The sequence below is a fragment of the Kitasatospora purpeofusca genome, assembly GCF_000718025.1.
In the GTDB taxonomy this organism is placed as follows: domain Bacteria; phylum Actinomycetota; class Actinomycetes; order Streptomycetales; family Streptomycetaceae; genus Kitasatospora; species Kitasatospora purpeofusca.
Map to the genome: position 1 here is coordinate 1 of NZ_JODS01000005.1, position 334879 is coordinate 334879.

The window sequence follows — 334879 nt, forward strand, 5'->3', positions numbered from 1 at the left end:
GCCCTTCTGGCCCTGCGTGACGTCGAACTCGACCTTCTGGCCCTCGAGCAGCTCGCGGAAGCCGTTGGCGTTGATGTTCGAGTAGTGGGCGAAGACGTCGGGGCCGCCACCCTCCTGCTCGATGAAGCCGAAGCCCTTTTCCGCGTTGAACCACTTCACAGTGCCATTAGCCATAAAGAAATCTCCTTCAAAGGGGACTTTCCGGAACGTGCACAGTGCGCGCTCCGAGTCACCGCGATGAGCACCCACCCGGGGAAGAGCCGGGAAACAAAAATGCGCCTGCCGATCATCAGCAGGCGCACACAAAGTTCATGGGAACCACTACTGCAACTAAGACGACTGTAGCAGGCCCGGGCCCGCCGCGGACGGATATTTCGCCGCGGGTTCGGCGGCACCCCCGCCCGGGGAGCCGTCGACACACCTGGTGGGCGGCCGGACCGGGGGGTGGGAGCGGTGGTTCCGCCAGTGAAATCGCGACCCGCCCGCGGCACATTTTCCGAAGCCCCGGTCTGAAATTCGGACAGTACGACCCTGTGCTGCCCGGCACCGGGTCGTACGGCGGACGGCATTGTTTTCCACCGGCACCGTCCACCGGTCGAGGTCCGCGACGGGAACGGCGGCCCGGGGGCGGAGAGCGGGGCGGAAGAGCGCACGCCCGTCAGGCGAACTCCCGCAGCCTGGGCCGGACTCCGAGCACGGCGAGGGCGAGCGCGGCCGCCAGGAGCGCACTGCCGACGGCCGCCGCGGTGGCATCGAGGTCGCCGTCGGTGGCCGCCACCGCACGGTCCATCGCGTCCTGGTCGACCGCCTGGCCGTGCGGTCTCCAGTGACGGGGGGCGCGCACCGCGGGTGCCGGACCGGACGGTTCCGGGCCCGCCACCCCCGGCGAACCCGTTTCCACCACAACCGATGCGCCCGACGTGGCCGTTGGCATCGCCGCGCGCCCCCTCCCCTGTTTTCACTGGCCGCCGAACGGCCCCGGAGGAACCGCCGGGGCTGGGACTCGGCACGGTTCGCCGCCGGAGTCGTGGACTCCGGCGGCGGACCGTTTCCTCGTTGCTGACGCTACGGTCGGCGGATGTGCTCCCGGCCGGTTCTGACGTCCTCTTGACGGCCCGCCCCGCGATCTTGACGCGTTCTCGGCGCCGCGGCCGCGGTCCCGGCGGGGTGCCGGTGGCGTCCTGGAGCGGACGGTTCAGGCGGCCTTGGCGACCAGTTGGTCGGCGAGCTTGGCGAGGCGCTTCTGCGAGCGCTCCTCCTGCACGACGGCCGCCGTCGGGGCGAGCTCGCCGCCGTCGTAGTACTCGCCGTTGACCAGCTCGGTGGAGGGCAGGCAGAGCCGGACCACGGCCGCCGCGCCCTCGGCCGCCGGTGCGCCGACCCGCCCGTACAGCGGGAGCAGCGCGGTGTCGCACAGGCCGGGGTTGAGGCTGACGGCGGTGATGCCGGAGCCGGCCGGGGCCATGTCGGCGGTGGCCATGGTCAGGGCGAGCTGGGACTGCGCGTAGGCGGCGACCCGGGAGTACCGCTTCACCCGGTGCGGGTCGGTCCAGTTCATCGAGGCGGTGCGGTGGAGGGAGGAGGAGACGTTGACGATCCGGGCGTCCCCGGCGGCGGAGAGCGGGGCGCGCAGGAGTTCGGCGAGCAGGTGCGCGGCGAGGAAGTTGACCTGGAGCGAGACCTCGTTGCCGTCGTCGGTGAGGGTGCAGCGCTCGGGGGCCATCGCGGCGGCGTTGTTGACCAGCAGGTCCAGTGCCGGGTAGTGCTTCACCACCGTGCCGGCGAGCACGGCGATCTCCGAGAGGCGGGTGAAGTCGGCTGCCAGCTCCACGAGTCGGTCCCGTCGGGCGCCGGCGGCGACCAGCCGCTCCACGGCGTCCTCGGCCTCGGCGGTGGTACGGGCGTGGACCAGCACGGTGGCGCCGAGGCCCGCCAGCAGGCGGGCGCTCTCCCAGCCGATGCCGGAGGAGGCGCCGGTGACGAGAACGGTACGAGCGGACAGAACAGTGTCGGACATGACCCATCCAAGGGTGGCGGGCACCGCCGGGGTGCCGGTCGGCGTGACGGGTCACGCCCCCGGGGGCCGGCGGTGCGGAGAAGGTGGAACGGTGGGAGAACACGTCCGCCTCCCCGCGCACGGCGGCGGGGAGGCGGACGTCCTTGAGCGGCACACGCCGGTGGCCGAGCGGGGAGGCAGGAACCTACCGGACGGTGGCGACCGCGACAGCGACGACGCGCGACCGCGGATGCGGCGGGCGGTCGTGGTGGCGTGTCGAGCGGTTCATGGACTCCATCCAACGCGACCCCGTTGCTCCCCGGCAAGCCCCGCCAGCTGCTCTGACGCGGCCCTGACGGCTCCCTGACGGGTCTTTGACAGCCGGTCGGATCCATGCCGGAACCGCAGCCGGAACCTCAGCCGGGCACGCACGGACCGACGGAGCGTCAGGTGGCCGCGTCGGAGTGGTGCGCTCCGGCGGGCGGCTGCCGGGCCGCCGGCCGGCCGGATCACGGGCGACGGCACCGACGACGCCTCCGTCCGGCCCGGTCGCGGCCCCGCGCGCTCAGTACCGCTGGGCCTGGGCGACCCGGGGCACCAGCGCCTTGTCACGGTCGAGCGGGCTGAAGGCCGTGGGGGTGGCCTTCGCTCCCGGGGCGAGGTCCTTGACCCCCAGGAACGTGGTGTCCACCACCTGGTCGCCGTCCAGGAACTCGACCTTGATCGCGTAGGACGCCGTCGAGGACGTGCTGTTCACCACCGTCACCAGCGCGGCGTTGATGCCCGCGGTCTGCGCCTTGGGCAGACCGGTGATCGTGATGTCCGACAGGGCGTTGCCGGTGCCCTGCGTCCCGGCCAGCACCGACTGCGCCTCGGCCCGGCCGGCGGCCAGCTGGGCCGAGACGGACGCCTCGAACGAGGCGGCCGCCGCCGACCGTGAGGCCTCGGCCGCAGAGGCGGCGGCGGACGCCGCCGACGCGGCCGCCGACGCCGATTCCAGCAGCGAGGACTTGGCGGAGGCCACCGAGGAGGGCAGCTCCCCGGAGAAGGAGCTCGCGTCCGGCGAGAACGGGCGTGAGGACGCCGTGGACGGCGCGGTGGACGACGAGGAAGCGCAGCCGGCGGCGACCAGCACTGCACCGGCGAGCGCGATCGCGGCGAGGCCGACCCGGCGGTTCGGCCCGCCGGACGCCCGCTCCCGCGCATGGAGGAAACGCTGCATGGGGGATCCGCCTCCGGCTCACGGTCGGGCCACCGCCGGCCCGATCCTGCTCCCCACCAGCCTCGGCCCGGTGGGGCGCGACCGCCAGCCGGCCTGGTACGTGCAGGTGGCCGGGCCGGGGCCTGGCCCGGTCGCCACGGTCCCGGCGGTCACAGTCCCGGCCGTCACGGTCCCAGCGGTCGCAGGCCTGGTGGTCACAGGCCTGGCGGTCACAGGCCCGGTGGTCACAGGCCTGGCGGTCACAGGCCCGGTGGTCACAGGCCCGATGTCCCGTCGAGCACCAGAAGGACGCCGATCACCGCCAGGACCACGGCCGTCACGGCGCTGTTGTGGAGTTCGAGCCACCGCCTCGCCCGGCCCAGCGGGGTGAGGACGCGCTCCCCCGCGACGAGGTGGAGCAGCAGCGGGAGCGCGACGGTCGCGGCCGACACCGCGGTGAACACCGCCACGGCGGCCACGGTCCGCACGGCCCCGAGTTCCGCGGCGCCGATCGTCAGCCCGGCGCCCGCCGACAGCAGGACCACCTTCGGATTGACCCCCGACAGGAGCGCTCCCAGTCGCAGGGCCTTGGCGGGCGTGGCATCCGTGAGCGTCGTCATCCACCCTGGGGTGCCCTTCGCCGGACCGGAGCGCCACTGCCGCACGGCAACCAGGAGGAGCACCGTGCCGAGACCGGTCTTGGTCCAGGACGCCCAGGTCGGCGTCTCCTCGTGGGCCTCGATGTACACCGCGAGCGCGGCGAGGGCGGACGCGACCGCGAGGATCCCGGCCACCCAGCCGGCCAGGAACATCCCGGCGGCCGCCCGGGGCCGGGGCGTGAAGAGCAGGAAGATCGCCGGGACGACGGGGACCGGCGACAGGGCGATGCCCAGCGCGAGCGGGACGACCTCGGCGATCACGGCGTCCACGGGGCTTCCCTTCTCCCGGCCCCAGCGCCCCGACGATCACGGACGAGCCGGACGGGCCGGGACCACCGGACACCTCAGGAGCGCAGGGCATCTCGGGAGCGCACAGGCGTGCCACCCGCGGTGCCGGTTTCCCTGCTACGAACCTACCCGCGCCACCGTCCCGCCGCCGCCCGCGCGGCTCAGTGCTCGGACTCCCAGCGGGCTTCGAGCCGCCGGGTGCCGTCCGGAGCCGCGACCGGCCGCCAGGTCGCGCTCAGCCCGCCGCCCCGGCGAGCGGCACCGGCCGGCCCCGAGGCGGACGCGCCGCCCACGGCCCGGAGGACGCTGCTGTCGAGCGGGCTGTCGGCGAGCCTGCGGACGACCGCCGCCAGGGTCGCCCCCGCGGACTCCCGTGCACGGGTGCCCGAGTGGAGCGGCCGGCGCTGGAAGACGCTGAGAACGGTCACGTGGACCTCACCTCCGGTGGGACATCCTTCGCCTCAACAGCTCGAACATCCCGAGGCTAGACCGGGCCGGACGCCCACCGACCGGCTCCTGACGCTTCCTTGATTCCGCCGGGGCCGTTACTGACGGCCCGCTGACGCCGCCGAAGGAAACCGGTAGGACCGGTTCTTGACGCTTCGTCAATCCCCTGATTTCACCCAGCGGTCATCTCGGCGCGGAGTGCCACCGCGCCCGGGACGGTGCGGCGCGCGCCGCACCGTCCCGGGCGAACTGCAGAGCGAGGGACCGCGACTACTCCGCGTAGGGCTGGTCGGCCCCCGGGGCGCTGTAGCCGAGGCTCCAGATGTAGCCGTCCGGGTCGGCGAAGCTGGCGCCGTACCCGCCCCACGGCAGGGCGCCGGCGGGCTTGAGTATCGTGGCGCCGGCCTTCGCGGCCTCCGCGGCGATCTCGTCCACCCGCTCCTGGCTGCGGACGACATAGGTCAGGACCAGACCGCTGAAGCCACTGCCCTCGGCATCCGTGCCCACCTGGTCGGCCAGGCCCTTGCGGTCGTAGAAGCCGACCGGCGAGGCGCCGTCGGACTCGAAGAACACCGAGACGCCGAAGTCGTTCTTGATCTTCCAGCCGAGGCCCTCGACGTAGAACTGCTTGGCCCGGTCCAGGTCCTGGACACCGAGGAGGATCGAGCTGACGTGCGCTTTCATGCCGTGCTCCTTGCGTTCCGAATGTGGACGTGCCGAACAACCGGACCGGAGCCCGGCCTTCCGATCGGCGCGCGATCGGCACTCTAGACGTGTACGAGCCGCTTAACCAGGCCATGGCCGTTGTCGGATTCGCACTTGATCACCGGTCAATCCGCACGAAGGGAGCGGCTGGAGGAACCTGACAACCCGTCAGTCGGAGCGCCGCCGGTGAGGGCCAGGTCGGCCGCGGCCTGGAGGGCGTCGAGGTCCTCGGCGATCTCCGCGCCGGCGACGGCGTCCGGCAGCTCGTCCTCCATGTAGCGCAGCGGGCGGTAGGACAGGCCCAGGGCCGCCCAGACGATCAGCAGCGCCCCGCAGGTGACCAGGAGCAGACCGGTGCCCCGGCCGGGCCCGGTACCGAGGACCCGGCCCACGGTTGCGGCCAGTGCTCCTCCCCGGTCCAGCAGGCCGGAGAAGCGTTCGGCGAGGGGCGGGGCGGTGAGGAAGGCCAGCGGGGTCATGGCGACGGCGAGCATCTGGTTGGTGGCGAGCACCCGGCCCTGGAGCTCCGGGCCGACCTTGAGCTGGATGATCGCCAGCCAGTGCGCGTTGAGGATGCTCATGGACGCCCACCAGACCAGTGCGCCGACGGCCGCCAGCGTCACCGACGGACGCAGGCCGACCAGGACGACGCCCAGACCGACGCCGCCCACGAACCCCACCATGCCGGTCGCCCGCCGCGCGGTGCCGCCCCAGAGCGCCACGAGCAGGCTGCCCGCCACGGCCCCCGCGCCGCCGACGGCGGTGACCACGCCCACCGCGGTGGTGCCGCTGAAGGAGAGCACGCTCGGGACCGTCAGCGTCACCGCGAGCGTGCCCAGGTAGTTCTCCACCATGAAGAACACGATCATGACCAGCAGCGGACGGCGCCGGGCCAGGAACCGCCAGCCGCCGACGACGGTCCGGGCGAAGGACTCCTCCTGCCGGCGGAACAGCCGGTCGGGGAAGCGCACCCGCAGCAGCGCGGCCAGGCCGACCAGGAACGACGCGACGTCCACGGCCACCACCCAGGGCAGGCCGACCAGCCCGATCAGCGCGCCGCCGGCCAGCGGGGCGATCAGCGTCCCCAGACCGGCGCCGAGGTTGGCCAGCCCGTTGGCCTGCACCAGGTACGGCTTGGGCACGAGCTGGGCGACGGCCGCCAGGTAGGCCGGTCGCCGGAACGCCGTCACCAGCGACATGACGCCCACGATCAGACCGACCTGCCAGAGCGCCAGGCTGTCGCTCCACAGCGCGGCGACCAGGGACACGGTGGCGGTCGCGGAGACGGCGTCGCAGGCGAGCATCACCCGGCGGCGGTCGATCCGGTCCGCCACCGCGCCGCCCAGCGGCCCGGCGACGATCGCCGGAAGCATCGCGAGCATGCTGATCAGCGCGTAGTCGAGGACCCGCCCGCTGCGCTGGTAGGCCCAGACGCCGAGGGCGAACGAGGTCAGCGCGCTGCCGATCAGGGAGACCGTCTGGCCCGCGGCGACGAGGTAGAAGTCCCTGAGGTCCCGCCGCGCCCTCCCGCCGACGACCGTGACGTCCGCGATCGGCTCCGGCAGCAGGCCGCCGGCCCAGGCTCCGAGCCGCTCGCCGACCAGCGCGGCGAGCTGGGCGGCCTGGTGCTTGAGGAAGTAGTGGCCCGCTCGGGGGAGGGTGGCCAGCTCCACCCGGTCGGCGAAGGCCCCCCACTCCGCGAACCGCTCCTCGTAGAGCTCCGTGGACCGGTCGCGTTCGCCGATCAGGCAGAGCACCGGGGCCCGCAGCCGGCGGGCGTCGGGCCTGGTCAGCTCGCCGGTGAACCAGCCCTGGGCCTGGTCCACGTCGTGGCGCAGCGCGCGCAGCATGGTGCGCTGCGCCGCGTCGGCGGCTTCGCCGTTCGCCGCGCTGTTGCCGTTGCCGTCGCCGTCGTCGTCGATGCCGCCGAGGGTGCGCAGGAAGTCCCGGTAGGCCCGGTCCGACGTCCAGCGGGTGGCCGGGAACTTGCCGCGCAGCCAGGTCGACAGCCGCCCCGGCAGCCGCGCGCCGGGGAAGCTGCCGCCGACCAGCAGGCCCGTCACCGGGACGCCCTCGGCCTCCAGGCGCAGCGCCAGTTCGGTGGCCGCGGCCGAGCCGACGCAGTGGCCGTACACCACCACCGGGCCGGGGCCTGCTGCCGAGGCCGGTCCGGCCGGACCGGCCGGACCGGCCGGACCGGTCAGCTCGGTCAGCTCGGCGACCACCCGGTCGACCAGTACGGTCAGCGGGAGCAGCGGCTCGTCCGGGCGTGCCGGATCGTGTCCCGGCAGTTCCACGGCCAGCACGGCCGCGCCGGGCATCGCCGTCGCCAGCTCCGTGGCGAGCGGGCCGTAGGCGGCCGCCGAGCCGCCGCCGTAGGGGACGCAGACCACGGTGACGGTCGGCACCCGGCCGGGCGGCGGACCCGCCAGCCGGTGCAGCAGGCGGCGCTCGCCGTCGGGCCCGCCCGCCTCGGCCGCGTCGAGGAACGCGGCCAGCTCGCGGACCGTCGGCCGGGTGAACAGGTCGATCACCCGCAGCGTCGGGTCGATGGCCCGGACCGCGCGCACCGCCCGGAAGGAGTCGCCGCCCAGGGCGAAGAAGTCGTCGTCGACACCGATGCCGACACCGATGCCGACACCGGCGCCGGGACTGTCGGCCGCGCCCGGTTCGAGGACCTGTGCCCAGGCCCGGGCGACGCGCAGTTCGGTCGGCGTGCTCGGGGCGACGCGCTCGGCACTCGCCGCCGGCTCGGGTGCGGGCAGGGCCGACCTGTCCACCTTCCCGTTGGGGTTGAGCGGCAGCGCGGGGAGCACGACGATCGCCGACGGCACCATGTAGTCGGGCAGCCGCCCGCGCAGGGCCGTGCGCACGCGGGCGACGTCCACGGCGGACTCCGGCACCGCAGGGGTCACCCAGGCCGCGAGCCGTCCGGCGTGGGCCTCGCCGACCGGCAGCACCACCGCCTCCGCGAGCTCCGGCAGGTCCCGCAGCGCCGTGGCCACCTCGCCCGGCTCCACCCGGAAGCCGCGGATCTTGACCTGGTCGTCGACCCGCCCGAGGAACTCGAACAGTCCGGCCTCGGTCAGCCGGACCCGGTCCCCGGAGCGGTAGCACCGCGCGCTGCCGGTCACCGGATCGGGGACGAAGCGCTCGTCGGTCAGATCGGGGCGGCCGAAGTAGCCGCGCGCCACGCTCGGCCCGCCGATCCACAGCTCGCCGGGCACCCCGGCGGGCAGCGGCCGGCCGTCGGGGTCGACCACCCAGCAGTCCACGTCCGCCAGCGGCCGACCGATCGGGACCGTTCCCGAACGCCGGTCCGGCGGGGTCTCCTCCACGGCGCAGCCGAGCACGGACACCGTGGTCTCGGTGGGGCCGTAGTGCACCTGGACGGCCAGCTCGGGCCGCGCGGCACGGATTCTGGCCACCAGGTCCCACGAGCAGGCCTCGCCCGCGAGGACGAGCAGCTTGCGCGGCAGCACACGGCCGAGGTCACCGTGGGCGGCGAGCAGTTCCAGATGGCTCGGCACCATTTTCACCGCGTCCACCGGGTGCGACTCCAGGTACTCCCCGTACGCCTCCGGGTCGGTCGCCACCTCCCGGTCCACCAGGTGCACCGTGCCGCCGGTGGCCAGCGCCCCGAACAGGTTGGTCAGGCCGAGGTCCGCCGCGTGGGTCGACACCAGGGCGAACGAGCCTCCCGCGACGTCGCACCCGGCCAGTCGCTCCGCCACCGCGTGCAGGTAGTGGGTGATCTGCCGGTGCTCGACCGTGACGCCCTTGGGGCGGCCGGTCGAGCCCGAGGTGAAGATCAGGTAGGCCGGTGCGGCCGGATCGACGGGCATGCGGGGTGCTCCGTCGGGTTGTTCCGCTACTCCCTGCGGAGCGGACGGATCGTCGATGACCAGCAGCTCCGGAGCGGCTCCGGCCAGGTCCGAGCCGCCGCGCCCCGCGAACTCCCGCTCCGCCAGGACGATCCGTGCGCCCGCCGTCGTCAGGATGTCGGCCAGCCGGTCGTCCGGGTAGGCCGGGTCGAGCGGCAGGTAGGTGGCACCGGCCTTGAGGGTGGCGAGCAGGGCGACCACGAGCGGGGTCCGGCGGTCGGCCAGGACGGCGACCGGGTCGTGCGGTCGGACTCCGGCCGCGAGCAGCCGGTACGCGAGCCGGTCGGCCCGCCGGTCCAGCTGTCCGTAGGTGAGTTCGCCGTCCGGGCCCACGACCGCCGTCGCGTCGGGCTGCTCGGCCGCCCAGCGTTCGACCAGGCCGTGCAGCGGCCGGGTGAGGTCGAACTCCCGGCGCGGCCCGGACAGCAGCGGTCCGTCCACCGGTTCCAGGGCCACCTCGCGCACGGGGCGGTCCAGATCGGAGAGCACGCCGTCCAGCAGGACCGCGTACCACTCGGTGATCCGCCGCGCGGTGTGCCGGTCGAAGAGGTCGGTGCGGTAGATCAGCGACCCCTCGTAGGTGTCGCCGGTGGCGTGGGTGCGGCCCGGGGTGTCGGCGTCGCCCGGTCCGTCCGGCGAGGTGGCCGTGAACGCCAGGTTCAGGTCGAACTTGGCCGTTGTCGCCGGCGGTGCGAAGACCCTCGCCGCCAGGCCCGGGAAGCGCGGCGCCACCGCCGGGGTGTCGATCACATTGAGGAGGACCTGGAAGATCGGCGTGGTGGAGAGGTCGCGGGCCGGACGCAGCCGGTCCACGATCCGCTCGAACGGGACCTCGGTGCGGGCGAAGGCCTCCAGCGCCACGTCGCGCACCCGGTGCAGCAGCTCCCGGCCGCTCGGCCCGCCCGAGAGGTCGGTCCGCACGGTCAGCGTGTTGACGAAGAAGCCGATCGTGCGCTCGGTGTCGGGATGCCGTCGTCCCGCCTCGGGCACGCCGACCGGTACGTCGTCGACGCCCGAGAGCCGGGCCAGCAGTTCCTGCCAGACCGCGAGCAGCACCATGAACGGCGTGCAGCCGACCTCGGCGGCCCGCCCGCGCACCTTGGCGGTCAGGGCGGGGGGCAGGACCACCGGCAGTTCCGCGCCCGTCCGGTCCGCGACCGCCGGGCGGGGCCGGTCGGTGGGCAGGTCGAGGACCGGCTCCAGACCGGACAGCGTACGGACCCACCAGCTCAGGTCGGCCTCGGCGCGCTCCCCTTCCTCCGGGCGCCGGGAGAGCCAGTGCGCGTAGTCCGCGTACTGGACCGGCGGCGGCGCGGGAGGCTCGGCCAGCCCGAGCCGGGCCGAGTAGAGCGCCGCCAGTTCCGCCACCGCCAGCGTCCTCGACCAGGCGTCGAAGGCGATGTGGTGGACGGTCAGCGCCAGTACGTGTTCCTCGGTGCCGAGCCGGAGCAGCGTCGCCCGCACGGGCGGTTCCACGGCCAGGTCGAACGGCCTGCGCAGGTCCTCCCGGAGGCGGCGGTCGAGCGACTCCCGTCCGCCCGGCCCGGTCAGATCGGCCTCGGCCAGCGGCACCGCGTCCGCCGGGCCGACCACGGTCGTCGGTTCGCCGTCGGTCTCGACGACCAGGCTCCGCAGGACCTGGTGCCGTTCGGCGAGGTCCCGCACCGCCCCCAGCAGCGCGGCGCGGTCCAGCGGTCCGTGCAGGTGCAGTGCGACCGGGATCTGGTAGGCGGTGCTCCCCGGGTCCAGCTGGGTGAGGAACCACAGCCGTGCCTGTGCGGCGGACAGCGGTGCCGGGGCGTCCCCGTCCGGCCGGGCGGGTATCGCCGGGGTGCTGCGGGCGGCGGTGCGGCGGGCCGAGGCCAGCCGGGCGCGCAGGGCGTCGGCGAGCTGGGGGTCCCGCCGCTCGGCGGACACCTCGGTCATGCGGCACCGCCGGCGGGGTGGGAGGCCGGGTGGGAGGCGGGGGTGGCGAGGTCGGGCGAGTCGGCAGGATCCGGCGATGCGGCGGGACCGGGCGATGCGACGAGGTCGGCCAGCAGCAGCGCCTCCAGCCCGGCGGCGAAGTCGGCCAGGACCGGGTGCTCGAACAGCAGCCGCACCGGCACGGCCAGGTCCAGCGCCGCGATCAGCCGGCCCACGACCCGGGTGGCCGCCAGCGAGTGCCCGCCGAGCGCGAAGAAGTCGTCGTGGGCACCGACCTCGGCGACACCGAGCACGGTCTCCCACACCTCGGCCGCCAGCAGTTCGGCGTCGGTGCGCGGGGCGATCCGGTCGCGGCCGGACGCGTGACCGGACTCACCACCGTTGGATTCACGGCCGGGCGCGGGGAGGGCGCCCCGGTCGACCTTGCCCGAGGCCGTCAGGGGCAGGGCGTCGAGCACGACCCACCGCCGGGGCACCATGTGGTCCGGGACGCGGGCGCGCAGGCGCTCCTCGACCCCGGTCGCACTGACTGTGGTCGCCGCCGAGGGGCCCACCGCGAGGTAGCCGACCAGGTGGGCGTCCGCTCCGTCGCCGAGGACCACGACGGCCGCGTCCACCACCGCCGGTTCGGTGCGCAGGGCGGTCTCGATCTCGCCGAGTTCGACCCGGTGGCCGCGCAGCTTCACCTGCTGGTCGCGGCGGCCCCGGAATTCGAGGGTGCCTCCCCCGGCCTCCGGCCAGGGGGACGCCGACGGCCGCCAGCGGGCCAGATCGCCGGTCCGGTAGCGCCTCCCGCCGGGTGCGAGCGGATCCGTGGCGAACGGATCCGCGGCGAACGGATCCGGCCGGAACGACGTCTCGGTCGCGTCGGGCCGGTTGCGGTAGCCCCTGGCGACGCCCGCACCGCCGATCCACAGCTCCCCGGTCACTCCCGGCGGCACCAACCGGCCCATGGCGTCCAGCACATAGGCCGTCTCCCCGGCCAGCGGGCGGCCGATCGGCACCGCCCCGCCGACGGGGGGCCGCACCCGTGCCACGGTCGAGTAGACCGTGCTCTCGGTGGGCCCGTAGGCGTTCCACAACTCGCCTGTCCGTGCCAGGAGTTCACCGGCCAGCTCGGGGTCCAGCAGCTCGCCGATGCTGACCACGCGCACCCCCGGTGCCGACCACTGGGCGGCGACCAGCATCCGGAGCGTCGTCGGCGTGGCGGTCATCAGCGTCACCCCGGCCCGCTCGACGAACCGCGCGACGGCGTACCCGTCCACCGCGGCCTCGCGGTCCAGCATCGCCAGCCGGAGCCCGCAGGCCAGGCCGACCCAGAGTTCGAACCCGAACACGTCGAAGGCCGGTGAGGTGAGCCCCAGCATCACGTCCTCGGGCCGGACGCCCGGCGTGATCCGCATCGCGGCCACGAAGGCCGCCAGGTTCGCGTGGGTGACCTCCACGCCCTTGGGCAGGCCGGTCGAACCGGAGGTGTACAGCACGTAGGCCAGCCCCTCGGGGACAAGCTCGGGCAGCGCCAGCGGCCCCGCGGGTGCACTTTGCAAAGTGCCCAGCGCACTTTGCAAAGTGTTCGGGGACTTTGCAAAGTGCACCCACACCGGCCCGGGGCCGCCCGGGCCGCCCAGATCGAGGAGGCCGGCACCGACCGCCTCGGCCAGTTCGCCGGCGAGCGCGAGGGTGTCCCCGGCGGCGACGACCACGGTCGCCCCGGAGTCGGCGAGTTGGGCGCGCAGCCGTTCGACGGGCTGGTCCGGCTCCAGGGGGACGTACGCCGCGCCGGCGCGCAGGACGCCAAGCAGGGCCGCGGGGAGGTAGCGGTCGCGGGGAAGGCAGACCCCGACGGTGAACGACCCCACCGGTTCCGCCCCGGGCTCGAACGCCGTTGCCGTCGCGGGCGCGGGCGCCGTCGCAGGCGCGGTCACCGTCGCGGTTGCCGTCGCGGTTGCCGTCGATGCCGCGAGCAGGGCCTCGGCCACCCGCCGGGACCGTTCGGCCAGTTCCCCGTAACCGAGTTCGCCGGCCGAGTCGGAGACGGCCACGGCAGTCGGCCGCCGGGCGGCCTGTTCGAGCACGGCCGCCACCACGGTCCGCGGACCGTCGGCCGGCAGCGGGACTCCGGTGCCCGCGGCGAGCAGTTCGGCCCGCTCCGCCGCGCTCACCAGCTCCAGGGCCGACAGCGGAAGGTCGGGATCCGCGGCCGCGGCGCCCAGGATCCGGAGCAGCCGGTCGGCGAACGCCTCGGCGTCGGCCGGGCCGAACCGGTCCGCGTCGTACGCGATCCGCAGTTCGGGCCCCTGCACCGTCTCGTTGACGAACACGGTCAGCGGTGCCTGGGTCCCGCCGCCGGTCGCCTCGCCGAGCAGTTCCAGCCGGACGCCGTCGTGCTCCACCGCCACCGGGAGGCCGGCCGGCTGGAGCGAGAGCACCACCGGGGTGCCCATCGTCCCCCGGGGGTGCTCGATGCCGGCGGCCTCGAAGGCCTCCTGCACGGTGAACCCCGAGTGGTCCATGACACGGGCGGTGGTGGCGGCGGCACGGCCGACGGTGCTCCGGAAGGACTCCCCCTCCGCCAGCCGCAGCCTGACCGGGCTGATCCCGACCAGTGGCCCGACGACAGCCTCCAGTTCGGGGTGCGCCCGGTGCGCCACGGCCGCGCCGAGCACGACGTCGGACCGGCCGGTGAGGCCCGCGACCAGTACGCCGAGCGCGGTCAGGAAGGTGGCGAACGGGGTGGATCCGCAGTCGGCCGCGAGCTTGCGCAGCGCGGCCGCCGTCCCGACGTCGAGGGGACGGGCCAGCCGTTCGCCGCCGGGCCTGCCGGGGCCCGCAGACTCGGTAGGGAGAAGGTCGTGCGGCGGGACAGCGTCCGCCAACTCCCGTGCCCAGAAGGCCCGCAGCTCCTCGGCCCGCTCGGGTCCGGCGGCGAGCGCGCGTTCGTGCAGCGCGAGGTCGCCGACCTGGACGGGCGGCGGCGCGAGCTCCGGGCCGTCGTCCGAGCGGTCGTCCGCCCTTCCGGCCAGGCCCGCTGCCAGCTCCGACATCAGCACGCCGATCGACCAGCCGTCGAACGCCACATGGTCGGTCACGACGACCAGTTCGGCGTCGTCCTCGTCGAGCCGGAGCAGCGCGGCCCGCAGCAGCGGTGTCTCGGTGGCGAGGTCGAAGACGTGGCTCGCGGCCGCGCGCGTCAGCTCGGCGGCCTGCTTCACCTGCTCCGCCCCGGACACACCCCTGAGATCGTGCTCCTCGAACGGCACCGGGGCCGGCGGCCGGACCGAGGCGACCGGCTCCTCGTCCACCGCCCGACCGGAGGCATCCACACCCACACCGTCCGCCCCGGCACCGACCACCGCAGCACCGGTCACCCCGGCGCCGAACACCGCAGCACCGGGCAGCACGACGCTGCGCAGCACCTCGTGCCGCTCGACCACCGCGTCCAACGCGGCCCGCAGCCGCGCCGTGCCCGGCAGTCCGCGCAGGCGCAGCCGGAAGGCGATGGTGGTGGCACGCTCGCCGGAACCGATCTGCCTCAGCAGCCACATCCCCTGCTGCGCGGCCGTCAGCGGGTAGCTGTCCCGCCCGGGGTGACGGACCAGCGCGGGCGCGTTGCCCGAGCCGTCGGCCGACCCGTCCCGCAGCAGCGTGGCGAGGCCGGCGACGGTTGGCGCGGCGAGGAAGTCCGTCAGCGACACGGCCGTGCCGAAGTCGCGGCCCAGCACGGCGCAGACCCGGGCGGCCGCCAGCGAGTGCCCGCCGAGCGCCCCGAATTCGTCGTGGATGCCGACCTCGGCCGGACCGAGACCGAGGACACCGGCGACGGTCTCCGCGATCCGCTGCTCGGTGCCGGTGCGCGGGGCGGTGTACTCGGTGTCGACCGCGCGGCCGAACTCCAGCGCGGCCAGCGCGGCACGGTCGGTCTTGCCGGTCGGTCCGGCGGGCAGCCGGTCGAGGACGGCGACCCGGGAGGGGACCAGGTGCTCCGGCAGCCTGTCCCGCAGCCAGTCCCGGAGTCGGGCCTCGGTGAGGGTCCGGTCGGCCGACTCCGCGTAGGCCAGGAGCAGTCGGGTGCCGTCCCCGTCGGCCGGCGCCAGCGCCACGGCGTGCCGGACGGCCGGGTGCCCGGCGAGTGTCGCCTCGACCTCGCCCAGCTCGATCCGGAAGCCGCGGACCTTCACCTGGTCGTCGATCCGCCCGGCGAAGTGGTGGAGCCCGTCGACCCGCCGCACCAGGTCGCCGGTCCGGTAGTGCCGGACTCCGGCGGCGTCCGTGACGAACCGTTCGGCCGTCAGCTCCGGCCTGCCCAGATAGCCGCGGCCGACCAGCGGGCCGGACACCCAGAGTTCCCCGGTCTCGCCGTCGCCCAGCGGGTTCCCGGCGGCGTCGCGGACCGACAGCCCGCTGCCCGCGTAGGGCGATCCGATCGGCGGTTCCGCCCGCCCGGTCGCGGGCACCTCGTGGGTCGCGCAGCTCACGGTGCACTCGGTCGGGCCGTAGCTCTGGACGACCCGTCGCACACCGGCGTTGGCGTGGATCCGGTCCGCCAGGGCCCGGGTGAGCGGTTCGCCGCCCGCCCGGACGGTGCGCACGCCCGGCGGCAGCGGCTCGCGTACGAGGGCGGCCAGCGCGGACGGCGTCCCGTAGACCGTGGTGACCAGGTCGCGTGCGGGGAGGGCCGACAGGGCGAGCAGGTTCTCGGCCAGGATCACCGTCCCGCCGCGGAGCAGCGGGAGGAACAACTGCGTCACCGAGGGGTCGAAGCAGACCGAGGTCGCGGCCAGCATGCCGCGGAGTTCGTCGGCCGAGTACACGGACGACTCCCATTGCAGCAGGGCCGCGACGTTGCGGTGCTCGACCACCACTCCCTTGGGCTGTCCGGTCGTGCCGGAGGTGTACATCACGTAGGCGGCGTCCGTCGGCGCGCCGTCGGCGGCAAGGTCGAGGCCGAGGTCGAGGTCGGCCCGCTGATCCGCACCCCGGCCCACCGTCCCGACGTCCAACACCTCGACGCCGGTGGCCCGGAGGACGTCGCCGCGGCGCCGGAGGACGGCCGCCGAGGAGACCAGGCACTCGATCCCGGCGTCCGCGGCGATGAACTCCGACCGGCTCGCCGGGTACGCCGGATCCAGCGGCACATACGCCGCACCGGCCTTCCAGACCCCCAGCAGCGCGGGGACCAGCCACTCGTCCCGCTCCAGGCAGACGCCCACCAGCGAACCCCGTCCGACCCCCAGCCGGCGCAGCTCGCGGGCCACCGCACCGGCCCGCCGGTGGAGTTCCGCGTACGTGAGCCGGACCGCCCCCGCGATCACGGCGATCCCGTCCGGAACCCGTCCTGCCGTCTCCTCCATCGCCCGATGAACCAGGCCGATCCCGAACGTGCCCGCCGACGCCATTGTCGATCCCCCTCTGAACCTGCCATGACACCGGAACAGGCCCTGTCGGGCGTCCCGGTGCAATCGAACTCCGAGCGCTGGTCAGCTCCGCCGTCGCTGCTGCGCGCACGGTCGAGCAACCCGAGAAGGGACGGCCCGAAGGCGTTCAGGGGCGGGCTCCCAGCGGCGCGCCCACCGTACTGGCCCGCCTCCGGCGGGGTCCAGGGTTGTGATCGTCAGGAACATGCCGCGGGTACGACGCCCCGCCGGGCGAGCGCTCTCCCCGTGCGAACGACCCGCCGCCGGACGGGCCCTGCGCCGGACCGGGTTCCTGCGGGCGGCGGGTCCGCGCCGCCACCGCGCGGCCTCCTGCCCTCGCCGGCCACGATCCGGGCCGGAGTGCGGCCCACCGGACGAGGGCCCGGGCCTCGACCGCCGTGCTCGGTCGGCGGAACCGGGATCGCCGCCCCGGCCGGTGCGGCAAGGGCCTGCTCCGCTCATCAGGCGCCGGTGACGGTCCGGACGGCGTCCCGGGGTCAGGCGCCGATGGCGGTCCGGACGGCGTCCGGGAGCGAGAGCGCGGTGCCCTCCTCGAAGCCGGCGGCGAAGCCTGCCGCGCCGAGGGCCGCGCGCACCACCGAGGTGATCCGGTCCACGTCCGCGCGCTCGCCGGGCGGAAGCGGGCCGCCGGCGCTGCGGCGGGCGGCGTCGGCGGCGCCGAGGAGCACCGCCGCCCGGGTGAGGCCCCCGGTGTCGCCGGCGGCAGCGGCAGCGCCGGCGCTGCCCTCCAGGGAGAGGGCGAGGGCGCGCGGCTCGGCCAACTGCCGGGCGTGCCCGAGTCCGCGCGCCTGGTGGACCGCGGCCTGCTCGGGCAGTCCGCGCAGTTCGGCGACGAAGCCGAGTTCCACCTCGATCAGGTGACGGCCCGCGGTCGACGACGGGTAGTCGTCGCGCATCGCCCCGAGGTGGCGTTCCGCCTCGTCGAGGTCGCCGGCGCGGCGTGCGCCGAGCGCGAGACCCATGATCGCGAAGACCTCGCCGAAGAGGTGGCCCTGCTCGGCGGCCGCGCGGCGGGCCCGCTCGTGGAGCAGCCGGGCCCGGTCCCAGTCGCCGGCCAGGAGCGCGAGGCGGCCCAGGCCGGCGAGGCAGGCGGAGGCTTCCACGGCCAGCCCGAGTTCTTCCGCGAGGCGCAGTCCGACGGTGTGGCGGGCCTCGGCGTCGGCGTAATCGCCCTCGATCTCGGCGAGTGCGGCGAGCGGCGGCACGGTCTGCAGTTCGCCCCAGGCGTCGCCGAGTTCGTTGAACTCCTCGGCGGCGGTACGGCCGTTGCGAAGGGCCGCCGCAAGGTCTCCGCCGGCCAGCGCGGTGCGGGCCAGCAGTGCCCGTACCGCGGCGGTGCCCCAGCGGTCGCCGGCGGCGGTGCAGTGGTCCAGGGCGCGGGTGCCGACCGCGTCCGCGGCGACCGGGTCACCCGCGTGGTGCAGGCCGTAGGCGAACAGCCAGAGCGCCCGGCCGTTCCGCACGGGGTCGTCGATCTCCGTCGCGGGGCAGTGCCGCTCGGGCGGGCGGTGACCGGTGAGCATCGCGAACGCGTCATGCAGGATGCGGAGTTCGGCGGTCGCCGCGGCGGAGGCGGGCACGGTGACGGCGGCGGCGGGAGCGTCGGCGGCCTCCAGGACGGCGGCGAGCGCGCGCCGGGCCTCGTGGAGGCGGCCGCGCAGCAGCCACCAGGGGCACAGCGCGGCGGCGGTGCGGACGGCGCCGTCCCGGTCGCCGACGCCCACGAGGTGGTCGAGGGCGGCCCGGATGTTGGCGGACTCCGTGTCCAGCCGGGCGAGTTGGATCCGTTGCCCGGGTCCGCGCAGCCCGGCTCCGGCCCGAACGGCCAGTTCCCGGAAGTACGCGGCGTGGCGTGCGGCGGTGCCCGGGAACTCGCCCGACTCGTGGAGCCGGTCGCGGGCGTAGGCGGCGACGGATTCGAGGAGGTCGTAGCGCGGGCCGTCGCCGGTGTGCACGGCCTCGACGAGTGAGCGGTCGACCAGTCGGCCGACCAGGTCGAGGACGTCTTCGCGGTCGACGCCGGAGGCCGCGCACACCGCCTCGGCCGCCGGGACGGAGCACCCGCCGACGGGCACGGCGAGCCGCCGCAGGACGGTCCGCTCGGCCGGGGCGAGGAGGTCCCAGCTCCAGTCGATCACCGCGCGCAGGGTCTGCTGCCGGGCTGGGAGTCCGCGCTGCCCGGAAGCGAGGATCCGGAACCGGTCGTCGATGCGGGCCGCCAGTTCCCGCACGCCCATGGCGCGCACCCGGGTGGCCGCTAGTTCGAGAGCCAGCGGGATACCGTCCAGGCGGCGGCAGATCTCGGCCACGGCGGCCCGGGTCCCGTCGTTCTCCTCGTTCCCGCCGCTCCCGCCGCTCCCGCCGCTCCCGCAGTTCTCCTCGTTCGCCTCGTTCGCCTCGGGCAGGAGGGACCCGGGCGCGGCCGCCGCGGCCCGTTGGACGAACAGCCGTGCGGCGGCGGCCGGATCGAGCGGAGCCACGGGAAACACTGCCTCGCCGGGCAACCGCAGCGACTCCCGGCTGGTGGCGAGGACGACGAGCCCCGGCGCGCCGTCCAGCAGGCCCGCGACGAGATCCGCCGCAGGCTCGATCACGTGCTCGCAGTTGTCCAGGACGAGCAGCACCCGGCGGTCGCGCAGGGCGGCGGCCAGGACCGGGACGGGCCCGGCCAGGTGTGCGGTCGGCCCGGCGGCGACCTGGCGGAGACCGAGCGCCGCGACCACCGCCTGGGCGAGATCGGCGGCATCGGCGGGCAGGGCCCCGAGTTCGACGAAGCGGACCGCGTCCGGCGCACCGGGCTCCGAGGTGTCCGCGAGACGGTGCGCGACGGCCAGCGCGAGCCTCGTCTTGCCCACTCCCCCGGGGCCGGTGAGCGTGACCAGCCGCTCGGTGCGGAGGAGACGGTCGAGGGCCTCGATCGCGGTACCCCGCCCGACCAGTGCGGTCCGCGGGGCAGGCAGCGCCGGACGGTGGAAGGCCCACCGGTCCTCCTCCCGTCCGGCAGCACCGTCTTCCTCGGCCCCCGCCCCGGTGCCCGGCACCGGGGCGGGGGGCTCGACTGGCGGGCGGGCCGGGGCGGGCCGGAGCGCGGTCACGGCGCCGACGGGCCGGAGGGCGGCATCCTGCCGCAGGATCGCCTCGTACAGCGCCGCCACCTCGGGGCTCGGGTCCAGCCCCAGCTCGTCGGCCAGCAGCGCCCGCAGCCCGCCGTAGGCGGCGACCGCCTCACTCTGCCGGCCCGCCCGGTACAGGGCCCGCATCTGTACGGACCGTAGCCGCTCGCGCAGGGGATGACGGTCCACCAGTTCGGCCACTTCGCCGAGCAGCAACGGATCGCCGAGCTCCAGCCGGGCCTCCGCCAGCTCCTCGACGACGGCGAGCCGCTCCTCGGCCAGGCGCTGGGCGACCGGGCGGACGAAGTCCTCGTCGGCGAAGTCGGCGTACGGGTCGCCGCGCCACAGGGCGAGCGCCCGGGTGAGCACCGCCGCCCGGGCGCGGGGGTCGGTCTCGCCGCGGGCCTGCCCGGCCAGTGCACGGAAGCCGGCGGCGTCGACCTCGGCGGCGTCGCCGTCGAGCCGGAGCCGGTATCCGGGCGGCTGGTGGGTCACCCGGTCGCGGCCGATCGCCCGGCGCAGTTGGGAGACCTTGGCCTGGAGCGCGTTGGCCGGATTGGCGGGCACGGCCCCGCCCCAGATGTCCTCGACCAGGAGGTCCGCCGACACCGGCCGTCCCTCGTGCAGCAACAGGTCGGCCAGCAGGGCGCGCACCTTGGTCTCGGACACCCGGACGGGCTCGCCGTCGTCGTCCCACACGGCCAGCGGACCGAGCACTCCGAACCTCATGGCTGCACCCTACACAGAGTTGATCATCAGTCGATCGGCCCGGTCCGTCCGGGTAGCCGCCGAACCGCTCCGGGGCAGCCACCGGACCGTCAGCGAACCGTCAGCGAACCCGAAGCAGGTCGGGGCACCGTTGGGTCCGTCGACGGGAGGACCCGGTCGGCAGCACCACGGAGCGCGAAGGAGCACCCTCATGAACACGGACACCGCAGCCCGCCCGTCGCAGACCGTCGAGGCCACCCGGGCGACCCGGGCGACCGGCACGGACTCCCCGCTGTTCCGGCCTGCCCGCCTCGGCACCCTGCGACTGGCCAACCGCCTGGTGATGGCGCCGATGACCCGCAACCGCGCGGGCGCCGACGGCGTACCGGACCCGATCATGGCCACGTACTACGCGCAGCGCGCGTCGGCCGGACTGATCGTCGCGGAGGCGACCACCCCCAACGCCGTGGGCGCCACCTACCCCAACATCCCGGCGATCCACGACGAGTCGCACGTGGCCGGGTGGCGGCGGGTGACCGACGCGGTCCGGGCGGCGGGCGGGCAGATGTTCCTCCAACTGCAGCACGGCGGCCGGGTCGGCCACCCCGAGACCAGTGGGCACCACCCGGTCGCGCCGTCCCCGGTGCCGTTGCCCGGCACAATCGTCACCCCCTCCGGCCACCGCGAGAACGTCGTGCCGCGCGAGATGACTGAGCAGGAGATCCGGGACACCGTCGCCGACTTCGCCGCCGCCGCGCGCCGGGCGGTGGCCGCCGGCTTCGCGGGCGTCGAGGTCCACGCCGCGAACGGCTACCTGCTCCACCAGTTCCTCTCCCGCCGCACCAACCACCGCACCGACGGCTACGGCGGGTCGGTCGCCAACCGGATCCGGCTCACCGTCGAGGTGGTCCGCGCGGTCGTCGAGGCGATCGGCGCCGACCGGGTCGGCGTGCGGATCGCCCCCGGCGTCACCGCCAACGCCATGACCGAGGACGACGTCGACGAGGTCTACCCGGCGCTCCTCCACGCCCTCGACGACCTCCACCCGGTCTACCTGCACGTCGTCTTCGCCGATCCCGGCCAGCCGCACTTCCGCACCCTGCGCAACGCCTGGTCCGGCGCGCTGATCGCGAACCCGGCCCTCCCCTGGCCCGGCCCGCTGCCCGCCGACGGCGGGCGCGCCGCCGCCGAGCGCCTGCTCGACGCGGGTGCCGACCTGGTCTCCCTCGGGCGCGCCTTCCTGGCCAACCCCGACCTGGTCACCCGGCTGCGGACCGGCGCACCGCTCAACCCGGTCCGGGACACCCACCTGATGTACGTGGGCGGCGAGACCGGCTACACCGACTACCCGACCCTCGGCTGACGGCCGGCGGTGCGGCGCCCGATGCCGACCGCACCGGCCGCCGCACCGGCCGCCACACCGGCGGCCGCCTCACCGGCCGCCGGGTTCCGCCGGGCGTGGCTGCGGCTCGTCGGCGTGCCCGGGCAGGAAGTCGTCGGTGAACTCCGTGCCGGTGAGGGCGGCGTCGACCCGGGCGCGGATGTAGGCGCCGGTCATCGGGCAGTCCAGTGGGCGGTCGGTGCGGCAGTCCAGCATGTGCTCCAGTACGGCGGCGGCCCGGGTGAGTCTGCGGATGCGTGCCAGCATCTCGTCCCGCTGCCCGGCGATCAGGGCGCGCCGGTCCTCGACGCGCTCGCTCTCCATCACGGCGGCGGTGTCGGCGATCGGCATCATGCCGTCGTCGTGCCAGAGTTGGGCGTACGCGAGCTGCTGCAGACCGGCGTGGTCGTAGTAGCGCACCCGCCCGCGCCGGGCGGCGGGGCGGACCAGGCCGCGCTCCTCGTAGTAGCGCAGGGCGGGCACGGAGAGGCCGAACGCCTCGGCCACCGCACTGATCGAGAACAGCTGCTGCTCCATCGTCCCTCCGCACCGGGTCCGGGGATTTGCACGGGACTTGCGCTCAAGCGCGCTTGAGCGTGAAAGGTAAGGGCATCCTAACGTCCACCTCGAAGGGCAGGACAGTCCCGTGCCGGTCTCCTCCTCCGCCGGAACCCCTACCGGAACAACCACCGGAACCACCACCGGAACGCGCCCCGGAACAACAGCCTGGACACCCGCGCCGCCCGCCCCCGCGGCGGGCGTGCTGCTCGTCGTCGGCTTCGTGCTGCTGAGCCTGAACACCCGGGTCGCGTTCGGGCAGATCGGGCCGCTCGCCCCGGTCGCCCACTTCGGCTCCGCCGCGGTGACCGTACTGGGGCTGCTGCCGCCGCTGTGCATGGGCCTGTTCGCGCCGCTCGCCCCGCTGGTGCGGCGCCGGCTCGGCGAGGAGCGCGGACTGCTGTGGGCCAGCGTCGTCCTGGTCGCCGGCGCGGTCCTGCGCATGCTCGGGATGCCGGGCCTGTACGCCGGCACCGTCGTCGTCAGCCTCGCCACCGCGGTGATCAACGTGCTGGTGCCGGTCTTCGTCCGGACCCGCTTCTCCCACCGGCACGTCGGCACCATGATGGGCGTCTACGCGCTGTCCATGGGCGTCGGCTCGGCGATCGTCGCGGCCCTGGTCGCACCCGTCGCCCAGGCGTCCGGCGGCTCCTGGCAGCTCGCGATCGGCATCGCCGTCGTGCCGGCCGTGCTCGCGGCGGCGGGAATCGCACCGCAGGCCCGGGTCCACCGGCCCCGGCCCGCGCCCCCGACGGCCGCCGGTGCGGCCGTACCGCGTCAGCACGTGGCCCGCACCGGGCTGGCGTGGAGCCTGACGGCCTTCTTCGGCATCCAGACCCTCGCGTTCTACACGGCGCTCGCCTGGCTCCCCTCCGTCCTCATCGCCTCCGGCACCGGCCGGACCGCCGCCGGAACCTGCCAGGCGGTGCTCATCCTGGGCGTGGCCGTGGGCGGTTTCCTCGCCCCCGTCCTCGCCGCGCCCCGCGCCGACCAGCGCCCGCACATCCTGGGCACCGTCCTGGTCTGCGCCGCCGGGTTCACCGGACTGATGCTCGCGCCGAGCGGACTCCCGGCGCTGTGGGCGGCCGTGCTCGGCATCGGCCTGGGCGCCGGCCAGGCCCTCCCGGGCGTGCTCTACGCCCGCCGGGGCACCGACCACGACCACGTCGCCGCCCTGTCGACCATGGCCCAGACCTGCGGCTACCTCATCGCCGCCACCGGCCCCGCTCTCGCCGCCGCCCTCCACGGCGCGACCGGCTCCTGGACCGTCCCGCTCGCGGCGGTCACCGCAACCCTGCTGCTCGGCGCCGCACTGAGCAGCAGGGCGGGCCACGACCCCCGCTGACGGCGGGGCACGGGCGGTCGGCCGGCTTCGGTCCTCAGCCTCCGGTTCGGCTCGACCGGCCCGGGCCCCGCACACCGACCGCACCGGTCCCGGGCCCGGGTGGGCATCGACGGGCGAGGGCGAGGGCGACCGCCGTCGTGATCGCCATCGCGGCGACGCCGACCAGCGCCGCGGTCGTATAGGCGTCGTCGTCCGGGAAGAGGCGGCCGGTGGCGGTGCCGACGGCCAGGACGAGACCTCCGACGGCGCTGCCCAGGGAGTACCCGACGCTGCGGACGACGTAGTTGAAGCTCATGGCGCTCGACGTCTCACTCCTGGGGGTGACGGCCAGGATGACGCCGGGCACGGCGGCCGAGAAGCTGCCGACGCCGAAGCCCAGCATGCCCATGGCCGTGAGCAGTTCGGCCAGGTCGGACCGGGCGGTGGCGAACAGGACGAACCCGCAGCCGACCACGGCGGCGCTGCCGGCCAGCAGCAGGGGGCCGTCGACCCGTTCCCGGACCCGCGGCGTGAGCCTGCCGGCGACGAACCCCAGCACGGAGAACGGGACGAGGACCAGCCCCGCCACGAAGGTGGTCAGTCCGAAGCCGTAGCCTGCGCTGCTCGGCGTCTGCGCGTAGCGGGTGATGAGCGTGAGCAGGAGGTACATGCCGCACCCGCCGACGAACATGGCGAGGTTCGCCCCGGCGACCGCCGGATGCCGTACCGCGCGGACGTCGACCAGGGGCGTCCCGGTCCGCAGTTCGGAGACGGTCCAGGCGCGGAGCAGGAGTACGGCGGCGACGGCCAGGGCCACCGCCACGGCGAGGTGCCGGCTCCACAGGCTCCGCTCGCCGGCCAGGAACAGGACCAGCAGCAGTCCGCCCGCCAGGAGGAGCGCACCGGCCACGTTGACGTGGGCGGAGCGGCCCTCGGGAGTCGCCGGCACGGAGCGCCACGCGGTCACGAGGGCGACGGCCGTGACGAACAGGCCGAGGCCGTAGGCGGCCCGCAGTCCGCCGAACTCGGCGAGCAGCGCGGCCAGCGGGTAGCCGACGCCGGCTCCGACGATGGAGACCACCGAGATCAGGGCGATCGTGGCCGCGCTGCGCTCCTCGGGGAGGTGGTCGCGGGCCACGCCCATCATCAGCGCCGTGAGGCCGAGTCCGACGCCTTGGGCCGCCCTGCCCACGAGCAGCCAGGCGAACGGCAGCGGCAGCACGGTGAGCGCGCTGCCGGCGACGACGATCGCCAGCGTGGTGAGAATCGTGGCCCGCCGGTGCGGACCGGCCCCGAGCCGGCCGAGGACGGGTGTGGCGACGGCGCCGCTGAGCAGGGCGATGGTGAGCGTCCACTGCGCGCTGTCGAGGGAGACGTGGAACGTGGTCGCCACGCTGGTGATGAGCGGCGTGCCGAGGCTGCCGACCGCCGCCACGACCAGGGCGATGAACACCAGGGCGGGGACCAGCAGACGTGTCCCGGAACGTATCGGGGCAGCGCTCACGGGCCGGCCGTGGGCCCGGGCGGCGGTCACCGGTCCGACTCCTCTCGGGCGTGGCCTTCGAGCTCCGCCAGGTGCAGCAGCGCCGGAAGGGCCGCCGTCAGGGCCTCGACCTCGTCGCCGGTGAGTTCGTCGACCAACCGCGCGTACGCGTCGACCCCCGCCCGGCGCCGCGTCCGGACGTACGAGGCGCCGGCCTCGGTCAGGCACACCAGCGTGACCCGCTTGTCGGACGGATCGCCCTTCCGCTCGACCAGCCCGGATTCCTCCATCACCCGGACCAGGACGGTCATCGCGGGCTGGGTGACGCCCTCGGCCGCCGCCAGATCGGTGATCCGCCGCGGGCCGGTCCTGTCCAGGGTGGCCAGGGTGGCGGCGGACGTCAGGCTCATGTCGCGGGGAAGGCGTCTCACGGCCCTGGTGGCCAGACCGTAGAGGGCTGACCCGATGGCATCGGAAGCGCTGTGCGCGGCGTCTCGGCGACTCATGCCCAAAGCATAGCGAGTTTATATGAATCCTTTATGCATCTCCCGATCGGGGCTGCTGTGAACGTCCTGCCTCGGCGCAGCCGGCGCACGGCGAGGCACCGTGCGCCGGCCTCGGACATCGGTCGCCGGTCAGCCGATCCCGTCAGTCGACGGCCTCAGTCGACGGCGTCACTCAACGGCCTCAGTCGATGGCGTCGAGGACCTTGCCCAGGTCGACGAACTTGAAGCCGGTCGCCTCGCGGTCGCCGTCGCCGGGGGTCTCCTTGCCGTCCTGGACGACCAGCAGGCCATGGGGGTAGCGCGAGCCGAGGGGGGCGTTGAGGGCGGCGGCCCCGTCGCAGACCTCGGAGCCGTCGAGGGCGGTGGAGGCCGCCGTGATGCGGAAGGCGCCCTCGAACTCGTTGTCGTCGTCCCGCTCGCGGTCGTAGGCGACGAAGGTGTTGTCGCCCTGGCTGGAGGCGAGGAGGTAACCGTCGCCGTCCGGCTCGGTGACCAGGGTGAGGCCCTCGACGTCGGCCGTCAGGCGCTTGCCGCCGTAGCCCGGGTCGGCGCCCGGAGTGCACTCCTCGGTCTGCTCGTCGTAGGTGCCGGGCACGCCGTACTCGCGCACCTTGTCGATCAGTTCCGGCGTGCCGGTGAGGCCCGCGTCGATGCGCCAGATGCCGACGTCCTCCTGCCCCGCGTACAGGGTGCCGTCCTCGGGGTCGACGACCATGCCCTCGACCTGGGGCAGTTCGCCCGGCTCGGCACAGGGCGTCCAGGCGGTGCCGTTCGGCAGCCGGAAGGAGGACGGCAGGTCGATCGTGCGGACCTGGCGGTAGTCCACCGTGCCGGTCGGAGTGGCGATCAGCTCCAGCAGGGCGAGGCTGGTGCGGTTGCGCCGGCTGACCACCGCGTAGGAGCGGCCGGTGCTGCGGTCGGTCCAGGTGGCCAGGCCGTAGGCGGTCTTCTGCTCGTTGATCTCGGCCTGGTCGGCGGAGAAGACCGGCCGCACACCGGGGTCGGTGATGTCGGTGAGCGGGCCACCGGGCTTGTCCCGGTCGATGCGGTAGATCCGCAGGCGGTCGTTGCCGCGGTCGCTGACCACCGCGACGTCGGCGCGGCCGCCGCCCAGCGGCAGGCCCTGCACCAGGTCGACGTTGTTGAAGCGGCCGGGCTTGTCGTCGGCGCCGGGACCGGCGGGGGCGGGGATCGACTGCACCTGGCGGGCGTCCAGGTCGTAGACCCGCAGGCCGCCCTGCTTGGCGGTGGCGACGACCAGGCTGCGGCCCGGGTCGGCGGCGTTGCGCCAGATCGCCGGGTCGTCCGCGTTGGCATGGCCGCCGGCCTCGTCGTCGTACAGCGGCGCGGTCTCCGCCTTGGGGCGGATGCCGCTGATCGAGGAGGCCTGGGCCGGGAGGACGACGGAGGCCGCGAGGGCCGTGCAGAGCACAAGCGTCGAAGCACGAGCGATCGCACGTATCGTCATGTTTCTTCCTTTATGAGGGGTTTGCCCTGACAAGGAAGAAGTTCGCGGACGCATCTGCCGTACTCGCAGCCAAATGGTATCCGATAGCTGAACGCGTCGCGAAGGGTTCGGAGCGCCGGCATGCCCGGACGGGCGCTGCTGTGCACCCGACCCGCCGGGCCCGCCGAACTCGCCTGACCCATCGTCAACCACTCCCACCCGCACCTACCGTAGGACCACATGCGCACACTCCCCTCCCCACCGGACACGGCCGTGCGGCCCGACCGGGCCTTCAGCACCACGGCGGTTGCCGCGTCCTGCATCGGCTTCGTCCTGATCGGAGCCCTTCAATCGCTGTACGGACCGGCCCTGCCCGCCCTCCGCCAGGAGTTCGGGCTGTCGCCGTCGGGTGCCGGACTCGCGCTGAGCGCCCACTTCGTCGGCGGCGTCACCGGGGTCCTCGGCTTCGACCGGGCCTTCGGCCGGATCGGCAACCGGGCCCTGCTCGGCGTCTCCTACGCCCTGATGGCACTCGGCAGCGTCGCCTTCGCGTTCTCCCCCAACTGGCCGCTCGCACTCCTCGGCGCCCTGGTCACCGGCTTCGGCTTCGGCGGCATCGACTACGGCCTCAACCAGCTCTTCGCCACCGGTTTCGGGCGGCGCGGCCCCGCCATGCTCAACGCGCACTTCGGCATCGGCGCGATAGGCGGCCCGGTCCTGATCGGCCTGCTCGGAGCCGACCGCTACCCGGCCGTCTTCACGGCCTTCGCAGTGATGGCGGCGCTGCTGCTGATACCGCTCGGCGGCGTACGCGACCGGACCCCCGGGGGCCTGCCCGCAGGCGGGTCCGGGCACCCCGCGAACCTACCGGCCCGCCGGACCGCCACCCTGCTCACCGTCTTCGTGGTGCTCTACGTGCTGCACGTCGGAGTGGAGGCCGGAGTCGGCGGCTGGGAGCCGACCCATCTGGAGGCCGTGGGCTACGGCACCACGCTCGCCGCCTCGGCGACCTCCGTCTACTGGCTGATGCTGACGCTGGGCCGCTTCCTGGTGGCGCCGCTGACGCTGCGCTGGTCGGAGCCGGCCATCATCGCCGTCAGCTGCGCCGGCACGGCTGTCTGCCTGCTGGCCGCCGTGCTGCCCGGCCTCGCCCCGTACGCGTACGCGGGCGTGGGCCTGTTCATCGCACCGATCTTCCCCACCGGGCTGCCCTGGCTGCGGCGCACCGTGCCCGCGGCGCAGCGGGCCGGAGCACTGGTGATCGCCGCATCGATGGTCGGCGGGGTGGCGGCCGGCCCGGCACTCGGAAAGACCATCGAGCTGTTCGAGGTGCGGACGGTGCCGGCTGTGCTGTTCGTCCTGGCCGCGGCCTGCCTGGCCGCCACCTGGTGGCTGACCCGGGCGACCCGCCCGCCCCTAGAGGCGGCTTGAGCCGCTGCTGCCGTAAGGCACCGTCAGCTGATGGTCAGCATCTGGCACCCCGCCCGCGGCGGCGCGGCCCGCTCCACTGCTCCCTGGATGCCTCCGGCGGCGGCCGACCGGTACCTGGGCCTCCTCGGCCTGCCTCCCGGCCGGGTACGGCTGGGAGGCACCCACGGCCACGAGGGCGCTCCCGTCGGCGGTCCACCGGGCCCCCTGCCCGTCGTGCTCTACTCCCCCGGCGCCGACGCGTCACGGTCGTTCGGCACCGGCATCGTGGAGGACCTCTCCAGTCACGGGTTTGCGGTGGTCACCGTCGACCACACCTACGACGCGGCGGCGGTCGCCTTCCACGGCGGACGCGTCGAGACGAATCCGCCGGGCGGGATCAGCGACTACACCAAGGCCCTCCCAGTCCGTACCGCCGACATCCGCTTCGCCCTGGACCGGCTCGCCGTCCTCCGCTCGGGCGGCCACCCCGGCGTCTGCCGCACCCCGCTGCCCGCAGGCCTGCGCGGGGCGCTCGACCTGCGGCGGGTGTGCAGGCATCCGTCCGGGCGAGCCAACATCCGGCCTGAGCAGGGCAGATGGGATTCTCCGCAGGATCACCTCCGGCCGTATGGCATGTTCTTGCCTACGGCGCATGCGGTGCCGCAGCCGGATCGTTCGCCGACGCCCCTCGATCCCACGCAAGGACGGCCGAGATGATACGTGGAGCAGACCTGCCGAAAGGCGCGCGCCGGGTTCCCTACGAGTCCCCGGGCCTGCCGGACCACCGGAGCCCGCTGCGGTTCCTGTGGTGGCTGACGACGAGTCAGTACCGGCGGGTGCTGCTCGGCGCCTTGTGGGGCACGACGTGGATGTGTGCGCTCATGCTTCCGCCGTACCTGTTGTCGAGGACGATCGACGAGGGGCTGGAGGCGCGGGACACCGGGATGCTGCTCCTGTGGACCGGAGCCGTGGTCGTCACCGGGGCCGGGACGGCGCTCCTCGGCATCCTGCGGCACCGCACCATGACGCGCATCCGGGCGGACGCGGCCTACCGGACGGTCCAGGTCGTCACGCGCCACGTCACCCGGCTGGGGTCGGCGCTGCCGCGACAGGTGTCCGCGGGTGAGCTCACACACCTCCACGTCGGCGACATCGGCAGGATCGCCCAGACCCTGACCGTCACCGGACCCGGCGTCGGCGCGGTCGTCGCCTATGCCGCGACCGCCGTCCTGCTGGTCCGGATCTCGGCCGTCATCGCCGTGGTGGTCCTGCTCGGAGTCCCGGCCCTGGCCCTGACCGTCGGCCCGCTGCTGGGCAGGCTGCACGGCGCCGAAGGCCGCTACCGCGAGGACCAGGGTGCTCTGACCTCTCTCGCCGGCGACATGGTGGCCGGCCTGGGCGTCCTCAACGGGATCGGCGGCAAGGCCCTGTTCGCCGCGCGGTACCGGGAACGCTCCCGGGCGCTGGTCCCCCTCGGGTACCGCGTCGCTGCCATCACCAGCTGGGTCCAGACACTCACCGCGTGCCTGCCCACGGTCTTCCTTGCCGTGGTGACGTGGATCAGCGCGCGGATGGCGGCCAGTGGGGCCATCACCGTAGGTGAACTGGTGGCGGTCTACGGATACGTCGCCGCTCTGCTGGTGCCCGTCTCGTCCTTGATCGAAGGGGCCGACGACCTGCCGCGCGGGCTCGTCTCCGCACGGCGGGTGGTCGACATCCTGGCGCTCGCGCCGGCTCCCGGGGGGCACCGGACCCGGCTCGACCCCCCGGCCGCTCCCGGCCCGCTGCGCGACCCCGCGTCGGGCCTGGTGGTGGCCCCGGGGAAGGTGACGGCCCTGGTCGGCGCCCGTCCCGACGAGCCGCGCGCCGTGCTGGACCGGCTGGCCGGCTACACGGACTCCGAGGCCTCCTGGGGTGACTTCGAGCTGTCCGACTGGGACCGCACGGCTCTCAGGCGGCACATTCTGCTCGCGGACAACGATGCCTATGTGTTCCCGGGCTCCCTGCGTTCCGTCGTCTCCGGCAGCACCGACCGCTCCGACGAGGACATCCGGCGGGCGCTGCACGCCGCCGCAGCGGAGGACATCGTCGACGCGCTCCCCGACGGGCTCGACACCCGCCTGGAGAACCAGGCCCGCAACGTCTCGGGAGGTCAGCGCCAGCGGCTGCGGCTGACCCGGGCCCTGCTCGCGGATCCGGCCGTGCTCCTGCTCGTGGAACCGACGTCGGCGCTGGACGCGCACACGGAGGCGACCGTCGCCGCCCGGGTGGCGGCGCACCGGCGCGGGCGGACAACCCTCGTCGTCAGCACCTCGCCGCTCGTGCTCGGCCGGGCCGACGAAGTCGCCTACCTCGTCGACGGAAAGGTGCGGGTGGCCGGTACGCACCGGGAGCTCCTCGCCGACCAGCCGGGATACGCGGCACTGGTGTTCCGCGGCAGCACCGGGATCCCCGGCGAGGCCGCCGTCGCACAGCCCGTGGAAGGACAGTCCCGATGAGCGGCTCCAGCAGGACGCCCCGCCTGCCGATCGCCGATGCCAGGACGGTTCGCCGGGCCGGCCGGCAGCTGTTGCGGGACGACTCGGGCGCCGTCTGCGCGATGCTGCTGCTGACATGCCTCGCCGCGCTCGCCGGCGCGGCCGGTCCCTGGCTCCTCGGCCGCATCGTGACCGGGGCCGAGTCCGGTGACCTGTCCGCCTCCGCCGTCGACGGACTGGCCGCGGCGGTGCTGGGCTGCTCGGCGGCCCGACTGGTGCTGTCGCGCTACGCGCGAGGCCTCTCCCACCGCTTCGGCGAGCGCGCGCTCGCCGGGCTCCGCGAGGAGGTCGTCGAGCGCACCCTCGCGCTGCCGGGGCGGGTCGCGGACGAGGTGGGCACCGGTGATCTGGTCACGCGGACCACCCTGGACGTCTCGACCGTCGCGACCACGCTGCGCACCGCGGCTCCGGACATGTTCGTCTCCGGCGTCCAGGTCGTGTTCGTCCTCGCCGCGGTCTTCCTCCTGGACCCGCTGCTCGGTCTCTGCTCGGTCGTGGGACTGCCGATCGTGTGGGGCGTGAGCCGCTGGTACCTCGCGCGCTCCCGCGACGCCTACCTCGCGGAGGGAGCGGCCGCCGGCGAGGTCTCCGAGATCCTCGACTCCACCGCGCACGGCGCCCGTACCGTCGAGGCCTACGGGCTGCGCGAACTGCGGAACAGCGCCCTCGACCAGGCCGTCGACACCGCCTACCGCGCCGGCATGCGCACCCTCGCCCTGCGGACGGTGCTGTTCCCGGTCACGGAGTTCGCGCACACGCTGCCCATGGCGCTCATCCTGCTCGTGGGCGGGTTCGGCCACCTCAACGGCGCGATCCCCCTGGGAGCCGTGGTGGCGGGCAGCCTGTACATGTGGCAGTTGGTCGACCCGCTCAACCAGCTGCTCGTCCAGGTCGAACAACTGCAGCGCAGCGGCGCCTCGTTCGCCCGCATCAAGGGTGTCGGGCTGGTGTCGCACACAGCCGGCGCCGCTGTGCCGGACCCGGTGGACGACGTCATCGAGGTCAAGGGCGTGGGGTATTCCTACGTCCCCGGGCAGGAGATCCTCAAGGACGTGGAGCTGCTGGTCCGTCCCGGTGAACGGCTGGCGGTGGTCGGCCGGTCGGGAGCCGGCAAGTCCACCCTCGGCAAGCTGCTGTCCGGTGCGGACGTCCCTGACACGGGCCACGTGCTGGTCGGCGGCGTGCCCGTCGCCGACCAGGCCGCGGCGGGCGGACTGGGCAACCGCATCGTCCTCCTCACGCAACAGCACCACGTGTTCATGGGCACCCTGCGCGACAACATGACCATGGCCGCGCCCGAGGCCGACGACGAGGCCGTGCTCGCGGCCCTGAGGTCGGTGGAAGCGGACTGGGTGGCCGAACTGCCGGCGGGCCTGGACACCCCGCTGGGCTCGGGCGGAGTCGAACTGGAGCCCGCCCAGGCACAGCAGCTCACCCTGGCCAGGGTGCATCTGGCGGACCCGCACACCCTGATCCTGGACGAGGCCACCTCGCTGCTCGACCCGACGACGGCCCGGCAGGCGGAGCGGGCCGTGGCCGCCGTCCGGTCGGGCCGCACCGTCATCGCCATCGCCCACCGGCTGCAGACCGCGCACGACGCCGATCGCATCGCCGTCATGGAGTCCGGCCGCATCGTCGAGCTGGGCACCCACGACGAGTTGGTCGGCGCGGGCGGACCGTACGCGGAGCTGTGGCGGTCGTGGAACGGCGAGAGCTGAGTCCGCCGGGGTTCCCCTGTCCGCCATTGCCGCCGGTGAGGGTGGTCCGCGTGATCCGGCCGGCCGCGTCGTGCGGAGGGCAGCCGTCCCCGGTTCCGGGGAAACGGTCGGGACGGGACAGCACCGGTGTGGCCGGAGTTCCGGAAGTGACCTCATGGGACATTCCATGCGTATTGTATGAATGATAAATACCCGGGTTTCAGGTCTGGCGATTTTCGCCAGTGCGGGAATACCCTCTACCGCGAGAGTCGCACCAGCCCGGCGGTGACGGATCGAGCCCCGCCCACGGACTCTCCTCGACAGATCTTTCCAGTGCCGTCATTTCGTGGCGGCCCCCCATGCGTTCGGCCCGGCCCGGGCCAGGGACAACACCTGTCCACCGGCCCCCGCCGCGGCATGCCAGAGCAACAGCACGGACCAAGAAACAAATGAGGCGACATGAGCAGTCAATTCGACGGCCTGGCGCAGATGTACGAGGACATGTTCGCCCTGCCGTGGCGGAAGGACCTCGAATCCCACAGCGTACTGGCGGCCCTGGGGCGCGTCCGGGGCGAACGCGTCCTGGACCTCGGGTGCGGGACCGGCCTCTATTCGCGCCTGCTGAAGGCGCAGGGGGCCGAACTGGTGGTGGGTCAGGACGTGTCGGAGGGCATGCTCTCCTACGCGAGGGCGCAGGAGCCCGCCGGCCGCCGGGGCATCGAGTACGTCCACACGCTGTCCCCCGCCCTGGAGGGGACCTTCGACGCCGTGCTCGGCGTCTACGTCCTCCCCTACGCCGAGCAGTACGCGGAACTCGTGGAGCTGTGCGGGCTGGCGGCGCGGGCGCTGAGGCCCGGCGGCAGGTTCGTCACCCTGCCGGTCAACCCCGACTACGACGGCAGGCGCGAGTACTACGAGCGCTACGGGCTGCGGCTGTTCGACGCCGAGCCGCGGTTCGACGCCTCGAAGGTGACCCTGGAGCTGGAGTTCGGCCCGTACCAGGAGACGATCACGGCCCGGTACTGGAGCCGGGAGGCGTTGGAGGGCGCGCTGGCCGAGGCGGGCTTCACCGACATCGGCTGGCCCCCGTTCCAGGTCTCGGAGCAGGGGATGCGTGAGCACGGCGAAGGCTTCTGGGGGCCGTACCTGCGCTCGCCGCACGCCTCGCTGATCACCTGCGTGAAGGGTGCCGCCGCGCCTGCCGTGAAGGGTGCGGCCGCGCCGTGAACGTGCTCCGCGCACCGACCGCGGTGGCGGTCGGCACCCGTGTCCACCCCGACTCACACGGCGTCGACTCCGCCGCCTGGGACCGCCTGGTCGGCGCCGACAACTTCTACGGCAGCCACCGCTGGGTGCGCTCCACCCACCTGGCCTCCGGTGGGGCCCCGGTCGTCACCGCCTCCGCGTCCGGTGTCCTGCTCGGCGCGCTGCCGACCTGGCCCGGCGAGGTCGGCGGCGACGAGATGTTCTCGCTGCCCGGCATCCTGCCCGACCTGGCCGCCGACGGTGGCGGCGGCGCTGGCAGGCAGCTCTGGCTCGGCACCCGGCGCTCGGTCCGCAACGAGCTGCTGTGCGTCCGCGGGCCGCAGCGGCGCCCTGTCCTGAGGGCCCTCCTGGGCCGGGCGCTGGACCTCGCCTCCGACCGGGGCGACGACGGAGTGGTGATGGCCTACCTCGCCGGCGAGGACGCCCTGGAGCTGGCGGCGGCCCACCCCCGGGCCCGCGCGCTGCTGCACTCCGCCGACACCTACCTGCCCGTACCGCCGGGCGGCGCCGGAGAGTTGTCGGCCCGCGCCGACCAGCACAGCCGGACCCGGCGCAGGAGCGAGATGCGCGCCTTCCAGCGCACCGGAACGGTCGTCAAGACCAGTCGGCTCACCGAGGACCTCGTCCCCCGCGTCGCCGAGCTGATCGCCCAGAACCGCACCCGCCACGGCAGTTCCGGCGGTCCGCAGGCGGTGCTCGACGCCCTGAACGCCCAGCGTGCCACCGGCCTGCTCGACGACGCCGTGGCGTTCCTGGGCCTGCGCGGCCCCGACCTGGTGGCCGCGACCGTCTGCTACGAGCACGGGGACCAGCTGTACGCCCGCTACTTCGGCTACGACTACACCCGGACCGCTCCCACCAACGAGTACTTCCTGCTGACCTACCACGCGCCCCTCGACTACGCCGCCGAGTGCGGCTTCCGGCGCTACCGGACGGCGATCTCCGCGTGGGACGTCAAGGTGCGCCGCGGTGCCCGGCTCACCCCCCTCGCCGCCGTGGTGCTGCCGCTGCGCGGCGCCGTCTGCACACCCGCCCGTCAGCGCGAGCACAACATCACCGCCGCCGGGCGCTGGCGGGAACTGGCTCGGACCCACCCGCTGGCCATGGGGCCGGAGTGGGCCTGCTGGGACTCACCGCTGCCCTGACCCGAGAACCGTGATCCAGGGAAGGAAACGCTCATGCTCCACCTCCACTACCGGCTCGAACTGACCGAGGCCGCAGAAGCGGACCCGGCCGGGTTCTGGACCTGGGCCGCCGAACGCGAGAAGTGGTTCTACGAAGGACTCGACACCGTGCTCGCCACGAGCTGGCACCTGCGGACCGTCGGCACCCACGTCCACGCCCTCGAACACCTCGTCACCTTCGCCGACGAGGCCGCCTGGGGCACCTACCGCCGCCAGGTCTCCGCCCGCAGCAAGGACACCGCCTGGGAGAAGCGCCGTACCGAGCAGACCCACTGGTGGCGCCTCGCCGAGGCCGCCCTGCTCAACGACCCGCCCGTCGCGATGGGCCTCCGCCGTACCCCGCCGCCGAGGTGACCGCCGTGACCACGGGCTCCGGCTCCGGCTCCGAATACGCCGACCACGTCGCACGCAGCACCCACCTCCTGGACCACGGACGCTTCACCACCCTCGCCACCCTGGGCGAGGACGGCCCCTGGGCCTCCACCGTGAACTTCGTCGCCCTCCGGGACCCGCTCCGGCTGCTCTACTACTCCCTCCACCGCGCCCGGCACTCCCGCAACATCGAGGCGCGGCCCGGCATCGCCGGTTCGGTCCACCTGCTCGGCACCCCCGGATTCGGCCTGGACGGCGCCCAGTTCACCGGGCACTGCGAGGCCGTGCCGGCGTCCGAGGTCCCGTGGCACCGGCAGGTGTACTACGAGCTGAACCACCCCGACCCGGAGGTCCGCGCGGCCTGGCTCCTCCCGGAGTCGGACTTCACCGGCGACGGGCCGCGCCGCTTCTACGTGGTACGCGTGCACCGGTGGTGGCTCCTGGACATCGACCGCTGGCTGACCGACAAGCACGACACCCGCGTGGAGGTCGACCTCGCCGAACTCGCCCGCCCGGCCCGCCCGGCCCGGCCGTGACCACGCTGACGAACGCACGCGTCGTCACCCCGCACGAAGTCCCGGAGCCGGGGCGGGTCACCTTCTCCGGCCCCACGATCACCGGGGTCGGCACCGGTGAGGCCCCGGCCGCCGACGCCGACGTCCACGACCTGGGGAAGGCGTACGTCCTCCCCGGTTTCGTCGACCCGCACCTGCACGGCGGTGACGCCGCGTCCGTCGGTTCCGGCGATCCCGCCGAGGTGCGCAGGGCCGCCGCCGGAACGGGGCCGGCATCGTCGCCGGCCCCGTTCCGGCGGCGGCCCGGCTGACCACCCACCTGTTCAGCGCCGTGTGACGGGCCCGGTGCACCCGCGGTCGACGGGTGGACCAGGCCGAAGGTGCTGCGGTTCCCGGTTTGTTCGAACACGGAGCGTGGGTAGTCACGGGACGGATCCCCGGAACCGTCGTCCGGGATCCCGGGGCGGACGCGCTCACCCCTCGGCCCCACGGCCTTCGACGAACAGCGAGGACACTGCGTGGACCCGACCGGCCGCCCCCTGCTCCGGCATCCTCGACCACCCGGCGTCGACACCCTGCGCCACACCGCACGGCGCGGCCTCGACGCGATCCCCGATCCGCGCCACCGCGCGATGATCGCGACCGTCCTGGCCTCCGGCCTGGTCGAGCAGATGATCGCCCGCACCGATTCCTTCACCGCGCCGACGGCCGACCTCGCCCGGGCCGCCGCCGACGCCGACCTGCTCACCGCCGAACTGGCGGCCTTCGGCGTCGACCTCCCGGCCGCCACGGTCCGCAACATCACACAGATGCGCGCCCTGATGGTGCCGATCGCCGACGACGCACTGGCCCTCGCCGTCGACCGCATCTGGGTGTTCTCCACCAATGCCGACGACGTCTGCTGCCACGACCCGGACGAGGCGGCGGCCATGCTGCGCGCCGACCTGCTGCCCGAGGCGCTCCCGGCCTCGCCGAACACCCGTTACGTCCGGCACATGTTCCGCGAGATCGCGCCGTTCTGCGAGCCGACCTTCCTCGCCGTCTTCAAGACCTTCTTCCACAACGCGCTCGTCGGCGTGCTGATGGAGGCGGAGTTCGATCCGGAGGCGTCCGACGACTTGGACAGCGACTACGTCCGCGTCTTCAACGGGTTCTCCCAATTCTGGTTCGCCACAGTGCAGTTCACCGACCCCTGCCTGGCCGCCCACCGGGACCGGGCGTTCTGGGCGGCGGCGATGAGCTCGTGCGTCGCGTTCCTCAACGATGTCAACGACGTGCTGTCCTGCTACAAGGAGGCCGTGCACGGCGCGGACTTCGCCGTCAGCCGGGTGTACCGGCAGGCGGTGCGCGAGGAGATCCCCTACCTCACCGCCTACCGCCGCACCCTCGACGGCGGCCTGGCCGCCCACCGCCGGATCACGGGCCTCGCCAGCGAGGAGCAACGCCCTTACCTCGAACGGTACATGACCGGCTACGCCTACTGGCACCTGCACTGCCGCCGCTACCGCTGGCAGGACGTCTACCCCGACCTCCTCCCCCTCGACGGAGCGTGACCCCACTCCCCTTTCCTGCCGTACCGGGATGTCGGCGGGGTGCCGCGAGCGCGTGCTGCCGGATCCCGCTGCCGGCCGTGCGCCCGGGCCCTCGGGCTCGTGAACCTGTACTCATGGGCGGATTCCACGATCGCGACATGTTTCACCCGAAAGCGTTGGACCGGGCCCGCCGCTGAGGGTGGTGAGCGCGGGCGGGCACCTTCTTCCGGGCGGACAGATCTGATTTCAGGTCAATAACATGTTAGTGCCCTATCGTTGACCGGCAACGAGTCGGCCCGCGATGACATCATTCCGGGTCGGTACGACGACGGAGGGAGAGTCCGGTGAGCAGTCTCAACAAGGGTCTGGAACGGATCGAAGTGGACCTGTCGTGGGATCCGAGCCCCGCAGGTTCGGCGGGTCACGATCTGGACCTCGTCGCCGCGACGTACGCCACCGACGCCCCGTCCGGCACTCCGGCCTACCTGGTCCACTTCGACAGCCGCGCTCCCGACGGCACGATCACACTCACCAGGGACAGCCGCGACGGAAAGGGCCTCGGCGTCGACGAGCGCCTGGTCCTCGAACTCGACCGCCTGGCAGACCGCTACCCCCGGGTGGTCGTGGGCGTCGCCATCCAGCAGAACGCCGGCCGACTGGCGTTCGGAGACATAGCGAACCCCGTGGCCAGGATCCGGAACGGGCGCGACGAGTTGGCGTCAGTGGACTTCGTCGGCGTCGACGGGGCAACGGCCGCGAGGGTTGCGGAGTTCGTCCGGAACAGCTCGGGGGTCTGGGCGTTTCGGCCCGGCACCCACGGCTTCGACGCCGATCCGGCGACCTTCGCGAGGATCATGGGAACCTGACAGGGCTTCGCCCGGTGGCCCGAATCCGAACGACGGCCTGTGTGCCCGTGACACCCCCGGCTCCGCCCCCGGCACAGGACCACGGGCAACCGGGCCGACCGGGCCGACCGGGCCGACCGGGCCGACCGGGCCGACCGGGCCGACCGGGCCGACCGGGCCGACCGGCCAGGCGCTCACACCTCCCCCGCGCCGTGCCTTCCAGCGGTGGTCCGGCATCCCCTCCGGTTCAGTGATCATGAAATCGAAGAACCCGGCGCTCCCGGTGAGTCGCCCGTCCACACCTTCGCGACCCCAAGCGCGCCGTCATCCCCTCCCCCGCCCAGGTCCGGGACATTGGCACCGCCGGCGACAACACCTTCTCGACAACGCCGACCCGACATGCTGGAGGGCTGCCTGGATCGGGCAGGACATGGTCGGCGTCGCCCTCTGCTCCATCCGCCGCCACGACCGCACCGTGGGCGAGGTGGAAGAGCTGAGTGTCCGGACGGACCGGCAACGCCTCGGAATCGGCCGGGCCCTGCTGCTCGACGGGCTGCGGAGCCTTCGCGAGCAGGGCGCAACGACCGCCCGGCTGATCACGGGCACGGCAAACCCGCACCGGTCCTACGACCTCTACGAGAGCGTGGGATTCGGGCGACAGAACGAGTACGTCCGCTACCGCAAGCCGCTCGCTTGATCCACCGGGCATCGGGCTGTCCGGTCATCCACAGGATTCGACAACAGCTCGCCGCCACCGCCCCCTCCACCCGCACACGCCAGTCCCGGCCCACCGCGCACACGAACGGATCCGCACCGCCGAGCGCGAGCGGCGAGCACCGGACCTCTGCTGCTGACAGGGGCGACGCCAGGATGGTGATCGACCTGGCCGGCCCGCATGACATTGCGCGACAAGGACTCTCCGAACACCGCCAGATCCACGGTGATCCCGCTGCAGCACGCGCCCCCTCAGGGCGCTCTGCGTCGCTTCTGCCACAACGACGCAGGCCTTCGAGCAGCAAGATGATCGTGATGCAGTCCGAAACACGGCGACGTCGGCTCGGTCAAGCGGCGACCGACCAGGCCGAATCCGTCACTGACGATCAGTCAGATAAGTCAGCAAAAAGTCAGCATCAGTACGGGCAGACCTTGCGAAACGCGCGTAGACCTGAGAATCGACGCGCCCCGTGCCTTGCCTCCCGAGGAGGCAGGCACGGGAAGCGGAACTCGTCCTGCGACGGCCCTACCGATGCCCTTCCGATGCCGGAACAGTCCAGGCGGGAGCAACCGGAGCAGATACTTCATTCGAAGCATCTTCCCGGGTCAGCGCACCCTTCCGCGCGCCTTCAGCGGGATGTCGGGGAGGGCCGGGGCGTGGAGGCGGGCGCCGTCGTAGCCGTGGACCTCGCCGAAGCGGGTGCCGGTCTCCCAGTCGTTGCGGGCCTGGAGGATCTCCTCACCGGAGCGGCCGATGAAGTTCCACCACATGACGAGCTTCTCCTCGAAGGGTTCGCCGCCGAGGAGGAGGAGCGTGGCGTCGCTGTCGGCGTGGAGGGGGAGGGTGCGGCGGCCGGTGCCGAGGTAGAGCATGGCGCCGGGGTCGAGGGGGACGCCGTCGACGGTGGTGCGGCCGGACATGGTGAGGACGGCGTACTCGAAGTCGGGGTCCAGGGGGAGGTGGAGGTCGGTGGCGGCGGCGAGGGTGAGGTCGGCGCCGACGATGGGGGTGTGGGTGGTGCCGGGGGAGGTGGCGCCGTCGAGGGTGCCGAGGATGACGGTGGCGTGCAGGCCGGGGGCGGTGACGGTGGGCAGGTCGGCGTGGTGCTCGAAGGCGGGTTCACGGTGGCGGTGGGCGTCGGGGAGGGCGACCCACAGTTGGGCGCCGTGCAGGAGGGGGGCGTGGGGGCGGGGGGACTCCTCGGAGTGGGAGATCGCCCGGCCGGAGGTCATCAGGCCCAGCTCGCGGGGGCGCACGGTCGTCAGGCTGCCGAGGCTGTCGCGGTGCAGCACCTCGCCCGCGTGCAGCCAGCTCACGGTCTGGAGGCCCATGTGCGGGTGCGGGGGCACCTGCATGCCCGGCTCGTCCGCGATGTCGTCCGGACCGTAGTGGTCGACGAACGCCCAGGCGCCGACCATCCGGCGCCCCAGGTTGGGGAGCAGGCGGCGGACCACGGTGCTGCCGCCGAGGGAGGCCTCGCGCGGGGCGAGGAGTTCGTGGACGGGGCCGCCCGGGGTTTCGGCGCGGCCGCCGCGGACGGAGGGGTCGGGGGTGTCGGCGTCAGGCATGGTGGGCTCCGTTGGCGGCGCGCGGGGCGGCCGGGACGATGGGGGTGCCGGCGGAGACGGCCCGGGTGACGGGGGTCCGGTCGGCGATGTCGAGCAGGCGGGCGCGCTGGGCCTCGTCGAGGTCGCCGATCAGGTCGATCCGGCGGGTGATGCGGACGGCCTTCTCGGGGCCCTTCTCGTAGCCGAGGTGGACGCGCACGGTGGTCAGCGGCCACTGCTTGCGCTGGGCGTACATCCGCAGGGTGATCGCGGTGCAGGAGCCGAGGGCGGAGAGCAGCAGGCCGACCGGGGTGGTGGCGGTGTCGGCGCCGCCGGCCGATTCGGGCTCGTCGGCGGCGAGCCGGTGGCGGCCGGAGCGGATGTCGACGCGGTAGTCGTCGTCGGTGCTGGTCGCGACGGCGGCGGCGGAGCGGACGAAGACGGGTTCGGCGTCCACGGGTTCGGCGTCCGGGGCCGCCCCGGTGGCCTCGGCGGTCACAGGCCGAACCGCTCGTGCTGGGCGGCCGGGACGAGGTCGTGGTAGTCCGGGTGCTTGGTCAGCCAGCCCCGGATGAAGGGGCAGTAGGGCAGGACGGCGAGCTCGCGGGCGCGGGCGTCGTCGAGCACGGCGCGGGCGAGGATGCCGCCGAGGCCCTGGCCGCCGAAGCGCGGGTCGATCTCGGTGTGGATGAAGGCGATCTCGTCGTCGTGGCGGAAGTACTCGGCGAATCCGGCGAGTTCACCGTCGGCGGTGATCTCGTAGCGGGACTTCTCGGGGTTGTCGGCGACGGTGGTCGTCGTCATGGCGTACTCCTCGGGGATCGGGCCCTGGCGTCGGAGTTAATTTAGCATTCAACTATTGGTCGATCAAGGACCGCCGGAGGGGAATCCGGCGGTCGGCGCCCGGGGCAGGCCCGGGGCGGGGCTCAGGCTCAGGCTCAGGCTCAGGAGAGGGTGACCGGCGGGGGCAGCGGGTGGCAGCCGTCCCAGGACGCCACCTGCCCGGGCGGGCAGGAGACCGGGCGCGGCGGCAGGGTCGGGGCCGGGCGGGGCGGCACCGTCCACTGGCCCGGGTCGGCGCCGTCGTCGGGGTCGGCGGGCGGCTTGGGGGCCGTCGGAGGTGCCTTGGGGGGTGCGGGCGCGGGCGGCGCGGGTGGGGCGGCGGGCGCGGGTGCGACAGGGGGCGCGGGAACGGCCGGGGCGGCGGGCGCGGGCGGCGCGGCGGGAGCGGACTTCGACGGTGCGGCCGGGCGCGGCGAGGCCGGTGTCGCGGGCCGGGTGGCCGGTCGTTCGGCCGTCGGGGCGACGGAGGGGACGGTGGACGGGTCAGCGGACGGGGCAGTGGACGGGGCGATCGGGGCGGCCGCCGGCTCGGGGGCGGCCGCGGGGACGGAAGGGGTCTCCGGGGCGGGTGGCACCGAAGGAGTCGGGTCGGCGGTCGGGTCGGCGGTCGGCGAGGCGGCTCGGGACGGCGAACCCGTCGGAGCCGGATCGGCGGAGTCGGACCCGCTCATCGCCCAGCCCCCCGCGCCGACCAGCGCGGCGGCGCACAGGCCCACCGCCACACCGACGGCGACCCGTCGCCGCCGCACCGCGCCGTCCCCGGCCGCCCGGTCCTGCGTCCGCAACTCGTCCTGCACCGCACCCGCCCACTCTGTTCGATCCTTGTTCGGAATGCGCGGATGTTAGCAGTGCGTGTGCGTCAGTCCTGCGAGCGCGGGGTGGCAGTGACACCGGGTCGGCCCTCCTCGACGCGGCGGAGGGCACCCTCCCGCCGCAGGCCCGGCGCGAGCAGCGCGGTGACGGCCAACGACGCGGCGGCGGTCCCCGCCATCGCGGTGGTGACCGAGGTCAGTTCGGCGAACGCCCCCGCCGCCGCCGCGCCGACCCCCTGCATCGCCAGCATGCCGGAACCGTGCAGGCCGAGCGCCTGCCCGCTCAGCTCGGGCGGCGTCAGCGCGACCAGCCGTTCCTGGAGCAGCAGCCCCGCCCCGTACCCGACGGTGGCCACCGCGACCAGCGCCGTCGCAGCCGGCAGGCCCGGCTCCAGCGCGAACCCCAGGTACGGCGCGGCCAGCAGGACGCACAGCGGCACGGCCAGCGGCTCCCGCCGGTGCGCCGGCAGCACCCGGCCGACGAGGACGTCCCCGACCAGCATGCCCAGCGCCCCGACCGCGAACAGCAGGCCCGCGGCGTCCGGCCGGTACGGCACGTAGAGCGCCTCCACACCCACGACCAGGCCGTTCGGCACCCACAGCGCGAGGTACACGCACCGGCGCGGAGCGGAGGACCACAGCCGCGCGTTGGCCCGCCACGTCGCGGCGACGGACGGCCGCCCGGCGGCCCGGGGCGGGCGCCGACGCAGCCCTGCGCGCGCCGCACCGGCGGACAGCAGGTGCAGGGCGGCGGCCGTGAGCAGCACGCCGGACGGCGTGAGGGCCGCCACCAGCGCGCCGCCGGTCGCGAAGCCGCCGATCTGGACCGGACCGGACGCCAGGCCCAGCGCGGAGCGGCCCAGCAGGTAGCCGTCCCGGCTGAGCAGTTCGTGCAGCAGCCCGTAGCGCACCCCGCCGCCCGCCGCGCCCGCCACCCCGAGGGCGAGCAGCACCGGGAACAGCGCCCAGGACGGCAGACCGGGTACCGCCTGGACGGCCGTGCCGAGGGCCAGCAGCACCCCGAGGCCGGTCAGCGCGGCGCGCGGCGGGAGCCGGTCGGCGGCCGACAGGACCGTTGTCGCGCCCAGCAGTTGGGCGAACGCCGGACCGAACATGGCCAGCGCCGCCAGCAACGGCGAGTCCGTCCGCCGGAACACCAGCACGCCGAGCGCGAGTCCGGCGACGGTCTGAGCCGCCGTCTGCGCGGCGGAGAACAGGAACAGCGCGGTGAACTCGCGCTCGCGGAACAACTCCCGGTAGGTGCGCATGCCGCGGAGTCTTTCCGGCGGGGGCGGCGACGCGTCAGCTTTTCGCCGACGCGCGAAAGCCGACGTACGGAAGCCCACGCGCGAAGGCCCAGACGCGAAAGCCCACGCGCGAAAGCCCACGCGCGAAAGCCCACGCGCGAAAGCCGGATTCCGGAGTACGGGGTGATGCGGACAGAACGGTGGGACGTCGATGCCGCTCCGTGGGCGGTGATCGAGCCGCTGCCGCCCGCGGATCGGCGAAGTCCGTGCAGGTGACGGTCGGACACACGGGTGGTGCGAGGATGCCGGAGTGGAAGGCCAGGACGAGCTTGCGATGCTGCTCGATTCACTCGCCGTCGGCCGGCGCGTCTGTGCCGGCTACGGTCCGGCAGCGAATGTGCCCATCGCCGATCGCGTGTTCGCGCTGGCCGAGCAGGCCCGTCACGACCGGCCGGTCGAGCACGGCACGGGACCGACCTCCGCGGCGGAGGTCGCCGCGGTGCTCGACCCGGTGAACCGTTGGGAGGCGATCGAGATGATGGCCGACATGGCGGCCGTCGATCTCGTCTGCTCCGCCCGGCTCCAGGACAAGGACGGCGCGCACCGGGCCGCCGTCCGTGTGGCGGAGATCCTCGGCGAAGAGGCCGACCGGGTCACCAACTGGGAGGGCTTCTGGGCCTCCGGCGGCCAGTGGAGTCCCGTGCCTCGCCACGGCATCGACGTCGTCGTCGCCGGCGCGAACGACGAGTTCTTCGCGGTGCTGCTGGCGTTCGGCAACGATTGAGGCTCCACGGAGGTCGCCGGGATCTCCCGACGGGTCCGCAGGCGGCGGGACCGGTCCCGGTGAACGAACGCCGAGGCACAGCGGACGATCGGGAGGCGACGGGCATGGGCTGGTGGCGGGTGGACGCGGACACTCTCGCGGGGAGCCGGTTCGTGGTGTCCCCGCTGGCCGAGACGGTCGCCGCGCTGAAGACCCTGCACGGGGGCGCGGGCGCCCACCCCGGCGAGCGGCGGTGGCTGGCGGCCGCGCTCCCCCGGTACCGGGAGCGGCTGGCCGCCGACCCGGTCGCCGCCGCGCTGGTCCGGACTGCGCTGGGTCCGCGCTGGAACGCGACCTTCCTCACGCCGACACCGGGGGCGGCGGCACCGATGCCGGACGGGGCGGCGCTGTTCGCCCGGGAACTGGCGGACGTCCGGGCGACGCCCCCGGATGTCGTCCGGGCCGACCTGGCCGAGACCCTGGGCGCCGCCGACGAATCGGCCCTGCCGTCGCCGCTGCTGGGGCACGAGGACCTCGCCGGGCGCGCGGCCGAGCTGCTGTCCTGGGTGTGGACGGAGACCGTCGAACCGGACTGGGCGCGCCGGCGGCGGATCATCGAGGCCGACATCCTGGCGCGCACCGCCCGCCTCGGCACCGGCGGCTGGGCGGAGGCGCTGGGCGACCTGCGGCCGGGGATGCGCTGGCTCGGCGGCGACGGCCTGCGGACCGGCGCCGGACCCGCCGCCGAATCGCACGAACTCACCGCCGCGGAGCTGCTGTTCGTGCCGGTCACGCCGGGTCGGAGCTGGCTCTGCTGGGACATGCCGGCGGTGGACGGGCGGCGTGTGCGGCCCGGGCGCCGGTACGCGGTGGTGTACCCGTGCTCGGGCGTGCTGGTGGACGAGGACCGCCGTCCGGTGCCGGAGGCGCTGGCCGCGTTGCTGGGGCGGGGCCGGGCCGAGCTGCTCGCCCTCCTGGACCCGCCGAAGACCACCAGTCAGCTGGTCGCCCTGACCGGCCTCCCGCTCGGGTCCGTCGGCCGCCATCTGCGCATCCTGCGCGAGGCCGGGCTCGCGCTGCGCCGCCGGGCGGGCCGCTCGGTGCTGTACCACCGCACGGCGGCTGGCCAGGTGCTGCTGGACGCGGCGCCGCCCGGGGCTCAGGCTCCCGGCTCGGCCGGTTCAGCCGGTTCGGTCGGTTCAGTAGGTTCAGCCCATTCCTGAGGGTCGTCCGACCGCGTTTCAGCCGCAGCGGTCGGCGCGACCGGGGGCGGGGTGAGGGCACCGACGACGGCTCCGACCACCGTGGCGGCCAGGGCACAGAGGAACGCCTGGTCGGAGGCCTGCGACCAGGCCGACAGCCCGTGCGCCGCCCACCGCAGGTAGGGCAGCAGTGCCAACACCGCGACGACCGCCCCACCCACCGTCAGGGGGAGCAGCCGGCTTCCCGCCCGGTCGGGGCCGTGCCGGAGGGCCCAGAGTATCGGGAGCAGCGGCACCGTCACCACGCCCGCCACCAGCACCCCGGGTATCCGCCACAGCAGTTCTCCGCCGCAGAGCCAGGCCGCCTGCCACACCCAGTACAGGCAGAGCCCCTGACGGAGCAACAGGAACCACAGCTCCCAGGGCCGCCCGGCCGGGACGGTGGTGCGCAGCAGCCACACCGCCGCGACCGCCAGTACGCCGGCGAACCCGGCGGCCACCGCCACCGGTAGCCCGAGGGGCCAGTGCCGGGGCGGCTCGGAGACGGGCAGGTCCACGAGAACGGGGTAGTCCTGAAGCTTCCACACCCCGTCCGGTGTACCGCGCACCAGCCCGAAGTTCGGGTAGTTCACGATCACCGCCCAGCCCTCGGGCGCGGTGACCACGAGCACCTGGGCGGGGTAGGCGGCGGGTCGGGCGGACGGGGCCTGCGTATCGGCGCCCGGTGATTCGCCCGGTACCGCAGCCGGCGGTGATTCGCCCGGTGTCGCAACCGGTGCAGCCGAGAACATCCGGCGCCGGCTCGCACCGGGGTCGAAGGCGGTGTACCAGCTCCGTCCGCCGTCCTCACTGGCCTCGATCGGGGAGGCGTCGTCGCGGACCCGGAAGCAGAGCAGGCGCACCGGTGCCGTGCACCGACCGTCCCCGACGAAGCCGTGGGCCTGCGTGGCGCCGGCATCGGAGCCCTGCGGCACCGGGGTCCAGCTCGCACCGCCGTCCCGCGTCGTCCACCAGCTCTCGTAGGTTTGGAGCATCGTCCGGGATCCCTTGCTCCACAACGACTCGTCCCGGCCGTCGGAGGGCTCCATTCGCGACGTGGCCACCATCGCGAGGACAGCCAACGGCACCCCCAGCGCAGCCGCCGCCGGCCGCCACGACCGTCCTGCGGCACGCGACCTCCCGACGGCCTGCGAGCGCTTCCACAGCCACCAGGAGACCCCCAGCGCCGGGAGCGCCACCAGGTCGCTCCGGTCGCCCTGGATCCGGCTCGGCACCCCGCTCCACGACCACACCGCCGAAGCGACCTCGCCGCCCCACGGCCCGGACTTCGCGAAGGCGAACATCGCGCCCGTCGCCGCCAGCCCCGCGATCGCGGGCCGGTCCCCGTGCAACCGCAGGCCCGGTACCAGCGACAGCACCGGGGTCAGCACCAGTGCCAGGACCACCGGTGACACCAGCATCCACGCCAGGTCGCTGACCTTGCCGGTCAGCGCGCCCGGCCACAGCCGTTTCCCCACGTGGTCGTTGAACAGCAGTACCGCCACCGCGGCCAGCGTCCCCGGATGTCCCGCCCAGCGGACGATCGCCCGCACGGCTCCCCGCTCCCCCGCCCCTCGCATGCCCCGCAGCCTCCCCCGGCAGGCACCCGCGTACGCCAGGGGCGGGTAACGGTTCGCGCTCGACGGGCGCCGCCGGCGGGCGGGCGGACCGCGTCAGAGCACGGCGAGCCGGTCCACCAGCAGCTCCACCCTGGGCCCGGTGTGCTCCGGCGGCAGCCGCCCCGCGCGGGTCAGGGTGGCCAGCCCGTGCAGGGCGGCCCAGAACGTCTCGGTGAACAGTGCCGGGTGGACCCCCTCCCCGGCCACCTCGGCGAGGCTCTCCAGCAGGGCGGCGAAGGCGTCCTTCAGCGGCGCGGGGGTGTCCTCGCGGGCGAAGGCCAGGCCGCCGTCGAGCTGGAACATGGCGTCGTAGACCGCCGGGTTGTGTTCCGCGAAGTCGAGGTAGGCGCGGGCCAGGGCGACGACCCGGGCGCGGGGGCCGTCCGCGGCCGCGGTGGCGGCCCGCAGCACCGCGGCCATCTCGGCGGCGCCCTCCAGGGCGACGGCGCCGATGATCTCGCGCTTGCCGCGGAAGTGGCTGTAGAGGACGGGCTGGCTGTACTCGATGCGCTCGGCGAGCCGGCGGGTGGTGACCGCTTCCCAGCCCTGCTGCTCGGCGAGTTCGCGGGCCGTGGCCACGATGAGGCGGGCGCGGTCCGCCCGTTCGCGCTGCTTGCGTTCCTGTAGGGACATGACCAGATTCTAGCACCGCTAGACAATCGAGCGGCAGTAGGTCTAGCGTTGCATCAACAGCTAGCAGCGCTAGATCCCAGGAGGGGTCATCATGCTCAACGCACTTGAGGTCTTCACCACCGTGGTCGTCGGAGTGATGGTGGGCGTGGAGTTCTGCGTCGCCTTCGTCGTCAACCGGATCCTCGGCGCACTGCCCGAGGACGCCGGTCAGCTCGGCCGCGCCCACGGCGGCCGGATGCTCGGCGCCCTGATGCCGGTCTGGTACATCACCTCGGTCGCGCTGAGCGCGGTCTGGGCCGTCGCCGGTCGGCACAACCCCGGCGCGGGCCTGGTCGTCGTCGCCGCCGGCCTGCTGATCCTGAGTGTGCTGATGTCGGTCCTGCTGCTCGTCCCGATCAACAACCGGAGCAAGACGTGGACGCCCGAGAACCGGCCCGCGGACTGGAAGGAGCAGCAGAACCGCTGGGACCGCTACCACTACGCCCGGGTCGCCGTCATCGTCGCCGCCTTCGCCCTGCTGGCCTCGGCCCTCGCCTGAGGCTGCGGGCGACGGCAGCGCCAACGGCGCAGGCGCAGGCAGCAGCGCAGGACCCTCCTACGCCTCCTCGGCGGCGCGGCGGGCCGCCTTGACCCGGGCGGCCAGCTCGTCGGCGGGGAGGCGGCGCAGGGTGGTGCCGTGGCGGGCGGCCAGCTCGTCGGCCGGCTCCGGGGAGGACTCGACGACGTCCAGCACCAGCAGGCAGTGGCCGTCCTCCACCTCCTCGCTCAGGACGATCAGGCCGGCACCGCCCGCTTCGTCGCGCCAGGTCTCGGCCGCGTTGCCGAGCGCGGTTCCCGCCACCCAGCCCAGAAGGACACCGATCGGGCCGCCGAGCAGCCCGGCGAGTCCGCCCGCCACCCCGGCGCCGACCGTCGTCGCGCCCGCACCGCGGACCTGGCTGGCCGGGAAGTCCAGGGTGCCGTCCGCCTCGCGCTCGACGATCGCGGACTGGCGCAGACCGGGCAGGTGCGCGGCCTCGTCGAAGGCGGCACGGCAGGCGGCACCGTCGGTGAAGTCGAGCAGCAGGACGTGGTGGTTCTCGCTCATGGTCGCGACGGCTCCTCGCTCGGGGGTGGGGCGCCGGGGGCGGCCGGAGGCACTCGCCGGGGGTGACCAGCGGGAACGACCGCCGGGGACACCCGTCGAGGAAACCAGCCGGGACGCCCCGGGACCAGTCCAGCATGGTCCGGGGCGGGGCCGCCCGCCACCGTCCGTGGACCCACCGGGCCCGATCCGGCCCACCGTGGGCCGTGGGGGCGCCGGGGGTCGGTCGACGGGGTCAGTCGGCGGGGAGGGTGCGGCGCACGGTCCCCTTGCTGTCCGCCAGCAGGTAGCCGCCGTTGTGGTACTCGTCGGACAGATAGACCCGGATGGCCGCATAGCCGTCGGACCACCAGTCGATCAGCAGGTAACGGCTGGTCGGGTTCTTGACGTTGAGAGTCTCGTCGGCCTTCTTCAGCAGGGCCGGGACGACGTCCCAGTCGTACTGCGCCAGGTCGACCGGCTTGTCCTTGCCCATTGACCCGCCGACGCGCTTGGCGACATTGCCGTTGCGGTAGTCGTACCAGTCGTAGCCGCGGCCGTCGGCCGTGGGGACCTGGGCGCTCGCGTACTCCGGGTAGACCGCGAGCTGCTTGACCTTGGTGCTGCCGCTCTGTGCGGTGATCGCGGCGACGACGGTGCGGACGCCGTCCGGGGTGAGCAGGTCCTTGGCGGGCGCGGTGGTCTTCGGTGCGCTCGGCGAGGGCTTCGCCGTGGGGGCGGCGGAGGCGGTCGTGTCCGGGCCGGTGGGCGCGGCGGTTCCGGTCGAGGCCGGGGGGCCGCCCGGGTCGGCGGGCGCGTTCGTCCCCTTGGGGGCGGAGCCCGCTCCGGTGTTGCCGCCGGTGCTGCTCGAACCGTCCGGCCGGAGGTTCCAGACCAGCACACTCGTGAGGGCCACGCCCGCGACGGCGAGGGTGACGGTGGCGCCGGTGCGGCGGCGGCGGGCGGGCGGCGGGGGCACGGTGGGTCCGGTGGCGCCCAGGTACTGGGTCCCGGTGCTGCCGAAGTGCCCTCCGTCGGTGGCGGGTTCGCTCGCGTAGGCGGGGTTCGGGGTGGGGTAACCGGTCTGCGGGGTGCCGAAAGCGGGGTTCGGGGTGCCGTAGGCAGGGTCGGGCGTCCCGTAGGAAGGATTCGGCGCACCGAAAGCGGGGTTCGGCGTACCGAAGGCCGCCGTGGGATCCGGGCCGACCGGCGGGCGGGCCGAGTCCAGGAAGGTGGGCTGCCAGGACGGCTGCCCCGCCCCGCCGGGGCCGGCGCCCGCCTCGGCGGCGGCGAGGGCCTGGTCGAGCTGCGCGGCGTCGGGCCGCACCGCCGGGTTTCGGGCCAGCACGGCGGCCAGCACCGGCCCCAGCGCACCGGAACGGGTCGGCGGCGGCAGCGGCTCGTCCAGGACGGCCGCGAGGGTGGCCAGTGTGGTGCCGCGGCGCAGCGGGTGGTGGCCCTCGACGGCGACGTACAGCAGCATGCCGAGCGACCACAGGTCGGAGGACGGGTTGCCCTCCTCGCCGCGTATCCGCTCCGGGGCGATGTACTCGGGCGAGCCGATCAGCGCGCCGGTGGCGGTGAGTGCGGTGTTGGCGTCCTGCATCGCGGCGATGCCGAAGTCCGTGAGGACGGGCGTGCCGTCGGCGCGCAGCAGCACGTTGCCGGGCTTGACGTCGCGGTGCTGGATGCCGGCCGCGTGGGCGGCGCGCAGCGCGGAGAGCACCCCTCGGCCGATCCGGGCGGCCTCCGGGACGGTGAGCGGGCCGCGGGCGATCCGGTCGGCGAGGCTGCCGCCGCTCACCAACTCCATGACCAGCCAGGGGTGGGGGTGGTCGGGGGTGTCGACGATGTGGTGGATCACCGCGACGTGCGGGTGCTGGAGGCGGGCGAGCGCGCGGGCCTCGCGCAGGACCCGCTCGCGCAGCTCGTGGGCGGCCTCGGGGTTGGCCGCGGCCATCGCCGGGTCCGGCGGGCGGACCTCCTTGAGTGCGACCTCGCGGTGCAGCATGGTGTCCCGGGCGCGCCAGACCAGGCCCATGCCGCCGCCACCGAGGCGTTCCAGCAGTTCGAAGCGGTTGTCGATGAGCCGTGTCTCCGGCCCCCCAGTGTTCATGGCCGCCATCGTAGGGGCCGCCGACCACAGCGGGCCGACCGGCCGGGGCGGCCGAACGGTCCGTGGACGCCCGGTCCTTGCCCACTCCGGGCCCGGGCCGGGAGCGCGGTGGTGAACACGGAGGTGAACACGGCCGGCCAGGAGGACGGGGGCTGGGCCCGGAGGGCACGGGCGCGGTGGTGATTGCACCCGCCCGAGCGAGCCGGAGCAGCCTTCCGGGTGGCCGTGGGCGCGCACGGTCGGCTGCCGCCGGATCGGCTCGTTGTGCCCGGTATGCCTGCACACCTCGGAAGGGTCAGCTGGACCGCGCTCTCCCTTCTGATCCTCGTCCTCCCGGCGATGGCCGCCGGGACCGACCACCCTCCGCCGCCGGAGCGGCACGCCGGACCGCCGCCGCTGAACGCCCCGCGCGGCTGGGTGGTCACGGTGAACGCCGCGAATGTGCGGCGCGAGCATTCGGTCGACGCCGCGGTGCTGGGCCTCGCCCACTGCGGGGAGCGGGTGGAGATCGTGGACACCTGGATCTCCCCGCTCGGGACGCGCTGGAGCCGGGTCGTCGTGGTGCGCAGCGGGCTGACGGGCTGGGTGCTCTGGTCGCTGCTGGGCCACCCTGCCCCGCTGGGGCACCCCGCCGCGGTGTGTCCGACTCCCCCGCCGGGCGAGGAACGGTGAGCGGTGCTCGGGGCGACCGGCGGCAAGGGGGCGAACCCCGGGATCCGGGGCGGGGGCGGAGACGGGAACGGGGTCCGGGACGGGATCGGAGTCGGGGACGACGGGGTCGGGCGCGCGGGGCGCGGGCGGCGGACGGACGCGGGTGCGCCGCGCCGCCGTGCTCCCGGCCCTCCGGGGCGGACCGGCGGCGGGCGTTCCGCACCGGACTCGGGCGGGTAGGGGCCGCCGGGAACGCCCGGCGCGGCCAGGCAGGCACCGTGGACGGACGGAGGCGACCCGAATGGACGTGGGCGGAGGCGGAGCCGAAGGCCCGGCCGGAGGCGACGGCCCGGTGGCCGGGGTCCTCCGACCGCCCCTCGGCCCCGGGCGGCGGCCGGAGGGCGCCCCCTGAGGCCGGTCCGGTCCTCCCTCCCCCCGCCCCGTTGATCCCCCTCGCCCAAGGAGACCTCCAGGTGCACCGTTCGTCCCGTCCCCTGCCGCCGACCGGGGTTCCCGGCGCGGACCCGTCCGTCGCCGACCTGCCCGCCACCTCCGTTCCCGTACCCGCCCCCGTTCCCGTCCCGGTCGCCGCCGCGCTCGTCACCGACACGCTCGGCCGGGTGCTGCTGCTGCGTCGCCCGGACGGCCGCTGGGAACTGCCGTCCGCCGCCGTGCGCCCGGGCGAGGACCCGGCGCGGGGCGCCGTCCGGGCGCTGGCCGAGAGTTGCGGGGTGGCCGGGCCGGCGGGGCATCCGGTCGGGGTGTTCGAGGACGCCACGGAACCGGCGCTGCGGCACGTGTACGCGCTGTCGGCGCCCGCGCCCGGCGCGCTGGACCGGCTCGCCCTCCCCCGGCACAGCACCCATGCCTGGTTCTTCACGGACAACCTGCCGGGCGTCACCCCCGAGACGGTGCGGTTCCTGCGCGCCCACGGCCCCGCGCGGCCGCATCTGCCGCGCCCCCAGTGGCTGGCCACCACCCCGCGCTCGTGGCTGTGCACGGCCGCCGTGGTGACCGCCCCGGACGGGCGGCTGCTGATGGTCAAGCCCCGGGTCCGGGAACCGGACCGGCGGCCGCGGGCCGGGGCGGGGGCCTGGAACTTCCCCGGCGGTGTGCTCGACTCCCACGAGGACTCGCCGACCGGGGCGGCCCGCGAACTGCGCGAGGAGACCGGGCTCGACCGGCCGGCCGGGCCGCTGCTGGCGGTGTTCTGGCGGCACCCCGAGCCGGGGGCGGACCACCCGATCGTCCAGTTCTTCCACGACTTCGGCACGGCCGACCCCGAGACCGTCCGGCTCGGCTGCCCCGACGGGGAGATCACCGACTGGGCGTGGTTCCACCCCGACGGCGGGGAGTTGGACGCCGCGGCCGGCGCCGACCGCGCGGACCGGGCCCGGCAGGCCCTGGCCGCCCGCGCCTCCGGCCGCGCCGTCGCCGGCACCCTGCCCGGCCCGGAGCCGGCGGACCCGGAGCCGAGGACGAGCCCGGAGCCGGCCACGAGCCGGGAGCCCACCGCCGACTGAGCCGGGCGATTCGTCCGAGCCGACCGTCCCACCGCCCCCGGGAGTCGGCAGGACCCGCCGACCCACCCTCCGGCCGGGCACGGCGGCGGCGTGCCCGAGCGGGCAGTCGCCGGGGCAACCCGGGACCGGCCTGTCGTACACGTGCCAAAAGCCGCCAACTCCCCTCCGGAACAGGGCATTTGGATACGCCACCTGCACAGTTCCGACCCCGCCCGGCACCGGGGGCGCTGCCCGTCCGGACGCATCGTCCGCGGCAGGCTCAGATTTCGCTCAAGGGGCCACCGGGCGGTCCCGGGGCGCCCCTATGGTCTCCGTCGACGGAGGCGGCCGCACTCCACGGACGCCGTCGGCACGCTCCCCGGCGCCCGTCCGTGCCGGTGTTCCTCGGCGTGCCCGCCCTTCGTCCGCCCGCTTCCCCGTTCCGGAGAGGACCACCGCCCCATGCGCACCGGCCACCTCAAGTCCGTCGGCGTCTTCGCCGCCGCAGGGTCACTGCTCGCCTTCGCCCCCGCGACCGCCACCGCCGCGACCGCCCGAACTCCCCAGCACTGCACCGTCAGTGTCGAGGGCGGCGACATGCGCTGCTTCGACACCTACCGGCAGGCCATCGCAGCCGCCACCGGCGGTCTCGTCACCGACGCCCCGCTGGACGTCGAGGCCGCGATGGCCGACCCGTCGTTCGCCGACCGGATCGACCGGGCGGGCGAGACGGTCGGCTCCCGGGGCGGGGACGCACGGCCCGGGGCCGCGGCCGCCGCTGCCGCCGTCGTGCTGTCCACCGAGTACGAGCACGGCAACTTCGGCGGCGCCAGCCTGAGCGTCACGGGCCCCTCCGCCTGCGGCAGCGCCCGCTGGCAGCTGGCCCTGGGCGCCGACTGGAACGACCGGATCAGCTCCTACAAGACCTTCAACAACTGCCAGGTCCGGCACTGGGAGCACACCGACTTCAGCGGTGCCAACACCGGCTACCAGGTCGGCGACCAGGACTGGATCGGCGACCTCAACGACCGGGCCAGCGCGATCGACTTCACCTACGGCGAGTCGCCCACCACCGCCCAGTTGCTGAAGGACTGCGGCAAGGCCACCGAGAGCTGCGACTTCCGGCCGACCGGGAACGCGAGCTACTCGTACGGCGGCGCCCACGAGGTGGCCCGCGGTTACAACTGCTCATCCGTCGCGCAGACCAGGAAGATGACCTGGACCGAGCAGACCAGCGGCGAGAACAGCGTCTCGACCGAGATCTCGGTGACGGCCGGCTTCGACTTCCTGGAGAAGTTCGAGGTCACCTTCAAGGCCAGCTACGGCCACAAGTGGGCCTGGGCGGACACCTTCGCCGAGGAGACCACGCTCCAGGTGCCGGCCGGGCAGGTCGGCTGGGTCGACCGCAACACCCACCTCCAGTCCGCCGCCGGCACCTACGAGCTGCACTACAAGTCGAAGCACTGGGGCCACTACGTCTGGTACGTCAAGAACTTCTCGGGCACCGGACCGGTCCCGCAGGAGGCCGGCGTGGTCACCTGGAACACCCGCAAGATGACCACCGCCGAGAAGAACGCCCAGTGCAAGGGCCGCACCGCCTTCGTCGTGGCCGAACCCGGCAGCGAGGGTGCGGCCGCTGCGGCCGGCGCGGCCACCGCCCGATCGGCCGCCACCGTCTCCAGCGGCAGCTGACCCGGGGCCGCCCCGACGCCTTCCCGTCCGGACGCCCCGGTCGGCGCGCACCAAGCGCGCCGGCCGGGGCGTCCGGCGCGAGCGCGGCACATCGGGACCGCGCCGGGGCCCCGCGGACCGGACCTGCGGGCGGGGCGGCTCAGGAGTCGATGCGGCCGAGGCTGCGGGTCATCCGCTCGACGATGTCGGTGGGCGGCCAGGGGAAGCCGGGGAGGTCGGCGCGGAGGGTGACCTGGCCGTGCAGGGCCGTCCAGATGCCCACCGCGTCGGCGAAGGGGTCGGTGCTGGACGAGCGGCCCGCGGCCACGCAGGCTTCGAGGTTGTCGACGAGGAGCTGGAACGCGTCCAGGCCCTGCCGGCTGCCGGGCGTCTCGGCGGCCGGGGCTTCCGGCCGGGGATGGGCCCGGACGAAGAGGACGCGGTAGCGCGCGGGTTCGCGGACACCGAAGTCCACGTAGGCGGCGCAGCCCGCGAGCAGCGAATCGACCGGGTCCTCGTGCGCCGCGACGGCGGTGGTGATCGCCCGGTGGAGCTGGGCGACCGCCTCGAGGACGACCGCTTCGACGATCGCGTCCCGGTCGGGGAAGTGCGCGTAGATCGAGGGAGCTGCGATGCCGACCTCGCGGGCGACGGAGCGCAGGGTGACGGCCTGGTCGGAGCCGGTGCGCACGATCAGGGCGGTGGCCGCGCGGACGATCTCCTCCCGCAGGAGCAGGCCCTGCCCGCGCCGGTTCCGCGGCCGGGGGGAGGCGTCCTCGCCCTGGTCTGCGCCTTGGCCTGCGCCCTGGTCGGCGCCCTGGTCGGCGGGATCGCCGGCGGGGTGGTCGGTAGCTGCGGGGGCCTTCGTCATGGTCGCAACTTTACAGGTGTTAGCCGATCGCTGTAGCGTCCCGCCCAGCAAGCTAACACTCGTAAGCTTACGAGCATGAGGACATGGGGAGATCATGCGCAACGAGGACCTGCCCGACCCCGAGTCGGGCCACCCGCGCCGAAAGCCCGCCCTGGCGGCGCTCTGCCTGGCCCTGGTCGTCACCACCATCGACAACACCGTGCTCAACACGGCCCTGCCCGCGCTCGCCGAGGCACTGCCCGCCTCCACCGCCGACCTTCAGTGGATCAACAACGCCTACACCCTGGCGTTCGCCGCGATGCTGATCACCGCCGGCAGCCTCGGCTCCCGGTTCGGGCACCGCCGCACCCTGACCGGGGGCCTGGTGGTGCTGGCCCTGGCCTCCTCGGCCGCCGCCCTGTCCGACTCGACCGGGCAACTCGTCGCGTTCCGCGCGCTGATGGGCCTGGGCGCCGCGTTCGTCATGCCCGCCACCCTCTCGATCATCGTGGCGCTGTTCGGCCCCCGGGAGCGCGGCGCGGCGATAGCCGTCTGGTCCGCGACCGCCGGGATCGGCATCGTGGTCGGCCCGGTCACCGGCGGGCTGCTGCTCGACCACTTCGCCTGGGGCAGCACCTTCTGGATCAATGTGCCGCTGGTCGCCCTCGCCCTCGTCTCCGTCCTGCTGCTCGTCCCGCCCCTGCCGGGCCGCCGGACCGGGCGGCTCGACCTCCCCGGCCTGCTGCTCTCGGCCGCCGGGCTGGCCGCGCTGGTGGACGCCGTCGTCCAAGGCCCGGAACGCGGCTGGCTGACGGCCACCACCCTGGCCGAGGCCGCCGCCGCAGCCGTCCTGCTGACCGCCTTCACCCTCTGGGAGCTGCGCGCCGCCCACCCGATGGTCGACGTCCGCCTGTTCGCCGACCGGACGTTCAGCACCGCCGGCGGCATCCTCGGCATCACCTTCTTCGCGCTGTTCGGCATGCTCTTCGGCTTTACCCAGTACCTCCAACTCGTCCATGGCTACAGCCCGTTCAAGGCCGGGCTCGGCGCGCTGCCGTTCGCGCTCTCGATGGCGGCCACCGCCGGCACCAGCGACCGCACATCCGCCCGCCTCGGCCCCTGGAACACCGTCGCGACCGGACTCGCCGTCATGGCCACCGGACTCGGCGTCCTCTCCCTGATCACCGTCACCACCCCGTACGCCGTGCTCGCCCTCGCCATGGGGGTGGTGGGCGCGGGAATGGGCCTGGTCATGGCGCCGGCCAGCACGCTGACCGTGGCCGCCGTACCGCTCGAGAAGTCGCCCATGGCGAGCTCGGTGAACAGCGTGGTGCGCGAACTGGGCGGGGCCCTGGGCATCGCGGTGGTCGGTACCGTCGTCTCCGCCTCCTACCGGTCGCAGCTGGCCGACGCCCTGCCGGACGTGCCCGCCCCGGCCGGCGCGGACCTGCCCTCCGCGCACCTGGTCGCCGCCGCACTACCCCCCGGGCCGGCCGACCGGCTGGTCTCCGCCGCCAACGAAGCCTTCACCACCGCGTTCGACCACGGCACGCAACTCTGCGCCCTGGTGGCCGTGCTGGGCGTTGCGGCGGCCCTCGTTCGACGCCGCCGGCAGCAGCCGGCCGCGCCGAGCCGGGGCGCGGCTCCCGACCCGGCACCCGGGCGGCAGGACTCGCCCGCCCGGGAGAAGGCAGCCACGCCCTCGCCCGGCCGATAGCTCCACCACGAACGTCGAAGGCAGTCGTCCCACAGGTCGTCATGCCGGTGGCCTACCCCCCGCTCCCGGGCCGCCATGCCCGGTCCACTCGAAAGTGTGCTCCATGAGTAACGCACCCGAGGGCGGGTAGCGTCACCGGCCGTGGAGGACTCCCTGCCGATCCGACCGATCCTGCCGGTCCGACGGCCCGTCGACCCGGCGACCGCCGCGGCCGCCCCGGGCCGGGACGATCCGGTCTGGTACGCCGCCTACGGTTCGAACATGCACACCGAGCGGCTCTCCTGCTACCTGGGCGGCGGGCGGCCGGCCGACGGTGCCCGGGAGTACCCCGGCTGCCGGGACGGCCGGCCGCCGCTGCGGTCGGTGCCCGTTCGACTGCCCGGAAGACTCTACTTCGCCCTGGAGTCGCGGGTCTGGGGCGGCGGCATGGCGTTCTACGACCCGTACGGACCCGGCACCGCGCCCGCCCGCGCCCATCTGCTGACAGCAGGGCAGTTCAGCGACATCGCCGCCCAGGAGATGGGCGGCGGGCCGGGCACCGACCTCGACCTGGGAACCGTGCTGCGGACCGGCCGCGACCGGCAGGGGGCGGGCCGTTACCGGACCCTGGTCTGCCTCGGCACCCTGGACGGCCTCCCGGTGCTGACCTTCACCGCCCCGTGGGCGCTCGCCGAGGCCGAACTCAACGCCCCGCGGGCCCGCTACCTGCGTACCATCGCCGCCGGACTGACCGACGCGCACGGCTGGTCCGCACGCCGGGCGGCCGTCTATCTGGCCACCCGGCCGGGCGCGGCCGGCCACTGGACCGTCGAGTCCCTGCACGCCGCGCTCGCCCCGCACAGCGGAGGATCCGCCTCCGCGACGGGTTCCGGCCGCCGTTGACATGACCATCCGTCATCATCGGCTGTGTATCCGCCAATTCGGTGGGCAAACGGCAGTTCGATGACGGATGATCGGCACGCGGGCCGCTCCGACCGGGTGGTACCGAGCGAATGAACGGGGGCAGGGACGACATGGAGGCGATGCGGGTCTTCGCACTGGTGGCGGCGACGGTCACCACCGGGCTGACCGCCGGACTGTTCTACACCTACGCCTGCTCGGTGACGCCGGGGCTCGGCAGCACCGGGGACTTCATGGTCGCCCAGGTGATGCAGCGGCTCAATGTGGCGATCCTCAACGGGTGGTTCCTGGTGGGATTCGTCGGGGCGCTGGTGTTCACGAGCGTGGCCGTGGTGCTGCACCTGCCGAGCGACGGCCGCCGGGTGCTGCCCGCCGCGGTCGGCGCGCTGGTCTGCTACACCGCTTCCCTGGTGGTGACCAGGATGGTGAACCTCCCGCTCAACCAGGCGCTGGCGCAGCAGGCCGGAGAGCTCGGCCGGGCGCGGGAGTTGAGCCTGACCGCGCAGCTGGGCCGGACCGGGCAGCCGACGCGGATGTGCGGGCCGTTCCGCGCCAGGTGGGTGCGGTGGAACGCGGCGCGGGCGCTGCTGTCCACGGCGGCCCTGGGCTTCCTCTGCTGGGCGCTGGTGCTGCACTGCCACATGCGGCCGAGCTGAGAGCCGGGCCGGTGCGGCTGCCGCACCGCACCGGCACCGGCCGCCGCTCGTTCGACCGGCTGCCGCTCGTCCAACCGGCCGCTGCTGGTTCAACCGGCCGCCAGCACCACCGTGGTCGGGACCGCGGCGGACCGCGCCGCCGCCGAGGACGGCTCGGCCGGGCCGTCGTCCACCGCCTCACCCGGCACGCCGTCCGTCACGCCGCCCGCCTCGGCGGACGCCGCCAGCCGGCGGTGCTCCTGCGGGGTCAGCCCGCGCACCCGCTTGAACGCGGTGCTCAGCGCGAACGCGTCGCCGTACCCGACCCGGCGGGCCACCGCCGCGACGGTCAGCCCCGGGTCGCGCAGCAGGTCCGCCGCCACCGCGAGCCGCCAGTTCGCCAGGTACGCCATCGGCGGCTCGCCGACCAGCGCGGTGAACCGCCGGGCCAGCCCCGCCCGGGAGACCCCGACCTCGGTGGCGAGCGCCGCCACCGTCCACGGCCGGGCCGGATCGTCGTGCAGCAGCCGCAGCGCCGGACCCACCACCTCGTCCGCCTGGGCGCGCAGCCAGCCGGGCGCCGCACCGTCCGGGGCGGCGAGCCAGCTCCGCAGCACCCCGACCACCAGCAGGTCCAGCAGCCGGTCCAGCACCACCTCCTGGCCCGGCTCGGCCCGGGTGACCTCGGTGGCGAGCAGCCGGACCAGGGTGTCCTCGGTGGTGTCCACCCCGGCGGGCCGCACCAGCAGGGTGGGCAGGTGGCCCAGCAGCCGGCGGCCGATCTCGTGCTCCGCCAGGTAGGTGCCGGACAGCATGACCGAGGGGCGTTCGTCGTCCGGCCGGGTCTCGCCCCAGGTCCGCACGCCCAGCGCCATCGAGGTGGCGACGCTGGCGCCGTCCCGGGAGCAGATCTGCCCGGGGCCGATCAGGATGTCCGGCTCGCTCCGCGGGTCGTCGGCGACCGTGTAGGACTCCGGCCCGCGCAGCAGGGCGAGGTCCCCCGGCCGCACCAGGACCGGATCCGCCCCGTCGGGCATGATCCAGGCCGCGCCGTCCAGCATGGTGACCAGCGACAGCGGCGCGCGGTCCTCGATCCGCAGGGCCCAGGGCGTGCTGAGGACGGAGCGCAGCACGAACGCGCCACGGGCCTTGGGGCCGTCGAGCAGCCCGGTCAGGGTGTCCATGAGGGGACAGCCTAGACGCGGCGGTGACACGGGCGCCGGTGACGTCGGCCGGGCCGGGCGCGGGTGACGGTCGGTCAGCGGTCGGCGGGCGGTCAGCGGTCCCCCGACCGACGCGCCCGCGGCAGGTGGTCCGACGGCGCGCAGGCCCACCAGCGACCGGCCCCCGGTCAACGGGCCGCCGGGCGGCGGTGCAGCAGCAGCGCGCGGGTGAGGGCGACGGCGGCGGCCGTGCAGAGCACCGTGCGGGCGATGTTGGACGTCGTCCAGGTCGGCTCGAAGGCGGCGCGCACGGCGGCGAGGTCGGTGACGGCGGCGGGGTCGCCGGCCGCGGCGAGCCGGTCGTTGAGCGGGACGTTGACGGCGGAGGTGAGCACGAGGGCGGCGAGGTAGAGCAGGGTCGCCACCGCCGTCCACAGGGTGGCGGCACGCTGCCCGGAACGGTGCAGCAGCCAGGTGCCGACGGCCGGCAGGGCTAGGGCACCGGCGAAGACGGCCCCGAAGACCGGGTTGAGGATGGAGGCGTTGATGTGCTGCATCGCGGTCACGAAGGTGCGGTCGTCGCCGGCGGCGAGGCCGGGCATGACGGCGACGTCGAAGGCGAGGAAGAGGCCGGCCATCAGGCCGGTCGCGGTGGTGGCGGCGGCCAGCACCGGGCCGACGGCGCGGGAGGCGGTGGTGGTCGCGGCGGCGAGGTCACGGACGGGGGCGGCGCCGAGGGCGGCGGACATGGCGGGCTCCGGAGGCTGTCGAAGGGGGCGGCGTGGCGAGGGAGGCGGGGTGGCGAGGGAGGCGAGGGGCGGGACGGGCGGGCGGTCCGGGGATCGCGGCACGGCGGGGGGGGCCCCCGGCCCGCCCCCGGGGGGGGGGCCAGGGGGGGGGGGGGGGGGGGGCGGTTCCCCGGGCGGCCGAGCGCGCGCCGGACGCCGTCCGCCAGATGGGCGTTGCGGCCGTCCAGGACCATCGAGAACAGGTCGGCGAACTCGCCGGGCAGGCCGACGGTGGCCAGCACCGCGCGGTACTCCTCCAGGGAGACCGCCGTGAACCGGATCTCGCGCCCGGTCGCCGCCGACAGTTCGGCGGCCACGTCCGCGAAGGAGAGCAGGCGCGGGCCGGTCAGCTCGTACACCTCGCCGTCGTGGCCGTCCTCGGTGAGCGCCGCCGCGGCGACGTCCGCGATGTCGTCGACGTCGACGAACGGCTCCACGGCGATCCCGGTCGGCAGCGCCAGTTCACCCGCGAGCACCGGGTCCAGGAAGAAGCTCTCGGAGAAGTTCTGGTCGAACCAGGCGCAGCGGACCACGGTCCAGCCGGTGCCGACCTCGGCGACCGCCGCCTCGGCGGCCTGCGCCGCCTCCTCGCCGCGCCCCGAGAGCAGGACCAGGCGGCCGACGCCGGCCTTGGCGGCCCGCCGGGCGAAGGCGCCGACGGTCTCCACGGCGCCGGGGAAGGCCAGGTCGGGGTAGTAGGCGAGGTAGGCGGCGTCCACACCCTCCAGTGCGGCGTCCCAGGTGGTGTCGTCCGCCCAGTCGAACGGAATCGGTGCGGTGCGGGAGCCGATCCGGGCGGTGCGGCCGAGGGCGGTGAGGCGCTCGGCGACCCGTCGGCCGGTCTTGCCGGTCCCGCCGGTGACCAGGACGGTCCGGACGGAGGCGGGGGTTTCGGTGGCGGCGGGCTGCTGGCTGCTCTTCGTGTTCTCGTTCATGGGCATCAGTCAACTCCGCGCGCCACCGCGTCGACATGGTCCTCGCGCTCAGCCGCATGTGTGCGCGTCTACGGCACCGCGAGGGCACCCGGGCGGGACCGCCGCGGCCGGGCACGGCGGTCCGAGCCGTGCGGCGCCGCAGCGGTCCGACCCGTGCGGCTACGGCGTCCCGAGCGGCGGGCGGACGGCCGTCACCACGGTGGCGTCGAGGTCCTCGTCGTAGCCGAGGGCGGCGGTGAGCCCGGCCGCCGCGACCACGCCGAGGGCCGCCTCGGCCTGCTGGTCGCTGGTCTCGAACAGCAGCGCACCGCCCGGGGCCAGCCAGTGCGGGGCGTCGGCGGCGACCCGGCGCAGCACGTCGAGGCCGTCGGCGCCGCCGTCCAGGGCCGGCCGGGCCTCGTGCACCCGGGCCTCGGCCGGGAGGAACTCGATGTCGGCGGTGGGCACGTAGGGGACGTTGGCGAGCAGGACGTCCACCCGGCCGCGCAGGCCGGTCGGCAGGGCGTCGAAGAGGTCGCCCTCGAACACCTCGGCGCCGGGGGCGGCGGACCGGGCCAGGTTGCGGCGGGCGCAGCGCACGGCGGCCGGGTCGAGGTCGGCCGCGCACAGCCGCACGGGGTGGCCGGCCTCGGCGGCGAGCGCCGCGCCGAGGGCGCCGCTGCCGCAGCACAGGTCGACGACCTGCGCGTGCTCGTGCGTGAGTGCGGCGGCGGTGCGGACCAGGAACTCGCTGCGCCGGCGGGGTACGAACACCCCGGGGTCGACGGCGATCCGCAGACCGGCGAACTCGGCCCAGCCGACGACGTGTTCGAGCGGGCGGCCGGCGGCGCGGCCGCGGACCATGGCGGCCAGCCGGGCGGGGGTGTCGGCGGCGGAGAGCAGGATGCGTGCCTCGTCCTCGGCGAAGACGCAGCCGGCGGCACGCAGCCTTGCGGTCACGGAGGAGCGGAGCGAGGCGGACGGGTGGACAGGCAAGGGAACCCCTCGGAGCACAGGTGGAGGACATCGTCCGACCCGGGGCTCTCCGCGCACATCTCGCCGGACGGCGGACGCTCCCACGCGGTACGGCCGGCTTCAGGGCCGGGCGTGCACCTGCGTGAGGGCGCCGTGGTCACGGCCGGGGAGCACCCGATCCGGCACAGCGGTCATGGGTTCTCACCTCCCCGTTCTTCGCGTTTCCTCTGCGGCGTCCGTCACCTTACCGCAACGGGTCCGACCCCGGGGTGCGGTCCGCCGACGGGCGGCGGCGCGCGCACCCCGGGGCGTCCGGGCTCCGGGGGCTCGGGGTCTCCGGGGTCCGGGGGCCCGGCGGTCAGATGCCGTCGGCGAAGTTCCGGAACGCCGCCCGGGTGCCGTCGCCCGCGATGCCGTCGATGGCGCCGGTGTACCCCCAGCCGCCGTCCTTCAGCAGCCGCTGCAGTGCCTTGACGGTCTCGGTGCCGGGGATGCCGTCGATCGCGCCGGGGTAGCCCCAGAACTCCTTGAGGTTGCGCTGGAACGCCTTCCAGCTCTCGGGGCCGAGCTGCCCGTCGACGGCGCCGTTGTAACCCCAGTTCTGCTTCAGCCAGTTCTGCACGTTCTTGGCCTGCGCGGAGCTGAGCCCGAAGTTCTGGACCGCGCGCACGGCCGGGGCGGCCGCGGCGGAGGTGGTGGCCGCCGTGGCGGTGGTGGCCGCGCCCGCGGCGGCCACGCCGCCGACGGCGATGCCGAGGGCCAGGCCGAGGGCGACGAGCGGCCCGGTCTTCGTGGTGGATCGCATGTGGTGCTCCCCTTCGAGCGGTGGGACGGCCGACGCCCGGTCGCGCCGTCGGACGCGCACGGGCACACATGCCGTAAGCGACGGATCAGTCACCGACAGTGTCGATCCGACACTAACCATCGCCGCCCCGCGGGGTCGAGCGGATATCCGGCCACCCGGCAACGGGCGACACGCGGCCCCGACGGCCTCCGCCGCCCGCCGCACACCCCCGGAGGCCCGGCCGCCGAAGGATCCCGGCCTTCGCCCCGGGATGGCCGGTTCGCACCCGGAGCACCACCGGCGCGCGAACGGGGCGCGCGCCCTTCGTGGTACACCGATCCGATGACGACCTCCCGAGCACCCGGCGCCGTGCTCTGCGACATCGACGGTGTGATCCGGTTCTTCGACCACCGCGAGGTGGACCGCCTGGAGGCGGCCGCCGGACTGGCCGCGGGCACGACCTTCGGGCTGGCGTTCGCCGAGGAGCTGGGGCGGCGGCTGGTGCGCGGGGAGTTGAGCCGGCCGGAGTGGACGGCGGAGATCGCCGGGGCGCTGGCACCCGGTCTGCCGGACGGGCGGGCGGAGGCGCTGGCGGCCGCGTTCACCGGCGCCCCGGTGCGCGCCGACGGCGAGGTGGTGGAGTTGCTGCGGCGGGCGAAGCGGCGGGTGCCGGTGCTGCTGGTGACCAACGCGACGCTCTGGCTGGAGGAGGACCTGGCCGCGCTCGGGCTGGCCGATCTGGCGGAGGGTGTCGTCAACAGCGCCCGGGTCGGGGCGGCCAAGCCGGATCCGGCGATCTACCGGGTCGCGGCGGAGCGGGCCGGGGTCACCGAACGGCAGTGCCTGTTCGTGGACGACAGCGCGACCAACGTGGCGGCGGCCGGGCGGCTCGGCATGGCGGCCGTGCACTTCCGGGAGCCGGCCGACCTCGCGCGGGCGCTCGCGCCCCTGTGGGGCTGACCGCACACGGCGGCGCCGTCCGCCCCGGCCCTTGCGGGCGGGACGGACGGCGCCGTCGGTGTGCGGCTGTCGGTACGCGACCGACGAAGGTGTGCGACCGTCAGAAACGGCGGCCGGACTCGCGCTCGGCCTTCTCCAGCTGGTCGATCCGGCGCTGGATGGCGTTGGCCTCGGCGCGGGCCTTGGCGGCCTCGGCGTGCGCGCCGTAGTGGTCCAGGGTGGCAGCCTTCTGGCGCAGGTCGGAGACCTGCTGGCGCAGCTGGTTGATGTTCACCGTGATCGAACCGGCCGCCGCGGGCTGGGCGGTGGCGACCTGGGCCACGGTGGCCAGGCCACCGCCGGCCAGGACGGCGGTCAGAACGAGGGCGGGAATGCGTCGGCGCATGGTGCTTCCTTACGGTCGTGCGAGGTTCACTGACGAGACATCATGCGATAACCCGTCAGTAACATCATTACACGATCTTGACCCTCGCCTGCACCCGGCACACCCGCCGACGCTTCCGCGGCAGGACCCGCGACTGGACGGCAACAGGCCCGGCCTCAGCGGGTCGTGGGCGCACCGTCCTCCGGCTGGACGGCGCAGACCGCACTCGCGGTCGGGCCCGCGAAACCGAGGAAGCTGCCGAGCATCTGGCGGCAGACGGCGGCCTCCTTGGCGTTGTGCGGGCCCTCGGCGGCGGCCGGCTGCGCGGTGGCGAGCGGCAGCGCGAGCAGCGGTGCGGCGAACAGCAGGACGGAGCCGACAGCCCGGGCGGCGGACTTGGCGAAGGTCATGGCGAACCCCTTTCGGGTGGAAAATGGGACGAGCCATTGACTACCGGACAGGTCGCCCCGGCCGTCGGACCCTGCGCCGTTGGTGAGCGTGTCCCGGACAACAGGGCGGCCCGCCGCTCACCAGCGACACAGGGTGGCCGGACGGCCTCAGCCCATGGACTTGGCGCCGTCCAGCGACTCGCGCAGGATGTCGGCGTGGCCCGCGTGCTGCGCGGTCTCGGCGATCACGTGGAGCAGCACCCGGCGGGCGGACCAGCGGGCGTCGGCCTCGAACCACGGGGCCTTCGGCAGCGGGTGCGAGGCGTCGAGGTCGGGCAGGACGGCGACCAGCTCGTCCGTGCGGCGGGCCGTCTCGGCGTAGTCGGCGAGCACTCCCTCGAGCGTCTCGCCGGGCAGCAGCTTGAACTCGTCCGTGCGGCGGTCGAAGTCCTCCTGGGTCATGTTCGCGAAGTCGGGCATCGCGGAGGGGCCCTCGAGGATGAAGTCCACCCAGGCGCGCTCACAGTTCGTCACGTGCTTGATGAGACCGCCCAGGCACAGTTCGCCGGCGGTGGTCCGGAGCGCGGCCTGCTCGTCGGTCAGGTCGCGGGTGGTGAAACGCAGGAAGTGGCGCTGCTCGGCGAGCTGGGCCAGCAGGTCGGCGCGCTCGCCGGTGGCCGCGACGGTGGTGGTGGTCGTGGTGCCGTTCATGGTGCTCCGCCTTCGTGGTTGCCGTGGTGCGTCCGGTTGTTCCGTCCGACGTGGACCACAGTAGGAGCCGTGTAGGTCAGGTCATGTCCTAGACGGTCGTCGGAGCGCGTCCGGCCCGCCCCCGGCGCGAGTGCGATCGGGAACGGGCCGGGGACGGGCCGCGGCGGGCGGACGGGCGGCTCAGTCCTCCGCGCAGGAGGCGCCCGGCGAGGCCAGCACCCGCGCCGCGCAGCGGTGCCCGCGCGCCGCCGCCTCGCGCAGACCCGACGTTCCGAGCACGTCCGCCGCTCCCGGCGCGCCCGGCTCCGCACCCGTCAGCCGCGCGTCCAGGAAGGCCGCGAGGAACCCGGCCGCGAAGGCGTCGCCCGCGCCGGTGAGGTCGCGGACCTCCCCCACCGGCGGGACCGGCACGGTGAACGGCGCCTCCCCCGGTACGTCGATCGTGGTCGCCTCCGCCCCCGACTTGGTGATCACCGTGGTGGCCGCCAGCCGGGCCCGCTCCGGGCCCGGCCGCCCGTCGACGAGCAGCCCCAGCCAGGCGGACTCGGAGCGGTTGGCGAACAGCAGGGTCGGCGCCAGTTCCCCGGCGAGGGCCAGGAAGCGCTCGCGTCCGAAGCCCTCCAGCATCCCGGTGGAGGAGGCGTCCAGCGAGGTGGTGCCGCCGGCCGAGCGGACCCGGCGCAGGGCGTCGACGGCCGTCGTGCCGACCGGTTCGCCGTCGAAGGAGTAGGCGGGCACGTGCAGATGGGTCAGGCCGTCCAGCCAGGCGTCCGGGACGGTCTCCAGCAGGGTGGCCGCGCCCCGGTCGGGCAGCATGGTGCGCTCGCCCTCGTCGTCGATCAGCACCACGATGCTGCCGGTCCGGCCCCGGTGCGCGACCCGGACGTCCACGCCGTGGCCGGCCAGTTCGGCGGCCAGGCCGCCGCCGGCCGGGTCGTCGCCGACGCAGCCGAGGAAGCGGACCGGGCACTGGCCGGCGGCGAAGGCCGCGACGTTCGCGGCGCTGCCGCCGCGCTGCCGGAAGACCCGGGCCGCGGAGTCGGTGCCGTGCCGCAGCGGTCCGGCCACCCAGACGACGACGTCCTCCACGAGGTCGCCGAGCACTCCCAGCATCGGTCAGGCCTCGTTCCGGGCGGCGGACAGCGCGGTGGCAATCTCCCCGCCGAGCCGGACGTTGCCCCGGTAGACCTCGATGTTGACCTCCAGGCTGCGGCCCTGGGTGTCGCGCTGGATGAAGTCGAGCAGGAACGGGGTGGAGGCGTTGCCCTTGATGCCCCGGGCGTCGGCCTCGGCCCAGGCGCGGGTCAGCAGGTCGTCGAGCTCGCGCGGCGGGAGCTGCTTGTCCGGGTCGACCGGGTTGGCGATCAGGACGGCCTGCGGCAGGTCGAGTCCGTCGCGGGCCTCGATCACCCGCGCCGCCTCCTCCGGGGTGTCGACCCGGTAGGCGATCTCGTGGCCGGAGTCGGTGATGTAGAAGCCGGGGTAGTGGCGGGTGCGGTAGCCGATGACGGGGATGTTGAGGGTCTCGAAGCGCTCCAGGGTGGCCCGGATGTCGAGGATCGACTTCACGCCGGCGCTGATCACGGTGACCGGGGTGGCGGCCAGGGTGGTCAGGTCGGCGGACTCGTCGAAGCTCTCGGAGGCGCCGAAGTGGACGCCGCCGAGGCCGCCGGTGGAGAAGACCCGGACGCCGGCCCGGTGGGCGAGGAAGGCGGTCGCGGCGACGGTGGTGCCGCCGTGCCGGCCGAGCGCCGCCACCACCGGGAGGTCGCGCAGGCTCGCCTTGTCGAGGCCCTCGGCCGCCGACAGTTCCTCGATCTGCGCCGTGGACAGGCCGACCGTCGGCACGCCCGCGTGGACGCCGATGGTGGCCGGGACGACGCCGGTGGCGCGCAGCCGCTCCTCCGCCTCCAGCGCGACCTCCAGGTTGCGCGGCCGGGGCAGCCCGTGGGTGAAGATCGTCGACTCCAGGGCGACGACGGGGGCGCCGGCGGCGACGGCCTCGGCGACTTCCTGGGAGATGCGGATGGGCAGTCCGGTCATGGCGTGTGCTCCCTGTGAGGCTGCCACCACGGTGTGGCAGCGGTGGGCTCAGCCTAGGGAGCGATCACATCGGGATCCAGAATGAATACCGGCCCTTCTCATAGACTCTCGGCTATGAGTCGGGCTACGAGTCTCACCCTGCGCCAGCTGGAGGTCTTCCTCGCGGTGGCCGACACCCTGCACTTCGGCCGGGCGGCCGAGCGCCTGCACATCTCCCAGCCGACGGTCAGCCAGGAGGTCGCCCGGCTGGAGCGGACCGTCGGGGTGGAGCTCTTCGACCGCAGCCGCCGGTCGGTGCGGCTGACCTCGGCCGGGGAGGTGATGGCCGCCGAGTCCGCCCGGCTGCTCGACCAGGCGGGCACCCTGCTCGCCCGGGTGCGGCTGCACGAGGAGACCAGGCTCGGCACGGCCCGGATCGTCGCCTCCCCGACCGTGGTCAACCGGCTGCTGCCCGCCGTGGTGAGCCGGGCCGAGCGCGAGCTGCCCGAACTCGTCCTGGCCGAACTCTCGGTGGACACCGGCCGGGTGTCCGCCACCCTGGCGGGCGAACTCGCCGACCTCGGCCTGGGCCGCTTCCTCGACGACGTGCCCGGCTACCGGCGCGAACGGATCGCCGACGAGCCGGTGCACGTCGCCCTCAGCCGGGACCATCCGCTGGCCGGGCGGGACGCGGTCCGGCTGGACGAGCTCGGCGACCTGCCGCTGCTGCTGTGGCCGCGCGAGCAGAGTCCGCGCTACTACGACCACGTGCTGGCGCTGTGCGCCGAACGCGGGGTGGAGCCGCCGGTCCTGGTCGGCCCGGCCCGGATCGTCGGCTCCCGGCTCTACCTGCTGTCGCAGAGCCGGGCCTTCTCCCTCGTCCCCGCCTCGATGACCGGCCACCTCACCGAGGACGTGGTCACGGTGCGGCTGGCGGGCCGGGCCACGCTCCCGCTGGAGCTCCAGTGGCGCCTGGACGACCGCCGTCCCGGGCTCGCCGCGCTGCGCGAGCTGGTCCGGGAGGAGGCGGCCGCCCTGGAGGCCTGCTGAGCGCCCGACCGGGTGGTGGCCGGAACCGCCGGGCGCCCCGGCCGGGTGGTGGCCGGCACCGCTGAGCACCTGGGCCGGGCCCTGGTCAGAACCGGAGCGACCAGTTGTTGATGGTGCCGGGGAAGTAGCCGCCGACGTCGGTCACCCGCAGCCGCCAGACCCCGGCCGCCGTGTGCGCGGAGGCGTCCACACCGAAGAGGCCGACGAAGTTCGAGTAGGCCTCGCCGATGTCGGTGTCGTGCAGCAGGAACGCGGCGCCGTCCGGGGCGACCAGTTCCACCTTGAGGTCGCCGCGCCACCAGTAGTCGATGTCCACGGCCACGTCCAGGTCGCGCGGCGCCCTGCCGCTCACGCCGGTCACGGTGACCGGCGACTCGACCGTGCCCTTCCCGTCGAAGGTCACCGGCGCCGGCTGGGCGAACAGCGGGCCGCGCGGGCGGTTCGGCACCGTGCCGGTGTACAGCAGCCGGTCCGGGGAGCCCTGGCCGAGCTCGCGCAGCGAGCCGACGGTCGCCGCCGAGATCAGGGCCGCGGACACCTGGGCGGGCGTGGCAGCCGGATGGGACGACAGGTACAGCGCGGCGGCCCCCGCCGCGTGCGGAGCGGCCATCGAGGTGCCCGACATCTCGACCCCGAAGCCGCCGAGGTCGCTCACGTACCAGGCCGACGTGATGGCCACGCCGGGCGCGTAGAGGTCCACCAGCGGGCCGTAGTTGGAGAAGTACGCCTGGGTGTCGTCGCGGTCGGTCGCACCGACGGTGATCGCGCTCGGCACCCGGGCCGGGGAGTGCTCGTTCGCGTCGACGCTCTGGTTGCCGGCCGCGACGGTGTAGGTCAGACCCGTGGCGATCGAGCCCGCCACCGCCGCGTCCATCACCGGGTCCGGGTCGCTGCCGAGGCTCATGTTGACCACCGCCGGGCGGACGGCGTGCCTGGTCACCCAGTCGATGCCGGCCACCACCTGCTCCGTGGTGCCCTCGCCGTCGTCGTTCAGCACCCGGACCGAGACGATCTTCGCGGCCTTGGCGACACCGAACGAACTGCTCGCCACCGTCCCCGCGACATGCGTGCCGTGGCCGTAGCCGTCGTCCGCGACGTCGTCGCCGTCGATCGCGTCGTAGCCGTACGAGGCCCGCCCCTCGAACTCCTCCGAGGTGATCCGCACCCCGGTGTCGATGATGTACGCCGTCACCCCGGCGCCCGCGGTGTCCGGGTAGGTGTAGCGGTCGTCGTAGGGGAAGCGCCGCTGGTCGACCCGGTCCAGCCCCCAGGAGCCCGGCGAGGTCTGCACGCCGTCCACCCGCACCCGGCGGTTCTGCGAGACGACCGCCACCGACGGGTCGGCGGCCAGCCGGCGCGCCTGCCGGGGCGTCAGCGCGGCCGAGAAACCGGGCAGCGCCGCGTCGAAGCTGCGACGCACCGTGCCGCCGTACGAGCGGGCCAGCGCCGCCGCCCCGGCCGCGACCGAACTCCGCTGCGCGGTGCCCGGCTTGAGCACCACCAGATAGGTGCCGGGGACGGCCCCGGGCGATCCCTCCCCCTGCACGATCCCCTCGGGCACCGCCGCCGAGGCGGGGAGCACCCCGCCGGCGCCGATCGACAGCGCGACGGCCGCGCCGAGCACCGCGCAGATCCTGCGCAGGCGTATTCCTGAAACCACCGTCCGACCCCCTCCGGTCCGAGGCCCGGAACCGGCACCTCGCTCCCCCAGATCCTGACGCATCGTCAACTAACCGGCAACGCCCTGTGGTTGTGCTTCGTCGGCGACCGAACCCGGGAACGGGCGGACCGCGGCCGCACGGTGCTCCGGGACTGACACCGCGGCGGGCGGTGCGCTATGTTCCGTACGGAATCGCCCCGGTCGGGGCGGGTTGCCGACCGGGTGGGGGCAGGCAGCATGGACGACTCACGCGACCGGACCGGGGCGGCGACAGGACGGGCAAGACCCGGCACCGCCACGGTCGTTCCCTTCGAGCGCGGCCCCTTCGCCGGGCTCGGCGCCGACGACCTGCGGACCCTGCACGGCCTGGGCACCAGGCGGGTCTACGCGCACAACGAGGCGCTGATGATCGAGGGCGAGCCCGGCGACCGGGTCGTCGTCCTGCTGACCGGCTGGGTCAAGGTGGTGGCCGCCACCGAGGACGGCGGCGAGGCCCTGCTCGCCGTCCGCCAGCCCGGCGAACTCGTCGGCGAACTGGCCGTCCTGGACGGCGAACCGCGTTCCGCCAGCGTCCTCGCCGTGCGCACCAGCACCACCAGGGAGATCGGCGCCGCCGCCTTCCTGGACTACCTCGCCGACCGGCCCGCCGCCGCGCTCGCGCTCCAGCGCTCCGTCACCCGCAAACTCCGCCTGGCCACCCGCTACCGGATCGACGTCGGCCACGGCACCGGCCTGGCCCGGCTCGCCCGCACCCTGCTCATCCTGCTCGACTCCTGCGGCGTGCCCACCGAGCAGGGCCTGCGGATCGACATCCCGCTCAGCCACGCCGACCTGGCGGCGCTCGCCCGGCTCTCCGCCGCCAGCGTCGAACGCTCCCTGCGCACCCTCCGCGACCAGGGCGCCGTCCGCACCGGCTACCGCGGGCTGGTCGTCCGCGACCGCACCCCGCTCGCTGCGGCGGCCGGACTCGCCCTCCCCACCGACCGGGGCGGCCGGTCATGAGCGGCGCCCTCGCGCCCAGGGTGCGCCGGGTCGTCCTGGTGGTCGACATCGAGGCGTACAGCGGGCGGCCGTACTGGGTGCAGCAGGCCGTCCAGGAGCGGCTGGACCGCGCCCTGGACCACGCCTGCGGGCGGGCCGGCGTCGACCGGGGGCGCTGCGAGGCCCAGGACCGGGGCGACGGGCAGCTGCTCCTGCTGCCGCCCGACGTCGACGAGGCCAAGGCGCTGCCCGGGCTCGTCCTCGGCCTGCGCGACGCCCTGCACACCCTCAACCGGGCTCCCGGGACGGCGGGGCGGCTCCGGATCCGGGCGGCCCTCGCCCAGGGCGGGGTGCAGCGGGCCGCCCTCGGGTACGTGGCCCGCGCGGTGGAGACCGCCTGCCGGCTGCTCGACTGCGAGCACGCCCGGTCGGCGCTCAAGGACACCCCGGACACCGATCTGGCGCTGGTGGTCGCCGACGACCTGTTCGCGGACGCCTTCGCGGCGGGCGCCGGCGGCCTCCCGGTGGACGCGTTCACCAGCATCACGGTGGCCGTCCCGGCCAAGCGCTTCAAGACGAAGGCCTGGCTCGGCACACCCCGGGACGGCGCGCTGGTGGTACTCGCCCCGCCGGCCGCGCCCGGCACCCCGCGCCGGGAGCGGCGCTCGGCGCTGCTGCGCGGCCTGGGGGACGCCGCCGTCGGGATCGCCCTCGGCGCGACCCCGCCGACCCACCACCACGACGACCCGCCGCCGCACCACGACGGGGACCCGGCCGACGGGCACCACGAGCAGCAGGACCACGGGCAGCACGGCCACGACGGGACCCACGGGCACGGCGGGGACCACGACGGCTACGGGGACGAGCACCACGGGCAGCACGGTGGAGACGGCTCCCCCCACCACGACGCGGCCCCGCACCACGAGGACAGCTGGCACCACGACGGCTGGGGCACCGACGCCTGGTCGACCGACCCGCACCACCACGACCCCCACCACGAGGACACCGGCACCCCGTACGGCGAGGACCACGGCGGCCACGACGGGCACCACGGCGACCACCACGACCCCTTAGCCTCCCCGGACCACCCCGACCACGACCCCGGCACCGGCCACTGGTGGCACGGCCCGCACCACTGACGCCGGTCGGGGCGGGGCGGCAATGCCTCGAAGATCACCCTATCGAGTGAAGATCGAGATTCGACCCCGCAGATCTGACCGATCGTCACCGAGGATGCATGCGGCACCGGTCGTTCGGCATCGACCATGCCCTCCACCCGCGCCTCCCTCCACCCGGGGCGCCCGGCGGTGGACGTACGCATCGTGGTTGCAACCGAGGGGAATCCGTCGTGAGTGAGCTGGTCAACGCCTCCGATCCGGGCATCGACGTCAATGGCGCGGTATGGGGCAAGGGAGCGGCCGAGAAGACCTACGAGGTGAACGGCTTCGACCCGGCGACGGAGGACGTCAAGCTGTCCTACACCCCGCGCCGGTCGGCGAAGACGGTCTTCAACACCTACCAGGGCGGCAACGGCCTGACCCTGTCCGGGGCCGTGGCGTCGTACACCGCCTACGACGACCGCTACGGCCAGTTCGCCGGCGACGTCAACCTCGACTACCGCCAGGGCGGGCCGGGCGCGGACATTGCCCGCATCCCCGCCGACGCCTTCGACGAGATCGTCATCGGCGGCGTCGGCATCATCGGCGACCAGGGCGAGAAGAAGGACGTCATCGAGCGCGCCGCCCTCGACTTCAAGATCGCCTCCAGCCGGTCCGACCTGCCCGACCGGCGCGGCCGGGCCACGTTCACCGACGGCTGGAACGACGTTCTCGCGCACATCGGCTTCGGCTTCGACGGCTGGTTCAGCGACGACAGCGCCGGCAACTTCACCCAGGACAAGGCCCGCGGCGTGCTCGGCGCCGTCGCCGCCCTGAAGAAGAAGAACCCGAAGCTGAAGGTCGGCCTGGACGTCGGCGGCTGGGAGATGAGCGAAGCGTTCCACCGCATCGCCAAGGAAGCCAAGTCCCGGGAGGCCCTCGCCGACTCCCTCGCCCGAATCTTCCAGGCCTTCCCCATGTTCACCGCCGTCCACCTCGACTGGCAGTTCCCCGGCGTACCCGGCGCACCCGAGAACGCCTACGGCCCCGAGGACCCCGAGAACTTCGCCCAGCTCATCCGCGCGGTCAGGCAGAAGCTCCCGAACGCCACCATCGCCATCAGCGCCCCCGCCGTCGTCGACCGGATCAGGGACATGAACGTCCCGCTGCTCGTCGCCGCCGGCGCGCAGCGCGTCAACCTCCTCGCCTTCGACCACTTCGGCTCCCCGTGGGCCGAAGGCCTCGCACACCACGCTCCGCTGCGCCACGACCCCCACGCCGACGAGCCGCAGAGCGTGGACGCCGCGGTGACGTACCTGGTCGAGGAGCTGAACGTCGCCCCGGGTGTCATCCACCTGGCCTACGCCACCCACACCCGCAACGCCCAGCGGGCGCAGGTCCGGGGGATCTCGCCGCTGAGCGGCTCGTACGAGGCTTACCCCGACCGGACCACGGTCGGCTCGTTCGAGTCGGGCAAGAGCGAGCAGGCGGACATCCTGCGCAACTACCTCGATCTGGAGAACGGCACGGGTCGCAACGGCTTCAGCCTGTACACCGACACCCGCGCCGACGCCGACTTCCTCCACAACCCGGAGAGCGGCGTCTTCATCTCCCTGGACACCCCGCGCACGGTGAAGGCCAAGGCCGAGTACGCCCGCGCCAAGAAGCTCGGTGGCCTGTACGCCTACCGGGCCGACGGCGACACCGGCCTGCTCGCCAACGCCGCCCGCGAAGGGCTCGGCCACACGGTGACCACCACGGTCGTCGACATGAAGCCCCTCTACGTCACCGGTACGAGCTGACCCGCGCACCGCTGCCCAGGAGCGGGTGCTGCGCGCTGTACGAGGGCCCGGCCGCGACCAGCGGCCGGGCCCGCCGCACGCTCGGCAGCCTCGGCATCGGGCCCCGGCTCACCAGCCGTCCTCCGCCGACCGGTCGGGCTGCGGGGCCGGGTCGGGCTCGTGGCCGTTGTCGCCGTGGTAGTAGTCGGACGGGGACTCGTAGGCGGTGTGGTCGGCGGCCTCGACGACGTCCTCGGGGTGGAGGCGGCCGTCGTCCCAGGTCCGGTCGGGGTCGGTCATGGGGTTCCCTCCGGTGGGGTGGCGAAGTAGATGGCCTCGCACAGTTCTCGGGCGATCCGCGCGTACCGGCCGACGTCGCGCAGCGGGCCGTCCTCCAGGCGGCGCCAGTCGCGGGCGGCGTGCGCGGCCGCCCGGCGCAGGGCGGCGGGGGTGGTGTCCTCGGGCAGGCGGAGCCGGGCGGCCGGGGTGCGGCCGGTGGCGAGGGCGAGCAGAGACTCGACTGCGTCCTGGTCGAGTTCGATCCGCCGGGCGGCCACGGCGGCCAGGGCGCGGGCGAGTTCGTGGCGGCGCAGCTCAGGGTGCCGGCGCAGCTCGCCGATCCGGGCGCGGGCCTGCCGGAGCAGGTCGGCGGGGAGGTCCTCGCCGGTGGCCAGGGCCGCCTCGACGGCGCCGAGGGCGGCGGCCGAGCGCAGCACGTCGGCGGTGTCGACGAACCGGCGGGTCAACTGCTCGACCACGGCGGCGATGCCGGAGGCCGCGCGGAACTCCGCCAGCAGCGCGGCCGCGCCGATCGGCCGCCCCTCGGCCCGGTACCGGCGGGCGGCCGCGAGCGCGGTGTCGATGCCGTAGACGCCCAACAGGCCGAACAGCCGCCCGCGTTCGGTGCGGGTGAGCGGCCCGGTGTCCCAGTCGAGGAAGCGCCGGCCGGAGTAGAGGGCGCGGCGCAGCTCCCCGGCGGGCGCGTCGGCGAGCCGGCGGACGAGGGCGGCGTCCGGTTCGGTGAAGTCGTCCCCGAGGGCGGTCTGGGCGAGCAGTCCGACCACCGGGAGGACTTCGTCGACGAGGCCGGCCAGCCGTTCGGCGTTGGTGGCGGCGACCTGGCGGGCGCGCGGCCAGGGGTCGCCGTGGCCCTCGCCGAGCAGGTCGATCCGGCTGAGCACGCCGACGGCGTTGAGCGCGGTCATCCGGCCGTCGGCCTGGGCGCGCAGGGCGCCGAGGGCCTCGGCGTCGCCGGCGCCGGGGTGCGGCATGACGTAGATCATCGCGTCCGCGCGGGCGAGGGCGTCCAGCGCGGGCGCGTCGAGGCCGCTGAGCGAGTCCAGGCCGGGGGTGTCGACGAGTTCGCAGTCGCCGACGGGACGCAGTCCGGCGGCCTCGACCACGACCTCGGCGATCTGCTCGGCGGGCAGGCCGAGGTCGCGGGGGTCGCGCGGCAGGCCGCCGGGCCGCCAGTGCGCGGTTCCGTCCCGGTGGCGGACCTGGATCCGGTTGAGCGGTCCGGGCCGGAACCAGGCCACCACGGTGGTGCACTCGGTGGCGGCGGAGGCGGCGAGCCGGCGGCCCAGCAGGGCGTTCACCAGGGTGGACTTGCCCGCGTTCATCCGGCCGCCGACCGCGATCCGCAGGGTGCGGCCGGCCAGCCGCTCGCGGGCCGCCCGCACCGCCGCGGCGGGCGGCCCCGGGGGCAGCAGGCCCTCGAGTTCGGCGGTGAACCCGGCCACCAGTGGCGCGAGTTCACCGCCGCGCGGCGGGGCGGCCGTCACCGGGCGGCCGACGGGACGGGTGCGGCCGCCGGGGGTACGGTGCCGCGCTGCTCCGCGTTCAGCAGGCGGGCCAGCCGCCGCGACGGGCGGTCGAGCAGGGCCAGCTCCGCCTTCTCCTCCCGGCCCACCTCCTCCCAGTACTTGAGCCGCTTGGCCGCGCTGTCCACCCCTTTGAACCAGGAGACCATGCTGTCGATCCCGTTGGCCTGCTTGCGCAGGTCCTTGATCAGCTCCCTGGTCGAACCGAGGCTCCGGGCGACCTCGTCCGCCCGGTGGGTGAGCAGGACGGACAGGCACCACAGGACGGGCACGGCGACCCCGCGCGTCGATGTGCCGCAGGAGACCGCGACCGCCGTCCCGCGCACCCGGCCGCCGCTGACGAGCAGTTCCTCCAAGGGGGCCGCCGCGGCCCGGGCCCGGGCCCAGTCGGCGGGGTCGGTGACCAGGTCGGCCTTGGTGTAGACGAGCACGACGGGGAGCGGCGTCGGCTGCTCGTCGACGGCGCGGTGCAGCAGCACCACGGTGCGGCGCACCTCGTCCTGGGACTCGGGGTCGGTGGCGAGGCGCTGGGTGTCGGCGAAGACCACCACCGCGTCCGCGTGGGTGAGCCGCTCCAGGAGTTGCGCGGTCTCGGGGTCGTCGGCGGCCGAACCGGTGAGTGCCCCGCCCCGGTAGTCCGTCCACTCGAAGCCGAGGACCTCGCGGCGGCCGAAGGTCAGGCCGGCCGTCAGCTCGGTCCGGCGGGAGGACGGCGGCGGATAGATTCCGCGTCCCAGCAGTTTGCCGGTGGCGGTGAGGTGTTGGGCGAGGGCGGTGTCGGCGGTGGTCAGCCGGAAGCCCTTGCGGCCGGCCGCGAGGCGGGTGTACATCGCGGCGAGGCAGCTGCTCTTGCCCGCGCTGCTGTGGCCGAGGGCGACCAGCCGCAGTTGGGAGAGGTCCATTGCGGTCAGCTCCGGTCCGGGTCGGGGCGGCCGGTGGCGGCCAGGCCGTGCGCGAGGGCGAGGCCCTCGTCGCGCAGGGTGGTGAGGGCGCCGATCCGGCGCTTGGTGCGGTCCCGGGCGGCGGCGAGTTCGGCGGCGGAGGCGGCCAGGTTGCGCCGGTGCTCGGCCAGTCGGCGTTCCAGCCGGAGCCGCTCGTCGGCGATCGCGCGGTCCAGCGCCAGGCCGAGCCGGTCGGCCAACCCGTCGACGTGGTCGGTGATCTGCGCGGGGATCTCGGTGGTCAGCTCGGTCAGCACCCGGTTGAGGTGGCGGGTGGCGTCGCCGCGGACCCGGCCGAGTTCGGCGCGCTGGCGCCGGCGGCGGGTGAGGACCGCGAGCATCGCGTAGCTGGCCACCGCTGGCAGCAGGACGCTGCTGGTGAGCAGGCCGATCACGGTGCCGAAGGTGGCGGCGGTGCCGACGGTCGGGATCACGTTCTCCAGCATCCCGAGCGGACCGCCGTCGCGGTGGGTGGAGCGCACCATCTCCGGCAGCAGGGTGCCGCGTTCGGCGCGGATGACGGCGCCTTCCTCGACGAGTGCCAGTTCCGTGCCGGGCCCGGAACCGTCGGCGCGCCCGTCGCCCTTCCCGTCCGCGTGCCCGGCGTCGAGCACGGTGGCGCACTCGTCGCGGACCCGCTGCTCCAGGACGGCCAGGCCGCGGCGGGCCGCGTTGTCCAGCTGCAGCCAGACCGCCTCCACCTGTGCCTCCAGCTCGGCCGGGAACTCCTCGGCGAGCGCAGCGGGTTCGGAGGTGGCGATCTTCGCCTCGGCGACCTGGCGGACGTCGTTGAGGCTGCGCCGGAAGCCCAGTTGGAGGGTGTTCTTGAGTTCGCGGGAGCCGGTCGTCAGGGCCCGCCGCCACTGCGCGCTCTCCGGCTGGAGCTGCCGCAGCGCCTCCTCGGCCCGCTCGACCTCGGCGGCCAGGCCCGGTTCCTGCTGGAGCGACCGGAGCCGCAGCTCCTGCTCGGCCAGCGGTGCCGCGAGCGCGGCGAGGGCGACGTGCACCACGTTGGCGAGCCGCAGTTCGGCCGCCCGGGCGGCGATCCGGCGGCGCAGCAGCGCCTCCAGCGGTTCGAAGCCGCTCTCCGCCAGGAGTTCGGCCGCCTCGTGGAGTTCGCCCGCGTCGGCGGCCTCGACGGCGTCGCGGCGGGCCCGGTTGCTGACCGGGAACCAGGGTGCCTCGGCGTGCCTGGGGGCGTGCCGGGCGAGCAGTTCGCGGTTGCGTTCGACGACGGTGGGCCAGGCGTCGTAGCTGTCGGTTTTGGTGAGCACGAACACCGTCTCGGCGGTGCGCTCGGTCGCCCGGCCGAGGAAGTCCAGCTCGGAGCGGGTGAGTTCGCTGGATCCGTCGACCACGAAGACCAGTGCGTCGGCGTTCTCCAGGGCGGCCAGGGCGAGTTGGGCGTGCCCGCCGACGAGGCCGCCGACACCGGGGGTGTCGACGAGTTCCAGTCCGGCGGCCAGCAGCGGGACGGGCAGTTCGACCTCGACGTGGTGGACGTCGAGGCGGCGCGGACGGCCGGTGCGCGGGTCGACGGCGGCGTACTCGGCGATCCGCTCCAGGGGGATCTGCTCGGTGCGCGGCGGGGCCTCCGGGGCGTCGCCGTCGGACCGCAGGTGGGCGACGGCGCGCGGGTGCTCGCCGTACCGGACGACGATGTGGACGCCGGTGGCGACGTCGGCGTCGACCGGGAGGAGGTCGGGGACGCCGACCAGGCTGTTGATGGTGGAGCTCTTGCCGCGCTTCTTCTCGCCGACCACCACCAGGGTGGCGGAGCCGTCGGCGGCCCGGGCGGCCTCGTCGCGGAGGCGCTGGACGCCGTCGCCGGCGTCGTCGGACGACGTCTCGGGGGCGCGGTCGGCAGTGCGGTCGGCTGCCCGGTCGGTGTCGGCGGCCTCGGCGGCGGCGGCGCGGGCGGCGCGCTCGAGGAGCTCGGCGGTGCGGGCCGCGAAGTCCAGCACGCGGGCCCGGGAGGGGGCTTCGGGGCGGGGCGGGGTCATGAGGGTTCTCCCGTGGCGGAGTCGTCGGTGGGCCCGGGGCCGGGGGCCTCGGAGCGGGTCTTCTGCGGGTCCGAGGGGGCGGCGGGCGGAGTTCCTGCGGGCGGGGCGGTGGGCGGCGCGGCGGGCGGCGGGGGTCCGGGCTCGTCGAACTCGCCGAACATGCCGGAGAGGTCGGCCTGTTGGGGGTCGACCGCGCGGGTCCGCCGGAACGGCGTGGCCTCCGCCCGACGGCCGGGGGCGGCGGGGCCGGTGGGCCTTGGAACGGTGGACGCGGGACCGGTGGACGCGGGACCGGTGGGCGCCGGGCGGGCGCCGTCGGGCTGCGCCGGGCGGGCGGGCGGCTGCGCCGGGCCGGCCGACGCCTCGTCCAGGTCGCCGTAGTAGCGGCGGCCGGCCCCGGGAGGCTTCTGCGGCCCCGGCGAGGTCGGCGGCTCGGCCGCCCCGGACTCCTCGGCCCCGAAGAGGCCCCGCGTCATCCTCCGCAGCGCCCGGCGACCGGCCCGGAAGGTCTCCGCGAGCGAGGAGTCCGGGTCGCCCGCACCCTCGCTCCCCCCGGTCCCCCCGGTCCCTCCGGCCCCTCCGTCGGATCCCGTCGGTCCGACCGCCGGGCCGGGCCCCACCACGGGCACGGGTCGCGGCGGCGCGGGCCGCGGGGGCGGCGGGGGCCGCAGCAACTCGTACGCCCGGCAGTCCGCACTGGTCAGATGGGTGAACCGGTGCGCCTCGGCGTCGGAGCGCCGCCGCCAGCCGGTGGCCAGCAGGCACCGGTCCCGGGCCGCCCCGGCGGCCGCCGACCAGAGGGCGGCCGCGTCCGACTCGGGCAGCAGATGCGTCCCGGCCGAGTGCGCGGGCAGCCAGACCGCCGCCGTGGGCGAGGGCGCGGCTACCCCGTGCCACGGGGCGGCGACCGGCCGGGTGGTCCTGGGCTCGGCCTCCTCCCGGCCGACCGCCTCCCAGGTCGGCGCGATCCACTCGGTGTAGACCGGCCCGGCCCAGTCGACCAAGTGGGCGGTCAGTTCGGCGAGTTCGGGAATCCTCGGGTCGGCAGCGTCCGGCGCCGCGGCCCGGTACCAGCCCACGAAGCCGTACAGCGGCCGGCCGAACCGGTCGTGCACCATGGTCCGGCTGATCCGGCCCAACTCGCAGGCGGCGCCGACCAGGACGCCGCGGGCGTCGCGGTGGAGCAGGAAGCGCGGGCCCGCCTCCAGTCGGTTCCCGCCCGCGACGGCGGCGCGCACCGCGTCCGCCACCGGTCCCTGCCGGTCGACCCCGGAGGGGAGCGCCCGCCACCACTGGTCGACCTGGAGGGTGCGGCCGTAGACCAGCGCCGACCAGCCGCCCGGCACGGCCGGTTCCGCGTCCGGGTCCGGCGGGGCGGAGGAGGGCTCGGGCTCCGGCCCGTGCTGCGTGTTCGTCGTCATCTCATCAGTCCGTCCGTGAGTCGGTCCGTCGGTCCCTCGCTCCCCCGGTCCCTCAGTCCGTCAGCAACCGGCCGTCACGGAAGATCGGGATCCCCTTCAGCTCGTCGTCGAGGTCGCGGCAGCGGTCCTGGGCCTTCTGGAGGTCGGCGGCGGTCGCGGAACTGCTGGCGACCAACCGGTCGATCTGCTGACGGGCGCTGTCCTTCTGGGCGCCCTTGAACAGCCCGCCGAAGAAGCCCTGGCTGAGCGCGGCCAGTTCGCCGCGCGAGGCGTCCAGACTGTCGGAGAGCCGGGACATCTCCTGCCGGTTCCGCACGATGCCCTCGCTGAGGTAGTGGCGGAGGCTGAAGATGATCGGCAGGTGCAGGTTCTTCGGGGCGATCCGGCTGGCGTCCACGGTCGCCTGGACCGCCCCGCCGAAGTTGCCGAGCTGGACGGCGCAGAGCGCCGTCGTGACGCCCTCGGCCTCGTCACCGGCCAGCCACGGCAGCAGGTTGCGGAGGTTGCGGGCCGCGGCCTGCAGGGCCTCCGAGGCCCGCATGCCCGTGCGCTCGGCGAGCAGATCGGCCTTGGTGAGCAGGACGGTCACGCCGGGCACCGGATCGCCGTCGTCCAGCCGGCGGCTGAAGACCTCGGAGATCGCCCGGCCGAACCGGGAGATCTCCATCGGCTCCCCGAACCGCTCCAGGTTCCCGGGGGTGCCGTGCCGGATCCATTCGGCGACGTGCTCGGAGTCGAGCGCCACGATGATGCTGTCGGACACCGCGATCCGCTCCTGCAGCATGTCGACGTCCTTGGCCGTGCCCCGGCGGTCCAGGGCGGCGTTGCCGCGGAAGTCGACGCAGTCGATGGTCATGAGGTCGCGCATGCCGCGGCGGAACACGAAGTCGTAGGCGATCGGGTCCTCCGAGGTCGCCTTGGGCATCGTGCCGTTGCGGCGCAGCGTGGCCCAGTGCTCGGCGAGGTCGAGGTCGAGGTCGGGATCGGTGGCGTAGAGGTAGTAGCCCTGCACGCCCATCGAGAGGCGGTTGTACATGCCGTGCAGGTAGGCGGTCTTGCCGGAGCCGCTGGCGCCGAGCATGGTCAGGGTGAGCTTGGGAACGGCCATGGTGCGGGGTCCTCTCGGTGAGCAGGGCAGGTCGTGCGGGTCGGGTCAGGAGGCCAGGGGCCGGGAGTCGGGGCGTCCGCTCAGAACGAGAGGACGTCCTCCAGCAGCTCGCCCAGCCGGTCGGCCGGGGCCACCAGCGGCTCCAGGCGGGAGAGTTCAGCGGCAGCGCGGGCCCGGTCGCGGTCCCGGATCGAGGCCCAGGACGGCTCGTCCTCCCACCAGCTGCTGATCCGGTCCCACAGGGTGTCCCGCTGGTCGGCCTGGCGGGCCGAGGCCATCAGGCTCTCGATCGAGGCGGACAGCTCCACGGCCCGGCCGACGATGCCGAACCGGAGCGTCCACAGCACCGGGAGCGCCACGCCCTCCGGCTCCGGCCCGCAGACCAGCGGGATGAACGCCCCCTGGATGTGGCGGGTCTCCTGCACCGCCTCGATCAGCGGCAGGAACGGGACAAGGAAGCGCTCCTCGGCGTCGTCGGCGCCGAGGTCGACCAGGTCGGTCTTGGTGAGGGCGATCACCAGCGGGGTGAGGTTCTCCTCCCGGTCGGAGACCGCCTGGTGGACGCGGACGACGAGCCGGCGGACGTCCTCCGCCGCTTCCGGGTCGGTGTCCAGCCGGAGGGCGTCGACGAACAGCACGATCCCGTCGGCGCGGACCAGGTCGTCGTGCAGCCGGGCGGCCTGCGGGCTGGAGCGGCGGTGCTCGGTCAGCGCGCCGCCGCGGTGGTCCGTCCAGCGGAACGGGAAGATCTCGTCGCCGTCGTGGCAGAGCACGAACTCGTAGCACTGGGGGCGGTCGCTGGCGCGCGGGTAGTGGCCACGCAGGATGGCGCGGGCGTCGGCGAGCAGCGAGCGGTGCGCGTCGCGGTCGGCGGTGCGCAGGGTCATGCCCTCGACGCCGTCGCACATGGCGGCGTACATGAGGGAGAGGTAGCTGGTCTTCCCGGCCGCGCTGTGGCCGAGCATCACGATGTCCATGCGGTTCCTCGGGTTGTCGCGGGTCCTCGGGTCGGGGCGGATCGGGCCGAGTCGGGTCGGCCCCGTTTCCGGGCAGGGCGGAGCGCGGTGCGGCGCTGCGGCGGCGCTCACCTCGCGGACCACCCGGCCGGGTTCAGTCGTAGTCGAACCAGGGGTCGACCTCGGCCGGGTAGTGGGCGACCGCCCAGCGGCCCGGACCGGCGGCCTCGGATCCCGTCCCCCCGGCCGCGGCGCCGTCGGGCGGCGGCGGGGCGGGCGGGTCGGTGAGGGCGCCGAGGGCGACGGCGGCCTTGGGGTCGGCGGCCAGTTCGGGGATCCGGCCGAGCCGGGCGGCGACCAGGTCGGCCACCGGCGGTGTCCGGCTGGCCGCCCCGCAGAGTACGACGGCCCCGAGTTCGGCCGGGGTGAGACCGGCGCGGGCGACGGTGCGTTCCAGCAGCCCCACCGAGGCGGTGAGCGCCGGGGTGACGGCGGCCCGGTACTCGCCGCCCTGCACGACGAACGGTTCCGGGTAGCCGGGCACCGCGAGGTACACCGTGCCGGTGCTCGACAGCGACTCCTTGGCCAGGGTCAACTCACGTGACAGCTGCGAGCGTTGGTGGGAGCCTACGGGCGTCCGGTCGGCCTGGAGCCGCTGCCAGGGCGCCGGGTCGAGGTCCAGGGCCCGGTCCCGGAGCAGTTCGAACAGGGCCTGGTCCAGGTCACGGCCGCCGAAGTCCGGATCCCCCGCCACCGCGACGGCACGGAAGCCGTCCCCCTCCCGGCGGAGGACGGCGGTGTCCACGGTGCCGCCGCCGAGGTCGTAGACGGCGATCGGCGCGCCGTCACCGGCCCGGGCGTTCGCCGCGTGGAAGCGGGCGGCCGCGACCGGTTCGGGCAGCAGTTCCGGCGCGTCCAGCCCGGCCCGCCCGGCGGCCTCGACCAGCCGGTCCAGGTCGGCGGGCGACCAGTCGGCGGGGTGGGTGAGCACGGTGCGCGCCGGGTCCGTCCCGCCGCACACCGCCCGCGCCTCGCCGGCCACCCGGGCGAGCACGGCGGCGACCAGGTCCACGGTGTCCACCTCCCGGTCGTCCAGCAGCACGGCCGGTTGCCGCAGCAGCGCCCGCTTGGGGTGCTGCTCGGCGCGTTCCGGCCGCTGGGCGGCGAGTTGGACGGCGGCCCGGCCGGTGAGCAGCCGGCCGTCGTCGCCCAGGCAGACCAGGGACGGCAGGTAGCGGCTGTTCTCGATCTCGACCGCCGTCGCTGCGCTCCCCGCGCCGTCGGACGCGACGCCGGACCGCGCGCCGGACTCCGTGCCGGGCCGCTCGGCCCGGACGGCCGCGGTGGTGAAACAGGTACCGAAGTCGATGGCCAACGACCAGTCAGACACGTTTCCTCGCAAGGGAGTTGCTGTCGCACGAGGGCGCACGGGCGGAGCCGGAGGGCGATCCTCCGGCAACCCCGCGCAGGATGCTAGGGCCCCGGAGGCATTGGTGGAGAAGTTCGGTACATCTTGTGACAATGGCATGGGCATTGCCGGTCGGAGCCGGGTTCCGACAGCCGGGTGCCGACCGTCGACCGGAGCCCGCTCCAGCAGCGCCGGACCGGGTGGCACCCCGCCCCCGGGCCGGGGTGCCACCACCAGTCTCGGCACACCGTTCGACCGAGACACCGTCAGCTGACCGAATCCGCTGCCACTCCCGTCGATTCGACCCCGCGGCCGGTCCGTGCGAGAGTCGGGACGGACGAGTCGGGGTACACCGCCGCCCCGCCGAGGGAGGTTCCGATGAACACACCCGGCCCGGTCGACGTCCCCGAGGCCTTCGCCACCTCCTACCGCGCCCACGGCACCGCCGAACGCCAATGGATTCGCGAACTTCCCTCGCTCGCGGCCGACTTCCTCGACCGCTGGAGCCTGCACCCGGACGGCCCCGCCGCCCACGGCATGGCCTCCCTGGTCCTCCCGGTCCTTCGGCCGGACGGCTCCCCCGCCGTCCTCCGGCTGCAACAGGTCCGCCCCGAGACCGCCGGGGTGGCGACCGGACTGCGGGCCTGGCGCGGCGACGGCGCCGTCCTGCTGCTCGACCACCACCCCGACAGCGGAACCCAGCTGCTCGAACGGCTCGACGCGACCCGCCCGCTCGGCACTGTCGCCGACGACGACACCGCGCTGCGGCTGCTCGCCGCACTGATGGCCCGGCTGACCGCCACCCCCGCCCCACCGGGCCTGCGCCGGCTCGACGACATCGCCGCCGCCATGCTGGACGAAGCACCCCGCGCCGCCCCGGCCCTGAGCGACCCGGACGAACGCCGACTGCTGCGGGACTGCGCGGCGGCCGTCGCCCCGCTGCTCGCCGAGCCCGGCGACCGGCTGCTGCACTGGGACCTGCACGACGGCAACGTGCTGGCCGGCGAACGCGAGCCCTGGCTCGTCATCGACCCCGAACCGCTCTCCGGCGACCCGGGGTTCGAACTGCTCCCCGCCATCGACCAGCGCTGGGACACCGTCCTGGCCGGCGCCGACGCGGGCCGCACCGTACTGCGCCGCTTCGACCTGCTCACCGAAGCCCTCGGACTCGACCGCCCCCGCGCCGCCGGCTGGACCCTCGCCCGGGTACTGCAGAACGTCCTCTGGGACATCGAGGACGGCCGGACCGCCCTGGAGCCGACCCAGACGGCCATCGCCACAGCGCTGCTGCGCCACCGCCGCGGTTAGGGCCTGAGAGCGTCAGGCTCAAGAAAGGCTCAGGAAAGGCTCAGGAACGGTTCGTCGGCGGTCCGACCTGCCGTACGATCCGGGGCGAGGCGCACCGGTCCCGTCGGCGCGCCCGGGATCGAGGGGGAACACCGATGAAGCGCATCATCGCGGGACTGTCGTCCCTGCTGTGGTTCGCCGGTCTGGGCGACCGGAAGCGCACGGCACAGCCGTACTCGCCGGAGGGCGACAACTACCGCCAGACCGGGGGCGGCGGCTTCCACCTGTGAGCGTGCGGGCCCTCATGAGGGCCCGCACCTCCCCGGTTCGGCCACCCGTCGGCGCGGCCTGGACCGACGCCGGATCAGGGCCTAGCGTGATCCGCGCGATGTCGTCGGCACGGGGGGTGCCATGCACGAGTATCTCGATCCACCGCGCGCGCTGCCGCCGCCGAAGGGCGGGACCGGCCGACGCTCGACCGCGTGGACGCTCGGGACCGGTGGCGCGGTCGCCCTGGCCTCGGCCTGGTCCCTGGGCACGCTGCTGGTGGTCCCCTGGCACCCGGCACCGCGCTGGGAGGTGCTGCTGTCCTTCGCCGTCACCGTGCTGCTCGGCCTCGCCTGGCTGCTCGCCTCCCGGCTCGCCCCGGCGCTCGGACCCGCCGAGCCTGCCCCGCCCCGGCCCCGGCCGTCACCCGCCGAACTGCGCGGGATCGCGGCGCGGACGGCGAGGCGCTCCCGCCGGTCGGTCCTGAGCGGCTGGGCGATGGTGCTGCCGGCGCTCTGGACCGTCCCGGTCGTCCTCCTGACCGCGCACCAGCCGCTCGAACACAAGCTGATCGCCAGGCACAAGGCCCTGGTCGCCGCCGGGGCCCGGTGGACCGACAACACGGTGGCCCTCTCCACGGCGGAGGCCGCGGGACGGCCGCGCGAGCACGGCCCGACGATCGCCGTGCACCCCGCCGGGCAGCCCGAGGCGTCGCTGGCGGTCGAGAACGAGCGCGGCAAGCTGGACCGTCTCGCGGCCGGGGACAGCCTCCGGATCCTGCGCGACCCGGAGCACCCCGGTCTCGGGATGTTCCCGGAACCCCTGCTCCCCCTGGTCCACCCCGGCCGCCCGTTCGCGAGCAGCCGCTTCGTGCCCGTCCTCATAACCATGCTGGTGATCTGGTACTGCCTTCTGTACGGCGTCCTGGGCCGCCGCGTCCTGCTTCCGACCCGCCTGCTGCGGGTCCGGGAGTACCCGCTGACCACCGATCCACCGCACACCGGCTGCGACGAGCCCGAGGACGCCACCAGCCCGGTGATCGACTGGCAGCGGGTCCGGGTCCACGGCACCGTCTTCGAATGGACCTTCCGAACCGGGGCCTCCGACGACAGCGACGTCGCCGCCCGCTCGGGCCTGCGCCTCGACCCCGAGGCCGCCGACCCGTCACCGGACCCGGGTCCGGGCTCGCTCGCCTTCCAGACCCACGCCGCCCGCTTCGCCGACTCGGACGTCACGGGCCGGACGGCCGTCCGGCTCGCCGGTGCCGCCGGGTGGCTCGGCCGCCAGAGCGGCGGTACGGGCGGCGCGTTCGCCGTCCTGGTGCTCGACAACGGAGAGACCTGGTGGGGCTTCGACCACCCCCTGGTACCGGCCGGGACCGACCCGTCCACCACCGGGCCGACGGACACACCCCCGGACGGCGGTACCGGCACGGACACGGACGCACCGGTCGTACCGCTCCGCCTGCCGCCGCTGACGCAGGTCTTCGGGCCGGACGAACGACTCGGCCTGAGCGCCCTCGGCCTGTACCCGATGGGTGCGATCTGGCTGAACTCCACCGGCGTCCTCCTCCGTTTCAGCGGAGTGGCGGTGTTCGCGGTCGAGGTGGTCGGCGCCGCCGCCTGGACCGCCCTGGGCTTCGGCGTGGCGACCCTGGTCGAACGCCGGCGGGCCCGACAGCAGTCGGCACCCACGGGCGCACCGATCGGCTGACGGGCTGACAGGCACTCGACGCCCCACCCGCGCCCGCCCGTTCCGTTCACGCGGGCGCGCACGGGGCGCACAGGGCGCACGAACGGGTGGCTGGCATCGGCCACCCGGCCCCCGGCCGGAACCGGTCGGGTGACTCGCCGGTTGCACTCGCGTGAACCACCTCCGCCGCGCACTTCGCGGTACCGCACACCTCGTCACCCGGCTCTGCTCCGCCGTCGAGCATCTCGACACCCGCGCCGACGCGGCCCTCCGGGCGCGGCTGCGCCCGCTCGTCACCCGGTTGGCGGACCTGGTGCGCCGGATGGCCGAGGCCAACTGCGGCGACGCACTCGCCCGCCACCTCCCCTGCCGCGCCCGCGACCGCAACAACACCGAGCGCAGCAACGGGCGCACCCGCCACCGGAAGCGTTCCGCGCTCGACGACTGACACACCACCGGCCCCGGCGGACGTCCAGGAGGACGGTCCACCGGGGCCGGTCGGTCGCGCCGATCAGGAGCGGCTCGGAGGCAGGACGGGAACGCGTCAGGCGCGGCAGGTCCCGGTGGCCCAGTCGACGGTCGCCGTCGCCTGCGAGTACTTCCACTCCGGCGCGAGCAGCTCACGGTCCAGCTGGGCGGCGGCGTTGCCGTCCTCGACGATGTAGCCGAAGTCCTGCAGCCAGGCCGGGTACAGGTTCTTCGAGCCGATGTAGAAGGCCGAGTCGTCCACCGCGACCAGCTTGTGGTGCAGCGCGTACGGGTGGCCGTCGGCCCAGGTGGCGGTGGGCGCGGCGCGGAAGGTGGCGAGCTGCAGGTTGCCGCACAGCGCGGCGGCGGCCTTCCCCTTGTCGCCGGTGAGCGCGGTCAGCCGGGCCTTGAGCACGTCGCTGATCTCGGCGAGGGACTTGATCTGCGAGTAGCCGCCGCTGCCGACCGCTCCCCGGTTGGCCGGGTCGCTGACCACGATCCGCACCTTGACCCCGTCGGCGAGCTTGGCGGCGAGGGTGTCGTAGAGGCGGGAGTCGTAGCGGGCCAGCGGCGGGCAGGTGGCGTTGAGGTCCTGCTGGGAGATCTCGATGTGCTTGCGCGCGCTGCCGACGAGGGCGCGCAGGGCGTTCTCCTCGGGGTTGACCGTCTCGTAGTCGCGGTCGGCGTTGGTGTTGTCGTGCAGGGTGAGCATGCTGCACTTGGCGTCCGCCGCGCCCGCCACCGGCCCGGGCCGGTACGCGGACTTGGCGTCGACGTCCTTGATGCCGACGCCCAGGCCGCCGACGGCGATCACCGGGACGCCGCCGGTGGCGGCGGCCGGCGGGTTGAGCTCGCGCTCGATCGACGGGCGGCAGTCGCCGCCGTCCGAGGAGGCGAACCACGCGTTGTCGAACAGCCCGGTGCGCCCGCAGGTCCACTCCCAGAGGGTGTCCAGGTAGCGGGCGGCGGAGGTCGCGGCGGGACCGTTCAGCGCGAGGTCGACGTCCGACACCGGGTGGGCGGTGTCGAGGTAGTCGTTCTTCCAGCCGTTGATGCCGCCGGAGATGACGGTGCGTCCGTCGACGACCAGGATCTTGGAGTGGTTCCAGGAGAAGGCGGTGCGCGAGGCGGTCATCGAGGCGATGTTGAGGCTGACCGAGGAGGCGGCGGGGCCGAGCTTGGCGACCAGTTCGTCCCGGTAGCGGAAGGGCAGCACGTTGGCGTGGTAGACCGGCGCGGCTCCGACCAGGATCCGCACGACGGGGCGGTTCCCGGCCGCGACGGCGGCCTTCAGACCGGCCACGATCGCGTCCTCGAAGCCGCCCTCGGGGAACGGCGCGAGGGTGGAGATGTCGACGGTGCGGGTCGCGGCGGCGACGTCGGCCGTCGTCTTCGCCAGCAGGGCGCGGGTGCCGGGCCGGTCGGCGCAGGCGGGGTCGCCCCAGCAGCCGGGTGTCTGGAGCAGCCAGTCGGCCGGGTCGGCGGCGTTCCCGGCGCCGGGCAGGCTGTTGCCCTCGGTGCGCTGCCACACGGTGCCCTCCAGTCCGGGGGACACCTCCCGCAGGACGCGCTCGACGGCGTCGAGGTGGGTGGCGTCCGAGGCCGCCGGTGTCCCGGACGCCGCGTGGGCGGGCGCGGTGGGCACGACGGCGAGCAGGGTGGTGGCAGCGGCGGCGGCGAGGGCGGTGCGCAGCGCGCGACCGGAGCGGCGGGAGCCGGGTCGGGACACGTGATGTTCCTTCAGAGCATGGCGGGCGGTTCGTGGTTCACCCGTCGGACGCCGCAAGATTACCCAGAAGTAACATCTAATCCAATTTGCACATGACAATGAGCCACCGGCCGGAATCCCACCCGCCGTTCGGCCCCCGCCACCCGGCCCCCGCCGTCCGTCGGGGGCATCACCGCACGTCAGGACGGCGTCGGTCGGATCCGGCGGACGCCCGCCGGATCCGGCCCGTGGTGCAACCCCTCCAAGATCCGCTCATGATCGTTGTCCCCGGACACCGCCCGCGTCCGCGCCCCCGCCACCGCAGACTGGCAGCACGCGGCGGACCCCACCGGACGCCGCACCCCGTTCCCGCCGCGCCCCCGGCCGACCCCCAGGACGTACCACCATGACCCCGCGTGTCCTCACTCCCCGCAACCGGGGCTTCCTCTTCCTCGACGCCCACCCGGAGGGCTGCCGACAGCTGGTGACCGACATGTGGGAAGCCTGCCCCGCCCCGGCCCGGGTGCCCGACGGTGACGGTCCGGTCGCCCTGGTCATCGGCTCCTCGGCCGGTTACGGCCTCGCCGCCACCGTCGCCGGGCTCAAGCGGGCCGGAGTCCGCGGGATCGCGGTGTCCTTCGAGAAGGCCCCGACCGAACGGCGCACCGCCACCGCGGGCTGGTACCGCACCGCCGCCACCGCCGAACTCGCCCGCGCGGCCGGACGGGACCTGGTGTTCCTGAACGGCGACGCCTTCTCCGACCCGGTGAAGGAGCAGGTCGCCGAGCTCCTCCAGGAGCGCTTCGGCGGCCGGCTGGACCACCTCGTGTACTCCGTCGCCGCGCCCCGCCGCACCGACCCCGACACCGGCACCACCTACGCCTCCGTGCTCAAGCCGATCGGCGGGGCGAGCCGCACCAGCACCCTGGTCTTCGACGACGAGGGCGGCGCGGAGGTCCGCGAGGTCGAGACCGCGCCGGCCGAGGGCGACGACATCGAGCAGACCGTGGCCGTGATGGGCGGCGCGGACTGGGAGCGCTGGATCGACCACCTGGCCGCCCGGGGCCTGCTCGCCGAGGGCTTCACCACCGCCGCGCTGTCGTACATCGGCTCGCCGCTGACGGCCGCGATCTACCGTCAGGGCACCATCGGCGCGGCCAAGGTGCACCTGGAGGCCACCGCCCGGGCCCTGGACGAGCGGCTCGGCGCCACGGTCGGCGGGCGGGCCGTGACCTCCGTCAACGGCGCCGCCGTCACCCAGTCCTCCACCGCCGTCCCCGGCATCGCCCTCTACACCGGCCTGCTGCGCGGCGTCCTCGGCGAGGGCATGGTCCCGCCGGTCCACCAGCTCGCCGCCCTGTGGGACCAGCTCACCGGCACCGCCCCGCTCGCCCTCGACGAGGAGGGCCGGGTCCGCCTGGACGGCTGGGAACTCGCCGACGCCGTCCAGGCCGCCGTGGCCGAACGCTGGCGGGCCGCCACCACGGACACCGTCGGCGGGCTCGCCGACCTCGACTGGTTCCGCGCCGAGGTCCGGCGCCTCTACGGCTTCGCCGTGCCGGGGGTCGACTACGCCGCTCCGGTCGCCACCGACGTCCCCTGGCCCGCCCCCACCGCCTGACCGTCCGACGCGTCTGCCACGCAAGCCCCGGTCCTGGCCCCAGCCCCAGCACCGGCCCCGGCCCCGGCACCGGCCTCCGCCCCGGCCCGGTGCTCGCTCGGGGTGACGCCGTACCACTCACGGAAGGCGCGACTGAAGACGGCATGGCTGGAGAAGCCCCAGCGGGCGGCGACGGCCTGGACGGAACGGTCACCGGGGTCGCGGCGGGCGAGGTCGGCGTGGGACCGCTCCAGCCGGCGGCGACGAACGGTGGCCGCGACGCTCTCGGGCCGGTCCTCGAAGAGCGCGTAGAGGGCGCGCAGGGACAGGTTGTGACGCTCGGCTATCAGCCGGGGTGTGAGGTCCGGATCGCCGAGGTTGTGCTCGATGAACGCGAGGACGCGTTCCAGCGTCAGCCTGGCCCGGGCGTCCGCCGGCACCTCGTCCAGCGCTCCCAGCTGGTGGGCCAGACAGGCGCCGACCAGATCGAGCACCACCGGCCCGAGACCGGCCAGCTCCTCCTCCGCGCAGTACGGCGCCTGGCCGACCAGGGTGTTCAGGAAGCCGGAGAGGATCGCCCCGCTGCCCCGCCGGGCGGGGATGCGCCGGGCGAGCAGCCGGTCCACCCGCTCGGGGCGCAGCGGTACCGCGGACCGGGGGACCTGGAGCACCACGGCCCGGACCGGTCCGTCGGCGCGCACGCACTCGGTCGTCATCGGGCGCGAGGTGTCCGCCAGCACCATGTCCCCGGCGATCAGCTCGTCCCGGCCCGTGTGGGAGAGCCGGAAGGAGCCTCCCGACACCAGGGTCAGCTGGTAGTCCTCGGGATCGCCCTGCCGGACGTGTGCCGCCGAGCGCCGCGCCACGATCGGCGAGTAGGCGAACGAGGCCATGCGGACCGGCCCCAGCTCCACGCCGGCGATGTCGGCGTGGAAACCGGCGGCGTGGTCCGTACTGATGGACAGCGGCATCACTTCGCTGGCGACGGCCTCGCGGAACCACTCGAACCGGTCCTCCGCCGGCACGACCGCCGCCGACACGCTCGACCACCCCATGGGACCCCCGTCCTCGCGCCGTGTCGGTCCGGGCCGTCGATCGCCCGGCCCCGACCTCGGACGACGATGTCCGCCGCCACCTGTCCATGATCCACTACACGCCGCCCCGGAGCGTCCGGGGACGGCGCCGCCCGCCCCGGGGTGACGGGACGGGCGGCGGCGGGAGGCGGTAGGAGACGGCGGGAGACCGCCGGGAGACCGCCGGGAGACCGCCGGGAGACCGCCGGGAGACGGCGGGGGACGGCGGGCGCGGACGCTACAGACCCCGCGTCAGGTGGGTGGTGAGCAGCCGGGTGAAGCGGGCCGGGTCGGGCAGGTCCCCGCCCTCGGCGAGCAGCGCGCCGCCGTACACCAGCTCGGCGATCTCGGTCAGCGCCGGGTTCGCCGGGTCGGCCGCGTACGAGGTGCGCAGGGCGGTGATCAGCGGGTGGCCCGGGTTGAGCTCCAGGGTGCGCCGGACCGGGGGCATCTCCTGCCCGGTCGCCCGGAACATCTTCTCCAGGGTCGGGGAGATGTCGTCGGCGTCACCGACGATGCAGGCCGCGGAGGTGGTCAGCCGCGAGGACAGCCGGACCTGCTTCACCTGCTCGGAGAGCGCCGAGGTCAGCCAGGGCAGCAGTTCGGCGAAGTCCTGCTCGCGCCGGGTCCGCTCGGCCTCGGCCTCCTCGTCCTCGCCGGCCGCCTCGTCCAGGTCGACCTGGCCCTTGGCGATGGACTGGAACCGGTGGCCGTCGAAGGCGGGGATCCGGTCGGCCCAGATCTCGTCGATCGGGTCGCTGAGGACCAGCACCTCGTAGCCCTTGGCGGTGAACGCCTCCATGTGCGGGGAGTTCTCCACCGTGGCCCGGGTCTCGCCGGTCAGGTAGTAGATGGCGTCCTGGCCCTCCTTCATCCGCTCCACGTAGTCGCGCAGCGTGGTGGGCCGCTCGGTATCGTGGGTGGAGGGCAGCGACAGCAGCTCCAGCAGCGCCTGGGAGTTGTCGGGGTCCTCGACCAGGCCCTCCTTCAGCGCCCGGCCGAACTGGTCCCACAGCTTGGCGTAGCGCTCGGCGTCGTTGGCCTGCACCGACTTGAGCGCGCCGAGGACCTTCTTGACCAGGCGCCGCCGCACGGCCTGGATCTGGCGGTCGTGCTGCAGGATCTCCCGCGAGATGTTCAGCGACAGGTCGTGGGCGTCCACCACTCCCTTGACGAAGCGCAGGTAGTTCGGCATCAGCGCTTCGCAGTCGTCCATGATGAACACCCGCTTGACGTACAGCTGCACGCCGCGCTTGGTCTCGCGCGAGAACAGGTCGAACGGCGCCTGCGCGGGGACGAAGAGCAGCGCCTCGTACTCGAAGGTGCCCTCGGCGCGCATGTGGATGGTCTCGGCGGGGGCGAGCCAGTCGTGGCTGATCTGCTGGTAGAACTCGGTGTACTCGGCCTCGGTGACCTCGCTGCGCGGCCGGGCCCAGAGCGCCTTCATCGAGTTGAGCGTCTCGACGGCGGGCTCGGCGGCGGCGTCCTCGTCGGACCCGGTGCTGCCGGCGCCCTCGGCGGCCATCCGGATCGGCCAGCGGATGAAGTCCGAGTACTGCTTGACGATCTGGCGGATCTTCCACCCGGCCAGGTAGTCGGCCAGGCCGTCCTCGCCGTCCACCGGCTTGAGGTGCAGCGTGACCGAGGTGCCCACCGGCAGGCCGTCGACGGCCTGGAGCTCGTAGGTGCCCTCGCCGTCGGACTCCCACTGGGTGCCGGCGTCGGTACCGGCCCGCCGGGTACGCAGGGTGACCTTGTCGGCGACCATGAACGCCGAGTAGAAGCCGACGCCGAACTGTCCGATCAGGCTCTGCGCGGCGGCGGCGTCCTGGGACTCCTTGATCTTCTCCAGCAGGCCGGCGGTCCCGGACTTGGCGATGGTGCCGATCAGGTCGACCAGGTCGTCCCGGCTCATGCCGATCCCGTTGTCACGGACGGTCAGCGTGCGGGCCTCGCGGTCGACCTCCAGGGCGATGTGCAGGTCCGAGGTGTCGGCCCCGACGGTGGAGCCGGCCAGCGACTCCAGCCGCAGCTTGTCCAACGCGTCGGAGGCGTTGGAGATCAGCTCGCGCAGGAAGATGTCCTTGTTCGAGTAGATCGAGTGGATCACCAGCCGGAGCAACTGCCGGGTCTCGGCCTGGAATTCCAGCGTCTCGACACTACTGGCCACTCTGGGGCCCCTTTCAGCACGACAGCATGACGGTGTTGACGGCATCAACGGTACTGACGGTCATGACGGCACAACCAGTCACGACGGTGTCGACGGTGATGACGGACGGACACGGTACGGCTCCGCACGGAGACGTACCGGCCACCGGAATCGTAGGCCCTCCCCCCGGCGTGCCGGAGCGGAGCACGGACGGCGGCGGCCCGTACCGTCGGCGCATGTCCTTCGGCCTGCTCGCGGCCCTGGCCGCCGCCCTGCTCACCGGCTCCGCCACCGTGCTCCAGGCGGTCGGGGCCCGGCGCGCCTCGGCCGGGCTGCCGCCCGGCGGGGCGGCGGCGCTCGCCGGGGCGTTCCGGCAGTGGCCGTTCCTGGTGGGCGTCGGGATGGACATGCTCGGCTTCGGCGCCGAACTCCTCGCCCTGGACCGGCTCCCGCTGTACGAGGTCGAGGCGGTGCTGGCCTCCGCGCTCGCCGTGACCGCCGTCGGCGCCGCCCGGGTGCTGAAGGTGCGGCTGCGGCGCAGCGAGTGGGCCGGGGTGGCGGCGGTCTGCGCGGGGCTGTGCGTGCTCGCCGTGAGCGCCGGGCGGGACGGCCCCGGCCGGGGCAGCACGGCGCTGCGGCTCGGTGTGCTGCTCGCCTCGCTGCTGCTGATCGGCGCGGGCTGGGCCGTGGTCCGCTTCACCGATCACCGCCGGGCGCCGCTGCTGGGTCTGGTGGCCGGCCTCCAGTTCGGCGTGGTCGGCGTCGCCGTCCGGGTGCTGCCCGACCCCCGGCTGCCGGATCTGCTCACCGAACCCTCGGCCTATGCGATCGCGCTGGCCGGCCTCGGCGGTTTCGCCGCCCTCACCTGGGCCATGCAGACCGGGTCGGTCACGGCCGCGACCGCCGCGATGGTGCTCGGCGAGACGCTGGGCCCGGCCGTCGTCGGCGTCCTCCTCCTCGGCGACCACACCCGCCACGACCTCGCCCCGCTCGCCGTCCTGGGTTTCGCCGCCGCCGTGCTCGGTGCCCTCACCCTGGCCCGGTTCGGCGACGCCGAACAGCCGGCCGCGTCGGGAACGACGGCCTGAGGCGGTGACGGGGCGGGCGGCGAACGACGTCGGGGCGGGGCCGGGTGACCCCGCCCCGACGTCATCGGCCGCTCAGGGCTCGGAGGGCGCCCGGGTCAGTGGCGGCCGGCCTTCCGGCGGCGCACGACCAGGAAGGTGCCCGCCCCGACCAGGCCGAGGGCGGCCGTCAGGGTCAGGCCGATGTTCGCACCGGTGGAGGCCAGACTGTCCGGGCCGACCGCTGCGGCGGTCGGCGAGGGCGCCCCCGCGGCGGCGGCCGCGGCCGTCGGACCACCCGGGACGGTCGGGCGCGCCGAGGGGGAGGCCGACGCGGTGCCGCTCGTGGCGGGCGTGGTGGAGGCCGACGGCGACCCGGAGGAGGTGGCGCTCGGCGCCCCCGTGGCGGTCGGCGAGGTGGTGCCGGCCGGGGTGGTCGAGCCCGAGGGCGCGGGCGTCGACGGCTTCGTCGTGGCCGACGGGGTGGCGGACGGGGGGACCGGCGGCGTCACGGGCGGGGTGACCGGCGGCGTGGACGGCTGCGTGGACGGCGTGGTGTTCGTCGCCGGGCAGGTGTGCGAGAGGTTGAACCACTTCACCTCACCGCCGTTGACCTCGGCGGTGGCCGAGGTCAACTTCGCGCCGGGCGCGGATGCGACGTAGGCGTGCTTGGTGGTGGGCGGTCCGAAGGCGGTGACCACCTGTGGGGTGCCGTTATCGAAGGCGACCGTGAGCTTGACGAAGTCCGTCGAGTTGCCCGGGAGGACGAAGTGCCAGCCGTCCTGGCCCGGACCGATCGAGCCGCACTTCGCCTCGTGATCGCCGAAGCCGGTCGCGGTGACGGGGAGGTCCTGGTGGACCGGGACGCTGTAGATGCCGGCGCCGGCGAACGCCGAGGGCGCCGCGGAGAGGGTCAGGAAGCCGGCTGCCGCGGCCGTGAATATGGCGCGGGTGGTACGGGTGGCGTGCATGATCACCGTTCGTCATGGGTGGTGGGAGCGATGGGACCGTCCGGAGCGGCCGGTCGGCCCCCTCGTGTCCATCAGCGCCGCCCGCGCGTCCGGTGTCACACCTCCGACTGCAAGGGTCGGATCCGCGACCGCAGAGGGCGGGCGCCGGACGTCCTCACGGGGGCGGTCCGTCGCCGCCTCCGTCCACGGAAAGGCATGCCGGTCCGCCGAAGGATTTCGCCCCGGGTTCTCCGGGTTCTCCGGGTTCTCCGGGTTTGCGGCACCCCCGGATCCGCGGCCAAAAATTCCCGGAATCCTTCGCAACCGATGCGACGGATCGGCCGTCCATAGGAATGCAGGCCAAGGGGATGGCCTGCAACACACCATTCCTTGGGGGGAATCCACTCATGCGTGCCCGTTCCGCCATGGCCGTCGCCGCACTCACGGCCCTGGCCCTGACCCTGCCCGTCACCACCGCCTCGGCCACCCCGGCCGCCCCTCGGGCCCTGCCCGTCGGCCCCGGCCAGGCCACCGCCCCGGGCGCCTTCGTGCCGATCGGCCTCACCCGGGCGCTCGACACCCGCAGCGACCAGGAGAACCCGGCCGGGGCGGCCCGGAAGCTGCAGCCCGGGGAGAGCTTCGACGTCCCGCTCTCCGCCTGGCAGAACCACCCTCCGCGCGAGCTGCCCGTCGTCCCGGCGGACGCCACCGCCGTGGTGGTCAACGTGACCGCCACCAACACCACCGCCGCCGGCTACCTCACCGTCCGCCGCGACGGCGCCATGCCGGGGGCACCGGTCACGTCCACGCTCAACTTCGAGGCCGGCGAGACCGTCTCCAACATGATCACGGTCGCGGTCGACCCGCGCGGCGCGAACAGCAGCCCGCAGATCAACGTCTACAACAACGCCGGCACCACCGATGTCGTGGTCGACATCCTCGGCTACTACGCGCCCAGCACCCCGCAGCGGCCGGGCCACAAGTACGACCCGGTCCGCCCGACCAGGCTGGCCGACACCCGGGTCGAGGGCGGGCGCCTCGGCCGGGGCGGCGTCGTGACCGCCGACGTCGCCCGGCGGGACCTCGGCACGGCCGACGCCACGGCGGTGGTCCTGAACGTCACCGCCGTCGACCCGTCGACCGAGGGCTTCGTCGTCGCCCACCCGACCAGCTGGCCGCTGCCCGCCGAGGGCTCCCACCTCAACTACGGACCGGGGCGGACCGTCGCCAACCAGGTGGTGGTCCCGGTCGGCCCGGAGGGAACGATCGAGTTCTTCAACACCGGCTCCACCGACCTCGTGGTCGACATCGTCGGTTACTACGGCCCCTCGGGCCACAACCTCTACAGCGCGGTGACCGAGCAGGCACGCCTGCTGGACACCCGCCCCGGAGCGGGAGCCTGGGCCTTCAGCACGCTGGAGTTCCCGGTGGCCGGTCGCTCCGGGGTTCCGGACAACGCCACCGCCGTCACCCTGAACGTGACCGCCACCGAGCCGCAGGCCGACGGCCACCTGGCGGTCTTCGCCGCCGACGGGACCGCCGCCCGCCCCAGCACGTCGAACCTCAACTTCGACGCCGGCCGGACGGTCGCCAACGGCGTCGCCGCCCAGCTGGGCGGCAACCCCGGCTCCGTAGCCGTCTACCACCACGCCGCCGGCTTCACCCAGGTGATCGCCGACCTGACCGGCTGGTTCGTCCAGGGCTGACCGACACCTCGTCGCCCTCCCCGCGCCGCGGCGCGGGGAGGGCGACGGGGCGGCTGCTCCACCGTCCATCGCCGCGCCCCACCGCGGCGACGCCCGGCGGACCTTCATCACCCGTACTTCGGGGGGGCACAATCGGTCCGCAGGAAAAAGCCGCGCACGCCGGCCGGGTATTCGGCGTGCCCTGAATCACCGGCGAACGTTCCCGAAATCATTCGTCGTCGAAACGACGGCTCAGCCGTCCACAGAAACAGCAGACTGTCGAAACAGTCTGCAGTCCACCATTCCTCGGGGGGAATCCACTCATGCGTGCCCGTTCCGCCATGGCCGTCGCCGCACTCACGGCCCTGGTCCTGGCCCTGCCCGTCACCACCGCCTCGGCCGCGCCGGACACCGTCGCCGTCGGCGCCTCCTCCGCCGGGGCCACCGCCCCGGCCTCCTTCGTACCGCTCAACATCTCCCGGATCCTCGACACCCGTACCTACGACCAGACCCCGCTCCGCCGCCCCCGCGCGGTGGAGGCCGGCGAGACCTTCGCCTTCCCCGTCGCCGGCTGGAGCCACCACCCTCCGCAGGAGCTCACGGCCGTCCCGGACGACGCGACCGCCGTGGTCGTCAACGTGACCGCCACCGACACCACCGCGGACGGCTACCTGACCGTCCGCCCGGACGCGGCCGGCCAGACGGGGACACCGGCCACGTCCACGCTGAACTTCGAGGCAGGCCAGACGGTCTCCAACACGGCCACCGTCGCACTCTCCCCGCGCGGGACGAACCGCAGCCCGCGGATCAGCGTCTACAACAGCGCGGGCCGGACCAGTGTCGTCGTCGACATCCTCGGCTACTACGCACCCAGTACCCCGGAGCGGCGGGGCCAGAAGTACGACCCGGTCCGCCCGACCCGGCTGGCCGACACCCGGGTCGAGGGCGGGCGCCTCGGCTGGGGCGGCATCGTGACCGCCGACGTCGCCCGGGAGGACCTCGGCACGGCCGACGCCAAGGCCGTGGTCCTGAACGTCACCGCCGTCGACCCGTCGACCGAGGGCTTCGTGGTCGCCTACCCCTCCGGCACCACGCTGCCGCACCAGGGCTCCAACGTCAGCTACGGCCCCGGGCGGACCGTCGCCAACCAGGTCGTGGTCCCGGTCGGCGCGGACGGCAAGGTCAAGCTCTTCAACACCGGCTCCACCGAGCTCGTGGTCGACATCGTCGGCGCCTACGGCCCCTCGGGCCTGAACCTCTACAGCGCGGTGACCGACCAGACCCGGGTGCTGGACACCCGCTACGGATCCGGAACGCCAGCCTTCAGCACGCTCCGGTTCCCGGTGGCCGGTGTCGCCGGGGTTCCGGACAACGCCACCGCCGTCACCCTGAACGTGACCGCCACCGAGCCGCAGGCCGCCGGGCATCTGGAGGTCTTCGCCGCCGACGAGGCCGGCCGGCCCGGGACGTCGAGCCTCAACTTCAACGTCGGGCAGACGGTGGCCAACGCCGTCACCGCCCAGCTGGGCGGCAACCCCGGATCGGTGGACGTCTACCACCACTCCGCCGGGTCCACCCAGGTGATCGCCGACCTGACCGGCTGGTTCGTCCAGGGCTGACCGACACTCCGGGAACCCTCCTCGCGCGGCGGCGCGGGGAGGGTTCCCGGCCTGCCCCCAGGTGCCCTTTCGGGCCGGTCCGTGCCCCGGGCTGAACCCGCGAAGATCCCCGGAACGTTTCTTCAGTGTCCGTGCAGGCCACCCGAAGGAGCACCCACCGCCATGGGAAAGCGTCGCAAGCCCAGCCCCCCGAGCCGGGCCCGCCTGGCGGTCCTCACCACGGCCGTGGCCGGTGGGGCGGTGCTCGCCTCCGGCACGGCCCATGCCGAGCCCGCTCCCACCCTCGCCTCCGTCAAGGAGCAGGTGGACCGGCTGAACGAGGAGGCCGAGCAGGCGATCGAGCGCTTCAACGGCTTCCAGGAGAAGCAGCAGAAGCTCCAGGGCGAGGCCAACCGGATCCAGGAGAAGGTCGCCCGCGGCCAGGACGCCATGAACGAACTGCGCACCCAGCTCGGTGTGGTGGGCGCCGAGCAGTACCGCAACAACGGCATCGACCCGGGCATCCAGCTCATGCTGGACTCCGACCCGGCCAGCTACCTGGGGCGCGCCTCGGTGCAGGACCAGGTCGCCGGCTCGTGGACGAGCCTGCTCAAGCGGGCCCAGGACGAACAGCGCAAGCTCGACCAGGAGCGCGCCGAGGCCGCGGCCACCCTGGCCGACCTCGACGCCGTCGGCGCCTCGCTCAACGCCCAGAAGAGCGAGATCCAGGGCAAGCTCGCCCAGTCCGAGGCGCTGCTCAACAAGCTCAGCGCCGAGGAGCGCGCCAAGATCAACGCCCAGGAGGCGGCCGACAGGGCCAAGGCCGCCGCCCAGCAGGCCGCTGCCGCCGAGCGTGCCAAGGCCGCCGACAAGGAGGCCGCCGACAAGGCCAAGGCCGCCGCGAAGGAGGCGGCAGGCAAGGGCGCCGCCGCCCCTCAGACCGCAAGCCCGCAGACCTCAAATCCGCAGACCGCGACCCCGCAGTCCCCCGCCGCGAACACTCCCCCGCCGGCCGCGAACACCCCGGCACCGCCGGCCGCCGGTGGCCGCGCCGCCGCCATCGTGCAGTTCGCCTACGCCCAGCTCGGCAAGCCCTACGGCTGGAGCAAGACCGGCCCCAGCAGCTTCGACTGCTCCGGCCTCACCGGCGCCGCCTACCGCGCGGCCGACGTCAGCCTCCCCCGCACGTCCCAGGAGCAGTGGAAGGTCGGCACCCGGATCGGCCGCGGCGACCTCCAGCCCGGCGACCTGGTCTTCTTCTACCCCGACCTGCACCACGTGGGCGTCTACATCGGCGACGGCAAGATGATCCACGCTCCCCGGACCGGCAAGAACATCGAGGTCCTTTCGATCGGCGTCATGCCCTACATGGGCGCCGTCCGACCGTAGCGGCGGTTCGGGAGGCCGCCGCCGTGCCGTGGCGGCCTCCCGGCTTCCCGCTGCCTCCGTACTTGACCGCGCCGATCGGCCGGCCGGCGGATCAGCCGGCCAGGGTGTCCGCCAGCCAGGGGGTGATCACGGCCATCGCCTCGCCGAAGCGGGAGATGGCGCAGTGGCCGGTGTCCGGGATCAGCACGACCCCGGTGTCCCGGCGGCCCTCGAACACCAGGGTGTCCTCCACCGGCACATGGACGTCCTCGGTGCCGTTGACCACCAGCATCGGCCCGTTGGCGTCCTGGTCCAGCAGTGCGCGCAGGTCGAAGGCGGCGAAGGCCGCCTCGCGCTCGGCCGTGCCGGGCAGCGCGTCGAAGCCCAGGGCGTTGCCGACGATGCCGTCCATGCCGAAGGCGAAGCCGCGCCCCGGGGCGAAGGACCGCTCGACCGGGCCGCCGAGCACCACGGCGGCGTCCACCGCGCCGGTCAGTCCGGTCCGGGCGGAGTAGTAGCCGCCCATCGAGATGCCGAAGTGGCCGACCCTGCCGTTGCCGATCGTGCGGGCGAAGGCGACCAGCCCGGCGATCACCTCGGCCCCGCCGTCCGGGGTCATCGGCAGGTGGGCGGTCTCCCCGGTGCCGGCGAGGTCGAACAGCAGCAGCCGGGCGGGCAGGGCGAGCGCGAGCTGCTCCCACATGCCGTGCAGGTCGGTCTTCCAGGAGTCCACCCCGCCGCTGGCCAGGACCACCGGCGCGTCGGCGGGCAGTCCGGGCGCCGCCATCAGATGGACCGGCAGGCGGGCCTCGCCGCCGCGGTACGGGACGGTGAGCGTGCGGCGCTCGAACTCCACCGGGAAGTCCGGGGCGGCGAGGACGTACTGCTCGACCTGGCGGGTGAGCGCGGTGCGCTTCGGACCGTCGGCCAGGGCCGGGAACTTGGCCCAGCCGTACGCCTGCGCGGCCAGGCGGTGGTTGCCGGCGTCCGCGTGCCGGGCGGCGAGCGCGGACCACTCGTGCACCCAGCCGCCGGGCCGGTCGGGCCACATCTCGGTGATCGCGGCGCGGACCGCGTCCACCTCCTCGGCGGGGAGGCCGAGGGTCATCTGGGGGTAGCGCTCGACGAACAGGTCCTGCGGGTCCACGGGCCAGGTGAAGGACATGGTGCCTCCCATTGCACTTAAAGCCAGAACGCTTGCGTTAACGACTATGCGCCTGGACAGCACTTAACGCAAGTAGCCTTGCGTTAAGGTGGTGGGCGAGGTGATCGACACATGACCGAGGAAGACGCGGAGCCGATCCGCCGCCGCCCGGGCGGCCGCGCCGCGCGGGTGCGCCAGGCCGTTCTGGCCGCCGCTCTGGAGGTACTGGCCGAGGAGGGCGTCGCCCGGTTCGGCATCGCCGCGGTCGCGGCCCGGGCGGGCGTCAACGAGACCACGGTGTACCGGCGTTGGGGTACCCGGGAGAAACTCGTCCTGGACGCCATGCTGGCCGGGAGCACCGAGGGCATCCCCGTCCCCGACACCGGTGACGTCCGCACCGACCTGGCCGCCTTCGCCCGCGCGCTGGCCGACTACCTCGCCACTCCGGCGGGCCGCGCGGTCGCCCGGGCGGCCGCGCTGAGCTCCGACGACCCCGGCCTGGCCGAGGCCTGGGAAACGTTCTGGCAGTCCCGCCTGGAACTGGCCGGCGCCATCGTCGAGCGGGCGGTCGAACGCGGGGAACTCCCCGCCGGCACCGACACCGGTCTCGCCCTGGAGCTGCTCTGCTCCCCCCTCCAGACCCGCGCCCTGCTCGGCCACCGCCCGATCGAGCCGGACCTGCCGGAGCGCCTCGCGGACACCGTCCTGGACGGCCTGCGGGGACGGGGCTGAGATCCGGGGCCGTACGCGCACAGGGGTCCGGGCGGGTGCCGCCCGGACCCCTGTGGCGGTGGGTCAGACCGTGACGCGGACGGTCGAGACGGCCAGTTCCGCGTCACCGAGGTCGACGCCCCCGGTACCGCCGGAGCCGGTGGCGGACCAGTGGCCGCCCGTACGCCGCCCGGTGAAGCGGATCTCGTACGTCCCGGCACCCAGGTCCGGCCAGGACACGGTCGAACGCGAGACGGCGCCGGCGGTGGCGGAGAAGTGCCGGTCCTGGTCGCTCCGGTGCTCCAGGCGCTCACCGCCGTCCGGCGCGGCAACGACCTCGTAGAGGGCGGCACGGCCGGCGATGTCGGCGGTGTCGGCCTGGTAGCAGAAGCCCCAGTAGTACTCGGCGCGGACGAGCGCCTCGGCCAGGATGCCCCTGGTGGCCGGGCCGCCGTCCTCGAACTCCGCCGGACCGGCCTCGACGTGGGAGCGGGCCCGCGACCAGCCGCCGCTGCCGTAGCCCTCCACCGTGGCACCGACGACCCAGCCGCCCGTGCCCGTCACCGACGGCGCGGCGGGCGGGGCCGGGCGCGGGGGCGGCACGAAGTCCTCCACGCCCCGGTGGACCATCAGCAGCGCGCTCCGCCGGTCCCCCTCGGGCCCGTCGGTGAGGGCGAGCAGGCCCGGGGTGTGCCGGGAGTCGTGCCCCTCGACCGCGACCGGCGGCGTCCAGGCCGCGCCGTCGAACACGGTGTGGAGCAACTGCGGGCCGCCCCGGCCGGGGAGGACGGCGTGCAGGGCGCCGTCCGACGAGACCAGCGCGACGTTCGCGGCGACCGCGGCCGCGACCTCGACGGGTGCCGTCCAGGCCGCGCCGTCGAACACCACGTGCACAAGGCGGCCGGTGTCGTCCCCGGCGAGGACGTGGATGTTGTCCCCGTGCCCGGCGGCGGCCAGGAACGACGCTCCCGCGAGCGCCTCGACGGGCCCCGCCACGCGCCGCCACTGCTCCGACGCCTCGTCACGGACGCAGTGGACGCCGCCCTCGACGCCCGGGACGAAGGCGTGCAGCGCGCCCCGGAACGGGACCAGGGCCGCACCCGTCGCACCGGGGACGGGAAGCGCGCGGCCCTCCCGCCACACCCGGGCCGTGTCCGCCCCGGCTCCCCGCGGTCGGCCGTAGGTGAGCTCCACGAGCTGCGCCGGCGAGTCCGGCTCCTCGGCGTCCCGCACCGTCAACAGGACGTGGACGGCGCCGTTGTGCACGGCCGCGGCCGGCGCACCGGTGCTCACCGCGTTCTCGTACCGGACGCGGGTGCTGCCCTCGTAGTGGACCGCCGTGTCGACGACGGCGTCCGGGGCCCAGGTGACCGCCTCCGCCACCGCCGACTCGGCGGCCGCGATCGCGGCGTCCGGGTCGTCCTGCTCGGCCGCCCCGTCCTTCGACGCGGCCTTCAACGCGTCCAGCTCCGCCGCCCGCAGCCGCGCCCCGGCCGGGACGAACCCGGTCCACCACAGGTCGAGGACGTCGTGCTCGCCCTTGCCGTACGGCTCGCCGACGTGCAGGCACAGCAGTTCGTCGTCGAGCGCCACCAGGACCGGCTCGGCCGCGCTCCGGTGGCCGGGGAACCGCGAGTCCGGCCCCCAGCCACCCTCCCGGCGGTACACCGACCGCCACAGGTTCCGGTCGTCCACCGTCTGATCGGCCATCAGCCGTGCTCCCCGCTCGTTCCACCGCCCGCCCCCGGACGGGCGGGCCTCCCTGCCCCGGAACGTAGCCCGCCGCCCACCCCCGCGCGGGCAGTGGCCCGAACCGGCCACACCACGGCCGGGGAACGGCTCGAACGGCGCCCCCTAGCGCAGTACCCGGTAGCGGAGGTGGACGACTTTGGAGGTGAAGGTGCGGGTCTCCAGGAGTTCGAGGTCCTGCCGGCGCTCGTGCCGGGGGAAGAACGGGATGCCGCCGCCGACCAGCACCGGGTGCACCCGGGGCCGGTACTCGTCGATCAGGCCCGCGGCGGCCACCGCGGCGGCGAGGGTCGCACCGCCGATGGCGATCTCGCCCTCCCCCGGCTCGGCCCGCAGCCGGGCGATCTCCTCCGCGACCGTGCCGGTGGCCAGCCGGGCGTTGCCCCGCACCTCCGACAGCGTGGTGGAGAACACCACCTTCGGGAGCGGGTTCCAGAGCGCCGTCCACTCCCGCTCGACCTCGTCGAGGGACTGGTCCTCCTCGGCGGTCTCCCAGTACAGCATCGTCTCGTACAGCCGGCGCCCCATCAGATGGACGCCCACCCCCCGGAGCTCGTCGAGCGCGAGCCGGAACACCTCCTCGTCCGGCCCCGACCAGTCGAAACCGCCGTCGGGCCCGACGATGTAACCGTCGAGCGACATGCCCATCGAGTACGTCACCTTGCGCATACCGGCTCTCCTCCGCGTCACCGGCCTCCGACAGTAGGGCCCGGGGACGCGGCGAGGGCCGTCCTGTCCGGCGGGATCCCCCGGACGGAGTCACCCCGCCTGCGCGGCCGCCCCCCGCCGACCGCCGCGCGGCAGGATATTCGGTCGGCCGGGGCGCGCCGCGCCGCTAGGTTGGCCGCCATGGCACTGACGAAGATCCACCTTTCCTCCGGCCGCTCGATCGAGCTCTCCGACGTGCGGCTGTCCTCGACGTACGGGGGCTTCCTGGAGGGGTATCCGTTCCGGCGGATCAACGACCTCAAGCTGGAGCGCGAGCTCAGGAACGCCCGGGAGGCCGCGCCCTCGGTGCCCGTGCACCTGGTCGACCCGGTCCGGCACCTCCCGGACGACACCCCGGGCGCCTTCGGACCGGTGGAGGTGCTGCCGGCCGTGACCTGCGTCGGACGCTTCACCTCCCGGCCGGTCGGTCCCGGCCGGGACGCGGTGTCGTACTACTCGGCCCTGACCCTCGTGTGGTTCCAGGACACCCCCGTCCTCCCCTCGGAGGAGGACGCCGACACCGCGCTCCGGGACCTCCGCTGGGAGGACCTCGCCGAGGACTTCGAGATCTAGGATCCCGCCCGGGGCGGCTCAGCCGATGGTGATCCTGAAGATCTTGTCCGAGCCGTCCGGCTGGTTGCCGTTGTTGTCCGCGTTGGTGGTGGTCAGCCAGAGCTGGTCGGCGCCGGGGACCTTGCTGACGGTGCGCAGGCGGCCGTAGGTGCCGACGTAGTAGGAGGTCGCGGTGCCGACCGACTCGGTGTCGCCGTTGATCGGGATCCGGTACATCCGGGTGCCGCGCAGCGCCGCCAGGTAGACCACGTTGCGGACGATGGCGATGCCGCTCGGGGAGGCGAGGTTGACCGGCCAGCTGGCCTTGGGGTCGGTCATTCCGGACTTGCCGCAGGTGCCCTCGCAGGTCGGCCAGCCGTAGTTGGCGCCCGGCTTGATCAGGTTGAGCTCGTCGTACTTGGAGTCGCCGAACTCGGCCTCCCAGAGCCGTCCGTTGCGGTCGAAGGCGAGGCCCTGCGGATTGCGGTGGCCGAGGCTGTAGACGTAGTTGTTGAACGGGTTGCCCGGGGCGGGCTTGCCCGCGGTGGTCATCCGCAGGATCTTCCCGTTGAGGGAGTTCTTGTCCTGCGCGAGGTCGGGCGTCTGGCCGTCGCCGGTGGTGGCGTAGAGGTAGCCGTCCGGGCCGAAGGCCAACCGGCCGCCGTTGTGGTAGCGGTTCTTCTTGATGCCCTGGAGCAGAACCGTGTAGCCGGAGAGGGTGCTGCCGTTGTAGGTCATGCGGACGATCCGGTTGCCCTCGGCGGCGGTGTGCATGAAGTACACGTAGTGGTTGGTGGACCAGTTGGGGTCGACGGCCACGCCGAGCAGGCCGCCCTCGCCGTCGGTGGTGACGGTGTTGGGCACGGCGCCGATCGCCGTCCTGGTACCGCTCTTGGCCTGCTTGAAGACCTTGAAGCTGTCCCGCTCGGTGACCAGCGCGCTGGAGCCGTCCGGCATCCAGGAGATGCCCCAGGGCACGGTCCAGCCACTGCTGAGGGTGGTCGGCGAGCCCGGGACGCCGCCGTCGGCCGGACAGGCGGCGGTGGTGAAGGAGACCGGGGCGGAGGCCGGGGAGACGCCGCCCGCGGCGTCCTTGGCGACCACGGTCAGGGTGAACGGCGCGTCGCAGGCCAGGCCGGTGACGGTGGTGCCGGTGGCCGGCGGGGTGCCGGTGACGGTGGCCAGCGCGGCGCCGCCGCTGCGGACCTCGTACGCCACCACGCCCTTGTCGTCGGTGGCCGCCGCCCAGTCGAGCTTGGCGGAGGTGGCGGTGACGGCGGAGACGGTGGGGGCGCCGGGCGCGCTCGGCGGCGGGTCGTCCCCGGCACCGGTGGTGCAGTCGACGGCGACGCTCGCCGGGGAGGCGTTGCCGGCGGCGTCCCGGGCGATCACGCTGAGGTTGTAGGTGGTGCCGGGGGTGAGGCCGGTGAGCGCCTTGGCGGTGGTGTCGCCGGGTGTCTCGGCGAGCTTGTTGCCGTGCTCGTAGATGTCGTACGCGGTGACGCCGACGTTGTCGGTGGCGGCCGGCCAGCCGAGGGTCAGGCCGTTGGGGCCGACGGCGCTGCAGGACGGCTGACCCGGGCGGCTCGGCGCGGTGGTGTCGGCCGCGGCGGTGCCGACGGTGAGCCGGTCCAGGTTGGGGCCGCCGTTGGCGGTGGTCGCGGTGGCGCGCACGGTGTTGGTCCCGGCCCTGAGCGGCGCGTTCAGCGTCCGGGCGGCCCAGGTGTTCCAGTCCGCGGTGGCCGGGAAGGAGACGCCGGCGGCGACCACGGTGCCGTTGACGGAGATGTCCATCGGGCGGTCGACGGCGGTGCCGTTGGCGTAGCGGAAGGTCAGCGGGGCGGTGCCGGCCGAGGTGGCGCCGACGCCGAACTCGACGTAGGAGCCGGCCACGTTGGTGTAGTCGACGAAGCCGGTGCCGGTGTACCCGGTGTGGTTGGTGGCCACGGCGCCCTGGACGACGGTGGCGTCCTCGGCCTGGTGGTCGGTGGCGGCGAACCGGGGTCGTGGCTGGGCCTGGGCCGGGGGGACGGTCGCGGTGGTGATGATCAGTGCGGCGACGGCGAGACCCACGCCGCCTGCGGATGTCGGACGCATGCGCTCCTCCAGGGGGTCAGCGGACGGTGATCCGGTCGAGGTTGGGGCCGCCGTCGGCGGTGGTCGAGGTGAACCGGACGGTGTTGACCCCGGCCTTCAGCGACACCGGCAGGGCCGCGGTCGCCCAGGTGTCCCAGTTCGCGGTCGGGGCGAAGGTGCGCCCGGCGGCGATCCGGGTGCCGTTGACGGCGATGTCCATCGGCCGGCCGGCGGCGGTGCCGTTGGCGTAGCGCAGCTCCAGCGAGGCCGTCGAGGCGGCCGCCGCCCGGACCGTCCACTCGGCATAACTCCCCGGCGTGTTCTCCAGGTTGACGAACCCGGCACCGCTGTGGCCGGTGTGGTCGGTGTCGACGGTGCCCTGCGAGACCCGTGCCTCGTCCGCCCGGAAGACCCCGGAGGGGCCGGGGACCAGCTGGTAGCCGCGCATCTCCCTGGTCAGCAGATAGCAGTCCTGGAGCGAGCCGGAGGTGTCGCCGAGCGAGCGGTAGATGCCCCACTTGGGCCGCACCCGGTCGGCGAGGAAGGTGTCGACGCCGGTCCGCTCGATGTCGACGACGGTGGCGCCGGCGCTGCGCAGGATCCACCGGACCGAGCCGGAGGAACCGTCCCCCACCGTGATCCGGAAGTCCACGTCCACCCAGCGGTCGTGCAGCGGGTCCAGGCTGGTTCGCCCCACCAGGACGTCGCTGATGGGGAGTTGGAGCTCGATGGTCTGCGCACCGCCGACCCGGCGCAGCGACTGGACGACGATCGGCGAGGTGCCGTTGCCGGGCTGCTTGATCTGCATGATGTGGGTGAAGCTGGTGGTGGCCTTCAGCACGGACGGGATGTACATCGCGTAGGTGGTCCGCCAGGTCTGACCGGACTTCCACTCCAGGAAGGCGCCGCCCGCCGGGCTGCGCATTCCGGTGACCTCCTGCCGCTGCCGGTCGGTGGCGGAGTCCCGGTCGACCGTGTGCATGGTCCAGCGGTAGGTGTCGCCCTCGGCCCGGATGTGCGGGTGCCCGGCGGGGTGGGAGTCGGCGCGGTCGTCCTCGACCGTCTCGAAGGCGGCGAGCCCGTCGGCGGCGGCCGAGGGGGCCCAGCGCTGCTGCCAGCTGGAGACGCTGAGCGCGGCGGCCGGGGCGGCGGCATCGGCAGCGGCAACGGTGGCGGCAGCGGTGGCGGTGGTTCGGGGAAGTCCGACGGTGGCGGCGGCGGAGAGCGCGGCACCGAGGACGGTTCGACGGGTGGGCCTGTTCACGTGACTCCTTGCGGTCGGGGGGAGAACGCCGGAGAGCAGCGGAAGGGGAGCGCGGCGGGAGTGGGGTCCCGCTCGCTGGGACGGACGGGCCGTCAGGGCAGGTGACGTACAGAATCCCGGCGTGAGGGTGCACGGTCAAGGCATTTGGTTAGGAAACTTTCCCAATTATTGCCAGCGGCACCGCACCGGGCCACCGCGACGCCGCCCTCGAACGGGTGATGACGGGTCAGCACTCGACCGGTCACGGGCCGGTCCCGGTCCGGGTGGTGGCGGTTCCCGGGGCGGGCGGCCGGGTAGCTCCGGGGCGGGCCGGGACCGAGGGGGGGACCATGGCGCTGTACTGCGAACTGTGCGGCTCCCGGACGGACGGGGTCGAACGGCTCGGCGTCTACTGCCCGGGCGAGTACTGCGGCACCGACCTGCGGGCCGGGGCGGACGCCGGGGTGCGGGCCTGGTGCGAACCGGAGCGCCGGTTCGGGGTGGCCGGTGGCACGGTGCTGGTGGACCTGCTGGTGTGCAACGCCGGGCCGCGGGCCACGGGCTTCCACCTCGAACCGGTCGAACCCGTGCGCGGGCGGCTGGACTTCGACCGGCGGGCGGCCGAGGCACCGCTCGCTTCCGGGGCGACCCGGCGGATCGAGCTGCGGTACTCCGTGCCGTTGGACCTGGTAGGGCCGGCCCTCGACATCGCCTCCCGCTTCGGCGTACCGGCGGCCGACGTCGTGGGCCGGGCGCAGGGTGCGCTGCCCTCCCGGTTCGGCGTCGCGCTGCGGGTGGCCGCGACCTCGGCCCACCAGGGGGCGGCCTGCGCGGCGTTCGCGGTGGACGTGCCCGGGCAGTTCGACGTCGACCTGCATCGGGACGGCGACCGGGGCCGCGACGACGGGAGCAGCGGTGGCCGGAGCAGCGGCGGGGACGGCGGGCGAGGCGGCGGGCGGCCCTCGCCCGGGCGGCCGTCGACGCCGGGGCGCCCGCAGCGGCCCGGGCGGCCGGACGGTGGGACCGGCGGTCGGACCGGCGGTGGCTGCGGACCCCTGGTGATCGCCGTGCTGGTGGCGGTCGTGGCGGTGCTGGTGGCGGTCTTCGTGGTGCTCGGCCGCGGCCGGGACGGCGGCACCTCCACGGCGGGACCGGGCGCGGGCGCTGTCTCCGCGCAGCCCGTCCCGGCCCAGGTCACCTCGGCGTTCTCACCCGCATCGGTGAGCGGGCGCCCCGGGAGCGTGAGCGGTAGCGGCGGCGGGAACGGGGGCGGGAAGGTGAAGCCCTCGCCCCCCGTCCCGCCCCGGTCCACCTCGCCCAGCACCCCGCCCAGCACCCCGCCCACCCGTTCGCCCACCCCCCGAACGGTCGTGCTCCCGTCCCTGGCCGGGCTCGACGAGGCCACCGCCGAGGCAGAGCTCAAGGACCTCGGCCTGCGCTCGACCGCCGCCACCGTCACCGCCGGCCGGCTGCCCGCGCTCCAGGTCCTCGCCACCGACCCGGCCGCCGGCACCGAGGTCCCGGCGGGGGCGACCGTCGTCCTGCGGGTCTCGGACGGGCGGGCGCCGGTCCCCGCCGTCGCGGGCCTCACCCGCGCCGACTCCGAGAAGCTGCTCCGGGACCTCCACTTCACCAAGGTCACCGTCTTCAGCGAACAGGACGGCACCAAGCCCCTGAACCAGGCGCTCCGCACCGACCCTCCCGCCGGCACGGTGGTCGCCCTGGACGCACCGGTCACGCTCTGGTTCGCGATCAGACCCATCATTCGCTGAGCCACGGCCCACCCCGGGCCCGCATACGGCGACGTGCCGCGGCCCGGTGGGTGCACCCCACCGGGCCGCGGCACGTCGGCTCGGCTCGACTCGGTACCGGACGCCGGTCCGTCAGGCCGAGGCCGACCCCGCGAGCACCTCGTTGACCAGCTCCCGCGCTTCCTCCTGGACCCGGGCGAGGTGCTCGGGCCCCTGGAAGGACTCCGCGTAGATCTTGTACACGTCCTCGGTGCCGGACGGGCGGGCGGCGAACCAGGCGTTCTCGGTGCACACCTTGATGCCGCCGATGGCCGCGCCGTTGCCCGGGGCCTCGGTGAGCACGGCGGTGACCGGCTCGCCCGCGAGGTCGCCGGCCTTGACCTGCTCGGCCGACAGCCGGGAGAGCAGCGCCTTCTGGTCGCGGTCCGCCGGGGCGTCCACCCGGGCGTAGGCGGGGGCGCCGAAGCGGTCCGTCAGGTCGCGGTAGTACTGGCTGGGGGTGCGGTCGGTGACGGCGGTGATCTCGGCGGCCAGCAGGGCGAGCAGGATGCCGTCCTTGTCCGTCGTCCACACCCCGCCGTCGCGGCGCAGGAACGACGCGCCGGCCGACTCCTCGCCGCCGAAGGCGATCGAGCCCTCCAGCAGGCCCTCGACGAACCACTTGAAGCCCACCGGGACCTCGACCAGCCCGCGCTGGAGGTCGGCGGCGACCCGGTCCAGCATCGAGGAGGACACCAGGGTCTTGCCCACGGCGGCGTCGGCCGGCCAGTCGGCGCGGTGGCGGTAGAGGTAGTCGACGGCGACCGCGAGGTAGTGGTTGGGGTTCATCAGGCCGCCGTCGGGGGTGACGATGCCGTGCCGGTCGGCGTCGGCGTCGTTGCCCGTGGCGATGGCGTACTCGTCGCGGCGGGCGATCAGCGAGGCCATCGCGGCGGGCGAGGAGCAGTCCATCCGGATCTTGCCGTCCCAGTCCAGCGTCATGAAGCGCCAGGTCGGGTCGGTGACCGGGTTGACCACGGTCAGGTCGAGGCGGTGGGTCTCGGCGATCCGGCCCCAGTAGGCGACGGAGGCACCGCCCAGCGGGTCGGCGCCGATCCGCAGGCCGGCCGCGCGGATCGCGTCCAGGTCGAGGACGGAGACGAGGTCCTCGGTGTAGGAGGTGAGGTAGTCGTGGCGGCCGGTGGTCGCCGCGGCCAGGGCGCGCGCGTACGGGACCCGCTTGACGCCGCGCATGCCCTCGCGGATCAGGGCGTTGGCGCGGTCCTGGATCCAGCCGGTGGCCAGCGAGCCGGCCGGGCCGCCGCTCGGCGGGTTGTACTTGAAGCCGCCGTCGCGGGGCGGGTTGTGGGACGGGGTGACGACGATGCCGTCCGCGAGCGACCGCGGGCTGCGGCGGTTGTGGGCGAGGATCGCGTGCGAGACGGCGGGGGTCGGGGTGTAGCCGTCGGCGCTGTCCAGCAGGACGGTCACGCCGTTGGCCGCCAGCACCTCGACGGCGGTGGCACTGGCCGGCTCGGACAGCGCGTGGGTGTCGGCGCCGAGGTACAGCGGCCCGGTGATGCCCTCGACGGCCCGGTACTCGCAGATCGCCTGGGTGGTGGCGGCGATGTGGTCCTCGTTGAAGGCCGCGTCCAGGGAGGAGCCGCGGTGGCCCGAGGTGCCGAACGCGACCCGCTGGCCCGGCTCCTCCGGATCCGGGTGCAGGGTGTAGTAGGCCGTCACCAGCCTCGCCACGTCCACCAGGTCGCCCGGCTGCGCCGGCTGACCGGCCCGTGCGTGTGCCATCGTCTTCTCCCACTGGAATGTCTCGCCGTGCGCCCGGCCCGCGGCCCGGCGCTTCCTTGCCCCGTGCTCACCGATCGTAGCCAGTGCACGACCGGTCGCCGAACCGGGGCGGGGCAGCGCCCCGCCGTTTCCCCGCCGACACCGCGCCGGCGCCGCGCCGTCACCCGGAGGACGCCTCGCGGACGGAACGACGTCCTCGTGGTCGGTTCGACGCCTCGCGGACGGAACGACACCCCGCGGACGGTTCACCCGCGGGCCGGAGGGACCTCAGCCGGGGAGCTGCTGCCGGTGGGACTCCAGGACGGGGGCGACGACGGTCGCCAGGAACTCCGTGACGCGGTACGTCGCCAGGCCCTCGACGGAGAACGGGTCGGTGCCGACGAGCGCCTCGATCGCCGCCCGGTCCTCGCCCGCGGCGAGGATGATGCCACCGTCGCGCGGCACCTTGCGCCCGGAGGCCAGGAAGGTCCCGTCCGCGTAGTGGCGGTTCAGCCAGTCCACATGGTCGGGCAGACGGGCGTCGATCCGGTCGAGCGGCACGGTGTACGTCAGTTCCAGGACAAACATGCGGCCGAGCCTATCCGGAGGGCCTGCCCGCCGGATCGGACGGATCCGGCGGGCAGGACGCGGCACAGGGCCGCCGCGGTCCGAGGGTGGGCGAGGATGGATTCGAACCATCACAGCCGAAGCGGGGGCTTTACAGGCCCTTGGGCTCTCCCAGGCCCAGCTCGCCCTCGGTCGTCGGGTTCCGTTGCTTGCGGTTCCTTGCGGTCCCTCAGGCTGCGGTTCCTCAGGTTGTGGTTCTTTGCGGTTCCCTGTGGTTCCTTGATCCCGACAGCTCCACTCTCCCCCGGGACACCGGTGCCGGACAACCGGGTTTCCGGCCACCGGTCGCCCACGCCCGAACCGCTCCTGACGCTCGTTCGCCCTGGTCGGGGGCGTGACGGGCGGGCCCGGCGGGTGTCCGGATCACTACCCCCGACCCCTGATGTGGTGTAGACCACTCTCCGTACTCCGGACGGATCGCACCGCCGGACCGACCGTCACCGAAGCGGTCCGCTCCCGGCGGGTGCCCGTGGACGTCCGGACTGCGATACAACACTGCTCATATGACGATTGATCGGAGAAATCTGAAATGAGCAAGTCAGCTCTGCCCCGCCGCAGCGTGATCGCCGGTGCGGCGGCCACCGTCGTCGGATGGAACACGGTGGGCCGCTCCTGGGCGGTGGAGGCCCCCGCCCCGGACGCCGCCCCCGGCGCCGAGGCCGCCGCCGACGCCGCTTCCGAGGCCGCCACCGCCGACGCACTCGCGCGACTGCCTCGGCTGGACGGCACCCTGGTCGCCGACACCGCCACCCTGGCCCGGTTCGGCGGGGACTTCGGGCACCTGGTGACCGCCGCCCCGCGCGCCGTACTGCGGCCGGGCTCCGTACGCGATGTCGCCACCCTGGTCGCCTTCGCCCGCCGCCACCGCATCCCGGTCGCGATGAACGGCCAGAGCGGCACCGGCGACGCGGCGGAGCTGGAGTCGCACTCCAGCTACGGCCAGGCCGGGGTGCGCGGCGGCGTGGCGATCGACTCCCGCGGCCTGAACAAGATCATCCGGATCACCCCCGGCCGCGCCGTCGTGGAGGCGGGCGTCACCTGGGCGCAGCTGACGGACGCCGCGCTCGCGCAGGGCTGGATGCCGCCCTGTCTGACGGACTACCTGCACCTGTCGGTGGGCGGCACGCTGAGCGTCGGCGGCATCGGCGGCGGCGTGCAGCGCTACGGCTTCCAGGTGGACACGGTCGAGTCGGTGGACGTCGTCACCGGCACCGGCGAGCTGGTGACCGCCTCGGCGAGCGTCAACCGCGAACTGTTCGAGGCCGTGCTCGGCGGCGGCGGGCAGGCCGGGCTCATCGTCCGCGCCACCCTGCGCCTGGTGCGGGCCCGGGAGCGGGCGCTCGTCCTCAACCTGTTCTACGACGACCTGGGCGCGTACCTCGCGGACCAGAAGAAGCTGATGCTGGAGCGGCGGTTCGACCTCCAGGTCGGCGACGTGTCGCGCAACGCGGCCGGGACCGGCTGGCGCTACAAGGTGGAGGGCGTCGTCCACTACGACGGCAGCGCCGCGCCGGACCGGGCGAAGCTGGTGCGCGGCCTGCGCTGCGTCGCGGCCGACACGACCTTCACCGACCAGACGGCGCGCGAGTACGCGTACCGGGTGGACGCCTTCGCCGGGTTCCTGAAGGGGGCCGGGCTCTGGTCGCAGCCCAAGCCCTGGATGAGCCTGTTCCTGCCCGCCTCGGCCACCGAGACGTTCATGCGGGAGGCCACCGCGCTGCTCACGCCGGAGGACCTGGGCGCCGGCCTGCTGCTCTTCTACCCGTTCCGGACCGATGTGTTCACCCGCCCGATGACGGTGATGCCGGACGAGCTGGTCGGCTTCCACTTCGACCTGCTGTCGTTCCCGTTCCCGGGCGCCGACCACGCCGCCGCGCTGCGGCGCAACCGCCGGCTGTACGACCGGGCGGTGCAGCTGGGCGGCAAGCGGTACCTGATCGGCGCGATCCCGGACGTCACCCACGCCGACTGGCGCCGCCACTACGGCACCCGGTGGGGGCGCGTGGTGGCGGCCAAGCACCGCTTCGACCCGGCCGGGATCCTCACCCCGGGCCAGGGCATCCACTCCTGACACCGCGACCCGATGCGGCGCGCGCGCCGCATCGGGTCGCGCCGCACCGGCTCACACCAGGCGGTGCATCCCCACCGAGGCCGGAGCCGTCCCCACGAACCCGTACTGGGCGTACAGCTGGTGCGCCTCCCCGTCGGCGATCAGCGAGACGTAGGCACCCTTCTCGGCGCGCTGCTCCAGCTCGGCGGTGAGCCGCGCCATGATCCGCTTGCCCAGCCCGCGCCCCTGGTGCTCGGGGAGCACGCAGACATCGACGATCTGATAGATCACACCGCCGTCCCCGATGATCCGCCCCATCCCGACCGGCGCGCCCCCGTACTCGACGGTCACCCCGAACCAGGTGTTCGGCAGCCCGGCGGCCACCGCCGCGGCCGGGCGGTCGCTCATCCCGGACGCCGTCCGCAGCCGCCGGAAGGTCGCCACGTCGGGCACGCCGGCCCGCAGCTCGTAAGGATCATTATCGTTATTCATGTATTACAGCATACGTGTCGGCCGCCCCGGTCCCGCTGCGCGGGTTCCCCATCGGGCAAGGAGGCGGCGTCGGCGCAACCGCACGGCGCTCCGGCCGGTCGTTCACGGTATGAGCCCTCGCCACAGCCTCCGCACCAAGCTCGGCCCCACCCCGCTCCGGCGCGCCCTGGCCGCCCTCCTTCTGGCACCGGGGGCGGCCGCCGCCGACCGGCCCGTACGGCCCCTCCGGCCCGGCCGGACCGGTGCGCCGACCGGGGCCGCGGCACCGTAACCCCGCATCCTCGCAACCCGGCTTTCCCCGCGTCCACTTGGGACGACGGTGCGGGTCGCCCGGTGCACACCCCGCGTTACGGTGGGGCCATGAGCTACCGCCACCCCGACCGCGAGCAGATCCGGATCGAACACGTCCTGACCGCCCTCGGCAACCCCGTCCGCCTCTCCGCCGTCCGGGTCCTGAACGGCGGCGGCGCGCACAACTGCGGGAGCGTGCTCACCGCGATCGGCATCACCGCGAAGTCGACGATGACCCACCACTGGCGGGTGCTGCGCGACAGCGGCGTCATCCACCAGTTGCCGTCCGGCCGGGAGAACCTCCTCCGGCTGCGCCGCGAGGACCTCGACGCCCGCTACCCGGGCCTCCTCGACGCCGTCCTCTCCGGCGCCCACGACGACGAGCGGCGCGCCCCGGCGGAGTGACCCCGAACGGGTCCGGGTGACGCCGTCGCCCATAGAGGCGGCGGCGACGACGAATGTGTCCCCACGCGAACAAGTGCGCCCGTGCGCTCGTGGTGCGCCGCACTGTGCTCCGGGTTCCGGTGATCTCCTGTTGCTCGGCACCGGGCGCCCCCGCGCGGGCACGGCATGCCCGGCGTCGTCCTCTTTCCCGTGCTTCCGTGTGGAGGTCCCCGTGAAGAAGTCGTTGACAACCGCCGCGCTCGCGGTGCTCACCGCTACAACCCTCGCAACCACTGCCAATGCGGTGCCCGGCACCGTCTCCGGCGACGGCGGCAACCGTATCGCCGTGATCAAGGCAGACGGTTCGGCCCTGGTCAAGGAAGGCCCCCTCTACGCCCCGTGGACCGTCGAGGGCGACAGCGTGAAGCAGATAGTGGTCGCGGGCAACCGCATCGGCATTCTCAAGGGCGACGGGTCGGCACTCGTGAAGGAGGGCACCCTCGGCGCCCAGTGGACCGTCGAGGGATACGACGTCAAGCAGCTCGCCCTGTCCGGCGACCGCATCGGCATCATCAAGGCCAATGGCGACGCCTACGTCAAGGAAGGTGCCCTCACCTCCGCCTGGACCGTCGAGGGCGACAGCGTCAAGGAGCTCCAGCTCTCCGCTGACCGCATCGGCATCGTCAAGGGCGACGGCTCGGCGCTGGTCAAGGAAGGTCCGCTCTGGGCCGCGTGGACCCTTGAGGGCGACAGCGTCAAGCAGCTCGCCCTGTCCGGTACCCGCATCGGCATCGTCAAGAGCGACGGCTCGGCGCTGGTCAAGGAAGGCGGCCTCGCCTCCGCGTGGACGGTCGAGGCCGACAACACCGTCCAACTGGAGCTGTCCCGCGACCGCATCGGCGTGTTGAGGGGCGACGGCTCGGCCCTGGTCAAGGAAGGTCCGCTCTCGGCCGCGTGGACCGTCGAGGGCGACAACATCGTCCAACTCGCCCTGTCCGGCACCCGCATCGGCATCGTCAAGGCCAACGGCGACGCCTACGTCAAGGAAGGCGCCCTCGGCGCCCAGTGGACGGTCGAGGCGAACGGCGTCACGGAGCTCGCCCTCTCCTGACCCGCCCCCGGGCCCGGTGACGGCCGGACCCGGGGACAGTCGCGCCCGTTGACGACGAACGGCCGGGGGCCGGACGGCGGAAGCACCGTCCGGCCCCTCCCCCGCTACCAGGTGTCGCCGGCGGGCTGGCGGGTGGTGGCGTTGATCCGGTTGAAGAAGTTGGTCAGGCTGATCCACAGCACCAGCGAGGCCAGTTGCTTCTCGTCGAAGTGCTCCGCCGCCGCGTTCCACACCTCGTCCGGAACCACGGCCCGGTCCGCGAGCCGCGTCACGTGCTCCGACAGCTCCAGCGCGGCCCGCTCGGCCTCCGTGAAGAACGGCGCCTCCCGCCACGCCGCCACCGCGTGCAGCCGCTCGTCGCTCTCCCCGTTCTTCTTCGCACTCGCGACGCCGCCCACCACGCAGTAGCTGCAGCCGTTGATCTGGCTCGCCCGAAGGTGCACCAGCTCCAGCACGCTCTCCGGCACGCCGCCCTTCTTCGCCGCCTTCACGACCCCGAGGATCGCCGGCATCGCCTCCGGGATCACCACAGCCGGGTTCGCCATCCGCGCGTCGGTCATCGATCTGCCCTCTTCCGTCCGTCCAGGTGCTCGGTCACTGCACTGACGCGCGCCGACGGAGGAATGTGACAGCTACAACGCGAGGTGGTCGAACTCCCCCGCCTTGACGCCCAGCAGGAGCGCCCGCAGCCGCCCCGGCGTGGTGGTGAGGACGGTGTCGGGCTCGTCGCTCTCCCGGAGCTTGACTGCGCCGTCGGGCGCAGCCGCAAGGTAGAGGCAGTTGGCGGCCTCAGTGCTGTAGCTGGACTTCTGCCAGTTGAGGACCGACATGAACCTACCTGCCTCTATATGTCTTGTTCGATACGGGCGATGAGATCACATGACCCTGCCGGACCGAGCGCGCAAGAGTCCAACCGATCCAGGAACATCCGATACTTCGCCAGGTGTGCAGTCGAGACAAGGAACTCAGACCCGTGGTCCGTATCGAGCTGAACAGTGTCGAGTTGGGCAACCGGGCCGGAGAAATACACGATGGGCTGGCCCGAGCCCGGGAATGTACCCGCACCGAAGGGGATCACCCGAACCGTGATGTTGTCACGAGCACTCATCGCGATGAGGTGCTTGTACTGCGCGCGAGCCACAGCAGGCCCACCCACACCCATCCGCAGGGCGGCCTCGTGCACGACGGCTGACAACTGGACCGACTGCTCGGAATAGAGCACTGCTTGCCGTTTGATGCGATGCGAGACCCGGTGCTCCACCTCGGGCGGCGTCAGTGGCGGAAATACACCGAGAAAGAGCGCGCGAGCATGGTCGGCGGTCTGAAGCAGTCCGGGGATGTGGATCACCGAGGCGATCCGCATCGCCGAACTGTGGTGCTCCAACTCGGCAAGATCGAGAGCCCCTGGCGGAAGGATGTCGCGATACTCCTCCCACCAGCCACGAATGGGTCGCCGCCTGGGGGTTCGCCTACGGCGACGGGAGGGCGCATCTCCTCGTCGTCGACGGGCATACGCGGATGACGCTGGCCTCGCCCGAGCGGGCCCTTCGCCTGTTCGCGGCGGCGCCGGGGCTCTCCGCCAGACTGGTCTGGCTCTCGCGCCCTGGCGCCGCCGCGCTCGACCCGGCCGAAGCCGCCTGACCGGGATCGGCCGCAAGCACGTCCCGGAATCACCTCGCGGTGACCTCGGTCGGCCGAGGTGCGAGACCCGCGACGAGGTCGCCCGCTGTCAGGCGCTCAAGGCTCTCCGGAGCGGCATCGATCGGGCCCGGGTACAACCGGTAGAGCGTTCCCGAGACCTTTTCCGGTGCGGGGACGTCGCCGTCAACAAGTGAAGCGAACACTCGCCGTTCGGAGAGGAGTTGGAGAGGCCCCGGGACGGGTCCCCCGTCCTCGTCGCGAAGCGCGACCAGGCGCGCCGCGAACGCGCCGACGCTCTCGCCCACCCCGCGCCGCCAACGCCGCAGCCCACCGTCGAGCCCACGCACCACCACCTCGTCCGTGCACGCGGCCGCCCGCGCGACCGCGAGGTCCCACAGCGTGGCCCGGTTCTCCGGGGAGAAGTGCGCCAGCACGTCGCGACTGAGGGCGCCCACCTCGGCCTGGTGCCGGTAGACGCTGTGGAAGCCGCCGTCCGCACCGGTGTTGAGGTCGGTCCAGGTGTAGCGGCGGTCGGCCAGGTCGACGATCATCGGCACGCACACCTTGGCGTCGCCGACCAGGTCCAGGCGCTGCCGCACTGCCCTGGGGTGGAAGTGCGGGCTCCCGGCGGACCCGGCGCCGCTCAGGTCCATGAACCCGGTGAAGGCGTCGGTCAGTTGCTCGAAGGAGACGTCGTTGTAGCTGAACACGATCATCACCGCGTACCGCGAGCCGCCCGCGACCAGCCGCGCGAGGTCCAGGTCGACGAACTCCGTCGCCCCGTTCGGCGGCGGCGCGGACACGTAGTCGCCCGAGTGCACCGCGGCCCGGTCGCCGTGCACCAGGTTGGTGTAGTCGCACAGGCCGGTGAACCGCCACTGGTCGTCGTAGAGCGCCACCGACAGGTCCAGGTCGACCCGCAGCTCCTCCGGTTGCATCCAGTGCAGGAACAGCCGCAGCCGCTCCCCCTCAGGCAGCCGCTGGCGGCTGCCGCGCGGGACGCACACCAGGGTCTTGGCGGCGGCGCGCTCGGCGAACGGCGCGACCAGTTCGCCCAGCCCCTCGTCGAGCAGCGCCAGCTCGTAGCGCTCGCCGTCGGCGCCGCTCCGGCGCAGCAGCTCGGCCTCGATCGACTCCACGACCGGGAGCGCGAGTTCGGCGGGCACCACGGTGCCGCGGTCCTCCCGGGCGTGGGCCAACGAGACCGTGCCGCGCGGGAAGTACAGCCGCCGCTCCCCTTCCGTCCGGGTGCCGCGCAGCGCGCCGTACGCGCCGAGCAGCGGCCCGGGGGCGACCCGGGTCAGCGCGGCGGCGACGGTGTCCAGCGCGGAGGCGGACAGCGGCGTCCCGGGGGCTACCGTGGCGTGCACCCGCAGGACGTGGTGCAGCCTGCGGACCAGCTCGCCCGGCCGTGCGGCCAGCACCCGCAGGGCAGCCCCGGTGTCCCCGGCGGCGAGCAGGGTCTCGACCCGCCCGGCGAATCCGGTGAACCCCAGCCGGGTGTGCTCGCCGGTGCTCACCACACGCAGCGGCCCGGCCGGCGGTTCGGCGTGCTCCCGCCCCACCTCGTGGGTGCGCAGGTCCGTCTCCCGCAGCACCACGAACGCCGTGGTGACGTTGGGGAGGCGCCGCCGGTGCTCGTACGGGTGCAGCAGTTCGCCCGCGCGCAGCCAGGCCGACCGGTGGCGGCGCAGGTCCTCGACGAGTGCCGTCGGGTCCAGACCCTCCAGGATGTCGAGCAGGCCCCGGCGCACCGGCCGGGGCAGGCCCTTCAGCCGCAGCCGGCGGGCGGTCGCGGGCAGCAGGTCGGGCTCGGCGCCGGACCAGGCCCAGAGCAGCCGGAGCACATCGGTCGCGGTGTCGACGCGTTCGGCGAGGATCGGCAGCGCGTCCACGCCGCCGCGGCGCAGCAGGGCGGCGAGGACGGCGGCCTTGGTCTCCCGGACCGGGATCTGCGCGGGCAGCCGCCGCGGCAGGTCCTGCGGTGCGTGGGCGAGCAGCGCGGTCAGGTCGTCGCGGTCCTGCGGGGAGAGCGGGGTGCGGCGGGCGAGCAGCCGGTCGAACTCGCCCATCGCGGCGGTGACCTGGTCGGCCGTGATCAGTCGCAGCGGCCGGAGGGCCCGTTCGCCGCCGAACTCCTCGGCGGCCTTCCGGCCGATCCGGTTGTCCTCGGGCAGGTAGGTGCCGGCACCCAGCGGCGTCCCGCAGGTCGGGCAGCGCTCGCCGCGCCCGGCCGCCGTAAGCCCGTCGAAGCAGCCCTCGCAGAGCAGGTGCGCGCACGGCGCGAGCGCGCCGATCCCGGCCTCGGCGCCGCGGCGGCCGCAGTGGGCGCACGGCTGCCGGGGCTGGTTGAGCAGGAACGCCCGGATCTGCCGGGTGAAGAACAGCTGCGCGTGGTCGGGCACGGCGTCGGGGAAGCGGCGGAACAGCGGCACGTGTTCCCGGTCCGCACCGAGCAGGTGGTCGATCCGGGCGAGCAGCCCGTCACCGGCCTCGGCCAGCCGGGAGGGCGACAACCTGGCCAGCGCCGAACGGAGTTCACTGGTGAGCAGATACCCGCGCCGCACCAGATCGGCGTCCAGCGCCACCAGACCGCGGGTGCTCCACGGGTCGGCGTCGGGGAGGAGGTCGCCGGGGGCCACACAGACGGCGCCGCGCCGGCGGAGGAGGAAGGAACCGAGATCGAGGTCGACATCGCTGTCGAAGGGAGCCGTGATGGCTCGGGGCATGCGGAAGGACCCCCACGAACGTGGAACAGAAGCTGAAGAGGCGGGCGGAGAGGGGGCGCGCTACAGGTTTCGGAAGGGAAGGAGAAGGAAGCACGCCGCGGAGCCGCCCGCGGGACCAACGTAGTGGAGCCCCTCGGCCGGGCGCCACCGATTTTCCGCAGGCCGCCCGGCGGCCCGACAGCGGCGTCGCCGCCGTGGCCGACCTGCTCCGACCAGAACGCCGATCACTCGATCGGACCGGAGATCCTTTCGATGGGGAGCGGGGAGAACGGCTCAGCCTTTCGGGTCATCGCCAATGTCCCCGCAGGTGGCTTCCTTCCTTCCATGACGGCGCCGACGTATTCTCGCGCCCGCGCAATGTCAAGGGACGGGACCTCCTTCCGAAGGAGGCGGAGCGCGGCCATCCGTCCGCCCGACAGCGCGAGTTCACGCACGGATTCCAGCAGTTCGTCCGGCGGGTCGACTCCCTTGAACCGCTCGCGGAACATCGCCTGCCAGTCATACACTCGGAATGTTTCTCCGGGAATTCGGTAAACGCTTCCGTCGTCGCCGTCGACGAGATACGGCCCACCACCGATGAGCAGGTTCCTTGCCTCCGGATTCAGCGCATAACGGGCCGAATTGCAGGCAACCACCCATCCGACCGGAGTCGGATTGATTCCAATGATCGCCAACTCCGGACCTTTCTCTCGACTTTCGGCGAGCAGGGCCGAGACGAGCTCGATTGCCTTGTCCCTGGAAATCTTCATCCCGAGGCTCAACGCCTCCCCTTCCGCGTTCTTCGATTCCGTCCCCGAACCGGGGCCTTGAGGCAGCACCCCGAATCCCCGGGGACCTCGACCTGCCGCACCTGACGAACGGCCGGCCGGCCCGTACCCGCTAGTCGGTGCGCAGCAGATAGTAGAATCGCCATGCCTCCGGCGCCGACTTACCGCTCTGGGCATCCAGGAACACGACCAGACCATTGTCGTTGATCACATTGAAATAGTGGCCGCCCTCACCTGCATTCAGCTTGGCCTGCGTGGGCCTGCCCAGGACAATTCCTCGAGCCCCGTGCCCCCAGCTCCGCACATCGTTCACGACTCCGGAGAGACCACCCTTCTGAACGAAGTCCCTGGTACTGCCAGCAAGTTGCAGGAGCGCCGGTTCGAACAGCCTTTGCTCCGCAGGGTCCACCGCGGCCGGGAGCCTCCCGGCGAGCAACTGGTCGGTGGCGACGGCGACCGGCCCGCAGTTCGCGTCCCCGCAGCCGGGATTTATCCGTAGCTTGAGCCCCGGCGTCGTGGGGACCAGGTAGCTTCCACCAAAACGGCTGGTTCGAACGTCAGCGTCCCACCAACGTCGGTCCGCGGGGCGGCCGCCACCCCCCAGGCCCCCCGAGGAGCGGCCGCTGCCCGCCTCCGTGGCGTTGGCGAGGATTGCGCCGGAGCGGCCCGCGGGGGCACGGGCGATGGTGCCGGCGGCCGCGTTGTCGCCGACGGTGCCGGTGGCCCGGAGGAGGTTCTCGCTCAGGGACGGGGTCACCTGGGCCGGGAGGGCCGCGGTGGGGACGGAGTGGTCGGCTGCCTGGACGGTGCGGGCGACCGTGACGTCGGTGCCCTCGTTCCTGGCCGCCTGGACGGCCCGGCCCTCCGGGGAGGCGAGCCAGCGCTGGTGGGCGGCCTCCTCGGCGGCGCGCTTGGCCTCGGCCGCGGCGGCGTCGGCGGCCTCCTTCCTCGCCGCGAGTGCCCTGGCCTCGGCGGCGACGAGGCGGGCCTCGGCGGCGGCAGCACGGGTTGCGTTGACTCCGGCGACCCAGGCGGCGAGCGAGCCTTCGGCACTCTCGGCGGCCGCACGCCCGCCCGCTGCCCCGACGCCCCTGGCAGCGGCACGGCCCCCCGCCGCCTCGGCGCCCCTGGCGGCGGATCCGCCGATCTTCCCGGCGACGGCCTTGGCGATCTTGCCACCGGCCTTGGCGACGCCCCAGCCGACGGCTCCGCCGAGGGCTCCACCGGCAGCGGCCTCAAGGGCGGTGGAGGCGTCGCAAGCACCCGTGCCGTAGAGGCAGTCCATGGCGTACTCGGAGAGCCCGGACGCCGCCCCGCCCGCGGTGGCGAGGAGCAGGCCGCCGCCTCCGGTGGCCCCGGCGACGGCGCCGCTGACCGCACCCTTGGCGGCGGACCAGCCGGCGTCACCCCAGTCCCACTTCGCGCCGTCGGTGGTCGCGTAGTCGACGGCGTAGGAGCCGACGCCGATGACCGCTCCGGCGATGGCGCCGATGACAGCGCTGCAGAGCATCGCGCAGTGCCCGCTGGGGTCGGTCTGGTCGAGCGGGTCCTGGGCCGCGTAGGCGTAGTGGTTGCCGAGGACCGACGGGTCCTGGTTCTGGTCGATGGTGTCGCGGCTGGTGAAGGCCCCGGCGGCGGGGTCGTACCAGCGGGCGGCCATGTTGGCGCGGCCGGTGGCGGGGTCGGTCCAGGCGCTCTGGTAGCCGCGGGCGGGTCGGGTCCCGGCCGTGCCGAGGACGGCGCCGAACGGGTCGTAGCCGACGGAGCCGGTGAGCGCGGTTCCGGTCGCGGTGAACCCGCCCACCACGTCGGTGTGCCGGTCGACCAGGGCGAGCGCCGTGGCGCCGTTCTGCTCCCAGGAGAACAGTCCGCCGGTCGCGTCGTGGTTGTAGACGGAGGAACCGTCGCCGACGAGGACGTTGCCCGCGCCGCTGTAGCGGAAGGTGCGGGAGCCCGAGCCGGCCAGCCGGTCCAGGCCGTCGTAGCTGTAGCCGCTGGTGCCGTCGCTGATCAGGCGGTCGAAGGCGTCGTAGGCGGAGGTGGTGGTGCCGGACGCGGTGGTCGCCGTGGTGCGGGTGCCGCGCGCGGAGTACCGGTATTCGGTGGTGCCGTCGGAGACGAGCCGGTTGCGGGCGTCGTAGACGGCGGTGGCCGGTCCGGCGCGGACCCGGTTGCCCGAGGCGTCGTAGGCGTAGTCGGTCCTGGTGCTGCCGTTGTTCCAGCTGGTGAGGCGGCCGGCCAGGTCGTAGCCGTAGGTGTTGGCGGCGGCCGCGGCGGTGCCGGCCGTGGTCTTGCCGACGAGGTGGTCGACCAGGTCGTAGCGGTACTCGACGGACGCCTCGGTGGCGCCGCCGGGTGCGGTCAGGGTGTCGGAGGCGACCCGGTGCAGCGCGTCGTAGCCGAACGTGCGGACGGCGCCGCCGGTCCCGTAGTTGACGCTGGTGACCTGGTCCAGGCTGTTGTAGCCGTAGGTTGCGCGGACGCCGGTGACGGTGTCGGTGAGGCCCGCCGGACGGCCCGCCTTGTCGTAGCTGAAGGTGGTGCTGTCCGCCGCGTCGGTGCGAACGGTCAGCTGCCCGTTGGCGTCGTAAGTGAAGGTGGCGTCGCCGGACGGGCCGATGGCCGAGGTGAGCAGGCCCCGGTCGTCGTAGCCGAAGGTGTTGTCGCCCCCGACACCGGCGACGCGAAGCATGCGCCCGGCGAGGTCGTAGCCGTAGGTGTGGGCGGTGGTGGCGGCCTCCGCGCCGCTGCCGGTCTCGGTGACGAGCCGGCCGAGGCCGTCGTAGGCACGGGTGCGCACTACGCCGCCGGGCTCGGCGAGCCGGACCGGTCGGCCGGCGGCGTCGTAGCTGATGGTGCGGGTGCGGTCGGCGGCGTCCGGGTAGGCGGCGGTGGCCGGTTCGACCAGGGACTCCGGCAGGCCCCACGCGTTGTAGGTGGTCAGGAACGCGTTGCCCCGGCCGTCGGTGAAGCGGGTCCGGTTCCCGGCCGTGTCGTAGCCGTAGCCGCTGCTGATCGACGTGGTGGCGGTGACCGGTTCGGTGAGCCCGACGAGCCGGCTCGCGGCGTCGTACGTCCGGGTGGTGCGCACGCCGAGCGGGTCGGTGATGGCGGTCGGGTTGCCGGCCCGGTCGTACTCGGTGGCGGTGGTGCGCAGGGTGGCGCCGGCGGGGTCGAGTTCGGCGGTGCCGGTCTGTCGCCCGGCCCCGTCGTAGCGGACGGTGCGGGCGCTGCCGTCGGGTGCGGTGACGCGGACGGGTCGGCCCGCCGCGTCGTAGGAGGTGGTGGTGCGGTGTCCGAGCGGGTCGGTGACGGCGACCGGCAGGCCGGCCGCGTCGTAGGCGGTGGTGGTCGTGTTGCCGAGCGGGTCGGTGACGGTGACGGGGTTCCCGGCGTCGTCCCAGCCGGTGGTGCTGGTGTAGGCGGCGCGGGGCTTGCGCAGGACGGCCGTGGTGGTCACCTGGCGTCCGAGGTCGTCGTAGGTCGCGGTGGTGACGGCACCGGTCGGATCGGTCGCGGTGAGGAGTTCGCCGAGCGGGTCGTAGGCGGCCTTCCAGACGCCGGCCGGGGTGGTGGCGTCGGCCTTCGGCTCGGTGCGGGTGAGCTGGTTGTCGAGCTGGTCGTACCCGTACGTGGTGGTGCGGCCGGCTTCCACGACGGTGGCGGGACGGCCGGAGGCGGTGTAGGAGACGGCGGTCGAGTAGCTGAGTGGCGTGCTGGAGCCGGGGGGCCGGTAGCCGCTCACGGTGACGGAGTTGGGCCGTCCGTTGGGGTCGTAGTCGTAGGCCGTGAGGGCGCCGAGCGCGTCGCGGCCCAGCATGATCTCGCCGTAGGTGTTGTAGGCGGCCGCGGTGGTGGCCCGGGTGGCGGTGGGAGCTCCGCCGTTCTCGACGGCGACCGGCGGTGCGGTGGTCAGGACCGGCCGGCCGGCCGCGTCGTAGGCGTAGTCGGTGGTGTAGGCCGCCGGGTCGGCGCCGGGTGCGTTGCCCCTCGGGTCGGTGCTGGCGGTGATCAGGCCGCGGCCGTCGCGGGTCCAGGTGGTGGTGAGGTCCTCGGTGCCGGTGTGCGCGGTGCTGGCGACGATGCGGCCGGCCGTGTCGTACCGGCTGTCGACTGCGGAGAGCACGGTGCCGGCGCGGTCCTTGCTGACCGTCCTGACCCGGTTGCCGTCGGCGTCGTACTCGGTGGCGGTGACCTGGTCGACGGTGCCCCGGACGGTGGTGCTGACCACCCGGGCGTCGGCGTCGTAGCCGAGGGTGGTGGTGCCGGCGCCGCCGCCGGTGGTGACGGTGACGGGGTGTCCGGCGGCGTCGTAGTCGATCCGCTGGAGGTCGATGTCGCGGGTGCTGCCGTCGGGGTTGTGGAACCCGACCGCGGTCGCCCGGGCCAGCAGGCCGTCGTCGTAGTAGCGGTACCGCTGGGTGCGGCCCATGGCGTCGGAGGTGGCGGCGAGCCGGCCGGCCGGGTCGTAGGAGTAGGAGTTGATCCGCAGGTCGCGGGGCGTCTCCGGGTGGTCGGGGTCGCTGCCGGTGTAGCCCTTGAGGGTGAGGCTGACCGGCTGGCCGTTGTCGGAGAAAGCGGTCACCCAGGTGCGGCCCGAGGTGTCGGTGACGGAGGTCGGGCGGCCGAACAGGTCGTAGGCGTTGACGACGGTCCGCCGGCCGTCCGGGTCGGTGACAGCGCCGACCCGGCCCGCGCTGTCGTAGGTGGTCGACCGTGTGCGCGAGGGGTCCGAGCTCTCGCCGCCGAGGTTGTCGCTCTCGACCGTCGACAGGACGTTGCCGTCGTCGTCGTAGCCGATCTGGCGGACGGGGTAGTGGACCTGGCCGTTCAGGGCGTAGCTGAGCGGGGGCGAGTCGGTGCGCACGACCCGGTTGCGGCTGTCGTAGGCGGTGGTGGTGGTCAGGCCCGCCGATGGCCCGCCGGGCCAGGTGACGGTGCTGCCGGTACGGCGGCCCACGTTGTCGTAGGTGTACGTGGTGGTGCTGCCGCCCGGCTCGACGACCTGGGCGAGGTCGGTGTTCTTGTAGTAGCGGTAGCGGGTGACGCCGCCGCCGGGGGTGGTGACGGAGGTCAGCCGGCCCGCGGGGACGGTGCCGCCGCCGTAGGCCGTGACCGGGCCGGTGGAGTACTCCTGGGCGGTGTCGCGGCCGTTCGGGAAGCCCGGGGTGGGCGGGGTGAGGGTGTGCAGCAGGTTGCCGGTCGCGTCGTACTGGTAGGTCGTCTGGTAGGTGGTGTCGGCCGGGCCGGAGGAACGGGCCTCCCGGAGCGAGATCGGCCGGTCGTTGCGCGGATCGGTCGGGTTCCGGGGGTCGGTCCAGTAGTCGGTATAGGAGGTCTGGCAGGAGGTGGGCGTGCGGCAGGTGGTGCGGCTCAGCACGTTGCCGCGGCTGTCGTTGGTGACGGTGACGGAGTGTCCGGCCGGGTCGGTGGTCCGGTCCGGGTAGCCCCGCTCGTCGTAGTGGAAGGAGGTCACACCGCCGAGCGCGTCGGTGCTGGAGGTGCGCCGGCCGCCGGCCGCCGGGTCGAAGGTGAAGCCGAGCGTGCGGCCGCCCGGGTCGGTGACGGTGTTCCTGAGCTGGACACTCACGTACTCGCCCATGACGATGCCCTGGGCGTCGTAGGTGCTCCGGAGCTCGTCGGCGGTCAGTGCCCGCGGGTAGACCGCGAGGTGGCCGAGGCCGCCCTGGAAGTGGCTGCGCACCTCGGTGCCGGCGGCAGGCCAGGAGGCCGGGAGGTAGCCGACGCCGGCCTCGGCGACCTTCTGGGTGACGCGGTTCGGGGCGGGCGGAGCTCCGGTGTCCTGCTGGCGGCCGTCGAGGTAGAGCCGGCCGCGGCCGGCGGCGGAGTCCCAACTGTAGGCCGCGGTGTGCCAGTCCTGCATGCCCGAGATCCGGTCGCCGGTCAGGACGTCACCGGGGGTGGTGCCGAAACCGCCGTGGAGCCGGCCGTCGGTGCCGACGTAGAGCAGCGGCTGGGTCTCGCCGGGCCCGGCGGCTTGGTAGGCGTTCAGCGGCCGGTCCGCCGTGCCGAGCAGCACACCGGGCCGGTTCCCGGAGAACTGGACCTCCACGGTGAAGTCGCCGGAGGTCGGGACGGTCTGCTCCGGCAGGGACAGCGAGGAGGTCGCGCCGAAGTTCGCCACGGTGGGGACTCCGGGCGCGTTGGCCGACATGCCCGGCTGCGGCAGGCCCAGAGTGACGTTGGTGAAGGTGCCGTTCCGGTCGCCGTCGGTCCCGTGGACGGCGGAGTGCGCGACCGTGCCGGACGGCTCGTCCATCCGGTAGTAGGCGCTGGGCCGGGCGGCCAGCACCGCCGAGGTGTGGCTGATGCCCGCCGGGTGGAACGGCTCAGGCACCGAGGGCTTCCAGTGGCCGCCGTTGGCATCGGTCAGGTCCGCGACCCGGTCCCGCCGCAGGTCGTACCCGATGGTCGCGTAGCGCCGCCCGGACGGCAGGGTGATCGAGGTGAGCGCCGAGCCGACCCCGCGGGCGAGATAGTGCTCGGCCACCTGCTCGGGGCTCAGGGCGTAGGAGTAGGAGGCGAACTCGTCGATGGAGCCGGCGAAGTAGCTTGTCCGACGCTGGTACTCGAAGCCCGGGTAGCCGGTGACGGTGTGGCCGCCCCCGATGATGCCAACGTCCGAGGCGGGCAGCGGGATCACCGCCGCGCCGCGGCCGACCGCCCGCTGCCCGTCCAGGTAGAGGGTCTGGCCGGTGCCGGTGGCGGCGATCACGGCGTGGTGCCAGGCGCCGTCGGTGACCACCCGGCCGGCCACGAGCGGCTGGTGGGTGGCGTCCTGGAAGCCTCCGTACAGCCGGCCGTCGGTACCGACGTAGAGCGCGGGCACGTCCGGCGAGGCCGGCGGGCCGGTGTCGCCGACGTCGAGGCGTCGGCTCTGGTAGGAGTACAGGATGCCGCTGCTGCCCGCGGCGGCCTTGAACCAGAGCTCCACCGAGCCCTGGTTGCTCGCGCCGGAGGCCGCCCGCAGGTCGTAGACGGTGGTCGCGATGCCGTCGAACACGGCCGCGCCGTCGGGGGATCCGACGAGCGCGCCGGAACCGCCGGGCCGAGGCCCGCTGTAGAACGCGCCCGGGCACGCGGCGCAGTGGACCACCTCGTCGCGGGCCGCGGCCCAGCTGTCCCCGGCGACGACCGGGTCGGCCAGGCGGAGGTAGCTGGTGGGAACGGCGTCCGTCACCAGGGAGGAGTAGTGCGAGATGCCGGTGTAGTCGTAGGCCGTGCACTTGGTACCGGCGTCCGGGGCGCACACCTTGACGAGCAGGTCGCCGAGGTAGTCGTAGGTCCAGGTGAGCGCGGACGAGGGCACGCCCGCCGTGACGGGGTCGGTGCTCACCTTGGTGACGTGCTGGGTCGTGGAGCCCGAGGGCCTGCCCCAGGTGAAGGACAGGGAGCGGCCGGAGGCTTCGGAGGTGGCCTTGAGGAGCAGGCCGTCGGCGGTGTAGCTGTACCGGACCGCGAGCCCGTTGACGTCGGTGGTCGAGGTCAGCCTGGCCGCCTCGTCGAAGTGCAGGACGGTGCCGGTCTTCTCGGTGAGGTCGAAGCCGGTGGTGCCGGTCTCGACCAGGGTCGCGAAGCGGCCGGCGGGCGGGGTGTAGGAACCGTCGGCGTTGTAGGCGAACCTGACCCGCTGCCCGTCCGGGAGGGTGATCAGCGCGTCACCGCGACCGTCGAAAGTGAGCCGGGTGTCGTAGGGACTGCTCCAGCCGGTGCCGAACAGGCCGGCGGCGCGGGTGTCCAGGCTGTTGTAGACACGGGTGACATCGAGCGGCGGACCTGCCGTGGGCACGGTCGCGTCGGTGGCCGAGGTGGTGTAGTCGCCGGTCAGCGGGTCGACCCCGGGCATGACCGGATCGGTGGCGGCGCCTAGGTGGGCCGCGACACCGGGCTGCGGTACCCGCGGGGTGATCCGGCCGACCGGTGAACTGACCATCACCCGGCCGTCGTTGAGATCCACCCACCAGGCGTAGGTCTGGTTCCAGGCGAGGTCCCCGGGCCGGATCTGGAAGGTCCCGCCGGCCTGCGCCGGGTAGTTGACGACAGTGCCGTTGCGTGCCAGGTGCAGGGTGTAGGTCAGCGTGGAGGGCCAGTGGTCGACGTCCCGTCCGGTGACGGTGAGCACCGGGGTGAGGGTCGCCGGGGAGAAGCCGTCCGGCGGCGCCTGGGCGTCCACCACCGGGTCCACATTGGTGACTTCGAGGGTGAAGCAGCCGCCCGGGGGGATGCCGGAGAGGTCGGAGAACCAGCCGCCGAAGCGGCTCACCATGTCCCAGCAGATCACGTAGGAGCGCGGTGGAAGCGCCCCGATCGCCCCGTTCAGGGTGATCTCCGTGTTCGGCGGGACGTCCACCGGCATCGTGGTGTGCACGCGGTTGGCGACCGGCATCTCGGCCAGCGTCACCGGGTCGTAGAGGTGGTAGGACAGCCGGTAGCCGTTGCCGGGCTGCCACGTCTCCGCACCGTGGTTGGCGACAGTGACGGCGATCTCGCCGGACTGGCCGTTGGTCACCGGCGGGGAGACCGGGGCGCCGTCCACCGTCGCGTAGTAGGCCGCCTCGACCGAGTAGTTGATCTGCAGGTAGGGCTTGTTGGCGGAGGCCGCGGAGGCGAACTCCCGGAGCACACCGGTCGGGCCGCGCAGGGCGAATCCGCAGTCGGACGGGGAGCGCCCGTGGGTGCAGTCGTCGAGCAGCGCCGCACCGGCAGAGCTGATCCCGATCCAGCCCCAGTCCTGTCCCGCGCCGAAGTCGGCCGAGCCGATTTCGGCGCCGGTGGTCACCCCGTCGACGCGGTTGACGCCGGTCGGGGACCAGGACGCGGTGATCGGGGCCAGCGACACGGACCCGTCGGCGCTGCCGTACACCTGGTAGAGGTGGAGCGCGGCGCTGACCACGTAGGCGTTGCCGAGATTCCCGCGGATGTTGCCGAAGGAGAGGTAGGACTCGAAGCGGTGCCCGGTACCGTCGCCGCCGACCAGGAGCAGCGCGTTGCCCGCGTGGTTGGCGCCGCTGAAGTCGTCGACGTAGGTGGACGCGCTCGACGTGCTGCCCGCGGTGACCGTGGTCGGGTCGACCGCCACCGGGTAGACCCGGGCCGGGTCGTCCAGCCAGGCCCGGTCGGCCGTGACGGTCAGCGTGTACCGGCCGCCGTCCTCGCGCAGCCCGTAGTGGACGGCCGTGGAGGTGTTCGGTGCGCCGGGCGCGGAGTCGTGCATCAGTCCGCGCGGCACCCGCATCCGTTCGGCGCCGGCGCCGTCCCGGAACACGACCTCGCCGTCCCCGGTCAGGGCCGGGGTCAGGCCGGTGTTCCGGATCGGGAACGACCAGGTGTTGCCGGCATGCGGGCCGGCCAGGACCAGTTCCTCCTTCACGCCCCCGGTCATCGCGGTCACCGACAGGTCGGTCTCCGGCAGGATCGACGGGTAGACGGCGGTGGCGCCGGTGACGACCGGTGCCACGGGCGCGGCTCCGGCCAAGGTGTAGCCGACGCCGTTGCCGCCGTCGAGGGTGAGCGTCTCCAGTTCGGCGCCGCTGCCCCGGTCGGCCAGCGAGAGGGCGAAGGCGTTGCCGCGCATGGTCCAGCGCGCGCCGTCGCGGGTGAGGGTGGTGTCGACGGCCTCCCAGGAGCCGTCCGCCGTACGGCGGTTGACCGGCTCCTGGAACACCAGGCGGGAGCGGGTGCCGTCGTCGTTCTGGAAGGTGCGGGTGTTCTCGGTGCGCTCGGCGACGAGTTCGACGCTCGTGTCCTCGTCGCGCTCGTGCCCGGACCGGCCGGCGCCGGAGCCGGAGGCCGCGATCTCCACCGGGCCCGTGGAACGGGGCGCGGCGGCCGGCGGGACGGTCTCGGCCGCGGCGGCGAACTGCGGGCGGTTGGACACCCGGGCCGCGGGTGCGGGCGCGCCCGAGGCGGGCGGCTCCACCGACGGGGCGCTGTGGGCGGCCCCCGGTTCCCGGTCCGTGGCCGCGGTGGCCGCGGCCTCGGTCCGCGGCGGCAGGTCGGTGGCGCTCCCTCGGCGCTGCACCGGCATGCTCCCGCCGGCCACCGCGCCGGTCCCGTCCGCCGGGTGCGCGGGTGCCGCGACCAACAGCTCCGAGGAGAAGTTGACCACCAGCGCCAGCAGTACGGCGGTTGCCACCCGGCGCGTGCCTCTGATCCGTCTCCCGGTTCGACGCACCACGAATACCCCCAGTCCCCCGTGCCACTCAGGCGTGGCTCTGCGAAGCGATCATGGGGGTGGGAAGCCGGGCGTGTCAGCGCCTGCCGGGCGGGAAAATCGGCTCCGGGCACGGAGTTCATCCGTCGGCTACTCCGCGTGCGCTGCCGCTCCGTCCGTGCGGCACCGTCCGTTCGACCACGCCCCGGGGAGGGGGCTGCGTCCGGGGCGGGTGGGACGGGGAGAGGGAGTCGAGGAGGACCGGCCCGACGGGCGGTCAGTGGTCGTCGGTGACCGCCAGCGCGTCGGCGATCAGGCGGGTGGCGAAGTCCTGGTCGTCGCCGACGATCCGGTTGATGTGCTCGGCGAGGAGGACGGAGGTGGCCTCCAGGGGGTTCATCTCGGCGCCGGTCCAGTCGCCGTACTGGGCGCGCCACAGGTTGGGGCTCAGGCCGGTGCCGGCGGCGATCAGGAGGCCGGCCATGGTGGGGATGACCTCGGGGCGGAAGGTGTTGGGCATCATTCGCATGGTGGCCACCAGGGTGGGCACCACGTGCTCGACCACCTCCTTGTCGTGCCGTTCGCAGACCGCCCGCAGCCAGTCCATGTACATGTAGATGAGCGTGCACACGCCTTCGAGCAGGGCGTCGGCCTCCGCGGGGCCCAGGGAGGCGGCGAACTGGTCGACCATCCGCTGCTGTTCGGGGTCGGTGCCGGTCCGGCCGTCGTAGATGGCCTTGAGCCGCGAGTCGATCACCATGAGCGCGGTGCTCACATCACCGACGGGCGCGTTGGCGGGGTCGCAGGGCGATGACACAGGATTCCTCCTCGGACGGACGCAGTGAGTAGCGTCGCATGTTCGCAGGGTGGCGCGTCGAGGAAAAGCGGAATCCGGGGCTGCCCGATGTCCGGTCAGCGGACGGTGACCCTGAGGTTGGCGAGCAGGGTGGTGCCGTCGGCGGAGGTGGCGAGGACGCGGCCCGAGCGGTGCCAGTAGGTGACGGCGCCGGCGTGGTGGCGCACCCCGATCCGGTCGCCGGCCGCGTTCGGCACCAGGACGGTGGGCCCGGGCTCGGAGCACGGGCCGGTCCCGGCGTACGCGCGCAGGCCGGTGCCGTCGGGGGTCGGCACGGTGAGTGCCCAGTGGTCCCCGTCGGCGGCCGGGCCGAGCATGGCCCGTCCGTCCACGGTCAGTTCGGCCTCCGGAAGGTCGGCGGTCCAGCGCAGCACGGTCCGGTCCTCGGAGGCGATGCCACCGTCGGGGTCCAGCAGTCCGGCGGGCAGCGGCTCGACCGTGAGCAGGCCGCCGGCGGCGAGCACGACCGGGTCGGGGGTGTCGGCCGGGTCCGTGCGGGACAGCAGGTCCGTCAGGGCGTCGTCCACCCGTTGCCGGGCCCGCAGTTCCCAGCCGGGCAGGTCCCAGCGCCACACCTCGGTGAGCGGCGAGCGGGCGGTCGACGGGCTGCGGACGAGCGCCGCGCAGCCGCCCGCGGTCCGGGTGATGCCGCCCAGCAGCCTTTCCTCGCCGCCGAGTTCGCGCCAGACGGCGACCGGGCGGGGGGCCGTGGTGTCGAGGACGACGATGCCGCCGTCCGCCGCGGCGATCAGCCGGTGGCCGTCGTAGGAGGGGGCCAGGTGCCGGGCCCGCAGGGTGGTCCAGGGCCGGACGGTGCGGGTGGCGAGGTCGAGGTGGGCGAGTCCGAGCAGGTCCGGGCCGTGGTCGGTCACCAGCAGCGCGCCGCCGCCGTGGTCGGCCAGGACCAGGCGGTCGGTGGGGGTGTCCCAGTGGGCCCGGGTGCGGCCGTCGGGGGCGAGCAGCCGGGCGCCCGCCTGGCCGCAGGCCACCAGCAGGGAGCCGGAGGCGAGCAGTACCGCGTCCAGGACCGGCAGGGTGCCCGGCCGGTCCACCGCCGTGTACGCGGGGGCGGCGCCGACGGGCCGGGGCAGCGGCCTCGGGCGGGGCAGGTCGGCGGCGGTCAACGGGTCGGCGCGGGCGAGCAGTCGGTCGAACAGGGAGTGCTCGGCGACACCGCCGCCGAGGCCTCCGTCGCGGACGGCGGCCCGGGCGGCGGCGGTGGCGAGTTCGCGGTCGGTGGCCGGGTCGGCGGCGGGCAGGCGGGCGAGGGTGGCGGCCAGCACCGAGCGGCCGGTGGCGTTCGGATCTCCGTCGCCGTCGAGGACGGCGCGGGCGAGCGCCCGGGTGGCGGACCCGGCCTCCAGGACGAACAGCTGGGGCATGGCGAGCAGGTGGGGCAGGGCCCGTCCCCGGGTGGGGCCGCCGAGGGCGACCGCGTCCCGCAGGTCGGCGGCGACCGAAGGCCGCAGCGCCTCGTCCGGCCAGGCCGCCTCGACCGCGCCGAGCCGGTCGCCGGCCGCGCGGCAGTGCTCGGCCCAGGCCGCGCGCAGTGCACGGGCGGCCTGCGGGTCGGTGGCGGCCAGCCGCTCGACGGCGGTGGCGAAGGCACCCCGGCGGTGGGCGGTCCGCACGGCCCGCGCGCGGTCGCCGGACCGCCACCACAGACGGACCACCAGGTCGGCGGCCAGCTCGCGGCCCTCGGCGAGTTCGGCGGCCTGGGTGAGGCGGTCGTGCCGTTCGAGCAGGGCGACGGCCTCGGCGGGCGCCGCCAGCAGGTCGGCGAGGACGAAGGCCGCCTCGTCGAACCGGCCCTGCCGCTCCAGCCGCTCGGCGGCGGCCCGGTAGAGCTCGGTGAGGTGCTGGTGCACGGTGCGACCGGAGAACGCGTTCGTCGCGGCCGGGCCGACGGGGTGCGGGGTGGGGCGCAGCTGCCCGGCGAAGCGCTTGGGCAGGGCGAGGGAGAACCAGGGGCGCCCGGCCGCCGTGTCGCCGCGCTCCCGGTCGGCCAGCGGGAGGGCGTCGCGCAGGGCGTCGTCCCAGCGGTGCTGTTCGAAGGCGCGGGTGAGGTCGCGCAGGTAGCGGGCGTGACGATGGTGGAGCAGGTGGGCGGCGGGAGTGCGCAGGGTGAGCCGGGCCAGCAGGTCGCCGAGCCAGGGGCGGCGGGCCCGGCGCGGGGCAGGGGCGGGAGTGCCACCGGCGGGGGCGGGGGCGGCCGTGGCGGCATGACCGGTTGTCGCTCCGCCCCCGTCCCGAGCGGCGCGCCGGCCGAAGAGCGCCCCGTAGGCGAGGGCCGCGGCGATCGAGGCGTAGACGATGCCGCCCGGGTCGACCTCCAGGTTCTTGAGCAGGCCGAGGCCGAAGAGCACCACGAACAGCAGGGGCACCACCATCAGCAGGACGACGACGACCACCGCGTGGCGGGGGCCGAGGGCGATCGGCCGGGCCGTCTGCCACCAGGCGGCGCCGCTGCCGGTACGCCCGCCGGACGGACGGTCGGACGGCCGCCGGGCTCGGCGGCCGCGGGCGGACCGCGTCTCGGCGGTCAGCCGCCGGGCCCGCTCGGAGCTCGGCCCGATACCCGCCGCCGCCCTCAGGTCCGGCCGGGCGACGGCCGGCACCGAGTCCTCGACGGGCGGCGCCTCGGGCGCCGGGGCCGCGCCGAGCGGACGCGGCCGGTGCAGGGCGAGGCCGCTCGGGTCGAGCCAGTCGGCGGGGTCCAACGCGGGCAGTTCGCCGACGATCCGGGTGACCGTCGCTCCGCCCTCCGTCAGCACGAGCCGGCCGTCGGCGGTGACCGCGGCGGAGCGGGGACCGGGACCGGGCGCGCCCGTCGGCGCCCCGTGCCCGGTGCGCTCCAGCGGAAGCCCGGGCGCCAGGTCCGCCCGGGTGCGAACCGGTTCGGGCAGCAGCAGGAGCCAGCGGCCGTCGGGCAGTTCGCACAGCCGCGCGTCCGCACGCCAAAGGTCGAGGACACGCTCGGCGGCCTCCGGCACACCGATCAGCGGCACGTCGAGCACGAAGCCGACGGCGGGGACGGTCCCGCCGACACTCCCGGTGGGGGCGTTCACCTTTGTTCTCCCAGGATGCCCCCGGCTTTGGCCGGGGGAGGAATGGGTCCTTGGCTCGGAGCCGTGAAGCGGCGGAGCGAGCTTCGGAGGTTTGGACGTGAGCCGTTGTCAGTGGCTCTCGGTAGGTTGATCCCGTGCACCTTCGGTACTCCTATCGGCTTTACCCGACGGCGGGTCAGCGACAAGCGCTGGCGCGGACGTTCGGGTGCGCGCGGGTGGTGTACAACGACGCCTTGGCAGCGCGGAAGCAGGCCCGTAAGGACGGCCTGCCGTATCCCAGGAGCGCCGACCTCCAGAAACTGGTCATCACCGGGGCGAAGCGCACGGCCGAGCGGGCGTGGCTCGCGTCGGTCGGTGTCGATCCGCTGATCCAGTCCCTGCGAGATCTGGACACGGCGTACCGGAACTTCTTCGACTCCGTGTCCGGCAAGCGGGCCGGGCGGCAGGTGGGGCTGCCCCGGTTCAAGTCCAAGCGGGACAACCGGCAGTCCCTTCGGTTCACCCGTAACGGATTCCGCATCCGGGGCAACGGGAAGCTGAACCTCGCCAAGATCGGTGACGTACGGGTGAAGTGGTCGCGGGCACTGCCCGCCGACCCGTCGTCCGTGACGGTGGTCCTGGACCCGTCCGGCCGGTACCACGCCAGCTTCGTCGTGGACGTCGAACCGCAGCACCTGGCCCCCCTGGACACCGAGGTGGGGATCGACCTCGGGCTGACCACCTACGCCGTGCTGTCCGACGGCACCGTGATCGACAACCCCCGCTTCCTGCGGAAGGCCGAGAAGAAGCTCAAGGCCGCGCAGCGCGCCCTGTCCCGCAAGGCCAGGGGCAGCAAGAACCGGGCGAAGGCCCGACGCAAGGTCGCCAAGGCACACGCCAAGGTGGCCGACACCCGCATGGACTGGGCACAGAAGCAGACGACCAGGATCATCCGCGAAACCCAAGCGGTGTACCTGGAGGACCTGAACGTGCGCGGCCTCGCCCGTACGCGCCTGGCCAAGTCCGTGCACGACGCCGGATGGTCCACCTTCCGACGGCTGCTCGAAGAGAAAGCGGCCCGCTACGGCAGGCACGTCGGCATCATCGGCCGGTACGAACCCACGTCGCAGGTGTGTTCCACCTGCGGGGTCCTGGACGGACCCAAGCCGTTGAGCGTGCGCACGTGGACGTGCGGCGCGTGCGGCACCTGCCATGACCGTGACCTCAATGCTGCTCGAAACATCCTGGCCGCCGGACGGGCGGACAGGCTAAACGCCTGCGGAGGGCCGGTAAGACCTGGCGTGGCAATCCCACGCCGGGCACACCCCGTTGAACAGGAACCCACCGGAACGCCGACCGCACCGGGCGCAAGCCCCGTGCCGCAGGCGCGGCCGGAATCCCCGTGCTTTAGCACGGGGAGGAAGTCAATCGTTGCTTCCGATCACATGGTGGATCCGGCCGGTGGTGGCGTCGCCGACCACGACCCGGCCGGGCGAGAACTCGCTCGCGATCAGCGGTTCGGTGGGGTGCACGGCCGGTGGGGCGGTGCCGCCGGAGAACCGGCTCAGGGTGCGGGTGCTGTTGTACCGGATCGCCCGCACCATCCGGCTGTCGGGGGCCCAGGTGATCAGCACCGGCTCGCGCCGGTCGTGGACCAGGCCGACCACCTGGGCGTTCTCCCGGAACGACAGCCGTCGATCCTCGCCGAGCCGGGTCCGGACGTACCAGAGCCTGCCGTCCTCGGACCAGGCGGCCGTGCCGCCCGCGTGCACCAGGTGCCGGGCCAGCCGCTCGCCGGGCTGCGGCGCCCGCTCCAACAGCCTTGGCTCGCGGTGCCGTTCGAAGCCGTGCGGGCCCTCCGCGCGCCGGTCGACCGGGCCGTCGTCGGTGACGGCACCGTCGGGCGCGATCCGGCGCCAGCGGCCGGCGACCGGGACGAGCAGGTCGTCCCCGGAGCGCAGCAGCGGCAGCAAGGGACGGCTCGCCAGCGCCTCCGCGACCGTCCCGTCGAGGCCGAGGAAGGCCGGGTCGACGGCGAACTCCGCGGCCCCGCCGACCTGTCGGCCGCTGACGTACCGGAGCACCCGGCCCCGGTGGAGGTGCAGGGCGAACAGCCTGCGGCCGGTCCGGCCTGCGGCGATCACCTGGCCGTTCAGGTGGTGCGCCTTGGTCCGGGTGACGGCGTCGTGCTTGTGTTCGGTCAGGCGCACGTCCGTGGCGAGCAGGGTCCCCTCGCGCCGGCCCCGGGTGAGCAGAACGGTCGCATCGGTGGTGAAGGCGGGCAGGGCCCGGCCGGGCGGGCCGGCCGCGTCGGCGGGCGCCGGGACGAGCACCGGCCCGGTCCGCCGGAACTCCGCGCCGCGCAGCGCCCGGACGGCGATGTCGGCTGCGGGCAGCGGCAGTTCGACCTCGGTGCGGTCGAGGCGGACGGTGACGTGGGTGGCGCCGGCCGGGCCCCAGCGGGCCACCTCGGTGGCGAGGACGCGAGGCGTGCCGGAGGCTCCACCCGCTGCCGCAGCGGGACCGGGCGGCAGGTCCGGGAGCCTTTCGGCGAGCCGGGGCGAGGTGAGCAGCCAGACGCGGTCGGCGGCGTCCAGGTCGGCGGTGGCCTCCCGCACCTGCTCGGCGGTCGGTTCGGCGGGGCGCCGGGCCGCGAGCCAGGAGGGCAGCAGGTCGGCGGGGTCGCCGGAGAGCCACCGGCCGGGCGGGTCGCCGAGCACTCCCACCAGCAGTTCGCTGCCGCGGGCGGCGGCCCGGCGGTGCAGCACCAGCAGCGCGGCCAGTTGGACCAGTCGGCCGGCTCCGGCCTGGGACGGGCCGGCGTCGACCAGGACGACCGTCCGGCCGCGTGCGGCGGTACTGCGGAACTCGGGTGCGAGGTAGAGGAGTTCGCGGTCGACGAAGCGGCGCAGGAACTCGTCGGGGTGTTCCTCGGCGAGCAGCCATTCGGCGGGCAGCAGTTGCTCCGGCCGGCCGGAGCGGCCGATCCCGCCCGTCCCGTCCGGCTCCCCCGGTCCGTCGGTCACCGGCTCGCGGATACCGACCAGTTGGTCCAGGCGTCGCAGCAACGGCCCCAGGGCGACTGCGAGTTCGGGGCTCAGCGCGGAGAGCGCCCCGGCCCAGGGGGCGAGGGCGGCGGGCAGCCGGGCGGCGCTCATCGTCCGGCCCGCCGGGTCAGGGGCGTGAGGGCGTCCGGGTCGGTGGCGGCGGCCGGCGGTGCGGCCACCAGGGCGTGCCCGGGGACGAGCAGGCAGAGTTCGCCGGGCCGGGCGCCGAGGGCGGCCCGCCAGAGGGCCGCGGCGGGCCGGGGGCGGGCGGTGGTCGGGACGAGCAACTCCCCGTCGTGGCCGAGGTAGTGGGCGCCGTCCGCCCACGGGAGGTCGGCCTCGGCGCCGAGCACGAGCAGGGTGGTGTCGTCGGCGAGCACGCCGAGCCGGGCGCCGTCCGTGAGGCGGTCCCGGGTGGCGGCGGCCAGGGCCGGGACGGCGTCGCCGATCGCGAACACGGCGGCGGCGGTCAGCGGGGGCTCGCGGCGCTCCCAGGTGAGCGCCGCGGCGGGTGGTGGGGTCGGTTCGGCGGTGGTCACGAGGGTGCGACCGCCGTGACGAGCTCGGCGCGTATGCCGACCAGGGCGGCGGGCAGGTCGGCCGGGGCGAAGCCGGCGTCGATCTCGCGCAGCGCGGCCTCCAGGCGCAGCCGGGAGTCGCGGCCCTCGGGCAGGCCGCGGTGGTCGGCGAGCAGCGCGGCGCCGGTGCGGGCGAGTCGTTCGGCGCGGGCGGCCGAGCTGCGCGAGAGCTCCTCGGCGGCGTGGGTGAGGCTCTGGTTGGCGGCCTTCCCGATCAGGTCGCCGAGGGTGTCGCGGGCCAGCGCCTGGGTGTCGGCGGTGGAGGCGACCAGCGGCAGCACCCACAGGTCGCGCGCGGTGGCGACGGTCCGGCCGTCCAGGACGGCGGCGGCCGCGACCAGGCGCTGGGAGCGGACGGCCCGCCGGTCGCCGACGGGCACCCCGGCGGCGCGCAGCCGGCGCAGCGCGGAGGCGAGCAGCGGGGTGACGCCGTCGAGTTCGCAGTCCCGCGCGGCGGCGGCGAGCCGGTCGAGCGCGCCGAGCCGGCCGTCCGGGTCGGTCGGGCCGCCCCCGTCAAGCGCTACCGGGGCCGGGGCCGGTCGGCGGCCGGCCTCCAGAAGCTCCTCCAGCCGGGCGTCCGCCACCGGGTCCACGAAGACCCGGGCGAGGAACCGGTCGGCGAACGCGGCCAGCGCCGGGTCCTCCGGCAGGTGGTTGGCGGCGCCGACACAGACCCGCAGCGGGCTGGCCAGGGCGGTGCCGCCGCGCCGGAACACCCGCTCGTTGAGCAGGCCCAGCAGGGTGTTGAGGACGGCGGTGGAGCCGAGGAACACTTCGTCGAGGAAGGCGATGTCCGCCTCGGGCAGCATGCCTGCGGTCTCGAACTCGACCCGGCCCTCGCGCAGGCTGCGCAGGTCGACCGGGCCGAACAGCTCGTTGGGCTCGGTGAACCGGCCCAGCAGGTACTCGAAGTACCGGCCGCCGAGCTGTCCGGCCACCCGCCGCACGGCCTCCGACTTGGCGGTGCCGGGCGGTCCGACGACGAGCAGGTGCTCCCCGGCGACCGCGCAGAGCGCCACCACCTCGGCGACCGTCTCCCGGTCGACCAGGCCGCGACCGGCGGCGGCCACGACGCCCGCGATCAGCTCGGCGTCCTGGCGGAGCACTGCGGGAGGGGCCTCGGCGGGAGTGCTGGTGTCGGTCACAAGCACGGGATTCTAGGGCCGCCGGACCGGCCACCACCAGCGGGTTTCCGCCGGGTCCCACGCCGCTCCGGGCCCGCTCCCGCCCCGCCCGCGCGCCGCTCCGGGCCCGCGGCGGCCGCGGGCCCGGACCTCCGGCAAGGTGTCAGCCCGCCAGCTTCCAGAGCTGGCCGCCGCCCATGCCCCGGTCGCAGTTCCACGCGCCCAGGGGGTTGCCGGCGCCGTCGGCGGTCAGGCAGCCGCCGTTCGGGTAGCCGTTCTGCATGTTGTAGACGGCCCGGATCCGGTACCAGCCGTTGCCGTACTCCTCGAACCGCCAGGACTGGTTGCTGCCGCCGTGCGCCTTCACCAGGTGCGTCTTCCACTCGTTGGGGATGACGTCCAGCACCATGGCACCGCGGAAGTCCGTCTCGATCTGCCAGTTGCCGTTGCCCTGGTCCCACAGCGCCCACTTCTGGGCCTGGGTGCCGTTCGGCTGCCAGCCCTGGATCCACGTCCCGGCGCCGGTGTTGCTGTTCGCGAGATCCATCGCGAGGCCGGTGTCGGAGACCAGCGAGGTCACCTTCCCGTGCGCGGGCCGGCCGCCCTCGCCCCTGGCGCGGGCGTCGGCCGCCTCGTGCGCGGACTTCTGCGGCGTGGTCGGGAACCAGTAGGTGTACTTGTCCCTGGTGCTGCCCGCCGAGCCCGTGGAGTGGGTGTGCCCGAAGTGCCGCCAGTTCTGGTAGCCGTAGTTGCCGTCGTTGCTCCAGACCTGGCCGTCGGAGTCGAAGACGTACACGTCGTAGAGCGCCTTGTCGTCGGAGCCCTCGTACTGGACGGTGCCGAAGCAGTTCGACTTCTGCAGGATGTTCTCCTGGAAGCCCTTGCCCGACCGGAAGATGCTGATGTTGTACTCGCCGCGGGTGAGGTACTGCAGCTTCTTGGAGAGGCTTTCCAGGAACCCGGCCTGGTTCTCGCGCAGCTCGGCGCTCTTCCTGGCCTCGTCGATCAGCGACTTCACGAAGTCGGCTCCCGCGAAGACACCGCCGATCACCGCGCCCGGGTCGATGCCCCCGGCCGAGCTCCTCGGCGTGACGGGCGAGGTCCGGACGACCGGGGTGCTGACCCCGCCGACGAACTGCCGGCACTCGACGCCCATGCTGATGTCGGCGGACGCCTGGGTCGGCGCCACGAGAGCGAGACCGGCGGTCGCGGTGACGGCGGCGAGCGCCGTTCCGAGGAACTTGCGAAACATGATGTCTGTCTCTCCGTGAGTCGCTGCCCGGACGGCATCCGGCCGACCGGTTCGAGCGGAACGGGGACGACTCTGGCCCGCCCGCGTAGACACCCCGTACACGACCGGTACACCGCTCCCGCTCAGGCGTCGACGGATCGCTGACGTCCTGTGCACACGCCGCTGGTGTCCTGCTCGACGCCCGCCCCGCAACCGGGAGCGGGGCCGTCGACCAGGAGGAGAAGCCCGTGAAAGCCACCTCGACCCGCACCGCCCGTGTCCGCGCCCGGTCGGCGGGGGCGGTGCTCGCCGCGTGCGCGCTGTCGGTCGGCGGCCTCGCGCTGTCGGCCGTGCCGGCGAACGCCGCTCCGGCAGCAACCGCGGCCGCCGCTGCCTCTCGCACTGCCGCTGCCGATCAGGTGATCACGATCCAGGACCGCCAGAACCACAACGCCCTGGCCAGCGCGGACGGCGAGGGCTCCCGGATCGTCGCCCGCACCTACCGGGACAGCTCCACCCGCTTCCGGCTCGCCGACCGGTCCAACGGCCGGGTCGCCCTCACCCGCGACGTCAACGGCACCGAGCGCGTGGTCGAGATGGACCTCAACGACGGCCGGAGCACCCAGTTCATCCACTGGTGGGCGGGCGACAACCAGCAGTGGACCCTGGAGAACGCCGCCGAGGGCGGCACCTATCTGCACAACGCCCGGGACAACCGCTGTCTGACCTACCACGGCCAGGACCGCGAGGTCACCGTCGAGTCCTGCGACGGCAGCATGTCCCAGCGGTTCGACCTGGTGACCGGCATCGAGCAGCCGCCGACGACGCCCGCGCCCGAGCAGCGGTTCCTCCAGCGCCTCAACGAGCTGCGCGCCCAGTACGGCAGGGCAGCGGTGCGCTCGAACCCGACGCTCGCCCAGGCCGCCCAGTGCAACGCGGTCCAGATGGACCAGCGCCACGTCTCGGGCCACTTCTGCGACTCGGCCGCCGTCGCCAGGGGCCTCGGCTACAACGTGCGGAACTGGGGCGAGATCGCCTTCTACGGCCCCACCACCGTCGATGCCGCCTTCGACGGCTGGGTGAAGTCCCCCCAGCACCTCGGGATCATGATCGGCGACTACACCGAGGTCGGCCTCTCCCGCGTGGGCACCGCCTCCTGGAACGCCGACTTCGCCACCCGCTGACGCCCGGCCCCGGCAACGGCAACGGCTCCCGAGGGGCCGGCCGGACCTCCGCCGGGGGTGCGGCCGGCCCTTCGCCGAGGCTGCGGGCTACAGGTTCGGCCAGCCCTCGCGGTTGGAGCAGGACTCGTAGTCGTAGCGGGTGTCGTGGTCCCACTCCTCGCCCGTCGCCACCTCGTGCACGTACAGCAGGCGCTCGCGCGCGGGCGGCTGCGGGGGCAACCCGCCCGTCCCGCTCAGACGTCCCGGCGCCGGACGACCGTCACCGCGAGCAGCACGGACCCCACCGCCCACCCCGCGTAGGCGAGCCACGAGCCCGCCACCGTCGCCGGGTGCGGCGGGAGCAGCACGTTCGTCAGGTCGACCCAGGACAGCCGCCGCCAGGCCGTGAGCGGCAGGGCGTGCACGATCGCCGCCGACCAGGCGTGGTTCTCGTTGAACGAGGCGGGCAGCAGGAAGAGCACCAGGACACCGGCGACCACGGTCGCCGCCGCGTGCCGGATCAGCACCCCCAGGCCGAAGCCGACCAGCGCGCAGACCGGCGCCAGCAGCGCGGCGGCCGCGACGACGCGCAGCGCGCCCGGCTCGGTGATCGACACCCCCGCGTGACGGCGGCCCAGCAGGGCCTGCGCCGCCCAGAAGGAGACCCCGGCGGCGACCGTGCCGAGGCCGAGCATGGCCGTCGCCAGCACTCCGGCCTTGGCCAGCAGGACCGCCCGGCGGTCCGGGACGGCGGAGAAGGTGGTGCGGATCATGCCGCTGCTGTACTCGGCGACGACCACCGCGGCGCCGACCCCGACCGCGAGGAGCATCAGGAGGTCCACGGCCGCGATGGTGAACGAGACGTTCAGCGCCTGACTGACCCTCCCGGATCCGGGCGGCGGGCCGCCGGGCTCGGTGTTCAGGTAGGTGTAGCGCGCGGCGTTGAGGTTGACTGCGACGAGGACCAGCAGGCCGGTCCCCAGTACCCAGGGCATGGAGCGCAGGGACCAGAACCTGATCCACTCGGCGGCGTACAGGTCCCGGAAGCGGGGCCGGGGGTCGGGCTCGGCGGCGTCGACGGTGAGAACAGTGGCGTTCGGAACGGTGGTGGTCATCGCGGTCCTCCGGCGGAGTGGTCGGCGTGGTCGGCGGTGAGGGCCATGAACGCCTCCTCCAGGGAGGCCGTACGGGCGGTCAGTTCGAGCAGCGGGACGCGGTGGTCGAGGGCGAGCGCGCCGATCCGGGCCGGGTCCAGGCCGGTCACCAGGAGCGTCCCGGCGTCGTCGCCCGGCCGCACCTCGCCACCGGCCGCCCGCAGGGCGTCCGCCAGCGGCCCGGGCCCGGCGGTCCGGACGGTGACGCCCGGTCCGGTCCCGCTCTTCCCGGCGCCGCGCGCGGCGAACTCCGTGAGGCTCTCGTCCGCGATCAGTCGGCCGCGGCCGATGACGACCAGGCGGTCCGCGGTGTGCTCCATCTCGCTCATCAGATGGCTGGAGACGAACACCGTCCGCCCCTCGGCGGCCAGCTTCCGGAACAGTTCGCGCACCCAGCGCACGCCCTCCGGGTCCAGCCCGTTCAGCGGCTCGTCGAACAGCAGCACCGGCGGGTCCCCCAGCAGCGCGGCCGCGATGCCCAGCCGCTGCTTCATCCCGAGCGAGTACCCGCCGATCCGGCGCCCGGCTGCGCCGTCGAGCCCGACCTCCGCCAGCACCTCCTCCACCCGTCCGCGCGGCACCGCGTTGCTCCGGGCGAGCGCCCGCAGATGGGCGCGGCCGCTGCGGCCGCCGTGCACGTCGCCGGCGTCGAGCAGCGCGCCGACGTGCCGCAGGCCGCGCGGCAGCTCCCGGAACGGGCGCCCGCCCACGGTGGCGGAGCCGGCGGTCGGCGCGTCCAGACCGAGGATCATGCGCAGGGTGGTGCTCTTCCCGGCGCCGTTCGGGCCGAGGAACCCGGTGACCAGACCCGGGCGGACGGTGAAGGTGAGCTCGTCGACGGCGGCGGTGCGGCCGTAACGCTTCGTCAGGCGGTGGACTTCGATCATGTGCTCCACACTGCCGCCGGGCCGCCCACCGGCACATCCGACCGGGGAGGACACCTCGGTGCTCCCCGCTGTCACCCCTGGTCGTACAGCCCCGGTCCGATGCCGCGCCCCGCCCCCACCTCGTACGATCACCGCATGTCCGAGACGCTCGCGCCCCCGCCGACCCTCCCGCCCCGGCTCCGGCGGGTACCGCCCGGCGCCTGGACCGCGCTCGCGTGGTGCCTCTCGCTGCTGTGGCCCGCCGCCGCGGACGGCGGCCGTCCGTCCCGGGGGACCGCCATCGACGCGATCGACCCGAACCACCCGCCGGCCGTCCACCAGGACTGGCTGACGGCGGTGTTCACCACCCCGGTCGCCCTCCTCGCCGCCGCCCTGCTGCGCCGCCGACCCCGCACGGCCGTCGCGCTGCTGCTCGCCGCCACCGTGGCGCAGACCAAGGCCTGGCGCTGGGAGCTCCAACTGCCGCCGACCGCGCTGCTCGCGGTGGTCACCGCCCTCTGCCTGGTCACCGCCGCCGAACCGCGCCGGACCTCGCGCGCGGCCCTGGCCATGGTGCTGGGGGCGCTGACGCTGCATCTGCTGCTCGCGCCCGCGCTCGGCGGCGGGCTGCTGCTCACCGGCACCCGGATCGGCGCCAACGACGCGGGCGTCCTGATCGCCGTCATCGCCTGGCTGGTGGGCCGTTCGGTGCACCAGTCCCGGGAGCACGCCGAGGCGTTGAGCGCCCGGGCGGCGGCGCAGGCCGTCACCGCCGAACGGCTGCGGATCGCCCGCGAGATGCACGACACCGTGGCGCACAGCATCGGCATCGTCGCCCTCCAGGCGGGCGCGGCCCGCCGGGTCCTCGACAGCCGGCCGGACCGGGCCCGCGAGGCCCTCACCGAGATCGAGACCGCCGGCCGGGAGACCCTGGCCGGGCTGCGCCGGATGCTCGGCGCACTCCGCCGCGCCGACGACGCCGACCACGCCGACGGCCCGGGCGGCACCGGCGGCCGGGGCACCGACGGCTCGTCCGTCCCGGCCCAGGGCCCGCCCGGTCTGGCCGACCTCGACCGGCTGGCCGCCGCGACCACCGCCGCCGGCGTGCGGGTCGACCTCCGCTGGCAGGGCGAACGGCACCCACTGCCGCCCGAGGTGGACCTGGCGGCCTTCCGGATCGTCCAGGAGTCGCTGGCCAATGTGGTCCGCCACGCCGGCACCCCCTCCTGCCGGGTCACCGTCGACCACCGGAGCCCCGCCGAACTCGCCCTCGACATCAGCGACCGGGGCCGGGGCCGCGGCACCTCCCCCGCCGGCTACGGGCTGGTGGGCCTCCGGGAACGGGTCGCCCTGCTGCACGGCGACTTCACCGCCGCTCCCCGTCCCGACGGTGGCTTCCGGGTCACCGCCCGCCTGCCGCTGAAGGGGTCCGCCCGATGACACCCGCACCGCCCACCGCCCCCGCCGTCCCCGCCACCCCGGTCGTCCCGGTCGTCCCGGTCGTCCGCGTCCTCCTGGCCGACGACCAGCCCCTCGTCCGGGCCGCCCTGGAGATGGTCATCACCGAGGCCGAGGACCTGGAGGTGGTCGGCGAGGCCGGGAACGGCGCCGAGGCCGTCCGCCTCGCCGAGGAACTGCGCCCCGACGTCGTGGTGATGGACATCCGGATGCCCGTGCTCGACGGCATCGAGGCCACCCGCCGGGTCACCGCCGGTCCTTCGCCGACCCGCGTCGTCGTCCTCACCACCTTCGACGAGGACGAGAACGTCTACGCCGCCCTGCACGCGGGCGCCTCCGGATTCCTCGTCAAGGACATGGCCCTGGACGACATCCTCGACGCGATCCGGGTGGTCGCCGCCGGCGAGGCCCTGCTCTCCCCGAGCGTCACCCGCCGCCTCATCGCCGAGTTCACCGCCCGCCCGGCCCCGGCCGTCGCACCCGCGTCAGTGCCCTCGCCCTCGTCCTCGCCGTCGCCGTCGGGGGCCGACCGGCTTGCGGCCATCACCGAGCGGGAACGCGAGATCCTCACCCTGGTCGGCCGCGGCCTCGCCAATCCCGAGATCGCCACCGAACTCGTCCTCAGCCCCGCCACGGTCAAGACCTACATCACCCGCCTGCTCACCAAGCTCGCCGCCCGCGACCGGGTCCAACTCGTCATCCTCGCGTACGAGTCGGGCCTGGTACCGCTGACCGCCGGTCCCTCACCGGACCGGCGGTGACAGCGGGTCGGATCCCCGCCCAGGGTGCTGCGAAGGCTCAGTTCACCGCGTAGGTCACGTAGTAGACGGAGCCCTCGACGTCGGACTTGGCGAGTTTGGCGATATTGCCCCTCCCCTGCTCGTCCTCGCGGATCTGGACGGAGCCGAGCAGGTCGTCGCTGGAGACGGAGTCGAAGTCCCAGAGCGAGACGTTCTGGGCGAAGGAGACCGGAACGTCGATGCCCGGCTGGGCGGACTGGCCGGCCTGGATGCTGGTGGTCTGCTCGCCGCCGGGCCAGATGCTGTGGTCCAGTCCGCCGGCGGTGTCGGTGGTGATGTACAGGTCGTCGGGGTCGGAGCGGGCGGTGTCGATCATCTGCACGGCCGAGGGGATGCCCCGCACGACGGACTCCAGGGACCCCAGGCCGAGCTCGTCCAGCGGAATGGACTCGGCCAGATCGGCGATGGCTTCGTTGACCCCCACATCGGTTCCGGTCGCGGCGTGCAGGCACCACACGTCGCGAATTGTCGCGGTCGCGGTCATGACGGCCTCCTGGGTCGACTTGATCGGGTCGGCTCTCATCGAGCGTCGAAAGGATCGAAAGGAGACGAATGACGGAATGCGACCATTGTCACTCCGGTCCGGGAGCACGGTCCACTCCTCCCGGTGACAAGGTCCGCGGGGCGCAAAGAATCTCACGGAAGGTATTGGAGCACCCGCGGGCTCGGGAATAGAGTGGGTCACATACCCGACAACTTGCCCTGCCGAGAGCTCTTTCCCGCAGGTCGACCCTTGAGGAGATGGGTCCGGCACACCCTGGCCCATTGCCGTCGGCCCTGGACCGGCGCTCCGTCAGATCGGCGACCGATTCTCCCGGGGCGGTGCGGCGCGGCATTCCGCGGTCCGACCGGTGGCAGTGCGCCACCGGTACGTAATTCCCGGATCGATCACAATACGTGGCTCGGGCCGTGAATTGTCACTGCCCGTGATATTTCCCGGCGGCGTACTGCCGGCCGGCGGCCGTCTGCCGCCGAAGCGCGGCTGACGAGGAGCGAGGTGTGCCATGGGCGGCATTCCGGGGCTCGACCTGGAGAAACTGGCGGACGGTAATCTCCCGGACACGCTGAAGATCGACCTGCCGTTACCTCCGGTGCAACTGCGCGGCCAGCTGGACCGCAAGGGCTTCACGGAGTTCTCGGGGGTGCTGAGCGCGGCGATGCCGGTCACCACGGTGACGGCCTTCGGTCAGATCTCGCTGGGCCGGCCGCCGGCGTTCATCGTGCTGATGGGCGCGACCTTCCCCGAGCCCGGGCTGCAGATCGGGCTCGGCTTCGCGGTCAGCGGCATCGGCGGGGTGGTGGGGATCAACAAGGCGGTCGACCGGGACACCCTGCTGGCCTGCATCGCCGACGGCACCGCCGGTGAACTGCTGTTCCCGCCCGACCCGGTGGAGGCGGCGCTGCGGGTGATCCCCCGGCTGGCGTCGCTGTTCCCGACCGTTCCGGGGCGGCTCGTGGTCGGGCCGATGTTCCGGATCTCCTGGGGCGGCCGGATGGTCGACCTGTCGGCGGCCGTGGTGGCCGAGCTGCCCGATCCGGTGCGGCTGTCGATCCTCGGCATCCTGCGGGTGATGGTGCCCGATCCGGCGGCGCCGGTCATCGAGCTGAAGGCGACCTTCGCGGGACAGTACGACACGGCCGAGCCGAGCGCCTTCCTGATGGCCTCCCTGACGGGTTCGCGGATGGCGGGCATCCCGCTCGACGGTGACGTCCTGGTGCTCAGCCGGGGCGGGGACGACCCGCTCTTCGTGCTCAGCGCGGGCGGCTTCCACCCGGCGTTCCCGGTCCCGCGCGGGGTGCCGAACCTGCACCGGCTGGCGATGGACCTCTCCCCCACGCCCTGGCTCCAGCTGCGCTGCGAGGCGTACTTCGCGGTGACCAGCAACACCGTCCAGTTCGGGGCGAAGCTGTCGCTGGTCGCCGAGATCGCGGACTGCGGTCTGCGCGGGCAGTTCGCCCTGGACGTGCTGATCCACTTCAGTCCGACGATGTCGTTCACCGCGTCGATGCGCGGCGCGCTGTCGGTCGAGGCGTTCGGCGAGACCCTGCTCGGCATCGCGTTCGAGCTGGTCCTGGAGGGTCCCACCCCCTGGCACGCGGTCGGCCGGGGCCGGATCAAGCTCTTCCTGTTCAAGGTGTCGTTCAACTTCGACCTCAGCTGGGGCGGCGGGCCGCCGCCGCTGCCGGCCGCCCGCGTCGACCTCGCCGACGAGCTGGTCAAGGCGTTCGCGCAGCCCTCGGCGTGGAGCGTGCTGCCGCCGTCCGCCGCCGAGCGCAGCCCGGTGCGGCTCGCCCCGTTCGCGAACCGGCTGCTGGCCGAGGGACGCCGGGTGCACCCGCACGGCCGGCTGGCGGCCCGCCAGCACGTGCTGCCGTTCGGCGTGGACATCGCGCGCTTCGGGCACGCCGTCGTCGACCCGCCGGAGCGGTGGGACATCGTCGAGCCCCGGCTCGGCGAGGACGACGCCCGCGAGGGCTCGGTCTCCGACTCCTTCGCGCCCGGGCAGTTCCTGGACCTGACCGAGGACCAGCAGCTGAGCACCGACGCCTTCGCCCGGTACCGGTCGGGCGTCCGGTTCGCCCCCGACCTCTCGGGGCCGGACGACTCGGCCTTCGTCGGGGTGGAGCTCGGCTGGGAGACCAGGATCGTCCAGGATCCGGTGCCGATGCGCACCCACCTCCGGCACATGGTCCGCGCCCGCGCCCACGTCTCCGCCGAACACGTGGCCGCCGCCGCCTCGATCCGCGACGCCCACTGGTGGCAGACCCCCGGCCCGGCGCTCCGGGTGGCGGCGGAGCAACCGCTCGCGGCGGTGTCCAGCTGGTCGATGACGGAACTCACGGTCGCGGCGGCGCCGCCCGTCGGCGACACCGGAATGCCGAACGCCGAACTGCGCGGCCTGCTGCGCGACCGGACCGGGGTCCGGGTGGTGGAGGCCTGGGAGGCGAGACTCCGATGAGCGGCGACGACCTGGAGTTCGCACCGTACCTGCAGAGCCCGGTCGGCGCGGCGATCCCCCACACCGCCACCAACCTCGAACCCGACCTGGCGCCCACCTTCACCCTGACCGGGCCCCGGAACCGGCGGCTGCCGGTGCAGGGCCACGGCCTGCGGATGCTCGGCCCCGAGGGCGTGGTGGGCCTGGACACCCGGCACATCCTGCGTGTCGAACCGGTGCCCGGCAGCACCGACGTGGAGCCCAACTACCTGCCCTTCGTGGAGTTCGACCTGCCCGAGCTGCCCTGGCTGTTCACCCCGGCCAGGGCCGCGGACGGACGCCTGCGGCCCTGGCTGCAGCTGATCGTGGTGGAGGCCGCCGGGCACGCCGTCCAGCCGGGCAGCCCGCTGCCCTTCGTCGATGTCGAGATCGGGCTGCTGCCGCCGCTCGAGGAGGCCTGGCAGTGGGCGCACATCCAGCGCCCGGCCGGACAGTCCGGACCGATGATCTCCCGGCTGCTCTGCCCGCGCCGGCTCGACGCCGACCTCGACTACACGGCCTGCCTGGTGCCGTCCTTCCAGGGCGGGGTGAGCGCCGGGCTCACCGGCGGCTTCGCCGAGATCGACCAGCCGGGCGACGCCTGGCCCTTCCCCGGCCGGGACGTCTTCCGGCTGCCCGTCTACCACTCCTGGGGCTTCCGCACCGGCGCGGAGGGCGACTTCGAGCAGCTGGCGACAGCCGTGGTGCCGCTGCGGCCGGAGGAGGCCGGACTGCTGGGCGGGCGCACCGTCGACGTCACTCGGCCCTGGCCGCACGGCGATCCGCTCGCCTCCGGCGACCCGGCGGCCGGCCGGCAGACCATCACCGTGCAGGGCGTCCTCACCCTGTTCGACCCGCCGCCGGGCACCGTCACCCCGGCCGCCCTGGACGACTTCAGGACCAGGGTCGCGGCGCACATCGACCGCGGCACCGAGACCGAGCTCGCGCCGCCGCTGTACGGCGGCCACCCGGTGGTCGCCCGGACCGTCGAACCGGGCGCGACCGGCTGGCTGGCCGAACTCAACCTCGACCCGGAGCACCGGATCGCGGCCGCCCTCGGCGCCGACTGGGTGCGGGAGAACCAGGAGTTCCTGATGGCCCGCGCCTGGGACCAGCTGGGCGCCGTCCGGGAGGCCAACCGCAAATTGCAGGAGACCGTCTTCTGCACCGCGGTCTGCGACTCGCTGTACCGGCGCCATCTGCAGACCCTCTCCGCCGGCGAGCTGATGGCGGTGGCCGCGCCGGTCGGCGACCGGGTCCGCACCGACAGCGGACTGCCGCTGCGGACCGAGGTCGCGGTCAGCCCGGCCCCGACCGCGATGGCCGACGCCGCCTACCACCGGCTGCTGCGCCGGCGCGGGCCGCTCGCCCGCCGCGCCTCCCTCGACGGCGACAGCCTGGCCCGGCGCACGATGACCGGCGCGCTGCTGCCCCCGCTGCCGGTCCCGATGGTGACCCGGCCCGGCGCCTCGCCCGCCTTCGCGGCCGGGGCCGGCGACGCGTTCGCGGAACGCGTCGACGGCGCCCTGCACTCCGCCGCCACCCGGCACACCACCGGGATGCTGCGCACGATGGCGGCGGTGGCCCCGGCCGCGCTGGCCAACGGCTTCGCGGACCAGGCCGGGGCGATCACATCGCTGCTGGCCCCCTCGATCGGGCGGATGGCGGGCGGCCAGCAGGGATTCGCCGCCGACTCCATGACGGCCGACGACCTGCTCCTGTCGGAGCAGCTGTTCGACCCCGGGACGGTCGGGCCGCTGGTCGGCGACCTCACCGGCACGACGGAATCGCTCCCGGACGACTTCGGCATGACGCTCTCCGCCCCGTTCACCGTCCTGGCCGGCCAGGAGTCGATGACCGACGACCCCGGGAGCCAGCTCCTCCAGTACGGGGTGCCGATCGACCCCGACTCCTACCGGCAGCGGTTGGTCGGCGCGCTCGACCCAACACCGCTGCTGGCCGCCCGGCTGGAGGACCGAATCACCGTGACCGGCGAGTCCCTGGTCGCGCCGCCCGAGCAGCCGACCGACCCGGTGATGGTCTGCCCGGACTTCCCCGCCGCGATGGCGCTCGCGATCAAGGAGAGCGAACCCGACTGGTTCCTGCCCGGCATCGCCGCCGTCCCGGACGACCGGGCCGTACTGCTGAAGGCCAACGGACCGTTCATCGCCGCCTTCATGGTAGGCGCCAACGACGAGCTCAACCGGGAGATGCGCTGGCGCGAGTACCCCACCGACCTGCGCGGCAGCCCGTTCACCCACTTCTGGCCGCGCCCCGACGGACTCGCCGACATCCCGCCGGTGCACGGCTGGGCTCCCGACGGCGCGCTCGGCAGCCACCTCGCCCTGGACGCCAACGACCTGGACGTGCTGCTGATCCGCGGCCGGCTGGTGCACCGCTACCCCGGCATGATCGTGGCCGCCGTCCCGCCCGCCGCCGTCCAGGACCCCCTGCTCGCCCCGGACACCTGGGTGGCACCCGTCATGGTGCTGCCCGTGGACGGGCGCACCTGCGCCTACGCCTTCCAGCTGCCGCCCGGCCAGGACATCCACACCTGGTGGATCGTGCTCGCCGAGAACGGCCGGCGGCTCCGGTTCGGCTACGACACCGCGCCCGGCACCGGCCCCGGCATGACGAGCTGGGACGAGCTCAACTGGGAGCGCGTCCAGGTCGACGGCTTCGCCTCGCTCGGCCGGATGCCGGACGACCCGCCGACCTCGGAGCTGGACCACCCGCTCACCACCGGGCGGAGCTGGAACTCCGCCGACGTCGCCCGGGTCACCCTGCAACGGCCGTTCCGTCTGCTCCGCACCGCCCGCAGCCTGATGGGAGAAGCCCCGTGACCAGCGAGATCGCCGCCGCGCACCGCGCCGTCAGCGACGCCCGGGTCGCCCTCGACTGGTCGAGGACCGGACTCGCCGGCTACGAGAAACGGGTACTCGCCCAGGAGACCGGCCTGGAGGCCGAACACCTGGCCGCCGCCCAGGAGGCGGACGCCGCCCAGACCCGCTACCAGCAGGCCCGCGAGGCCTACCGGGACCTGGCGACCGCCGAGCCGCCGCTCTGGTCCGAGGACGGCTCCGACCCGCTGGTGCTCCTCCCGTTACGCCTGGAGACCGTCTACCGGGGCCTCGGCGGCCCCGAACCGCAGCTGTGGATCCGGGCCTACCCCGACGACATCCACGTCGACTCCCACGAGACCGGCCTCACCGCAGCCGAGCGCACCGCCACCGAGGCCTACTGGGCGGAGGTCTGGGCCGCCGGCCCGAACGCGGACGGCCGCGCGGCCGCCTGGAGCACCCTCGTCGCCGCCGTCGGCCCCGGCCGGGCCTGCTGGGCCGTCCGCGCCCTGCACCCGCAGGGCCCCCGCCCCGGTACCGAGACCCCGCCGGACGCGGTCGCGCCCTCCCCGGAGCCCTGGGCCGCCGAACCGACCGTCGTCGACTCCACCTTCACCCGCGCCGCGCACAGCTACGTGCTGCCCGACCGACTGGTGTTCTCCGGCTACGAGACCACCGGTGACGGCCAGATCGGCCTGCTCTGGCGCCAGGAGGGCGAGCCGATCGACGCGCGGCTGGACGTCGGCCCGGCCCCCGGCAAACCGGTGCCACCGCGCTGGCTCGGCGACTTCGACGAGGCCGTACGGGTCGGCATGGGCGTCCGGGTGCCGCTGACCGGGCTGCGCACCGACTTCAGCCTGGTCACCGTCACCGGCGTGCGCGGCGGCTCCTCCGCCGACACCTCGCAGCTGCTCAGCACCCTGCTGGAGGCCCACCGCTGCACCGACGGCCTGGCCGTCCTGCCCACCGGCACGCCCACCAACAACACCGACGCCACCCGCTCGGCCTGGCACCCGCGCACCCCGCCGGAGCCGCCGGACCGCGTCGACGAGCAGCAGGCCGCCCTCACGCCCGGCAGCACCCAGGCGGCGGCGCGGGCCGCGACCGCCCTCGGCCGGCCCGCCGCCGCCGTCCTCGCCGGGGCCACCGACGGACTCACCGACGACGAGCACCAGCTGCTGACCCTGCTCCAGACCGCGGCCGGCGCCTTCTCCGCCGCCTCCAGCAGCTGGCGCACCCTGGAGGGCACCACCCTGCCCGACCTCACCTTCCTGGTCTCGCACTACATCCACCACGTCCGCGGCCGGGGCCTGCTGCCGACGCTGCGGGTGGGCAACCAGCCGTACGGCCTGCTGCCCGTCACCTCGCTCGACCTGTGGCACGGCAGCGAGGTGGACCTGCGGATCCTCAACCACATCTCCGGCTTCCGGACCCTGATCGAGTCGCAGGCCTTCCGCTCCCCCGGGGTCGGCGCCGGCGGCGACCCGGACCAGGTGATCACCGACCTGCTGCACCGGCTGCCCGCCTCCCGCCGGCTGCGGTACATGCAGCAGGACATCCTCGACCCGCCGTTCGAGCCGCCGCCGGACACCCCGATCGGGACCGTTCCGCACGACAGCCGGTTCACCTGGGCGGTGCCGCCCTCCCTGGAATACGTGCCCTTCCCGGTGGAGTTCCTGTGCGACCAACGGCCGACCCCCGAGATGGTGGAACTCGCCCGGGCCCGGCCGGTCCGCTTCATGTGGGGCTTCTGGCAGCAGGCGCTGCCGGCGCTCGCCACGGGGCAGGGGGTGTCGCAGGAACTCTTCGAGCGGATCACGGCCCTGAGCTCCATCACCGAGGCGATCAGCACCGGCCGGCTGGGGCTCTTCTACCACTACGCCACCAGCGTGATGTTCACCTACGCCTTCCACGTGGGCCAGTCCCACCAGGCCGGCGGGCCGGTGCCCGCCCCGGGGATCGAACTCCGGAACGGCGAACTCGTCACCGCCGCCGGCTTCGCGCCGCAGTTCCTCGACTGGCTCTCGCTCGCGTTCGAACAGCTCGCCGCCGCCGAGGACATGTCGCTCATCACCCCGCCGCCGCCCGACCCCTCGGCCCCGCCCCCGCCCGAGGGCGCCGACCTGCCGTACGCCGACACCCCGCGCCTGGAGCTGCTGCTCTGCGAGGCGCTGGACACCCAGACCCACCGGCTGGATGCGTGGATGTCCTCGGTCGCCCACGCCCGCCTCGCCAAGACCCGGGCCACCCGGCCCGACGGCACCCACCTGGGGGCGTACGGCTGGGTGGCCGACCTCCACCCGCGCCCGGAGTCGCTGCCGCCGGAGGAGCCGCTGCCCGGTGACGAACCGGGGACCCCGGCCGAGGGCGGCGAGGGAGGCGAGGGCGGTGAGGGCGGTGAGGGAGGCGAGGGAGGCGAGCCGCAGACCAACGACGGCTACCTCCTCGCCCCGTCCCTGCACCACGCCGTCACCGCCGCCGTGCTGCGCTCGGGCTGGCTCAGCCACACCGACCGCCAGGCCTTCGCCGTCGACCTCAGCGCCGCCCGGGTGCGCCGCGCACTCGCCGTCGTCGACGGCGTCCGCTCCGGCCAGAGCCTCGGCGCCCTGCTCGGCTACCGGTTCGAACGCGGTCTGCACGACAACGGGCTGGACGCCCTGGTGGCCGTCGTCCGGGCCGGCTACCCGATGCCCCGCCTGGTCGACCCGAGCGTTCCCGGCAGCGACGAGGCCAGGACCGCGATCGCGGCCCGCGACGTCGTCGACGGACTGGCCCTGCTGGCCGACTGGCGCGCCCACGGCCAGCAGCTGCAGGACATCCTCGGCAACCTTCCCCCCGAGGACCTGCCCCTGCTCGACGGGGCCACCACCCTGATGCTGGAACTGGCGGACACCCTCGACGCGGTCGGTGACCTGCTGCTCGCCGAGAGCGTGCACCAGCTGGTCGCCGGCAGCCCGCTGCGCGCCGCGTCCTCGGCCGACGGCATCACCCGCGGCGACCGCCTCCCGCAGGACTTCGAGGTGATCCGCACCCCGCGCGCCGCCACCGCCCTGACCCACCGGGTCGCCGTGCTCACGCCCCACGTACCCGTACCCGGTTGGGACGCGACCAGGCCGCTCGCCCAGCTGGAGCCCGCCGTCGAACGCTGGTGCGAGGCCCGGCTCGGCGACCCCGGCCGCTGGCGGTTCGACTTCGGCGACCCGGCCGCACCGCTCACCCTCACCCTCGCCGACCTCGGCGTCTGCGCGCTCGACGTGGTCCTCGGCGCCGGACCGCCGGGCAACCGCGACACCGACCCCGCCCAGCAGGACACCGCCCTCGCCCGCCGCCTGCTGCGCCGGGCCGCCGCCCGGGCCGGCGCCGCGACCAGCCCGCCCGTCACGGATACCGGCGCCGCGCGATTCGCCGAACTGCGGCTGCTCTGCAACGCGCTGGCGGGCGTGCTCGCCGGCGCCAAGCCGCTGCTCACCTCGCACCTCGACCAGGGGAGCGGCGACGACTGGGCCGGCGCCGACCTGACCGGCCTCGCCGCCCGGGTGGAGAGCTGGCACAACGCCACCACCAGTGCCATCGCCAATCTGGTCGAACAGGTGAAGGTGCTGCCGGGCCTCGCCGACACGGTGTCCCGCACCCTGGACAGCCTCGCCGACCTCGGGGTCACCTCCGCCTACAGCCTCGGCCCGCCGACCGACGACGCCGGGATCGCGGAGCTGCGGAAACAGGCCGCCACCGTCCTCGACCACTTCGCCGCCGACCCGCTCGCCCCGCTGCCCGGCCCCCCGCCCACGGAGCCGACCGCGGCGCTCGGCTGGGTCACCGCCGTCACCGCCGCGGTCTCCTCGGCGCTCGCCGGCACCCTGCCCGTGCTCGCCGAGCTGCGACTCGGCGGCACCCCGGCGGGCGACGCGCTCACCGGCGCGCCACCGGAGGGCGCGGACGAGGACGGCACCGGCAACTGGCTGGTGCAGATGGAACGCGTCCGGCCGAACGTCCGCGCCCTTGACGACGCGCTCGCCGCCGCGGAGGTCCTGGCCGACGTCCCGCCCGGCGGCACGACCGTCGTCCAACTCCCCGCCGGACAGCCCTGGATCGCCCGCGGCACGGCCCCCGTACCGTCCAGGACCAGGCCCGCCGCCCGCCACAGCGCGCTGCTGCGCACCGACGGCGCCCCCGATCCGGACCACGTCGCGGGACTCCTGATCGACTCCTGGACCGAGTCCGTCCCCGAACCGCCCCCCGCTCCCCCCGCCGACGCCCCACCCCCCGGGGGCGACGCCGAGCCCGCCGTCGAGGAGCTGGGCGGACTGGCCTTCCACTACAACCAGCCCGACGCCCGTGCCCCGCAGGCCCTGCTGGTCGCGGTGCCGCCCGACCCGCTGCGCGGCTGGCGGATGGAGGACGTGCACGCGATCGTCGAGGAGACCTACGCCCTCGCCCGGATCCGGGGCCTGGACCTCAACGACCTCACCGAACTCCGCGGGCTGCTGCCCGTCCAGAACAGGACCCCGCCGCACCAGCTGACGTCCGGGTAGGCCCGTGGACCGGGGATGCCCCCGGAGGCCCGACGGCTCGGACACCCCGGGCGCCCCGGGCACCCCGGGAGCCCTGGGGGACCGGGGGTTCTGGGGGACCGGGGGTTCTGGGGGACCGGGGGTTCTGGAAGCCCTGGTAACCGTGGTAACACCCGTCAGGAGGAACCATGCCGACGATGTTCCGGTACGAGCCGGTACCCCGTGACATCGGCGTCGAGGAGGCGCTGGCGGCCCGGATCGGCGACGCAGCCCATCTGCTCGCCCGCCAGTACGCCTTCGGCGAGTTCGCCGGCGACGACGCCGCCTCGCCCGTCGATGTCGCACTCGCGCAGGAGATCCATCTGCTGGACGGCTGGCGGCCGGGCAGCCCCGGGGTCGACGGGGACGGCGAGGGCGCAGGTGACGGCGAGGGCGACTGGCAGCCGTACCGGCCGGGCCGGATGGTGCTGGAGGAACTCGTCGAGCAGGAGCCCGCGTCCGGACCCGACGCCAGGCTGACGCTGGCCGCCGGCCTGCGCTGGCGCCGCGAACTCGCCTCGGCCGGCCTCGCCGCGCTGCTCCCCGCCTTCGCCACCACCTGCCCCTGCACCGTCGACGGGCCGCTCGCGCCCGCCCCGCTCGGCGCCGCCGTCCGGAGCCGGCTGCCCGACCCCGTCGCGCTGGCACCGTGGCTGGCCAGGCTCGTGGACCGGGACGAGACCGCGGCGAAGGAGTTCGGCGCGGCCGCCCCCGACCAGGAGGCCCTGGCCGGCGCGGCGGCGCGCTGGCTGGACTGGTGGACGCCGCGCGCGCCGGAGGGAACGCCCGACGCACCCGCGCCGGTGCCCGACGGCGTCGCCCCCGCGCCCCCGCCCCCGGTCGGCTGGAACCCCAACCGGCTCGAATACGCCTTCGCGGTGCGCTCCTCCACCGTCCCCGAGCTGGAGCTGCGCGCCCAGGAGTACCCGGGCGGCCACCTGGACTGGTGGGCCGTCGACGCCCCGCCCGCCGACATCCCGGTCACCGAGGCCGCCGTGACGCACGAACAGCGCGCCGTCGTCCCCACCCCGGCGATCTTCGGCGGCATGCCCGCGTCCCGGTACTGGGAGATGGAGGACGCCAGGATCAACTTCGGCTCCGTGGACACCAGCCCCGCCGACCTCGGACGGCTGCTGCTGATCGCCTTCACCACGGTGTACGGCAACGACTGGTTCTGCTGCCCGCTGCCGAGCCCGGTGGGCTCGCTCAGCCGGGTCGTGCACTGCTCGGTCACGGACGTCTTCGGCGGCGCGACCGTGCTCGCCCACGCCTCCCTGGAGGACCCGGAGTGGAACCTCTTCGGCCTCGGCGAGGACCGCGGCGGCAGCGCCATGGGCGGCGGCGCCGGGGACGGCACCGGACCGCCGCCCTCCCCCTGGTTCTACCGGGCCGCGTCGCTGCCCGCCGGACTGGAGAGCCCGCCCGCCGAGTCCGTGCTGCTGCTGCGCGACGAGGCGGCGAACCTCGCCTGGGCGGTCGAGGAGACCGTCGGCGACCTGGCCGGGGAGCCGCTGGACCGCTACGCCCGCTGGGTGGCGGCCCGCCCGCCCCGGCCGACCACCGAACCCGGCGACCCGCCCGCCGACCGCTACCTGCTCGCCACCGAGGTCCCGGGCCACTGGTACCCGCTGGTGCCCCAGCCGGTCGACCCGGCCGCGCCGGAGCAGATCCGGCTGCGGCTCGCCGGTCTGGTCCGCGACGAGAACACCCCGGCGCAGCCGCTCGGCCGGCTGCTCGGGGAGCAGCAGTGGCTGTTCGAGGAGGAGGTCCCGCGCTCCGGCGTCCGGGTGGAGCGCAGCCGCCAGTACACCCGCTGGCACGACGGCTCCGCCCACGCCTGGTCGGCGCGGCGCAAGGTCAGCGGCACCGGCTCGGGCTCCAGCGGGCTGCGCTACGACGTGCTGGAGCCCCCGCCGGGTCAGGCCCCCGTACCGCCGCCCGAACCGCAACCCGGGCCGGCGGCGCCTCCCGAGGAGTGAGTGATGCACGACAGCGTCAGGAACGGGTTCAACGCGTTCAGCGAACCGTTGGAGAGCCGTGAGCACATGATGTACCTGGATGTGAAGAGCCTGGTGTCGACCGGCGTCGGCAACCTGCTCGACGCCGACGACCCGGAGAACTTCGGCAGCAACCCGGTGCCGCTGCCGGACACCTTCACCCTGGACTGGTCGGACCGGAACACCGGCGCCCCGGCCGACCGGGCCGCCGTCGAGGACGAGTACCGGAAGATCAAGTTCAGCGGCACCGCCAACGCGCCGACCTCCCAGAAGCGGGCCATCGCGCAACTGCTGGTCTCCGACGCGTCGATCGACGGGCTGATCACCACCAAGCTGGACTCCTTCGAGAGCTCGCTGCGCGGCCGGTCGCCGTTCGCCGGATTCGACGGCTGGCCCGCCCCTGGGCAGCTCGGCCTGCTCAGCATGGCCTGGGCGATGGGCCCGATGTTCCGCTTCCCGCACTTCGAGGCCGCCGCGGCCGACGGCGACTGGCAGACCATGGCCCGGGAGTGCCGGATGACGGAGGCCGGGAACTCCGGCGTCGTCCCGCGCAACGTCCGCAACGCCCTGCTCCTCACCCTCGCCGGCTGGGTCACCTCCCAGGGCGGCGATATCACCGACCTGGTCTACGACCCCACCGTCCCGCTGGACGCCAACCTCCGCTCGGGCACCCTGCCGGTGCCGCTCAACCTCCTGATCGGCGTCCAGACCGCCCTGGAGACCCTGGGTTTCGACCCGCACGGCCTGGACGGCATCGCGGGCCCCGGCACCCGGGGCGCCCTCACCGCCTTCCAGGGCGCCAACGGCCTCACCCCCACCCCCGGCGTCAGCGGCATCGACGACGTCCCCGAGGAGACCGTCGCCGCCCTGGCCGCCCAGCTCGACGCCCGCGGCGTGACCCGCTTCCCCTGACCGGCTACCTTCGCCCCGCAGCCCGACCCGCGCGACTCGCCTGTTCCGTCCGTTCCGCCCGATCCGCGCTGGTCGTCGGCAGGCCCGCGACGAGCAGCGCCGCCAGGCTCGCCGCCGCCCCCACCGCGACCACCGCCGGCCAGCCACCGTGCGCCCAGGCGAACGAGCCCACGAGGGAGCCCAACGCGATGCCCAGGAACCGGAGCGTGAACCAGCACGTGTTGAGACGGCTGTGGAGCTCCGGGTCCAGGGTGAACAGGACCCCCTGACAGACGGCCTGGTTGCCCCAGGTACCGACGTCGAGGACGACCACCCCGACCGTCAGCCAGAGGATGCCGCTCCCTCCGGGCAGCAGCAGCGCCCAGCCGACGGCGGTCACGGCGATCGGGGCGAGCACCGCGCGGCGCCGGCCGAAGCGGTCCGCCAGCCTCCCGGCGGCCCCGGAGGCGAGCGCGCCGGCCACCGCGACCAGGCCGAACAGGCCCACCACGGTGGAGCCGTAGTGGTAGCGCTCCTCGAGGAGGAAGGTGAGGGCGGTCCAGAAGGCGCCGAAGGAGACACCGACCAGGCCCCCCGAGACAGTGATCCGGCGCACCGCCGGGTGGGTCGCGAACAGCCGCGGCACCGAGGCCAGCAGCTCGCGGTAGGGCGTGGCCCGGGCCGCCGGGACCGTGGGCAGCGCCCGCCGCAGGACCAGCGCCAGCAGCAGGGTCACTGCGCACGAGCACCCGAACACGGCGCGCCAACCCGCCAGTTCGGCGAGCGCCCCGGAGTACGTCCGGGAGGCCAGCACCCCGACCAGCAGACCGGCCTGGACGGTACCGACGGTCCGCCCGGGGCCGCGGTCGCCCGCCAGCGCGACGGCCAGCGGCGCCACCAGCTGCGGGACCGGGGAGAGCACGCCCAGGACGAAGGCCGCGACCACCAGCAGTCCCGCCGTCGGGGCGAGTGCGCAGGCGGCCAGGGCGCCGGCCGAGGCCGCGCACAGGCCGAGGACCAGCCGGCGCCGGTCCAGGCTGTCGCCGAGCGGCACCAGGAGCGCGATGCCCGCCGCGTACCCGATCTGGGTCGCGGTCGGCACGGCGCCGAGCGTCGCGGGCGGGACGTGCAGTGCGGCGGCGGCGCTGCCCAGCAACGGCTGGCCGAGGTAGATGTTGGCGGCGGTCAGGGCACTGGTCGTGGCGAGCAGCGCGGTGACCCGTCGCGGCCCAGGGACCTCACGGTCGTTCTCGATCACGGGAGGAGACGCTACGGAGACCCGCCTGTGGCAAGCTTTCGCCGATCCGCCGTCCACTGTCGAGAGTGCGCCAAATGCATGGCAAGAGCGAGAACCGCGACGACTACCAGCACGTGCCGCGCCCGCTGGCGGCGATGGCCCGCGACCTGCCCGCCGGCCACCACATCCCCCCGCACCACCACCGCCGGGCCCAGCTGATCTACGGAACCAGCGGGGCGATCACCGTCGTCACCGACCGGGGGACGTGGGTGGTCCCGGCCACCCGGGGAGTCTGGGTCCCGGCCGGCGTCGTGCACGCGATGACCTGCACCGGGCCGGTGCGGATGCGCACGCTGTACCTCGAACCCGGCGCCGCGGTCGGCCTGCCCGACACACCGACGGTCGTCGCGGTGCCGCCGCTGCTGCGCGAACTCATCGACGCCGCCACCCGCATCCCGCTCGACTACCGGACCGACGGCCGCGACGGCCGCCTCGTCGACCTGCTGCTCCACGAACTCGCGCCGCAACCCGTCCCCGCCCTGCACCTCCCGGTCCCGACCGACCCCGCCCTGGACGCACTCTGCGCGGCGGTCCGCGCCACCCCGGGCGCCCGCTGGACGACCACGACCGCCGCCGCCCACGCCCACCTCAGCCCGCGCAGCCTCCAACGCCGCTTCCCCGCCGCGACCGGCATGACCCTGGCGCACTGGATCCAGCAGGCCCGCCTGATCCACGCCGTCACCCTGCTCGCCGCCGACACCCCGGTCACCACCGTCGCCACCGCGCTCGGCTACGCCACCCCGAGCGCGTTCACCGCGATGTTCCACCGCACCCTGGGCGTCCCCCCGAGCGCCTGGTTCGCCTGACCACTCTCGGCGCGCCCCGGGACCGTACGCGGCCGAAGCGGTACTAATGGCACATGCCAACCAGCCAACAACTGCACTACCTTCGCTCGCAATTGACCCCGCCCGGCGAAGAACCGCCCACCCTGGTGGCGGAGTTCGCGACCGGACGCGGACGGCTCGGCACCCTGGCCGTCCTCGCCGCCCTGCAACAACGGATCATCACCTCCGACCGCCGCAGCCTCCTCCTGCTCGCGACCCGCTGCGCGGACGTTCCACTGGGCGCCTGGTTCGCCGGCCTCGCCGAGGGCGAGAGCGCGGCGCTGCGCACCCTGCCCGCCCTCGCCACCGCCTGCGGCCCGACCGGGACCGCCGCCGAACCACTGCCCGGCTGCCAGGCCTACCCCGCCTACCTCGCCTGGCTCGCCCTGAATGGCCACCCACCCGCCGTCACAGCCGCCTTGGTCGCCAACTTCACGGCATGGGGCGGCTATTGCGCCACCCTGGCCGGGGCACTGCGACGCTTCCACGACTTCGACGAGGAGGCCTGCGCCTTCTTCGACTTCTTCGCCCAGCCCCCGACCGCCCTGGAACAGGCAGCCACCGAGGCAATCGGCCCGGCAGGCCTCACCGACCCGGACCTTGATGCCGCACGTGAGTACGGCCGCCTGCTCCAGGCCTACGAGCAACTCTTCTGGACCACCCTCACCGAACTCCCCTGAGATCGCGTTGCCACCAGTGCTCAAGCTCGATCACCGGTCGACCACTACTACGAGTTCCGCCAACTCGGCGGCAGTCGGCCGGTCCTCGGGATCCGCCAACAGAACATCCCGCAGGCGGACTTGAAGAGCAGGCCAGGACATCAGGTCGACATCGGAACCACGCGGTGGGCGATAGCCGTGCGCATCGCGTCCACCGAAGTGCCCCTCCCGAGGCCGGCGACCTCGTAGTCCAGCGGCCACCTACCGGTGACGCAGGTCCAGAGGGCGCCTGCGAGGGCGTAGACGTCGGCGGTCTGCGTCGTGTCGACGGGCTGTGGGCCGTCGATGATCCGGGCGGCCAGCTCGGGGGCCGTGAGGTGGATCATCGTGCCGTCGAACCTCCGCCACGGGGTGCTGCCGACCTGCCGCGACCAGGCGAAGTCCAGCAGTCGGACAGCGTCCTCGGTGTGGATCCCGTGCTGTGGCTGGAGGTCCCCGTGCACCCACCCGGCCCCGTGCAGATCGGCCACCGCGCGACACAACCCGACTGCGGCCTCCAGCGCTTCCCGCCGCCCTCCGGTGTCCTTGCGCACCGGCCGGAACACCTCCCAGGTGGACGGCCCGGCCAGCCACGGGGTGACGTACCAGACGCCGTCGTCGAAGCGACCGGCCGTCACCGTGTACTCGGAGAGCTGATCCAGGACAGACGCTTCGCGGGCGGTGACCTCGGCGGCCTCGCCGGTGCCGAGCTTGATGCTCACCACACCCTGCGGACCACTGGCCTTCCACACCGCCGAGCCTCGCCGGTCGCTGATCTCCTCCAGCTCGACGAGCCCGCAGACCTCCTCCGCGGCCTTCAGCGCCACTGCGGCGCCAGGAGGGAACTCGCCCATTCTCTCACTGCCTTCCACTCACAAGGAACGTGATCGAAGACGTCGCGCCCGTCATCGACCGCCACGGACAACGCCGCGGCCAGGTCGGGCGTACCCGTCAAGAACTTCGGATCCAACAGCCTCACACCCGCCCGCACCGGCAGGAACGACAAGGGCGGCGGCGGGATACTCCCGCCGCGCCGACCTGTCTCCACAGCACCCTGGGCAAACTTCCCGATCATGACCCCGACCGGCGCGTACAGGTGCTTCAACGCCCAGTGGGGCCAAGCAAGCAGCTCACGATGGTCCGCGCCGACGCAGTGCCCGCGCAGCACGACGTTCTCGCACGCGAGGACACCGTACGGCCGTGCCATCAGCGGACGTACCCATTCCGCAGCCTGCATAGAACAACTCCGCCTCCACCGCGTACCGATGGCTGCCGGGGGTGATCTCATAGACCGTCCACCCGGTCATACCGCGTCGGATCGACGATCGCAGGAACGGGCAGTGCTCGTCCAAGCCGGCAAGGTATCCGTCCGCGCCGAAGGGGTGCTCCGTGCGGGCCCCGGTGAGGCGGAGCGCCCCGGCGGTCGGCCGGGGCGCTCCGCCGAACGGTGCCGTGATCACAGGCAGGACGCCGTCGGGGCCATGTCGCCATCGCCCGGGACGGGCGAGCAGTTCCACTCGCCCCGTACCTCGCCGGTCTCGCGGTACCTGGCCAGGGCCTCGGTGTCGAGCGTGCCGTCAGCGCTCGTGAACCAGACCGCCGGCAGCGGCCCGTACGCCTCCTCGTACGCTCCCACCCAGGTGATGAAGCCGCTGCCCCTGCCCTCGACGTGGGCCAGCCTGCGGCCCGCGTGCCGGAGCGTGAACGCCTCGTACGCCTCCGGGTCGTCCGCCAGCCGGTGCCACGCCGTGTCGACGGCGGCGGAGAACATCTCCGGCACCGCTTCACCGGAGTCGATCCGTCGCGCCGCGATCGCGAAGTACTTGCCCAGCTCGTCCAGCTCGGTGGTGGACTTGACGGTGTTGCTCACGGGTTTCTCCCATCGGATCGGTGCTGCTCGCCCGGGAACGGGTCGAGCGGCTGCATCCAGTGAACGGCGCGGGAGTTGTCGCGAACCAGAGCAGAAAGTTACTGTCTGTCAGGCACAATCAACGCACTGTTCGGCCTGACCTGGGCCTGTCGATCCGAGCGAAGGAGGCCGTGACTCCGAGGCGCAAGAACTTCGCGGAGCGCCGCAAGGCACTGGGCTACAGTCAGGAGGCATTCGCCCACGAGTTGGGAGTGGCGGTTTCCACCGTCGCCCGCTGGGAGGCCGGCGCGACCGACCCCCCGGGGTACATCCATCCCAAGCTGGCAACGGCCCTCAGGATCACTCCCGAACGACTGGCGGAGCTCCTCGCGCCTGCGGCACCGCATCCATGCCGTCCGGTGGTCTACGCTGCCGGCCCATCTCTTGGCGATACTGACGACATGAAGCGCCGCGATATTCTGAGCTTGCTCGCCGCGACCGGCGCCCTCGTTGCGCTGCCGACCTCCAGCGCGGCCTCGCCCCGTACTGGCGCGTCTGCCGCACTTGCCGAAACCGGACCCGAGTTGAACGCGCACCTCTGGAAGGTGTTCGGCCTGTCCGACTCGAAGCAGGCCGTCTACCCCTTGGTCCGACACCAGTTGAACCTCCTGGCCACCGCGCTGGGCGAGCAGCAGAGCGAGGCCGCGCATCAGAAGCTCTGCACACTTGTGGGAGATCTGTACCAGCTCGCGGGCGAGATCTTCTTCGACGCCAACCGGTACACCGATGCGGCCTACTGCTACACCCTGGCCGCCAGCGCCAGCAGGGAGGCCGGCGCCTACGACATGTGGGCATGTGCCCTGACCCGGCACGCGTTCGTGGAACTGTACGAGAACCGGTTCGGCGTCGCGGCTCCGATACTCGCGGCGGCATCCCGCGTCGCCGAACGAGGAGACCACCAGTTGTCGACCCGCTACTGGGTGGCGGCGGTCCAGGCAGAGGCCCATGCGGGTCTCGGCGACCTCGATGCGACCGAGCGCGCGCTCGACAGCGCCGAGCAGGTGCACAACCTCTCCGGGGAACCACACAACGGAGGCTGGCTCCGGTTCGACGGCTCCCGCCTCGCCGAGGAACGTGGAACCTGCTATCTCGCGCTCGGCCGACCGGATCTGGCGGAGCAGGCATTGACCACTGCCCTGTCGCAGCGGCTCTCGCCCCGCCGCCGGGGAGCTGTGCTCGCGGAGTTGGCAGCCCTCGGAGTCGAACGCAGCGATCTCGACCAGGCGATTCACTACACTCACGCCGCGCTGGAGCTGGCGAGCCGGACCGGATCGGGCTTCATCGGGAGGAAGTTGGAGACCGTCAAGAGCCGCCTCGTCCCCCTGATGACCGACAGCCGGGCCTCGACGCTGCACCAGCAGATCTCGGCGCTCGACAGCGCCGTCTGACGAAGGAGTGACGCAATGTCCGATGGACGGATCTTCCGTGAAGCATGGATCGCGGGTGTGTCGAAGCACTACCCGGGCGAGCCCAAGGCCGGATACATCGCCCCTTGGGACGAGACGCCCGCGTGGGAGCGCGAGTGTGCCACCGCCGTGTTCGGCCAGGTCCGTGACTTCATCAGTGTGAGTGGCGGGAACACGTCCAAGCTCACCCGGGAGCAGAAGGGACGCTTCGTCGCGACGTGCTGGATCGCTCAGATCCACAAGCACATCGAGGACCCCAAGCCTGGCTATGTGGCCGACTGGGCCGACCTGCCGTCCTGGCAGCAGGAGACCGATGCGGACATCTTCGAGGCCATCGAGCGCGCCGGATCCTGATTCGGGGGCGGACGGCGTCGAGGCCCGGCCCGGTGGGGATCACCGGGCCGGGCCTCGTGGGTGTGCTCGTGGTCAGGCCTGCCAGTGGGGCTTGCCGCTGACCATGCGGCAGGTGATCACGCGGCCGCCGGCCTCGTGGGTGGTCTTGCCGAGGTCGGCGTCGCGGCAGAACTGGCCGGCCTTGTAGCAGTTGCCCGCATTGGACTTGATCTCGCAGTCACCGGCGGCGGCCGCGGGCTTGGTCTCGACCGGCTTGGTCTCGGCCGGGATCGGGTCGGTGGGCGGCTGGGCGGTGGTCGCCTTGGGCTGGGGAGCGGCCTTACTGGTCGTCGGCTGGGCCTTGGGCGGGGCCGTGGTCGGCGCGACCGGGGCGACCGGCGCGGGGTCGGCGGCCGGCTTGGTCGGCTCGGGTACGACGGCGGTCGGCGCGGGGGCCGGGGGCGGCGTCTGGACCGGTGCGGCCGCCGGGGTCGTGACGGCCGGGGCGGCCGGGGGCGGGGTGGTGGCCGCGACCGGGGTGGTCGGGGCCGCCGGACTGGTGACCGCGACGGTGGCGGTGTCCGCCGCCGTCGGATCGCAGCCCGTGAGGGCGAGACCGACCGTGAAGACGAGTCCGGCGACAGCGGCCAGGCCGCGACGACCGCCGCGCATCCGTGAAGGCATGGACGTGAGCACTCCGTTCCACTTGAAAGAGGATCGTGAGTCAACCAGACCTTTCACACCATCTGTCCATCGTTCAAGCACTTGTAAGCAGATCGAGATCCGGCCATCACGGAGGGTGGCCGGACTCGTCAGTACGATCACGCACCGCCCACCCCGACTACGGAGTCACGGCGACGTTGGTCAGTCCGACCGTCGCACCGGTGACGGTGTTGGACGCGTACACCACATTGGGCCGCCCCGCGCAGGCCGAGACCGAGGTGATGCGGATCGCGTACGCGCCGGTGCCGCCGAGGTCCGAGGTGTTGCCGCGCCAGGTGTTCCCGCAGCCGTTCGGGAAGGACGGGGAGGTGACCGGATTGTGCGTCTCGTAACCGTTGGCGAAGGTGCCGGGCGCGGCGAAGGTGCCGCGGTTGCCCTCGACGAGGTAGCCGCTGCCCTTGACGTCCACCCAGGAATCGGCGGAGTTCTCGCCGCTGATGCCGCGCCCGTCGAAGGTGTTGCCCCGGATCGTGCCGCCCGAGGTGCCCTCCTTCACGTCGATGCCCTCGGCGGCGACGTACGGGCCGATCCGGTTGTTCTCGACCAGGACCCGGTCCGAACGGTCGGCGCCGCCGGTGTTGCCGTGGCAGCCCCAGTTGGAGTTCGCCGAGCCGAGGTAGACACCCTCGCCGTATCCGGGCTGGGCCTGCCCGGTGTACTCGACGACCGAGTTGCGCAGCACCCCGTCGGCGGAGGAGCGGCGGAAGTGCACGCCCTCGTCCTCGACATGGTGCACGTACAGGCCGTCGGCCACCACGTGCGGCGAACTGTCCAGCACGACGCCCTTCTTGGAGTCCTTCACGGTGAATCCGGTGAGGTTCCAGTAGGGCGCGCCGTACAGCCAGAGGCCGTAGCCGGAGTCCCAGCCGGAGGTCGGGACCGGGCAGGAGGGGGCGGAGCCCGACGGGCCGTCGTTCACGAGGACGGCGGTGCGCGGTCCGGTGAGCGTCACCGGCTGCGCGGCCGTCCCGGCCCGCTGGGCGACGAACGAGCCGTGGTACTCGCCGGGCGCGAGCCTGATCGTCTGGCCGGGCGCGGCCGCCGCCAGCGCGGCCCGCAACTGGGCGGCGGTGGACACGTCCACGGTCTGCGCGACGGGCCGGACGGCCGCAGCGGCGGGGGCGGCGGGGGCGGCGGGGGCGACCGCAACAGCGGGGGCGAGCAGCAGGGCCGCGGCGGTGGCGGCGGCCAGGACGGCGGGGTTCGGGGACACGGGACCTCCGGGGCGACGGTGACAGTGACGGCGACGGTGACGGAGTCGATCAAGTTAAGGTCCCTTACTTTCTTCCCCGGTCCGCCCGCCGTCACGCCTGCGCCCCGGCCGGCCCCACCCCGGTGACGCCCCACCCCGGTGACCCCTCAATCCGGTGACGCCCCCTGGTGACGCCCCCCGATGACCCCTCAGTCCGTCGGCGACGAGCGGCGCTCGAAGACCTCCGGGCGGGCGAGGTCGAGCGCCGTGGCGAGGGCGCCGAGCAGGACCGCCTCCTCGCCGAGGCGGCTGGCGGCGAGGGTGGGCCGCATCGGCGTGAGGCGGTGCAGGGCCTGGCCGAGGGGTTCGAGCAGGAGGTCCGCGCTGCCGCCTATCCCACCGCCGAGCACGATCAGGTCCGGGTCGAGGACGGCGGACACCACGGCGAGGGCGTAGGCGAGCTGCCCGACCGCGCGGTGCACGGCGGCGGCGGCGAGCGGGTCGCCGGCGCGGGCCTCGTCGAAGACCTGCTTGGCCGTCAACGGGCCCGTCATACCGAGCTCCAGCGCCGTCCGGACCACCGCCTCCGCCGCGGCGACCTGCTCGACGGTGCCGCCCGGGGTGCCGTCGGGGTGCGGCGGGAGCGGGACCATGCCCACCTCGCCGAGCGCGCCGTGGGCGCCGAGCAGCGGCTCGCCGTCCTTGACCACGCCGACGCCGAGGCCCGTCCCGGCCACCAGGTAGACGAACATCCGGCTGCCGCTCCCCCGCCCGGCGCCCAGGGTGTACTCGCCGAGCGCGGCCAGGTTGGCGTCGTTGCCGACGGTGATCGTGGTCTCCAGCCCGGCCGCGATCCGGTCGAACAGCCCGGGTCTGCCCCAGCCCGGCAGGCTGGTGGCGTAGCGCACGCCGCGCCGCTCCTCGTCCCAGACGCCCGGGGTGGCGATCACGGCGTGCACGATGTCGGCCGCCGCGACCCCGGCCTCGGCGGTGGTCTCCCGGGCCGCGGCCACCACGGCGTCGGCCACCGCGTTCGCCGTCCGCCCCTTGTTGGGGACGTCGCGGCGGGCCACGATGTCCCCGGCGAGGTCGGCGACGGCGACCCGCAGCCGGGCCCGGCCGATGTCGACGCCGAGCACGTGCCCGGCGAGCGGGTCCGGCTCGTACAGGACGGCGGTCCGCCCGCGCTCGGGGACGAAGCGCCCGGCCTCGCGGGCCAGCCCGGCCTGTTCGAGGGCCGCCAGCGCAGCGGATACGGTGGGCTTGGACAGGCCGGTGTCACGGGCGAGCTGGGCCCGCGAGGACGGGCCGCCGAGGCGCAGCCGTTCGAGCAGCAGCCACTCGTTGTTGCTGCGCAGCCGCTGCCGGTTCCACGGCTGCGCCGGCGTGGAGCCCGGCGGAACGGTGGTCGGCAGGTCGCGGCTCATCAAGTCCTCCGGTCCGGTTGTCTCTCCCGGGCACGACACGCCCTGGGCACCAGCCAGTATGACCCGTTGTCACACCTCCCACCGGGGGGTTCCCGTCCGGGGCGGACACGCTCACGCGGAAGGGAAGCGGCGGGGAAGCCGTGAAGAAGGCGAACGAGGGAGCGGTGGAGGTTCGGCGGGAGCGGTGGGACATCACACTCCTCTTGCCACTATCAACTTATAACGCAAGGGGGGCCTTGCCGCAAGGCCCCCGTCCTGCCGCACAATCATCATCCTCACCCGAACCAACCCACCCGGGAGTTTTGCTCAGTGCACCAGCCCCAGTCGGAACAACGGATCGGAACCGCTGCCATGACCACCCCCACCACCAGCGTGTTCGACCTTCCCGACCGTCTCGCCGCCAAGGCGGACCCGGCCCTGGTCGGCCCGGACGAGCGGCACTTCGCGGCCGTCGCGGAGAGCCTGGAGCGGACGATCGCCGAGGCCTCCGACAGCCTCGACGCCGTCCTCCGCGCACCCGGCGGCGCCGGCCGGGCCGCGATGGACCGGGACATCGAGGTCCACCGGCTGACCGGCCGCCTGCGCGCCCTGCGCCGCTTCGGGCTCGACCTGTGCCTGGGACGGATCGTCCCGGCGGACGGCGCCGAGCCGGTGTACATCGGGCGCCTCGGCCTGACCGACCCCGAGGGCCGCCGGCTGCTGATCGACTGGCGCTCGCCCGCCGCCGAACCGTTCTTCGCCGCGACCCACGCCGACCCGATGGGCCTGGCCAGCCGCCGCCGCTACCGCTGGACCGACGGGCGGATCACCGACTACTGGGACGAGGTGTTCGTCACCGAGGGCCTCGACGGGCACGCCGCCCTGGACGACCAGTCGGCCTTCATCGCCACCCTGGGCGGCAGCCGTTCGGCGAAGATGCGGGACGTGCTGGCCACCATCCAGGCCGACCAGGACGCCATCGTCCGGGCCGGCTCGCGCGGCGCGCTGGTCGTCGACGGCGGCCCCGGCACGGGCAAGACCGTGGTCGCCCTGCACCGCTCCGCCTATCTGCTCTACTCCGACCCGCGCCTCGGGCACCGGCGCGGCGGCCTGCTGTTCGTCGGCCCGCACCAGCCCTACCTGGACTACGTCGCCGACGTGCTGCCCAGCCTCGGCGAGGAGGGGGTGCGGACCTGCACCGTGCGGGACCTGGTCGCCGAGGGCGCGGTCGCGACGGTCGAGGCGGACCCGGAGGTGGCCCGGCTGAAGGCCTCGGCGGGCATGGTGCGGGCGGTCGAGCAGGCCGTGCGGATCTACGAGGAGCCGCCCACCGAGGGCATGACGGTCTCGACCGACTGGGAGGACGTCCGGCTGGACCCGGACGACTGGGCCGAGGCCTTCTCGGCCGCGGACCCGGGCACCCCGCACAACGAGGCGCGCGAGCAGGTGTGGGCGGAGCTGGCGGAGATCCTGCTGACCAAGCTGAAGGGCGGCGAGGACATCCCGGTCGAGCTGTTCCTGCGCTCGCTGCGGCGGGACCGGGAGCTGGTCACGGCCCTGCACCGGGCCTGGCCGCTGCTGGAGGCCGCCGACGTGGTCGGCGACCTGTGGACGGTGCCCGCCTACCTGCGGCTGTGCGCCCCCTGGCTCGCCCCCGACGAGGTCCGCCGGCTGCAGCGCGCCGAGCCGCAGGCGTGGACGGTGTCGGACCTGCCGATCCTGGACGCGGCCCGGCAGCGCCTCGGCGACCCGGCGGACGCCCGTCGCAAGCGCCGGGAGCAGATCGCCCTGGCCGAGGAGCGCGACCGGATGGCCGATGTCATCACCGCCATCATCGACTCCGACCACGACGGCGAGGGGGCCGTCGCCATGCTGCGCGGCCAGGACCTCAAGGACACCCTGGTCGACGGCAGCTCCCTGCCCGCCGCCGACCCGGACCGGCTGGCCGGGCCGTTCGCGCACATCGTGGTGGACGAGGCGCAGGAACTGACCGACGCCGAGTGGCAGATGCTGCTGTCGCGCTGTCCGTCCCGGAGCTTCACCGTCGTCGGTGACCGGGCCCAGGCCCGGGAGGGCTTCACCGAGTCCTGGTCGGAGCGGCTGGACCGGATCGGTCTCGACCGCGCCCGGGTGGCCTCGCTGAGCGTCAACTACCGCACGCCGGAGGAGGTCATGGCGGAGGCCGAGCCGGTGATCCGGGCCGCCCTGCCGGACGCCAACGTCCCCACCTCGGTGCGCCGCAGCGGGGTGCCGGTCACTCGCGGCCCGCTCGCCGATCTGGACGGTGTGCTGGCCGACTGGCTGGAGGCGCACACCGAGGGCACGGCCTGCGTGATCGGCGACGCGGCCTTCGCGGCGGAGTTCGGCGCGACCTGCCGCGAGGAGTTCCGGGCGAGCGGCCGGATCCGGGCGCTCACCCCGCGGCTGGCGAAGGGGCTGGAGTTCGACCTGGTCGTCCTGGTCGACCCGGCGGGCTTCGGTGAGGGCGTCGGCGGTGCCGTGGACCGCTATGTCGCGATGACCCGCGCGACCCGGCAGCTGGTGGTGCTCACCGGGGCCTGACCGGTGCACGTCCCCGGCGGTGGCGTCCCGTCACCACCGCCGCCGCCGGGGGCTGGAACCGCCGCCGGGCCCGGGAGCCGGGAACCGCCGCCGGGCACGGGACCTGGGAAGCGCGGCCGGGTACGGCCGGCCCGGGCTCAGGCCACCCAGCCCGCCGTGATCCCCTGGACGGCGGACCCGTCCAGGTCCGCCAGCTTGGCGCCGACGAAGGCACGGGCCCGGTCCGAGGTCTGGACGCGGAACGGCGGCCGCTCGTCGGTGAGCGCGGTGACGATGCTCGCCGCAGCCCCCTCCGCGCTCTGCGCCTGGTCGAAGGCCGTCCGGGTGCGGGCCGCGTAGGCGTCCAGCGCGGGCGCGTACGGACCGGCGGCGGCCAGCAGGGCCGGCAGGTCGATGCCCTGGCTGGCGACGAACTCGCTGGCCACCGCGCCCGGTTCGACCACCGTGACGGTGACGCCGACGGTCGCGGCGACCGGGGCGAGCGACTCCATGAAGCCCTCGACGGCGAACTTGGCCGCGCAGTACGCCTCGTTGAAGGGCTGGCCGACCACGCCGCCGACGCTGGTCACGGTGACGACCCGCCCGCCGCTCGCCCGCAGGTGCGGCATGGCGGCCCGGGTCACCTCGACCACGCCGAAGAAGTTGACCTCCATCACCTCGCGGACGGGGGCGAGCCCGTCCTGCTCGACGGTGCCGACCCGGCCGGAGCCCGCGTTGTTGACCACGGCGTCGAGCCGGCCGTGCCGGGCGACGACGTCCGCCAGGCACGCGGCCACGGAGCCGGTGTCGGTGACGTCGAGCCGGGCGATCTCGATCCGGTCCGCGACGCCGGCCGCCTCGGCGGCCTTCGTCAGCGGGCCGGAGCGGCCGGTGTCGCGCATGGTGGCGACGACGCGGAAGCCGGCGCCGGCGGCGGCGACCGCGGCGGCCAGGCCGATGCCGCTGGAGGTGCCGGTGATGAGAACGGTCCGGTCGCTGGTGGTCACGGGGGCTCCTTGGATCTGCAGACGTCATTTGTGTGCGTGCACACACACCATAGCAGGATGCGTGCGCGCACACGCAAAAAAGGTAGGCTCCCGGTATGTCGCAGCGCACCGACCTCACCATGGGGGAACTCACGGCCCGCGACCACGCCTTCTACGGCCTGGTCTGGGCGGGCACGACCCTGAGCGCCCGGGTCGACCAGGCCCTCGCCCGGGCCCACGACCTGCCGCTCTCCTGGTTCGAGGTGATGCTCTGGCTGCAGGGCCAGGCCGAACCGGTCGCCGCCTCCGACCTGGGCGCCAAGACCCTGCTCAGCCGCAGCCAGGTGTCCCGGGTCGCCGACGCCCTGCAGGCCCGCGGCCTGGTCGAGCGCGCTCCCTCCCCCACCGACGCCCGGTCGGTGCGGATCGCGCTCACCCCGGAGGGACGTCGGCTGTTCGCCGAGGCCGACGCCACCCGTCGGGCGGCGCTCGCCGAGGTCTTCGACGACCGCCTCGACGACGGCGATATCGCCGCGCTGGAAGCGGTGTGGGCCAAGCTCAAGCGACCCGCAGGAGCCTGAGCGGCCGGGCGCCGGCCATCACCCCGTCCTCCCGTCGCCCCGATACCGGAAGCCCGCCGACCGGTCAAGGATGCGCAACTCCCTGGGCGAGCCGCGCCCCGGAGCGTGATCATGGACCTATGCGGTTCCGGCACCACGACGGAGGAGACGGCGGCACCCCCACGAGCGCGGACACCACCGCGCTCGCGGCGGCGGCCGCGGCGCTCGCCGGGAGCGGGCCGGACACTACCGACAGCGACAACCCCGACCTCCTGCGTGAGCTGCTCGACGTCCTGCCGGCCGGCGTCGCCCTGCTCGACACCGAACTGCGCTGGCTGTACCTGAACGCCGCCTTCGCCACCGTCACCGGTCTGCGCCGGGCCGAGCTGCTGGGGCGCCCGGCCCCGGACACCGCCTTCGCCGAGGCCGTCGGCACGCTGCGCCGGGTCCTGGACGACGGCCGCGACCGCGAGCGCGTCTCCGGCGGCCCGGACGGCCCGGGCGCGCCCGTCCCGGCGGGCCTGCGGGTCCGCTACCGGCCGCTCACCGCCGGCGGCCGCGTCATCGGCGTGGTCGTGGCCGTCCTGGACGATCCCGATCCGGTCCAGGAGCTGCGCCGCGAACTCACCCGGGCCCGGACCAGGCTCACCCTGCTGGAGGCCGCCACCGAGCGGATCGGCACCACCCTCGACATCGACACCACCGGCGCCGAACTCGCCGCGTTCGCCGTACCCCGGCTGGCCGAGCTCGCCACCGTCGACGTCCTGCCGCCGGACACCGCCGCCCGGCCCGGCGGGGCACCGGGCCTGCGGTTCCACCGGGCCGGACTGGCCGCCGCGGCCGCGCTGCGCCCGGACGTCGGCGCGCTGGCCCGCCCGGGCGAGTCGGTGCGCCACCGGGACGGTTCGGTGGCGGCCCGCGCCCTGGCCTCCGGGGTCGCCGTGCTGCTCGCCCCGCGCGACGACGAGCAGCTCGCGGCGGCGGCACCCGATCCGCACACCGCGGCCGCCTTCCGCTCCGCCGGGGTCACCTCGCTGCTGGTGCTGCCGCTCACCGCGCGCGGTGAGATGGTCGGCCTGCTGACCCTGGCCCGCACCGCCGCCTCGCCCGGCTTCGGCCCGGACGACGCGGTACTGGTCGGCGACCTCGCCGCCCGGGCCGCGACCGGCATCGACAACGCCCGCCGCTACAGCCGCTCCCAGGGCATCGCCCTCGACCTCCAGCGCGCCCTGCTCAGCGAACCGGGCAACCCGCACCAGAACCTCGAACTCGCCTCCCGCTACCTGCCGTCCGGCAGCAGTTCGGTGGTCGGCGGCGACTGGTACGAGACCGTCCGGCTGCCGTTCGGACGGACCCTGCTGGTCATGGGCGACGTGATGGGCCACGGCGTCGAGGCGGCCGTCGACATGAGCAACTACCGCTCCACCCTGCGCGACGTCGCGGGCATGGACCTGCCGCCGCACCGGATCCTGCGGCAGCTGGACACCGTCATCGCCGCCAACGAGTCCGCCCGCCCGGCGACCTGCCTGCTCGCGCTCGCCGACCCCGGCCGGAGCCGGTGGACCTTCTCCTGCGCCGGCCACCTCCCGCCCGCGCTGGTCGCGCCCGGCCGGCCCACCGAACTGCTGCGGAACCCGACCGGCCCGCCGCTCGGCACCGGGGTCGGCGGCTACGAACAGACCACCCGGGCCCTGCTGCCCGGCGAGACCCTGCTGCTGTACACGGACGGGCTGGTGGAGCGGCGCGGCGAGGACATCGACGTCTCGCTGGCCCGGCTGGCCGCCCTGCGCCTGCCCGTCACCGGCCCGCTGGACGACCTGCTCGACGCCGCCCTGCACGCCCTCGGCCCGTCCTCCGGGCACCCGGCGGAGGACGACATCGCCGTCCTGGCGGCCCGGCCGAGGCTCCGGCCGCCGCCCCGGGCGTAGCGGCCCGGGCGTGGCGGCTGGGGGCACGCCGGGAAGGGCGTGCGGGTCGCGGACTCAGAGCTTGCCCAGGGCCTGCTCCAGGTCGGCCCAGAGGTCCTCGGGGTGCTCGATGCCGACGGCGAGCCGGACGGTGCCGGGGCCGATCCCGGCGGCGGCCAACTCCGCGTCCGAGAGCTGGCGGTGCGAGGTGCTGGCCGGGTGCATGACGAGGGTGTGCACCCCGCCGAGCGAGGGCGCGAGCGAGGCGAGGCGGAGTGCGCCGACGAAGGCACTCGCGGCCTCGCGCCCGCCGGCCAGGTCGACGGCGAACACCCCGCCCTGGCCCTCCGGCAGCAGTCGGCGGGCCAGCTCGTGGTCCGGGTGGCCCGGCAGCCCCGGGTGGTGCACCGCGGTGACCGCCGGGTGGGCGGCGAGCCGTCCGGCCAGGTCGAGGGCGGACTCGCAGTGCCGACGCACCCGCAGGCCCAGGGTCTGCATCCCACGCAGGGTCAGCCAGGCGGCGAACGGGTCCAGGGACGCGCCGAGTTCGACGCCGTGCTCCCAGACCCGGTGGTGCAGCGCGGCGTCGGCGAAGACGGCGACCCCGGCCAGCACGTCGGAGTGGCCGCCCAGGTACTTGGTGGCCGAGTGGACCACGACGTCCGCCCCGTGCTCGATCGGGCGGCAGAGCAGCGGGGTGGTGAAGGTGTTGTCCACCACGCTCAGCACCCCGGCCTCCCGGGCGACGCCGATCAGGGCCGGCAGGTCGGTGACCCGCGCGGTCGGGTTGGAGACCGTCTCCAGGTACAGCAGCCGGGTGGTGGGCCGCAGGGCGGCGCGGACCTCCTCCGGGTCGTCGCCCCGCACGTGGGTGACCTCCACGCCCCAGCGCGCGGCCAGGTCGGCCAGGGCCGCGAAGGTGCCGCCGTACAGGCTCTCCTGGGCGATCACATGGTCCCCGGAGCGGAGCAGGGCGAGCAGCACGGTGTTGATCGCGCCCATCCCGGAGGAGGCGGCGATCGCACCGCTGCCGCCCTCCAGCCCCGCCACGGCGCGCTCCAGCGAACGGACCGTCGGATTGCCCAGCCGGTTGTAGAGGAAGGCCCGGTCGGGCCCCCCGAAGGCCTCCGCCAGCGCGTCGCCGTCGGGGAACGCGAAGACGTGGCCCTGATGGATCGGCACGCCCAGCGGCCGGCTTCCGACCACCTCCTCGACGGGCGGGTGGACGATCCGGCTCTCGGGACGCAGCCCGTGGTGGAAGTCGCTCATCCCCCCATCCTGACCGCGTCCGCCGCCGACGGGCCAGGGCCAATTCCAACCGGGTGGCCCCGGATTCGCGGTCGCCGGATCCGGGCCGGCCGGGGGTCAGGAACCCCGGCCGGGTTCGGAACCCCGGTCGCCGGGTGCCTGCCGTCGACCGACCGTCCGCCCCTCCGCACCCCTGTCGCGGAGGGACGGACCGGTCCCGGGGCACCCGGCGACCGGGAGCCGCCCGCCCGCCGGATCAGGGACCGCAGCCGAGCAAGTCCCGGATCGACGCGGCGGTTTCCGGGCCCGGCCCGGTGTGCGCGGCGGGGCCGCTCACAGCGACTCGGGGACGCCGGGGGTCAGCAGGCGCAGCCGGCCGGTGAGGTCGGGGGCCGAGAAGGCCCCGGGGATGGCGGCCGGGTCCTCGCCGAGGTGCTCCCAGGACTCGTAGTGGATCGGGACCACGGTGCGGGCGCCCAGGACGCGGGCGAGTTCGGCCCCCTCGCGGGCGCTCATCGAGAACGCCCGGTCACCGGTGGACGGGAAGTGGGCGTCGCCCAGGTGCAGGAAGGCGGTGTCCACGGCGAAGCGTTCGGCGATGCCCGACAGCGCGTCGTGGCGGACGGTGTCCCCGGAGAGGTAGAGGGTGCCGCCCTCGTACTCGACGACGAAGCCGGTGACCGGACCGGTGACCTCCTCGGTACCGGGCGGCCCGTGCCGGGCGGGCGTGGCCGTCACGGTGACGGTCGTGGCGCCGGCGGTGATCCGACGGCTCTCCCAGGTCGCCAGCCCCTCGGCCGCTCCCCCGAGCCGTTCGGCGGCCTCGGGCGTGGTGAGCACGGTGGTGGCGCGGGCCAGCACGGTCCGGCCGGTCGGGTCGAGGTTGTCGGCGTGCTGGTCGTGGGAGAGCAGGACCAGGTCGATCGGCGGCAGCTGGTCGGCGGTGAGCGCCGGGCCGGCCGTGCGGCGCAGCGGGCGGGCCGCCGGGTAGTCGGCCGGACCGGGGTCGAGGGCCGGGTCGGTGAGGACGGTCAGGTCGCCGATCCGCAACAGGACGGTGGCGGTGCCCAGGTGGGCGGCGGTGACGGTGACCGGGGCGGTGGGCGCCGGTGTGGTGGTGGTCGTAGTCGTGGAAGTGGTCGTGTTCTGTGCTGGTGCGCTGTGGTCGGACATCTCTCTGCTTCCCCCGTCGTACGTGCGGTGCTGCTGCCGTGGCGTCAGCCGCGGGCCGCGCGCTCCGCCTTGGCGTCGATCTTCTCCTGGAGCGCGGACAGCAGGCCCTGGAGCAGACCGATGGTGATCTCGTCGGTGAGGTTGCCCTCCTCGTCGAAGCGCTCGTGCGCCCGGAAGACGATGACCTCGGGCTTCACCACGACGTCGGTCTCGGTCCAGACGAAGACCTGGCGGAGCGCCAGCTGGGCGCGGACGCTGCCGAAGTTGGTCGGCGCGGCGCCGAGGATGGCGGCCGGCTTGCGGTGCAGCGGCAGGCCCTCGGTGCGGGTCCAGTCGGTGCTCAGCCAGTCGATGGCGTTCTTGAGCACGCCGGGGATGGAGTAGTTGAACTCGGGGGTGGCGATCAGCAGGCCGTCGGCCTCGGCGACCCGGCGGCGCAGGTCCTCGACGACGGCCGGGCGCAGCTCGGGGGTGTCGAGGTCCAGGTCGTACGGCGGGATCTCGCGCAGGCCCTCGTAGATCTCGATCTCCTGGCCGCCCGGGTTGAACTTCTGGGCGGCCTTCAGCAGCCGGGTGTTGTGCGAGTCGGCGCGCAGCGAACCGGAGATGGCGAAGATCTTGGACGCGGTCATGACGTACTCCTCGGTGGTGATGTGACTGCCTGTGATGCGACTGCCCGTATGACACGGGTGTGACTGCCGGTGCCGTGGTGACTGCCGGGGTCGACACCGAGAAAACTAGACGGACCAGTTCATCCTGTCAACTGAACTGTTCAGTCTTGACACTGAACTGAATGGTGTAGTTCAGTCGACCCATGACCACGCCACCCGTGCACACCGCCCCGACGACCGGCCGCTCCGTCGCCCGCGCCGTCCCCCCGTTCCACACCTTCGAGGGTGCGGGCTTCCCCGTCCGCCGGCCCTTCCCCACCGCCGAGCTGCCCTTCCTCGACCCCTTCCTGATGGTCGACCAGGTCGGCCCGGTCGACCTCGCCCCCGGCGAGGCCAAGGGGGCTCCCCCGCACCCGCACCGCGGCTTCGAGACCATCCAGTACGTCATCGACGGCGACATCGCGAACGCCGACTCCCGGGGCCACCGGGCCGTGGTCCGCGGCGGCGGCGTCCAGTGGCTGACCGCCGGCTCGGGCATCGTCCACGAGGCCCTCCCCACCCCGGAGTTCCTCGCCGCCGGCGGCCGCCAGCACATGCTGCAGATCTGGGTGAACCTGCCCGCCCGGCTCAAGGGGGTGCCGCCGCGCAGCCAGAACGCCGAGGCCGCCGACCTGCCCGTGGTCCGCACCGCCGAGGGCGCCGAGATGATCGTCCTCGCCGGGACCACCCACGGCGCGACCGCACCCTTCGAAACCCACACCCCGCTCCTGGTGGTGCACGCCCGGCTCGCGGCCAGCGGCTCGGCGACGTTCACCGCGCCGGCCCACCACACCGCCGCGTTCCACACGCTGTCCGGCCGGGCCGAGACCGCCGGCGTCCCGCTGCCCGACGGCCACCTCGCCGTCCTCGACCACGACGGTGAAGGCTTCACGGTCCGAGCCGTCGACGGGCCGGCGGAGGTGCTCGTCCTGGCGGGCGAGCCGATCGGCGAACCGGTCGCCCGCAGCGGGCCGTTCGTGATGAACACGGTGGCCGAGCTCCAGCAGGCCCAGCTGGACTTCTCGCGCGGCCTGATGGGCCGGATGCCGGTATGAGCGCCTTCCCGGCCCGGCTCGCGGCCCGGCCCACCGCCGCCCTCGGCCGTGCCACCGCCGCTTCGCCCACCCCCGCCGCCTCGCGCACCCCGGCCGCCCACCACCGCGGTGCCACCGCCGCGCCGGGCCGGCGGGCGCCGGGGACGACCGCCGCGGCGCTGCTGATCGCCGCCGCCGCGAGCGGGATCTCCGGACCGAGCCTGGCCCTGCCCACCGCCGCCCGCGCCCTGCACGTCCCGACCGCCTCGGCGGCCTGGCTGATGACCGCGTACGGCCTCGGTCTGCTGGTCGGCACCCCGCTGCTGGCCGGCACCGCCGGACGGCGCGGCCCCGCCGCCCTGGTCCGGGTCGGCGCGGCGCTGGTCGCCCTCGGCGCCGCGATCGTGCTGGCCTCGCCCTCCGCCCTGCTGCCGCTGGTGGCAGGGCGGGCGGTGGAGGCCGCCGGGGCGGCGGGGCTGACCGTCGCGGCCTTCCGGATCGCCGGCCGCGACCGCTCCGGCCGCTCCACCGGCCTGGTCGCGATCGGCAACGCGGCCGGCGGCACGCTCGGCCTGTTCGTCGGCGCGGGCGCCGCGCAGCTGCTCGGCTGGCGGGCCGCGCTGGTCATGCCGCTGCTCGCCCTCACGGTGCTCCCCGCCGTACTGCGCCCGGCCGGCCGGGCCAGCCGGGCGGGACAGGCAGGACAGGCAGGACAGGCGGGGAGTACCCGGCCTGGGGCACCCGCCGGGCGGTTCCGCGACGCCCTGCCGCTGGGCCTGCTGCGGCGGCCCGGGTTCCGCCGTCCGGCGCTGCTCATGCTCGCGCTCGCCACCGTCAACTTCGCCCTGGTGTACGGCGCCCCGCGCCGGGTGGCCGCCCTCACCGGCTGGGGCCCGCTGCCCACCGGCGCCGCGGTCGCGTCCGTGGCGCTCGCCGGTGCGCTGCTCTCCTGGCAGCTGGTGCGACTCGCCCCGGCCCTGGGCACGGCACGGGTCCGGGTGCTGCTGGCGGCGGGCTCGGCGGCGGCCGCCGCCGCGGCGGCCTTCGCGCCGTGGCCCCCGGTCGTGCTGCTCGGCTCGGCGCTCAGCTCACTGGTCACGGCCGGCGGGCAGGGGGTGCTCACGGGTTCGGCGGTCGGCGGGCTCGCGCCGGAGCGGCAGGGCGGCGCGATCGGCCTGTTCAATCTGGCCTTCCCGGCCGGCGTCGCCGCAGGTCCGGTACTCGCGGGCTTTGCGGACCAAACGGTTCAGTTCCTATACTGAACGGTCCAATCACCCGGACCGGTCACTACCATCCCAAACGGTCGGTACCATCCCGTCGCAGTAGCCCACCCCGCCAGGGAAGCCCCTTCCCACCCCGACGAAGGACGAAGGACGGACGCATGGGAGCCGAGCGCCAGGACGCCACCGACGAGTACGGGATGCCGATCATCCCGGCGCCGGGCGACGCCGCGGCCCGCAAGCGCCAGGCGATCATCGACGCCGCCCTCGCGGAGTTCCTCGCCGAGGGATACTCGGCCGCCTCGATGGACGTCATCACCAACCGGTCCGGCGTCTCCAAGGCCACCATCTACAAGCACTTCGGCAGCAAGGAGCGCCTGTTCCTGGCCGTCGTCAGCGGTGTGCTGCCCAAGACCTACGCCGATCTGACGCCGCCCGCCCGCGCCCTCGCCGACGCCCCGGACGTGCGCACCGCCCTGGTCCGGCACACCACCGAGCTCGCCCGCATCCTGCTGCGCCCCGAGATCATGCTGCTGCGCCGCCTGGTGATCGGCGAGATCGACCGCTTCCCGCAGCTCGGCCAGCTCTGGTACCTGGTCACCTACGACATGAACAACGGCCCGCTGGTCGAGATGCTCACCGACCTCACCGCCAAGGGCGAGCTGCACGTGCCGGACCCGAAGCTCGCCGTCCAGCAGTTGGTGGCCTGTACCGTCGGCATCCCGCAGCTGGTGCACACCTTCGCCCCCGCCACTCCGGTGGACGACAGCGAACTCGCCAGCACCATCGGGTCCGGCGTCGACCTCTTCCTCGCCCGCTACGGCCGTCCCCCCGGCTGGCACGGCCCGGCCTGACCTGCCCCGCGACTGCGGTCGACCGCCCTCGACGTCCCCCACCAAGCGGTCCGCCGCCGGCCCCGGCCCCGGGAGACCGGGGCGGAGACGGCGGCGGAGTCGTGCGCCGGGTGCAGCAAGCACCCGGGCCCGGGCATCACCTCAGCGGCCGGCGTCCCCCGCCCGGTCGCTCTGCTCCGCCCGGTCGCTCTGCTCCGCCCGCCCGGTCTGCTCCGTCTCCTCCGCCTGCTCCGCCCGGCGGCGCTGCCGCAGCACGAACGGTACGGCCGCGGCCACCAGGGCGGCCTCCGGCGCCGAAGGCTCGGCCGGACCTTCCCCGCCACGCCCGCCGAGGCCGTCCGGAGCCCCCGCCGCGAGGCCCTTCTGGTCGAAGGTGTCCGGCACCGGAAGGGTGTCCCAGCGCGACAGCGGCCAGGCGATCACGAAGGCCCGGCCGATCACGTTCTTCACCGGGACGAACCCGCCCCCGGGCTCGTTGACGTGGAAGCGCGAGTCGCGCGAGTCGTTGCGGTGGTCCCCCATCACCCACAGGTGGTCCTTGGGCACCGTCACCGTGCCCACCGGCGCGTCACCGCAGGGCGTCGCGCCCGGGTACAGGTAGGGCTCGTCCAGCGCCACGCCGTTGACCTTGACCGGGCCGCCCTCCCGGCACTCGACGGTGTCGCCGCCGACCGCGATCACCCGCTTGATGAGGTCCTTCTCGTTGTCGGAGGGCAGCAGGCCGACCGTGCCGAGCGCCGTACGGATCCCCTCGACGAACGCGTTGCCCTTGACCCGGGGCACCGAGTCCAGCCAGCCGCCCGGGTCCTTGAAGACCACCACCTCACCGCGCTCCGGCTCGGCGCCGAACCACGGGGTGAGCTTGTCGACCAGGACCCGGTCGTCCTTCTCCAGCGTGTGCTGCATCGAACCGGAGGGGATGGAGAAGGCCTGGACGAAGAAGGTCTTGATGCCCAGTGAGAGCAGCAGGGCGATGACGACCAGGATCGGCAGCTCCTGCCAGAACGGCCGCTTCTTCTTCGCCTTCCCGCGCTTGCCCTTGCCGTCCTCGGCCGCGCCGCCGTCCGCAACGGCCCCGGGGGCGCTGTCGCTGCCGCCGTCCGCACCGCCGTCCTTGCCGCCGGCCGCGCCTCCGTCGGCGTCGCGGTCCCCCGTGGCTGTGGCCGTGGCCGCCACCTCCGGGGTCTCCCCGTCGCCCTGACCGCTTCCCGCCGAACCGGCGGTCTCCTCCACGCTCATCCCTGGCCCCCTCCGGACGGCCCGGCGGGCCCCGTGCAGGACCCCCCGTTGTCAGCTAACGATCGACGGTTCCCGCAACCGGGCAGGGCCGGCCACCGACCACCCCCGCCCGCCACCGACCCGTCAGAACGTACACCCCGGGCCCCGCCGCTACGACACCCCACCACCCAGCATGATCCGCGCGACCAGCTCCCGCCGGCTGGCCACACCGGCCTTGGCGAACACCGACTTCAGATGGTCCTGCACCGTGTACGGCTTCATCGCCAGCAGCCGCGACACGTCCCGGGTGTCGCACCCCCGCACCAGCAGCAGCGCCACCTCCTGCTCCCGCGCCGTCAGCCCGTACGCCGAGAGGTAGAGCGGCATCGCGTCGGCGGGCGTCGCCGCCGACGCCACCACCGTCACCAGGTCCTCGGCGCCGCCCTTCAACGCCGAACCGTGCAGCACGTACCAGCGGCCGTCACCGTCCTGCACCCTGATCTTCGACTGCGGCACGGGCAGGCCGTGGGCCACCCGGCGGGCCTGCTCGGCGGCCATCGCGACGGCCGTGGGCACCCGCAGCGAGGTCCGGCTCGGGTCGGAGAACCGGCCGAGCAGTTCCTCCGCCGGGCCGGAGATCGCGACCGGCCGGTTGCCCCGGCCGAGCACCACCACCGCCGGCCCCGCGTCCACCGCCCGGCCCGGCCCCGCGTCGGGCGACGGCACATGACAGGCCCTCAGCGCGTTGCCGAGGTGCCGCGCGGCGAGGTCCGCGAGCTCCCGGTGCCGGGCCAGGAACGGCCCCCGGCCGGGCAGCCGCATGAAGACCGCGCACCCCCACATCCCGCCGTGGGCGTCGAAGACGGCCCGCAGTTCGTCGCCGAACCCCGCCGGCCGGATCTGCTCCCGGTACCGCACACTGTCCGCCAGCCGCCCCCGGGTCGCCCGGCTCAGCGTCTCCGCCCGCACCCCGCTGCGCCGGATCGACGTGAACGTCGCCACGTCGTCCGCCCACACCTCCAGGCGCACCGCGTTCTCGAACCCGTCCAGGCTGAGGTCGTCGCTCAGCACCGAGTTCACCAGTCCGGTCGCCGGATCCGCCGAGTGCCAGCAGACCGCGTCGTACTCCAGGACACCCCGCAGCAGCTCGTCCGCTCTGCGGAACACCCTCTCGGCCCCCAGCCCCGCTCCGGCCAGCTCCCGCAGCCCCTCGATCGCCTGCTGAGCCGCCACCCCGCGTGCCCCACGTGATCCCATGCGCCGGAAACTAACACGCACACCGACCACCCGCCCATGCCCCGCCGGACGGATCCGCCCTCCCCCTCCGGACGGTCCCCGACCCCTCTCCCCTCATCCTCCGGTCGCCCCCCACCCCGACACCGACCCCGGGGTGGACCACCGCGGCGGGGGGGACCGGCCCCCCGGTTCCCCCCGCCGCCAACTACCCGAGCCGTTACAGCCAGTTGCGGCGCTTGAAGATCAAGTAGAGGCTCGTGCAGACGAGGGCCATGAGGGCGATCGCGAAGGGGTAGCCGAAGGCCCACTTGAGTTCGGGCATGTCGGTGAAGTTCATGCCGTAGACGGTGCCGATCAGGGTCGGGGCGAAGAGGATGGCGGCCCAGGAGGAGATCTTCTTGATCTCGTCGTTCTGGACGTGGCCGGCTTCGGCGAGCTGCTTCATCTCCTCGTTCTGGCGCTGGGAGACCAGGGTGGCGTTGACGGTGAGGATGTTCTGGAGCATCTGGCGGAAGCCGTCGACGCGCTCGGCCGCGTAGGTGGCGTGGTCGGCGACGTCGCGCAGGTAGCGGCGGAGTTCCTCGTCGGTGCCGTACTTCTCGAAGCCGGCCTCCAGGCTCTGCATGATCTCCAGCAGGGGCCGGGTGGCGCGCTGGAACTCGATGACCTCGCGGGAGAGTTCGTAGATGCGCCGGGAGACCTGCGGGTCACCGCCGAAGACCTCGGTCTCGATCTCGTCGATGTCGTGCTGGAGGCCGGCGATGACCGGGGCGTAGCCGTCCACCACGGCGTCCAGGACGGCGTAGAGCACGGCCTCGGGGCCGAGGGCCAGGAGTTCGGGGTCGGCCTCCAGGCGGCGGCGGACGGCGGAGAGGTCGGGGGCCTGGGAGTGGCGGACGGTGAGGACGAAGTCGGGGCCGACGAAGAGGTGGATCTCGCCGAAGTCGACCTCCTCCACGTCGTCCAGGTAGCGGGCGGCGCGCAGCACCACGAAGAGGGTGTCGCCGTAGCGCTCCAGCTTGGGGCGCTGGTGGGCCACGATGGCGTCCTCGACGGCCAGTTCGTGCAGGTTGAACCGCTCGGCGGCTTCCAGCAGCTGGGCCTCGGCCGGGCGGTAGAGCCCGATCCAGGCCATGGTGCCGGGCTTGCCGGGCAGTTCGCGGTAGACGCCGGCGAGGTCGGTGGCGGAGGCGAGCCGGTGGCCGTCGCAGTAGACGCCGGCGTCGACGACGGAGCGCTCCAGGCTCACGTGCTCGACCGGCTGGTCGGGGCGCGGGTCCATCGAGTGCTCGGGGGCGGGCTGGGCGGGCGTGGTGCCGCCGGCCGGGTTGGTGGGACGGGTGAAGGGGAGCTTGCTCGCACGCACTGCGCGCACACGCCAGTCGGACATGACGGGGTACCTCCGCGGTTCGGGGGCCGCCGCACCGGACACAGCAGGTCGGGGGTGCGGGGCAGGCGGGGGGCGCCCGGTCGTCCTCCACCGCGCACGGCGCCCTGGCCGCGCGGCGCGCCGGGTCAGCGGCGGGCGGTGCGACGGCGTGGGTCGGGAGCGGTACGGGAGGAGGGGCACCGGGTGCCGGGAGAAGTGAGGGACGTCCTGGGGAGGGGCCTACTTCGACCCGGACTACTACTGCACTCCATCGCTCTCACCTCCTCGCCGTCGGGACGCCCGTGCGGGTCGCCGTAACCGGGTCATCAGAAGGGTCCACACCGCCGAGCGGGCGCGCAGGGGCGCCGCAGCGTCGGGTGGGCACCCCTTGATCTCGTCAGAGCTTTGGCACGCCACGGCGTAGCACCCGGGATGGTCCCGAGGGGTGCAGCCACTTGGGGTCACCCCTTAGGCCGGGGAGACCTGTCCTGACCCTGGGCGTCTCTCGACGTCGTGGGGTCAGTGGCCTGTGTCCATGGCGACGCCTCACCGAACGAGGTGCCTTCACAACCTCCTCGAGTCTAGTACCCGCTGGAGGGGTGCTTCGACCAGGGGTGCGGCCACGAGTCGGCGCGGAGCGCACGACGGTCGATGCGCGGACCGCGCCGAGGGCTCGTGCGGGCGGTCCGCGCCCCGGTCGCGGACCGGCGCACACCGGTCGGAGGAAGGGTCAGTTCGCCTGCCGGGCACCGCGGTTCGCCTCCCCTCGGCGCCGGGGCCCGCGGTCGGCGGCCGCGCACCGCCCCCTACCCTTCATGCCATGGCTTCCTTGGAGACCGGCCCCGGGCGGGGCACGGCGGTGGTGATCGGCGGCGGTCTGGCGGGCACGCTGGCGGCCTGGGCGCTGCGCGGCGCCGCCGAGCGGATCGTGGTGGTGGAGCGGGACCGGTACCCGGAGGGGCCGGACTTCCGGGCGGGGCTGCCGCACGGGAGGCATCCGCACCTGCTGCTGGAGGCCGGGCACCGGGTGCTGGAGGAGCTGATGCCCGGCACCTGGGAGGAGCTGCGGGCGGCGGGCGCCGTGCGGGTGGCCCTCTCCGGTGATCTGCGGTGGCTGAGCGCGGCCGGGTGGATGGCCGAGTACCCGGCCGAGCTGGCGTTCTACTCGTGCACCCGGCCGGTGCTGGACACCGTGGTGCTGGAGCGGGTCAGGACCGAGCCGTCGATCGAGTTCCTGGAGGGGACGGAGGTGGTGGGGCTGACCGGCTCGGCGGCCGCCGTGACCGGGGTCCGGGTGCGGGAGCGCGGGCACGGCGCCGACCCGAAGGCCGTCCGGGAGCTGCCCGCCGAGCTGGTGGTCGAGGCCGGCGGCCGGACCTCGGCGATGGGCGGCTGGCTGCGGGAGCTCGGCTGCCCGCCGCCGCCCGAGGAGCGGGTGGACGCGGGCGTCGTCTACGCGACCCGGATCTTCCGGCGCCCGGCCGACGCCCCCGCCGACTGGTCGGCGCTGTATCTGCAGTGCAGGGCGCCGGACACGCCGTACCTGGGGGTGCTGCTGCCGGTCGAGGGCGACCGGTGGATCGTCGGCGTCGGCGGGATGCGCGGGGGCGAGCCGGCACCCGGCGAGGCCGGGTTCGCCCGGCAGCTGGAACTGCTGCGCGATCCGCGGATGCGGGAGGCACTGGCCGGCGCGGAGCCGCTCGGCGCGGTACGCGGCTTCGTGCCCGGTCCGGGCGTGCGGCGGCACTACGAGCAGCGCTCGCCGGAGGGGCTGGTGGTGGTCGGGGACGCCGCCTGCACCTTCAACCCGGTCTACGGGCAGGGCATTTCGGTGGCGGCGCTGGAGGCCCGGGAGCTGCGGCGGGCCGCGCTGCGGTACGGCGGGATCGGGCCCGCGACGGCCCGGGCGGCGCGGCGGGCGGTGGCGGCGGTGTCGAAGAACGCCTGGGCGATGTCCTCCGCGGAGGACGTGCGCTTCGCGGCGACGACGGGCGGGCCGTCCGGGGCGCTGCTCCGCGCGCAGCACCGCTTCCTGGACCGGGTGCTGGCCGGCGCGGCGAGCGACCCGCGGGTCACGGCGGTGTTCCACGAGGTGATGTCGCTGGTCGCCCCGCCGACGGCGCTGTTCCGGCCGTCGGTCCTGACGGCGGTGCTGCGCAGCGGCTGAGCGGGGAGCCGGCCGGAGCGAGCGGGGGCAAAACAGGGGCAAGGGGCAAGGGGCAACCGGTGCCGGTCAGGCGGTCGGCCCGAGGTGGGCGGCCACGTACGGCACGGCGACCGCCTCCAGCGCGCCGGGCGAGCCGAACGCCGGGTGGACGTTGACCTCGAAGACCGCCCCGCCGCTCTCCCCCGCGAGGTCGACCGCCGCGAAGGGCAGCCCGACCGAGCGGGTGGCCGCGACCGCCAGCTCCGCCAGCCCGGCGGGCAGCGCCTCGACCGGCAGCGGGGTGGAGACGGCGCCCCGGGCGAGGTTGCACGGCTGGTCCGGGTCGTCCTGCACGTGTTCGACGGCGCGCAGCGCCCGGCCGGCGAGCACGGTCACCCGGTACTGGTGGCGCCGGCCGTCCGCGGTGAAGTTGCGGGCGTCGGCGGCGAGCAGCCAGGCGGTACCGGCCTCGGCGTAGCACTCGGCCGCCTCGGCGAGCTGGGCGCGGGTGGTGACGTGGAAGACGTCCTGCCCGCTCATGCCGAGGGCCGGGCGGGCCCAGACGTCGCCGCCGAGCCGTTCGAACACCTCGGCCGCCTCGGCCCGGGTGGGCCGGGAGAGCGTGACCGTGGGCATCTGGCGGACGCCGTCCCTGGTGAAGCACTCGACGGTGAGGCGCTTGTCGGTGGCCGCCCGCCAGCCGTCGGCGGCGGTGCCGAGCGAGCGGACCCCGTGTTCGCGCAACAGCCGCTGGCAGTCGACGATTTCGTGGCGGCGGTGCGGCGGTATCTCGTACAGGAGCACCGTCCTGGCGGTCACCGCGAGGCCCTCGGCGGGGACTTCGAGGGCGACCCCGTCACCGGTGCCGCGCACCCGTCCGCCACCGGCGGGTCCGTCCGCGCCGCCGCTCATGAAGTGCCGAGCGTCGAGGAGGAACGGCGCCTGCCCGGTCAGCCGTCGCACCGCGGTGGCCAGCGCCTCCCGGCTGCCCTCGGTCGAGCCGTGATCGGTCATCAGAACGAGCTCGCTGCGCCCCATGGCCCCATGGAACATGTCGCGGACATGTCCAGGCAAGGGATTCCCGGAACTTGCCCGCGGAAGGTGCTTCGGGAAAATTCGCGTGTGCCCGAACGGTGCCGCGGGTTAACCTCGGCGCCATGTCGACGCCCCGCATCTCCTAGCTGACGGACCCACCACCACGCCACCCGTGTGTCCATCAGTCGTTACGGAGCGTCACCTTCATGATCACCGCCCGTGGTGTCGACGTGCGCGTCGCCGCCCGCCTCCTGCTGTCCGACCTCACCCTGCACATCGGCCCCGGCGACCGCATCGGCCTGGTCGGCCGCAACGGCGCCGGCAAGACCACCCTGCTCGCCACCCTCGCCGGGCAGCTCCCGCCCGCCGCCGGCACCATCACCCGCACCGGCCCGGTCGGCCACCTCGCGCAGGACTCCCGCGCCGCCGACCCTGCGGTCACCGTCACCGACCGGATCCTCTCCGCGCGCGGCCTGGACACCGCCGTCCAGCGGCTGCGCGCCGCCGAGACCGTCCTCGCCGACGCCCGCGACGAGCGGGCGCAGCGCCGCGCCATGGCCGCCTACACCCGGGCCGAGGCCGAGTTCCTGGCCCGCGGCGGCTACCCCGCGGAGGCCGAGGCCGCCCGGGTCGCGGCCGGCCTCGGTCTGCCCGACCGGCTGCTGGACAGCCCGCTCGGCACGATCTCCGGCGGCCAGCGGCGCCGGGTCGAGCTGGCCCGGATCCTGTTCGCCGACCACGACACCCTGCTGCTCGACGAACCGACCAACCACCTCGACGCGGACGCCGTGGCCTGGCTGCGCGGCTTCCTGGCCGGCTACCCGGGCGGGCTGGTGCTGATCAGCCACGACGTGCCACTGCTGGAGTCCACCGTCAACCGGGTGTTCCACCTCGACCCGCAGCGCGCCACCGTCGACGTCCACAACACCGGCTGGGCCGCCCACCTCGCCCAGCGCGCCGCCGACGAACGCCGCCGCACCCGCGAACGCGCCAACACGGAACGGAAGGCCGCCGCCCTGCACGCCCGGGCCGACCGGATGCGGTCCAACGTGGCCACCGCCGTCAGCGCCCGCTCGATGGCCCACCGGGCGGACCGGATGCTCACCGCGCTCGAACCCACCCGCCGGGCCGAGCGGACCGCGCGCATCCGGCTGCCCGAACCGGCGCCCTGCGGCCGGATGCCGCTCGGCGCGGTGAGCCTCGCCAAGGCGTACGGCGGGCGCGACGTGCTCACCGGGCTCGACCTGGCCGTCGACCGGGGCAGCCGGCTCGTCGTCCTCGGCCACAACGGCGCGGGCAAGACCACCCTGCTGCGCCTCCTCGCCGGCCGCGAGACCCCCGACGCCGGACGCGTCGTCCCCGGCCCGGGGCTGCGGCTCGGGTACTTCGCGCAGGAGCACGACACCCTCGACCCGGCGCGCACCGTCCGGGAGAACCTCGCCGCGGCGGCGCCCGACCTCGGCGACGGCGAGTTGCGGCACGTGCTCGGGGCGTTCCTGTTCCGGGGCGACGACGCCGACAAGCCCGCCGGAGTGCTCTCCGGCGGTGAGCGGACCAGGCTGGCGCTGGCCGGGCTGGTCCACTCGGGCGCCAATGTGCTCCTGCTCGACGAGCCGACCAACAACCTCGACCCGGCCTCCCGCGCCGAGGTGCTGGCGGCGGTGGGCAGCTACCCGGGCGCGATCGTGCTGGTCACCCACGACCCGGGCGCGGTCCGCGCGCTGCGGCCCGACCGGGTCCTGCTGCTGCCCGGCGGCGAGGAGGACCTCTGGAGCGAGGAGTACCTCGACCTGGTCGGAACGGGCTGACCCCGGTCGGGGCGGGTCCGGTCGGGGCGGGGAGGCCGGTCCGGGACCGGCCTCCCTGGACCGGCCTCCCTGGAAAGCCGGTTGGCGGGCCGGGGCGGCCGCTGCTAGATTCCCGGTGGCCGTGCGAGAGAACAAGGAGGTGGTACCCGTGAACGTTGTATCGACATGGGTGCTCCCCTCCGGGGTCATGGTCGGGCGATAGGTCGTCCGGGAGCGCCTTCAAGAGCACTCCCGAAAGGCACGACCATGCGATTCACCTCCGAGCAGCGCCTCGACGACGGTGTCCTCGAACGCGAATTCACCCTCGACGGGATCCCCGGCATCCTCTGGACGCCGGCGTCCGCCTCCCCCTCCGCACCGGTGCCGCTGATCCTGCTCGGCCACCCCGGTGGACTGGAGCGGATGTACCCCCGACTGCTGGACCGGGCCCGGCAGTCCGTGGCGGACGGCTTCGCCGCGGCCACCGTCGAACTCCCAGGCAGCGGCGACCGGCCCCGGTCCGCCGTCACCGAACAGGCCCGCGCCGATATGCGCCGGGCCATGGCGGCCGGCGAACCGGTCGGCCCCGAGATCGTGGACCGGCTCGTCCTCCCCCTGGTCGAGCAGGCCGTCCCGGAGTGGCGGGCGGCCCTGGACGCCCTCCTCGCACTGCCCGGGATCGGCGGCCCGGTCGGGTACTCGGGGGGAGTGATCGCCATCGGCACCCGGCTGGCGCTCGTCGAGCCGCGGATCGCGGCCGCCGTCCTGTTCGCGGGGAGCTTCGTGCCCGCGGCCACGTTGGAGGAGGCCCGCCGGGTCACCGTTCCGCTGCACGTCCTGCTGCAGTGGGACGACGAGGGGAACGACCGGCAGGCGTCCCTGGACCTCTTCGACGCGTTCGGCTCCGCGGAGAAGACGCTGAACGCCAATCTCGGCGGGCACACCGGCGTCCCTCGGTTCGCGGGGGAGGCCGCGGCGCAGTTCTTCGGCCGGCACCTGAGGTGAGGCCGGGCCGTCGGGGCGTCGGGGCCGCCGACGGACGCTGAGCGCCGCGCCTGAGGCCCGCGAGCCCTCAGGGCTTGCGGGCCTCGACCAGGAAGCGGGCGGAGTGGGCGACGAACGGCCCCTCCGCCCGGATCCGGGCGTCCAGTTCGCGCAGCCGCTCCCGGTGGGCGTCGACGGTGAACCCCGGCACCATCCAGATCACCTTGCGCAGGAACCACACCACCGCGCCGATGTCCCGGAACTCGATCCGCAGCCGCTCCGAGCGCAGGTCGACCACTTCGAGACCGGCGGCCCGGGCGGCGTCCGCGTCGTCCTTCGGCCGCCGGGCCCGGCGCGCCTCCGGCTGCGGCCCGAGGAAGTACTCGACCAGTTCGAACACCGAGGCCGGTCCCACGTGCTGGGCCAGGTAGCTGCCGCCGGGGCGCAACACCCGGGCGATCTCGGACCACCACACGGTCACCGGATGACGGCTGGTCACCAGGTCGAAGGAGCCGTCCGCGAAGGGCAGCGGCGGCTCGTCCGGGTCCGCCACCACGGCAGCGCCGAGCGGGTGCAGCAGCGCCGCCGCCTTGGCCACGTTCGGCGGCCACGACTCGGTGGCGACCATCGTCCGCGGGAAGCTCCCGGCCACCCCCGCCAGCACTTCGCCGCCCCCGGTCTGCACGTCCAGCGCCGCCGACACGTGTGCCAGCCGCTCGCCGAGCAGTCGCTGGTACCCCCAGGAGGGGCGCTCCTCGCTCGCCCGGCCGTCCAGCCAGGAGAAGTCCCAGCCGTCCACCGACGCCTCGGCCGCCTCGGCCACCAGTTCCTCGAACGTTCGCTCCATGCCGTTCATCCTCTCCCGGCGCGCACCGGTCCGCCGCCGCGGCGGAGCCTTCCGCCGGAATCCGCCGCGGCGTCCGGCGGATCAGTCCCCCGTGGTGCCGTCGAGCAGTTCGCGCAGGATGTCGAGGTGGCCGTTGTGGCGGGCGGTCTCCTCGGTGAGGTGGAGGAGGATCCAGCGCAGGTCCACGTGCAGACCGTTGCGGACCGGCCGCTTCGCCCGGTCGGCCAGGTCGCTCGCGGCGACCAGCTCGCGGTAGCGGGCGCTCTGTTCGGCGTACTCGTCGAGCAGCTGCGGCAGCGGGAAGTCGACGGCGATCCGCATCTCGCGGTCGGGGTCCTCCTCCGTCCAGGGGCCCTGGTCCTCCTCGCCGAGGAAGACCACCTGGAACCAGTAGTACTCGACCCAGCGGAGGTGGTTCACCAGTCCGCTCAGGGTCATCAGCGGGGAACCCGGCAGGAGTGCCCTGCGCGCGTTCTCCGGGGAGACGCCCTCGCACTTGGCGCGGGTGGTGTCACGGGCGTAGTCGAGGAACGTGGTCAGCTGTGTGCGCTCGTCCCAGGCGGGAGGCGTGTCGTCGATTCTGGTCATCGTGGGACAGCATTCCCAATCGCACCGACGCTGTCGACGGGTTTACGGACGGGTCGCTTCCGGTCCCTGCCCGGCGGCGGCGTGGCGGCTCGCGGCGCCGCGGCTCGCGGCGTGCCTGCTGGCGGCGGTCCAGGCGGCGGTGACGGCGTGGTGGGCGCGGGCGGTCGCCTCGGCGGTGTCGGCGGGGAGGTGGAGCGGGGCGCCGAGGTGGACGTGGAGGCCGGGGCGGCGGACCGGGGCGGTGGCGAGACCGGCGAGCTGCTTCGCCCTCCCCCCGGAGGTGAGGCGGCGGGAACCGGCCTGGCCGAGCGGGACGACGGGTGCGCCGGTGGCGTGCGCGAGGCGGGCCAGGCCGCTGCGGAAGGGGCCGGGCGGCAGTTCGCCGGAGTCCCGGCGGCGCGGCAGCCCGCCCTCGCCGTAGATCAGCACGACCCGCCCGGCCGCCAGTGCCGCGGCCGCCGCGTCGAGCGACTCCGCGGCCCGCGCGGTGCCCCGGTGGACGGCGATGTGGCCCTCGTGGCGCAGCAGTGTCCCGAGCAGGGGGATCCGCCACAGGCCGGCGGTGGCCAGCACGACCGGCCGGGCACCGAGCCGGTGCAGGGCGGCGAGCACCACGACGGGGTCGGCGAGCGAGGTGTGGTTGGCCGCGACGATGCTGCCCGGCGCGACGGTGGGGGCTGTGTCGGCGGTGTCGGAGGCCGTGTCGGCGGTGTAGGGCGCGGGGTCGGTGGCGGCGGCGGAGACCGGGTCGGCGGTGATGCGGAGGTGACCGAGAACGGGCAGCAGGAGGGCGGCGGTGCGGCTCAGCATGGTGTGGGGTGCGTCCTCGTGACGGTGGAGCGGGGTGCTGTCCGCGCCAGTCTGCTCGGGTGCGCCGGCCGGCGCCTGAGTACCCGTACTCAAGCAGGGCCGGGGGGCTCCGCGGAGCCGGGGGCCGAACCTGCGTCAACGCTGCGTCGGCCCGGCACCGATGCTGCGCCGACCGCTCGCCGCGCGCCGGGCGCCGCCAGCGTCTAGGCTCGGTCGGATGAGGCGACTGGACGACATCGACCAGGCACTGTTCCATCGGATCGCCGTGTCCGAGCACCCCTTCGGGGCCGGATCACGGGTGGGCGAACTGCTGCGCAGGGCCAGCCGCGCCGCCGACCACGGGAAACTGTGGTTCGGCACGGCCGCCGTGCTCGGGGCCGTCGGCGGGCGGAGCGGACGGCGGGCGGCACTGCGCGGGGTCAGCGCGCTGGCACTCGCCTCGTTCACGGCCAATGTGGCCGCCAAGCAGCTCACCCGGCGCCCGCGCCCCCTGCTCGACGCGGTTCCGGTCGCCCGTCGGCTGCTGCGTCAACCCATCACCACCTCCTTCCCCTCGGGGCACTCGGCCTCGGCGGCGGCCTTCGCGACGGCGGTGGCGATCGAGTCCCCGGTGGCGGCGGCCGTCGTGGCGCCGGTCGCGCTGATCGTGGGCGCCTCCCGGGTGTACACCGGTGCGCACCACCCGAGCGATGTCCTGGCCGGGTTCGCGCTGGGCTCGGCCGTCGCCGCGCTGACGCTTCGCTGGTGGCCCCGCTCGTCCGACCTGCGGCCGGCCGCCGGGCCCGCGCGCCGCGCCGCCCCGGCACTGCCCGAGGGGCAGGGCCTGTCGGTGGTGGTCAACTCGGGCTCCGGCAGCGGCGCGTTGAGCACCTACGGCCCCGAGGAGACGGTCGCCGTGCTGCGCGACCTGTTGCCCCGGGCCGAGATCCGCCTCTGCGGGCCCGACGACGACCTGCCCGCCCTCCTCGCCGAGGCGGCCGACCGGGCCTCGGCCGCGGGCGGGGCGCTCGGGGTCTGCGGCGGCGACGGCAGCGTCAATCTGGCGGCCGGGCTGGCCGTGGAGCGGGACCTGCCGCTGGCGGTGTTCCCCGGTGGCACGCTCAACCACTTCGCGGTGGATCTCGGCATCGAGGACTTCGAGGCGACGGCGACGGCCGTGACCGCCGGCAGTGCGTGCGGGGTGGACCTCGGGCTGGCCACCGACAGTACCGGCCAGCGGTACTTCCTCAACACCTTCAGCATCGGCGTCTACCCCGAACTGGTCAAGCTGCGTGAGTCGTTGGAGGGCCGGATGGGCAAGTGGCCGGCCCTCGCGGTGGCCACCGCGAAGGTGCTGGTGAACGGTGAGCCGGTCACCGTCCGATCCGGCGGGCGGGACCGGCAGCTGTGGCTGCTGTTCGCCGGGAACGGCGCGTACGACCCGCCGGGCTTCGCCCCGACCCACCGGACCGGACTCGCCGACGGCCTGCTGGACGTCCGGGTGGTCGACGGGGGCCGGCCGTTCGCCAGGACCAGGCTCGCCGCCGCGTTCCTCTCCGGAACGCTCGCCCGGTCCCGGGTGTACCACTCGGCCCGGCTACGGGCGCTCGACCTGGAGCGGCTGGGCGACGCCGACCGGATGGCGGTCGACGGGGAGTCGGTCCCCGCAGCGGGCCGGCTCCGGCTGTCCAAGTCCGGACGGGCGCTGACGGTCTACCGGCCCGCCGCGGGCTGAGCGCGCCTGGGCACGCCGGCCGAGCACGCCCGGGGACGGCGGGCGTGCTCGGCCGGAGTGCTCGGCGGGCGTGCTCGGCGGGAGTACCCAGCCGTCATGCTCGGCCGGTGTGCTCAGCCGGTGTGCTCAGCCGGTGTGCAGGACCCGGAAGCGGGCGGGGTCCGCCGGGTCGCGGTCGGCCACCTGGACCGGGGCCCAGGCCCACTGCCACACGCCGATGCCCGCCTCCCGGGAGAACCGGACCGTCCCCCGGGTGCCCTCGACCGCGACCGACGGCCAGGCCCCGGCGATCCGGGCCCGGTCGGCGCCGTGCGAGCGCAGCACCTCGGCGAGGACGGTGACGGTGTCGTAGCCCTCGAAGGCGACGAAGGAGGGCTCCTCGCCCAGGCGCTCGCGAAGTTCCGCCCCGACTCGGGCGCCGAGCGGGCCGAGGTGTTCGGGCAGGTAGCGCAGGAACGGGACCCCGGCACCGTCCTCGCCCAGCAGCGTCGCCCAGTCGGCGAGTTCCGGCTGCCCGGCCGGAGCGCCGATCAGGATCCCGGCGAGGCGGCGGTCCCGGCGGACGGCCCGGACGATCGGGACCGCCGGTTCGGGGTGGCCGGCCAGGAGCAGGAGGGCGGTCGCGCCGTCGGCGGCGAGCTCCTCGCACACGCCCTCGGGGGTGAGGGTGCGCAGGTCGAGTTCGACGAGGGTGCCGCCGCGCGCCGTGATCCGCTCCCGGAGGATGCCGGTCCCGGACGCCCAGTAGACGCTCGGGTCGGCCGCCACGGCGATCCGGCGGTGCCCCGCGCCGAGGAGGAAGTCGGCGTAGACACGCCACCCGTGCGACTGTGCCGGGGCGATGCGAGCGACCCGGTCGGCCGGCCCGTCGGTGAGCGCGTCGAGCACCGCGGAGGAGCACAGGAAGGGCAGACCGAGTGCCTCGGCCCGGGCGGCCGCGGCGCGCGCGACCACGCTGTGGTACTCCCCCGCCAGGGCGGCCACCCCCAGACCGGCGAGTTCGTCCACGGCCGCCTCGGCCCGCCCGGGATCGGCGGCGGTGTCGCGGACCACGAGCTCGACGGGCCGGCCGGCGATCCCCCCGGCCTCGTTGACCTCGCGCGCGGCCAGGTCGAGTCCGGCGAGCAGGTGCCGGCCCGCCGTGACCCAGCCGGGGCGGGTCAGCGGCACGAGCACCCCGATCCGGACCGACGGCCCGTCGGCGGGCGAGGCCCCGCGCGGCCGGTGCGGCCCGTTCGGCTCATGCTGCCCCTGCTGCTCGTTCTGCTCGTTCTGCTCGTTCTGCCCGTTCTGCAGGTGCGGGTCCGGTGGTGTGTGCATGCGGCGGCCTCTCCCCCGTGATCATCTCGGCGGTTCATGATCAGGACGCGCGCAGCCTACCCAGGGGCGCGCCGGTGGAGGTCGCCGCGCCCCACGACGCAGCCGCCCCGGCGACACGCAGACCAACCCGTTCAGGTGACATTCCCCCCTTTCGCACCGCACCGCTCCCTAGGGTTCGAAGCACCGTTTGCCCACGAAGGGATTTAACTCATGTACCGCACCGTCCGTACGTTCGCCGTCCTCATCGCCGCTGTCGGCGCCATTTCCGTCCCCACTCAGGCCTTCGCCGACGACACGGTGACCGTGAACACCACCACCATCACCGTGATCGGCACCGGCAACCAGCTCGCCGGCGGCGAGATCACCAACGTCGGCGGTGACGCCGTCATCGGGTCCTTCGACGGCATCGACGTCCACTGACCCCGACCCTTCTGTCCCCCGGTTCCACCACGGAACCGCACCGCCCGCGCCAGTCCCCGGCGCGGGCGGTGCCGTGTCTCCCCCGGCCCAGGCCCCGGCCGCGCCCCGTGCTCAGGTCTCGCGCTGAGGGTGGTACTCCGCCTCGGTGGTGCCGAAGGTCCAGGCCACGCCGGCGCGGGCGGTGCGGGTGTCCGGCGGCACCCGCAGCCAGTAGGTGCGGAAGGTGCCGTCCGGCTCGGCGGTCGAGTTGACCACCTCGACCATCACCACCGGCTCGTCGTCCGGCAGTTGGATCCGCCAGAGCACACCGGTCTCGTCCCGGTGCATCGGTTCGGCGCCGGAGTCGGCGAGGTAGCGCTCGTAGCCGTAGTGCTCCAGCAGGACGCGGCGCAGCTCGGCGTTCTCCTCGGTGCGGATCCGCTCGACGGTGACGGTGCCGAGCCCGGCCAGGAACTCGGCGGGTACGGGCATGCCCCGCCAGGCGTGGAGGGCGAAGCCGTCGGAGTACTCGAGGGCCGGTCCGTCGGCGCGGTCCAGCCGGCCGGCCTCGTCGCGGTGCAGGGCGGTCGGGCGCTCACTGATCAGCACGGTGTCCGCGTAGGGCCACCACCAGCCGGTGGTACGCGCCACCTCGGCCAGCGCCGCGATCCCCGCACCGTCGGCCCCCGGCGCGCCCAGCACCCCGGCGGCCTCGAAGGCGGCGAACCAGGGTGCGTCGTGCTGACCCCGGACGGCGTCGAGCAGCGCGAGCCTGGCGGCGGTGCGGCGCTCGCGGGCCAACCCGGCATCCCCCGGCGGAACGTCCCCGACGGCCGGGTCGGGCGCGAGCCGGTCGAGCAGGGCGGCGCGGATCCGGTCGGCGAGCGCGTTGGTCACCGGGCCGAGCTCGCCGCCGGTCAGCGCCCAGAGCGGCGGCCAGCCGACCGCGCCGGTCCGCTCGACCGCCTGTCGGCGGACCGCCTCCCAGGGCAGGGTCCTGACCGTCTCCCGGACGGTCGAGGCCCCGGCCGCGCGCAGCTCCAGGGCCGCCTCCGCCGCCGCCAGCGGCGAGCCGAACCACTTGATGTCGGCCGGTTCGGCCAGGCCGGCGGCCCGGTACGCGGCCCGCACCGCGCGCTCGACGCCGGCCCGGTCGGCCGGGCCGGTGGCGGCGGCGGTCGTCCGCCAACGGGCCGTCACCTCGGCCGTCACCTCGGCTGTCACCTCAGCTGTCACCTCGGCCTTCGCCCCCGCCGACGCCGCCGCCTCGTCCGCCGCCACGCCTGCCGTCGCCACGGCCGGTGCCGCCTGTCCGGTCGCCATCCCCATCACCCTCTCCGTTCCCGACCGGGCACCCCGCCCAGCCGTACCGCGGACGCCGTGCGCCGCCCGCCCCGCCTCGTCGTGCATCCCCGCCTCGTGCGGCGCCCGCGCGGCCGCCGTCAGTCGGCGACGATCCGCACCGCGCCCGGCGCGTACTCGCGCTGACGCACCACTCGGAACCAGCCCTTGGGCAGCGGTATCGCCGCGTGCTCCTCGTGCACCACCCGGCCGCCCTCCGGCAGGTGCAGCCACGCCACCCCGAACGGACCCGCCTCGCGCCGCAGCTCCCCCGGCCCGACCACGGCGTGCGCGTGACCGGTCACCTCGCCCAGGGCCAGCACCAGCCGGCCCCGCGCGTCCCTCGGCTGCTCGGCCAGCGAGGCCACCCGGGCCGGGACGGCCTCCTTCTCCACCGGCACCAGCAGCACGTCACCCTGACGGAACATCAGCTCTCCCTCGCCGAATCGACGACGCATCGGATTCCCACACCACGGACCATAGGACAGGGGTACGACAACGGCCCCGGCACCCGAGTGGCCTCGGTGAATGCCGGGACTACCGGGACTGCCGGGACAGGTGGTCCGCGGCGGTCGCTAGTCTGTGCGACCGTCGGCCTGCGGGGCCGACCAGCACATGTACCAACAGGGGGATCTGTCACCATGTCGTCTCGTCGTACCGTCCTGGCCGCCGTCGCCGCGGCCACCGCTGTCCTGGCCCTCGCCGCCTGCGGCCCCGACAACGATTCCGGGACCGGGGCCGCGCCCGCCGGTTCCTCCGCGGCCCAGCCGTCCGCCGCCCAGCCCTCGGCCGCCCAGCCGACGGCGACGGGGTCCGCGGCCGCCCAGCCGTCCGCCGTCGCACCGCCGAGCGCCTGTGCCCCGCCGAAGCCCGTCGGCCTCCGCCGGGTGATCCACCCGGTCAAGCAGCCGCGCCAGGACACCGTGACCTACCAGGAGACCGGCTACACCTGCACCGCCGGCAAGGGGAAGTGGGAGCCGACCGGCCCCCGGAAGAACCTGACGTTCGCCCCGGAGGTCAAGGCCCAGCTCCAGCCCGTGTCCGGACAGTTCAAAACCGTGGTGGTCGGCGAGCTGTGGAACCACATCGGGGCGTGCCTGGACCGCACTCCCGACGCGGGCGTGTGCAGTCCCGGACTGAACTACGAGATCTCGCTGGACGGCGAGGGCAGGATCAACGAGATCCAGGAGCTGTACGCCTCCTGAGCCGCTGCCACCGTCCGGCCGCGTCAGCCACGCCCGGCCCGACCCGACCGGGCGTCGGCGCCCTCAGGTGCACCAGAAGAGGAACGGTGTGCAGGTGGGCGTCGGCCGCGGGGAGGGCGTGCCGGACGGGGTGGCGGTAGCGGTACCGGTGCTGGTGGCGGTGGCAGTACCCGTGCCCGAGGGCGAGCCGCCGGTCGACGGGGGCGGGCCCGACGCCGGGGGCGGTGCCGTCGGCGCGGCGGTGCTCGGCGCGGCCGGGACGGTCGGCGCCGGAGCGGGCGCTCCCTGGTCCGGCGCGCCTCCGGTGGCCGGGGCCGTGGCCCCACCGCCCTTGCCCGCCGAGGGCGACGCGGCGGCGGAGCCGGAGCCCGAGGGCGAACCGGAGGCCGGCGCGGACGCCGTCCTGCTCGCGGGAGCCCGGGTGGTCGACGGGCCCGGAGCCGGGGTCGTCACCGCCGGGGCCGTGGACGCCGTCGGCCCCGGGGCCGAACCGCCGCCCGGGGCCCCGGTGGTGACCGGGGCCGGGGCCGCCGCCTCGGCCGGTACGCCCTCGGAGCCGTTCGCCACCAGCGTCGCCGCCCCGAGCCCCAGCACCGCCGTACCGAGCACGGACAGCACGATCCGCCCCGGTCGCCGTCGTGTCCGCCGCGACCGCCCCGCCGTCCGCCGGGAGCCCGGCCGACCGGCGCCCGGGCCGCCGCTGGGCGCGGCCGGTCCCGCCGCTCCCACCGCCTCCGGCAGCGGACCCGCGGCCGCCCCGACCCGGGAGTCGGGCGGCGACGGGTGGTCCGGGCCGGTCGCGGGCGCCCCGCAGCCGGGACAGGCCAGAGCGCCGTTCAGATGACGGCGGCAGGGCGCGCAGTAGTTCATAGGATCTTCCCCGTGCTGCCGGACGGCAGGCTCACACCGGTCGCCGTCCTTCGCCGCCGGCCGCGCACGTCGTCGTGCACATGCGGAGCCTAGGCACGGCGACGGCGGGGGTGCCATGCCTGCCTGTGAGGCTTCTGGAGAGATGCCGTGTCAGTCGGCCGTGCACCGCCCACCGGCCGCCCGCGGTCCACCACCTCCCGGGGACGGCCCGGAGGCAGTCCGGGGGCGGGCCCGGAGGCGACCCGGCCGGGGGATTGTCGGTCCGGACTGGTAGACAGTTGTTCGGCCCGCACCGACGCCCCAGGAGCAGCGCATGACGGTCAACAAGCACATCGAGGACTTCCACGGCCTGCCGGTCTTCGACTTCGTCACGGCCGTCGACGCGGGCGACGAGCTTCCGGAAGCAGGAGCGGTCGCCTGGAAGATCGGCGTCGAGATCGACTCCGAGCAGGACTGGACCGCCCGGTGGGGGCAGTTCCTCGACCGGGTGGACTCCGCCTCGGTGACGGCCGTGGTGGTCGGCGAGTGGTCGCACGACGGCCCGATGAGCTTCGCCGGACCGATGGCCGCCCTCCTGGAGGCGGCCGACCGGCTGCCCGCGCTGCGCGGGCTGTTCCTCGGCGACATCACGTACGAGGAGAACGAGATCTCCTGGATCCAGATGGTCGACGTGACACCGGTGCTGACGACCTTCCCGCTGCTCACCGAGCTGGTGGCGCGCGGTGCCTCCGGCGAGTACGCGGAGGACGGGGGCTTGGCGCTCCAGCCGCTGCGGCACGAGCACCTGCGGGCGCTGCGCTTCGAGTCGGGCGGCCTCACCGGGGAGGTGCCGCGGGCGGTCGCGGCGAGCGAGCTGCCCGCGCTGGAGCGGCTGGAGTTCTGGCTCGGTGTGGACGCGTACGGCGGCACGACCAGCACGGCCGATCTGGAGCCGTTCCTGGACGGCGGCCGGTTCCCCGCGCTGCGCCACCTCGGCCTGCAGAACAGCGTGTTCCAGGACGAGATCGCCGCCGCCCTCGCGCACGCCCCCGTGGTGGCCCGGCTGGAGTCGCTGAACCTGTCGATGGGCGCGTTCACCGACGAGGGTGCGACGGCACTGCTCGACGGCCAGCCGCTGACCCATCTCAAGCGCCTCGACCTGCACCACCACTACCTCAGCCAGGGCATGCAGCAGCGGCTGCGGGAGGCCCTGCCGGGGGTCGAACTCGACCTCTCCGAGGGCGGAAAGCCCGACGACCGGTGGCAGTACGTGGCGGTGGCCGAGTAGCCCGCCCGCCCGGGGCCTGCCTTCCGGTGGCCGCCCCGGGCACCCCGCCCGACCGTTCCCGCACCTGCCGCACTCACCGCACCCGCCGCAGTCGCAGAAGTCACCGAAATCGCCGCCCAGGGGGCACCCGTGATCATCACCAGCACCACCGACCGCTTCCTGCACCTGCCGGTCGTCGACTTCTCGGTCGACAAGCCCCGCCGGAGCAACCGGGGCGACCGGATCGAACTCCCGGAGCCGGGCACCGTCGCCTGGCGGCTCGCCGTGGCGTACGGCTCGGAGGGCGGCTTCGAGGCCCTCTGGTCCGCCTTCCTGGAGGCCGTCGACCCGGCCGCCGTCCGCGGGCTGGTCCTCGGCCCCTGGTGGATCCAGGACTACACCCCGGTGTCCGAGGCGCTCTCCAGGATCGTCGCCGACGCCGACCGGTTCCCGGCCCTGGAGGGCCTGTTCATCGGCGACGTCTCGTCCGAGGACTGCGAGATCTCCTGGCTGGAGATGTCCGACGTCACCCCGGCCCTGAAGGCGTTCCCCCGGCTGACCGACCTCGTGGTGCGCGGCGGCAACGGGCTGCGGCTCGAGCCCTTCCGGCACGAGCGGCTGACCCATCTGCGGTTCGAGACCGGCGGGCTGCCGGGCCGGGTGGTCCGGGGGGTCACCGCGAGCGAGCTGCCCGCCCTGGAGAGCCTGGAGCTGTGGTTCGGCGTCGACGAGTACGGCGGCGACGCGACGATCGACGACGTCGCACCGCTGCTGGCCGGCACCCGGCTGCCGGCGCTGCGCCACCTCGGCCTGCAGAACAGCGAGTTCCAGGACGAGATCGCCGCCGCCGTCGCGCACGCCCCCGTGGTGGCGCAGCTGAGCACGCTGAGCCTGTCCATGGGCGTGCTGAGCGACGAGGGCGCCACCGCGCTGCTGGACGGCCAGCCGCTCACCCACCTCAAGAGCCTCGACCTGCACCACCACTACCTCAGCGAGGCCATGCAGGAGCGGATCCGGGAGGCCCTGCCGGGCGTGGACGTCGACCTCTCCGACGCCGAGGAGGAGGACGAGGACGAATGGCGCTACGTCGAGGTCTCCGAGTAGGCGCGGGCCGATGCTGACGACCCCGCGGGCCTTCGGCCCCGCTCCGGCCCGGGTGGGCCACCGGCTCCCGCAGGACGGGCGGCTGACCGTGCTCGGCAATCCCGGCCACCGCCGGGTGACGCTGTTCGCGGCCGCCGCCCGGGCCGCCGGGCTCCCCGAGCCCGCCGTCCTGCCCTGGATCGATCTGCTGCGCGGTACCCACCGGGTCCCCCCGGGCGCCGTGCTGCGGATCGAGTCCCCGGGCGAGGACGAAGCCGTGGACACGCTGCTGCGCGGCCCGGTGCTCGGCGCGGACTACGCGGCGACCCGGGTCGAGGGCGGCGCGGCCTGGTACGCCGGGGTGACGGCCGCGCTGCGCACGCTGGCGGCGACCCCGGGGGTCGTGCTGCTCGGTGATCCGGAGGAGATCGCCGTGATGTTCGACAAACGGCGGACGCACGCCCTGCTGGCGGCGGCCGGGGTCCCGGTGCCGCGCGCCCTGGAGGGCGGCGCCGTCGCCGGCTGGGACGACCTCAAGGCGCGGTTGGACGCCGCCGGGCTGCGCCGGGTCTTCGTCAAACCGTCCCACGGCTCGTCCGCCTCGGGCGTGGTGGCGTTGGAGTTCGGTCCGCGCGGCCAGTTGCGGGCCACCACCTCGGTGGAGCTCGCCGACGGCCGGATGCACAACTCGCTGCGGGTCCGCCGCTACCAGGAGGAACGCCAGGTGGCGGAGCTGGTCGACCGGCTCGCCCCGGACGGCCTGCACGTCGAGCAGTGGGTGCCGAAGGCCTCCCAGTCGGGCCGCTCGGCGGACCTGCGGGTCGTGGTCGTCGCCGGGCGGGCGACCCATGCGGTGGTCCGCACCAGCGACCGGCCGATGACCAACCTCCACCTCGGCGGTGCCCGGGGCAGTCTGGAGCTGGCCCGGGAGGCCGCCGGACCGGCCTGGCCGGACCTCCTGGAGACGGCGGAGCGGGCGGCCGCCTGCTTCCCCGGCTCGCTGACGGTCGGCGTCGACGTGCTGCCGACCGCCGCCTGGCGGCGCACGGTGGTCGGCGAGGTCAACGCCTTCGGGGACCTGCTGCCCCGACTCACCGGCCTGCCGGGCGGGCCGGCGGAGGGCCTCGACACCTACGCCGCCCAGCTCGCCGCGCTCGGCGCCGCCCCGCTCGCGGCAGCCGCACCGCCCGGGGCGACGGACCCGGCGACGCACCCGACACGCCCGACGCACCCGAACCATCCACGTACGGAAAAGCCCTGATGAGCCACCGCACCGCCGCCACCGCCCCCACCATCGACCCGACCGCCGACCCTGGCACCTCCCCCTCCCCTGGTCCCGCCGATCCCGACATGAACGCCGTGGTGGGCAGCCACGACCTGTTGCTGGTCACCCTGGACACCCTGCGCTTCGACGTCGCCGAGGAGCTGGCCGCCGCCGGGCGGATCCCGAACCTGGCCGCCCGCCTTCCCGGCGGGCGCTGGGAGCGGCGGCACTCCCCCGGCAGTTTCACCTACGCCGCCCACCAGGCGATCCTGGCCGGCTTCCTGCCGACCCCGGCCTCGCCCGGCGGGCCGCACCCGCGGCTGTTCGCCGCCCGATTCGCCGGGTCGGAGAGCACCGCGCCGCGCACCTGGGTGTTCGACGCCCCCGACCTGCCGGGCGCGCTCGCCTCGGCCGGCTACCGGACGGTCTGCATCGGCGGCGTCGGCTTCTTCAACAAGCAGGGCCCGCTGGGCTCGGTGCTGCCGGGCCTGTTCCAGGAGAGCCACTGGGCGCCGGAGATGGGCGTCCCCTCGCCGACCTCCTTCGAGGCGCAGGTCGACCGGGCCGAGCGGGTGGCGGCCGAGCAGCCCGCCGGGCAGCCGCTGTTCCTGTTCGTCAATGTCCCGGCGCTGCACCAGCCGAACTGGTTCCACCTGCCCGGTGCGACGCGCGAGCACGGCGACAGCAGGGAGAGCCACGCCGCCGCGCTGGAGTACGTGGACGCCCACATCGGCCGACTGTTCGCGGCGATGAGCGCGCGACGGCCGTGCTTCGCCATCGTCTGCTCGGACCACGGCACGGCCTACGGGGAGGACGGCTACACCGGCCACCGGATCGGCCACGAGGTGGTCTGGACGGTCCCGTACGCCCACTTCACGCTGCCCGCGACGACCGCGCCCGCGGTGCCCGCCCCGTCCTCCGCACCCGCCTCGTCCTCCGCACCCGCCTCGTCCTCCGTGCCCGCCTCGTCCGCCGCAGCCGCCCCGACCGCCGAGGAGACCGTATGACCACCGCCCCCGCCGCGCCGGCCGTCCTCCCCGACGGGTCCGCGGGCTCCTCCCCGTACCAGTCGTACGTGTACGCCTACCCGCACAAGACGGCGTACCGCGACCTGCCGGACCGTCCGCCGCTGCGCGAGCTGTGGGCGGGCGAGTCGCAGCACGCGCTCTCGCTCTACCTGCACATCCCGTTCTGCGAGGTGCGCTGCGGCTTCTGCAACCTGTTCACCCGGATCGGCGGCCCGGACGGGCTGACCACCGCGTACCTGGACGCGCTCGACCGGCAGGCGGGCGCCGTCCGCGCGGCACTGGACGAGGGGGCCGGGTTCGCGCTGGCCGCGTTCGGCGGCGGCACCCCGACGTATCTGAGCGCCGCCGAGCTGGAGCGGCTCTGCGACATCGCCGAGCACCGGATGGGCGCCGACCTGCGGGCGATCCCGCTCTCGGTCGAGGCCTCGCCCGCCACGGCCACCGCCGACCGCCTCGCCGTGCTGGCGGAGCGCGGCACCACGCGGCTGAGCCTGGGGGTGCAGTCCTTCGTCGACGCGGAGGCCCGCTCCGCCGTCCGACCGCAGAAGCGCGCCGAGGTGGAGGCCGCGCTGGGCCGGATCCGGGACGCCGGGTTCCCGGTCCTCAACATCGACCTCATCTACGGCATCGACGGCCAGACGGAGGCGAGCTGGCTCCGGTCGCTGGACGCCGCACTCGCCTGGCGGCCCGAGGAGCTGTACCTGTACCCGCTGTACGTCCGGCCGTTGACCGGGCTGGCCCGGCGCGGGGAGGCGGAGAGCCCCGCCGAGTGGGACACCCGGCGGCTCGCGCTCTACCGGGCCGGCCGCGACCACCTGCTCGCCCACGGCTACGAGCAGGTGTCGATGCGGATGTTCCGCCGGGCGGCCGCGCCGCAGGCCGGGGTGAGCGAGTACGCCTGCCAGACCGACGGCATGGTCGGCCTCGGCTGCGGCGCCCGCTCCTACACCTCCCGTCTGCACTACTCCTTCGACTACGCGGTGGACGCGACGGAGGTGCGCCGCATCATCGACGACTACGTGGCGACCCCGGCGTTCGACCGCGCGGTGGTCGGCCGGGCGATGACGCCGCCGGAGGCGCGGCGCCGGCACCTCGTGCAGTCGCTGCTCCAGGCGGAGGGGCTGGCGCTCGCCGACTACCGGGACCGCTTCGGGAGCACCCCGGTCGAGGACTTCCCGGCCGAGTTCGAGGCCTTCGCCGCACGCGGCTGGCTGGCGGAGGACTCCCTGGGCGTGGCCACCGGTCCTGCGGATCGCACCGATCCCGCCGAGCGGCTCAGGCTCTCGCCCGAGGGTCTGGCGCACTCGGACGCGGTCGGCCCGATGCTGTTCTCCCCCGAGGTCCGCGCGTTGATGGCGGAGTACGAGGCGAAATGACCTTCCTCGGTATGCCCGCGCCCGGGCCCGCCCCGGCCCCGACACACACCCCGTCCCCGGGGCCCGCCCCGGCCCCGGCGTCCGGGCCGCTCGACCTCGCTCTGCTCTACCGGGGCCCGCTGGCCTCCTGCGACTACGACTGTCCGTACTGCCCGTTCGCCAAGCGGCGCGACACGCCCGGGCAACTCCGGGCCGACCGGGCCGCGTTGGAGCGCTTCACCGGCTGGGTGGCCGGACGCGGCGGATCCGGGGACACCCTCTCGGTGCTGTTCACCCCGTGGGGCGAGGGGCTGGTGCGGTCCTGGTACCGGCGGGCCATGGTCGAGCTGAGCCGGCTGCCGCACGTACGGCGGGTCGCGATCCAGAGCAACCTCAGCTGTCGCACCGGCTGGCTGGCCGAGGCGGACCTCGACACCCTCGCGCTCTGGGTCACCTACCATCCCGGCCAGGTCGAGCACGGGCGCTTCCTCGCCAAGTGCCGCGAGCTGGACGCGCTCGGTGTGCGGTACAGCGTCGGCGTGGTGGGGCAGCCGGAGCACCTCGCGGCGGCCCGGCGGCTGCGCGCCGAGCTGTCCCCGGCGGTCTACCTGTGGATCAACGCCGCCGAGGGCCGCACCTACACCGACGCCGAGGCGGCCGACTGGACGGCCCTCGATCCGCTGTTCGGGTACAGCCGGCACGCCCACCCCAGCGCCGGCCGGGCCTGCCGCACCGGCGAGTCCGTGGTCTCGGTGGACGGCGACGGCACCGTCCGCCGCTGTCACTTCGTGCCCGAGGAGCTGGGCAACCTCTACGACGGGTCCTACCGGGCCCGGCTCGGCCCGCGGGCCTGCCCGCTGCCGGTCTGCGACTGCCACATCGGTTATGTGCACCTGGAGACGCTGCCGCTGTACGAGGTCTTCGCGGGCGGTGTGCTGGAGCGGATCCCCCACAGCCGGTGACGCCGCCCGCACGCTGCGGGGTACCTGCGCCCCGGCCCGGCTCCGGCCTGGCCGTGGCCCGGTCCACGTACCTACGCTGGGGGGAGGAGGAGGCGATCAGCATGCTTGGAGACGCACCCTTGGTGGCGATCATTCCCGCCGCCGACGTGGCCCGGGCGAAGGCTTTCTACACCGACACCCTCGGCCTCAAGCTCACGGACGCCGGCCCGCACGGCGATCTGACCTTCGAGTGCGGAGGCAGCGAGTTCGGCATCTACGAGACACCCAGCGGCGGCCAGGCCGCCCACACCCTGGCCAGTTTCAAGGTCTCCGACCTGGACGCGGAGATGGCCGGACTGCGCGGCAAGGGCGTCGTGTTCGAGGAGTACGACATGCCCGGCCTGAAGACGGTCGACGGCGTGGTCGAGGACGACGGCATGCGCGCGGCCTGGTTCAAGGACAGTGAAGGAAACATCCTCTGTCTGAACGAGCGCACCGCCGGCTGACCCGGCCGACCAGCTCGCAGCAGACAGAACTCGCAGCGGACAGGACCGGACCGGACGTACCGCACACGTCCCCGGCCGGGCACCGCACAACGCGGTGCCCGGCCGGGGAACGAGGGAGCGAATGCCGCAGGCGGGCGTCAGCCCTCGGCGGCGAGGCCCGGAACGGCGTTGTCGAGGGCCTCGGTGACCTGGTCCAGCAGCACCCTCAGGGTGGCGAGCTGTTCGACCGGGAGTCCGGTCGCGACCAGGAGTCGGCGCGGCACCTGTCCGGCGCGCTCGCGCATCGCGGAGCCCTCGCCGGTGAGGCTGACGGTGACCGAGCGCTCGTCCTCCGGGCTGCGCTTGCGATGCACCAGACCGGCCGCCTCCAACCGCTTGAGCAACGGGGAGAGGGTCCCCGAGTCCAGTCGGAGGTGTTCGCCGATCCGTTTCACCGGCAGTTCGCCGTGTTCCCAGAGCACGAGCATCACCAGGTACTGCGGATAAGTCAGGCCAAGATCCTTGAGCAACACCCGGTAGACACCGCCGAAGGCGCGGGAAGCCGCGTTCAGCGAGAAGCAGATCTGTCGGTCCAGGAGGAGCAGGTCGGCATCGTCGGGAAGGTCGGGCAGCACGGTCATGGGTCCATGGTAGCGACGACATGTGCCCTATTAAGTTGTGCGCAATTGAATGGTGTGCTCTACTTGTTCTCGGAAGGCGGTCCGAACGGGCCGCCGGACCACCACTTCGTACGCAGGACGAAAGGGAACGGACCCATGGACGCGCTCTACACCGCAGTCGCCACCGCCAACGGCCGGGAGGGCCGCACCGTCAGCTCCGACGGTCAGCTGGACCTCGCGCTGGCGATGCCGCCCGGCCTCGGCGGCAGCGGTCAGGGCACCAACCCGGAGCAGCTGTTCGCCGCCGGTTACGCCGCCTGCTTCGCCAGCGCGCTGGGCCTGGTCGGCCGGCAGGCCAAGGTGGACACCGGCGAGATCTCGGTGACCGCCGAGGTGTCCATCGGCAAGGACGCCGAGGGCTTCGGCCTCGCGGTGGTCCTGCGGGTCGAGCTGCCCGAGGCGCTCGCGGGCGAGACCGGCCAGCTGCTGGTGAAGAAGGCCCACGAGGTGTGCCCGTACTCCCGCGCCACCCGCGGCAACATCCCGGTCGAGCTCGTCGTCGAGTAGTCACCGGCCGAGCCGTCACCGGCCCCGAACACCGAGGGTGCCCCGCCGCGCGACCGCGCGGCGGGGCACCCTCGCGTCGGCCCGATCCAACGGACGACGGCGTCAGCCCGATCAGCCGGACGACGGCGGGGGAACATCCGGCGGACCCGGGGGTGGCGGCGGAGCCGACGGCGCGGCCGGCGGACCGGCCCCCGGTGATCCACCGCTCCCCCGCAGGACGTCCAGGCGGTGCCGGTACTCCCCCGCGTCGATCTCACCGCGCGCGAACCGCTCCGCCAGCACCTGCTCGGCCGCCGGCCAGGCCGGCAGCACTCCACCCGACGGACCACCCGGACCACCGGGGCCACCCGGAGCCCCGCCCCACATGCCCTTGGGCGGCGGCGGACCGGCGACCCGCGATCTCCGGGTCAGGAGCACCGCGACGACCACCAGCGCCACCACGGCCAGCAGCAGTCCCAGCGCGAACAGGCCCAGACCCCAGGGCCCGACGCCATGACCGTAGCCATGGCCGTTCCAGTGCCTCATCACGACCTCCTCACCACCCCGGTCGGTGAGCGGCCGCCTTGACCGACGGCCCGCCCCGGGGCGCTCGGCGCCTCACCACCATCGTGCGCCCCCGCGCGTCGGAGTGGCGTGAGGAGATGCCGCCCCACCGACCCGTGGGGCGCACGGGAGGCGGGAGAGCGCAGGAGGGCGGCCGAGCATACGCCGCCGGGAGGCCGCCGGACCGGGAAAGCCTCCGGACGCACCCGAGGCCGGACCGTCCCGCACCCGGCCGGGTAGCGTTCGCCCCATGAACCACCACCCGTCGGCCGACGACCGCGAGCGCCTCGTCGCGGCCGGGGTACTGCTCCGCTACGCGGACCACCGCCCGCACCCGGCACTGGGCCACTCCACCATCGGCTACGTCTCGACGGCGCTCTGGTACGAACTCACCGCACTGGCCATCTCCCCCGACGCCGCGGCGGCCACGGCCCACGCCCTGCTCCGCGCCATCGCCGCCGACGCGGTGGACGCCGCCCTCCTGCCCGGCAACGAGACCGCGCCGCGCGACGACCTCTACGTGACCCACCCCGCGTACATCGGCCCGCGCCGCCGCACGGTCTGGTTCCAGCGCTCCGGACCGCGCGGCCTGGTGACGGCGATGTTCCCGCCGTAGAACCCGGCTCCCGAGCCGATCGCGCGACGGGGGCACAGCGGCCGTGCCACATCGCCGCGGGCCGTCGGACACCGCCTCAACGCCGCGCCGGGCCCCGTCCTCGCGGGCGGCCCCCGGCGCGCTGCCGGCGGGCGTGGCGCACGTACATCACCGTCCCCGCCGCCGGGGCACCGACCAGGACGAGGGAGAGCCCCACCGGGAGCACCCCCGCCAGCACCGTCGGTGAGACGTACGCCGTTCCGGACGAACCGTCCGCCAGCCGCGCCCGGGCCGTTTGCGAGCGGGCATCCCCCTCGACGCGGACATCGAAGGCCGGACCGCCGCTGTCAGCGGTGAAGACACCGGAGCAGGACGTCGAGGTTCCCTGGCCCGCCCCGATGTCGTGCGTCCAGCAGGTGACTCCGGTCACCGTCCCCGGCTCGCCCCAGAGCGTCGCCCGCAGCTCGTCGGTGAAGTTCGCCAGCACGGCGTAGGCCAGGATGACGCCGACCATGCAGGCCAGCACGAGCCACGGGACGGGTCCGACCTCCTCCGGCTGCCGGTACGCAGCATCCTCGGCCTCGCTCATCCCCACCCCGGATCGTCGACGGACCTCCATGGTGGCCGGTCCGGGACGCTCTCGGAAGGCCCTCCGCGCATCGTCGCCGGGCCGGTCGGACGTGGTGCACCGACGTGCGCGACAGGTCCGGGATCACGCACCGCCCGGGACGACCGGCGCGTCCGGAGCGCCCCGTTCGATCCGCAGGCTGTGGCACGTCCAGCTGAGCAGGTCGGACCCGAAGATCGGCGGCCGGTCGTGGTAGGCGCCGTCCGCGACGGACAGATTGACGATCAGGTAGGCGTGCCAGTCCGCGCCCACTCCGCGCCGGTCGGCGTGGATCAGGGTGCCGTCGACGAACCAGTCGACCGAATGGGCACCGAAGACCGTCCGCAGGTCGAAGGTCACGCCGGGGGCTATGCCGGCCTCGGCGCCGTGCCAGTAGCGGTAGCCGCCCCGGACGTGGTTGGAGATCTCCAGCAGGTCCGGGTTGTCGGGGTGGTACTCGAAGACGTCGATCTCGTTGCCGCCGTCCCGCCAGGTCCAGATGGCCGGCCAGGCGCCGAGTTCGCGGGGCAGGGTGATCCGCGCGCTCAGCACGTCCCCGGTGCGGACCTGGAAGCCCTCGGGGCTGCCCTCGGTGGTCAGCAGATTGCACGTCCAGAGCTCGCCGCCGTGGCGCCGGACGGCGGTGAAGATCCCGCCGGGGCAGTACGCGCGGCTGAGGAAGTCGAGTTTGTGGTCCCCCCGGTTGGTCGGCCCCATCCGGGGATAGGCGCTGCTGCGCCCCGCGATCCACTGGCTGGTCGATGTGAAGTCCGCGTCGAACACGACGGCCACGGCTGCCTCCCCGGTCACCGGCGGCGCGGCGGCCCGCTACCGCCGCACACGCAGGGTGATATTCCCTATACGCACCGCAATATTCGAAGCGGACGCTCCGGATCCAGCCGATTCCCGATCGAACGGAGTGGCGAGGGGCGGCGGGCGCGGGCGTACAGGGTCAGCGGACCGGCGCAGGCGCGTCGCTCCCGCGCGCGCTGCCGTTGCGCGCGCCCCCGGCCCGACCGTCGGCCCCTCGCCCTCCAGCGCCTCGCCCGGGGCTCCCGGGGCCCTCGACGCCCCCGGCGGAACCGGCGGCACCGGCGGAACCCGCAGAACCGGCAGAACCCGAACCGGCTCCGCCGCCCGCGCCGTCCGCGCCGCCCGGGGAGTCGCCCTCCGGGCCCAGGCCGCCGAAGGTGTCGGCGCTCAGCCGGTCGGTCACCGACACCACGCCGTCCACCGAGCGGCAGAGGTTCAGCACGATCGGCACGAGGTGCGGCTCCGGCACCGTGCCGCTGAGCACCACCCGCCCCTGGTCGACCTCGACGCCGACCAGGGCCGGGCTCACGCCCTCGACCCGGCCGAGCACCTCCTCGACGATCTCCCGGCGGATCACCCGGTCCTCGCGCAGGAAGACCCGGAGCAGGTCCCCCCGGCTCACCATGGCGAAGACCCGGCCGTCCTCGTCCAGCACCGGCAGCCGCTTCACACCGTGCCGGCCCATCAACCGGGCCGCCGCGACGACGCTGGTCGACGGGGTGATGCAGACCACCGGTCCGCTCATCAGATCGGCGGCGGTGACGGAGCCGTCCGGACCGGGCCTGACCGCGCCGGGCGGTGGGATCAGACTGCCCTGGTCCTCCTGTGCCGCCAGGGTGAGCAGTAGGTCCGCCTCCGAGACGATGCCGAGCGGCCGGCCGTCGTCGTCCACCACCGGCACTCCGGTGATGTCGTACTCGGCCAGTAGCGCGACGATCTCCCGGAAGCCGGTCTCGGGCATCACCCGGACCACGGGACTGGTCATCACTGATTCGACGGTGGCATGCCGCACGCCGGTTCACCTCGTCCGCGAGCACCGTCCGGCCGGACCTCGGTCGTCCGGTCGGCTGTACGAGGAGCATCTCCCCCGACCGGCCGATCCGCCAGGGGCCAAGGGGCTGAATCGCGGGGACCAACGGCCCCTGGCCCCGAACACCGCGTTTACCGGGCCCGGCGCCGCACCGCGCGGGTGCCCCGGCCCGGCGCGCGCCCCCGACCCGCTGGGCCGGACGGGCCGGACCGGCCGATCGGGGTGCGCAGGACACCTGCGGCGCGGGTACGCCTTCCGGCCGGACCGCCCACCGGCGACCGCCCACCGCCGACCCCGGGAGCCACCGTGACCCACGCCACCAGCCCCGACGACCGGCCCACCGACCAGCCCGACGACGGACCCGACGACCGGCCCGACGACCGGCAGACCGACCGGCCGAACGACCCACCCCCCGGCGGACCGCTGCGCTGCCTGGTCACCGGGGCCACCGGCTACATCGGCGGACGGCTGGTGCCGGTCCTGCTCGACGCCGGCCACACCGTGCGGTGCCTGGTCCGGGCCCCGGACCGGCTGCGGGACCACCCCTGGCGGAGCCGGGTCGAAGTGGTCACCGGGGACGTCACCCGCCCCGAGAGCCTCACCGACGCCTTCACGGACGTCGACGTCGCCTACTACCTGGTGCACTCGCTCGGCACCGGCCCGGACTTCGAGGCCACCGACCGGGCCGCCGCCGGGGCGTTCGGGCGGGCGGCGGCGTCGGCCGGGGTACGCCGGATCGTCTACCTGGGCGGCCTCGCCCCCGCCGGAGTCCCGGCCGGGCGGCTCTCCCCGCACCTGCGCTCGCGGGTCGAGGTCGGCCGGGTGCTGCGGGCGAGCGGCGTGCCGACCGCGGAACTGCGGGCCGCGGTGATCATCGGCTCCGGCTCGGCGTCCTTCGAGATGCTGCGCCACCTCACCGAACGGCTGCCGGTGATGGTGACCCCGCGCTGGGTGGACACCCGGATCCAGCCGATCGCCGTCCGCGACGTGCTGCGGCTGCTGGTCGGGGCCGCGACGCTGCCGCCCGAGCTCGACCGCGCCTTCGACATCGGGGGCCCCGAGGTGCTGACCTACCGCCGGATGATGGAGCGGTACGCGGCGGTGGCGGGACTGCCGCGCCGGCTGATCCTCGCCGTGCCGGTCCTCACTCCCCGGCTCTCCAGCCTCTGGGTCGGCCTGGTCACCCCCGTGCCCGGGTCGATCGCCCGGCCGCTGGTGGAGTCGCTGCGGTACGAGGTGGTCCGCTCCGAGCACGACCTCGACCGCTTCCTGCCCGAGCCGCCGGGCGGCGCCGTCGGCTTCGACGACGCCGTCCGGCTGGCACTGCGGCGGATCAGGGACGCGGACGTCGCCACCCGGTGGTCCTCCGCCTCGCTGCCCGGCACCCCCAGCGACCCGCTGCCCACCGACCCGGACTGGGCCGGCGGCAGCCTCTACCAGGACGTCCGGGAGCTCCGGGTGGACGTCGACCCGGCCGCGCTGTGGCGGGTGGTGGAGGCGATCGGCGGCGACAACGGCTGGTACTCCTTCCCGCTCGGCTGGGCGGTGCGGGGGTGGGTGGACCGGCTGCTCGGCGGGGTCGGCCTGCGGCGCGGGCGGCGGGACCCGGCGCGGCTGCGGGTCGGCGAGTCGCTCGACTTCTGGCGGGTGGAGGAGCTCCAGCCCGGACGGCTGCTGCGGCTGCGCGCCGAGATGCGGCTGCCCGGCCCGGCCTGGCTGGAGCTGACCGTCACCCCGGACGGCCGGGGCGGCGCCCGGTACCGGCAGCGGGCGCTGTTCCACCCGCGCGGGCTGGCCGGGCACGCCTACTGGTGGGCGGTGGCGCCCTTCCACGCCGTCGTGTTCGGCGGGATGGCCCGCCGGATCACCGAGGAGGCCGCGCGCGGTGGCGAGGGAGGTACCGGGGGAAGGGCCGGGGGAAGTCCCGGGGAAGGCCCCGGGGACGGCACGCCCTGAGCGGCCGACCGCACGGCCCGCCGGCCAGCGGCCGGCCGTCGGTCAGCGCTCCCGGCGCAGGTCGGCCAGTTCCCCGGTGATCCGGCCGAGGAAGCGCGCCACCGCGGCGATTTCCGCCGGGGTGAACTCGGCGCGCACCGTCTCGGTCCGCCGGGCCACCGGCGCGAACCACTCCGCCGCCATCCGGCCGGCGCCCGGCAGGTAGTGCACCAGGACCAGGCGCCGGTCGGCGGCGTCCCGGCCGCGGCGGATGTGCCCGGCCCGCTCCAGCCGGTCCAGCACGGCGGTGACGGCGCCCGAGGAGAGGCCCAGTTCCTCGCCCAGCCGTCCGGGCGTGATCCCGCCGCTGCCGGACCCGCCGGGCTCCGGGGCCGCGCGCATGACCGCCAGCAGCGCCTGGACGTCCGTCGTGTGCAGGCCGCTGGCGCCGGCGAAGCCGTGGCCGAGCAGGTGCATCTCGGAGGCGAGGTCCTGGAGCAGCCGTCCGAGCGCCGGTCCGCCGGGCGGTACCTGCCCCTGGTCGGGCTCCTGCTGTTCCTGCTGCTCCCCCTGCTCGGACAAGGTGTGTTCTCCGGTCGCGTACGGCGTCGATCCAACCCGTTCAGCCTAACGGCGCCGCGCCGCCGCCCCGCGGATCACCCCCCGGTGCCCGACCCGACCTCGGCCGATTCCGCAGCCGACACCGACCCCGGCCGAGGACCCCTCCGGCCGGACCCGGCCGGCCACCAGACCCGGTCGCCGAGGTCCCGCACCAGCGCGGGCACCAGCAGCGAACGGACCAGCAGGGTGTCCAGCAGCACCCCGAACGCCACGATGAAGGCGATCTGGGCGAGGAAGGCCAGCGGGATCACCCCGAGCGCGGCGAAGGTCGCGGCCAGCACCACACCCGCCGAGGTGATCACCCCGCCGGTGGCGGTGAGCCCGCGCAGCACCCCCTCGCGGGTGCCGACGCGCAGCGACTCCTCGCGGACCCTGGTCATCAGGAAGATGTTGTAGTCCACCCCGAGCGCGACCAGGAACACGTACCCGTACAGCGGCACCGAGGGGTCCACCGCGGAGAAGCCGAACACGTGCGGGAACACCACCGCGCTGACCCCGAGCGTGGCGAGGTAGGAGAGCGCGACGGTGGCGGCCAGCAGCAGCGGCGCCACCAGGGAGCGCAGCAGCAGGACCAGCACGGCCAGCACGCAGAGCAGCACCACCGGGGTGATCAGGCGCCGGTCGTGGGCGGCGGTGGTCCGGGTGTCCTCCTGCTGGGCGGTGTAGCCGCCGACCAGTGCCCGCGCGTCGGGCACGGCGTGCACCGCGTCCCGCAGCCGGAGGACGGTGGCGATGGCCGCGTCGCTGTCGGCCGGGTCGGTGAGTGTGGCCTCCAGCCGCACCCGGCCGTCCACGACCAGCGGCGCGGCACCCGGCGCGGCACCGGACGCGCCGCCCTGCCCGCCGCCCTGCGCGGCACCCGGCGCCCCGGCGGTGGTGGCGCGGACGGCGGCGACCCCGGGCACGGCGGCGGCCGCCTCGGTGACGGGCGCGGCGCGGTCGGCGGCGGCGATGATGACGGCGGGGTTGCCGCTGCCGCCGGGGAAGTGCGCGGAGAGCAGCCGTTGGCCGGCCGCCGAGGGCTGGGCCTTGACGAAGAGTTCGCTCTGCGGGACGCCGCCGGCGTCCAGGGTCGGGGCGAGGGCGGCGAGCCCCGCCAGGAGCACCAGGCTCCCCGCCCACAGGGCGCGCGGGCGGCGGGCGACCAGCTCGGCCACCCGGGCCCAGACGGCGTTCACCGGGGCCCGTCCGTCGGCGGCGGGCCGGGCCGGCCAGTAGGCGGCCCGGCCGGCCAGTACCAGTGCGGCGGGCAGGAAGGTGAGCGCGGAGAGCACCGCGCAGGCGATCCCGATCGCGCCGACCGGGCCGAGGGCGCGGTTGTTGGTGAGGTCGGAGAGCAGTAGGACGAGCAGGCCGAGGGCGACGGTGGCGCCGGAGGCGGCGATCGGTTCGAGCGAGTGCCGCCAGGCGGTGCGCATCGCGGCGAACCGGTCGCCGTGCAGGTGGAGTTCCTCGCGGAAGCGGGCCGAGAGCAGCAGTCCGTAGTCGGTGGCGGCGCCGATGACGAGGATCGACAGCAGGCCCTGGACCTGGCCGTCCACGGTGACCAGGCCGTGGTCGGCGAGCAGGTAGACCAGGGCGCAGGCGATGCCGAGAGCGAAGACCGCGCCGAGGATCACCAGCAGTGGCAGCAGCAGGGCGCGGTAGACGGCGAGCAGGATGAGCAGGACGACGCCGAGGGCGACGCCGAGCAGCAGGCCGTCGATGCCGGCGAACGCGCCGCCGAGGTCGGCCGCGATCGCGGCGGGTCCGGCCAGGCCGACGGTGGTGCCGGGGACCTGTTCGGCGAGTTCGCGGACGGCGCGCACGGTGTCGCCGGTCTCCCGGCCGAGGTCGGCGCGCAGTTGGACGACGCCCTGGAGGGCCTGTCCGTCGGCGGCGGGCAGGGCGGGCGAGACCCGTCCGGTGGCGCCGGGCAGGGCCGCGGCGGCCCGCAGGGCCTGTTCCGCGGCGGCGTGCCCGGTCCCGTCGAGGGGGCCGCCGCGGCTCTCCCAGACGATGATCACGGGCACCGCGTTGTCGGTCCGGAAGTCGGCGCCGAGCCGGGCGGCCTCGGTGGACTCGGCGCTGCGGGGCAGGAAGGCGGCCCGGTCGTTGGTCGCGACCTCGCCGAGTCGGCCCGCGTAGGAGCCGAAGGCTCCGCCGAGGCCGAGCCAGACGATCAGCAGCGCGAGCGGGACGAGCAGCCGGGCGCGGCGGCGCCGGGCGGACGGGCCGGGTGTCGGGGCCCCGCCCGGAGGTGACGGCGCGGGAGGCACCGGGGCGGGCGGTGGGGCGGCGTGGGGACGGTCAGCGGGCATGGCGGGGCGCGCTCCGGGCCTGGGCGGGGTCGTGGACAGCCCGGATCATATCTCTCGACGATTAAGAGGCTTGACGGGTGGAGAGGTTTCGCGGTCGCGCCAGGAGTCCGGCCACCGAGAGCGCGCCCCAGCCGACCGAGACGGCGACGGCCATCACCCGGTGCCGGCGGGCCGGGAGGGCGGTGGCGAGCAGTGCGGCGTCGCCCAGGTCGGAGGCGATCCGCAGGGCGGTGGCGGTGCGCAGCGCGACGTCGTTCGGGGCGAGGGCCATGGCGAGGCCGCAGGCGGCGTCGCGCAGGGCCAGCGGGCGCAGGCAGGCGGCGACCGGCGCGGGCACCGATCCGTCCGGCGCGGTGAGGCCGGAGGGGCGGGCCAGCAGGGCGGGCCGGCGGGCGACGGCGATGCCGTAGACGGCGGTGGCGGCGCCGGTGAGTCGCAGCAGGGGCTGGTGCATGGTGGTGACCTCCCGATGGGCTGGCGGACGGGGCGGATCCTATCTCTCGACGGCCAAGAGATCCCGGCGAACGGGACCACTCGGGGGCGGGCCTCACCAGGAGGGGCCGGAGCAGGAGCGGCCGGAGCACCCGGCCCCGGGTACACCGACGGCCCACCGGTGCGGGACCGGTGGGCCGTCGGCGCGCTGCCCGCGGGGAGCCGGCAGGGGCGCGCCAGGAGACGTCGGGAGACGTCAGGAGACGCGCTTGATCTGCCAGGCGTTGTTGTTGAGGCTCGGCACGGCGGAGTAGCGGCAGCTGCTGTTGTAGAACGAGGAGAGCTGCACCCAGCCGGCCGGCTGGTAGGTCGAGGCGCAGACCGTGAGCGTGGTGCCGATCGGCAGACCGGTGAGCTGCTTGATCTGCTTCTTGTTGGGGTTGAAGGTCGAGCCGCAGCTGAGGTCGTTCCACCACTGGACGTCGACCCAGCCGGTCGGGGTGAGCTGGCTGCTGCAGACGTTCAGGGTGTCGCCGGGGGCGGCGTGCGCGGTGGTGGTGGTGGTCATGGTGAGCGCGGCGGCGGCACAACCGGCGGCCAGGGCGACGGCGCGAAGACGGGACACGGAGCGGCTCCTCTCCACGGCGCGGGCGATCCGCACCGGACACCCATTCCTATCGGTGGGACCATTGGCACGGACAGTGACTTTCCGGTCCGGGGCACCGGGGCCACGACGGGTTCGCCACTGTTGACAGTGCGCCGACACACCTGTTCGTGGCCGCCGCGCCCGACCGGGGCCCACCAGCACCCCACGGAGGCGGTGATCCTGGTGGGCTCGGTGAGATGTGACGACAGGTCAGTAGACCCGGGTGATCCTCCAGGAGTTGTGCTCCAGGCTCGGCACGGCCGAGTAGCGGCAGCTCTGGCTGTAGAACTCGGAGACCTGCGTCCAGCCGGCCGGCGGCCAGGCCGAGGCGCAGACGTTGAGGGTGGTGCCGACGGGCAGACCGGCGACCTGCTCCATCGTCTTCCGGTTCGGGGTGAAGGTGCCGCCGCCGCAGCTGTAGTCGTTGGCCCAGGCGATGTCGACCCAGCCGGCGGGGGTGTACTGGTTGGCGCAGATGCTCACGATGTCGCCGGGGGCGGCCTGGGCGACGGTCGCGGTGGTCGCGGCCAGGGTCAGGGCGGCGGCGGTACAGCCGAGGGCCAGTGCGGTGGCGCGGAGACGGGACACGGTGCGGCTCCTCTCGCGGCACGGACGTTCCGTGCCGGGCCCATTCCTACCGGCGCACCGAGGCGCGCGAACAGGCGCTTTCCGGTCCGGTGCGCCGGGGCGCGCGTCGCGTTCGCGCCTGTTGACAGTCCGTCGGCGTACTTCCCGGGAGACCGAACGGCCCGTCCGGACCCCGGAGTTCGGGGTCCGGACGGGCCGGGCGGGTCACGTCGGGCACACGCGCCGCGACGGCGTCAGCCGGTGATCGGCTTCACGTCCAGCCGGATGTGGTCGACGGCCCAGAACCAGTTGTTCCCGGCGTCGAACATCCGGAACTTCAGCGTCACGCCGCGCGCGCCGGCCGGAACGGCGAACTGCTTGGCGACGAAGGTGTTCTGGACGTCCTTGCCGGCGTTGTCGTTGCCGGTGGCGTCCGAGCTGTAGTAGACCAGCCGGGTCTCGGTGCCGTTGTCGAAGACCGCGGTGACCGAGGCCTTCTGCGGGGCCTCCTGGCGGTAGTGCGAGTCGAAGCCCAGGTACAGGGTGGTGGCCCCGGCCGGGACGGGCACGACGGGCGAGACCAGGGTCGAGTCGAACACGCCCTTCTTGGACGGCGCGCCGGTGTCGTCCCAGTCGTCCGGGTCGGCCACGGCCAGGATGCCGAGGCCCCGGGTGAAGTTGCCCCGGTCCTGGCCGGCCGGGTTGGACCACTCGCGCTTGGTGTGGAAGGTCCAGCCCTGGAGCCGGACGGTGCCCTGCGGCATGGCCGGCGCGTTGACGACCGACCAGCCCTGCGGCGCCTGCGGCGTCCAGCCGACCACTCCGCCGACCGGCTGGAGCGCGCCCGCGAGCGACTCGAAGTCCTCGCCGAGCAGGTGGCCGGCCATCACCGGCGCGGTGCGGGCGGCGAGTTCGCCGTCGGCGACGGCGAAGCGGTTGCCGGCCAGCGCGCGGGCGGTGACCAGGACGCGGTGGGTGGCACCGTCCGGCAGCTGGGCGGGCGGGGTGACGTCCCACTCGGCGGTGGCGCTCGCCCCGGCGGCCAGCGCGGCGGGCGGCGCGGTGACGGCGGCGACCGTCCAGCCGGCCGGGACGACCGGCTGGGCCTCGATCACGGTCAGCGCGTCGCCGGCGGTGAAGCGGGCGGTGACCCGGGCCGGGCGGCCGGGCAGCAGGATCGCCTCGTCGATGGTGGTGGAGGCGGCCTTGAGCGCGACGTCCACGGTCAGCGGGTCGGCCTGGCCCATCGCCGGGTCGGTGAGCAGGTGCTCGCCGTCCCAGGGGAAGCGGCCGGCGATCCGGCGGCGGAAGCCGAGTTCGCCGCGCACGCCCACCGCGACGTCGTACCAGCCCTCGGGGCCGACGTTGAGGTTGACGGTCTTGTCGTCGCCCGCGGCGACCCGGACCTCGCGCAGCCCGTCGCCGTAGGCGAGGTCGCCGACCAGGAAGGTCTGGGCGGTGCGCGAGCGGTTGATCACGTCCACCTCCAGCACCTTGCCGTTGCGCTCCTCGGAGAGCGAGATCTCGTACGCGGTGTCGACGGTGCCGCGCAGGTGCCAGAGCGCGCCGTTGGGGCCGTGCACCCGCAGGTCGTAGCCGTCCTGGCCGACCGTCCAGACGTCGGAGATCCGGGACTTGGCGCCGACCGTGTAGTGGCGCGGCAGGGCGCCGGGGGCCGGGTAGACGGCGAAGACCGCGCCCTGCTTGCCCTGGTTGATGAAGTCGATCGTCAGCTGGTCGCCCTTGAGGCGCGGCTTGACGGTGAGGTCGTACGGCGCCGGGCGGGCGGCCCGGGTGCCGCGCTCCTGCTGCGGGAAGGACTGCGGGTTGGGCACGGTCGGCGCGGGCAGCTTGCCGGTGTCGACGACCTTCTGCCGGTTGCCGCTGGTGTCGGGGAGCTCGGGCCAGCGCGGGTCGCGGCCGGAGAAGTCGAAGACGTTGGTGAGGTCGCCGCAGACCGAGCGCCGCCAGGGGCTGATGTTGGGCTCCTGGATGCCGAAGCGCTGCTCCAGGAAGCGCAGCACCGAGGTGTGGTCGTAGACGCTGGAGTCGACGACGCCGCCGCGGGTCCACGGGGAGACCACGATCATCGGCACCCGGACGCCGAGGCCCATCGGGTACGGGCCGGACTCCACGCGCTCGCCGGCGGGCAGGGTGTCCGACCAGGTGAGCGAGCCGTCGGCCGCCTTGACCCGGTACTTGCCGTCCTGGCTCACCACGCGGTGGTAGGTGGAGCCGCCCTTGCTCACGCGGACGACGACCTCGCCGTCGACCGGCACGGTGGACTTGCCGCGACCGGTGGCCAGCGGCGGGACGGGCGGCAGCTGGTGGTCGAAGAAGCCGCCGTGCTCGTCGTAGTTGAGGATGAAGACGGTCTTCTCCCACACCTCGGGCTTGGCCGCGAGGGCGGCCAGCAGCCGGGCGGTGAGGTGCTCGCCGTTCGGCGGCGCGTAGTTGGCGTGTTCGGAGAGCGCGGCGGGGGCGACGATCCAGGACACCTGCGGGAGGGTGTCGGCCTGGACGTCGGCGGCGAAGGCCTCGACCAGGGCGTCGCCCATCGCGAACGGGTCGCCCTTCTTGGCCGGGTCGCCGACCGCGCGCATGCCGCGCTCGTACAGCGGCTCGCCGGGCTTGGCCTTGACGAAGGGGGTGAACCAGGCGAGCGCGTTGTCGTCGAAGTTGTCCAGCGCCTGGTAGGTCCGCCAGCTGACGCCGGCCTTCTCCAGGCGCTCGGCGTAGGTGGTCCACTCGTAACCACCGGGGATCTCGGTGTTGTCGGTGACCGGGGTGTCCCGGACGGTGCCGCCGCTGGTGCCCGTCATCAGGTGCTCGCGGTTGGTGTTGGTGTTGCACTGCACCGACGCGTAGTAGGCGTCGCAGGTGGTGAACACCGAGGCGAGCGCGTGGTAGAAGGGCATGTCGGCGCTCTCGTAGTAGCCCTGGCCGAGCCAGCCGCCGGAGCGGCGGGTGACCGAGCCGTCGGCGAGGCCGTCGTTCCAGGCCTTCATCGAGTCGACGAAGCCGAACGCGGGTGCGCCCTGCTGGTACGCGTTGGTGTGGGCGGCGTTCATCGGGAACGGCAGGAGGTGGCCCTCCTTGCGGCTCGGGTCGGGCTGGTGGAAGACCGAGCGGCCGTTGACGCCCCGCACCGCCGTCCGGTCGCCGAAGCCGCGGACGCCGGCCTGGGTGCCGAAGTAGTGGTCGAAGGCGCGGTTCTCCTGCATGAACACCACAACGTGCTGGATGTCCGCCAGGCGGCCGGGGCGGGCCGGCGCGGCGAGCGCCTCGCGCACGCTGAGGGGGAGGGCGGACAGCACGGCGGCGGCGGCCGCGCCGCCGAGCAGGGTGCGGCGCGACAGTTCGGGCTGCGGACTCATCGGGGGTGACTCCTTGTACAAAGCGGGGGGCGCCTGGCGCTGTGGTCCAGACCCGTTATGTGTACGTGCCCCAGATGGACGGGAACGGGGGGTTCGATGGCGCGTCGATGACGGACAGTGAACCCATAGCTGTACAGACAACTTGCCGTCGGCGGCGGTCCGCGGCCACCCGCCCGCCGCGACCGCCGCCGGCCGCCGTCCCAGCAGCCCCGCCGGTCACGCCAGGCCCCCGGTGACGGAAGGTGGTTGACGAACCGTCGGCAGCCTCCGGCCAGGTCGTGGACAACCCTTGACGAGGCATGTGGTCTGTGGAAACCTCGCGGCAGGTCCAGGCCAATGATCTTCGTACGGGGGTAGGGGATCGCTTCGCCTGACGCATCAGGGGGGACACCTGGGAGTCGGGTCCGGCCGTGCCTCGGCGCCTGCCGACCGGTCCGCGGGGCGGGCCGGCCACCCTTCGGCAGCCGCGCCGTCCGACCGCGCCGTGCCGCGCCCGCGCGCCACCACGGCCACCGCTCGGACGGGTGCCCCGCAGCTCCGTCTCCGACTCCCGAATCGAGCACAGCATGTCCGACTCCACCGACCGGCCCGGCCCTTCCTCCGCCGCCGGGGCCCCCGCGAGAGCGACGGACGCCGCACGGCCCGCCTCCCCCGCCCAGCACGGAATCTGGCTGACCAGCAGACTCACCCACGTCCCCGAGGTCTTCCACCTCGCGCTGCGGATCGGCTTCGACCGGATCGACACCGCCGCGCTGGCCCGCGCCGTCGACGCGACCGTCGCCCGGCATCCCGCGCTCTCCTCCGCGCTGGTGGAACGGGACGGCGTGCTCCGCCCCGTCCCGGCCGGGCGGGTGCCCGCGCTCACCGTCCTGGAACCGGCCGGCGAGCCGCTCGGAGAGTGTGCCGACGCCTGCGCCGACGCCCTCGCCAAGCGGCTCGCCGAGGAACTCTCGCTGCCGTTCGACCTGGCCCGGGGGCCGCTCGCCCGGTTCACCCTGGACCGGCGGGCGGACGGGAGCGCCGAACTGCTGGTGGTGGCGCACCACGCGGTGTTCGACGGCAACTCCAAGGACGTGCTGGTCGCGGACCTCGCCGCCGGGTACGCCGCCGCGCTCGCGTCGCCGTCCGCGGTGGCGGTGGAGGAGGGGACGGCACGGTCCGACGCGGACGCCGCGCCCCCGGTCGACCCCGGGCTCCTCGCCCGCGCCGCCGCCTTCCACGGCCCCCGCTGGGCGGCCGCCACCGCCCCGGTGCTCCCCGGCAGCCCCCGCGCGGTGACCGACGCCGGCCGCGGCGAATCCGTCGCCTGGCGACTCGACCGCGCGGCCGCGGCCGCCCTCGCGGACGCCGCCCGGGCCGCCGGGGTCACCCGCTTCGAGTTCCTGCTCGCCGCCCTGCACGGCCTGCTGCACCGCTACGGCGGCGAGGCCGTCCCGGTCGCCGTCCCCTTCTCCACCCGCGACCCCCGGCAGCGCGGCACGATCGGCCTGTACGTCAACGAGCTGCCCGTGTACGCCCCGGCCGGCCAGGACGGTGACACGCCGTTCGCGCGCTACGCCGCCGCCGTGCGCGCCGAGGCCCGGCTGGTCTCCGCGCACCGCGCCGTCCCCTTCGGCAGCGCCGTCCCCGGCCTCACCCCCCGGGCCGGGCTGGCCCCGGTCTCCTTCGGCTACCGCCGCCGCACCACCGCCGACCCCGTGTTCCCCGGCAGCGCCGCCGCGGTCGACTGGACCGTCTTCCCGCACGCCGCCCGCAACACCCTGCACCTCCAGGCCGTCGACGGCGCCGACGGGATCGAGCTCTCGCTCCAGTACGACCCGGCCGTGCTCGCCTCCGCCGCCGCGCGGCGGATCGCCGGGCACCTCGCCACCCTGCTCGCCGCCGCCGTGGCCGACCCCGCGACCCCGCTCGGCGACCTGCCCCTGCTCGACCGGGCCGAGCGGCACCTGGTCACCACCGCCTGGAACGACACCGCCCGCGCCTACCCCACCGACCGGACCGTGCTCGACCTGGTCCGCGAGCACGCCGCGGCCGCCCCCGACGCGCTCGCCGTGGTGGCCGGCGAGGAACGGCTGACCTACCGGGAGCTGCTGCGCCGCGCCGACCGGCTGGCCGGGGAGCTCACCGCGGCCGGCATCGGCCGCGACGACCTGGTCGGCCTGCACCTCGCCCGCACCGCCGACCTGCCGGCCGCGCTGCTCGCCGTGCACGCGGTCGGCGCCGGCTACCTGCCGCTCGACCCCGGCTACCCGGCCGAGCGGCTCGCCTTCGTGCTCGCCGACTCCGGCGCCGCCCTGCTGCTGGCCGACCGCGAACCGGCACCCGAGGTGGCCGCCGCCGCACCGGCGGTGCTCCGGCCGGGCGGGGCCTCCGCCGGGACCGCTTCCGGGTCCGAGGGCGATGCCGACCCCGGCCGGCTGGCGTACGTCCTCTACACCTCCGGCTCCACCGGCCGCCCCAAGGGCGTCGAGATCGGCCACCGGGCGCTGGTCAACCTGCTCACGGCCTTCGCCGCGCAGCTCGGCTCCGGCCCCGAGGACGTCTGGCTCGGCCTCACCTCGCTCTCCTTCGACATCTCCGCCCTGGAACTGCTGCTGCCGCTGACCACCGGCGGCCGCCTGGTGCTGGCCCCGGACGGCCTCGCGGTGGACGGCCCGGGGCTGCGGGCGCTGGTCGAGCGCGAGGGCGTCACCCACGTCCAGGCGACGCCGTCGGGCTGGCGGGTGCTGCTCGGTGCCGGGCCGCTGCCGTCCGGGCTGACCGGCCTGGTCGGCGGGGAGGCCCTGCCGCTGCCGCTGGCCCGGCAGCTGCGGGCCGGCACCGACCGCCTGTTCAACGTCTACGGGCCGACCGAGACCACCATTTGGTCCACCTGCGCCGAACTGCCGGACGGCCCGGAGGCGGTCCGGATCGGCCGGCCGATCGCCAACACCCGCGCCCTGGTACTGGACGGCCGCCGCCGGCCGCTGCCGATCGGCGTGCCCGGGGAACTCCACCTCGGCGGCGACGGGCTCGCCGAGGGCTACCTGGGCCGGCCGGAGCTCACCGCCGAGCGCTTCGTCGACGACCCCTTCGGCGCCCCCGGCGACCGCCTCTACCGCACCGGCGACCTGGTGGCCTGGAGCCCGGACGGCGAACTGGAGTTCCTCGGCCGGATCGACGACCAGGTCAAGATCCGCGGCCACCGGATCGAGCTGGGGGAGGTCGAGACGGCGCTGCTGACCCATCCGGCGGTCGCGGAGGCCGCCGCCGCGGTGCACCGGGAGGAGGCCGCCGTGCCCGACAACGAGGAGGACGGGGGCGACGGCGAGCCGTTCGTCGCCGGCTACCTCGTCCCGGCCGCCGGACAGACCGCTCCCGAGCCCGCCGAACTGCGCTCCTTCCTCCAGCGGTTGCTGCCCGGCGCGGCCGTCCCGCAGCGCTTCCTGGTGCTCGACCGGCTGCCGCTCACGCCCAACGGCAAGCTGGACCGCCGCGCGCTGCCCGTCCCGCCGGTGCCGGTCGAGACCCCGGTCGCTCCCGCCTCCGGTCCGGAGGCGGAGGCGGAGGACGAGGTGCTCGCCGCCGTGCTCGGCGTCTGGTCCGAGGTGCTGCGGCTGCCCGGTCTCGGCCCCGAGGACGACCTCTTCGACCTGGGCGGACACTCCCTGACGATCATTCAGATCACGGCCAGGATCCGCGACCTGCTGGGTGTCGAGCTCGACTTCGACGTGTTCTTCGCCACCCCGACCCCGCTCGGCATCGCCGCCGCCGTCCGCGAACTGCGGTGACCTCCGGGCGGCGCGGCCTGGCCCGCGCCGCCCGGTGCCCCTTCCCCGCGCCCGCTCCCCGCACCTTCCCTGCCCCGCGCCCCCTCCCCCGCGGCGGCCCGCCCCGCGGCGATCCCGCCCGACGGCACCGCAGCCGCCGCCCGATGTGCGCCGAATGGAACACCCCATGACCGACCTCCAGGACCCCGCGGCCGGGCTGTCCGCGACCAAACGCGCCCTGCTCGCCCAGCGCCTGCGCGCGGCCGCCGGCACCGCCACGGCCGCGGACGCCACCGCGCCGGCACCCGGCGACGGCACTCCTGCCGGCGCGGCCCCCGCCGCGCCCGCCGCCACCGTCCCCGTCCGCCCCCCGGGCAGCGCCGTCCCGCTCTCCAGCGGGCAGGAACGCCTCTGGTTCATGGACCAGTTCGCGCCCGGCTCCACCGCCTGGGCGCTGGCCCCGGCCCGCCGGCTGCGCGGCCCGCTGGACCGCACCGCGCTCGACGCCGCCCTCACCGGGCTGCTCGCCCGGCACGAGGCGCTGCGGATGAGCTTCCCCGCCACTCCCGAGGGCACCGCCGAGGTCCGGATCGCCGAACCCGGTCCGCTCACCGCCGAGTTCGTCGACGCGAGCGGCGACCCGGACCCGGCCGGGCGGGCCGCCCGCGAGCTCGGCGAGCGGGTGGCGCGACCCTTCGACCTGGCCGAGGGCCCGCTGCTGCGCGCCCTGCTGGTGCGCACCGCGCCGGACGAGCACGTACTCGCCCTGGTCATGCACCACATCGTCAGCGACGGCTGGTCGCTCGACATCCTGCACCGCGAACTCGACTCGCTGTACGCCCGCCACGCCCACGGCACCCCGGACCGGCTGCCCGAACTGCCGGTGCAGTTCGGCGACTACGCGGGCTGGCAGCGGGAGCGGCTGGCCGGCGAGGCGCTGGCGGGCTCGCGGGCGTACTGGCGCGAGGAGCTGCGCGACGTCCCGGCCCTGGAGCTGCCGACCGACCGCCCCCGGCCGCCGGTGCTGACCTTCGAGGGGGCCGCCACCGAGTTCCACTGGAGCAGCGAACTCGGCCGGGGTGTGGCCGAGTTGGCCCGCTCCTCGGGCGCGTCGGGGTACATGGTGCTGATGGCGGCGCTGCAGACCCTGCTCGGCCGGCACGCCGGGCGGCGGGACTTCGCGATAGGTTCCGCGGTGGCCGGCCGACTGCACCGCGAACTCGAAGGCGTGGTCGGCCTGTTCGTCAACATGCTGCCGATCCGGGCCCGGCTGGAGGGCGATCCGACCTTCGCCGAACTGCTCGGACGGGTGCGCGGCACCACCCTCGACGCGTACACCCACCAGGAGGTGCCGTTCGAGCAGATGGTGGCGGATCTGGACATCGAGCGCGATGTCAGCCGCTCCGCGGTGTTCCAGGTCAGCTTCGCCTACCAGAACTACGGCGAGCGCGGTGCCGCCTCCGCTCCGGCGGGCTCCGGTTCCCCGGACTCCCCCGGCGCGCCGACCGCCGAGAGCTTCGGGCACGAGGCCGCCACCACCCGCACCGACCTCGCGTTCTACCTGCGGGAGAAGTCCGACGGCGGCCTCTACGGGCTGCTCACCTACCGCACCGACCTGTTCGACGCCGCGACCGTGCGCCGGCTGGTCGAGCGCTTCGAGCTCCTCCTCACGGCGGCGGTCGCCGACCCGGACCGGCCGCTCTCCCGGTTGCCCCTGGCCACCCCCGCCGAACGCCGGGACGTCCTGGAGCGCTGGGCCGCCGGGCCCGCGCTGCCCGACCCGGACGGCGCCCCGGCCACCCTGACCGCGCTGCTCGCCGCCACCGCCCGCGCCCACCCCGACCGGCCGGCCCTGGAGGCCGAGGGCCGCACCGTCACCTACCGCGAGCTGGACGAGCGCGCCACCGGTCTCGCCCGCCGGCTGCGCGCGCTCGGCGTCGCCCCGGACGACCGGGTCGCGGTCTGCCTGGAGCAGTCGCCCGAGCTGGCGGTGGCCCTGCTCGGTGTGCTGAAGGCCGGCGGCGCCTATCTGCCGCTGGACCCGGAGCAGCCGCCCGCCCGGCTCGCCCACCTGGTCGCCGACTCCGGGGCCCGGGTGCTGCTCACCGAGTCGGCCCTGCGCGACCGCTTCCCGGACCGCGTCCCCGGCCACGACGTCGCCGTGCTGCTGCTGGACACCGAGCCACCGGTGCGGGACGCCGAGCCGCTGCCGGAGCTCTCGGGACCGGACCACCTGGCCTACGTCATCTACACCTCCGGCTCCACCGGCACCCCCAAGGGCGTCGCCGTCCAGCACCGGCAGATCCTCAACTACCTGGCCGGGGTGCGGGAACGGCTGCGGATCGAGCCCGGTGCGAGCTACGGGCTGCTGCAGTCGCTGGCCTTCGACTTCAGCATGACGATGCTCTACCTCGCACTGAGCACCGGCGGCCGGGTCCACCTGCTTCCACGCCGGATCGCCGGGGCCGAACTCACCGAGCGGATCGAGGCGTTGGAGCTCGACCACCTCAAGATGACCCCCTCGCACCTGGCCGCGCTGAGCGCCGACGCCCCGATGGAGCGGCTGCTGCCGCGCCGGTCGCTGGTGCTCGGCGGCGAGGCCTCGGCCTGGCCGTGGGCGGCCGGCCTGGCCGCCCTCGGCCGGTGCGCGGTGTTCAACCACTACGGCCCGACCGAGGCCACCGTCGGCGTGACCGTGCACGAGGTCACCGCCGACGCCGCCGGACCTGGCAGCACCCCGATCGGCACCCCGCTCGCCGGGGCCCGCTGCCACGTCCTCGACGAGGCCGGGCAGCCGGTGCCGCCGGGCGTCACCGGCGAGCTGTACCTCGGCGGCGACCGGCTGGCCCGCGGCTACCTGGGCCGGCCGGAGCTGACCGCCGAGCGCTTCGTCGACGACCCCTTCGGCGCCCCCGGCGACCGGCTCTACCGCACCGGCGACCTGGCCCGCTGGCGCACCGACGGCACGCTCGACTACCTGGGCCGGGCCGACGACCAGATCAAGGTCCGCGGCTACCGGGTGGAGCCCGGCGAGATCGAGGCGGCCCTCACCGCGCTGCCCGGGATCGGCCAGGCCGTCGTCCTGGCCCGGGGCGAGGGCCTGCGGCAGATGCTGGTCGCCTACCTGGAGCGGACCGGCGACGCTCCCGTGCCCGCTCCGGCCGAACTGCGCGACACCCTGGGCGAGTCGCTGCCCGACTACATGGTCCCGGCCCGCTTCGTGGTACTCGACCGGCTGCCCCTGCTCGCCCACGGCAAGGTCGACCGGCGGAACCTGCCCGAACCCGAGGAGCCCGCCGCGAGCGGCGAGTTCGTCCAACCCGACGGCGAGGCCGAGGAGTTCCTCGCCGCGCTCTGGGCCGAACTGCTGGGCGTGCCCCGGGTCGGCGCCCTGGACGACTTCTTCGAGCTCGGCGGGCACTCGCTGCTGGCCACCCAGGTGGTCGCCAAGCTGCGCCGCGCCTTCCCCGAACTCCCCACCCCGGTCGGGGTGATGGACCTCTTCAAGTACCCGACCGTGCGCCGGCTGGCCGCCCTGGTCAGCGACCCGCACGCCGACCGGGGCCCGCGCAGCCTGCTGCACCTGCTCACCCCGGCCGGCCGCCGGACCACCGCCAGCCTGGTCTGCACCCCGTACGGCGGCGGCAGCGCGCTCATCTACAAGCCGCTCGCCGACGCCCTGCCCGCCGACTGGGCCCTGCACTCGCTCGCCGTCCCCGGGCACGAACTGGGCGAGGAGGCCATGGACATCGACGAGGTCGCGGCCGGCTGCGCCCAGGAGATCCTGGACACCGTCGAGGGCCGGATCGTGCTGTACGGCCACTGCGGCGTCGGCGTCCGGCTGGCCGTGGAGATCGCCCGGCGGGTGGAGACGGCCGGCCGCGAGGTCGAGGCCGTCCACCTCGGCGGCATCTTCCCGTTCGCCCGGCCGCGCGGGCGCGGCGCCGCCGTCGGCGAGTGGTGGGCCCGCACCGCCGACCGGCTGCGCAGCGACCAGGGCATGATCAACGCCCTGGCGGCGGCCGGACTGGACACCGACGAGGTCGGCACCGAGCAGCTGCGGCTGATGGTCGCCAACCGACGGACCGGGACCAAGGAGGCCGAGCAGTACTTCACCCGGCTGTTCGAGAGCGAGGACGGCCGGATCGCCGCCCCGGTGTACGCGGTCTGCGGCGACCGCGACCCGGCCACCGAGTTCTACGAGGAGCGGTACCGGGAGTGGCACCGGCTCAGCGACACCACCGGCGTCGTGGTGCTCGACGAGGCGGGCCACTTCTACCTCAAGTACCGGGCCGCCGAGCTCGCCGAGATCCTCACCACCGTGCACCGCTCGGTGGCCGACGGCGAGGAGCAGCGGCACCGGCGCACCGAGGGCGCCACCTGGTGGCTGGCCGGGCTCTCCCGGGACGCCGCCGAGCCGGCGCCGACGGCCGCGGCCGCCGCGGTGCGGCCCACCATGCGCCGCTTCCTCGGTGTCGCCGCCGGCCAGCAGATCTCGATGATCGGCTCGGCGCTCACCGAGTTCGCCCTGCCGGTCTGGATCTACCTGACCACCGGCTCGCTCGCGCAGTTCGGCCTGCTGGCCGCCTGCGGGCTCGTCCCCGGCATCCTCACCGCTCCGCTGGCCGGGGCGCTGGTGGACCGCGGCGACCGGCGCCGGATCATGCTGTACGGCGATGTCGCGGCGGGCCTCACCCAGGCGGTGATGCTGCTGCTGTACCTGACCGACTCGCTGGCGGTGTGGCACGCGTACGTGCTGATCGCGGTGCTGTCGACGGCGCTGACCTTCCAACGGCTGGCCTGGAACTCGGCCGTGCCGCAGCTCGTCCCGAAGCGCTTCCTCGGCCGCGCCAACGGCGTCGTCCAGATGGCCTTCGGCCTCGCCCAGTTCCTGGTGCCGCTGTTCGCGGTCGGCCTGCTGTCGGCGCTCGGGCTCGGCGGCATCCTGGCGATGGACGTCGCCAGCTACGTGGTCGCCACCGGCGTGACGCTGGCCGTGCGCTTCCCCGACGTGATGGCCGCCCGGCGCCGGGAGAGCGTCGGCGCCGAGATCCGGGCCGGCTTCCGGCGGGCGCTCGGCAGCCGCAACTTCCGCGCCATGCTGCTGTTCTTCGCCGTGCTCAACATCTTCCTGTCGCCGCTGTTCCTGCTCACCACCCCGCTGGTGCTGTCCTTCGCCCCGCTGGCGGCCGCCGGCTGGGTCTCGGTCGCGGCCGGGCTGGGCGCCGTCCTCGGCGGTCTGACCCTGCTGGTGTGGGGCGGGCCGCGCCGGCTGCGGCTGCGGGGCGTCCTGCTCGCCACCCTCGGCCTGGCGGCCGCCTGCCTGGTGACCGGCCTGCGCCCGAGCATCCTGCCGGTCGCGCTCGGCGCCTTCGGCATGGCGTACGGGCTGGCCCTGGTCAACGGCGTCTACGCGACGATCGTGCAGACCAAGGTGCCGCTGCGCTTCCACGGCCGGGTGATCGCCGTCAACACCATGGTCGCCTGGTCCACCCTGCCGGTCGGTTTCGCCCTGGTCGCACCGCTCGGACCGCGCCTGGTCCAGCCCTGGGTGGACGCGGACGGCCCGCTGGCGGACAGCGTCGGCCGGCTGATCGGCACCGGCGACGGCCGCGGCATCGGCCTGCTGTACCTGCTGTTCGGGCTCGCCATGGCCCTGCTGGTACTGGTCTGCCTCGCCGTCCCCGCCCTGCGGCACTTCGACCGCGACGTCCCCGACGCCGAGCCCGACGACCTGGTCGGCCTGGCCACCCTCGCGGCCCGCGCCGGGACCGCGCCCTCCCTTTCAACCGAACTCCCCTCCGCACCCGCACCCTCCCTTTCAACCGAACTCCCCTCCGCACCCGCACCCCGCACCGGAACCGAGGCCGCCGCCCGATGACCACCACCGACCGGACCGCCGGCCCCGCCCGCCCCGTCGAGGCCGTCCACCCGCTCACCGAGGAGCAGCGCCGGCTCTGGTTCCTCCAGCAGCTCCACCCCGCCGACGCCGGCTTCAACATGTACCTGTGCCGGCGGTGGAGCGGCCCGCTCGACGTGACCGCGCTGCGCACCGCGCTCGACCGGCTGACCGCCCGGCACGAGCCGCTGCGCACCCGCTTCGCCCTGGACGGCGAGGCACCCGTGCAACTGGTCGAGCCCGCGGCGCCCGTCCCGCTCGACCTCGTCGCGCTGGCCCCGGGCGCCGGCGAGGCCGACTTCACCGAGGCCTGCCGCCCCACCGTCAACGCGCCGTTCGACCTCGGCGGGCGCCCGCCGCTGCGCGCCGTCCTGGTCTCGGCCGGGCCGGACGAGCACGCGCTCGCGCTGGTCGTCCACCACATCGTCTCGGACGGCTGGTCGTTCCGGATCCTCTGGCGCGAACTGCTCGCGCTCTACCGGGAGGCCCTCGGCGAGGCGCCGGCCGGGCTGGCGCCGCTCGCCCTGCGCTACGGCGACGTCGCCCGCGCCGAGCAGCAGCGCGCCAAGGACGGCGGCACCGAGGCCGCGTTCCGCTACTGGGCGGAGAAGCTGGCCGGCACCGGCCGGCTGCGGCTGCCGCTGGACCGCCCGCGCCCGGCGGACCCCCGGCACCCGGCCGGCTTCGCCACCACCGCCCTCGGCCCGGAACTCACCGCGGCCCTGGACGCCCTCGCCCGCCGGGAGCGCTGCACGCCGTTCATGGTGCTGCTCGCCGCCTACCAGTGCGTGCTGGCCCGCTGGACCGGCAGCACCGACTTCGTGGTCGGCACCCCGCTCGCGGGCCGCACCGAGGCCGCCCAGGAGGAGCTGGTCGGCTACTTCGCCCGCACCGGCGTGCTCCGCGCCGACCTCACCGGCGAGCCCGACTTCCGCACCGTCCTGCACCGCGTCCGCACCGCCACCCTGGGCGCGCTGAGCCACCAGGACGTCCCGCTGGAGCGGCTGGCCACCCACCTGGGCCTGCCCGCCGAGGCCGGCGCGGCGCCGCTCTACCAGGCGGTGTTCGTGCACCAGAGCCAGTACGACCTGGCCGGCGAGGACGGCGGCACCCCGCTGCCCGCCGGGGTCCGCACCGCATCCATGGACTCCGGCTTCGAGCGTGCCAAGACCGATCTGCTGCTGGACAGTTGGCGCACGCCGGACGGCGGGCTGACGCTCTCCTTCTGCTTCGACCGGGAGGTGCTCCAGACCGAGACGGTGGCCGCGCTCGGCACCCGCTGCCACGCGCTGCTCACCGCCGCCGTCGCGGACGTGACGGTGCCGCTGTACGGGGAGTGGCTGATCGGGCGGGACGAGCGGGCCGAACTGCTCGCTCTCGGCACCGGCCCGATCCGCGGTTCCGCTCCCCGCACGGTGCTCGCCCGGTTCGCAGAGCGGGTCGCCGCCGCCCCGGACGCCCCCGCCCTGGAATGCGCGGGCCGCACCCTCTCCTACGCCGAACTCGACCGGCGCTCCGACGAGTTGGCGGCACGACTGGGCTCCGTGGCGGGGCAGCTCGTCGCCGTCCGGCTGGCCCCGTCCTTCGAGCTGGTGACGGCCCTGCTGGCGATCTGGAAGGCCGGCGCGGGCTATCTGCCGCTCGACCCGGCCCACCCGGAGGAGCGGCGGCGGCTGATGCAACGCGAGTCGGGGGCCGTCGCGCTGCTCACCGACGAGGGCGGCTCCGAGGGCCTGCGGATCGTCGAGACCGCCCCGGCGGGCACGGACGACGACCGCTCCGGCCTCGCCTACGTCCTGTTCACCTCCGGCTCCACCGGCACCCCCAAGGCCGTGGCCGTCGACCACACCGCCCTCGCCGCCCGGGTCGACTGGATGGCCGGGCCCGAGGGCTACCGGCTCGCCCCCGGGGACCGGATCGTCCAGTTCGCCTCGATCGGCTTCGACACCCACGCCGAGGAGCTGTGGCCCGCGCTCGCCTCCGGCGCCTGCGTGGTGCTGCTCCCCGGCGGCGGCCGCACCCTGCCCGAACTGCTGCGCGGCCCGCACGGCCCGTCCGTCACCGTCCTCGACCTGCCCACCGCCTACTGGGAGGAGCTGGTCTCGCACGACGACCGCACCCCGTGGCCGGCCGCCCTGCGGCTGGTGGTGCTCGGCGGCTCCGAGGTCCGCGCCGAGGCCGTCGCCCGCTGGCGGGAGCGGCACGGCGACACCGTCCGGCTGGTCAACACCTACGGCCCGACCGAGGCCACCGTGATCGTCACCGCCACCGACCTCGGCGCCCCGGACGCCGCCCGCCGCCCGTCCCTGGGCCGCCCGCTGCCCGGCGTGCGGCTGTACGTGCTGGACGAGCGCGGCGCGCTGCTGCCGCGCGGCTCCGAGGGCGAGCTGCACATCGGCGGCACCGGCCTCGCCCGCGGCTACCTGGGCCGACCCGACCTGACGGCCTCGGCCTTCCTCGACGATCCGTTCGCCGGTGATGCCGACGCCGCCGGCCGGATGTACCGCACCGGCGACCGCGCGCGCTGGCGCAGCGACGGGACGCTCGACTACCTCGGCCGCGGCGACGAGCAGGTCAAGCTGCGCGGCTACCGGATCGAACCGGCCGAGATCGAGGCCGCCCTGACCTCGCTCCCGGAGGTGGCCCGGGCCGCCGCCGTGGTGCGCGGCGGCCGCCGCCTGGTCGCGTACGCCGTCCCGGCCCCGGGCGCGGCGCCCGACGCCGCCGATCTGCGCGAGCACCTGCTCCGGCGGCTGCCCGCCTACCTGGTCCCCGACACCGTCGTCCTCCTCGACACCCTGCCCCTGACCCTCAACGGCAAGCTCGACACCGCCGCCCTCCCGGAACCGGCAGCCGCCGCCGCACGCCCGTACCTGGCGCCGCGGACCGATGCCGAGCAGTTGGTCGCCCAGCTGTGGCAGGAGGTGCTCGGGGTGCCGCAGGTGGGAGCGCTGGACGACTTCTTCGAACTCGGCGGCGACTCCCTGCTGGTCACCCGGGTCGTGGCCCGGATCCGGGCGGGCGTCGGCCTGGACGTTCCGATCCGCGACGCCTTCGAGCTCTCGACCGTGGCCGCGCTGGCGGCCCGGGTCGAGGAGCTGCTCGTCGCCGAGATCGAGGCGCTGAGCGAGGACGAGGCGGCCGACCGCCTGGACGGCTGAGCCGCCCCGGGAGGGCGCGGGCCGATTCCCGCGCCCTCCCGTTTCACCGCGCCCGGGCCTCGGCGGCCGCCTTGAGGTCGGTCAGCCACGCCTCCAGCCCCGTCCGCAGGATCGCGGTCGCCAGCGGCACATTCGCATCGACCTGCGGCCCGGTGTGGGTCTCCTCGGTGCTCACCCGCACCCCGCCCCGCACCTTGGTGAAGTTCCAGACGTGCACCCCGTCGATGTGCAGCCCCTCCCCGTCCGCCGGGCCGGTCCAGCGGAGGCAGGAGCGGTCCGCGACCTGGCGCACGGTCGAGGTGATGTCCAGAGCGGTGGCCGGGATCCCGACCTCGGGCGGGATCGGCGTCGTCCAGTGGAACGCCGACCCGGCGCGGAACCGCCCGTGGTCGAGGCGCTCGGCGCTGCTGACCGCCTGCTGCCAGGACGGCCAGCGGTCGACGTCCGTCTGCAGCTTCCAGATCACGTCCAGCGGTGCGTTGATCACGGCCTCGGTCCGGTACCGGATCTGCGCGGCCGGGTCGACCCCGGCTCCCCGGCAGGTGAGGCCCTTGGCAGGCTTCGCGGAGTGCGCCCCGGCCGGGGCCGCGGCGCCGCTCAACAGCCCGACAACCAGCGGAACCGTGATCACGGCGGCCCGGATTCCGGCCTTACGCATACCGAACATGGCATTTCCTTCCCTAGCCCTCGTTCTTCTTGTGAGAAGTTCTAACTCCTTCGCATCCCAAGAGTCAATAGCTTCCGTGATACCCTCTAACCAACGCATCCGAGAGGCGACCCCCACCATGGCGAAGAGCGACCCCACCACCCCCCGCGAGCGCTACCGCACCCAGGTCCGCGCCGAGGTCATGGAACGCGCCTGGGAACAGATCGCCACCGCCGGCGCCTCCGCGCTCTCGCTCAACGCGATCGCCAAGCACATGGGCATGAGCGGCCCCGCGCTCTACCGCTACTTCGCCAACCGGGACGAGCTGATCACCGAACTCGTCCGCGAGGCCTACCGCGACCTCGCCGACACCCTCCGCGCGGCCGCCGCCACCGGCGCCGACCTGGCCGGCCTCGCCCGCACACTGCGCACCTGGGCCCTCGCCGACCCGCAGCGCTACCTGCTGCTCTACGGCACCCCGGTGCCCGGCTACGAGGCGCCCGAGGACACGAGGGCGATCTCCCAGGAGATCGCGGTGACGCTCATCGACGCCTGCGCCGCCACCCTCCCCCAGGGCGCCCCGGCGTCCCCGCTCGCCACCCACGTCGCCGACCACCGCACCTGGGCCGCCGGCCACCCCGCCCCGCCCGAGGCGCTCGCCCTGTTCCTCAGCCTCTGGACCCGCCTCCACGGCGTCCTGTCCCTCGAACTGGCCGGTCACTTCGGCGGCATGGGCTTCGACGCCGAAGTCCTCTTCGAGTCCGAACTCGCCACCCTGCTCAGCTGATTCAGCCCCTCCGCACACCCGCCATCGGCCGCGCCCGCTCCAGCAGCCCCCGCACCCGCGCATCGCGGCGGTGCGGGCGCACCGCCGCGACCATCGCCCGGAACCGGTCGTCCGCCCGACCGGACTGCACCTGCGGATAGTCGTCCAAGGCCAAGTGCCAGTTCTGCACAGCTTCTTCGACCCGCCCGGCCTCGACCTGCCACTCGGCCAGCATCGCCCGATGACGCACCCGGGCACGCCGGTACACGGCGGGCCTGACCTTCTCGGAGCGTTGCAGCGCCCTGATCGCCCCTTCCCGGTAGCCGAGTTCATGGTTCACCTGGGCCACGTGATAGGCGAGCGACGCGGGATCGTACGAGCCGTGCGCCTTGGCCTTGGACTCGGCCTGCTCCATGGCGACTTCCGCCGCCCGCAGCATCGCCAGCGCCCCCGCGCGATCGCCGGTCCGCGCGAGGGAATGCGCCTGCTGCCCGGCCAGGAAGGCCCGCATCCTCGGCCCGGCCTGCGGCGAGGCACTCGACGCCGCATCCGCAAGCCGTACCGCCTCCGCCCCGTGACCGAGTTCGACGGCCTGCACGCTCATGCCACGCAACGTGGTGCAGTACGTGAGATGGTCACCGGCCGCGAGCGCGAGCTCCAGCGCCTTGGTGTAGTAGCTCTGCCCCAGCGTGTCCAGACGTTCGTCGACGGCCATGTACCCCGTCAGATAGAGGTGGTCGGCCGCAGCGGAGAGCATCGCCCTGCGCACCTCGTCCGAGGCCGTGGCGCGAAGGTACGGGACGATGTTGTTGACCATGAACGCCGCCGCCATGGGCCGCGCGGTGCGCCCTCCGAACTGGTCGTCGATCTCACTGATCCGCTCCGTCATGGCAATGACGGACTCGACCTCACCCATCCCGATCCTGGCATGCGGATCGGACCCGAGCCTCTCGAACCTCCCCACCACGTCCGGCCACCCGGGAATGGTCAGCGCTACCGAGTAGAGGCCAGCCCCGAGCACGCCTCTGCGCGATGGATCCATGTCGGCACTCCCGAGGTCGACCAGTCCTTCCACCATATCCACGGACGGTTCCTGCTCATCGGGCTGATCCACGAATCCTGCCTCGAATGCCGTGACAACCCGCTCAAGACGCCGGCTCAGAACCTCCAGCACCACTTGCCGGTACTTGGCCATGGGACGCGTACCGGAGAGCCAGTGCGACACCGCCGACTCGTCGTACTTGAGCCTGAAGCCACCCTCTGTACCGGCCCGGTTGATCGCACGCGCGAACTCGCCATTGCTTCTCCACCGGCACTCTGTGCCCTACGAGAAGGCCGGGTTCCGGACGGTCGGGGCCCTGCGGGAGGCGGGGTACTGGCTCGGGCGGGTCTGCGACGAGGTAGTGATGGATGCCCTGGCCGCGGAGTTCGCCGGGCCTTCGGTGGTCGCGCCCCTGGTAGCCGGGTAGCTCGCCCTCAGCGGCGATGGGCGTCCTGGCGCGAGGTCTGCCGATCGGGTGATCATGGTGTGACGCGATGTCATGTCCGATGGTCGAGAGGGTGTTCAAGATGCTGGTCGACTGGCCTGCCGAGACGTTCGTGTTACGCCTGCACCGGATTCCCGGGCTGGTGGCGGGTGTTGCTCCGGGGAGTCCGGAGGGGACAGCTGTGGTGCTGGGGCCCGAGGTCGGCGGGGAGGGGGAGCAGTGGGTGGCGGAGCGGTTCCGGGTGATCAACCACCGGATCCGGCATGTCGCCACCGGGCTGTACCTGACCGCCGAGACGTCGAGCCGGGGCGCGGCGGTCACGCTGCGGCCCAAGTTCTCCGACACCGGCAGTGATACCTCGTACTGGCGGCAGGCGTGGCGGGCCTTCGTGCAGCGCGACACCGGTCGGCTGATGGCTCTCCACGACTCCTCCAACTGCCTGCTCGGACTGGCCGATCCGGCGGCCCAGCGGCCGGGTGGGCCGCTGATCCTGGAGAAGGGTGCCGGGGCCGAGGACCGGGCCTGCACCGCGTGGGCGCCCGCGCCGGTTCCGCCGCCGAAGCCCGCACCCGCCCCGGCACCGAAGGCCACCGATCTGCCGGTGGGGACGGGACGGGTCCGGGTGCCGGCCCGGCGCTTCGAGAGGGACAGCCGGACCGTCGAGGGGATTTTCGAGGAGACGGTCTTCCGGGAGGTCTCCGGTGAACTCCTCACCCCGGGCACCAGCATCAACACCTTCGACTTCGACCACTACTCCCGGGGCGACTGGTACAGGGAGGGCCGGCAGGGCGGCCTGGTGGCCTTCACGGACAGCTACGAGACCAACGGCGCCGTACGCAAGGCTTTCCACCGGCTGCCCGGGGAGCCCGCCCGCTACGTGGACGGTGACGAGGTCACCGTCCACTATGTGCCGCCGAAGCTGATCGCCCGCACCAACTTCCCCGCCGCGCTCTTCGCCGACGTCGACGGCGCCCTCGTCCGGACGCCGTGGAAGCTGGCCAGCGGGCACGGCTTCTACAACCGGCCGGAGCGCCGCGAGGGCCTCTACTACCCCCGGCAGGACGGCGCCGGCACCGTCGTGCAGTGGAACAGGAGCTGGATCGCGGACAACGACACCTCGTCCAAGGTCTTCCTCCGCTTCGACGGCCGCTACTTCATCGACGAGGTCAACATCACCTGGGCCGAGGGCGAGAAGCCCTGACCCGACCCGACCCGCCCGGCCGACTCCCGACCATGACCCTTGACGGGAGTCGGCCGGGTCCACCATGGTGTGGTCCACTCCCTCGCACCGCTGCCCCCATCGGTACTCCCCCACCTGGAGACGGCATGCGTGCAACCGTTCTGTCCCGACCCGGCCGCAGGCGCGGCAGACTCTCCGTCGGGCTCGCTGTGAGCGCCCTCGCGGCGGCCGCCTCGACCGTCGGGCTGGCGTCCAGCGCCGGGTTCGCCGCCGGTGCGGCGGATCCGCAGCCGCACGCCGATCTGATCCTCAACGGGGGCTTCGACTCCTACCCGTGGATCTGGAAGTGCGACGGTAGCGTCGGGTCCAGCAGCATCCCGCACGACCACTACGTGACGGGGTATCCGACCGCCGACAACAATGCCCGGTGCACGCAGCGGGTGCGGGTGCTGCCGAACTCCCACTACCTGCTGTCCGCCACGGTGCGCGGCTCGTTCGCCTTCGTCGGCGTCACGGGAGCAGGAGGCGAGAACGCCTCGACCTGGTCGAGCCGGAGCGATTGGAACAACCTGTCGGTTCAGGTCGACACCGGGCCGGACACCACCGAGCTGACCGTGTACTTCCACGGCTGGTACGAGCAGCCGGCGTACGACGTGCGACGGGTGTCCTTCAGCGGCCCCGGGTACCCGCCGCCGCCCTGCGGGGAGCCCGAGAGCCCGTCGCCGACGGGCACCGACGGCCCCGGATCGCCTTCGCCCACGCCCACCTGCCAGCGCACGTACATCCCCTGACGGTCGGCCCTCCCCCACACCCGGAGACACCCATGCGTCCGTCACGCCCCCGCCGTGCCCCTGGCGGCAACCCCCTCGGCGCCGTCCTCGGCGCCCTCGTCCTGGCCGGTGCGGCCGCCGTGGCCGCGAACGGTTCCGCCGCAGCCCAGCCGGCGCCGGTGGAATGGATCAAGAACGGCGAGTTCCGCGACCCGCTGGCCCGCGGCTGGACCTGCGAAGGCGAGTTCACGCAGACCGACCGGGGCGTCGAGGGACGCCCCGGTGGACAGAGTTACGCCGGCTGCACGCAGCGGGTGCCGGTAGTGGCCGGTACGCGGTACAGCTTCGCGGCCTCCATGGCCGGCGCCTACACCTTCGTCACCGTCTCCGGCACCGGGACGGGCAGCGGCGAGGTGACCCTCTGGGCCGACGGGCCGAACTGGCGGTCCCTCGCCACGACCCTCGCGATCGGCAACAGCCACGAGGTGACCGTCACGTTCCACGGCTGGTACGGGCAGGGCCCCTACCAGGTGAACCGGGTCTCGATGATCGGGCCGATGTACCCCGACGAGTGCGCCACCCCGTCCCCCGCTCCGAGCGTCCCCGGACCGAGCGCGCCCGCACCGGCCTCGACCCCGCCGTGTCTGCCCCGGCCTGCCGAGCCTCCCACCGGGTCCGTCTGACGACGTCGACCGGGGTGATGGCCCGGTTCAGGGGGAGGGGCGGCTGCGGTGGGCGCGCTGGCGGCAGGCAGCGCCGCAGTAGCGGGCCGGGCGGCCGGTGGGGCGGAGGGTGAGCACGGTGCCGCACTGCTCGCAGGCCGGGGCGGGGTGCGGACCCCGGTTGTCACGAAAGGAGCGTCCTTCCGTGACAACCGGGGCGGACGGTCGCAGGCCGTCCACGGTCAGCCGGACGAGCCGGAGCCCGGCCGCGCGGTCGTGACGGACCCTCAGCATCGCGGCACACCCCACGGTGAGGGCCACCACGTCGTCGGGGCCGATCTCCGGCCGGACGCCGCCGTCCCGCTGCGCGGCCCGCAGCAGCGTCTCCAGGAGCTGGTGCAGGCGCGCCACCGTCGCGGTCAGCACCGGACGCGGCCAGCTCGCGTCGGCGTCCAGCGCGTCGCAGACGGTCGCGCGGCTGCGGGTGGTGCCGACCACCTCCAGGAGGAACCCGAAGAAGGCCTCGGTGGGCGCGGAGCGGGCCGTCCGTCTCTCGCCGGAGGCGACCAGTTCGCCCAACTGCTGGGCGAACACCGCCTCGACGAGCGCGTGCTTGGTCGGGAAGTGCCGGTACACCGTGCCGGCGCCGACGCCCGCCCGGCGGGCGATGTCCCCGAGCGGGACGTCGAGCCCCCGCTCCGCGAACGCCTCGCCCGCCGCCGACAGCACCTTGGCCCGGTTGCGGCGGGCGTCGCTCCGGTCGCCCGCGCCGGTCACCGTCGTCATGTCACGAAACCCCTTGTCCCCCGGAGCCAAACGGGTTGGAGTATCCCAGATCCCCGGCGCTGAAGCACCGACCGGGGCCAAGGAGGACGAGATGACCATCGAACGCACTGGACGCAAGGACACGGCCTGGGGCCTCGTCGCCGTGACCGGCGCCACCGGGAATCAGGGCGGGGCGACGGCCCGGCGGCTGCTGGCCGCCGGGCGCCCCGTCCGCGCCCTGGTCCGGGACCGGGCGGCGCCCGGCGCCGTGGCACTCGCGGAGGCCGGGGCCGAGCTGGCCGTCGCGGACCTGGACGACCCGGCGAGCCTGGGCCCGGCCCTGGCCGGCGCCGGCGCGCTGTTCGCCGTGCCGCCGGTGGCCTACGGGCCGACGGGCATCGACGAGGAGCTGGAGTTCGGTCGCGGCCGGGCCCTGGCCGATGCGGCCGCCGCCGCCGGGGTCCGCCAGGTGGTGTTCACCGGTGTCGCCCCGACCACCGGGGCCGCGTTCGCGGCCCCCGGAAAGCGACGCATCGAGCAGTACCTGCGCGAGCGGATCGGGCAGGTGACGGTCTTGCAGCCGGTGCGGTTCATGACCAACTACCTGGGGCTGGCCGGAATCGGCTTCGACGGCTTCAGGGACGGGGTCAACCGCCACCTCTTCCTCCCGGACGAACCGCTCCAGATGATCGCCCTGGAGGACATCGCCGAGTTCGCCGCGCTGGCCTTCGAGCACCCTGAGCGCTTCGCCGGCCGGACGCTGGAGCTGGCCGGTGACGCCCCGACCCCGGTCGAGGCCGTCGCCGCGATCGCCGCCGCGACCGGGCGGGCGCTGCGCTACGAGCAGATCGGCCACGAGGAGGCCGCCGCACTGCACCCCGGGCTGGCCGAAATCCGCCGGCAGTGGGGCGAGGGCCACCGCTGGCGGGTCGACATCGAGGCGCTGCGGGTCGTCCACCCCGGGCTGCGCAGCCTCGGCGACTGGCTCGCCGAGGGCGGCGCCGCCGCGCTGCGCGCCCGGTTCGACGCCACCGGCGACAGCGCCGCTCCGGGACCGACGTCCTGACCGGCCGTCAAGCGAGCTCGAACAGCGCCTCCGGAGCCGGTCCGGGTGTCGGTGCGAGAACCTCGCGGAGCTCCTGGACGGCGCGGCGCCAGGCGGGGCCGTCCTCGCTCTCGTCCCAGAGCTCGGCGAGCTCGGACTCGTCGGCGAGCACCCGGTCCAGGGCCGAAGCGGCTATCGGCCTCAGGTCGACGGCGAACTCCGGAAGGGGCTCGTCGGGCCCGTAGGCGCTGGTGACCGGCTCCCCACCGGGGCACTGGGAGGCCACGAGGGCGGCGGCGGCCACCGCCTCCACCGCCTCGTCGAAGTCGAGGTACTCCTCGGCCCCGGTGTCGGCGGCCAGCGTCAGCACTCGGCGGAGCACGCCCTCCCGGTCCCCCGCGGCCGCCTCGTCGAGGCCGGCGCAGAAGTCCGCCGCGGTGTCGTTGTCGAAGTGGCCGATGTCCCAGGTACCCACGGTGCTCTCCTCAGTTCGCTCGTGGAGATCATGGCACCGACCACCGACAATCACGCGGGCTCAGCCGCCGGCGGCCTCCGCGATGCGGGCCTCCAGGGCGGTGGCGAGGGAGTCGACGGCGGCCGGGGTGAAGGCGTGCTCGTTGTAGCGGAGCCAGCAGACCAGGGAGCCGTCGGGCTGTTCGGTGGCGGCGAGTTCGGGGACGTGGCGGTCGCCGCCGGGCATCGGGTAGGGGACGGTGGCGCCGCGCGGGACCTCCCAGGCGGTGCAGGCGAGGCCGGGGAGCTGGGCGGGGGCGTTCCAGCTCTCGTAGCGGAGCCAGGCGGCGAACGGGACCAGCGGGCTGAACTCCGCGAAGGGGTAGAGCTGGTGGTCCAGGGCCGCGGTGGCGGTGTCGCGGACCCGGGCGAGGAGTTCGGCGAAGCCGGGTGCGCCGGAGGCGTCGACCCGCAGCAGGAGGGACTGGACGAAGCAGCCGACGGCCTGTTCGGCCTCGGGCGTGGTGCGGCCGGGGACGGGGGTCATCAGGACCAGGTCGTCCTGGCCGCTGTGCTCCGCGAGCAGGCCGAGCCAGACGGTGGCGAGGGCCTGGAAGGGGGTCGCCCCGGCCTCGGCGGCCCGGTCGCGGAGGGCGGCGGCCCGATCGGCGGGGACGGTGAGGCGGTGGGCGGCGCTGAGCACCGTCTCGGTGTCGGTGCGGCCCGGGAAGGGGTGCACCGCCTCCGGGGCGCCGGCCAGGGTGCGGGCGAAGTGGGCCCGGGCGAGCGGCCAGTTGGCGTTGGAGCGGGAGACCAGCTCGCCGAGGGTCGGCATCGGCCGGGACGGCGGCGCCGGGCGGCCGCGGCGCAGGGCCGAGTAGATGACGCCCAGGTCGCGCAGCAGTACGCCGACCGACCAGCCGTCGCCGACGATGTGGTGGACGGCGAGCAGCACCGCGTGGTCGTCGGCGCCCCGGCTGACCACGGCGAGGCCGGTCATCGGGCCCTCGCCGACGTCGGTGAGCCGGTCCCGGGCGGCGATCAGCCGGTCCGACACCTCGTCGTCGCTCTCCCCCGGGGCGTCGACCAGGACGGCGTCCACCTGCGGCTCGGGGTCGACGACGGCGCGCCGGACGCCCGGCAGGGCGCCGGGCACGGGCACGAAGCGGGTGCGCAGCGCGGGGTGGCGGCGCACCGCCTCGTACAGGGCCTCGGTCAGCAGGCCCGGGTCCAGTGCTTCGGTGACGCGGAACATCACGGCGACGGCGCCGACGTTGCGGCCCTCGGCCTCGGCCATCCAGCGCAGGAAGTTCTCCTGCTGGGAGGTGAGCGGGATGTCGTGGGGCTGGGCGCGCAGTTCGCGCAGGAACGGGGAGAGCGCGGCTTCGTCGACCGGGGGCGCGGCCTCGGCGGTCCTGGGCGCGGTGGCGAGCCAGGCGGCCTGGGCGCGCAGCGAGGGCCGTTCGAAGACCAGGGCGGTGCTCGCGGCGACGCCGAACGCGGCGGAGACGGCGGCGGCGAGCTGGACGGCGCGGAAGGAGTCGCCGCCGAGCGCGAAGAACTCGTCCTCGACGGCCGCGACCGGCCGGCCGAGCACCTTGCGCCAGACGGCGGCGAGGGCGAGTTCGGTGCCGGTGGTGGGCGGGGTGCCGGCCGGGGCCTCGGCGGGGGTGTCGAATCGTGCCCGCAGTTCGTGCTTGACGACCTTTCCGCTGGGGTTGCGGGGCAGCCGGTCGGTGAGCAGGATCCGGACCGGCAGTTCGGCCCGGCCGAGGCGGGCGGCGAGGAAGAGGCGCAGTTCGTCGAGGTCCAGGCCGTCGGCGGCGGGCACGACGGCGGCCACCGGCACCGCGCCCATGACGGGGTGCGGGAGGCCGAGCGCGGCCGCGTCGGCGACCTGGGGGTGGGCGTGCAGGACGTCCTCGATGCGCAGCGTGGAGACCTTGAGGGCACCGGACTTGATGATGTCGCTCTCCCGGTCGACCAGGTGGAGGTAGCCGTCGGCGTCGAGCCGGCCGAGGTCTCCCATCCGCACCCAGCCGTCGCGGAAGACGGCGGCCGTGGCCTGCGCGCCGGCCGTGTAGCCGCGCGGGGGCCCCGGCTGGCGCAGCCAGACCTCGCCGACGGTGCCGGTCGCGACCGGCTGCCCGTCCTCGTCGAGCAGCCGCAGGTCGGCCGGGTTGGTGGGGCGGCCGACCGAGCCGGGCCGGCGGGCGTCGACGACGGCGGATATCTGGGCGGGCGAGGCCTCGGCGGAGGTGTAGGTGTTGACCAGGGTGGCGGTCGGCAGGGCTTCGCGCAGGGCGGCGGCGACGGGGGCGGGCAGGGCGGCGGCGGAGGAGCTGATCAGTAGGACGCTGCTCAGGTCGTGCCGCCCGGCCGTACCGGAGTTGAGCAGTTCGACGGCCATCGAGGGCACCAGGAAGACGGTGCCGACGCGGTACTCGGCGACGGTCCGGCCGAACTCCTCGGCGTCGAAGCGCGGCAGGCAGATCGTGGCGGGCGCGGCGACCAGCGCGTTGACCAGCACCACCTGGGCCGCGTTGGTGCCGATCGGGAAGGCGTGCACGGCGTGCGCGGAGTGGGCGTAGGGGCGCGGGCGCGGGTCGAGCCGCTGGCCGGCCGTCAGGCTGGCGTGGGCGGCGTGCACGCCCTTGGGCGCGCCGGTGGTGCCGGAGGTGCCGATGACCTGGGCGAGGTCGCCGGGGGCGGGGCGGTGCGGCGGTTCCTGCGCGCCGTCGCCGGCACCGCGGCCGTCGGCCTCCAGTCCGGCCAGCGGCAGGCAGCGGACGCCGGCCGCGGCGGCCCGCTCCTCCGAGGCGGATCCGGCGACCGCGAGGACCACCGCGCTGTCGCCCGCCAGCCGCGCGGTGTCCTCGGCGCTCAGGTCCTCGCGGACGACGACGGCCGCCGCGCCCGCGTAGTGCGCGGCCAGGAAGGCCACCGCGTAGGCGTCCCAGGAGCGGTTGGGGAAGAGCAGCAGCACCCGCTCGCCCGGCCGGAGGCCCGCCCGGGCGAGCCCGTGGGCGGCGCGCACCGCCCGCTCCCGCCACGTCCGGTAGTCGAGTGCCGGTCGGCCGGGGGCGATCAGCGCGGGCCGGTCGGGGTGCCGGGCGGCCCGGTCGTCGAGCAGGTCGGTCAGGGTGAGCGCGTCGGGCGTCCCGGGTGCCGAAGCGGCGGCGGTGGGAACGGCACTGACGGTGGATCGGGTGCTGATGACGACTCCCGGAAGTGGCCAGGACGGGGCGCGGCCGATCGGCCGGACGGGTGGCTGGTCCAGACCGTAGCGGCTCGGCGCCGTCCCCCGCCAGAGTCGTCCGCCTGCGGACCGCGGGGACGGTACGGGAGGCGGCGGTCGGCGGCGCGGGCTTCCCGGTGACGGTCTGCGACCGCGGGCGCGGTCGCGGAGCGTAGCCTCCGGGCGGGCGCCGGTGGGAGGGATCCGGAGGATGGGGTCCGGGAGAGCCCCTGGGAGTAGAGCGGCGCGGTCGGGGCAGGCGGGGGCCCGGACGGCCCGCACCGCGGCGGTCGCGTCTGGACGTGCCGTGCCGCGCGGTTCGGGCGATCATGAGGGAACGTGCCTCGAAAGGTGGAATGCGATGTTCCAGCTCCTGTGGATTCTGCTCATCGGCTTCGTGCTCGGTGTGATCGCCAAGCTGATCCTGCGCGGCCCGCAGGCCATCCCGTGGTGGCTGACCATGCTGCTCGGTGCGGCCGGGGCCTGGCTGGGCAACGCGGTCGCCGGGTGGATCGGTGTCCGGCACACCTCCGGCATCGACTGGATCCGCCATCTGCTCCAGCTCGCCTTCGCGGTCGGCCTGATCGGCATCGTCGCCCCCGCCTGGAGCTCCCGCCGGTCCAGGTGACGGCCGGTCCAGGTGACCGGCGGTCCCGGCCGCGCCCCGGTCCGGGCCGGGCCCGCGCCCGGCCCCGGTCCGGAGGGTGGTCCGGCGCGATGCTGTTCGATGCGGCGCGGCTAGACTCGCACGGCCGTCGCAGCCCGACGGCCGTGCCGCCGAACTCGCGAGGGAACAGAACATGGTCGAGGCCGCCCCGAAGGTCGTTGTGGTCGTGCCCACCTACAACGAGCGGGAGAACCTTCCGGTCCTCGCCGGCCTGCTGGCCGGGCTCGACCTGCCGAACCTGCATCTGCTGGTCGTCGACGACAACTCCCCCGACGGCACCGGCGAGGTGGCCGACAAGCTGGCCGCCGAGTCCGAGGGCCGGGTCTCGGTGCTGCACCGCACCGAGAAGGACGGCCTGGGCCGCGCCTACGTGGCCGGCATGGCCCGGGCCCTGGAGGACGGCGCGGACGTGGTCGTCCAGATGGACGCGGACCTGTCCCACCCGGCCGCCGTGCTGCCGCTCATGGTGGAGACCCTGCTGGCCGACGACACGGCCGTGGTGCTCGGCTCCCGGTACGTGCCCGGCGGGTCGACCGCCGAGGAGTGGCCGTGGCACCGCAAGGCGCTCTCCGCCTGGGCCAACCTCTACGTGAACACCATCCTCGGCCTGGGCGTGCGCGACGCCACCGCCGGCTTCAAGGCCTGGAAGGCGCAGACCCTGCGGGCCATCGACCTGCCGTCGGTGAACAGCAACGGGTACTCGTTCCAGGTCGAACTGAACCACCGGGTGGTGCGCCAGGGGCTGACCATCAAGGAGGTGCCGATCCGCTTCGAGGAGCGGGTCGAGGGCGCGTCCAAGATGAGCCTCGGGGTGCAGGTGGAGTCGGCGCTCGCGCCGTGGAAGCTGCTGCGCGAGGGGCGCGGCAAGCAGTAGCCACCGGTTCCGCCCGACGCGGTCCGGACCGACGGGGAACGCGGGGCGGGAAAGACCGGTGGGAAACGGGGGACGGGGAAGGAGGTGCGCATGGCCCTGCTACCGGACTCCGTGGTCGGCCTGCTGCGCCGCGCCGCCCGTGAACCCTTCGCCGTCCAGACCGCCCGGGCGACCGTCGCCGCCACCCTCTCCTACGTGGTGGCGACCTGGCTCAGCAGCGAACCGGCCCCCCTGACGGCCCCGCTGACCGCGCTGCTGGTGGTCCAGGTCACCGTCTACTCGACGCTCACCACCAGCATCCGCCGGGTGAACTCGGTGGTCGTCGGCGTGCTGATCGCGATCGGCTTCAGCGCGGTGGTCGGGCTCTCCTGGTGGAGCCTCGGGCTGATCATCCTGGCCTCGCTGGTCATCGGCCGGTTCGTCCGGGTGGACGAGTTCGTCCAGGAGGTCGCGATCAGCGCGATGCTGATCCTGGGCGTCACCAAACTCGCCTCGCAGGCCTGGGACCGGGTGCTGGAGACACTGATCGGCGCGAGCGTCGGCCTGCTGTTCAACCTGGTGTTCGCCCCGCCGGTCTGGCTGGACACCGCGGGCGAGTCGATCGAGGACCTGGCCCGCCGGGCCCGGCACCTGCTGCTCGACCTCTCCGAGCAGCTGGGCCGGCCCACCGCCGTCGCGGACGCCGCCGAGCGCCTGCACGAGGCCCGCCGGCTCGACCAGGCGATCGCCGACGTCGATGCCGCGCTGCGCCAGGCCGAGGACAGCCTCCGGTTCAACCCGCGGATCAGCGAGGGGCTGCTCTCCCGGCTGGTGCTGCGCACCGGCCTGGACACGCTGGAGATCTGCGTGGTGGTGATCCGGGTCATCTCGCGCTCGCTCACCGACCTCGCCAAACGGCGCGGGCCCGGCGAGCCGTTGGTGGCGCCGGGCCTCGCGGTGGCGATGGAGGAGCTGCTCGCCCATGTCGGCGGTGCGCTGGTGAGCTTCGCCGTGCTGGTCACCACCCAGGTCAGCCGGAACGCCGAGGAGGCCGAGGAGCGGCTCGCCGCCGAGCTGACGGCCGCCTGGGCGAGCCGGGAGAACGTCGCCCGGCTGCTGCTGGAGCAGGTCCGCGCGGACCCGGACTCCTGGCACCTGCTCGGGTCGCTGCTGACCGAGGTCGACCGGATCCTCGACGAACTGGACCTGGAGCACCGCTCCCGGCGGCTGATGGAGGAGCTGGACCGGGCCTCGGTGGCGGGCAGGGAGCGGTTCTCCCGGCTCGGTCGGCTGCGCCGCTGGCTGCGCGGCGACCCGGTCCTCGCCCGGGTCCGCCGCCGCCGCGGGAAGGCGTCGGCGGGCGCCCGGAGCTGAGCCCTGGGTCGGGTCCGGGCGCTCAGCCCGCTGCGGCGTCGAGCAGCCGCTGGATGTCGATCTTGCGCATCTCCAGCATCGCCGCGGTGACCCGCCCGGCCTTGGCCCGGTCCGGGTCGGCGACCAGGTCGATCAGCACCTGCGGGGTGACCTGCCAGGACAGGCCCCAGCGGTCCTTGAGCCAGCCGCACGGCCCCTCCTGGCCGCCGCCCTCCAGCAGGGCCGCCCAGAGCCGGTCCACCTCCGCCTGGTCGTCGCAGTGCACCTGGAGCGAGACGGCCTCGGTGAACGGGAAGATCGGGCCGCCGTTGAGGGCCACGTAGGGTCGGCCGCCGAGTTCGAAGGCGACCGTCAGCACGGTGCCGGCCGTGCCCGGGCCGGCCTCGGTGTAGTGGGTGACGCCGGTGATCCGGGAGTCGGGGATGACCGAGGTGTAGTACCGGACGGCTTCCTCGGCCTGGTCGTCGAACCAGAGACAGGGTGTGATCTGCTGCATGGGGCCGACGGTAGCGGCGGGCCCCGACGGGGCGACCGCGCCACGCCACGGCCGGGGGGCACCGGTTCGGTGCTCCGCCGGCCGCGGCGCCCGGGGATCCGGACTCAGTGCACCCAGCCCGCGTACCGGCGGGTGAAGCGCTGGCCGGTGGCGGCGGTGACCACCACGTCGTAGCGGCCCTGCTTGTCCAGCGGCCAGACCAGGTTGCTCTGCTTGCCCGGCCGGACCCAGACGGTCTGCGCGGTGCCGGCGAAGTCGTTCGGCACGGCGGTGAAGCAGACGTCGGTCATGCCGTCGTTGACGAGCTGGAGGGTGAGGCGCTTGGAGCCGGACAGGTCGGCGGTGACGATCGGCACCGCGATGTCGTTCTGGCCGGACGGCTGCTCGGCGTCGCCCTGGCCGTCGCGGACCACGGTGCCGGCGAAGCGGCGGACGAAGCCGTCCGGGCCGTGCACGGTGAAGTCGTAGCGGCCGTTGGTCTTCGCGGCCTCCCAGACGTACGTGGCCGAGGCGCCGGGGGCCACGGTGAACGGCGTCCCGGCGAAGGGCTGGACGATGTTCGGGTAGACCGTGTACGGGAAGGCCACGGCGCCGTCGTTGCTCATCGTGCAGGTGACCCGGCCGGTGAGGCGGTCCACCTCCGCCTCGGCCCAGGGCTGGTAGGGCAGGTGGCGGTGCGGGCGGTCGCCCCGCTCCGGCACCGGCATGGACTGGGCGCCGACGGCCGGCAGCTGCACACCGGGGAGCTTGGTGCCCGCGTCGGCCTTGGCCATCAGGGCGTTGGTGTCCGGCAGTTGCGGGATCGAGTGGTCCGGGGCGGCGAAGTCGAAGCAGCTGGTGAGGTCGCCGCAGACGGCGCGGCGCCAGGCGGAGATGTTGGGCTCGGCCACACCGGTGACCTGCTCCATGAAGCGCAGCACCGAAGTGTGGTCGAAGACCTGGGAGTTGACCCAGCCGCCGCGCGACCAGGGCGAGGCGACCCAGAGCGGGACGCGGTTGCCGAGGCCGATGGCGCGGCCCTGGGTGAACTCCTCCGGGGTGCCCGGCTCGGGGGTGGGCGGCACCATGTGGTCGAAGTAGCCGTCGTTCTCGTCGTACATGACCAGGAAGACGGTGTGCCGCCACACGTCCGGGTTGGACATCAGCGACTGCAGGGCCTGGTTCACCCAGTGCGCGCCGTACGCCGGTCCGGCCTCCGGGTGCTCGGAGAACAGGTACGGCGCGACCAGCCAGGAGACGGTCGGCAGGGTGCCGTCCTTGCAGTGCGCGTCGAAGGCCGCCGGGTCGAACTTGGTCATCGCGTTGATGTAACGCGGGTCGTCCTTCGGGAAGTTGTGGAACTGCTTGAAGTACGAGAGCGCGTTGTCGTCGTAGTCGCCGGTGCGGTCGTCCTTGCTGGGGTTGTGGTAGACCCGCCAGGTGACGCCCGCCGACTGCAGGCGCTCGGCGTAGGTGGTCCAGTCGGCCACCGGGTTGTCGGTGACCGGGGTGTTGTCGATCCACGGGCCGGTGGTGCCGTCCCGGCCGGGGCCGGCGGTGCCGGTCCACAGGTAGAGCCGGTTGGGGTCGGTCGGCCCGGCCAGCGAGGTGAAGTAGGCGTCGCACAGGGTGAACGCGTCGGCGAGCGCGTACTGGTAGGGGATGTCCTCGCGGGTGAAGTAGCCCATGGTGCGCTCGCCCTTGGCGGCGATCCACTTGTTCATCGCGCCGTTGTTGATGGCCTGGTGGCCGGTGGCCCAGTCGTGCGGCAGGCCGCCGGCGTTCTGCGCGTTGTACTTCGAGGTGTCCATCCGGTACGGCAGCATCGCGTTGCCGTCGCTGCGGCGCGGGTCGGGCTGGCGGAACACGTCGGTGCCGTCGGGGAACTGGAGCCCCTGCTTGTCGCCGAAGCCGCGCACGCCGTTGAGGGCGCCGAAGTAGTGGTCGAAGCTGCGGTTCTCCTGCATCAGCACCACGACGTGCTTGACGTCCTTGATGGTGCCGGTGAGGCGGTCCGGAGCGGCGGCGGGCTGGGTGGGCGCGGCCTGGGCCGGGGTGCCCTGGAGGCCGGTCAGGGCGACGGCGCCGGCGGCGGTGGCGCCGACGAAGGTGCGGCGGGAGAGCTCGGACATCGCGAACTGGCCTTTCAGAGCTGGAAGGTGGCAACCGCGGCGGCGGTGTCGGACGGCCACTGGTTGGCGGCGAGGGCGGCCGGGTCGGCGGCGGTGGCCGGCCAGTCGGCGACCAGGGTGTGCGCCTCGACGAGCCGCAGCTTCCCCCGGTACAGCACGTAGTCGATCCGGTCCTGCGGCTCGGCCCTGCCGGCGGCGCGCTGCTTGCGGACCGGCGACCAGGTGGTGCCGGGCGCCTTCACCGGGTCCCGGTTCTCCTCACGGAAGGTGTCGGTGAGTCCGGCCTCCTGGAGGGCGGTGGTGACCGGCCAGGCGAGCGCGCCGGCGCCGCCGTGCGCGGCGGCGGTGGCGGCCGTCCAGTCCAGGTGGGAGGGCGAGGACAGTCCGCCGGCGAGCACCACCGGGGCGCCCGCGGCGGCGTCGGCGGTGACGGCGGCGGCCAGCGCCCGGGCCTGCCGGAGCCGGACCGAGGCGTTCTCGGCCGCGAGGACCTGCGCGGCGGTGCGGCCGTCCTGGAGGGCGTACGGGCCGTAGTCGGACTCGTCGAGGTGCGCGGTCCAGACCCGGACGGCGCGGCCGCCGGGCAGCTGCACGGTCGCCGCGGCGGCGGGCAGGTCGGCGGTGGCCGGGGTGACGGCGGTCAGCGGGTAGCGGCTGAGCAGGCCGACGCTGCCGGCGCTCTGGTGGGCGTACCAGCCGAGGGCGTCGGCCAGCGTCTGGGCGGCCTTGCCCCCGGTCTCCTGGAGTGCGAGCACGTCCAGGCCCTGGGCGAGCACGACCCGCAGCTGCTTCTCGGTGGCGTCGGTGAAGGCGGCACCGGCGTTGGCCAGGTTCCAGCCGGCGACCTTGAGCCGGGGCGCGGTGGCCGGGTCCACGACCGGGAGCAGCACGGTCACGGTGTCGGTGGCTCCGGCGCTGTCCTTGACGCCGACGACCAGGACCTCGGGGGTGCGCGGCGCGGCGCCGCCCGGCGCGGTGCCGGTGACGGTGCCGTCGGCGGCGACCGCGAGCCAGGCCGGTCCGGAGACCTTCCGGAAGGTCGCGCTGCCGGCCGGGTTCCCGGCGGGGCGGGCCCAGAGGCCGCCGAGCTTGACGGTGACGGCCGCGCCGGGGGCGACGGGGGTGGCGGTGAAGGAGTCCACCACGGCGTGCGGGCGGACCACGGCCGGCTTGGGCCGGAACGTGAACGGCTGGGTCCTGGCGAGGATGCCGTAGCCGTCCTTGGCGAGCAGGTAGGCCGTGTACGGGCCGCCGGTGAGGGCGGAGGTGTCGAGCTGGACGTCGCCGTCGGCGGCCGGGGTGTACTTCCAGAGCAGGGAGCTGCCGGTGCCGGGCAGGCGGTCCCCGTCGTAGATGCCGACCCAGTTCTTGGGGTCGGGGGCGTCGGTGGTCCAGTGGAAGGTGAGGCGGTCGCCCTCGACGGGGCTGCTCGACGACGTGCTGGTCAGGGTGCTGCCGGTGGCCACGGATGTCCTGTCCGCCGCTCGGGCACCGGGCCGTCGGGGGGTACCGGGCCGGGGCCGTCCGCGGCTGGTGACGGAGGCTTGGGAGGGTCGGCCCATCAACAGTTGGCTGTACAACTGTGGGCCGGGCCCATTCATCCGAAGACCGGCGACCGGGACATGAACGAAACGTGACGGGATGTCGGGCGGAACGGGAAATGTGGCGCGGGCAGCACGGAACGAGCGGCGTGGAGCAGGGAACGTGGGGCGTAAGGAGTGGGGCGGGGCGCGGGCGGGGGCGCCGGCCGTCAGGCGAGGGTGAGGAAGAGCTTCTCCAGCTCGGCCTCGGTCATCGGCGCCGTGCCCTCCTCGGCACCCGCCATGCACTGGCGCATGCCGCTCGCCACGATCTTGAAACCGGCCCGGTCGAGCGCCCTCGACACGGCGGCCAGCTGGGTCACCACGTCCTTGCAGTCCCGGCCGGCCTCGATCATGGCGATCACGCCGGCCAACTGGCCCTGGGCGCGCCGCAGCCGGTTCAGGACGGCGCCGACGGCCTCCTCGTCCACCTGCATGTCAGGACCGCCCTCCACTGTCGACCACCGGTCCTCCAGTGTACCCCGTGGGGTATCCGGACCTCGATGGTCGACCGGGGGGCCGTGCCGTCGGCAAGGAGCTCCCGCCAGCTCCGCGGCAGCTCCCGGGCAGCGCCGGGCCAGTTCCGGGTCAGCGCCGGGCCAGCCGCCGTTCCCCGCCCGCCCCCGTGACATACTCCAGCTTGTAGTGCGCGAACACCTCGGGCTCGTCCTCGGCCGGCAGCACGTCGTCCACGCCGATCGAGGGCGCCTGCTTCACCAGCGCCTTCGGGAACGCCACCCGGAGGTACCCCGGCCCCAGCACCGCGCCGTCCAGCGGGACGAACACCAGCCGCCGCTTCATCGCCAGACCGAGCGTGACCGTCACGAAGTACGGCTCGTCACTGGCGGTCTCGACGTAGACGGACTCCAGGGTGCCGATCCGGTGGTCCTTCTCGTCCACGACGGCCTGCCCCCGCCACTCCCTGATGTCGGCCGGAACGATCTCGGCTACAGCCATGCTTGCCTCCCACTCCCGCTCCACGGCGGCACGCCACGGTTGTGGGCGGCGCCCCGGACCCTCCCATCCTGCGCCTGTCCGCCCCGGCCCGCCCGCCGGGCCGGGGCGCGGATTCACTGGATCAGGTCGGTGTGCGGGTGCTCCGGGGACTCCGGGCAGACGTAGAGCTGCAGGTGGTTGCCCTTGGAGACCTGGACCCCGGGCGGGTTGGCCAGATCGGCGATGCGCGCCGCGGCGAGCTCCCGGTCCTCGTACGGGACCCAGCCGTGGGTACCGCCGTCCCATTCACCGGAGGCGATGGTCAGCAGCGGGGTCATCCCGGCGCCGCAGGCCTCGCAGCGGCGGGCGACGGGATCGGTGAGGCCCCACGGGGCCCAGCCGCCGACCTTCCAGCCCGGGGCCTCGGCCAGCGCGGCGTCGTAGAACGCCTGCGGGTAGGGCTCGTAGGAGCCGTCCAGGGCGGGGTCGGCCACCCGCCACCTGCTCCAGTCGGTCAGCTGTTGCCGCAGCTCCCCGCTCAGTTCGAGGAAGTCGGGGTACTCGGTGATCCGCTCCGGTGCGAGCACGCACGGGACCGGGAGGTAGCCGTCGTACTCGACGACCTTCGGCCCGGGCGGCGCGGCGAGGACCTCGGTGACCTCCGCGGCCGACCGCCAGACCAGCACGGTCGGCGGCTTGAGGTCCGGCTCGTGCTCGACCGGGCACCAGAACACCTGGAGCAGGTCCGCCCCGGCGGGCGGGCGCAACAGCGGGACGTCGCGCAGGTGGAGCTGGACCACGGGCACCATCGGGTTCGGCCCCTCGTGCTCCTCGTCGGTCGCATCGTCCCACCACCCGTGCTGTTCGCCGCAGTGCGGCCAGGGCTCGTCGGCGGGCCACAGGAACGGTCCGCCGACCGAACTCTCGTGGGGCGAAGGAGCCCCGGGCCGGGGGTGCAGCCGGACCGCCTCCCGTGCCAGCGGGGCGAGTTCGGGGAACACCGAGGTCACGTCGAGCGGGCGCGGCGGGGTGGTGCGGGAGTGCTTCACGACCGTGATACTGCCAGGCGCCTCCGACAGCGGACCGTCGGGACCCGGGCCGGGGCCGTTCCGGCCCATCCCGCCGCAACGCGGCCATTGCGCACAAGCGGGGGTGAACCGACCTCGCCGCACCACGGGCGTACCCGAACACCTACGCTGTGCGCCGACGGATCATCAGTTCGGCCAGGTGCGGAGGCGTGGGGACAGTGGTGGGTTACAACGAGATGTGGGAGCCGGGCGAGCCCGGCGTCCCCGCCGACCTCCGGCCGGAGATTCCGCACCCGGCGCGGATGTACGACTACTACCTGGGCGGCAAGGACAACTTCCCGTCCGACCGCGAGGCGGCCGAGCGGGCGCTGGCGGCCAACCCGGAGTTCAGATCCACCGCGCGCGCCAACCGGGGCTTCCTGAACCGGGCGGTGCGCCATGTGGCCGGACTCGGCATCGACCAGTTCCTCGACATCGGCACCGGCATCCCGACCGCCGGCAACACCCATGAGATCGCCCAGACCGTCGATCCGGGCGCCCGGATCGTCTACGTCGACAACGACCCGATCGTGCTCGCCCACGCCCGCGCCCTGATGGGCGGCACCGCCGTCGGCCGGACCACCGTCATCCAGGCCGACCTGCGCGAGCCGGTCGACCTGCTCGCCGCCGCCGAGGCCGAGAAGCTGCTCGACTTCGACAAGCCGATGGCCCTGGTACTGGCCGCCGTGCTGCACTTCGTGCCGGACGAGAACGGACCGTACGAGATCGTCCGCACGCTGCTGGACACCCTCGCGCCCGGCAGCCACCTGATCCTGTCCCACGGCACCGCCGACTTCATCCCCGCCGAGGTCCGCGACCGGGTGACCGGCGTCTACAGCAAGGCCACCGCACCGCTGGTCGGCCGCAGCCGGGAGCAGGTGGGCGCCTTCCTGGACGGCCTGGACGTGCTGGACCCCGGGGTGGTCACCGTCCCGCTGTGGCGTCCGGAGGGCGACCCGGCCCCCGGCGCGGACCGGGTCAGCATGTACGGCGCGGTCGGCCGCAAGTCCTGACGGAACGGCACAGCACAGCCCTGCATGGCACAGCCCTGCCGTGCACGGCATTGCACAGCCCTGCGACAGCACCGCACTGCGACGGTGGCGGCCCGGTCCGTCCGGGCGCCACCGCGCGACGGCGTCAGGCGGGCTTGCCCGCGCGGATCGAGTACATCAGCGGGACGCGGGGCTGACCGGCCGGGAAGCGGAAGCCCCGGTCGCGCTCCAGGACCGGGAAGCGCGGGAACAGCGTGAAGTCGTGCTCGTGGAGGAACTCGACCCGCAGGCCCTCGGCCACCAGGGCGCTGAGGACGTCGCCGATCCCGTGCTGCCACTCGACGGTCCTGGTGGCCGAGGACGTCACCTCGCCGTCGGTGTAGGTGCTGGGGTCGTCCCAGACCGTGGCGTCGCGGTCGAAGTAGTCGTACTCCACCGTCCGGCCGTCGTCGCCCAGGGTGTCGCCGAAGGGGTGGAACTCCGCCAGGTAGAGGAAGCCGCCCGGGGCGACCAGGGAGGCCGCGGTGCGGGCCCAGCGCTCGATGTCCGGCAGCCAGCACAGGGCGCCGAGGCCGGTGTAGACGATGTCGAAGGTCTGCCCGTCGAGCGTCTCCACCGCCTCGTACACGTCGGAGACGACGAAGCGGGCCGAGTCCGCGCCGATCTTCGCGGCCAGTTCGGTGGCGGCCTGCACCGCCGGCTCGGAGAAGTCCAGGCCGGTCACGGTGGCGCCGCGGCGGGCCCAGGACAGCGTGTCCAGGCCGATGTGGCACTGGAGATGGAGCAGGGACTTGCCGCTGACGTCACCGACCTCGGCCAGCTCGAAACCGCGCAGCGCCTCGTTGCCGGACACGAAGCCGGGGAGGTCGTAGAAGTCGCTGGCCGTGTGCACCGGGACGCGGCCGTCCCAGTTGGCGCGGTTGGTCGCCAGCCAGTCATCGGGGGCAGGGGTCTTCTCCATACCGACCACGCTGCCAGAGCCGGGAGCACCCCTCAAATGCTTTTCACGGCCGCCGCGGGCCGTCCTCGGCGGCGGCGCGGTCGGGGAGATCGGGTAGACCGGCGAGGTCGAGAACGTCGAGCAGGGGCGGGTCCAGCGGCCAGGGGAACCCCGGCGCGACGGTGCCGACGGCGGCCGAGGCGGCCGCGGCCAGCCGGAGGGCTCCGAGCAGGGGCGGGCCGTCCGGGGGGCCGGGGCGGGCGGCGGGGAGGCGGACCGCGAGCGCGTCCAGGGTCGCCCGGCGCAGCGGGTCGAAGCGGAACAGGCCACCGGTCAGGGCGAGCCGGGGCTCGGCCCCACCGGCGGCCGTGGCGGCGGCGGTCGCGGTGGCCGCGATCTCCTCGCCCGCGCGGCGGAGCAGGCCTCCGGCGACCGGACAGCCCTCCTCGGCGGCCGCGACCACCGCCGGGGCGAACTCCGCGAGCAGCGCCGCCCGGTCCGGACGCGGCTGGAGGGCGGCCGGGAGGCCCGCGACCGGGCCGTAGTACCGCTCGGCTGCCGCCAGCAGGACGGGCGAACCCCCGTTGCGCCCGTCCTGCGCCCGCAGCGCCGCCTCCAGCCCGGCCCGGCCGATCCAGGCGCCGCCGCCGCAGTCCCCGAGCAACTGGCCCCAGCCGTCGGCGCGGCACCAGCTCCCGCCCGGGCGGAGGCCGATCGCGACCAGCCCCGTCCCCCCGGCCACCACCACCCCGGCGGCGGTGCCCAACGCGCCCGCGTAGGCCGTGACCGCGTCGCCCGCGAGCACCAGCCGCCGGGCGCCGGTGGCCCGGGCGAGCGGGCCGGGCAGCCGGGCTGCCAGGTCCCGGCCGAGCAGGGCCATCCCGGTGGCGCCCACGGCGACCGCGCCGATCCGGGCCCCGCCGGGCAGGCCGGCGACCAGGGTGTCGAGTGCGGGCAGCAGCCGGTCGAGCAGCGCCCGCGCGTCCTGTCCGCCCGCCGCGGCGGACACCCGTGCGGCGGCGGCCGCCGCGACCGTCCGCGTCCCCGTCGGGTCGACCGGGCGGTCTGCGGGCGCCGCCCCGACCCGGATGCCGGAGCCGCCGACGTCCACCCCGACCACCCAGCACTCCCCCGCCGCCTGCTCCACTCCGCCTCCACCCGCCGCGCCCACGACCCGTCCCTCCCCATGGTGCCCCCGGCGGAGCACGCTCGGGCGGCTGCGCGCCCGGCCGGGAACCCGGCGCGGTGGCTACCGGGCACTGCCGCAGCCGACGGCCCCGGCGGCTGTCGCCCCCTTCCTGATCACGTCGATCCCCTTCGCCGTCACGGTGGTTCGGATCCCGCCGGTACGGATTCGGCCGGCTTCGCCTTCGTCCGGTTCACCGTCGTCCGGTTCAGCATCGTCCGGCCCGGATCCATGGAATCGCCCGCCGGGCCATCGGGTCGAATGATTCGATGAGGCTCGAACGCAGGCAGGGCGGGGGACGAGGGGGATGCGGTGCTCCGGATCGAGCTGGACGCCCTGGCGGTGGCGAACACCCGGTTCGTGATCTCGCCGCTGTACAACGTCACCGACAGCCTGTGGCTGCTCCGCTCGACGGCAGGAGCGGCCGGAGCGGCCGCAGCAGCCCGAGCAGCCCGAGCGGGCGGGCGCGGCGCCGGTGGGCGCGGGCCGGGCGCGCTGATCCGGGAGGCGGTGCGCGAGCGGCGGCTGGCACTGCTGGAGTCCTTCTTCACCGGGGCGTGGACGTACATCCCGGACTTCCTCAACCCGCAGCCGGAGCAGCACGAGGAGTCGCTCGAACGCGAGCTGCACGCGGTCGCCACCGTCGCCCCGGAACGGCTGGCGCAGGAGGTCCGGACGATGCTCGCGGGTGACGCGGCGCTCGGCATCGCGGGCGGCCGCGCGCCGCGCGCCCTGCTGCGGGCGCTGGACCGGGGCGAGGCGGAGTTCGCCGAACTGGTCGCCGCCGAGCTCCACCAGCTCTGGCAGGCCGCCGTCGGACCGCGCTGGCCGGTGCTGCGCGCCCGGATCGACGCGGACATCGCGCGGCGGGCCCAGCTCTCCGCCCGGCACGGCCTGGCGAGCGTGCTCGGCGGACTGCATCCGCGCGTGCTGTACGACGAGGAGGGCGTCCGGCTGCTCGTCGACGCCCGGGCGAAGCTCCCCGCGAAGGCGCTGTACCTCACGCCGACGGTCTTCAGCTCCGAGCTGCACGTCTCGGTCGACCCGCTGCCCGGCGCCCGGCAGCTGCGGCCGATGATCCTCTACCCCGCGTTCCCGGGACCCGGTGCCGACCCCGGTCCGGAGCCGGCCCCGGCCTCGCCCGCCGGTGACCTGCTCGGGGCCACCCGGGCCCGGCTCCTGGCCGACCTGGACGTCCCCCGGAGCACCACCGAGCTCGCCGAACGGCACCGGCTCGCGGCCAGCACCGTCTCCTACCACCTCGGCGTCCTGCACCGCGCGGGCCTGCTGGTGAGGACCCGGTCCGGACACCGGGCCCTCTACCAGCAGACCCCTCGGGCTGAGGCGCTGCGCCAGGAGGGCTGATCAGGCGGCTGCGGCGGGGAGACCCACGAGTTCGGCCGAGCCGCTGCGGTTGTGGCGCTCCTGCCACTGGTCCAGGGCGCTGCGGCAGGCGTGGTCGAGATGCCGCACGCCGGCGAGGTCGAGGCGAACCGGGCGGTCCGCCGGCAGGCCCTCCAGGGATTCGAGGGTCTCCAGCAGGCGGGGCAGCCGGAGGAAGGTGGCGCTGCCGTGGAGGGTCACCCGGACCGCGCCGTCGGGGAGTTCGGCGACGGCGACCTGGAGGTGGGAGGTGTCCCAGGCGCTCTTGAGCACGGCGAGGAGAAGGCCGAGCAGGACGCCTTCGAGCAGGTTGGTCAGCACGATGGCGATCGCGGTGACGGCGAGGATCCCGGCCTCTCCCCGGTCGGCCCGCCAGAGCGGCCGCAGGGTGCGCAGCGGGACGAGCTTGGCCCCGGCGTGGACCAGGACGCCGGCCAGCGCGGCGAGCGGGATGACCGAGAGGGCGGCGGGGACCAGCGCGGCGAAGAGCAGCAGCCAGACCCCGTGCAGCACCCGGGAGGCCTTGGTCCGGGCACCGGCCTGGACGTTGGCCGCGCTGCGGACGATCACGGCGGTCATGGGCAGGGCGCCCAGCAGACCGCAGACGGTGTTGCCGACGCCCTGGGCGAGCAGTTCGCGGTCGTAGTCGGTGCGCGGACCGTGGTGCAGGCGGTCGACGGCGGCGGCGCTGAACAGGCTCTCGGCGGAGGCGATCAGGGCGAAGGCGAACGCCGTGCCGAGCACGCCGAGGCTGCCGAGTGCGGCGAGGTCGGAGGCGCCGGGCAGGTTGACCACGCCGGCCAGTCCGGCCACCTCGATCCGGGCGACCGGCAGGTCGAACAGGCCGGTGACGGCCGTCGCTCCGGCGACGGCCGCGAGCGGCGCGGGGACCACCCGGACCCGGGCGGGCAGGCGCGGCCAGAGCAGCAGGACCGCGATCGTCCCGGCGCCGATCGCGGCGGCGGCGAGCGCGCGCCCGTCCCCCGCGACGTCGGCGGCGAGGCCGGGGAGTCCGGCGAGTTTGGCGGGGCCGCCGGTGGGGCCCTTGATGTCGGCCAGCGCGTAGAGCTGACCGGCGATCAGGATCAGGCCGATGCCGGCCAGCATGCCCTGGACGACCGAGACGGATATCGCCCGGAAGAGCCGGCCGAGGCGGGCGGCGCCCATGGCGAGCTGGAGCAGGCCCGCCGCGGCGGTGATCACGCCGAGGGTGGCGAGGCCGTGCTCCTGGACGGCGGCGAGCACGAGGACAGTCAGCCCGGCGGCGGGGCCGGACACCTGGAGGCTGCTGCCGGGCATCAGCCCGGTCACCAGGCCGCCGACGATGCCGGTGACCAGGCCGAGTTCGGCCGGTACGCCGGAGGCGACGGCGACGCCCACGCAGAGCGGGAGCGCCACCAGGAAGACGACGAGGGAGGCGGGGAGGTCGGAGCGCAGAGTGCTCAGCCGAAGGGCGGGACGACGAGTCATCGGGTCCTCGGGAGAGTGGCGGGTCGGACGGTGGTCATGGGGTAACGGCCCGGAGGGCGGTGGGGCGTGCGGCCGCGGGTCGTGCGGCGGCCCGTGCGGTGCGGGGCTCACAGCGGCAGGAACAGATCGGTGTCGGCCCGGTGTTCGAGCACCAGGCCGGTGTGGATCTCGTAGAACCAGCCGCGCAGCCGGATCCGCCCCTCGTCCAGCCGCCGGGCGACGGCGGGATAGCCGCGCAACCGGTCGAGCTGGGCGAGGACGTGCCGCTGCACGGGGCCCGCGACGGTCGGGTCGAAGACCTCGGCTTCGTCCGCGCGGAGCACGGCCCGGTCGGCGTGGCGGAGCCAGGAGCGGACGGCGGGCACCACGCTGAGGTCCTCGCCGCGGACCACGGCACCGACGGCGCCGCAGTGCGAGTGGCCGCAGACGACGATGTCGCGCACGCCCAGCACCTCGACGGCGTACTCGACGGTGGCGGTCTCCCCCGAGGCGCCGTCGGCCCGGTAGACGGGGACGATGTTGCCCGCGGTGCGGAGCTCGAAGAGGTCGCCGGGGTCGGCGTTGGTGATCAGGGCCGGGACCACGCGGGAGTCGGAGCAGGTGATGAACAGGGCCTGCGGGCTCTGGCCGGCGGCGAGCCCGGTGAGTTCGCGGCCGGTGTCCCCGACCCGCTGCGGGAAGGCCCGGGCCCGGTCGATGAGCGGTTCCATGAGGGTGACTGCCTCCTTCGGTGACGTCAGGTGCTGACCTGCTCACCTGACGTTGCGTCAAGAGCGAGTAAAACACGGGTATGGAGCAAGCAAAAGCCGGTTTTGAGCACAGAGTGTGCCGATCCGGTTAACATCCTGTTGCCTCGAACGAAATGACGCCTTCCACTACGGAAGCCGCAGGTCAAAGAACATGGCGCGGTCCGATCGACAGTCGGCGCACAGGATTTGCCCCGCGCCCCTCCCGTCACCGCGCGCCCTCCGGGCGCGCTCCTGCGCCACCGCCGACCGGGCGGACGCCGAGGACCGGCGGGCGAGGCTCCACAACACCCGCGCCGAGCCCGCCGGCCCGACCGGCGACAGGGACGGCGGCAGGGACGGCGGCCCCGCCGTACTGGCGGTGTCGACCCGCGCCCGGCTGCGCCACCTGGCCGCCGCCGGGACCCGGCCGGACGCGCCCGCCTCCCCGGACGGGGCCGCCGACCCCACCAGCGGCTACCCCGCATCCGAGTCCGCACTCCAGCGCATGCCGGCCGCCGCCGGGCGGGTCCACTGCCCGCCCGGCGGCGCTCCGCTCCCGCCCTCCCCCGACGGCCCCCGGCCCGTCCCCCCTCCGGCCCGCCCCCCGGCCCGCCCCCGGTGGCGTCACTCGCTCCGGCTCGGCTCCGCCCGGAGCGCGTCGACGAACCCCAGGAGGCGTTCGTTGACCAGTTCGGGACGCTCCAGGTTGAGGCCGTGGCCGGCCCGCTCGACGATCTCGGCCCGGACGCCCGGGATCAGCGCGGTGACCCGCGCCAGCACCTGACGGGGCCGGAGCAGGGCGCTGCGCCGTCCGAGCAGGACGAGGACCGGCAGCCGGATCGAGCCCAGCTCCTCGTCGGTGAACGGCCGGGCCGCGGGGCGGGTGTTCGGCTTGTAGGTCCGCACGGCCAGCATCAGCGGAGCGATCATCGCGGGCGGCGCGCCCAGGGCCGGATTGGCGAGCAGTCGCCCGAGGGCGGGGCGGAGCGGGCGCGGGGCGAGCATGCCGAACAGCCCGCCGATCATGTGCGCGTAGAACCGCGCGGGGACCTTCTCGATCCCGCCGGGGTCCAGCGGTGCGATCGAGGCGAGCCGGTCGGGTGCGTGCACGGCCTGGTTGAGGGCCAGCCATCCGCCGTAGGAGAGGCCGACCAGGTGGACGCGCTCCAGCCCCAGCCCGGCGAGGACCTCACCGAGCCAGGCCGCGTTCTCCGCCGGTCCGGCCGGTCCGGCCGCGACGGCGCGCTGCACGCTGCGGCCGGGGTCGTCCAGGGTGTCGATCGCGTAGACCGGGTGGTTCTCGCCCAGGGCGGCGATCTGCGGGTACCAGTTGGAGGCGTGTCCGGCGTGGCCGTGCAGGAGCACGATCGGCTCGCCGGTCCGGGCCCCGCAGCGGTGGACGTGGACGGTGCCGTAGGCGGTTTCGACGTCCATTTCCTCGCGCGGGCCGGGCCAGAGCTCCATGGCGCGGTCGTACGCCGCCAGGAACTTCGCGCGGGCTTCCTCACTGACGAAATGTCCGACACTCGCTCGGGTCATAACCCCTCCCGGTACGCAGAACCGCAGGATTTGATGGTATGTTTGTACCATAAAAACGTTCGAGAGGAACCCGATGCCGAAGCTGGTCGACCATGACGAGCGCCGGGCCCAGATCGTCGACGCCCTGCTCCGCACGGCCGCCGACACCGGGCTGCACGCCGTCACCATGCGGTCCGTCGCCGTCGAGGCGGGCATCTCGGTGCGGCTGGTGCAGTACTACTTCGACACCAAGGAGCAGCTGCTGCTCGCCGCGGTCAACCGCCTGACGACCCGCATGGGCGAACGGGTCCGCGACCGGGTGCGGGCCACCGGCCCGTCACCCACCCCGCGCGACATCGTCGAGGCGGTGCTGCTCGAAGCCGTCCCCACCGACGAGGAGAGCCGGGTCTTCCACCTCGTCCACACCGAGTACGCGGTGCTCTCCGTCACCGACACCGCCCTCGGCGGCCGGGACTTCCTCGCGGCACCGGACGAGATGGAGGCGTTCCTCGTCGGGCAGCTCGAGGCCGCCCAGCGGTCCGGGGCCACCGACCCGCACCTGGACGCCCGGCAGGAGGCCGCCGTCATGCTCGCCGCCTCCGCCGGCCTCGGCCTGAGCGTCCTGCTCGGCCAGCGCACCCCGGAGGACGCGATCGCCACCCTCCGCTACCACCTGGGCCGTCTCTTCCCCGCCTCCTGAGCCCGCCGGCCCGGGCTGACTGTCGGCGGAGCGGCCGCGGCCGCTCCGCCGACAGTCAGCCCGCGGTCAGCCGGCGGCGGGGACCGGGTCCGGGGCGCAGCCGAGGTCCCGGGCCGGCAGGGTGCCGGTGGCCAGGAACCGGTCGGCGGCGGCGACCGCGCAGGAGGGGGTGGAGCGGTCGTAGGCGCCGTGGTTGCCGCCGTCGACGGTGACCATGCGCGCCCGCTCGCCGAGGGTCGCCCGCATCTCCAGGGCGCCGGTCAGAGGGGTCGCCGGGTCGCGCTCGGTCTGGAGCAGCAGGATGTTCGCGGGGCCCCGGTCGGTGATCCGGACGGCGGGCTCGACCGGGTCCGGCCAGAACGCGCAGGGCCAGATGTTGGCGCCCATGCCGGCCACGATCGGGTTCCGCAGCCGGCTCTCGGCGACGGCCCGCCGGTAGTGGCCGAGGTCGCGCGGCGCCGGGGTGTCGCCGCAGAGCACGGCCGTCAGCGCGGCCACGTCGTTGTCCTCCGGGATGCCCGGGGTGCCCTTCGCCAGCCACCAGTACGGGACCGGTCCGGCGCCGCCGTCGGCGAGGAAGCGCCACCAGTCGGCGATCTCCTGGAACAGCGCGGTGTGGTACGAGTCCAGCCGGTAGAGCGTGCGCCACAGGTTGCCGTTGACCGGTCCGGCCACCGGGTGGACCACCGGCGTCCGGTCCAGCTCCGCCGCCAGGGCCAGGTAGTTGGCGCGGACGGCCGCCGGGGTGGCACCGAAGCGCAGGGTGCTGTCCCGCTCGGCCGCCCAGCGGGCGAAGTCCTCGAAGCGCAGCTCGCTCGCGCGGTCCCAGCCGGCCAGCCGGTCCTGCCAGGTGACGTTGGGGCTGACACTGCCGTCCAGCACGAAACGGTCGGTCCGCCCCGGGAACAGCTCGGCGTAGACGACGCCCAGGTAGGTGCCGTAGGACGCGGCGCGGTAGGAGATCCTCGGCTCGCCGAGCGCGGCCCGGATCCGGTCCAGGTCGCGTGCCGTGTTGGCGGTGGTCAGATGGCGGATCCGGTCGCCGTTGCGGGCCAGGCAGTCGCGCGCCAGGTCACGGGCGAACCGCACGTTGGGGGCGATCGAGCCGTCCGGCGCGGGGAACGGGAACACCAGCTCGTACGGCACCTCGGCGGCCGTCCGCCCGCAGCTGACCGGGGTGCTGCGGCCGACCCCGCGCGGGTCGAAGCCCACCAGGTCGTAGCGGTCCAGCACTTCCTGCGGGTAGCCGGACTCCTGGGCGCTCGGCAGGTGCAGGCTCGCCACCCCGGGGCCGCCGCCGTTGTGGACCAGGATCCCGCGGCGCAGCCCCGGCTTGGCAGTGGGGAGCCTGGACACCGCGATCTCGACGGTCCGCCCACGCGGCTCCCGGTAGTCCAGCGGCACCTTCAGGGTGGTGCAGCGCAGCCGGGGGTCCACCGGGGCGCCGGACGGGTCGGCGGGGCAGTCGGTCCAGACCAGGGGCGCGGTGGGCCGCGTCGGCACGGCTTCGGCTGCACCGGCGCCGGTGGTCGCCCCGGCGAGGGCCAGGGCGAGCGCGGCACCGACGGTTCTCAGCGGGCCGGTGGGTCGTAATCTCCTCAACATGGGTCTGGACCATAGGGAGGCCGCCGCCGGGTGTCATCCCCCCGTGGTGGTACGGACCACCGGCCGTGCTGATCAGTCGTTCGGGCCGGAGGCCGGGCGGGGCGTCCGGACCAGGCCGGTCTGGTAGGCGAGGGCGACCAGCTGGGCGCGGTCGCGGGCGTCGAGCTTGGACATCGCCCGGTGGATGTGGGTGCGCACCGTGAACGGGCTGACGTACATCCGGGCGGCGATCTCCTCGTTGCTGAGGCCGGTGGCGGCCATGGCCATCACCTCGCGCTCCCGGGCGGTCAGGGCGGCCAGCCGTTCGGGGGCGGCGGCCGGGGCCCCGGCCGGGTCGGGCTGGGCGAGCAGGCGGTCGATGACGGCGCGGGTGGCGGCGGCCGACAGCAGCGGCTCGCCGGCGGCGACCCGGCGCAGGGCGGCAAGCAGTTCGGTGGGTTCGGCGTCCTTGCCGAGGAAGCCGCCGGCGCCGGCGCGCAGGGCCTGGGCCACGTACTCGTCGATCTCGAAGGTGGTGAGGATGAGCACCCGGGTGCCGGCGAGGTCGGGGTCGCCGCAGATGGCGGCGGTGGCGGAGAGGCCGTCGACGCCGGGCATCCGGATGTCCATCAGGACCACGTCCGGGCGGGTGGCCCGGGCCAGTTCGACCGCCTCCCGGCCGTCGGCGGCCTCGCCGACCACCTCCATGTCGTCCTCGGCGTCGATGAGGACGCGGAAGGCGCCGCGCAGCAGGGCCTGGTCGTCGGCGAGCAGTACTCGGATGGTCACGCGGGTTCCTCTCGGGCTGCTGTGCGCAGGGGCAGTTCGGCGGAGACCAGGAAGCCGCCGCCGGGCCGGCGGTCGGCGGTGAGGCGTCCGCCCACGGCGGCGGCGCGCTCGCGCATGCCGATCAGGCCGAAGCCGCCGCCGGCCGGGGCGCACGCGGGCGGGACCGGGCGCGGCGGGCGGTCGTTGGCGACGGTCAGCAGGAACCGGCCGCCGGAGTAGGTCAGGGTGACGTCGGCGGCGCTGCCGGCGGCGTGCTTGGCCACATTGGTCAGGGATTCCTGGAGGATCCGGTAGGCGGTGAGGTCGACGCCCGGGGAGAGCCGCTGCCGCTCCCCCTCGACGGTGAGCCGGACCGGCAGCCCGGCGCGTTCGAAGGCGTCGACGAGGTCGGGCAGCCGGTCCAGGCCGGGGGCCGGTTCGAGCGGGGCCTCCGGGTCGTCGGCGCGGCGCAGCAGGCCGACGGTGGCCTTGAGCTCGCGCAGCGCGGAGCCGGTGGCGTCGGTCAGGTGGCTGAGCATCTCGCGGGCCTGGGCGGGGTTGCGGTCGAGCAGGTGGACGGCGATCCCGGCCTGGGCGTTGGCGAGCGCGATGTGGTGCGCGACGACGTCGTGCAGGTCGCGGGCGATCCGGATGCGTTCGTCGGCGACCCGGCGGCGGGCCTCCTCCTCGCGGGTGCGCTCGGCCCGTTCGGCGCGTTCCTCGATGGCGGCCAGGTGGGCGCGGCGGGTGCGGACCGAGTCGCCGATGGCGCCGGGCAGCAGGATCCAGGCGACGAAGCCGATCCGGGCGCCGATCGGAGCACCGGGTTCGGCGACGAACGTGGCGCCGGTGAGCAGCACGGCCGCGACGGCGGTGGCGATGCGCGCGGTGGTGCGGTCGGTGTGGACCGCGAGCACGTAGAGCCCGACGATCAGCGGGGCGACCAGTCCGACGTTGAGCTGGGTCGCGACGAAGCAGATGGCCAGGGCGCAGGCGAAGGTGATCCCGAACAGTGCGCGGGGGTGGCTGCGGTGCAGGAGGACGGCGGCGCTGGAGACGACGGCCAGGGCCAGCGCGGGCGGGTTGGGCTCCAGGTGGTTGCCGAGGCGGTCGACGGTGGTGGTGCCGGCGGTGGCGGTGAAGACACCGAGCACGAGCAGCGCGTCGAGCAGGCGGGGGTAGCGGCGGCGGACGCGGCGCGGCCAGGTGTCGGTCATGCTCGGTTCTCCACGGGCCCGGACGGTTCGGCGGGGGGACGGGCGGTTCGGCGGGTGCCGTGCGGCGGGTACTGCGGATGCAGTACCGGGTCATGCGGTTCGACTACGGTTCGGCAGTGGTGTTCGTCCACGGTTCGTACCATTTTGACCGGTCGGGTGCGCCGGCCGGAACGCGGGCCGCCCCGCCGCGGTCCCGGGGAGAGGGATCGCGGCGGGGCGGGGTACTCAGACGCCGACCGAGTGGCGGGCCCGTTCGGTACCGCTCCCGTCGCTGCCGGTCCCGTCGCCGGGGGCGGCGGGGAGCGGGGGCTCGGTCCGGAGGTTGGCGCCCTCGACGTCGATGTCGGGGACGATCCGCTCCAACGGGCGCGGCAGCCACCAGGCGCGGCGGCCGAGCAGGGCGAGGGTGGCCGGGACGATCGCCATCCGGACCACGAAGGCGTCGAAGGCGACGGCGGCGGCCAGGCCGAAGCCCATCATCTTGATCATCGGCTCGTTCATGCCGATGAAGCCGGCGAAGACGCTGATCATGATGAGCGCGGCGGCGGTGACCACCCGGGCGTTGTACCGGAAGCCGGTGACCACGGCCTCGCCGGGTTCCTCGCCGTGCACATAGGCCTCGCGGATCCGGGTGACCAGGAAGACCTCGTAGTCCATGGCCAGGCCGAACACCACACCGATCATGAAGATCGGCATCATGCTCATCACCGGGCCGGTCTGCTCGATCCCGATCAGCTCGGCCAGCCAGCCCCACTGGAAGACCGCGACGACGGCGCCGAGCGCGGCGGCCACCGAGAGCAGGAATCCGGCGGCGGCCTTGAGCGGGACGAGCACCGAGCGGAAGACCACCAGCAGCAGCACCACGGCGAGGCCGACGACCACCGCGAGGTAGGGCAGCAGCGCGTCGTTCAGTTTCTGCGAGACGTCGATGTTCATCGCCGTCGGACCGCTGACCAGGACCGTCGCGCCGGTGGCGGACTTGAGGCCCGGTGCCTTGTCACGGATGGCGTGGACCAGGTCGGTGGTCGCCGCCTCGCTCGGTCCGGTGGCCGGCATGGCGGTCACGAGGGCGGTGTCCCCGGCCTGGTTGAACGCCGCCGGGGTGACGGCGACCACGCCGGGCAGGCCCTTCACGGCGTCGCCGACCTGCTGGGCGGCGGCCTTCGGGTCGGGCACGCCCTTGGCGTCGACCAGCAGGGTCAGCGGGCCGTTGAAGCCCGGACCGAAGCCCTCGGAGAGGTGGTCGTAGGCGCGGCGCTGGGTGGTGGAGGTGGGCTTCGCCTCGTCGCCCGGCAGGCCGAGCCGCAGGTCGAGGGCGGGCAGCGCGAGCACGCCCAGCCCGATCACGCCGCCGACCAGGACGGCGACCGGGCGCCGCAGCACGAACCGGGCCCAGCGGGTGCCGCCGTTGGGGCGGGCGGTGGCGCCCGCAGCGGCGCGGCCCCGCTTGCGGAGCTTGCGCGGCAGCACCCGCGGACCGATGAAGCCGAGCAGCGCGGGGACCAGGGTGAGCGCCACCAGGACGGCGATCACCACGGTGCCGGCCGCCGCGAGGCCCATCTTGGCCAGCAGCGGGATGCCCACCACGGAGAGCCCGGCCAGCGCGATGATCACGGTGAGCCCGGCGAACACCACGGCCGACCCGGCCGTGCCGACGGCCCGTCCGGCGGCCTCCTTGGGCGCGTACCCGTCGAGCAGCTCGGCGCGGTAGCGGGAGACGATGAAGACCGCGTAGTCGATGCCGACGGCGAGGCCCAGCATCATCGCCAGCGTGCTGGTGGTGCTGGACAGGCCGAGCACACTGCCGAGCCCGGTGATCAGCGCGATGCCGAGGCCGACGCCGATCACCGCGGTGAGCAGCGGGAGTCCGGCGGCCAGCAGCGAGCCGAAGGTGATCACCAGGACGACGGCCGATATCGCCATGCCGATCGCCTCGGCGGAACCGCCCGCCTCGCCGCCGGCCATCAGGGCCGTGCCGCCGATGTCCACGGTGAGGCCGGCGTCCCGCGCGTGCTGGGCGGCCTGCTCCAGGGCGTCGGTGGCCCCGGTGGAGACCTTGCCGGGCTTGGCGTCGTAGCTGATCGTCGCGTAGGCGGTGGTGCCGTCCTGGGAGACGGCGCCGGTCTTGAACGGTCCGGCGGCTCCGACGACCTGCTCGCCGTGGGCGAGCTCGGCGACCGTCTTCTCGACCGTCTGCTGGTTCTCGGTGGCGGTGATCTTCTGGCCGGACGGCGCGACGAAGACGATCCGGGCCGAGGCACCGTCGGACATCGCGCCGGGGAAGCGCTCGTCCATGAGGTCGAAGGCCTTCTGCGCCTCGGTGCCGGGCATGGCGAAGCCGTCGTCGGGGGCGGCGGGCGCCTTGGCGGCCAGCACCCCCACGGCGGCCAGCAGGGCGACCCAGAGCAGGGTCACCAGTCGGCGCCTGAGGAAGGACCATCGGCCCAGGCGGTACAGGAAAGTGGCCACGGGAGAGCGGACTCCTTCGGGTGTCGGACGTCGGCGTTGGACGGCGGGCGTTGGACGGCGAACGGGAGCGCTGCCCGGCCGTCGCGGCCAGGGGCTCCCGGAGCATGGCCATCCTGCGTCGGCGGGCGTCTCGTCGGCGTCGGCCCTGCGCAGGCATTCCGGACTACTGCGGACGCAGCAGGACGACCCGGACGGCGTAGTGCCCGCAGCGCGTCGGCGGCCGTCCGGCTCCGACCTGCGGCCGAGGGGGCGGCCACCGGGGTCGGGGTGCAGGGTGCGGGGTTCGCCCGGGGCAGCCGGGTCACCCGGGCGGGGGTACGGACGGGCCGCGTCCCGACCGGCGAAGTAGCGTGATGTGCCTGGACCGGACGTTTTGCACCGGTTCGTCCAGACCTGTCCGTCACCGGTGACCGGGAAGCCCGCGGGCCCCCGGAACACCGCCCGTCCGCAGCTCGACCCGCTGCCGGAGGTGGCCCATGGGCGTTCCCGCCGCCCGCATCGTGTTCGACGAGAACGACCGCGCGACCGTCGCGGAGGCGGTGAGCGAGATGCTCGCCACCGGCGCGCTCACCCTCGGCCCCTGGACCGAGCGGTTCGAGCAGTCCTTCGCCGCCGAGCACGGCGCCACGCACGCGGTCGCCGTCGCCAGCGGCACCGCGGCGCTGGAGATCGTCCTGCGCGGCCTCGACGTCCGCGACCGCGACGTGGTCGTCCCCGCCGTCACCTTCTACGCGACCGCCGGCGCGATCCTGCACGCCGGCGGCCGGCCGGTCTTCGCCGACGTCGACCCGGCCACCCTCGCGCTCGGCCCGGACACCCTGGAGGCCGCGCTCACCCCCGACACCGCGGCCGTGGTGCTGGTCCACATCGGCGGGCTGATCACCCCCGAGGTAGACGCCCTGCGCGCGATCTGCGACGCCCGGGGCATCCCGCTGGTCGAGGACGCCGCGCACGCGCACGGCAGCAGCTACCTCGGACGCGCCGCCGGCACCTTCGGCACGGCCGGAGCCTTCTCCTTCTACCCGACCAAGGTCACCACCAGCGGCGAGGGCGGCATGATCCTCACCGAGTCCGCCGAACTGCGCGACGAGGCCCGGATCCACCGTGACCAGGGCAAGGGCTCCTTCACCACCAACCACCACGTGCGGCTCGGCGCGTCCTGGCGGATGAGCGAACCCAACGCCGCCATCGGCACCGTCCACCTGCGCCGGCTCAAGGAGTTCGTGGAGACCAGGCGCCGGGTCGCCCAGCGCTACGACGCCGCGCTCGGCGCCCTGGACGGCCTGACGCCCGTCCTCGAACCGGCCGGCTCCCGCGGCAACTACTACAAGTACGTCGCCCTGCTGCCGCCCGGCACCGACCGCGCGGCCTTCAAGCGGGCCGTCGCCGAGGAGTACGACGTCCGGCTGTCCGGCGAGGTCTACGACCTGCCGCTGCACCTGCAGCCGGTGCTCGCCCCGTACCGGCGGGAGGCGCTGCCGATCGCCGAGGACGTCTGCGCCCGGCAGATCTGCCTGCCGGTGCACTCCGACATGACCGAGGACGAGACCGAGCTGGTGATCGAGGCGGTGTCCGCCGTCCATCGCCGCTCCACGGGCTGACGGACCGCCTCGGTCGTGACAACCGTCACGACCGGTCGCCAGAGACAGTCGACAGAGACAGGAGAGAACCGTGCGGATAGCGGTCACCGGAGGATGCGGCTTCATCGGCTCACACGTCGTCGACCGGCTGCTCGCCGCCGGGCACGAGGTGCTCGCGGTGGACTCCACCGACAAGTACCTCAACCCCGACGCCGACCACGCGCGGATCGACATCCTCGACCTGCCCGCCCTCACCGCCGCCCTGGACGGCTGCGAGGTGGTCTTCCACCTGGCCGCGCAGGCCGACGTCGAACGGGTCGCCGCCGACCCGGTCGGCGCCGTGCGGGCCAACATCGACGGGACCGAGGCCGTCCTGGAGGCCTCCCGCCGCAACGACCTCAGCCGGACGGTGCTGGCCAGCACCGTCTGGGTGTACGGGGCGGCCCTCGGCGAGGCCGGGATGGAGGACGAGGAGCAGGAGCTCGACGAGCACGTGCCGATCGAGCTGGACCACAGCGGGCACCTCTACGTCGCCACCAAACTGGCCGCCGAGATGCTCGTGCACAGCTACCGCCAGCTGTACGGGCGGCACTTCACCATCCTGCGGTACGGCATCCCGTACGGGCCGCGGATGCGCGACGAGCTGGTGGTCGCCCGGTTCGTGCAGGCCGCGCTCGACGGGCGGCCCATCACCATCGCGGGCGACGGGCGGCAGAGCCGCAACTTCGTCTACGTCGAGGACCTCGCCGACGCGCACGTCCGCGCCCTCTCCCCCGCCGCCGAGGACCAGACCTTCGCCCTGGAGGGCTCCACCGCCGTCTCGGTCCGCGACATCGCCGACACCGTCGACCGGCTGCTCGGACCGGTCACCATCGAGCACATCGAGGCCCGCACCGCCGACTACGCCGGGCGCCGGATCTCCGCCGCGCAGGCCAAGCGGCTGCTCGGCTGGTCGCCGCGCACCAACTTCGCCGACGGCGTGCGGCGGTACGCCGACTGGTACCGCTCCGAGGCCGCGCCCGCGACCGGCCCCGCCACCGGCCCCCGCCGGGGCGCCTGAACCGGGGCCGGACAGTGCCGCACGCCCTGCTGGTCTCCGGCTCGCTCGGCCAGGGCCACGACGTGATGGCCCGGGCCTGCGCCGACTCCCTGGAGGCGCGCGGCTGGACCACCAGCACGGTCGACGCGATGGCCCTGCTCGGGCAGCGCGCGGGCAACGCCGGGGAGGCGGTGTTCCGGCGGCTGCTCGACCTGCCCGGCGTCTACGACGCGTTCCACTTCTCCGCCCTGCGCCCCGGCGCCCGGATCGCCCTGCTCGCCGACGCGGCGGCCCGGCGACGGCTGGTGCCCGCCGTCGGGGCGCTGCTCGCGGAGCAGCGCCCCGAGCTGGTGGTCTCGGTGTTCGCCACCGCCACCTCCGCCGTCAACCGGCTGCGCGGCGACCCGCCCGCCTTCCGGCACCTGGTGCTCTGCACCGACGTCACCCCGCACCGCCTCTGGGTGCAGGACGGCACCGACCTGTTCCTGGTCACCTCCGAGGTCGCCGCCTGCGGCGTCCGCCGCTACCGCCCGGACGCCCCGGTGGCCGTCCTGCCCGCACCGCTGCGCGCGCCGTTCTACCACCCGCCCTCGCGCGCCGAGGCCAGGGAACGGCTGGGCCTGCCGCCGGACGCGGGTTGCGTGCTGCTGATGTCCGGCGCCTGGGGCCTCGGCCCCCTGGCCCGCACCGCCGCCGAACTCGCCGACGCCGGACCGCACGTGCTCGCCGTCGCCGGCAGCAACACCGAACTCGAACGCCGCCTGCGCCACGCCGCCGCCCGCCGCCCCCGCCTCCACCCCTTCGGCTGGACCGACCAGGTGCCCGCCCTGATGTCCGCCGCCGACCTGGTGGTCACCAGCTCCGGCGACACCTGCAGCGAGGCCCGCGCCCTGGGCCGCCGCCTCCTGCTCCTGGACGTCGTCCAGGGCCACGGCCGCGACAACCTCCAGCACGAACTGGAACTCGGCCACGCCGACGTCGTCTCCGCCCGCCCCGCCGAGGTCGTCCGCTCAGCCCTCACCGCCCTCACCCGCCCCGAACCACCCCCGTCGCCGGGCGCCACCCCGGACGGCTGGCGCACCGGCTTCGAAGCCGCACTGGAACGAGTCGGCCTCGCCTGACACCGCCCCCGCACACCAACGGGCCGCTACCCCCGATTGCGACGGGGGAAGCGGCCCCGTCCGCATCAGCCACCCCTGACGCCGTGGTCGCGCAGCGGCCCGAGGGTGAGGCCGCGGTCGTGGCAGTGGGCGGCGAGCAGGGGGAGGGCGGCGAGGGTGGCGCGCCAGGAGTCGGGGGTGGAGGTGCAGTCGGAGTCGTGGAGGAGGAGGGTGGCGCCCGCGGTGAGGTGGGGGCGGGCGGTGGCGAGCACGGAGGGGCCGGTGGCGCCGGGTTCCCAGTCCCGACCCCAGGCCGTCCACAGGACGGTGCGCAGGCCGAGGCGGTGGGCGGCCAGGGCCTGGCCGGCGGCCAGGACGCCGTAGGGCGGGCGGTACCAGCGCGGGGGCGTGCCGGTGAGGGCGGTCACCGCCTCGGTGGCGCGGCGCAGTTCGCGCAGGTCGCGGGCGGGGGCGGGGTAGTACTGGCGGCGGTGGTGCCAGCCGTGGACGGCGACCTCGTGGCCCCGGGCGACCAGTTCGCGGCCGAGGTCCGGGGAGCGTTCGAGCATGGCGCCGAGGAGGAAGAAGGTGGCGCGGAGGCCGAGGTCGTCGAGGGCGTCCAGGATCGGCGGGGTGCCGCGCGGGTCGGGGCCGTCGTCGAAGGTGAGGGCGAGGTGCCCCGGGGCGGTGCCGTAACCGGCGGTCCGGCGGGCCAGCAGGCGTTTGACGGGCGGCAGTCGGACGGCGGCCGGGGCGAGGTGGAGCAGTTCGACACCGGCGGCGGCGCCGAGCAGGAGGCCGGTGCCCCTCCGGGCCCTCACCCGAACCGGGCCGCCATCCGCCGGAAGAAGCCGGGGGCGGCGCCGTGGATCCGGGCCGGGAAGTCCAGCCAGTGCGGGAGGAAGGCGCGGTCGCGGTCGGTGGTGATCGCCGTGTGGACGAGGTCGGCGACCGCCTCGGCGGTGACGGGGCGGGGGCGTTCGCGCTGGTAGTCGGTGCCGCGGGTGGCGAAGAAGGGGGTCGCCACCGCCCCGGGGAGGATCAGCCGGACTCCGACGCCGGTGCCGCGCAGCTCGTACCAGAGGCTCTCGGCGAACATGGTCAGCCCGGCCTTGGTGGCGGCGTAGGCGGCCTCCTCGCGGACGCCGACCTGGCCGGCCATCGAGCCGAGCAGCACGATCCGGCCCCGGTCGCGTTCCAGCATCGCGGGCAGGAGCAGCCGGGCCAGCCGCAGTGGGGCGGCGAGGTTGACCTCCAGCATCCGGTCCAGGGTGTCGGTGGGGGTCTGGGCGAAGGGGCCGCGCCAGCCGAGGCCGGCGCTGGCGATCAGGGCGTCCACCCGGCCGGCGGCGGCGAGGGCGGCCTCGGCGAGGCGCTGGGCGCCGTCGGGCTTGGCGAGGTCGGCGGGGAGCGGGCGGCCGCCGGTGCGGGCGGCGACGGCGTCGAGCCGGGTCTGGTCGGTGCCGGAGAGCAGTAACCGCCAGCCGGCGGCGGCGAGCCGGTCGGCGGTGGCGGCGCCGATGCCGGAGGAGGCGCCGGTGACCAGGGCGATCGGCGGGTTTCCGGCGGGGCGCCGCCGGGGCCCTCGGGAGCGTGGACGGGTGTCGTCCGTGCCGTCCGTGGCGTCCTGGGTCATGGCACCTGCCGCTCTGTGCGCACCTCGCCGTCCGTTTTGTCCGGCAAATCACCTTTGCATGGCGGAGCCGTCCGGGCGACCCGGGTGGGGTCGGGGCCGGACGGCGCCGGGCCGGGCGGCAGGCCGATCTCGGACTCCACCTCCCCGAACCGGGACAGCACGAAGGTGCCGCCGACCGCCGCCACGAACCCGGTCAGCGCGCACCAGGCGTAGCCGGGCCTGGCGGTGTCGCCGAGCGCCACCACCCCGACCAGGGCCGGGCCGAAGGTCTCCGCCACCGTCCCGGCGGCGGTCACCGACGTCACCGTGCCGCGCTGGAGCGCCAGCGCGTAGGCGAGGTACCCGCCGAGGCCGCCCAGGGCCAGCCCGTACGCGGCCGGGTCGGTGAACACGTCGAGCGGCCCGGACACGTCGAGGACCCGGACGGCGAGGCTGGTGACCCCGAAGCCGACCCCCGCCAGCAGGCCGAGGCCGACCGCCGCCGCGTTCCCGCTGCGGCGGGCGAGGACGAAGGTGAGCAGCAGCATCAGCACGGTGGTGCCGAGCAGCGCCCAGTGGAAGGCGGCGGACGCGTGGTCGCGGCCCGCGTGCCCGGAGCCGAGGGCCAGCAGGGTCAGACCGGCCACCACGGCGGCGATGCCCAGCAGGTCGGCGCGGTGCAGCCGGGCCCCGAGCAGCCGGGCGGCGGCGAGCGCGGTGACGGCGAGGCTGGCGTTGGTGACGGCCTGGACCAGGAACAGCGGCAGGGTGCGCAGGGCGACGATGCTCAGTGCGAAGCCCGCGACGTCCAGGCCGGTGCCGAGCAGGAACCGCCAGGAGCGGAGCAGGGCGGCCAGCAGGCCGACCCGCACCCGGTCCGCGGGCGGCGCCTCCCGTGCGCCGCCCGCCTGGAACACCGAGCCGAAGCCGAAGCAGACGGTGGCGACCAGGGCGGTGGTGAGTCCGAGCAGCATGGCCCTCCCGGCGTCGGGGGCGCCCCGGGAGCCGGGGCCCGCCCCCAGTCTCCGCCGGGCCCGGCCGGGCCGCAGCGGGGAGGACCGCGATCGGCAGGGGTCAGCCCTCGGCCGGGCGCCCCGCGGCGGCGGCGAGCACGCCGTTGGCCACCGGCACCGCGAGCAGCAGGGCGATCGCGCCGATCAGCCCGGTCCCGGCGGCGTCCGGGAGAACGCGGTCCGCCACCGCCGCGACGACGACGGCCACCGCACCGAGGGCGGCCACGCCGGCCAGCACTCCGCGCAACCGGCGCGGCGGGCGCTTGCGGTCGTACTCGACCGCGACCCCGACGGCTCCGACGACGCTGAGGGCCCAGGGGAGGTCACGCAGCCATCCCTCCCCCAGCAGCAGCCACACCGCCAGACCGAGCAGACAGGCGAACAGGACGCCCAGGATCTCGGCCACCACCGTCGCCGCCACCATGTCCCGGACATGCATGTGTTCTCCCCCTCCGCCCGCCCCTCCCCGGAGGCTACCCCGGAAGGAGCGCGTACGGTACGGGGCCGAACGCGCCGCGTGAGCGGAGGCCGGGTGTTCCGGGGAGGAACGGTGGCGGCCCGGGACGGGCCCCTTACCCCGCGGGTACCGCCTCCGCGCGGCCCGAGCCCTCCGTGTGGGCGGGGAGGGTCGGCCAGGTGAGCAGCGGCAGCGGGCCGGGGTGGTGGTGGACGGCGTAGTGGTGCGGGGCCATCGCGGTCTCGCGGCCGGGGAGGGCGGCGACGACGGCACGGTGTACCTCGGCGGGGGTGAGGTCCTGGTCGGTGGTGGCGATCCGGGCGGTGAGCCGGCCGTCCTCGTAGCCGAGGTCGACCGCCGTCGCCCGCGCGCCGAGGGCGTCGGCGACCAGGGCGCGGACGGCCGCGAGGTCGATCCAGTCGGCTCCGATGCGCTGCCAGTCGCCGGTGCGGGTGGCGGGGCGCAGGCCGCTGAGGGCGGCCAGGTCGGTGAGCGGCAGCGGTCCCGCGGCGGCGGCCGCGAGGACGGCGGGGAGGGCGCGGGCGAAGCGCTCGGCGTCGGCGCGCTCGAACACCTGGGGGCAGGCCAGCAGGGCGAACTCCAGGCTGCCGGCGGTGCGCAGGATGTTGAGCATCAGGCGCACCGGCAGCGGCTGGTCCGGCAGCCACTGCACCTCGGGGTCGGCGGTGGGGGCCGGGCGGGCGCCGGAGATGGTCTCGGGGATGGCGAGGCTGAGGTCGTTGACGACGATCTGCCGGTTGAAGCGGGCGCCGCGGCGCTCGGCGACGTCCTCCACCAGCTGCCAGACCTTGTCGGCGTTGAGCGTGCTGTGCCAGTAGCCGGTGAAGGAGGCGACCTTGGTGCGGCCGATCAGGGCGTCCAGGTCGTCCTCCGCACCGGAGGGGCCGACCTCCAGGGCGATCAGGGCGTCCTGGGCCAGGGTGCCGATGTGGTCGGCGAGGGCGGAGCGCTGGCGGTTCGCCGACAGGGCCGAGATCACCAGGTCGGTGCGGGCGGCGCGGTGCGCGGCGAGAGCGGCGAAGACGGCGAGCAGCACGGCCGAGGGGCCGGCGGCGGTGCGGCGGCAGACCGCTTCGAGGTCGGCGGCGGCGGTCCGGGAGCGCAGCAGCAGGGCGGCCGTCCCCTCGGTCGGGCCGGGGGTCATGCCGTCGACGGAGAAGGAGCTCGACGGTCCGGTGGTGAGCACGCTCTCCCAGTGCTTGAGCGCGGCCGCGGTCTTGCGGCGCCCCTGGGGGCTCTGCTCCAGGGCGGCCAGTTCGAGCGGGGTGCGGGAGCCGGCCGGCGGCAGCTGCGCGCCGGCGGCGAGGGCCAGCCAGTCGCGGATGAGCAGGGTGACGGCGACGCCGTCGACCCCGGCGTGGCAGCCCACCACCACCAGCCGGTGGACGAGTCGCCCTTCGGTGAGCAGGGTGAAGCGCAGCCGCGGGGCGGCGGTCAGGTCGAAGGGCAGGGCGACGTCGGCCCGGCCCACCTCGTCGGCCAGGGCGTCGATCCCGGCGCCCTCGCGGTCGCCGACGGGGACCAGGGCGACGGTGAACTCGCCCTCGGCGCGCACCTCCTGGCGTTCGGGGAAGCCGTCCGCGCCGGGTCCGGGCGGGAAGACGGTGCGCAGCGACTCGTGCCGTTCCAGGAGCGCGCGCAGGGCGTCGACGGCGGTGGCGACGGTGGTGCCCTCGGGGACGGGCCAGACCGACTCGCGGTTGATCTGTTCGGGCCGGTCGCGCCCGATGCAGCGGAGCATGTTGTCCTGGCCGAGGGTGAGCGGGCCGGAGCCGCCGCCCACGCCGTGGAAGCGGGCCGTGATCAGGCCCTCGGTCTCGGTCACGTCGTGCGTCATCACGTCGATCGCGCCCTTCGGTTCGCAGGTCTGGGCGAGGTGCGGTCGGGACGCTACCAGCGGGGCGATCATGTGGTCCAGACCAGAAACCTGGGATGTCGGCGGGGCCTCGAAAAGTCTTGATGTTTCGTCAAGTACCTGACAGAGCAGGTCAGTTGCTCGGGGACCAGATCCGCCGACGGACGGTGGCCGGGCCGGGTCCGACGGCGGCCACCGCGGCCCGGAACGAGCCGGGGGCGGGCACGTCCTCGATCCGGCAGGGGCCGGGACCGAGCGCCCCGGGGTCGGCGAGCAGCAGCGGCGAGGGGCCGTCCAGCGGCAGCCCGAAACCCTGGACCAGCCGCCCGCCGTACGCCTTGACGCACGCCTCGCGGCGGCACCAGAGCACGGTGAAGCGCCCGGCCGGGTCCGGGTCGGCGGCGACCGACTCGGCCTCGGCGGCCGGGAAGTAACGCCGGGCCATCCGCACCGCGACCCGCGCGTCCCGGACCTCCTCGACGTCCACCCCGACCGCGCGCCCTTCGGTGAGGGCGACGGCCGCGAGGGCGCCGGAGGCGGAGTGGTTGACGGCGAGGCCGTCGATCCCGGGTTTGCCGTGCGGGCCGTAGTGCCAGCGCAGCCGTGCGGGGTCGCGGCCGAGCCGGGCTCCGGCGAGCAGGCGCACGGCGCCGTGGGCGACGGTGAACCGTCGCCCGAAGCGCCGGTCGGGACCGTCCGCGCGGGCGCGTTCGGCCGGGTCGAGCAGCTCGTACAGGGCGCGGACCACCGGCTCGGGCTGGTCGGTGGGGATCAGCCACACGTCGATCGGGTCCGGGCCGGTCACCGGAGCAACGGAAGCGGTGGGAGTAGCCGGAGCAGTGGCACCGGTGCCGGCCGGGGCCGCACCGGAGCCGGTCATGACGGCGGACCGGCGCGCAGGGTCAGGGTGGAGAGCACGCCGAGTCTCGGGTCGAAGTCGGCCAGCAGCACCGGCCGCCGTTCGGCCCGCCAGCCGGGCAGCCGCTCGGCGAGCGCCGACCAGAGTCCGGTGAACGGCTGGCCGGCGGGGACGCGGACGGCGTCCAGGCCCGGCACCTCCAGCCCGGCGGCGAGCAGGACGGCCGCGTCCTCCCCCAGCGCCTTCGCCTGCCGGCGGACCTCCTCCGCGACCGACTCGACCGACCCGACGGACCCGACGGAATCGTCCGGACCGACCGCCGCGCCACTTTCCTGACGGACCGTCAACTCCTCGCCCGGCAAGGTCTCGCAGACCAGCACGACGGCGCAGTGGCGGTCCGGCAGCGTGACCGGTTCGGGCGGCCGGTGGTGCAGCGCGGTCTGCTCGGCGAGCACGACCACCGCGCGCCGGGCGACGCCGGTCCGCTGGTACGCGAGGGCGGCGCGCAGCGCGGCGAACGCCCCGGCGGTGCCCTGGTCGCAGAGCGCGAGCGCGGTGGGCGTGCCCGCGCAGGAGCGGCTGAGCGCGAGCGAGGTGGGCGCGCCGGGCCGGATGTCGGGCGAGTCGAAGGCCTGGATCAGTACGTCCGCCGGCTCGTCCGGTCCGAGCGCCTCGGCGAGCAGGCCGGCGGCCAGTTCCTCGTAGGCGTGCCCGACCCCTTCGGCCAACAGGTCCTCGCGCAGCGGCAGGCCGTACGGGCGGACCAGGTCGGCGACGAAGACCCGCAGGTCGGGGTCGAGGGAGAGTTCGGAGCGGCCGTCGGCGTACCGCGTCAGCACCCGGGTGAGACCCGGGGCGGCGGGCACCGGTCAGTCCTCGGCGATGATGTGCGAGGCGACGTAGTCGGCCAGGTTGGTGACCGAGCGCAGGTCGTCCTCGGTGATCTGCTCGACGTCGACCTGGATGTCGAGCGCCTCCTCGACCTCGAGGATCAGCTCGATGGTGCCGGCCGAGGTGAGGCCGAGGTCGTCGAAGAGGCAGGCGTTCTCGGGGATCTCGAACGGGTCCCGCTTGAGGACGCGCGGGATCAGCTCGCCCAGGCTGTGCAGGATCCGGACGCGCAGCTCGGTGTCGGTGGTCTGGACCACTTGGTCGGACATGGGTAGGACCGTCCCGTCGTGCGTGGTGGAGTGGGGCGGAGCGGCCGAAGGACCGGCGCCCGGGGGAAGAGGAGAAGGACCGGGGAGGACGGGCCGACGGCGGGTCGGCCGTCCGGCGTCAGTGCTCGACGACCATGGCGGAGAAGGTCGCTCCGATACCGGCGGCCGCGACGAGGTAGCGGTCGCCCCGCTCGAGCAGCCCCCGCGTGGTGGCGGTGTGCAGATTGATGAGGCCGTCCGCAGCGAAACTGTGCCCCACCGACGTCACGTTGTCCAGCACCACCTTCCCGATCGGGAAGCCGATCCGGCGCGCGATCGTGCGCCAGGAGGCCTGGTTGACGTTGTGCGGGAGCAGCAGCGCCAGGTCGGAGAGGTCCAGACCTGCCTGGTCGAGGGCGGCCTCGATCGCCTCGACCATCACATCCGGGTACTCCCGCTGGTAGCGGGCCAGCAGATCCTGGTCCTCGGCCAGCCGGCCGTCGAACTCGGGGCGCTGGCGCACCGCGTAGGACAGCACCCGGTCGTGTTCGCCGTCGGCGCTGACCAGGCAGGCGGCCGCGCCCTCGGCGAAGATGCCGGTCTCGGGCACCACCTGGGCGTCCTTGGTGAAGGTCTTCTCCCCCGTGAGCACCAGGGCCAGCGCCCGTGGGTCGGGTTCCTCGGCGAGCAGGCGCCCGGCCAGGTCGACGGCCAGCAGGCCGACGGCGCAGGCGTGGTGGGTCACGGTGAAGGCCTGGGCGTGGCCGAGGCCGTAGCGGTGGAGCAGGTCGTGCAGGGGGTTGAGCGGGTAGGGCACGGCCACCGGCATGCTGCGCGCGTGGATCACGAAACGGACGTCCCGTTCGCGTCCGCGCAGCTCCGTCAGGGCGTCGACGGTGGCGCCGAGCAGGTCGGGCAGCTTCCCGTCCGGGTCCAGTCGCAGCTGGTCCAGGCCGTGGAAGCGGCGGAAGAGTCGAAGTTGACGTGGGGTCAGGCCCAGTCTCTCGCCCACTGCCTCGATGGGCACGGTGTGGTGGGGGAGGTGGACGGCCACTGCCTCCAGTGCGGTCACGCGGGCTAGTATTCCCACGCCCGACGGGTCCGCACAAGTGATCTCGGGCGGTTGCGGCGCACAGTCCGCACAGCTCACCCCACGGAACGCGCAGGCCCAGTGCCGCCGTCCCCCCGCCCCCGCGTCGTCGAGCCGGTGGAGTCCCTGATGAACGATCGTGAACGTCCCGTCCCCGTACCGCCGGTCTCTCCGGCCCTGGTCGCACTGCTGGCGGAGGCCGCACAGGCGCCGCCCGACTGGGCCGCCGGCGTGACCGGGCAGTCCCGGCTGGACGGGGACCTGCTGCTGGACGAGACCGAGCTCGCCGCACTGCACGAGGGCCTGCGCCGGAGCTTCGGCCCGTCGGTGGACCTCGCCGCGCTGCGGGCCGGCCTGGACCTGGACGCACTGGAGGCCCTCACCGTCGCCGACGTCGAGCGGCTGCTGCCCGCGGAGGACACCCGATGAGCCGCTTCCTGCTGGTGGTCCCGCCGCTGACCGGGCATGTCAATCCGACCGTGGGCCTGGCCCGGGAGCTGGTGGCACGCGGCCACGAGGTGGCCTGGACCGGCACCGAGACGGCGCTGCGGCCGCTGCTCGGGCCGGACGCGACGGTGTTCGGCACCGGCACCCGGGCGTTCCGGGCGCAGGGCGGGCACGGGCTGGCCGCCGTCCGCTCGCTGTGGGAGGGCTTCATCGTCCCGTACGCGCGGTTCACCACCAAGGCGCTGGACGCGGCGGTGCGGGAGTTCCGGCCGGACGCGCTGCTGGTGGACCAGCACACCCCGGCCGGGGCGCTGGTGGCGCACCGGCACCGGCTGCCCTGGGGCACCCTGGCGCCGGGGGCGATGGAGCTGGGCCGGCCGTTCCGGGAGCTGCCGCTGCTGGAGGAGTGGATGACCGGCCTGCTGCTGGGCCTGTGGCGGCGGGCCAAACTGCCCGAGGAGGAGTACGTCGACCCGCGCTTCTCCCCCGCCCTGGTGCTCGCCTTCACCGGCCCCGCGCTGACCGGCCCCGAGCCGGTTCCCGCGCACCATGCCGCGGTCGGGCCGGTGCTGACGGACCGGCCGGCCGATCCGGAGTTCCCCTGGGAGCGGCTGCTGCCGGGGCGGCGCCGGGTGCTGGTCACCATGGGCACCCTGTCCGGCGAGCTCGGCGCGGACTTCCTGGCCCGGGCGGTGCGGGCGCTGGAGCTGTGCGGGCCGGACGTGCAGCCGGTGTTCGCGGCACCCGGCGAGCTGCTGCCCGAACTGCCCGGCCACGCGGTGGCGGTGGACCGGGCGCCGGTGCTGGAGCTGATGCGGCGCGGGGTACTGGACGCGGTGCTGTGCCACGGCGGGATGAACACCGTCGGCGAGGCCCTGGTGCACGGACTGCCGCTGGTCACGGCGCCGATCCGGCACGACCAGCCGTTCGTGGCGGCCCAGGTGGCGGCCGCCGGCGCGGGACTGCGGGTGCCGTTCGCCCGGGTGACGCCGGATCACCTGGCGGCGGCCCTGCGGAGCGTGCTGGACGAACCCGGCTACCGGTCGGCGGCCGCCCGGGTCGGGGCGGAACTGCTCGCCGGCGGCGGGGCCGCGGCGGCCGCCGACCGGGTGGAGGCACTGGTCACACCGGGTGCCCCTCGGGCCAATCCATTGGTCTAGGCCATTGTTTCCGGGGTGCCGGAACCCCTAGGGTGGCCCGCAGCACCACTTCCCAGGTGTCCCGCGCGCCGCCTTCCGGCGCCCCGGCAACCCCATCCCCGCACGGGAGTTCTGGTTGATCGAGACCAAGGGGCTCAGCAAGTCCTACCCCTCCAAGAAACGCGGCCAGCCCCCCGTGGACGCCGTCCGAGGCATCGACCTGGACGTCGCTCCGGGTGAGATCTTCGGCTTCCTCGGCCCCAACGGCGCCGGGAAGACCACCACCCTGCGGATGCTCGCCACCCTGATCCGCCCCGACGGCGGCGAGGCCCGGATCGCCGGGGCCGACCTGTTCGCCGACCCCGCCGAGGTCCGCCGCCGGATCGGCTACGTCGCCCAGGGCGGCGGCACCACCGACGCCGTCACCGCGCGCGAGGAACTCGTGATGCAGGCGCGGCTGCACGGCACCGGCAAGGCCGAGGCCCTGCGCCGCGCCGACGAGGCCCTCCAGGCCTTCGAGCTCACCGAGTTCGCCGACCGGCCGTGCCGCACCTACTCCGGCGGCCAGCGCCGCCGGGTGGACATCGCGCTCGGTGTCATCCACTCGCCCAAGGTGCTGTTCCTGGACGAGCCCACGGTGGGCCTCGACCCGGCCAGCCGCGGCCACGTCTGGACCGAGATCCGGCGGCTGCGCGACGAGGGCATGACCGTCGTCGTCACCACGCACTACCTCGACGAGGCCGACGCGCTCTGCGACCGGGTCTCCATCGTCGACCACGGCGGCATCGTCGCCGAGGGCACGCCGGAGACGCTCAAGCGCGAGATATCCGGCGACGTCGTCCTCATCGGCCTCGGCGCCGGCGAGGCCGAGCGGGCCGCCAAGGCCCTGCGCGAGCAGCCCGGCCTGCCGGAACTGCACCGGCTGGAACTGCGCGACGAGGACGGCCTGCGGCTCTACCTGGACGACGGCGCGGCCGCCGTCCCGCACCTGCTGCGCGCCCTCGACGGGGCCGGCGTCACCACCGGCACCGTGCAGCTGCAGCGCCCCAGCCTGGACGACGTGTTCCTGGCCCGCACGGGCCGCTCCATCGAGCAGTCCTGACCCTCACCTCCGAACCCCGAGGAGGGGCTCCGATGAAGCTCGCCCGCGACACCTGGCTGGTCTTCCAGCGCCAGCTGCTGCTGATGTGGCGGACCCCGATCTGGATCGCCGTCGGCGTGATCCAACCGATCTTCTACCTGCTGCTGTTCGCACCGCTGCTCAAGCAGGTGCTGGCGCCGATGGGCGCGACCACCTACGCCGAGACCTACCAGATCTACGTGCCGGGCCTGTTGGCGGTGCTGTGCATCTTCGGCGGCCTGTACACCGGCTTCAGCCTGCTCGGCGAACTCAAGGCCGGCATCATCGAGCGGGCCCGGGTGACCCCGGTCAGCCGGCTCGCGCTGCTGCTCGGCCGGGCGCTGCGGGAGACCGTGGCGCTGCTCGTCCAGGCGGTGATCATCACCATCATCGCGCTGCCGTTCGGCCTGCGGGTCGGCCCGCTGAACCTGCTGCTGGCCTTCCTGCTGATGGGCCTGCTCGCGCTGATGACCTCGGCGATCTCGTACGGGATCGCGCTGGTGCTGCCGGCCGACGAGGCGATGGCACCGGTGGTGAACACCCTCGCCCAGCCGATCGCGCTGCTCTCGGGGGTGCTGCTGCCGCTGGCGCTGGCACCGATGTGGCTGCAGTCGATGGCCAAGTGGAACCCCTTCTACTGGGCCGTGGAGGGCATGCGCGCACTGTTCTCGGGCCATGTCGGGGACAGCGCGGTCTGGCAGGGGCTGCTGGTGGTCGCCGTGATGACGACGGCGGCCGTGTACTGGTCGGCCCGGCTGTTCTCGACCCGGGTGCGCTGAGCGGGCGCACCGGATCGGCGGACCCGCGAGGGACGGACAGCCGGAGAGACAGGCAGACCGACAGCGAGACAGTCGGACGGGAGGCGGGCGGGCCGGGCCGGAGGGGATCCGGTCGGCCCGCCTCCCGGCGTTCCCGCGCCGGGGCCCGTTCGTCGCCCGGGCCGCCGCCCGTCCACCACCTCGTCAACACGGTTCGGAGAGTGATCTGTTGTCGGGGCGGACCCGGCGGCCCTATGGTCGGGACCGGTCGATCGTCCGTTCGTCAGGAGGAACCCGCATGAGCCCCCGGTCCGAGAACACCCCGGCCTCCGCCCGGCGCCGCGGCACCCGCCTGGCCATCGCGGGCGGGGCCATCGCCGCGCTGCCGGTGGTCGGCCTGCTCGCCGCGACACCGGCTTCCGCCAAGCCGCCGATGAAGATCGTCGCCGCCAAGCCCCCCGTCAAGGCCGTCGCGGCCAAGCCCCCCGTCAAGGCGGTCGCCGCCAAGCCGCCGGCGAAGATCGCCGCCGCGAAGCCCCCGGTCAAGGCCGTCGCGGCCAAGCCCCCCGTCAAGGCGGTCCCTGCCAAGCCGCCCATGAAGATCGTCGCCGCCAAGCCGCCCGTCAAGGCCGTCGCGAGCGACCCCCGGGCAGCCCGGGGCAACTGACACCCCGCCCGGAACCCACCTGCCTGCGCGGAACGGCGGTGCCCCTTGCACGAAGGGGCACCGCCGTTGCGCGTCCGTGGGCCGCTGCCTACCCGGCCGTCCCGCCCTCGGCCCGCAGGAAGCCCGCGAGCCTGGCCACGCCCTCCGCGATCCGCTCGGGCGTCAACGAGCTGATGGAGAGCCGCAGCCGCCGCTCCCCGCCCCCGGCAGGGTAGAACGGCGCCATCGGCGTCCACAGCACGCCGAAGTCCCGCGCGCAGCGCTCCATCGCCGCCTCGTCGGCCGCGAACCCCACCGTCAGCACGGCGAAGAACCCGCCCTCCGGCACGTTCCAGGACACGCCCAGGCGGTCCCGCTCGGCGGCCGGGAGCTGCCGCTCCAGCTCGGCCAGCAGCGCCCCCATCGAGGCCGCGTAGTGGGCCGTCGCGGGGGCGTTGGCGGCCCGCAGCCGGCAGTCGTGGGTCAGCAGCATCCCGCCGATCACCGCCTGGCTGAGGGCCGGGGTGTTGACCGTCGTCATGCTCTTCAGCTTGGCGATCTCGTCGGCCAGCAGGGTGCGCCGGCCGCCCGGACCGGTCACCTCCTGGTCGGCGACCAGGTAGCCGAGCCGCGCGCCGGGGAAGCAGGTCTTGGCGAAGGAGCCCAGGTAGACGACCCGGCGGTGGCGGTCGAGCGCCTTCAGGGTGGGCCGGGCGCCGATGTCCCGGGCGAAGAACCCGTACGGGTTGTCCTCGACGATCAGCAGGCCCTCCTCGGCGGCGGTGTCCAGCAGCCTGGCCCTGGCGGCCACCGGCATCGAGGTGCCGGAGGGGTTGGCGAAGTCCGGCACCACGTACAGGGCGCGCGGGCGCCGTCCGGCGGCACGGACCTTCCGCGCGGCGGCCCGGACGGCCTCCGGGTCCGGCCCGCCCTCCGGCCCCTCGGGGACCGGCACCGTGGTCAGGTCGAGCAACCGGGCGGCCCCGGTGACACCGACGTAGCAGGGCGAGCTGACCAGCAGGACGTCGTCGGGGCCCGCGCAGAGCGCCCGCAGCGTCAGCAGCATGCCCTCCTGGGCGCCGACGGTCAGCACCAGCGCCTCGGGGGCCACGGTGAGGCCCTCGTCGTGGGCCAGGGTGCGGGCGACGAGGTCGTTGATGATGCCCTTGGTCGGGCCGTACTGGAACAGCGTGGTGCGGATCGCGTCGCGGTCGAGGCCGGTGGCCGCCAGGTGGTCGAGGTAGGCGTCCAGGTAGGCGGGGACGTCCTCGGGCTCGAAGAAGCCCTCGTAGGGGCGGCCAGGGGCGAAGGAGATCGCCTGCGGGTAGCGGGTGGTGACCTCGTTCAGGAACGTCATCGCGTCCAGCAGCGGGTCCGCGAGCGAGCCGTGCAGCTCCTCCAGCGGGAGCGTGACGGGCCCTGCGGCGGCCACCGCTTCCGCGGCCGGGACGGCCGGGGCGCTCACGCGAGTGCCTCGCGCAGCCGCCCGGCCGCGTACGCCTGGGCCTCGGCGGCGCCGTCCAGGGTGCCGGTCATGGCGAAGAAGCCGTGCGGCATGCCCTCCCAGCGGCGCAGCTCGACCGGGACCCCGGCCGCGCGCAGCGCCTCGGCGTACTGCTCGCCCTCGTCGCGCAGCGGGTCGTACTCGGCGGTGACGACGGTGGCGGGCGGCAGGCCGGTCAGGTCCTGGGCCCGCAGCGGGGAGGCGTGCGGGTGCTCGCCGTCGGCCGGGTCGGCCAGGTAGTTGCCCCAGTACCAGGCAACCGAGCGGCGGTTGAACAGCGCCGGGTCGTCGTGCTCGCGCAGCGACTCGGTGTCGGCGCGGGCGTCGGTGTTGGGGTAGACGAGCAGCTGGTGGCGCAGCGCGGGGCCGCCCCGGTCTCGGGCGAGCAGGGCGAGCACGGCGGCGAGGTTGCCGCCCGCGCTGTCGCCGGCGACGGCGAGGCGTTCGGTGTCCAGGCCCAGCTCCGCCCCGCGGGCGGCGAGCCAGTCGGCCGCGGCGGCGCAGTCCTGGACGGCGGCGGGGAAGGGGTGTTCGGGGGCCAGCCGGTAGCCGACGGAGGCGGTGGCGCAGCCGACGGCGTTGGTCAGCGCGCGGCAGATCGCGTCGCTGGTGTCGGGCGAGCCGAGGGTCCAGCCTCCGCCGAACAGGTAGAGCAGGACGGCCGGGCGGCGGCCGTCGGCGGGCGGTGCGGGCCGGTAGAGCCGGAGCGTGAGCTCGCCGCCGGGGCCGGGGAGGAGGTGCTCCTCGACGGCTTCGACCGGCTCGGGCGTGCCCGCAGCGGCGCGGATGTCGGCGAGGTCGGCGGCGCGGGCCTCGGCCACGGTGAGGCGGTAGAGCGGGGGCGTGCCGGCGTTCGCGCGGCGGTCGCGCAGGGCCTGGGCCTGGGGGTGCAGGGGCATCGGGGTTCCTCGGGGCGGCGGTCGGCCGCGGCGGCGGCCGGCGGTCGGGTGGGCTGCCGGTTCGGCGGTGGCCGGTCGGGCGGCCGTGGCGGCGGTCGCCGGTCGGGCGGCCGTCGGGTCAGCGGTCGGCCTCGACGTAGACGGTCTCGTCGGTGCGGAAAGCGGTGTCGAGGTCGGCGACGTCGCCGCGGACGCCCTCGCGGTAGGCGCAGTGGCGGATCCGCGCCTCCTCGAAGCCGGCCTCGGTGAGGACGTGCCGCAGTTCGTCCAGATCGTAGATCCACTGGTGGCCGTAGTACCGGAAGATCTGGTTGACCAGGAAGGCCGGGCGCTTCGGCATCGGCGGGCCGAAGCCCATGGTGCTGAGCCGGCGGTGGTGCTTGGCGAGGAAGCCGTCACCCTTGGCGTAGCCGTTCAGGTAGCGGGCCAGGTCGGGGGTGGTGATCCGCAGGACGCCGCCGGGGCGCAGCACCCGCCGGGCCTCGCGCAGCCAACCGATCGCCACCGGCATGGTGACGTGCTCGATCAGGTGCTCGGCGTACACCCAGTCGACGCTGGCGTCGGCGAAGGGCAGCGGGCGGGAGATGTCGAGCTGGGTGAACCAGCGGTCGCCGTCGACCCGGTAGAGCGTGCCGGGCTCGGTGGCGCCGTCGGGGCCGCGGAGCTCGGTGAGGTCGGTGCCGAGGCCGCCCGGGTGGGCGGTCCGGAAGGCCGCGAACTCGATGCCGGTGAGGCCCAGGTCGGTGAAGTCCTGGTGGTCGAACGGGAGCCCGCCGTCGGCCGGTTCGAGGCTCCGGCAGGTGGCGACGTCGGCGCTGAAGCGGTCGAGCTGCTCGGCGAGGCCGTCGGGGTCCTCCCAGTCCCAGCCGGGGAAGGCGTCCTGTCTGTTCATGGTCTCGCTCTTTCGGTCGCGGCGGTCGGGGTGGAGCTCGGGGCGGTCGGGGCGGGGGTTGCCGGGTCGGGGGCGGTCGGGTCGGCGGCGGTCGAGTCGCGGGCGGTCGGTGCACGCACCGTCAGACCGGCCAGGGCGCGAGGGCGGTGCGGTCCAGGTCCGCGACCGAGGGGCGGCCCAACAGGGCCATGGTGTGCTCCAGTTCGTCGCGCAGCAGGTCGAGGACCTGTCCGACGCCGGCCTCGCCGCCGGTGGCCAGGCCCCAGAACGCCGGACGGCCGACCAGGACGGCGCGGGCGCCCAGGGCGAGCGCGACGGCGATGTCGGCGCCGCTGCGGACGCCGCCGTCGAGCAGCGCCGGGATGTGCGGCGGCAGGGCGTCGACGACCTCGGGCAGTGCGGCGAGGGCGGGCAGCGCGCCGTCGAGTTGACGGCCGCCGTGGTTGGAGACCACCACCGCGTCCACGCCGTGGTCGGCGGCGCGGCGGGCGTCCTCGGCGGTCAGCACGCCCTTGAGGACCAGCGGCAGCCGGCTGCGTTCGCGCAGCCAGGCGAGGTCGGCCCAGGTCAGGGTGGGGTCGAACTGCTCCCTGGCGTGCTCGGCGATGCCCGAACTGCCCTGGCCGGCGTGGTGGCTGGCGGCCATCAGGGCAGGGTCGAGGTTGACCGCGCGGATCTCCGGCGGGACGGCGAAGCCGTTGCGCAGATCGCGCAGCCGGCGGCCGATCCGGGGGGCGTCGACGGTGAGCAGCAGGGCCGCGTAGCCGGCCGCCTCGGCGCGTTCGACCAGGGAGGCGAGGGCCTCCCGGCGGCGCAGCCAGTAGAGCTGGAGCCAGAGCGGGCCGGTGGCGGCCTCGGCGATGTCCTCCAGGGTGCGGCTGGCGAAGATTCCGGCGACGAGCAGCGCGCCGGCCTTTCCGGCCGCCCGGGCGGTCGCTGTTTCCCCGTCCGGATGGACCAACCGGTGGTAGGCCATCGGGGCAATTCCCACCGGGAGTTGCAGCGTGGTGCCGAGCAGATCGACAGCCGGGGCGCACTCGGAGACGTCGACGAGCGCGCGCGGGCGGAACGCATGGCGTCCGAACATTTCCCGGTTGGCCGCCAGGGTGCGTTCCGCGCCACTGCCGCCTTCGACGAAGTCCCATATTTCCGGGGCAAGTTGATCGCGCGCCGCGCGTTCGATCCCGGCCAGCGTGAGTGGTGCCACGGGCGTCCTCGTTCCCGGACCGGCCGCGTTCGGACCGGCCCACGGATCGGCAGCGTAGGAGGTCTGGACCTGATTGGTATAGACCTTGATTTGACCAATCGTCTGTGCAATCGTCTGGCAACGGAATTGGACGTATTGCCTGGTGTCGACGACGGCCCGGGAAAGTGGCGACCAAGTGTCCATGACAAATCTCCTCACGTGTGGAGTGGCGTTGACCGGCTTTTCCTCTTCTTCACCGGCGCCCTTCTCACCCCCGCACGCCGATGCTCCCGCCGACTGGGTCGACCGGGTGCTGTTGGCCGGACCCGGGGGTGAGGAGTGCCTCCGCTTCGGCACACCCGTCGACCGTGACGCCCTGCGCGCACTGGTCGCCGAGCAGACCGAACGACTGGCCTCGGCCGGGCTCGGCCCGGGTGGCACCGCCGCCCTGCGGCTGCCGCCCTCGCTGGGCTTCGTCACCGTTCTCCTGGCCGCCTGGCGGCTGGGGGCCCAGGTGGCACTGCTCGACCACCGGCTGACCGAGCACGAGGTCGAGCAGGCGGTCGCCCGGCTGCGCCCGCAGGTGCTGGTCGGCTCCGCCGGGCGTCCGGCCGCGGCCGCGCTGCGCGGCTGGTCGGCGGTCGACCCGGTGGCCGTCGCACGGCCCGAGGGCCGGCCCGCTGCGACCGGCCACGCGCTGGTCCAGCTCAGCTCGGGCTCGACCGGACCGGCCAAGGTGATCGCCCGCACCGCGAGCGACCTGATCCGCGAACTCGACTGCTACCGGCGGCTGGCGGCGTTCCCCGGCGAGGGCGAGCGGGTGGTGCTGCTGTCCTCGGTGGTGCATGTGCTCGGCCTGGTCGGCGGGCTGCTCAACAGCCTCCACGGGCGCGCCCCGCTCACCGTCCCGGACCGGATGACGGCGGCCGGCATCCTCGGCGCGGTCGCCGCCGACGACCGCCCGACCACCGTGATCGGGGTGCCGTTCCACGCCGAACTGCTGGCCGGTGCCACCGAACCGCCGCAACTCCCGCAGCTGCGGCGGATGGTGGTCGCCGGAGAACTGGTCCGGCCCGGCCTGTCCGAGGCCTTCACCGCCCGCTGGGGCGTGCCGCTCGGCACCATGTACGGGATGACCGAGCTCGGGGTGATCGCCACCGACCTGGACGGCACCCTGCACCCGGCCAAGCAGCCCGTGCACGGCATGGAACTGCGGCTCGTCGACGGCGAACTGCAGCTGCGCACCGCCGCCTCCCCCTACCCCGGGCTCGACGACCCGACCCGCTGGGCGGACGGCTGGCTGCACACCCGTGACGCCGCCACCCTCGACCCCGGCACCGGCCGGGTCACCGTACTCGGCCGCCGGGACTCGCAGGTCTCGATCGGCGGCCTCAAGGTCGACCTCACCGAGGTCGAGCAGACCCTCGCCGCCCTCCCCCACGTCCGGGAGGCCGTCGTGGTCTTCGACGAGGGTGCGATCGAGGCCTACCTCTCCGCCGAGGACGGCGCCGACCGGGCACTCGTCCAGGACGGGCTCGCCCGGCAGTTGGCCGCCTACAAGCGGCCGCGCCGGCTCGCCTTCCTCCCCCAGCTCCCCCGTACCGCCACCGGCAAGCTGCTGCGCGACCCGGCCGCCCTGCGCGCCGCCGCCGGCTGAACCGGGCGCGCCGCGACCCGGCGCGCCCGCCCGCATGCCGCCCCGCACCACCGGCCGGGACCTCGTGCCCCGGCCGCCACGAACCGCCCGGAAGGGCCGGGCGGGATTCCCCGACGGGCAGCCACGGCCTGCCCCCGGGGCGCCCGAGTCCGCCCCGAAGGACCGCTTTCCCCTCCCCGACGACCCCGTGCGCACCGCCTGCGCCCGGGCACAAGGAGCACACCATGCAGGACCGCATCCGCGCGTTCGTCCTCGCCGCCCTGGCCGAGATGCAGTACGACGTCGAGGGCGTCACCGGCGACACCGACCTCGGCCCGGCCGGCCTGGACCTGGAGTCGCTCGCCCTCGCCGACCTCTCGGTCCAGGTCGAGGACGAGTTCGGGGTCAAGTTCGACCTCGACGAGATGGAGACCACCGCGCTGATGACGCTCGACCAGTTCACCGCCGACGTCGAGGCCCGGATCACCGCCGCCACCGCCACCTCGGGCAGCCCGGCGTGACCGACCTCGCCCGCCCCGACCGGGCCGAGGTCCTGGAGATGCTCGCGGCGTTCGGGCAGCGCGCCGCCGAGGACGTACCCGATGAACTCGGCTCGCTCGAACTCACCTGGCTGATAGCCGAGTTCGAGCAGCGGTATGGCATCGAACCGGACCTGGACGACGAGGCCTTCGAGGCCGTCCGGACGGTGGACGACGCCGTCGAGGTGTTCCGCGCGGCCGTGCTCGCGGCCGGCGGCGGCGCGGTCGACGGCAGTGCGGTCGACGGCACTGCGGTCAACGGCACCGCGGTCAACGGCACCGCGGTCGACGGCAGCACGACCGACACGACCGCCGACGCCACCGGACCCGCCGTCACCGCGGGAGCCGCGCGGCCATGAACCGCCACGCCCCGACCGCCGTCCGGCCCGTGGTGACCGGCGTCGGCGTGCTCAGCGCCGCCGGCGAGGGGACCACCGCGCTCGCCGAGGCCGTCGTGCACGGCAAGGCCGCGTTCGGCCCGGTCACCCGGTTCGACGTGTCCGCCCGCCGCACCACCCGCGCCGCGCTGCTGCCCGAACCGCGCCCGCTCGCCGACGCGGTGCTCGCCGCCGTCGGCCAGGCCTGCCGCTCGGCCGGCCTGGACCCGGCCGATCCCGACGGCGGCCCGCCCGTGCTGCTCGCCCTGCACAGCGACCGGCACACCCGGGCCACCCTGGCCGAGGTCTCCGCCGGGACCACCGCCCGCTGGGGCGGCCCGGGAGTCCTGCGCGGCTACACCGGCGCCTGCGTGGCGGCCGGAACCGCCGTCGCCGACGCCGCCCAGCTGGTCGCCTCCGGCCGCCGGACCCGGGTGCTGGTCGCCGCCGGGCACCTGGTCGAGCCGGGCGTCTTCGCCGCCTTCGACGCCGGCCGGGCGCTCGCCCGGGACGGCGAACTGCGCCCGTTCAGCACCGGCCGAAGCGGCACCCTGCTCGGTGACGCGGCGGTCGCCGTGCTGGTCGAGGCCGAGCCGGAGGCCGAACGGCGCGGCGCCCCCGTGCTGGCCCGGCTGGCCGGCTGGGGCCGGGCCGGGGACGCCCACCACGTCTGCCGCCCCGAACCGGCGGGCGACGGCGTGGCCCGGGCGATCGGGGCCGCGCTCGACCGGGCCGGCATCGCGCCGGAGGAGGTCGACTACGTCAACGCCAACGGCACCGGCTCGACCCTCTCCGACCACGCCGAGGCCCTCGCCCTGCGGCGGGTCTTCGGCGAACACACCGACCGACTGCCGGTCAGCTCCAGCAAGGCCGTGCACGGCCACGCCCTGGAAGCCTCCGCGCTGCTCGAACTCGTGGTCACCATCGGCGCCTTGACCGACGGCCTGCTGCCGGTCAACGCCGGCTGGCTGGGCCCGGACCCGGAGATCGGCCTGGACCTCGTCCTGGACGGCCCGCGCACCGCCCGGCCGCGCTACGCGCTCACCCTCAACTCCGCCTTCGGCGGCGCCAACACCGCACTCCTGGTGGCCGCCCGATGACCGCGCTGCGCATCCTCGCCGAGGCCGCCTGGCCCGACCCCGAAGCCCGCGGGCCCGAGCAACTGCCGCCGCTGCCCGGCTTCTCCGCGTCCTCCTTCAACCCGCTGGTCGCCGAGACCGCCGAACGCTGTCTGCGCGCCCGCCACGGTGACGCTCCCGCACCCGGCCGGACGGCACTGCTGCTGGCCAGCGCGAGCGGCGACCTCGCCACCGCCCGGGCCATCGAGGAGGCCGCCGCCGACACCGCCCGGCGGATGCCTCCGCTGCTGTTCTTCCAGTCCAACCCGAACGCCGTGCTCGGCCACATCGCCGCCCGCTGGGGCCTCACCGGCCCCGTGGTGGCGATCTGCCCGGACCGGCCCCCGCCACCCGGACGGGTCCCCCAGGACGCGCTGGACCTGGCGGAGCTGCTGCTCGCCGACGGCGACGCCGACCAGGTGCTCGTCATCGCCGCCGAGCAGGCGGAGCAGACCGACGAGGACGCCGACGGCACCGACCGCGCGGTGGCCCTCCTGGTCACCACCGCCTGACCGGATCCCGGACCGACCCGCAGCACGAACCCCCAGCACGAGTCCGCAGCACGAACCCGTAGCTCGAACCCGACGTACCGACCGAAGCACCGACCCGAACCCGACGCCCCGCTCCGCCCCAGCCCCACCCCTGCGCACCCAGCGGCGCGAGCGGTCCCCCGCCCGCCGCGTCCCGCCGCAGCACGCCCGCACGCCCGCACCTCGGGAGGGATCCACCCCGTGAGCATCCGCAGTATCCGCACCCTGCTGGCGGACGACCCGGCCGTCGGCGCCGGCAACGTCCTCACCCGCCGCATCGAACTCGGCCTCGGCCTCGACGAGCCGCTGCTGACCTTCGACACCCCGGTGGACGAGCACGCCGCCTGGCAGCCGCTGACCCTCACCGAGCTGGACCGCGCCGTCCGGGCCCGGGCCGCCGCCCTGCACGCCCTCGGCATCGGCCGCCGCGACCCGGTGGTGGTGTACGCCGGCGACGCCGCCGACCAGGTCCTCGCCTTCCTCGCGCTGGCCCGGATCGGCGCCATCCCCGCGCTGCTCAACCCGAACCTGGACGGCGAGCGGGCCGCCCGCTACATCGCCAAGCTCGGCCCGGTCGGCGTCCTCGCCGACCCGCCGCACCTGGCCGCGCTGGCCGGCCACGAGACCGGCGCCCCCGCGCTGCCGGAGATCGCGACGCTGGGCGCCGGCGACCCCGCGGCCGCCCCCGCGCCCTACCGGCACTCGGCCGACGACCCGGTGGCGATCACCCACTCCTCCGGCACCACCGGACTGCCCAAGGCCGTGGTCCACTCGCACGCGAGCCTCTACGCGGCGATCCGCCACCGCGCCCGGCTGCCCCGCCCGCAGGGGCAGGAGCGGATGCTCAGCGCGCTGCCCGCCCCGCACGCCGCCACCCTGATCGCGGTCAACCTCTCGCTCGCCTCGCACACCCAGCTCGCCGTCCTCTCCAGCCAGTCCGGCGCCGGTGTGCTGGACGCGATCGAGCAGTGGCGCCCCAGCGGCGTGGTCGGCTTCGCCGCCACCTGGGCCGAGCTCGCCCACCACGACCTCACCGCACGGCAGTTGGACTCCGTCGCACTCTGGTGGAACACCGGCGACTGCGCCCACGAGGTGCACATCCGCCGCCTGGTCGCCGCCGGCAGTCGCGAGTCGGTCACCCGCGAGGGCCGGGTCCGGGTGCCGGGATCGCTGTTCGTGGACGGCCTCGGCTCCACCGAGATGGGCCACTCGCACTTCTTCATCACCCACGGCCCCGGCACCGAGCGCTACGGCCGCTGCGTCGGCCGCCCGCACGCCTTCGTCGACTGCGAGCTGGTCGGCCCGGACGGCGAGCCGCTCGGCCCCGGCGAGGTCGGCGAACTCGCCACCACCTCACCGACCCTGGCGCTCGGCTACTGGAACGACTCGGCCACCACCTACCGCACCCGGCTGCGCGGCCGCTTCCTCACCGGCGACCTCATGTACCGGGACGAGGAGGGCTACTACTACCACGTCGACCGGGCCGTCGACTCGGTCGAACTCGGCGACGGCAAGCGGCTGTTCACCGCCATGTCGGAGGAGAGGGTGCTGGCCGCCCACCCCGACGTGCTGGACTGCACCGTGGTCGCGGTGCGCGACGGCGACCGGGTGGTCACCGATGTGCTGCTGGTCCTCGCTGCCGACGCCGACCCGGACGCCGACCGCACCGAGGCCGTCACCGCGGCCCTGGACGAGGCCGCCGCGGCCACCGTCCGCCAGGTGCTCGTGGTCTCCGGGGACGACATCCCGCTCGGCCCGACCGGCAAGGTGCGCAAGGTGCTGCTGCGGCAGCGCTACCTCGACTCGGTCGCCGCCGTCCCCGTCACCGCAGCCGCTGCCGCCGCCGCGCCGGTGGCCGCCCGATGAGCGCCGCCCGCCGCCCGGGCGCCGTGGTCACCGGCATCGGCCTGGTCACCCCGCTCGGCCGCAAGCCCGCCGAGGTCTTCGAGGCCCTCACCGCCGGCCGCTCCGGCATCCGCGCCGTCCCCGAGGGCCACGCCGCCCACGGCTGGCTGAACGCCGCCGGCATCGCCCCGGCGATCGACGGCCGCGAGGTGCTGCCGCCCACCGAGACCCGCTGCGTGGACCGGTTCGTGCTGCTCGCGCTGGCCGCCGCCGACGACGCCCTCGCCGACGCCGGCCTGGTCGTCGGCCGCGACGCCGACCCGCACCGCACCGCCGTGGTCCTGGCCACCGGCGGCGGCGGACTGGAGACCTTCGAGCAGCAGTCGCAACGCCGGACCGAACGCGGCCGCCCCGGCGTCAGCCCGTACCTGCTGCCCGGCATGCTCTCCAACATGGCCACCGCCCGGATCGCCATCAAGCACGGCATCCGCGGCTTCAGCACGGCCATCGTCACCGCCTGCGCGGCCGGCGCCCAGGCCGTCGCCGAGGGCCTGCGCCTGATCCGCTCCGGCGACGCGGACGTGGTGGTGTGCGGCGGCACCGAATCCTCCCTGCACCCCACCATCGCCGCCGCCTTCACCAACGCCCGTGCCCTGGCGTCCGGTTGGGACGACCCATCGCAGGCGAGCCGGCCGTTCGACAGCCGCCGCAACGGCTTCGTGCTGGGCGAGGGCAGCGCCGTCCTGATCCTGGAGAGCCGCGAGCACGCCGCCGCCCGCGGCGCCGCCGGCTACGCCGAGCTCACCGGCTGGGGCGCCTCCACCGACGCGCACCACCCGACCATGCCGCGCCCCGACGGCGCGGGCGCCGCCGACGCGATGCGCTCCGCCCTCGCCAACGCGGGCCTGGCCCCGGCCGACATCGGCTACGTCAACGCCCACGGCACCGGCACCAAGCTCGGCGACGTCGCCGAGACCGCCGCCCTGCGGTCGGTCTTCGGCGGACACACCCCCGCGGTCAGCTCGACCAAGGGGGCCACCGGTCATCTACTGGGCGCCGCAGGCGCGTTGGAGGCAGCGGTCACCGCCCTGGCGGTGGCCCGGGGGACGCTGCCACCGACCGTCAACCTCACCGAGCCGGACCCGGCCTGCGACCTGGACCACGTCCGGGGCGCCGCCCGTACCGGCCCGCTCACCGCGGCCCTGAGCAACGCCTTCGCCTTCGGCGGGCACAACCTCAGCCTGGTCTTCGAGCCCGCCTCCACCCCGTCCCTCCGCTGACGCCGCCCTGCAGCGCCGCAGCGCGGACACCCGTGCCAGGCCACTCGTCAACTCGCGATCCCCCGGGGAGATCCCGTTGTCCATCCAGTCCATAGCCCACGTCGAGTACCACAGCGCCGACGCCGACGCCACCGCGGCGGGGCTCTGCGCCGACTACGGCTTCACCGCCGTCCCGCCCGAGCCGGAACAGCTCGCCGCGGCCGAGTCCGCGCAGGCCCGCACCGTCCTGGTGCGCCAGGGCAGCATCAAGTTCCTGCTGCGCTCCGCCGCCGACCCCGCGCACCCGGTGGCCCGCTACGCCGCCCGGCACGGCGAGGGCGTCGCCGCCCTCGCGCTGTCCTGCCCCGACCCGCAGGCCGCCCTCGACCGCGCCGAGCGGCACGGCGCCCGCGTCCTGGACCGGGCCGGCGGACTGGTGGCCGGCTTCGGCGACACCGCCCTGCGCTTCGTCCCCGAGGCGCCGGCCGCGGCCGAGCCGGACGGGGCCGGACCGCCGCTGCTGGACGCCCTCGACCACGCCGCGATCTGCCTGCCGGCCGGCCAACTGGCGGACGCGGTGCGCTTCTGCGAGGCCGCGCTCGGCATGCACCGGATCTTCGGCGAGTACATCGAGGTCGGCGAGCAGGCCATGGACTCCAGCGTGGTGCAGAGCGCCTCCGGCGAGGTCACCTTCACCCTGATCGAGCCCGACACCAGCCGCCGGGCCGGCCAGATCGACACCTTCCTCGCCGACCACGACGGCGCGGGCGTCCAGCACCTCGCCTTCCGCACCGGGGACATCGCCACCGCCGTGCGCGGCGCCCGCGAGCGCGGCGTGGCGTTCCTGACCACCCCCGGCACCTACTACGACGCGCTCGCCGAGCGGCTCGGCGCCACCGCCATCCCGGTCGAGACCCTGCGCGAGCTGGACGTCCTGGTGGACCAGGACCACGGCGGGCAACTGTTCCAGATCTTCGCCCGGTCCACCCACCCCCGCCGGACGTACTTCGTGGAGCTGATCGAGCGCCAGGGCGCCGGCACCTTCGGCACCGCCAACATCAAGGCCCTGTACGAGGCCGTCGAACGGCAGCGCGCCGCCGCCTCCGTCTGAGTCCACCCGCACCGCCCGAAGAGGAGGCCCGACCCCCATGACCACCGCACCCGAGTTCCACCTCACCGAGGCCGAACGCGCCCTGCTGCCCACCCCCGAGGAGGTGGCCGGCTACCTGGAGCACGGCTGGTACCTGTCCCGCCGGCTGTTCAGCGACGAGGAGCTGGACACCCTCCAGGCCGCCACCGAGCACTACTACACCGGCCACCGCGACCGCACCCTGCCGGTCCGCCCGCCGCGGCTGGCCTCCTGGTCGGCCGCGGACGGCCCGGTCCAGCGGCACAACGACTACGTGCACTACGAGAGCGACGCGATCGGCGCGATCCTGCGCAAGCCGCTGCTCGGCGCCGTCGCCGCGCTCCTCGCCGAGGCGGAGGAGGTCCGGGTCTTCCAGGCCACCCTGATCTACAAGCCCCCGGTGCCGGGCGAGCCCAGCAACCACGTGCCGTGGCACTTCGACAAGCACTACTGGCAGACCTCCTCCTCGGACCGGATGCTGACCGCCTTCCTGCCGTTCCACGACTGCAGCGAGGAGAACGGCACCATCACCATGGTCGACGGCAGCCACCGGTGGAAGGAGCTTCCCTCCGGGGAGGACTCCACCCGGCACTTCGCCGAGCGCGACAACTCCGAGCTGGACGCCATCCTGGACGCCAACGCGGAGTACAACGGCACCGAGGTCCGCAAGGTCCCGATGGTCATCCCGCGCGGGCACGTCAGCTTCCACCACTGCCGCACCTACCACGGCAGCGGCCCCAACCTGGCCTCCTACCCGCGCCGGGCGGTCTCGCTGCACCTCCAGGACGGCGGCAACGCGTACCAGGCCGCCACCCGTCCGGACGGCGGGCCGGTGGTCTACAACCACGACGTGCTGGTCCGCCGCACCCCCGACGGCCGGCCCGACTACGCCGACCCGGACTACTGCCCGACCGTCTGGCGGGGAGCGCTGTGACGCCTGGGGCACCCGCCGGCACCGCGCCCGCCGACAGCGCGCCCGCCGATACCGCGCCTGTCGACACCGCACCGGCCGGCACCGCACCGGACACCTCGCCCGCCGACGCCCCGCCCGCCGTGGCGGCGCTCGACACGCCCGAGCGGCGGTACCGGATGCTGCGGCTGATCCGCTCCTTCGAGGAGCGGGCCCTCGGCCTGGTCAAGTCCGGGGTGATCACCGGCGGCATCCACCCCTACATCGGGCAGGAGGCCGTCGCGGTCGGCGTCTGCGCCGCGCTCGGCCCCGCCGACCGGCTCGCCTCCACCCACCGCGGCCACGGCCACGTCCTGGCCCGGGGCCTCGACCCGGCCCGGATGCTGGCCGAACTCGCCGGGCGGGTCGGCGGGTCCAACCGGGGCCGGGGCGGCTCGATGCACGCCGCCGACCTGCGGCTGGGCATCCTCGGCGCCAACGGCATCGTCGGCGCCGGCGCCCCGATCGCGGTCGGCGCCGCCTGGGCCGACCGGCAGGCCGGCTCGGACGCGGTCGCGGTGGCGTTCTTCGGCGACGGCGCGCTCAACCAGGGCGTGCTGCTGGAGTCGCTCAACCTGGCCGCGATGTGGCGGCTGCCGGTGCTCTTCGTCTGCGAGAACAACGGCTACGCCACCACCCTGCCGGCCGGCACCGCGGTCGCGGGCAGCGCGGTCGGCCGGGCCGCCGCCTTCGGCATCCCGGCCACCGAGGTCGACGGCATGGACACCGAGGCGGTGCGGGCCGCCGCCGAGGAGGCCGTCGCCCGGGCCCGGAACGGCGGCGGTCCCGCGTTCCTGGAATGCCGCACCTACCGGTTCGAGGGCCACCACACCATGGAACGGCTGATGAAGCTGCACTACCGCACCCCCGAGGAGGTGGCCGCCTGGCGCGAACGCGACCCGCTCCCCCGGGCCGCCGCCGCGATCGGCGCCGGGCGCGCCGCCGCCCTGGACGCCGAGGTCGACGCCCGGCTCGCGGCGGCCGAGGAGTTCGCGCTCGCCTCGCCGCACCCCGACCCGGCCGGCGCCGCCGACCACCTGTACGCCTCCGGCCTGCGGCCCCGGGCGGGGGCGGTCGCATGAGACTGTCGTACACCAAGGCGCTCAACCGGGCGCTGGCCGACGAGTTGGACACCGACCCCGCGGTCTGCGTGTTCGGCGAGGACATCGGCGCCGGGATGGCCGGGCCCACGCTCGGACTGCTGGACCGGTTCGGGTCGGAGCGGATCGTCGACACCCCGCTCTCCGAGCAGGCGTTCACCGCGATGGCGGTCGGCGCGGCACTGGCCGGGCGGCGGCCGGTGCTGGAGTTCCAGATCCCGTCCCTGCTGTTCCTGGTCTTCGAGCAACTCGTCAACCAGGCACACAAGTTCTCGCTGATGAGCGGCGGGCAGTCGGGCGTCCCGCTCACCTGCCTGGTCCCCGGCTCCGGCTCGCGGAGCGGCTGGGCGGGCCAGCACTCGGACCACCCCTACAGCCTGTTCGCGCACTCGGGGGTGAAGACCGTCGTCCCGGCCACGCCGACCGACGCCTACGGGCTGCTCCGCTCGGCGATCCAGGACCCGGACCCGGTGGTGGTGTTCGCCCCGGCCGCCGCGCTGCCGGTCCGCGAGACCGTCACCTGGGACCTCGCCCCGGTGCCGCTCGGCCGGGCCCGGGTGCACCGCGCCGGCACCGACGTCACCCTGGTGGCCGTCGGGCACCTGGTGCACGACGCGCTGGCGGTGGCCGAGGAACTCGCCGGCGAGATCTCGGTCGAGGTGTTCGACCCGCGCACGCTGTACCCGTTCGACTGGGCCGCGCTGGGCGAGTCGCTGGAGCGCACCGGGCGCCTGGTGGTGATCGACGACTCCAACCGCAGCTGCGGGATCGGCGCGGAGGTACTGGCCACCGCCGCCGAGGAGTTCCGGCTCATCGCCCCGCCCCGCCGGATCACCCGGCCGGACGGCACGGTACTGCCGTTCGCCCCCGAGCTGGACCGGGCGCTGCAGCCCGACCGGGAGCAGCTGCGGCACGCGCTGCGCGCCGTCATGAAGTAGATCCCGCGCTCACCGAGTATCGAGCACCCTCCGGGGGCGGCCGCCGAGGCCGCCCCCGGTCGGCGTTCAGAGCACCTTGGGCACGGCCGCGAGCAGCGCCGGGAGCCGGTCCGACGGGTCCCGGTAGCGGTGCAGGGCCGCCCGGCCGTCCGTCCCGCGCAGCCGTGCGGCCAGCCGGGCCGGGACCACCAGCGTGGTGAGGATCCCGGTGCCGCCGAAGCCCTCCACGCTCCACGAGACCCACGGCAGCGGGTAGTTGGCGGTCGGGCTGAAGAACACCGGCCGCTGCCCCTGGAAGCTGGCGTCGTAGAGGCCGAAGCGGCTCCAGTTGGAGAAGCTGAACCGGCGGTGCTGCGGGTCGAAGCCGAGCGGCACGCAGCCGGCCAGCCCGGGGCGGCCCAGCTCGGCCAGGAAGCGGAGGTTGGAGCGCAGGTTGAGGTGCTCCTCCGCGTAGTCCCGCACGGCGGTGCGCAGCGCCCCGGCGAGGGCACCGGGTCCGTCGGCGGGCGTGTACGGCAGGTGGATGTCGCCGAGCAGGTTGCCGATCAGCGCGTCCGGCAGGCCGAGCGGGCGCCGGACGTTAACCGGGACGGTGAGCCAGCGGGTCTCCGGGTCGTTGTCCAACTCCCTGACGGTGTGCACGACATGGGCGCAGACGGCATCGCCGGCGGAGACCTTGTACCCGACCGCCGCGCCGAACTCCTCGCGCATCCGGGCGATCTCGTCGTCCCCGAAGTAGAGCTGCACGGTCCGGTTGGCGCGCGGCCCGGCCGCCACCTCGCGGTCCAGGAGCAGGCGTTCGCTCTCCCCGGGCACCCGGAAGCCGGGGCGCCCGCTGTCCTCGGCGGGCAGCACCCGGTCGAGCAGCGCGTCCTGGTCCTCGACGAGTTCGGCCACCGGCAGTTCCTCGCCCTCGACCGCCGCCGACCAGGCGCGCAGCAGCAGGGCGAAGCTCTGCAGATCGCCGATCGCGTGGTGCCAGGAGCAGCCGAGCACGGTGCCGCCGTCGCCGGTGCGGGTGACCCGGACGCCGAACAGCGGCCCGTCGCCGGTCCGGGCGGCCCGGGCGTCCAGCGGGTCGACGTGCTGCGCGCCGGGCGCGGTGACCCGGCCCATCGACTCGGCGAGGGTGCCGTCGACCCGGTAACTCACCATCGGCACACCGGAGTCGTCGCAGACGGCCTCCAACACCCCGTCGACGGTGCGCAGTCGGCCGGCGAACACCGGGACCCGCTCCAGCGCCCGGGCCAGCCCGGCGGCGAGGCGCTCCTCGTCCAGGGTCCGGTCGAAGAACAGCACGACCGAGACGGAGAGGTCGGCGAGCATGGTGTCGACGAGACCGCAGCGGAGCACCGTCCCGGGCGCGACGCCGGCTCTGACCGTTCGGGTGTCGCGCAACTGCGGCCAGACGCTCAATGGATCCATCCCGGGGCTCGCGTGGCGTGTCGTACGGAGGGCCCCGACGACCGTACAGATCTCCCCGAACGATAGGGCAGTACCCAGGCGGCAATCCAGTGGTCCAGTCCAATTGCCCGGCATCGGCCCGCCCGGCCGCTCCGCACCCTCCGTGACCGGTCCGGGCGGGCGCCGCCGCACGGGGTCACCGGGCGGGGCGACCGGGCCGCGCGGGCGCCGTCGGACTCGTCGACCGGGCCGCGCGGGCGCCGCCCGACTAGACTCCGAAGCATGGGAGAGCGCCCGGGCGCGCCCGACGCGCCGCCCCTGGTCCTCGTCACCGACACGGATTCGCAGTTGCTCGATCCGCGCCGGGCGTACCACGTCGGCCGCGACCCGACCAGCGAGATCGTCCTCGACGACCCCCGGGTCTCCTGGCACCACGCCGTGCTGCACACCACCTCCGACCACTGGCAGCTGGAGGACGTCGGCAGCACCAACGGCACCTTCGCCGACAGTCGCCGGATCCGGTCCGAGGAGGTCGGCCCCGGCACCAGGCTGCGGTTCGGCGACGCGGCGGACGGGCCGTCCGCCACCTTCGCCGGCCTGCCCGCCGCAGCCCCGGCCGAGCGGCCCTCGCTCGTCGTCCCGGCGGTCTCCGGCACCTTCCGCCGGCCCAGCGCCGTGCTGCGGCTGCCCGGCCGGACGGTGCGGATCGGCCGGGCCCCCGACAACGAACTGGTGCTGGAGGACCTCGTCGTCTCCCGGCACCACGCCGAACTGCGCACCCTGCCCGACGGCGGTCACGAGATCGTCGACCTGGGCAGCCACAACGGCACCTACCTCAACGGCCGCCCCGTCCAGCGGGCCCCGATCGGCCCGGCGGACATCGTCGGCATCGGCCACTTCGCGCTCTGCCTCTCCGGCGACGAGCTCGTCGAGTACACCGACACCGGGGAGGTCTCGCTCAATGTGCAGGGCCTGGTCGTGCGCGTCGGCTCCGACCGGCGGGTGCTGCTCGACGACGTCTCCTTCCCGCTCGCCGAGAAGGCCCTGCTCGCCGTGGCCGGCCCCAGCGGCGCCGGCAAGTCCACCCTGCTGAACGCGCTCACCGGGCTGCGTCCGGCCGACGAGGGCACCGTGCTCTACGACGGCCGCGACCTCTACCGCGACTACGCGGAGCTGCGCCGCCGGATCGGCCTGGTGCCGCAGGACGACATCCTGCACACCCAGCTGACCGTCCGCCGCGCGCTCTCCTACGCCGCCGAACTGCGCTTCCCCGGCGACACCGCCAAGGAGGAGCGGGAGGCCAGGGTCTCCGAGGTGATCCACGAACTCGGCCTGGACGCCCGCGCCGACCTGGTGATCTCCAGCCTCTCCGGCGGCCAGCGCAAACGCGTCAGCGTCGCCCTCGAACTGCTCACCAAACCCTCGCTGCTCTTCCTCGACGAGCCCACCTCGGGGCTGGACCCGGGCATGGAGCGCTCGGTGATGCAGATGCTGCGCGGCCTGGCCGACGACGGACGCACCGTCGTCGTGGTCACCCACAGTGTGCTCAGCCTGGACGTCTGCGACCGGCTGTTGGTGCTCGCCCCCGGCGGTCGCACCGCCTACTACGGCCCGCCCGACGAGGCGCTGCCGTTCTTCGGCTTCACCGAGTGGCCGCAGGCCTTCGAGGCGTTCGAGAACGAGGACCACGCGGCCTGGCAGCGCCGGTTCCGGGAGTCGCCCCAGTACGAGCGGTACGTCGCCGCCGGGGCCCTGCCGCCCGGACGGCCGGTCCCGGTGGCCGGTCCCGGGGCGGAGGGCGCCGACAGCATCGGCCCGGAGCAGCCGCAGGGCTGGTTCGCCCAGCTGGGCACACTGATCCGGCGCTACACGGCGGTGCTCGCCGCCGACCGGCTGTTCCTGACCGTGATGATCGCCCTGCCGTTCCTGATCGGCGTGATGTGCCGGGCGATGGCGGGCAGCCGGCTCTCCTCCGACAACGCGCTGAACTGCCTGCTCACGCTCTGCATCGGCGGTCTGCTCACCGGCTCGGCCAACGCGGTGCGCGAGATCGTCAAGGAACGGCCGATCTACCAGCGAGAACGCGTGGTCGGGCTGTCCCGCTCGGCCTATCTGGTGTCCAAGGTGGTGGTGCTCGGCACGATCACGGTGGGGCAGGCCGCCGTACTGACGGTGGTCGGCCTGGCCGGCGTCGATCTCAGCCCGACCCTGGCCAACGGGGTGACGGTGCACAGCGGCGTACTGCTGCCACCACTGGCCGAGCTGATCATCGCGGTGGCGCTGCTGTCCTTCTCCGCGATGATGCTGGGCCTGCTGGTGTCCGCCCTGGTCCGCAAGGAGGAGGCGACGATGCCGCTGCTGGTGCTGCTCTCCGTGGTGCAGATCGTGTTCAGCGGCGCCATGCTGAAGCTGCACGGCGTACCCGGCCTGGAGCAGTTCTCCTGGCTGGTGCCGTCCCGCTGGGGCCTGTCCGCGATGGCCCGCACCGTCGACCTGCACACCGTCCTGCCGACCGCGATCACCGCCGACCCGTTGTTCCGGCAGGACCGGGCGGGGTGGCTGTTCGCGCTGGCCCTGCTGGTCGGGCTCGCGGTGCTGCTGGCCGTCGCCGTGCTCGCCCTGCTGCGGCGGCAGGAGCCAGCGATCATGCGGAAATGAACCGGCGCGAGTGAACCGGAGCGAGTGAATCGGCCCGAGTGAATCAACGCAAGCGAATCAGCGGAAGTGAACCAGCGGAAGCGACCCTGCGGAAGTGACCCTGCCGATGGACGAGTTCGGGTTCCGCCCCACCCATGTGGCCCCACCCGACGGCCTGCCCAGCTGGGCCGCCCCGGACCCGGCGCAACCCGCGTCCCCGCTGGACCCGCTGCTGCCGCTGCAACTGCTCGGCCGCGCCGGGGACTGGGCCCAGGTGCTCTGCTCCAACGGCTGGACCACCTGGGTCGACGGCCGGCTGCTGCTCTCGCTCCCCGGCGTCCCGCCCGCCGCCACCGGCCCGCCGGCCCGCACCGCCGACCCGCGCCCCGCCCTCGCCGAGGCGGAGGGCGGCCTGGCCCGCTACCGCTCGCTGCTGGAGGACCTCGCCGCCGGCGGCGTCGACCTGGAGAGCTTCCGGGACCGGACGCGCGGCCTGCGGATCGGGCTGGTCGTCGACGGCGAGCGGCTCTGGGTGTTCGACCCGGTGCACGACCGCTGGTCCTACTGCGACGGCCTCCAGCTGCACACCTACGCCGTCGGCGACCGGCCGCGGCTGCCCGACAGCGGCAGACCGGCCGCCGGGACGCCGAACGCCGGGCCGCCGCCGGAGGCCGGCGAGCCCACCCGACTGGTGGAGCCGTGAGCACGCCCCCGGAACCGCTGCCGGAACCCCCGCCGGAACCGCGGCCCGGCGAGCAGCCGCCCGCCGGGCCGTCCCCGCACCCTCCCACCGCGGCGCGGCCCACCGAAGTGCCCGACGCCGGTCCCACCGCGGCGGCCGCTCCCGCCGCTCCCGCCGGGCCGGGCCCCGCACCCGGCCCCGACCTCCCGGCGGACCCCGACGACGACGCCGCCCTCGCTCTGCCGAGCCTGCCCGCCGGCCTGGTCGGACGGCGGGTCGCCGGGTACCGGCTGGAGGCGGAGATCGGCCGCGGCGGCATGGCCGTCGTCTACCGGGCCAAGGACCTGCGGCTGGGCCGCACCGTCGCGGTCAAACTGCTCGCCCCCGAACTCGCCCGCAACGAGGTGTTCCGGCGCCGCTTCATCCACGAGTCGCAGGTCGCCGCCGCGATCGACCACCCGCACATCATCCCGGTGTTCGAGGCGGGCGAGGCGGACGGCATCCTCTTCATCGCGATGCGCTACGTCGAGCACGGAGACCTGCGCGGCCTGATCGCCCGGGGCGGCCCCTTCCCGGTCGAGCGGGCCGCCGGACTCGCCCTGCAGATCGCGTCCGCGCTGGACGCCGCGCACGACCACGACCTGGTCCACCGGGACGTCAAACCCGGCAATGTGCTCGTCGCCCCGGGCACCGACAGCGAGCACCCCGAGCACCTCTACCTCGCCGACTTCGGCCTCACCAAGAAGTCCCTGTCGCTGAGCGGCCTGACCGGCGTCGGCCAGATCGTCGGCACCCTGGACTACGCCGCGCCCGAGCAGATCTCCGGACGACCGCTGGACGGCAGCTGCGACCAGTACGGCCTCGGCTGCGTCGTCTTCGAGATGCTCTCCGGAGCGCCGCCGTTCCGCCGGGAGAGCGACCTCGCACTGCTCTGGGCCCACCTCAACGACCCGCCGCCCACCATGCGCGAGCACCGGCCCGACCTGCCGCCCGCCGTGGACGAGGTGGTCGGCCGGGCCCTCGCCAAGGCTCCCGAGGATCGGTTCGCCAGCTGCCTGCAGTTCGTCGCCGAACTGCGCGCGGCCGGCACCGTCCCCCCGGCCACCGGTCCGCCCGGCGCCCAGTGGGGCACGGCCGGCCCCCCGACCCAGGTCGTCCCCGCCGTCGCCGCACCCCCGTTCGGCGCAACCCCCGGCGTCCCCGAACCCCCCGCCTGGGCCCTCCCGGCCGTCCGCCCACCCGGCCCCGGCCACTGGCGGTGACGCTCGCCGGGCGCCGACACCGGCCGTTGTCGGTGCTGCCTGCTTCGATGGCCCCGACAGCGAGGACGGCAGCGACCGGGGAGAATCCGTGGGCACGTGGGGCAGTGGGAACTTCGAGAGCGACACGGCGCTGGACCACCTGTCGGCGGTCGTCGGCCGCCTCGTCGACGAGGTCGCCGAGGCGATGGCGGGCGATCCGGTCGGCATCGAGCCCGACGAGTACTGGGGCGAGGCCGTGCCTTGCCAGCTGGAGCTGCTGCACGTCCTCGCGCAGGCCGGCCACTCCACCGAGGGACTGCCGAAGGCCGAGGTGATCGAGGGCTGGAAGGAGACCTACATGGCCGTCTGGGAGCGCAGCATCGACGGCCTGGAGCCCAAGCCCGAGTACAAGAGGAAGCGCCGGGAGGTGCTGATCCGCACCTTCGACCTACTGGCCGCCGACGCGCGGGAGGCGGAGATCGACGAGGACGCCTAGCCGGTCTCCCCGCGGCGGGGCAGGCGGGTGGCGGCGAGGGCGCCCAGGGCGCCGGTCAGCAGGCCCCAGCCGGCGGCGAGCGGCACGGTGATCCAGAGCACCGGGTCGAGCGTGAGCGTGCCGCCGGTCAGGGCGGCGGCCTGGCCGACCGGGCCCGCCGCCGGGCCGAGCACGGAGCTGAGCAGGTCGCCCAGTCCACCCTCGCCGAGGCCGACCCCGAGCACCGAGAGGCCGTAGTCGGCGGAGATCCTGGTCCAGACGCCGACCAGCAGCATGGTGACGGCGGCGGCCGCCGCCAGCCGCACCGCGTGCTGCCAGAGCCGGACCCCGCGCGGTGCGCGGTGCGCGGCGAACACCCCGGCGGCGAGCATCAGGACGGCGGCCGCCGGGAGCAACCACCAGGCCCGGGCGTTCTGTTCGGCGAGCGTGCCGAGGCTCACCGTGCCGTCCTGGCCCTCGCCGACGCGCAGTACGGCGGCCAGCGACTTGGGCACGGGCAGTCCGATCGCGCCGACCAGGTGGCCGTGCCACTCGCCGCCGAGGCCGACGCCGAAGGCGAGCCAGACCAGATTGGGCAGGGCGAGCAGGGCGACGGCGGCCACCTCGCGGGCGTTCCCGTTCACCGCGGCGGTGACGATCGCGGCCACCACCCCCAGTGCCACGCACCCGAGCAGGACCAGCAGCATCGCGAACCCGGCCGGGCGGACGGCCTGCTGGAAGGGCACCAGGGAGCGCGGCAGCGGGGCCCGGCGGGAGACGGCGAAGGTCGCGGCCAGCACCACCAGCAGCCAGAGCAGCCCGAGGCCGAGGGTGGGCGCGGGCTCCGCGTGGAAGCCCACCTCGGGGTCGATCCCGAGCGCGCCGCCGAGCTGTTCGACCAGACCGCCGCCGAGCGGCACCGGGAAGGTGTGCCGGGCGGCGACGCAGAGCAGGGCGAGGGCGACCAGCCAGACCACCGCCGTCCGGGCGGCGCGGCCGAGCAGTTCCCGGCCGCCCGCCACCGCGCGGAAGCGCAGTTGGCGCAGGAACACCTCGGCCACGGCCAGTGCGCCGACCAGGCTCACGGACAGCGGCATCGCGACGATCCCGGCGTCGACGGAGGCGAAGAAGCCGGCGCCGCCGTCGAGGCCCACCGAGCCGCCGACGGCGAGGGTGAGGGTGGCGGCGAGCACGTACGGGAAGCCGCCGCCGGGGAGGTCGTTCGCGCCGGCCGCCCAGAGGCCGAGCGCGGCGACGGCCGCCATCGCGGCGAAGCCGGCCAGGACGACCGCCACCGCGTCCAGCCAGCCGCGCACGGCGCCGGGCGGTCCGGCCGCCCCGGTGCGGGCCGGCCCGCTCGAACGGGCCTGCTGGTGCATGCGGGTCTCCCTGTCGGCTCGGTGTCCCCCGTGCGTCCCGGTCGCGGCCCCCACGCCTGCCACCAGGGTGGCCCAGGACCGGCCCGCCCGCCTGTCCGCCCGTCACCACCGCCACCACCGTCACCCCGTTGCCCCGCCCGCCGGTCCCGCTCGACGCCCCGCGCGCCGCCCGCTGCTGTTGCGACGGGCGGGCACCCGGGGCAGAAATGGATCCCAGTGGCAGGAGCCTCCTGCGCCGGCCGGGTGGACCGGCCGCCTGCGAAACGGAGCCTCGATGAGTTCCCAACCGCCTTCGTCCGGCCCGCCCCTCGGCCCGCCCTCCGGACCGCCGTCCGGCCCGCTCTCCGGCCCGCCGTCGGGCGGCCGGTCCGGTCCGCCCGGTCCCCCGTCCGGCCCGGCCTCCGGCGGGGCCGGCGGACCGGGCGGCGGCGGACCGGGCGGGTCGTCCGGTCAGGGCGGGCCGGGCGGGGGGCGTCCGACGCCGTGGTGGCGCTCCGGACGGAAGGCCGCCCTGGTCGCCGGCACCGCCGCGCTGGCCGTGGTGGCGGCGGTGCTGATCATCAACAACAACAGCGGCGGTGGCGGCGGCAACGACACCACCGTGCCGACCGCGAACGAGGTCGCGCTGCAGGGTCCGCAGGACCCGGGCCCGGCGCCGTTCACCCCCTCGGTCCAGACGGAGGCGGTGCAGGCTCCCGCCGCCCCGGCGCCGTCCACGGCGACCGCCACCCGAACGGCCGGTGCCACGGCCACCGCGAGCACCGGGCTCCACAACGTCGAGGGGACATCGGCCGGCGTCTACGGCGGGACGATGAACAAGCCGAGCTGCGACGTGGAGCGGCTGATCTCGATCACCTCGACCGGCGACACCGGCCGGGCCTGGGCCTCGGCCCAGGGCATCGAGCAGTCCGCGATCCCCGGCTACCTGCGGTCGCTGACCTCGGCCTATCTGCGGGTGGACACCCGGGTAACCAATCACAGCTACCAGGGCGGCGCGGCCGTCGCCTACCAGTCCGTGCTCCAGGCCGGCACCGCCGTGCTGGTCGACGCGCAGGGCGTGCCGCGGGTGCGCTGCGGCTGCGGCAACCCGCTGAAGGCGCCGACGCTGGTCTCGGACGCCAAGTACGTCGGCAAGCCGTGGACGGGCTTCCAGCCGAGCACACTGGTGATCCTGGTCGCCGCGCCCCGGCCGGTGACCGAGATCGTACTGGTGGACATCGTGACCGGCGGTTGGTTCGCGCGGGTGACGGGACAGGTCAAGGTCGTCGACAAGGAGGTCCGGGAGCCGCGCGGTCCGCTGGCACCCGGCGTCCCGCCCGCCACCTCCTGGCCGTCCGCCTCGTCGAGCCCGTCGAACTCGGGCTCCACCTCCGCCTCGACGTCTTCCTCGTCCTCGTCCTCGACCTCGGGTTCGCCGTCCGGCTCCACCGGGCCGTCCAGCAGTTCGGCGACCGCCTCGACCTCGGGCGCGACCTCCTCGGGTGCCACCTCCTCCGGGGCCACCTCCTCAGGAGCCACGTCCTCGGGCGCCACGTCGTCCGGCGCGACCTCCTCCGGCGCCACCTCCTCGTCCGCCTCGGCCGGCACCTCGACCAGCGCCTCCACCGAGTCGGCGAGCTCGAAGCCGACGGTGACCACCACCCCGGCCGCCACCACGACCACCACAAAGACGGCCGCGTCGACCACCACGGCCCAGCAGCCGGCGACGGCCGCGGCGACCTGCGCCACCGCCGCGCCGTCCACCCTGCCGCCCTGCCCCACCGTCACGGCGACCACCGGCTGAGCCCGGCCGTCACCGGCCGTCACCGGCTGACGCGGGCCCCGGCGGCCCTGCGTCAGCCGGTGACGGCCAGCTCCGCGACCACCGCGCGGTGGTCGGTGCCCCGCACCCGGTACTCCGTCACCGACACCGCGCGCAGCGCCTCCCCGTGCAGCACGTGGTCGATCTGGATCACCGGCCACAGCGCGCTGAAGTAGGTGTCCGACTCCGGCCAGGTGGGCGCGACCCCCCGGCCCAGCTCCGCGTGGGTGTCGGCGAGGCCGGTGTCGAGCAGGGCGCGCATCGGCGAGTGGTCGAGCGTCGCGTTGAAGTCCCCCAGCAGGACGGCGTTGCGGGTGGCGCCGGACACCGCCGCCCGCAGTCCGTCGAAGTCCTCCGCCCAGCGCCCGGAGTCACCCAGCGGGTAGTAGGTGTGCACGGCCGTCAGCCGGACGGTGCGGCCGCCGACCGTCACCTCGGCCGCGATCTGCTCCCGGGCCGCCTCCGAGGCCGAGCCGTCGAGCGGCGTCAGCGGGAGCCGCGAGTAGATCGCGGTGTCCCGACCGGGCCGCAGCTCCCGGTGCGGCAGCACCTCGGCGATGCCCGCCCGGTCCAGCCCGGCGACCGCGCCCGGCCCCAGCTCCTCCATCGCGAGCACGTCGACGCGCTGCTCGCGCACCAGCCGGACGATCTCCGCGGCATCGGCCTGCCCCACCCAGGCGTTGCTGGTGGCGACCCGCAGCCGGGGCGCGTCGGCCGCCGGAGCGGCACCGCCGTCCGGCACCAGCCTCGGGACCAGCCAGAAGGCCTGCACCGCCACCAGGACACCGGCGACCGCCGCCGCCCACCACGAGCGGAGCGCCAGCAGCACCCCGAGCGCGAGCACGCCGCCCAGCGCCGCGTACGGCAGCAGCACCACGGCGAGCGCGAGCGGCGTCCCGTCGTCCCACCCGCCGAGGCGGACCGCCACCAGCGCGGCCGACAGCGCCGACACCGCCCAGCCGGACCACTCCAGCACCCGCCGCACCCACACCCACCAGCGTGCCCGCTCCACCGGCTTCCCCACCCCTCGCTCCAGCCCCGCGCCTCTGGCTCAGGACGCCCCGGTCGGCGGCGCGGTTCCGTACCGCTCCGCACACCGGCCTCCGGCGGGGAACCACCGCGCCTTCTCCCGGGGCCCCGCGTCACTGAGCTATTGAGGTGATCGTTTCTGCGTGTCCGGACAGAACGGTCCCGAGCCCGGGCGAGGGTGGGACGGACCCGCCCCGATCCGACCGCCCGTTGTGAGGCCACCCGTGGTTCATCGCCCCTCCCCGCACCGCAAACGCCTGTCCGCCCTGTGCCTGGCGGTCCCGCTGGCCGCCGGGCTGGCGGCGCCCTTCGCCCTGGACCGGGCCTTCGCGGCGCCGGACCTGCCGCAGCGCCAGGCGGCGGTCCGCGGGGCCGGTACCCAGCGGCCGATCGGCCCCGACCCGGTGGTCGACCTGCTGACCCACGGCAACCTGACGATGGCCTCGAACTCGGTCCTGACCTGTGACGACAGCGACGGATCGGTCTGCAACGACACCGAGGGCACCAACAACGGCCGCACCAAGTACATCAAGACCGACCCGAACGCGCCCGGGAACAACGCCTCCTCGGCCCAGCTGCAGATCCCGGCCGGGGCCGAGGTACTCACCGCCCGGCTGTACTGGCAGTTCAACCCGACCAACACCAGCAACGCCGGCGGCACCTCCGGGGACATCAACAAGGGCAACACGGTGTCCTGGAAGGTCCCGGGGGGCGCCTCCTACGAGCAGGTCACCGCCGACACCTACGACTGGTTCGACCAGCAGGTCGGCGGCACCCCGCCCGAGCCTCTGCTGGCCGGGGCCGGCGTGAAGGACGTCACCGCCCAGGTGAAGGCCGCGGGCGCGGGCAGCTACACCGTCGCGGACATCCAGGCCTGCGCCGGCCGCTCCTCCGCGCAGAACTCCGGCGGCAACAACGTGGGCTGCTGGGGCGGCTGGTCGCTCGTGGTGGCCTACCAGGACCAGGCCGACCCGCTGCGCTACCTCCAGGTCTGGGACGGCTTCCAGCTGCTGCGCTCCCCCGACAACCTGGCGACGCTCACCCTCGCCGGCATCCGCACCCCCGCCACCACCCCGCCGGCCACCATGGGCGTCACCGTCGGCGACGGCGACGTGCCGATCGCGGGCGACCAGCTGCTGGTCGGCTCCGCGACCGACAACCTGACCCTGCTGCCGATGCCCGGCCCCACCGGTGTCGTCACCGACAACGCCTTCACCAGCCGGATCGACCGGGTCGCCACCGACGGCACCGGCAGCAACATCACGACCCGCGACCCCGCGCCGGTCAACAACTACGGCTACGACGCCCGCATGATCGACGTCACCGGCAAGATCCCCGCCGACGCCACCCAGGCCGTGCTCCGGATCAACGGCGCCGGCGACGCGCTGCACCCGCAGGCCGTCTGGCTCGCCGTCGACGCCCTCGAACCGGACCTGCAGATCACCAAGGCCAACACCCCGGCGGGCACCACCGACAACAACCCGCCCGGCAACGTCGGCCCCGGCGACAGCATCACCTACACCTTCACCGTCGCCAACCGGCACGCCGACGGCGGCACCGGCGACCTCGACACCGCCACCGGCATCACCGTCACCGACCATCTGCCGGCCGGCACCACCTTCGTCGCGGGCTCCAACCCCTCCTGCACCGCCACCGGGCAGACCGTCACCTGCCAGGTCGCCGACCTCGCCCCGGGCGCGAGCACCACCGTCGCCTTCCGGGCCACCGTCGACCAGGCCGCCACCGCCGGCACCGTCCTGGACGACAGCGCGACCCTCGCCTTCCAGGGCAAGCAGACGCAGCGCGAGCAGACCCGCACCAGCAACACCGTGCGCAACACCGTGGTCGACACCCCGGTCTACTCGATCGAGAAGACCGCCACCCCCACCTCCACCACCCCCGGCAAGACCGTCGGCTACCGGATCAAGGTCACCAACACCGGCCGCGTCGCCGCACCCGGGGTCACCCTCGACGACAACCTCGCCGACGTGCTCTCCCGGGCCGACTACAACGGTGACGCCGCCACCGACCTGGGCAACGTCACCGTCACCGGCAACACCCTGCACTGGAGCGGGGACCTGCCGGTCGGCGGGAGCGCCACCATCACCTACTCGGTGACCGTGCACAGCACGCTGACCACCGACACGGCGCTCGCCAACACCGTCACCTCCAGCACCTACCGCAACAACTGCCCGCCCGGCGAGGGCGACGCCCGCTGCCACGCCGACGTGACGGTGGCCGTCCCCACGCCGTCGCCGTCCCCGACCGCCTCGCCCTCACCGACGGCGTCCCCTTCCCCGACCGCTTCCCCGACCGCCTCGCCCTCACCGACGGCGTCCCCTTCCCCGACCGCTTCCCCGACCGCGTCGCCCAGCCCCACCGCCTCCCCCTCCCCCACGGCGACGCACGGCCACAGCCACAAGCCCACCGGCAGGCCGACGCACTCCCCCGGGCCTGACGGGGAGCTGCCCGACACCGGCTCCGGCGCGCTCCCGGTCCTCGCCCTCGGCGCGCTCGGCTGCCTGACGATCGGCCTGCTCGTCCTGCGCACCCGGGGCCGCCGACACTAGTCCCCCGCCTCGTCCTCGGACACAGACCGACAGCGAGCCCGTGCCGGGCGGAAGGGCCCGGCACGGGCTCGCTGTCATGAGACGGCGCCCGGAGTTCAGTCCACGCAGGGGATGCCACCGGCCTTCACCGCGGGACCCTGCATGGGGAGGTCCGGCGTCGGCTCGGCGGTGGGCCCGGTCGACGGGGCCTCCGGCGAGGTGGACGGGCTCGCGGTGCGGGGGGAGTGCGTGGAACGGGGTGCGGCCGGGGTCGTCGTCCGGGTGGCGACGGGCGCCGCGAACGCGGCCGGTACGACGGGCGCGACCTGCTCTCCGGAGGCGGAGGGCGCGGCCTCCGGTGGGACCTCGTGGCCGAACAGCTGCTTGACGATCCGCTTGATCTGGCCCGGGTCGACGGTGTTGACCTCCTGGCCGCCGATGTTCTTGAACCCGGTGATCGGCAGCGTGTTGAACTCCACATTGCCGCCGGTCAGGTTCGGCGCCTGCTGGGCGAAGTCCAGGACGTTCCAACGGTCGTCGATGACCACGTCCTTCTTCACCGCGTCGAACAGCCGCTGGAGCCGGCCGAGGTCGCCGACCACGCCGTCCTGCTTCAACTTGTAGACGACGGAGGAGATGAAGGCCTGCTGCCGGTGGGTCCGGTCCAGGTCGCCGTTCTTCAGGTGGTGGCGCTGGCGGACGAACGACAGCGCCTGCCGGGCGTCGAGCGAGCTGACGCCGGCCGGGAGCCGCAGCCCCGTCCCGCCGCCCTCGTGGGTCGCCGTCCGGGCGACGATCGGGTCGTCCACCGGGTTGTTGAGGCAGACCTGGATCGGCTCGACGGCCTTGGCGATGTCGTAGAAGCCGATCAGGTTCACCTCCGCGAAGTGGTCGATCGGGATGTCCAGGAAGGACTGGACGGTCTGGAGGGTGGCGGCCCGCCCGGCCTCCCGGCTCTGCCGCTCCAGCTCCGGTTTGGACAGGCCCTTACCGCTCAGCTTCTGCTCGGCGGCCTCCTTGGCGATGCCGTACGCCTCCTTGATCTTGTGCATCTTCCCGTCCGCGCCGACGGTCTGCACATAGTCGTCGCGCGGGACGGACAGGGCCGTCACCTTGCCCCCGTTGGCCGGTATGTGCAGGACGATCAGCGCGTTGGTGTTGTACCCGCCGATCTCGCTGGAGCCGGCGTGCAGTTCCTCCTCGACGAACTCCTTGGGCAGGTCGTTGCCGTCCATGTCCTTGCGGCTGTCGAGGCCGATGAGCAGCAGGTTGACGGACTGGTCGAGGTGCGGGGGCGCGTTCTTCCGGGCCTCGGCGAGCGCGCCCGACTTGACCATGCCGCTGTCGAGTTGCCGGTACTCGTACCAGACCAGGCCGCTCGCGCCGAGGACGGCCACCGAGAGGGTGCCGGCGAGCACGCGTCCGGCGACGGTCAGCGGTCCGGTGCGGGGTTCAGCCATGACGGCGCCTCCGGTCGGTGGTCGGGCCGGCGTTGACGGCGGCCGGGGCGGGGGGCCGGTCGGAGCCCGGGTCCGCGGTCCGGCGCGGATTCGGGATGCGGCTCGGCTTCGCGATCGGGTTCGCGGTCGGGTCGGTGCGGGCCGACCGGGCCGCGAGGGCCGCTCGTCCGGCCACCACCGACAGCGCCACGATCACGGCCACCGCCATCACCGGGAAGGCGTCGACCACCCAGCGCACGGCCGAGGAGGCGAGCGCCTTGCCCTGGGCGGCGTCGGCACCGGCGGCCCAGGCGGTGCCGGCCCTGGCGGCCAGGACCACCGGCGGCGCGGCGATGACGACCCACCAGCGCCCGGGGCGGGTGCAGCGGGCCGCCGCGACGCCGGTGCCGAGGACGGCGCCGAGGGCGAACAGCGGACCGCCGCCGTTCCCGGTCAGCTCCCCGGCGACCGCGCCGGCCAGCGGCAGCCCGGTCGCGGCCAGCAGCACCACCGCCGTCCCACCGGGGCGGGGCGGCGGGGCCGCTCCGCCCGCGCCTCTCGCGTGTTGCCCGACCATGCCCCACACCCCTTCCGCCGTGCCTTCCGGTGAACTTCTACAATGCTGTAGAGCAAAAGTGGAGCATACAAACCCGTCCCCGCGAAATCACCCCGGCCACACCCGCCACCTGCCCACCACGGGGCCTCCCGACCGGGAAAGCAGCAGGTCAGCGGCGGCTAGGATGAACACGAACCGGGCGGAACGAACAGAAGGACCATCATGTTCGAGCACCTCAAGAACCTCGCCGACAAGGCCACCGGCCTCGCCCGCGAGCACAGCGGCGCCGTCACCCAGGGCCTGGACAAGGTCGCCGGGATCGTCGACGACAAGACGGACGGCAAGTACAGCGGGCACATCGACACGGCCACGGGCAAGGCCAAGGACTTCGTCAACGGCCTGGACGAGTCCAAGTAACGCGGACGCGGAGGCGGACCCACCCCGAACCGGCCGGGCCGGTTCGGGGTGGGTCCGCACGCGGTCGACCGTCAGACGGTGGCGGCCAGGCGCTCGATCCAGCGGGCGCGCCACGCGAGCGCGTCCCGGACCCCCTCCGCGATGCTCCGGCGCGGCTCCCAGCCGAGCAGTTCGCGCGCCGCCGTCACATCGCTGTAGCAGCCGAGCACATCGCCGGGGCGCGGCTCCGCCTCCCGGACGTCCAGCTTCTCGCCGATCGCCTGCTCGAAGGCCTCGACCAGCTCGCGGACCGTGGTGCCGTCACCGGTACCGATGTTGACGACCCGGTAGCGCTCCCCGGCTCCGGGCCGGACCACCTCGTCGAACCGGACCAGCGCGGCGACATGGGCGTCGGCGACGTCCTGGACGTGGATGTAGTCCCGGATGCCCGAGCCGTCCCGGGTGTCCCAGTCGACACCGGTGATGGTGAACGGCGTGCCGTTGACGTGCGCCTCGATCAGCTTGCCGAGCGCGTGGCTCGGCGCGAGGTCCTGGAGGCCGGTCCGCAGCTGCGGGTCCGCGCCGATCGGGTTGAAGTAGCGCAGCGCGACGACCCGCGTCCCGTCGGCGTCGGCGCCCCGGGTCCAGTCCTGGAGCACCTGCTCCATCATCTGCTTGGTGCGCGCGTACGGGCTGCTGCCGTCGACCGGGCAGCTCTCGTCGACCCGGCCGGTCGGGGTGGGCCGGTAGATGGAGGCGGAACTGCTGAAGACCACCCGGGTGCAGCCGTTGCGCTGGAGCGACTCCAGCAGTTCGACGGTCTTGCCGACGTTCTCACGGTAGTAGAACAGCGGCCGCGCGACCGACTCGGGGACGACGATCCGGGCCGCGCAGTGCAGCGTCGCGTCGATGTCGGGGTGCTCCGCGAAGATCCGATCGACCAGCGCCGCGTCCGCGATGTCCCCCTGGTAGAACTCCCGGCCCTCGACGAACTCGGCCCGGCCCTTGGAGAGATCGTCGAGGACGACCGGGGTGATGCCCGCGTCCAGCAGCGCGGACGCCACGGTGCTTCCGATGAAGCCTGCCCCGCCGGTGATCAGTACCTTCCGCACGATCCGCATGCTCCCTTGCCTCGGTACGGACGCCCCGTGACGTCCGTTGCGGGGGAGGACGACTGGTTCGCACCCGGCGGTTCCCGGCGGGGCGCCCCGGGGCGGAGCGGGCTCGGGACCGGCGGGTCAGGGAGGGCCGTTCAGGGACGGCGGGTCGGGGACGGCGGTTCAGGGACGGCGGGTCGGGGACGGCGGTTCAGGGACGGCGGCTGCGGCGGCGCAGGACGAGGCCGGCGGCGACCAGGGCGACGGCGACGACGGCGGTGCCCACCGCGGCCCGGGCGGCGAGGCCGGAGCCGTCGGGGTCCGCGGCTTCGGTGGCGGCCCCGGCGGTGGCCGGGGCGGAGGTGGCGGGAGGGGTGCCCGGAGCCGTGGGCCGGACGGTGGCACCGGTCGTGCCCGGCCCGGTCGTACTCGGACCCGCGGTGCCCGTCCCTGCTGTGCCCGTCCCTGCTGCACCGGTTCCTGCTGTGCCCGGCCCGGTGGGCGTCGGGAGTGTCGGGTCGGAGATCACCGCGGCCTCGACGTCGAGTTCGCGCTCACCGTGCCCGAGCGAGGGGAACGCGCAGTCCACCGCGATCCGCCAGTGCCCGGCCGGCAGGAACTCCCGCGTGGTGTAGGTGCCCGGCCGCCCCGGCACGGCGACCAGCCGCCACGGTCCGGCCGCCCGGCCGTCGGCCGAGGTGGCGGAGAGCGTCCCGGCGAACTGCTCGGTGACCGGGTCGCGGTCGTTCTCCCAGGTGGCGACGGTGGTGACGCGCCCGCCGTCCTGTCCGGACACCTCCAGGTGGACGGTGTCGCCGTGCGCGGCGGCGGGAACTGCGGCGGGAGCGAGCACGACCGCCCCGGCGAGGGCCAGGGCGGCGAGGGACTGACGGGTGCGGGGCATCGCGGGTCTTCCTCGTGGAGTGGAACGGGCCGGGTGCGGCCGCCACCGCGTCAGCGGCGGCCGCACCCGGCTCGGGGTCCGGGGATCGGGGGTCGAACCCCGGACGTCAGGTGGTCTTCTGCAGGTTCCAGCTCTGGTAGGTCTGGCCGTTCGGCTTCTGCAGCTCCAGCAGCCAACCGCCGTAGTACCAGCGCTTGCTGGCACCGAGGACGAGCTCGGAACCGTCGGCGGTCAGGACGACCGCACCGCCGGCGGAGGTGACCCGCCACTTCTGGCCGGCCGCGTCCGAGCAGGGGCGCTGCGCGACGTACTGTCCGGCGACCGGGTTGCCGCCGAGCTGGAGGCACTTCTCCGAGCGGACGGACTTGATCCGCAGCGTGCCCGAACCGGTGTCCTCGAAGGTCCACTTCTGGTTGGCGTAGCCGGTGCGCTGGTAGGCGATGGCCACCGTGCCGTCGTTGAGCGAGCTGCCCCAGAGGTCGGCGGCCTGGCCGGTGAGGCCGTTCAGCAGGCTGTAGCGGGTGCCGGGCTGCGGCTTACCGGCGTCGGCCGAGGTGCGGAAGGCGGCCGCGCGACCCGGCTTGGACACCGCTCCGGCGGCGTCCCGGACGGCCACCGCGACGGAGTACGAGGTGTCGGGCGCGAGCCGGACCACGCCGACCACGGTCGCCCGGACGGTGCCGATCGTCTGGCCGTTCAGCAGGACGTCGTAGCCGCTCGCGCCGTTCACCGCAGGCCAGCTCAACACGGCCGAGGTCTGGGTGACCTGACTGACCGTCATGGCCGGGCCGGTGGTGCCGCCGGTGGGCGAGGCGGTCGGGCTCGGGGTCGGGGTGGTCGAGCCGGTGGGGCTCGGCGTCCCGGTGGCGGTCGGGGTGCCGGTCGGCGTCGGGGTGCCGGTGCCGGTCGGCGATCCGGTCGGGGTCGGGGTGCCGGTCGGGCTCGCGGTCGGCGAGGCGCTGTTGGTGGCGGTCGGGCTCGCGGTGGGCGAACCGGTCGCGGTCGGCGTGCCGGTGGGCGTCGGGGTGCCGCCGGTCGCGGTCGGCGACGGGCTGCGGGTCGGCGAGTTCGTCGGGGTCGGCGAAGCGGTCGGGGTCCGGGTCGGGTCGGGCGTCGGCCCGGTGCCGCCACCGGCGATCAGGAAGCGGTTGTTGGCGACGTTCCAGTGGGTGGCGAGGTAGCTGCCCGGCGCCGGGTCGGTGTGGTAGTAGTCGTCGTGCCGGCAGTCCAGGCGCATGTCACTGGCGTTGTCCGGGCAGACCGTGCGCATCGCCGGGTAGTACGGGGCGTCCGAGTAGCACATGATGTCCCACTCGTCGACACAGTGGCCGCCCTTGCTGGAGTTGGGCGCGCTGTTGCTCACCGCGCCCAGGTTGTGGCCGAGTTCGTGCGCGGCGGTGTGGCCGCCCCAGCAGCCCGAGTCGGTCCGGCCGTACGAGGGGCCGAAGTTGCTCAGGTTGTCCTGGCCGGGCCGCTCGTCGCCGGCGAAGGTGCCGATGCCGCAGTACACCTTGGCGTCCGCGAAGATCATGTACTTGCGGTCCTTGCGGTTGAGGCCCTGGGCCGCGATCGCACGGTTGCTGGTGTTGAAGTCGGCCATCTCCGCGTCGGACACCTGGATGTTCAACACCGAGGCGGAGCAGTCGGATTCGGTGACGAACCGGACGTGCCGGACGCCACCCGTCTCCTGGGCGCTCGCGTTGTAGATGACGTCGACGTCGGCCGCCCACTTCTTGAAGGAGGCCAGGTACTGGGCGAACCGGTCGTTGCCCGGGGTGTGCGCGTAGACCACCTGGACCCGGTTGCCGGCGCTGCCGTCGCCCTCGCAGACGACGCCCTGGCCGCCGGCGGCGGGCGCGGCGGCGACCGCCTGGTCACCGGCCGCGTCGGCCAGCAGCGTCTTCGTCGTGGCGTCCAGGACCGGCATCGTCCCCTTCACCAGGTCGGCAGCGGTGGGCGGTTGGGCATCGGCCGGGGGCGTCAGCGGGGCCGGCTGGGCGACGGCGGCGGCCACCGGCGGGACGTCCTTGCGGATGTCCACGTCCTTCGGCGGCGCGTCCGGGCCGTGGCTGCACAGCTCGCCGCCGGTCACCTCCAGGGAGCCGGCGCAGCGGTCGCCGGCGGGCAGGTTCAGTCCGGCGTAGACCAGGCCGCGGTCGGGCTGGTCCTTGGGTATCTCCTTGATCGGCGCGGCCTTCTGGTCGCGCTTCGGCCCGGGGGCCCTGGTGGCGTTCTCGGCGGTGCCGGTCTGGCCCGTGCCGTCGTCGGCGATCGTGCCGGCCATGGCACCGCCCACCCCGTCGACCGAACCCGCCACCGCGCTCGTCGCGGCGGTGTCGTGCACCGCGGACGACTCCATGGCGGTGCTGATGCCCAGCGCGCCCGCGACCAGTCCGGCCGCGACCGCCAGTGAGATCAGTGCGGTGCGCTTGCCCGTCCGTCGACGCCGCCGACGGCGGAGCTCCGTGCTCCGGTGCCCCATCGGGTGTCTCCTCTCCTCGTGCGAGGGTTCGACCACCGCTCGGGGTGATGGCCTGAACCTTCCGACACTCAGGAGACCGGCCCGGGCGGGCCGGATAACAAAAACCTCTTTTCGAAATTCGCGCGGGCGGACGAGGGGGTCCGGACGGGATGCGAGGCGGGGTCGGTGACGCGTCGTCGGCGCACGCCCGGGGTGCGCGGCGCGGACCCCGGCGCGCGGGTACGGACCTCGGTGCGCGGTGCGCGGTGCGCGGCGCACGTGGACGGGACCGGCCGGATCCGGTCGGTCCCGGGGGCGATTCGGTTTCCGGGGCCGGTGCGGTGCCTGGGGCTTGCGGGTCCCGGGGCTGGGGCCGAGCCGGTGCCGGTGCCGGTGCCTCAGGCCGCGACGTCGAGCCGCTGCGCGGCGAGACCGGGGCTGCCCTGCCGGTGCAGCGCGGCGAGGCCCGCCGCGAGCTGCTGCGGGTCCCCGGCCAGCCAGAACCGGAGGGCGGCCGACAGGGCGGCGCTCGCCGGGCCGATCCGCAGGCCGGTCACCGCCGTGATCCGCTCGCCGACCAGCGGGAGCAGATCCGCGACCGGCGCCGGCAGCCAGAGCGTGACCGCGCACGGCGCGGGCCGGGCCAGCACCCGCAGCAGCCGCAGCACACCCGCGTCCCCGACCCCGGCCCCTGGCCCTGTCGCCGCCCCTGGCCCCGACGCGGCCCCGGCCACGGCCCCCGGAGCGACGGGCAGCACCGCCGGCTCCGAACGGACGGGGAGGACCGGGAGGACGTGCAGACTGGGGACGACGTCGATCAGCCCGTCCGCCGCGACGTCGGACATGTCGGCGCCGTGTCCACGCGCGAGTTCGCGCAGCAGGGCCCGCTCGGCGGCCGCGATCCTGACGGTCAGCATGACTTCTTCGCAGTCCATGGTCCCAGTTCCCGTCCAGAGCGTGAGGGTGTGCTCGTCCGTCGTCGGTCGTGTACCGGTCAGCCCTTGCCGATCATTACCTGCCCGTCAGCGGGGGTCCGCTATCGGCGTGATCAAGCCATAGTGGCCGTCGTAGCGGCGGCACAGGATCCGGCCGCGCCCGTCGCCGGGATCGGTGTGGAAGACGAAGGGCCAGCAGGTCAGCCAGAGTTGGCGGGCCGCTTCGAGGACGTCCAGCCGGGGCGCCGGGTGCGGGCTCTCCGTCAGCGGCAGCCCCGAGCCGCCGAGCCGGGCCGTGGAGTGGGCCCGGACCAGCCGGAATCCCCCGCTCCCGGGTGTCCGGTGGACCACGCTGTCCTGGCCGGTGAGCACGTCCGAGAAGAGGTGGAACCGGTAGTCCAGGGCCAGCATCTCTCGCACCGCCTGCTCGGGTGTGTGCCGGGCCAGGAGCACCGACTTCCGCCGGACGATCCGCCGTTCGGCGAGCGGGCGCGACGCGTACTGGGGGCGGTAGGAGCTCTCGTAGGCCGTCGCGAGCCCGATGTCGCCGAGCTCGCGCAGCCGGACCGCGCGCCCGGCGAGGGTGCCGAGCGCCAGGTCGACCGCCTCCCGGACGGTCACCGCCGCCAGTTCCACCCGGACCCGCCCCACGCCCGCCAGGTCCAGCGCGGCCTGGGCGACGGCGGGCCTGGTCACCGACCGGTCCCGCGGCCGGGTGAGCCTCAGCCGGGCGGCGTGCGCGTCCGGCCCGAGGTCCGCGATCAGCGCCAGGCACCGGCTCCGGGCGTACTCCGCGTCCTCGCGGGGCAGTTCGCCCCGGATCTCCACCCGGACGTCGAGGGCGGGCCGGTGGCGCAGACGGATCATCAGGGATTTCTCCTCGGTTCGCCACCATGCTGGACCCGTGCCCACCCTCCCGCCGAGGGCCGAAAGGCCCTGCCCACCAGGCAGGACGACCCGGCCGGCCCCGAACGGTTCGTCCTCCGGCGGGGTCGCCCGCGACCGTCCGGGCGACCCCATCGGGACGCCACGCGTACACCTTGAGGACACTCCACCGATGGGGTGATCAACCCGGGTACGGCGCAACGCTCACGGGACCGGCGCGTTTCCCATGGCGTGCGCCCTCTGGCAGCGGCGCGCGCGGGGTCCGCGTCGACCGGCCCCCGGAACCCGGCGGTCGCCGCGGCGGCTCCGGTGGTACCGCAACGCCGGGCCGTTCGACCGGTCCGACACCGACCGGTCGCGCCGGACCGTCCCACCGGTCCGCCCCCCGGTCCATCTGGTGAGAGGTGATGTCATGATCCTGACCAACGAGACCCGCAGACCGCCCGCCCCGCCCAGATCCCCCGCGGCAGGGCCCCGTCGAGCGGTCGTTCCCCCGCTCGCCCCCGGCGCACTGCCCGGACTCGGCCACGCCCCGGCCCTGCTGCGGGACCCGCTCGGCTTCCTCGGTTCCCTCTCCCGGTACGGCGACGTGGTCCGGATCCGCCTCGGCCCGCGCACGGTCTGCGTCGTCACCGACGCCGGGCTCGTCCACACGCTGCTGGTCGCGCTCGCCCACGACTGCCCCCGCGGCGCCGTCCAGGACACCCTCAAGACGGCCTTCGGCGACGGCCTGCTGATGTCCGAGGGCCGCGCCCACCGCGACCGCCGCCGGATCATCCAGCCCGCCTTCGGCCCGGACCGGATGGCCGACTACCTGGCCGTCATGCACCGGGTCACCGAGGAGCGGGCCGACCGCTGGCACCCCGGCCAGGTCCTCGACGTGGCCAAGGAGATGAACCACCTCGCGCTGGAGATCGTCACCCGCGCGCTGTTCGACGCCCGGCTGAGCGAGGACGCCACCCTCGCCTTCCACCGCGCCCTGCCCGACCTGGTGAAGGGGCAGATCGTCCAGTCCCTCTACCCGCACCCGGCGCTCGCCCGGCTGCCGCTGCCGGTGAACCGGCGCTTCGACGCCGCCGTCCGGGTGCTCAACCGCGTCGTCGACCAGGCCGTCAACGGCACCGCGCCCGGCGGCCGGTTCGGCGCGCACGGCGGGCACGGCGCCGGCATGTCCGGGGCCGGCTTGCCCGGGGGCGGCTTGCCCGGGGGCGGCTTGCCTGGGGGCGGCTGCCCGATGAGCGGGGGCGGGGCCCGGCGCCCCAGCCTGCCCGCCCTGCTGCGCGCCGCCGTCGACCCCGCCACCGGCCGACCGCTCACCGAGGCGGACGTCCGCTCCGAGGCGATCACCATGTTCGGCGCCGGCACCGAGACCGTCTCCACCACGCTGACCTGGCTGATCGACGAACTGGTCCGCCACCCCCACATCGAGGCCCGCGTGCTGGCCGAGCTGGACGAGCACCTCCCGGCCGGGACGGTGCCCACCCCGGAGGCCCTCGCCCGACTCGCCTACACCCGCGCCGTCACCCAGGAGGTCGTCCGGCTGCACGCGCCGAACGCCTTCCTGATGCGCACCGCGCGCGTCCCGGTCACGCTCGGCGCCTACCGGATCCCGGCCGGCACCGAACTGCTCTACAGCCTCACCGCCGTGCACCGCGACCCCGCGCTCCACCCGGACCCGCTCCGGTTCGACCCCGGCCGCTGGTACGACGCCGACGGAGCCGAGGGAACGGGCACCGGCGGTAGCGCCGCGGCCCGCCAGGCCTTCCTCCCGTTCGGCGCCGGCAAGCACAAGTGCATCGGCGAGGCCTTCGCCTGGGCCGAGTTGACCGTGGCGACCGCCGCCATCCTGCGCCGCTGGCGCCCGACAGCCGTCCCCGACGCGCGGGCCCGCGAGGTCGTCTGGACCACCGTCCAGGCCCAGGGTCTGCGGGTGCGGCTCGCGCCGCGCGGCGACAACCGGCCGCCGCACGCCCCCGGCACGCGCCGCACCCCCGCTCCGGGCGGCCGGGACGACACGCCGGCCCGGTGCCTGCCGATCGGCGGCCCGCGGCGGTCCACCCTGCTGCCCGCGCGGTCGACCGTACTGCCCGGCCGGTCCGCGCCCGGCCGTTCGTACCCGTCGGCGCTGCACACCACTGCCCTGCGGACCGCCGCCCGGACGGTCGCCCGCACCGCCTCGCGCACGGCTTCACGTGCCTCCGACTCACGTGGCTCCGGTTCACGTGCTTCTGACACGCGTACTCCTGATGCGCGTGCCTCTGGTTCACGTGCGTCCGATTCACGTGCGTCCGATGCGCGCACGGTCTCGCGCACCGCCGACCGAACGGGCCCGCGTCCGCGCGGCGGTGGCGGCAACGGCGGAGAGGCCCTCGCTCCGGGTGCGGGCACCGTCCGGTCCCTGGTCTCCCCCCGGCACCTCGTGCTGCTCGGGCCCGCCACCGCTGTGCCCCGGCCCGCGCCGTCCCCCCGCACCGCGGCGTCGCCCCGGCCGGTGGGGTTCACCGGCACAGCCGTCCCCCCGCTCCTCCGGCCCGGCACCGGGACGGCCCGCACCCCGGCCGAACTGACAGCCGCCACCGCCCGGCACGGCGACTGGGCGCTCGCCCACGGCCTGCTCGCCCCGACCGATCTCGCCCGCTACCAGTCCTACGCGCTGCCCGAGCTGATCGGCCACGCCTACCCCCGCGCCCGCGGCGCGGAACTGGACCTGCTGGTCGACATCCTGGGCTGGTTCACCATCCTCGACGACCGGTTCGACGGCCCGCCGGGACGGGACCCAGCCGAGGCCCGAGCCATCGTCGGACCGCTGCTGGCCGTCGTGTCCGGCCACCCCGTCCCGGTCGGCGGCCCCCACCCCCACCTGCTCGACGCCTGGCGGGAACTGTGGCAGCGCCAGACCGCGCCCATGTCACCGGAGTGGCGCCGGCGCACCGCCGACGAATGGCGCTCCTGCCTGGAGACCTTCCTCGCCGAGACCGCCCACCGGGCCGCGCGCACCCACCCCGACCTCGCCGAGACCGTGCGGCTTCGCCGCCACGCCAGCTGCCTCTATCCGTTCATGGGCATACTGGAGCACGTCCACGGCGGCGAGGCACCGGCCGCCCTGCACCGGGACCCCGAGCTGCACCGCCTGCGCGCGAACACCGCCGACGCGGCGACCCTGATCAACGACCTGTACTCGGCCGACCGCGAGGAACGCCAGCAGGTCGCGGCCTTCAACACGGTGCTCACCCTGCAACGGGTCCGCGGCTGCACCCGGGCCCGGGCGGTCCGGTCGGTCGGGACGAGGATCGCCCGGCTGACCGCGGAGAGCGAGTCGCTGCGCCGCCGGCTGCTGCTCCGCCACCCGGAGGGCGGCTGGTACCTCCACGGGACCCGGGAACTCGTCGACGGCGTGCACGCCTGGACCAGCACCAGCCGCCGCTACACCGGCGAGGACGCCGTGCGCTGACGCCGATGCTGATGGCCGTGCTGATGCTGACGCCGGTGCAGATGCCGGTCCCGGGCGGGCCGGGTCACTTCCGGTCGCCGAGGGCGAACAGCAGCAGGACGAAGCCGGCGAACAGGTGCGTGGCGAAGATGTAGATGCCCGCCCGGATCAGCATCGCCCGGCGCCGCGCCTTCTCCTCCAGCGTCGCGCGCCGGCCCGTGGTGCCTTCGCTGTTCGTGGTTCCTTCGCCGCTCGTGGTGCCTTCGCCGCTGGTGGCCCCGGCCGGGCTCATCGCCGGCCCGCCGGGGTCGCGGGGGCCTCGGGCGCGCGCAGCTCGCCGAGCAGCGCGTCCTGGTCGGTGATCAGCTCGGTCAGGATCCGCCGGGCGGCCCGGAGCAGCTCGGCGACGTCCGGTGTGCTGAGGGCGTAGACGACGGTGTTGCCCTCGCGGGTCGCGGTGACCAGCTGGGTCCGGCGCAGGACGGAGAGCTGCTGGGAGAGGTTGGAGGGCTCGATCCGGATCTCGGCCAGCAGCTCGCGCACCGGTCGCGGTCCGTTCTGGAGCAGTTCCAGGACGCGGATGCGGACCGGGTGTCCGAGTGTCCGGAAGAACTCCGCTTTCGCCTGGTAGAGCGGGACCGGCATCGTCCGTTCTCTCCTGTCTCTCCTGCGGGTCGCGGATGGGCTCGTTCGCCGCCTGGCGGCGTGAAGCATCATCCTTGCAGATGAAGATTTCTTCAAGTCGTCATCCCCGAACACGGAAAGCGGACGCAAAGCGGAAGGAAAGCGAGGGACGCGGAGAGGCGCGGAGGCACCCGGGAGACAAGGCAAACAGTGCGGGCCCGGGATCCAGGATCCCGGGCCCGCACCGCCCTACCGGGCGCGTGTCATCAACACGGCACCACAACGTCGACGGTCACCGGAACCGGACCCCACGGGTAGGCGGCGGCGCTGAAGCTGCCGTGCACGGTGGAGCCGCACGGAACGGTGCCGCCGACGCCGCGCACCTGCACGGTGCTGGCGGTGAAGCGGGTGTACCCGCTGATCGAGCCGAGCGACGCGCCGCCGACGACCTGGCCGGACAGGCCGGTGATCAGCTCGACGGTCTGCGGCCACGGGCCGCCGGGGCTCGGCGGGCCGGCCAGGCTGATCTGCCCGTACAGCTGGACGTTGTCGCCGGTGATCTCGGCGCACACCCGGGTCGACAGACCGGCCTGCAGGCCGGAGGCGCCGCAGGTGGTGGTGGTGCCGATGATGCCCGTGTTGGCGGTCTGGGCCGCGCTCGCCTCGGCCGGCACGGCCAGCAGGGCCGCCGCGCCGACGATCCCGGCCGCGGTCAGGGTGAGTCGGTTCATCCGCATGTCCGCTCCTCCTCTTCTCTCTTTGACTACAAGGAATCAGCATCGCCACATGTGACATTTCACATGTGGCATGTCGTAAGACTTTCATGCGATTCCAATGCAGGAAAGGGCCAAGATCCGAATACTTGATGATCAGACTGGAAACTGGCCTTCGATGGCGTGATTTTCAGCCTTCGATGGCTTGAATGACTACTCGCCCAGCGGCAGTCGCCCGGCACTCAGCCGCTGGGCACTCTCGATCGCCATGTCCATGAACGCGAGCGCGTCGGCCCGCCGCGCGAACGGAGTCGGATACCGGGAGCGGCGCCGCCCGCCGTCCCGGATCCGCAGGCACTCGTCCAGGATCCGGTACCACCGCTCGTCGAACACCGCCCGGGCGTACTCGCCGGCCCCGCGCTTCGAGGCGATCCGCCCGGTGGCCAGCGTGTAGTGCGCGCGGCTCACGCCGAGCACCCCGTGGGCCGCGCCCGCCCCGTTCAGAAGGGCCAGCCCCGGGCGCGAGGCCAGCCGCGAGGAGCGCCGCCGCCACGGGCGCCAGTACTCCTCCAGGCTTCCGGCCGTCCACACCGCGAGCTCCCCCGGCCCGGTGTCGATCATCAGCTCCTGCGCCCGTGGACCACAGAGCGTGACACCGTGCCGCGCCAGCGTGTGCCAGAGCACCGGCGTGCGGTCGGTTCTCACCCGGTGCCGGACCGTCCCCCCGAACACCTGCGGTCCCGGAGCCGCCTGCGCGGGCGCGCCCGCGAGTTCGTGCCAGGTCAGATAGGGGCCGTCGAACGCCGGGCACGGATAGCGGGTCGCCAGCCGGGCGTGCGCGCGTTCCAGCCCCGCGAGCTGCGCCGCCGTCACCGGATCGGCGGACACAGCCACGAAGTCGATGTCGCTCCGCGCCGGGTGGAAGTCCCCCAGCGCGGCCGAACCGACCACGTAGAGGCCCTCGACCAGCCCGGGTACGGCGGCGTCGACCAGGGTCAGGTAGGCGTCGGCGATCTCGTGTACGAGAGGGTGCACAGTCACGGCGGCAAGCCTGCCATCCGGATGACCCTCCGTGTCCGCTCGTTTCCGCTAAGGATCGGCGCGTGTTGGTCAGCTGTGCACCCTCTTCGCGCCACCCTCACTCCCTTTCGCGCCACCCCCTCGCCACCCTCGCCACCCGCGCCACCCCGGCTGGGAGCGGGCGGGCGGGAGCGGCAGGGGGCGCGCGGCCGGGCGGCGGGCGCCGGTGGACGAGAGTGAACGAGTGCTGGTGGACGGGTGACGGTGAGGGGGTGACGGTGAGGGGGTGACGGAGGTGCCGGGGTCGGGGCGTGCGGGCTCAGAGCCGGCCGAGGGAAGTACGGAGGGTGTCGACCCGGCCGACGGCGCCGCTGAACTCCCCGGCGTCCAGATGACCACTGTCGAGGGCGGCGGCAAGGGCCGCGGCGGCGGCGTCGCCCTGCTGGATGTCGCGGGCGGAGCACAGCAGGAGGTCCATGCCCGCCCGGGCCGCGGCGACCGCCCGGTCCCCGGTGTCCCCGAAGGCGGCGAGGGCTCCGGCCTCCAGGGCGTCGGTCACGGTCACCCCGCGGAACCCGAGGCGCCGGCGAAGCTCGCCCTGGACGACCGCGCTCGACAGTCCGGCCGGACGGTCGGCGTCGAGGGCCGGATAGACCGCCCAGGAGGCCATCACCAGTCGGACCCCGCCGGCGATGGCGGCCCGGTAGGGCTCCTCGCCCCGCGCCCGGAGCTCGGCCAGCGGGACCGGGAGGACGACCGGGCGCTCGTCGGTGTTCTCCTCGCGGGCCGCGGCGCCGAGGCCGGGGAAGTGCTTGGCGGTGGCGGCCACCCCCGACCGCTGCTGGGCGGCGAGGAAGGCGGTGCCCAACTCGGCCACCACCTCGGGCTTTCCGCCGTAGGAGCGCTCGAAGTGGTCGATGAAGTTGTCCGGTGCGTCGAAGACGTCGAGCACGGGCGCGAGGTTGACGTTCAGACCCGCGTCGGCCAGGGTTCCGGCCGCTCCGGCGCCGGACCGGGCCGCGTCCCCGGCCGGGTCGGCGGCCGCGCCGGTCTGCCGGGCCGAGTGGACCGGGGCCCCGGGCAGCCGCCGGACCTTCCCGCCCTCCTGGTCGGTCATCAGCAACAGCGGCGCACCGGACGGCGATTCCTGCGCGGCGGCCTTCAACTGCCGAACCGCCAGCTGGAGTTGCTCGGGCGACGGGGCGTTCTCCTTGAACAGGATGACGCCGGCGGCACGGCCCGCCCGGATGGTGTCGAGCAGTTCGGGCGGCGGGGTGTCACCGGGGTAGGAGTAGACGATCCGACGGCCGGCGAGCCGGAGCGACGCGGCGGAGGGCACGGTGGTGGGCACGGCGGTGGTCCTCCCGGTAGGAGTCGAGGTCCCGGGGTTCGTCCCGACGGTGCCGGTCCCGGTGTCGGCCGCGGTCTCGGTCGCGGTGTCACTGTCGGTGCCGGTGTTCGTCCCGACGGACCCGGCCGTCCGGTCGGGCGGCGCCTGTACGGCCAGGGGCGCGACCGGGCCGAGCCCGGTCGCCGGGCCCACCGCCGCCAGCAGCAGCGCCAGGAGCGCGAAGCGGACCGCCCGACGGGGCGTCCGACGGGTGCTGCGGCGTGGCGGGCGTGGCATGGGGCGTCCATGGCGGGGCGTCGACATCCGGCCTCCCTCGGTCGGTCGGGGTCCGGGCCGGTCGGGCGAGCCGGCCCCGGAACGGCCAGGATCGTCGATCGGCGGGCGGGAGTCGACGGGTTCGACCGCGGACACGCCGCCGGTGCCGCGGACACCGCGACCGGACGGCGTAACAGCAGCAGCCTCACCCCGGGAGCGGTGGTCCCGCCTCCCGGAGCAGCCGTCCGAGGACGGCGATGCCCTCCTCGATCTCGCCCGGTGTACCGGCCGCGTAGCCGAGGACCAGCCCCGGCGGGTGCGGCAGGCGGGCGTGCCAGGACAGCGGGTGCACCTTCACCCCGTGGGCCAGCGCCGCTGCCGCGAGCTCGGTGTCGGTGCAGGGCAGACCGTCGGGGAAGGTGAGCATGAGGTGCAGCCCGGCCGCCGCGCCGTGGACCGCGGCGCCGGGCAGATGGGTGGCGACGGCGGCGGTCATGGCGTCACGTCGGCGCCGGTGGCGGGTGCGCTGCAACCGGAGGTGGCGCTCCAGGGCACCCGATTCCATCAGGTGGGCGAGGACCAGCTGCGGGAGCGCGGCATTGCCGAGGTCACTGAGCCGTTTGGCGTCGACCAGGGCGTCCCGGTAGCGGGCGGGGGCGAGTACCCACCCGGTGCGCAGCGCGGGGGCGAGCAGCTTGGAGACGCTGCCCAGGTAGAGGACCTGTTCGGGGAGGACACCGCGCAGGGCGGGCACGGGCGGGCGGTCGTAGCGGTGTTCGGCGTCGTAGTCGTCCTCGATCACCAGCCCGCCGTCGGCCGCCCATTGGAGCAGTTCGCGCCGCCGGGCGCCGCCGAGCACCACGCCGGTCGGGAACTGGTGGGCGGGCGTCAGCAGCACGGCCCGGGCGCCGACGGCGCGCAGGGCGTCCACCCGGATGCCGTCGGCGTCGACGGGGACGGGCGGGGTGGCGGTGATCCGGTGACCCAGGTGCTGGCGGGTGCCGAGGGAGCCCGGGTCCTCGACGGCGACCACGTCGAGGCCGTCCGCCCGGAGCACCTCGCCGACGAGGGCGAGTGCCTGGGCCGCCCCGGCGACGACGAGGACCTCGCCGGGGTCGGCGCGGATGCCGCGGTTGCGGGCCAGCCAGTCCGCGACGGCGCGGCGCAGGGCGGGGGTGCCGCGCGGGTCGCCGTAGCCGAAGTCCGGTGCGGCGAGGTCGCGCAGGACGGCGCGTTCGGCGCGCAGCCAGGCGGCTCGGGGGAAGGCGGCGAGGTCGGGTACGCCGGGGGCGAGGTTGATTCGGGCGGGAGCGGTGCGGAGGGCGTCGAAGACGGTCGTGGCGGGTGCGCCGTCGAAAAGCGAGGCGGGGGCGGGGGTGGTGGCGGTGTCGTCGGC

271 protein-coding genes, 1 tRNA gene, 5 pseudogenes and 1 riboswitch are annotated in these 334879 nt (G+C 74.6%); of the genes and pseudogenes, 121 read left to right on the forward strand and 156 right to left on the reverse strand.

Annotated elements, in window-relative coordinates:
- The 10 genes from IF01_RS0110005 to IF01_RS0110050 all read right to left on the reverse strand — a co-directional run.
- Nucleotides 1-174, reverse strand: a 174-nt coding sequence (locus IF01_RS0110005) for a cold-shock protein (protein ID WP_030393227.1), incomplete at its 3' end; no start/stop codon positions are given.
- A gap of 484 nt (nucleotides 175-658) precedes the next feature.
- A complete protein-coding gene (locus IF01_RS48920; protein WP_167349736.1) occupies nucleotides 659-844 on the reverse strand; it encodes a hypothetical protein in 186 nt (61 codons plus the stop codon).
- Nucleotides 845-1195: 351 nt separating this feature from the next.
- Complete coding sequence (locus tag IF01_RS0110015; RefSeq protein ID WP_030392964.1) at nucleotides 1196-2017, reverse strand: SDR family NAD(P)-dependent oxidoreductase; 822 nt, start codon at nucleotides 2015-2017, stop codon at nucleotides 1196-1198.
- A 544-nt stretch (nucleotides 2018-2561) separates the two neighbouring features.
- Nucleotides 2562-3218, reverse strand: a complete 657-nt coding sequence (locus IF01_RS0110020) for a hypothetical protein (RefSeq protein ID WP_030392965.1) — start codon at nucleotides 3216-3218, stop codon at nucleotides 2562-2564.
- A 254-nt stretch (nucleotides 3219-3472) separates the two neighbouring features.
- On the reverse strand, nucleotides 3473-4126 hold the full coding sequence (locus tag IF01_RS0110025) for a GAP family protein (protein ID WP_030392966.1): 654 nt from the start codon (nucleotides 4124-4126) through the stop codon (nucleotides 3473-3475).
- A gap of 179 nt (nucleotides 4127-4305) precedes the next feature.
- Nucleotides 4306-4572 carry a hypothetical protein gene (locus IF01_RS46745; protein ID WP_051755089.1) on the reverse strand — a complete coding sequence of 89 codons (267 nt, stop codon included), beginning with the start codon at nucleotides 4570-4572 and terminating at the stop codon, nucleotides 4306-4308.
- 289 nt (nucleotides 4573-4861) lie between these two features.
- Nucleotides 4862-5275 carry a VOC family protein gene (locus IF01_RS0110035; RefSeq protein ID WP_030392968.1) on the reverse strand — a complete coding sequence of 138 codons (414 nt, stop codon included), beginning with the start codon at nucleotides 5273-5275 and terminating at the stop codon, nucleotides 4862-4864.
- Between the two features lie 146 nt (nucleotides 5276-5421).
- On the reverse strand, nucleotides 5422-11106 hold the full coding sequence (locus IF01_RS0110040; protein ID WP_051755091.1) for a non-ribosomal peptide synthetase/MFS transporter: 5685 nt from the start codon (nucleotides 11104-11106) through the stop codon (nucleotides 5422-5424).
- Nucleotides 11103-16457: a non-ribosomal peptide synthetase gene (locus IF01_RS0110045; protein ID WP_167349737.1), complete on the reverse strand. Its 5355-nt coding sequence runs from the start codon at nucleotides 16455-16457 to the stop codon at nucleotides 11103-11105. The genes IF01_RS0110040 and IF01_RS0110045 overlap by 4 nt, the downstream gene beginning before the upstream one ends.
- Nucleotides 16458-17017: 560 nt before the next feature.
- Nucleotides 17018-20383, reverse strand: a complete 3366-nt coding sequence (locus IF01_RS0110050) for an AfsR/SARP family transcriptional regulator (protein WP_030392971.1) — start codon at nucleotides 20381-20383, stop codon at nucleotides 17018-17020.
- A 190-nt stretch (nucleotides 20384-20573) separates the two neighbouring features.
- Here IF01_RS0110050 and IF01_RS0110055 point away from each other — a divergent pair, with 190 nt between their 5' ends.
- Nucleotides 20574-21725: an alkene reductase gene (locus IF01_RS0110055; RefSeq protein WP_078879843.1), complete on the forward strand. Its 1152-nt coding sequence runs from the start codon at nucleotides 20574-20576 to the stop codon at nucleotides 21723-21725.
- Nucleotides 21726-21794: 69 nt separating this feature from the next.
- Here IF01_RS0110055 and IF01_RS0110060 read toward each other — a convergent pair whose 3' ends face one another.
- The gene (locus IF01_RS0110060; protein WP_030392973.1) at nucleotides 21795-22280 is read right to left on the reverse strand and encodes a MerR family transcriptional regulator; all 486 of its coding nucleotides are present in this window, start codon (nucleotides 22278-22280) and stop codon (nucleotides 21795-21797) included.
- Between the two features lie 223 nt (nucleotides 22281-22503).
- On the opposite strand from IF01_RS0110060, the gene IF01_RS0110065 reads away from it, so the two are divergent.
- Nucleotides 22504-23646 carry an MFS transporter gene (locus tag IF01_RS0110065; RefSeq protein WP_051755095.1) on the forward strand — a complete coding sequence of 381 codons (1143 nt, stop codon included), beginning with the start codon at nucleotides 22504-22506 and terminating at the stop codon, nucleotides 23644-23646.
- A gap of 34 nt (nucleotides 23647-23680) precedes the next feature.
- On the opposite strand, the gene IF01_RS0110070 is transcribed toward IF01_RS0110065, so the two are convergent.
- From IF01_RS0110070 to IF01_RS0110080, 3 genes are all read right to left on the reverse strand, one after another.
- Nucleotides 23681-25129 carry an MFS transporter gene (locus tag IF01_RS0110070; protein WP_030392975.1) on the reverse strand — a complete coding sequence of 483 codons (1449 nt, stop codon included), beginning with the start codon at nucleotides 25127-25129 and terminating at the stop codon, nucleotides 23681-23683.
- Nucleotides 25130-25155: 26 nt separating this feature from the next.
- A complete protein-coding gene (locus tag IF01_RS0110075; protein ID WP_233290445.1) occupies nucleotides 25156-25614 on the reverse strand; it encodes a MarR family winged helix-turn-helix transcriptional regulator in 459 nt (152 codons plus the stop codon).
- 181 nt (nucleotides 25615-25795) lie between these two features.
- Nucleotides 25796-27082, reverse strand: coding sequence for a phytase (locus IF01_RS0110080; RefSeq protein WP_030392977.1), 1287 nt, complete (start codon nucleotides 27080-27082; stop codon nucleotides 25796-25798).
- Between the two features lie 219 nt (nucleotides 27083-27301).
- Between IF01_RS0110080 and IF01_RS0110085 the strand changes: the two genes are divergently transcribed.
- From IF01_RS0110085 to IF01_RS0110140, 12 genes are all read left to right on the forward strand, one after another.
- Nucleotides 27302-28492, forward strand: a complete 1191-nt coding sequence (locus IF01_RS0110085; RefSeq protein ID WP_051755099.1) for an MFS transporter — start codon at nucleotides 27302-27304, stop codon at nucleotides 28490-28492.
- Nucleotides 28493-28522: 30 nt separating this feature from the next.
- The gene (locus IF01_RS0110090; protein WP_051755101.1) at nucleotides 28523-29188 is read left to right on the forward strand and encodes an alpha/beta hydrolase; all 666 of its coding nucleotides are present in this window, start codon (nucleotides 28523-28525) and stop codon (nucleotides 29186-29188) included.
- A complete protein-coding gene (locus IF01_RS0110095; protein WP_030392980.1) occupies nucleotides 29185-30969 on the forward strand; it encodes an ABC transporter ATP-binding protein in 1785 nt (594 codons plus the stop codon). Before IF01_RS0110090 ends, IF01_RS0110095 begins: the two co-directional genes overlap by 4 nt.
- A complete protein-coding gene (locus IF01_RS0110100) occupies nucleotides 30966-32726 on the forward strand; it encodes an ABC transporter ATP-binding protein (RefSeq protein WP_030392981.1) in 1761 nt (586 codons plus the stop codon). Before IF01_RS0110095 ends, IF01_RS0110100 begins: the two co-directional genes overlap by 4 nt.
- 438 nt (nucleotides 32727-33164) lie before the next feature.
- Complete coding sequence (locus IF01_RS0110105) at nucleotides 33165-33932, forward strand: class I SAM-dependent methyltransferase (RefSeq protein WP_051755102.1); 768 nt, start codon at nucleotides 33165-33167, stop codon at nucleotides 33930-33932.
- Nucleotides 33929-35116, forward strand: coding sequence for a GNAT family N-acetyltransferase (locus IF01_RS41505; RefSeq protein ID WP_030392983.1), 1188 nt, complete (start codon nucleotides 33929-33931; stop codon nucleotides 35114-35116). Before IF01_RS0110105 ends, IF01_RS41505 begins: the two co-directional genes overlap by 4 nt.
- Before the next feature lie 33 nt (nucleotides 35117-35149).
- Nucleotides 35150-35509 (forward strand): hypothetical protein, encoded by a 360-nt coding sequence (locus IF01_RS0110115; protein WP_030392984.1) that lies wholly within the window; start codon nucleotides 35150-35152, stop codon nucleotides 35507-35509.
- A 5-nt stretch (nucleotides 35510-35514) separates the two neighbouring features.
- Complete coding sequence (locus IF01_RS0110120; protein WP_051755104.1) at nucleotides 35515-36063, forward strand: pyridoxamine 5'-phosphate oxidase family protein; 549 nt, start codon at nucleotides 35515-35517, stop codon at nucleotides 36061-36063.
- Nucleotides 36060-36353, forward strand: coding sequence for a hypothetical protein (locus IF01_RS0110125; RefSeq protein WP_030392986.1), 294 nt, complete (start codon nucleotides 36060-36062; stop codon nucleotides 36351-36353). Before IF01_RS0110120 ends, IF01_RS0110125 begins: the two co-directional genes overlap by 4 nt.
- A gap of 207 nt (nucleotides 36354-36560) precedes the next feature.
- Nucleotides 36561-37595, forward strand: coding sequence for an isoprenoid biosynthesis enzyme family protein (locus IF01_RS0110130; protein WP_051755107.1), 1035 nt, complete (start codon nucleotides 36561-36563; stop codon nucleotides 37593-37595).
- Between the two features lie 323 nt (nucleotides 37596-37918).
- On the forward strand, nucleotides 37919-38440 hold the full coding sequence (locus IF01_RS0110135; protein ID WP_030392988.1) for a TerD family protein: 522 nt from the start codon (nucleotides 37919-37921) through the stop codon (nucleotides 38438-38440).
- A 235-nt stretch (nucleotides 38441-38675) separates the two neighbouring features.
- Nucleotides 38676-39116 carry a GNAT family N-acetyltransferase gene (locus tag IF01_RS0110140; protein WP_375340977.1) on the forward strand — a complete coding sequence of 147 codons (441 nt, stop codon included), beginning with the start codon at nucleotides 38676-38678 and terminating at the stop codon, nucleotides 39114-39116.
- A 623-nt stretch (nucleotides 39117-39739) separates the two neighbouring features.
- Here the strand turns inward: IF01_RS0110140 and IF01_RS0110145 are convergent.
- From IF01_RS0110145 to IF01_RS0110165, 5 genes are all read right to left on the reverse strand, one after another.
- Nucleotides 39740-40702, reverse strand: coding sequence for a pirin family protein (locus tag IF01_RS0110145; RefSeq protein WP_030392990.1), 963 nt, complete (start codon nucleotides 40700-40702; stop codon nucleotides 39740-39742).
- Nucleotides 40695-41180, reverse strand: coding sequence for an OsmC family protein (locus tag IF01_RS41510; RefSeq protein ID WP_199523417.1), 486 nt, complete (start codon nucleotides 41178-41180; stop codon nucleotides 40695-40697). The genes IF01_RS0110145 and IF01_RS41510 overlap by 8 nt, the downstream gene beginning before the upstream one ends.
- On the reverse strand, nucleotides 41177-41485 hold the full coding sequence (locus IF01_RS0110155) for a GNAT family N-acetyltransferase (RefSeq protein ID WP_030392992.1): 309 nt from the start codon (nucleotides 41483-41485) through the stop codon (nucleotides 41177-41179). Before IF01_RS0110155 ends, IF01_RS41510 begins: the two co-directional genes overlap by 4 nt.
- A 140-nt stretch (nucleotides 41486-41625) precedes the next feature.
- Entirely contained in the window at nucleotides 41626-42321 is a 696-nt protein-coding gene (locus IF01_RS43725; protein WP_051755109.1) for a hypothetical protein, read from the reverse strand.
- A 62-nt stretch (nucleotides 42322-42383) separates the two neighbouring features.
- Nucleotides 42384-43604, reverse strand: a complete 1221-nt coding sequence (locus IF01_RS0110165; RefSeq protein ID WP_030392994.1) for an MFS transporter — start codon at nucleotides 43602-43604, stop codon at nucleotides 42384-42386.
- A 289-nt stretch (nucleotides 43605-43893) separates the two neighbouring features.
- Between IF01_RS0110165 and IF01_RS41520 the strand changes: the two genes are divergently transcribed.
- Together IF01_RS41520 and IF01_RS0110175 are read left to right on the forward strand one after the other, a co-directional pair.
- Nucleotides 43894-44367 (forward strand): hypothetical protein, encoded by a 474-nt coding sequence (locus IF01_RS41520; RefSeq protein ID WP_157855190.1) that lies wholly within the window; start codon nucleotides 43894-43896, stop codon nucleotides 44365-44367.
- Between the two features lie 104 nt (nucleotides 44368-44471).
- Nucleotides 44472-45569, forward strand: coding sequence for a winged helix-turn-helix domain-containing protein (locus IF01_RS0110175; RefSeq protein ID WP_037779520.1), 1098 nt, complete (start codon nucleotides 44472-44474; stop codon nucleotides 45567-45569).
- On the opposite strand, the gene IF01_RS0110180 is transcribed toward IF01_RS0110175, so the two are convergent.
- Both IF01_RS0110180 and IF01_RS0110185 read right to left on the reverse strand, forming a co-directional pair.
- Nucleotides 45506-47167, reverse strand: a complete 1662-nt coding sequence (locus tag IF01_RS0110180) for a hypothetical protein (RefSeq protein ID WP_157855191.1) — start codon at nucleotides 47165-47167, stop codon at nucleotides 45506-45508. The two genes, IF01_RS0110175 and IF01_RS0110180, sit on opposite strands and share 64 nt — an antisense overlap.
- A 93-nt stretch (nucleotides 47168-47260) precedes the next feature.
- Nucleotides 47261-47839, reverse strand: a complete 579-nt coding sequence (locus IF01_RS0110185; RefSeq protein WP_030392997.1) for a TetR/AcrR family transcriptional regulator — start codon at nucleotides 47837-47839, stop codon at nucleotides 47261-47263.
- Between the two features lie 91 nt (nucleotides 47840-47930).
- Between IF01_RS0110185 and IF01_RS0110190 the strand changes: the two genes are divergently transcribed.
- Nucleotides 47931-48377: an anthrone oxygenase family protein gene (locus tag IF01_RS0110190; RefSeq protein ID WP_030392998.1), complete on the forward strand. Its 447-nt coding sequence runs from the start codon at nucleotides 47931-47933 to the stop codon at nucleotides 48375-48377.
- A gap of 57 nt (nucleotides 48378-48434) precedes the next feature.
- Here the strand turns inward: IF01_RS0110190 and IF01_RS0110195 are convergent, their stop codons facing one another.
- Both IF01_RS0110195 and IF01_RS0110200 read right to left on the reverse strand, forming a co-directional pair.
- Nucleotides 48435-48926, reverse strand: a complete 492-nt coding sequence (locus IF01_RS0110195) for a hypothetical protein (RefSeq protein WP_030392999.1) — start codon at nucleotides 48924-48926, stop codon at nucleotides 48435-48437.
- A 232-nt stretch (nucleotides 48927-49158) separates the two neighbouring features.
- Entirely contained in the window at nucleotides 49159-51018 is a 1860-nt protein-coding gene (locus IF01_RS0110200) for a serine/threonine protein kinase (RefSeq protein ID WP_030393000.1), read from the reverse strand.
- A 273-nt stretch (nucleotides 51019-51291) separates the two neighbouring features.
- Here IF01_RS0110200 and IF01_RS48925 point away from each other — a divergent pair, with 273 nt between their 5' ends.
- The 3 genes from IF01_RS48925 to IF01_RS43735 all read left to right on the forward strand — a co-directional run bounded on the left by IF01_RS48925 (nucleotide 51292) and on the right by IF01_RS43735 (nucleotide 54863).
- Entirely contained in the window at nucleotides 51292-51690 is a 399-nt protein-coding gene (locus tag IF01_RS48925) for an SH3 domain-containing protein (protein ID WP_030393001.1), read from the forward strand.
- A gap of 452 nt (nucleotides 51691-52142) precedes the next feature.
- On the forward strand, nucleotides 52143-53192 hold the full coding sequence (locus IF01_RS48930; RefSeq protein ID WP_051755111.1) for an NUDIX hydrolase: 1050 nt from the start codon (nucleotides 52143-52145) through the stop codon (nucleotides 53190-53192).
- Between the two features lie 441 nt (nucleotides 53193-53633).
- Nucleotides 53634-54863 carry a hypothetical protein gene (locus IF01_RS43735; protein ID WP_051742725.1) on the forward strand — a complete coding sequence of 410 codons (1230 nt, stop codon included), beginning with the start codon at nucleotides 53634-53636 and terminating at the stop codon, nucleotides 54861-54863.
- Between the two features lie 139 nt (nucleotides 54864-55002).
- On the opposite strand, the gene IF01_RS0110220 is transcribed toward IF01_RS43735, so the two are convergent.
- Nucleotides 55003-55713 (reverse strand): TetR/AcrR family transcriptional regulator, encoded by a 711-nt coding sequence (locus tag IF01_RS0110220; RefSeq protein WP_078879846.1) that lies wholly within the window; start codon nucleotides 55711-55713, stop codon nucleotides 55003-55005.
- A 94-nt stretch (nucleotides 55714-55807) separates the two neighbouring features.
- On the opposite strand from IF01_RS0110220, the gene IF01_RS0110225 reads away from it, so the two are divergent.
- The 3 genes from IF01_RS0110225 to IF01_RS0110235 all read left to right on the forward strand — a co-directional run bounded on the left by IF01_RS0110225 (nucleotide 55808) and on the right by IF01_RS0110235 (nucleotide 58965).
- Complete coding sequence (locus IF01_RS0110225; protein ID WP_078879847.1) at nucleotides 55808-57409, forward strand: MFS transporter; 1602 nt, start codon at nucleotides 55808-55810, stop codon at nucleotides 57407-57409.
- Between the two features lie 141 nt (nucleotides 57410-57550).
- Nucleotides 57551-58291: a histone deacetylase gene (locus IF01_RS0110230; RefSeq protein ID WP_369826357.1), complete on the forward strand. Its 741-nt coding sequence runs from the start codon at nucleotides 57551-57553 to the stop codon at nucleotides 58289-58291.
- A 110-nt stretch (nucleotides 58292-58401) separates the two neighbouring features.
- The gene (locus IF01_RS0110235; protein ID WP_030393007.1) at nucleotides 58402-58965 is read left to right on the forward strand and encodes an anthrone oxygenase family protein; all 564 of its coding nucleotides are present in this window, start codon (nucleotides 58402-58404) and stop codon (nucleotides 58963-58965) included.
- An 89-nt stretch (nucleotides 58966-59054) separates the two neighbouring features.
- On the opposite strand, the gene IF01_RS0110245 is transcribed toward IF01_RS0110235, so the two are convergent.
- From IF01_RS0110245 to IF01_RS0110265, 5 genes and pseudogenes are all read right to left on the reverse strand, one after another.
- Complete coding sequence (locus tag IF01_RS0110245) at nucleotides 59055-60128, reverse strand: AraC family transcriptional regulator (protein WP_063764183.1); 1074 nt, start codon at nucleotides 60126-60128, stop codon at nucleotides 59055-59057.
- Nucleotides 60129-60295: 167 nt separating this feature from the next.
- Complete coding sequence (locus tag IF01_RS0110250; RefSeq protein WP_078879848.1) at nucleotides 60296-60856, reverse strand: anthrone oxygenase family protein; 561 nt, start codon at nucleotides 60854-60856, stop codon at nucleotides 60296-60298.
- A 173-nt stretch (nucleotides 60857-61029) separates the two neighbouring features.
- A pseudogene (locus IF01_RS0110255) lies at nucleotides 61030-61830 on the reverse strand (Rossmann-fold NAD(P)-binding domain-containing protein); the annotation flags it as partial.
- Nucleotides 61831-61989: 159 nt separating this feature from the next.
- Nucleotides 61990-62805, reverse strand: a complete 816-nt coding sequence (locus tag IF01_RS0110260; RefSeq protein WP_030393011.1) for a putative protein N(5)-glutamine methyltransferase — start codon at nucleotides 62803-62805, stop codon at nucleotides 61990-61992.
- A 337-nt stretch (nucleotides 62806-63142) separates the two neighbouring features.
- Nucleotides 63143-63589, reverse strand: a complete 447-nt coding sequence (locus tag IF01_RS0110265; RefSeq protein WP_030393012.1) for a peptidoglycan-binding domain-containing protein — start codon at nucleotides 63587-63589, stop codon at nucleotides 63143-63145.
- Between the two features lie 321 nt (nucleotides 63590-63910).
- Between IF01_RS0110265 and IF01_RS0110270 the strand changes: the two genes are divergently transcribed.
- Nucleotides 63911-64528, forward strand: a complete 618-nt coding sequence (locus IF01_RS0110270; RefSeq protein WP_030393013.1) for an HAD-IA family hydrolase — start codon at nucleotides 63911-63913, stop codon at nucleotides 64526-64528.
- Between the two features lie 100 nt (nucleotides 64529-64628).
- Here the strand turns inward: IF01_RS0110270 and IF01_RS0110275 are convergent, their stop codons facing one another.
- The 5 genes from IF01_RS0110275 to IF01_RS0110295 all read right to left on the reverse strand — a co-directional run bounded on the left by IF01_RS0110275 (nucleotide 64629) and on the right by IF01_RS0110295 (nucleotide 68035).
- Nucleotides 64629-64913: a hypothetical protein gene (locus IF01_RS0110275; RefSeq protein ID WP_051742726.1), complete on the reverse strand. Its 285-nt coding sequence runs from the start codon at nucleotides 64911-64913 to the stop codon at nucleotides 64629-64631.
- Nucleotides 64914-65068: 155 nt separating this feature from the next.
- Entirely contained in the window at nucleotides 65069-65302 is a 234-nt protein-coding gene (locus IF01_RS0110280; protein ID WP_030393015.1) for a hypothetical protein, read from the reverse strand.
- 147 nt (nucleotides 65303-65449) lie between these two features.
- Nucleotides 65450-65992 (reverse strand): DinB family protein, encoded by a 543-nt coding sequence (locus IF01_RS0110285; RefSeq protein WP_030393016.1) that lies wholly within the window; start codon nucleotides 65990-65992, stop codon nucleotides 65450-65452.
- Nucleotides 65993-66172: 180 nt separating this feature from the next.
- The gene (locus tag IF01_RS0110290; RefSeq protein WP_030393017.1) at nucleotides 66173-67105 is read right to left on the reverse strand and encodes a carbohydrate kinase family protein; all 933 of its coding nucleotides are present in this window, start codon (nucleotides 67103-67105) and stop codon (nucleotides 66173-66175) included.
- A gap of 3 nt (nucleotides 67106-67108) precedes the next feature.
- Nucleotides 67109-68035 (reverse strand): pseudouridine-5'-phosphate glycosidase, encoded by a 927-nt coding sequence (locus tag IF01_RS0110295; protein ID WP_030393018.1) that lies wholly within the window; start codon nucleotides 68033-68035, stop codon nucleotides 67109-67111.
- A gap of 114 nt (nucleotides 68036-68149) precedes the next feature.
- Here IF01_RS0110295 and IF01_RS0110300 point away from each other — a divergent pair, with 114 nt between their 5' ends.
- The gene (locus tag IF01_RS0110300) at nucleotides 68150-69064 is read left to right on the forward strand and encodes a LysR family transcriptional regulator (RefSeq protein WP_051742727.1); all 915 of its coding nucleotides are present in this window, start codon (nucleotides 68150-68152) and stop codon (nucleotides 69062-69064) included.
- Nucleotides 69065-69149: 85 nt separating this feature from the next.
- On the opposite strand, the gene IF01_RS0110305 is transcribed toward IF01_RS0110300, so the two are convergent.
- Nucleotides 69150-70724, reverse strand: a complete 1575-nt coding sequence (locus IF01_RS0110305) for a S8 family peptidase (protein WP_051755114.1) — start codon at nucleotides 70722-70724, stop codon at nucleotides 69150-69152.
- Between the two features lie 237 nt (nucleotides 70725-70961).
- Between IF01_RS0110305 and IF01_RS0110310 the strand changes: the two genes are divergently transcribed.
- From IF01_RS0110310 to IF01_RS0110320, 3 genes are all read left to right on the forward strand, one after another.
- Complete coding sequence (locus tag IF01_RS0110310) at nucleotides 70962-71726, forward strand: Crp/Fnr family transcriptional regulator (protein ID WP_051755117.1); 765 nt, start codon at nucleotides 70962-70964, stop codon at nucleotides 71724-71726.
- On the forward strand, nucleotides 71723-72844 hold the full coding sequence (locus IF01_RS43740; RefSeq protein ID WP_051755118.1) for a hypothetical protein: 1122 nt from the start codon (nucleotides 71723-71725) through the stop codon (nucleotides 72842-72844). The genes IF01_RS0110310 and IF01_RS43740 overlap by 4 nt, the downstream gene beginning before the upstream one ends.
- Before the next feature lie 209 nt (nucleotides 72845-73053).
- A complete protein-coding gene (locus IF01_RS0110320) occupies nucleotides 73054-74604 on the forward strand; it encodes a glycosyl hydrolase family 18 protein (RefSeq protein WP_030393023.1) in 1551 nt (516 codons plus the stop codon).
- Here IF01_RS0110320 and IF01_RS50935 read toward each other — a convergent pair.
- The 9 genes from IF01_RS50935 to IF01_RS0110365 form a co-directional block, all read right to left on the reverse strand.
- The gene (locus IF01_RS50935) at nucleotides 74588-74716 is read right to left on the reverse strand and encodes a hypothetical protein (RefSeq protein WP_279617256.1); all 129 of its coding nucleotides are present in this window, start codon (nucleotides 74714-74716) and stop codon (nucleotides 74588-74590) included. The genes IF01_RS0110320 and IF01_RS50935 overlap by 17 nt on opposite strands.
- Nucleotides 74713-74883: a hypothetical protein gene (locus IF01_RS48165; protein ID WP_157855193.1), complete on the reverse strand. Its 171-nt coding sequence runs from the start codon at nucleotides 74881-74883 to the stop codon at nucleotides 74713-74715. Before IF01_RS48165 ends, IF01_RS50935 begins: the two co-directional genes overlap by 4 nt.
- Nucleotides 74880-76367 (reverse strand): dynamin family protein, encoded by a 1488-nt coding sequence (locus tag IF01_RS50940; protein ID WP_030393024.1) that lies wholly within the window; start codon nucleotides 76365-76367, stop codon nucleotides 74880-74882. Before IF01_RS50940 ends, IF01_RS48165 begins: the two co-directional genes overlap by 4 nt.
- Nucleotides 76364-77308 (reverse strand): TRAFAC clade GTPase domain-containing protein, encoded by a 945-nt coding sequence (locus IF01_RS0110340; protein WP_030393025.1) that lies wholly within the window; start codon nucleotides 77306-77308, stop codon nucleotides 76364-76366. The genes IF01_RS50940 and IF01_RS0110340 overlap by 4 nt, the downstream gene beginning before the upstream one ends.
- A 5-nt stretch (nucleotides 77309-77313) precedes the next feature.
- Entirely contained in the window at nucleotides 77314-79350 is a 2037-nt protein-coding gene (locus IF01_RS43750; RefSeq protein ID WP_051755119.1) for a dynamin family protein, read from the reverse strand.
- Nucleotides 79347-80771, reverse strand: coding sequence for a hypothetical protein (locus IF01_RS43755; RefSeq protein ID WP_030393027.1), 1425 nt, complete (start codon nucleotides 80769-80771; stop codon nucleotides 79347-79349). The genes IF01_RS43750 and IF01_RS43755 overlap by 4 nt, the downstream gene beginning before the upstream one ends.
- A 52-nt stretch (nucleotides 80772-80823) precedes the next feature.
- A complete protein-coding gene (locus IF01_RS0110355; RefSeq protein WP_030393028.1) occupies nucleotides 80824-81879 on the reverse strand; it encodes a hypothetical protein in 1056 nt (351 codons plus the stop codon).
- Nucleotides 81880-81959: 80 nt separating this feature from the next.
- Nucleotides 81960-82856 carry a TRAFAC clade GTPase domain-containing protein gene (locus IF01_RS43760; RefSeq protein ID WP_030393029.1) on the reverse strand — a complete coding sequence of 299 codons (897 nt, stop codon included), beginning with the start codon at nucleotides 82854-82856 and terminating at the stop codon, nucleotides 81960-81962.
- 133 nt (nucleotides 82857-82989) lie between these two features.
- Nucleotides 82990-84225, reverse strand: a complete 1236-nt coding sequence (locus IF01_RS0110365) for an Hsp70 family protein (protein ID WP_157855194.1) — start codon at nucleotides 84223-84225, stop codon at nucleotides 82990-82992.
- Nucleotides 84226-84621: 396 nt separating this feature from the next.
- Between IF01_RS0110365 and IF01_RS0110370 the strand changes: the two genes are divergently transcribed.
- The 4 genes from IF01_RS0110370 to IF01_RS0110385 all read left to right on the forward strand — a co-directional run bounded on the left by IF01_RS0110370 (nucleotide 84622) and on the right by IF01_RS0110385 (nucleotide 87937).
- A complete protein-coding gene (locus tag IF01_RS0110370; RefSeq protein WP_030393031.1) occupies nucleotides 84622-85551 on the forward strand; it encodes an aminoglycoside phosphotransferase family protein in 930 nt (309 codons plus the stop codon).
- A 134-nt stretch (nucleotides 85552-85685) separates the two neighbouring features.
- Nucleotides 85686-85820, forward strand: coding sequence for a hypothetical protein (locus tag IF01_RS50945; protein WP_255360314.1), 135 nt, complete (start codon nucleotides 85686-85688; stop codon nucleotides 85818-85820).
- 121 nt (nucleotides 85821-85941) lie between these two features.
- Nucleotides 85942-87510, forward strand: coding sequence for a hypothetical protein (locus IF01_RS0110380; RefSeq protein ID WP_030393032.1), 1569 nt, complete (start codon nucleotides 85942-85944; stop codon nucleotides 87508-87510).
- Between the two features lie 151 nt (nucleotides 87511-87661).
- Nucleotides 87662-87937 carry a hypothetical protein gene (locus tag IF01_RS0110385; protein WP_030393033.1) on the forward strand — a complete coding sequence of 92 codons (276 nt, stop codon included), beginning with the start codon at nucleotides 87662-87664 and terminating at the stop codon, nucleotides 87935-87937.
- Between the two features lie 96 nt (nucleotides 87938-88033).
- Here IF01_RS0110385 and IF01_RS0110390 read toward each other — a convergent pair whose 3' ends face one another.
- Nucleotides 88034-89686: a phospholipase D-like domain-containing protein gene (locus IF01_RS0110390; protein WP_030393034.1), complete on the reverse strand. Its 1653-nt coding sequence runs from the start codon at nucleotides 89684-89686 to the stop codon at nucleotides 88034-88036.
- Between the two features lie 385 nt (nucleotides 89687-90071).
- Here IF01_RS0110390 and fabV point away from each other — a divergent pair, with 385 nt between their 5' ends.
- Nucleotides 90072-91286, forward strand: a complete 1215-nt coding sequence (fabV, locus tag IF01_RS0110395; RefSeq protein WP_030393035.1) for an enoyl-[acyl-carrier-protein] reductase FabV — start codon at nucleotides 90072-90074, stop codon at nucleotides 91284-91286.
- Here fabV and IF01_RS0110400 read toward each other — a convergent pair.
- Both IF01_RS0110400 and htpG read right to left on the reverse strand, forming a co-directional pair.
- Nucleotides 91235-92320 (reverse strand): AraC-like ligand-binding domain-containing protein, encoded by a 1086-nt coding sequence (locus IF01_RS0110400; protein ID WP_078879854.1) that lies wholly within the window; start codon nucleotides 92318-92320, stop codon nucleotides 91235-91237. The two genes, fabV and IF01_RS0110400, sit on opposite strands and share 52 nt — an antisense overlap.
- A 256-nt stretch (nucleotides 92321-92576) precedes the next feature.
- Nucleotides 92577-94508, reverse strand: coding sequence for a molecular chaperone HtpG (gene htpG / locus IF01_RS0110405; RefSeq protein WP_030393037.1), 1932 nt, complete (start codon nucleotides 94506-94508; stop codon nucleotides 92577-92579).
- A 215-nt stretch (nucleotides 94509-94723) separates the two neighbouring features.
- Here htpG and IF01_RS0110410 point away from each other — a divergent pair, with 215 nt between their 5' ends.
- On the forward strand, nucleotides 94724-95575 hold the full coding sequence (locus IF01_RS0110410; RefSeq protein WP_030393038.1) for a hypothetical protein: 852 nt from the start codon (nucleotides 94724-94726) through the stop codon (nucleotides 95573-95575).
- Between the two features lie 95 nt (nucleotides 95576-95670).
- Here IF01_RS0110410 and IF01_RS0110415 read toward each other — a convergent pair whose 3' ends face one another.
- On the reverse strand, nucleotides 95671-96522 hold the full coding sequence (locus IF01_RS0110415) for a hypothetical protein (protein ID WP_030393039.1): 852 nt from the start codon (nucleotides 96520-96522) through the stop codon (nucleotides 95671-95673).
- 386 nt (nucleotides 96523-96908) lie between these two features.
- On the opposite strand from IF01_RS0110415, the gene IF01_RS48170 reads away from it, so the two are divergent.
- The 3 genes from IF01_RS48170 to IF01_RS0110430 all read left to right on the forward strand — a co-directional run bounded on the left by IF01_RS48170 (nucleotide 96909) and on the right by IF01_RS0110430 (nucleotide 101173).
- Nucleotides 96909-98207: a hypothetical protein gene (locus tag IF01_RS48170; RefSeq protein ID WP_030393040.1), complete on the forward strand. Its 1299-nt coding sequence runs from the start codon at nucleotides 96909-96911 to the stop codon at nucleotides 98205-98207.
- Nucleotides 98208-98509: 302 nt separating this feature from the next.
- Complete coding sequence (locus tag IF01_RS0110425) at nucleotides 98510-99805, forward strand: hypothetical protein (RefSeq protein WP_030393041.1); 1296 nt, start codon at nucleotides 98510-98512, stop codon at nucleotides 99803-99805.
- A gap of 162 nt (nucleotides 99806-99967) precedes the next feature.
- The gene (locus IF01_RS0110430; RefSeq protein ID WP_030393042.1) at nucleotides 99968-101173 is read left to right on the forward strand and encodes a C40 family peptidase; all 1206 of its coding nucleotides are present in this window, start codon (nucleotides 99968-99970) and stop codon (nucleotides 101171-101173) included.
- 91 nt (nucleotides 101174-101264) lie between these two features.
- On the opposite strand, the gene IF01_RS0110435 is transcribed toward IF01_RS0110430, so the two are convergent.
- Complete coding sequence (locus tag IF01_RS0110435) at nucleotides 101265-102317, reverse strand: alpha/beta hydrolase (protein WP_030393043.1); 1053 nt, start codon at nucleotides 102315-102317, stop codon at nucleotides 101265-101267.
- A gap of 111 nt (nucleotides 102318-102428) precedes the next feature.
- Here IF01_RS0110435 and IF01_RS0110440 point away from each other — a divergent pair, with 111 nt between their 5' ends.
- A complete protein-coding gene (locus IF01_RS0110440; RefSeq protein WP_030393044.1) occupies nucleotides 102429-103028 on the forward strand; it encodes a TetR/AcrR family transcriptional regulator in 600 nt (199 codons plus the stop codon).
- Between the two features lie 63 nt (nucleotides 103029-103091).
- On the opposite strand, the gene IF01_RS0110445 is transcribed toward IF01_RS0110440, so the two are convergent.
- The gene (locus IF01_RS0110445) at nucleotides 103092-104717 is read right to left on the reverse strand and encodes a hypothetical protein (protein ID WP_030393045.1); all 1626 of its coding nucleotides are present in this window, start codon (nucleotides 104715-104717) and stop codon (nucleotides 103092-103094) included.
- A 144-nt stretch (nucleotides 104718-104861) separates the two neighbouring features.
- A complete protein-coding gene (locus tag IF01_RS0110450) occupies nucleotides 104862-105425 on the reverse strand; it encodes a dihydrofolate reductase family protein (protein WP_030393046.1) in 564 nt (187 codons plus the stop codon).
- A 180-nt stretch (nucleotides 105426-105605) separates the two neighbouring features.
- Here IF01_RS0110450 and IF01_RS0110455 point away from each other — a divergent pair, with 180 nt between their 5' ends.
- A complete protein-coding gene (locus tag IF01_RS0110455; protein ID WP_030393047.1) occupies nucleotides 105606-106037 on the forward strand; it encodes a hypothetical protein in 432 nt (143 codons plus the stop codon).
- Nucleotides 106038-106055: 18 nt separating this feature from the next.
- Here IF01_RS0110455 and IF01_RS0110460 read toward each other — a convergent pair whose 3' ends face one another.
- From IF01_RS0110460 to IF01_RS0110465, 3 genes and pseudogenes are all read right to left on the reverse strand, one after another.
- On the reverse strand, nucleotides 106056-108113 hold the full coding sequence (locus IF01_RS0110460; RefSeq protein WP_030393048.1) for a PQQ-dependent sugar dehydrogenase: 2058 nt from the start codon (nucleotides 108111-108113) through the stop codon (nucleotides 106056-106058).
- A 16-nt stretch (nucleotides 108114-108129) separates the two neighbouring features.
- On the reverse strand, nucleotides 108130-108540 hold the full coding sequence (locus tag IF01_RS49835) for a carbohydrate-binding protein (protein ID WP_244215490.1): 411 nt from the start codon (nucleotides 108538-108540) through the stop codon (nucleotides 108130-108132).
- Nucleotides 108520-109356 (reverse strand): annotated as a pseudogene (locus IF01_RS0110465) (hypothetical protein); the annotation flags it as partial. The pseudogene IF01_RS0110465 and the gene IF01_RS49835, both read right to left, overlap by 21 nt.
- 329 nt (nucleotides 109357-109685) lie before the next feature.
- On the opposite strand from IF01_RS0110465, the gene IF01_RS0110470 reads away from it, so the two are divergent.
- The gene (locus tag IF01_RS0110470; protein WP_030393050.1) at nucleotides 109686-111107 is read left to right on the forward strand and encodes a PASTA domain-containing protein; all 1422 of its coding nucleotides are present in this window, start codon (nucleotides 109686-109688) and stop codon (nucleotides 111105-111107) included.
- A 111-nt stretch (nucleotides 111108-111218) separates the two neighbouring features.
- Here the strand turns inward: IF01_RS0110470 and pgm are convergent, their stop codons facing one another.
- From pgm to IF01_RS0110485, 3 genes are all read right to left on the reverse strand, one after another.
- The gene (pgm, locus tag IF01_RS0110475) at nucleotides 111219-112871 is read right to left on the reverse strand and encodes a phosphoglucomutase (alpha-D-glucose-1,6-bisphosphate-dependent) (protein WP_030393051.1); all 1653 of its coding nucleotides are present in this window, start codon (nucleotides 112869-112871) and stop codon (nucleotides 111219-111221) included.
- Nucleotides 112872-113138: 267 nt separating this feature from the next.
- Entirely contained in the window at nucleotides 113139-113438 is a 300-nt protein-coding gene (locus IF01_RS0110480) for a YciI family protein (protein WP_030393052.1), read from the reverse strand.
- A gap of 87 nt (nucleotides 113439-113525) precedes the next feature.
- Nucleotides 113526-113605, reverse strand: a tRNA-Tyr gene (locus IF01_RS0110485).
- A 401-nt stretch (nucleotides 113606-114006) separates the two neighbouring features.
- On the opposite strand from IF01_RS0110485, the gene IF01_RS0110490 reads away from it, so the two are divergent.
- On the forward strand, nucleotides 114007-115548 hold the full coding sequence (locus IF01_RS0110490; RefSeq protein WP_030393053.1) for an FAD-binding protein: 1542 nt from the start codon (nucleotides 114007-114009) through the stop codon (nucleotides 115546-115548).
- A gap of 51 nt (nucleotides 115549-115599) precedes the next feature.
- Here IF01_RS0110490 and IF01_RS0110495 read toward each other — a convergent pair whose 3' ends face one another.
- Complete coding sequence (locus IF01_RS0110495; RefSeq protein ID WP_030393054.1) at nucleotides 115600-116019, reverse strand: GNAT family N-acetyltransferase; 420 nt, start codon at nucleotides 116017-116019, stop codon at nucleotides 115600-115602.
- A gap of 360 nt (nucleotides 116020-116379) precedes the next feature.
- On the opposite strand from IF01_RS0110495, the gene IF01_RS0110505 reads away from it, so the two are divergent.
- Both IF01_RS0110505 and IF01_RS0110510 read left to right on the forward strand, forming a co-directional pair.
- Nucleotides 116380-116715 carry an ArsR/SmtB family transcription factor gene (locus IF01_RS0110505; RefSeq protein WP_030393055.1) on the forward strand — a complete coding sequence of 112 codons (336 nt, stop codon included), beginning with the start codon at nucleotides 116380-116382 and terminating at the stop codon, nucleotides 116713-116715.
- 211 nt (nucleotides 116716-116926) lie between these two features.
- On the forward strand, nucleotides 116927-117805 hold the full coding sequence (locus IF01_RS0110510) for a hypothetical protein (protein WP_051755124.1): 879 nt from the start codon (nucleotides 116927-116929) through the stop codon (nucleotides 117803-117805).
- Between the two features lie 104 nt (nucleotides 117806-117909).
- On the opposite strand, the gene IF01_RS0110515 is transcribed toward IF01_RS0110510, so the two are convergent.
- The 3 genes from IF01_RS0110515 to IF01_RS46755 all read right to left on the reverse strand — a co-directional run bounded on the left by IF01_RS0110515 (nucleotide 117910) and on the right by IF01_RS46755 (nucleotide 119189).
- A complete protein-coding gene (locus IF01_RS0110515; RefSeq protein ID WP_030393057.1) occupies nucleotides 117910-118365 on the reverse strand; it encodes a carboxymuconolactone decarboxylase family protein in 456 nt (151 codons plus the stop codon).
- A gap of 72 nt (nucleotides 118366-118437) precedes the next feature.
- A complete protein-coding gene (locus IF01_RS0110520; protein ID WP_030393058.1) occupies nucleotides 118438-118635 on the reverse strand; it encodes a DUF397 domain-containing protein in 198 nt (65 codons plus the stop codon).
- A 14-nt stretch (nucleotides 118636-118649) separates the two neighbouring features.
- Nucleotides 118650-119189 (reverse strand): DUF5753 domain-containing protein, encoded by a 540-nt coding sequence (locus IF01_RS46755; RefSeq protein ID WP_341845480.1) that lies wholly within the window; start codon nucleotides 119187-119189, stop codon nucleotides 118650-118652.
- 134 nt (nucleotides 119190-119323) lie between these two features.
- Here IF01_RS46755 and IF01_RS50950 point away from each other — a divergent pair, with 134 nt between their 5' ends.
- The gene (locus IF01_RS50950; RefSeq protein WP_279617257.1) at nucleotides 119324-119446 is read left to right on the forward strand and encodes a hypothetical protein; all 123 of its coding nucleotides are present in this window, start codon (nucleotides 119324-119326) and stop codon (nucleotides 119444-119446) included.
- Between the two features lie 29 nt (nucleotides 119447-119475).
- Here IF01_RS50950 and IF01_RS0110535 read toward each other — a convergent pair whose 3' ends face one another.
- The 5 genes from IF01_RS0110535 to IF01_RS0110555 all read right to left on the reverse strand — a co-directional run bounded on the left by IF01_RS0110535 (nucleotide 119476) and on the right by IF01_RS0110555 (nucleotide 137040).
- Nucleotides 119476-122175 (reverse strand): MXAN_6230/SCO0854 family RING domain-containing protein, encoded by a 2700-nt coding sequence (locus tag IF01_RS0110535; protein ID WP_051755129.1) that lies wholly within the window; start codon nucleotides 122173-122175, stop codon nucleotides 119476-119478.
- Between the two features lie 224 nt (nucleotides 122176-122399).
- Nucleotides 122400-122936 carry a hypothetical protein gene (locus IF01_RS48175; RefSeq protein WP_157855195.1) on the reverse strand — a complete coding sequence of 179 codons (537 nt, stop codon included), beginning with the start codon at nucleotides 122934-122936 and terminating at the stop codon, nucleotides 122400-122402.
- A gap of 118 nt (nucleotides 122937-123054) precedes the next feature.
- Nucleotides 123055-133098 carry a LamG-like jellyroll fold domain-containing protein gene (locus IF01_RS0110545; RefSeq protein ID WP_030393062.1) on the reverse strand — a complete coding sequence of 3348 codons (10044 nt, stop codon included), beginning with the start codon at nucleotides 133096-133098 and terminating at the stop codon, nucleotides 123055-123057.
- Nucleotides 133099-133393: 295 nt separating this feature from the next.
- Nucleotides 133394-133933, reverse strand: coding sequence for a hypothetical protein (locus IF01_RS0110550; protein WP_030393063.1), 540 nt, complete (start codon nucleotides 133931-133933; stop codon nucleotides 133394-133396).
- 95 nt (nucleotides 133934-134028) lie between these two features.
- The gene (locus IF01_RS0110555) at nucleotides 134029-137040 is read right to left on the reverse strand and encodes a bpX6 domain-containing protein (RefSeq protein WP_030393064.1); all 3012 of its coding nucleotides are present in this window, start codon (nucleotides 137038-137040) and stop codon (nucleotides 134029-134031) included.
- A 134-nt stretch (nucleotides 137041-137174) separates the two neighbouring features.
- Here IF01_RS0110555 and IF01_RS45385 point away from each other — a divergent pair.
- A pseudogene (locus IF01_RS45385) lies at nucleotides 137175-138209 on the forward strand (RNA-guided endonuclease InsQ/TnpB family protein); the annotation flags it as partial.
- Nucleotides 138210-138443: 234 nt separating this feature from the next.
- Here the strand turns inward: IF01_RS45385 and IF01_RS43770 are convergent.
- The 4 genes from IF01_RS43770 to IF01_RS0110585 form a co-directional block, all read right to left on the reverse strand.
- Nucleotides 138444-140177, reverse strand: a complete 1734-nt coding sequence (locus IF01_RS43770) for a hypothetical protein (protein ID WP_051755134.1) — start codon at nucleotides 140175-140177, stop codon at nucleotides 138444-138446.
- Nucleotides 140174-140605 carry a bpX5 domain-containing protein gene (locus IF01_RS41550; RefSeq protein ID WP_037779529.1) on the reverse strand — a complete coding sequence of 144 codons (432 nt, stop codon included), beginning with the start codon at nucleotides 140603-140605 and terminating at the stop codon, nucleotides 140174-140176. The genes IF01_RS43770 and IF01_RS41550 overlap by 4 nt, the downstream gene beginning before the upstream one ends.
- A complete protein-coding gene (locus tag IF01_RS0110580; protein ID WP_244215477.1) occupies nucleotides 140602-141789 on the reverse strand; it encodes an AAA family ATPase in 1188 nt (395 codons plus the stop codon). The genes IF01_RS41550 and IF01_RS0110580 overlap by 4 nt, the downstream gene beginning before the upstream one ends.
- Nucleotides 141790-141931: 142 nt before the next feature.
- Complete coding sequence (locus IF01_RS0110585) at nucleotides 141932-143020, reverse strand: RICIN domain-containing protein (protein ID WP_030393070.1); 1089 nt, start codon at nucleotides 143018-143020, stop codon at nucleotides 141932-141934.
- Between the two features lie 227 nt (nucleotides 143021-143247).
- Here IF01_RS0110585 and IF01_RS41555 point away from each other — a divergent pair, with 227 nt between their 5' ends.
- A complete protein-coding gene (locus IF01_RS41555; protein ID WP_037779531.1) occupies nucleotides 143248-144183 on the forward strand; it encodes a CAP domain-containing protein in 936 nt (311 codons plus the stop codon).
- An 87-nt stretch (nucleotides 144184-144270) separates the two neighbouring features.
- On the opposite strand, the gene IF01_RS50955 is transcribed toward IF01_RS41555, so the two are convergent.
- From IF01_RS50955 to IF01_RS0110605, 3 genes are read right to left on the reverse strand one after another with little or no spacing between them, the layout of a single operon-like run.
- Nucleotides 144271-144402 (reverse strand): hypothetical protein, encoded by a 132-nt coding sequence (locus IF01_RS50955; RefSeq protein ID WP_255360315.1) that lies wholly within the window; start codon nucleotides 144400-144402, stop codon nucleotides 144271-144273.
- A 14-nt stretch (nucleotides 144403-144416) separates the two neighbouring features.
- Entirely contained in the window at nucleotides 144417-145277 is an 861-nt protein-coding gene (locus tag IF01_RS0110600) for an ABC transporter permease (protein ID WP_030393071.1), read from the reverse strand.
- Nucleotides 145274-146203, reverse strand: a complete 930-nt coding sequence (locus tag IF01_RS0110605) for an ABC transporter ATP-binding protein (RefSeq protein WP_030393072.1) — start codon at nucleotides 146201-146203, stop codon at nucleotides 145274-145276. Before IF01_RS0110605 ends, IF01_RS0110600 begins: the two co-directional genes overlap by 4 nt.
- 135 nt (nucleotides 146204-146338) lie before the next feature.
- Here IF01_RS0110605 and IF01_RS0110610 point away from each other — a divergent pair, with 135 nt between their 5' ends.
- Together IF01_RS0110610 and IF01_RS0110615 are read left to right on the forward strand one after the other, a co-directional pair.
- A complete protein-coding gene (locus IF01_RS0110610; protein ID WP_030393073.1) occupies nucleotides 146339-147622 on the forward strand; it encodes a sensor histidine kinase in 1284 nt (427 codons plus the stop codon).
- A gap of 113 nt (nucleotides 147623-147735) precedes the next feature.
- Nucleotides 147736-148401, forward strand: coding sequence for a response regulator (locus IF01_RS0110615; RefSeq protein WP_051755183.1), 666 nt, complete (start codon nucleotides 147736-147738; stop codon nucleotides 148399-148401).
- Nucleotides 148402-148438: 37 nt separating this feature from the next.
- Here IF01_RS0110615 and IF01_RS0110620 read toward each other — a convergent pair whose 3' ends face one another.
- Nucleotides 148439-148963 carry a hypothetical protein gene (locus IF01_RS0110620; protein WP_051755135.1) on the reverse strand — a complete coding sequence of 175 codons (525 nt, stop codon included), beginning with the start codon at nucleotides 148961-148963 and terminating at the stop codon, nucleotides 148439-148441.
- Nucleotides 148964-149444: 481 nt separating this feature from the next.
- On the opposite strand from IF01_RS0110620, the gene IF01_RS0110625 reads away from it, so the two are divergent.
- The 5 genes from IF01_RS0110625 to IF01_RS0110645 all read left to right on the forward strand — a co-directional run bounded on the left by IF01_RS0110625 (nucleotide 149445) and on the right by IF01_RS0110645 (nucleotide 161717).
- Nucleotides 149445-151400: a DUF6603 domain-containing protein gene (locus IF01_RS0110625; RefSeq protein WP_051755137.1), complete on the forward strand. Its 1956-nt coding sequence runs from the start codon at nucleotides 149445-149447 to the stop codon at nucleotides 151398-151400.
- A complete protein-coding gene (locus tag IF01_RS0110630) occupies nucleotides 151397-154261 on the forward strand; it encodes a hypothetical protein (protein ID WP_030393077.1) in 2865 nt (954 codons plus the stop codon). Before IF01_RS0110625 ends, IF01_RS0110630 begins: the two co-directional genes overlap by 4 nt.
- Entirely contained in the window at nucleotides 154258-158790 is a 4533-nt protein-coding gene (locus tag IF01_RS0110635) for a hypothetical protein (RefSeq protein WP_030393078.1), read from the forward strand. Before IF01_RS0110630 ends, IF01_RS0110635 begins: the two co-directional genes overlap by 4 nt.
- A 167-nt stretch (nucleotides 158791-158957) precedes the next feature.
- On the forward strand, nucleotides 158958-160787 hold the full coding sequence (locus tag IF01_RS0110640; RefSeq protein WP_030393079.1) for a hypothetical protein: 1830 nt from the start codon (nucleotides 158958-158960) through the stop codon (nucleotides 160785-160787).
- 3 nt (nucleotides 160788-160790) lie between these two features.
- Nucleotides 160791-161717: a peptidoglycan-binding domain-containing protein gene (locus tag IF01_RS0110645; RefSeq protein WP_030393080.1), complete on the forward strand. Its 927-nt coding sequence runs from the start codon at nucleotides 160791-160793 to the stop codon at nucleotides 161715-161717.
- Between the two features lie 4 nt (nucleotides 161718-161721).
- On the opposite strand, the gene IF01_RS0110650 is transcribed toward IF01_RS0110645, so the two are convergent.
- Entirely contained in the window at nucleotides 161722-162954 is a 1233-nt protein-coding gene (locus tag IF01_RS0110650; RefSeq protein WP_030393081.1) for an MFS transporter, read from the reverse strand.
- A 74-nt stretch (nucleotides 162955-163028) separates the two neighbouring features.
- Between IF01_RS0110650 and IF01_RS0110655 the strand changes: the two genes are divergently transcribed.
- Both IF01_RS0110655 and IF01_RS0110660 read left to right on the forward strand, forming a co-directional pair.
- Nucleotides 163029-163799 (forward strand): AraC family transcriptional regulator, encoded by a 771-nt coding sequence (locus IF01_RS0110655; RefSeq protein ID WP_030393082.1) that lies wholly within the window; start codon nucleotides 163029-163031, stop codon nucleotides 163797-163799.
- Nucleotides 163800-163852: 53 nt separating this feature from the next.
- Nucleotides 163853-164497: a heme oxygenase-like domain-containing protein gene (locus tag IF01_RS0110660; RefSeq protein WP_030393083.1), complete on the forward strand. Its 645-nt coding sequence runs from the start codon at nucleotides 163853-163855 to the stop codon at nucleotides 164495-164497.
- Nucleotides 164498-164637: 140 nt separating this feature from the next.
- Here the strand turns inward: IF01_RS0110660 and IF01_RS41560 are convergent, their stop codons facing one another.
- The 3 genes from IF01_RS41560 to IF01_RS0110675 form a co-directional block, all read right to left on the reverse strand.
- Entirely contained in the window at nucleotides 164638-165369 is a 732-nt protein-coding gene (locus IF01_RS41560; RefSeq protein WP_244215478.1) for a protein kinase family protein, read from the reverse strand.
- The gene (locus tag IF01_RS41565) at nucleotides 165333-165752 is read right to left on the reverse strand and encodes a hypothetical protein (RefSeq protein WP_244215479.1); all 420 of its coding nucleotides are present in this window, start codon (nucleotides 165750-165752) and stop codon (nucleotides 165333-165335) included. The genes IF01_RS41560 and IF01_RS41565 overlap by 37 nt, the downstream gene beginning before the upstream one ends.
- A 219-nt stretch (nucleotides 165753-165971) precedes the next feature.
- Entirely contained in the window at nucleotides 165972-166385 is a 414-nt protein-coding gene (locus IF01_RS0110675) for a hypothetical protein (protein ID WP_037779534.1), read from the reverse strand.
- A gap of 20 nt (nucleotides 166386-166405) precedes the next feature.
- On the opposite strand from IF01_RS0110675, the gene IF01_RS0110680 reads away from it, so the two are divergent.
- Together IF01_RS0110680 and IF01_RS0110685 are read left to right on the forward strand one after the other, a co-directional pair.
- Nucleotides 166406-167812, forward strand: coding sequence for an NsdA family TPR-like regulatory protein (locus IF01_RS0110680; RefSeq protein ID WP_244215480.1), 1407 nt, complete (start codon nucleotides 166406-166408; stop codon nucleotides 167810-167812).
- A 15-nt stretch (nucleotides 167813-167827) separates the two neighbouring features.
- Nucleotides 167828-168184 (forward strand): hypothetical protein, encoded by a 357-nt coding sequence (locus IF01_RS0110685; protein WP_030393086.1) that lies wholly within the window; start codon nucleotides 167828-167830, stop codon nucleotides 168182-168184.
- Between the two features lie 72 nt (nucleotides 168185-168256).
- On the opposite strand, the gene IF01_RS49840 is transcribed toward IF01_RS0110685, so the two are convergent.
- The 3 genes from IF01_RS49840 to IF01_RS0110700 form a co-directional block, all read right to left on the reverse strand.
- Nucleotides 168257-168847 (reverse strand): hypothetical protein, encoded by a 591-nt coding sequence (locus tag IF01_RS49840; RefSeq protein ID WP_244215481.1) that lies wholly within the window; start codon nucleotides 168845-168847, stop codon nucleotides 168257-168259.
- 157 nt (nucleotides 168848-169004) lie between these two features.
- Nucleotides 169005-170099: a right-handed parallel beta-helix repeat-containing protein gene (locus IF01_RS0110695; RefSeq protein ID WP_078879859.1), complete on the reverse strand. Its 1095-nt coding sequence runs from the start codon at nucleotides 170097-170099 to the stop codon at nucleotides 169005-169007.
- A 188-nt stretch (nucleotides 170100-170287) separates the two neighbouring features.
- Entirely contained in the window at nucleotides 170288-171505 is a 1218-nt protein-coding gene (locus IF01_RS0110700) for an ROK family transcriptional regulator (protein WP_051755141.1), read from the reverse strand.
- A gap of 351 nt (nucleotides 171506-171856) precedes the next feature.
- Here IF01_RS0110700 and helR point away from each other — a divergent pair, with 351 nt between their 5' ends.
- Nucleotides 171857-174046: an RNA polymerase recycling motor ATPase HelR gene (gene helR / locus IF01_RS0110705; protein WP_030393089.1), complete on the forward strand. Its 2190-nt coding sequence runs from the start codon at nucleotides 171857-171859 to the stop codon at nucleotides 174044-174046.
- Nucleotides 174047-174183: 137 nt separating this feature from the next.
- Here the strand turns inward: helR and IF01_RS0110710 are convergent, their stop codons facing one another.
- Nucleotides 174184-175032, reverse strand: a complete 849-nt coding sequence (locus IF01_RS0110710; RefSeq protein ID WP_030393090.1) for an SDR family NAD(P)-dependent oxidoreductase — start codon at nucleotides 175030-175032, stop codon at nucleotides 174184-174186.
- 95 nt (nucleotides 175033-175127) lie between these two features.
- Between IF01_RS0110710 and IF01_RS0110715 the strand changes: the two genes are divergently transcribed.
- The gene (locus IF01_RS0110715) at nucleotides 175128-175592 is read left to right on the forward strand and encodes a MarR family winged helix-turn-helix transcriptional regulator (RefSeq protein ID WP_030393091.1); all 465 of its coding nucleotides are present in this window, start codon (nucleotides 175128-175130) and stop codon (nucleotides 175590-175592) included.
- Between the two features lie 119 nt (nucleotides 175593-175711).
- Complete coding sequence (locus IF01_RS0110720) at nucleotides 175712-177499, forward strand: SpoIIE family protein phosphatase (RefSeq protein ID WP_078879860.1); 1788 nt, start codon at nucleotides 175712-175714, stop codon at nucleotides 177497-177499.
- A gap of 54 nt (nucleotides 177500-177553) precedes the next feature.
- On the opposite strand, the gene IF01_RS0110725 is transcribed toward IF01_RS0110720, so the two are convergent.
- From IF01_RS0110725 to IF01_RS0110735, 3 genes are all read right to left on the reverse strand, one after another.
- Nucleotides 177554-178747: a trans-sulfuration enzyme family protein gene (locus IF01_RS0110725; RefSeq protein ID WP_030393093.1), complete on the reverse strand. Its 1194-nt coding sequence runs from the start codon at nucleotides 178745-178747 to the stop codon at nucleotides 177554-177556.
- 312 nt (nucleotides 178748-179059) lie between these two features.
- Complete coding sequence (locus tag IF01_RS0110730) at nucleotides 179060-179899, reverse strand: MBL fold metallo-hydrolase (RefSeq protein WP_078879861.1); 840 nt, start codon at nucleotides 179897-179899, stop codon at nucleotides 179060-179062.
- A 44-nt stretch (nucleotides 179900-179943) separates the two neighbouring features.
- A complete protein-coding gene (locus IF01_RS0110735) occupies nucleotides 179944-180531 on the reverse strand; it encodes an NADPH-dependent FMN reductase (RefSeq protein WP_030393095.1) in 588 nt (195 codons plus the stop codon).
- 182 nt (nucleotides 180532-180713) lie between these two features.
- On the opposite strand from IF01_RS0110735, the gene IF01_RS0110740 reads away from it, so the two are divergent.
- The 3 genes from IF01_RS0110740 (at nucleotide 180714) to IF01_RS0110750 (ending at nucleotide 183657) form a co-directional block, all read left to right on the forward strand.
- Nucleotides 180714-181604 carry a pirin family protein gene (locus IF01_RS0110740; RefSeq protein ID WP_030393096.1) on the forward strand — a complete coding sequence of 297 codons (891 nt, stop codon included), beginning with the start codon at nucleotides 180714-180716 and terminating at the stop codon, nucleotides 181602-181604.
- Entirely contained in the window at nucleotides 181601-182845 is a 1245-nt protein-coding gene (locus IF01_RS0110745; RefSeq protein ID WP_030393097.1) for an MFS transporter, read from the forward strand. Before IF01_RS0110740 ends, IF01_RS0110745 begins: the two co-directional genes overlap by 4 nt.
- A 119-nt stretch (nucleotides 182846-182964) precedes the next feature.
- Complete coding sequence (locus IF01_RS0110750; protein ID WP_030393098.1) at nucleotides 182965-183657, forward strand: TetR/AcrR family transcriptional regulator; 693 nt, start codon at nucleotides 182965-182967, stop codon at nucleotides 183655-183657.
- 141 nt (nucleotides 183658-183798) lie between these two features.
- On the opposite strand, the gene lepB is transcribed toward IF01_RS0110750, so the two are convergent.
- The 3 genes from lepB to IF01_RS0110765 form a co-directional block, all read right to left on the reverse strand.
- Nucleotides 183799-184896 carry a signal peptidase I gene (gene lepB, locus IF01_RS45395; protein WP_078879862.1) on the reverse strand — a complete coding sequence of 366 codons (1098 nt, stop codon included), beginning with the start codon at nucleotides 184894-184896 and terminating at the stop codon, nucleotides 183799-183801.
- Nucleotides 184897-185046: 150 nt separating this feature from the next.
- Complete coding sequence (locus IF01_RS0110760; protein ID WP_078879863.1) at nucleotides 185047-186132, reverse strand: helix-turn-helix transcriptional regulator; 1086 nt, start codon at nucleotides 186130-186132, stop codon at nucleotides 185047-185049.
- A 196-nt stretch (nucleotides 186133-186328) separates the two neighbouring features.
- The gene (locus IF01_RS0110765; protein ID WP_030393101.1) at nucleotides 186329-187501 is read right to left on the reverse strand and encodes a magnesium and cobalt transport protein CorA; all 1173 of its coding nucleotides are present in this window, start codon (nucleotides 187499-187501) and stop codon (nucleotides 186329-186331) included.
- 357 nt (nucleotides 187502-187858) lie between these two features.
- Nucleotides 187859-188045, reverse strand: a riboswitch (M-box (ykoK) riboswitch).
- A gap of 255 nt (nucleotides 188046-188300) precedes the next feature.
- Here IF01_RS0110765 and IF01_RS0110770 point away from each other — a divergent pair.
- Nucleotides 188301-189647: an NAD(P)/FAD-dependent oxidoreductase gene (locus IF01_RS0110770; RefSeq protein WP_030393102.1), complete on the forward strand. Its 1347-nt coding sequence runs from the start codon at nucleotides 188301-188303 to the stop codon at nucleotides 189645-189647.
- Nucleotides 189648-189713: 66 nt separating this feature from the next.
- Here IF01_RS0110770 and IF01_RS0110775 read toward each other — a convergent pair whose 3' ends face one another.
- Nucleotides 189714-190664: an ATP-grasp domain-containing protein gene (locus IF01_RS0110775; protein ID WP_051755148.1), complete on the reverse strand. Its 951-nt coding sequence runs from the start codon at nucleotides 190662-190664 to the stop codon at nucleotides 189714-189716.
- A gap of 203 nt (nucleotides 190665-190867) precedes the next feature.
- Here IF01_RS0110775 and IF01_RS0110780 point away from each other — a divergent pair, with 203 nt between their 5' ends.
- On the forward strand, nucleotides 190868-192469 hold the full coding sequence (locus tag IF01_RS0110780; protein ID WP_030393104.1) for an ABC-F family ATP-binding cassette domain-containing protein: 1602 nt from the start codon (nucleotides 190868-190870) through the stop codon (nucleotides 192467-192469).
- Between the two features lie 246 nt (nucleotides 192470-192715).
- Nucleotides 192716-193453: a dienelactone hydrolase family protein gene (locus IF01_RS0110785; RefSeq protein ID WP_030393105.1), complete on the forward strand. Its 738-nt coding sequence runs from the start codon at nucleotides 192716-192718 to the stop codon at nucleotides 193451-193453.
- Between the two features lie 67 nt (nucleotides 193454-193520).
- Here IF01_RS0110785 and IF01_RS0110790 read toward each other — a convergent pair whose 3' ends face one another.
- The 3 genes from IF01_RS0110790 to IF01_RS0110800 all read right to left on the reverse strand — a co-directional run bounded on the left by IF01_RS0110790 (nucleotide 193521) and on the right by IF01_RS0110800 (nucleotide 195677).
- A complete protein-coding gene (locus tag IF01_RS0110790; RefSeq protein ID WP_030393106.1) occupies nucleotides 193521-194279 on the reverse strand; it encodes a class I SAM-dependent methyltransferase in 759 nt (252 codons plus the stop codon).
- An 81-nt stretch (nucleotides 194280-194360) separates the two neighbouring features.
- Entirely contained in the window at nucleotides 194361-194867 is a 507-nt protein-coding gene (locus IF01_RS0110795) for a DinB family protein (RefSeq protein WP_030393107.1), read from the reverse strand.
- 42 nt (nucleotides 194868-194909) lie between these two features.
- Nucleotides 194910-195677, reverse strand: a complete 768-nt coding sequence (locus IF01_RS0110800) for a lysophospholipid acyltransferase family protein (RefSeq protein WP_030393108.1) — start codon at nucleotides 195675-195677, stop codon at nucleotides 194910-194912.
- A gap of 217 nt (nucleotides 195678-195894) precedes the next feature.
- Here IF01_RS0110800 and IF01_RS0110805 point away from each other — a divergent pair, with 217 nt between their 5' ends.
- The gene (locus tag IF01_RS0110805) at nucleotides 195895-197391 is read left to right on the forward strand and encodes a bifunctional phosphatase PAP2/diacylglycerol kinase family protein (RefSeq protein WP_030393109.1); all 1497 of its coding nucleotides are present in this window, start codon (nucleotides 195895-195897) and stop codon (nucleotides 197389-197391) included.
- A 126-nt stretch (nucleotides 197392-197517) separates the two neighbouring features.
- Here IF01_RS0110805 and IF01_RS0110810 read toward each other — a convergent pair whose 3' ends face one another.
- Nucleotides 197518-198711 (reverse strand): ABC transporter substrate-binding protein, encoded by a 1194-nt coding sequence (locus tag IF01_RS0110810; protein ID WP_078879864.1) that lies wholly within the window; start codon nucleotides 198709-198711, stop codon nucleotides 197518-197520.
- Between the two features lie 210 nt (nucleotides 198712-198921).
- Here IF01_RS0110810 and IF01_RS0110815 point away from each other — a divergent pair, with 210 nt between their 5' ends.
- A complete protein-coding gene (locus IF01_RS0110815; RefSeq protein ID WP_030393111.1) occupies nucleotides 198922-199131 on the forward strand; it encodes a hypothetical protein in 210 nt (69 codons plus the stop codon).
- Between the two features lie 111 nt (nucleotides 199132-199242).
- Here the strand turns inward: IF01_RS0110815 and IF01_RS0110820 are convergent, their stop codons facing one another.
- On the reverse strand, nucleotides 199243-200433 hold the full coding sequence (locus IF01_RS0110820; RefSeq protein WP_244215482.1) for a DUF6745 domain-containing protein: 1191 nt from the start codon (nucleotides 200431-200433) through the stop codon (nucleotides 199243-199245).
- A gap of 119 nt (nucleotides 200434-200552) precedes the next feature.
- A complete protein-coding gene (locus IF01_RS0110825; RefSeq protein WP_030393113.1) occupies nucleotides 200553-200879 on the reverse strand; it encodes a DUF8820 family protein in 327 nt (108 codons plus the stop codon).
- A gap of 213 nt (nucleotides 200880-201092) precedes the next feature.
- On the opposite strand from IF01_RS0110825, the gene IF01_RS43780 reads away from it, so the two are divergent.
- On the forward strand, nucleotides 201093-201656 hold the full coding sequence (locus IF01_RS43780; protein WP_051755151.1) for a hypothetical protein: 564 nt from the start codon (nucleotides 201093-201095) through the stop codon (nucleotides 201654-201656).
- 63 nt (nucleotides 201657-201719) lie between these two features.
- On the opposite strand, the gene IF01_RS51780 is transcribed toward IF01_RS43780, so the two are convergent.
- Nucleotides 201720-202643, reverse strand: coding sequence for an SCO2400 family protein (locus tag IF01_RS51780; protein WP_445972083.1), 924 nt, complete (start codon nucleotides 202641-202643; stop codon nucleotides 201720-201722).
- A 196-nt stretch (nucleotides 202644-202839) separates the two neighbouring features.
- Here IF01_RS51780 and IF01_RS0110840 point away from each other — a divergent pair, with 196 nt between their 5' ends.
- The 7 genes from IF01_RS0110840 to IF01_RS0110870 all read left to right on the forward strand — a co-directional run bounded on the left by IF01_RS0110840 (nucleotide 202840) and on the right by IF01_RS0110870 (nucleotide 209949).
- A complete protein-coding gene (locus tag IF01_RS0110840) occupies nucleotides 202840-203793 on the forward strand; it encodes an STM4015 family protein (protein ID WP_030393116.1) in 954 nt (317 codons plus the stop codon).
- Between the two features lie 135 nt (nucleotides 203794-203928).
- The gene (locus tag IF01_RS0110845) at nucleotides 203929-204876 is read left to right on the forward strand and encodes an STM4015 family protein (protein WP_375340978.1); all 948 of its coding nucleotides are present in this window, start codon (nucleotides 203929-203931) and stop codon (nucleotides 204874-204876) included.
- Nucleotides 204877-204886: 10 nt separating this feature from the next.
- Nucleotides 204887-206116, forward strand: a complete 1230-nt coding sequence (locus IF01_RS0110850) for an STM4014 family protein (RefSeq protein WP_208624301.1) — start codon at nucleotides 204887-204889, stop codon at nucleotides 206114-206116.
- A gap of 89 nt (nucleotides 206117-206205) precedes the next feature.
- Nucleotides 206206-207126, forward strand: coding sequence for an STM4013/SEN3800 family hydrolase (locus IF01_RS0110855; RefSeq protein WP_208624306.1), 921 nt, complete (start codon nucleotides 206206-206208; stop codon nucleotides 207124-207126).
- Complete coding sequence (locus IF01_RS0110860; RefSeq protein ID WP_030393120.1) at nucleotides 207123-208523, forward strand: STM4012 family radical SAM protein; 1401 nt, start codon at nucleotides 207123-207125, stop codon at nucleotides 208521-208523. Before IF01_RS0110855 ends, IF01_RS0110860 begins: the two co-directional genes overlap by 4 nt.
- Entirely contained in the window at nucleotides 208520-209464 is a 945-nt protein-coding gene (locus tag IF01_RS0110865) for an STM4011 family radical SAM protein (protein WP_244215483.1), read from the forward strand. The genes IF01_RS0110860 and IF01_RS0110865 overlap by 4 nt, the downstream gene beginning before the upstream one ends.
- A 101-nt stretch (nucleotides 209465-209565) precedes the next feature.
- Nucleotides 209566-209949, forward strand: coding sequence for a VOC family protein (locus IF01_RS0110870; RefSeq protein ID WP_030393122.1), 384 nt, complete (start codon nucleotides 209566-209568; stop codon nucleotides 209947-209949).
- Between the two features lie 137 nt (nucleotides 209950-210086).
- Here the strand turns inward: IF01_RS0110870 and IF01_RS0110875 are convergent, their stop codons facing one another.
- Nucleotides 210087-210569 carry a MarR family winged helix-turn-helix transcriptional regulator gene (locus tag IF01_RS0110875; protein WP_030393123.1) on the reverse strand — a complete coding sequence of 161 codons (483 nt, stop codon included), beginning with the start codon at nucleotides 210567-210569 and terminating at the stop codon, nucleotides 210087-210089.
- Nucleotides 210570-210704: 135 nt separating this feature from the next.
- On the opposite strand from IF01_RS0110875, the gene IF01_RS0110880 reads away from it, so the two are divergent.
- Entirely contained in the window at nucleotides 210705-211115 is a 411-nt protein-coding gene (locus IF01_RS0110880) for an organic hydroperoxide resistance protein (protein ID WP_030393124.1), read from the forward strand.
- A 111-nt stretch (nucleotides 211116-211226) separates the two neighbouring features.
- On the opposite strand, the gene IF01_RS0110885 is transcribed toward IF01_RS0110880, so the two are convergent.
- Nucleotides 211227-211640, reverse strand: a complete 414-nt coding sequence (locus tag IF01_RS0110885) for an SHOCT domain-containing protein (protein WP_051742745.1) — start codon at nucleotides 211638-211640, stop codon at nucleotides 211227-211229.
- Nucleotides 211641-211908: 268 nt separating this feature from the next.
- Between IF01_RS0110885 and IF01_RS0110890 the strand changes: the two genes are divergently transcribed.
- The gene (locus tag IF01_RS0110890) at nucleotides 211909-212274 is read left to right on the forward strand and encodes a hypothetical protein (RefSeq protein ID WP_030393126.1); all 366 of its coding nucleotides are present in this window, start codon (nucleotides 211909-211911) and stop codon (nucleotides 212272-212274) included.
- Between the two features lie 76 nt (nucleotides 212275-212350).
- On the opposite strand, the gene IF01_RS0110895 is transcribed toward IF01_RS0110890, so the two are convergent.
- The 3 genes from IF01_RS0110895 to IF01_RS0110905 all read right to left on the reverse strand — a co-directional run bounded on the left by IF01_RS0110895 (nucleotide 212351) and on the right by IF01_RS0110905 (nucleotide 214658).
- A complete protein-coding gene (locus tag IF01_RS0110895) occupies nucleotides 212351-212842 on the reverse strand; it encodes a hypothetical protein (RefSeq protein WP_157855196.1) in 492 nt (163 codons plus the stop codon).
- Nucleotides 212843-212965: 123 nt separating this feature from the next.
- Nucleotides 212966-213652, reverse strand: coding sequence for a LamG domain-containing protein (locus tag IF01_RS0110900; protein ID WP_030393128.1), 687 nt, complete (start codon nucleotides 213650-213652; stop codon nucleotides 212966-212968).
- A gap of 160 nt (nucleotides 213653-213812) precedes the next feature.
- A complete protein-coding gene (locus tag IF01_RS0110905) occupies nucleotides 213813-214658 on the reverse strand; it encodes a CBS domain-containing protein (protein ID WP_063764186.1) in 846 nt (281 codons plus the stop codon).
- Nucleotides 214659-215126: 468 nt separating this feature from the next.
- On the opposite strand from IF01_RS0110905, the gene IF01_RS0110910 reads away from it, so the two are divergent.
- Nucleotides 215127-216659, forward strand: a complete 1533-nt coding sequence (locus IF01_RS0110910; RefSeq protein WP_051755200.1) for an SDR family oxidoreductase — start codon at nucleotides 215127-215129, stop codon at nucleotides 216657-216659.
- A gap of 42 nt (nucleotides 216660-216701) precedes the next feature.
- Here the strand turns inward: IF01_RS0110910 and IF01_RS0110915 are convergent, their stop codons facing one another.
- The 6 genes from IF01_RS0110915 to IF01_RS41575 all read right to left on the reverse strand — a co-directional run bounded on the left by IF01_RS0110915 (nucleotide 216702) and on the right by IF01_RS41575 (nucleotide 224581).
- Nucleotides 216702-217220 (reverse strand): MarR family winged helix-turn-helix transcriptional regulator, encoded by a 519-nt coding sequence (locus tag IF01_RS0110915; RefSeq protein ID WP_030393131.1) that lies wholly within the window; start codon nucleotides 217218-217220, stop codon nucleotides 216702-216704.
- Nucleotides 217221-217294: 74 nt separating this feature from the next.
- Entirely contained in the window at nucleotides 217295-219559 is a 2265-nt protein-coding gene (locus IF01_RS0110920; protein WP_078879867.1) for an MMPL family transporter, read from the reverse strand.
- 61 nt (nucleotides 219560-219620) lie between these two features.
- Entirely contained in the window at nucleotides 219621-220013 is a 393-nt protein-coding gene (locus IF01_RS0110925) for a hypothetical protein (protein WP_030393133.1), read from the reverse strand.
- 234 nt (nucleotides 220014-220247) lie between these two features.
- Nucleotides 220248-220616, reverse strand: a complete 369-nt coding sequence (locus tag IF01_RS0110930) for a hypothetical protein (RefSeq protein ID WP_149030607.1) — start codon at nucleotides 220614-220616, stop codon at nucleotides 220248-220250.
- 231 nt (nucleotides 220617-220847) lie between these two features.
- Nucleotides 220848-221225, reverse strand: a complete 378-nt coding sequence (locus IF01_RS0110935; protein WP_037779542.1) for a hypothetical protein — start codon at nucleotides 221223-221225, stop codon at nucleotides 220848-220850.
- Nucleotides 221226-221458: 233 nt separating this feature from the next.
- Entirely contained in the window at nucleotides 221459-224581 is a 3123-nt protein-coding gene (locus tag IF01_RS41575) for a phosphocholine-specific phospholipase C (RefSeq protein ID WP_051755152.1), read from the reverse strand.
- Nucleotides 224582-225147: 566 nt separating this feature from the next.
- Here IF01_RS41575 and IF01_RS0110950 point away from each other — a divergent pair.
- From IF01_RS0110950 to IF01_RS0110960, 3 genes are all read left to right on the forward strand, one after another.
- Entirely contained in the window at nucleotides 225148-228351 is a 3204-nt protein-coding gene (locus IF01_RS0110950; RefSeq protein ID WP_078879884.1) for a non-ribosomal peptide synthetase, read from the forward strand.
- Between the two features lie 166 nt (nucleotides 228352-228517).
- Nucleotides 228518-234211, forward strand: coding sequence for a non-ribosomal peptide synthetase/MFS transporter (locus IF01_RS0110955; protein ID WP_063764187.1), 5694 nt, complete (start codon nucleotides 228518-228520; stop codon nucleotides 234209-234211).
- Nucleotides 234208-237390 carry a non-ribosomal peptide synthetase gene (locus tag IF01_RS0110960; protein ID WP_030393138.1) on the forward strand — a complete coding sequence of 1061 codons (3183 nt, stop codon included), beginning with the start codon at nucleotides 234208-234210 and terminating at the stop codon, nucleotides 237388-237390. Before IF01_RS0110955 ends, IF01_RS0110960 begins: the two co-directional genes overlap by 4 nt.
- A 43-nt stretch (nucleotides 237391-237433) precedes the next feature.
- Here the strand turns inward: IF01_RS0110960 and IF01_RS0110965 are convergent, their stop codons facing one another.
- The gene (locus IF01_RS0110965) at nucleotides 237434-238057 is read right to left on the reverse strand and encodes an SRPBCC family protein (RefSeq protein ID WP_199523419.1); all 624 of its coding nucleotides are present in this window, start codon (nucleotides 238055-238057) and stop codon (nucleotides 237434-237436) included.
- A 118-nt stretch (nucleotides 238058-238175) separates the two neighbouring features.
- Here IF01_RS0110965 and IF01_RS0110970 point away from each other — a divergent pair, with 118 nt between their 5' ends.
- Nucleotides 238176-238823: a TetR/AcrR family transcriptional regulator gene (locus IF01_RS0110970; RefSeq protein WP_030393140.1), complete on the forward strand. Its 648-nt coding sequence runs from the start codon at nucleotides 238176-238178 to the stop codon at nucleotides 238821-238823.
- Between the two features lies 1 nt (nucleotide 238824).
- Here the strand turns inward: IF01_RS0110970 and IF01_RS0110975 are convergent.
- Nucleotides 238825-240108: pseudogene (locus IF01_RS0110975) on the reverse strand (NsdA family TPR-like regulatory protein); the annotation flags it as partial.
- Between the two features lie 19 nt (nucleotides 240109-240127).
- Between IF01_RS0110975 and IF01_RS51785 the strand changes: the two are divergent.
- The 4 genes and pseudogenes from IF01_RS51785 to IF01_RS0110995 form a co-directional block, all read left to right on the forward strand.
- Nucleotides 240128-240271: pseudogene (locus IF01_RS51785) on the forward strand (GNAT family N-acetyltransferase); the annotation flags it as partial.
- Between the two features lie 199 nt (nucleotides 240272-240470).
- Nucleotides 240471-241490 (forward strand): RICIN domain-containing protein, encoded by a 1020-nt coding sequence (locus tag IF01_RS46765; RefSeq protein WP_030393143.1) that lies wholly within the window; start codon nucleotides 240471-240473, stop codon nucleotides 241488-241490.
- A 125-nt stretch (nucleotides 241491-241615) separates the two neighbouring features.
- Nucleotides 241616-242260, forward strand: a complete 645-nt coding sequence (locus tag IF01_RS0110990) for a carbohydrate binding domain-containing protein (RefSeq protein WP_157855197.1) — start codon at nucleotides 241616-241618, stop codon at nucleotides 242258-242260.
- A 32-nt stretch (nucleotides 242261-242292) separates the two neighbouring features.
- Entirely contained in the window at nucleotides 242293-242922 is a 630-nt protein-coding gene (locus IF01_RS0110995; RefSeq protein WP_030393145.1) for a hypothetical protein, read from the forward strand.
- A gap of 27 nt (nucleotides 242923-242949) precedes the next feature.
- On the opposite strand, the gene IF01_RS0111000 is transcribed toward IF01_RS0110995, so the two are convergent.
- The gene (locus tag IF01_RS0111000) at nucleotides 242950-243687 is read right to left on the reverse strand and encodes a TetR/AcrR family transcriptional regulator (protein WP_030393146.1); all 738 of its coding nucleotides are present in this window, start codon (nucleotides 243685-243687) and stop codon (nucleotides 242950-242952) included.
- A 91-nt stretch (nucleotides 243688-243778) separates the two neighbouring features.
- Here IF01_RS0111000 and IF01_RS41580 point away from each other — a divergent pair, with 91 nt between their 5' ends.
- Nucleotides 243779-244732 carry an NmrA family NAD(P)-binding protein gene (locus IF01_RS41580; protein WP_078879870.1) on the forward strand — a complete coding sequence of 318 codons (954 nt, stop codon included), beginning with the start codon at nucleotides 243779-243781 and terminating at the stop codon, nucleotides 244730-244732.
- A gap of 7 nt (nucleotides 244733-244739) precedes the next feature.
- Here the strand turns inward: IF01_RS41580 and IF01_RS0111010 are convergent, their stop codons facing one another.
- Nucleotides 244740-245186: a DUF4259 domain-containing protein gene (locus IF01_RS0111010; protein WP_030393148.1), complete on the reverse strand. Its 447-nt coding sequence runs from the start codon at nucleotides 245184-245186 to the stop codon at nucleotides 244740-244742.
- Nucleotides 245187-245246: 60 nt separating this feature from the next.
- Entirely contained in the window at nucleotides 245247-248381 is a 3135-nt protein-coding gene (locus tag IF01_RS43790; protein ID WP_063764192.1) for an AMP-binding protein, read from the reverse strand.
- 382 nt (nucleotides 248382-248763) lie between these two features.
- On the opposite strand from IF01_RS43790, the gene IF01_RS0111020 reads away from it, so the two are divergent.
- The 3 genes from IF01_RS0111020 to IF01_RS0111030 all read left to right on the forward strand — a co-directional run bounded on the left by IF01_RS0111020 (nucleotide 248764) and on the right by IF01_RS0111030 (nucleotide 251296).
- The gene (locus tag IF01_RS0111020; RefSeq protein WP_030393150.1) at nucleotides 248764-249030 is read left to right on the forward strand and encodes a GlsB/YeaQ/YmgE family stress response membrane protein; all 267 of its coding nucleotides are present in this window, start codon (nucleotides 248764-248766) and stop codon (nucleotides 249028-249030) included.
- Nucleotides 249031-249202: 172 nt separating this feature from the next.
- Nucleotides 249203-249943, forward strand: a complete 741-nt coding sequence (locus IF01_RS0111025; RefSeq protein WP_030393151.1) for a polyprenol monophosphomannose synthase — start codon at nucleotides 249203-249205, stop codon at nucleotides 249941-249943.
- A 90-nt stretch (nucleotides 249944-250033) separates the two neighbouring features.
- Nucleotides 250034-251296, forward strand: a complete 1263-nt coding sequence (locus IF01_RS0111030; RefSeq protein WP_030393152.1) for an FUSC family protein — start codon at nucleotides 250034-250036, stop codon at nucleotides 251294-251296.
- A gap of 22 nt (nucleotides 251297-251318) precedes the next feature.
- Here the strand turns inward: IF01_RS0111030 and IF01_RS0111035 are convergent, their stop codons facing one another.
- The 6 genes from IF01_RS0111035 to IF01_RS0111060 form a co-directional block, all read right to left on the reverse strand.
- Nucleotides 251319-251792: a VOC family protein gene (locus IF01_RS0111035; RefSeq protein WP_030393153.1), complete on the reverse strand. Its 474-nt coding sequence runs from the start codon at nucleotides 251790-251792 to the stop codon at nucleotides 251319-251321.
- A 104-nt stretch (nucleotides 251793-251896) separates the two neighbouring features.
- Nucleotides 251897-253903 (reverse strand): phosphocholine-specific phospholipase C, encoded by a 2007-nt coding sequence (locus tag IF01_RS0111040; protein ID WP_030393154.1) that lies wholly within the window; start codon nucleotides 253901-253903, stop codon nucleotides 251897-251899.
- A gap of 14 nt (nucleotides 253904-253917) precedes the next feature.
- Nucleotides 253918-255369: an endonuclease/exonuclease/phosphatase family protein gene (locus IF01_RS0111045; protein ID WP_037779545.1), complete on the reverse strand. Its 1452-nt coding sequence runs from the start codon at nucleotides 255367-255369 to the stop codon at nucleotides 253918-253920.
- A 284-nt stretch (nucleotides 255370-255653) separates the two neighbouring features.
- On the reverse strand, nucleotides 255654-255920 hold the full coding sequence (locus IF01_RS0111050; protein ID WP_030393156.1) for a metal-sensitive transcriptional regulator: 267 nt from the start codon (nucleotides 255918-255920) through the stop codon (nucleotides 255654-255656).
- A 151-nt stretch (nucleotides 255921-256071) separates the two neighbouring features.
- On the reverse strand, nucleotides 256072-256440 hold the full coding sequence (locus IF01_RS0111055) for a PRC-barrel domain-containing protein (RefSeq protein WP_030393157.1): 369 nt from the start codon (nucleotides 256438-256440) through the stop codon (nucleotides 256072-256074).
- Nucleotides 256441-256553: 113 nt separating this feature from the next.
- On the reverse strand, nucleotides 256554-257468 hold the full coding sequence (locus IF01_RS0111060) for a YwqG family protein (protein ID WP_030393158.1): 915 nt from the start codon (nucleotides 257466-257468) through the stop codon (nucleotides 256554-256556).
- Nucleotides 257469-257656: 188 nt separating this feature from the next.
- On the opposite strand from IF01_RS0111060, the gene IF01_RS0111065 reads away from it, so the two are divergent.
- A complete protein-coding gene (locus IF01_RS0111065; protein ID WP_341845481.1) occupies nucleotides 257657-258499 on the forward strand; it encodes an SAM-dependent methyltransferase in 843 nt (280 codons plus the stop codon).
- Between the two features lie 124 nt (nucleotides 258500-258623).
- Here IF01_RS0111065 and IF01_RS0111070 read toward each other — a convergent pair whose 3' ends face one another.
- A complete protein-coding gene (locus tag IF01_RS0111070; protein WP_030393160.1) occupies nucleotides 258624-259439 on the reverse strand; it encodes a class I SAM-dependent methyltransferase in 816 nt (271 codons plus the stop codon).
- Between the two features lie 43 nt (nucleotides 259440-259482).
- The gene (locus tag IF01_RS0111075; protein ID WP_051755154.1) at nucleotides 259483-260565 is read right to left on the reverse strand and encodes a BadF/BadG/BcrA/BcrD ATPase family protein; all 1083 of its coding nucleotides are present in this window, start codon (nucleotides 260563-260565) and stop codon (nucleotides 259483-259485) included.
- A gap of 351 nt (nucleotides 260566-260916) precedes the next feature.
- On the opposite strand from IF01_RS0111075, the gene IF01_RS43795 reads away from it, so the two are divergent.
- Nucleotides 260917-261969 (forward strand): ArsR/SmtB family transcription factor, encoded by a 1053-nt coding sequence (locus tag IF01_RS43795; protein ID WP_051755156.1) that lies wholly within the window; start codon nucleotides 260917-260919, stop codon nucleotides 261967-261969.
- Here the strand turns inward: IF01_RS43795 and IF01_RS0111085 are convergent, their stop codons facing one another.
- The 3 genes from IF01_RS0111085 to IF01_RS0111100 form a co-directional block, all read right to left on the reverse strand.
- On the reverse strand, nucleotides 261970-263457 hold the full coding sequence (locus tag IF01_RS0111085) for a SulP family inorganic anion transporter (RefSeq protein ID WP_030393163.1): 1488 nt from the start codon (nucleotides 263455-263457) through the stop codon (nucleotides 261970-261972).
- Between the two features lie 107 nt (nucleotides 263458-263564).
- On the reverse strand, nucleotides 263565-264167 hold the full coding sequence (locus tag IF01_RS0111090; protein ID WP_030393164.1) for a carbonic anhydrase: 603 nt from the start codon (nucleotides 264165-264167) through the stop codon (nucleotides 263565-263567).
- A 642-nt stretch (nucleotides 264168-264809) separates the two neighbouring features.
- Complete coding sequence (locus IF01_RS0111100; protein WP_030393166.1) at nucleotides 264810-265724, reverse strand: alpha/beta fold hydrolase; 915 nt, start codon at nucleotides 265722-265724, stop codon at nucleotides 264810-264812.
- A 73-nt stretch (nucleotides 265725-265797) separates the two neighbouring features.
- On the opposite strand from IF01_RS0111100, the gene IF01_RS0111105 reads away from it, so the two are divergent.
- Entirely contained in the window at nucleotides 265798-266403 is a 606-nt protein-coding gene (locus IF01_RS0111105; protein WP_030393167.1) for a TetR/AcrR family transcriptional regulator, read from the forward strand.
- Nucleotides 266404-266469: 66 nt separating this feature from the next.
- On the opposite strand, the gene IF01_RS0111110 is transcribed toward IF01_RS0111105, so the two are convergent.
- From IF01_RS0111110 to IF01_RS0111125, 4 genes are all read right to left on the reverse strand, one after another.
- Nucleotides 266470-268008, reverse strand: a complete 1539-nt coding sequence (locus IF01_RS0111110; RefSeq protein WP_051755159.1) for an alpha/beta hydrolase — start codon at nucleotides 268006-268008, stop codon at nucleotides 266470-266472.
- A 72-nt stretch (nucleotides 268009-268080) separates the two neighbouring features.
- Nucleotides 268081-268776, reverse strand: a complete 696-nt coding sequence (locus tag IF01_RS0111115) for a response regulator transcription factor (protein WP_030393169.1) — start codon at nucleotides 268774-268776, stop codon at nucleotides 268081-268083.
- Nucleotides 268773-269972: a sensor histidine kinase gene (locus IF01_RS0111120; RefSeq protein WP_030393170.1), complete on the reverse strand. Its 1200-nt coding sequence runs from the start codon at nucleotides 269970-269972 to the stop codon at nucleotides 268773-268775. The genes IF01_RS0111115 and IF01_RS0111120 overlap by 4 nt, the downstream gene beginning before the upstream one ends.
- A 225-nt stretch (nucleotides 269973-270197) precedes the next feature.
- Entirely contained in the window at nucleotides 270198-272441 is a 2244-nt protein-coding gene (locus IF01_RS0111125) for an MMPL family transporter (protein WP_030393171.1), read from the reverse strand.
- A 476-nt stretch (nucleotides 272442-272917) separates the two neighbouring features.
- Between IF01_RS0111125 and IF01_RS0111130 the strand changes: the two genes are divergently transcribed.
- From IF01_RS0111130 to IF01_RS0111140, 3 genes are all read left to right on the forward strand, one after another.
- Entirely contained in the window at nucleotides 272918-274042 is a 1125-nt protein-coding gene (locus IF01_RS0111130; protein ID WP_030393172.1) for a DegT/DnrJ/EryC1/StrS family aminotransferase, read from the forward strand.
- A gap of 70 nt (nucleotides 274043-274112) precedes the next feature.
- Nucleotides 274113-275081, forward strand: a complete 969-nt coding sequence (locus IF01_RS0111135) for an NAD-dependent epimerase/dehydratase family protein (RefSeq protein ID WP_051742753.1) — start codon at nucleotides 274113-274115, stop codon at nucleotides 275079-275081.
- Nucleotides 275082-275095: 14 nt separating this feature from the next.
- On the forward strand, nucleotides 275096-276181 hold the full coding sequence (locus IF01_RS0111140) for an MGDG synthase family glycosyltransferase (protein WP_030393174.1): 1086 nt from the start codon (nucleotides 275096-275098) through the stop codon (nucleotides 276179-276181).
- Nucleotides 276182-276246: 65 nt separating this feature from the next.
- On the opposite strand, the gene IF01_RS0111145 is transcribed toward IF01_RS0111140, so the two are convergent.
- From IF01_RS0111145 to IF01_RS0111185, 9 genes are all read right to left on the reverse strand, one after another.
- Nucleotides 276247-276981 carry a polysaccharide deacetylase family protein gene (locus IF01_RS0111145; RefSeq protein ID WP_051755161.1) on the reverse strand — a complete coding sequence of 245 codons (735 nt, stop codon included), beginning with the start codon at nucleotides 276979-276981 and terminating at the stop codon, nucleotides 276247-276249.
- Nucleotides 276978-277796, reverse strand: a complete 819-nt coding sequence (locus IF01_RS0111150) for an SDR family NAD(P)-dependent oxidoreductase (protein WP_078879872.1) — start codon at nucleotides 277794-277796, stop codon at nucleotides 276978-276980. The genes IF01_RS0111145 and IF01_RS0111150 overlap by 4 nt, the downstream gene beginning before the upstream one ends.
- Entirely contained in the window at nucleotides 277793-278749 is a 957-nt protein-coding gene (locus IF01_RS0111155; RefSeq protein ID WP_051755164.1) for a DMT family protein, read from the reverse strand. Before IF01_RS0111155 ends, IF01_RS0111150 begins: the two co-directional genes overlap by 4 nt.
- Nucleotides 278750-278849: 100 nt before the next feature.
- On the reverse strand, nucleotides 278850-279227 hold the full coding sequence (locus tag IF01_RS0111160; RefSeq protein ID WP_030393178.1) for a hypothetical protein: 378 nt from the start codon (nucleotides 279225-279227) through the stop codon (nucleotides 278850-278852).
- A gap of 133 nt (nucleotides 279228-279360) precedes the next feature.
- Complete coding sequence (locus IF01_RS0111165) at nucleotides 279361-281175, reverse strand: condensation domain-containing protein (protein ID WP_051755165.1); 1815 nt, start codon at nucleotides 281173-281175, stop codon at nucleotides 279361-279363.
- Between the two features lie 79 nt (nucleotides 281176-281254).
- Nucleotides 281255-281926, reverse strand: coding sequence for a 4'-phosphopantetheinyl transferase family protein (locus tag IF01_RS41590; protein ID WP_051755168.1), 672 nt, complete (start codon nucleotides 281924-281926; stop codon nucleotides 281255-281257).
- A gap of 71 nt (nucleotides 281927-281997) precedes the next feature.
- Nucleotides 281998-282846: a hypothetical protein gene (locus IF01_RS0111175; protein WP_030393181.1), complete on the reverse strand. Its 849-nt coding sequence runs from the start codon at nucleotides 282844-282846 to the stop codon at nucleotides 281998-282000.
- Nucleotides 282847-282849: 3 nt separating this feature from the next.
- Nucleotides 282850-283140: an acyl carrier protein gene (locus IF01_RS41595; RefSeq protein ID WP_051742758.1), complete on the reverse strand. Its 291-nt coding sequence runs from the start codon at nucleotides 283138-283140 to the stop codon at nucleotides 282850-282852.
- A 118-nt stretch (nucleotides 283141-283258) separates the two neighbouring features.
- A complete protein-coding gene (locus IF01_RS0111185; RefSeq protein ID WP_030393183.1) occupies nucleotides 283259-284191 on the reverse strand; it encodes a 3-oxoacyl-[acyl-carrier-protein] synthase III C-terminal domain-containing protein in 933 nt (310 codons plus the stop codon).
- Nucleotides 284192-284338: 147 nt separating this feature from the next.
- On the opposite strand from IF01_RS0111185, the gene IF01_RS0111190 reads away from it, so the two are divergent.
- The 5 genes from IF01_RS0111190 to IF01_RS41600 all read left to right on the forward strand — a co-directional run bounded on the left by IF01_RS0111190 (nucleotide 284339) and on the right by IF01_RS41600 (nucleotide 288340).
- Complete coding sequence (locus IF01_RS0111190) at nucleotides 284339-284638, forward strand: hypothetical protein (RefSeq protein ID WP_157855198.1); 300 nt, start codon at nucleotides 284339-284341, stop codon at nucleotides 284636-284638.
- Entirely contained in the window at nucleotides 284635-285816 is a 1182-nt protein-coding gene (locus tag IF01_RS0111195; protein ID WP_030393185.1) for a glycosyltransferase, read from the forward strand. The genes IF01_RS0111190 and IF01_RS0111195 overlap by 4 nt, the downstream gene beginning before the upstream one ends.
- A 115-nt stretch (nucleotides 285817-285931) precedes the next feature.
- Nucleotides 285932-286897 (forward strand): daunorubicin resistance protein DrrA family ABC transporter ATP-binding protein, encoded by a 966-nt coding sequence (locus IF01_RS0111200; RefSeq protein ID WP_030393186.1) that lies wholly within the window; start codon nucleotides 285932-285934, stop codon nucleotides 286895-286897.
- A 32-nt stretch (nucleotides 286898-286929) separates the two neighbouring features.
- Nucleotides 286930-287694 (forward strand): ABC transporter permease, encoded by a 765-nt coding sequence (locus IF01_RS0111205; protein ID WP_030393187.1) that lies wholly within the window; start codon nucleotides 286930-286932, stop codon nucleotides 287692-287694.
- Between the two features lie 277 nt (nucleotides 287695-287971).
- Entirely contained in the window at nucleotides 287972-288340 is a 369-nt protein-coding gene (locus IF01_RS41600) for a hypothetical protein (protein WP_030393188.1), read from the forward strand.
- A gap of 88 nt (nucleotides 288341-288428) precedes the next feature.
- On the opposite strand, the gene IF01_RS0111215 is transcribed toward IF01_RS41600, so the two are convergent.
- The 4 genes from IF01_RS0111215 to IF01_RS0111230 form a co-directional block, all read right to left on the reverse strand.
- On the reverse strand, nucleotides 288429-289784 hold the full coding sequence (locus IF01_RS0111215) for an aminotransferase class I/II-fold pyridoxal phosphate-dependent enzyme (protein WP_078879874.1): 1356 nt from the start codon (nucleotides 289782-289784) through the stop codon (nucleotides 288429-288431).
- Nucleotides 289781-290722 (reverse strand): LipP1 family hormone-sensitive lipase, encoded by a 942-nt coding sequence (gene lipP1 / locus IF01_RS0111220; RefSeq protein ID WP_030393190.1) that lies wholly within the window; start codon nucleotides 290720-290722, stop codon nucleotides 289781-289783. Before lipP1 ends, IF01_RS0111215 begins: the two co-directional genes overlap by 4 nt.
- A gap of 118 nt (nucleotides 290723-290840) precedes the next feature.
- Nucleotides 290841-291614: a class I SAM-dependent methyltransferase gene (locus IF01_RS0111225; protein ID WP_030393191.1), complete on the reverse strand. Its 774-nt coding sequence runs from the start codon at nucleotides 291612-291614 to the stop codon at nucleotides 290841-290843.
- 121 nt (nucleotides 291615-291735) lie between these two features.
- Entirely contained in the window at nucleotides 291736-292821 is a 1086-nt protein-coding gene (locus IF01_RS0111230; RefSeq protein ID WP_030393192.1) for an alpha-hydroxy acid oxidase, read from the reverse strand.
- A 205-nt stretch (nucleotides 292822-293026) separates the two neighbouring features.
- Between IF01_RS0111230 and IF01_RS0111235 the strand changes: the two genes are divergently transcribed.
- The 11 genes from IF01_RS0111235 to IF01_RS0111285 all read left to right on the forward strand — a co-directional run bounded on the left by IF01_RS0111235 (nucleotide 293027) and on the right by IF01_RS0111285 (nucleotide 304220).
- Complete coding sequence (locus IF01_RS0111235) at nucleotides 293027-294457, forward strand: class I adenylate-forming enzyme family protein (RefSeq protein WP_030393193.1); 1431 nt, start codon at nucleotides 293027-293029, stop codon at nucleotides 294455-294457.
- A 224-nt stretch (nucleotides 294458-294681) separates the two neighbouring features.
- A complete protein-coding gene (locus IF01_RS0111240) occupies nucleotides 294682-294957 on the forward strand; it encodes an acyl carrier protein (protein ID WP_030393194.1) in 276 nt (91 codons plus the stop codon).
- The gene (locus tag IF01_RS49240; RefSeq protein ID WP_208624302.1) at nucleotides 294954-295334 is read left to right on the forward strand and encodes a hypothetical protein; all 381 of its coding nucleotides are present in this window, start codon (nucleotides 294954-294956) and stop codon (nucleotides 295332-295334) included. The genes IF01_RS0111240 and IF01_RS49240 overlap by 4 nt, the downstream gene beginning before the upstream one ends.
- A complete protein-coding gene (locus IF01_RS0111250) occupies nucleotides 295331-296452 on the forward strand; it encodes a beta-ketoacyl-[acyl-carrier-protein] synthase family protein (protein ID WP_030393196.1) in 1122 nt (373 codons plus the stop codon). Before IF01_RS49240 ends, IF01_RS0111250 begins: the two co-directional genes overlap by 4 nt.
- Nucleotides 296449-296982: a hypothetical protein gene (locus IF01_RS0111255; protein ID WP_030393197.1), complete on the forward strand. Its 534-nt coding sequence runs from the start codon at nucleotides 296449-296451 to the stop codon at nucleotides 296980-296982. Before IF01_RS0111250 ends, IF01_RS0111255 begins: the two co-directional genes overlap by 4 nt.
- A gap of 219 nt (nucleotides 296983-297201) precedes the next feature.
- Nucleotides 297202-298866: a class I adenylate-forming enzyme family protein gene (locus IF01_RS0111260; RefSeq protein ID WP_030393198.1), complete on the forward strand. Its 1665-nt coding sequence runs from the start codon at nucleotides 297202-297204 to the stop codon at nucleotides 298864-298866.
- Nucleotides 298863-300125 (forward strand): beta-ketoacyl-[acyl-carrier-protein] synthase family protein, encoded by a 1263-nt coding sequence (locus IF01_RS0111265; RefSeq protein ID WP_030393199.1) that lies wholly within the window; start codon nucleotides 298863-298865, stop codon nucleotides 300123-300125. The genes IF01_RS0111260 and IF01_RS0111265 overlap by 4 nt, the downstream gene beginning before the upstream one ends.
- 76 nt (nucleotides 300126-300201) lie before the next feature.
- Nucleotides 300202-301215 (forward strand): 4-hydroxyphenylpyruvate dioxygenase, encoded by a 1014-nt coding sequence (gene hppD / locus IF01_RS0111270; RefSeq protein WP_037779550.1) that lies wholly within the window; start codon nucleotides 300202-300204, stop codon nucleotides 301213-301215.
- Between the two features lie 37 nt (nucleotides 301216-301252).
- Nucleotides 301253-302167, forward strand: a complete 915-nt coding sequence (locus IF01_RS0111275; protein ID WP_030393201.1) for a phytanoyl-CoA dioxygenase family protein — start codon at nucleotides 301253-301255, stop codon at nucleotides 302165-302167.
- On the forward strand, nucleotides 302164-303264 hold the full coding sequence (locus IF01_RS0111280) for a thiamine pyrophosphate-dependent dehydrogenase E1 component subunit alpha (RefSeq protein WP_233290457.1): 1101 nt from the start codon (nucleotides 302164-302166) through the stop codon (nucleotides 303262-303264). Before IF01_RS0111275 ends, IF01_RS0111280 begins: the two co-directional genes overlap by 4 nt.
- Nucleotides 303261-304220, forward strand: a complete 960-nt coding sequence (locus IF01_RS0111285; RefSeq protein WP_030393203.1) for an alpha-ketoacid dehydrogenase subunit beta — start codon at nucleotides 303261-303263, stop codon at nucleotides 304218-304220. The genes IF01_RS0111280 and IF01_RS0111285 overlap by 4 nt, the downstream gene beginning before the upstream one ends.
- A gap of 66 nt (nucleotides 304221-304286) precedes the next feature.
- Here IF01_RS0111285 and IF01_RS0111290 read toward each other — a convergent pair whose 3' ends face one another.
- On the reverse strand, nucleotides 304287-305636 hold the full coding sequence (locus tag IF01_RS0111290; protein ID WP_157855199.1) for an acyltransferase: 1350 nt from the start codon (nucleotides 305634-305636) through the stop codon (nucleotides 304287-304289).
- Between the two features lie 270 nt (nucleotides 305637-305906).
- On the opposite strand from IF01_RS0111290, the gene IF01_RS0111295 reads away from it, so the two are divergent.
- From IF01_RS0111295 to IF01_RS0111310, 4 genes are all read left to right on the forward strand, one after another.
- Complete coding sequence (locus tag IF01_RS0111295) at nucleotides 305907-308282, forward strand: FHA domain-containing protein (RefSeq protein ID WP_030393205.1); 2376 nt, start codon at nucleotides 305907-305909, stop codon at nucleotides 308280-308282.
- Nucleotides 308283-308376: 94 nt separating this feature from the next.
- Nucleotides 308377-308964, forward strand: a complete 588-nt coding sequence (locus tag IF01_RS0111300) for a hypothetical protein (protein ID WP_063764188.1) — start codon at nucleotides 308377-308379, stop codon at nucleotides 308962-308964.
- Nucleotides 308965-309182: 218 nt separating this feature from the next.
- On the forward strand, nucleotides 309183-310205 hold the full coding sequence (locus tag IF01_RS0111305) for a serine/threonine-protein kinase (protein WP_030393207.1): 1023 nt from the start codon (nucleotides 309183-309185) through the stop codon (nucleotides 310203-310205).
- 88 nt (nucleotides 310206-310293) lie between these two features.
- Entirely contained in the window at nucleotides 310294-310680 is a 387-nt protein-coding gene (locus tag IF01_RS0111310) for a DUF4259 domain-containing protein (protein WP_030393208.1), read from the forward strand.
- On the opposite strand, the gene IF01_RS0111315 is transcribed toward IF01_RS0111310, so the two are convergent.
- On the reverse strand, nucleotides 310677-312038 hold the full coding sequence (locus tag IF01_RS0111315) for a streptophobe family protein (protein ID WP_030393209.1): 1362 nt from the start codon (nucleotides 312036-312038) through the stop codon (nucleotides 310677-310679). The two genes, IF01_RS0111310 and IF01_RS0111315, sit on opposite strands and share 4 nt — an antisense overlap.
- Before the next feature lie 274 nt (nucleotides 312039-312312).
- On the opposite strand from IF01_RS0111315, the gene IF01_RS49245 reads away from it, so the two are divergent.
- Entirely contained in the window at nucleotides 312313-313821 is a 1509-nt protein-coding gene (locus IF01_RS49245) for a DUF6777 domain-containing protein (RefSeq protein WP_051755170.1), read from the forward strand.
- A gap of 52 nt (nucleotides 313822-313873) precedes the next feature.
- Here IF01_RS49245 and IF01_RS0111325 read toward each other — a convergent pair whose 3' ends face one another.
- A complete protein-coding gene (locus tag IF01_RS0111325) occupies nucleotides 313874-314863 on the reverse strand; it encodes an endonuclease/exonuclease/phosphatase family protein (RefSeq protein ID WP_244215485.1) in 990 nt (329 codons plus the stop codon).
- 229 nt (nucleotides 314864-315092) lie between these two features.
- Between IF01_RS0111325 and IF01_RS41605 the strand changes: the two genes are divergently transcribed.
- A complete protein-coding gene (locus IF01_RS41605) occupies nucleotides 315093-317438 on the forward strand; it encodes a DUF7927 domain-containing protein (RefSeq protein ID WP_030393212.1) in 2346 nt (781 codons plus the stop codon).
- Nucleotides 317439-317533: 95 nt separating this feature from the next.
- On the opposite strand, the gene IF01_RS0111335 is transcribed toward IF01_RS41605, so the two are convergent.
- On the reverse strand, nucleotides 317534-318877 hold the full coding sequence (locus IF01_RS0111335; protein WP_051755171.1) for an LCP family protein: 1344 nt from the start codon (nucleotides 318875-318877) through the stop codon (nucleotides 317534-317536).
- Entirely contained in the window at nucleotides 318870-319433 is a 564-nt protein-coding gene (locus IF01_RS43800) for a DUF6542 domain-containing protein (RefSeq protein WP_157855200.1), read from the reverse strand. The genes IF01_RS0111335 and IF01_RS43800 overlap by 8 nt, the downstream gene beginning before the upstream one ends.
- A 201-nt stretch (nucleotides 319434-319634) precedes the next feature.
- Here IF01_RS43800 and IF01_RS0111345 point away from each other — a divergent pair, with 201 nt between their 5' ends.
- Nucleotides 319635-319829 carry an antitoxin gene (locus IF01_RS0111345; protein WP_030393215.1) on the forward strand — a complete coding sequence of 65 codons (195 nt, stop codon included), beginning with the start codon at nucleotides 319635-319637 and terminating at the stop codon, nucleotides 319827-319829.
- A gap of 71 nt (nucleotides 319830-319900) precedes the next feature.
- Here the strand turns inward: IF01_RS0111345 and galE are convergent, their stop codons facing one another.
- The 5 genes from galE to IF01_RS0111370 form a co-directional block, all read right to left on the reverse strand.
- Nucleotides 319901-320920, reverse strand: coding sequence for a UDP-glucose 4-epimerase GalE (galE, locus tag IF01_RS0111350; RefSeq protein WP_244215486.1), 1020 nt, complete (start codon nucleotides 320918-320920; stop codon nucleotides 319901-319903).
- A 196-nt stretch (nucleotides 320921-321116) separates the two neighbouring features.
- Nucleotides 321117-321809, reverse strand: coding sequence for a hypothetical protein (locus IF01_RS46775; RefSeq protein ID WP_030393217.1), 693 nt, complete (start codon nucleotides 321807-321809; stop codon nucleotides 321117-321119).
- 106 nt (nucleotides 321810-321915) lie between these two features.
- Nucleotides 321916-324291, reverse strand: a complete 2376-nt coding sequence (locus IF01_RS0111360) for an RICIN domain-containing protein (RefSeq protein WP_051755174.1) — start codon at nucleotides 324289-324291, stop codon at nucleotides 321916-321918.
- 377 nt (nucleotides 324292-324668) lie between these two features.
- On the reverse strand, nucleotides 324669-325205 hold the full coding sequence (locus IF01_RS0111365) for a hypothetical protein (RefSeq protein WP_149030611.1): 537 nt from the start codon (nucleotides 325203-325205) through the stop codon (nucleotides 324669-324671).
- A gap of 87 nt (nucleotides 325206-325292) precedes the next feature.
- On the reverse strand, nucleotides 325293-326072 hold the full coding sequence (locus tag IF01_RS0111370; protein WP_051755176.1) for a sigma 54 modulation/S30EA ribosomal C-terminal domain-containing protein: 780 nt from the start codon (nucleotides 326070-326072) through the stop codon (nucleotides 325293-325295).
- A gap of 430 nt (nucleotides 326073-326502) precedes the next feature.
- Between IF01_RS0111370 and IF01_RS43805 the strand changes: the two genes are divergently transcribed.
- Nucleotides 326503-329541 (forward strand): cytochrome P450, encoded by a 3039-nt coding sequence (locus IF01_RS43805; RefSeq protein WP_051755177.1) that lies wholly within the window; start codon nucleotides 326503-326505, stop codon nucleotides 329539-329541.
- A 64-nt stretch (nucleotides 329542-329605) separates the two neighbouring features.
- Here IF01_RS43805 and IF01_RS0111385 read toward each other — a convergent pair whose 3' ends face one another.
- From IF01_RS0111385 to IF01_RS0111410, 6 genes are all read right to left on the reverse strand, one after another.
- The gene (locus IF01_RS0111385) at nucleotides 329606-329812 is read right to left on the reverse strand and encodes a DUF6126 family protein (RefSeq protein WP_030393221.1); all 207 of its coding nucleotides are present in this window, start codon (nucleotides 329810-329812) and stop codon (nucleotides 329606-329608) included.
- Entirely contained in the window at nucleotides 329809-330165 is a 357-nt protein-coding gene (locus IF01_RS0111390; protein ID WP_030393222.1) for an ArsR/SmtB family transcription factor, read from the reverse strand. Before IF01_RS0111390 ends, IF01_RS0111385 begins: the two co-directional genes overlap by 4 nt.
- A 245-nt stretch (nucleotides 330166-330410) precedes the next feature.
- Nucleotides 330411-330875: a hypothetical protein gene (locus tag IF01_RS0111395; protein ID WP_157855201.1), complete on the reverse strand. Its 465-nt coding sequence runs from the start codon at nucleotides 330873-330875 to the stop codon at nucleotides 330411-330413.
- Between the two features lie 195 nt (nucleotides 330876-331070).
- Nucleotides 331071-331898: a nucleotidyltransferase domain-containing protein gene (locus IF01_RS0111400; RefSeq protein ID WP_030393224.1), complete on the reverse strand. Its 828-nt coding sequence runs from the start codon at nucleotides 331896-331898 to the stop codon at nucleotides 331071-331073.
- A gap of 298 nt (nucleotides 331899-332196) precedes the next feature.
- A complete protein-coding gene (locus IF01_RS0111405) occupies nucleotides 332197-333504 on the reverse strand; it encodes a glycoside hydrolase family 3 N-terminal domain-containing protein (RefSeq protein WP_106981200.1) in 1308 nt (435 codons plus the stop codon).
- Between the two features lie 184 nt (nucleotides 333505-333688).
- A partial coding sequence (locus IF01_RS0111410; protein ID WP_037779553.1) for an aminotransferase-like domain-containing protein occupies nucleotides 333689-334879 on the reverse strand: 1191 nt, incomplete at its 5' end.

Coding starts and splice junctions, on each gene's coding strand:
- IF01_RS0111405 (WP_106981200.1), bottom strand. CDS start 333,504: ATGCCACGCCCGCCACGCCGCAGCACCCGTCGGACGCCCCGTCGGGCG.
- IF01_RS0110970 (WP_030393140.1), top strand. CDS start 238,176: ATGGCGAAGAGCGACCCCACCACCCCCCGCGAGCGCTACCGCACCCAG.
- IF01_RS0110765 (WP_030393101.1), bottom strand. CDS start 187,501: ATGTCCGACTGGCGTGTGCGCGCAGTGCGTGCGAGCAAGCTCCCCTTC.
- IF01_RS0110825 (WP_030393113.1), bottom strand. CDS start 200,879: ATGTTCCGTCAGGGTGACGTGCTGCTGGTGCCGGTGGAGAAGGAGGCC.
- IF01_RS0110965 (WP_199523419.1), bottom strand. CDS start 238,057: ATGTTCGGTATGCGTAAGGCCGGAATCCGGGCCGCCGTGATCACGGTT.
- IF01_RS0110440 (WP_030393044.1), top strand. CDS start 102,429: ATGACCGAGGAAGACGCGGAGCCGATCCGCCGCCGCCCGGGCGGCCGC.
- IF01_RS50950 (WP_279617257.1), top strand. CDS start 119,324: ATGACGCTGGCCTCGCCCGAGCGGGCCCTTCGCCTGTTCGCGGCGGCG.
- IF01_RS0111030 (WP_030393152.1), top strand. CDS start 250,034: ATGGCCCTGCTACCGGACTCCGTGGTCGGCCTGCTGCGCCGCGCCGCC.
- IF01_RS0110450 (WP_030393046.1), bottom strand. CDS start 105,425: ATGCGCAAGGTGACGTACTCGATGGGCATGTCGCTCGACGGTTACATC.
- IF01_RS0110310 (WP_051755117.1), top strand. CDS start 70,962: ATGGACGACTCACGCGACCGGACCGGGGCGGCGACAGGACGGGCAAGA.
- IF01_RS0110925 (WP_030393133.1), bottom strand. CDS start 220,013: ATGCACCAGCCCCTGCTGCGACTCACCGGCGCCGCCACCGCCGTCTAC.
- IF01_RS0110080 (WP_030392977.1), bottom strand. CDS start 27,082: ATGACGATACGTGCGATCGCTCGTGCTTCGACGCTTGTGCTCTGCACG.
- fabV (WP_030393035.1), top strand. CDS start 90,072: ATGACCCCGCGTGTCCTCACTCCCCGCAACCGGGGCTTCCTCTTCCTC.
- IF01_RS0110860 (WP_030393120.1), top strand. CDS start 207,123: ATGACCACCGCCCCCGCCGCGCCGGCCGTCCTCCCCGACGGGTCCGCG.
- IF01_RS0111190 (WP_157855198.1), top strand. CDS start 284,339: ATGAACGATCGTGAACGTCCCGTCCCCGTACCGCCGGTCTCTCCGGCC.
- IF01_RS0110190 (WP_030392998.1), top strand. CDS start 47,931: ATGCTCAACGCACTTGAGGTCTTCACCACCGTGGTCGTCGGAGTGATG.
- IF01_RS0111360 (WP_051755174.1), bottom strand. CDS start 324,291: ATGGGGCACCGGAGCACGGAGCTCCGCCGTCGGCGGCGTCGACGGACG.
- IF01_RS0110340 (WP_030393025.1), bottom strand. CDS start 77,308: ATGGACCTCTCCCAACTGCGGCTGGTCGCCCTCGGCCACAGCAGCGCG.
- IF01_RS0111285 (WP_030393203.1), top strand. CDS start 303,261: ATGAGACTGTCGTACACCAAGGCGCTCAACCGGGCGCTGGCCGACGAG.
- IF01_RS0110155 (WP_030392992.1), bottom strand. CDS start 41,485: ATGACGACGACCACCGTCGCCGACAACCCCGAGAAGTCCCGCTACGAG.
- IF01_RS0111250 (WP_030393196.1), top strand. CDS start 295,331: ATGAACCGCCACGCCCCGACCGCCGTCCGGCCCGTGGTGACCGGCGTC.
- IF01_RS0110050 (WP_030392971.1), bottom strand. CDS start 20,383: ATGAGGTTCGGAGTGCTCGGTCCGCTGGCCGTGTGGGACGACGACGGC.
- IF01_RS0111225 (WP_030393191.1), bottom strand. CDS start 291,614: ATGAACAGACAGGACGCCTTCCCCGGCTGGGACTGGGAGGACCCCGAC.
- IF01_RS0110015 (WP_030392964.1), bottom strand. CDS start 2,017: ATGTCCGACACTGTTCTGTCCGCTCGTACCGTTCTCGTCACCGGCGCC.
- IF01_RS0110430 (WP_030393042.1), top strand. CDS start 99,968: ATGGGAAAGCGTCGCAAGCCCAGCCCCCCGAGCCGGGCCCGCCTGGCG.
- IF01_RS0110820 (WP_244215482.1), bottom strand. CDS start 200,433: ATGGCGACCGGACAGGCGGCACCGGCCGTGGCGACGGCAGGCGTGGCG.
- IF01_RS0110185 (WP_030392997.1), bottom strand. CDS start 47,839: ATGTCCCTACAGGAACGCAAGCAGCGCGAACGGGCGGACCGCGCCCGC.
- IF01_RS0110470 (WP_030393050.1), top strand. CDS start 109,686: ATGGCGCTGTACTGCGAACTGTGCGGCTCCCGGACGGACGGGGTCGAA.
- IF01_RS0111085 (WP_030393163.1), bottom strand. CDS start 263,457: ATGACTCGTCGTCCCGCCCTTCGGCTGAGCACTCTGCGCTCCGACCTC.
- IF01_RS0110060 (WP_030392973.1), bottom strand. CDS start 22,280: ATGGAGCAGCAGCTGTTCTCGATCAGTGCGGTGGCCGAGGCGTTCGGC.
- IF01_RS0111035 (WP_030393153.1), bottom strand. CDS start 251,792: ATGCAGCAGATCACACCCTGTCTCTGGTTCGACGACCAGGCCGAGGAA.
- IF01_RS0110735 (WP_030393095.1), bottom strand. CDS start 180,531: ATGACCGCGTCCAAGATCTTCGCCATCTCCGGTTCGCTGCGCGCCGAC.
- IF01_RS0110370 (WP_030393031.1), top strand. CDS start 84,622: ATGAACACACCCGGCCCGGTCGACGTCCCCGAGGCCTTCGCCACCTCC.
- IF01_RS0110175 (WP_037779520.1), top strand. CDS start 44,472: ATGGGCTGGTGGCGGGTGGACGCGGACACTCTCGCGGGGAGCCGGTTC.
- IF01_RS0111195 (WP_030393185.1), top strand. CDS start 284,635: ATGAGCCGCTTCCTGCTGGTGGTCCCGCCGCTGACCGGGCATGTCAAT.
- IF01_RS0111370 (WP_051755176.1), bottom strand. CDS start 326,072: ATGATCCGTCTGCGCCACCGGCCCGCCCTCGACGTCCGGGTGGAGATC.
- IF01_RS49245 (WP_051755170.1), top strand. CDS start 312,313: ATGAGTTCCCAACCGCCTTCGTCCGGCCCGCCCCTCGGCCCGCCCTCC.
- IF01_RS0111255 (WP_030393197.1), top strand. CDS start 296,449: ATGACCGCGCTGCGCATCCTCGCCGAGGCCGCCTGGCCCGACCCCGAA.
- IF01_RS0110685 (WP_030393086.1), top strand. CDS start 167,828: ATGTCCGATGGACGGATCTTCCGTGAAGCATGGATCGCGGGTGTGTCG.
- IF01_RS0111160 (WP_030393178.1), bottom strand. CDS start 279,227: ATGCATGTCCGGGACATGGTGGCGGCGACGGTGGTGGCCGAGATCCTG.
- IF01_RS0110165 (WP_030392994.1), bottom strand. CDS start 43,604: ATGCGCACCTACCGGGAGTTGTTCCGCGAGCGCGAGTTCACCGCGCTG.
- IF01_RS0110290 (WP_030393017.1), bottom strand. CDS start 67,105: ATGCTGGGAGTGCTCGGCGACCTCGTGGAGGACGTCGTCGTCTGGGTG.
- IF01_RS0110865 (WP_244215483.1), top strand. CDS start 208,520: ATGACCTTCCTCGGTATGCCCGCGCCCGGGCCCGCCCCGGCCCCGACA.
- IF01_RS0110115 (WP_030392984.1), top strand. CDS start 35,150: ATGCTCCACCTCCACTACCGGCTCGAACTGACCGAGGCCGCAGAAGCG.
- IF01_RS0110895 (WP_157855196.1), bottom strand. CDS start 212,842: ATGAGCGAGGCCGAGGATGCTGCGTACCGGCAGCCGGAGGAGGTCGGA.
- IF01_RS0110615 (WP_051755183.1), top strand. CDS start 147,736: ATGGTCATCACCGAGGCCGAGGACCTGGAGGTGGTCGGCGAGGCCGGG.
- IF01_RS0110770 (WP_030393102.1), top strand. CDS start 188,301: ATGGCTTCCTTGGAGACCGGCCCCGGGCGGGGCACGGCGGTGGTGATC.
- IF01_RS43760 (WP_030393029.1), bottom strand. CDS start 82,856: ATGGACATCGTGATGCTCGGCCACAGCGCGGCCGGGAAGACCAGCTAC.
- IF01_RS0110495 (WP_030393054.1), bottom strand. CDS start 116,019: ATGAATAACGATAATGATCCTTACGAGCTGCGGGCCGGCGTGCCCGAC.
- IF01_RS0110875 (WP_030393123.1), bottom strand. CDS start 210,569: ATGACCGTGCTGCCCGACCTTCCCGACGATGCCGACCTGCTCCTCCTG.
- IF01_RS0111090 (WP_030393164.1), bottom strand. CDS start 264,167: ATGGAACCGCTCATCGACCGGGCCCGGGCCTTCCCGCAGCGGGTCGGG.
- IF01_RS41600 (WP_030393188.1), top strand. CDS start 287,972: ATGAGCCCCCGGTCCGAGAACACCCCGGCCTCCGCCCGGCGCCGCGGC.
- IF01_RS0110700 (WP_051755141.1), bottom strand. CDS start 171,505: ATGAGCCGCGACCTGCCGACCACCGTTCCGCCGGGCTCCACGCCGGCG.
- IF01_RS0111335 (WP_051755171.1), bottom strand. CDS start 318,877: ATGGCTGAACCCCGCACCGGACCGCTGACCGTCGCCGGACGCGTGCTC.
- IF01_RS0111165 (WP_051755165.1), bottom strand. CDS start 281,175: ATGATCGCCCCGCTGGTAGCGTCCCGACCGCACCTCGCCCAGACCTGC.
- IF01_RS0110795 (WP_030393107.1), bottom strand. CDS start 194,867: ATGACCAGAATCGACGACACGCCTCCCGCCTGGGACGAGCGCACACAG.
- IF01_RS48165 (WP_157855193.1), bottom strand. CDS start 74,883: ATGACCGACCCCGACCGGACCTGGGACGACGGCCGCCTCCACCCCGAG.
- IF01_RS0110045 (WP_167349737.1), bottom strand. CDS start 16,457: ATGGAGGAGACGGCAGGACGGGTTCCGGACGGGATCGCCGTGATCGCG.
- IF01_RS0110535 (WP_051755129.1), bottom strand. CDS start 122,175: ATGCCCCGAGCCATCACGGCTCCCTTCGACAGCGATGTCGACCTCGAT.
- IF01_RS0110870 (WP_030393122.1), top strand. CDS start 209,566: ATGCTTGGAGACGCACCCTTGGTGGCGATCATTCCCGCCGCCGACGTG.
- IF01_RS0110280 (WP_030393015.1), bottom strand. CDS start 65,302: ATGACCTTCGCCAAGTCCGCCGCCCGGGCTGTCGGCTCCGTCCTGCTG.
- IF01_RS0110630 (WP_030393077.1), top strand. CDS start 151,397: ATGAGCGGCGACGACCTGGAGTTCGCACCGTACCTGCAGAGCCCGGTC.
- IF01_RS0110380 (WP_030393032.1), top strand. CDS start 85,942: ATGCACGAGTATCTCGATCCACCGCGCGCGCTGCCGCCGCCGAAGGGC.
- IF01_RS0110800 (WP_030393108.1), bottom strand. CDS start 195,677: ATGCTGAGCCGCACCGCCGCCCTCCTGCTGCCCGTTCTCGGTCACCTC.
- IF01_RS0111385 (WP_030393221.1), bottom strand. CDS start 329,812: ATGAGCCCGGCCGGGGCCACCAGCGGCGAAGGCACCACGAGCGGCGAA.
- IF01_RS0111365 (WP_149030611.1), bottom strand. CDS start 325,205: ATGGACTGCGAAGAAGTCATGCTGACCGTCAGGATCGCGGCCGCCGAG.
- IF01_RS0110460 (WP_030393048.1), bottom strand. CDS start 108,113: ATGCGTCCGACATCCGCAGGCGGCGTGGGTCTCGCCGTCGCCGCACTG.
- IF01_RS43750 (WP_051755119.1), bottom strand. CDS start 79,350: ATGACCCCGCCCCGCCCCGAAGCCCCCTCCCGGGCCCGCGTGCTGGAC.
- IF01_RS0110740 (WP_030393096.1), top strand. CDS start 180,714: ATGACCACGCCACCCGTGCACACCGCCCCGACGACCGGCCGCTCCGTC.
- IF01_RS0111295 (WP_030393205.1), top strand. CDS start 305,907: ATGGGAGAGCGCCCGGGCGCGCCCGACGCGCCGCCCCTGGTCCTCGTC.
- IF01_RS0110995 (WP_030393145.1), top strand. CDS start 242,293: ATGCGTCCGTCACGCCCCCGCCGTGCCCCTGGCGGCAACCCCCTCGGC.
- IF01_RS0110815 (WP_030393111.1), top strand. CDS start 198,922: ATGTACCGCACCGTCCGTACGTTCGCCGTCCTCATCGCCGCTGTCGGC.
- IF01_RS0110810 (WP_078879864.1), bottom strand. CDS start 198,711: ATGCACACACCACCGGACCCGCACCTGCAGAACGGGCAGAACGAGCAG.
- IF01_RS0110610 (WP_030393073.1), top strand. CDS start 146,339: ATGTCCGAGACGCTCGCGCCCCCGCCGACCCTCCCGCCCCGGCTCCGG.
- IF01_RS41560 (WP_244215478.1), bottom strand. CDS start 165,369: ATGGGCGAGTTCCCTCCTGGCGCCGCAGTGGCGCTGAAGGCCGCGGAG.
- IF01_RS0110250 (WP_078879848.1), bottom strand. CDS start 60,856: ATGTCCGCCGCCCTCGGCGCCGCCCCCGTCCGTGACCTCGCCGCCGCG.
- IF01_RS0110490 (WP_030393053.1), top strand. CDS start 114,007: ATGAGCAAGTCAGCTCTGCCCCGCCGCAGCGTGATCGCCGGTGCGGCG.
- IF01_RS0110625 (WP_051755137.1), top strand. CDS start 149,445: ATGGGCGGCATTCCGGGGCTCGACCTGGAGAAACTGGCGGACGGTAAT.
- IF01_RS0110245 (WP_063764183.1), bottom strand. CDS start 60,128: ATGGACACCCTGACCGGGCTGCTCGACGGCCCCAAGGCCCGTGGCGCG.
- IF01_RS0110085 (WP_051755099.1), top strand. CDS start 27,302: ATGCGCACACTCCCCTCCCCACCGGACACGGCCGTGCGGCCCGACCGG.
- IF01_RS0110905 (WP_063764186.1), bottom strand. CDS start 214,658: ATGACCAGTCCCGTGGTCCGGGTGATGCCCGAGACCGGCTTCCGGGAG.
- IF01_RS0110200 (WP_030393000.1), bottom strand. CDS start 51,018: ATGAACACTGGGGGGCCGGAGACACGGCTCATCGACAACCGCTTCGAA.
- IF01_RS49835 (WP_244215490.1), bottom strand. CDS start 108,540: ATGCGCGGCTACCAGCTGGTCCCCGGCCCCTCCGGGGTCTTCCGGGCG.
- IF01_RS0111100 (WP_030393166.1), bottom strand. CDS start 265,724: ATGACCCGAGCGAGTGTCGGACATTTCGTCAGTGAGGAAGCCCGCGCG.
- IF01_RS0110100 (WP_030392981.1), top strand. CDS start 30,966: ATGAGCGGCTCCAGCAGGACGCCCCGCCTGCCGATCGCCGATGCCAGG.
- IF01_RS0110640 (WP_030393079.1), top strand. CDS start 158,958: ATGCCGACGATGTTCCGGTACGAGCCGGTACCCCGTGACATCGGCGTC.
- IF01_RS0110745 (WP_030393097.1), top strand. CDS start 181,601: ATGAGCGCCTTCCCGGCCCGGCTCGCGGCCCGGCCCACCGCCGCCCTC.
- IF01_RS0110090 (WP_051755101.1), top strand. CDS start 28,523: ATGGTCAGCATCTGGCACCCCGCCCGCGGCGGCGCGGCCCGCTCCACT.
- pgm (WP_030393051.1), bottom strand. CDS start 112,871: ATGGCACACGCACGGGCCGGTCAGCCGGCGCAGCCGGGCGACCTGGTG.
- IF01_RS0110180 (WP_157855191.1), bottom strand. CDS start 47,167: ATGCGAGGGGCGGGGGAGCGGGGAGCCGTGCGGGCGATCGTCCGCTGG.
- IF01_RS0110415 (WP_030393039.1), bottom strand. CDS start 96,522: ATGCACGCCACCCGTACCACCCGCGCCATATTCACGGCCGCGGCAGCC.
- IF01_RS0111020 (WP_030393150.1), top strand. CDS start 248,764: ATGTTCCAGCTCCTGTGGATTCTGCTCATCGGCTTCGTGCTCGGTGTG.
- IF01_RS0111110 (WP_051755159.1), bottom strand. CDS start 268,008: ATGTTGAGGAGATTACGACCCACCGGCCCGCTGAGAACCGTCGGTGCC.
- IF01_RS41575 (WP_051755152.1), bottom strand. CDS start 224,581: ATGAGTCCGCAGCCCGAACTGTCGCGCCGCACCCTGCTCGGCGGCGCG.
- IF01_RS0110585 (WP_030393070.1), bottom strand. CDS start 143,020: ATGTTTCGCAAGTTCCTCGGAACGGCGCTCGCCGCCGTCACCGCGACC.
- IF01_RS0110725 (WP_030393093.1), bottom strand. CDS start 178,747: ATGAGCGACTTCCACCACGGGCTGCGTCCCGAGAGCCGGATCGTCCAC.
- IF01_RS0110075 (WP_233290445.1), bottom strand. CDS start 25,614: ATGAGTCGCCGAGACGCCGCGCACAGCGCTTCCGATGCCATCGGGTCA.
- IF01_RS0110520 (WP_030393058.1), bottom strand. CDS start 118,635: ATGTCGGTCCTCAACTGGCAGAAGTCCAGCTACAGCACTGAGGCCGCC.
- IF01_RS50945 (WP_255360314.1), top strand. CDS start 85,686: ATGAAGCGCATCATCGCGGGACTGTCGTCCCTGCTGTGGTTCGCCGGT.
- IF01_RS0110505 (WP_030393055.1), top strand. CDS start 116,380: ATGAGCTACCGCCACCCCGACCGCGAGCAGATCCGGATCGAACACGTC.
- IF01_RS0111055 (WP_030393157.1), bottom strand. CDS start 256,440: ATGGCTGTAGCCGAGATCGTTCCGGCCGACATCAGGGAGTGGCGGGGG.
- IF01_RS43770 (WP_051755134.1), bottom strand. CDS start 140,177: ATGAGCGCCGCCCGGCTGCCCGCCGCCCTCGCCCCCTGGGCCGGGGCG.
- IF01_RS0110890 (WP_030393126.1), top strand. CDS start 211,909: ATGAACCACCACCCGTCGGCCGACGACCGCGAGCGCCTCGTCGCGGCC.
- IF01_RS0111050 (WP_030393156.1), bottom strand. CDS start 255,920: ATGCAGGTGGACGAGGAGGCCGTCGGCGCCGTCCTGAACCGGCTGCGG.
- IF01_RS48925 (WP_030393001.1), top strand. CDS start 51,292: ATGCCTGCACACCTCGGAAGGGTCAGCTGGACCGCGCTCTCCCTTCTG.
- IF01_RS0111155 (WP_051755164.1), bottom strand. CDS start 278,749: ATGCTGCTCGGACTCACCACCGCCCTGGTCGCCACCGTCTGCTTCGGC.
- IF01_RS0110605 (WP_030393072.1), bottom strand. CDS start 146,203: ATGATCGAAGTCCACCGCCTGACGAAGCGTTACGGCCGCACCGCCGCC.
- IF01_RS43805 (WP_051755177.1), top strand. CDS start 326,503: ATGATCCTGACCAACGAGACCCGCAGACCGCCCGCCCCGCCCAGATCC.
- IF01_RS0110300 (WP_051742727.1), top strand. CDS start 68,150: ATGAGTCGGGCTACGAGTCTCACCCTGCGCCAGCTGGAGGTCTTCCTC.
- lipP1 (WP_030393190.1), bottom strand. CDS start 290,722: ATGCCCCTGCACCCCCAGGCCCAGGCCCTGCGCGACCGCCGCGCGAAC.
- IF01_RS43740 (WP_051755118.1), top strand. CDS start 71,723: ATGAGCGGCGCCCTCGCGCCCAGGGTGCGCCGGGTCGTCCTGGTGGTC.
- IF01_RS0110410 (WP_030393038.1), top strand. CDS start 94,724: ATGTCCTTCGGCCTGCTCGCGGCCCTGGCCGCCGCCCTGCTCACCGGC.
- IF01_RS0111120 (WP_030393170.1), bottom strand. CDS start 269,972: ATGACCGACACCTGGCCGCGCCGCGTCCGCCGCCGCTACCCCCGCCTG.
- IF01_RS0110480 (WP_030393052.1), bottom strand. CDS start 113,438: ATGTTTGTCCTGGAACTGACGTACACCGTGCCGCTCGACCGGATCGAC.
- IF01_RS0110885 (WP_051742745.1), bottom strand. CDS start 211,640: ATGAGGCACTGGAACGGCCATGGCTACGGTCATGGCGTCGGGCCCTGG.
- IF01_RS0110445 (WP_030393045.1), bottom strand. CDS start 104,717: ATGGCCGATCAGACGGTGGACGACCGGAACCTGTGGCGGTCGGTGTAC.
- IF01_RS0110730 (WP_078879861.1), bottom strand. CDS start 179,899: ATGTCCGACCACAGCGCACCAGCACAGAACACGACCACTTCCACGACT.
- IF01_RS0110355 (WP_030393028.1), bottom strand. CDS start 81,879: ATGGCCGTTCCCAAGCTCACCCTGACCATGCTCGGCGCCAGCGGCTCC.
- IF01_RS0111000 (WP_030393146.1), bottom strand. CDS start 243,687: ATGACGACGGTGACCGGCGCGGGCGACCGGAGCGACGCCCGCCGCAAC.
- helR (WP_030393089.1), top strand. CDS start 171,857: ATGACCACCCCCACCACCAGCGTGTTCGACCTTCCCGACCGTCTCGCC.
- IF01_RS0110225 (WP_078879847.1), top strand. CDS start 55,808: ATGCGCAACGAGGACCTGCCCGACCCCGAGTCGGGCCACCCGCGCCGA.
- IF01_RS43780 (WP_051755151.1), top strand. CDS start 201,093: ATGTCGTCTCGTCGTACCGTCCTGGCCGCCGTCGCCGCGGCCACCGCT.
- IF01_RS0111105 (WP_030393167.1), top strand. CDS start 265,798: ATGCCGAAGCTGGTCGACCATGACGAGCGCCGGGCCCAGATCGTCGAC.
- IF01_RS0110455 (WP_030393047.1), top strand. CDS start 105,606: ATGGCACTGACGAAGATCCACCTTTCCTCCGGCCGCTCGATCGAGCTC.
- IF01_RS41595 (WP_051742758.1), bottom strand. CDS start 283,140: ATGTCCGACCAAGTGGTCCAGACCACCGACACCGAGCTGCGCGTCCGG.
- IF01_RS0110515 (WP_030393057.1), bottom strand. CDS start 118,365: ATGACCGACGCGCGGATGGCGAACCCGGCTGTGGTGATCCCGGAGGCG.
- IF01_RS0110850 (WP_208624301.1), top strand. CDS start 204,887: ATGCTGACGACCCCGCGGGCCTTCGGCCCCGCTCCGGCCCGGGTGGGC.
- IF01_RS0110780 (WP_030393104.1), top strand. CDS start 190,868: ATGATCACCGCCCGTGGTGTCGACGTGCGCGTCGCCGCCCGCCTCCTG.
- IF01_RS0110400 (WP_078879854.1), bottom strand. CDS start 92,320: ATGGGGTGGTCGAGCGTGTCGGCGGCGGTCGTGCCGGCGGAGGACCGG.
- IF01_RS0110195 (WP_030392999.1), bottom strand. CDS start 48,926: ATGAGCGAGAACCACCACGTCCTGCTGCTCGACTTCACCGACGGTGCC.
- IF01_RS41565 (WP_244215479.1), bottom strand. CDS start 165,752: ATGCAGGCTGCGGAATGGGTACGTCCGCTGATGGCACGGCCGTACGGT.
- IF01_RS43800 (WP_157855200.1), bottom strand. CDS start 319,433: ATGGTCGGGCAACACGCGAGAGGCGCGGGCGGAGCGGCCCCGCCGCCC.
- IF01_RS0110760 (WP_078879863.1), bottom strand. CDS start 186,132: ATGGGATCACGTGGGGCACGCGGGGTGGCGGCTCAGCAGGCGATCGAG.
- IF01_RS49840 (WP_244215481.1), bottom strand. CDS start 168,847: ATGCCTTCACGGATGCGCGGCGGTCGTCGCGGCCTGGCCGCTGTCGCC.
- IF01_RS0110805 (WP_030393109.1), top strand. CDS start 195,895: ATGAGGCGACTGGACGACATCGACCAGGCACTGTTCCATCGGATCGCC.
- IF01_RS0110655 (WP_030393082.1), top strand. CDS start 163,029: ATGCATGGCAAGAGCGAGAACCGCGACGACTACCAGCACGTGCCGCGC.
- IF01_RS0110220 (WP_078879846.1), bottom strand. CDS start 55,713: ATGACGAAGGCCCCCGCAGCTACCGACCACCCCGCCGGCGATCCCGCC.
- IF01_RS0111390 (WP_030393222.1), bottom strand. CDS start 330,165: ATGCCGGTCCCGCTCTACCAGGCGAAAGCGGAGTTCTTCCGGACACTC.
- IF01_RS0110055 (WP_078879843.1), top strand. CDS start 20,574: ATGAACACGGACACCGCAGCCCGCCCGTCGCAGACCGTCGAGGCCACC.
- IF01_RS0111265 (WP_030393199.1), top strand. CDS start 298,863: ATGAGCGCCGCCCGCCGCCCGGGCGCCGTGGTCACCGGCATCGGCCTG.
- IF01_RS0110275 (WP_051742726.1), bottom strand. CDS start 64,913: ATGCGCCGACGCATTCCCGCCCTCGTTCTGACCGCCGTCCTGGCCGGC.
- IF01_RS0110950 (WP_078879884.1), top strand. CDS start 225,148: ATGTCCGACTCCACCGACCGGCCCGGCCCTTCCTCCGCCGCCGGGGCC.
- IF01_RS0111025 (WP_030393151.1), top strand. CDS start 249,203: ATGGTCGAGGCCGCCCCGAAGGTCGTTGTGGTCGTGCCCACCTACAAC.
- IF01_RS0110960 (WP_030393138.1), top strand. CDS start 234,208: ATGACCACCACCGACCGGACCGCCGGCCCCGCCCGCCCCGTCGAGGCC.
- IF01_RS0110040 (WP_051755091.1), bottom strand. CDS start 11,106: ATGACCGAGGTGTCCGCCGAGCGGCGGGACCCCCAGCTCGCCGACGCC.
- IF01_RS0110955 (WP_063764187.1), top strand. CDS start 228,518: ATGACCGACCTCCAGGACCCCGCGGCCGGGCTGTCCGCGACCAAACGC.
- IF01_RS0110235 (WP_030393007.1), top strand. CDS start 58,402: ATGAACGGGGGCAGGGACGACATGGAGGCGATGCGGGTCTTCGCACTG.
- IF01_RS0110920 (WP_078879867.1), bottom strand. CDS start 219,559: ATGCCCGCTGACCGTCCCCACGCCGCCCCACCGCCCGCCCCGGTGCCT.
- IF01_RS0110720 (WP_078879860.1), top strand. CDS start 175,712: ATGCGGTTCCGGCACCACGACGGAGGAGACGGCGGCACCCCCACGAGC.
- IF01_RS0110750 (WP_030393098.1), top strand. CDS start 182,965: ATGGGAGCCGAGCGCCAGGACGCCACCGACGAGTACGGGATGCCGATC.
- IF01_RS0111070 (WP_030393160.1), bottom strand. CDS start 259,439: ATGGAGAAGACCCCTGCCCCCGATGACTGGCTGGCGACCAACCGCGCC.
- IF01_RS0110620 (WP_051755135.1), bottom strand. CDS start 148,963: ATGAGAGCCGACCCGATCAAGTCGACCCAGGAGGCCGTCATGACCGCG.
- IF01_RS0111205 (WP_030393187.1), top strand. CDS start 286,930: ATGAAGCTCGCCCGCGACACCTGGCTGGTCTTCCAGCGCCAGCTGCTG.
- IF01_RS48170 (WP_030393040.1), top strand. CDS start 96,909: ATGCGTGCCCGTTCCGCCATGGCCGTCGCCGCACTCACGGCCCTGGCC.
- IF01_RS0110270 (WP_030393013.1), top strand. CDS start 63,911: ATGACGACCTCCCGAGCACCCGGCGCCGTGCTCTGCGACATCGACGGT.
- IF01_RS46775 (WP_030393217.1), bottom strand. CDS start 321,809: ATGCCCCGCACCCGTCAGTCCCTCGCCGCCCTGGCCCTCGCCGGGGCG.
- IF01_RS51780 (WP_445972083.1), bottom strand. CDS start 202,643: ATGGCACCCCCGCCGTCGCCGTGCCTAGGCTCCGCATGTGCACGACGA.
- IF01_RS0110105 (WP_051755102.1), top strand. CDS start 33,165: ATGAGCAGTCAATTCGACGGCCTGGCGCAGATGTACGAGGACATGTTC.
- IF01_RS0111315 (WP_030393209.1), bottom strand. CDS start 312,038: ATGCACCAGCAGGCCCGTTCGAGCGGGCCGGCCCGCACCGGGGCGGCC.
- IF01_RS0110020 (WP_030392965.1), bottom strand. CDS start 3,218: ATGCAGCGTTTCCTCCATGCGCGGGAGCGGGCGTCCGGCGGGCCGAAC.
- IF01_RS0110095 (WP_030392980.1), top strand. CDS start 29,185: ATGATACGTGGAGCAGACCTGCCGAAAGGCGCGCGCCGGGTTCCCTAC.
- IF01_RS0111150 (WP_078879872.1), bottom strand. CDS start 277,796: ATGACCCAGGACGCCACGGACGGCACGGACGACACCCGTCCACGCTCC.
- lepB (WP_078879862.1), bottom strand. CDS start 184,896: ATGAGCGTGGAGGAGACCGCCGGTTCGGCGGGAAGCGGTCAGGGCGAC.
- IF01_RS0110265 (WP_030393012.1), bottom strand. CDS start 63,589: ATGCGATCCACCACGAAGACCGGGCCGCTCGTCGCCCTCGGCCTGGCC.
- IF01_RS0110145 (WP_030392990.1), bottom strand. CDS start 40,702: ATGCCTGACGCCGACACCCCCGACCCCTCCGTCCGCGGCGGCCGCGCC.
- IF01_RS0110785 (WP_030393105.1), top strand. CDS start 192,716: ATGCGATTCACCTCCGAGCAGCGCCTCGACGACGGTGTCCTCGAACGC.
- IF01_RS0110880 (WP_030393124.1), top strand. CDS start 210,705: ATGGACGCGCTCTACACCGCAGTCGCCACCGCCAACGGCCGGGAGGGC.
- IF01_RS0110990 (WP_157855197.1), top strand. CDS start 241,616: ATGCGTGCAACCGTTCTGTCCCGACCCGGCCGCAGGCGCGGCAGACTC.
- IF01_RS0111130 (WP_030393172.1), top strand. CDS start 272,918: ATGGGCGTTCCCGCCGCCCGCATCGTGTTCGACGAGAACGACCGCGCG.
- IF01_RS0111345 (WP_030393215.1), top strand. CDS start 319,635: ATGTTCGAGCACCTCAAGAACCTCGCCGACAAGGCCACCGGCCTCGCC.
- IF01_RS0110855 (WP_208624306.1), top strand. CDS start 206,206: ATGAACGCCGTGGTGGGCAGCCACGACCTGTTGCTGGTCACCCTGGAC.
- IF01_RS41580 (WP_078879870.1), top strand. CDS start 243,779: ATGACCATCGAACGCACTGGACGCAAGGACACGGCCTGGGGCCTCGTC.
- IF01_RS0110840 (WP_030393116.1), top strand. CDS start 202,840: ATGACGGTCAACAAGCACATCGAGGACTTCCACGGCCTGCCGGTCTTC.
- IF01_RS0110645 (WP_030393080.1), top strand. CDS start 160,791: ATGCACGACAGCGTCAGGAACGGGTTCAACGCGTTCAGCGAACCGTTG.
- IF01_RS0110295 (WP_030393018.1), bottom strand. CDS start 68,035: ATGACCGGACTGCCCATCCGCATCTCCCAGGAAGTCGCCGAGGCCGTC.
- IF01_RS0110660 (WP_030393083.1), top strand. CDS start 163,853: ATGCCAACCAGCCAACAACTGCACTACCTTCGCTCGCAATTGACCCCG.
- IF01_RS0110285 (WP_030393016.1), bottom strand. CDS start 65,992: ATGAACGGCACCACGACCACCACCACCGTCGCGGCCACCGGCGAGCGC.
- IF01_RS0110035 (WP_030392968.1), bottom strand. CDS start 5,275: ATGAAAGCGCACGTCAGCTCGATCCTCCTCGGTGTCCAGGACCTGGAC.
- IF01_RS0110140 (WP_375340977.1), top strand. CDS start 38,676: ATGAAATCGAAGAACCCGGCGCTCCCGGTGAGTCGCCCGTCCACACCT.
- IF01_RS43755 (WP_030393027.1), bottom strand. CDS start 80,771: ATGACGACGAACACGCAGCACGGGCCGGAGCCCGAGCCCTCCTCCGCC.
- IF01_RS0110775 (WP_051755148.1), bottom strand. CDS start 190,664: ATGGGGCGCAGCGAGCTCGTTCTGATGACCGATCACGGCTCGACCGAG.
- IF01_RS0111275 (WP_030393201.1), top strand. CDS start 301,253: ATGACCACCGCACCCGAGTTCCACCTCACCGAGGCCGAACGCGCCCTG.
- IF01_RS0110715 (WP_030393091.1), top strand. CDS start 175,128: ATGTCGCAGCGCACCGACCTCACCATGGGGGAACTCACGGCCCGCGAC.
- IF01_RS0111040 (WP_030393154.1), bottom strand. CDS start 253,903: ATGTCCGAGCTCTCCCGCCGCACCTTCGTCGGCGCCACCGCCGCCGGC.
- IF01_RS0111395 (WP_157855201.1), bottom strand. CDS start 330,875: ATGAACCGACTCACCCTGACCGCGGCCGGGATCGTCGGCGCGGCGGCC.
- IF01_RS0110425 (WP_030393041.1), top strand. CDS start 98,510: ATGCGTGCCCGTTCCGCCATGGCCGTCGCCGCACTCACGGCCCTGGTC.
- IF01_RS43735 (WP_051742725.1), top strand. CDS start 53,634: ATGCGCACCGGCCACCTCAAGTCCGTCGGCGTCTTCGCCGCCGCAGGG.
- IF01_RS0110600 (WP_030393071.1), bottom strand. CDS start 145,277: ATGACCACCACCGTTCCGAACGCCACTGTTCTCACCGTCGACGCCGCC.
- IF01_RS0110790 (WP_030393106.1), bottom strand. CDS start 194,279: ATGGAGCGAACGTTCGAGGAACTGGTGGCCGAGGCGGCCGAGGCGTCG.
- IF01_RS0111240 (WP_030393194.1), top strand. CDS start 294,682: ATGCAGGACCGCATCCGCGCGTTCGTCCTCGCCGCCCTGGCCGAGATG.
- IF01_RS0110435 (WP_030393043.1), bottom strand. CDS start 102,317: ATGTCCTTCACCTGGCCCGTGGACCCGCAGGACCTGTTCGTCGAGCGC.